318 protein-coding genes, 7 tRNA genes and 1 riboswitch are annotated in these 380,470 nt (G+C 36.6%); of the genes, 130 read left to right on the top strand and 195 right to left on the bottom strand.

What is annotated here, in order from left to right:
• Nucleotides 1-539: 539 nt before the first annotated feature.
• A complete protein-coding gene (locus O0955_RS15650) occupies nucleotides 540-899 on the bottom strand; it encodes a CoA-binding protein (RefSeq protein WP_269428501.1) in 360 nt (119 codons plus the stop codon).
• Between the two features lie 188 nt (nucleotides 900-1,087).
• On the opposite strand from O0955_RS15650, the gene O0955_RS15645 reads away from it, so the two are divergent.
• The 3 genes from O0955_RS15645 to O0955_RS15635 are packed head-to-tail and all read left to right on the top strand — an operon-like array spanning nucleotide 1,088 to nucleotide 2,993.
• On the top strand, nucleotides 1,088-1,471 hold the full coding sequence (locus O0955_RS15645) for a c-type cytochrome (RefSeq protein ID WP_269428500.1): 384 nt from the start codon (nucleotides 1,088-1,090) through the stop codon (nucleotides 1,469-1,471).
• 30 nt (nucleotides 1,472-1,501) lie between these two features.
• Complete coding sequence (locus tag O0955_RS15640; RefSeq protein WP_269428499.1) at nucleotides 1,502-2,041, top strand: YceI family protein; 540 nt, start codon at nucleotides 1,502-1,504, stop codon at nucleotides 2,039-2,041.
• 1 nt (nucleotide 2,042) lies between these two features.
• Nucleotides 2,043-2,993: a DUF5777 family beta-barrel protein gene (locus tag O0955_RS15635; RefSeq protein ID WP_269428498.1), complete on the top strand. Its 951-nt coding sequence runs from the start codon at nucleotides 2,043-2,045 to the stop codon at nucleotides 2,991-2,993.
• 30 nt (nucleotides 2,994-3,023) lie between these two features.
• On the opposite strand, the gene O0955_RS15630 is transcribed toward O0955_RS15635, so the two are convergent.
• Nucleotides 3,024-3,494 (bottom strand): DinB family protein, encoded by a 471-nt coding sequence (locus O0955_RS15630; protein ID WP_269428497.1) that lies wholly within the window; start codon nucleotides 3,492-3,494, stop codon nucleotides 3,024-3,026.
• A gap of 34 nt (nucleotides 3,495-3,528) precedes the next feature.
• Nucleotides 3,529-5,070 (bottom strand): NAD(P)/FAD-dependent oxidoreductase, encoded by a 1,542-nt coding sequence (locus O0955_RS15625; RefSeq protein WP_269428496.1) that lies wholly within the window; start codon nucleotides 5,068-5,070, stop codon nucleotides 3,529-3,531.
• Between the two features lie 235 nt (nucleotides 5,071-5,305).
• Between O0955_RS15625 and O0955_RS15620 the strand changes: the two genes are divergently transcribed.
• The 6 genes from O0955_RS15620 to O0955_RS15595 all read left to right on the top strand — a co-directional run bounded on the left by O0955_RS15620 (nucleotide 5,306) and on the right by O0955_RS15595 (nucleotide 10,595).
• Nucleotides 5,306-6,424, top strand: coding sequence for a tyrosine-type recombinase/integrase (locus O0955_RS15620; protein WP_269428495.1), 1,119 nt, complete (start codon nucleotides 5,306-5,308; stop codon nucleotides 6,422-6,424).
• Nucleotides 6,425-6,585: 161 nt separating this feature from the next.
• Nucleotides 6,586-8,667 carry a hypothetical protein gene (locus tag O0955_RS15615; protein WP_269428494.1) on the top strand — a complete coding sequence of 694 codons (2,082 nt, stop codon included), beginning with the start codon at nucleotides 6,586-6,588 and terminating at the stop codon, nucleotides 8,665-8,667.
• 5 nt (nucleotides 8,668-8,672) lie between these two features.
• Nucleotides 8,673-9,083: a hypothetical protein gene (locus tag O0955_RS15610; RefSeq protein ID WP_269428493.1), complete on the top strand. Its 411-nt coding sequence runs from the start codon at nucleotides 8,673-8,675 to the stop codon at nucleotides 9,081-9,083.
• On the top strand, nucleotides 9,073-9,309 hold the full coding sequence (locus tag O0955_RS15605; RefSeq protein WP_269428492.1) for a hypothetical protein: 237 nt from the start codon (nucleotides 9,073-9,075) through the stop codon (nucleotides 9,307-9,309). Before O0955_RS15610 ends, O0955_RS15605 begins: the two co-directional genes overlap by 11 nt.
• Before the next feature lie 173 nt (nucleotides 9,310-9,482).
• Nucleotides 9,483-9,929: a hypothetical protein gene (locus O0955_RS15600; protein ID WP_269428491.1), complete on the top strand. Its 447-nt coding sequence runs from the start codon at nucleotides 9,483-9,485 to the stop codon at nucleotides 9,927-9,929.
• Nucleotides 9,930-9,995: 66 nt separating this feature from the next.
• Nucleotides 9,996-10,595: a hypothetical protein gene (locus O0955_RS15595; protein WP_269428490.1), complete on the top strand. Its 600-nt coding sequence runs from the start codon at nucleotides 9,996-9,998 to the stop codon at nucleotides 10,593-10,595.
• 207 nt (nucleotides 10,596-10,802) lie between these two features.
• Here the strand turns inward: O0955_RS15595 and O0955_RS15590 are convergent, their stop codons facing one another.
• Complete coding sequence (locus O0955_RS15590) at nucleotides 10,803-11,066, bottom strand: hypothetical protein (protein WP_269428489.1); 264 nt, start codon at nucleotides 11,064-11,066, stop codon at nucleotides 10,803-10,805.
• Between the two features lie 110 nt (nucleotides 11,067-11,176).
• Here O0955_RS15590 and O0955_RS15585 point away from each other — a divergent pair, with 110 nt between their 5' ends.
• From O0955_RS15585 to O0955_RS15565, 5 genes are all read left to right on the top strand, one after another.
• Entirely contained in the window at nucleotides 11,177-11,758 is a 582-nt protein-coding gene (locus O0955_RS15585; protein ID WP_269428488.1) for a LemA family protein, read from the top strand.
• 81 nt (nucleotides 11,759-11,839) lie between these two features.
• Complete coding sequence (locus O0955_RS15580) at nucleotides 11,840-12,283, top strand: TPM domain-containing protein (RefSeq protein WP_269428487.1); 444 nt, start codon at nucleotides 11,840-11,842, stop codon at nucleotides 12,281-12,283.
• A gap of 3 nt (nucleotides 12,284-12,286) precedes the next feature.
• Nucleotides 12,287-13,063: a TPM domain-containing protein gene (locus tag O0955_RS15575; protein WP_269428486.1), complete on the top strand. Its 777-nt coding sequence runs from the start codon at nucleotides 12,287-12,289 to the stop codon at nucleotides 13,061-13,063.
• Between the two features lie 55 nt (nucleotides 13,064-13,118).
• The gene (locus O0955_RS15570) at nucleotides 13,119-13,520 is read left to right on the top strand and encodes a hypothetical protein (protein WP_269428485.1); all 402 of its coding nucleotides are present in this window, start codon (nucleotides 13,119-13,121) and stop codon (nucleotides 13,518-13,520) included.
• Nucleotides 13,521-13,647: 127 nt separating this feature from the next.
• On the top strand, nucleotides 13,648-14,193 hold the full coding sequence (locus tag O0955_RS15565) for an NUDIX hydrolase (RefSeq protein ID WP_269428484.1): 546 nt from the start codon (nucleotides 13,648-13,650) through the stop codon (nucleotides 14,191-14,193).
• Between the two features lie 90 nt (nucleotides 14,194-14,283).
• Here O0955_RS15565 and dnaA read toward each other — a convergent pair whose 3' ends face one another.
• From dnaA to O0955_RS15550, 3 genes are all read right to left on the bottom strand, one after another.
• Nucleotides 14,284-15,714, bottom strand: coding sequence for a chromosomal replication initiator protein DnaA (gene dnaA, locus O0955_RS15560; protein WP_269428483.1), 1,431 nt, complete (start codon nucleotides 15,712-15,714; stop codon nucleotides 14,284-14,286).
• A 469-nt stretch (nucleotides 15,715-16,183) separates the two neighbouring features.
• Nucleotides 16,184-17,731, bottom strand: a complete 1,548-nt coding sequence (locus O0955_RS15555; protein WP_269428482.1) for an acyl-CoA mutase large subunit family protein — start codon at nucleotides 17,729-17,731, stop codon at nucleotides 16,184-16,186.
• 74 nt (nucleotides 17,732-17,805) lie between these two features.
• Nucleotides 17,806-18,336, bottom strand: coding sequence for a DUF7935 family protein (locus O0955_RS15550; RefSeq protein ID WP_269428481.1), 531 nt, complete (start codon nucleotides 18,334-18,336; stop codon nucleotides 17,806-17,808).
• A gap of 92 nt (nucleotides 18,337-18,428) precedes the next feature.
• On the opposite strand from O0955_RS15550, the gene O0955_RS15545 reads away from it, so the two are divergent.
• The gene (locus O0955_RS15545) at nucleotides 18,429-18,782 is read left to right on the top strand and encodes a HesB/IscA family protein (protein WP_269428480.1); all 354 of its coding nucleotides are present in this window, start codon (nucleotides 18,429-18,431) and stop codon (nucleotides 18,780-18,782) included.
• Between the two features lie 155 nt (nucleotides 18,783-18,937).
• Nucleotides 18,938-20,170: an ABC transporter permease gene (locus O0955_RS15540; protein ID WP_269428479.1), complete on the top strand. Its 1,233-nt coding sequence runs from the start codon at nucleotides 18,938-18,940 to the stop codon at nucleotides 20,168-20,170.
• Between the two features lie 13 nt (nucleotides 20,171-20,183).
• Here the strand turns inward: O0955_RS15540 and O0955_RS15535 are convergent, their stop codons facing one another.
• The 5 genes from O0955_RS15535 to O0955_RS15515 are packed head-to-tail and all read right to left on the bottom strand — an operon-like array spanning nucleotide 20,184 to nucleotide 24,826.
• Entirely contained in the window at nucleotides 20,184-20,921 is a 738-nt protein-coding gene (locus O0955_RS15535) for a tyrosine-protein phosphatase (protein ID WP_269428478.1), read from the bottom strand.
• A gap of 24 nt (nucleotides 20,922-20,945) precedes the next feature.
• Nucleotides 20,946-21,500, bottom strand: a complete 555-nt coding sequence (locus tag O0955_RS15530; protein ID WP_269428477.1) for a hypothetical protein — start codon at nucleotides 21,498-21,500, stop codon at nucleotides 20,946-20,948.
• Nucleotides 21,501-22,523, bottom strand: coding sequence for a UDP-glucose 4-epimerase GalE (gene galE, locus O0955_RS15525; protein WP_269428476.1), 1,023 nt, complete (start codon nucleotides 22,521-22,523; stop codon nucleotides 21,501-21,503).
• 1 nt (nucleotide 22,524) lies between these two features.
• Nucleotides 22,525-23,514: a UDP-glucuronic acid decarboxylase family protein gene (locus O0955_RS15520; RefSeq protein WP_269428475.1), complete on the bottom strand. Its 990-nt coding sequence runs from the start codon at nucleotides 23,512-23,514 to the stop codon at nucleotides 22,525-22,527.
• Nucleotide 23,515: 1 nt separating this feature from the next.
• The gene (locus O0955_RS15515) at nucleotides 23,516-24,826 is read right to left on the bottom strand and encodes a UDP-glucose dehydrogenase family protein (protein ID WP_269428474.1); all 1,311 of its coding nucleotides are present in this window, start codon (nucleotides 24,824-24,826) and stop codon (nucleotides 23,516-23,518) included.
• Nucleotides 24,827-24,889: 63 nt separating this feature from the next.
• Between O0955_RS15515 and O0955_RS15510 the strand changes: the two genes are divergently transcribed.
• Nucleotides 24,890-26,125 (top strand): 3-deoxy-D-manno-octulosonic acid transferase, encoded by a 1,236-nt coding sequence (locus tag O0955_RS15510; protein ID WP_269428473.1) that lies wholly within the window; start codon nucleotides 24,890-24,892, stop codon nucleotides 26,123-26,125.
• Nucleotides 26,126-26,191: 66 nt separating this feature from the next.
• Here O0955_RS15510 and O0955_RS15505 read toward each other — a convergent pair whose 3' ends face one another.
• The 9 genes from O0955_RS15505 to O0955_RS15465 all read right to left on the bottom strand — a co-directional run bounded on the left by O0955_RS15505 (nucleotide 26,192) and on the right by O0955_RS15465 (nucleotide 33,014).
• Nucleotides 26,192-26,800: an HAD family hydrolase gene (locus O0955_RS15505; RefSeq protein ID WP_269428472.1), complete on the bottom strand. Its 609-nt coding sequence runs from the start codon at nucleotides 26,798-26,800 to the stop codon at nucleotides 26,192-26,194.
• Nucleotides 26,797-27,312 carry a gluconokinase gene (locus O0955_RS15500; RefSeq protein ID WP_269428471.1) on the bottom strand — a complete coding sequence of 172 codons (516 nt, stop codon included), beginning with the start codon at nucleotides 27,310-27,312 and terminating at the stop codon, nucleotides 26,797-26,799. Before O0955_RS15500 ends, O0955_RS15505 begins: the two co-directional genes overlap by 4 nt.
• 1 nt (nucleotide 27,313) lies before the next feature.
• Nucleotides 27,314-28,324, bottom strand: coding sequence for a ferrochelatase (gene hemH / locus O0955_RS15495; protein ID WP_269428470.1), 1,011 nt, complete (start codon nucleotides 28,322-28,324; stop codon nucleotides 27,314-27,316).
• A gap of 126 nt (nucleotides 28,325-28,450) precedes the next feature.
• Entirely contained in the window at nucleotides 28,451-29,125 is a 675-nt protein-coding gene (locus O0955_RS15490; RefSeq protein ID WP_269428469.1) for a fatty acid desaturase, read from the bottom strand.
• A 54-nt stretch (nucleotides 29,126-29,179) separates the two neighbouring features.
• Nucleotides 29,180-30,028 carry a 4-hydroxy-3-methylbut-2-enyl diphosphate reductase gene (locus tag O0955_RS15485; RefSeq protein WP_269428468.1) on the bottom strand — a complete coding sequence of 283 codons (849 nt, stop codon included), beginning with the start codon at nucleotides 30,026-30,028 and terminating at the stop codon, nucleotides 29,180-29,182.
• A gap of 12 nt (nucleotides 30,029-30,040) precedes the next feature.
• Entirely contained in the window at nucleotides 30,041-30,715 is a 675-nt protein-coding gene (locus O0955_RS15480; protein WP_269428467.1) for a carotenoid biosynthesis protein, read from the bottom strand.
• Nucleotides 30,685-31,782: a glycosyltransferase gene (locus O0955_RS15475; RefSeq protein ID WP_269428466.1), complete on the bottom strand. Its 1,098-nt coding sequence runs from the start codon at nucleotides 31,780-31,782 to the stop codon at nucleotides 30,685-30,687. The genes O0955_RS15480 and O0955_RS15475 overlap by 31 nt, the downstream gene beginning before the upstream one ends.
• Nucleotides 31,779-32,402 carry a 1-acyl-sn-glycerol-3-phosphate acyltransferase gene (locus O0955_RS15470; RefSeq protein ID WP_269428465.1) on the bottom strand — a complete coding sequence of 208 codons (624 nt, stop codon included), beginning with the start codon at nucleotides 32,400-32,402 and terminating at the stop codon, nucleotides 31,779-31,781. The genes O0955_RS15475 and O0955_RS15470 overlap by 4 nt, the downstream gene beginning before the upstream one ends.
• Nucleotides 32,403-32,504: 102 nt before the next feature.
• Nucleotides 32,505-33,014: a phosphoribosyltransferase family protein gene (locus O0955_RS15465; RefSeq protein ID WP_269428464.1), complete on the bottom strand. Its 510-nt coding sequence runs from the start codon at nucleotides 33,012-33,014 to the stop codon at nucleotides 32,505-32,507.
• Nucleotides 33,015-33,203: 189 nt separating this feature from the next.
• Here O0955_RS15465 and O0955_RS15460 point away from each other — a divergent pair, with 189 nt between their 5' ends.
• The gene (locus O0955_RS15460) at nucleotides 33,204-33,911 is read left to right on the top strand and encodes a head GIN domain-containing protein (RefSeq protein ID WP_269428463.1); all 708 of its coding nucleotides are present in this window, start codon (nucleotides 33,204-33,206) and stop codon (nucleotides 33,909-33,911) included.
• Nucleotides 33,912-34,023: 112 nt separating this feature from the next.
• Here the strand turns inward: O0955_RS15460 and O0955_RS15455 are convergent, their stop codons facing one another.
• The 3 genes from O0955_RS15455 to O0955_RS15445 form a co-directional block, all read right to left on the bottom strand.
• Nucleotides 34,024-34,431, bottom strand: a complete 408-nt coding sequence (locus tag O0955_RS15455; protein ID WP_269428462.1) for a hypothetical protein — start codon at nucleotides 34,429-34,431, stop codon at nucleotides 34,024-34,026.
• A 15-nt stretch (nucleotides 34,432-34,446) separates the two neighbouring features.
• Nucleotides 34,447-35,859 (bottom strand): 23S rRNA (uracil(1939)-C(5))-methyltransferase RlmD, encoded by a 1,413-nt coding sequence (gene rlmD, locus O0955_RS15450; protein WP_269428461.1) that lies wholly within the window; start codon nucleotides 35,857-35,859, stop codon nucleotides 34,447-34,449.
• Between the two features lie 163 nt (nucleotides 35,860-36,022).
• The gene (locus O0955_RS15445; RefSeq protein WP_269428460.1) at nucleotides 36,023-36,133 is read right to left on the bottom strand and encodes a phenylalanyl-tRNA synthetase subunit alpha; all 111 of its coding nucleotides are present in this window, start codon (nucleotides 36,131-36,133) and stop codon (nucleotides 36,023-36,025) included.
• A gap of 209 nt (nucleotides 36,134-36,342) precedes the next feature.
• Between O0955_RS15445 and O0955_RS15440 the strand changes: the two genes are divergently transcribed.
• The 5 genes from O0955_RS15440 to O0955_RS15420 all read left to right on the top strand — a co-directional run bounded on the left by O0955_RS15440 (nucleotide 36,343) and on the right by O0955_RS15420 (nucleotide 41,075).
• Nucleotides 36,343-36,726: a hypothetical protein gene (locus O0955_RS15440; RefSeq protein ID WP_269428459.1), complete on the top strand. Its 384-nt coding sequence runs from the start codon at nucleotides 36,343-36,345 to the stop codon at nucleotides 36,724-36,726.
• A gap of 121 nt (nucleotides 36,727-36,847) precedes the next feature.
• The gene (locus O0955_RS15435) at nucleotides 36,848-37,306 is read left to right on the top strand and encodes a DoxX family protein (protein ID WP_269428458.1); all 459 of its coding nucleotides are present in this window, start codon (nucleotides 36,848-36,850) and stop codon (nucleotides 37,304-37,306) included.
• 59 nt (nucleotides 37,307-37,365) lie between these two features.
• The gene (locus O0955_RS15430; RefSeq protein WP_269428457.1) at nucleotides 37,366-39,069 is read left to right on the top strand and encodes a M28 family peptidase; all 1,704 of its coding nucleotides are present in this window, start codon (nucleotides 37,366-37,368) and stop codon (nucleotides 39,067-39,069) included.
• A 19-nt stretch (nucleotides 39,070-39,088) separates the two neighbouring features.
• Nucleotides 39,089-40,570, top strand: a complete 1,482-nt coding sequence (crtD, locus tag O0955_RS15425) for a 1-hydroxycarotenoid 3,4-desaturase CrtD (RefSeq protein ID WP_269428456.1) — start codon at nucleotides 39,089-39,091, stop codon at nucleotides 40,568-40,570.
• A 97-nt stretch (nucleotides 40,571-40,667) separates the two neighbouring features.
• On the top strand, nucleotides 40,668-41,075 hold the full coding sequence (locus O0955_RS15420; protein ID WP_269428455.1) for an acyl-CoA thioesterase: 408 nt from the start codon (nucleotides 40,668-40,670) through the stop codon (nucleotides 41,073-41,075).
• A gap of 8 nt (nucleotides 41,076-41,083) precedes the next feature.
• On the opposite strand, the gene O0955_RS15415 is transcribed toward O0955_RS15420, so the two are convergent.
• From O0955_RS15415 to O0955_RS15395, 5 genes are all read right to left on the bottom strand, one after another.
• Nucleotides 41,084-41,596, bottom strand: a complete 513-nt coding sequence (locus tag O0955_RS15415) for a shikimate kinase (protein ID WP_269428454.1) — start codon at nucleotides 41,594-41,596, stop codon at nucleotides 41,084-41,086.
• Complete coding sequence (locus O0955_RS15410; RefSeq protein WP_269428453.1) at nucleotides 41,593-42,036, bottom strand: DinB family protein; 444 nt, start codon at nucleotides 42,034-42,036, stop codon at nucleotides 41,593-41,595. Before O0955_RS15410 ends, O0955_RS15415 begins: the two co-directional genes overlap by 4 nt.
• Nucleotides 42,037-42,039: 3 nt before the next feature.
• A complete protein-coding gene (locus O0955_RS15405) occupies nucleotides 42,040-43,095 on the bottom strand; it encodes an ABC transporter permease (RefSeq protein WP_269428452.1) in 1,056 nt (351 codons plus the stop codon).
• Between the two features lie 2 nt (nucleotides 43,096-43,097).
• Complete coding sequence (locus tag O0955_RS15400) at nucleotides 43,098-44,249, bottom strand: BT_3928 family protein (RefSeq protein WP_269428451.1); 1,152 nt, start codon at nucleotides 44,247-44,249, stop codon at nucleotides 43,098-43,100.
• A gap of 89 nt (nucleotides 44,250-44,338) precedes the next feature.
• The gene (locus O0955_RS15395) at nucleotides 44,339-44,884 is read right to left on the bottom strand and encodes a DUF1599 domain-containing protein (RefSeq protein WP_269428450.1); all 546 of its coding nucleotides are present in this window, start codon (nucleotides 44,882-44,884) and stop codon (nucleotides 44,339-44,341) included.
• A 99-nt stretch (nucleotides 44,885-44,983) separates the two neighbouring features.
• Between O0955_RS15395 and folP the strand changes: the two genes are divergently transcribed.
• Nucleotides 44,984-45,838 (top strand): dihydropteroate synthase, encoded by an 855-nt coding sequence (gene folP, locus O0955_RS15390; protein ID WP_269428449.1) that lies wholly within the window; start codon nucleotides 44,984-44,986, stop codon nucleotides 45,836-45,838.
• 59 nt (nucleotides 45,839-45,897) lie between these two features.
• Here the strand turns inward: folP and O0955_RS15385 are convergent, their stop codons facing one another.
• Nucleotides 45,898-46,266, bottom strand: coding sequence for a four helix bundle protein (locus tag O0955_RS15385; protein ID WP_269428448.1), 369 nt, complete (start codon nucleotides 46,264-46,266; stop codon nucleotides 45,898-45,900).
• Nucleotides 46,267-46,397: 131 nt separating this feature from the next.
• Here O0955_RS15385 and cdaA point away from each other — a divergent pair, with 131 nt between their 5' ends.
• Complete coding sequence (gene cdaA / locus O0955_RS15380; protein WP_269428447.1) at nucleotides 46,398-47,189, top strand: diadenylate cyclase CdaA; 792 nt, start codon at nucleotides 46,398-46,400, stop codon at nucleotides 47,187-47,189.
• A gap of 50 nt (nucleotides 47,190-47,239) precedes the next feature.
• On the opposite strand, the gene O0955_RS15375 is transcribed toward cdaA, so the two are convergent.
• The 8 genes from O0955_RS15375 to O0955_RS15345 all read right to left on the bottom strand — a co-directional run bounded on the left by O0955_RS15375 (nucleotide 47,240) and on the right by O0955_RS15345 (nucleotide 54,623).
• Nucleotides 47,240-47,650: a BrxA/BrxB family bacilliredoxin gene (locus O0955_RS15375; protein ID WP_269428446.1), complete on the bottom strand. Its 411-nt coding sequence runs from the start codon at nucleotides 47,648-47,650 to the stop codon at nucleotides 47,240-47,242.
• A gap of 110 nt (nucleotides 47,651-47,760) precedes the next feature.
• Nucleotides 47,761-48,231: a CCC motif membrane protein gene (locus tag O0955_RS15370; protein ID WP_269428445.1), complete on the bottom strand. Its 471-nt coding sequence runs from the start codon at nucleotides 48,229-48,231 to the stop codon at nucleotides 47,761-47,763.
• 3 nt (nucleotides 48,232-48,234) lie between these two features.
• The gene (locus tag O0955_RS18220; protein WP_428982455.1) at nucleotides 48,235-48,558 is read right to left on the bottom strand and encodes a DUF2752 domain-containing protein; all 324 of its coding nucleotides are present in this window, start codon (nucleotides 48,556-48,558) and stop codon (nucleotides 48,235-48,237) included.
• Nucleotides 48,542-48,970, bottom strand: coding sequence for a YkvA family protein (locus tag O0955_RS15365; RefSeq protein WP_269428444.1), 429 nt, complete (start codon nucleotides 48,968-48,970; stop codon nucleotides 48,542-48,544). Before O0955_RS15365 ends, O0955_RS18220 begins: the two co-directional genes overlap by 17 nt.
• A gap of 124 nt (nucleotides 48,971-49,094) precedes the next feature.
• Nucleotides 49,095-50,615, bottom strand: coding sequence for a GH3 auxin-responsive promoter family protein (locus O0955_RS15360; protein WP_269428443.1), 1,521 nt, complete (start codon nucleotides 50,613-50,615; stop codon nucleotides 49,095-49,097).
• Nucleotides 50,616-50,630: 15 nt separating this feature from the next.
• Nucleotides 50,631-51,365, bottom strand: a complete 735-nt coding sequence (gene lptB / locus O0955_RS15355; protein WP_269428442.1) for an LPS export ABC transporter ATP-binding protein — start codon at nucleotides 51,363-51,365, stop codon at nucleotides 50,631-50,633.
• 119 nt (nucleotides 51,366-51,484) lie between these two features.
• Entirely contained in the window at nucleotides 51,485-53,185 is a 1,701-nt protein-coding gene (recJ, locus tag O0955_RS15350) for a single-stranded-DNA-specific exonuclease RecJ (RefSeq protein ID WP_269428441.1), read from the bottom strand.
• Nucleotides 53,186-53,297: 112 nt separating this feature from the next.
• The gene (locus tag O0955_RS15345; protein ID WP_269428440.1) at nucleotides 53,298-54,623 is read right to left on the bottom strand and encodes a sulfatase-like hydrolase/transferase; all 1,326 of its coding nucleotides are present in this window, start codon (nucleotides 54,621-54,623) and stop codon (nucleotides 53,298-53,300) included.
• Nucleotides 54,624-54,745: 122 nt separating this feature from the next.
• On the opposite strand from O0955_RS15345, the gene O0955_RS15340 reads away from it, so the two are divergent.
• Complete coding sequence (locus O0955_RS15340) at nucleotides 54,746-55,510, top strand: MBL fold metallo-hydrolase (RefSeq protein ID WP_269428439.1); 765 nt, start codon at nucleotides 54,746-54,748, stop codon at nucleotides 55,508-55,510.
• A gap of 103 nt (nucleotides 55,511-55,613) precedes the next feature.
• On the opposite strand, the gene O0955_RS15335 is transcribed toward O0955_RS15340, so the two are convergent.
• The 5 genes from O0955_RS15335 to O0955_RS15315 form a co-directional block, all read right to left on the bottom strand.
• Nucleotides 55,614-56,201 carry a YceI family protein gene (locus O0955_RS15335; RefSeq protein ID WP_269428438.1) on the bottom strand — a complete coding sequence of 196 codons (588 nt, stop codon included), beginning with the start codon at nucleotides 56,199-56,201 and terminating at the stop codon, nucleotides 55,614-55,616.
• A 437-nt stretch (nucleotides 56,202-56,638) separates the two neighbouring features.
• Nucleotides 56,639-59,515, bottom strand: a complete 2,877-nt coding sequence (gcvP, locus tag O0955_RS15330) for an aminomethyl-transferring glycine dehydrogenase (protein ID WP_269428437.1) — start codon at nucleotides 59,513-59,515, stop codon at nucleotides 56,639-56,641.
• Nucleotides 59,516-60,010: 495 nt separating this feature from the next.
• On the bottom strand, nucleotides 60,011-60,574 hold the full coding sequence (locus O0955_RS15325) for a hypothetical protein (RefSeq protein WP_269428436.1): 564 nt from the start codon (nucleotides 60,572-60,574) through the stop codon (nucleotides 60,011-60,013).
• A gap of 85 nt (nucleotides 60,575-60,659) precedes the next feature.
• The gene (locus O0955_RS15320) at nucleotides 60,660-61,553 is read right to left on the bottom strand and encodes an EamA family transporter (RefSeq protein ID WP_269428435.1); all 894 of its coding nucleotides are present in this window, start codon (nucleotides 61,551-61,553) and stop codon (nucleotides 60,660-60,662) included.
• Between the two features lie 99 nt (nucleotides 61,554-61,652).
• A complete protein-coding gene (locus O0955_RS15315) occupies nucleotides 61,653-62,369 on the bottom strand; it encodes a pyridoxine 5'-phosphate synthase (RefSeq protein WP_269428434.1) in 717 nt (238 codons plus the stop codon).
• Between the two features lie 82 nt (nucleotides 62,370-62,451).
• On the opposite strand from O0955_RS15315, the gene O0955_RS15310 reads away from it, so the two are divergent.
• Together O0955_RS15310 and O0955_RS15305 are read left to right on the top strand one after the other, a co-directional pair.
• A complete protein-coding gene (locus tag O0955_RS15310; protein ID WP_269428433.1) occupies nucleotides 62,452-64,092 on the top strand; it encodes an ArnT family glycosyltransferase in 1,641 nt (546 codons plus the stop codon).
• A gap of 2 nt (nucleotides 64,093-64,094) precedes the next feature.
• On the top strand, nucleotides 64,095-64,475 hold the full coding sequence (locus O0955_RS15305; protein WP_269428432.1) for a GtrA family protein: 381 nt from the start codon (nucleotides 64,095-64,097) through the stop codon (nucleotides 64,473-64,475).
• 214 nt (nucleotides 64,476-64,689) lie between these two features.
• On the opposite strand, the gene O0955_RS15300 is transcribed toward O0955_RS15305, so the two are convergent.
• The 4 genes from O0955_RS15300 to O0955_RS15285 form a co-directional block, all read right to left on the bottom strand.
• Nucleotides 64,690-65,094, bottom strand: a complete 405-nt coding sequence (locus O0955_RS15300) for a hypothetical protein (protein ID WP_269428431.1) — start codon at nucleotides 65,092-65,094, stop codon at nucleotides 64,690-64,692.
• Nucleotides 65,095-65,192: 98 nt separating this feature from the next.
• On the bottom strand, nucleotides 65,193-65,534 hold the full coding sequence (locus O0955_RS15295; protein WP_269428430.1) for a DUF6370 family protein: 342 nt from the start codon (nucleotides 65,532-65,534) through the stop codon (nucleotides 65,193-65,195).
• A 266-nt stretch (nucleotides 65,535-65,800) separates the two neighbouring features.
• Entirely contained in the window at nucleotides 65,801-67,117 is a 1,317-nt protein-coding gene (gene ahcY, locus O0955_RS15290) for an adenosylhomocysteinase (RefSeq protein WP_269428429.1), read from the bottom strand.
• 198 nt (nucleotides 67,118-67,315) lie between these two features.
• The gene (locus O0955_RS15285) at nucleotides 67,316-67,651 is read right to left on the bottom strand and encodes a hypothetical protein (protein WP_269428428.1); all 336 of its coding nucleotides are present in this window, start codon (nucleotides 67,649-67,651) and stop codon (nucleotides 67,316-67,318) included.
• Between the two features lie 575 nt (nucleotides 67,652-68,226).
• On the opposite strand from O0955_RS15285, the gene O0955_RS15280 reads away from it, so the two are divergent.
• Nucleotides 68,227-68,655 carry a CBS domain-containing protein gene (locus tag O0955_RS15280; protein ID WP_269428427.1) on the top strand — a complete coding sequence of 143 codons (429 nt, stop codon included), beginning with the start codon at nucleotides 68,227-68,229 and terminating at the stop codon, nucleotides 68,653-68,655.
• A 1-nt stretch (nucleotide 68,656) separates the two neighbouring features.
• Here O0955_RS15280 and O0955_RS15275 read toward each other — a convergent pair whose 3' ends face one another.
• The 3 genes from O0955_RS15275 to O0955_RS15265 all read right to left on the bottom strand — a co-directional run bounded on the left by O0955_RS15275 (nucleotide 68,657) and on the right by O0955_RS15265 (nucleotide 72,246).
• Nucleotides 68,657-70,105, bottom strand: coding sequence for a M20/M25/M40 family metallo-hydrolase (locus O0955_RS15275; protein WP_269428426.1), 1,449 nt, complete (start codon nucleotides 70,103-70,105; stop codon nucleotides 68,657-68,659).
• A 111-nt stretch (nucleotides 70,106-70,216) separates the two neighbouring features.
• Nucleotides 70,217-71,272 (bottom strand): TerC/Alx family metal homeostasis membrane protein, encoded by a 1,056-nt coding sequence (locus O0955_RS15270; protein WP_269428425.1) that lies wholly within the window; start codon nucleotides 71,270-71,272, stop codon nucleotides 70,217-70,219.
• 2 nt (nucleotides 71,273-71,274) lie between these two features.
• Nucleotides 71,275-72,246: a polyprenyl synthetase family protein gene (locus tag O0955_RS15265; RefSeq protein ID WP_269428424.1), complete on the bottom strand. Its 972-nt coding sequence runs from the start codon at nucleotides 72,244-72,246 to the stop codon at nucleotides 71,275-71,277.
• 155 nt (nucleotides 72,247-72,401) lie between these two features.
• Between O0955_RS15265 and O0955_RS15260 the strand changes: the two genes are divergently transcribed.
• On the top strand, nucleotides 72,402-73,394 hold the full coding sequence (locus O0955_RS15260) for an alpha/beta hydrolase (RefSeq protein WP_269428423.1): 993 nt from the start codon (nucleotides 72,402-72,404) through the stop codon (nucleotides 73,392-73,394).
• An 81-nt stretch (nucleotides 73,395-73,475) separates the two neighbouring features.
• Here O0955_RS15260 and O0955_RS15255 read toward each other — a convergent pair whose 3' ends face one another.
• The 6 genes from O0955_RS15255 to uvrA all read right to left on the bottom strand — a co-directional run bounded on the left by O0955_RS15255 (nucleotide 73,476) and on the right by uvrA (nucleotide 82,462).
• Entirely contained in the window at nucleotides 73,476-74,777 is a 1,302-nt protein-coding gene (locus tag O0955_RS15255) for an esterase-like activity of phytase family protein (RefSeq protein WP_269428422.1), read from the bottom strand.
• A gap of 186 nt (nucleotides 74,778-74,963) precedes the next feature.
• Nucleotides 74,964-75,932, bottom strand: coding sequence for a YpdA family putative bacillithiol disulfide reductase (locus O0955_RS15250; RefSeq protein WP_269428421.1), 969 nt, complete (start codon nucleotides 75,930-75,932; stop codon nucleotides 74,964-74,966).
• A gap of 70 nt (nucleotides 75,933-76,002) precedes the next feature.
• A complete protein-coding gene (locus O0955_RS15245) occupies nucleotides 76,003-77,415 on the bottom strand; it encodes an MBL fold metallo-hydrolase (RefSeq protein ID WP_269428420.1) in 1,413 nt (470 codons plus the stop codon).
• A gap of 145 nt (nucleotides 77,416-77,560) precedes the next feature.
• Nucleotides 77,561-78,577 (bottom strand): asparaginase, encoded by a 1,017-nt coding sequence (locus O0955_RS15240; RefSeq protein ID WP_269428419.1) that lies wholly within the window; start codon nucleotides 78,575-78,577, stop codon nucleotides 77,561-77,563.
• Nucleotides 78,578-78,823: 246 nt separating this feature from the next.
• On the bottom strand, nucleotides 78,824-79,591 hold the full coding sequence (locus O0955_RS15235) for a TatD family hydrolase (protein WP_269428418.1): 768 nt from the start codon (nucleotides 79,589-79,591) through the stop codon (nucleotides 78,824-78,826).
• Between the two features lie 27 nt (nucleotides 79,592-79,618).
• Nucleotides 79,619-82,462, bottom strand: coding sequence for an excinuclease ABC subunit UvrA (uvrA, locus tag O0955_RS15230; RefSeq protein WP_269428417.1), 2,844 nt, complete (start codon nucleotides 82,460-82,462; stop codon nucleotides 79,619-79,621).
• Between the two features lie 197 nt (nucleotides 82,463-82,659).
• Here uvrA and O0955_RS15225 point away from each other — a divergent pair, with 197 nt between their 5' ends.
• Both O0955_RS15225 and O0955_RS15220 read left to right on the top strand, forming a co-directional pair.
• On the top strand, nucleotides 82,660-82,863 hold the full coding sequence (locus O0955_RS15225; RefSeq protein ID WP_269428416.1) for a helix-hairpin-helix domain-containing protein: 204 nt from the start codon (nucleotides 82,660-82,662) through the stop codon (nucleotides 82,861-82,863).
• Between the two features lie 159 nt (nucleotides 82,864-83,022).
• Nucleotides 83,023-83,460 (top strand): VOC family protein, encoded by a 438-nt coding sequence (locus tag O0955_RS15220; protein ID WP_269428415.1) that lies wholly within the window; start codon nucleotides 83,023-83,025, stop codon nucleotides 83,458-83,460.
• A gap of 114 nt (nucleotides 83,461-83,574) precedes the next feature.
• Here O0955_RS15220 and O0955_RS15215 read toward each other — a convergent pair whose 3' ends face one another.
• Both O0955_RS15215 and O0955_RS15210 read right to left on the bottom strand, forming a co-directional pair.
• Nucleotides 83,575-84,618, bottom strand: a complete 1,044-nt coding sequence (locus O0955_RS15215; RefSeq protein ID WP_269428414.1) for a 2Fe-2S iron-sulfur cluster-binding protein — start codon at nucleotides 84,616-84,618, stop codon at nucleotides 83,575-83,577.
• Nucleotides 84,619-84,717: 99 nt separating this feature from the next.
• Nucleotides 84,718-85,488 (bottom strand): lytic transglycosylase domain-containing protein, encoded by a 771-nt coding sequence (locus tag O0955_RS15210; RefSeq protein ID WP_269428413.1) that lies wholly within the window; start codon nucleotides 85,486-85,488, stop codon nucleotides 84,718-84,720.
• Between the two features lie 263 nt (nucleotides 85,489-85,751).
• On the opposite strand from O0955_RS15210, the gene O0955_RS15205 reads away from it, so the two are divergent.
• The 4 genes from O0955_RS15205 (at nucleotide 85,752) to O0955_RS15190 (ending at nucleotide 89,763) form a co-directional block, all read left to right on the top strand.
• Entirely contained in the window at nucleotides 85,752-87,281 is a 1,530-nt protein-coding gene (locus tag O0955_RS15205) for a pseudouridine synthase (protein ID WP_269428412.1), read from the top strand.
• 132 nt (nucleotides 87,282-87,413) lie between these two features.
• Entirely contained in the window at nucleotides 87,414-88,532 is a 1,119-nt protein-coding gene (locus O0955_RS15200) for a lactonase family protein (RefSeq protein ID WP_269428411.1), read from the top strand.
• Between the two features lie 16 nt (nucleotides 88,533-88,548).
• Entirely contained in the window at nucleotides 88,549-89,043 is a 495-nt protein-coding gene (locus tag O0955_RS15195; RefSeq protein WP_269428410.1) for an SRPBCC family protein, read from the top strand.
• Entirely contained in the window at nucleotides 89,044-89,763 is a 720-nt protein-coding gene (locus tag O0955_RS15190; RefSeq protein ID WP_269428409.1) for a phytanoyl-CoA dioxygenase family protein, read from the top strand.
• Between the two features lie 52 nt (nucleotides 89,764-89,815).
• Here the strand turns inward: O0955_RS15190 and O0955_RS15185 are convergent, their stop codons facing one another.
• From O0955_RS15185 to tilS, 6 genes are all read right to left on the bottom strand, one after another.
• Nucleotides 89,816-90,262, bottom strand: a complete 447-nt coding sequence (locus tag O0955_RS15185; protein WP_269428408.1) for a KTSC domain-containing protein — start codon at nucleotides 90,260-90,262, stop codon at nucleotides 89,816-89,818.
• A 296-nt stretch (nucleotides 90,263-90,558) separates the two neighbouring features.
• On the bottom strand, nucleotides 90,559-92,436 hold the full coding sequence (locus O0955_RS15180; protein WP_269428407.1) for a beta-galactosidase: 1,878 nt from the start codon (nucleotides 92,434-92,436) through the stop codon (nucleotides 90,559-90,561).
• A 225-nt stretch (nucleotides 92,437-92,661) separates the two neighbouring features.
• On the bottom strand, nucleotides 92,662-93,804 hold the full coding sequence (bshA, locus tag O0955_RS15175) for an N-acetyl-alpha-D-glucosaminyl L-malate synthase BshA (protein ID WP_269428406.1): 1,143 nt from the start codon (nucleotides 93,802-93,804) through the stop codon (nucleotides 92,662-92,664).
• A gap of 103 nt (nucleotides 93,805-93,907) precedes the next feature.
• Nucleotides 93,908-94,369: a hypothetical protein gene (locus O0955_RS15170; RefSeq protein ID WP_269428405.1), complete on the bottom strand. Its 462-nt coding sequence runs from the start codon at nucleotides 94,367-94,369 to the stop codon at nucleotides 93,908-93,910.
• A gap of 144 nt (nucleotides 94,370-94,513) precedes the next feature.
• Nucleotides 94,514-94,999: a hypothetical protein gene (locus tag O0955_RS15165; RefSeq protein WP_269428404.1), complete on the bottom strand. Its 486-nt coding sequence runs from the start codon at nucleotides 94,997-94,999 to the stop codon at nucleotides 94,514-94,516.
• Entirely contained in the window at nucleotides 95,000-96,331 is a 1,332-nt protein-coding gene (gene tilS, locus O0955_RS15160; protein ID WP_269428403.1) for a tRNA lysidine(34) synthetase TilS, read from the bottom strand. It lies immediately after the preceding gene.
• 65 nt (nucleotides 96,332-96,396) lie between these two features.
• Between tilS and O0955_RS15155 the strand changes: the two genes are divergently transcribed.
• On the top strand, nucleotides 96,397-98,610 hold the full coding sequence (locus O0955_RS15155) for an OstA-like protein (RefSeq protein WP_269428402.1): 2,214 nt from the start codon (nucleotides 96,397-96,399) through the stop codon (nucleotides 98,608-98,610).
• Between the two features lie 13 nt (nucleotides 98,611-98,623).
• Here the strand turns inward: O0955_RS15155 and O0955_RS15150 are convergent, their stop codons facing one another.
• Together O0955_RS15150 and O0955_RS15145 are read right to left on the bottom strand one after the other, a co-directional pair.
• A complete protein-coding gene (locus tag O0955_RS15150) occupies nucleotides 98,624-99,214 on the bottom strand; it encodes a non-canonical purine NTP diphosphatase (protein ID WP_269428401.1) in 591 nt (196 codons plus the stop codon).
• A 52-nt stretch (nucleotides 99,215-99,266) separates the two neighbouring features.
• Nucleotides 99,267-99,917, bottom strand: a complete 651-nt coding sequence (locus tag O0955_RS15145) for a hypothetical protein (protein WP_269428400.1) — start codon at nucleotides 99,915-99,917, stop codon at nucleotides 99,267-99,269.
• 122 nt (nucleotides 99,918-100,039) lie between these two features.
• On the opposite strand from O0955_RS15145, the gene O0955_RS15140 reads away from it, so the two are divergent.
• The 5 genes from O0955_RS15140 (at nucleotide 100,040) to O0955_RS15120 (ending at nucleotide 104,393) form a co-directional block, all read left to right on the top strand.
• The gene (locus tag O0955_RS15140; protein WP_269428399.1) at nucleotides 100,040-100,609 is read left to right on the top strand and encodes a hypothetical protein; all 570 of its coding nucleotides are present in this window, start codon (nucleotides 100,040-100,042) and stop codon (nucleotides 100,607-100,609) included.
• 60 nt (nucleotides 100,610-100,669) lie between these two features.
• The gene (locus O0955_RS15135) at nucleotides 100,670-102,028 is read left to right on the top strand and encodes a peptidylprolyl isomerase (protein WP_269428398.1); all 1,359 of its coding nucleotides are present in this window, start codon (nucleotides 100,670-100,672) and stop codon (nucleotides 102,026-102,028) included.
• Nucleotides 102,029-102,032: 4 nt separating this feature from the next.
• Entirely contained in the window at nucleotides 102,033-102,995 is a 963-nt protein-coding gene (locus tag O0955_RS15130; protein WP_269428397.1) for an AAA family ATPase, read from the top strand.
• A 125-nt stretch (nucleotides 102,996-103,120) separates the two neighbouring features.
• Nucleotides 103,121-103,612, top strand: coding sequence for a DinB family protein (locus tag O0955_RS15125; RefSeq protein ID WP_269428396.1), 492 nt, complete (start codon nucleotides 103,121-103,123; stop codon nucleotides 103,610-103,612).
• A gap of 259 nt (nucleotides 103,613-103,871) precedes the next feature.
• Complete coding sequence (locus O0955_RS15120) at nucleotides 103,872-104,393, top strand: hypothetical protein (RefSeq protein ID WP_269428395.1); 522 nt, start codon at nucleotides 103,872-103,874, stop codon at nucleotides 104,391-104,393.
• Nucleotides 104,394-104,411: 18 nt separating this feature from the next.
• Here the strand turns inward: O0955_RS15120 and O0955_RS15115 are convergent, their stop codons facing one another.
• A complete protein-coding gene (locus O0955_RS15115) occupies nucleotides 104,412-105,248 on the bottom strand; it encodes a hypothetical protein (protein ID WP_269428394.1) in 837 nt (278 codons plus the stop codon).
• Between the two features lie 199 nt (nucleotides 105,249-105,447).
• Here O0955_RS15115 and O0955_RS15110 point away from each other — a divergent pair, with 199 nt between their 5' ends.
• Together O0955_RS15110 and O0955_RS15105 are read left to right on the top strand one after the other, a co-directional pair.
• The gene (locus tag O0955_RS15110; RefSeq protein ID WP_269428393.1) at nucleotides 105,448-106,776 is read left to right on the top strand and encodes an OmpA family protein; all 1,329 of its coding nucleotides are present in this window, start codon (nucleotides 105,448-105,450) and stop codon (nucleotides 106,774-106,776) included.
• A 167-nt stretch (nucleotides 106,777-106,943) separates the two neighbouring features.
• A complete protein-coding gene (locus O0955_RS15105) occupies nucleotides 106,944-107,108 on the top strand; it encodes a hypothetical protein (protein ID WP_269428392.1) in 165 nt (54 codons plus the stop codon).
• 85 nt (nucleotides 107,109-107,193) lie between these two features.
• Here O0955_RS15105 and O0955_RS15100 read toward each other — a convergent pair whose 3' ends face one another.
• The 6 genes from O0955_RS15100 to msrA all read right to left on the bottom strand — a co-directional run bounded on the left by O0955_RS15100 (nucleotide 107,194) and on the right by msrA (nucleotide 112,843).
• Nucleotides 107,194-108,087: a glycerophosphodiester phosphodiesterase family protein gene (locus O0955_RS15100; RefSeq protein ID WP_269428391.1), complete on the bottom strand. Its 894-nt coding sequence runs from the start codon at nucleotides 108,085-108,087 to the stop codon at nucleotides 107,194-107,196.
• 100 nt (nucleotides 108,088-108,187) lie between these two features.
• Complete coding sequence (locus O0955_RS15095; RefSeq protein ID WP_269428390.1) at nucleotides 108,188-109,045, bottom strand: nuclear transport factor 2 family protein; 858 nt, start codon at nucleotides 109,043-109,045, stop codon at nucleotides 108,188-108,190.
• 81 nt (nucleotides 109,046-109,126) lie between these two features.
• Nucleotides 109,127-110,110: a M28 family peptidase gene (locus O0955_RS15090; RefSeq protein ID WP_269428389.1), complete on the bottom strand. Its 984-nt coding sequence runs from the start codon at nucleotides 110,108-110,110 to the stop codon at nucleotides 109,127-109,129.
• Between the two features lie 106 nt (nucleotides 110,111-110,216).
• Entirely contained in the window at nucleotides 110,217-111,677 is a 1,461-nt protein-coding gene (gene cysS, locus O0955_RS15085) for a cysteine--tRNA ligase (RefSeq protein ID WP_269428388.1), read from the bottom strand.
• A gap of 130 nt (nucleotides 111,678-111,807) precedes the next feature.
• The gene (locus tag O0955_RS15080) at nucleotides 111,808-112,158 is read right to left on the bottom strand and encodes a VOC family protein (RefSeq protein WP_269428387.1); all 351 of its coding nucleotides are present in this window, start codon (nucleotides 112,156-112,158) and stop codon (nucleotides 111,808-111,810) included.
• Nucleotides 112,159-112,243: 85 nt separating this feature from the next.
• Nucleotides 112,244-112,843, bottom strand: a complete 600-nt coding sequence (gene msrA / locus O0955_RS15075; protein ID WP_269428386.1) for a peptide-methionine (S)-S-oxide reductase MsrA — start codon at nucleotides 112,841-112,843, stop codon at nucleotides 112,244-112,246.
• Nucleotides 112,844-113,105: 262 nt separating this feature from the next.
• Between msrA and O0955_RS15070 the strand changes: the two genes are divergently transcribed.
• From O0955_RS15070 to O0955_RS15045, 6 genes are all read left to right on the top strand, one after another.
• A complete protein-coding gene (locus tag O0955_RS15070) occupies nucleotides 113,106-114,068 on the top strand; it encodes an isopenicillin N synthase family dioxygenase (RefSeq protein WP_269428385.1) in 963 nt (320 codons plus the stop codon).
• Nucleotides 114,069-114,168: 100 nt separating this feature from the next.
• Nucleotides 114,169-115,011 (top strand): DUF6929 family protein, encoded by an 843-nt coding sequence (locus O0955_RS15065; protein ID WP_269428384.1) that lies wholly within the window; start codon nucleotides 114,169-114,171, stop codon nucleotides 115,009-115,011.
• Between the two features lie 116 nt (nucleotides 115,012-115,127).
• The gene (locus O0955_RS15060; RefSeq protein WP_269428383.1) at nucleotides 115,128-115,712 is read left to right on the top strand and encodes a Crp/Fnr family transcriptional regulator; all 585 of its coding nucleotides are present in this window, start codon (nucleotides 115,128-115,130) and stop codon (nucleotides 115,710-115,712) included.
• A gap of 67 nt (nucleotides 115,713-115,779) precedes the next feature.
• A complete protein-coding gene (locus O0955_RS15055) occupies nucleotides 115,780-117,897 on the top strand; it encodes a hypothetical protein (RefSeq protein ID WP_269428382.1) in 2,118 nt (705 codons plus the stop codon).
• Nucleotides 117,894-118,424 carry a hypothetical protein gene (locus tag O0955_RS15050; protein ID WP_269428381.1) on the top strand — a complete coding sequence of 177 codons (531 nt, stop codon included), beginning with the start codon at nucleotides 117,894-117,896 and terminating at the stop codon, nucleotides 118,422-118,424. Before O0955_RS15055 ends, O0955_RS15050 begins: the two co-directional genes overlap by 4 nt.
• Before the next feature lie 202 nt (nucleotides 118,425-118,626).
• Nucleotides 118,627-120,051, top strand: a complete 1,425-nt coding sequence (locus O0955_RS15045; RefSeq protein ID WP_269428380.1) for an FAD-binding oxidoreductase — start codon at nucleotides 118,627-118,629, stop codon at nucleotides 120,049-120,051.
• Between the two features lie 103 nt (nucleotides 120,052-120,154).
• On the opposite strand, the gene O0955_RS15040 is transcribed toward O0955_RS15045, so the two are convergent.
• Both O0955_RS15040 and O0955_RS15035 read right to left on the bottom strand, forming a co-directional pair.
• Nucleotides 120,155-121,972 carry a serine hydrolase domain-containing protein gene (locus O0955_RS15040; protein WP_269428379.1) on the bottom strand — a complete coding sequence of 606 codons (1,818 nt, stop codon included), beginning with the start codon at nucleotides 121,970-121,972 and terminating at the stop codon, nucleotides 120,155-120,157.
• Nucleotides 121,959-123,590: an amidohydrolase gene (locus tag O0955_RS15035; protein ID WP_269428378.1), complete on the bottom strand. Its 1,632-nt coding sequence runs from the start codon at nucleotides 123,588-123,590 to the stop codon at nucleotides 121,959-121,961. Before O0955_RS15035 ends, O0955_RS15040 begins: the two co-directional genes overlap by 14 nt.
• A gap of 378 nt (nucleotides 123,591-123,968) precedes the next feature.
• Here O0955_RS15035 and mutL point away from each other — a divergent pair, with 378 nt between their 5' ends.
• The 6 genes from mutL to O0955_RS15005 all read left to right on the top strand — a co-directional run bounded on the left by mutL (nucleotide 123,969) and on the right by O0955_RS15005 (nucleotide 132,319).
• On the top strand, nucleotides 123,969-125,807 hold the full coding sequence (mutL, locus tag O0955_RS15030; RefSeq protein WP_269428377.1) for a DNA mismatch repair endonuclease MutL: 1,839 nt from the start codon (nucleotides 123,969-123,971) through the stop codon (nucleotides 125,805-125,807).
• Nucleotides 125,808-125,854: 47 nt separating this feature from the next.
• Nucleotides 125,855-126,586, top strand: coding sequence for a rhomboid family intramembrane serine protease (locus O0955_RS15025; RefSeq protein ID WP_269428376.1), 732 nt, complete (start codon nucleotides 125,855-125,857; stop codon nucleotides 126,584-126,586).
• On the top strand, nucleotides 126,579-127,433 hold the full coding sequence (locus O0955_RS15020) for a rhomboid family intramembrane serine protease (RefSeq protein ID WP_269428375.1): 855 nt from the start codon (nucleotides 126,579-126,581) through the stop codon (nucleotides 127,431-127,433). The genes O0955_RS15025 and O0955_RS15020 overlap by 8 nt, the downstream gene beginning before the upstream one ends.
• Nucleotides 127,433-128,539 (top strand): endonuclease/exonuclease/phosphatase family protein, encoded by a 1,107-nt coding sequence (locus O0955_RS15015; protein ID WP_269428374.1) that lies wholly within the window; start codon nucleotides 127,433-127,435, stop codon nucleotides 128,537-128,539. Before O0955_RS15020 ends, O0955_RS15015 begins: the two co-directional genes overlap by 1 nt.
• 126 nt (nucleotides 128,540-128,665) lie before the next feature.
• Complete coding sequence (locus O0955_RS15010; RefSeq protein WP_269428373.1) at nucleotides 128,666-129,298, top strand: nitroreductase family protein; 633 nt, start codon at nucleotides 128,666-128,668, stop codon at nucleotides 129,296-129,298.
• 294 nt (nucleotides 129,299-129,592) lie between these two features.
• The gene (locus tag O0955_RS15005) at nucleotides 129,593-132,319 is read left to right on the top strand and encodes a carboxypeptidase regulatory-like domain-containing protein (protein WP_269428372.1); all 2,727 of its coding nucleotides are present in this window, start codon (nucleotides 129,593-129,595) and stop codon (nucleotides 132,317-132,319) included.
• 571 nt (nucleotides 132,320-132,890) lie between these two features.
• On the opposite strand, the gene O0955_RS15000 is transcribed toward O0955_RS15005, so the two are convergent.
• The 11 genes from O0955_RS15000 to O0955_RS14950 form a co-directional block, all read right to left on the bottom strand.
• The gene (locus tag O0955_RS15000; protein ID WP_269428371.1) at nucleotides 132,891-133,691 is read right to left on the bottom strand and encodes a DUF4249 domain-containing protein; all 801 of its coding nucleotides are present in this window, start codon (nucleotides 133,689-133,691) and stop codon (nucleotides 132,891-132,893) included.
• Nucleotides 133,692-133,694: 3 nt separating this feature from the next.
• A complete protein-coding gene (locus O0955_RS14995; protein WP_269428370.1) occupies nucleotides 133,695-136,022 on the bottom strand; it encodes a TonB-dependent receptor in 2,328 nt (775 codons plus the stop codon).
• Between the two features lie 124 nt (nucleotides 136,023-136,146).
• The gene (locus O0955_RS14990; protein ID WP_269428369.1) at nucleotides 136,147-137,340 is read right to left on the bottom strand and encodes a hypothetical protein; all 1,194 of its coding nucleotides are present in this window, start codon (nucleotides 137,338-137,340) and stop codon (nucleotides 136,147-136,149) included.
• Between the two features lie 17 nt (nucleotides 137,341-137,357).
• Nucleotides 137,358-139,151, bottom strand: a complete 1,794-nt coding sequence (locus O0955_RS14985; RefSeq protein WP_269428368.1) for a cellulase family glycosylhydrolase — start codon at nucleotides 139,149-139,151, stop codon at nucleotides 137,358-137,360.
• Between the two features lie 47 nt (nucleotides 139,152-139,198).
• Nucleotides 139,199-140,605, bottom strand: a complete 1,407-nt coding sequence (locus O0955_RS14980; protein ID WP_269428367.1) for a glycoside hydrolase family 30 protein — start codon at nucleotides 140,603-140,605, stop codon at nucleotides 139,199-139,201.
• A 217-nt stretch (nucleotides 140,606-140,822) separates the two neighbouring features.
• Nucleotides 140,823-142,400 carry a RagB/SusD family nutrient uptake outer membrane protein gene (locus O0955_RS14975; protein WP_269428366.1) on the bottom strand — a complete coding sequence of 526 codons (1,578 nt, stop codon included), beginning with the start codon at nucleotides 142,398-142,400 and terminating at the stop codon, nucleotides 140,823-140,825.
• Nucleotides 142,401-142,411: 11 nt separating this feature from the next.
• Nucleotides 142,412-145,558 carry a SusC/RagA family TonB-linked outer membrane protein gene (locus tag O0955_RS14970; RefSeq protein WP_269428365.1) on the bottom strand — a complete coding sequence of 1,049 codons (3,147 nt, stop codon included), beginning with the start codon at nucleotides 145,556-145,558 and terminating at the stop codon, nucleotides 142,412-142,414.
• A 232-nt stretch (nucleotides 145,559-145,790) separates the two neighbouring features.
• Nucleotides 145,791-148,703 (bottom strand): ligand-binding sensor domain-containing protein, encoded by a 2,913-nt coding sequence (locus O0955_RS14965; RefSeq protein ID WP_269428364.1) that lies wholly within the window; start codon nucleotides 148,701-148,703, stop codon nucleotides 145,791-145,793.
• Between the two features lie 187 nt (nucleotides 148,704-148,890).
• Nucleotides 148,891-149,559 (bottom strand): GDSL-type esterase/lipase family protein, encoded by a 669-nt coding sequence (locus O0955_RS14960; protein ID WP_269428363.1) that lies wholly within the window; start codon nucleotides 149,557-149,559, stop codon nucleotides 148,891-148,893.
• Between the two features lie 227 nt (nucleotides 149,560-149,786).
• Nucleotides 149,787-150,179 (bottom strand): hypothetical protein, encoded by a 393-nt coding sequence (locus O0955_RS14955; RefSeq protein ID WP_269428362.1) that lies wholly within the window; start codon nucleotides 150,177-150,179, stop codon nucleotides 149,787-149,789.
• A gap of 17 nt (nucleotides 150,180-150,196) precedes the next feature.
• Nucleotides 150,197-150,892 carry a LytR/AlgR family response regulator transcription factor gene (locus tag O0955_RS14950; protein ID WP_269428361.1) on the bottom strand — a complete coding sequence of 232 codons (696 nt, stop codon included), beginning with the start codon at nucleotides 150,890-150,892 and terminating at the stop codon, nucleotides 150,197-150,199.
• 208 nt (nucleotides 150,893-151,100) lie between these two features.
• Between O0955_RS14950 and O0955_RS14945 the strand changes: the two genes are divergently transcribed.
• The 7 genes from O0955_RS14945 (at nucleotide 151,101) to O0955_RS14915 (ending at nucleotide 156,648) form a co-directional block, all read left to right on the top strand.
• Nucleotides 151,101-151,730 carry an insulinase family protein gene (locus O0955_RS14945; protein WP_269428360.1) on the top strand — a complete coding sequence of 210 codons (630 nt, stop codon included), beginning with the start codon at nucleotides 151,101-151,103 and terminating at the stop codon, nucleotides 151,728-151,730.
• 228 nt (nucleotides 151,731-151,958) lie between these two features.
• Entirely contained in the window at nucleotides 151,959-152,672 is a 714-nt protein-coding gene (locus tag O0955_RS14940; protein WP_269428359.1) for a DNA alkylation repair protein, read from the top strand.
• Nucleotides 152,673-152,810: 138 nt separating this feature from the next.
• Nucleotides 152,811-153,260 (top strand): NAD(+)--rifampin ADP-ribosyltransferase, encoded by a 450-nt coding sequence (gene arr, locus O0955_RS14935; protein ID WP_269428358.1) that lies wholly within the window; start codon nucleotides 152,811-152,813, stop codon nucleotides 153,258-153,260.
• 179 nt (nucleotides 153,261-153,439) lie between these two features.
• Nucleotides 153,440-154,003 carry a hypothetical protein gene (locus tag O0955_RS14930; RefSeq protein ID WP_269428357.1) on the top strand — a complete coding sequence of 188 codons (564 nt, stop codon included), beginning with the start codon at nucleotides 153,440-153,442 and terminating at the stop codon, nucleotides 154,001-154,003.
• Between the two features lie 234 nt (nucleotides 154,004-154,237).
• The gene (locus O0955_RS14925; protein ID WP_269428356.1) at nucleotides 154,238-154,696 is read left to right on the top strand and encodes an SRPBCC domain-containing protein; all 459 of its coding nucleotides are present in this window, start codon (nucleotides 154,238-154,240) and stop codon (nucleotides 154,694-154,696) included.
• A gap of 105 nt (nucleotides 154,697-154,801) precedes the next feature.
• Nucleotides 154,802-155,374, top strand: coding sequence for a Crp/Fnr family transcriptional regulator (locus tag O0955_RS14920; protein WP_269428355.1), 573 nt, complete (start codon nucleotides 154,802-154,804; stop codon nucleotides 155,372-155,374).
• 80 nt (nucleotides 155,375-155,454) lie between these two features.
• Entirely contained in the window at nucleotides 155,455-156,648 is a 1,194-nt protein-coding gene (locus tag O0955_RS14915) for an MFS transporter (protein WP_269428354.1), read from the top strand.
• Nucleotides 156,649-156,682: 34 nt separating this feature from the next.
• On the opposite strand, the gene O0955_RS14910 is transcribed toward O0955_RS14915, so the two are convergent.
• A tRNA-Lys gene (locus O0955_RS14910) sits at nucleotides 156,683-156,755 on the bottom strand.
• 171 nt (nucleotides 156,756-156,926) lie between these two features.
• Between O0955_RS14910 and O0955_RS14905 the strand changes: the two genes are divergently transcribed.
• Nucleotides 156,927-157,700, top strand: a complete 774-nt coding sequence (locus O0955_RS14905) for a hypothetical protein (protein ID WP_269428353.1) — start codon at nucleotides 156,927-156,929, stop codon at nucleotides 157,698-157,700.
• Between the two features lie 108 nt (nucleotides 157,701-157,808).
• Here the strand turns inward: O0955_RS14905 and O0955_RS14900 are convergent, their stop codons facing one another.
• From O0955_RS14900 to O0955_RS14885, 4 genes are all read right to left on the bottom strand, one after another.
• Nucleotides 157,809-158,174 carry a hypothetical protein gene (locus O0955_RS14900; protein WP_269428352.1) on the bottom strand — a complete coding sequence of 122 codons (366 nt, stop codon included), beginning with the start codon at nucleotides 158,172-158,174 and terminating at the stop codon, nucleotides 157,809-157,811.
• Between the two features lie 23 nt (nucleotides 158,175-158,197).
• A complete protein-coding gene (locus tag O0955_RS14895; protein ID WP_269428351.1) occupies nucleotides 158,198-160,648 on the bottom strand; it encodes an outer membrane beta-barrel family protein in 2,451 nt (816 codons plus the stop codon).
• 204 nt (nucleotides 160,649-160,852) lie between these two features.
• A complete protein-coding gene (locus tag O0955_RS14890) occupies nucleotides 160,853-162,481 on the bottom strand; it encodes a PspC domain-containing protein (RefSeq protein WP_269428350.1) in 1,629 nt (542 codons plus the stop codon).
• Between the two features lie 18 nt (nucleotides 162,482-162,499).
• Nucleotides 162,500-162,835 (bottom strand): PadR family transcriptional regulator, encoded by a 336-nt coding sequence (locus tag O0955_RS14885; protein ID WP_131539178.1) that lies wholly within the window; start codon nucleotides 162,833-162,835, stop codon nucleotides 162,500-162,502.
• Between the two features lie 216 nt (nucleotides 162,836-163,051).
• Here O0955_RS14885 and O0955_RS14880 point away from each other — a divergent pair, with 216 nt between their 5' ends.
• From O0955_RS14880 to O0955_RS14865, 4 genes are all read left to right on the top strand, one after another.
• Nucleotides 163,052-164,491: an amino acid permease gene (locus tag O0955_RS14880; protein ID WP_269428349.1), complete on the top strand. Its 1,440-nt coding sequence runs from the start codon at nucleotides 163,052-163,054 to the stop codon at nucleotides 164,489-164,491.
• A gap of 37 nt (nucleotides 164,492-164,528) precedes the next feature.
• Entirely contained in the window at nucleotides 164,529-164,972 is a 444-nt protein-coding gene (locus O0955_RS14875) for a hypothetical protein (RefSeq protein WP_269428348.1), read from the top strand.
• Nucleotides 164,966-165,457, top strand: coding sequence for a hypothetical protein (locus O0955_RS14870; protein WP_269428347.1), 492 nt, complete (start codon nucleotides 164,966-164,968; stop codon nucleotides 165,455-165,457). Before O0955_RS14875 ends, O0955_RS14870 begins: the two co-directional genes overlap by 7 nt.
• A 250-nt stretch (nucleotides 165,458-165,707) precedes the next feature.
• Complete coding sequence (locus O0955_RS14865) at nucleotides 165,708-165,872, top strand: hypothetical protein (protein WP_269428346.1); 165 nt, start codon at nucleotides 165,708-165,710, stop codon at nucleotides 165,870-165,872.
• A gap of 57 nt (nucleotides 165,873-165,929) precedes the next feature.
• Here O0955_RS14865 and O0955_RS14860 read toward each other — a convergent pair whose 3' ends face one another.
• The 7 genes from O0955_RS14860 to recO all read right to left on the bottom strand — a co-directional run bounded on the left by O0955_RS14860 (nucleotide 165,930) and on the right by recO (nucleotide 170,750).
• Nucleotides 165,930-166,559 carry a class I SAM-dependent methyltransferase gene (locus tag O0955_RS14860; RefSeq protein ID WP_269428345.1) on the bottom strand — a complete coding sequence of 210 codons (630 nt, stop codon included), beginning with the start codon at nucleotides 166,557-166,559 and terminating at the stop codon, nucleotides 165,930-165,932.
• A gap of 56 nt (nucleotides 166,560-166,615) precedes the next feature.
• Entirely contained in the window at nucleotides 166,616-167,527 is a 912-nt protein-coding gene (locus O0955_RS14855) for a UbiA prenyltransferase family protein (RefSeq protein WP_269428344.1), read from the bottom strand.
• A gap of 133 nt (nucleotides 167,528-167,660) precedes the next feature.
• A complete protein-coding gene (locus O0955_RS14850; RefSeq protein WP_269428343.1) occupies nucleotides 167,661-168,995 on the bottom strand; it encodes a DUF3472 domain-containing protein in 1,335 nt (444 codons plus the stop codon).
• 449 nt (nucleotides 168,996-169,444) lie between these two features.
• On the bottom strand, nucleotides 169,445-169,696 hold the full coding sequence (locus tag O0955_RS18215) for a GIY-YIG nuclease family protein (protein ID WP_428982429.1): 252 nt from the start codon (nucleotides 169,694-169,696) through the stop codon (nucleotides 169,445-169,447).
• Between the two features lie 49 nt (nucleotides 169,697-169,745).
• Nucleotides 169,746-169,820, bottom strand: a tRNA-Val gene (locus O0955_RS14845).
• Between the two features lie 62 nt (nucleotides 169,821-169,882).
• Nucleotides 169,883-169,957 (bottom strand) — tRNA-Val (locus tag O0955_RS14840).
• 67 nt (nucleotides 169,958-170,024) lie between these two features.
• The gene (gene recO / locus O0955_RS14835) at nucleotides 170,025-170,750 is read right to left on the bottom strand and encodes a DNA repair protein RecO (RefSeq protein WP_269428342.1); all 726 of its coding nucleotides are present in this window, start codon (nucleotides 170,748-170,750) and stop codon (nucleotides 170,025-170,027) included.
• A 125-nt stretch (nucleotides 170,751-170,875) separates the two neighbouring features.
• Here recO and O0955_RS14830 point away from each other — a divergent pair, with 125 nt between their 5' ends.
• On the top strand, nucleotides 170,876-173,227 hold the full coding sequence (locus O0955_RS14830; RefSeq protein ID WP_269428341.1) for an efflux RND transporter permease subunit: 2,352 nt from the start codon (nucleotides 170,876-170,878) through the stop codon (nucleotides 173,225-173,227).
• Between the two features lie 86 nt (nucleotides 173,228-173,313).
• Here the strand turns inward: O0955_RS14830 and O0955_RS14825 are convergent, their stop codons facing one another.
• The 8 genes from O0955_RS14825 to O0955_RS14790 all read right to left on the bottom strand — a co-directional run bounded on the left by O0955_RS14825 (nucleotide 173,314) and on the right by O0955_RS14790 (nucleotide 180,058).
• Nucleotides 173,314-175,197, bottom strand: coding sequence for a peptidase associated/transthyretin-like domain-containing protein (locus O0955_RS14825; protein ID WP_269428340.1), 1,884 nt, complete (start codon nucleotides 175,195-175,197; stop codon nucleotides 173,314-173,316).
• A 12-nt stretch (nucleotides 175,198-175,209) separates the two neighbouring features.
• Complete coding sequence (locus O0955_RS14820; protein WP_269428339.1) at nucleotides 175,210-176,160, bottom strand: FecR family protein; 951 nt, start codon at nucleotides 176,158-176,160, stop codon at nucleotides 175,210-175,212.
• A 5-nt stretch (nucleotides 176,161-176,165) separates the two neighbouring features.
• On the bottom strand, nucleotides 176,166-176,732 hold the full coding sequence (locus tag O0955_RS14815) for an RNA polymerase sigma-70 factor (RefSeq protein WP_269428338.1): 567 nt from the start codon (nucleotides 176,730-176,732) through the stop codon (nucleotides 176,166-176,168).
• A gap of 58 nt (nucleotides 176,733-176,790) precedes the next feature.
• Entirely contained in the window at nucleotides 176,791-177,582 is a 792-nt protein-coding gene (locus tag O0955_RS14810; RefSeq protein ID WP_269428337.1) for an SDR family NAD(P)-dependent oxidoreductase, read from the bottom strand.
• Nucleotides 177,570-178,589, bottom strand: a complete 1,020-nt coding sequence (locus O0955_RS14805) for an NAD-dependent epimerase/dehydratase family protein (RefSeq protein WP_269428336.1) — start codon at nucleotides 178,587-178,589, stop codon at nucleotides 177,570-177,572. Before O0955_RS14805 ends, O0955_RS14810 begins: the two co-directional genes overlap by 13 nt.
• 2 nt (nucleotides 178,590-178,591) lie before the next feature.
• The gene (locus O0955_RS14800; protein WP_269428335.1) at nucleotides 178,592-179,263 is read right to left on the bottom strand and encodes a DUF6134 family protein; all 672 of its coding nucleotides are present in this window, start codon (nucleotides 179,261-179,263) and stop codon (nucleotides 178,592-178,594) included.
• A 337-nt stretch (nucleotides 179,264-179,600) separates the two neighbouring features.
• Nucleotides 179,601-179,873 carry an isoleucyl-tRNA synthetase gene (locus tag O0955_RS14795; RefSeq protein WP_269428334.1) on the bottom strand — a complete coding sequence of 91 codons (273 nt, stop codon included), beginning with the start codon at nucleotides 179,871-179,873 and terminating at the stop codon, nucleotides 179,601-179,603.
• Nucleotides 179,870-180,058 (bottom strand): hypothetical protein, encoded by a 189-nt coding sequence (locus tag O0955_RS14790; RefSeq protein ID WP_269428333.1) that lies wholly within the window; start codon nucleotides 180,056-180,058, stop codon nucleotides 179,870-179,872. The genes O0955_RS14795 and O0955_RS14790 overlap by 4 nt, the downstream gene beginning before the upstream one ends.
• An 87-nt stretch (nucleotides 180,059-180,145) precedes the next feature.
• Here O0955_RS14790 and ileS point away from each other — a divergent pair, with 87 nt between their 5' ends.
• The 3 genes from ileS to O0955_RS14775 are packed head-to-tail and all read left to right on the top strand — an operon-like array spanning nucleotide 180,146 to nucleotide 184,570.
• Nucleotides 180,146-183,547, top strand: a complete 3,402-nt coding sequence (gene ileS / locus O0955_RS14785) for an isoleucine--tRNA ligase (RefSeq protein ID WP_269428332.1) — start codon at nucleotides 180,146-180,148, stop codon at nucleotides 183,545-183,547.
• Between the two features lie 37 nt (nucleotides 183,548-183,584).
• On the top strand, nucleotides 183,585-183,968 hold the full coding sequence (locus tag O0955_RS14780) for a TraR/DksA family transcriptional regulator (protein ID WP_131539164.1): 384 nt from the start codon (nucleotides 183,585-183,587) through the stop codon (nucleotides 183,966-183,968).
• A complete protein-coding gene (locus O0955_RS14775; RefSeq protein ID WP_269428330.1) occupies nucleotides 183,968-184,570 on the top strand; it encodes a lipoprotein signal peptidase in 603 nt (200 codons plus the stop codon). The genes O0955_RS14780 and O0955_RS14775 overlap by 1 nt, the downstream gene beginning before the upstream one ends.
• A 543-nt stretch (nucleotides 184,571-185,113) precedes the next feature.
• Here the strand turns inward: O0955_RS14775 and O0955_RS14770 are convergent.
• The 4 genes from O0955_RS14770 to O0955_RS14755 all read right to left on the bottom strand — a co-directional run bounded on the left by O0955_RS14770 (nucleotide 185,114) and on the right by O0955_RS14755 (nucleotide 191,143).
• A complete protein-coding gene (locus O0955_RS14770; RefSeq protein ID WP_269428329.1) occupies nucleotides 185,114-185,473 on the bottom strand; it encodes a ribosomal maturation YjgA family protein in 360 nt (119 codons plus the stop codon).
• Nucleotides 185,474-185,528: 55 nt separating this feature from the next.
• Nucleotides 185,529-186,761: a 2-oxoglutarate dehydrogenase complex dihydrolipoyllysine-residue succinyltransferase gene (gene odhB, locus O0955_RS14765; RefSeq protein WP_269428328.1), complete on the bottom strand. Its 1,233-nt coding sequence runs from the start codon at nucleotides 186,759-186,761 to the stop codon at nucleotides 185,529-185,531.
• 96 nt (nucleotides 186,762-186,857) lie between these two features.
• A complete protein-coding gene (locus O0955_RS14760; RefSeq protein WP_269428327.1) occupies nucleotides 186,858-189,653 on the bottom strand; it encodes a 2-oxoglutarate dehydrogenase E1 component in 2,796 nt (931 codons plus the stop codon).
• A gap of 215 nt (nucleotides 189,654-189,868) precedes the next feature.
• Nucleotides 189,869-191,143 carry a DASH family cryptochrome gene (locus tag O0955_RS14755; RefSeq protein ID WP_269428326.1) on the bottom strand — a complete coding sequence of 425 codons (1,275 nt, stop codon included), beginning with the start codon at nucleotides 191,141-191,143 and terminating at the stop codon, nucleotides 189,869-189,871.
• A gap of 184 nt (nucleotides 191,144-191,327) precedes the next feature.
• Here O0955_RS14755 and O0955_RS14750 point away from each other — a divergent pair, with 184 nt between their 5' ends.
• Together O0955_RS14750 and O0955_RS14745 are read left to right on the top strand one after the other, a co-directional pair.
• Nucleotides 191,328-192,944 (top strand): DUF4139 domain-containing protein, encoded by a 1,617-nt coding sequence (locus tag O0955_RS14750; protein ID WP_269428325.1) that lies wholly within the window; start codon nucleotides 191,328-191,330, stop codon nucleotides 192,942-192,944.
• 117 nt (nucleotides 192,945-193,061) lie between these two features.
• Entirely contained in the window at nucleotides 193,062-193,994 is a 933-nt protein-coding gene (locus O0955_RS14745; RefSeq protein ID WP_269428324.1) for a TIGR01777 family oxidoreductase, read from the top strand.
• 14 nt (nucleotides 193,995-194,008) lie between these two features.
• On the opposite strand, the gene O0955_RS14740 is transcribed toward O0955_RS14745, so the two are convergent.
• Complete coding sequence (locus tag O0955_RS14740; RefSeq protein ID WP_269428323.1) at nucleotides 194,009-195,049, bottom strand: hypothetical protein; 1,041 nt, start codon at nucleotides 195,047-195,049, stop codon at nucleotides 194,009-194,011.
• 353 nt (nucleotides 195,050-195,402) lie between these two features.
• On the opposite strand from O0955_RS14740, the gene O0955_RS14735 reads away from it, so the two are divergent.
• The 12 genes from O0955_RS14735 (at nucleotide 195,403) to O0955_RS14680 (ending at nucleotide 205,198) form a co-directional block, all read left to right on the top strand.
• Nucleotides 195,403-195,600, top strand: a complete 198-nt coding sequence (locus O0955_RS14735) for a hypothetical protein (RefSeq protein ID WP_269428322.1) — start codon at nucleotides 195,403-195,405, stop codon at nucleotides 195,598-195,600.
• A 280-nt stretch (nucleotides 195,601-195,880) separates the two neighbouring features.
• Nucleotides 195,881-197,323, top strand: coding sequence for an ATP-binding protein (locus O0955_RS14730; RefSeq protein WP_269428321.1), 1,443 nt, complete (start codon nucleotides 195,881-195,883; stop codon nucleotides 197,321-197,323).
• A gap of 10 nt (nucleotides 197,324-197,333) precedes the next feature.
• Nucleotides 197,334-197,999, top strand: coding sequence for a response regulator (locus O0955_RS14725; protein ID WP_269428320.1), 666 nt, complete (start codon nucleotides 197,334-197,336; stop codon nucleotides 197,997-197,999).
• Between the two features lie 151 nt (nucleotides 198,000-198,150).
• A complete protein-coding gene (locus tag O0955_RS14720) occupies nucleotides 198,151-198,357 on the top strand; it encodes a hypothetical protein (protein ID WP_269428319.1) in 207 nt (68 codons plus the stop codon).
• A gap of 273 nt (nucleotides 198,358-198,630) precedes the next feature.
• A complete protein-coding gene (locus O0955_RS14715) occupies nucleotides 198,631-198,963 on the top strand; it encodes a YegP family protein (protein ID WP_269428318.1) in 333 nt (110 codons plus the stop codon).
• 10 nt (nucleotides 198,964-198,973) lie between these two features.
• Nucleotides 198,974-200,038, top strand: coding sequence for a type I restriction endonuclease (locus O0955_RS14710; protein WP_269428317.1), 1,065 nt, complete (start codon nucleotides 198,974-198,976; stop codon nucleotides 200,036-200,038).
• Nucleotides 200,039-200,044: 6 nt separating this feature from the next.
• The gene (locus O0955_RS14705) at nucleotides 200,045-200,434 is read left to right on the top strand and encodes a DUF6804 family protein (RefSeq protein WP_269428316.1); all 390 of its coding nucleotides are present in this window, start codon (nucleotides 200,045-200,047) and stop codon (nucleotides 200,432-200,434) included.
• Between the two features lie 4 nt (nucleotides 200,435-200,438).
• The gene (locus tag O0955_RS14700) at nucleotides 200,439-200,846 is read left to right on the top strand and encodes a hypothetical protein (RefSeq protein ID WP_269428315.1); all 408 of its coding nucleotides are present in this window, start codon (nucleotides 200,439-200,441) and stop codon (nucleotides 200,844-200,846) included.
• A gap of 6 nt (nucleotides 200,847-200,852) precedes the next feature.
• Nucleotides 200,853-202,181: a hypothetical protein gene (locus O0955_RS14695; RefSeq protein WP_269428314.1), complete on the top strand. Its 1,329-nt coding sequence runs from the start codon at nucleotides 200,853-200,855 to the stop codon at nucleotides 202,179-202,181.
• Nucleotides 202,182-202,191: 10 nt separating this feature from the next.
• Nucleotides 202,192-203,028 carry a hypothetical protein gene (locus tag O0955_RS14690; protein ID WP_269428313.1) on the top strand — a complete coding sequence of 279 codons (837 nt, stop codon included), beginning with the start codon at nucleotides 202,192-202,194 and terminating at the stop codon, nucleotides 203,026-203,028.
• Between the two features lie 253 nt (nucleotides 203,029-203,281).
• The gene (locus tag O0955_RS14685) at nucleotides 203,282-203,830 is read left to right on the top strand and encodes a thermonuclease family protein (RefSeq protein WP_269428312.1); all 549 of its coding nucleotides are present in this window, start codon (nucleotides 203,282-203,284) and stop codon (nucleotides 203,828-203,830) included.
• Between the two features lie 66 nt (nucleotides 203,831-203,896).
• Complete coding sequence (locus O0955_RS14680; protein WP_269428311.1) at nucleotides 203,897-205,198, top strand: cryptochrome/photolyase family protein; 1,302 nt, start codon at nucleotides 203,897-203,899, stop codon at nucleotides 205,196-205,198.
• Here O0955_RS14680 and O0955_RS14675 read toward each other — a convergent pair.
• The 9 genes from O0955_RS14675 to O0955_RS14635 form a co-directional block, all read right to left on the bottom strand.
• Entirely contained in the window at nucleotides 205,188-206,081 is an 894-nt protein-coding gene (locus O0955_RS14675; RefSeq protein WP_269428310.1) for an FKBP-type peptidyl-prolyl cis-trans isomerase, read from the bottom strand. The two genes, O0955_RS14680 and O0955_RS14675, sit on opposite strands and share 11 nt — an antisense overlap.
• A gap of 6 nt (nucleotides 206,082-206,087) precedes the next feature.
• Nucleotides 206,088-206,537, bottom strand: a complete 450-nt coding sequence (locus O0955_RS14670; RefSeq protein WP_269428309.1) for an FKBP-type peptidyl-prolyl cis-trans isomerase — start codon at nucleotides 206,535-206,537, stop codon at nucleotides 206,088-206,090.
• A 176-nt stretch (nucleotides 206,538-206,713) separates the two neighbouring features.
• Complete coding sequence (locus O0955_RS14665) at nucleotides 206,714-208,507, bottom strand: acyl-CoA dehydrogenase family protein (protein ID WP_269428308.1); 1,794 nt, start codon at nucleotides 208,505-208,507, stop codon at nucleotides 206,714-206,716.
• Nucleotides 208,508-208,613: 106 nt separating this feature from the next.
• Entirely contained in the window at nucleotides 208,614-209,792 is a 1,179-nt protein-coding gene (locus O0955_RS14660) for an acetyl-CoA C-acyltransferase (RefSeq protein WP_269428307.1), read from the bottom strand.
• 60 nt (nucleotides 209,793-209,852) lie between these two features.
• A complete protein-coding gene (locus O0955_RS14655; RefSeq protein ID WP_269428306.1) occupies nucleotides 209,853-212,258 on the bottom strand; it encodes a 3-hydroxyacyl-CoA dehydrogenase/enoyl-CoA hydratase family protein in 2,406 nt (801 codons plus the stop codon).
• A gap of 13 nt (nucleotides 212,259-212,271) precedes the next feature.
• Nucleotides 212,272-212,706, bottom strand: coding sequence for a MarR family winged helix-turn-helix transcriptional regulator (locus O0955_RS14650; RefSeq protein WP_269428305.1), 435 nt, complete (start codon nucleotides 212,704-212,706; stop codon nucleotides 212,272-212,274).
• 135 nt (nucleotides 212,707-212,841) lie between these two features.
• Nucleotides 212,842-214,164, bottom strand: coding sequence for a DUF6089 family protein (locus O0955_RS14645; RefSeq protein ID WP_269428304.1), 1,323 nt, complete (start codon nucleotides 214,162-214,164; stop codon nucleotides 212,842-212,844).
• A gap of 99 nt (nucleotides 214,165-214,263) precedes the next feature.
• On the bottom strand, nucleotides 214,264-215,985 hold the full coding sequence (gene ggt, locus O0955_RS14640; protein WP_269428303.1) for a gamma-glutamyltransferase: 1,722 nt from the start codon (nucleotides 215,983-215,985) through the stop codon (nucleotides 214,264-214,266).
• Nucleotides 215,957-217,732 (bottom strand): AMP-dependent synthetase/ligase, encoded by a 1,776-nt coding sequence (locus tag O0955_RS14635; RefSeq protein ID WP_269428302.1) that lies wholly within the window; start codon nucleotides 217,730-217,732, stop codon nucleotides 215,957-215,959. The genes ggt and O0955_RS14635 overlap by 29 nt, the downstream gene beginning before the upstream one ends.
• A gap of 459 nt (nucleotides 217,733-218,191) precedes the next feature.
• Between O0955_RS14635 and O0955_RS14630 the strand changes: the two genes are divergently transcribed.
• Nucleotides 218,192-218,668, top strand: a complete 477-nt coding sequence (locus tag O0955_RS14630) for a hypothetical protein (protein ID WP_269428301.1) — start codon at nucleotides 218,192-218,194, stop codon at nucleotides 218,666-218,668.
• 72 nt (nucleotides 218,669-218,740) lie between these two features.
• Here O0955_RS14630 and O0955_RS14625 read toward each other — a convergent pair whose 3' ends face one another.
• Nucleotides 218,741-220,567: a M61 family metallopeptidase gene (locus O0955_RS14625; RefSeq protein ID WP_269428300.1), complete on the bottom strand. Its 1,827-nt coding sequence runs from the start codon at nucleotides 220,565-220,567 to the stop codon at nucleotides 218,741-218,743.
• A gap of 267 nt (nucleotides 220,568-220,834) precedes the next feature.
• On the opposite strand from O0955_RS14625, the gene O0955_RS14620 reads away from it, so the two are divergent.
• The 6 genes from O0955_RS14620 (at nucleotide 220,835) to htpG (ending at nucleotide 229,785) form a co-directional block, all read left to right on the top strand.
• On the top strand, nucleotides 220,835-221,923 hold the full coding sequence (locus O0955_RS14620) for an efflux RND transporter periplasmic adaptor subunit (RefSeq protein WP_269428299.1): 1,089 nt from the start codon (nucleotides 220,835-220,837) through the stop codon (nucleotides 221,921-221,923).
• Nucleotides 221,924-221,925: 2 nt separating this feature from the next.
• A complete protein-coding gene (locus O0955_RS14615; protein ID WP_269428298.1) occupies nucleotides 221,926-225,039 on the top strand; it encodes an efflux RND transporter permease subunit in 3,114 nt (1,037 codons plus the stop codon).
• Between the two features lies 1 nt (nucleotide 225,040).
• Nucleotides 225,041-226,354, top strand: coding sequence for a TolC family protein (locus O0955_RS14610; RefSeq protein WP_269428297.1), 1,314 nt, complete (start codon nucleotides 225,041-225,043; stop codon nucleotides 226,352-226,354).
• Between the two features lie 16 nt (nucleotides 226,355-226,370).
• Entirely contained in the window at nucleotides 226,371-227,234 is an 864-nt protein-coding gene (locus tag O0955_RS14605) for an N-acetylglucosamine kinase (protein WP_269428296.1), read from the top strand.
• Between the two features lie 101 nt (nucleotides 227,235-227,335).
• Nucleotides 227,336-227,728, top strand: a complete 393-nt coding sequence (locus tag O0955_RS14600) for a response regulator (RefSeq protein ID WP_269428295.1) — start codon at nucleotides 227,336-227,338, stop codon at nucleotides 227,726-227,728.
• Between the two features lie 170 nt (nucleotides 227,729-227,898).
• Nucleotides 227,899-229,785: a molecular chaperone HtpG gene (gene htpG, locus O0955_RS14595; RefSeq protein WP_269428294.1), complete on the top strand. Its 1,887-nt coding sequence runs from the start codon at nucleotides 227,899-227,901 to the stop codon at nucleotides 229,783-229,785.
• A 182-nt stretch (nucleotides 229,786-229,967) separates the two neighbouring features.
• Here htpG and O0955_RS14590 read toward each other — a convergent pair whose 3' ends face one another.
• Nucleotides 229,968-230,462: a type I restriction enzyme HsdR N-terminal domain-containing protein gene (locus O0955_RS14590; RefSeq protein WP_269428293.1), complete on the bottom strand. Its 495-nt coding sequence runs from the start codon at nucleotides 230,460-230,462 to the stop codon at nucleotides 229,968-229,970.
• A 378-nt stretch (nucleotides 230,463-230,840) separates the two neighbouring features.
• On the opposite strand from O0955_RS14590, the gene O0955_RS14585 reads away from it, so the two are divergent.
• A complete protein-coding gene (locus O0955_RS14585) occupies nucleotides 230,841-231,584 on the top strand; it encodes a LytR/AlgR family response regulator transcription factor (protein ID WP_269428292.1) in 744 nt (247 codons plus the stop codon).
• On the opposite strand, the gene O0955_RS14580 is transcribed toward O0955_RS14585, so the two are convergent.
• Nucleotides 231,585-231,737, bottom strand: a complete 153-nt coding sequence (locus O0955_RS14580) for a hypothetical protein (protein WP_269428291.1) — start codon at nucleotides 231,735-231,737, stop codon at nucleotides 231,585-231,587.
• A 549-nt stretch (nucleotides 231,738-232,286) separates the two neighbouring features.
• Between O0955_RS14580 and O0955_RS14575 the strand changes: the two genes are divergently transcribed.
• Nucleotides 232,287-232,997, top strand: a complete 711-nt coding sequence (locus tag O0955_RS14575; RefSeq protein ID WP_269428290.1) for a sensor histidine kinase — start codon at nucleotides 232,287-232,289, stop codon at nucleotides 232,995-232,997.
• Here O0955_RS14575 and O0955_RS14570 read toward each other — a convergent pair.
• The 4 genes from O0955_RS14570 to O0955_RS14555 form a co-directional block, all read right to left on the bottom strand.
• Nucleotides 232,989-235,796, bottom strand: coding sequence for a lantibiotic dehydratase (locus O0955_RS14570; RefSeq protein WP_269428289.1), 2,808 nt, complete (start codon nucleotides 235,794-235,796; stop codon nucleotides 232,989-232,991). The two genes, O0955_RS14575 and O0955_RS14570, sit on opposite strands and share 9 nt — an antisense overlap.
• A gap of 130 nt (nucleotides 235,797-235,926) precedes the next feature.
• A complete protein-coding gene (locus O0955_RS14565; protein WP_269428288.1) occupies nucleotides 235,927-237,921 on the bottom strand; it encodes an OmpA family protein in 1,995 nt (664 codons plus the stop codon).
• A 12-nt stretch (nucleotides 237,922-237,933) separates the two neighbouring features.
• Complete coding sequence (locus tag O0955_RS14560; protein WP_269428287.1) at nucleotides 237,934-238,929, bottom strand: PorP/SprF family type IX secretion system membrane protein; 996 nt, start codon at nucleotides 238,927-238,929, stop codon at nucleotides 237,934-237,936.
• A 42-nt stretch (nucleotides 238,930-238,971) separates the two neighbouring features.
• Complete coding sequence (locus O0955_RS14555) at nucleotides 238,972-249,936, bottom strand: Ig-like domain-containing protein (protein WP_269428286.1); 10,965 nt, start codon at nucleotides 249,934-249,936, stop codon at nucleotides 238,972-238,974.
• Between the two features lie 234 nt (nucleotides 249,937-250,170).
• Here O0955_RS14555 and O0955_RS14550 point away from each other — a divergent pair, with 234 nt between their 5' ends.
• The gene (locus O0955_RS14550; protein ID WP_269428285.1) at nucleotides 250,171-252,753 is read left to right on the top strand and encodes a hypothetical protein; all 2,583 of its coding nucleotides are present in this window, start codon (nucleotides 250,171-250,173) and stop codon (nucleotides 252,751-252,753) included.
• A gap of 158 nt (nucleotides 252,754-252,911) precedes the next feature.
• Here the strand turns inward: O0955_RS14550 and O0955_RS14545 are convergent, their stop codons facing one another.
• From O0955_RS14545 to O0955_RS14420, 26 genes are all read right to left on the bottom strand, one after another.
• The gene (locus tag O0955_RS14545; RefSeq protein WP_269428284.1) at nucleotides 252,912-253,751 is read right to left on the bottom strand and encodes an OmpA family protein; all 840 of its coding nucleotides are present in this window, start codon (nucleotides 253,749-253,751) and stop codon (nucleotides 252,912-252,914) included.
• A 75-nt stretch (nucleotides 253,752-253,826) separates the two neighbouring features.
• Nucleotides 253,827-254,492 (bottom strand): DUF2461 domain-containing protein, encoded by a 666-nt coding sequence (locus O0955_RS14540; protein WP_269428283.1) that lies wholly within the window; start codon nucleotides 254,490-254,492, stop codon nucleotides 253,827-253,829.
• 129 nt (nucleotides 254,493-254,621) lie between these two features.
• Nucleotides 254,622-255,017 carry a DUF983 domain-containing protein gene (locus tag O0955_RS14535; protein ID WP_269428282.1) on the bottom strand — a complete coding sequence of 132 codons (396 nt, stop codon included), beginning with the start codon at nucleotides 255,015-255,017 and terminating at the stop codon, nucleotides 254,622-254,624.
• 3 nt (nucleotides 255,018-255,020) lie between these two features.
• Entirely contained in the window at nucleotides 255,021-255,293 is a 273-nt protein-coding gene (locus O0955_RS14530) for a hypothetical protein (RefSeq protein WP_269428281.1), read from the bottom strand.
• A gap of 149 nt (nucleotides 255,294-255,442) precedes the next feature.
• Nucleotides 255,443-256,756: a DUF4302 domain-containing protein gene (locus tag O0955_RS14525; RefSeq protein ID WP_269428280.1), complete on the bottom strand. Its 1,314-nt coding sequence runs from the start codon at nucleotides 256,754-256,756 to the stop codon at nucleotides 255,443-255,445.
• 17 nt (nucleotides 256,757-256,773) lie between these two features.
• A complete protein-coding gene (locus O0955_RS14520) occupies nucleotides 256,774-258,138 on the bottom strand; it encodes a zinc-binding metallopeptidase (RefSeq protein WP_269428279.1) in 1,365 nt (454 codons plus the stop codon).
• Between the two features lie 2 nt (nucleotides 258,139-258,140).
• Nucleotides 258,141-259,601: a RagB/SusD family nutrient uptake outer membrane protein gene (locus O0955_RS14515; RefSeq protein WP_269428278.1), complete on the bottom strand. Its 1,461-nt coding sequence runs from the start codon at nucleotides 259,599-259,601 to the stop codon at nucleotides 258,141-258,143.
• A gap of 10 nt (nucleotides 259,602-259,611) precedes the next feature.
• Nucleotides 259,612-263,232: a SusC/RagA family TonB-linked outer membrane protein gene (locus O0955_RS14510; protein ID WP_269428277.1), complete on the bottom strand. Its 3,621-nt coding sequence runs from the start codon at nucleotides 263,230-263,232 to the stop codon at nucleotides 259,612-259,614.
• 355 nt (nucleotides 263,233-263,587) lie between these two features.
• Nucleotides 263,588-264,772: a FecR family protein gene (locus tag O0955_RS14505; RefSeq protein WP_269428276.1), complete on the bottom strand. Its 1,185-nt coding sequence runs from the start codon at nucleotides 264,770-264,772 to the stop codon at nucleotides 263,588-263,590.
• A 130-nt stretch (nucleotides 264,773-264,902) separates the two neighbouring features.
• Nucleotides 264,903-265,508 carry an RNA polymerase sigma factor gene (locus O0955_RS14500; RefSeq protein ID WP_269428275.1) on the bottom strand — a complete coding sequence of 202 codons (606 nt, stop codon included), beginning with the start codon at nucleotides 265,506-265,508 and terminating at the stop codon, nucleotides 264,903-264,905.
• A 145-nt stretch (nucleotides 265,509-265,653) separates the two neighbouring features.
• Entirely contained in the window at nucleotides 265,654-266,184 is a 531-nt protein-coding gene (locus tag O0955_RS14495) for a DUF420 domain-containing protein (RefSeq protein ID WP_269428274.1), read from the bottom strand.
• A 17-nt stretch (nucleotides 266,185-266,201) separates the two neighbouring features.
• Nucleotides 266,202-266,900 carry an SCO family protein gene (locus tag O0955_RS14490; protein WP_269428273.1) on the bottom strand — a complete coding sequence of 233 codons (699 nt, stop codon included), beginning with the start codon at nucleotides 266,898-266,900 and terminating at the stop codon, nucleotides 266,202-266,204.
• Nucleotides 266,900-267,253 carry a cytochrome C oxidase subunit IV family protein gene (locus O0955_RS14485; protein WP_269428272.1) on the bottom strand — a complete coding sequence of 118 codons (354 nt, stop codon included), beginning with the start codon at nucleotides 267,251-267,253 and terminating at the stop codon, nucleotides 266,900-266,902. Before O0955_RS14485 ends, O0955_RS14490 begins: the two co-directional genes overlap by 1 nt.
• 25 nt (nucleotides 267,254-267,278) lie before the next feature.
• On the bottom strand, nucleotides 267,279-267,986 hold the full coding sequence (locus tag O0955_RS14480) for a cytochrome c oxidase subunit 3 (protein WP_269428271.1): 708 nt from the start codon (nucleotides 267,984-267,986) through the stop codon (nucleotides 267,279-267,281).
• 31 nt (nucleotides 267,987-268,017) lie between these two features.
• Nucleotides 268,018-268,596, bottom strand: a complete 579-nt coding sequence (locus O0955_RS14475) for a cytochrome c oxidase subunit 3 (RefSeq protein ID WP_269428270.1) — start codon at nucleotides 268,594-268,596, stop codon at nucleotides 268,018-268,020.
• A 5-nt stretch (nucleotides 268,597-268,601) separates the two neighbouring features.
• Nucleotides 268,602-269,510, bottom strand: a complete 909-nt coding sequence (gene cyoE / locus O0955_RS14470; protein WP_269428269.1) for a heme o synthase — start codon at nucleotides 269,508-269,510, stop codon at nucleotides 268,602-268,604.
• Nucleotides 269,511-269,522: 12 nt separating this feature from the next.
• Nucleotides 269,523-270,581, bottom strand: a complete 1,059-nt coding sequence (locus O0955_RS14465; RefSeq protein ID WP_269428268.1) for a COX15/CtaA family protein — start codon at nucleotides 270,579-270,581, stop codon at nucleotides 269,523-269,525.
• Nucleotides 270,582-270,659: 78 nt separating this feature from the next.
• Nucleotides 270,660-272,540: a cytochrome c oxidase subunit I gene (locus tag O0955_RS14460; RefSeq protein WP_269428267.1), complete on the bottom strand. Its 1,881-nt coding sequence runs from the start codon at nucleotides 272,538-272,540 to the stop codon at nucleotides 270,660-270,662.
• A gap of 23 nt (nucleotides 272,541-272,563) precedes the next feature.
• Nucleotides 272,564-273,793 (bottom strand): cytochrome c oxidase subunit II transmembrane domain-containing protein, encoded by a 1,230-nt coding sequence (locus O0955_RS14455; protein WP_269428266.1) that lies wholly within the window; start codon nucleotides 273,791-273,793, stop codon nucleotides 272,564-272,566.
• A 71-nt stretch (nucleotides 273,794-273,864) separates the two neighbouring features.
• Nucleotides 273,865-275,088, bottom strand: coding sequence for a quinol:cytochrome C oxidoreductase (locus O0955_RS14450; RefSeq protein WP_269428265.1), 1,224 nt, complete (start codon nucleotides 275,086-275,088; stop codon nucleotides 273,865-273,867).
• Between the two features lie 16 nt (nucleotides 275,089-275,104).
• The gene (locus O0955_RS14445; RefSeq protein WP_269428264.1) at nucleotides 275,105-275,710 is read right to left on the bottom strand and encodes a c-type cytochrome; all 606 of its coding nucleotides are present in this window, start codon (nucleotides 275,708-275,710) and stop codon (nucleotides 275,105-275,107) included.
• Complete coding sequence (locus O0955_RS14440; RefSeq protein WP_269428263.1) at nucleotides 275,682-276,218, bottom strand: DUF3341 domain-containing protein; 537 nt, start codon at nucleotides 276,216-276,218, stop codon at nucleotides 275,682-275,684. The genes O0955_RS14445 and O0955_RS14440 overlap by 29 nt, the downstream gene beginning before the upstream one ends.
• Nucleotides 276,219-276,220: 2 nt before the next feature.
• Entirely contained in the window at nucleotides 276,221-277,693 is a 1,473-nt protein-coding gene (gene nrfD / locus O0955_RS14435; RefSeq protein WP_269428262.1) for an NrfD/PsrC family molybdoenzyme membrane anchor subunit, read from the bottom strand.
• A 26-nt stretch (nucleotides 277,694-277,719) separates the two neighbouring features.
• On the bottom strand, nucleotides 277,720-280,746 hold the full coding sequence (locus O0955_RS14430; RefSeq protein ID WP_269428261.1) for a TAT-variant-translocated molybdopterin oxidoreductase: 3,027 nt from the start codon (nucleotides 280,744-280,746) through the stop codon (nucleotides 277,720-277,722).
• Nucleotides 280,747-280,794: 48 nt separating this feature from the next.
• Nucleotides 280,795-282,087, bottom strand: coding sequence for a c-type cytochrome (locus O0955_RS14425; RefSeq protein ID WP_269428260.1), 1,293 nt, complete (start codon nucleotides 282,085-282,087; stop codon nucleotides 280,795-280,797).
• 253 nt (nucleotides 282,088-282,340) lie between these two features.
• Nucleotides 282,341-283,321 (bottom strand): deoxyhypusine synthase family protein, encoded by a 981-nt coding sequence (locus tag O0955_RS14420; RefSeq protein ID WP_269428259.1) that lies wholly within the window; start codon nucleotides 283,319-283,321, stop codon nucleotides 282,341-282,343.
• A gap of 171 nt (nucleotides 283,322-283,492) precedes the next feature.
• Between O0955_RS14420 and O0955_RS14415 the strand changes: the two genes are divergently transcribed.
• Nucleotides 283,493-284,623, top strand: coding sequence for a BamA/TamA family outer membrane protein (locus O0955_RS14415; RefSeq protein ID WP_269428258.1), 1,131 nt, complete (start codon nucleotides 283,493-283,495; stop codon nucleotides 284,621-284,623).
• Nucleotides 284,624-284,671: 48 nt separating this feature from the next.
• Here O0955_RS14415 and O0955_RS14410 read toward each other — a convergent pair whose 3' ends face one another.
• From O0955_RS14410 to O0955_RS14380, 7 genes are all read right to left on the bottom strand, one after another.
• Complete coding sequence (locus tag O0955_RS14410) at nucleotides 284,672-285,595, bottom strand: hypothetical protein (RefSeq protein ID WP_269428257.1); 924 nt, start codon at nucleotides 285,593-285,595, stop codon at nucleotides 284,672-284,674.
• Nucleotides 285,596-285,738: 143 nt separating this feature from the next.
• The gene (locus tag O0955_RS14405; RefSeq protein WP_269428256.1) at nucleotides 285,739-286,884 is read right to left on the bottom strand and encodes a M56 family metallopeptidase; all 1,146 of its coding nucleotides are present in this window, start codon (nucleotides 286,882-286,884) and stop codon (nucleotides 285,739-285,741) included.
• A gap of 13 nt (nucleotides 286,885-286,897) precedes the next feature.
• Nucleotides 286,898-288,457, bottom strand: a complete 1,560-nt coding sequence (locus O0955_RS14400; protein ID WP_269428255.1) for an N-acetylmuramoyl-L-alanine amidase — start codon at nucleotides 288,455-288,457, stop codon at nucleotides 286,898-286,900.
• On the bottom strand, nucleotides 288,454-288,822 hold the full coding sequence (locus O0955_RS14395) for a BlaI/MecI/CopY family transcriptional regulator (RefSeq protein WP_269428254.1): 369 nt from the start codon (nucleotides 288,820-288,822) through the stop codon (nucleotides 288,454-288,456). The genes O0955_RS14400 and O0955_RS14395 overlap by 4 nt, the downstream gene beginning before the upstream one ends.
• A 190-nt stretch (nucleotides 288,823-289,012) precedes the next feature.
• Complete coding sequence (locus O0955_RS14390) at nucleotides 289,013-290,062, bottom strand: peptide-N-glycosidase F-related protein (RefSeq protein WP_269428253.1); 1,050 nt, start codon at nucleotides 290,060-290,062, stop codon at nucleotides 289,013-289,015.
• A 13-nt stretch (nucleotides 290,063-290,075) separates the two neighbouring features.
• A complete protein-coding gene (locus O0955_RS14385) occupies nucleotides 290,076-290,807 on the bottom strand; it encodes a DUF4369 domain-containing protein (protein WP_269428252.1) in 732 nt (243 codons plus the stop codon).
• Nucleotides 290,808-290,863: 56 nt separating this feature from the next.
• Complete coding sequence (locus O0955_RS14380; protein ID WP_269428251.1) at nucleotides 290,864-291,646, bottom strand: O-methyltransferase; 783 nt, start codon at nucleotides 291,644-291,646, stop codon at nucleotides 290,864-290,866.
• A gap of 45 nt (nucleotides 291,647-291,691) precedes the next feature.
• Here O0955_RS14380 and O0955_RS14375 point away from each other — a divergent pair, with 45 nt between their 5' ends.
• Nucleotides 291,692-292,564: a transglutaminase-like domain-containing protein gene (locus tag O0955_RS14375; protein ID WP_269428250.1), complete on the top strand. Its 873-nt coding sequence runs from the start codon at nucleotides 291,692-291,694 to the stop codon at nucleotides 292,562-292,564.
• 72 nt (nucleotides 292,565-292,636) lie between these two features.
• Here O0955_RS14375 and O0955_RS14370 read toward each other — a convergent pair whose 3' ends face one another.
• The 6 genes from O0955_RS14370 to O0955_RS14345 all read right to left on the bottom strand — a co-directional run bounded on the left by O0955_RS14370 (nucleotide 292,637) and on the right by O0955_RS14345 (nucleotide 298,708).
• Nucleotides 292,637-293,467: a hypothetical protein gene (locus O0955_RS14370; protein WP_269428249.1), complete on the bottom strand. Its 831-nt coding sequence runs from the start codon at nucleotides 293,465-293,467 to the stop codon at nucleotides 292,637-292,639.
• Nucleotides 293,468-293,479: 12 nt separating this feature from the next.
• Nucleotides 293,480-294,391: an alpha/beta hydrolase gene (locus tag O0955_RS14365; protein WP_269428248.1), complete on the bottom strand. Its 912-nt coding sequence runs from the start codon at nucleotides 294,389-294,391 to the stop codon at nucleotides 293,480-293,482.
• A gap of 9 nt (nucleotides 294,392-294,400) precedes the next feature.
• Nucleotides 294,401-295,475 (bottom strand): peptide chain release factor 2 gene (gene prfB / locus O0955_RS14360; protein WP_269428247.1). Its coding sequence is split into 2 segments (ribosomal slippage): nucleotides 294,401-295,414 and nucleotides 295,416-295,475, totalling 1,074 coding nucleotides; the frame shifts between segments, so codons are not numbered across the junction.
• A 49-nt stretch (nucleotides 295,476-295,524) separates the two neighbouring features.
• On the bottom strand, nucleotides 295,525-296,829 hold the full coding sequence (locus tag O0955_RS14355; RefSeq protein WP_269428246.1) for an amidohydrolase: 1,305 nt from the start codon (nucleotides 296,827-296,829) through the stop codon (nucleotides 295,525-295,527).
• 115 nt (nucleotides 296,830-296,944) lie between these two features.
• Complete coding sequence (locus O0955_RS14350) at nucleotides 296,945-298,132, bottom strand: NHL repeat-containing protein (protein ID WP_269428245.1); 1,188 nt, start codon at nucleotides 298,130-298,132, stop codon at nucleotides 296,945-296,947.
• Between the two features lie 63 nt (nucleotides 298,133-298,195).
• Nucleotides 298,196-298,708, bottom strand: coding sequence for a DUF937 domain-containing protein (locus O0955_RS14345; protein ID WP_269428244.1), 513 nt, complete (start codon nucleotides 298,706-298,708; stop codon nucleotides 298,196-298,198).
• Between the two features lie 165 nt (nucleotides 298,709-298,873).
• Between O0955_RS14345 and pgi the strand changes: the two genes are divergently transcribed.
• The 4 genes from pgi (at nucleotide 298,874) to O0955_RS14325 (ending at nucleotide 304,154) form a co-directional block, all read left to right on the top strand.
• Entirely contained in the window at nucleotides 298,874-300,520 is a 1,647-nt protein-coding gene (gene pgi / locus O0955_RS14340; protein WP_269428243.1) for a glucose-6-phosphate isomerase, read from the top strand.
• Nucleotides 300,521-300,651: 131 nt separating this feature from the next.
• Complete coding sequence (locus O0955_RS14335) at nucleotides 300,652-301,965, top strand: M16 family metallopeptidase (RefSeq protein WP_269428242.1); 1,314 nt, start codon at nucleotides 300,652-300,654, stop codon at nucleotides 301,963-301,965.
• A gap of 39 nt (nucleotides 301,966-302,004) precedes the next feature.
• Entirely contained in the window at nucleotides 302,005-303,420 is a 1,416-nt protein-coding gene (locus O0955_RS14330; RefSeq protein ID WP_269428241.1) for a M16 family metallopeptidase, read from the top strand.
• A gap of 197 nt (nucleotides 303,421-303,617) precedes the next feature.
• Nucleotides 303,618-304,154 carry a DUF4251 domain-containing protein gene (locus O0955_RS14325; protein WP_269428240.1) on the top strand — a complete coding sequence of 179 codons (537 nt, stop codon included), beginning with the start codon at nucleotides 303,618-303,620 and terminating at the stop codon, nucleotides 304,152-304,154.
• A 73-nt stretch (nucleotides 304,155-304,227) separates the two neighbouring features.
• On the opposite strand, the gene O0955_RS14320 is transcribed toward O0955_RS14325, so the two are convergent.
• The 13 genes from O0955_RS14320 to O0955_RS14260 form a co-directional block, all read right to left on the bottom strand.
• Nucleotides 304,228-305,310, bottom strand: coding sequence for a glutaminyl-peptide cyclotransferase (locus O0955_RS14320; protein WP_269428239.1), 1,083 nt, complete (start codon nucleotides 305,308-305,310; stop codon nucleotides 304,228-304,230).
• The gene (locus O0955_RS14315; protein WP_269428238.1) at nucleotides 305,288-305,653 is read right to left on the bottom strand and encodes a YraN family protein; all 366 of its coding nucleotides are present in this window, start codon (nucleotides 305,651-305,653) and stop codon (nucleotides 305,288-305,290) included. The genes O0955_RS14320 and O0955_RS14315 overlap by 23 nt, the downstream gene beginning before the upstream one ends.
• A gap of 9 nt (nucleotides 305,654-305,662) precedes the next feature.
• A complete protein-coding gene (dnaG, locus tag O0955_RS14310; protein WP_269428237.1) occupies nucleotides 305,663-307,636 on the bottom strand; it encodes a DNA primase in 1,974 nt (657 codons plus the stop codon).
• A gap of 123 nt (nucleotides 307,637-307,759) precedes the next feature.
• Nucleotides 307,760-308,419 (bottom strand): SGNH/GDSL hydrolase family protein, encoded by a 660-nt coding sequence (locus O0955_RS14305; protein WP_269428236.1) that lies wholly within the window; start codon nucleotides 308,417-308,419, stop codon nucleotides 307,760-307,762.
• Nucleotides 308,420-308,442: 23 nt separating this feature from the next.
• On the bottom strand, nucleotides 308,443-310,020 hold the full coding sequence (locus tag O0955_RS14300; protein WP_269428235.1) for a serine hydrolase: 1,578 nt from the start codon (nucleotides 310,018-310,020) through the stop codon (nucleotides 308,443-308,445).
• Between the two features lie 59 nt (nucleotides 310,021-310,079).
• Nucleotides 310,080-311,027 (bottom strand): hypothetical protein, encoded by a 948-nt coding sequence (locus O0955_RS14295; protein WP_269428234.1) that lies wholly within the window; start codon nucleotides 311,025-311,027, stop codon nucleotides 310,080-310,082.
• 101 nt (nucleotides 311,028-311,128) lie between these two features.
• Nucleotides 311,129-312,313, bottom strand: a complete 1,185-nt coding sequence (locus tag O0955_RS14290; RefSeq protein ID WP_269428233.1) for a M20 metallopeptidase family protein — start codon at nucleotides 312,311-312,313, stop codon at nucleotides 311,129-311,131.
• Nucleotides 312,300-312,740, bottom strand: coding sequence for an SPOR domain-containing protein (locus O0955_RS14285; protein WP_269428232.1), 441 nt, complete (start codon nucleotides 312,738-312,740; stop codon nucleotides 312,300-312,302). The genes O0955_RS14290 and O0955_RS14285 overlap by 14 nt, the downstream gene beginning before the upstream one ends.
• Before the next feature lie 90 nt (nucleotides 312,741-312,830).
• The gene (locus O0955_RS14280; protein ID WP_269428231.1) at nucleotides 312,831-316,307 is read right to left on the bottom strand and encodes a preprotein translocase subunit SecA; all 3,477 of its coding nucleotides are present in this window, start codon (nucleotides 316,305-316,307) and stop codon (nucleotides 312,831-312,833) included.
• 138 nt (nucleotides 316,308-316,445) lie between these two features.
• Entirely contained in the window at nucleotides 316,446-316,745 is a 300-nt protein-coding gene (locus O0955_RS14275; protein WP_269428230.1) for a hypothetical protein, read from the bottom strand.
• A gap of 145 nt (nucleotides 316,746-316,890) precedes the next feature.
• A complete protein-coding gene (locus O0955_RS14270; RefSeq protein ID WP_269428229.1) occupies nucleotides 316,891-317,841 on the bottom strand; it encodes a Smr/MutS family protein in 951 nt (316 codons plus the stop codon).
• 99 nt (nucleotides 317,842-317,940) lie between these two features.
• A complete protein-coding gene (rsgA, locus tag O0955_RS14265; protein ID WP_269428228.1) occupies nucleotides 317,941-318,861 on the bottom strand; it encodes a ribosome small subunit-dependent GTPase A in 921 nt (306 codons plus the stop codon).
• 91 nt (nucleotides 318,862-318,952) lie between these two features.
• Nucleotides 318,953-319,300, bottom strand: a complete 348-nt coding sequence (locus tag O0955_RS14260) for a TonB-dependent receptor plug domain-containing protein (protein WP_269428227.1) — start codon at nucleotides 319,298-319,300, stop codon at nucleotides 318,953-318,955.
• A gap of 416 nt (nucleotides 319,301-319,716) precedes the next feature.
• Here O0955_RS14260 and thrA point away from each other — a divergent pair, with 416 nt between their 5' ends.
• From thrA to thrC, 4 genes are all read left to right on the top strand, one after another.
• Nucleotides 319,717-322,170 carry a bifunctional aspartate kinase/homoserine dehydrogenase I gene (thrA, locus tag O0955_RS14255; RefSeq protein ID WP_269428226.1) on the top strand — a complete coding sequence of 818 codons (2,454 nt, stop codon included), beginning with the start codon at nucleotides 319,717-319,719 and terminating at the stop codon, nucleotides 322,168-322,170.
• A gap of 4 nt (nucleotides 322,171-322,174) precedes the next feature.
• Nucleotides 322,175-322,627, top strand: a complete 453-nt coding sequence (locus O0955_RS14250) for a DinB family protein (RefSeq protein ID WP_269428225.1) — start codon at nucleotides 322,175-322,177, stop codon at nucleotides 322,625-322,627.
• Nucleotides 322,628-322,650: 23 nt separating this feature from the next.
• Complete coding sequence (locus tag O0955_RS14245) at nucleotides 322,651-323,583, top strand: homoserine kinase (protein ID WP_269428224.1); 933 nt, start codon at nucleotides 322,651-322,653, stop codon at nucleotides 323,581-323,583.
• Nucleotides 323,584-323,687: 104 nt separating this feature from the next.
• A complete protein-coding gene (gene thrC / locus O0955_RS14240; RefSeq protein WP_269428223.1) occupies nucleotides 323,688-324,998 on the top strand; it encodes a threonine synthase in 1,311 nt (436 codons plus the stop codon).
• Between the two features lie 364 nt (nucleotides 324,999-325,362).
• On the opposite strand, the gene O0955_RS14235 is transcribed toward thrC, so the two are convergent.
• The 5 genes from O0955_RS14235 to O0955_RS14215 form a co-directional block, all read right to left on the bottom strand.
• Nucleotides 325,363-326,883: a glycoside hydrolase family 10-like protein gene (locus tag O0955_RS14235; RefSeq protein WP_269428222.1), complete on the bottom strand. Its 1,521-nt coding sequence runs from the start codon at nucleotides 326,881-326,883 to the stop codon at nucleotides 325,363-325,365.
• A gap of 54 nt (nucleotides 326,884-326,937) precedes the next feature.
• On the bottom strand, nucleotides 326,938-327,489 hold the full coding sequence (locus tag O0955_RS14230) for a hypothetical protein (RefSeq protein ID WP_269428221.1): 552 nt from the start codon (nucleotides 327,487-327,489) through the stop codon (nucleotides 326,938-326,940).
• Nucleotides 327,490-327,577: 88 nt separating this feature from the next.
• A complete protein-coding gene (locus tag O0955_RS14225) occupies nucleotides 327,578-327,997 on the bottom strand; it encodes a tail fiber domain-containing protein (protein ID WP_269428220.1) in 420 nt (139 codons plus the stop codon).
• A gap of 63 nt (nucleotides 327,998-328,060) precedes the next feature.
• A complete protein-coding gene (locus O0955_RS14220) occupies nucleotides 328,061-328,354 on the bottom strand; it encodes a hypothetical protein (protein WP_269428219.1) in 294 nt (97 codons plus the stop codon).
• A gap of 70 nt (nucleotides 328,355-328,424) precedes the next feature.
• On the bottom strand, nucleotides 328,425-329,270 hold the full coding sequence (locus O0955_RS14215; RefSeq protein WP_269428218.1) for an AraC family transcriptional regulator: 846 nt from the start codon (nucleotides 329,268-329,270) through the stop codon (nucleotides 328,425-328,427).
• A gap of 150 nt (nucleotides 329,271-329,420) precedes the next feature.
• Here O0955_RS14215 and O0955_RS14210 point away from each other — a divergent pair, with 150 nt between their 5' ends.
• From O0955_RS14210 to O0955_RS14190, 5 genes are all read left to right on the top strand, one after another.
• Nucleotides 329,421-330,668 carry an MFS transporter gene (locus O0955_RS14210; protein WP_269428217.1) on the top strand — a complete coding sequence of 416 codons (1,248 nt, stop codon included), beginning with the start codon at nucleotides 329,421-329,423 and terminating at the stop codon, nucleotides 330,666-330,668.
• A 16-nt stretch (nucleotides 330,669-330,684) separates the two neighbouring features.
• Nucleotides 330,685-332,235: an alpha,alpha-trehalase TreF gene (gene treF / locus O0955_RS14205; protein ID WP_269428216.1), complete on the top strand. Its 1,551-nt coding sequence runs from the start codon at nucleotides 330,685-330,687 to the stop codon at nucleotides 332,233-332,235.
• Nucleotides 332,236-332,297: 62 nt separating this feature from the next.
• Nucleotides 332,298-335,348 (top strand): SusC/RagA family TonB-linked outer membrane protein, encoded by a 3,051-nt coding sequence (locus O0955_RS14200; protein WP_269428215.1) that lies wholly within the window; start codon nucleotides 332,298-332,300, stop codon nucleotides 335,346-335,348.
• 18 nt (nucleotides 335,349-335,366) lie between these two features.
• A complete protein-coding gene (locus O0955_RS14195) occupies nucleotides 335,367-336,866 on the top strand; it encodes a RagB/SusD family nutrient uptake outer membrane protein (protein WP_269428214.1) in 1,500 nt (499 codons plus the stop codon).
• Between the two features lie 84 nt (nucleotides 336,867-336,950).
• Nucleotides 336,951-338,981, top strand: coding sequence for a kojibiose hydrolase (locus O0955_RS14190; RefSeq protein WP_269428213.1), 2,031 nt, complete (start codon nucleotides 336,951-336,953; stop codon nucleotides 338,979-338,981).
• A gap of 109 nt (nucleotides 338,982-339,090) precedes the next feature.
• On the opposite strand, the gene O0955_RS14185 is transcribed toward O0955_RS14190, so the two are convergent.
• The 6 genes from O0955_RS14185 to murQ all read right to left on the bottom strand — a co-directional run bounded on the left by O0955_RS14185 (nucleotide 339,091) and on the right by murQ (nucleotide 347,830).
• Nucleotides 339,091-340,485: a pyridoxal phosphate-dependent decarboxylase family protein gene (locus O0955_RS14185; protein ID WP_269428212.1), complete on the bottom strand. Its 1,395-nt coding sequence runs from the start codon at nucleotides 340,483-340,485 to the stop codon at nucleotides 339,091-339,093.
• Between the two features lie 15 nt (nucleotides 340,486-340,500).
• A complete protein-coding gene (gene metF, locus O0955_RS14180; RefSeq protein WP_269428211.1) occupies nucleotides 340,501-341,454 on the bottom strand; it encodes a methylenetetrahydrofolate reductase [NAD(P)H] in 954 nt (317 codons plus the stop codon).
• Between the two features lie 131 nt (nucleotides 341,455-341,585).
• On the bottom strand, nucleotides 341,586-345,281 hold the full coding sequence (gene metH / locus O0955_RS14175; RefSeq protein ID WP_269428210.1) for a methionine synthase: 3,696 nt from the start codon (nucleotides 345,279-345,281) through the stop codon (nucleotides 341,586-341,588).
• 117 nt (nucleotides 345,282-345,398) lie between these two features.
• A riboswitch (SAM riboswitch) is annotated at nucleotides 345,399-345,505 on the bottom strand.
• A 116-nt stretch (nucleotides 345,506-345,621) separates the two neighbouring features.
• A complete protein-coding gene (locus O0955_RS14170) occupies nucleotides 345,622-346,377 on the bottom strand; it encodes a Bax inhibitor-1/YccA family protein (protein ID WP_269428209.1) in 756 nt (251 codons plus the stop codon).
• A 39-nt stretch (nucleotides 346,378-346,416) separates the two neighbouring features.
• Nucleotides 346,417-346,983, bottom strand: a complete 567-nt coding sequence (locus tag O0955_RS14165; RefSeq protein ID WP_269428208.1) for a hypothetical protein — start codon at nucleotides 346,981-346,983, stop codon at nucleotides 346,417-346,419.
• Between the two features lie 31 nt (nucleotides 346,984-347,014).
• The gene (gene murQ / locus O0955_RS14160) at nucleotides 347,015-347,830 is read right to left on the bottom strand and encodes an N-acetylmuramic acid 6-phosphate etherase (protein WP_269428207.1); all 816 of its coding nucleotides are present in this window, start codon (nucleotides 347,828-347,830) and stop codon (nucleotides 347,015-347,017) included.
• A 190-nt stretch (nucleotides 347,831-348,020) separates the two neighbouring features.
• Here murQ and O0955_RS14155 point away from each other — a divergent pair, with 190 nt between their 5' ends.
• The 4 genes from O0955_RS14155 (at nucleotide 348,021) to bla (ending at nucleotide 352,422) form a co-directional block, all read left to right on the top strand.
• Nucleotides 348,021-349,625 (top strand): S41 family peptidase, encoded by a 1,605-nt coding sequence (locus tag O0955_RS14155; RefSeq protein WP_269428206.1) that lies wholly within the window; start codon nucleotides 348,021-348,023, stop codon nucleotides 349,623-349,625.
• A gap of 170 nt (nucleotides 349,626-349,795) precedes the next feature.
• Nucleotides 349,796-350,929: a histidine decarboxylase gene (locus O0955_RS14150; RefSeq protein ID WP_269428205.1), complete on the top strand. Its 1,134-nt coding sequence runs from the start codon at nucleotides 349,796-349,798 to the stop codon at nucleotides 350,927-350,929.
• Nucleotides 350,930-351,003: 74 nt separating this feature from the next.
• A complete protein-coding gene (locus O0955_RS14145; RefSeq protein ID WP_269428204.1) occupies nucleotides 351,004-351,600 on the top strand; it encodes a short chain dehydrogenase in 597 nt (198 codons plus the stop codon).
• A gap of 102 nt (nucleotides 351,601-351,702) precedes the next feature.
• Entirely contained in the window at nucleotides 351,703-352,422 is a 720-nt protein-coding gene (gene bla / locus O0955_RS14140) for a BlaB/IND/MUS family subclass B1 metallo-beta-lactamase (protein ID WP_269428203.1), read from the top strand.
• Here bla and O0955_RS14135 read toward each other — a convergent pair.
• From O0955_RS14135 to era, 3 genes are all read right to left on the bottom strand, one after another.
• Nucleotides 352,419-352,934: a GNAT family N-acetyltransferase gene (locus O0955_RS14135; RefSeq protein WP_269428202.1), complete on the bottom strand. Its 516-nt coding sequence runs from the start codon at nucleotides 352,932-352,934 to the stop codon at nucleotides 352,419-352,421. The two genes, bla and O0955_RS14135, sit on opposite strands and share 4 nt — an antisense overlap.
• A 204-nt stretch (nucleotides 352,935-353,138) precedes the next feature.
• Nucleotides 353,139-354,440, bottom strand: coding sequence for a ribosome biogenesis GTPase Der (gene der / locus O0955_RS14130; protein WP_269428201.1), 1,302 nt, complete (start codon nucleotides 354,438-354,440; stop codon nucleotides 353,139-353,141).
• Between the two features lie 116 nt (nucleotides 354,441-354,556).
• Entirely contained in the window at nucleotides 354,557-355,459 is a 903-nt protein-coding gene (era, locus tag O0955_RS14125) for a GTPase Era (protein WP_131537662.1), read from the bottom strand.
• A 113-nt stretch (nucleotides 355,460-355,572) separates the two neighbouring features.
• On the opposite strand from era, the gene O0955_RS14120 reads away from it, so the two are divergent.
• Nucleotides 355,573-355,648, top strand: a tRNA-Met gene (locus O0955_RS14120).
• 29 nt (nucleotides 355,649-355,677) lie between these two features.
• A tRNA-Glu gene (locus O0955_RS14115) sits at nucleotides 355,678-355,749 on the top strand.
• 183 nt (nucleotides 355,750-355,932) lie between these two features.
• On the opposite strand, the gene O0955_RS14110 is transcribed toward O0955_RS14115, so the two are convergent.
• Nucleotides 355,933-356,103, bottom strand: coding sequence for a hypothetical protein (locus O0955_RS14110; protein WP_269428200.1), 171 nt, complete (start codon nucleotides 356,101-356,103; stop codon nucleotides 355,933-355,935).
• Nucleotides 356,104-356,212: 109 nt separating this feature from the next.
• Here O0955_RS14110 and O0955_RS14105 point away from each other — a divergent pair, with 109 nt between their 5' ends.
• The 7 genes from O0955_RS14105 to O0955_RS14075 all read left to right on the top strand — a co-directional run bounded on the left by O0955_RS14105 (nucleotide 356,213) and on the right by O0955_RS14075 (nucleotide 368,137).
• Nucleotides 356,213-357,646, top strand: a complete 1,434-nt coding sequence (locus tag O0955_RS14105; RefSeq protein WP_269428199.1) for a recombinase family protein — start codon at nucleotides 356,213-356,215, stop codon at nucleotides 357,644-357,646.
• A 385-nt stretch (nucleotides 357,647-358,031) separates the two neighbouring features.
• Nucleotides 358,032-359,390, top strand: coding sequence for a hypothetical protein (locus O0955_RS14100; protein WP_269428198.1), 1,359 nt, complete (start codon nucleotides 358,032-358,034; stop codon nucleotides 359,388-359,390).
• Nucleotides 359,366-360,040, top strand: a complete 675-nt coding sequence (locus tag O0955_RS14095; protein ID WP_269428197.1) for a condensin complex protein MksE — start codon at nucleotides 359,366-359,368, stop codon at nucleotides 360,038-360,040. The genes O0955_RS14100 and O0955_RS14095 overlap by 25 nt, the downstream gene beginning before the upstream one ends.
• Nucleotides 360,037-363,198: a hypothetical protein gene (locus O0955_RS14090; RefSeq protein WP_269428196.1), complete on the top strand. Its 3,162-nt coding sequence runs from the start codon at nucleotides 360,037-360,039 to the stop codon at nucleotides 363,196-363,198. The genes O0955_RS14095 and O0955_RS14090 overlap by 4 nt, the downstream gene beginning before the upstream one ends.
• Nucleotides 363,195-364,127: a hypothetical protein gene (locus tag O0955_RS14085; RefSeq protein WP_269428195.1), complete on the top strand. Its 933-nt coding sequence runs from the start codon at nucleotides 363,195-363,197 to the stop codon at nucleotides 364,125-364,127. The genes O0955_RS14090 and O0955_RS14085 overlap by 4 nt, the downstream gene beginning before the upstream one ends.
• 15 nt (nucleotides 364,128-364,142) lie before the next feature.
• Nucleotides 364,143-366,224, top strand: a complete 2,082-nt coding sequence (locus O0955_RS14080; protein WP_269428194.1) for an ATP-dependent nuclease — start codon at nucleotides 364,143-364,145, stop codon at nucleotides 366,222-366,224.
• Complete coding sequence (locus tag O0955_RS14075; RefSeq protein WP_269428193.1) at nucleotides 366,206-368,137, top strand: UvrD-helicase domain-containing protein; 1,932 nt, start codon at nucleotides 366,206-366,208, stop codon at nucleotides 368,135-368,137. Before O0955_RS14080 ends, O0955_RS14075 begins: the two co-directional genes overlap by 19 nt.
• A 222-nt stretch (nucleotides 368,138-368,359) precedes the next feature.
• On the opposite strand, the gene tnpC is transcribed toward O0955_RS14075, so the two are convergent.
• Entirely contained in the window at nucleotides 368,360-371,137 is a 2,778-nt protein-coding gene (gene tnpC / locus O0955_RS14070; RefSeq protein ID WP_269428192.1) for an IS66 family transposase, read from the bottom strand.
• A 677-nt stretch (nucleotides 371,138-371,814) separates the two neighbouring features.
• Here tnpC and O0955_RS14065 point away from each other — a divergent pair.
• The 6 genes from O0955_RS14065 to O0955_RS14040 form a co-directional block, all read left to right on the top strand.
• A tRNA-Met gene (locus O0955_RS14065) sits at nucleotides 371,815-371,890 on the top strand.
• Between the two features lie 29 nt (nucleotides 371,891-371,919).
• A tRNA-Glu gene (locus O0955_RS14060) sits at nucleotides 371,920-371,991 on the top strand.
• Nucleotides 371,992-372,523: 532 nt separating this feature from the next.
• Entirely contained in the window at nucleotides 372,524-372,937 is a 414-nt protein-coding gene (locus O0955_RS14055) for a hypothetical protein (protein ID WP_269428191.1), read from the top strand.
• Between the two features lie 563 nt (nucleotides 372,938-373,500).
• Complete coding sequence (locus O0955_RS14050) at nucleotides 373,501-376,755, top strand: collagen-like domain-containing protein (protein WP_269428190.1); 3,255 nt, start codon at nucleotides 373,501-373,503, stop codon at nucleotides 376,753-376,755.
• Between the two features lie 26 nt (nucleotides 376,756-376,781).
• Nucleotides 376,782-379,217 carry a thrombospondin type 3 repeat-containing protein gene (locus O0955_RS14045; RefSeq protein ID WP_269428189.1) on the top strand — a complete coding sequence of 812 codons (2,436 nt, stop codon included), beginning with the start codon at nucleotides 376,782-376,784 and terminating at the stop codon, nucleotides 379,215-379,217.
• An 8-nt stretch (nucleotides 379,218-379,225) separates the two neighbouring features.
• Nucleotides 379,226-380,470, top strand: a 1,245-nt coding sequence (locus O0955_RS14040; protein ID WP_269428188.1) for a T9SS type B sorting domain-containing protein, incomplete at its 3' end; no start/stop codon positions are given.

Raw genomic sequence — 380,470 nt, 5'->3', positions numbered from 1 at the left:
TTTCAATCTTTTTTATTCCCTCCTGCAACATCCGCTGCTTTAGGATTCCATTCGTTTCCGTTTGGGATTGCAAAGGTAGAAAAACTTTTTTAATCCGCAAGAAAAATAAATTCTTTTTTTCCCTCCCGGATTAAACCTTAAGCCAGGCAAAACCCAACTTAAAACCCCATTTCTCCCATTCCTTCAATTGCCGTTTCCTTAATCTCCCTAATCCCTTCCCTTACGGCGTCCTAGTCCTTCCGAACCGGGTTGCAAAAGTAGAAAAATTATCCGCACTAACAAAACATAAAACCCTTTTATCCCGCCAAAATCCCTTAACTTAATGGATATCAATAAGAAAAAATAGAAGATTTGAACCTCAGGAGCTAAAAAATCGGGAAAAGGAAAGGTTTATTGGGAGTTTTGGAGCACAACCCCTGGATAAATAAACCCGGCCCTAATGGAAAACCCGAAGGTAAGGCACGAACCGAGGCTTTGAAATGAAGGGCGGGACCAAACCCCAATACCTCAAATACGCCTGATTTCCTAAAAAAGAAATTTTAATACTGTCCTGTTGTTAATAAAACAAGTGTACAGGCTTCAACCGGTTCGATATTATGCTGATCCAAAAGTTTTTCTAATTCCAGATTTTCTGTACCGGGATTAAAAATTACACGCTTCGGTTTGGTTTCCAATATATAATCATGGTACTGTGCTTGTAAATCGGGACCAATATATAAGGTTATGGTATCAATGTCCTGATGAATTTGTTCAGGCTTTTCAATTTCAACTCCGGCAACCTCTCCTTTTTTTATACCAACATTTACAAAATCGTGGTTAAAACGCTTTAACATATGTGCGGCTTTGTAAGCATATCTGCTCGGATCTGGCGATGCGCCTATAATTAATGTCTTTTTCATGAATTTTTCTTATTCTGGAACATAAATTCCTCCTTTACAAATAAAGGCATTTGGTACAAAATGGTTTTAAGAGAATTGTCATTTATTTCAGTTTCTGATTTGCAGCTAAACATTCTCATGTTTTTTATCGCCACAGGCAACCTCAAAATGAATAATGCCGTAATAGGGTTAAATCAAAGACAAAACCCATGAAAAAAAGCTTAATTACCCTAACCATACTTATGCTCATCATTTTTTTTCTGTACAGTTGCTCTAAAAAGCAGGCTGAAGAGATTAAAACCGAGCCCGAAACTCCGGTTGTTCCGCCAACAGGTGGTACGGTTACTGTAGATAATGTAACCTTTACCAATTACATCCAGGCCCTGGTTCAAACAAAATGTGCAAGCTGCCATACGGCTGGCGGCAGCGGAGCACCAAGCTGGACCTATTCAAATTATGCGTCGGTTACTGCAAACTCAGCAAAAATTAACAATGCCGTTTTGGTTACGGGCGTTATGCCAATGAACGGATCGTTAAGTACAAGCGAAAAACAACTTTTAAAAGCGTGGCTGGATAAAGGAATGCCTCAATAGTATTTATCAGTATTAAAAGCAAACCGACCAATGAAAAAACTATTACTTATGGCAATTGTGCTGATCGGCACAAATTGCTTTGCACAAAAACCGCTTATCAGTAAAAACACTAATATTTCTTTTTTTTCGAGCACGCCTGTTGAAGACATACAAGGGATTAACAATACGGCAATATCGGCAATTGATGTAAATACGGGAGAGGTACTTTTTAAGGCAAACAATACGGCTTTTCAGTTTAAAAAGAAGTTGATGCAGGAGCATTTTAACGAAAATTATATGGAAAGTGAGCAATATCCTGTTTCTTCTTTCAACGGAAAAATTATGGATAAGCCTGATTTTAACAAAGATGGAACTTATACTGTAACTGTTAGCGGAACATTAAACGTACACGGGGTTTCAAAAATCTATACCACAAAAGCTACGCTGATTATTAAAGACAAAATAGTTAAAGCGAGCGCGGCATTTAAAGTTAAAACAGCTGATCATAAAATTAAAATCCCTTCGCTGGTAATTACGCACATTGCTGAAGTAATGGATATAAAGGTGAATGCAACTTATCAAATCAATTAAAATGAAAAGAATATACAGCATTATATTATTGTCAACCGGATTTAGCAGCTTCTCTTTTGCGCAAAGCGATCTGGAGAAAGTGTTGGGTAATCCTGTGGCACCGGACCAGAAAGTTTCGGCCACTTTTAAAGCAATCAAACTAATCAACGGGCATTCTAATGAGACCATTTTTAAACATGAACTTAATTTTAGTGTAGACCACAGGTTTGGCGATATTGCCGGAAAAAATGGAGGCATAAAGAATTTTTTCGGCCTGGATCAATCTACCGATATCCGCATAGGCTTTGATTATGGATTATCGGATAAATTATCTGTGGGAATAGCCAGGGCTAAAGGAGCCACTGCCGCAACACAACTTTATGAGGGCAACCTGAAATACCGTTTAATGGAGCAAACTATAAACGATCGGGTTCCGGTAGCCATAACATTATTTGGAAGTGCCACCGCTTCAGCGGTTAAGGCATCTGATGATCTGACTTCTGCCACCGCCTACAAATCTTTTCAGGATCGTTTAACCTATGTGGTTCAGGGTATTATAGCCAGAAAATTTAACAGCAATTTTTCTTTTGCTATTACACCAACTTATATCCACCGGAATTTTACAGCCTTTAACGATCAGAATGATTTATTCGCATTAGGCATTGGCGGGCGCATAAAGTTTAGCAAGCGCATGGCTTTTGTGGCCGATTACTTTTTACCTTTCCGTAATGCGGATAAAAAGAAGTACCTGGAGCAGATTAATGACCAAAAATTTTATAATCCGCTTGGAATTGGTTTAGAAATTGAAACTGGCGGACATGTTTTCCACCTCAATTTTACCAATGCTACGGCAATACAAGAATCTCAGTTTATTACAGATACGCATTCTTCCTGGTTAAAAAACCAATACCGGTGGGGATTTAGTATTGCAAGACGATTTTCGATGGTAAAAAAAGAGAAGGCAAAAAATTAATGCTTTGGAGGGGAAGTTAAAATTTCCCCTTTAATTAAACTTGGTTAAAAGGGCAATTTGTCCGGCATGATAAGCATGATGCTGAACCAGGCCATTAAGCAGTTCTACCTTATCCATTCCTTTGCCCAACGCTGCACTACTTTCTGATTTTACCCATTCGTGCCAATCCTGACCTTTTATAGAATCGCATACCCGGATAAGTTCCTCATTAGCAACCTTAAAATCAAAAATAATTTTCTCCCAGCCTTGAGCCGTCTTATTCTGTGGAGTTGGCCAATCACCCATAGCTGGTTCTGAAGCTATTTTATCCATTAGCCGGGCAGATACCTCCTCTGTCCAGCTGGTTAAATGCAAAGTAATTTCCGCTATAGAATGTCCATCTGTAATAAAATACTTAAACGCGTTTTCGGGTTTAACCTGATTCAATATCTGCATGATGTGATTGCCATGCCATGCATCACCATTGAATGCTTTTCTTAATTCGACCGTGATATTAAACATAAAGAAAAAACAACCGAGATATTAGAATGTTTTATTACGATGCCGATATTATTGCATTTGCACAGTTAATACCATCTATGGCAGCAGAAACAATACCACCTGCATAACCAGCACCTTCAGCACATGGATACAAGCCCGAAACCTGCGGATGCTGAAAATTTTCTTTGTCTCTTGGAATCCGGACAGGTGATGAGGTACGGCTTTCTACACCAACCAAAATGGCTTCATTGGTATAATACCCTTTAATTTTATTTCCAAATAATGGAAGCGCAGCTTTTAAACTTTCAGAAACAAATTCTGGCAGAATATTATCAAGCATTACACTTTTTGTACCTGGCAGATAAGAATTTTTTGGTAAATCTATAGACAGCTTATTGTTTACAAAATCAATCATCCGTTGTGCGGGTGCAACTAAATTGCCTCCCCCAGCCTCAAAAGCCAGTTTTTCTATTTCCGATTGAAAGTTTAACATCCTTAGCGGATCATAACCTTGTACATCATTTAAGGTAACTTGCACCACAGTACCCGAGTTGGCGTATGGATTATTTCTTTTGGATGGCGACCAGCCATTAACTACAATTTCATTTTCTCCGGTTGCACAAGGCGCAATAATTCCACCCGGGCACATACAAAAAGAAAACACGCCCCGTGCACCAACCTGCTCAACCAGACTGTAGTAAGCTGGTGGTAAAAATTCTGAACGGGTATCGCAATGGTATTGAGCAGAATCTATAATGGCTTGTGGATGTTCAATACGAACGCCCAACGCAAAGGGTTTTGCCTCAATCAGAATATTTTTGCGGTTCAGCAATTCATATACGTCTCTGGCTGAATGGCCGGTTGCCAAAATAATATGATCGGCAAGTAATTTATCTTCAAAATTTATTTCGATGCCTTTAACTTTCCCAAATTCAACCAAAATATCAGTCATTTGGCTATCAAACATTACTTCACCACCCGCATTCAGGATTGTATCTTTTATTGAAGTAATAATATGGGGCAATTTATTTGTACCAATGTGCGGACGGGCATCTACCAAAATATCCTGCTCGGCACCGTGGCTTACAAAAACCTGTAATACTTTATTAATATCTCCGCGTTTGTTAGACCGGGTATATAATTTACCATCAGAATATGTTCCGGCTCCGCCTTCTCCATAACAATAATTAGATTCGGTATTAACTAAACCTTGTTTATTAATGGTGGCCAAATCCCGTCTGCGTTGTTTTACATCTTTACCGCGTTCGATAATGATCGGTTTTAAACCATTTTCTATACACTGCAGTGCAGCAAATAAACCGGCTGGCCCTGCACCAACTATAATTACAGGCTTAGCATTACTGACATTTTGATAGTTTACCGAATAAACTTCAGGAATTCTTTCTTCATCAATAAAGGCCTTTACCTGAAGTCTGTAAATTACTTTTCTTGAACGGGCATCAATAGATCTTTTTAGTATTTCATGACTCCTAATGCGATCCAGGGGCACTTTTAAAGATTCAGCAAGTTTCTGATTGATGATTTCTGGTTGCTCAACCTGATGCGGGAGCAGCGTAATTTCGATTTCTTTTTGCATACAACTTGTCAGGTATTTATCCCGAAGTGTAACAAAGGTACATCAAAATTCTGAATACACTAATTACTAACCCCTTAGAAAAATTAATTACCTATTAATCAATTAAAAAAGTATCAAAAGTTTATGATAGTTAAGCCATACCCCCTAAACCCTAACTGCTCAAACGTTTTATATAAGTACTGGTAAAGAAACTTACATCTATTTCTATTATACAATAAATAATAAACGTAAACAAGTGAAATTTAAGGCTGGTTTAAACAAATCAGGCATAAATAAAAAAGAGCAAGAAAAAAGAATCAGAAAAGCATATAATGCTATTCATGATCTACTAACAACTAAAATATATGACGGGAAAGATTTCAATGAAATAAATAAAAAGCAAGTAATGCCCTCTTTCAATCACGCGGCAGACGCATATTTAGAAAACCGTAAACTATTTCTCTCTGATAAATCTATCAGAAATTATGAACTAGGCATCAATTTCTTTAAAAAATATCTACAAGAAATAAATATGCCATATGTTTTATTAGATTGTATAGATGGAGAGTTATTGGAAAATTATATTGTTTACATGAAGGAGTATATATCACCCAGATTCAAAAAATCACTTTCAAAATTTACAATTAAAGAATATAAAGAAAGACTTGGCGCTATATTAGAATTCTGGTTTTCTAAAAAGCGTGTTTTGACTCATAATCCTATAAAATCAATTAGGATAGGCTATGAATTAATAAGAGAACAAAAAGACAACAGTACAGTATTTAGTGTAGAGCAATTACAAAGTATATTTGATTATGTTAAAAAGCACAGAAAACCGCCCTACTTAACCTTTTTACTCCTTATATACTATGCCCACCTAAGACCTATTGAAATTTGCAGACTAGAAATCAAGGATTTTGATTTAGAAAAAAGAATGATTTATTTAAAAGCAGCAAAAAGCAAAACTAGGATAGCAAGAAAGATTACCTTAGATGCTCCAATGCATAATCATTTACTCAGTATTGGAGTCGATTTTAAAAAACCTGAAATCCAAAATTATTATCTTTTTAGCAATCATGGTAATGGCAGGATTACTTATTTAGGTGAAATTATGTACAAACATAAAAGTATGTCATATAGCTTTAAAACGATGTTAACTGACCTTGGAATTAATACATCTTTTACTAAATATCACCTTAAGCATACGGCCAATGTACATGAATTAGTTTATGAGGGACTGTCTTTTACTGAAGTACAAATTAAGAATGGTCACACTTTAAGCAAAACAACAGAGGTTTACTTAAAGGATTTAAAGGAATTTTATTTGGAAAATCAGAAAGAGGAAAAAGAGAGAGTTTTAAAGTTCAACATTTAATCATTACACAAAATAAATTAGATTTTAATATAAAATAATAAGACTGTTCATTGTAACATAAAAATACAAATAATATTGTTTTATTTAGATTATGGAATTACCTTCGTGCAATCATCATCCCTAAAAATAATAACTAATTTTATTTAATAATTATTAAACTGATGAGAAAAATTAATGCACTCTCTTTACCTTTTAAGGCTATAGGGCTATATTTCATAGCCTTACTTTTAGTTATATCTGCTTGTAAAAAGGATAATCTAAGCAATGAGAAACTTTCTAGCAACGAGCTTTCAGTCTTAAAAGACTGGCAAAGCAAAAACTTTAATCAAAAAAGTCTACTGTTTTCAAGTATGACTCCAAATTGGAATCAGGTTTATGTAAATGAATTAAAAGATCAAACTGTTTATGAAATTGACTTAATTAGTTCTATTGATGCTTTTATAACCAATGATATTGTCAGTAAAAATGATAAGCAAAATCATCAGATAAAGAGTAAAATTAAATTATTGATTTTTAAGGATCATAAAAGCGGGCAAATAACTGACGGCTATTATATGGCCAGTGTTTCTAATGACCTATTACACTACAAAGAAGTAGATAATTTTACGGGTACAATTTACTTTTATAACAAAATTGGAAATTTCGTAAATGGGTGGGTTTATGATAGGGGTAAAATGATAGTACCAATTGTTCCGGGTACAGAAGCTGGGCATAGGGAGTCTGTTAACGCAGCATTGAAAGAAAAAATCAATATGAATGATTTTGGAAATGGAAGAATTCAGGTATCGGCGCAGCAATTTTGTTATACTGGTCAAACTCCAATTTATGGTGAATCATGTATACAGCCTGAAGGTTCACAAGCACCAGTCTGTTCAACATACATTAAAGGTTATAATTACACCAGATTTTGCGTAGATGTAGAGATACCAACAGATGGTGCCGGAGGGCTTATTCCCGACCCTAATAACCCACGTGGACAACAACCGGTTCCAGGTACATTACCAATTGCGCCGGATGATGGGAATCCGCCAAAAAATTACGGCACAGATCCGAATTGCTTAAATTGTGTAGTTCCAGTTAGTGTTTTTGAACAGCTTTTAGCTGATTCAAGAGCAGCAGGATTGACAGTATCTCCACCTAAACCGAACACTACTGTTACTCTTCCAGATGGATCAAAATATGTTGGTACTATAATTGAGATTAAAGATGCAAATGGTGATTTAGTCGTATCCTTTTTTACGCCTAATGTAAATGCAGGGCCCTTTACAGTAGGTTATCAATATAATATAGGAGGTAAGGGGCCAGATGGAACAGGTAATCCAAATAATTACACTCCAGTCTTTTATGGCCCAAGCGGGCAACCGATTATTTTTAATCCCGTTCCTCCATTGGGCGGTGGGGCAACACCAGTAACTTATACTTTTGATGCAAGCTATTATTATTCAGAAGCAGAAATGCTGGATATTATAAGTTCCATACAAGACCCAATAACAGGTAATGGAATTGAGCTTTATTTAATAGTTCAATATAAAGGCTCTAAATTATTTAACTTAGGCTCAAGAAGTACATCCAATACTATTGAGGTTGGAACTTATACTTTAATGCCCTTTTATAATAGTAGCGGTGGATTATCATTTTATACTGCATCAAGATTAGGAACAGGTGGAAATAAAAATGGTGTTGAATATCTTATCAAAGCAGATCAAGTAAATAATTTTAGAACAAATGTAGAATATTATACAAGTGCTGCCGATTTGGTGTATATGAATGGTACACCAACCAAAGGAATGATTCAATTAATGGCCGGAGATCGGGTAAGTGGCTTGCTCAATCTTTGGGGTGAGTCTATCAAATCCCCATCTTATTGGATTTATTTAGCAACTTTGTATGTTACAAATCCTACCAGTGCTTCTGTAAGGACTAATGCACTTCGATCTGTAGAAGCGGCGGTACAGCAAGATGTTGTTGTGTTAGGTCATTATCCCGAATATGTTGCTTTAGCAGAAGAACTTGCTGCGAAGAGGTTTGAAATACCATTAAATATTTGGAAAGAAATGTCTGATCCGGAACGTTGGATTGCAAATCAAAAGTTTTTAGATAGGGCGATTTCAAGGGGGAGTGATATAATATTGGCAACACCAATAAATAAGGTAAGACCTGGAAGTTATTTTGAAAAAGAATTAAATTATTTATTTAGTAAAGGTTATAGAGTTAGTTCTGATGGTCGTTGGTTAATCAAATAGAAAGTATGCAAAACAAAATATTATTAAAAGATCTTCTTATAGCAAACCACTTTGAACTAATTGAAGATATTAATTCAGGATCTTTTGGGGATTTCTACTGCACCTATTCTAATGGTGATGTTTTGATTAGAATGGTTAGAGACAGATCAAGCACTTCATTAGATATCGGTACAATAAAAGATAATAAGCTATGGTTTGATTTGGGCTTAATTAAAGCATTAATATATAAGGAAAATGATCTTAAAAAGGTCTTTGCGATTGAAGATTCTATTAATTTTTTAGAACAACATCTCCAGCTTATTAAAATGTTATTCAACCACGAAAAATATTCTTCTACCAAAGCAGCGCTTGAAGATCTTGAAAATAAACGGGTGGCACAGATGTTTCCTTCAAAGAAAAATTATAATGAAAGTTGAAGAAACGATAAATAAGGTGTTGAATATTCCTAAAGAACTTAGTCGAAATGACAATATTTCAGTATATAATGCTTTAAAAAATTCGGGTTATTTTTTGAATTTTGGAGAAGTTACCGAGGAGAGTATAAAAAATATCCTTTCTCAAAAAGATAAGCAAATCATTGATAATTGGCTAACATACTCTGAGAATAAACGCACAACATCTGGTTGGTACTTTTTTTTTTAAATGAGAGTACCGACTATGAAGTTGGCCTGTTAAATGGTGATGGAAAAAAAGAACAAATTCAATACTTTACAAATGATTTAGAAGCTTGTGCAACTTTTATTAAAAACGAGATAGAAAGCATAAGATTAAGAAATATCATTAAACCATAATTCAGTTGGCCTAATTAAAATGTAATGAAATTTAAAATAATCGAAACGGAGCACATTCATCAAGGAATGGTAAAATATATTAAAAAGGATTTTTCATTTGATACAGAGCCAATTATACACGAAATTGACTACGACCTAGCTTATAATAAGCTTACACTAACTGTTGTTGATAAGCAAATTATAGAAATATGGGGGTACTCAGGTGGGGATACTAAACGAGAAAAGCTTACTCAAAATATTCCTAAACATATAAGGGGAATTCTTATGGTGGAAGGAGAATTTGAATATGGCTTTTGTTATAGTATAAACAAAATTTCTGTACAGGTTTATGAAAACGAAAAAACAGGTTGGTTTTGCATCGGTGACCCTGAATTTGAAGGAGAAGGAGTTGAGTTTATAAATAATTGTATTGCTTTTATTAACAACGAGGGCCTATTAATGTCGCTTTGGATAAAACCAATATATGTTTAGATATGGCATAATTTAAAGAAATAGTATTAAAGAATAATTCAGTTGGAGTAATTAAGATTAAAGTCTATGAAAAAAATAATAATATATAGTTTCTTTTTATTGCTGTTTTCTAACCAAGCGTTTCCCCAAACTAAAAGTGTGAAAGACATGTATTGGGATTATATACAGATAAGAATGTCTGATAGTAAAAAACAGGAAACAATAGCCAAAGCACTTGAGCTTTTAAATCATAAAACAGAATTAAATGAAAAACAAATAGCCAATTTAAATTATCATTTAGGCCGAATATATGAAAGCATTGATGAAATTAAAGCAATTCCATATTATGAGGAATGCATAAAGTTTTCACCCAATTATTATGTGCCTTATCTTGCATTGGCGGCTATAAATATTAAAAAATGTAATGCACTTAGCGCTGAGGTTAATAAGGCGGGAAAAGAAAAAAATATCCCACTTTATAAAGAGAGTTTTACTAAATACAAAAATCAAGTTTTAAAAACTTTGATTTATATGGAAAAAGCTCAAGCCTGTGACCCGGATGAACAGATGCTTGATATGATTAATAAATATTACTCATCAATAAAAGACATGCAAGCACTTGGTATGCTACCAGAACGACTAAAAAAGCTTTCTGAAAATTGTGCAACACTTTTAGATGATGAATAATCAGTGAGAATTTGAAAGCATAAAAGATTATATTATCCTATTAAGCGGTTGGTGTGTATTATCAACCGCTTTTTTGCTTTACTTAACTAATATAAAAAATCAATATATTCTCATTTTTTAATTACCTTACTCGCTTAAAAGTCTATTAAATGCCCTCAAAGATTTCCATTGCTACTAATAATCATTTTGATTCCATCATCACTATTTTTAAAATTCTGAATAAATAAGCATTTTACTGACATTTTGATAGTTTACGGTATAAATTTCAAGAATTTTTTCTTCATCAATAAAAGCCCTCACCTGCAATCTGTAAATGACCTTTCTTGATCGTGCATCAATAGATCTTTTCAGTATTTCGTAACTTTTAATGCGCTCTAAAGGCACTTTTAAAGATTCAGCAAGTTTCTGATTGATGATTTCTGGTTGCTCAACCTGATGCGGGAGCAGCGTAATTTCGATTTCTTTTTGCATACAACTTGTCAGGTATTTATCCCGAAGTGTAACAAAGGTACAGAATTTGTAATCTAATTTGTAAATTGAGCTTAAATTCAATTTGAATACATAAAACAAATATCTTAAAGATGAAAAAATTAGTTTTTGGAATTTTAGCTGCTGTGATTGCAGTTAGTACGCTAAGTTCATGCGGATACAACAGCATGGTTAAACTTGATGAAAATGTAAAATCTAAATGGGGAACCGTACAAACCCAATATCAGCGAAGAGCAGATTTAATTCCAAATTTAGTAAGTACTGTAAAAGGTGCCGCTAAATTTGAGCAGGGAACTTTAACCGCAGTGGTTGAAGCCCGTGCAAAAGCAACGCAAATGACTGTTAAAGCGGACGAATTAACGCCAGAAAATATTCAGAAATATCAGGAAGCACAAGGACAATTAAGTCAGGCACTAGGTAAATTATTATCCATTACCGAAAATTATCCTGAATTAAAAGCAACACAACAGTTCAGCGATCTTTCTGCACAGTTAGAAAGCACTGAAAACAGAATTACTGTTGCCCGTAAAGATTTTAATGATGCTGTACAGGAATACAACAGCAAGATCAGATCTTTCCCAACCAATTTAACAGCCGGAATGTTTGGATTTAAAGCTAAAGGCTACTTTGAGGCTGATGCAGCTGCTAAAAATGCGCCTAAAGTAGAATTTTAATTTTAAGCTATAAAAATTAAGGGTAATGCGTGTTTCATTTAAACATGTATTACCCTTTTTACTTCATTATAAAAGAAAGATATGTCTATATTTTCAGATATTGAACAGGATAAAATTGCAAAAGCGATTGCTGATGCAGAAAATGCAACTTCTGGCGAAATCCGGATTGCAATAGATAAACATTGTGAGGGTAATGCATATGAAAAGGCAATAGAATATTTTACAAAGCTGAATATGGATAAAACTGCACAGAGAAACGGGGTTTTGATTTATCTGGCTCATGCAGATCATAAATTTGCCATTATTGGCGATAGTGGTATTAACCGCGTAGTACCTGATAATTTTTGGGAAACGACTAAAGTAGCCATGAATGCCCATTTTGCCAATGGCAATCTGGCAGATGGTATTGTTGCCGGAGTTGCCCTTGCAGGAGAAAAATTAGCTTTATTCTTTCCTTATCAGGCGGGAGATATAAACGAATTACCAAACGATATTGTGTATATGGATAAACTGGAAAATAACTAAATAATGAAAAAACTATTTCTTTTATCGCTGTTTAGTTTAATCTTCTGCTTCGCTTTTGGACAGGATTTTCCTGAAAAGCCATCAACGCTGGTTAATGATTATGCTGGCGTATTGTCTTCTACCCAAAAACAGGGATTAGAACAAAAACTGGTTGCATTTGACGATTCATCTTCTACACAGATTGCCATTGCAATTATAAAATCGGTAGGTGATTACGATATTAATGAATATGCTGTTGAATTAGGACGTAAATGGGGCGTTGGTCAAAGTGGAAAGAACAATGGTATTATGATTGTTGTGGCCGTTGGTGACCGAAAAATATCGATTCAAACCGGCTACGGAGTTGAGGGCGCACTGCCAGATATTTATGCAAAACGAATTATCGAAAATGATATTAAGCCTTATTTTAAAGCAGGAGACTATTATTCCGGGTTAGATGCAGGCACTACTTCCATTATAAAATATACCCGTGGTGAATACAAAAATGACAACCCTGGAATTTCATCCGGTAAAGGTGGATCAGGAAGTATTGTCATCATTATTATTATTGTGATTGTTATTATTATCCTGATGAGAAAAGGTGGTGGTGGAAACGGAGAAGTAATTGGAAGCCGTGGTGCATCCAATGCATTATTTTGGGCACTGCTTTTTGGAGGCGGAGGCCGTGGTAATGGCGGTGGATTCGGTGGTTTTGGCGGAGGCTCATCCGGCGGAGGTGGTGGATTTGGCGGTTTTGGTGGTGGAAGTTTCGGCGGAGGTGGTTCCAGCGGTAGCTGGTAGAGCACCAAAATACCTGACCGGACAAATAACCGCGTAATAAAAGAGTTTAATAAACATGTATAAAAGAGATTTAGTTACTGCTGAAATTCAGAAACTTGCCCAGGCTTTAGCCAGAATAATTGGTTTAAAACTGGAAGGCAAAAAGGAAGAATCTGATTTTTGGTTTGCCGATACACTTGAAAATGAATTTGAGCTACCCTATTCGGGCTTGTTAGCGATTAGTGACGAAGAATTTGAGTTTTTTTTGAAAGACAAAAGTTTCTCTGCTGAAAAGCTGGAGTTATTAAGTAAACTACTATATACCCAAATAGATCATTTCGATAATACAAACGACTTTCAGGTTATTGCCAAAAAGCTATTGACACTTTATCAGTTTATTGAAAAGGAACATCATACACAATCTTTTGAAGGTTTATCAAGACAAAAACAAATCAAAGGTTTTTTAGAAAACATTTAAAACTGTTCGTTTTTTTCGGATTGTTCTACTAAGCTCTTTGAAGTATTCACATAAGGCCTTGTGCAGACTCAATATGAGTAGAAAAATCTAATTAAAATTTAAACAGTTTCTTAATTTAAGAATATACATGATAATTGAAAAGTGGCGTAAAATTGCCTCAAAATATTTAGTTAGAGAAAAATGGGCTACATTAAGGGTTGATACCTGCGAGTTGCAGGGCGGCGCTATAAAAGATGACTATTATGTTTTAGAATATCCAAACTGGGTTAATGCAATTGCATTAACCGAAGAGGGTAAAATGATTTTGGTTAGACAATATCGCCATGCGGCAGATATTATTTCTTTGGAAATACCAGGCGGTGTAATTGATGGGGACGAATCACCAGAGTTTGCCATTAAACGTGAACTACAGGAAGAAACAGGATATAGTTTTAAAACCTGTAAACAAATTGCAGAACTTTATCCTAATCCGGCAACATCTACAAATAAAACCTTTACCTATTTTTTAACCGGAGGCGAAAAAACCCATGACCAGCATTTAGATGAACATGAAATTTTAAATGTAGAAGAATATACTGTAGAAGAGGTTAAACAGTTATTAAAGGATAATAAAATTGCCCAGGCTTTGCATGTTGCAGGTTTATACTATGGGCTGGCCGAGTTAGAGAAATAATAGCGATCCTAACAGTTCTTGATGGTTAAGTAAATAAAAAGCCCATGATTAATAAAATCATGGGCTTTTTATTTTGTCAAATGAGTAATATTAGCTCATTTTTAATTTCTTTTGAATATCGTGTACATAAGCTTTGAATTTCTTATCGGTATCAATTAAATCTTCAACCGTTTGGCAGGCATAGATTACCGTACTGTGATCGCGACCGCCAAAGAAAGCTCCAATTGTTTTTAGAGATGATTTGGTATGACTTTTTGATAAGTACATAGAAATTTGACGGGCCTGCACAATCTCGCGTTTACGGGTTTGAGATTTAACCATATCTACTGGTACTTCAAAATATTCGCAAACCAATTTCTGAATGTATTCCATCGAAATCTCTTTTGAGGTATTCTTGATGAAATTCTTCAACATTTGTTTAGCTAAACCTAAATCAATTTCTTTTTTGTTTAAAGTAGCCTGCGCAAGCAGTGAAACCATTGCACCTTCCAGTTCACGTACGTTATTATCAATATTGTGCGCTACATACTCAACCACTTCGCCTGGCAACTCAATACCATCGGCATACATTTTCTTTCTTAAAATTGCAATACGGGTTTCCAAATCAGGAATTTGCAAATCAGCTGAAAGCCCCCATTTAAAACGGCTTAATAAACGTTCTTCTAAACCTGCTAAATCTTTTGGCGCTTTATCTGATGTTAAAATAACCTGTTTACCCGATTGGTGTAAATGATTAAAGATATGGAAGAAAATATCCTGAGTTTTTTCTTTTCCTGCAAAGTTGTGTACATCATCCATAATGATTACATCCATTGCCTGATAGAAATTAACGAAATCGTTAATGGTATTGTTTTTCAGGGAATCCACAAACTGCTGACAAAATTTCTCGCAGCTTACATATATAACCAGCTTATCAGGCATGGTTGCTTTAATTTCATTACCGATGGCTTGTGCAAGGTGCGTTTTACCTAAACCTACGCCGCCATAAATCATTAAAGGGTTAAATGACGTACCGCCTGGTTTTGCTGCTACGGCATAACCTGCAGACCGGGCTAAACGATTACAATCTCCTTCTATATAATTATCAAAAGTGTAATTAGAGTTTAACTGAGGATCTACGTTTAATTTTTTTAATCCCGGAATAATGAAAGGATTTTTAATGTCTTTATTAATAGAAACTGGAATAGGCATAGATTGCGTCTTTGCTTCAGCTCCATTTCCGTTAGAAGGCATATTAGTGGTATAAGGATTACCACTGTTAGATGACTTATCTACAACGATATTATATTCTAATCTGCCGTCTTCTCCAAGTTGCTTTTTTACTGTTTTACGTAGTAAGCCTACATAGTGTTCTTCAAGCCATTCGTAAAAGAATAAACTCGGTACCTGAATGGTTAAAACCTTACCTTCTAATTTAAGGGCTGTTATTGGCTCGAACCAGGTTTTGAAACTTTGGTTCGGAATGTTATCCTTAATAATTTGAAGACAGTTCTTCCACACTTCTGTACAAGTTTTTTCCATTGCGATTTCTATAATTTATTGGTTTACAGTGCCGATTCGGACATCCGGATTGGATCGTTTCGGGACTACGAATATTGAGAAAATTATCAACATTTTAAACAAAAATTTCAAATATTTCGTAACATCTTCATAAGCAGCAAGCTATCATCTCCAACCTGAATTTTTAGTGTGGATAACTATTTCTCCACATCAGTTTTCAACATAATATCAGCCTGCAGCTCAATTTTCGATCTATTGTTATAAACCGATTTCGGAAAAGCAAATTCCAGGCCACTTAGCTGCTTTACTAAATTATTTTCTGAAGTTTCTCAGTCACAAAACTCAAACCCACTGAATATCAAAGCTATTATTTAAACTGTAATTTTAATACAAAAACCTCTATTCAGTTTATTCAATCTCATCATGACCCTATTTTACGCAATTTGGGGAAATTGAATTGTAGAAATTCAATTTAAAACGATTTAATTACCTAATATTCCCCAAATACGCTTCTCAGCACATCTGCAATTTCACCCAGTGTTGCATACTTTTCTACCGCATCAATAATTAAAGGCATCAGGTTAACATCTGTGCTTGCGGCTTTTGCCAAAGCCCCCAAAGCTTCTTTAACTTCGGCAGCATTACGATTGGCTTTTAACTGATTTAGTTTCTCTGTTTGTAACTTCCTGATGGAGTCATCTATATTAAAAACTTCAGTAATACCTTCCTCCTCTTGTGTAAATTTATTTACCCCAACTAAAACCCTTTCCCCGCTTTCCACTTCTGTTTGATATTGATAAGCTGCGCCAGAAATTTCATTTTGCATGTAGTCACTTTCTATCGCATTAACAGATCCACCCATTGCATCAATTTTATCTATATAAAGCCAGGCAGCAGCTTCTACTTCATCCGTAAGATTCTCTACAAAAAAAGATCCGGCCAATGGATCAACGGTATCCGTTACACCACTTTCAAAACCTATAATTTGCTGTGTTCGCAATGCAATTTTTGCTGCTGATTCTGTTGGCAAAGAAAGCGCTTCATCATAACCATTGGTATGCAGCGATTGCGTACCACCCAATACCGCAGCCATAGCCTGGTTGCTTACCCTGATTACATTATTTAAAGGTTGCTGTGCCGTTAAGGTAGATCCTCCAGTCTGGGTATGGAAGCGCAACATTTGCGCTTTTACATCAGTAGCCCCAAGTTCTTTTGTAATTTTGGCCCACATCCTTCTGGCTGCCCTGAATTTGGCTATTTCTTCAAAAAAATTATTGTGGCAATTAAAAAAGAACGATAAACGTTTAGCGAAAACATTAATGTCTAATCCTTTATCCAATGCTGCTTTTAAATAGGTTTTTCCATTGGCTAAGGTAAATGCCAGTTCCTGCACAGCCGTTGAGCCCGCTTCTCGGATGTGGTAGCCTGAAATGGAAATGGTGTTCCATTTGGGCACCTCTTTACTGCAATATTCAAAAATATCAGTAATTAACCGCATTGAAGGCTTTGGCGGATAAATATAAGTCCCTCTTGCAGCGTACTCTTTTAATATGTCATTCTGAATGGTACCCGAAATCTGCTTTAAATCAGCTCCCTGTTTTTTAGCAAGTGCAATATACATCGCCAGTAAAATTGAAGCTGTAGCATTAATGGTCATAGAAGTGGTGATGTTTTTCAGCTCAATGCCGTCAAACAGAATCTCTATATCTTTTAATGAATCAATAGCAACCCCCACCTTTCCAACTTCACCATCTGCCATTTCATGGTCAGAATCATAACCAATCTGGGTAGGTAAATCAAATGCAACCGAAAGTCCTGTTGTACCCTGCGCCAATAAATAATGGTAACGTTTGTTAGATTCTTCAGCTGTAGAAAATCCGGCATACTGGCGCATTGTCCACAAGCGTCCGCGATACATATCCTTTTGAATCCCACGTGTAAAAGGAAATTCGCCAGGTTTTTCCTCCATAGGTTTAGCTGAAGTATAAAGTTCTTTAATTTCTATACCCGAAGTGGTTGTATGTTTGTGATCACTCATATTAAAGTTTGGTTAGCTATTGACCCGTCAACTGTTAAATTGCGAAACGGATTAACGGTTTAAATGATTGTTCCTTAAAACAATTGCTGAATATCCCTTTTAATTAACTCAATGGTTAAATCGTACGGGTTTTCGTCTATCGTAGCCATATGTTGCAGTATGGCCTTGCTTAATTCTATTCCGTTGGCATCGGCAGGTAAACCCTGTACCGCATTATTAATCATAGCAATGGTATCATCCTTAAGTTTTCGTACCACATTCCAGGTTACACTGCCTACATATAACTGCTGCGTAATGTTATGCTGATATTCTGATCTTACTTCGTTTAAAATACCAGCCTGCAAAGTGGCAATACCAATTCCCTGCTGATGCAGGCGCACCAGTAAATTAGCCGGATTAATCCTGTCCGTAAAAATAATAAGTCTTTCGTGTGCCTGTAATCTTAAAGGTAAAAGGTGGGTTCTGGCTTCTTTATTAATTTCAATGGTTTTAAGGTTAAAAAATCGTTGAATATCGGCCTTTAGGATATAATAAACTGCCATAAGGGCGATAAAGATGCCTGCAAATAAGATGGCTACATCGGTTACAATCTGTTGTATATTCATTGGTATTGTTTAACTACGGTAATTTTAACACCCGTATAAAAGCAAAAATGTGCATTATTATTTATATTTGTATCAGTTAAAATTTAAATAACATGAGTACAACAGTTGATACAGCATTTGCACCGGTAAGTTTTTCTGAAAACGCAGCAAAAGAGTTATATAAATTAAAAGATCAGCAAGAAATTGCAGAAGATTTTGGTTTACGTGTTGGCGTTGAGGGTGGCGGTTGCGCCGGGATGAACTATGTTTTAGGTTTCGATCAGAAAAAAGATGGCGATCAGGAGTTTTTCATTGACGGCATTAAAGTATATATGAATAAAGCCCACCAAATGTATTTAATGGGAATGATGATTGACTGGCAGGACGGTTTAAATTCGCGTGGTTTTACCTTTATTAATCCAAATGCAACCAGTACTTGTGGCTGTGGCACAAGTTTTTCGGCATAAACAAAATATTATTGTAACATATAGTACGGTCCCCTTGTCTAAACATCGGGACTTTTTTTATTTTTACAAATTAAGGTTTAAGGCAAAGGTATAGGGTTTAAGGCTAAAAGCTAATCTTGCTACTTGACTCCCGGATACTTGATTACTTACAACAAATGAATTACAGAGAAAATATCAGGCTGGCATTAGAATCAATTAAAGGCAATCGTTTACGCACCATGCTAACGGCCCTAATTATTGCCATAGGTTTAATGGCTTTAGTTGGTATTTTAACTACACTTGATGCGGTTAAGAAAAGTATGACAGAAGCGTTTAGCAGCATGGGTGCTAACTCTTTTACCATCAGAAACCGTGGCACAGGAATTAGAATTGGTGGTCCGGGTAAACGCCCTAAGCCTTTTAAAGAAATCAGATATGAAGATGCGGTAAGATTTAAAGACAGTCTGAATACACCGGCAACCGTTGCCGTAAGTGTTTTTGCCAGTGGTGGTTCTACAGTAAAATACGGCAGTTTAAAAACCAATCCAAATATTAATGTACAGGGGGTTGACGAAAATGGTTTGGCTGCGCAAGGTTTAAATCTTTCAGAAGGTCGAAATTTCAGCAAGTCTGAAGTAGAAATGGGCTCAAATGTTTGTATTGTGGGTGGTGATGTAGTAGAGAAGCTATTTAAAAATTCCGACCCGATGGATAAGTTGATCAATGTTGGGAACAACAGATTTAAAATTGTCGGGATTTTGGCAAAAAAAGGGTCAAGTATGGGTTTCAGTGGCGATAGAGCGGTGTATGTTCCATTATTAAAAGCAAAGCAAATTAATGCCAATGCTAACCCTTCTTATACCATTACCGTTATGGTTCCTAATAACGACATTATGGATAATGTTATTGGAGAATCGACAGCCTTATTCAGAAATATCAGAAAGGTAAAAGTCACGGAAACCAATAATTTTGAGATCACAAAGAGTGATGCTATAGCTCAAACCTTATTCGAAAACCTTGCCTTCGTAGCCATTGGTGGGGTAGCCATCGGGATTATAACTTTAATTGGCGCTTCCATTGGTTTAATGAATATTATGCTGGTTTCGGTTACCGAGCGTACGCGGGAAATTGGAATTAGAAAAGCGATTGGAGCTAACCCACAGGTTATCCGCCGTCAGTTTTTAATAGAAGCCGTAGTAATTTGTTTAATGGGCGGAGCACTCGGCATTTTTCTGGGTATTCTCTTAGGTAATATTATATCCCTTGCTATGGGTGGTGCATTTATAATCCCATGGGTATTTATTATTGGTGGATTTTTACTTTGTGTTTTAGTTGGTATTGGTTCTGGTTACTATCCTGCTAAAAAAGCATCTAAATTAGATCCGGTAGAAGCATTAAGATACGAATAAAAAGACTTTAAGCTTAAAGCAAAACATTATTTAACTGGTGCTGACTTAAAAGTTTCTGCATTTCTGCCGTGCTTAAACTTTCTTCTAAAGCCGCAGCGTGTTTTAAATGGTGCATATCACTTCCTATAAAATCAATCATATGATTTTCAACCATTTCTATAGCCACTTTTTTTGCGCCCGAACCATAATAACCTGTCAGCGCAATAGAATTTAACTGCATTAAACAGCCCGTTTCCCTGATCTGGTGATACTTTTCTATTGAAGCATAGTAATAAGGATACCTTTCGGGATGGGCAAGTACAGGTTTATAACCAGCGTCCTGCATGGTTTTTATAAAATCGATTAAATTTTGAGGTGCATTTATGTACGAAAGCTCAAAAAGCACATAATGATTACCAAAAGTAAGCACCTCTTTCTGTTTAACTTTTCTTTCCAGTGTTTCATCCAGGTAATACTCCGCTGCAGCATCTACTTCTAAATCCAGTTGAATTTCCTGTAAGCCTTTTCTCAAAATATCTAAACCCCGGTTAATGGTATCAGGCGTATTTCGAAAATAGTCGGCCATAATATGAGGTGTGGCAATTAGCTTTTTAAAGCCAAGTTCCTTAAATTTCTTTGCTAAAAGCAAAGAATCGTTAATGGTTTGGGCACCATCATCTATACCCGGAATAATATGCGAGTGCATATCAGTTCCAATATTAGAAAAATTAAATTCGGGTGCTATTTTTTTCTTTTTAAATAATCCGAACATAAATGGGATAATTAAGCATTAAATTTAGAGTTCTTTCGGGAGATTTGATGATTCGGCTGCTGATGCTAATTTGGATGAATAAATTTTATCCAGTAATTGGTTAACTTCTCCGCTTAAATCAAATTGCAGATCTTCATGTAGTTTTTTAAACTTATTTAACGTTACAGCAACCGTTTTTAAATAATAAACAGAAAACAGAATCATAAAATCCCGATAGGAAAGGATTTTACCTTTGTACGCTATCGGGATAATATTTAAGATGTAGATTTTGAGTTCAACCTCTCCAACAGCATCTTTTGTAACTTTATAAAAATGATTAACCGTGGTAATCATCTTTCGAACTTTAACGAGTGCTTCTTTAGCGTTCAGGTTTTTCAACTCTAAAATCTGTTCAGCAACATCGGTTTTTATCTTTTCTTTTCTATCCTCCAGATCGGTTTCATCTTCCAGTAGCTTATAATGAAGGTGTTCTGTAAGCACTTTATCTTTAGCAACCAAACGCAACAGTAACTTGTCTTTTTCTTTAACAGGTAAATCTGTTATCGCCAGTTTTAAATCTTTGTGCTCCGCCAGCTTCATCTAAAAAGGATTAGCTTTTATATATTTTTCCCATTCCCAGGCCGAACGCATCATTTCATTCAAGTCCAGGTTTGCTTTCCAATCCAATTCTTCATTAGATTTTCTTACATCCCCAAAAATCTGAATAATATCTCCCGCCCTTCTTGGTCCGATTTTATAATCCAGTTTGGTTCCGGTTGATTTTTCAAAAGCAGCAATAATTTCTAAAACAGAACTTCCTTTACCCGTTCCTACATTAAATACTTCGTAGTTGGTACCTGCTTTATTTTCTTCCAAACGTTTTATTGCAGCAACGTGTGCTTTGGCCAAATCAACAACATGGATATAATCACGAATTGCTGAACCATCCGGGGTATCATAATCATCGCCATAAACAGTTATCGGTCCGCGTTTGCCAATAGCAGATTGCGTAATAAAAGGAACCAGGTTAGCCGGAATGCCGTTTGGCAATTCACCAATCAAAGCCGTTTCATGTGCACCAACCGGGTTAAAATAACGCAAGGCAATTACATTCAAATCCGGAGTTACCGCAGCGGTTTCTTCCAGAATTTCTTCGGCAATTTGTTTGGTATTACCATATGGCGACTCTGCTTTTTTAACAGGTGCAGCTTCTGTTACCGGTAAAGTATCTGGTTGACCATAAACTGTACATGAAGAAGAAAAAACGAAATTTATTTTCTTGTTAAAAGAGGTTAGCAGGTTAATTAAGCTGTAAAAATTATTTTTATAATATTTTAAAGGCTGCTCTACCGATTCGCCAACAGCTTTGTAAGCTGCAAAATGAATAATTCCGCTAATATCGGTATGATTTTCTGCAAATTCCTGAACTGCTTTATCATCTTGTAAATCAATTTCATGGAAATCGTGCCATTTACCTGTAATCTCGTGCAGCTGAGTTAAAATTTTAATATTTGAGTTTGAAAGGTTATCCAAAATAACCACTTCATATCCTGCATTGTGTAATTCTACTACGGTATGAGAACCAATATAACCGGTACCCCCGGTAACTAATATTTTAGCCATTTTAACGATTGAATGTTGTGAAATCTTTATGTTCTATTTTTTGTAATGCTTCGGCCGGTAAAGACTTGAAGTATTCGTATGTAATTTTAAGTCCTTCTGCTCTGCCAATCTTGGGTTCCCAGCCTAATAACGCTTTTGCTTTTGTAATATCCGGACGGCGTTGTTTAGGATCATCCTGAGGCAGTTCTTTGTAAACAATTTTTTGAGACGTTCCGGTTAGTTTAATGATTTCTTCACAAAACTGTTTGATCGTAATCTCATCAGGGTTGCCAATATTTACAGGCTGTGCATAATCCGACATCAATAAGCGATAAATCCCTTCAATTAAATCATCTACGTAGCAAAATGAACGGGTTTGAGAGCCATCACCAAAAACGGTCAGGTCTTCTCCTCTTAATGCCTGACCAATAAAAGCAGGTAAAACCCGGCCATCATTAAGGCGCATTCTTGGTCCATAAGTATTGAAAATACGGACAATCCTCGTTTCAACGCCATGAAAAGTATGATAAGCCATTGTTATTGCTTCCTGAAAACGTTTTGCTTCATCGTAAACACCACGTGGTCCTACAGGATTAACGTTTCCCCAATACTCTTCAGGCTGGGGGTTAACACTAGGATCGCCATACACCTCTGAAGTAGAAGCGATTAACATTCTTGCGCCTTTAGCTCTTGCAAGTCCCAGTAAATTATGTGTGCCCAATGAACCAACTTTTAACGTTTGGATTGGAATTTTTAAATAATCAATCGGACTGGCAGGTGAGGCAAAATGCAGGATATAATCTAAATTACCAGGAATATGAACAAATTTGGAAACATCGTGGTTATAAAACTCGAAATTTTCCAGGTTAAAAAGGTGTTCAATATTAGCCAGATCACCCGTAATCAGGTTATCCATACCAATTACATGATAATCTTCTTTTATAAAACGATCGCAAAGGTGCGAACCTAAAAATCCGGCTGCTCCTGTTATCAGAATTCTTTTACGACTCATCTTAATCAATTAGTTTTCTACCAATACTGTTGTAATAATAACCCAAATCGATCATTTTTTGCAGGTCGTACAAATTACGCCCGTCAAAAACTACCTTATTTTTAATTTTACTTTCAATCTTATCAAAATCAGGGTTGCGGAAAACCGACCACTCGGTTGCAATCAATAAAGCATCTGCATTTTCTAACGCTTCATATTGGTTTTTAGCATAATTAACCTGATCGCCAATGGTTTGCTTTACATTTTCCATCGCTTCAGGATCAAATACCGTAACTGTAGCACCTTGTTTTTTCAAAGCATCAATAATATATAAAGCAGGCGCTTCTCTGATATCGTCAGTTTCTGGTTTAAAGGCTAAGCCCCATAACGCAAAATGTTTGCCCTTAATGTCATTTTTGTAATATTTCAACACTTTATCAACCAGGATGGTTTTTTGTTTTTCATTAACTTCCATAACCGATTTCAGAATTTGGAAATCGTAAGCATAAGCATCTGATGATTTAACCAATGCCTGCACATCTTTTGGAAAACATGATCCACCATAACCAACACCCGGAAAAAGAAAGCGTTTACCAATACGGTCATCCGAGCCGATTCCTCTTCTTACCGCATCAACATCGGCACCAACCAATTCGCAAAGGTTGGCAATTTCGTTCATAAAGGTAATTTTAGTTGCTAAAAAAGAATTAGCAGCATATTTTGTCAACTCAGATGAACGTTCATCCATAAACAAAACCGGGTTTCCCTGGCGCACATATGGTGCGTAAAGGTCAGCCATTATTTTCATTGCTTTTTCACTTCTGGTACCCAATACCACACGGTCGGGTTTCATAAAGTCATCAACAGCTACACCTTCACGTAAAAATTCAGGATTAGAAACGACATCAACTTCAATGTTGGTATTTTCTACAAAAACGGCTTTAACTTTATCTGCAGTTCCAACCGGAACGGTAGATTTATTAATGATTATTTTATATTCCGTGATCAGCTTTGAGATATCTTTTGCTGCACCCAAAATGTACGAAAGATCAGCTGCTCCATCACCGCCCGGAGGCGTTGGTAAAGCCATAAATATAATTTGAGATTTCTCTACCGCTTCAGCCAAATTAGTGGTAAAAAGCAATCTGCCTTGCTCAATATTTCTATGAAAAAGCAAATCTAAACCAGGTTCGTAAATGGGTACTTCACCATTTTGCATTTGCTTTACCTTTGCTTCATTTATGTCAACACAAATAACATCATTTCCAGTTTCGGCTAAACAAGTTCCGGTAACCAAACCTACGTATCCGGTACCAATTACGGCTATCTTCATCTATTATTAAGCTTTTTAAATATATTCGTTTTATATTGCCACGAAGATAAGAAATTACACTCAATGCTTTTGCTTTACATACTAGGAATTAGATTTTATGGCCTCATTATTTGGATATTTTCACTTTTTAACCACAAAGCGAAATTATTTATCAATGGCCGTAAAAATATTTTTAACCAGATTGCTCAAAAAATTAATCCTGCCGATAAACACATTTGGTTTCATTTTGCCTCCCTTGGAGAATTTGAGCAAGGCAGGCCTGTTTTAGAAAAGTTAAAAGATCGATTTCCAGCAAAGAAAATTGTGGTTACCTTTTTTTCTCCATCGGGTTACGAAATCAGAAAAAATTATGCCCTGGCAGATGTTTTTTATTTACCACTCGACACGGCCGGCAATGCAAAAAGGTTTATCCAAAGCATTAATCCCGAAATGGCCATTTTTACCAAGTATGAGTTTTGGCATTTCTACTTTAAAGCACTTAAAAAGAACAACATTCCGCTTTATGTTATTTCAGGCATTTTCAGAGAAAAACAGACTTTTTTTAAATGGTACGGCAGCTTTTACCGGAACATCCTCAAAAACGTAACTCACTTTTTTGTTCAGAATAAAGAAAGTGAAACCTTGTTAAAATCAATTGGTTTAAATAATGTAACGATTAATGGCGATACCCGTTTCGACCGGGTTTATGACAATGCTCAATCGCCTAAACAGTTAACGGAAATAGAGAAATTTATTGGAAGTGATCCGGTTTTAATTTGTGGCAGCACCTGGCCTGAGGATGAAAAATTTTTATCTGTTTTACCTGAAAAGTATCCCGACTGGAAATTTATTATTGCACCGCACGAAATTGATGAGAATCACATTGACAGTATCGAGCAATTATTTTCAGCAAATAGTTCCCGGTTTTCAGCACTGCATGCTCAATTGCAGACAGAAAATTCAAGAATACAATTTAGCAATGCTCAGGTTTTAATTATCGATAATATTGGCATGCTTTCTTCCTTATATCAATATGGAAAACTGGCCTATATTGGCGGTGGTTTTGGCGCAGGTATACACAATACGCTCGAAGCTGCAGCTTTTGGATTACCTGTTATTTTTGGCCCTAAATATCAAAAATTTCAGGAAGCAAAAGATTTAATTACACTTAATGCTGCTAAAAGTATCTCTTCTGTTGAAGAATTGATTTCTGCTTTTGAAAGCTTTAAGGAAAATCCAGAAGCAGCAGCAATTGCGAAGAAATATGTAAAAGATCAAAAAGGTGCTACTGAAATGATTCTTAAAAAGATTTACGGTTAAATTTATAAAATCTATCTTTCGCTTTAAGATTTTCAAAACAACTCAGGTAATCTAAGCATACAAAACCTAAATCTGGTCTACTCTAACCCAATCCATACCTGCAGCAATAGCCGCCTGAACGCCGGGTTCTCCATCTTCGAAAACCATACATTTTGCCGGGTCAACACCCAACAATTCGGCTGCAGCTAAAAACGGGTCAGCAAATGGCTTTCCCTTCTCCGTTTCACCTGAACATACCAATACTTCTATAAAAGGCAATAAGCCCAACACAGTTAAAGTTTTTTCTACGGTTTTTCTACTCCCTCCCGAAACTACCCCAATACGAACCTTACCCACATGCTTTTTTAAATGTTCGGCAACAAATTCTATAGGTTTTGTTTCTAAAATAAAATTTTCGAAAAACTCAATAGATTTTTCATGCGAAAAAGTATCGGGAAGTGCCACCCCGTAACGACGACTAATTTCCTGACTGACTAAAATAGTTGGCCAACCGGCAAGTTCATCAATAATGGCAGTATCTAAATCAATCTGGTATCTGGAAGCAACGTTTTTGTATGAAAGTTTATGTGCAGTCATATTATCGGCAAGTGTACCATCACAATCGTATAAAAAGGCTTCGTAACCGCCTGAAGTTAACTGATTTAAAATTGCGAGTTTCTCTAATTCTGTTTTCAAAATGTATTATTTATAGCGTCAATACAATTGTTTGTTACCTCATCTACCGCGGGTGAAGCATCGATTGTAATGAGATTTTTTTCTGTAAATAGCGGTTCATCCAACGCTTCAAATTGACTCTCTAAAAGACCTTTAGGCATAAAGTGACCCACACGTTTTTGCAAACGTTCCGCAATTTCTTCAAAACTGGATTTTAAATAGATAAACATAGTTTCGCCTGAAATTTCTGCTCTTAAAATATCCCGGTAAGATCTTTTTAAAGCAGAACAAGCCATCACAAGCATTTGATTTTCCTGTAAATGGGTTGAGGCAATTTTACCCAAGTCGTTTAACCAGGGAATCCGGTCTGCATCAGTCAGGGGAATGCCGGAACTCATTTTTATAATATTTGCCGAAGGGTGAAAATCATCTGCATCTACAAATCTAGCATCCAATTTCTCTGCAATTTGTTGTCCGATAACGGTTTTCCCACTGCCAGATACGCCCATTAAAATGATGCAGCGCTTCGTCATATTAATTTACCATCTCCGCTAAGGCCTCAATAAATACCGGGCTATCGTTCAGGCTTTCTACCAGTTGTACATGTTCACCGCCTAAAGCCTTAAATTCTTCGTGATATTCTACTGTAATTTCGTAAAGCGTTTCTAAACAATCGGCAACAAAAGCCGGACTAAAAACCAATAAACGCTTTTTGCCTTCAGCGGCCAATTTCTTTAAAATATCAGTTGTGTAAGGTTGTACCCAGGGCTCTTTACCCAAACGCGACTGGAAACAAACGGTATAATTTTCTTTAGAAATGTTTAATTCCCGGGCAATTAATCTTGCCGTATCGTGGCCTTGAGCTGAGTAACAAAACTTGTTGGTATCGTTTAAAGTTTGACAACAATCCGCACTTTTCAAACAATAGCTTCCGGTATGATCACATTTTAATAGCTGACGTTCGGGCAAGCCGTGGAAACTAAAAAGAACATGATCATACGTTTCAGGTTGATGTTTTCTTGCATTTTCGGCAAAAACTTTAATCATCAGTTCATTATTATGGAAGGAATTGACAAAAGAAACCGGCGGAACAGTTGGCCATTTACTGATTAATTCCATAACCAATTGTATAACCGAACCTGTACTGGCCGAGGCATATTGAGGGAATAGTGGTATAACCTGAATGCTTTCGACCAAACCGGCCTTTAAATTTGCCAAAGCAGATTCAACCGAAGGACTTTGATAACGCATTGCCAGTTCTACCTGGTAATCATCACCCAATCTTTCCTGTAGCATACCAGCCTGCAGTTTACTAAAATACAAAAGCGGCGAACCTTTCTCATTCCAGATTTCCTTGTACAATTTTGCCGTTTTAGGGCTGCGAAAAGGAACTATAATTCCCTTTACCAATAAGGTTCTGTTTAATTTTGGTATATCGATTACACGTTCGTCCATTAAAAACTGATCTAAATATTTTTTTACATCAGAAACTGCCGGACTATCAGGAGTGCCTAAATTAACGAGTAGAATTCCCTTTTTGCTCATTTAATAAGAATATGATTTGTTGCGCAAATATCGCTTTTTTATTTTTTTATACCTATCCAAAAAAGGTGATGGCAGACATTTTTAAGTCAAATTAAAATCAGGTTTTATTTCAAAGTGTAGAGTGTGCTAACCTTTACTTTTATACAACTGCCACCACGGCGTACCTGGTTTTTGATGATGTTCTAAATGATACCCAAAAAAATAACAGCTTATAAATGCAAAAAAATGATTCTTGCGCAGCGTTGAAGACTGATATTCATTGTCATGCTCTCCTTTGTGAGGCAGATAAGTACCAAAATAAAACAGCTGGAAAGTGCTTAGCAGAGACGGCAAAACCCAGAAAAGCAAAAGATTTTGTTCAGCTACCCAAACTTTTAAAACATTATAGGCAACTGCCATAATAACCAGTTGAATAATGGTTACATAATTCCACATAAAACTGAAATACCATTTCCAAAAACCATGTTCCGCATAATCTGGGTCATCTGCTGTATGCACATGGCGGTGGTGTTTATGATGTTTAGTGTACAATTGCGAATAGAAAAAGCCCGCAAACAGAAATACCGATAGATAACCTACAGAGTTATTAACGGTTTTGTTTGTTGAAATTGTGCCATGCATAGCATCATGAGCTGTAATAAACAAACCGGTGTATAAATGCATTTGTATCAGTACCGTAAGATAAACCAAAGGGTTTGTCCAGTTAAAATGCCAGTTTAAAAGAAGACACAGTGAAGTAAACCAACAGGCGATAACTGTTAGCGCAACAATTAATCCGGTAAATTTATTTGGATCTTTCAATGGCTGTTTTATTCTTTTATTATTTTAAACAGCAGGAAACAAAAAAGGATTTGATTAAAACGTTTCTATTGCTGCTTTAACTTTTTCCATCAGCCACATTGGGGTAGATGTTGCACCACAAATGCCAACCTTATCATTTGCATTAAACCAACTTTGCTCCAGCTCTTCTACATTCGAAACGAAATATGAGTGATCATTGTATTTTTTACAAACATCATAAAGTACTTTTCCGTTGGATGACTTTTTACCCGACACAAATACGATCTTATCATAATGACTTACAAAATTTTCCAATTCTTCGTAACGGTTACTCACTTGTCTGCAAATGGTATCGTTTGCCTTTACTTCATAACCACGCCCTAATAATTCATCCTTAATGTGATAAAATTTATCTGTGCTTTTGGTTGTCTGACTGTACAAAGTAAATTTAGAAGGTAATTCTATGTGATCCAGTTCCGCTAAATCCTGAAAAACGATTGCTTTGCCATCCGTTTGTCCTTGTAAACCGATTACTTCGGCATGCCCATGCTTTCCAAAGATCAGAATTTGCTCGTTATCATCGTGAGAGTTTTTAATTCTGTTTTGCAGCTTTAAAACCACCGGACAAGAGGCATCGATAAGGGTAAGGTTATTTTCTAAAGCCAGTTGATAAGTGGAAGGGGCTTCGCCATGCGCCCGGATTAAGACTTTCTCGTTTTTCAGCGTTTTTAAAACCTCATGATCAATAATCTTCAACCCACGGTCGGTTAGCCTTTCAACTTCTTCATCGTTATGAACAATATCACCAAGACAATATAAATAACCTTCGCTATCTAAAATATCTTCAGCCATTTCTATTGCGTAAACTACGCCAAAACAGAAGCCTGATGATTTATCTATGGTGACTTGTAAGTTATTGCTCATTATAATGCAAAATTAAGCAAAAATATTTGATCCCGTTGTCATGTATAAGACAACAAAAAATACAAGTTGAGCAATAAACATAGTTGTACCGATGTATTTTTGTTGTTTTAAATCCAATGCGTAATAAAATTTAAGCAAGATAACGGAAACGATGAACCAGGCTACATAATTTTGTCCTGGAATTTCGTGGTAATCCCAATGCCAGTAATCAAATTTCATAGCAACCGGTTCGAGGAAGAAATCTAATGTAATTAAAGCCAGCCCGCCCAAAAGTGACGCAACGATGCTGTTTCTGATTTTAAAACTCTTCATCATCTGGCCAACACTGAAAATAAGGATCACCCAGTTTACCCCCATCAGGAGTGGTACTGCAGCAATTTTATAACCCAGTGTGGTTCCATAATAATAGCTACCGAAAATTTTACCGGTGTGAACGCCCAATACTTCAACTAAAAAACCACATAAAAAAACACCGCTCACAAATAAAGCAAGTCGTTTAACATTTGCATTATAAGACAGTAAAATTACAGCAAACATTAACAACAGGTGAAAAGGAACTATTTTTATAAAATATGGCTGCGCTGCAGGAATTAAAAAACCCAACAAACCAACCAAATGAAAAATGATAATTACAGCAACAGCTGCTTTTTTAAATTTTAAATCGGTCTGATCGTTCTGCCCTTCCATGTGCCTGTTTTAAAAATGTGTTTTTTTATAGAAATAATAGAAATAATTAAAAAAAATAACATTTGTACCGGATGCAAAACAATATTAATAAACACATTTTGCCCTGACAAATAAGAGATCATTAACCTGCTTAAAACAATTAAAGTTATCGGTAGTATAAGTAACGCAATGTTAAAATTTAGCACTAAAACCAGCGGACCTATAATAACCAAAAGCTGGTAAAGTAATAAGATTAAGACGTTATTACCAAAACCTGCAAGTAAATTTTTACTAAAACCATTTAAACATTCGCCCAGGTTTTTATACATCCTACAGTAAATCATGCCATTAGCCAGCAAAGCCTCTGTTTTATATTTTTCCTGTTTTAGCAGTTTCATGAGTTCCACATCCTCTACAACCTGTGCCCTGACTAAACTGTGCCATTTATTTTCCTGATAATTTGCTGCGTTGAAAAACATACATTGTCCGCTGGCAGCAGAAAAAGCCGGATTCTTAGATAATTTGACTAATCTTAACGGCAGGAGGTTTAAAAGGATAAAGTGCATTAATGGAACCGTTAGCTTCTCACCAAATGAAAACATTTGCTGATTGGTAAACAAGCTCAGCAAACTCAGCTGCCCCAGTTCCATTCTATAAATTAAGCTGTTAATCAGTCCGATTTTAATCAGTTCATCTGCATCTACAAATAGAAAATACTTGCCGGTTGCAGCCTCACTTAACTGGTGACAGGCGTAGTTTTTCCCTAACCAGCCTTTGGGTAGTTCTTCACCTTTTATAATACTGAATTGTGAATTTTCCTCACAAAAGGCATGCACTACCGAAAATGTATTATCCGTTGAATGATCATCTAAAACGATTACTTCATAATTGGTATAATCCTGGTCTTTTATGGATTGTAGCAACAGTATGATATTTTCTTCTTCGTCTCTTGCTGGAATGAGAATAGAAACCCGGTCTTGAAAATGCTTAATTACCCGGGGCAACTTCGGGTTGGAAATAAAATTGAAAACGGTTACAGAAAACCGGATTACTAAAAAAATAAGGACAACTTGAATAAAAATGGTCATTCGGTAATTTGTGTTTGTTTAACAGCCGAGTAATCATAATGTTTATTGTAAGCGCTTTTAAGTAATTGCAAGCTAATGTATTCTTCGTTTTCCCAATGTTGCAAATAAGTATGTGCAGTGGGTTTACGTTTGGCGAAGTAATCTATAAACGTGGCAGAAAAAACAACATTGATTCTTTTTTGGCTGGCATTAATCATCTGCATCACCCCTTTTTCAAAACCAATACTTTTAAGGTGATTAGAATAGAGTTTTCCCTGTGGAAATACCAGCACCAGATTGTCAGGGTCGTCTAAAAGCTTACCTGCATAATTCAATGTTTCTAAAACATCTTTCCCCTTCGTTTCGGGTGCAAAAGCGCCAAGATATTTTAAAAACCCTACTTTATTGTAATTATCGGCATTAACCAACACATGAAATTGTTTTTTAAAGAGCTTTTTATTGATATAGAAGATAAAAAAACCATCCCACCAGCTAAAATGATTCGCCAGCAGTAAAATCGAATTTTCATTTTTTAGCGCTAGATGATCAAAATTAAAAGCAGAAAAATCTTTTTTTATGATGTATTTAATGTACCATGAAAAAAAGTTAAAGATGATTGTATTTTTCTTGGGGAGATACATGCAGGGAAATTGCAAAAAAATAGGCTTAATTGCAAACTTCAGGCTAAATTATACATTTTCGCCCGGTTACTATCCATAAAGAATGAGCAGTAAATAGAATGCTTAGCTTAAATAAACGCGATCTTCCTCCCCTTCTACATCCATAACCACATCTACATGTTCTTTTAAAACCGTAGCCAGTTCTAAACCGACAAAATCTGTTGCGATTGGGAAAATTTTATGACTTCTATCCACTAAAACCACCGTGCGGATTTTTTTATGAGGGGTATTTAAGAAAACACCTAATCCATAGGCCAGCGTTTTACCACTATTCAACACATCATCAACTAAAATAATGACTTTATTTTTCCAGTGGCTTTCGTCCAGATCCGTTTTAGCAATCAGCTTACTGCTCTCCCGCTCCAAATCAATTCTTAACAAGACGATTTTAAAACCCGCTATTTTTTTTAGCACCTTTTCAAGTCTTAAAGCCAATTTATAACCCCTGTCCCAAATACCTGCAAGTACGATTTCCTTTTCATTCAGGTTATCTTCCAGAATTTGATAAGCAATGCGATTAATTTTTTGCTGAATTTGTTTTTTATTAAGAATCAGTAATTGCGATGTAGCCATTTTATAAAGCGGATTGAATACAAAAAGAACGATTTTAAGGGTGAAAGTCAAACTATTTCAAAAATAATTTACAATATCTGCAACGTTTCGCACCTGTTTGCGTCTAATCAGTAACCTTTAATCAAAATCATGGAAATCTTAAGGGCACAAAAATGTCCAAAGGATCTCTATAACACTAAATATATTCTTATGAAAAAAATGTTTAAATCATCCGTCATCCTATTTTTAATCGCTGTTAGCGGCTATTACGCTAAAGCGCAAGACAATAAAAATGTTTCAGTAAAAAGTTTTAACAGCATTACAGTTAGCAGTGGCATAGATCTTTACTTAACCCAGGGCGGTTCAGAAAGTCTGAACATCAAAGCTGATGCTGAGTTATTAAAAAATATAGTTGTTGAACAAAATGGAGGCAACTTAACTATAAAAATAAAGGATGGAATTAACTGGAGTGGTTTATTTAAAAATCAAGTAATTAAGGCTTATGTTCATTACAAAACCTTAAATGCGCTTACAGCTTCAGGCGGATCAGATGTTTTTACTGAAAATCAGATGAAAGTTGATAAACTGGCGGTCAGATCTTCAGGTGGTTCAGATGTAAAACTGAATCTGGTTTGTAATGATTTATCGCTTCAAAGCAGTGGTGGCAGCGATGTGGACTTAAAAGGTAAAGCAGAAAATTTAAGTATACAAGCCAGTGGCGGCAGTGATATTGATGCTTACGAATTTGCAGCAGAATATGCAAAAGTATCAGCCTCAGGAGGTTCAGATGTAAACATTTCAGTAAATAAAGGCTTAGAGGCCGGAGCAAGCGGCGGTGCCGATGTTTATTTTAAAGGCAATGCTTCTCTTAAAAAAACATCATCATCTAAAAGTGGTGAGGTTAAAAGAGTCAATTAATAAAATAGGTTTAGTTAATGATTCCGCTGCGTTTGTGGATGCAACGCAGCGTTTCAATTTCTTAAGCTAAAGAACAACAACAATACCTATAAAATTCCCTTCAACTATTTACCTACCCTCGTCCTTGCTTATAAGGATAATAAACAAAGTTGGCTCCTTCTGGTACAACTACAAAAAGACACATAAAGCTTTCAGGTTTTTTGTAAGTCTTCAAAAAAGATTCTTTCCTGTCTTTATTAATAATTCCCTTTTCAACAAACTCTTCCAAAGTTGAGGCTTGTATGGTCCAATCGGTATTTAATTCTTCTCTATTTAAAATGATCTCGCCAATATTAACCTGGTGCTGGTGTGCTATAAAAATTGGGTGAGCAGATATGCCTTCAACCATAATTTCTATTGCTACTTCTTTAATAGATTCAGAATAAAATTCTAAATCTTTTTCTAAGCTTAATAACGGACTTTTCTGTTTTTCTGTCCCACCATCTTCCGGCGTTGCGCCTAATAATTCTTCTCTATCCATATCTAAGTTAAAATCTTAAGCCTTTAATCTCAATAAAACTACATTTTCTACGTGTTGAGTATGCGGAAACATATCCACCGGTTTAATCCGCTCAACATTATATTTTAAACTAAGCAATTCTAAATCCCGAGCTTGTGTAGCGGCATTACAACTTACATAAACAATTTTTTCGGCTTCCATTTCCAGCAATCGCTGTACAACATCTGCATGCATGCCTGCTCTCGGCGGATCAGTAATTACCACATCAGGTTTACCATGTTCAGCAATAAAGGCTGAAGTTAAAATATCCTTCATATCGCCTGCATAGAAAATCGTATTCTCAATTCCGTTTAATGCGGAGTTAAATTTAGCATCTTCTATTGCTGTTGGCACATATTCAACACCAACAACCTGCTTTACATTTTTAGCAACAAAATTCGCAATTGTTCCGGCGCCGGTGTACAAATCATAAACCAATTCATTGCCTTTAAAACCGGCAAATTCTCTGGTAATTTTGTACAATTCAAAAGCTTGTTCTGAATTCGTTTGATAAAAAGATTTCACTCCGATTTTAAAGCGGATACCATCCATTTCTTCGAAAATATGATCTCTTCCGGAAAAAGTAATGACTTCCTGATCAAAAATAGTATCGTTCTTCTTCTGATTAATAATATACAACAACGAAGTAATTTGAGGAAACGCTGATTTTAAGAAGCTCATCAACCCATCTACTTGCTCCTGCTCGGGATAAGCAAATATAACCGCCACCATTACCTCTCCTGTTGTTGACGTACGGATAATCAGGTTACGTAAAGCACCTTCATGGTTGCGTAAATCGTAAAACGACAATTGGTTTTCTGTTGCATATTTACGAACAGCGTTACGAATCTGGTTCGACGGATCATCTTGTAAATAACAATGTTCGATATCTAAAATTTTATCAAAACGTAATGGCACATGAAAACCAAGGGCATTCATATCAAAATCTTCATCACGCTCGATATCCGTTTTCTCTAACCAGCGTTTGTTAGAAAAAGTAAACTCCAGTTTATTACGGTAATACCTGTTTTTTACAGAACCCAGAATAGGCTCGGCAGATGAAGTATCTATTTTACCAAGGCGTTGTAAAGCAGCCTCAACATTTTTTTGTTTAAATTTTAATTGGGAATCGTAACCCATGTGTTGCCATTTGCAACCACCACAAGTTCCAAAATGGGGACAGAACGGATCGGTTCTTAATGCAGATTTTTCGTGCAGTTGCTCAATTACGGCTTCTGCGAAGTTTTTTTTCTTTTTAGTTAACCTTACATCAACAACATCGCCGGGAACGGCTTTATCAACAAAAATGACTAGCTCATCAGCTTTGCCTACACCTTTTCCTTCTTCTGCAATATCAATAATATGTACATTGGGAATTATAGTTACTGTACCGGGTTTTCTTCTGCTCATTATTTTGCAAAGATAAGGGGAAAACCTGAAAGACTAAAGTAGAAAACTAAGGTCAGAATGAATACAAATAAAGAAGGATTTTAAGAATAAAATAACGAAATATTAGGCAATAAATCACTCATCGAACAAGAATCGTCCGTCAATAAAATCGTGATTTCAAAAATTATCTTCCAATAAATTTTAATGCTGTGCCCCAAAAGCCACCTAACCAATTAAAATTTACGTCAAACTTCTCATCAATTTGTACTGAAAACTCTAAAACTTCTTTACTCATGATAAAAAACCTCCCTGTTTATACAAGTATACAAAATTCAGACCAAAAACCAAAACGGTTCAAATTAAATTTCAGTTAATTTTACGTTATTTTTTCGGGTGATTTGCAAACTACTTTTAGAAACTTTAAAATTGTGTCGGGTTATGTATATTTGATGTAGTACACAGCCACATTTAAAATTCTAAAAATTTAACTTAAATCATTAAAACATGAAAAAAATTAGCGCTCTATTATTGGGAATATACTCCGTATTATTAATTGCATGTAGTGGATCAGACACTTACAGGGGCTCGTGGAAGGCCACAGATTTTAAAGGTGCGAAATTTGAAATATCATTTGATGCCAAAAGCTTTACCGTTAAAGATAGTACCGGAAAAAACATCAAATTTGACTACACTCAAAATTCTGTTAAAATTGCAAACTCTATAAAAACTTATGGAATTAAATTAGGAGATGGCAGAGGTTACCAAATTAATTTCCCTAAAAATAATGACGAGAGTTTGGCGCTTATTATAGATCAAAATGGCAGCCCGATATATACAATTAGCAGAAAGGCTTACCTGAAATATGAAGATATCTATAAACTTGAATAAAGTTAGGGTTCAGATTGCCTGAAGAAAAAACAAATTGCCTTAATCAGAACCGTATAACTATTTGATTGTTAGATATTAATTTGTAACTTAATATATCATTTAACAAAAAAGGAGGTTCATCATGAACGTTATCCGTAAAATTGAACATTGGGGCGATGTTCATCAATCAAAATGGCTGGATTTTTTGCGAATCATTCTCGGCCTCGTTATTTTCGGCAAAGGTGTTTCATTTATTAGCGACACTTCGACACTGCAAAATTTAATCACTCAAAACAATGTTTTCGGTTTCTCCAGCATGTTAATTAGTGTGGCCATCCATGTTGTAGCGTTTGCACATCTGGTTGGTGGTATTTTAATTATACTTGGCCTGGTAACCCGTTTTGCCGTGGTTATTCAAATTCCAATTTTGCTTTTTGCCGTTTTCTTTGTTAACCTTACCCGGGGATTTTCTATGCCAAATTCGGAGTTATGGTTATCGATATTGGTTCTTTTTATGCTTATCCTCTTTTGGGTTGTAGGCTCAGGACCGCTTTCAGTGGATGAAGGTTTGAAAAATAAGCGTGGAAAACGTTACGATTAGTCATAGAGTTAAAGCACTATAAAATTATTTCTTAGTATCTTTCGGCTTTAGCTTTTAAGATGAAAACAAAGATACTTTTAGCCCTGCTTTTAGCGGGAATAACAACTTACGCTCAAAGCCCGGCAGATCCCTATTTCAAATTAACCAGGGCTGGTTTTATAGAGAAAAACGCCTTTGAGACAACTTCTTTTGTAGAAAAATATTTCAGGGTACCTGGTAATACGGGCTTTAATACAAGTATTAGTTATGTTGAAAATATTTTAAAAAAAGCAGGCTTTGTTGAACAAAAGCAAAATGAATTTGAAGCGCCCTTAACGTATAGGATTGAGAAACGGGCGATGAAAAATAATACCTGGGAGCCTGTTAACGCCAGTATTGAAATTATAGGAGAATCAACACCTTTAATCTCTTATAAAACAAACCGCAATATGATTCCGATTAATTGTGGCTCTACTCCTGCCGGTGGTTCTACTGCTGAAGTGGTTTATCTTTCAAAAATAATGCCTTCGGAAATTGAGAAAATGGATTTAAAGGGTAAAATCATTTTTTCTGAATCTCATCCTTCAAGATTACTTGCAATTGCAACAAAAGCAGGTGCCATTGGTGTTTTGGGGTACTCAATGCCTAAATATACGCAGCCTGAAGTTCATCAAACTTCCATCCAATTTGGCAGTATGAAAGCCAACAGTGAAGTTTGGACATTGCTTTTATCTTATGCGGCAAAAGAGAAATTAAAAGCAAGCTGTGGAAAAGGCGCTGTTAAGCTAAAAGTTAATATTGAAACCAAAGTTTATCCATCGGAGGAATTAACAATTGTTGCCAATGTAAAAGGCAGTGTGAAACCGCAAGAACGCTTTGTATTTAGCGCACATGTGCAGGAACCCGGAGCCAACGACAATGCAAGTGGTGTTGGAACCCTGGCCGAAATGGCCCGTTTAACAGCGGCGTTATATCAATCTAAAAAAATAAAACCTCAACGTAGCTTAACCTTTTTGTGGGGTGATGAAATTGTTTCAACCAGACGTTACATTACGGAGGATACTGTCAGGGCCAAAGGCATTCTATGGGGAATGAGCTTAGATATGGTTGGAGAAGACACCAAAAAAACCGGTGGTTCTTTTTTAATTGAGAAAATGCCCGATCCTTCAGCAATCTGGACCCGTGGAACAGATAAACATACCGAATGGGGTGCAGGAGATGTAAAAGAAAAAGACCTTTTTCCGCATTATTTCAATGATTTTATCTTTGATATTTGCAAGACACAGGGCAAGTTTGCAAATTGGACAGTAAACTATAATCCTTTTGAAGGTGGCAGTGACCATACTCCTTTTTTGCAAAACAAAATACCGGGCTTGTTGATGTGGCATTTTACAGATGTTTTTTACCACACCGATAATGACCGGATTGATAAAGTTTCGGCTACGGAAATGAAAAATGTTGGAGTTAGTGGCTTAACAGCAGCTTATACACTGATTAATGCAAACGAAAATACAGCAAGCACAACAGTAACACAAGTTAAAAATGATGCTTTAACGCGTTTAAAGACAGAATTTGAACTCAGCAAAAAAGCAATTGCTGAAGGCAAATCAGCTGCAGACGAGAAACACATTATAGAAGTTTGGAGCAAATGGTATATAGATGCCCTCGCAACGATAAACAAAATGCCGGTTAAAGCTGAAACCACAAGAGTAGGTTCTGCAATAAAGTTTGCGGTTAACGAAGTTGAAAAGCAAACAAATATTTATTTAGAGGCGTTGAAGTAACACATCTTTCAATTGTTTAATGCCTAAATCAAAAGCAATTATTATAGGTGCCGGTATAGCCGGCATCGCATCTGCAATACGGATGGCTGTTAAGGGCTATGAGGTGGATATTTTTGAAGCCAACACCTATTCTGGTGGAAAACTTACAGAAATAAACCTCAACGGCTTTAGGTTTGATGCAGGACCAAGTCTTTTTACAATGCCACAATATGTGGATGAACTTTTTAAAATTGCAAATAAGAACCCTTCTGATTATTTTGAATATGACCAACTGGAAGAAATTTGCAGGTATTTTTATGAAGACGGATTAAGACTGACCTCAAAAGCTGATTTGGAGCAATTTGCACAGGAAATACAAGAAAAAACAAATTCTAAAGCGCAGGAAATTACTCGTTTTTTAAAAAAAAGCGAAACCATTTATAAAATCACGCACAAGGTTTTTTTAGAGAGAAGTTTACACAAACTTAGAAGCTATCTGCATTTCGATACCATTAAATCAATTTTCAGCTTTGGAAAAATTGATGCTTTCAGAACGCAAAACAAAGCAAACGAAGTTTTTTTTAAAGACCCGAGAATTGTACAGCTGTTTAACCGTTATGCTACTTATAATGGCTCCAATCCCTATCAGGCTCCTGCAACATTAAATATAATTCCGCATTTCGAATATCATTTCGGTGCATTTTTACCGAAAAAAGGGATGTACAGCATTATTACTGCTTTGGTAAAACTGGCAGAAGATTTAGGCGTTAACTTTTATTTTAGCCAAAAGATTGATGAAATTATTTACTCAGAGGATAAAAAATTTAAAGTAAAGGGAGTAAAAGTTAACAATGTGATTTTACAGGCTGATGTAGTCGTTTCCAATTTAGACATTTGGTTTACCTACAAAAACCTGCTCAAGAAAATAAAGCCACCTAAAAAGCTTTTGCAGCAAGAACGCAGCAGCTCTGCTTTAATCTTTTACTGGGGCATAAAAGGTAATTATGATGAGTTAGGGCTTCACAATATTTTATTTACAAAAAATTATCAGGACGAGTTTAATGCCATTTGGAAAGACCAAATCATTACCGAGGATCCAACTATTTACATTAACATTACTTCAAAACACCTTAAAAGTGATGCGCCAAAAGGCTGCGAAAACTGGTTTGTAATGATTAATGTACCGGCAAACAAGGGTCAGGATTGGGATATATTAATTAAAGAAGCAAAATTAAACATTGTTAAAAAGATCAACCGCGTTTTAAAAACAAACCTGGAAAATAATATTATTTGTGAGGAAATTCTTGATCCCCGAAGCATAGAAAGTAAAACAGGTTCTTATCAGGGATCTTTATACGGCAATAGTTCTAATAATCAGTTTTCAGCCTTTTTACGACATCCAAATTTCAGTTCGAAAATTAAAAACCTTTATTTCTGTGGTGGAAGTGTACATCCCGGGGGTGGGATTCCTCTGGCGCTGTTATCGGCCAAAATTATCGATGATGGGATTAAATTTGAATGAAATTACCCTTTGCTGAAAAATAATCATGTTTAAAAAGATAGCTTTGCAGTAAGATTACGGAGATTCCGTACATCATTTTAATTCAAATATTGATCATATGAATTTTCACACACGTAAATGGATTAAACCGGAAGATTTAAATCCAAATGGCGGTTTATTTGGAGGAAGTCTTTTAAAATGGATTGATGAAGAGGCCGCAATTTACGCCATTGTTCAATTGGAAAACCCAAAAGTGGTGACGAAATACATGTCTGAAATCAATTTTGTGAGTTCAGGAAAGCTAGGCGACATTATTGAAATGGGCATCACGGCAACCGCTTTCGGCAATACTTCTATTACCATGTGTTGCGAAGTGAGAAATAAAATTACCCGCAAGAGTATTTTAACTATTGATAAGATTGTTTTTGTAAATATTAACGATTACGGCGAACCTTCGCCTCATGGAAAAACAAAAATCAAATATATTGAAGAACAATTCGATCAGGAAAACGAAGGTCAGGTTTAAAGATAGTTTTAGGCAAGTTTATGTTTAGCCTTTAATTCATCTTCTAATTTTTCTGCATCCAGATCAAATGCATTAACAATAATCTGTGCTTTTGTATAAAAAGGATCACGTTCCTGAAGTTTCATCTTAATAAACTCAAGAAGCTGTTCATCATCCATATCCTTTATTAACGGGCGTTTTTGGCGATTGTGTAATCTGGAAACCAATGCAGCGGGCTCCATCTGAAGATAAACAGTTGCTCCATTTTCGTTCATCCATTCCATATTATCAAAAAAGCATGGTAAACCGCCTCCTGTTGCCACAACGCAGGTCTCAGGATAATTGAAAGTTTTTAATGTTTCGCGTTCCAGATTTCTAAAGCCACTTTCGCCAAATTCTGCGAAATATTCAGCAATGGTTTTACCTGTTAATTGTACAATTTCGGCATCCAGATCAATTACCGGGCATTCCAGGCGATGTGCCAGCTGCTTTGCTTTTGTGCTTTTACCGCAGCCCATAAATCCAACAAGAAAAATTTTCATAATTGATGTTCGCGTTTTAACATAATATAATCTGTTACCGGAGGTTCAAACCCTGCCTTTTTAAAGAGGGTAGCAATTTGAGCACGATGATAAGTAGAATGATTTAATAAATGAAATAAAATTTCTTCGACTTTGCTTTGGTATGGGTCACCCTTAGAATTGTGGTAAATAACCATTTGATTTAAGGGAGTATTGTTTAATATTTCTCTGATCTGAGTAAAATTGTCTGCTGAAATTTTTTCAAACTCATTTCTATAGTGAACGTCCCATACGCCATATTGGGGTACTTCTCCTTTAATGCGACTAACCCACACATGTTGGGCATTTAATACATGGCTAAACAGTTTTTCCGCTTCTGGCAAATCAATCGTTGAAGAATTGAAAACCGAGATTATCCGCTGATCAGCAAGCTGAGTATAATTTACAATTTCTTGAAACATAATTTAAGCCAGTTTTACCCTTGGATCAACATAGGCGTACAAAATATCAACCAGAATGTTAATTACCACAAACACGAAAGCAATAAACAAAATAGAACCCATAACTACAGGAAAATCAGACATTTCCAGCGCCGTTACGGTGGTACGACCTAAACCGTTATAGCCAAAAACATATTCTACAAAGAATGAGCCTGCAAGCAAAGAAGCAAACCATCCCGAAATAGCGGTAATTACAGGGTTCAAAGCATTTTTTAAGGCATGTTTGTAGATAATTGCATTTTTACTAAGTCCTTTTGCTCTCGCTGTGCGAATATAATCCTGCGCCAGTACATCCAGCATTGCACTTCTGGTTAACTGCACAATAATTGCAAGCGGCCTGAGCCCTAAAGTAACCATAGGCAGCCATAAATTCCTCAGGGTAAGTACTTCACCTTTAAAAGGATCGTAGCTATACAAACTGCCACTCATCCTTAAACCGGTATAATTACTTAAAACAAAACCAAAAAGCCAGGCAATAATTATTCCTGCAAAAAAAGAAGGTGCAGATATTCCAAGAATGGCAAATGTATTGGCGGCTTTATCGATCCAGCTATCTTTATAAACGGCAGATAATACGCCCAGAAAAACACCGATAAGTGTTGCAAAAATCATGGCCGTAAGTGCCAGGATAAAAGTATTCGGAACGGTTTCTGAAAGTATTGCGGTCACATCCCTTTTGGTTTGATAAGAACTCCGCAAGTAAGGCCACTTTAGTACCAAAGCCTTCTCCTTAAACCCTACTATTTTTGCATAATGATATTTTTGTTGTGTAGTTGCGTCATTATCCAAAATACTTAGCGGAGAAAGGTCATTTACATACAAAATAAACTGAACTGGTTTTGAACGATCCAAGCCAAATTCTTTACGTACGGCTTCCAGAGATTGTACATCGGCCCTTTGCCCCATGGTCATCCTTGCCGGATCGCCAGGTAGAATATTAAACAATAAAAAAACAATTAATACTACCCCGGCCATTACAGCCAGTCCGTATAATAGTTTTTTTAGTGCATAGCTAAACATAATTATTTTCCGAAATATTTTTTAGAAAGTTCATCAAATGACGGCATATTATGGTAGTGCCATTTATTTACAACCACACCATTTTTTAAAAGTAAAATACCTGGATTAGCCCTGACCATACTTTTTAATGGCACCGCATCTGCATAAAATATTTCTGAAAACAGATTGTTCGTTTTGATAAAAGCAGCAGCATCCTGGGCAGAATTTGAGGTTAACAAAACAGTTCTGATGTTAAACTGCTGAGTTGCATCAATAGCCAATGCATTTAATTTGCCTATGGCTTTTAAATTCGTATCGTGTAAGTTATAAGCAACAAAAACTAAACTGTAATAAGGATTTTCAATAAGTTCCTTTGTGTAATCTGTACCCGATGCATCGGTGATAATTAAATCCTTAATTTTTGGAGAAAAACCTTCTTTAATAAGTTTTTTGCTTGGCTCCCCTACAATTTCCCAGTTGTTATCTTTCCAAATTTCAGTTTTAAGGTACTCCTTGTCGCTCATGTCTTTTTCTTCCTTCGTTTTTTTATTTTTAAGGTGGTACATGATTTGAAATTCATCAGGTTTTTCTCCCGGAGGAATAACCATTAAAGAAGGAATGTGCGCACCTACCTTATAAGGAAGAAAATCGATAATGGGTAGAAAATTATAGGTAAATAAGCCAAAAAATAAAGATGCCAAAGTAACAACAATGGCTATATTTCTTTGAACCGCCGGTTTAGTCGTAATTGGCCTGATCAATTCTTTTCGAAAGAAAATATACAGAATTAAGACCAGAAGGATTAAATCTTTACTAAAGGACTGCCATGGGGTTAGCGGAATGGCATCTCCAAAGCAACCACAGCTGGTTACAACTTTAAAAGCCGCTGAAACAAATGTTAACAGGGTGAAAAATATGATTAGTAACAATAAACCCCAGGCTACTTTTTTACCCCAGAAACCCAGCAGCAGTAAAGCGCCCAAAACAATTTCTAGAGTACAGAGTAAAATGGCTATTCCTGTTGCCATTCCACTTAGAAAATCCATGTGAAAAACCTCAAAATACTCTTGCAGTTTATAACCAAAGCCTAAGGGATCATTTGCTTTTATTAACCCCGAAAAAATAAACAAGGCACCTACTAAAATTCTCGAAATGGTTAATAATATATTTTTCATTCGTTATAAACTTATTTTCAAATAGGCATGAAGTGGCTGTGATTTCCTTTTCATTAGGTGGTTTTAAAAATCACACAGATTTTTATCTTCTATTCAACACCTAACTTAATCAACGCAAAAACCGAGTAGTTTAACATATCCTGATAATTAGCCTTCACTCCTTCCGAAGCTAAGGTTTGCCCTTCATTATCTTCAATTTGTTTAACCCTGAATATTTTCATTAAAATCAAATCGGTTAAAGAACTTACCCGCATATCTCTCCAAGCTTCACCATAGTCATGATTCTTAGCAAACATTAAATCCTTTGTTTCATTTACTTTTTCATTAAAAGAATCTTCAACAAATTCATATGGAAGTTCTGTTGGATCAGCATCCGTTAGTTCCAGTTGCATCATTGCAATAACGCAATAATTAATAATACCAATATATTCTGAAGTAATATTTTCGCCAACTTTACTGATTTTTTTCTCTTCTAACGTACGGATTCTCTGCGCTTTAATAAAAATTTGATCAGTAATAGAACTTGGTCTTAAAATACGCCATGCCGTACCATAATCTTTAGTTTTCTTTAAAAATAATGATCTGCAAACGGTGATCACCTGATCAAATTCTGTAGAGGTATTTGTTTCTGCCAAAGCCAATAATTATTTAGTTTTTAGTGTATTTTTGTATCGAAAAAACAAAAGCTAAAGATACATTTTTAAAGCGAAACCCAAATCCCGAAAGGGTTTATTATGCCAGAAAAAAACTTTTTTGAACCCAGACAAAGTATAAACGTTAAAGGCAAGCTGATTGATTTGTCGAAGCCAAAAGTAATGGGGATTTTAAATATTACGCCCGATTCTTTTTACAGTAACAGCCGAACGATCTCCATTGAAGAAGCCCTAAAAAAAACGGAGCAATTTTTAAATGAGGGTGCAACTTTTGTTGATATAGGAGGTTACTCTTCCAGACCGGGTGCTAAAGATGTTGAAACTGAAGAAGAAATTTCGAGACTTGTTCCAGTCATTGAAGCTTTGGTAAAAGCTTTTCCAGAGATCATAATTTCTGTTGATACCTTTAGGGCTAAGGTTGCCGAAGAAACCATTTTAGCGGGCGCCCACCTGATTAATGATATTGCAGCCGGAGATATGGACAAACTCATGTTTGAAACTGTTGCCCGTTTACAGGTTCCTTATATTATGATGCACATGCAGGGTACTCCACAAACCATGCAGCAAAATCCGGTTTACGAAAATATTTTACTTGAGGTGGTTGATTACTTAGCAAAGAAAATTACTGAGCTAAGGGCTTTAAAAGTTCACGATATTATTATTGATCCAGGATTTGGCTTTGGCAAAACAATCGCTCATAATTATGAACTGCTGAACCAAATGCAGGAATTGAAAATATTTCAGTTGCCGGTATTGGTTGGTTTTTCAAGAAAAGGAATGATTCATAAAGTTTTAAAAACAACGGCAGCCGAATCCCTAAACGGAACGAGTGTTTTAAATACGATTGCTTTGCAAAAAGGAGCCGGTATTTTAAGGGTTCACGATGTTAAAGAAGCAGTTGAATGTGTGGAGCTGGTCGCTCAGTTATGGGGTTAATTGTTTGAATTGATTAATCGGTTAACTGTTGGATAGCGATTCTCTAAACACATAAACTCTTAAGCTTTATCTTTAAGGATAGCATTTCTCAAGGCATTTAATTTATTCGTTAATTCATCAAGTTTTAACCTGAAAGCAATGTATTCTTCCTCTTCAATATATTCCAAATCATGTGCACCAATAATATGATTTACAGTTTCAATCGCACTGGAATATGCCATTGTAATATAATGTGCTTTATCTTTTGCTGTGATTCTCGCTGAACCTTCGGCAAGGCAATCGCCAATGCTGCTTGCAGATCTTTTAATTTGACTGGTAAGTCCATATATTTCTTCTTTTGGAAATTTCCGAATCAAAATATAAATTTCCTTCCTGAAGATTCTTGCTTTTTGCCAGGTATCCAGCTTTTCAAAAGAGTAAATGCGCATAACAACAATATTGTCTTAATATAAGGAAATTAATTTTAGATTAAGTCGTTAGCATCAACACTTAACCAATTAAAACAACTAACCCATTAACTGTTTTATACAATTAACAAACATTTCTTATCTTGCCGTTAATGAAAGCATTAGATTTCGATTTTGTAAAATTCACTGTTACCGATGTTATAGATATTGTACTGGTTGCATTGCTCATATATTATGTTTACACACTCATTCGCAACACTTTAGCGGTAAATTTGTTAGTTGGAATGCTGATCATCGCTATTTTTTACAGAGTAGTGGATGCTTTACATATGAAACTTTTAACCGCCATCATAGAGAAATTTATGAGTGTGGGTATTATAGCTTTGATTGTAATTTTTCACCCGGAAATACGCCGCTTCCTTTTATTGATTGGAAAAAATGCCTTTTTGCAAAAGAACAAAGCCTGGTGGGGTTATTTATTTGGACGTAAGGAAATAGAAAGAAATAATCTTGCCCGCATAAAACCAATTATTGATGCTTGTAAAAGCATGAAAAAAACCAGGACGGGTGCATTGATTGTATTTGTTAAGTTTTATGATGAACAATTTTTTGCGAATAGTTGTGAGGTTGTGGATGCTAAAATTTCAAAACGCTTGTTAGAAAGCATTTTCCAGAAAAACAGTCCTTTACATGATGGTGCTGTTGTCGTTTCGGAAAACAAGATTAAAAGTGCCAGTTGTATTTTGCCTTTAACAGATAATGATCAACTGCCTTCGCAATTTGGACTAAGACACAGAGCCGGAATTGGAGTATCAGAAACTACTGATGCTGTAGCGGTTATTATATCAGAAGAAACCGGAGAAATATCTTACGCTAAACAAGGCCGGGTAAGAATGAATGTTTCTTTTGGAGAGTTGGAGAAGCTGCTGAATAAAGATTTTTAAGAATTATACTGAGGAACGAAGACCTCATTCCTCAGCATAACAAATTTATTTTAGCAGTATTGCTCAAATGCACCAATTAAATTATCGGCAATCATTTGTGCAGGACGGCCTTCAATCTGGTGACGTTCAATCATGTGAACCAATTTACCATCTTTAAATAAAGCCATAGCCGGTGAAGATGGAGGAAAAGGCATCATATAATTTCTAGCCTGATCAACCGCTTCTTTTTCCATTCCTGCAAATACAGTAACCAATTTATCCGGATGTTTTTCGTGTGCTGCTGCTGCTCTTGCCGCCGGACGTGCATTTGCCGCCGCACAACCGCATACGGAGTTTACAACCACCAAAACAGTTCCTTCGCCTTTTATAGCGGCATCTACTTCCTGTGCATTTTTTAATTCTTCAAAACCTACGTTAGTTAATTCCTTACGCATTGGTTCTACTAAATATTCTGGATACATTTATCTTCCTTTTTTTATTTACTGATATTCAGGTACAAAAATAAGAAAATCGAACAGTAGAAACTGTCCGATTTATATTTTTTAGGTAAAATTAAAACTTACCTAACATTTTATTGAAGACCTTTTTGTTCTAACATCTCTTTCATCAACTGCGGATCTTTAAGTGCAGCCCATCCAAAAACAACAATAGTTATAATTAAAGCAGCGATGTATAAGGCACTTAAAACAACGCCTATAATGGCACAAATCTTACCTGCTTTAGTGTTTTTATAGGATGATATTGAATAAGCGTTGGGGTTTAAGTTATATTTTTTAATATCGCCGTTTGATAAAACCCATGCAATAATTCCAAACACCAAGCCTATACCATAACAGCAGCAACCAGGGATTGATAAAATACCTAAAACCAATGCAATTGTTGCATTTGGCAAATTTTGTTGTCCCATTCCGCCTCCAAACTGACCAAATGGCGGTGGTTGCTGAAATGGTGGCGGTTGTACTGGTCCATTATTTACAGGCTCAACAGCCTCTGATTCATTCTTAATTGGTTCGAATGGTTGGTTTCCTTGTTCATCTGACATAAGCTAATTTAGTAATTGGTGGTTGTATATTTTGTAAATGTAATTGATTAAGATAATTACTGCAACACCAGCAAACACAATTTTTATTAACTGTGCCCCAAATTTGAAATCGAATTTAAGATGCAAAAGCGTAAAAATTACGATAAAAATTAAAGGTATAGTTGCCGGATATAGCTTAAACGACTCAATAACATTGCCTCTAAACAAACTTATAACTGATCGCTGCAAACCGCAGCCTGGACAATCTACGCCAAAATGTGCCTTCAACGGACAGGTTAAAAGGTGATGACTTAACCAATCTAAAAAACCGTTATGTTGATGCACCATCTATACTGATTATATTTCCTTGCTTATCTTTCCAAATTTTATATTTCTCCAGGTCTTTTACAACTTGTTTATAAACCAGATTTAAAACAAATACATCATCGATTAAGCCGAGTACGGGAATAAAATCGGGTACCACATCAACAGGAGAAAGAAAATAAATTAATCCGCCAATAATAGCAACAATAGAACCTTTTGGTATTTCGGTATAACTGCCATTTACATAATCTTTAGAAACAGCGAACAATAACAAAAGCTTAGACCAAACGCCTTCTAAATCTCCTTTATTGGTTACTGCTTTTCCTAGCGCCTCCTGAATGGTATCAGTTGCCTTGCTTTTATCATTTAATATAACTGTAGCCTTATCTTTCGATTTTTTAAAAAAGGCCAATATTTTTTGCCTGTTCAGTTTCATAATTAATCTATTACAAATTAACGGCCAAAAGCATCATAATTGTCTTTCTTTTACTTGTGCAAAAACAGAATTAGATAAAAAGCCTATGACCAAAAAAAAATATTTTTTTCATCTGATGAAATCTTTAAAGCGTAGATTTGATCATATCCAGAATGTCATCTACATATTTACGTTCATTCGCTAAACGTGGTACTTTATGCTGCCCGCCTAATTTATCTTTCGCTTTAAGCCAATTATAAAATGTATTTACAGGCGCATTATGCACCAGCGGACGTCGAAGTGCCATATCTTTAAAACGCTTGGCATCATAATCTGAGTTTACTGCTCTCAGTGTCTGATCCATAACATCCACAAATTTTTCAAAATCATTGGGTTGTTTGTCAAATTCAATAATCCATTCGTGTCCTCCAGCCTGCTCACCTTTAAAATAAATTGGTCCGGCGGTGTAATCCTTAATTTCAGCACCGGTTTCCAAACATGCTTTTGTCAGCGCCTGCTCCGCATTATCAATAATCACTTCTTCGCCAAAGGCATTGATAAAATGCTTGGTTCTGCCCGTAATTTTTATTCTGTAAGGCGATAAGGAAGTAAATTGAATGGTATCGCCAATCATGTAACGCCACAAACCGCCATTGGTAGAAATTACAATTGCATAATTTTTATGCAGTTCCACTTCTCCTAAAAGTAAAGCTGCCGGGTTTTCATCGTGAATATTTTCCATTGGAATAAATTCATAGAAAATACCATAATCCAGCATCAGCAGCATTTCTTCTGAATTATCCTGATCCTGAATACCAAAAAATCCTTCGGATGCATTATAAGTTTCCAGATAATACATTTCATTAGAAGGAATTAGTTGTTTAAACTGCTCGCGGTAAGGTGCAAAATTTACGGCTCCATGAACATAAAGTTCCAGGTTTGGCCATACTTCCAATAAATTACTCTTGCCGGTAAGTTCTAAAACCTTTTTAGCAAGCACAATAGTCCAGGTGGGTACTCCTGAAATACTGGTTACATTTTCCTGAATGGTGGCTTCGGCCATCCGGTCCATCTTAATTTCATAGTTGTCCATCAAAGCGATAGACATATCCGGCGTACGGTAATATTCTGCCCAGATTGGCAGGTTTTTAATCAGAACAGCAGATAAATCACCATAAAAACAATCTTCGTTGAGCTGATTTACCTGATGGCTTCCACCCAAAACCAAACCTTTACCGGTAAACATCTGATTATCGGGACGGTTGTTGCAATAAATAGAAAGCATATCCTTACCACCTTTAAAGTGGCATTCTTCTAAACTTTCTTCAGAAACCGGTATAAACTTACTTCTATCGCTGGTGGTACCCGATGATTTTGCAAACCATTTGATATCCGAAGGCCACAAAATATTTTGTTCACCCGCCAGCATCCTTTCAATGTAGGGCTTTAAAGTATCGTAATTTTGAATGGGAACGCGTTCCTGATATTGTTGAGGAGTTAAAATAGATTTGTAATCGTACAGTTTGCCCCACTCTGTGTTTTCTGCGCTGTCAATAAGCGTATGAAACCACTCTTCCTGAACATCATGTGGGTATTTCATAAAAAGCTCGATCTGATGGATCCGCTTTTTCATTAACCAGGTAAAAATCGAATTTACAAATGCCATGTGCTTATCAGAAAATTAAAAATTCTTTCGTTTCAAAACAAAGTTAGAACCTAAATACACTTTTCTAACCATTTCATTTTCTGCGAGAACCTCGGGAACACCTTGTTCTAAAATTTTACCTTCAAAAAGTAAATAAGCCCGGTCGGTAATGGAAAGTGTTTCCTGCACATTGTGATCTGTAATCAGGATACCAATATTTTTATGCTTTAGTTTAGCTACAATAGATTGAATTTCTTCTACTGCAATTGGATCTACCCCGGCAAATGGTTCATCCAAAAGAATAAAATTTGGATTTGCGGCTAAAGCTCGGGCAATCTCCGTACGCCGGCGCTCGCCTCCTGAAAGTAAATCTCCACGGTTTTTACGAACTTTATGTAAACTGAATTCATTTATAAGTTCTTCCAGTTTTTCCCGTTGCTCTTCTTTACTCATTTTGCTCATTTCCAAAATGGCCAGAATGTTTTCTTCAACAGTTAGCTTTCTAAAAACCGAGGCTTCCTGCGCTAAATAACCAATCCCCTTTTGTGCCCTGCGATACATTGCATCTTCAGTAATATCTTCTTCTTCCAGATAAATACGGCCCTGATTTGGCTTAATTAAACCAACAATCATGTAAAATGAAGTTGTTTTACCCGCACCATTTGGTCCTAAAAGCCCAACAATCTCTCCCTGACTTACATTAAAAGAAACATCATTTACAACGGTACGCTGTTTATATTTTTTAACCAGATTTTCGGCTCTTAATATCATTCGTATTTATGATTTTAGGTTTACAATTTTAGATTTTGACCAAAACAGCAACCTTATGTTATTTTTTTACCAGGCTAAACACTTAAGCAATTATTATTTTTCGGCTTCAGTTTTTAGCTTTAATTAACTTTTATTCCTTTAATATTGAGCTGCAAACGTCTTTTCTCCCGCCATACATTTTCTTCAATGGTATAACAAACAGAAAAAGGGACTTTTAGTTGTAAAAGATTTTCAAATTCTGCCAGACCATAACCAATGCCTTCAAAAATACTGGAATTTTGTTGTTTTACGTTAATTTTTAAATGATTTGCACCCACTGCCATGGCCCGCTGGGTTAGGTATACATTGTGCGTTACAAAAATCGGCGACATATTTTCCGGGCCGAAAGGGCCCATTTGGGATAAAATCCTAAAAAATTTACCATCAATCTGAGCCAGTTCTATTTCTGCATCGATTTTAATCATCGGAATCAATAGTTCATCGGTAATGCTTGCAGCGACAATTTTTTCGAATTTATCGGCAAAAGCATTTACATTATCTTGTTGCATGGTTAATCCGGCAGCAAATTTATGCCCACCGTACTGATCCAATAAATCAGCACAGCCGCTTAAAGCTTCGTACAAATCAAAACCTGCCACCGACCGGCAGGAACCGGCAACTAATCCATTTGATTTTGTGAGTACAATGGTTGGACGATAATATTTTTCTGTTAAACGGGACGCTACAATTCCGATTACACCTTTATGCCAGTTCTCATTAAAAACGACAGTAGTTTTACGGTTAATCAGTATTTCACTTTCATCAATTAAAGCAAGAGCTTCGCGGGTAATGTCCTGATCGAATGTTTTTCTTTCTGTATTTTTAAGGTTAATCAATTCACTTTGTTCCGCAGCATTTACCTCTTCATCACAAAGCAACATGGCAACAGCATGTTTGGCATGATCGATCCGGCCGGCCGCATTAATTCTTGGCCCCAAAGTAAAAACCACATCTGTAATGGTATAGTTTTCAGTTTTACCCGAAATTTCCATTAAAGATTTTAATCCCTGGCAAGGACTGGTATTGAGTTTTTTTAATCCATAATAGGCTAAAATCCGGTTTTCGCCTACTACGGGAACAATATCTGCGGCAATGCTAACCATAACCAAATCCAGGTACTGCAAATAGGTATGCTGAGCTAAATTATGTTTTTGGGCATAGGCCTGGGCAAGTTTAAAGCCAATGCCACAACCCGCCAATTCTTTAAAAGGATATTCGCAATCGTTTCTTTTTGGGTCCAAAACAGCAACTGCTTTTGGTAACTCCTCTCCCGGCAAATGGTGATCGCAGATAATAAAATCAATGTTTAAAGTATTGGCGTAGTCAATTTTATCAATGGATTTTATTCCGCAATCTAAGGCAATGATTAAAGAAAATCCATTCTGGTAAGCATAATCTATTCCGGCAGTAGAAATGCCGTAGCCTTCCAGATAACGATCCGGGATATAATATTCAATGTTTGGAGTCAGTTGAGAAAAAAAGCTGTAAGCCAGCGCAACAGAGGTTGTTCCGTCTACATCATAATCACCATAAATCAGAATTTTCTCCTCATTAGCTATCGCTTTTGCAATGCGATCAATGGCCAGATCCATATCCTTCATTAAAAAAGGATCGTGAAGATGATCGATTTGTGGTCTGAAAAAATCTCTTGCCTGATCAAAATCACAAATATTTCTGTTGACTAAAATCTCTGCAAGCGACTGGTCTATATTGAGTTGTTCAGCTATTGTTGTTACGGTATCATTATTGCATTTTGATGCCAGCACCCATCTTTTTTCCATCTAGTATTGTTTCCGAACAGTAAATATACATTTTAATTGAACTCTTTTCGCCTATTCAAATGGCATGCGGTATTCAATCTAAAAACATTATACGGAAAATACTGGCATTTACTTATTTAGAATTACCCGGATATTCTTTAAAAAGTTTTAAAAGATGTTCCTTTTGCTGAGCGAATTTACTTTCATCAATCAGGTTTACGCGTTCGGATGGATCCCAGGAAAGATTGAACAACTCAACAAGCTCCTGATTATCTTTTTTGGTAATCCTTAGTTTCCAATCCCCATCTTTTACACCTTCTAAAACGTAGTTATGATAGTAAATTGGGCGATGCACTTTATGGTCATTTTTATTGGTTAACAAGCCAGCCACAGATTCTCCATCATAAATTTTCTCTGGAAGTTTGGTTTTGGTCCACTCCGCAATCGTTGGAAAAACATCCAGGTTAGAAAAAGGTTTGGTCAGTTGCTGATCATTTAAAGTATGGCCTTTCCAGTACACAATAAACGGAACACGATGTCCGCCTTCATAAGAAATAGCTTTCGAGCCTTTGAAATTTCCGGCTGAACCTACATGATAAAATTTAGTAAATCCATCTTCGTACATTCTTGCGGGCGCATTAACCCATGGCCCATTATCACTTGTGAAAATAAAAATGGTGTTATCCGCTTGTCCTGAGGCAACAACCTGTTTCCAGATTTGCGCCAAACCAGCATCCATATCTTCAATTACATCACCAAGTTCTCCACCGGCAGATGGTGTTTTTCTGTTCCTTTGAGCTGCGAAGGCAACAGGCAAATGTGGCATATTTTGCGCCAGATATAAAAAGAACGGTTTTTTACTTTTGGCACTTCTTTTTATAAAATCGATAGATTCTTTGGTGTATAAACCAATTAAGGCGCTATCCTGGGGTTTATAAATTTCGGGCTTTGTATTTCTGAAAATTTTAAGGATTGTATCCGTTTTTACATAAGGGGCCCGATAATCGTGGCTGTAAAGCATCCCATAAAATTCATCGAAACCCTTTTTATTGGGTAAAGAAACACCATGATCACCAAGATGCCATTTACCAATCAATGCCGTATTATAACCCGATGTTTTCAGCATTTGAGCTATGGTAACTTCATCCTGCGGCATCCCCCTTTTATCTCCCGGGCCTATTGGTTGAGGCAAATCCATCCTGCTGCAATACCTTCCGGTTAATAAAGAGGCCCGTGATGGGGTACAGGTTGGCGATGTGGTTACGAAATTTGTTGCTTTAATCCCTTTACTAGCCATATCATCCAGAAAGGGTGTTTTTATCAAAGGATTTCCGTAGCAGGATATATCACTATAGCCCATATCATCAGCTAAAACAATAATTACATTTGGTTTCTGTTGTGCAAATAAGGTTGAAACTACACTCAAAAAGAATATGAAGATGGGTAATATTTTTTTCATTGGAATAATTTGCCTCAATTTAGGAATGATTTTTTACATTAAAAGGAAGTATCCAAGCTTTTACTAAAACGATACTGCAAATAGATTGTTAACTTTGCACAGAAATAATAAATCTTAATATTTTGCAAGTTTATACCTTATTCGAAGGAACATATTCAGTTGATGCAACCAAGAAATTCGTTCCGTTTGATTCCACCATACATAGTTTTAAAGACAGACCTGCTTCTTTATTCATTAACGTTCAACCATTTTTAGTTGAATTGCAAAATGACCTTGTTTTATTTGACACTGGTTTAGGTTTTAGTGACGAACAGGGAGAATTGATTTTGCATAAAAATATTCGCAATGCAGGTTTTGATCCAACCGATGTAACCAAAGTGCTAATGTCGCATTTGCATTTTGACCATTCGGGTGGAATGATTCACAACCAGGGTAACAAATTAGAATTAAGTTTTCCGGATGCAGAATATATAATTAACCGCGGTGAATGGGAAATGGCTTTCAGCACTAAATCTTCTTCTTACCACACCGATATATTTGATTTTGTACAGCGCAACGCTCAAATTGAATTTGTAGAAGGCGATGGACAATTGAATGAAGCAATAAGTTATGAATTTACGGGTGCGCATACTCCAAATCACCAGGTTTTCTTATTAACAGAGGGTAATCAAAAGGTGTTTTTTGGTGGTGATGTTTTACCGGAACCCGAAGAACTGGTTAAAAATTTTATTGCTAAATATGATTTCGACGGGCGTAAAGCGATGGAATTGCGCAAGGAATTTGGTAAAAGAGCTGCAGAAGAAAACTGGGAATGTTTATTTTATCATGGTAAAAGTGCTGCAACAGGTTTTGTTGATGAGATTGAAGGTGGGTTTAAAATAAGATAAATACCGAAAGCTTAAAGACCATGCTGAAGAAAGAAGCAGGATAGAGAAAACAAAAAAGGCCTGCTCAAATGAGCAGGCCTTTAATTTTCCTGACCGGAAATAATTATTTCTTAGCTACTAATTTAACAGCAAGTTCAAACTCATCGTTAATTGCTTTGTCGCCAATGCTATCGAAGAATGATTTAGAACCATATTTAATGTCATATTTAGTTCTGTCTACAACTATTTTACCAGCTAAAGCACTTACAGTACCATCCGCATTTACTGTTACAGTTGCAGGAAAGCTTAATGGTTTAGTAATCCCTTTAATGGTTAAGTTACCTGAAACCGTTACGTTAGCACCAGCACCAGCAACTTTAGTAATTACGAAAGTTGAAGTTGGAAATTTAGCTACACCGAAGAAGTCATCCGCTTTTAAGTGACCTTCTAATTTAGCACTTCCGTCTGCATCTTTAATTGAATTCATATCGATGGTGAAGGTTCCACCTGTTACACTTTTACCGTTTACTTTTAACGATCCTGATTGTAAAGTAATTGTTCCGTTGTGAGAACCTGTTACTTTTTTGCCAACCCATGTAATAGTTGATTTTGTTGCATCAACAGTATAAGTTACTGGTTTTGTAGGGTTTTTAAAAGCTGACAAAGCTACTACTGCCACTAATAAAAAAATTGAGCCGATTTTTAATTTCATTTTCTGGTTTTTTTAATTTTTGTAAAGGTATATAAATGGTCTGTCTCTTGTTATTGACCTATGTTAAGATTTTAAAATTAATTAGAATTATCTTAATTAAGTGGATAGACTTAAAAATTAGATAAAAGGTTTAATCTGTTTACTTTTAAATGTCAATTTGAAATTCCGTAAATCATTTAATTGTACGCTATATATTTATGTTTGGCTACAGTTGCGGCAAGTATGGCCATGGAAGAACAATTATATATATACAAAAAATTAAATGAAAAATGGATTGCCTGGCTTGAGTTGTCCTACTGGGTAAGTTAATTGCTCTTATTGTATAATGTAATCAAGCTGGTAATGCAAAAAAAATCTGCAGGTTTTATGAAGATATCACAAAACCTGCAGATAAATTATTTAACGAAATGCTTCCCGCGATAACGGGACAAAAAATATTAAGGTACGATTTCCTCTAAATAGCTTTCAACCGGTGGACAAGCACAAATTAATGAGCGGTCTCCATGACTGTCGTTAACCCTGCCTACTGATGGCCAGAACTTACGCTCTAACACATAAGGAAGTGGGAAAGCTGCAGTTTGACGGCTGTAAGCATGCTCCCATTCGTTTGCCGTAATTACAGCAACAGTATGAGGCGAATTTTTCAGTGGATTATCAACTCTATCTAAAGTACCGTTTTCTACATCTGTAATTTCATTCTTAATGGCGATTAGGGCATCACAAAAACGATCCAGCTCATGTTTAGGCTCAGATTCTGTTGGCTCAACCATTAAAGTACCTGCAACCGGGAAAGAAACCGTTGGTGCATGGAAACCATAATCCATTAAACGTTTCGCAATATCGGTAACTTCAATACCGAAAGCTTTGAAAGAACGGCAATCTAAAATCATCTCATGCGCACAACGACCCTGAGCACCTGAATAAAGAACAGGATAATGTTGTTCTAAACGGGCTTTCATGTAGTTAGCATTTAAGATGGCATATTTTGTAGCGTTGGTTAAACCTTCGCTGCCCATCATAGCGATATAAGCATGAGAAATGATTAAAATGGATGCAGAACCCCATGGTGCAGAGGAAACTGCAGAAATTGATTTTCCTTTATCGATATCCACAACTGCGTGGCCAGGAAGATAAGGAACCAAATGTTTTGCAACACCAATTGGGCCCATACCAGGACCACCACCACCGTGAGGAATACAGAAGGTTTTGTGTAAGTTTAAGTGACAAACGTCAGCACCAATATTAGCCGGACTTGTTAAACCAACCTGTGCATTCATATTTGCACCATCCATATAAACTTGTCCGCCATTCGCGTGGATGGTTTCACAAATTTCTACGATACTTTCTTCAAATACACCGTGAGTTGATGGGTAAGTTACCATTAAACACGATAGGTTGTCTTTATGTAATTCTGCTTTCGCTTTTAAATCTTCAACATCGATGTTACCGTTTTCTAAAGATTTAACAACAACAATCTTCATATCAGCCATTGCTGCAGAAGCAGGATTTGTACCGTGAGCTGAAGCGGGGATTAAAGCCACATTACGGTGGAAATCACCACGATCATGGTGATAAGCACGAATAACCATTAAACCAGCATATTCACCTTGCGCACCTGCATTAGGTTGTAAGCTCATTGAGGCAAAACCTGTAATTTCACTTAGCCATTTATCCAGTTCGTTAAAAACAGAATAGTAACCTAAAACCTGATCAGCTGGTGCAAACGGGTGTACGCGACCGAAGTGAGACCAGGTAACCGGAATCATTTCTGCAGTAGCGTTTAATTTCATGGTACAGCTACCCAGGGCAATCATTGAATGGCAAAGAGATAAATCTTTTGCTTCTAATGATTTAATGTAACGCAACATTTCATGTTCTGAATGGTGCGAATTAAAAATAGGGTGTGTTAAATAGGCCGAAGTACGTTGTAATGCCGAAGGAATTACGGTTTCTACCTGCTCCACTACCTCAACCTGATCTGCTGCTACGGCTTTAACTTTAGCAAATATTTTAGCCAATAACTGTACATCTTCGAAAGTACTGGTTTCATCAAAAGAGATGGTTACCGAATTACCATTATAGTTTAAGTTGATTTCGTTATCTAAACAAGCTGCATGAATGCCGCCTTTTAGTTCACCTAAATCAAAACGGATGGTATCGAAATAAGCAGAATTTAATTGTTCGAAACCTAAATTTTTAAGTGTAGCTGCAAGGCTAACGGCTAAACCATGTGTACGTTCGGCAATTGCTTTTAAACCTTTAGGACCGTGATAAGCTGCATAAAAACCGGCCATAATAGCCAGTAAAGCTTGTGCAGTACAAATATTTGAAGTTGCTTTATCTCTGCGAATGTGCTGCTCACGCGTTTGTAAAGCCATACGTAAAGCGTAATCGCCATGGCTATCAATGGTTACCCCAATAATACGGCCCGGGATTGAACGTTTGTACTCATCTTTAGTTGCAAAGAAAGCGGCATGAGGACCACCAAATCCCATTGGTATACCTAAACGCTGCGTGGTACCTACAACAATATCAGCACCCCATTCGCCTGGAGGCGTTAATAAAGTTAAGCTTAAAATATCGGCAGCAACAGTTAATTTAATATTTTGGTTGTGTAAGGCTGAAGCAAAAGCTGCATAATCATAAACCTCACCATTCCCTGCAGGGTATTGAATAATTGCACCAAAGAAATCTTCGGTTGGCTGGAAAGTTTTGTGATCGCCAATTACAAGCTCAATGCCGTATGGATTAGCACGGGTTTTTAAAATATCTGTTGTTTGGGCAAAAACCAGTTCAGATACAAAGAATTTCTTAGCTGCCTGATTTTTACGGGTACTGTATTGCATAAACATGGCTTCTGCTGCTGCTGTACCTTCATCCAATAAAGAAGCATTTGCAATTTCCATTCCGGTTAAATCAATAACCATAGTTTGGAAATTTAATAAAGCCTGCAAACGACCTTGTGCAATTTCTGCCTGATATGGGGTATATTGTGTATACCATCCTGGATTTTCGAATACATTACGAAGAATTACACCCGGTGTAATGGTATCATAATAACCCTGACCGATAAAGCTTTTGAAAACTTTATTTAACAATGAAGTTTGCTTTAAGGCACCCAGATATTCAGTTTCTGATTTCGCTGCCGGCAAATTTAAAGGTTGTTTTAACCTGATTTTTTGCGGAACAGTTTGTTCTATTAGCGCATCAATAGAATTTACGCCGATAGTTTGCAGCATTTCGGCAGTATCAGCCTCGTTTGGGGCGATATGACGGTTTTGAAAATCTTCCTTGTAATGGATATTTAAGCTCATGCGGTATGATAATAAATTTCGGCAAAGGTAAGAATTTAGGATATGTTTTCCGTTATCAAAACTGTAAAAAACGCGTATGTTTTGCACTAAAAATCAATGATTTTACCGCCTGGCTCCATCCTGGCTAAATCAAACGTTTGAGTAATTTTTGCCGGGCAAAGAACTTTTTGAAAAGATATTAGCCAGAAGGCTCAGGATGACAAATTGTTAAACTATAAAATATATTTGGAAAGCAGGGTTCTGCGCACATTGGTTATGCAAGCCCTGCCATACGCTTTACGCTCCCGGAAATCGGGATCGTGTTCGCTCCTGTCAGGTTTAATTTAGCCAGGTTTACCGCTGTAAACTAAACCCGACAGCGACGATTCTGATTCTTAATCAGAAATAGTGAATGGCGGGACTATTTCTGCAAATAACCACTGACATGCGTTTCCTCATCAGAAAAAATTAATTATCTCTGGTCATTTCACAAGCTTAAGACAACAAATTATGCTGTTATTTCTGCACCTTCCAGCCTTCATCTTTGCTTAACTTAAGTTTATAAGTTTTGGTAATGAAGTTGCTATTCTTGTTTGCTTCTTTATCGAATGGAGCAAAGTCTGTTGTTACCATTTTCAAAGATACCGTTACCTTCGCCGTACTCGAATTTACTTGTTCAAAGTCTACAGGCTTTTCGTCTGACAAAACATATTCTATCACTTTTACCGTTGCTTTATCACTTTCTTGCTTTAAAACCAAAGGGCTTGCCTTATCGGTCAAAGTAATTTGATAAACATAACTGCTGTCTTTTGAAAGGAATTTTTTCTTAGCCTCTTTCAAACTTAAAGAAACCAAACCTTTACTGGCCAAGGTTTTATATTTTCCCAGTTCGAACATATCGTTCGTATTGCTAAATTTTATTTCACCAAACTTAAAATGAGCAGTTTTATACTCCGGGTTAGCTTTTAAATAATCAGTAATTACTTCACCTGCTTCATTTTGGTTAATGGTTGTTTTGGTTTTACATCCAACAAAACCGATAACAAGAAAGGAGAGAATATAAATGGTAAGGTTCTTCATAGTTATATTATTTACACTGATTAAAGATATTTAATTTTTTAGAATTCAGAAATGTTTTCCGAGGGTTGCAAAAGCCGGTACAAGTTTAATTACTTTTCTTTAAATATTTCAGGTTGGGTAAAATCATGGCTGATAAAATTACGACTACCCCAACCCAGCGTAAAAACGAAACCTGTTCATGCAAAACCAAACCGGCCATAATGATGGCTACGGGTAATTCTGCCGCACTTAATATGGAACTTAATGCCGTACCTACTCTTGGCACACCTTCTGCATAAAATAATGGTGGAATAACCGTACCAAAAACAGCAATAATTAGTCCCCATTTAAACAGGCTTCCGCTCAATGCGCCATTAAATAAAAATACAGGCGGAAAAATAATAAAAATCAATATGCAGGCACCGGTAATCATTAAGGCACTTTTCTTTAATACCGGATATTCGGTTCCTATTCTGCCGCTTAACATTAAAAAGCCTGCATAGCAGAGTGCTGCGAGCAAACCAAAACCAATCCCTGTTAAATTAAGGGTATCTAATTTTACTTCCAGCATACCGCTTGCTAAAACCGTACCGCCTAAAACAAGCAAAATGGCTAAAAATTGTAATTCTGTTGGCTTTTTCTTAAAAATTATGAGTTCCATTAAAATACTCATCCAAATAAATTGCATTAATAAAATAATGGCTACAGAATTTGGAACCAATTTTACGCATTGATAATAAAATATACTCACTAACCCTGTGCAACATCCGGCAAGCAGCATTTTCCACCAGGGTGTTTTAATTACGATTTCTTTTGATTTATAACCGGATGTTTTGGTTTGAAAAAAGAAGAGTACCCATAAAATTACGGCACCGAAAAAAGCCTGGGTTCCGGTTACATCCCCTAAAGTATACCCTTCATGGTAGGCCAGTTTAACAAAAGTAGACAGGATACCAAAACTGCAGGCACCAAAAAATACAAGGAGAATTCCTTTTAACATAAGATGTTTTATGAATAATAAGATATATAGTCAAGGCGATGAAGAACAAATTATCTTTTAAAGGATTTACTCAAACATCTGATTTTGCAGCTAAGATTCTTATTTAAGTTGTTGTAAATATTTTTGAACCGTCGTTTCCAAACCGAAATAAAGTGCATCGCTAATTAATGCGTGACCAATAGAAACTTCTAATAAACCGGGGATGCTTTGTGCAAAATAATGCAGGTTGTGCAAATCCAAATCATGGCCGGCGTTAATGCCTAAACCCAAAGCATTTGCTTTATGTGCTGCTGCGATATAAGATATAATTGCTTTTTCACGATCTGCATAATAATTATGTGCGTAAGCTTCAGTGTACAATTCAATCCGGTCTGTTCCGGTTTCAGCTGCACCTTCTACCATTTCTACAACAGGATCTACAAAAATGGAAACCCTGATGCCTTCCTTTTGAAAAACAGCCACCATTTCCTTTAAATAATCCTTATGTTTAATGGTATCCCAACCGTGGTTTGACGTAATTTGTCCTTCAGCATCCGGCACCAAAGTAACTTGTGCTGGTTTGTTAGCCAGCACCAAATCAACAAATTTATCTTCTTTACAGTTGCCTTCGATGTTAAATTCTGTAGCAATAACGGCTTTCAAATCATATACATCCTGATAGCGGATATGACGTTCATCAGGTCTTGGATGCACCGTAATGCCCTGTGCGCCAAAACGCTCGCAATCAAGCGCAACTTTTACTAAATCAGGATTATTACCACCGCGACTGTTGCGAAGGGTTGCAATTTTATTGATATTAACGGAAAGCTTTGTCATGCGGTAAAGATAAGGCTTTACCTTTCTTAATCCAGTCGCTTCAATAATTTTGACATTTTTATTCCCATATTTGTTATTTCAAATGAACATAACGGAGAATAAACTGTATAAATTTTTGATTGCGCTTATTGTAATTATAAGTACAATTGCGCTTTTCAGCGATGTAATGGAGAACGATTCGGCACTTTATGCTTCCATTGCAAAAAACATGATTTTACGCAACGACTGGTCTAACCTGTATGTTAGAGGGCTGGATTGGCTGGATAAGCCACATTTAACTTTTTGGCTGGCTGCAGTATTCTTTAAAATTTTTGGTTTTACTGGTTTTGCTTACAAACTCCCTTCCTTTTTATTTGGCTTACTGGGCGCATGGTACTTGTATAAACTGGCTAAAGATTTATATGATGAACAAATTGGTTTAATCAGCGCTTTAATTTTCCTTACTGCCTTACACATTTTGATTTCTACTTTTGATGTACGGGCAGAAGTTTACATTACCACCTTTACACTGGCTTCTATTTATCATTATTACAAGGCTCATTATTTCTCTTTCTGGCATATTGTTGCGGGTTCACTTGCCGCTTCGTGTGCCATTATGATCAAAGGAATATTTGTTTTAATTCCGGTATTCGCAGGTTTTATTATTTACTGGTTCTTTAACAACCAGCTTAAACAGCTGCTGAAATTGAAATGGTGGATTGCTATTCTATTGATATTCGTTTTCATTATTCCTGAACTTTACACTTTATATATCCAGTTTGACTTACATCCTGAAAAAGTTGTGTTTGGAAAAACGAATGTATCCGGCTTAAAATTCTTTTTTTGGGACAGCCAGTTTGGGCGTTTTTTTAACAATGGTCCGATAAAAGGTAAAGGCGATATTTCTTTCTTTTTACACACTACGCTTTGGGCCTTTTTACCCTGGTCGGTACTATTTTATGTAGGGGTGGTTAACCTTTTTAAAAGAAAAAACAGAACTGATTTACCTGCTGAAACCATTATCATTTGGGCAAGTGCGGCAGTAACTTTCTTAATTTTTTCTTTATCCAAATTTCAATTGCCACATTACATATTGATCATATTTCCACAGTTTGCCATAATAACAGCTCTATATCTAAAAAAACTGGGAGAAAAAGGCTTAAAGATATTTTCAACCATTCAAAACCTGATTTATATTTTAGTGGTCATTCTTCTTTCTGCTTTAGCCATTTTTTACAATCTCGACTATAAATATTTGGCCATTGCTGTAGTAGTATTGATTTTCGGAATTGCATTTTTACTATTTAAGGGCACTTCGGTTAGCCATATTATTGCAAGAAATACATTTCTATCGGCTGGCTTAATGATTTTTCTTTCCGCGTTCTTCTACCCTTCCGTAATGAAATATGAATCGGGTATGCATGCAGGTAAATGGTTAAGTGAAAATTATCCAACGGGTAAACCTGCTGTGTTACTCAATATAGATTCTTACTCTTTTGATTTTTATGCGCATGGAGAACCTAAATATTTTTGGAGTTATGAAGAGCTGGACAAAGCAATTGATAAAAAAGAACTGATTATTTACCTGCCGGAAACAGAAATGGCAAATCTTAAAAGCAGGTATCAGGTTGAGGTTTTAAAAGATTTTGAATACTACCACGTAACTAAATTAAAAGGTAATTTTATAAATCCTAAAACACGACCAGCGACATTGATTAAATATTATCTGGTAAAAATACATTAAGAATGAACCTGTTTTACCGCATCATAAAGTTTGGATTAACCGGTTTGCTTGGCATGGCAATAGATTTTGGCGCCACCTGGCTTTGCAAAGAGCAACTTAAAATAAACAAGTACATTGCAAATGCCATTGGATTTATACTTGCCGTAACCAATAATTATTTAATAAACAGGGTTTGGACTTTTGAAAGTACCAATGCACACTGGGGAACAGAGTTTAGTAAATTTTTAATTGTAAGTTTAATCGGTTTGGGCTTAAACACCTTTATAATTTACCTTTTCCATCAGCGTAAAAATGGCACAAATTTTTATGTAGCCAAGTTTTTTGCGATTATAATTGTATTTGTATGGAATTTTTTGGCAAATATGCTGTTTACCTTTAAGTAACGTTTTTACCAATAAAATAGAATACAAAAAGCCAGATTAATCCTTTAATCAGGAAGAACAGAAAGCCGACAAGCCCCACCCGTTTAAACCATAATTTGACCTTTTCTTTATTCATGGCGATGAGGGTAAAGATAACAGATTTGATCTAAATTAGAAAGATTTTAAATAAGGAATAACAAGTTCTTAGTTTTTGTACTTTAACATATGACCATGATTAAGGCAAGTCGAAGTTTAATTGGTAATGCAATTTTCTATTTGATAAAATATATTCTGATATTATCTTTTCATCTACCAAAACAGCATACTCTCCTTTTCCTGCCGAACCCTTAGCAATTGTATCAAAAATCACTTTAGATCCTGATTTAATCACGACCGATTTTTCCCAGTTACCTGTTACATCTTTTAATTCAATCTGTTTGTCATTCTCGTCAGTATAAGAAATCATTGCTTTTAAGCCTTCAGCAAAATTTGCTTTATAAAGCACTATATAATGATCTTTTTTCGGTATATCTATTTTACCTTTATTTAAGGTATAATCATTTGAGCCAAACTTTGTTAACAATGTGGTACAACTGCTAAACAATATAATGATCAGAAATAAGATAATTGTATTTTTCATATTTGAATTTATCTACTTTATGCTTACCTGACGACGGAAATCAACAATACGTTGCAAGCATAAAAAACCATTGCTTTATTAAAAGGCCTTCAAATATTTTACGATTTTTTTAGCAATAGTTTAATGCTTGTAGCTTTAAAACGGTTATTTACAATTTCACCCGTTACTTCTGCTTTGCTTACTGCATTACAAAAACCATGCTCACCATGTGCATCGCCAAAATCGTCAATGTTTTTTCCGTCCACAAAATAAGCTTTACCATCAATTCGAACGGCTAATTCGCAGTCTTTACCTTTCATTTTAAACTGACACTCCCCACAAGCAATTTCTACAACCTGATTTTTAACCGCTTTTGCAGGTTCGGCTTTTTTAGGTGTTGTTTGTGCATTTGCTGCAACACTAAATAAACCGATAATGAATGTGAATAATAAATTTTTCATGGCTGATTATTTTTTCAAATGTAGGTTTTTCTCTAATAAAAGGGCTTCAAAATTTGTAAAATAAAGCCGGTTGGTATGGAAAGATTTTAGAATTGTAACTGCGGTACTGATTATACTGTTATGCTGAGGAACGAAGTATCTGCAAACTATGAAAGAGATGCTTCGTTCCTCAGCATGACAAATACGCCTTTTTATTTAATTCTATGTGCACAAAAAAGGGATATGCAAATTGCACATCCCTTTTAATATATTAAGCTGAATATTTATTAGTAACGATATTCATCCGATTTGAACGGGCCTTCTACCGGTACACCAATATAATCTGCCTGGTGCTGATCTAAAACTTCTAATTCTACACCGATTTTTTCTAAATGTAAACGGGCAACTTTTTCATCTAAATGTTTAGGCAAAGTATAAACTTTGTTTTCGTATTGATCTGTGTTGGTCCAAAGTTCTAATTGAGCTAAAGTCTGGTTGGTAAATGAGTTACTCATTACGAAACTTGGGTGACCAGTTGCGCAACCTAAGTTAACCAAACGACCTTCAGCAAGAACAATTACATCTTTACCGTCGATTGTATATTTATCAACCTGAGGTTTGATTTCAACTTTAGTATTTCCGTAAGCACTATTTAGCCAGGCCATATCAATTTCGTTATCAAAGTGACCAATGTTACAAACGATAGCTTTATCTTTTAATGCCCTGAAATGTTTTTCGCGAACAATATCACAGTTACCAGTAGTGGTTACTACAATATCTGCTTCTTTAATTGCAGTATCTAATCTTTTAACTTCATAACCTTCCATTGCAGCTTGTAAAGCACAAATTGGATCAATTTCAGTTACGATCACGCGTACACCCTGCGAACTTAAAGATTCAGCAGAACCCTTACCTACATCACCATAACCGCAAACAACAGCTACTTTACCTGCCATCATTACGTCAGTTGCACGACGAATTGCATCCACTAATGATTCACGGCATCCGTATTTGTTGTCAAATTTAGATTTAGTTACTGAATCGTTAACGTTAATTGCCGGTAAGTGTAGCGTTCCATTTTTCATACGTTCGTATAAACGGTGAACACCGGTTGTAGTTTCTTCTGATAAACCTTTAATTGCGGCAATTAATTCAGGATATTTATCGAAAACCATGTTGGTTAAATCACCACCATCGTCTAGGATCATATTTAATGGTTGTTGCTCTGGACCGAAGTGTAAAGTTTGTTCAATACACCAGTCAAATTCCTGCTCATTTAAACCTTTCCAGGCGTAAACCTGAATACCAGCAGCAGCGATTGCCGCAGCAGCGTGATCCTGAGTAGAAAAAATATTACAAGATGACCAGGTCACTTCTGCACCTAAAGCCACTAATGTTTCGATTAAAACCGCTGTTTGGATGGTCATGTGCAGACAGCCTGCAATACGAGCTCCTTTTAGTGGTTGAGATGGACCGAATTCTTTACGTAAACTCATTAAACCTGGCATTTCTGCTTCGGCTAATCCGATTTCTTTACGGCCCCATTCTGCCAGTGAAATGTCCTTAACTTTGTAAGGGATATAAGTTGTCTCTACTGATGACATAATTTATTGTTTTTAAATGTGATGCAAAGTTACCACATAGCATTGTGAAAGCCAAATTATAGCCGGTTTGTTAATTGTAAAATAGGAGCAAAAGGATGTATGATTTTTAAAGAAAGGAATCTGAGGAAATTAAAGTAACAAAATGCGAAAGGATAGAACATAAGTCTATCCTTTCGTAATACTTTATAAAATCAGGTATTAGTATACAGGAAGATTCATAAGAACAATTATTCTTTGGCTACCATTATCGTCCTCCATATAAATTTTACCAGTAGCTATCCCGTTAGAAACTTTTACATTCATAATGCTTACAACGTGATCATCCCATTCACTAGAAACGATTTGAACGTATTCAACAATTCCGGTAGAACTATCGCCGTATAATTGAATTACGTCTACACTTGTATCTACTGTCCCTAATAATACAGATACCTTTTGAGATGTTTTTGCAACATTAGTTTGATTGGCATACATCAGAGACATTGTTGTTAAAGTTGTCAGAGCAACAAACATCATAACAATTACTTTTTTCATAGTTATAAACTTAATGATTAAAAACTAGTTAATTAGCACAATACTACAGTTATTAATGAGCAACAAACGTAGTATTTTAGTTACAAAAAAATGAATGCCTTTTTTAATCAGGAATCTGATTATTTTTTTAACATCAAAAGTCAGGTGGTTGAATTGCCTGTAGTGAATATTTTACAGCAATAAGAATGTAGCTTATACCCACGTTTCGTTCTCATTTAAACCTGCTGCATTTGTGTTGGTTAAGAAGAATGTAACCAGAAGGCAGAACAATGCTTATAAACCAGTGGGCATAAAAAAAGCCTCTCATTACTGACAGGCTTTAGTATTCTTGAAAAGTGGAAGCTTTCAGGAACGTTGCAAATATAGTCTTTTTTAATGGTTAGTTCAAACAACTTCTCAAGCTATTGCATTCCAACAGGCATAAAAACCTCATTTAAAGCAAAATACAAAAACCTGAATTGTACAAGGCACATAATTTCATTCAAGATTAAAATCTTTCTTAAGCTGAAATTCAAAAATAAAACTTTGACTTTCAGCTAATTATTTCTTAAATTGAGGTAACCAAATCTAAAATTATGAAAACCGTTAAACAGCTCCTGGATACCAAACAAGTTCTGATATTTTCAGTAAAGGAAGATATCTCTGTTCTTGATGCTTTAAAAGTAATGACAGAAAAAAATATTAGTGCGGTACTCGTTATGGAAGGCAGTCAGTTATCGGGTATCTTCACAGAACGCGATTATGCAAGAAAAATCATCCTTCAGGGTAAATCATCAAAAGATACTTTAATCAAAGAGGCCATGACCGCAAAACCTATTACCATCAGCTTAGGTGATGGCATAGATTATTGTATGGAATTGATGACAGATAAGCACATTCGCCATTTACCTGTTGTAGAAAACAATGAAGTTAAAGGAATGGTATCCATCGGCGACGTCGTAAAATTTATCATCGCCGATCAGAAACAAACCATTTCACAACTGGAAAGCTACATTAGCGGATAGGCTATTTCCATCTCCACTCGCCTGCAATAGTCAGCGGTTCTTTTAAGTTTTGAGATTCTAAAAAGGTTCTCAGTTCTTCTTCACCCTGTACACCAACCGGAATGTTTGGCGTATTGGCCAGCGCATACGTAAGCATGGCGCTATAACGAACTGTATTTTTCAGTTCCTGTTCATTCACCAGTTTAAAGCTGTCACCATCTGAATGGTAGTATGGCCCTGAATTATTAGGCAACTTGCCTCCAAAACCACCGCCAGTAGGAATCCCTTCTAACATAAATGGCTGATGATCGCTATGCAAACCGGCACCAGCATTAAATAAGTTTTTAAATCCTGTATCTATTTTAACAATATCTGCGCCCCAACTGGTAAATAAATCTTTCATTTCAGCCCTCGAAGTTGAGAAACCCTTTGGATCGTTGGTCATATCGTAATTAAGCATAAACTTAACCTGGTTTAAAGTACCTGCCTTTTTAGCCTGATCGATATAAGCCTTTGAACCAAGCAAACCCTGCTCCTCGCCCATAAATAAAACAAATTCTACGGTACGTTTAGTTTTTAAGTTTAACTTTTTAAAGGTGCGGGCCATGTCCATAATTGCAAAAGAACCAATTCCATTATCGATTGCACCAGTTGCTAAATCCCAGCTATCCAAATGCCCGCCAACTACAATTTTATCATCAGGCATTTCAGTGCCTTTAAAAGTTGCAATTACATTTCTGGCTTTAATTATCCCTGAAAAATTAGTCATGGCAATATGTGCTTGCTGTGGCTCAGATTTTAACTTTTCTTTAAGTGCCATACCTGATTCCAATCCGATACAAACCGCCGGAATAGGTATAAGTTTACCCGTTACGGATGCTGTACCGGTTAACAGAACGCCATCTTTTACGGTGTTAATGATAATCACGCCAATTGCACCATATTTAGTTGCAATGGCTGTTTTTTCTGAACGGTGCAAAGATTTTGTTCCGGCAGGAGAACCTGGTAAAACGCCCAAATAAATGAGTGCAATTTTCCCCTTAAACTGATCAGGTTTAGCCTGATAATCAGCCTCCAGTCCATTCCCTGCATCCACAATGCTTCCGCTCACATCAGCGTTTACCGGAGAATGTGCAAGGGTAACGGCTTTAATTTTCACCAAATTGTTTTTATTGGCACCAATTTCTACACTCAGCGTTTTTCTGTTCCAGCTTTCTACTTCAAATGGCTGAAACTTAACTTCGCAACCGTAAGACTTCAACAAATCAAAAGCATATTTTTCAGCCCTCGCTCCGTTTGATGAACCTGTTAAACGATGTCCGATAGTTTCAGTTTCAAATCTAAGTGTTTGATAAGCTTTAGAGTTTTGCTGAACATCACTGTTAATTTTATTAAAAGCATCGCTAAAATTGTCTTGTGCTTTAACAAATAATGATGTGCAAATTAAGCCGGCAACGAAAAAGTATTTCATAAAGAATGGTTTATGGGTTGAAAGTACAAATTTTACTTTCAGAATTTTAGCTGTAACGGTTATTTTGCTTTTGGGGCTCTACAAAAAATGTCATCCTGAGGACCGAAGGATCTACACTGTGTGTTTAGGTTTCTTTTTTGGGAAGATTAATGAGGCCACAATACTAATAACCAATATGGCTAAAATGATGATCAAAGAATGTTCGGTAGTAAAACCCCACTTCTCCAGATAGGTATGACCCAGCATTTTTACACCAATAAAACTCAATAATACCGCCAAACCGGTTTTTAGATAGTGGAATTTATGAATAATATTAACCAGCAGGAAGAACATAGACCGTAAACCCATGATGGCAAAAATATTAGAAAAGAATACGATATATGGATCTTTGGTTACGGCAAAAATAGCCGGAATAGAATCTACAGCAAATAATAAATCGGTAAACTCTACAATTAACAACACTAAAAACAGCGGGGTAACCATTCTTTTATGGTTAATTCTTACAAAGAAATTTTTGCCTTCATATTTAGGGTGAATGGCAAAGATTTTCGAGGCCCATCTGACCACCGGATGTTTTTCGGTATCTATTTTTTCATCTTCTTCTTTACTGAAAAACATTTTAACTCCGGTAAATACCAGGAATGCGCCAAAGACGTACAGTATCCATGCAAATTTGGTGATTAATGCTGCGCCAACAAAGATGAAGATAAAGCGCATGATGATTGCACCCAAAATACCCCAGAACAGTACGCGGTGGTAGTATTTTTCTTCAACCGCAAAGGCAGAAAAAATCAATACAATTACGAAAATATTATCAACTGAAAGGGCATATTCAATTACATAACCTGTTAAAAATTCAAGTCCAAGGTTTTGTTTATATACCGCTAAACTTTGGTCAAAGTCATCAGGAATCAGTTTTATATGGTGCTGATGTTTAATGACGATTTCTTTGAGATGTGCAAAATCCCTTATTCCATGGAGCTGATGCCCTTCAGTAAGCAACAGATAGTAGAAACCCAAAGCCAGGACAACCATTATTAAGCTCATAATGCCTGCTTGTTTTAAACTTACTACATGTTCTCTCCTGCTAAACAGGCCTAAATCAAGGGCAAGAATTAATACAATAAATAAAAGGAAACCTATGCTGAAAATTAATTCGTTGCTCATTATTATTTTTTACGTTCTGTAGTATATAGTACAAGTTGTTCTAAACCTGTTCTTGCTTCTCCGGCCTCAAATTGATGTAAAATATCGAATGCTTCCTGCTGATATTCCAGCATTTTTTGGTTGGCGTAATAAACCCCTTCCTTCTCATTTACAAAATCAATAATCGTTTGTATTTTAACAGGATCATCCTGGTGATTCTTCACCAAATTAATCATCTTTTTCCGTTCTGCCTTTTCTGCTTTATTTAGAGCATAGATTAAGGGTAATGTTACTTTCTTTTCCTTAATATCTATACCCAGTGGTTTTCCCACATCATCGGTTCCAAAATCGAAGGTATCATCTTTGATTTGAAAAGCAATACCAACTTTTTCGCCAAACAGGCGCATTTTCTCAATTGTGGCATCATCAGCACCTGACGATGCAGCACCCGCAGCACAACAGGATGCAATTAAAGAGGCCGTTTTCTGCCGGATTACATCAAAGTATAATTCTTCAGAAATATCCATCCTCCGCACCTTTTCTACCTGAAGCAGCTCACCCTCACTCATTTGCTTTACCGCTTCTGATACAATCTGTAACAAACGATGTTCATTATTGTTTACAGAAAGCAATAAACCTTTTGCCAAAAGGTAATCTCCTACCAAAACGGCGATTTTATTTTTCCATAATGCATTTATAGAGAAGAAACCACGACGCTCGTAGGCGTTGTCCACCACATCATCGTGTACCAGTGTGGCTGTATGCAAAAGCTCTACCAGTGCTGCTCCGCGATGCGTAGATTCGGTAATCCCACCGCATAGTTTTGCAGCAAAAAACACGAACATTGGTCGCATTTGTTTACCTTTTTGCTTAACAATATAATGGGTTATCCTATCCAGCAATGGTGCATCGCTGTGCATAGATTCTTTAAAGGTTTTTTCAAACGCTTTAATATCGGCTGCAATGGGTGTTTTTATTTGATCTATTCCCGGCATTAAATGGAAAAAATTTTGATTGCAAACTTAGGTTAATTTCCCATAAAAGTTTACATTTAATGAAAACAATGCGATAAAAGCTTAATGAAATTATAATTGTGGTATAAAAAATTCCTGATCGTACTTCAAAGCTTCAAAAACATAATCTTTTCTAAATGAAAAAACGCTATAAAATTCTCCTTGGCCTTTCTGTATTAATTTTAGGAACTTATTTTGCAGGGCCAAAACCTAAAAAACCAATTTATAGCGAAACACCTGTTAAGGTTCCTGAACTTAAAGATTTAGAACATTATGTTAAATCAATAGAAAGTGAACATAAAATTAAACCTGGGAATGAGGCCGAAATTGTTTGGGCAGATGCTGCACATCAGCAAACGGAATATGCAATTGTGTACCTCCATGGTTTTTCTGCCTCAAAAACTGAAGGAAATCCTGTACACTTAAACCTGGCAAAAAAACTAAAAGCTAATTTGTATCTGGCCCGTCTTGCAGACCATGGTGTGGATACCATTGCACCCATGCAATATTTTACTGCCGACCGGCTTTGGGAAACCAGTAAACAGGCTTACGCAATCGGACAAAAACTGGGTAAAAAAGTAATTGTAATTGGCACTTCTACCGGCGGAACTATTGCGATTAAACTAGCTGCAACTTTCCCTGAAATTAACAGCTTAATTTTAATTTCCCCTAACGTAGCCATTAATGATAAAAATGCATGGTTATTGAATGATCCATGGGGCTTACAAATTGCCAGAAGAGTAACCGGAAGTGATGAGCGTAAAGCGGAAGGTAAAACAGAAGAGTATAAAAAATACTGGTATACAAATTATCGGTTAGAATCTGTTGTAGAGCTCGAAGAGCTGGTAGAAACAACCATGACCAAGCCTGTTTTTGAGCAGGTTAAACAACCTGTTTTAATGGCCTATTATTATAAAAATGAATTGGAACAGGATCCTGTTGTACGGGTGGATGCCATGCTTAAAATGTTTGATCAATTGGGAACGCCCGGTGATTTGAAACAAAAGATTGCTATTCCAAATGGAGGTAACCATGTATTGGGTTCTTATATTACTTCTAAAGACCTGCCTGCTGTTGAAAAAGCTATTGAAGGTTTTGTTGTAAACCAGTTAAAAATACCAGTTCAATAAAACCATATATTTAAAAATATACTAATAAAAAACCTCCACTCATTAATTGAGTGGAGGTTTTTATTTTAAAACTGGATGCTTTTATAATTTTATATTCACAAAATAAAGTCTGTTGCGGTCTATCGTGTTGTTTAATGGCAGCATTTTTTGTGCAAAAGAACCATTCGCACCTGGTACTACGCCAAAGTCGTCATCGTTAGAGATGACTAAGGTATTGCCATTAATTAGGGCTAAACCTTCCGCCTTATCGTGCGGATATACTGCAGGTAAATCTTTCAGTAAATCTAAAACAAGAGATTTAGATACGGGAACAATTCCTGCGGTGGTTAAGCCGGAAAGATCTTTCAGTTCCTCTACCGTTTTACCATTATAAAGTTTTCCGGTTGCAGCGTTTGAAGCATCAGACACATCGGTAGCACCGGATAAATTGATTTTAAATATCTTTTTAAAGGTTGCCGGTGTTGTTGGTGCGCCTCCATAATCACCATCTCTCTCTATGGTTAAAAATGTTGTCGCGTTTACAGCAACAATTTCGCTAACCCCAGTTAAAGAAGCATTATCCATCAGATATACATATTGTTTCGTAGCCCCTGTTGCAATTTCGAAAGTTAAAATCCTCAACACTACTGAACCATCTGCAGCGGATTTTGTAGGGTTTAACATGGGCGATTGCATAATTCCGACTAAAGTTTTTCCATCAGGCGTAATGGCTAAACCTTCCATACCTCTGTTTGCCTTTCTTTTGGCAAATACAGCCGGAATGCTTCTTCCTCCTGTTCCATTACCAAAAGGATTAACTCTTTCCAAGGTTCTTCCTGTTGCATCAACATGTAGTAAATGTGGTCCATACTCATCACTTAACCAAAAACTGCCATCACTTAATCTGACCATTCCTTCCGGATCTAAACCATCAATGCTTGGCGTTAATGTTTTTCCAGTTAAATCCACAGCTGTTTCACCAGTAGAACCTGAACCTGTTGGATTTGGCAAACCATTAAGTTTTATACCCGCAGCAGTTTTCAACTCGATGGTTTGCTCTAAAATAAGCTTACCGTCTTTTAAGCGAAATTTACCAATTTGAGGGGTAAAATCTGGTATTCCAAATACTTTTACATCTTTGATAGTTCCATCTGCATTAGGGCCCCGATCTGTTAACATGTAAAATACATCTGGCGATGAAGGATCAGCAACAACTGCAGAACCAAAACCTCCGTTATAAACTTTTACTCCATTTGAAGCTTCCAGTAAAATTTTAGGATCTGATGCTTCCGCCATTGCAGGATAAGTGAAGGGCTTAGCAATGGTTTCATCTGAGTCCTTTTTTTTGCATGAGCTTATGATGGCCAGCGCCGACAGTAAGCCGAATAATAAATTTCTTTTCATTAATGGATAATTAGTTTGTTTAATCTGAATCGCAACAAAATTATCCAGGCTATATTATCAGACGGTTAAAGTTTAGGCCGAAAAACATTAATTCTTTGTTAAATTAATGATTAACTGAGCAGGCTTTACATTTACATTCTAAATTTTAAAATGTCTGCTAAAGCTGAAATCGAAAATATGAATTTTCTATTGAACAATATGGTTTATAATCATCTCCGCGTGAACCCTGGAGTTTTCTATAAATAACTTATGCGTATCCATTCCACCACAAACAACTCCTGCAAGATACAGGCCTTTAACATTGGTTTCCATGGTTTCTTCGTTGTAAACAGGACAAAGGCTCTGGGGTAAATCAATGCCAAACTTTCTCAGCATCGAAAAATCAGGCTGGTAACCAGTCATTGCGATAACAAAATCATTTTTAATTGTTTTTATTCCTTCTGCAGTCTTAATATCTACTTCATCTGCTCTAATCTCAACCAGTTCAGAATTGAAGTGTGCTGAAATTTCTCCTTCCTTTATCCTGTTTTCAATGTCAGGACGCACCCAGTATTTTACATGAGGGCCAAGTTCAGCACTTCTAACAATCATGGTTACCTTTGCGCCTTTACGATAGGTTTCCAAAGCCGCATCGACTCCAGAATTATTTGCACCAACCACCACTACATTTTGAAAAGCGTACAGATGAGGATCTTTATAATAGTGTGTTACCTTTGGTAAATTCTCACCAGGTACATTCATCAGTAAGGGAACATCATAAAAACCTGTAGAAACAATTACATGGTTTGCCGTATAATTTGTTTTAGAAGTCGTTACTTCAAAAATGTCAGCATCATTTTTAACAACCTGATTTACCCTTTCGAATAAATTAATATTTAAATTAAATTTCTCTGCAACCCTACGATAATATTCTACAGCTTCATTGCGGTTGGGTTTCGGACTAATCGTTACAAACGGAACGCCTCCAATCTCTAACTTTTGAGAAGTAGAAAAGAAGGTCATAAACACCGGATAATTATATAAGCTGTTAACCAAAGCACCTTTTTCTACAATTACATAACTTAAACTGGCTCGTTGAGCTTCTATGGCACAGGCCATTCCTATCGGGCCGGCACCTATTATAAGTATGTCGTAATGATTTTGATTTTCAGGCATTCTATAATTTTTTACCGCCTTAGGCATTTCAGAGACCACGGCAATAGCTAAAGTGCTTTGAATAATAAATTTATACTTTCATGGCTTTGCTTGGGCAAGCAAAATCGGTTCTTTTTAAACCTGTATTTTTAATTGCACCATAACCACCGGCTACATCAATTACATTTTCTACGCCACGCGATTTTAAAATCGAAGCCGCAATCATAGAACGGTAACCGCCTGCGCAATGAATGTAATAAGTAGATTTAGGGTTAATTTCATTGGTCCAGTCGTTAATATAATCCAAAGGACGGCTTAACGTAAATTCCAAATGCTCGGATTCGTATTCTCCCGGTTTGCGAACATCAAGCGCAGTAATTTCGCCATTATTGGCTACCTCTTCAAAAACCTCAGCAGAAATAGATTCAATTGTATCAATTTCTTTATTTGCTGAAATCCATTTTTGAAAGCCGCCTTCTAAATAACCAATGGTACTATCATAACCTACACGGGTTAGGCGGGTAATGGTTTCCTGCTCTTTTCCTTCATCCGTAATTAACAAAATTGGCTGTTGCAAATCGGTAATTAAAGCACCAACCCATGGTGCAAACTGTCCGTTTAAACCAATATTAATGGAATTAGGAATAAAACCTTTTGCAAAAACCTGCGGATCGCGGGTATCCAGCATAATGGCTCCGGTTTGATTTGCAGTATCTTCAAATTGCTTAGGAGATAAAGCATTCAATCCTTTTTCAAAAACATCATCAATACTTTCTACACCACCTTTATTAATGGCCGCGTTTTTAGCAAAATATTGTGGCGGAGGTAATATTCCATCCGTTACTTCTTCTATAAATTGTGTTTTGGTTGTTGCTTTTAAGGCATAATTAACTTTCTTTTGATGGCCTAAAGTATCAAAGGTTTCTTTACTCATGCTTTTACCACAAGCAGATCCTGCGCCATGCGCCGGGTAAACAATCACATCATCAGCCAAAGGTTTAATCTTTTCATTTAATGAATCGTAAAGCATCGCTGCCAAATCTTCCATCGTTAAATTGCCTTTTTGGGCTAAATCCGGGCGACCAACGTCTCCAATAAAAAGGGTATCCCCACTAAAAATACAGTGATCTTTACCGTTTTCATCTGTTAATAAATAGGTAGTCGATTCTAGCGTATGCCCGGGTGTATGAAGAGCGGTAATTGTTAAATCACCAACCTTAAACTGTTCGCCATCTTTAGCAATGTATGATTTAAAGGCAGTTTTTGCAGTTGGACCATAGATAATTTCTGCACCCGATTTTTCAGCCAGATCAACATGACCGGAAACGAAATCTGCATGAAAATGTGTTTCAAAAATATATTTAATCGTTGCATTAGCTTTTTCGGCCTTCTTTAAATACGTCGCAACTTCTCTAAGCGGATCTATAATTGCCGCCTCTCCATTACTTTCTATATAATATGCGGCCTCTGCCAAACAACCGGTATAAATTTGTTCTATCTTCATGTTTTCTATCTATCGTCACCCTGAATTTATTTCAGCGCCTAATATTGATGCCGGGATGAATTCAGCACGACGAACCTTCTATAGCAAAAATAAGGCTAAATACTTACAACCGGAATGACTTTCGTCATAATTGCAGAAGTTTTACTTAATGTGTTAATTCGCCACGCAGCGATTGCTCCATTAATTTACAGCTTTCTTCGTTTGATAAATTCAAGCCCATTACAAACATGAGCTTGGTTACTGTAGCCTCAAAAGTCATATCGTAGCCACTTAAAATACCCATTTGCTGTAATTTTTTACTGGTTTCGTAACGTCCAAGCTGTACAGATCCTTTTTTACACTGAGAAATGTCAACGATAATTTTGCCATTGTTTATGGCATGTTGCAGGCAATCTATAAACCATCCGGCAGTTGTAGTATTGCCAGAACCGAAGGTTTCCAAAACAATTGCATCCACTTCTGAATGGGTAATTGCTTTTACTGCTTGCGGCGTAATGCCCGGATATAATTTCAAAACTCCGATATTGGAATTGAAACTGGTATTTAATTTAAGATCTTCTCCGGAATTTTTAAGCACAAAGTTTTTATGAAATTCTAAATGCACACCCGCTTCTGCAAGAATCGGATAGTTTGGAGAACGGAAAGCTTCAAATTTTTCCGAATTGTATTTAATTGATCTGTTTCCTCTAAATAGCTGCGAATCGAAGTAAATGCAAACCTCAGGAACAAAAGATTTCCCTCCCTTTTTCATGGCCGCAATTTCCAGTGCGGTAATTAAATTTTCTTTGGCATCGGTTCTAATCTCACCAATTGGTAATTGAGAACCGGTTAAAACAACTGGTTTATTCAAATTTTCCAGCATAAAACTTAGCGCAGATGCTGTAAATGCCATCGTATCCGAGCCATGAAGGATTACAAAACCTTCATAATGATTGTATTGATCGTAAATCAGCTGGGCAATTGTTTTCCAAATCTCTGGGTCCATGTTTGATGAATCGAGAACGGGATTAAAGGAATGCACATCCAAATGATAATCCAGCCGTTTAAGTTCAGGAACATTTTCTTTGATCTGTTCGAAATTAAAAGGCACTAACGTTCCATTAACAGGATCGTTAACCATACCAATTGTGCCACCGGTATAAATAATTAAGATTTTGGTCATTTGGTTTAGGGTAATTGCTCTGCCACAAAAGAACGCAAAAGAAATTTAATTACAGGCTATATTGATCGGAAAGAGGTGATAAAATCAAATATTTTTTATTGAATTTTATCAAATTGGCAAAAAATTAAGGGCAATTAGTCGAAATACCAGATTTTTAGCCATTCAAATTTTCAATATATCAATAAAAGTTATTTTTTGGCTTTCCCCTAAGCAATTGAAAACCCTGAAAATCCATTCATCCAAAAGCTAAACTCCAAAAATTTTCTTCGAATTCTCTGTTGTTATATTGGCAATTTCATCAATCGAAACCCCATAAATATCAGCAAGTTTTTGGGCTACATAAATCAAATAGCTGCTTTCGTTTGGTTTGCCACGGAATGGAACCGGAGCCAGATAAGGCGAATCGGTTTCTAAAACCAGATTTTGTAGGGGTATATCGGCGAGCACAAGATCTAAACCTGCCTTTTTGTAAGTAACCACGCCACCAATGCCCAAATAAAAATTTAAATCAATGGCTTGTTTAGCTTGTGCAAGGTTACCGGTAAAACAATGAAAAATACCCCTTAATTTTTCATCACGCTCGCTTTCCAGTAATTCAAAAACTTCATCAAAAGCTTCTCTGCAGTGAATCACAATTGGCAAACTCAGTTCTTTAGCCCAGTTAATTTGCTTGCGAAAAGCATCCTGCTGAATAGCCAATGTAGTTTTATCCCAATATAAATCAATCCCTATTTCACCTATAGCATAGATATTACGTCCATCAATGCTTTTATAAATCTCATCAAGCTGTGTTGTGTAATCTTCTTTAACATCACAAGGGTGAAGGCCGGCCATTGCAAAGCAGTTTTCAGGATATTTACGAACCAAATCATTGATCATTGCAATAGAAGCCACATCAACATTAGGTAAAAACAAACGGTTAACATCGTTTTCAAAACAACGCTCCATTAATTGAGCTTGTTTTTCAACATCCTGCTCGTAATATAGGTGGGTATGTGTATCGGTAAAAATCATGGTAAAATGTAATGTGGAAACAGAATTTTAGCTCTCCATTTCCTTTTTCAAAAATTTTCCGGTTAAGCTAATTGGATTTTGAATTAATCCTTCAGGTGTACCTTCAAATAAAATTCTTCCGCCGCCTGCACCGCCTTCTTCTCCAAGATCAATTACCCAATCGGCCACTTTAACCACATCTAAATTATGCTCAATAACCAAAATGGTATTGCCTTTATCAACAAGTTCGTTTAATACACCTAGCAATACATTAATATCTTCAAAGTGCAAACCGGTTGTCGGCTCATCCAGAATATAAAATGTTTTTCCGGTATCTTTTTTAGATAACTCGGTGGCTAGTTTTACGCGTTGTGCTTCGCCACCGGATAAAGTAACCGATGACTGACCTAACGTAATGTAACCTAAACCAACATCTTTTAACGTTTTAATCTTTCTGTAGATAATCGGAATGTTTTCAAAAAATGCACAGGCATCCTCAATACTCATATCCAAAACATCACTGATGGATTTTCCCCGGAAACGAACTTCCAGTGTTTCCCGGTTATATCTTTTTCCTCCACATTCTTCGCAAGGAACCTGTACATCCGGCAGGAAATTCATTTCAATAACTTTTAAACCTGCGCCCTGGCAAGTTTCGCAACGCCCACCCTTTACATTGAAAGAGAAACGACCCGGTTTGTAACCCCTGATTTTGGCCTCTGGTAACTGCACAAACAAGTTTCTGATGTCAGAAAAAACACCTGTGTACGTTGAAGGATTTGAACGTGGTGTACGCCCAATAGGTGCCTGATCAATTTCAATTACCTTGTCAATTTCTTTTAACCCACTTATTTTTTCGTAAGGAAGTGGTTGTTTCTTTGCCCTGAAAAAATGATGATTTAAAATTGGATATAAAGTTTCGGTAATTAAACTGGATTTACCACTACCCGAAACTCCGGTAACGGCAATAAATTTACCTAAAGGAAAATCAACTGAAACCTCTTTTAAATTATGACCGGTGGCTTTAATAATGGATAATTTGTGCCCGTTACCTTTTCTTCTGGTTTTAGGCGTTTCAATTTTCTTTTTCCCGTTAAGATAGGCAGCAGTTAAAGTATTCGATTTAAGAATGTCTTTTGCCGTACCTTCTGCTACAACTGTTCCGCCATGAATACCGGCACCAGGGCCAATATCAATAACCCAGTCGGCCTCTAAAATCATATCCTTATCGTGCTCTACCACCAAAACGGTATTACCCAAATCGCGAAGATTTTTTAATGCATTAATTAAACGTTCATTATCTCTTTGGTGTAAACCGATACTCGGCTCATCCAAAATATACATCACATTCATTAACTGAGAACCGATTTGAGTAGCTAAACGAATACGTTGTGCTTCACCTCCCGATAATGTTCTTGCCGTTCGATCCAGTGTTAAATAGGTTAAACCCACATCGGTCAAGAAACCGATACGGGCTTTTATTTCTTTTAAAATTTCTTTGGCAATAACGTTCTGGCGATCACTTAGACGCTGATCCACATCTTCGAACCAGCTTCTTAAATTATTTACATCCATAGAAGCCAGGTCGAAAATATTCATACCGTCAACCTTAAAATGTAAACTCTCTTTTTTTAACCTTGCACCATTACACTCGGGGCAGGTTTTTAACTTACGGAAAGATTCCATGTCATCAACCGCTCCCTCTCCTCTTTTTTCATTCTGTTCTTCAAGCATTTTAATAATGCCGTCAAACGTAATGTTGTAATTCTGAACGTTCCATTTATTGTACTCAACGGCTACGTTGATTAAATCATTGGAACCATTTAAAATAATATGAATCACTTCATCACCTAATTTTTCAATTGGCGTAGATAAAGAGAAATTGTATTTTTTTGCCAGTGCCTTTAACACCTGAAACATCCAGGTGTCGCGGTATTCGCCAAGTGGAGCCAGACCACCATTTAAAATACTCAACTTTGGATTGGGGATAACCGATTCCTTATCTACAACGAAAATATAGCCTAACCCATCACAACGTTCGCAGGCACCATAGGGCGAGTTAAACGAAAAACTATTTGGTTGTGGCTCATCATAAGATATACCTGTAGTTGGGCACATTAAGAACTTGCTAAAATGGGCTACGTTATTATCCTTATCACTGATCTTAATTACACCCTTACCCATTTTCATTGCTATTTGCAACGAATCTAAAAGGCGTTTTTTATCTTTTTCATCTATAATGAGGCGGTCGATCACAACTTCAATATCGTGAATCTTATACCGGTCGACCTGCATTTTTGCAGTAATGTCTTTAATTTCGCCATCTACACGCACTTTAACATAACCCTGTTTACGGATCTGTTCAAAAAGTTCGCGATAATGTCCTTTTCTACCTTTAACAACCGGCGCCAGGATATTTACCGCAACGCCATTAAATTTATTAAAGATATTTTGCAGAATCTGATCCTCACTCATGCGTTCCATCTTCTCTCCCGTATTGTACGAGTAAGCATCGGCAACACGTGCATAAAGCAAACGCATAAAATCGTAAATTTCGGTAATGGTACCTACTGTTGAGCGTGGGTTTTTACTGGTTGTTTTCTGTTCAATGGCAATAACGGGGCTTAAACCCGAAACTTTATCTACATCAGGGCGTTCCATACCGCCCATAAACTGGCGGCTATAAGCACTAAAAGTTTCCATATATCTTCGCTGACCTTCTGCATAAATGGTATCAAATGCCAACGAAGATTTCCCGCTACCGCTTAAACCAGTTATAACAACCAGTTGATTACGGGGGAAACTAACATCAATGTTTTTTAAATTATGTACCCTGGCACCGTAAACTTCAACATCTTTTTGCTCACCAAGGTCTATAGATTTTTTGCTCATATATATTAAAAAAGTGTGAGGATTTCGCCCTTAAAAACAAACCAAACTCCAATCGGCAAAATTGCTAAAAATTTTATCAATTTGAAAGCCCAAACCAATCCTAATTAAGGAAAAATTGTCATATTTACATTTGTAATGTTTTAACTTAACGCAAGGTACTCCACCGGGGTTTTGTATTTTTATAAAAATATTGCACTATGGATAAATCAGATACTTTTTATATTGCCTTAAAGCTGTCAGCACCTGCACAAAGAGCACTTCAGGAGGCCAATATTCAAACGCTTGCTGATTTTGAAAACTTTACCGAAGCTGAAGTTGCATCATGGCATGGAATTGGGAAAAATGCTATGATTTTAATAAAAGAAGCAATGACATTACGCCAGCTAATTTTTAAAAAATAACGGTCCGGAAATAATATTTTTAAATTAGGCTAGTTATAAAATTATTATATTTTTGTCTTCATTCTTAACAGATACCCCTATTGTTTTCGAATCTGCGTTTTATGTTATTTTAGTACAACACTATTTTTTAAACAAACAACAAAACAAATAATTAAAATTATGGCAACTATTAATCCTTACCTAACCTTTCAGGGTAATTGCGGAGATGCGTTTGCATTTTACAAATCCGTTTTTGGCGGTGAATTTCCATACCTTGGAAAATACAAAGACATGCCGCCTGCTGAAGGTTGTGCTCCACTATCAGCAGAAGAAGGCGAAAAAATCATGCACGTATCGCTTCCAATCAGTAAAGAAACCATTTTAATGGGCAGCGATAGTTCTGAAGCTTTTGGACAAGCCACAGTAATAGGCAACAACTTCTCTATCTCTATCAACACAGAAAGTGCTGAAGAAGCGGACAAGCTTTTTGCTGGTTTATCTGCTGGTGGAAATGTAACCATGCCGATGGACAAAACTTTCTGGGGTGCTTATTTCGGAATGTTCACGGATAAATTCGGTATTAACTGGATGATCAATTTCGATGAAGTTCAGAAATAGTCTCCCGAATTAAAAAAATTAAAATCAGTCTGCATTTTTGTTTGGGCGAAGCCAAGTATTTTTATAGCTGGCTTTGCTCAAACCGGACTGACAAGAGCCCAAAAGCCCATCCGGCTACCATTTTATAGTTGTACCATTTTCAGTGGGATGCCCGGTACAAACCAAAACACGACCTTTAGATAGCTCGTCATCGGTTAATACCTCATTGTAATCCATTCTTACCCCTCCTTTTGTACAGGTAGCAGCACAAGTACTGCACATACCTGCGTGACAGCTGTAAGGTAATTTTATTTTATGCTCTAATGCCACATCTAAAATCCTTTTTGGCCACGGAATATCCAGCTGATAAATTTCTCCTTTAAAATCCAGTACAACTGTGTAGGTATTTTTGTCTACCGTTTTTTCTGCTGAACCGTCATCTTCATCCTGTTCATCTTCCGGCAGCACAAAAGTTTCCCGCTTAATCTGTTTGATATCGTAGCCCATGCCCAGCAAAGTAATCCGGCACAAATCCATATAAATAATTGGTCCACAGGTGTAAAAAAGTGCATTATCCCGATCAAATTTTAAATGCGCTTTCAATAACTTTTCAATATAAAACTTATTTAATCTGGCCGTTAACAAGTTTTTACTGTTACTAAAAACATAAATAATTTTTAGTCTTTCAGGATACTTAAGCTGCCACTCGTTAAGTTCATCAAAAAACAGGGTATCTTCTTTAGATCTGTTGCTATACACTAAGGTAATCAACGATTTTTGTTCTGTTACCAGCGCTGTTTTTAAAATGGAAAATAGCGGCGTAATTCCCACGCCTGCTGCAAATAAGAAAACATCCTTTTCTAAGTCATCAGGTAAATAACTGAACATACCCTGCGGCGCCTGAGCCAAAAGAACATCTCCAACAGTCGTTTTGTGATGTAAAAGCCTGGATATTTCTCCGTTTTCAACTCTTTTAACCGTAATTGATAGCGGTTCATCAACATCAGGCGAGCTATTAAAAGAATACGAACGCCTGATTTCTTTATGTTTTCCTTCAAAAATCAATGAAATAAACTGACCGGCAAGGTATTTAGGGTAATCCGTTTCGGCTGGTTTTAATTGAAAAGTTATATTTTCTCCCGGTTGGTTAATGATTTTATCGATTCTCAGCTTATACATCTCATCAAAAATAAAAAAAATCCGTAATGCAGATTATTAATCATAAAAAAAGCGCCCCGTTAACCGGAGCGCTTTACCAAATGCTTGTCTTTTATTTTATTATTCGGCGTTATATGCCAATAATTGTTTCGGTTTTTCATAACCGTAACGTACAGGGTGTTCCATAATCTGTTTCATAGAAATTAATTTATAAACGTAGCCTCCCGTTTCACGGTTCAGTTTCATTTTATAATAATTATCCTGATTTTGATTATTGATTTGCTTGCGTAAGCGACCATCGCCAACATTGTATGCCGCAGCAACCAATGTCCAGCTTTCTAAACCGCCATACATTTCTTTAATGTATTTGCATGCTGCAATTGTAGATTTACGCAAGTTATAACGTTCATCAACGTTACCATTTACTTTTAAACCATACATGCGGGCAGTACCAGGCATAAACTGCCAAATTCCTGCTGCACCTTTGGGCGATACACCGGCTTGCATACCGGATTCTACCAATGCAACGTATTTAAAATCGTTAGGAATTCCATAAGCGGCCAAAATAGGCTCAATTATCGGAAACCATTCCGCCGCTTTTCTGTGTAAGCGGTGTGTTTGCAGGTTACCATAGGTGTGTGCTGCAAGGATTTTTTTCATTTTACTTTCTACCTTTTTATCGCCTAAGGGCAAGGTTTCTTTAGCAAAATTTAACTGAGCCATTAAGGAAACAGGTTCCTCTTTCAAGCTATCAGTTGTAGGTATTGTAGTGTTTAATTTTTCTTCTTTTAAAAGACTTTTTTGTGCTAAGGGCATTTGGTAAGCGAACACTTTTGCCATAATAAATAATGCTGCCACTATTACAAATGGTACGATGTGTTTCTTTAACATCTTCCTCCTTTTTTTGGTGAACTTATAAAAAACGTTGGCAAAGCTAAAAAATAATAGTCAGATTACCAAGTAGTTACAGATAAATCTGCAAAAATCAAGCTCTAAAGTACTTTAAACGTAGCTTTTGAATTTTGATTTTCACCCGATTTTTCCTATTTTAGAGACTATTTTTGGATCAAATTTTTACGCATCTCAAAATTGTATTATTCATCAATTTTACATAAATTTGCAGCCCGCATTTTTGATGTGGTTAAAAGCGTATCATGATAAATAAAAACAACAGGAACAGTCGGGATGACAAGTCCAAACCGGGTAACCGGAGAAGCGAAGGCAAAAGTTATTCAGCCGGATCAGAAAAAAAAAGTAGCTCTGAAGACAGAGACGGTAAATTCAAAAAATCATCCGATCAAAGAGAGGGTTCCCGCCCAAGAACATCAGGAAGTAAAGATTTCAAATCAAAATCTTTCGCAGACAAAAAAGATTTCAAACCAAGAACAGGAGACCGTGACTTCAAATCGAGAGATGGAGAATCAAAGGGATTCAAATTTGGCGATCGTGAGTTTAAATCAAAAGATTCTACTTCGAGAGGTAGTGACCGTGATTTTAAACCTAGAGAGGGCGGATCGAGAGATTACAAACCAAGAACAGGAGATCGTGACTTTAAATCAAGAGACGGTGGATCAAGAGATTATAAACCAAGAGAAGGTGGATCAAGAGATTATAAACCAAGAACAGGAGATAGAGACTTTAAATCGAAAGATGGTGGAAGAGATTACAAACCAAGAACAGGAGACAGAGATTTCAAGTCTAAGGATAGAGATTCGAGAGATTTTAAACCGAAAACCGGTGACAGGGATTTCAAATCCAAAGATAGCGGCTCAAGAGGTTTTAAACCATGGGAAGGAAAATCTGACGGCTTCAAACCAAGTGCCGGAAGTTCAAGAGATGTAAAACCAAGAGAGGGTGCAGACAGCAGACCATTCAGAAAACGTGAAGAGTCGCAACCAAGAGATACTGAATTTAACCGTCCGGAAAGAACAGTTATCGCCCCTGCCCGTAAAACAAATGAAGACAAAGGCTTAATCCGCCTAAACAGATATATTTCAAATGCAGGCATCTGTTCACGTCGCAAGGCCGATGAATTAATTGCTGCAGGCATTATTACCGTAAACGGCGAAGCAGTTACAGAACTTGGACACAAAGTTGATCCTGCAAAAGATCAGGTGCGCTACAATGGCGAATTGCTTAAACGGGAGAAAAAAGTTTATGTACTGTTAAACAAACCTAAAGATTACATTACCACCACTGACGATCCACAGGAACGCCGTACCGTAATGCAATTGGTTGATAAAGCAAGTCGTGAACGTATTTACCCGGTTGGTCGCTTAGATCGCAACACAACAGGCTTATTGTTAATGACAAATGATGGTGATTTAGCAGATAAATTATCTCACCCTAAAAACGGAATTACCAAAATCTATAACGTTGAGCTGGATAAAGCTTTATCACAAGGCGATTTAAATAAAATTTCTTTCGGTTTAGAACTTGAAGATGGTTTAATTAAACCTGACAATATTTCTTACGTTTCTGGTGGCACTAAAAAAGAAATTGGCATTCAGATTCACAGTGGCAAAAACCGTATTGTACGTCGTATTTTTGAACATTTAGGTTATAATGTAGAAAAATTAGACCGTGTAGTTTATGGCAATTTAACCAAGAAAGATTTACCAAGAGGAAGATGGCGTTATCTTGAGGAGCATGAGCTTATTCAGATCAAACATTTAATCAAATAATACAGAAGGCAATCGAAAGATTGCCTTTTTTGTTATCCGGTAGTTAAGCTTTTGATACGGGTACCGGATGATGCAATATTGATGGTAGTTCATTAAGTTTTTCTCATATTTGTTCATATCAATAATATACCCATGAAAAAAATCAGCTCCTTATTCTTATTTATCACCATTTCGATCTTTGCATTTGCCCAGCAAAAACAAATTACATACAACCTAATTATCGGCACTTATACCAACTCTGGTAAGAGCGAAGGCATTTACACTTATGGTTTTAACACTTTAACCGGAAACACTAAATTAAAAAACATAACAAAAGAGGTTGCTAATCCAAGTTACCTGACTTTAAGTTCAAATGGAAAATTTGTTTATGCTGTAAACGAAACCGGCAATACCAGTGCGGTTAGTGCCTTTACTTTTAATGCGGCAAATGGCAAGCTTAATTTTATCAATAAGCAAGAAAGTCATGGCGCTGACCCTTGTTATATTACTGCAGATAATCAAAATGTAATTATCGCAAATTATAGTGGCGGAAGCCTTGTTGTATTTGGCCGCAATGCAGATGGTTCGTTAACAGATCCTAAGCAGATTATTCAACATACCGGAAAAAGTATTGATCCTAAAGGCAGGCAGAAAAGTGCACACGTACACATGGTGAAATTTACACCCGACCATAAATACCTAATATGTAATGATTTAGGCGAAGATCAAATTTACATTTACAACTATAATCCAACAAGTAACGATAGAATTTTAACCATCAAAAATGTTTTAAAAACTAACGCTGGTACCGGTCCGCGACACATTACTTTTAGTCCGAATGGAAAATTTGCTTACCTGGCTCACGAATTTAATGGCAGCATTACCGGGTTTGTTTATTCAAATGGCAGTCTGAAAAAAATTCAGGAAATTGGTACTACCGAAAAGAATTTTAGCGGCAAAATTGATGGTGCTGACATTCATATCTCGGCAGATGGAAAATTTCTTTATGAAACCAATCGTGGCGATGCCAATTCAATTTCTGTATTTGCGATTCTGCCGACAGGAATATTAAGACCTGTTGAAACCATCAGCACTTTAGGTAAAGGACCAAGAAATTTTAGTATTGACGCAAGTGGTAAATTTTTATTGGTTGCCCATCAGTATACAAATGACGTTGTTATTTTTAAACGGGATAAAATTTCGGGCAAATTAACCGACAGCGGTAAACGTATTGAAGTGGGTGCCCCTGTTTGTTTGCTTTTTAGTAAATAATTAAAATAAAACACCAATGGAAAACTTCGATTGGACCAGATTTACAATAAAGATTGCCATTAAGGCCGAACTTGATGAAATCTACAAAGCATGGACTACAGCCACTGAAATTGAAAAGTGGTTTTTAAGCCACGCCGAATTTTTAGATGAAAACAATGTTGTATTAAGCAAAGATCAGCCTGCTTTAAAAGGCGACCGTTATAAATGGAACTGGCATTTATATGAGGATACTGAATTTGGCAACATTACAGAAGCAAATGGAAAGAACTTTGTTCAATTTACTTTTGCAGGAAATTGCCTGGTGGAGATAAACTTAAAGCAAGAATTTGAATACACCATTGTACAGCTTACACAGAAAAACATTCCGGTTGATGATTCTTCTAAACGAAATATCCGTCTGGGTTGCCACGATGGCTGGTCTTTTTACCTGGTTAATTTAAAATCAGTTTACGAAGGTGGCCTGGATTTAAGAAATAAAGACAACCGTTTTAAACCCATGTTGAATAATTAAATGAATCCCGATTTTAATTTAGGACAGTTAAACAAGGATGGTTTTACCATTGTCGATCACATTTACAACGATCAGGAGATTGGATTTATTCTTGATATTATTAACAAAATAAATTCCGACAAAGAAACCTTTAGAAAATCGAGAGATTTATTTGCAATAAGGCAATTTTTAAAAGAAATTCCCGAAACTATTGATCTGATTTTTAATAATAATTTAAGAAGTCTTATCGCTAGTTCTTTTGGAGAAGATTATTTTATTGTAAAATCTATTTATTTTGATAAGCCTGAAACTTCTAACTGGTTTGTAGCCTACCATCAGGATTTAACGATTTCAGTTGATAGGAAGATAGAAATTAAAGGCTTTGGCCCTTATACCAACAAACATAATCAGTTTGCTGTACAACCTCCGGTAAATATCCTTGAAAAGAATTTTACGATCAGAATTCATCTCGATGACACAAATGAAGATAATGGAGCTTTAAAGGTTATACCCGGCTCTCATCTTAAAGGTATTTACAAGTCTGAAAATATTGACCGGTCTGTTGAGAAAGAAGTATCCTGCAATCTGGGAAAGGGCGGGATAATGATTATGAAACCCTTGCTTTTTCACGGTTCAAACCGAACAACGAATAGTAAAAAGAGAAGAGTAATTCATTTAGAATTTAGTAACCAGGTTTTACCAGATCAGTTGAACTGGTCTGAATATTTAGAATTTAACTAAGCAAAAAAGGCTTACCAAAATGATAAGCCTTTTTATTATCCGTTATTTTTTATTAAGCAGGTTCTGCTACTTTAGCTACATTACGATATGGAAAAGAACTGCAGATGTGACGGCGTGCAAAACGGCCAGGTGAATCTGCATTTACCAGTTTAATATAAATCGCTCTTGGTACATCAAAATATTCATAAGCACTTCCATCAAAAAACTGAATATTCAAAACAGATTGTTTGTATTCAAAATCTAAAATATTAGAATTTGTAATGGTTTGAGTATATGATTCTATATTTTGCTCACGGGTTTCTGGCGCAATACTAACCAGGAAATGATAAGCTTCGATAATGTCTTTACTTCTGGCTTCTGCCTCCAATCTCTCTTCTTCTACCTGAAATTTATCCGGATGGCATTCTTTCATCAAAGTACGGTAAACCGACTTAAGCGCTGCAAGCTCAGCCGTTTTATCTACGTTCAAAAGCTTTCTATAATCTACTATTTTTTTCATTTGCCGCAAAGGTACGATTTATAATGATTTGATTTTGAGAAAGTTTTGTTTTGCTTACTTATTTTTTATATCGCAGAAAAAATGAACATGGTCTTCAGTTCAATTGCTATTTACTGAGTATCAATATTTAAAGATGTGTTTGAGATTCATTTTGCTTTAAAAATGACTTCATAATCGCGATAATATTTCTGTTTTGTCTCTACGGTGAGACCCGATACTTTAAATTTCAGGGCATAAAAAAGCCTGCAAAATTTACAGTTATCGTTTGTAAAATTTGCAGGCTGTATTTTTAATATTTATTTCGGCAGACCGTTTTCAGGTTTTACTTCTTCTAAGATCGGAGTTTCAATAGATTTTACCGAACTGTGCATTACATCGTTTTTCTGTTCAAAAATTACAATGCTATTTTTACCTGCTTTTAACCAGCAACCCGGAACATAAAGCGTTTGCTGAGGCCCAACACTCCAGTAACGACCAATGTTTATACCATTAATAAAAACAATGCCTTTACCCCAGTCACGCATATCAAGGAAAGTATCTCCTGTTTTAGTTAAAGAAAAACTTCCTTCATAAACAGCAGGTTTGCCCGCCGTTGCCGAATTTTTGGCAGCGGTTAAATTGGGCACAACATCCATCGGTAATTTATACATATCCCAATTTCCGGTAATGGTTTGTCCGTTAATAATTACCGGAGAAATTATACCCTTTGTACTGTTGATGATTTTTGAACCATAATTAATACGCCCCATATTTTCAACCACGATATCCAAAACCGCATTAAAAGGAATATCTATTTCACAATCGTATTTTTTATAATAGCTGTTTAACTCAGCAACCTTTGTTCCGTTAACATAAACTATAGCATAATCGCGAAGACCGGCCAATTCTAATTTACCACTAATTGGCTGATTAAATTTTTTGCTATACCAAACGTAACCATGGCCTTGATTTAAAGCTTCAAAAGTTAAAGGTTTATCATCATTTACCGGCGTGATTTTGCTTTTTATATCCTCTAAATCTACCGCTTTTGTAAGTTTAATAGCAGGAATAGAAATTACCGGGTTTTTAGCCGGAACGGCTGGCGTTTCAGGCTTTTTAAGTAAAGCTCTTAATGCATTATATTTTTCAGTGGCCCAACCTGCTTCACTAATCGGTGCATCGTAATCGTAACTGGTTAAATCCGGTTGAATATCGTGTTTGTTATCATAATTAGCACCAGATGTAAAACCAAAATTTGTACCGCCATGCACCATATAATAATTAAAAGATACGCCACCATCTAAATATTTCTGCGTTTGTTTAACCACTGCTTGTGTAGAAACTTTCGGGAAAGGCTCTGCCCAGTGATCTAACCAGCCCGGATAAAATTCGGCTACCATATAAGGGCCTTTGCCATCATGGTATTTGTTTACCAGTTCTTTAAGTTTGGCTACATCATCTTCTCCGTTTGCCATTGGCAATGCTCCAGGCAATGCGCCACCTTCAAATAACCAGCTGCCATCTGAGGTAAAAAAAGGCACATTAAAACCAACATCTTTTAACTGCTGAAACACAGCCGCACTATACTTTTTATGTTCTTCTAAAGAAACATCTTTACGTTGAGCTACATAAGAGCCAAATTCGTTTTCGCCCTGCACCATTACAATAGGACCACCGTTACTAACCAACAGGTTTTTTACTTGCCCGTATAGTGCGGTAAAATAAGCTTTTGTTGCCGCTAAATATTGTGGATTGTTGCCACGAATAACCATACCAGGTACTTTTTGCAAAAACCATGGGTAGCCACCAAATTCCCACTCGGCACATACGTATGGCCCCGGGCGAAGAATTACGAATAAACCTTCCTCCTGTGCAATTTTGATGTATTCGGCAACATCTCTGTTTTCGGTTTTGAAATCCCAAACTCCGGGAGCAGTTTCATGGTAATTCCAAAAAACATAGGTAGCAACAGCATTTAAACCCATTGCTTTCATCATTTTTAAACGATGACGCCAATAAGGTTTCGGGATTCGGGCATAATGCATTTCGCCACTATGAATCTGTACAGATTTACCGTCTAATAAAAAATTACCATCGGCAATTGCAAAGGTGTGTTTAGTGGTCTTTTTGGTTTGAGCCTCAGAATTTGCTGCAAAAGTCAATAGCAGCGCAATAGCAATAAGAGTGGTTTTCATTTGTGTTTAAGTTGTTATAAATATTTTTATGGCCCGGCAGCAAAACCGGATTGAGAAACTATTTTGAGTTTGATCATCATGATTATTTTAATAAAAAATCATGCAAATCTTCCGGCAAAAGACAAACGTTTGATCTTGCTCTACGTTATCTAATCGAAGATTATTTTCTCACAAAACAGCCCTCAAAGCCTAAATATAAGCTTTTAACACACTTAAAACCAAATTCTAGTATTTTGTCTGCAAAGAATTTTCTATTATTTCTTTGTAGAAATTAATGTAAGATGGTAAGATTTTTTTCAGGTCGAAATCCTGCGCTCTTTTAAAGGCGTTTTCCTTAAATTGTTTTAAGATAGCATCATCTTTCAATATTTCAATTGCATGTGCAGCCATATCATCAACATCGCCAACATTGCTCATGAAACCACAAAAACCATCTATATTCAATTCTGGCAGTCCGCCTGCATTGGTGGTAATGGCAGGTACCTTACAAGCCATAGCCTCTAAAGCGGCTAATCCAAAACTCTCAGATTCTGAAGGCATTAAGAACAAATCAGAAACAGAAAGGATTTCTTCAATAGCATCTTGTTTACCCAGAAAACGAACATGGTCGCAAATGCCAAGGGTACGGCACAGTTGCTCGTCGTATACTCGTTCGGGGCCATCGCCTACCATTAACAATTTAGAGGGTATTTCAGCCTGTACTTTCTCAAAAATGCGAATCACATCGGCCGTACGTTTTACTTTTCGGAAATTACTGGTATGAATTAAAATCCGTTCATTATCCGGGGCAATTGCTTTTTTAAAATGGTCTTTTGCCTGTAGGCTGAAACGACTGAAATCTATAAAGTTGGGGATTACCTTAATGTCTTTGGTAATGTCAAAATGTTTAAAAGTATCTTCTTTTAAATCCTGAGATACGGTGGTAACTCCATCACTTTGGTTAATAGAAAAGGTAACAACAGGTTTATAGGTAGGATCTTTACCAACCAGCGTAATATCGGTACCATGCAAAGTGGTGACTACCGGAATGTGAATTCCGTAGCTGGCCAATATCTGCTTTGCCATAAATGCTGCTGATGCATGCGGAATAGCATAATGCACATGCAATACATCTAATTGCTCAAACCGAACAACATCAACTAATTTACTGGCTAATGCCGATTCGTAAGGAGCATAGTCAAACAGCGGGTAATCCCGAACGGAAACTTCATGGTAAAATAAATTCGCAGAGAAGAAATCCAGCCTTGCGGGTTGACTATATGTTATGAAATGAACCTGATGGCCTTCGTTAGCCAAAGCTTTCCCTAATTCAGTTGCAACCACGCCACTACCGCCAAAAGTGGGGTAGCAAACAATTCCTATCTTCATTTGTAAAATGTATTGTTGTTAGCACAAATGTACCCCAATTAATTCTAAAATGTGTGTAAGGCAATTGCAATAAAAAACAGGAATTTCTTTCAGATTATCCCCGTTAGTAATTAAAAGCGACTAAAGGTTTTTTATAGCCCAGCTTGCGCTCTTCAGCTTGTATTTGCGAACGGATGTCTTCTACTTTCGAAATCTGTTTATTAAAACGCTCCAATGCTTTTAAAGCATCGTCCGCATCACTTTTAGCTTTTTTCGATAATTTTTCCATCGTTTTTAAATCTACAGAAGATCCGGCATCCGTTCTGTTACTGTTCTTGCTTGCCTTTTCAGAAGACTCTTTTGCATTTCCGTTTGCTTCTAAAAGTTTTAATCTCAGCTTCTCTACATTGGCCTCCTCTTCAGATTCTTTCACTTTTAGTTCCATCACTTTTATATTCGTTTTAAGTATTTCTATTCTACTGTTTAAAACGCCAAGCGAATCTCTGGAAACTTTAGGATTATAGGTTTGTGCGAAAAGTGGTGCACAGGCTACAGATAATAAACCAAGTAAAATTATTTTCTTCATAAGAATTATTTTACAATGGTATTTCAAATCAAATGCCTAAAAACAAATAGGCCATTTCTGAAGGCCAGAAGCTATTTTTTACTAATTTAAGATGAATTGGGTGATGAAATTTGAGAAAAATATTCCCCTAGTTTATGATAATGCTTAAGCTTTGCTCATTTCGTCTTTTATAACCAGTAACAGCTCATTAGGTCGTTGGGTACCAATAAAATACTCCAAACCATCACGATCTGTTAGCACTACAGCATCTTTACCCGAAGAATAAAAACGAATGGTGCCCTTGGTATGCAGGTTATAAACGGGGTTGTTAAAAAAATACCGGCTATAAACACCTTTACGAACATCTACAATACTGTTTAAATCTATTTTCACTCTTTTGGTTGTCCAAAGCCCGTCCAAAATAAGGCTTTTATTATCAACCACTATTTTATACTGAATTAAGAACAATAAAATCATGGAAACGCCAATAATACCGAAACCAACCACTAAAAAAAGATCCTGTGTATTATCGCGGTCGCGTTCGTAAACGTAGGTAGCAAAACAAAATGCAGCCATAATCAGCCTGATAAATATGCGGACATAATCCCTGCCGATGTATTGTTTTTCTATATATGCGTACTTGTTTTCCAATTAATTTATTTTGAGTTCGAATATAGCAACTTTTTTGGTTGCCCCGGTTAATTTATAGCGGTTATCCGGTCGCATGCCCGCAACCCAAATGATTTCTCCATTACCGTTAATGAGTAAAGGGGTCGTTTCCTTTAAATGCAAAGGTAGTTTCTCATCGATAAAAAAATCACTAATTTTCTTAAAATTTCGCATGCCCAAAGGAATAAATTTATCACCCTGCTCCCAGCTTCTTAATATTAGCGGAAAAATCAGTTTATCAAAATCTGCAAATGATTTAAATTTTAAAGGTTCAAAGGTTAAATCATCTGAAAAAGACATACAGATTTCCTGCCCTAAAAAATTTATTTTTTCCATATTTGGATGAATCACCTGATGCTGATGATTTGCTATTGGATGCTTTGCAATAATCAGATAATCACGGTTAATAATGGCCTGGTAATGTGAGCTGAAAAAATGAGTTCCGCTTAAACTCTTCACTGAAGCTAAAATTTCTTCGACAACCGCATTTGTAAAGCCGAAAGGTTTTAACAATTCGAAAAGCAATAATTGCTGAGGTTTTAATGCTGCTATTTTATCCAGAGCAATGTAAATACCATCAGCCTTTTTTTGCAGTAACTTTTGGGATAAATCCTCCACCTGAACTTTTAAAAAGGTTTCTATCTCCGAAAACCTGGCCATATTTTGAGTAAAGGTATTTTCGAGGTTTGGATTAATTTCCTTTAAATGCGGAATAACCTGAAGTCTTAATTTATTCCGGGTGTAATCGGTGCTCAGGTTAGAACCATCTTCTACAAAATTAATATGATTATCTTCAATAAGCTGGTCTATTTCTTCCCGGTTTAAAAACAATAATGGCCTGATTAAAAAATCTCTCTTTGGCAAAATACCATGCAAACCACTAATGCCCGTACCCCTAATCAGGTTAATTAAAACCGTTTCAATGGCATCATTTTGATGCTGCGCTAAGGCAATATAATCATAGCCTTCTTTTCCCCTGATGGTTTCAAACCATTGGTAGCGTAAATCTCTTGCCGCCATCTGGGTAGAAATTTTATGTACTGCAGCATATTTTTTTGTGTCAAAATGCGTTACATAAAAAGGAGTTTCAAAACGATCGCAGAGCATTTTAACAAAATGTTCATCCCGTTGTGCTTCTTCTGCCCGTAAATTAAAATTGCAATGTGCTACACCAACTTCAATACTCAATGCTTTAAAAAGATGCAGCATTAATACCGAATCCCTGCCACCGCTTACGGCCAAAAGAATTTTATTATCTTTAGTAAATAAAGCTTCTTTTTCAATAAAATCCTGAAATTGCTGTAAGGGTAACATTCATCAAAAATATTTAATTTTAACTGTTATTCCGAACGTTCGGAACAAAAAACTAACTTTGTAGGGTGCAAAAATTATTTGTCTTTCTATTCTTATTAATATGCCCTCCTCTTTTATTCGGTCAGCAAGTCGGATCAAAGATTAAGGTTGTTTCTTTTTCTTCTATTAAAGTTTTCGCAAAAGAAAACAGATCGTTTTTAAAAAACCCTGTTTTCCAACAAGATAATGCAACATTAACTTGCGATAGTGCGGTTTACTACATTAAGCGCAATTATTTCGAAGCTTTTAAAAATGTACACATCAACCAGTTAACTACTGATATTTATTCGGACCAGCTGGAATACGATGGGAATACAAAACATGCCCATTTAACCGGGAATGTTCAAATGAAAGACCCAACATCAGTTTTAACCACCAATGTTTTAGATTATAATACTCTAAGCAAAATTGGAACTTATACCAGTGGTGGGAAAATTGTAAATCAGGAAGTAACCCTGACCAGTAAAAATGGTTATTATTTCAGCGCCAGTAACGATGCTTATTTCCGGTATAATGTTGTTGTGGTTACCCCACAGAGTACCATTAAATCGGATACAATGCGTTATAATACCCAAAGTAAGTGGACTTATTTTTATGGGCCAACTAACATTAAAGGTAAAGATGATAATTTATATACCGAGAATGGCGCCTATAATACCATGACTGAGGATGCGTATTTTGGAAAGAAAAATTTATATACACAGGGTACCAGGTCTTTAAAAGGCGACAGTTTATACTATTTCGGTAAAATTGGATATGGTAAAGCGGTCAAAAATATTGTGTTTTCAGATACAAAAGATAAAATGAAGATGTTTGGTGATTTGGGTTACTATTATAAAGCCGATCAACGGACATTAGTAACCCGAAATGCCTATTTGGGAATAGGAACGGAAGACTCCATTTTAGTGAAGGGCAAAAAACGACCGGATAGTTTATGGCTTGGTGCGGATACCCTGGAAACTCAGATGGTTTTGCAAAAAACGCTAAAGTTGATTCCTAAAATATCAATTAAAGCCGACAATCAGGTAGGCGATGATGATGAAGAGGGGGCTACAAAGAAAGAAAAGGGCGAAAACAAAACAGAAAGCAATCCTACAAGTGTGGATGATAAAAGTGCTCCTGATAAAAAAGGTGGAAATAGGAAGCAAAAAAACAAACCTAAGGAGGAAGACAAACTGCTGGATAAAGCCAAGGTTTTGTCGAAAGACCTCAATGACAGCTTAAAAGTTAAAGTAGATTCTATTCCGGTCGGTTTGCCCAAAGCTAAACTGGACAGTACCAAAAAAGATATCAAAGTTAAGACTGATTCTGTCATCAAAAATCTTTCTAAAATAAAAACGGATAGTTTAGCTAAAAACCTGGCTAAGAAACCTGGTATCGAGTCGGCAAACAAACTGATTAATAACATAAAAACCACAGGCTTAAAAACAGATACAGCGAAGTTTAATCCTGCAGATACTGTTCAAACGCGGATTATAAAGGCTTATCACGATGTTAAGATTTATAAAAGCAATATTCAGGCAAAAACTGATAGCTTGTTTTACACGAGTGGCGATTCTACGTTGCGCTGTTTTATCAATCCGGTTATTTGGTCAGAGGGATCACAACAAATTGGCGATACCATTTATGTACAGTTTAAAAAGAATAAGCTGAATAACCTTCAGGCTTTTAGAAATGCGTTTCTGGTCAATACGCCAAAGGATTCTCTCCGCTTTAATCAAATTAAAGGCAGGTATATGACTGGCTTTTTCAACGATGGAAAGCTTAAAAACCTGTATGTGGATGGTAATGCAGAAAGTATTTATTATACACAGGATGACAGCACCAAGGTTTATAAGGAAATGAACCAGACGGTAAGCAGCCGTATAAAATTTGTTTTTAAGGAAAACGATATTGAAGATATTATTTACATAAAGAGTATTGAGGGGGCATTAAATCCTGAAAACACTGTAAATAAAGACAATGTACTAAAGGGATTTTCGTGGAAACCAAAGGAAAGACCGAAATCTAAAAAAGATGCCATTGGCTCTGCAATGAAAAAGGCAAAGCCAAAACTTCCTGCAAAAAAAACAACTACACCAACAACTGGTACAGCTGCGAAAACGGGTGCTCCACCGGCTTCAAAAGTTACGGCACCAAAACCTTCTATATCAGATACCGCAAACTTTGGTATTAAACCCATCTTTCCAAAAAAGGATACGACCAGGGTAATTAAGGAAAAGAATTTAAAGGTGCAGTAAAATCAATAAAAGATTACGGTTTAGCTATTGATTTTAGCTTTAAAAAATCGATCATCTTTTTCAAGGCAATAGCCCGGTGACTAATTTTATTTTTTTCTTCTAAATCCATCTCCGCAAAAGTAATGTCGTAACCATCCGGTTGGAAAACAGGATCATAACCAAAGCCTTTTGTACCACTTAATTCTGTACGGATTGTTCCTTCAATTACACCTTCAAACAAATGATTTTCACCATTTTGCATTAATGAAATCACTGTTTTAAACCTGGCTTTCCGGTTTTCCTTACCCTTCATTTTTTCCAAAACCAGGTTAATGTTATTCATGTTATCCCGGCTTCCCGAGTAACGGGCAGAGTAAACACCCGGCTCATTATCCAAAGCTTCAATCTCTAATCCACTGTCATCAGCAAAGCAGTCTAAACCATAATGTTCTACTACGTAGCTGCTTTTTAACCGGGCGTTACCTTCAAAAGTTTCTTTTGTTTCAGGAATATCCGTGAAACAGCCAATATCTTCCAGATTAAGCACTTCATACTTACCCTGAAGCGCGGCTCTTATTTCTTCAGTTTTATGTTGATTATTAGTAGCGAAAACCAGCTTATTCATTGGAGTGATTAATAAAATTTAATTTATGGTTTAGAGAGAATAACTTAATACTCTATAATTTTTTAAGATTTCCCCAAAGTGATTTTTTGGCATTTAAATCACCATCCAGTTGATGCAATTCGGGCGCAAAAATCATTCGGGTTGTTTCGTGTACAATAATTTCATGCTGCCAAATCAGGTCTAAATTTAAATCTGCTGTATTTACACCGAAAGCCAGCAGTAATTGCGGTTTAAAAAACTGGTGCAGTTCAATAAAATTTGTTCCGGCATAACTGGCGTAATTAAGCAAAGCAAAATCTGGTGTGGCCAGTTCAACCGCTTTTACAATTTTGCGCAGCAACTCCCTACCCTGCTCGGTGCTCACATCGTTATTTTTATCGTTAACTAAAATGAGCACTGACTTCTTATTCCCGCCTAAAAACTTAAATACTTTTTCAGCTACGGGTTCTTCTGCAACAGGTGCTTTTTCGGCATTTTCAGGGTATTCTTTAACCAGATTTGGAATTTTTTTCTCCGAAATTTGCTCATTTTCAGTATTTTGAATAGCCGGTACTTCTGGAGATCCCAAATTGGCTGCAACTTCTAAAACAGGCTCCATTTGAACCTCAGGCTGTATTTTTACGCTTTTATCGGCTACTAAAAAGACATCTTCAGTAAAAAATAAGCGTAAAGCGTTAGCATTGTTGGTAACCTGGTTTTCCATTCGTATTTTTGCGCTATAATAATTTCTGTTAAAATTAGTTAAATATCTTATAATAGCGCCGCTAATTGTTACTTTTATCCATTAAAATTTATAGAGTCTTCTGTGTGAGAAAAGCTTATTGCTTGTTTGTTCTTAGCCTGGTTTATAGCATTTCTTCTGCACAAAATGTAGCCACAATTAATGGCAAATCATTAAGCAGTAAGGAGTTTATCTGGACTTACAAAAAAAGCCATAATGGGAACGGCAATGCTGATTATAACAGCTTAAAGACCTATTTAAATTTATACATTAACTTTAAATTAAAAGTTTTAGATGCCCGCGAGATGGGTTTGGATAAAAATCCAACTTATATTGATGAGATTAAAACTTATGAAGATGCTTTAGTTACCCACAAAAAGGCAACAACGAGCAACAAGGATTTTAACTATTTAATAAACGAATACCGCGAAGGTGTTTTAATGTTTAATGTATCTGAACAGAAGATCTGGAACAAAGCCCAGGAAGATGAACAGGCCATTAACGATTTTTATACAACAAACCAACAGGATTACAATAAACCATTAGTTGACATAAGAGGAAAAGTGATTGCCGATTATCAACAGTTTTTGGAAGATAAGTGGCTTAAAAGCCTGAAGGATAAATACCAGGTTAAGGTTAATGAAAACGAATTAAGAAAGCTAACCAAGCTGTAATTTTAATCCATTAGTTAATTAAACCATTAATATTAAATTTGCAAAATATAATAACATAGAATGAAGAAAGTTTCTTTAGTAGCAATTGCTTTAATTAGCATGTTTTTTAATGGCTTCGCCCAAAAGCATAATATTGATAAAGTTGCTGCTGTAGTAGGTAATAACATCATCCTGCTATCAGATTTAAACCAACAATACACCCAATATCTTTATCAGGGCAACCCGCCGAATGCAGATATTAAATGTAGAATTTTACAAAATACCTTAACCCAGAAATTGCTTAAACAACAGGCAGAGATTGACTCTGTTATGGTAGAAGACGGACAAGTTGATGACGAGGTAAATAAACGTATGCGTTACAGCATGCAACGTGCGGGCGGACAGGAACGTTTAGAGCAATTTTTAAACAAATCTGTACTTCAGTACAAAGATGAGATCAGACCATCGGTAAAAGATGAGTTAATTGCTCAGAAAATGCAGGCTAAAATTACTGAGAACATTAACGTTACACCTATGGAAGTTGAAAAATACTTTAAAACTTTAGGAGATAGTGTTCCTGAGTTTAATACAGAGGTTGAAGTTGGTGAAATTATTTTAAATCCACAGTTAAGCAAAGCAGAAAAACAAAGATTTCATGATAAAATAGAGGCTTTACGTTTACGTGTAAAAAGTGGTGATGACTTTGGCGTTTTAGCTAAAACTTATTCTGAAGATCCTGGATCATCTGCTGATGGTGGTGATTTGGGTTTCTTTGATAGAAGCACTATGGCTAAAGAATTTACGGCCTGGGCTTTTAAATTAAAGGCAGGTGAAATTTCTCCGGTTTTTGAAACTGAATTTGGTTTCCATATTTTGCAGGTTATCGAGCGTCGCGGCGAGCAGGTACATGCCCGCCACATCTTAGTGAGGCCACAAACTACACCTGAAAGTTTAACCCGTTTAAAACTTCATGCAGATAGTATTTACAACAGAATTATCAGCAATAAATTAACTTTTGCTGCTGCTGCTAATTTATTTTCTGACGATAAAGAAACTAAATATAACGGTGGTATGATGCTTAACGCTGAAAATGTACAAGCCAGAAGTACTATTATCCCGGTTGATAAACTGGATCCTGCTGTATTTTTAGTAATCGACACCATGAAAGTTGGTGGCGTTTCTAAACCAGATTTATTCTCTTCTCCGGATGGCAAACAAGGATATCGTATTTTATATTTAAAATCTAAAATACCACCGCACAAAGCCAATATGGTTCAGGATTTTCCAAAAATCAGAGATGCCGCTCAAAGTGATAAAATTAATCGTACTTTAAGCGAGTGGTTTGAAAAACGTCGTGAAAGCACTTACATTAAAATTGACGATGAGTTTAACAACTGCAGCGAATTAAAAATCTGGACTAAAAACACAGCCGCAAAATAAAATAATGCAGTACAAGAACGAAGTAGAAGCTGTTGATGCGCTTCACCAATCTTTCAACAATATTAAAGCCGAAATAGGCAAAGTTGTAGTCGGGCAGGATGATGTCATTAAATCTGTTTTAATTGCCATTTTCAGCAACGGGCATTGCTTGTTGGTTGGCGTACCGGGTTTAGCTAAAACTTTATTGGTACAAACCGTAGCTTCTGTTCTTGATCTTAACTTTAACCGTATTCAATTCACACCTGATTTAATGCCAAGTGACATTATCGGTGCTGAAATTTTAGGAGAAGACAGGCACTTTAAATTTATAAAAGGGCCTGTCTTTTCTAATATAATCCTTGCCGATGAGATTAACCGTACCCCTCCAAAAACGCAGGCTGCTTTACTCGAAGCCATGCAGGAGAAATCGGTTACCGCCGCCGGACAAACACACATTTTGCCTAAACCATTTTTTGTTTTAGCCACGCAAAACCCCATTGAGCAGGAAGGTACTTATCCCCTGCCTGAAGCACAACTGGATCGTTTTATGTTCAATATTCAGCTCAACTATCCTGCCTTTGCAGATGAATTGAATATTGTAAAAAACACCACCAGTAACAAAAGTGTTCAGTTGCAAAAAATTATCCAGGCAGAAGATATCCAATACTTTCAGAGCCTGATTCGTGATATTCCGGTAACCGATAACGTTTTGGAATATGCAGTTAAGCTGGCCTCTAAAACCCGCCCGAACAGTGAATTTTCAACCGAAGCAGTTAACAAATATGTAAGCTGGGGCGCTGGTCCCCGTGCATCTCAGTTCCTGGTTTTAGGTGCAAAATGCCACGCAGCTATTTCCGGCAAATACGCTCCTGATATTGAGGATGTTCAAGCCGTTGCCGAACCTATTTTACGCCACCGTATCGTTCGTAATTATCGTGCAGAGGCTGAAGGATTATCCATCGAAAAGATCATTAAAGACCTTTTATAAGCCAGTAAACTCAAAAATTTGGTTTGCCATTAAGCTGAGTTATTTCATACACAAATAAGGAAACGCTCCTGATGTTAAATTTTGCAGAATCTAATTAGCGGCGAAAAGAATATATTTGTTTGACGATGATTAATTCAAACAACCTGACCGGCGCAATTGCAGCACTTTTAGAGGAATATAAAAAAGCAATTGATGAATTAATTGCAATCATCAGTCCTTTAAACCCGGCGCAGCTTACTGCTATCGTTAATCCTGATGCCCTGGATGAAGACGTAAGGTCAATACAAAATATTTTAAGTCACGTTGTTGCTTCCACCTACAGCTATACGGTTTATATAGAAAATTGGATTGGCTTACATACCGTAAGACCAAACCGATATGTTTTTGACAATGTAAAGGATTACATTGAAAAATTAAATTCAGGTTTTAGTTATTGCGAAAACTGCTTTCTTCAAAACCGGGATATTCCTTTGGAAGAATTTGATAACAATAAAAAAATCAATACCCGCTGGGGGCAGCAATATGATGTGGAACAACTGATGGAACATGCAATTGTGCATATTTTAAGACACCGGAGACAGATTCAAAATATTATAAAACGCAATCAGCCTGCCTGATTTATTTTCAATAATTTGTAATTCATTGAAAATAATTATCTTTGCAGCAAGAAATATTAAAATGCTACGTCAACTACATATTCAAACACCAGGGTTTAGCCAGTCTTATTGGCTAAAGTGTTCGGGTATGGATTTGAGTTTTCTACCGAACCATTAGCGTTTTTTCTATCCTCAAATGGGATAAGAATCCTAATTAAATAATTATCTATTTATCAATTATAAAGCTGTTTACAGCCTTATAAATTCAATTATATCCATTATGGACATATATCTAACTGTAGAAGAAAAATATCTGCAGGCAGTAGAGGAGTTAAATTACGGCGAATTGCCAAAATCACTCCAATATTTTCAGGAAATCGTTTCAGCCGATCCGGACTATGCAAGGGCACATTTTCAGCTGGGCTGCTTTTATCAATATCAGTTTAAAAATTATCAAACTGCCGGTTATCACTATAAAATGTGTGTTGAACTGGAGCCGGAATTTCCGGATGTTTACGAACATTATCTGAAGCTTTTAATCACTTTAAAAATGTACAGGCTTATTGATATTACGGCCGAAAAAGCATTGACAGTGCCTGGCGTTTCAGAAGCCCGCATTTACGAATTGCTTGGTTTAAATGCCGAAAAACTTTTCGATTATAGTAAAGCTGAAAGCTTTTTTAAGAAGGCTGAACTAACAACCGAAAGCAAAACGGATCAGGGTTTGGTACAGGAACATCTGGAAAGAGTACGCGACAAACAAAAAAGCAAAAAGAAAATGATTTATGCCTATCAGGGATAAGGGCCATGCCTTTATCCCTTAATTAACAACCAGTTCTTCTTTTCCAGCTTTATTTTTCATCCAAAATTTATAGATATAAAACTCTGCTACGGGTATCAGGAGTATAATAATTAAAGTATAAAAAGTTCCCTTAATCATCCCGTTCATCTGATCTGAAATGATCTCATCTACTTTTTCGGTGACCTTATTTTTTATACTTTTTTCTATATCGCGGGGGTCCATCGCATTTAATGCCTTAATTAAAGTATTAAACTCCTCATAACTCATATCTTTAACATCAAAAGCGCCTCTGCTGGCCACCATAAGCATTGCGTATACAGATGCAGAATAGATATCGTTTTGATACCGGGTGAAAATATAATTGGCCAGGCGGTTTTTCCCTTTATCAACGATATTAAATCCTGTATTTTTTGATGCCACATATTTATTTAAAGACAGGGTAACATCCTTAGAACCTTTTTGTACCTCTACTACCCCTTCCTGAATTTTCTGAATGAAGATTTTTCTTTTTTCGGGCGAATCGAAATTCTGACTGGCCATTTCTTCATATATGGCTGAAACAATACGGGGTTCCTCTTTCTTTATAATACTTTTTGCCGCAAACATAAAGCCCAGATGAATGGAAAAGTAAATAAAAACCGCAATACCAGCTACAACATATAATTTAACTGCCCAATTATAATATTTAGGTACCCGTTTTAAAATTTTAAACCGCCATAAAATAAGGCTATAAATTACGCCCAGTAAAAGACCTATAGAAACAAAAATAGTAATGTATAAAAACGTGGTACCCAAATGAGGAAGTATTGTTTCCTTTATAAGCTGCCACCAATCTGCCCGTTCAAAAAATTTCATATTAAGCTAAATCTAACCAAATCTATAAATTAATTTAGCAACCAATAAAATACCTTTTTAAAAAATGATTTGAGAAATCTGCAGTTCAAAACACAATAAATAAAATAAAACATTATTTTATCATGTTTGTTACTATATTTATCTAACCTTCCCTAAGTAATAAACCATAAAATTTTCTAAACCAAAAAAAGCATTTAACATGTCATTAAATTTATTAGATCAGGCAAAAAGTTATTTTAATAACGAGGTTATTAATCAGGCCAACGGAAGCCTAAATGAATCAGAATCAAGCTTATCTAAAGCGATTGAGGTCATTATTCCTACAATTGTTGGATGGATATCTGATAAGGCTCAAACTCCAGATGGGAGTGCAGCATTGATAAAAGCAGCAGGAGAACAAGAAGGCAAAGGTGTTTTAAATACGATTGGAAAGTTTCTGCATCATGAAGATGGAGCGACTTTACGCGATGAAGGTGCCTCTTTAAGCAATAGTTTGTTTGAAAACAAGCATGTAGATACGATTAAACAAATTGCCAATTATGCAGGTATTAAAGCATCAAGTGTTTCTACATTAATCAGCATGGCACTGCCAACGATTTTGGCTTTGCTGGGCAAACATTTTAAGGCCAGTGATTTTAGTGCAGACCACATTGCCGATTTCTTTACGAAACAAAAGGCCACGGCTGTAGGATTTTTACCAGCCGATTTTACTCAAACAGATATAAAAAGTACTTTTTCAGAGGCTAAAGTTATTGATCCAATTATAACACCTGAACCGCCTAAGGCTGCACCGGTAAAACATGTTGAGCCAGTGGTTACCCATGAAAGTCATCATGGTGGCCATGAAAAAAAACAAGAACGTTCAAGAGGCATTTGGGTATTACCTTTAATTGCTGTTATACTGGCGGTATTGGCTGCCTGGTGGTTTACCAGAGACAAATCTGATGGTACACATGAGCAAGGTCACGACACAACGGTTGTTCATACCGAAACCACCACTACAGAAACTACAATAAAAGGTAAACTGGATAGTAATGGTGATTTTATTTATGACGAAGGAGATTCTGTGAGCATTACTTTGCCAAATAATGCGGGTATTTTAAAGGTAGGTAAATACAGTACCGAAGCACGGTTAGTTGCCTTTTTAACAGATAATGAGGCAAAAATTGATACGGTTAAAGGCAATTGGTTTGAATTTACCAATGTTCACTTTAAGTTAAACAGCACTGAATTGACAGATCAATCTAACAATCAGTTAAAAAATATGGTGGCCATTACCAAGGCTTTCCCTGCGGCTAAATTTAAATTTGGCGGTTACACTGATAATACAGGGCCAGCTGACGCCAATATTACTTTATCTCAGAAAAGAGCAGATGCAATAGCTGTTTTAGTACAAAAACTGGGTGCAGATAAAGCCGCTTTTGAAGCTTCAAAAGGTTACGGACCTGAATTCCCGGTTGCGGATAATGAAACGCCTGAGGGACGTGCACAAAACAGAAGGGTTGCCATTAATGTAAAAGCAAAATAATTAGAAAATCTAATTGTTTAATAAAAAGGGTGATGGAATTAGTTCCCATCACCCTTTTCTATTTTATGGATTAAAATGGCTTTAAACTAGCCTTAAAGCCTTTATATTTTAAAGTTTGTTATTATATTTGGCGAAATTATCCTAACATTAATTTTAATCCAATTTATATGTCGGCACACGATACTCACGCTCCTGTTCAAGATACAAAAGGCATTTGGGCCTTACCTATGACTGCATGGGTTCTTGTTTTAGTACTGGTTTTTGCTTTTACAAGACCAAAAACTGAAGAGAAACACGAGCAAGGTCACGAAAAAACGGAAGCCCATCACTAGGCTTCTTTAGAAAGTAAAAAAGCGATGAAAATTTCATCGCTTTTTTTGTGGAACTTCTTTATCCCAGCCAGTCAGATTTTCTTTACTAATTAAGCTGTCCCATTAAATTTGGATAATCTGTTATAATTCCATCAACACCTAAACTTTTAAAATACTCAATATCTTTTAGCGTGTTTACCGTCCAGGGGATAATTTTTATACCCATTTCGTGGCATCTATCTACCAAACCCTTTCCTACTAAAACAGAATAAGGGCTATAAATGGTTGGTTTAAAACCTAATTTTTCAATATAATCTTCAAAAGGCTCTTTCTCATCAATCAATAAGGAAGTCTGAATTTTAGGATATTTTTCGTGTAAATACTGTAGGGTTCTCATATCGAAAGATTCTATAATAACACGTTTTGCTATCTTTTTCTGATTCACAATTTCCATAATCAGATCAACAAATTCAGCCGGCTCCGGATGAAACTCGTTATCGCCATTTTTGATGGTTTTGGTTTCGATGCTGTAAACGGGTTTAGCTAATTTATTTTCTTTAACATAACTTTCAACCGCATCAATGGTTTCAGAAAGCAAAGGTTTGTATGCCTTAAACTTCATTTGTCCTGGAAAACGGGAATGAACTTTACTGCCTACATCAAACTTTTTAATGTCTTCGTAATCCATTTTATAGATATTGAAGTTTTTTTGATCTTTAAAAGTGATGGCTTTCCCGTTGGGCTGAAGCGAAATTTCATTATTAAAGTAAGGTTCCTGCGATAACAGCACTTGTTTATCTTTAGAAATTACAGCATCCATTTCAAGCGTATTTACACCAAGATCCAATGCTTTTAACATCCCTTGAATGGTGTTTTCAGGCATAATACCCCGACAACCTGCTTTTCCCTGCACATCAAATTTCTGCTTTTGGGCAATAGCATTTAAATTCAATAAAAGGAGCGCAGCAATAACTAAAGTTCTATTTTTTATGGATTTCAATTTTCTCTAAATTAGTTTAACATCAGGGGCGTAATTTACAAATAAAGGCATAAAAAAAGGGCTACTTTTAAGATAGCCCCTCTTTAAAATTCACATTAAATTATCTTTCGGCCGGTACAAAAGCCTGAACAATCAGGTTCCAGCTTGCATCTGCAGCCTTTTCGTATATAAAAACGTAGTTAAAACTTTCGCGTAAATCTGTTTTATAATCAATTGTAGCTACGCCATACGTATAAGCAAAATCGCTACCCAATGATTTATCCGCTCCTGTAGTTTTCAAGTTGATTTTATCTACCATTCCGTTGTAAAAAGAAAGAATTTTTCCTTTACCATCAATGGCTTCGTTTCCAGGAAAAAGTAAACGGGCATCATTGGTTAAGAAACCACCAAAAGCCGCAATGCCATGTGTTTTTAACATCGTATTCAATGTTTTCTCAGTGGTTAATATAATTTCTTTGCTCGCCTTTAATTCCTTTTCGTTTCTAAACTTCGGTACAAAATGATCTTTTGGTTCAACAAAATTATCATTAACCTTATTTAAAGGTTTGTTACTTGATGTTCCTAAGTCTATTGCCAGTTTCCATTTGCCATTTTCAGCTTTCCAGATGGATAAGTATTGACCATATTTTTTCTCAGCGCCATCTACCTGATAAGGACCAGTGGTAAAACCAAAATCACCACTACGGGATACTTTTGCCAAATTTGGTTCCCAGGTCACATTGTTTAATCCTTTTTCCTGAGAAGCATAAAAAGTTTTAGCATTAACCGGATTTGGCCTGAAAACCAATGTATTGGCTGATGAATATTCTAAATAAGATTCTTTATCTCCATTTTTAGCAATCGATTTAGCAAAATCTTTCTCCGCGTTGACAAGGGATTTAGTTGTCCCATCACTTTTTTGAGCGAAAGCACTAACCGCTAAGGCAACTGCCACTGTTGTTGAAAATAATTTCTTCATGGTTCTGTTTTATAATATGTTTGGCGAATATAAAATTTTCTTTGATCTGTTTTTTTCAAAAGTAATTAACAAATACACAATTTATTTTTCGCGGTAAATGGTTTCAAGCACGGTTTGTCCCGTTGCCTTGAGTGTATTTTTATCAATATTGGCTAAATTATCCAGCTGGGTATGCCAGTTAATGTAAAAACCACTGTTATCATTGTAGTGAATAATATCGATGCAGGGCACGCCTGCTTTGTTTACCCAAACGTGATCGTCAACAAGTTTGCCTGAAGGAATATTTACAAAATAAGAAGCATAGCCGATTTCATTTCCAATATCCCAAACTTTTTTAACCACATCAGGAGCAGCTGTTCTGGAAATTTCATCTTGCGAAAATTGGGCATTTCCACCGCCAACCATATCCAGGTTAATGCCATACATAGCTTTGTAACCAGTTGCCGCTGCATTTTTAGCCCAGTATTGAGAGCCTAAACACCAGGTAATTTCATCAGGACTTTCATCATTGGCTTTGCCATAGTCTTCTAAATCCCAAAGCACAAAATCCACCCCTACATTAGGTTGTTTTTGCTGAATCAGACGAGCCATTTCCAATATTACCGCAACACCGCTTCCGCCATCGTTTGCAGCTTCAAATGATTTGGTATGGTTTGCCGGATCAGTATCCTGATCGGAAAACGGACGGGCATCCCAGTGTGCTGTAACTAAAACCCGGTTCTTTTTATCGGGGTTAAAACTTGCCAGAATATTTTTTAACTCAAAACTTTTTCCGTCATAAGTAGACGTTTTTCCGCCCTGAATTTTTACAATTGCGCTAAATGACTTTAATTTCTTAACCAGATAATCTGCACATTTTTGATGCGCAGCAGTCCCTGGAATTCTGGGCCCAAAATCTACCTGCGCTTTCGTGTAAGCGTAGGCGCTATCTGCATTAAAATCAGGCGAAAGCAGTTTAATCTCCTGTGTTTCAGTTGTAGCTTCTTCTGTTGTTTTCTTTGTATTCTTACAAGCCTGAAATCCAATTAAAGTGATTAAAGACAGTATTAAAAGTTTTTTATTCATCGTTATATTTTTGCTGTCCTGCTGAGGAACGAAGCATCTCATTCATAATATAGAGATGCTTCGTTCCTCAGCAGGACAAATATTAATACTTGAACATTAACAAATTTTATGCTTTGCTCCAGGTTGTACCTTCTTTACTATCTTTTAGCTGAATACCTAATTCCTGAAGCCCAATTCTGATCTTATCAGAGGTAACGTAATCTTTATTCTCTTTGGCTTCTTTTCTAAGATTGATGATCATATCCAGCACGCCATTTAAATCAGTGTTACTGCTTTCTTCATCTTTCAATCCTAAAATATCGAAAACAAAATCCTGCATCAGCTGAACCAGTTTCTGAAGTTCATCTGCCGAAATTTTGGCTTTACCATCATAAACAGTATTGATAATACGAACGGCTTCGAACAATTCAGCTATTAACACCGGGCTGTTAAAGTCGTCGTTCATGGCTTCAACACATCTTGCTTTTAATGCATCAATATCAAAGTCATTTTGTTCAGTTGGCGTTAATTTTTCTAAAAGACTAACGGCACTCATTAAACGGCGGAAACCTTTTTCTGAAGCATCCAAAGCATCATTAGAAAAATCTAAAGTACTGCGATAATGTGCCTGTAACATAAAGAATTTCACCGTCATGGGGCTGTATCCTTTTCTTAATAAAGGATGGTTTCCGGTAAACAATTCGAAAGGCAGAAAACCATTGCCTGCCGATTTTGACATTCGGGTACCGTTAACCGTAAGCATATTGGTGTGCATCCAGTATTTTGCTGGCTGGTGGTGACTGCATGCTTCTGATTGTGCAATTTCGTTGGTATGATGCGTTGCAGCTAAATCCATACCACCGCCATGAATATCAAATTCTTCGCCCAAATATTTAGCACTCATTGCAGAACATTCTATATGCCAGCCCGGGAACCCCATACCCCAGGGCGATTGCCATTGCATTAAAGTTTCTGGTTTGGCTTTTATCCAAAGTGCAAAATCTAAACGTCCACGTTTTTCGTCTTGTCCGCCAAGCTCACGGGTATTGTTCAGCATATCTTCCAGATTGCGGTTGGTTAATATGGTGTAATTATAACTTTTACTGTATTTTTCTACATCAAAATATACGTTACCATCAATTTCATAAGCATAACCGTTTGCAATGATGATTTTAATCATTTCAATTTGCTCAATAATATGGCCTGTAGCTGTAGGCTCGATGCTGGGCGGCAAAGTATTAAACATGCGCAAAACATCATGGAAACCTAAAGTATATTTTTGTACAATTTCCATGGGCTCCAATTGTTCCAGTTTGGCACGTTTTGCAAATTTATCATCGCCTTCATCACGGTCACCTTCCAAATGGCCGGCATCGGTAATATTACGCACATAGCGTACTTTAAACCCAGCATATTTAAGGTACCTGAAAATTAAATCAAAAGATATAAAGGTGCGACAGTTGCCTAAATGCACATCGCTATAAACAGTTGGACCGCAAACATACATCCCAACATTGGGTGCATTTAAGGGTTCGAAAATTTCTTTTTTACGGGATAAGGTGTTGTAAAGCTGCAAGCCTGTATTCATATTGCAAATGTAATATTTACTGTCGGAAAGTTTAATGTATGCTTAATTGTTTAGCCGGATAAGTTACTTAATTGACATTCGCTAAATCAAAATCTGCATTTTCAGGAAAAGTGTTGTGTAATAATTGCATTTAAAGATGACATAAAATATTAATGAGCTTGCCAAATGGATCTTTTGTATAAAATCTTCTGACGCCCCAGGGCTCATCAACCGGACCGTATTCAATAGGAAAACCAGCCAACTTAACCTTTTCTAAAATTTCTTCCAGATTATCTACTTCAATGGACAAATCAGGAGTTGGTGTTCCGGAGCCACCTTCTTTAGCAAAGCTAATCTGGATATCCATTTGTTGGTTATTTAAACCATAAGTTGCAATCCAGCCATGATCCATCAACAAATCCAGTCCTAAAACATCCTGATAAAAAGTTTGTGCCTTTGCTATTTCAGGCGTATCAATATCTAAAACAATTCGCTTAACCATAAAGAATTCTATTATTGTTCCGAAATTACGTTTTTAAATAAAAAATCCCGTGTGCTGCTACGGGATTCAAATCTAATCAAGCTAATTAATTTTTCAACTTTGCTTTAAAAACCTTTTCGAGCTTTTCCAGTTTAGGCAAAATCACCAATCTGCAATAAGGTGCATCACCATTTCTATTGTAGTAATTCTGATGATAATTTTCAGCTACATAAAAAGGTTTTTCCGCTTCAATAGCGGTTACCACTTTTTTACCGTAAGCATTGGTTTTATTTAATTCGGCCTTATATTTTTCGGCCAGTTGCTTTTGTTCATCATTATGGTAAAAAATAACAGAACGATATTGTGTGCCACTATCTGCCCCCTGGCGATTCAATGTTGTCGGATCATGGCTTTTCCAAAAAACTTCCAGTAAATCAGAGTAGCTGATAACCATTGGATTATAGGTAATTTGTAAAACCTCTGCATGACCAGTAAAACCTGTACAAACCTCTTCATAAGTTGGATTTGCCAGCTTCCCGCCTTCATAACCTGATTTTACTGATACCACGCCTTTTAATTTTTGGAAGATGGCTTCAGTACACCAAAAACAGCCCATTCCAAAGGTTGCCTTTTCTGTTTTTTTGCCCTGAGCATTAGCCTGGTTTAAAGCTAAAACAGCTAATAAAATTAAAATTATTTTTTTCATGTGTGTGTTATTTGTTCAGGCTTTAACTTGTATTGCTAAAAGTCTTGCCTTCTTTCCTTAATTATACGAAATAAAAACAGCTAAAGTTTTTACGCCTCTAATAATGGATTTTATATGACAATTGCAAATATTTGTTAATTTAAATTGACATGTTAATAACTTAAAATATTGTTTATCAATTTTTTAAGTTCAAAAAAAAGGCAAACACCACACTTATTAACAATTCTTTTTTAAATTCGTATTACAATAAAACATAAAAAATATGTCTACACCTTATATTCCTTGTTTAGATTTAGGCTCATACATTAATGGCACTGAAGAAGAACGCAAAAAATTTTCTGATGAACTTGGTCGTGCATTCAACGATTCAGGTTTTGTTACCATCACTAACCATGGCTTAAGTCAGGATTTGATCGACAAACTTTACGAAAATATTAAAGCGGCTTTTGCTTTACCTGTTGAAACTAAACGCAAATACGAAAAACCTGAACTTGCTGGTCAGCGTGGCTATACCAGTGCGGGTAAAGAAACTGCTAAAGGTGCAAAAACTCCGGATTTAAAAGAGTTCTGGCAAATTGGACAGGAAGTAACGGATGGCGATCCGGTAAAAGAAGAGTATCCTGACAACGAAATTTTAGAGGAACTACCGGAATTTAATAAGGTTACAGGTGATATTTACAGAAAATTGCAGGAAAACGGCACTTATCTTTTGCGTGCTATTGCTACCTACCTGGAATTACCGATCAATTATTTTGATAAACATGTACATAATGGTAATTCTATTTTAAGAGGAATTCATTATTTCCCGATTGAAAATCCTGAAACTATTCCTGACGACGCCGTACGTGCAGGTGCTCACGAGGATATTAACTTAATTACCTTATTAATTGGTGCAAGTGCAGATGGTTTAGAGGTTTTAACCCGCAGCAATGAGTGGTTGCCAATTAAAGCGCATCATACAGATATTGTGGTCAATGTTGGCGATATGCTTCAGCGTTTAACCAATAACAAATTAAGATCAACTACACACCGTGTGGTTAATCCTCCACGCGAATTAATGAAAACTTCGCGTTTCTCAGTGCCTTTCTTCCTGCATCCACGCAGCGATATGGATTTAACCAGCTTACCTTCTACCATTGATGCTGAACACCCTAAAGTGTATAGCGATATGACCGCCGGTGAATATCTTGATGAAAGATTAAGAGAAATTGGCTTAAAAAAATAAATCAGTTTTAAGTTGGCAATTTTCAGTTAACAGTTTTTAACTGCCTGCTATAAAAAATACAGCGCCGAAGAAATTTGGCGCTTTTTTATTACCTTTTAAAATGCATAAAACAGGCTTAAATATTTTTGCTGAAATTGACGGAATAGGTGCAGCATCCGGGTTATTTGTTAAAGATGATCTGTTGTACATCATTGGAGATAACAGTGGCTATTTAAATCAGTATGATATTAAAACAACTGCTTTAAGTAAAATTCAAATTCTGTCTTCAACAGACTCTACGCTATTGGAAAACATCCCCAAAACACAAAAGCCGGATTTTGAAGTTTTATGCCATTTCGAAAATACCTTGTTCATTTTGGGGTCTGGCTCTACACCTGTCCGGAATTTAATAATTGAATATGATTTAGAAACCAATAAAATTACCTCGAATGACCTTTCTGAAACCTATAACCTTTTAAAACCGGCATCTTCTATTGATGATGAAAATTTCAATATTGAAGGTGCAATTTTTACTGGCGAAGAATGGTTACTTTTTAATCGTGGCAATGGTTCCAGTTCACAAAACGGAATATTCAAAATTCCTGAAAAGCGTTTGACTCATGCTAAATCATCAAACTTCTACCCCATTATTTTGCCAAATATTAAACACATCAATTCTTCTTTTACAGATGCTACTTTTTATAAAGACGACATTTATTTTATTTCCACTGCAGAGGATACAAACTCTACATTTAACGACGGAGAAATATTAGGCAGCTTTATTGGAAGTATCAATGCAAAATCTTTAAAATTAAACTTTGCACATAAAATTTCGGGCAATCATAAATTTGAAGGCATTTCATTTTATAAAACCTCGGGTAATTCTATTGAATTTTTATTGTGCGAAGACCTGGATACAGAAGAATTGAAGACTACAATTTATAAATTGACATTGAGTCTTTAATCACTTCCTACGTTTACATTTTTGTATTTTTTATTTTATTTTCCATAAAATAATTGGCTACATTTGGCTTTAATCAACTCATTTCATTAACACATCCTGTTTAATCAAAAACAAGTATGCAATTACAGGAAAATCATCAAAGTTTATTCGATCTTTTTAATAACATTTATCCATTAAGTGCAGAGGTAAAAGAAGCAATTGTTAATAATAGCGATGTTATACAGGTTAAAAGAAAAACAAGATTACTAAACGCAGGCGAAAAAAGTAATACCATATATTTTATTGTAAAAGGAGCCGCAAGAATTTATTATTTAGACAGGCTTGGTAAAGAAACCAATACCTGGTTTTTATTTGAAAATGAACTCCTGATTTCGGTTTATAGTTTCTATACAGGTCAACCAAGTTTTGAATATATTGAAACATTGGAAGATTCTACATTAATTGCCGTTAAAAGAGAAAAACTTGACGAAATGTATTTGAATTTTATTGAGTTTAATTTTTCAGGGCGCAAATTAACGGAGTATTACCATATGCGCAATGAAATGCAAGCAAATGATTTACGAATGTTAAGTGCAAAAGAACGTTATATACAATTACTGCAACGGAGTCCTCTACTTTTTCAAAGGGTTTCATTAGGGCACATTGCTTCATATTTGGGCATCTCGCAGGAGACTTTGAGTCGTATAAGGAAGCAAAAATAATTTTTTGACTTTTGTCAAAAATCGAATGGCTTTAAACAGATATGTTTGTATAACTAAAAAGTCTATTATGATATACAAATTAAACTCTCCTCTAAAACCTAACCTTTCGTTATTTTTATTAATCCTTTTGATTATTTTGAATTCTTGTAAAAAGGACAATCTAGGCAAAGAGAAACTCTCTAACAATGAGCTTACAGCCTTAAAAGAATGGCAAAGTAAAAACTTTGATCAAAAAAGCATTTTGTTTTCAAGTATGGTTCCAAATTGGAACAATATCTATGTAAATGAATTAAAAGATAAAATTGTATATGAGGTTGATTTAACAAGTACTGATAATGCTTTTATAACTAATGGTTTTTTAAGTAAAAGTGATAAAAATAATTATTTAGCTAAAAGTAGGTTTAAGTTATTGTTATTTAAAGATTCTAAAACTGGCCAAATAACAGATGGTTATTATATGACCAGTTTATCTGATGAACCTGTACATTATACACAGGTAAATAATTTTACTGGCTATATTTATTTTTATAATAGAAAGGGCAATTTTGTAAATGGATGGATTTTTGATGCTGGTAAAGCTTTACAAGCTATTAGTCAGGGTACTGAGACAGGCTACAGAGAATCTGTAAATGCGGGGTTGAAAGAGAAAATTAACATGAACGATTTTGGTAACGGAAGAATCCAGGTGTCGGCACAGCAATTTTGTTATACTGGCCAAACTCCAATTTATGGTGAATCATGCATACAGCCAGAAGGTTCACAAGCACCAGTTTGTTCAACATACATTAAAGGTTATAATTACACCAGATTTTGCGTAGATGTAGAAATACCAACAGATGGCACTGGAGGGCTTATTCCTGACCCTAATAACCCACGTGGACAACAACCAGTTCCAGGCACATTACCGACTGCACCTGATGATGGAACTCCACCAAAAAATTACGGTACAGATCCGAATTGTTTAAATTGCCAGGTTCCCAATAGTGTTTTCGACCAACTTGTAGCTGACGCTGTAGCTTCAGGATTAACAGTGTCACCACCTAAACCCAATACTGTTCTTACTACCCCTGATGGTGTAACGTACCTTGGTACAATAACCGAGATTAGAGATGCGAGTGGCAACCTAGTTGCATCCTTTTTTACTCCAAATGCAACTGCCGGCCCATTTACTACTGGTTATCAATATAGTATAGGAAATAAAGGACCTGATGGAACAGGTAACCCTAACAACTATACTCCAATTTTTTATAGCCCTAGCGGAGAACCAATTATTTTTAACACTCCACCTCTATTAACAGGCGGTGGCGGAACTGTTACTTATGACTTTTTAGACGAATTCTACAGTGATGAAGCTATAAATGCCTCCGATATTAATCTGAATTTACCCGCTTTGGCACTTCCTGTCTTTACTTCAAATGGGTATAATATATTTACAAGCAATAGGATCCAGTCAGACACATATACTGAAAGTCACCCAGTCTCACAAAAGATTATAGCATATAACCCTTGGATTTATCGGGCTTTTATTGGAGCAAATAATACATCCGTTAAATATTTTCATTTAGTTAGTAAAGGATTAGCAGGAAAAGATGGCTATGGAAAATCAATTGGAGCTATAGGAGAAGGTCTGTTTGCCCAAAGAGTAACTACAGAATATCCAACTAGTCCAGGTGGAAACATGAGAATTGGTTATTGGGCCGGCTCAACCCATATTGATGCTCTACAAGAACATTTTCTGCCTAAAGTAGGCGGAATGTATTATGGTATAATGATAAACTACACAGATATTGATGGAAATCCAAAACAACAAAAAATGGAATATCCTGATCTAAATCATAATACTTCAATGGAAATAGGTAGAATTGCTTATGAAGTAAAAACTTTAAATGTAAATAAAAATAGTGTTGAAACTCTTTATGCAACCTTTCAGGAAGGAGTTAATCAAACAGTTCATAGAAGTAAAATAAATGGGGTAAATGCTTCTGTATTAGTATTTGATTATAATTGTTGGATGAAGTTGATGAGCTCATCATATAGACAATCGGTATTAAATACCATAAGTAATATTTATAGTATTAAAAACTCATCCAATGAACAGGTTATATTTATAAGAATAGAGAAAAATTTATGGCAAGATTCTAATAAAGCTTATTTTGATCTAATTGATAAAATAAAAGATTTATGAAACTGAAACAATTAATTTGTTTAATATTATTTAAACTTACATTTTCAACTTTTGCAATGAGTCAGGAAAACAATCAATTTCTAATGATGAATTACCATCAGTTTATCGAAACAAAAGGATTAGTAGATGGTGATAAATATGAGTCTATTTATATATTTAATGATTCCGCTTTAGTTTTTCCAGTTTTAAATGGTGAAAATTTACCTACAAATGGAGTTGCCTTTGAAATACCTTCTTGGATTAATAAATTCAAAATAGTGAAATCAATTTCTCTTATTGGATTGTATATATATGACTTGCCGAAGGAAATTTATACACTAGATCATTTAGAGGATTTAACACTATCTCTAGCTAAAAACTGCGATATTAATAAAATTGCAGAAAAGATTGGTGGAATAAAAAAATTAAAAAGAGTATTAATAAATGGCTCTGCGCTAAGCCAGGAACAATTTGAATTACTTAAAAGTAAACTTCCAAAAATTAAGCTTACTGATGGAATGGAAGATTTGAATGGATATAATTATTAATATCTGAATAATAATTCACTCTTCTAGCAGTTGATGTGTAAACATCAATTGCTTTTTTCACGGATATTGAATCTTGCTATAACACAAAAGACAATAAATTTGTATTTCATATTTTTTTTTTAAGCCTGCTTTCTTTTTGACTTTAATCAAAAACTGAGTTAAATAGAACTGGTAGTTTTGATTATACATAAAAACCAAGGCTATGAGATTTAGCTCCTTAAATCATATTAAAATTTTAATTGTACTTGTTGCATTATTATTTTTTTCATGCAATGCTGATAGAATTCCGGAAGAAAAAAACATCATTAATGACGTAACACAGCTTAACCCAATTAAAGTTAATGGTACTCTAAAACCTAAAACTTCTATAGAAATTATAAATGCAGTTAAAAATCATAATGGTCCTATATCCATTGGTGGAGGTAGATTTAGTCAAGGAGGGCAAACTGCTACTCAAAACACCTTGCAAATTGACATGCGAAAATTTAACCACATTCTTAATTTCTCAAGAGAAGAAAAAGAAATCACGGTTCAGGCAGGTATAAGATGGTGGGAATTAATTCAATTTATTGATCGATATGACTTATCGGTTAAAATTATGCAGACTTATGCAAACTTCACTGTGGGAGGTTCATTAAGCGTAAATGTACATGGACGTTATGTTGGCCAGGGGCCAATTATATCGTCTGTTAAAAGTTTTAAAATTATTTTGGCTGACGGCAGAATCTTAAATGCAAGTCGCGAGGAGAATAGAGAGATATTTTATTCAGCCATAGGTGGGTATGGAGGAATAGGTGTTATTTCGGAAGTTACGTTATTTTTAACCGATAACTGCAAGGTAGAGCTTCAAGACAGTGTTATGGATTTAAAAGAGTATAAAAACTTCTTCATGTCAAAAATCAGAAATAAGCCAAATATAATCTTTCATAACGCTGATATATATCCAAGTGATTTTGAAGAAGTACGGGCTGTTTCTTATGTTAAAACGGATAAAAATTTAACCGTTAAGGATAGACTTAAACCTAACGATGAAAACTATGCCCTGAATAGATTTGCGCTTAAAGTTGTCTCGGGGTCATTATTCGGAAAATGGATCAGGCATCATATTATTGACCCTTTACACTATACTGGAAAAGTTGTTGAATGGAGAAATTATGAAGCTACCTATGATATAAATGAATTGGAACCTTCGTCAAGAAAAAAATCAACCTATGTTTTACAAGAATACTTTATTCCGGTTGAGGGTTTTGAATCATTTTTACCAAAGATGTTAAAAATTCTGAAGGACAACAAAGTCAATGTATTAAACATTTCGATACGACACGCAAACATCGATGAAGGAACTTATCTAGCTTGGGCAAAGAAAGAGGCTTTTGCTTTTGTTATTTACTATAAACAGGGTGTTTCATTAGAGGATAAAACATGGGTAAAGAAATGGACAAGAAGTCTCATTGATGCTTCTTTAGCTGAAAACGGTTCTTATTACTTACCATATCAAATACAAGCGACAAAGTTCCAATTTGAAAGAGCATACCCTAATTATGAATTATTTTTTTCTTTGAAAAGAAAATATGACCCTGAGTATAAATTCAGAAACAAGCTTTTTGATGCCTATTATATTCCATAATTTTAATATCTACTTATAAAAATTGCAAAATAAAGAAACTCTAATTAATTGCCAAGCACCAACATAAAAAGGGTAAGATTTAGGTCTTACCCTTTTTTATTCTTTATTTTTTTGAATCATCAATTGCTTTAATCACAACATCCTGAATACGCCCTCTTACTTTTAAATCAGACAGTTTATTGGTAACTGTCGGATTTACACGGTTTGATAAAAAGATATATACCAAGCCTCTTGATGGATCTACCCAAACACAGGTTCCGGTGTAACCCGTGTGCCCATAAGTTTGTGGCGAGGCTAAATCTGAAGGATAATGTTTTGTACTATCCGGATCCCAGCGATCAAAACCTAAACCGCGACGGCTTACATTAGATTGTTTTGAGGTAAACATATCAACCGTTTGAGGTTTAAAATATTGTACACCTCCATAGGTACCCCGGTTTAAAAGCATTTGATAAAAAATAGCCATATCATTACTGCTTGCAAATAAACCTGCATGACCAGATACACCACCCGCTAAAGCAGCACCCTGATCGTGCACATAACCCACCAATAAAGTCTTTCTAAAAAACTTGTCGTCTTCTGTCGGAATAATTTGTTCGGCTTTAAATCTGTTTCTTGGTAAAAAACCTGCGGTTTGCATGCCCAATGGTTTATAAAAATTTTCATAAACATATTGATTTAATGGTTCCTCACTAATGTGCTCTACAATATCTTTCATCACGTACATGCTAATATCACTGTACACATATTGCCCACGGGTTTTAATTGGTGCATTAAGCATTTTAGGCCACATGAAATCTTTAAAGAAGCCCTTTTTGATGTAATAATTATCGGCAACTTTTGTTGGAAAAGCGGCAGAAGAATCCCTGCTGTAATCACCCGTTTTTACGTAATCATGAAAAGGGATATAAGGAATAAAACCAGCCTGATGCAACATTACCTCTCTAATTTGAATATCATTCATTGGGGTGGTGCGTGCTTTTGGAATATAAGCACTGATGTTGGTATCCAGTTTCAGCTTTGCTTCTTCAAAAAGCCTCATCACGGCGGGCGTGGTTGCTGTTATTTTTGTAACTGAAGCCAAATCGAATATATCTGTAACCTTCTCCGGCACATTATCCAAATAGGTGTGGTTTCCATAAGCTTTATTAAAGATCACTTTACCATCTTTTGCCACTAAAACTACCATTCCTGGAGCCGCTTTTTGGCTGATGGCTTCGGCAGCAATATCATCTATTTCCTTTAAGCTGTTCGAATTTAATCCTGCATCTTCAGGTACTGTATATTTCAGGCGGGTTACTGTGGTAACAAAACCTGAACCGGTTGTGTACTTACCAGAATAATTTGTGGTTAACTTATTGCTTGCTGCCATTCCGCCAAAAATATACTGAGGTACAATGGCTGCTGCATCAGCGGTATTGTCTGGTGTCCAAACAATAGGGGTTTTAAGCATATCGAAAGATTTTAAACCTACTCCATCTCCAAAAAAGGCAATCACTACCTTTTTTGTTTTGCTGATGTTATTGATAAAATTGATATACTTTGCTTTGTTTACATTTTGATTATCTACAGAAACCAAAATGGTATTGTAATATTTCAAATCGTCTTCCAGATCGTTTAAATTTAAACTATCCGGATAGGAAACTGCAGAAAATGAGGTAACCTGACTGTACTTATTGGCCAGACTATCAAATACAGAACTGTAGGCAAAGCCAAGACTTACCGATGCAATATTTTTTTTCTCTAATGCTTTTAGCGGAATTAAAGAATCCTGATTATTTAATAAAACTGTTTTTCGGGCAATTTCATTATTAACAGTTAATTTTTTTTCGTTTTGAGTGTGTTCCTGTGCGCAGGCAATCAGGCATAAAACATTAAAGAAACTTGCTGCAGCCAGGATAAACAATCTATTTCGCTTCATATACTTTTTCTCCGTTCAGGTAGGTTTTTAAAACTTTGGTTTTTAATATTTGTTGTGGTGTTGATTTTAAAATATCGGCATCTAAAATAACAAAATCGGCAAATTTACCTGCTTCCAAACTACCTTTTTCTTTTTCTTCAAAGTTAGCTTTGGCTGCCCAAATTGTCATTCCTCTTAATGCTTCTTCAGGTGTAAGGGCATTTTCTATTTGAAAACCGCCCTGAGGAAAACCTTTTGCATCTGCTCTTACCGTTGCTGCATAAAACGTTAATAATGGATTAATGTTTTCTACCGGAAAATCTGTTCCCAGTGGAATCCATCCGTTTTGCTTTAATAATTGTTTATAGGCATAGGCATCTTTCAATCGTTGTGTACCCAGGCGCTGTCCCGCCCAATACATATCGGATGTAGCATGCGTAGGTTGTACCGAAGGAATAATGCTTGCTTTTCCAAATAAATTAAAATCGTTGTGGTTAATAACCTGTGCATGTTCAATGCGCCAGCGCTTATCATTTTTACCTTTTAAAACTCGATTATAGATATTGAGCATCACCCGGTTTGCTGAATCTCCGATGGCATGTGTACACATTTGAAAATTATGCTCCGCAATTTTAGCGGCCACTTCTTCAAAATGTTTCTGATCGCTTAACAGAAAACCACTTTTACCGGGCATATCACTATAAGGTTGCAAAAGACATGCCCCACGTGACCCCAAAGCGCCATCTGCATAAACCTTAAACGCCCTTACATTAAGGCGATCGGTTTTAATTGCACCCCGTTTAAACAAATAGTCATAATTGGGCGCTGCATCAGAAAGCATTACATACAACCGCATTTTTAATTTATGGTCTGCCTGTAGTTTTTCTATGAAATCCACCGCTTCAAATCCCAGTCCACAATCATCTATCGTGGTTAAACCAGCGGCAAAACAATTTCTTTGTGCATCCAGTAATATTTTTTCAGCCTGTTTTGCATCAGGAGAAGGGATTTTCTTTTCTACTAAAGCAACTGCATTATCAATTAAAACACCGGTTAGTTTACCATTTTTGGTTAACATATCACCTCCGGTTAATTTCTCTGCCTGTTTAATTCCGGCTTCGTCCAATGCCTTCTGGTTGGCAATAGCAGCATGCCCATCGATACGGTTTAAAAATACCGGACGATCCGGGAATAATTGAGTTAACTGTTCATTGGTTGGGAAAGATTTATCAGCCCAGTCATTTTGGTCCCAACCATTGCCAATTAACCAGCCATCAGGATGTGTTTTTGCAAAAGCAACTAAACGCTGGCAAACTTCTTCCCACGATTTAGTTTCCCTTAAATCTGCGGTTTGTAAGCTTTGCCCATAACCAAAAAAGTGAGCGTGTGCATCTATAAATCCGGGATATACGATTTTTCCTGTTGCATCTATTTCCTCTGTCGCAGCATATTGCTTTCTGATCTCTTCACTTTTACCCAGTGCTAAAATTTTTCCATCTTTTACAGCAAAAGCTTCAACAGTGTCAAAATTTGAATTTACGGTATACACTTTGGCATTGTAAACAATTACATCAGCTTGTTTTTTATTGCAAGACGATAAAAAAACGACAAAAACTATTGCGTAGAGTAAGGTTTTCATGTGGATAAAGATAGAAAATTGAATTCATTTCGCTTTGTAAATTCAGTCTTACAGAAAGGGCAGATTAACAGCAAAGGTAGCAGCATAAACATGTTTTGTTGCTTAATAGTAGTTGCCAATATAAACCAGCCCTAAATAATAAACCAGATTGTAGCGGCAGCTCCCGATCCTTTATCGGGACTATAGCGGAAAGCGGGACCATTTGAACCAAAAGAACAGAAACCTGATTTTCTAAAAAAGATTTGATTTTATCTGCTTCTTTTTTAAATCCATTAATCTTATGTCTTTAACGATAGTCATTTATGTGTTGAGTTTTAAACAAACCGCCTTCCTTAAGCTTATTTTATATAATTTAGCAATTTCACATTGCCTTTATACATGACTGATATTATTCATTTATTACCTGATGCTGTTGCCAATCAGATTGCTGCCGGAGAAGTTGTTCAAAGACCTGCTTCTGCAGTGAAAGAATTACTTGAAAACGCTATTGATGCCGGAGCAGACAAAATTCAACTGGTTATAAAAGATGCAGGTAAAGCCTTGATTCAGATTATAGATAATGGCTGCGGCATGAGTGTTACTGATGCCAGAATGTGCTTTGAGCGCCATGCGACTTCTAAAGTAAAAAAAGCTGAAGATTTGTTTGCCATTCGCACAATGGGTTTCCGTGGCGAGGCCATGGCTTCAATTGCTGCAATTGCACAGGTTGAAATGAAAACCCGCAGGCACGAAGATGAAATTGGCACCTGCATTACCATTGAGGGCGCTCAGGTAATTAATCAGGAACCCGTAGCCACTTCGCCCGGCACACAAATAGCCATTAAAAATTTATTTTTCAATACACCGGCCAGGCGAAATTTCTTAAAAAGCAATCCGGTGGAAATGCGCCATATTATCGACGAGTTTCAACGTATTGCCCTGGCTCATCCGGCTGTATTTTTTAGTTTGCACCATGATGGTGTAGAGATTTATAACCTGCCAAAAGGAAATTTAAAGCAACGGATTGTCCATTTATTTGGAAACAATTATAACGAGCGTCTGGTTCCGGTTGAAGAGGATACGACCATTATTAACTTAAAAGGGTTTATTGGAAAACCTGCTTTTGCAAAAAAGACCCGGGGTGAACAGTTTTTCTTTGTGAATAATCGTTTTATTAAAGATCCGTATTTAAATCATGCGGTAAGCTCGGCCTTTGATGATCTTTTACCTGATGACAGTTACCCGCTGTATGTTTTGTTTATTGAAATTGATCCGGCAAAAATTGATGTTAACGTACATCCGACCAAGACTGAAATTAAATACCTGGACGAAAAATCTATCTATGCAATTTTAAAATCTGCCGTAAAAAGATCTATTGGCCGTTATAACATTTCGCCAACCCTGGATTTTGATCAGGAAACGGGTTTTAGTAATATGATTACCCAGAAGGCGGTTGAAGATATTGTACCGCCAAGCATTAGTTTTAATCCGGATTTTAATCCCTTTACCAGCGACAATAAGGAAGTTGGGTTGGGTTATACCACTAGTCCAAGAAATTATGAAGCTAAACCAAGCACAAAAAACTGGGGTTCTTTATACGAAGTAACCCAGCAGCCTGTTGTGGAGCAAACTTCTTTTTATGCAGATGATGCAGCTTTGGAAACGAAGCAAAAACAATATATGCAATTGCATAACCGCTACATTGTATCGCAAATAAAATCGGGCTTAATGGTTATCGATCAGCAAATGGCGCATGAGCGAATCCTTTATGAGCGATTTCTCGTACATCTCGAAGACCGGAAAGGGGCTTCTCAGCAAAGCTTGTTTCCGCAAACCATTACTTTAAATGCCAATGACTTTGAACTGGCTAAAAGTTTACTGGATGATATAAAAAGTTTAGGCTTTGATGTACGTGAATTCGGGAAAAACACGTTAGTGGTAGAAGGTATTCCTGTTGATTTGGGAAGCAGTAATATTAATGAAACACAACTGTTTGAACAGCTTATTGAAGGGTTTAAAAATTCTCAGCAAGAATTAAAACTGAATAAACGGGATAGTTTAGCCCGGAGTTTAGCAAAAAACAGTGCTATAAAAGCCGGAACGGCGTTGAGTCAGGAAGAAATGAATACACTTATTGATGAACTTTTTGGATGTAAAACACCTAACTTTAGCGTAACAGGAAAGCCAATTATACAAACCATTACCCTGGCAGAACTGGATAAGAAATTTGAGAAATAGGGATTAAATTAAATGCTCCTTTTCCTTTATAGAATTTAAAAGAATAAATGAACAACATATATATACCTCCGGTAGTTAAAAACCTGCTGATTATAAATATTTTATTTTTTGCGGCAACCAATCTGATTCCTAATTTACATCTTGATGATTTATTTGGAGCCTTTTATTTTAACTCTCCAAAATTCAGATTGTGGCAGCCCATTACTTACATGTTTATGCATGGTGGTATTGCCCACATTTTTTTTAACATGTTTGCCCTTTACTCTTTCGGAAGCATACTGGAGACACGTTGGGGTGCAAAAAAGTTCATTATTTTTTACTTAATAACCGGTTTGGGTGCCTTGTTTTTACAATGGGCAGTACAAGCCTATGAGGTACATCAAATTTTAGGCAGCATAACCGCCAACGGAAAAATAAACATGGAGACTTTTTATCAGGGGCAATTTGACAGAAAAGTTTTATCGATGACTGATGCAACTACCTTATATGGAATTTATTTTGGAGGTATGGTTGGTGCTTCGGGGGCCATATTTGGGCTCTTAGTCGCTTTTGGTATGCTTTACCCTAATGCTGAACTGATGATTATGTTTATCCCGGTTCCGGTAAAGGCTAAATACATTATTCCTGTTTATATTTTAATAGAGCTTTCTTTGGGTGTAGCACAAATACAAGGCGATTCTATTGCACATTATGCGCACATAGGGGGTGCTTTAATTGGCTATATCCTGGTTAAACTATGGAAGGATAAAAAAGATACATTTTATACGCTGTATGAATAATAATATTTTCAAAGAGTTAAAGTTTAAAATATTCCAATCGGGTAATCCACTGTTTTTTTACATTGGCATTAATGTTATTTTATTTATTGTACCGGCATTAATTTCTATTTTTTGCCTACTTGGGGGTATAAAATTTAACATCTACGATTGGATGAGTGATTATTTGGCTTTACCTGCCGCTGTATCGGCACTCCCAACTCATTTCTATACGATAATTACCTACATGTTTTTTCATGCAGGCTTTTTACACCTTCTTTTTAATATGTTGGGGCTGTTTTGGTTTGGCAATATCTTTATGAACTTTTTAAAAGCCCGCCAGTTCCATTTTGTTTATCTGGCAGGTGGTATGGCTGGTGCCATATTTTATATTGCGGCTTTTAATCTGTTTCCTTTTTTTGCATCTAGTGTAAATTCTGCGGTACTTATTGGTGCATCAGCAGCCGTTATGGCCATTATTGTAGGCACGGCAACATTGGTGCCCAACTATGCAATTTTCCTGATGTTTTTTGGAGAAGTTAAAATTAAATACCTGGCCATAGCTTATGTTATTTTAGATATCATCGGTATTACCTCTTTTAATGCTGGTGGCAGTCTAGCACATCTTGGGGGTGCATTATTAGGTTTTGTATTTATTAAAAGTTTACAAAGTGGAAAAGACTGGAGTAAAATTTTTGAGCGCAAACCTAAACTAAAGGTGGTTAGAAATGAACAACCTGTTAAAAAAGCAGAATTTAAGGGCGTTTCGCAACAGGAAATTGATGCCATCTTAGATAAAATTTCGACTTCGGGTTATGATAAATTATCTCCGGTTGAGAAAGAAAAACTTTTTAAAGCGAGTAAAGATTAATGGCTAAGCGGAAATATAATTTCTTTGATAAATTACTTTTACCCATTGCTGTTGTTTTGGCTGTTTTCTTATTGCTCGGCACTGTAGCTGGCAGTATGGATCCGAGGAAACATGCAATTATTGCTTTTTTTGGCCTGGCCTACCCATTTTCCTTGCTGGCAAATGTTATATTTTTAGTTTGGTGGTCGATTAGTAAAAAGTGGTTATTTGCGCTGATTACGTTTGTGGTTATTGCCTTTGGTTATAAAACCCTAAAGGCAACGTTGGCTATTGGAGGCAATGAGGGGCAGACAGAAAAAGTAGATGGCAGTATCAGAATGATGACTTACAATGTACATAGCTTTAAACTTTATGGGGAGAATAATACCGAATCGGTTAAAGAAAAAATGTTGCAGGTGGTTAAAGATCAAAATCCTGATATTATTTGCTTCCAGGAATTTTATACCCGATACAAAGGTTCATTTGATACCATCGATAGTTTAAAGGCGCTGCTTAACACCAAATATTATTACTTCGTGCCTACCAACAAAAATGATTATGAAGCTGTTGGTCTGGCTATTTTTTCTAAATACAAAATTAAAGATACCGGCAAAATTCCTTTTGAACAGAGCATTGGTGGCAATATGAGCATTTATGCGGATTTAGAAATTGGACGTAAAAATTTAAGAATTTATAATGTGCATTTTCAATCTATATCTTTTGAAAAACAGGATTATGATTACCTGGATAAGGTGAAGGAAATGAATACCGAATTGCAACCTTCTAAACGGATTTTAAAAATGCTGAAAAGTGCCTTTTTAAAAAGAAGCAATCAGGTGGATATTATGAAGAAAGAAATGGCTGAATGTAAAACGCCCTATTTAATTGCCGGCGACTTTAACGATACACCTGCTTCTTATGTAGTTACTCAAATTACCTCGGGTTTAAATAATGCCTTTATCAAAAAAGGATCGGGTTTGGGTAGAACCTATAATGGTAAGTTTCCTAATTTCCAGATTGATTACATTGCCACGACCAAAGATTTAGAAATTTTAAATTACCACATTACCCAGGCAAAATTGTCCGATCACTTTCCGGTTAGAAGTGACATTAGATTTCTTCCATAAAAATATTTCAGCACATTCTTTAACTATCCTTTAAGATAGCTCCGGCAATTCTTACCATACATCAACAAACAGTTTTAAGTTAATATGGATATTTGTGTTGTTAATAGAAAATAAAAAACTTAAAATATGAGCTTAATAAATGCCCTGAACTGGCGTTATGCCGTTAAAAAAATGAATGGTCAGCCTGTAGCACAAGAAAAGGTTGATAAAATTATAGCCGCAGCACACCTAGCACCAACTTCTTCAGGTTTACAACCTTTTAAAGTTATTGTGGTTACCAACCAGGAATTAAAAGAAAAAATTGCGCCGATTGCTTTCAACCAGTCACAAGTTATAGATTCTTCTCACTTATTAATTTTTGCTGCAAACGAAAACTATACTGAAGAAGGAATAGATCATGTTTTTAGCAGAATGAATGCTGAACGTGGTTTACCTGACAGCGGAACTGATGCGTATAAAGCGCAATTAAAAGGAATGATCTTATCCAGAACTGCTGAAGAAAACTTTAACCATGCGGCACGTCAGGCCTATATTGGTTTTGGTATTGCCATTGCTGAAGCGGCTATTTTAGAAGTAGACGCAACACCTATGGAAGGTTTTAACGGACCTGAACTGGATAAATTCTTAGGTTTAGATAAACAGGGTTTACGCAGTGTAACTTTACTTCCTTTAGGTCACCGTGATCCTGAAGGCGATTGGTTGGTAAATCTTAAAAAAGTACGTACGCCTTTAAATGAATTTTTAATCGAATTTAAATAAGGGGTTATAGTAGTTGTAAGTAATCCTAATGCATTGGAAAGGAAAACTGGTGTTGTAAAATTGCTTTGTGCCTTGCAATGACAGACATTTCCTTTCATTGAGCTGCATTAAAATAAACAGCTGCATTTCTTAATGTTATAAAAACAGGTTGCCCAATAAGCAACCTGTTTTTTGTTGTATGGCGTTTTCAAAATTGTTTCAATTTTTATGTAAAAAAGTGTTAAACATGCCAACATTTTAGGCGCTCTATTTATAATTGGATATATTTACCTTTCAGTATTTAATTTCCAATTCATGAAGATTTTTAGAGTTTTATTAATATTAGTTGCTTTTATATCTGTACTAAACTTCACTTCATCGGCTCAAACCGATACCGTTAGCATTAACACCATTATTAATAAAACCAATAAAGTTTTAAACGACTACCCTACTGAAAAAATTTACCTGCACTTTGATAAACCTTATTATGCCGTGGCAGATACCATTTGGTTTAAAGCTTACATTACTGAAAACCAGAATTTTTTATCGGGTTTAAGCAAGGTTGTGTATGTTGATGTAATAAACCGGCAGGATTCGCTTATTCAAACGGTTAAACTACCGGTTACGGATGGAACAGCCAGCGGAAATATTCCTTTAGATCAGGTTAATTATAAGCAGGGCAATTATCACATCAGGGCATATACCATGTGGATGTTAAACTTTGAGAGCCCGGCCTATTTTAATAAAACTCTTTTTATTGGCGAAGCGATTGATAAAGAGGTTAAAACCAATATTACCCTTAAAAATTCTTCTACAGATAAGCAGGAAAAAATAGATGCCCGTATCCAGTTTAAAGATGCGAATAACAAACCTTATGCAAATAAAAATGTAAGCTGGCAGGTTATTACCAGTTATACTGTTATAGCAAAAGGCAGGGGTACAACCGATGCTAATGGTTATTTAACCGTTAACATGACGGCGAACCAAAAGGCAGAATATCAATTGCAAAAAGGACAATTGGTAACCAGTATTAATACTTCAGAAAAGGATGTAGTTAACAATAGCTTTTCTTTAAAAAGCGCTATTGTAAGTAAAGATATTCAGTTTTTTCCTGAAGGGGGTAAGCTGGTTGCTGGTTTAGCAGCCAAGGTTGCGTTTAAAGCCATTAAAAGTGATGGATTGGGCATTAATGCCAAAGGTATTGTAACAGATAATGATGGTAAACAGGCTGCTGTTTTTACGGCTCAGCATTTGGGAATGGGTAGTTTTATGATCACACCTGAAGCTGGCAAAACGTATAAAGCAACGGTTACTTATTCAGATGGCACAGCGCAAACTGTTGCTTTACCTGCTGTTACAGCAACAGGAATCACCATTGTGGCAGACAATAGCAATCCGGATAATATAGTGGTTAAAATTGCTTCGAACGAGGCCTTTTTCCAACAAAACCAGGGTAGAAAGTTCTATCTCATAGCGCAAAGCAAAGGTGTAATTTGTTATGGTGCGCAAACCGCTTTATCGAGTAAGGAATACACTACTTCTATTTTAAAATCTAAGTTTCCAACCGGTATTTCGCAGTTTACCTTATTTGCTGAAAATGGTACCCCGCTTAGTGAAAGAATTATTTTTGTACAACAAAAAAATGGTTTAGCTCTAAGTGTAAGCAGTACTTTACCTGCCTACGGACCAAAGAAAAAAGTTAAAATAAATTTAGCGGCTAAAAAAGATGCGGCGCCTGTTGCAGGCAATTTCTCCGTATCGGTTATTGATGAAAATAAGGTCCCTTTTAATGAGGATGGTGCCAGTACTATATTTACGGGTTTATTGTTAAACAGTGATATTAAAGGTTATGTAGAAAAACCAAATTATTACTTTAACAATCCTGATGCTAAAAAGAATGCCGATTTAGATGTTCTTTTATTAACGCAGGGTTATCGCAGTTATTCTTATCCGGATATTATCGCAGGTAAACTGCCTAAAGTAGAATTTTTACCGGAGCAGGGCATAGAAGTTTCGGGTATTTTAAGAATGGCCAATGGTATTCCGGTTAGAAAGGGTGCGCTTTTATTAACCATTCCGGATAAACGTTTTAATTTAGAGGGTACTACAGATCCGGTTGGTAACTTTAAGTTTTCTAACCTGGTTTTTAACGATTCATCCAAAGTAACCATCACGGCAAAATACAATGTAAACTACAAAGCTATGGTGATTAGTTTAAACGGATCGCCAACACCGAGCATTACCAGAAGCTTAAATGCTCCGGAAGAGGTGCTAAATATCGACAGTGCTTTAACTACCTATCTGGCCAATAGCCAAAAACAATATTCTTATTTACACACCTTAAAAGATGTAACCATTAAGGCTGCCGCCATACCAAAGGTAAGCCATAAAGATTATCCTGCCCTATCGGGTTTAAGCCAGATGGCCGATCATGAAATTTCAGGCGACAGGTTGACTGGCTGTAATTTATTAATTAACTGTTTACAATCTATGCTGCCGGGCGTTACTTTTGTTGAGAATAATTTTTATGTAACCAGAGACTATAATGCGGGCAAAAAAATACCGATGGGTGTATTTATCAACGGTATGCTGATGGATGTTAACCAGCTTAATACTTTAGAAGCGGGTAATATAGAATCGGTTGAAGTATTTTTAAGAGATGAACTTGGCCTTGTAAACCGGGCAAATAATGTGAACGGGGTTATTGTTGTTAACCAGAAAAAAGCTCCTAAAGGCACCAAAATTTCTAAAAGCCAGTTGCTGGATATGTTACCTAAAAACTACGAAATCACTTTTTCTCCGCAAGGATACAGCAAGGATCGCCAGTTTTATGTCCCTAAATATGATGTGCCTGCAAACTTAAACCGCAACGATTTAAGAACTACTATTTACTGGAATCCCAAAGTAATGACTGATGCAAGCGGAAATGCTTCTTTTGAATTTTTCAATGCAGATGGCAAAGGGCAATATAAAGTTGTTGTTGAAGGAATTGATGGTAATGGTAACTTAGGCCGTTCTGTTTTTAAGTACACGGTAAAATAAAATTAAATCAATATTTTTTCTACAAATGCCGGGTGTGTTCATCCGGCATTTTTTATTTAAACCGGATTAATATGTGAGAAAGGATAAGTATAGGCAATAATATTAAACCCCGAAGCAAGAATACTTAGCAGAGCTTATTGCTTAAATGAGATTGCTTCGTGCCTCGCAATGACGAGTGGGAATAAATTAATTACACAGCTGTTCGTTATCTAAACCCGATTGAACGAATGCCGATTTTTTCAATCGGCAGCAGGGAAAGCGGGACTGAAGAAGCCAATTAGCAATAAAACTGCTTTCCAAAAAGACAATTCTATCTGTTTTTTTATTCTTTTACGAAATCCGGATTGGCTATACCTGAGCATAAGAGAGAAGATTGCTTCATATCCTGTAATGACAAGGGGCTGAATAACGATAAATTCTTTCCCCAAAAATCGAACAGTTTATTGTTCTGCATAACAAAAGTAGAAAATTGTTTGTACTGCAATAATGATTTGATACCATCTATAATACAAATGATGCTAAATCAGTTTCAGTGTAACCGGAAAAGGTGAGCGTACGCCCCTTTAATGCATTAGGGTGCGGTAATACTGATTTGCTGATAGGTATGTGCCGAAAAGTAGCCTAAAGCATTATTAGAAATATTTGAAGTTGGGTTTGATGGTGTTGTACCCTGATTGGGCCCTCTACCGGATTGTTGACTCAATGCGTACCAGTATTTAAAAACATTAGCATCAATACATTCCATTTCCACACTTACTTTATCCCCGGTTTTTAATCCTTCATCGTCGTCATCATTTTCTTCGTAGTACAATTGCAAACGCAGCTTATTACCATTAGTCAGGCGATCGTCGTTTACGTAGATGCGTTTAGATAATAAGCCGTTTACATATAAATAAAAATGATAGTAATTGGCTTCTGAAGATGGATCTGCCAGATAAGCCGCAGCGGTTTTAAGTTCTTTACCAAAAAAGGTATTACTTACCACACCAACCGAATCTAACTTAACGGTTTTAGGCATTACAGCTGTTGCAGTATAATTTTTATTTTCTGCATTTACCTGCAAATTATAGGTTAAACCTGGTACTCCCTTCATTCTATTGACATAAAGTCCCGGGCTTTTCTCTGTAAAAAGATAACTAACGCCTTTACTATCGGTTACGGTTACACTTGCGCCGCTTACTTTAGGGTATACGCTTTGATCACTGTAACCTACAGATTTGGTAATTTTAATCTGTTGATCTGCCAGCTGATCGGTAATATTTGCTTCTATCACCATTTGTGCTGCTGCATTATCGGTATCGATACTAATTATCTTTTTACAGGCCGTAAAGCAAAGGCAAAGAGTGGCAAGGTATAAGGTTAATGTTTTCATGTACTAAAATTTAAAGTTCCAGGTTACCGAAGGGATTAATCCAAAAAGTGAAGTTTGCTCAGCAACTGTTTTTGTCGGGTCGTTTGGATCATTAATAAACTCTATTGAATATGGATTTTTGCGACCCAGTGCATTGTATACTCCAAAATTCCAGCTGGATTGATAACGGCCTGTATTTTTACCTTCTAAGGTTGCACTTAAATCAAGGCGCATGTTGTAAGGCATTCTTCCCGCGTTTCTTTCGGTATAATAATAAGTGGTTTGATTGCCAATATTGTATTTACCTGCCGGAAAAGTAACGGCATTACCTGTGCTGTAAATAAGACTGGAAGAAAATGTCCATCGCTTGTTTAAATTATAAATGCCTACAACCGATAAATCGTGTGTTCTGTCCTGTCTGGCCGGAAAATAGTTTCCATTGTTTAATCCGGCAAATTTTCTTTCCGTTCTGGAAAGTGTATAACCTACCCAGCCGTTCAGTTTTCCAAATTTCTTTTTGAAAAATAATTCTAAACCGTAAGCTCTACCTGTTCCGTAAAGTAGTTCAGATTCTACATTTGAGTTGGCCAGTAACTGTGCTGCATTTTTATAGTCAATTTGATTCTGCATCCACTTGTAGTAAATTTCACCTGAAAGTTCATAATTGTTCTCTTCCAGGTTTTTGAAGTAACCTAAAGCCACCTGATCGGCAATTTCGGGTTTAATGTTATTGCTGCTCAACACATACTGATCGGTTGGCGAACTGGATGTGGCATTGGTTAAAATATGGATGTTTTGCGTATTGCGGTTGTAAGAGGCTTTAATTGAATTTTGTTCATTAAAAAGATAACTTACAGAAAAACGGGGTTCCAGGTTAAGGTAGTTTTTATAAAATTTACCACTTTCTGCCCGGTCTACACTAATAATGTTTCCTGCGGCATCATACTGTCCAAAATTACCCGGTCCCATTAATGAAAATGCAGCTACACGTAATCCGTAAAGAATATTTAATTTATCATTCACGGCCCATTCGTCAGAAATGTATGCAGCCGTTTCCAGTCCGTAGCGCTTTTCCTGGGTAAGCGGGTTTACCTGCGATTCTTGCGAAGTAGTGGTAATATCAATGGGAGAAATACGGTGCTGGGTTGCATTTAAACCAAAACGCAGCGTGTGTTTATTGCTAAAATATTGAAAATCTTCTTTAAAATTAAAATCTCTAACCAGTGATGTAGCTTTAAAATTGGTTACATCATTAAGCAACCGAACTGTATAATTGTAGTTGTTGTAAATTAAAGAGGTATTGGAAAATAACCTCGCATTAAAAATATGATTCAGGCGGATGGTGGTGGTTACATTACCCCAATTGTTTTCAAAAAGATCTTTTACACCAATATTATCTTTACCGAAATAGCCTGAAATGTAGATGGTATTTTTATCGTTGATTTTATAATTGGCTTTGGCATTGATGTCGTAAAAATTTAAGGTACTTCCGTTTATGGATGAATCTGGCGAAGCCCTTAAAAACAAATCAATATAAGTTCTGCGGAAACTGACCATAAAAGAACCTCTGTCTTTAACAATAGGTCCCTCGGCTTTTAAACGGGAAGCGATTAACCCAATGCCGCCCTGAAATTTAAATTCTTTATTGTTTCCATCATCCATTTTTACATCTAAAACGGAGGATAAACGTCCGCCATATTGGGCCGGCATGCCGCCTTTATATAAACTTACATCCTTAATGGCATCGGCATTGAAAGTAGAAAAGAAACCCAGTAAATGTGATGAATTATAAACAACGGCCTCATCCAGAATAATTAAATTCTGATCTGCAGCACCTCCCCTAACGTAAAAACCGGTATTGCCTTCACCTCCTGATTTTACACCGGGTAGCAGCTGAATGGTTTTTAACACATCTTTTTCGCCCAATAAAACGGGAATGGTGTTTAATGATTTCATATCCACCCTTTCCAGTCCCATTTGAGCACTTTTTACATTTTCATTTTTGCGGTTATTTGCACTTACTACTACCTCGGCTAAATCGTTTGCGCTTTTTAACTCTTCGTTTAGCTTAATGTCTTTATCTAAATTAATGCTTTTGGTAACGGATGTATAACCGGTATAGCTAATGGTTACTGTATATGTGCCGCTGGTTTGGGTTAAAGCATAATAACCATAGGCATTGGTTTGGGTGCCTGCCATGGTGCTTCCCGTTATTTTTACCGTAGCGCCAATCAGGGTTTCTCCTGTGCCAGCATCCCGAACGGTACCGCTTAACGTAAATTTATTTTGTGCTATTGCTGAGGTACTAAAAAGAAAAAGCAGGAATATCGGAAAGTAAAATTTTAAGGACATATCTAAAATAATCTTTTTGAGATTGAGTCCAAATGTACGAATTACAACTTCTTAAAAAGTATACTGTCAAGACATTGACGCTTAAAATCCAAATTTTAACATTTAGAAAACAACCGGTAAAAAGTTATTTTACGGGATAAATACCAATATGGTGTGAACGCAAAAGATAAGGGCTTACCTGATTTTGTCCTGCCTTTTGAAAACTGATCAGTTTGGAAGGCTGCTTGGGCATATGGCAATCAATACAGTTATCTTTAAGGATACCTTTAGCTAATGTTAGTGCACTATGCGTTGTTGTTTTATGGCAGTTTATGCAGCGCTGACTATACAATTGCACACTGCTTTTTATACTTTCATGGGTATTATGACAAGACTGGCAAGTCATGGTTTCACTTTTTTGATAACATTTGCTTCCGGTTAACATGGCAGTTTGATTGCCGTGTACATCAGGATTGGCGCCACCGAAGGATACAAAATCCCGAATGTAGTAGGCATTAAGATCGTCTCCCGGCTGAAAGCCAAAAACTGATCTTTGAGGCAAAACATCATTACCGGAATGACAAACGCCACAGGCATCCATTTTTTGTTTTCGGCTCAGTGTTTTATAAATGGTTATAAATTTAGCTGTCTTTTCTTTGGGATTTTCCATGTGAAAAACAACATGCTGTTTCCCAGGTCCGTGGCAACGTTCGCAATCTATGCCATAAATGAGAGATCTTTTTTCCATTTCTTCATCTAATGCCAACGCCGATTTTTGGACTGTCTTTTTTTCTACATAACTGCCATGACATTCAAAACAGCGACTGGTAATTGCCCGGCCATAGTAAATTTTATCTAAAGGAAAGCTGGGGCTGTTTGCCCAATTGTTTATAGAAGTAAAATAAGATAAGGGTAACTCCATCAGTTTCTTTCCCTTCCAGTAGCCGTAAGTAAAAGCTTTTTCACCAGATCCAAACTGAATATCGAAACGTTCTGCGTGGGTTTCTTTTCCATTTTCGTAGGCCACCTGATAAATGCCTTTATTCCTTTTTTCAATTACTACACGCATATGCGCATTGAAAGAAAAGGTATTGGAATCTGGCTCAAAAACCCGGCTTAAATCCTGGTTATTAACGGGTTTAGAAGTTAAGCCATGCGGATTGTGTGCAAAGGATTGTGATAGAGCCACATGGCATTTGATGCAAGTTGCGGCTCCGGTATAATTTTCACCCCTGATGTCTTTTGGCAATTGACTGCCCACACTCATACACCTCGATAGGATAATAATTACGGTAGTAATTACAGCGAACAGGAACAGAATTCGTTTATAGCCTTTCAAAACAGAGGGTGCTAATGCTATTTTAGAAATTGAATATAATTAAAATTATAACCACCTGCATCGGTTATGATTCTGATGACTTGCTTGCCTGCCTTTAAAGGAACATTTTTGATCTCGAAAGGCACAAAAACCTTTGCATTTCCATTATTAGGAACACTAATGTTTTTTGCCACGATTTGTCCATCTACTGAAACCGATATTTTTCCATCACTTTGGTTTGAAGCGGTATTTAATTTTAAAGTATAATTGCCCTTTTTCTCCACTGAAACGGTGTATTGCAGCCACTCTCCTTTTTCAGTACTGGATACATAATATTTCTCGTATTGCAGAGAGTCTTTCAAAATATCTACGCCATCATTGCGGTAAATCCGGCCACGGTTGCCTGCGCTTCTTTTCCCGGTAGAAACATGATAATCGGCAGTATCTACATCAAAATAAGCATAACCATTTTTGCCCAAATCATAATCAACTGCATTTATAATGGTGTTATTTTTTACAATATTAGATTTAAATGGCTTAGTTTCATTGGAAAACGGCTGGCGGATCATAACGTCAATTACGTCTCTGTGGATTATTGTATTTTCTAACTTTACATAAGTTGCAAGTTCCATTAAACCGCTGTACACATTACTTTCTTTAGGCTTATTGCCGCCTTCGTTCATATATTTAACCACGCTGTTGTAATTTAGATTGGATTTTATTTCCATTGGGTTGTTAAATCCAATTTTCTTTAGGGGCCACCACGACCAGCCAATGTTATTTTTTTCCAGTAAACTAATTGCATCTGTAAACCAAACATTAGAGTTTTCGCCGGTTTCGCCCAGCCAAACAGGTACATTTTGCTCCTCTCTGGCTTTAATAATATGTGCAATAGAGCTCTGATCGTTATAATTCCAGTATTTATGGTAGCTCAGCACCATGTTTTTATCCCAAACCGGAAAAATTCCATTGTAATTGTTTCCCCAGCCATTACCTTCTATAATAATGATGTGTTTTTGATCTACCCGACGAATGGCTGCTGTAATGTCTACCATCAGTTTTTTTAACGGGGCATTAAGTTTTTCTTTAGTTCCATTTTTATCTTCCTGCAAATTCTGAAAGCCCCAGTTGGGTTCATTCAAAATATCATAGGCACCGATATTAGGTTCATTTTTATATCGTTCGGCAAGTTTTATCCAAAGGGCAATTGTTTTTTGCTGATTGGCTTCGCTATCCCAAAGTGATGGTTTTGATGGGTCTCTGTCGGCAATATTTAAATCATTTCCCTGTCCGCCCGGTGCAGCGTGTAAATCTAAAATCAAATACATGTTATTGGCCTTACACCAGGACAGCAAACTATCTGTTAAGGCAAAACCTTTTTCCAGCCAGGTATTTTTCCCAGCTACGGGTTCTTTATCAACGGGTAAGGTGTACAAATTGTAATGCATAGGCAACCGAATGGAATTAAAACCCCAGGCTTTTAAGGAGTCGATATCTATTTTTCGGGTATGGTTATTTAGCCAGGCATCATAAAATTCCTGCGTTTGCCTTGCACCCATTAATTCCTCTATACGTTCTCTGATTCTATATTGCTGTGCTTCTTTATTAATTTTAAGCATGTAGCCTTCCTGCAGCATCCAACCGCCCAAACCAAAGCCTCGCAGCAATACATTTTCGCCTTTTTCATTTACAATTTTTTTGCCTTCGGTTTTTAAAAACCCTTGTGCAAAGCTGTTGAAGGAAATTATTCCAAACAAAAAAATGAGGCTTATGGGTTTTATAGTATTGGAGCAAATAGCTAACAGATATTTTTTGATTGGTTTTTGTGACATGAAATTTTTGATTAACGTAAAAAATATACAGGGATTTTAAGGAATGGTTACCAAATGTAAGTTCCGACTGCGCCTTTATCCAGACTTGTAGCCAACATTTTACCGTTGAAACTGATGTTAAACGTGGCTGTTTCTTTACCTGTGTTGGCTATAATCAATACCCTTTTCCCATCTGGCGTTTTAAAGGCTACATTGGATAAATCCTGAAATTCGGTTGATGCAATACGTACTGAACCGGGACGAACAAACTTTGAAGCGTGTGCAACAGAATAATAAGCCAGGTTCCGGCTTACCTGATCTTTATCTATGGTTACAGCGCCCTGGCAGGAAGGACAACCGCCTCTATCGGTAAAGGGCTTGTTTTCAGAGTCGGCCGCTAAGTTCCATTCCAATACATTGCGGCTCCAGTTTCTGGTGGCGCCAATAATTAAACGTTTAACAGGCCCTGTAATATTAATTGCTGTACTGCCGGGGCGTTCGACCACCATTTGCTCAGAAAAATAGATGTTTTTATCCGGGTGTGCATTATGTACATCGGTTAATGCTTCTATTTTACCTCCATACAGGTGAAAAGCGGAACCATCAATATATTTTGCGGCCTTTGCATCATCTAAAATAGTAATTGGGTAATCGGGGCGATCGGCATTATGATCGTAAATAATGATTTTAGTTTTAATTCCTGATTTTTCAAAAGCAGGACCTAAATTATTTTTAACAAAAGTTGCCTGCTCAGGTGCGGGCATTAATAAACTGGGGTTATTGCCGGGGTGTAAAGGTTCGTTCTGCACCGTAACGGCATCAATAGTAATGCCTTCCTTTTTCATTTCCTGTACATAACGAACAAAATATTTAGCATAGGCATCATAATACTCCGGTTTTAGCATCCCACCACGGGCATCGTAAGTGGTTTTCATCCATAAAGGAGGAGACCAGGGCGAGCCTAATATTTTAATCTTAGGGTTTATGGCCAGAATTTCTTTCATTACGGGAATTACGTCCTGCTTATCCAAACCCAGATCAAATTTAGCTTGTTCTAAATCCGTTTGTCCTTCGGGAAGGTCACTATAAGAAAATACCTTTTCATTTAAATCTGAAGCCCCAATACTTAAACGGATGTAACTTACTCCAATGTTATTCCCATCAGTTGCAAATAATTCTTTAAGTAATGCAGCCCGGGCCTGGGCAGACATGTTGATGATGTGTTGTGCACTGCCACCGGTAAGTGAGTATCCAAATCCGTCAATTGGTTGAAAAACTTCTTTATCATTTACTAAAATAGTGGGCTGATTATTTTTTTCGGTGCTGAATTTTAACGTAACATCTTGTTTCGAGAATAAAACGGAGCGATCTGCTTTAGTAAGCCAAAGTTCGGCTGTGTTTTGTGCCTGTAAAGAAAATGACAGTGTAGCCAGCAGGCAGGTTAAAGGAAGGGCAAAAAATTTATGTATTGTCATGTAATATCAAATTAAGAAATGGAGGCGGCATTCACTTCAGGTAAAACAGGGAGGGGTTGTTTAGTTCCCCCTCCTGTTAACAATTAAACCAAAATTAAACTAACCATATTACCCTGAGTTCGATTAATGTTTAAATTAACCGGGGCTTTAAACTAGTTGTTTAATCTTTTCGTCATACTGAAATTAACTCAGGGTGGCGAATATTCTTATAAAAGGCTTATTTACCTTTCCATTCATCGTTTTGTACGATTTTAGTATTGTTAAGCTCATTTTGAGGGATTGGAAAAACCTCATGTTTACCAGCTACAAAACCTTTAAATGCCAAAACAGAAGCTGCTTTACCCCAACGCACTAAATCTAACCAGCGGTGTCCTTCACCGGCCAGTTCAAGTCGTCTTTCTTTTTCGATATTATCTTGTGTAACAGCAACCGGATTTAAACCCACCCTTGCCCTTACTGCATTTAAAAGCTGATAAGCTCTTGAACCTGCTCCTACCGCAGCACCCGCATCCATTAAAGATTCGGCCTCTAGCAAATAGGTGTCTGCCAGACGGATTTCGTAGATATCCTGAGAGAAATTTAAGTCGTAATTTGTACCCACAGTTGTTTTGTTGGAATTACGGGCCAGGAATTTTTCAAGAAAGTAACCGGTATTCAAATAACCAGGGGTATAACCCGGCTTTTTAACACCAGGATTTACCGGTCCTAAGCCATCGTAATTTCCAATTACATAGTTTTTTTCCAAACTATCCAGGTTTGCCACGGTTGCTTTATTACGCGGATCAAAGTGGATAAAATCAAAAAACTCTTTTCTGAATACCAGAAAACTGTAACCACCGTAATAATCTGGTGCTCCGGGATTGGCGTTGTAACCACGTGGCCCTGTAATAATATTTAAAAGATTACCTTCGGTTGCACCGGCATCGCCCCAGCCACCGTTAGAAGCGCCAGTGTGTACAATTTCCAGGATAGATTCGCTATTAAATTTGTTGCTGTATTTCCATAAATCGGCAAAGTTTGGCAGTAGTTTATAGCCATAAGTTGGGTTTGCCTGACCAGGAGTTGGTCCGTTTACAATCGCAAACTGATCTGCTGCCAGCTGATATTTTTTCTGCCATAAATAAATTTTACCCAATAAAGCCTGCGCTGCACCTTTAGTTAAACGCCCTCCTTCGGTAGCTGCCGGAACCGTGTTTGGTAAACCAGGAATGGCGTCAAGCAATTCTTTTTCAATAAAAGTATAAATATCAGCGGGTGCCACCTGCTCTACATCATACATCCCACTTACCGGAACTTCGGCTGTAATTAAAGGAATCTTTTTAAAGAAACGAACCAGGTCAAAGTAAAACAGTGCACGCAATGTTTTAGCTTCAGCTGTATAACGCGACTTTGTAGCTGCATCCATCTGAATACCATCGATTCTGGCCAGTAAAATGTTTGCCCTGTAAATACCTGCATAACCCTTATTCCAAAGGTAACCTTGCGGACCAACCGCAGGACTGAGCGTATAATTAGAGACTACCTGAAGGGAATTTACGTCTGTAGCATTACCACCGCCAGCAATCTGGTCATCAGAAGCTACATCCATAATCGCTACCTTATCAAATAAACCTCCGTCCTGAAAACCGAACCTATCGTAAACTGACACCAGACCGGCCAATGCATCAGCCGGGGTTTTATAATAATTATCAACCAGTATCCTTTCCTGGAAATTTACATCTAAATCTTTTTTGCATGAGTTTAATAACTGGGAGCCAATTACCAATGCAAGAATATATTTTATTTTAGTTTTCATTTTTATAGTCATTAAAATCCAACATTTAAACCAAACAGAAATGAACGTGCCTGTGGATAAGCACTGCGGTCTATACTGAATACTGCTCCGCCACCCGCATCGCTGGTTACCCCCAATTCCGGATCGTATCCTGAATATTTGGTTATGGTAAATAAATTTTCGCTTAACACATAAACACGTAGTTTTTGCATCCTCAATTTACTGGTGATTGATTTAGGAAATGAATAGCCCAGCTGAATGGTTCTTAGTCTGAAATAATCTCCTTTTTCAAGATATACCGAGTTAAATTTTGAATAATTTCCGTTTGGATCACCCTCTACCAATCGCGGTAGAGTAGCACTTGTATTGGTTGGTGTCCAGCTGTCTAAAATTTTAGTTTGCCAGTTAGCTTGCGTACCAATATCTAACCTGCGCAAACCCTGGAAAATAGTATTGCCGGCAACACCACTTCCAAATGCAGAGAAGTCGAAGTTTTTATAAGCCAGATTAATGGTTAAACCGTAACTGGCTTTAGGAGCAGGGTTGCCCAGATAAGTACGGTCATCACCATTAATGGCATTGTCACCGTTTAAGTTTGCAAATTTAAAATCGCCAGGTTTAGCATTAGGCTGTAATTTTGTTCCTGAAGGGCCAACATAACTGTCAATTTCTGCCTGTGTTTGGAAAATACCTAAATTCTGGTAACCAAAAAACTCATTGTAAGACCTGCCTAAAGCGGTACGGGTAATACCCCCCAAAGTTTGGAAACTTGCGGTATTATCATCAATAAAAGTAACTCCAGGCAATAATTTAGTGACTTCATTTTTAAAGAAAGAAGCATTTGCATTCACACTTACATTAAGTTCTCCAAATTGCTTGCGATAGCCCAATTCAAATTCAACACCTGTATTCTGCATATCGGCAACATTTGCAGCAAAAGCACCGCTACCGGTATAACCCGGAACGGGAGGGTTTTGCAAAATACCAATGGTTTTCTTTTTATACCAGTCGAAACCAAAAGTAAAATCTCTGAATAAAACAGCATCAAAACCAATATCGGTTTGTCTGGTTTCTTCCCATTTCAAATCGGGGTTTGCCGGTGCATTTGGACTGTAACCTACATTAATGACTTCGGTAGAGCCAAAAGTATAGTTACGCCCCGGACCAACGGTTGGCACGAAAGAGAAATCGCCAATTAAATCTTGTCCGGTTACCCCGTAACTTGCACGGATTTTCAGGAAGGAAACGATATTATTTTTAGGAAAGAAATCTTCTAAAGTTGGTACCCAGCCTACTGAAGCAGAAGGGAAGTAACCAAATTTATTGTTCTGTCCAAATCTTGAAGAACCGTCACGTCTGATTAACGCAGTCATTAAATATTTCTCTGCATAATTGTATTGCAACCTCGAAAACAAAGAGTTAACCTTATGGTCTGTTCCGTCGTTTCCACTCGTTGTTCTGTTGGCAGGTAGTGTATTGTACCTGAAAGAAGCCTCATCAAAAGTGGTTGCGGGAATATTGGCATAAGTTGTAGACACCCCCCTGGCGTTACCATCTTTATAAGCACCCTGACCAACCAATAGGGTAATGTTGTGTTTATCAAAGATTCTGTTATAAGAAATGGTATTTTCAAAGTTGTAATTAATTACATAATTAAGATTACGTGAAAGGGATGCAGATAAATTTGATCCACCCGGGCCTGAGCCTAAGAAAAACACAGGCGTAAAGCTATCGCCACCATAAAAGGCCATTTTTGTACCCAGCGTAGAACGAACATGTAAACCAGCAATTGGTTCAACATCAACAAAACCGTTACCAATAATATTGTGATCCCAGCTGTAATTGCCCAAACGGGTTTGAATGTAAGCCAATGGATTTTTCATCTCCTGAAAACCACCTGCCGGAACGCCATAAAAATTACCATTTGCATCCTTCAATCCCAGTGGATTGTTGGGGTTATAAACTGTAGCTGCTGAAGCTGCATCAGAAATAATTGCCGGCATAATCGGATCTAAATTCACGGCTGAACTTAATACGCCTCCGTACTCTCTGTTGGTTTCTCCGATGCCACTATTAACGGCATGGCTATAGCCCAAATTTTCTCCGATGGTAATCCATTTTGCCGGTTTGTAAGTTGAGTTTAAACGAACATTTGCACGGTTAAATTTAGAAATCGGAGTCGCTACAATCCCATCAATATCTGTATAACCGAATGAAGTATAAAAAGTTGCCTTTTCACTTCCGCCACTAATGCTTACTTCGTGATTTTGTTTTGGTGCGCTGTTGTTAAAAATTAACGATTGCCAATCTGTACCCTCACCATAAGATTGCGCATTTGGATATGGAGCAGCTTTACCGGCATTAATAGCCGCTGTATTCCTTACTGTAGCATACTCTGTTGCATTAAGCAGATCCAGTTTTTTTGCAGGTGCCTGTGTACCATAATAACCACTGTAAGTAATGCTCAGGTTTCCTGCCTTACCTTTTTTGGTGGTGACTAAAATTACGCCGGAAGCCGCACGTGCACCATAAATTGCTGCCGATGCCGCATCTTTCAGTACTTCTATAGATTCAATATCGGCCTGATTTAAATAACCTATGCCTCCATTGTCAATTACCACTCCATCTACCACCCATAAAGGATTATTTTTATCATTTCCGAATGAGGTAAATCCCCTTAAGCGAACGGTAGCACTTGATCCTGGCTGTCCGGAGGTTGCAGCAATAGTTAAACCAGAAGTACGGCCCTGTAAAGATTGCTCAATCCTAACAACGGGTTGATTTTCCAGATCGGATGCTTTAACACTTGAAATGGCCCCGGTTACCACGCTTTTCTTTTGCGTACCATAACCTACAACAACAACTTCACTTAATTCTTTAGCATCTGTAAGCAAACTTACATTAACGGTAGATGAGGTAATGGTTACGGTTTGGGATGCCATACCGATTAAGCTAAATGTTAATCTGCTTCCGTTTGCCGCCTGAATTGAAAACCGGCCCGTGCCATCTGTAGAAACGGCTCTGTTTGAACCTTCTACTTTTACAGTTACCCCGGGAAGTGGTAACCCCTCTTTTTGATCTGTTACTTTTCCTGTAACGGTGATGTCCTGAGCCATTAAAGCAAAGGGAAATACCATCAAACAGTAAATGAAGAATACGAATGTAAATCTTCCTCTCATAGAAAATAGTTTTTAGTAAATGATTTGGTTAGTTCGAGTGCCTGCACAGCTGCTGCAACTCAAATCAAATCTAATGGAGGAAGATAGTTTTAGTAGAAATTGAGCCCACTACACCAGCCATACAAACGCCGTTTTATGCCAAAAAAAGCCGCATTTTACACCTACATAAGCACTACAAAAACAACGTAACAAACTGAAAATAAATTAATTAAATTAAAACCATTAAAAAGCATTATTGACTGCCTTTTTGCCTTGCGATCTCGATTAAAAACTCGTAAAGATTAACCTCCGGTTTAAGCTGAAGTTTCTTTCTCAGGCGATATCTTCCAACTTCAACGGCTTTAATGGTTACATTCATCAGTTGTGCCATTTCTTTTGAGGAAAGGTTCATAGACAGGTAAGCACAAAACTTCAGATCATTCTGGCTCAGGTCGGGATAAAGATCTTTAAGCTTATTAAAAAACTCAGCATTTACATGGTTAAAGTGTACGCTTAAATGGTCCAGCTCCTGATCTTTCTTTTCTACCTCACGGATTAAACGAATCAGGTGCCTGAAATTTGGAGAACTTTCTGAAAGATCCTGACTCTTAATTACAGACGATATAACTTCCTTGATTTTGGCCAGCACCTTACCTCTTTGCACCAGGTGCATGGTCATGGTGGATAATTCTTTGTTTTTATAATTTACATCAGCTTCCAGTTTTTCGTTTTTAAGGCGTACAATTTCCTTTTCCGTACGATCCAGTTCCAGCTGATGCAGATAACCCATTCTTTCCTGCTCTTTAAGGTGTTTGTTTTTTTGCCAGCGGATTATTAACCTAACCAATAAAACCAGTAAGGCCAGGTAAAGTATTTTCATCCAGATAGAATTATACCAGGCGGGTAAAACTTCAAAAGTATAACTAACCACCGCCGATTCGTTCCCGGCATCGGTTCGTCCTTTTATATTAAAGGTATATTTACCTGCGGGTAAATTGGTATAATCCTTTTCGCTTTTTACATTCCATGCCGACCACTGCACATCAAAACCTACGAGCTGATAACTAAAACTAATATTTTTTTCATGCTCAAAAAGGGTTGATGAAAATTCGAAATGAACAGAATTTAAAGCATTTTTAAGTTGAAGGATTTGAGTCATATCCTGTTTGTCTGCAATATTGCCTTTTTGGACAAAATAACCTCCAAAAATATTACTGTCTGTGGCCAGCAATTTTACAGCACCTAAAAGTACAACTGGCTTGGTAATGTTATCAATGTATTTATCGTAATTGATGTGGTAAGCACCTTTATTTGCGCCAATAAAGATATTTTTTTTATCCAGCGCATAAATAGATTCAAATCCACCCACTACTTTTCCATCCAGCTCGGGCAGGTAAAATATGCTAAAAGGATTGGAGCCTGAAGGTTTGCTAAAATCTACAATCCCAACCTTTTTATTGGTTACAAACCAGATATTCCCTTCGTTATCCTCCTTTAAATATTGAATAGAAATTCCGTTAAGGGCATTATTAAGTAATTTTAACCGTATAAATTTTTGGTGATCGGTATCATATTCATAAACACCATCTACTGTGGCAATAACGACCCTGTTTTTAACACGATACACATAATTGTATAATTTAGAGGGCAAACCTTCTTTTGGAGTGAACATCCTGGTGCGGAGTATTTTTTTATGATCTGCACTTAATTCAATTTTGTAAACGCCATGATATGGATGCGAGGCCCATATGTTATCGTTATTATCGACAACGATAAAACGCAGGGTTTCTGTAATTCCTTCTATTTTACCGCCGTTGGTAAATGTACCGTTTAAATAATTTAATTTTTGCAGGCCCACATAGGTTCCCGCTAAAACATCTGTTGCAGGAAAAACATTTTGCAGCGGCTGAAACATCCAGGTTCCCGGAAGTGTATATAAAGGTTTTGCCACATTACCCTGAATTAAAGAAGTACCTTCTTCATGCGCCATCAACAACTGGTTATTAATTTCATCCAGGCCCCAAACCTGTCCCTTTGTATTTTTAACCTCTTCAAAGTTCGATGTTGAATAACTTAAATCCTGTGAAACAGCGTTAACGGGTGTACGGTACAAACCGTTGGAAGTACCAATGTATAAAGATTGGTTAAACTTGTGGAAAGCGTAACTCGTTATTTGTTTGTTCCTGTCTGGATAAATATTTTTAATGGCACTGTTAATGGCTACATAAGCGATCCCATCATCCAGCGCCAGCCACATATTTTTGTCCTGATCTAAAAGTATGCCCCTTACATTATTGTTTTGCAAACCCTCCCGGTAATTGTATTTCTGTACCAGCTGGCCCTTTTTATTCATAATGTATACGCCACCTGATGTTGTGCCCACTGCGTAAAGGTTACTATTAATCTGACTGGCAAAAAATATCCGGTCGTTAATAAACACGGCATCCAGTTGAGTACGTAATGGTGTAAGGTGATTATTGTGTATGGTAAAAAAACCCTTTTTTAAAGTAGAAACCAGTAAAGTATCCTTGCCATAAGGCATAATTGAGCTCACAGACGCATACTTTAAAACGGTATCGGTACAATAGGGTTTCCAAACTTCTTTGTCGTAAATCATGATACCCGCATCCTTAGATTGTGCCATTACTTGTTTATTCACGGCACCGAGGTAGAGCCAGGTTGCACCGGGTTTGTAGCCTTTAATTGCACCGTCTTTATAATGAAGAACAACATTGGTAGAACGGAAAAAAACTTCATCGTTAACAATAGCAATATCCCAGATATCAGCAAATTTACGTTGGGTTTCGGGTAGCAGGGATAATAATGAAGTGTATCTTAAAATCCCCCATGCATCAGGGAAAAAATAACCTATTTCATCCTGTCCACCAACATAAATTTTATTTTTAGAATCTATTCCAATAGATCTTACGGATGTATAATTGGGCAAACGATGCAGGTTCCAGTAGCGCCCGTTAAAAGTTAATAAGCCTTCATTGTTTCCAAAATATAAGATGCCTTGCTTATCCTGCTTAACATCCCAGTTTTGAATTCCCCCCAGATAGTGCTCGTTATTGTAATTTACAATTTGAGGAATTCCGAGTAAATCCTGTGCATGGGATTTAAAATTCATCAAAAAGATAAATGCAATAAGTATACTTTTTTTCATGATTAGCCAGGGAGGATTTTTGCAATAATAAATATATAATTTTAATTCTTGTGTAGGCCTGTCATTTTGTATTAATGATGCCCCCGTTTCCCTTTTTAGCTTAAAAAAATTTAGAAGCGGATAAACGCTCAATGCTATAAGTTGGCCTGTACGGAAAGAAAATTTGAACCCGTTTAATCCTGCTGATTTACTCCTGGTTTTTTATCAGTTTTCGTTCTATGGCTTTTCTCCAAATGGCATAACCCGCTGGATTCATGTGCAACATATCTTCTAAAAATAATTCAGGTCTTAACTGCCCTGTTTTTGTAAGCATGGGTTTATAAATATCTACAAACACTACATTTTGCTCTCCTGCCAGAAACTTTTGGATTAACTGATTTGAGGCAATGGCTTTCTCTCTGAATTTATCACGACTTGGGCTGGGTTTTATAGAAATATAAACAATAGGCGTGTTTGGTAATTTTGCCCTGATTGATTTATATAGATTAATTGTTCTGTTTAAAACCGTATCCGGAGTCACTTTAGCATCAGGCAAGTCATTTTCTCCGACATACAATACAATTTGTTTGGGATTATACGGAAAAACGATATCATTCAGGTAAAAAGTAATGTCGTTAATTACCGCCCCGCCAATACCGCGGTTTAAACCATTATATTTTGCAAATACCTGAGTTAAATCGTCCCATTTTCTAATGGATGAGCTGCCTACAAATAAAACCGGATTAACCGGTGCCTTATACATGGCATCAAAATGTTTAATGGCTTGTACATCGTCCCAGTAAGCTGGTTTTTGCTGTGCAATGGCCGAAATACAAACGAAATAAGTCAGGCTAAGGGCTATAAAGTATTTTCTCATGCTCATTGTAAATAAAAATTATTTAAACTTCAAAGGTACAAATTCTGATTAGCCAGACATTGATACTTATCGTTTATCACAAGCTTGTTATACTTAAAACCGAACGGATAGATTTTAAATTGAATATAAAAATAATGATGTTGTGATGCAGCATTGTCAACAACCGTCATCCAGTAAGGGACTGTTAAATAAAAAATAACATTTATTTTAATGCAATCCGCAGTTCTTTATAAAGTTTCCAGGAAAATCTCCGCCTCCACCCGGGCTTCTCTGCAAACATCGCTTATTATGTTTATATGCCGTTTAAGCTGGTCGGGTTGACTGTAATCTTTAAGTTCCTGAAGGTGAGATTCAAGTTTCGGTCCCAGCCCCATAATATAAATGGTAGATAACATGCTGTGGGCCAGCGGTTGGATTTTATGGTATTCTGCAGTTTCGAAATATAAATTCAACTGATCAGTCTCTGAAATAGAGAGTTCTATAAATTGATTGGTTAGTTCTTTTTGAAACTTAACGTCTCCCATGCTAAGTTCCATCAGGTAATCGAGGTTGATTATCCTAAAATTATGAGTAAAATTTATAGCAGATTTTTGTTTTAACAGGTCAGATTTAGTAGTCATTGCAGATAGTATGTTATTTATAGAATTTGCATTCTTTTATTTAGTGCCGATTTATAGGCGTCTGAGACAGGTACAAAGCTTTTATTTATAATTAAAGTGCCGCCTTCAATGGTATCAATTTTACTCACATTAATAATAAACGACCGGTGTACTCTTGAAAACAAATCGGGTGTAAGTTTATCTTCAACGGATTTTAAAGAGGAATGAATGGTATAAATTTTATCCGTATCGTATATTTTCACATAGTCGCCCTTCGCTTCGAGGTAACAAATGTCACTCAGCTTTAATCTTCTGATTACTCCGGCATCGCGGATGAAAATAAATTCGTCCTTTTTGTTCTCTATAAATAAATTTCTGCTCTTGTATATTTCACGGGCTTTAACAATAGCCTTTAAAAAACGGGCGGGTGTTACCGGCTTTAAAATAAAGTCAACAACGTTTAAATCAAAGGCATCTGCGGCGTAATCCTTTTTTGAACTGATAAAAATAATCAGAGGTTTTATTTGCCCCAGTCCATCAACGAGTTCCAAACCTGTAATGCCAGGCATTTCTACATCCAGTAATAATAAGTCTATTTTGTTATTGGCAATTTTCTGATAGGCCTCTGTTGCATTGAGGCATTCACCAACAAGCGTCAGGGATTCCTCCATATCTACTAAATGTTTTAGTGCACTAAGCGCTATTTTGTTGTCATCAACAATCAGGCAATTCATTTACAGGGAGGATTTGATCGTTATAAATTTAAGTATATCAACACTTTAAAAATATAGCCGACTGCAAATGAATAAAATGAACATGTTAAAATTTCAAAGTTTCAATCGGTCTGTTCGACTCCCATTTTTGCCTTTCTACCGATAGTTTATAGGCCAGGAATTGGGCCAGCGCTACATTTGTTCAACAATTACAAAAAATAAAAAAGTTATGAGCATCCTTAAAAAAATTTTATTTACTACAATTATCATTTTATCTGTTTACTCAAGTCAGGCACAGATTTCTTTCAAAGAACCGGTTAGCTACAAGCTAAAAAACGGAATGAATATTATTATTTCAGAAAACAATCAATCTGCTAAAGCATTTTCTAATTTCACTTTAGATACCCGTAATCTTAAAAACAGAAAAGATGGCGTTATAGAATTATTAATGACGATGATTGGTGAAGGCACAGGCAAAAACAACAACATCAGCTTTAAAGACCGTACAGGTAATATCTCTACAATCACTGCAAATTTTGATGAAGAATTGCAAAATATGGCCGCTGCCATTCAAAATATAAGCTTTAGCCAAAACACTTTTAACACTGCAAAAGCAAAATTAATGTTAAGCTTAAAAGCACAGGATTATGATTACGATCAAACCGTAAACGAAAATTCTATTATGGCGCTTTCACTAGCTGATGTAACCGATTTTTATAATCAAATTACTCCATCTAATTTTTACCTTACAGTAGCAGGTGATGTACACACAGACGAAGCTAAAACATCAGTTAAAAAAGCTTTCGGAAACTGGAACAAAAAAATACAAAAAGATCAGGTTTTAGAAATCGCTGAATAAAAAATTGTCTATTCCATATAAGTAAAACCTTTCCGGCCGGAAAGGTTTTTTTGCGTTTACAGGATTTTGATATTTTTCAGGCGTTTAAGTCCATTTTTGCCTTACAAAATCTACCTGTTTTCAAATTATTAAAAAGTAGAATCATTATATTAGTTGCTTCCCGCGTAAGATCATTTGATAAATAACATAAAGCTTCTTAATTTTTGGGCAAGAACAATAAACATTAAGATGAAAGTATTAACGGCAAAACAATTTCTTACTGAACTTTCAGCTTTTCAAACGAAGGCTGAACTTGAAAATGTTCAACGGTTTTTCAGGTATGAAGGCATGGAAAGTAAGTTCTTTGGTGTTCGTATGTCCAACATATTTGCACTAGCAAAACAATTTATGCAAATGCCCCTGAACGAAATTGAAAAACTTCTGGAAAGTGATTATTATGAGGCAAGAATGGCTGCAGTAAGTATTATGGACTTTCAGGCAAGAGATAAAAAAAACACGGCGGAGCGGAAAAAGGAATTGTTCGATTTATACATTTCAAAACACAGCTGCATCAATAACTGGGACCTGGTTGATCGCAGTGCACCCTTTGTAGTTGGTGGTTATTTATTTGATAAATCAAGAACCCTGCTTTACCAACTTGCCAAATCAAAAAATGTTTGGGAGCGCCGGACAGCAATTGTTGCTACTTATTTTTTTATCCGGGAGAACGATTTAGAGGATACCTTTAAAATAGCAGAAATATTAGTAAACGACCAACACGACCTTATCCAAAAGGCTGTTGGGAGCTGGATTCGCGAAGCAGGGAAACGGGACAAACAGAAACTTTTAAACTTTTTAGACCAATATGCCTCAACTATGCCAAAAGTAACCCTGCGTTATGCGATTGAAAAATTGGATCAGAAACAAAAAGACCTTTATAAAAAAGCTAGCCAATTGAAATAGCCACAGAAATATTCAATGTTGATGTATCTTTCACAAAATAGTTCTCTTTTATACCTATGAAAGAAAGTACTAAACTAAACGTTGTAATTCTACTGAACAGCAGTAATACCACAAACAAACCACGTAGATTTTTTGACAATGGAAGAAAACAAAAATGAACAGCCGTTAAGTGGCCCTGGTTCAACACCTTTCGCCCAAACTTATTTTCACGGAACCAAGGCGGACTTAAAAATAGGTGACTTAATTCAAGTTGGTTTCAACTCTAACTATGGTTTAAACAAAAATGCAAAGTACATTTTCCTGTCTGCAACACTTGACGCTGCGATATGGGGTGCTGAACTTGCCTTTGGCGAAGGGCGGGAGAGAATTTATCTGGTAGAACCAACCGGAGTCCTTGAAGATGATCCTGATTTAACAGATAAAAAATTCCCCGGTAATCCGACAAAATCATATCGTTCCATCCATCCATTTAGAGTTGTAGGAGAAATTACAATTTGGCAAGGACACCCAACGGCGCAAGTTAAAGCGATGACTGCTCATCTTGAACGACTTAAAGAACAAGGTATCAATTCATTAAATGACGAATAAATTAACCGATTCCGAAATTTCCGTTCTCATGGGTAACCAAAAAGATAACCATTTCAAATGGTTTGATATTGAAATAGAGCAAATAACTAATTATCATAACAGCTCTTTGTTCTACTAAATTTCAATAAATATGTTGTGTATATTTGAGTGTTACCTGCTATACTAATTAAACATTCTGTATGACAAAGCACTCGACTATATTAACTTTAATTTTCGGATTTATCTTTTTTGTTTCCTGGGGACAAAATCCGAAACCTACTCCCGCTGACAGGTTTTTAAACTTTCTTAATAATTATCAGATTGATAGTTTGCGGGTTATAGTTGCTGACAATTTTGAGCTGCAAAGAACCTATACAAAATATATAAATGACAAAAAATCATTTTTAGAAAATTATGTCCCCCAGTCAAAAGTATTCAATGGAAAGTATAAAATCTTAAAAAGAGCTGAAAACAAATACGAAACTGAATATAATGTCCAGGACCAAAGTAATTATTTGAAATATCTAAAAATTACTTATCCAAAATGGAAAATTAAAATTTTGACGAATCATAAAAATATGATCGAACATATGTTGATAGATACCACTGGAAATTATCAACTTTATTTGACGCAATTAAAACAGAAAACTAAAAAATTTGAAAAGTGGGTAAGCCAAAAACATCCGACAGAATACCTGAAAGATATTTACGCGAATGAAAGGCGATTAACAACGCTGTTAAAAGAATATTCAATGAACAAATAAACCACAACAGGTAACAGGAGTTTTAAGCCAACGGGCTGATTGCAAAATTCAAGAGCAGTTTTGCAATTGAATTTTAATAATAAATTTGACTTTTCCGAAGGAAATCGGGACAAGTATTGCTTCAATTGCCCAGCCAAACACAAAGCCCCAAAACATTACAGGCTATGTTAATGAGCTGCTAAGTATGACGGAAAATAATAACTTGAAAGATTAATTTAAACAAATATTAATATTATGAAAAAATTACAATTCAAAGCAAGCATCAATGCGCCTGTGAGCAAGGTATATGATTTTATGCTTGGCACTAACAGTAAATCAACTTATGAGCAATGGACTTCTTCGTTTAACCCGACATCTACCTATGAAGGAAGCTGGGATAAGGGAAATAAAATTCTATTTATTGGAGTTGATGAGAAAGGAGAAAAGGGAGGTATGGTTTCCAGGATAGTTGAAAACATTCCTAACCAGTTTGTTTCCATTCAACATTATGGTCTTTTAAAAGCTGACCAGGAAATTACAGAAGGACCAGAAGTAGAAAAATGGGCAAACGGATTTGAAAACTATACCTTCGAAGAAAACAATGGGGCCACAACCGTTATTGTTGACTTAGACACCACTGAAGATTTTTTAGGCTATATGAACGATACCTATCCAAAAGCACTGGACAAGTTGAAAGAACTTTGTGAAAAATAACAATTTCAGGAATATCTTAAAATACAAAGAAATAAACACAACAAACAAATAATCTACAACTATGACTTACATAGACCTTAACACAACCACCGGTGAACGAAGGAAATGAGTGAAAAATTAAGGCGGCATATAGAAGAAATTATCAAATTGACGGACGAAGAGTTTGAATACGTCTTATCACACTTTGTGTACAGAAAATTTCTAAAAAACCAATATGTTATTCAGAATGGTGATTATGTGAAGTACGACTATTTCGTGTTAAGCGGTTTATTGAAATCCTGGCATATTAACCATAAAGGGAAATCTCATATTGTACTTTTTGCAGCTGAAAATTGGTGGATTTCCGACCCACAAGCTTATCATAATCAAACAAAGGCCATCTTAAACGTGGACTGTTTGGAAGACAGCGAAACACTTTACATTTCTTTAGAAAACAGGGAAAAACTCTGTTCTGAAATGCGAAAAATGGAATATTTCTTCCGTAAGAAAACTACATCAGGCTATGTGGCTGCTCAAAAACGAATTTTGTCGCTCATCAGCGATCATGCAAAACAGCGTTATGAATACCTGATGCAACAATATCCCGATTTACTGCAACGTGTACCCAAAAGTCTGATTGCTTCTTATTTAGGTATTACAAGAGAAACATTAAGCAGGTTGACTTCTCAACACGCGTGATATTTCTCACGCTCATTTTGTGATAATTGTCCTTTGTCTTCCTTTTCCATTGTAAGAATTTTGCTGATAAAATTTAGACAATGAGAGGACAAGTAACATCAGCAAAAATTCCATTCGCCATTTGGGCATTAACTTTTTGTGCATTTGGTATCGGAACGACGGAGTTTGTAATCGTAGGTTTATTGCCGACCATTGCAAACGATTTATCCATTTCTATTTCATCGGCAGGTTTATTAGTCACGCTGTACGCTTTGGGCGTAGCTATTGGCGGGCCTGTTTTTACAGTATTGACAGGAAAAATAGAACGTAAAAAATTATTGCATCTAACGATTGCCGTTTTTATAATCGGGAACACAATCGCCTTTTTTGCCAACAATATTATTCTCCTGCAATTGAGCAGGGTAATCACAGGAACAACTCATGGTGTATTTTTTGCCTATGCGGTAATCATTGCCAGCAATATGGTAACGGAAAACAAAAGGGCAACCGCTATTTCGTTAGTATTTGCTGGGTTGATGATTTCAACCGTTATCGGAGTGCCATTGGGCACTTATATTGGTTCGCATTATGGTTGGAAAATGACTTTTTTAGCCGTTGTAATCTGGGGAATTTTGGGTTTACTTATCCTGGGTTTTTCGCTTGGGAAGCAAGCAAAACCCACTGAAACCCTAAAGCTGAAAGACCTACCTAAAGTACTTAAAAACAGTTCGGTTTTAATGGTTCTTTTGTCCAACATCTTCGCTTATACAGGCACTTTTGTGTTATTTACTTATCTATCACCTGTATTGAAAAACATCACCGGATTTTCTTTAGACACGATTAATTTTATTCTGTTGATTTTTGGAGTGGGTGTAGCATTAGGAAATATTACGGGAGGGCGCATATCTAACCGAAAACCTTCAAAAACATTGGTTTACCTTTTTCTTTTCCATGCCATCATGTTGTTTATCTTATCCTTTGTGCTGACCAGCAAACCTATAGTCATTATTACTTTATTGCTATTTGGTTTTTTTGCTTACAGCAATGTTCCTGCATTACAATTATTGGTTGTGAAGCTTTCGGAACGCAAATTTCCAGGAAGCGGGGGAATTGCCTCTGCATTGAACGTTTCAGCATTCAACATTGGAGCGGCTTCGGGCTCGTTCATAGGTGGCCTGGTGGCAGACAGTACGCTCACATTACAAGCGACACCATGGATAGGTGGATTTTTTGTAATTGTTGCTTTGGGATTGGGTGTATTAAATTGGCAGCGAGACAAAAGCACTGAAGAATAAGGGCATGACCATAATAAGACATTGCCACTTTCTGTGACCCCGCAGGGATTCGAACCCTGGACCCAATGATTAAGAGTCATTTGCTCTACCAACTGAGCTACGAAGTCGTTATAAACAAATATAATATTAAACTCCGGGATATATATCATTTATAATGTCTTGATTTTAAGCTTATTTTATTCAGTTCTTGCTAAGTTATAAGCATAAAACTATATTTATACCTGAGTTGCATCCGGAAACAAAACATGCAACCAGAACCGATCATAAATTTGCTTAATATGAAAAGATACCTGTTTATATGCTTGTTATTAGCTTCGGTTACGGGCTTTGCGCAAAACACGATTAACAATTACAAATATGTTATTGTACCTGAAAAATTTAGCTTTCTAAAACAGAGTAATCAGTATGATTTAAACAGCCTGACCAAACTCTTTTTAGAAGAGAAAGGTTTTAAAGTTTATTATGATAATGCAGATTTACCTACAGAAATTGCCAACAATAAGTGCAGCGCACTGATCGCTGATTTACTGGAAAAAAACTCAATGTTTACCACTAATGTAACCTTTTTACTAAAAGATTGTAAGGGTAACATTCTGTTTAAAAGCAAAGAAGGAAAAAGCAGAGAGAAAGAGTATAAAATTTCTTATAACCTGGCTTTGAGGGATGCTTTTACTTCCTTAAATGAAGTACAATATGCTTATAATGGAACGACCATTGCAAATGAACAAACCAACACAGCACCTGCACCTGTGGCAGCACAATCTGCTCAAATAACTCCTCTTGTAGCAACAACAGCGGTTGCACAAACTCCGGTTGCTGAAGCCAAACAACCTGATGGTACACTTTATGCACAACCCATCGCCAACGGGTATCAATTAATAAATACAGCACCTAAAATAGTTTTAACTCTTTTTAAAACTTCGGCAGCTGAATATTTTATTGCCAGCAATGGAACGGCCAATGGTATTGTTTTGAAGAAAAATGGGGATTGGTTTTTCGAATACTACCAAAACGATAAACGGATTGCAGAAAAGCTTCTGATTAAATTTTAAATGGAATCAGAACTGTGCAGATTAATGAACTCAATGTCTACGAAGTAAAATTCAGCTTCAATAAAAAAGGGCGCTAAATAGCGCCCTTTTTTAATCATTAAACATTAACTATTCTTTTGTTAAAAGTTTGTTAGCCTCTTCGGCAATTCTCTTTACCTGCATATAACCGGTAGCGGTACTTCCTGATTTATTGAAATTAATTTCGAGTTTGCCACTGGATGCTTTCAGATTAATTTTCTCTCCGTTTTTTATAGCTACAATTAAATCCAGGTCACTATCCAAATCCAATTTGTTATTTAGTGCAGAGTCCAGGTATTTTTCCAGTATTTCCGTTTTATTTTCCGGATATGCCGCTTTAAAATTATAGGAATCGTTGGTATCTGTAATGGTGATATTTAAGTTGTTGTTTCGATTTTTACAACCATACCCCATTGTAAATAGTAGTATTGAAATGATGTAGATTAGATATTTCATGTCTTTATATTTATAATTAATTATTAGTTACTTCCTGCTCTGCCTTTAATATCATCAGTAGCGGTATTTCTTGTTCTTTCTGATTTGACATTCTGGTTTCCAAAAGCGTAAGTAATGCTAATATAAGCTCTTCTGCTAATGTAGTGATTAACCACTGTCATGTTAATGTTTTGATAGGCCAGTTTACCTTCCCAATGGTTGGTCAACAAAATATCGTCCATATTTAACCTGAATTTAAGTTTTTTGTTCAGCATTGTTTTTTGTATCCCTGCATTTAAAGCATACTGAGGAATAGTAGTTTGCTCCACACCTGAAACTCTTGGTGAGTTAAACCAGAAATTAATTTCCAAACTAAAGTTTTTAGGCAAAGTAAAAGAGCTTGAGGTATATAAATTTACCGCAGCCTTATTTGCACTGTAGGCTGCTCCTTCTAAATTCCCATCTTTAAATTTACTATAATACAAACTTGCACTGTTTTGTAAATTCCACCAGCTAAACACTCTAACAGGTACATACACGCTTGCAGAGAAGTTTTGTGATCTTCCTAAATTCTCACGGATTACACTAATTACCCGGGTTGCATCATCTTGCTTACTAATTTGCGTAATCATGTCGCGTGTATCCGAATAATTCAAAGTAAATGAAGCTTGTTTATAGGTGTACCCAATTTCAAAGTTATCGGTAAACTGAGGTTTCAAATAAGGATTTCCCTGATCTACGGCTAAAGGATCCATATAGAAAACAAATGGGTTTAATTGCTGATAGTTTGGTCTGTCTACCCTTCTGCTGTAAGAATAGCGGATATTGTTGTCTTTATTTAACTTTTGATTAATAAATACGGTTGGGAAAAGAGAAAGATAACTTCGTTTAACTTCTTTATTATCGGTTACCGAATTTCCTTTGGAGCTGGTATGTTCTGCTCTCAAACCTATTTGTATCTGCCATTTGTCCCATTCTTTTGCAAAGTTGGTATAAGCCGCATTGATGTTTTCTTTGTAAACAAAGTAATTTGATTTGCCTAAATCATTCTGCCAGGCGCCAGAAACAAACTCCTCTGAAATAAAATCATTTTTGGTCACTACATAGCTGCTTTTTAAACCTGCTTCAATTTTCATTGTTTTAGAAAGCGGCAATGTTAAATCTGTTTTCGCTGCATACACATTAATCTTAGCGTCTGTTGCATTTTTTAAGGTCGTATTTTTTGTCGGTGTACCATCAGCATCTAAATAATTGGCTAAAAAGTTTTCATCTTTTTTATTCCCAAATCCTGAATAATCGGCATCGAAGGTAATGCTCTTGCCATCCTTATTGTAATCATGCTTAATGTTAAAGTTGGCGGTTAAGTTATTAAAGGGAAACTCCGAATTTGCATTTTGGATAATGGAACTGGAACTTGCTATACCATTTTTCATTTCATTGATATCGGTATTACTTAGGTTACTCAGTTTAGAACTTACTGTATTGGCATCTATCATTACTCCAAAAACCGTTTTTTCTGATGCATAATAATCGGTACCGATTTTACCCTGGTAACCTACCCCGGTATTTTGGCGGTCAAAATTTTGGGTTAATACACTTGCCAAACCATCAGACTCGGTAGTACGGGTTAAAAATGTATTGTTAAAGTTTACCTTTCTGCTAAAGCTTCCGTTTCCATATACATTCCATTTGCCTTGTCTGTGGTTTAGATTCAGACTTACACCGCCACGATATAAATCGCTCGGTGCATCAGGTATAATTCCACGCCCAAGATTTCCGGTTACACTTCCGTTTGTTCCGTAAGCCTTGTTTCTTCTCAACTTAATATTGATAATCCCTGCATTACCCGCTGCATCGTATTTAGAGGATGGGTTGGTAATGAGCTCAATCGTGGAGATTTGGTCACTGCTCATATTGCTCAGCAAAGTGGTTACATCTGCTCCCGAAAGGAAGTTTGTTTTACCATCTATCATCACCAAAACACCCGATTTATTGTTCAGCTTAATTTGGTCACTCTGACGGTCAATTTGTACACCGGGTGCTTTTTCCAGTACTTCCAGTGCACTTCCTCCTGTCGATACAATACTGTTCTCTACATTTAAAACCGTTTTATCAATCTGGTGCTCAATAAATGGCTTTTTACCCTGCACACTTACTTCCTTTAATTGTTTGGTTGTGCTTTCAATTCCGATTGCAGGAATATTTAAATCTCCAGTAACTGTTAGCTTAGCTGTTTTTTTTGTCTTAAAGCCCACAATAGAAACATTAATCACATAATCTCCATTTTTCACCTGATCGATTACAAATTCTCCGTCCGGATTGGTAGATACACTTTTTACAACGCTTGTATCCGGAAAGTTTAATAACCTGACAATAGCAAATGGTACCATTTGGTTCTTTTCATCCACAACTTTACCTGAAAGTTTACTGATTTTTTGGGCAAAAGAAGTCCCACACACCAAAAGGCATGCAATTAACGTAAAGAAAGTTTTCATCTTATATTATTTTTAGAAGATGTATCATAAATATGGTTTTGTCATCCTTAAGCCTATGGCAGCCTTGGGGGAGAAATTACATTAGATGATACACCCTCCTGTTTGATTAATTATTTAAGTATTTCGTTTAAACTTTGTGGGTCAACTCTATAAATTACTTGCTTACTTCGACGTTGGTTTTCAAATTAAGGTTACAGGTACTTTTTAATTATTTTGCTGATCTTCTTCAACCGGTTTAGGGTGATCAACTTCGTATTTACATTTTAATCCATCTGTTGTCATAATCCAGGTGCTAAAATCATCGCTGTTATTTGGGTTGTCATTGCAACTCCACCCATAAAAATTATTCACATAACGGTAAGCATCCTGTTTTAAAACCAATTGTGTACCTACAGGTATTTTTAAAGTTAAAGTAACTTCCTGCGCTCTCCAGTTTATCCCTTTTTTAAGCTGTAATCTGGGACTAAACATTAAAACGCTGTCATTAACCGAGTAGCTGTATGCAATATTCTGCGCATTTTGCAAGGCAATTTTAAACGTTTTCCCCTGCGAAGTATACGTTTGTACTAAACTTGTTTTTCCGCTTTCACTCTTTTCAACATCAATTCGTATGTTTTGAGGTGCTCTGAATGGGTTATCTTCCGGATTATCGATTACTTTTCTGTTCTTAAAAGAATCAGGACCAATGTGGAAGGATACGCTATCTTCTGCGCTAAACATCATACTTTTATCGATATCAATAGCATAAACGGGTAATGTTTTTAAATCCGTTGTTTGGGTAATTTCTGCATGCTCTTTAAATTCTGAAGAAATTTTTGCTACATAATATCCTGCAGTTGCAACTCCGGCCAGCCAGATAATTAACAGCGCAAAAGAAAGGGTTTTATTAATGGCTTGTTTGTTAAAGGCCACCCGGATAGAAAATAAAACCAGGGCTAAAATTGGCACAAAAAATACGATAAAGGCCGATAAGAGTAACGTATCCCTATAGCCGTAATTGATAATTGATAAAGGGAAATAATCATAGGCATTACCATCATAAAAGCCTAAAAACGCAGCTGCCGCTATAATTAAGAAAAGTAAAAACAATACCCCAAACACCACAATAAAACCGGCGATTACTTTAAAAATTACTTTTCCTGTACCAGATATAAAACGACCAAGCCATTCGAAAAACTCGCCGATTACGATACCGAAACGGGCAAAAATGGGTTGTGCGTGTGCATTAACTTCTTTTAAACGATCTTTAACAGCTTCCAGTTCTTCGTCCAGGTTTTTTTGGAAACCCTGAAGATTAGCAGGCTCACCTTTCATTTCCATTTTCTCTAATCTCGACTTCGCTTTTGGCATGATGATCCATAACAAAGCATAAACTAAAATACCGGTACCAACGAAACATATTGTAATTAAAGCGGCCAGTCTGATCCATTTGGCTTCTACATTTACGTAATGAGCGATCCCTGCGCAAACACCGGCAACAACACGCTCATCCATATCCCGGTATAATTTTTTCTCTGCCTGATATTGATAACTGGCATTAATTACAGGCTCTTCTTCCCCTTCTTCAGCTGCATCAAAATCCTGCACACGGCCCATCTGACCAATTACAAAATTTACATTCGCTAAATCTACCACTTGTTTTTTCTGCTCTTCAAGCTGTTCAGTAAGCAATTCAACAATCCTGTTTTCGATATCAGTTACAATCTCCAGGTCATCTGCATGATTGGCAAAATGTTGTTTTACTTCGTTCAAGTATGCTTTTAAGAGTTCATAGGCGCTCTCTTCTATGTGAATGATGGTATTGCCTATATTTATGATGATGGTCTTTTCCATTTCTAATTGAGTTAAAATTTATGAATTGGCTCCTTTTTGTGAGATACCCACGGCATAGGCCAGCTCCTGCCAGGTTTGATCCAGTTGAGATAAAATATCCTTACCAACCTCGGTAAGGGTATAGTATTTTCTTGGCGGACCAGAGGTAGACTCTACCCAGTTATAACCTAACAGGCCATTATTTTTAAGTCTGGTTAGCAATGGGTACAAAGTGCCCTCTACCACCAAAAGTTTAGCCGACCTCAATTCGGCAATTATATCTGAGGCGTATATCTCTCCCCTGGAGATTATCGATAAAACACAATATTCCAGAATTCCCTTCCGCATTTGTGTTTGCGTATTTTCTGCTATCATAATACAAAGATATATGTTTAATAATGTACTATGCAATACATAGTACTAAAATAAATTCATAAATCATATTAATACATTGATAATCAGACTAATAAATTTTTATGTATTTTTACATTATTATCTATTTAGACCAAAAACATCTGAAAATTTTAATAATATATAAATACTATAGATTTAATATATTTTAATAATTTTGCAGCATTCTAATTTATTTTCATGAAAAAATCTATTGCCAGTATTGTTGCTGAGGCTAATGAAAAAGGTGAAGGCACACTCAAAAGAACCCTCGGTCCGGTTAATTTAATTTTAATTGGTGTTGGTTTAACGCTTGGGGCCGGCTTATTCTCGATTACCGGCCTTGCCGCTGCAAATCATTCGGGGCCAGCCGTAACATTATCTTTTGTAATTGCTGCCTTAGGTTGTGGCTTTGCGGCTTTATGTTATGCCGAATTTGCATCCATGATTCCGGTTGCAGGTAGTGCGTATACTTATTCTTATGCAACCATGGGCGAATTTTTTGCCTGGATTATTGGTTGGGATTTAGTTTTGGAGTATTCTGTTGGTTGTGCTACAGTTGCCATAAGCTGGTCGCAATATTTAACACGCTTTTTGGCAAGTTTGCATATTTACCTGCCTCCACAACTTACCCGCTCTCCTTTTGAAACGGCTAAACTTGCCGATGGAACTTCGGTACATGGCATTATCAACATTCCGGCTGCACTGGTTGTTGTGCTTATGACAGCAATTTTAATTCGTGGCACAAAAGGTTCGGCTATTGTAAATGGAATTATTGTATTTTTAAAAGTGGGCGTTGTGCTGGTGTTTATAGCATTAGGCTGGCAATATATCGATCCGGCAAACTACCATCCATACATCCCTGAAAATACCGGAACATTTGGACAATTTGGCTGGAGCGGGGTTTTACGAGGAGCTGGATTGGTATTTTTTGTTTTTATAGGCTTTGATGCGGTGGCCGCATCCGCACAGGAAACCAAAAATCCTTCACGTGATTTACCTATTGGAATTATTGGTTCATTGGTTGTTTGTACAGTTTTATTTGGTTTATTCGGTCACGTAATGACAGGTTTAGCCAATTATAAAGAATTTGCCGATAGCGGTGCTCCGGTTGCCATTGCCATTGAAAAAACACCTTATGCCTGGTTAAGCCAGGCCATTATTCTGGCTATTTTAATCGGATATACTTCTGTAATATTAATTGATTTAATGGCACAATCGCGGATGTTTTATTCCATTAGTAAAGATGGTTTGCTACCTAAAATATTTTCAGATGTGCATCCAAAATTTAAAACACCGTGGAAGTCGAACATCATGCTTTGTATTTTCATTGCAGTGTTTGCCGCATTTGTTCCTATAAATGTAGTGGGAGAAATGACCAGCATTGGTACTTTACTGGCCTTTTTAATGGTTTGTGTAGGGATTTTAATCCTGCGTAAAACAGATCCAGAGGCTAAGCGACCATTTAAAGTTCCTTTAGTGCCACTTATTCCAATTTTAGGAATTTTAACCTGTATTGCCATGATGATCTTTTTACCTTGGGAAACCTGGTTAAGACTTGCCGTTTGGTTAATTATAGGGCTGGCTATTTATTTTTGGTATGGCAAAAAGAATAGTAAATTAAAGACAAAAGCACAATAAAATATATAAATCTCTTTTAATTCTAATTGCATCATAGATGAAATTATTAAGCTTAATATTCATTTTTTTTACGAGTATCTGCTATTCGCAAAACAATATTTATAAGATTGCTAAAACCAATTGTTCTATAGTAAAGGAGGGAAAACTGTATGGTCTGATCGATGAAAATCATAAACCTGTTTTGTTGCCAAAGTATGTATATTATGAACTATCTGTTAACAATCGATACATAAAGTTAAAATCAGAAGAGGATAAATATACACTTTACGACCTAAATGAGAGAATGGTACTTCAGAATGACAAGCATTGGATAATGTTTTATAATTTGAAATCAGGTAAGATTAATCATGCTTTTTTTACTGTTAAAAACTCAGGGGACGGTGAAATTGAACTCTATAATGATAAAAATGAAATGGTCAGGAATTTAGGAAGCTATGACGTATCTCTTCAAGGAAAAATAGTTTTGGAACTTTTGTGTTAGAAAATTCTGACAGGTCAAATTTCATTTTAATAGATAATAAAGGAAAAGAAATTTGTTCTTACTCATACATCTATCAACCCTATATTGATAATGATTATTTATTAGTTAGAAAAGACATTTTTAAAGATCATTTTAAATATGGTATTATAAACCATTTGGGTAAAATAATTAAGAAGATAAAATTTGACAAAATAGAATTCAGAGAAAACAGCATTATTTTCAAAGCAGATAAGAGTTACTTAATTACTGATTTAAATTTTAACAGGAAATTCGAAATTTCCAAAGCCCAGGAATTAAACTTTATTTCAAATGAATTAATATTAGTGAAGATCTCAGATCGTAAATGGAAACTAATTACTGAATATGGAAAAGAAAAACTAGAAATAGCTGCAGAGAAGGTAGAATACAATAATCGAAGGTCGTTAAAAGTAATCAATGAAACAGAAAGTTACTTTATAGACTTTGATGGAAACAAGGTTAAATAAAGGCAACAGCGAACAAGTATTTTCAACAAATTTTGTGTCAGTTTTTTGTGCAGTAAAACGCATACATAACCGTTAATCAAAAGGGTACATTCCTGATCAGAAAACGTACCCTTTTTACTTAAAAATACTTTCACAAAACTATAAAAATCAATTATTTAACATAAAAATACAAGTTATTAACATTTTCACGTTTGTTTATTTGTTTGGCTTAACATTTGTCTTATAAAAAGTATCCTGTAAAACATCTACCATGATTATCAAATTAGACACATCTCTTTTCAGACTTTCCAGAGCGAAAGATGAAAGTTTAAAAAAAGAAGTCAGACCGCTTACTAAAACGGAGTGGATAAATGCAGACCGTATTGTAATGGCTGTTTTATTTTTGATTGCTATTGTGGGCTCAATTATTTTCTAAAATTCTTCGTTAATCATTTCTTTGTTTAGCATTATAGCTGCAAAAGAATTGTCATTTTTACGTTTTCCTAAAAACTATTGCCTTAATGAAGTTGCCATAGTAAAATTGCTCTTCAATTTTTTGATATCCTTTAACTAAAAAATGAGGCTCCATATTAATTAAGGCAGTGGCTTCGACAATTTTTATTAGCTTAAAAAAACTGTACATCAGTTTAAGCAAAGCCGATTTCCACCAGCGTCCATTTCCATCACCTACGGTAAAATCGACCAGGAACCAGAGTCCTTCTACTTTTAGTAAGGAATTTAACTTTTCAAAAACAAGTGTTGCCCTGCTTTCGATAAAATTATCAAACAGAAAAGGAGTTAATATGACATCAAATTTGTCGGCCGACTGAAAGTCTTCTATACCAGTGTGTATAAAATCAACCTGATTGCCTTTAATATTTTTTTTCTTCGAAAGTGCAATCATCTTTTCAGATATTTCGACATAAACAATATGCAAGCCTTCAGTATAAATCTTAGTTATTTCTTCTAAAATCCAACCTGTACCGCCTCCAACAATTAAAATTAAATTGTCTTTTTTAAGGTGTTTTAACTGATCAATTTGTGCATTTAACTGCGACTTAAAAAACACCAATCTGCTTAGCTGATCGTAGTGATTGGCTATTTTATCGTAGTTATTGGTCATTACTGGTTAATTGTTTAAATTATTTCAATCGGGTTAACCGTTTAAAATTTTAATTTTTACTGCACAAACTGCATACCTATAATGCCACAAATGGCTTTGAATAATATCAGCCCATCAATAACCATTAAATAGTATAAAATATTCTTCCGTTTATGCATAGAATAGGCTATGTAAATGGTTAGGATGAAGGGTAAAACATTAAAAAATACCTGGAGCAGGCCAAATCCCTTAAAATAAGCAAAAATAAAAAGGGAAATAAGACCAATGATGAGCAGTGGAATCAGCACATAGAAAATCGTTCGGCGCAAACCATACCTAACTACAAAAGTTCTTAAATGCTTATTTGCATCACTGGGGTAATCTTTTATATCAAAAATAATAGCATTAACCGTGCAAAACATCCAGTTTTTAATAAAAAGCCAGGTCCATAAAAGCGGGTCGTGATAGCCAATCCCTGTTTCTATCTTCAACATAATCAGGGGTAAAACATTGGCGCAACAGGCCCATACAAAACCAATAACAAAAGCTTTAAGCCAACCCGTGTTCCGTAAATTAAATTTAAGAAATGAGCGTGGAAGTAAGCCATAATACAAAGCCCCGGCTATAATAATAACTATAATGGCTGTCCAGTAACTCAAAGGAAGTTTTAGGATATTGTAATAGTTGTGATAAAGTAAATTAACTGACAGCGCTATACAAGCTGTAAAAAGCAATACCTGACTCCAGTTAATAAAGGTTTTATGCTTGTAATACCACTGGTTTCTTGGATTGGTTGAAGATGGCTTTGTAGAAACTTTATTATAGGCGTAGGTATAATATATGATGGGTGCCAGAAACAACAGCATAAAATAGTTTATCGAGTTGTAAGGCAGCCTAAGTTGATTTGTAGCTTCGATGGTAAGGGCAACAGCCAATATTCCTACAAAGTAGTTACCGAAGAAAATAAAGCGAACAATTTTATTACCCATCTACATTTCAAACAAATTGCAGCCGCCAATTTCGGATATAAATTTGAATAAGATAAATAATTATAGTGATTATATTAAAGTGGTGATAAAAAAGGCAAAACAGTATACATCAACCTGTTTTGCCCTTTAATAATTATGGAAGTGTGGTTAAATTAACAGTTGGGGCTGTACCTGTGGCCGTTCTGGTAAAGGTTTGATTGGCATTAACATAATTGGCAAAAAAACCGCCATTTTGCAAATAAAATTTACCTCCTGAAACACCACCGGCATAATCCATTCTTTGCTGATTGCTGCCCGTAGCATCAATGGTAAAATTAGCAGAGGTAATTTCTGTCCAGGTACCTGAGGTATTTCTTATCCATTGGTTATTGTACTCAGCTTTTCTACCCAAATGGCCATTGGTATCGATAAAGTTTTCTAAAAACGAGTATAATCCGGTTAGATAAGTATTTGTATTTGGTTTTTTCCAGGAAGCCATAAAAGTCCAGGTGCCCAGCTCAGGGGCATAAAACCAGGATGAAAAGATTGTATTACCTAAACCGTCGGGTTTAGCCTGCGTTAAAAATTTATAGGTATTACCTGTAATCCAGTTGTACACCAGGTAAGATTGCCCACCTTCTCCTTCTCCGGTAAAGTTTGTTGCCACTACATTAGTTCCTTTTCTGGTCCAGGTTGTGGTTCCTCCGGTTGGGTTCCATACAGAAAAAATCATCCATCTTTCAGTAGCTGATTTAACCTGCATACCAAAATATCCACCATTAAATCCATTTGCCATGTAATAACTTCCAATTTTATCCTGCCCAGCCGGAACGGTAACTTCGTTATAAAACCATTCGGTATTGGCGGGCGTGCTAAAACCTAAATGAACAGAAGGGCCTCTTCTTGACCAATAATAATTTGCAGGATCGTTAGCATAGTTAACATTTGAAGCAACTGAAGTACCACTGATTACCAGATCGGTAAGATCAGCAAAATATGACCCTGTTTTACTTACCCCCTGAAATTGAACCGTTACGTAACCGGGATTGGTAATATTAACTGTACCTACATTATAAGTGGTATAAGCCGAACCTGTTGCGGTTACATTAAATGGTGTTCCGTTAACGGTAATTTTTAAAACACTTGTACCACTGGGTACAGATATTTTAGCGGCAACAGTTAGTGTACCAGTGTTTCCAAGTCTGAAATAAGAACTGAAAATACTGTTTGCATTTGTCCAGTTTGCCAATTTTGTGCTGGTAACGGTTTCTGCCCCGCCCGATGCCAATGTGGTTACAAAAGCATTGCCTCCCATTGAAACTGTTAGTGATGTACCTCCCAAAGATTCAGTGCTTGCCCCAGCTTTCTCTTCTTTATTTAGAGCAACATCATTTCCACTCAATCCGGTTTCTTGCTTTTTACAGGAAGTTGTAAATAATACAAATCCTAATATAATTAGGTTTGCTATTGATTTAGTTGTTTTTTTCATTGGTTAAGTTTGTATTTATAGTTTAGTTGAGATGTATCAAAATTAAGTTGTAAAGCACTAATACTTTATCCTAATTTAACATGAGATGGTACAACACCTACAAAATTAAACCATAAAAAACAACGCAAACGTTTGTCTTAAAGAACATTACATTTTTAGTAAAAATCCTTATAATGAATTATTAATACTACAATTTTAAGGTTATTTGGACAGAAAGATTTCAGATTTTGCTTTAAGGACTTTAAAAGATAGCAGAGAAAGAAAAAACATTAAAATTATGCTGGCTAAAAGTCGTAATCAATCGTTTGTGTAAAGAAAAAGGAAGTTAAATAGTATGTTGATTTAAAAAATTTTGCAATAAAAAAAGCCTTCCGGTGAACTGAAAGGCTTTGTGTGTGGGAAATGAGGGGTTCGAACCCCCGACCCTCCCGACTGAAAATGTCGGGATGCTATGAACCTGCTGAGTTAATGAGTTTTTCTACCATCTTTCTGCTTTTCCATTTCTTAATCTGATTTTCCCGAAATATGGCTTCTGACCTAGTGCTGAAGACCTCTTTCCAAACGATTATCCAATCTCCTGTATGTCCGGTAAAACCACGATGATTTGTATTGTGTGTTTTTATGCGATTTTCAAGATCTGAACTACAACCAATATAATATCGATTCCTTAATGTTGAATACAAAATGTAGGTATAATACATACCTAAATATAAAACAAAAAAGCCTTCCAGTGAACTGAAAGGCTTAGTGTGGGAAATGAGGGGTTCGAACCCCCGACCCCCTCGGTGTAAACGAGGTGCTCTGAACCAGCTGAGCTAATTTCCCCTTTTTAGGGTATTCCAAACTTTGTATAAAAAAGCCTTTCAGTTTAAATTGAAAGGCTTTTGTGGGAAATGAGGGGTTCGAACCCCCGACCCCCTCGGTGTAAACGAGGTGCTCTGAACCAGCTGAGCTAATTTCCCTTCCTCCGTTTGGGAATGCAAATATAGCGCTATAAAATTGTTGTGCAAATATTTTTTATTATTTTTCTCAGGCCAGCAATGTTTCCAGAATTTTATGCGATTGCACTTCTCCAAACGAGGCTGTATGTAAGGTATAGAATACCAATATCTTATCTAACAGAAATCTTCGCTGAATGTTGCTGAATTTTATTTCAAATATTTTTTCCAATGGCAAATTAAAAAGTGAAATAAATCTTAAAGCATCGTCCAATTCGAGGTAATGACTATGAACCGGAGGTCTTGAAACAAACTCTCCTTCCTGTAAATCGAAATAATTTTGATCGTTTCGGTGCTTATCATTTGGAGAAAAACCTAAAAACCGGGTTAATTTTAACAAAAATGACAAGTGAAAATTGGGATTGATTTCGGTACTTTCATCAAACCAGGCTATGGAATTAAAAATATAGTCGAATAAACTTTCGTCGGCAGATTGTTGCCTGATACTTTTATACAATACTTCATTTAAGAAAATAGTAATGCTACTTTTTATTACGTCATAGGGTATTGTTTTAAAAACAGGCGTTTGTCTGATCTCAGCAATACGCTGAATATTTGTATTTGCTTTATGATATACCACCATATCCAACAAATGCAACGACTGCAGCATATTCATTTTAACTTTTGACCGGGGCTTTTTAACGCCATTAATCAGGTAAGATTGCATACCAAATTTATCGGTAAAAACCTGCACAACCACACTGGTTTCGCTGTAATTTGTGGTCTTTAAAACTATACCTCTAACTTTGTGTAACATGTCTGATCAAACAATTTTTTCAAAAGTATGTTATTTGTGCAAATTTAAATACGCAAAAAATAATCCTCGTTTGCAAATAAGGTTTAGTTTTGTCGTTATTACTGTAAATTAAAACTAAACTTCACATGTGGGTTAAGCTATCAAGATTCATCCTCCAGAACAGAATTGCAATTATCGTATTTTTTTTAGCGGGCACCGTTTTCATGGCCTGGCAAGCTAAAAATGTTAAATTATCTTACACAGGGAGTAAAATTTTACCCGTTACAGATAGCGCTTTTATAAAATATAATGCCTTTAAAAAACAATTTGGTGAAGATGGCAGCATTATGGTTGTGGGTATACAATCGCCGGATATCTTCAAAAAAGAAGTTTATAATCAATGGATTCAGCTATCCAATGAGATTCAGAAGTTAAAAGGAATCAAACAGGTTTTATCTACCGGAAGGATCTTTCAACTGGAGAAAGATACGGTTAATCAAAAATTTGCTCTAAAGTCACTACCAGGTGGCTTGGTTCAAACAGATGCCGGTATGGATTCTATCAAAAACTCTTTATACAATACTCCATTTTTCGAAGGATTGGTTTTCAACAAATCTAATGCTACGTTAATGGCCATAACCTTTGATACTAAAATTTTAAATACGGCAGAAAGAAATCCTATTTTAAAACAGATTGAAGAAAAAGCAAAGGCTTTTCAAAAATCAACTAAAATTCAGGTGCATATTTCAGGCTTACCTTATATCCGCACAGCGGTTAGTAAACTGGTAAGTAATGAATTTGTACTTTTCCTGGGGCTTTCTATATTAGTTTCGGCCATTATTCTTTTATTATTCTTTAGAAAGTTTTATGCGGTTTTCTTTCCCATACTAGTTGTTATTATGGGAGTAATATGGAGTATTGGCACTTTGGTTCTATTCGGATTTGAACTGACGATCTTAACCGGATTAATTCCACCACTTATTGTAATTATCGGGATTCCGAACAGTATTTTATTATTGAATAAATACCAAAACGAGTTAAGAAAGCATGGGGATAAACAAAAAGCCTTAAGCATTACCATTGAGCGTATTGCGGTTACCACTTTGATTGCAAATATTACCGCAGCCATTGGTTTTGGAGTATTATATTTTACAGGCAGCGAGTTATTGATGCAATTTGGCAGCGTAGCTTCCATCAACGTAATGGTAACCTGGTTAATGTGCCTGTGCCTGGTTCCAATTATATTCAGTTATTTGCCAGCTCCAAAATTAAAGCCTCAAAATCATGTAGAAGAAGGGCTTTTACACCGCATTCTGGTGGGGACAGATCAACTGGTTCAAAACAAAAGCGGCTTAATTTATATTAGCACTATTGTTATTTCAATTATAGCCTTTATTGGGGTATTGAAAATTAACGTGAACGGTTATGTTGTGGATGACTTACCTAAAAATTCAGAAATTTTAACGGACCTTAAATTCTTCGAGAAAAACTTCGAAGGTATTCTTCCTTTAGAGGTAAGTGTAGATACAAAGAAGAAAAACGGGGTTTTAAATCTGACCAATTTAAAGAGGATAGAGAAACTGGAAAAAATGATTGCAGCTTACCCTGAATTCTCAAGACCAATTTCGTTAAACATGGGTTTAAAATATGCCACTCAGGCATTTTATAATAACGATTCTACCTATTTCCGTTTGCCCGATAATATGGAGAAAAACTTCATTTTGGCCTACATTGCCAATGGCGGAAAAGGAAATGCAAGTTTATTAAACAATTTTATTGATAAAGATAAACAGAGCACCAGATTAAGTTTTCAAATGGCGGATGTAGGCTCGAAAAGACTGGATGCTATTTTACTGGAGTTAAAACCAAGAATAGATAGCATTTTGCCTCCTGCTAAATTTGATGTAGAGCTTACCGGTTCGAGCATTATTTTCTCTAAGGGTACGGATTACATGCTTAAACACCTGGTTGAAAGCATTGGGCTCGCCATTGTATTAATCTCTTTATTGCGGTTGGCACAGTTTAAGAGCCTTGGTATTATGTTTATTTCCTTACTACCTAATATTGTTCCACTCATTATTACAGCCGGAATTATGGGATATTTCGGGATTTCATTAAAACCATCGACCATTTTAATCTTTACCATAGCCTTTGGATTGGCATCCGATCAAACGATATACTTTTTAACCCGTTATCAGCAGGAACTGAACCTAACCAATTTTCCGGTTAACAAAGTAATTACAGATACCATTACGGAAACGGGCGTAAGTATGACGCACATTGCTTTAATTTTATTCTTTGGATTTGGAATATTTACGGCATCAACTTTTGGCGGAACCGTTGTTTTGGGTTTACTATTATCCATCACCTTGTTTGTAGCCTTAATTTTTAACCTGACCTTACTGCCTGCCCTGGTTTTATGGCTGGATAAAAAGAAAGTTAGAAAGGTTATTTCTGAAGAGGATTTAGCTAAAAATCCTATTGACTTCGATCATTAGAAGGAATAATTTCATCAGATTTACCAGGTAAAGCACATTAGATTTTATATAAATCAATGTGCTTTTACTTTGTGTAGCTTTTAATGTTAAAGCAACAAAACGCCCACGCTCCAGCCTAACCAACCTGTATAATTTTGATTGCTGAATGAGAAATTTTTATGTTTTTGCTGCAACAGGCCATAATTTCCAATCTTTTCGTTTTGTTTGGTGTAGTACACATTTAAAGATGGGCCGCCTTGTATGGCCAGCCATTTGTTGATCCTGATGTTTACGGGCAATTCGATTTTATTGAGCAGGTTAAATTGATCCCAGCTTCCCTGGTAAACATATTGAGCATTTACTTCAGGGTTTATAGAAAATCTTTTATACACGTTAAGTTCGGTTCCAAACCCCAAACCTCCTGTATAAAGTTTCGACGAAGCTTTATTATCATATCCAAACATTAGCATGTTATACAAACGTTTACTCCCACCCTTATACACAAAGTTTACGGGAGTAGTTTCGTTGGTACTAAAACCCAGATTATGATACCCATTCATAGCAATATTTATTAACCCAATTGCATAACCTTCATTTTTTTGTGCAATATTAATAAGCCCTACCTGAACACCTTTTAATGTTTTCGCATAATTAAGACCAGCGGCAATTTGTAATCCGTTAGCCGTTTTTTGGGTAATATTGGTTAAAGAAGCAACACTGAAACCATTTACCTCCTTATTATAATTTGCAACGCCTGCAATTTGAAGGCCTGTACTGCTGCTTTCAACAGCATTTCCAAAAACACCAACTTGAACACCTTTTTTAACTCCTTTACTGTGGTTAAATGTAGCAACCTGAAACCCGTTAGTAACGCCACCAACAGAATTAAGACCAAGCGCAGCTTGTAAACCATTCATATCTCCTTTTGCCCTGTTGTAAATACCAGCCACTTGTGCGCCCTTAAGGTTTTTACCAGTCCGGTTATAACCCAAGCCAATTTGCAGTGCATTAACATTGCCAACTACATGGTTAAAAAGACCTGCAACCTGAACACCTTTAACATTACCTCCAACAAGATTAAAAGCGCCTGCAAATTGAAAATACCTTACATTAGTTTTATCAATATTAAAAATGAGCCCTACTTCCATGCCATCAACACCGGCACTATAAGCTCCAATAGCATTAAAAGAAAAATTGTTAACCACCTGCCCGCTTAATGAGCCGTGCGAATTTATGCCCGGAACCAAGGCAAACTGTACGGGAGCTTCTGATATAAAACCACCGATATTAACGGATTGGATTTGTTGCTTTGCTGTAATTAGGGCCCTGCCCAATGCCGTCCGTTCTACATCAAATAAATCACCATCTACAAACCGCTCGGTTGCTATTCCATCTGTACGGTCGTCTGCATTTTTGCTAATATTCACTTCAGCCAAAAAGTAATTGGTTACTACCTTATAATTTTCCTTAGTTACAGTTAATGCAATAGGTTGAGTAATATTTTTCAATCGGATGGAGAAATACCCGTTCTCATCAGAGAGTTGCGACTGCAGCAGAAATTTTTCGTAAATACTGGCATTTTTTATGGGTACGCCACTGTATTTATCTACTATTTGCCCGGTAATGGAATAAGATTCGGCATTGCCCGACGATTCTTTCACCATCAAAACCAACTCGTGCGGCGCATATCGTACAATTACAAAATTGCCCGACTGATGATATTCATATCGCTGATTTAAAATCAGATCAAGCGCATCGCCAATGGTTAAATTATTTTCGCGGATATTAACCACACTATCCAAAGGCATAATATTGCTGTTGTAAGAAAACCTGAAATCTCCTTTTTGCTCAATCATAGCCAATACTTTTTTAAGTGGCTGATTTTCGATTTGCAAAGAAATTTTTCTGTTTAAAGTAGTTTGAGCATTTAAGGTAAAGGAAACACCCGTTAGAACCAATAAAACAAAACCAAGTTTGATAAAAAAATGCATGGGATAATGAAGTTATTTTAATTCTATGATTCCATTTCGGGTAACGACCTTTATTTTGAAAGTTTGGGCAATTACATTTAAAATTTGATTCAGCGATTCATTTTTAAATGTGGTACTAATTGGTAAGGTTTTAATTTCAGGGTTACTGATTACAATATTTGCGTTAAACTTTTCATTTAATACGGGCACCAATTCTTGCAGTGGTGTATTGTCGCAAACCAGTTCATTGGTATAATAATAATTGTACAATTTGTCCTTGCTAAAAGCTTTATTCAGGTGTTGCTGATTGGATTGCAATTTCACCCTTTCTCCTGCCACTAAACGAACGCTATCCCGGGCATTATTTACTTTTACAATGCCGGTTTCTACAATTACAATGGTTTCGCCGTTAATGCTTTTAACATTAAAAGATGTACCCACAACGGTTACTGTAACATCATTTACTTTTATAATGAAGGGTTTAGATTTATCGGGTTCAACTTTAAAAAAGGCTTCGCCTTTAAGGTTAACATCTCTAATCTTTTTAAAGAAACCACCTTTATACGAAAGCGTTGATTCTTTATTTAAAATGGCAACTGAACCATCGGGAAGGGATTTGGTCAGCACCTGATTTGTTGAATGAACATTAACGTTGCTTGCAATGGTATTTAAATACATAAACCAGCCAATACCGCAAACCACAGTTATAATGGCTGCAATACGGAGTATTTTCAGATATGAATTACCTTTATTTTGTTTAATCAAACGTGCATTTAATCGTTCCAGTGCTTCATACTCATCAATATGCTGATCAGGCTGAAGTTTACTTTTCTCCAGAATCGTTTTTAAATCTTCAAGGTATTTTAAATTTAAAGGGTGTTCATTTACCCACTTATCTACCGCTGTGCGCTCCGTTTCCGAAGCTTCATCAAGCAGGTATTTGGCGAGTAAATCATCATTTATATAGGTATACTTTTCATCCATACGCTTTACATCAAATAAATGAATAAGAAAATTAGAAAATCGACCATTTTTAAGCGGAGTATTTTCAGGGCCTTACCCATTTGGTTTTCTACTGTTTTTATTGAAATGTTTAAAGCATCAGCAATTTGCTGATATTTAAGTTGCTCAAAACGACTTAACTGAAACACTTCGCGACATTTTTCGGGTAAATCATTGATGGCGGCATGTATATTTCGTTCCAGTTCTGCGGCCATCAAGTCTTTATTCAAATTTCCCATGTCATTTTTCGCTGAATCTGCATAATGCAGATCAAATTTTGAGCGTATTTTTTTATGCTTCAAATAATTCAGGCTTTCGTTGTGTACTGCCCGATAAAGAAATGATTTTAAATATCCATCGGTTTTAAGTTGCGCTCTTTTGGTCCATATCCGAACAAAAACATTTTGCACAATCTCTTCTGCATCATCACGCTCTTTAATTATGGTATAGGCATAAGCATGCAAACTTTTAAAATGTTTAATAAAAACATCATCAAAGGCCAGCTTGTTTCCTTCTTTAATTAGTGCTATGAGGTTGGTATCGTTACTTTCCAAGTGTATTAAAAGATTGTTAATATTATTTTCGCATCATTTATTGCTCAATCAACCTCTGCTAAACATTCAAAATTGCTTTCAATTTACGTCTTATAATGATTTCTTTTAAAAATCCGGGGATAATTTTATCCAGCAACACCAAAAACCGGTTGGCTAAACCCGGAATAATCTCTTTTTGTCCTTTCAGTACGCCGCTTATCGCAGCCTTTGCCACTACTTCAGGTTCCAAAATAGTTGCTTTTGCCATGCCTTTTAAACTGTGGTTAAGTACCAGCAATTCAGGCTTGGTATTAATGCCCCCCGGACTTAACAGGCTAATGTTTACTTTTGTACCACTCAGTTCAAGCTGTAAGCATTTGGTAAAATAACCAATAAACGATTTTGTTGCCCCATAAACCTGTTTCTTGGGTACAATAAAATGACCGCCCAAACTACCCACATTTAAAATATAATTCTGCTCATTTTTATTAATGTGGTTTAAAAACAATCTGGTTAATAATACAGTGCTGGTAATGTTTAAGTCGATCTGTGTTTTATAAAACGCGATATTCTTTTCTTCAAACCATGACCAGTTACCCAAACCGGCATTATTAATAAGCAGGTTTACTTTTACCTTATGCTCTTCTAGCATTTTAAAAATATCGTACGCAGAATTGGCTTCCGTTAAATCTTTTTCAATGCAAAAAACTTTATTGTTAAAGTTTAACCGAAGGTAATTGGCCAGGTGATTTAACCCGCTGTTTGGCAATGAAACCAATACTAAATCCATGCCTCTGCCGGCCAGTTCTAAAGCAAAAGATTTCCCTAAACCTTCACTTGCTCCAGTAACCAAAGCTGTTAATTTTTCCATAAAGCGTTCTTTTGTAAATGTTCGATGGTTTTACTAATACCAATTGTAAATGGCGTTATTCTGTAATTTAATTCGGCAATTGCTTTATTGCTGTTGTATTGCTGGTTGCAATTTAACCGGTCGGCAAACTCCGGAAGAAAATAAGGCGTTAAGCTAAAAAAACGAGTTTTAAATGCTTCAAACTGACTATATGCTTTAATTACCCTTACCGGAATTTTAAACAAATTCCGGTTCTTCCCCGTAATCCTCCTTAAAGTTTCAAAAAAGCTGTTAAAACAAATATCTTCTCCACCCAAAATATACCTTTCTCCGTTTCTGCCATTGCCCATAGCCGAAACATGGCCGTTTACTACATCATCTACAAAAACATAATTTGCAATTGCATTTCCGTCGCCGGGAATAAAATGCCAGGTACCGTTAATGTAGCCGTTTACCATTTTACTTACGGTATTGCTGTCTGTTATCGGTCCATCGCCATAAACTCTTGATGGATTTACAATAACCACATCCAGTCCTTTTTTAACAAACTCCTTTACCTCCAGTTCTGCCAGGTATTTTGTTCTTTCATAATTAATTGCAAAACCTACCGCCCGTGGATCGTTTTCAGAAATGGGCAGATTTAATGTTGGCCCCCAAACCCCACAGGTAGAGGTATGTACAACCCGTTCTACCCCTAGTTTTAAAGCGCAGTTTAAAACATTCCGGGTACCCAGCACGTTGATATCGTAAAAATCCTGCTCATTTTTACACCACATTTTAGCCATAGCCGCAGTATGGTAAACCTGATAACAGTCTTTCATGGCACTTTCCAAACTTTCAATCTCTAAAATATCGCCTTTAACAAATTGAATATTGCGATGAGGAATAAGGTATGGATGATGAATGTTTCTGCACAATGCAATTACATCATAACCCATTTCGGCTAATGTTAAGCATAATTTACGGCCTATAAAACCAGATGCGCCGGTAACTAAAACTTTAATGTATTTATTGGTTACTGCTTCCATAATTAAACCCTCTCCATTTTAATGGTGTACAAAGAATGATTTACGGTAACGGTTCTGCAAATACCGTTTTCAAATTGATAGTCGTTATAATTTCCATCAGGCAATGTAATGCGGTATTGATGATTGCCTTTCTTTTGGACCGGGACAAAACATTGAAAATTATCAGAATAGACTTCAGTAATATTTACAGGTTCGCTGCTGTACAAAAGCATCATACTGTAAACAATGGGTTGTTTTATGATACTTATTTTTTTGCCTGCCTGCACCTGGTAAACTTCATTTTGCAAGCTGGTCTTTTTAAACTCTTTAGGATCTCCGTTTACAACGCGGTTAACTCCGGAAGAGATCAATCTGCCATTTTTAAAATGAGCAACATCTTCGGTTTCTACATCAATTTTAAATACAAAACGGGTGTTTACCTTTGACGTAATTTTTAGAAAGGTATTGGTTCCATCATCTTTTTGACTAAAATGCATTTGCCCAATAACTTCACCATTACGTTTAATGTTGTATTTACTGTTTTGTTGCTGGGCAAACAATTGCGTGGTTGCTGCCATAAAAATAAAGGCCAATGCCTGAACTTTTAAAGCTGATGCTTTTTGCAGCAAGTTTCTTTTCTGAATTCTGGGTGCAATGTATTTTTTGCATAGCCAAATAATAAGTGCGGGTATCATATTATCTCTAATTATGTTGTTTTAGAGCTAATACAATCGTAAAGGTGTTTACCCCTACGCGGTGATAATTTATTTTTAGTTTAATAATGAGGAAGACAATTATTTTCTGCTGCTGCAGGCTTTCTCTTCTTTGGGCAAAGTTACTGAGTGGCGTTGAACTGTTCCTTCCAAAAAAAATGACCTTGCCGATTGAGAGTTTAACGAAGAAAAGTTTCATGTTACTGCAATCAGAATTATAACGTTGCTATTCAAGGAAGGATGCAAGCCTTGACTTGGGTACCTTTTTGTTAAGAAAAAGGTACGAAGCCTGTCTGGCTAAGACAAAATACTGATAAATCTACGATTCTACCGCAGGCTTTTCCTCTTCGTCCTCTTTAATCTCAATCGTTGGATCGGTTAAAATTTCAGCATTTCCGTCCTCATCTTTTTTTGCAAATAAAATCGGATATAAAAACCAAAGGGCACCAACAATGAGCAATACACCAGCCAGCATTTCAAAATAAATAGCACCTTTCACCTCATTCGCATCCATAATTTTGTACGCGATAAATGAAAGCACACCTGCAATAATTACAAATACTGCTTTCTGCAATTTTAAGAGCCTGATCATGGGAGTTTCTTTTTTAGGGTAATGATATGAATTAAAACAAAGATTAACCCAATTAGTTCAAGAAAACCACAAAAATAAAAGCTGTACAAAATAAAATCACGATTTGCCGGATTAATCAACGCTACAATCGGTAAAGCCACAACCGCAATAACCATTAACGTAATTCCGATGTTAAATAATTTCATTGGCAAAAGTATTTATAGCTAAAACTACCAAAATTCAGTCAAAAACTTTAACTTTGCAACCTTATTTTTTTTGAAGGTACTTGATTGATGTATAGGGAATTTAAACAGTTGGATCTTGCCAAAATAGGGCAGGAAATATTAGATTTTTGGAAAGAAGAAAACATATTTGAAAAGAGTATTTCTTCACGCCCAAAGTCAAACCCGTTTACTTTTTACGAGGGTCCGCCGTCTGCCAATGGTATGCCGGGGATTCACCACGTAATGGCTCGTGCGATTAAGGACATTTTTTGCCGTTACAAAACCATTAAAGGCTTTCAGGTAAAACGAAAAGCCGGATGGGATACGCATGGCCTGCCTGTTGAACTCGGAACTGAAAAAGAGCTTGGCATTACCAAAGAAGATATCGGCAAAACCATTTCTATTGAAGCCTATAACGAAGCTTGTAAAAAAACCGTAATGCGTTACACTGATGTGTGGAACGACCTGACCGAGAAAATGGGTTATTGGGTAGATATGAATGACCCATACATTACCTACAAGTCTAAATACATGGAATCGGTATGGTGGCTTTTAAAACAGATTTACGATAAAGGTTTGTTGTATAAAGGTTATACCATTCAACCTTATTCTCCAAAAGCAGGAACTGGGTTGAGTTCTCATGAGGTCAATCAACCGGGCGCTTACCGTGATGTTACAGACACAACGATTGTTGCCCAATTTAAAGCCCTGCCAGCAAGTTTGCCTTCTTTTTTACAAGCATTTGGCGATATTTACCTGATGGCATGGACCACAACTCCATGGACTTTACCATCCAACACGGCTTTAACAGTAGGACCAAAAATCGACTATGTTTTGGTTAAAACTTTTAACCAATATACATTTCTCCCAACTAACGTTATTTTAGCAAAAAATCTGGTTGGGAAACAGTTTAGTAAAATATTCTTTGAAAGCACTGAAGCAGAAGATTTCATCAATTTCAAGACTGGAGATAAGAAAATACCTTATCAGATTATTGCTGAATGTAAAGGAACTGAGCTGGTTGGAATTAAATACGAACAGCTTTTAACCTATGCACTACCCTACCAAAATGCGGAGCATGCTTTCCGTGTAATTTCGGGAGACTTTGTTACCACAGAAGATGGTACCGGTATTGTACATACTGCGCCTACTTTTGGTGCAGATGATGCTAAAGTTGCCAAAGAAGCGATTCCGGAAGTACCGCCAATGCTGGTACTGGACGAAAACGATACACCTGTGCCGTTGGTAGACCTGCAGGGTAGATTTACTAAACATGTTGGCCCTTTTGCAGGAAAATATGTAAAGAACGAATACTACAATGCTGGCGAAGCACCTGAGAAATCAGTTGATGTGGAAATCGCCATTTTATTAAAAGAAGAGAACAAGGCTTTTAAAGTAGAAAAATACGTACACAGTTACCCGCATAGCTGGAGAACTGACGAGCCTCTTTTATATTATCCTCTGGATTCCTGGTTTATTAAAGTGACCGACATCAAAGACAGAATGTTCGACCTTAATGAAACCATTAACTGGAAGCCAAAATCTACGGGTGAAGGCCGTTTTGGCAACTGGCTAAAAAGTGCCAACGACTGGAACTTATCACGATCAAGGTATTGGGGAATTCCTTTGCCAATATGGAGAACTGAGGATAAAAAAGAGGAAGTGCTGATCGGTTCGGTTGAAGAACTATATCATGCAATTGAAAAATCGATAGCGGCTGGTTTCCAGAAAGAAAACCCATTTAAGGGATTTGAGATTGGAAACATGTCTGAGGAGAATTATGATCTGATTGATTTGCATAAAAATGTAGTGGATCAGATTGTTTTGGTATCTCCATCGGGCAAACCAATGAACCGTGAAAGTGATTTGATTGATGTATGGTTTGATTCGGGTGCTATGCCTTATGCGCAATGGCACTACCCTTTTGAAAACCAAGAAAAAATTGACGGAAATGAAGATTTCCCTGCAGATTTTATTGCTGAAGGTGTTGATCAGACCCGTGGCTGGTTTTACACGCTGCATGCAATTTCTGCTCTTGTTTTTGATAAGGTGGCCTATAAAAATGTGGTATCAAACGGTCTGGTGCTGGACAAAAACGGGCAAAAAATGTCTAAACGTTTGGGTAATGCTGCTGATCCGTTCGAAACCATTAACGAGTATGGTGCTGATGCCACCCGCTGGTATATGATTTCAAATGCAAATCCCTGGGATAATTTAAAATTTGATATTGAAGGAATTGCTGAAGTACGCCGTAAATTTTTCGGAACACTTTACAATACCTACAACTTCTTTGCTTTATATGCCAATATCGACAAGTTTGAAATTGATAAAAACAATTTAAGTAAAGTTGCTGACAGAACGGAGTTAGACCGCTGGATTTTGTCGTTATTGCAAAACCTGATTAACGAAGTAGATGAGGCTTACAATACTTATGAGCCAACTAAAGCCACGAGAGCAATTCAGACCTTTGTTGATGAGCATTTAAGTAACTGGTACATCCGTTTAAGTCGCCGCCGTTTTTGGAAAGGTGAAATGACGGATGATAAACGTGCTGCTTACGAAACACTTTACACCTGCTTAGAAACCCTAACGCAATTAATGAGCCCCGTGGCACCATTTTTTGCCGATTGGTTATACAGAAATTTAACGGTAACAGATAAACAGGCAGCGCAATCTGTTCACTTAACATTATGGAATGAGGCAGATGCAAGTTTAATTGATCATGCATTGAATGAAAGAATGCTTTATGCACAGGATATTTCCTCAATGGTTTTATCATTGCGTAAAAAATCAAGCATTAATGTTCGCCAGCCTTTAGAGAAGATTTTAATTCCTTCATTAAATGGAGATTTCGAACAAAAAATATCAAAAGTTGCCGATTATATTTTGTCTGAAACAAATGTTAAGCATATTGAGTTTATAACCGATACACATGGCATTGTTAAGAAAAAATTAAAGCCTAATTTTAAATCATTAGGTAAAAAAGTTGGTAAAGATATGAGTACTGTTAAAGCAGCCTTGGAAAATGCAAATCAGGATGAGATTCACCGCCTGGAAACTGAAGGTTTCTTAACTGTTGCAGGAAGTGATGATGCAAAATATACCATCGACCTAAATAGCGATGTTGAAGTATTTGCGGAAGACATTCCGGGATGGCAGGTAACAAACCTGGGCAATCTTACTGTTGCACTTGATGTTACCATATCCGAAGCACTTAAACAGGAAGGTATTTCAAGAGAGTTGGTTAACCGTATTCAGAATTTACGTAAAGAATTGAATTTTGAAGTGACCGATAGGATTAAAGTTAAGTTACAAAATGATAACTTAGTGGCAGATGCAGTTGCTAAAAACAAAGATTACATTTGCGCCGAAATCTTAGCAGACGAATTTGAATTAACTGACGTTTTAAATGATGCAAACAAAATCGTTATCGATGATGTTGAGCTAAGCATTTCAGTACATAAAATATAAAGAAATCCATTAATTAGTAAATTAGAGATATCATAACATGGAAAACAGCAATAAAACACGCTACTCAGACAGTGAATTACAAGAATTTAAAGAATTAATTCAAGATAAATTACGCGTTGCCAAAGAAGAACTTAACTCGTTAACAACTTCTTTAAGCAACCCTAATGCAAATGGTACCGAAGATACTTCTGGTGCTTATAAAACATTGGAAGACGGTTCGGCAACGATGGAAAAAGAACAAATCAATCAATTGGCTGCCCGTCAGAAAAAATTTATTGATAATCTTGAGGCTGCTTTGGTTCGTATTGAAAACAAAACTTATGGTATTTGTCGCGAAACCGGTAAATTAATCCAAAAAGAACGTTTACGTGCTGTTCCACATGCAACTTTAAGTATGGAAGCTAAATTAAAGCAGGGTTAATGAAAGGCTATACAAAACCTTTAATTCTAATCTTTTTGGTTTTACTGGCCGATCAGGCTGCTAAAACCTGGGTTAAAACTCATATGTATCTCGGTCAGGAATTTAATATCCTGGGCAAGTGGTTTATCATCCATTTTACCGAAAATAATGGAATGGCCTTCGGAATGGAGTTTGGCGGTGAGTTTGGTAAACTGGCACTATCCTTATTCCGCATTGCAGCTGTAGCCGGTATTGGTTATGGATTACATTATTTGATTAAGCAAAAATACCACCGCGGCTTAATTTTAAATGTTGCCTTAATTTTTGCTGGCGCTTTAGGAAATATTATTGATTCTGTTTTTTACGGAAAAATATATGGCTACGAAAGCTGGTTTCACGGTCGTGTGGTAGATATGATTTATTTCCCGATTGCACAAGGACATTTCCCAACCTGGTTTCCCGTTTGGGGGGGTGAAGAGTTTGTGTTCTTCAGGCCTGTTTTTAACCTCGCTGATGCCGCAATTTCGGTTGGCGTAATACTTATCCTGGTTTTTCAAAAAAACTACTTTAAAGAAGATGTAAAGGATGATGTAAGCATTAACAGTGAAATTGTAGAAGAGTAATTTACGGTCATTCTGAGCTTGTCGAAGAATAATAAAAATAAAAAAGTCCATTTCTTAATTGAGATGGACTTTTTTATTTAGCTGGCGGTCATCTCTGATATATTTGTTTTTGAAACATATTTGTCATCCTCAGGCACGAAGGATCTGTTTCACAACTTGCAGATGCTTCATTCTTCAGCATGACAAAGTACATTAAGAATTTGGTTATTGACTTATATTCTCAATGTCTGATGTGGTAAGCTAATAATTAGAAAATGAGAGCAATAGCTAAATCGGCAACTCTGCTCCCGCTATCCTTTCTGCCAATAAAAGAATTGGCATTCATACTATCGGGTTTAGTAACTTTGGGTACCGCAATAAACAAAAGTTGCAAACGTAAAATTCACGAGGAATGGAATACTTGTAAAGCGGTTTTGAAATTTGGAGCAACAAACACTGTTAACTAAACCGTATTGCAGCGGTATCCCCTGTTTTTTCGACCGGGAATTTAGCGAAAAGACGGGCTGCTGCAAGTAACAAGCAGTAACCTTGCTTTCCAAATGCTTAATCTTTAAACATTAAACAAATTAAATAACCTACAAAATAAGCCAGCAAATCATAAAAGCTAAATGAGGTACCCAGCACAATGCTCATGAGTTTATTGTCTTCTAATCCCAGCCACTTTACGTAATTAACAGCTTGTAAAAACTCAATCCCGAAAGAGAAAATTAATACCGCAAAGGCAAGTTTTTTATAATTTGTTTTTAAAAATATCCTGAAAAAGGCATAAATCAATACCACCACTAAAACATCGCCCCCGAAAGGCCGGATGAATGCATCGTTAAGATATTTACCGATTAGTATTTCCACTAAAAGGATAAGCAGGAAAATAAAAAGGAATTTGGTGCTAAACGTTAATTTCATATTTAAAAAAAGCCCCGATGTTTATCGGGGCTTTGATATTTTAGGTTAATTAAGACTAAATGCCTAATAATAATCTGGCCGGGTCTTCTAATAATTGTTTAACACGAACTAAGAAGCCAACCGACTCACGCCCGTCAATAATTCTGTGGTCGTAAGATAAGGCAACATACATCATCGGACGAATCACCACTTCGCCTTTTTCTGCTACCGGACGCTCAACGATGTTGTGCATACCTAAAATAGCCGATTGTGGCGCATTGATAATTGGTGTAGACATCATTGAACCAAATACACCACCGTTAGTGATTGTAAATGTTCCGCCAGTCATTTCTTCGATGGTTAATTTGCTGTCGCGTGCTTTTAAAGCCAGTTCTAATACTGATTTTTCGATTTGAGCCAGGCTCATGCTTTCCGCGTTACGGATAACAGGAACCACTAAACCTTTTGGTGCAGAAACAGCGATTGAAATATCAGCAAAGTTGTTGTAAACCAACTCTTCGCCTTCAATACGGCCATTTACCGCAGGGAAATCTTTTAAAGCTTCTGTTACCGCTTTGGTAAAGAAACTCATAAAGCCTAAACCTACGCCATATTTTTCTTTAAACTGATCTTTATATTTTCCGCGTAAGTCCATAATTGGCTTCATATTAACTTCGTTAAACGTAGTTAACATGGCGGTTTCATTTTTAACGGCTACTAAACGTTTTGCAACGGTTCTGCGTAATGGTGACATTTTTTCACGACGCTCACTACGGCTTCCTGCAGGTGCAGCAACTGCCGCCGGAGCTGCAGCGGCTTTAGGAGCCTCCGCTTTTTTACCGGCTTCTGCTTTTACAGCATCTTCTTTGGTAATACGGCCGTCAACACCAGTACCTTTTACACTGGACGCATCAACTCCTTTTTCTGCAAGGATTTTACCCGCAGCAGGCGAAGGCGTTCCTGTAGCGTAGCTATCGCCAGCACGTTCGGCAACCGGAGCAGAAGTTTTATCTTCAGCAACAGCTGCTTTTTCTTCAGCTTTAGGGGCATCCTCTTTTTTAGCTGGAGCAGCGCCACCATCTTCAATTTTACAAACTACTGCTCCGATTGGTAAAGTATCACCTTCGGCAGCTATGGTTTTTAAAGTTCCGGCTTGTTCTGCTGTTAATTCAAAAGTAGCTTTATCCGATTCTAATTCGGCAATTACTTCATCCATTTCTACGGCATCGCCATCATTTTTTATCCAGCGTGATAAAACAACTTCGGTTATCGATTCGCCAACCGGCGGAACTTTTATCTCTAAACTCATATTTTTATTTTTGTAATTTTCTTTTTTATTAATGTTGAAAGCTTTAAATGTTTGTGTGGTAAACCTTACCCGTCAAACCTGCTCACCTTCTATCTTTTAGTCGATTTGCACTAACTTTTTACCTGCTTTTTTTGCAATGTTTTTTACTTCCTGAGTTACTTCAACCTCTAAAGCTTTTGCTAAAATATAAGCCTGCTGATTGGCATGTTGTTTAGCAAAACCAGTTGCAGTACTGCTGCTTTCTTTTCTTGAAATTACATCAATACCTTTTAAGGCCGTTTTATATAAGTGGCGGAACAAATATGGCCATGCACCCATGTTTTCTGGTTCTTCCTGAACCCAGAAAATTTCTTTAGCATTTTTATATTTCTTCTGGATTGCTTCCATCTGATCAACAGGAGTTGGATATAATTGCTCTACACGCACAATAGCCACATGTTTTAATTGATCAGCCTGTTGTTTTTCCAACAACTCGTAATATATTTTACCGCTACAGAAAACAATGCGTGTAACTTCTGCAACTTTAACATTTACATCGTCAATTACTTCTTTAAATCCACCTTCGGTAAAATCAACTAGAGGACTTACACATTTAGGATGGCGTAATAAACTTTTAGGGGTAAAAACAACCAATGGTTTACGGAAATCGCGTTTAAATTGGCGGCGTAAAACATGGAAAAAGTTTGCCGGAGTAGTACAATTGGTTACCTGCATGTTATAATCTGCACAAAGCTCCATAAAACGCTCAATACGTGCTGATGAGTGTTCAGGACCCTGGCCTTCATAACCGTGAGGCAACAACATCACCAAACCGTTCTCACGCTGCCATTTTGTTTCTGCACTGGCAATATACTGATCAACAACAATTTGTGCTCCGTTAAAGAAATCACCAAATTGTGCTTCCCAAATGGTTAATGCGTTAGGGTTAGCCATTGCATAACCATACTCGAAACCTAAAACACCATATTCTGATAAGTGCGAATTGTAAATATCAAAAGGTGCCTGCTGATCTGAAATATTTGCTAATGGTACATATTCTTCTTCGCTATCTTCAAGGGTTAAAACCGCATGACGGTGAGAAAAAGTACCACGTTCAACATCCTGACCACTTAAACGAACACGTTTGCCTTCTGATAACAAAGTACCGTAAGCCAGCTGCTCGCCCATTGCCCAATCGAAAAGGTTGGTATCGTTAACCATTTTGCGACGTTCATCAAATAATTTCTCAATTTTTTTGAAGAATTTCTTATTGGATGGTAAAGTTGTAATGCGTTTACCAATTTCTAACAAAGTTGATTTTTTAACTGCCGTAACCGGAGAAGTTTCAAAATCCTGGGGGGTGGCAATACGTAAATCAGCCCATGCACCTCCAAACTTAACTTCGGCATTGGTAGATACAAATTCTTTAGCTTCATTTAAACGCTCCTGCAAAATACCACGGAATTCTTTTTCCATTTCTTTTGCCAAACCGGCCTCCAGTTTACCTTCTTTAGTTAATTGCTCGACATAAATTTCTCTTGGATTTGGATGTTTTTCAATCGTTTTGTATAATAATGGCTGAGTGAATTTAGGTTCATCGGCTTCATTGTGCCCGAAACGACGGTAACATAAAATATCAATGAAAACATCGTTTTTATATTTCTGACGATATTCCATAGCTAAATTAATCGCGTAAACCAATGCTTCAGGATCATCTCCATTTACGTGGAAAACAGGCGATAAAGTTACTTTTGCAATATCCGTACAATACGTACTGGTACGTGCATCTTTATAATTTGTAGTGAAACCAATCTGGTTATTAATCACCAGGTGAATGGTTCCACCTGTTTTATAACCTTCAAGTCCTGCCATTTGAATCACTTCATAAACAATACCCTGTCCTGCAACAGAGGCATCACCATGAATTAATATCGGTGCTAAACGGCTGTTATCACCTCCGTATTTAAAATCAATTTTTGAACGGCTCATACCTTCAACCACACCATTCACAGTTTCCAGGTGAGATGGGTTTGGACATAAGCTTAAGTGAACACTTTTGCCGGCTACCGTAGTTACATCAGTTGAATAACCCAAATGATATTTTACGTCGCCACCAAAAGGGGTATCTGCATTATAGCTTTTACCTTCAAATTCGGCAAAAATATCTTTATAAGTTTTTTGCATGATATTGGCCAGCACATTTAAACGACCGCGGTGCGCCATACCAATAACAAATTCTTCGATTCCCAAATCAGCACCTTTTTCAATAACTGAATCTAATGCCGGAATTAAAGCTTCTGCTCCTTCTAAAGAGAAACGTTTCTGACCTAAGAATTTGGTTCCCAGAAAGTTTTCGAAACTCACCGCTTCGTTTAATTTTTTAAGAATGCGTTTTTTCTCTTCGATAGAAAAGTTAGGGGTGTTGCGCACACTTTCCATTTTTTGCTGAATCCAGTTCAACACTTCCGGTGTACGTAAAAACTTAAACTCTGCACCGATAGAGTGGGCATAGGTTTGTTTTAAAACGGCAACAATATCTTTCAGCTTTGCTGCTCCAATGCCAATTTCTACACCTGAGTTGAAAACAGTTTCTAAATCTGCATCCGACAAACCAAAATTTGCCAGATCTAAAGTCGGAAGATGTTTACGGCGCTCGCGAACCGGATTGGTATGCGTAAATAAGTGACCGCGACTGCGATAGCCATCAATCAAGTTTAACACATTAACTTCTTTCAGAAATTGTTCAGGTGTTTCTACGGTTACTGCAGGTGCTTCAGACCCACGTCCGAAATCAAAACCTTCAAAAAATTTTTGCCAGCCAAATTCAACCAATTCCGGATCTTGTTGATATGACTGATATAAAGACTCTATATAATCGGCGTTTGCGCCATTAAGATAAGATAATTTATCCATTATTAACTGTTTACTATAAGCATTACAAAATTAGAATTTTACCTTATATAAATGGTAAAAATCTCTATTTATTGCACAAAAAAATATAAAATGGAACAATTTGACTTCCAGTACAATTAAATGATTGGGCAATAGAATGAATGTACCATAGAATTATGAACAATTCGGATGCCAGAATAACCTTTTATTTAAATTGTAAAGCTTTGATGGTTAGATCAGGAAGCCCAGGTTAAGGCATAATTTCCTTTTGGATCGAGGCTTTTAATGTTCTTATCCAAATCGAAAACATTTTTTGTTTTCTGATCGTTGCCTACGCCTGCAATATTAGCCCAGTTGCCCCAGTTACTGGCAGGATTATAATCAATAAGTTTTTCTTCAAAATAAGCTGCACCTAAAACCCAGCTCACTTCTAAATTATTAATCAGATAAAGTGCGGCAGTTTGTCTGGCCACATTGGTAATGTAACCTGTTTTATTAAGCTCAGTCATCACGGCATCAACAACTGCAAATCCGGTTTGACCGTTTTTCCACTTGTTAAAGTTTTCTTCTTCATTTACAAGATCAACAATGCCCTGGCTACCAAAACCATCGGGATGAAAAAACGTATTTCCATACTTTTTAAACATAAATCGGAAATAATCTCTCCACAGCAGGCCTAATAAAATATGATTAAACATGGCTTTGGTATTTGGGGTACTTTCCATTTTTTTTATCTCCCAGTAAACTTTACGCGGAGATAAATTACCCATAGCCAGCCAGGCAGATAGTTTTGAAGCTAAAATTAAATTTTTGGTTGTTGCAGCTTGTTGCATGGCCACAATAATTTTTTGCAAATGACTTATTCCTGCATGTTCACCGCCCACAAATTCCAGTTCTGCACGGCTGTCTGCGGCGTATGGTTCCAGAGCCAGATCAGCCAAAACAGGCAATGTTCCCCAATCTATTACTTCGGCAACATTAATCCGGTCTGGAGCAGCAAAACAAGGCTTAATAATGGCATCACGTTCAATTTTCTTCTTAAACTGATTAAAGGCATCAGGAATATCTTTAATCGGAAATGGTAAGTCTTCTTTATTATATAAGGTATGGCCAATAAAATGTTTTAAATTAATGCGAAGCTTCCAAAGTCCATTTTCAACCAGCGAGGAGATATGGGTTTCTTCTTCTGCAACTTCCCGGTGGTGGTAAACTTCGGTAATTTCGTAATCCTGAACCAATTGTGGAATAATATCTTCAGGGTTGCCCTCTGCAATAAGCAGGTTACCTCCAATTTGTTTTAAAGAGTTTCTTAAGGCTTCAACGCTTTCCAGTATAAATTTGGCTCTGATGTTTCCAGTTTTTAAGGTACCGTATTTTGTTTCACCAAAAAGGCGCTTATCAAGAATATAAACTGGCAAAATTGTATCGGATTTAGCAATTGCCTCTACCAGCATTTCATTATCATGCAGACGAAGATCGTTTCTAAACCAAACTAGAATTTTTTTGGACATCTTTTAAGGAAAAAGGGTATTAAGAACGCAATTACAAATTTATCTATTTTTCTCTCGGCGAACAAAAATGAGTGATATTCTTTACAAATAGCCAACAAAAACCTACATCATTTATGGAAAATCATCATCTGATACATCCTCTTCTTAAAATGGAGATTTTCTAAACACATAATAAGGAAAATAAATGAAAAAACTACTAATTACTTTGCTATTCCCATTGAGTTTGTCTGCTCAGCAACAAATTAAATCTAAAGCCGCACTGGAAAGTGTAACGGTTTACAATAATGGCGCTCAACTTACGCATAAAGGAAAGGTTAATCTTCCTGCAGGAACATCAGAAATTGCAATTAATAATATATCGGGCAGTGTAAATGAAAACTCGGTACAGGTTGGCGTTTCTTCAGGTGTTACTATTCTTTCTGTACAGTTTAACCGTGATTTTTTAAACTCAGATGCTGAAAACCCCACGTTAAAAAAATTAAACGATAGTTTAAAAATCGTTTCAGTCGAACTGGTTAAAACAAAAAACAGCAAAACCATTGAGGAGCAGACTTTGGTTTTGTTAGACGAGAACAGAAAATCGGGTGGTACAAATACCGGAACTAATGTTGCCGAACTGATGAAACTGGCAGAGTATTACCGCAGTAAAAATGCTGAGGTTAGAAATACAATTGCAGCATTAACATTGGTTGAAGATAAACAAAATCAAAAAATACAGGCTTTTCAGCAACAAATTGCAGAACTCAGAAATAACCCGAATCAACAACTGGGCCAGTTGGTTTTACAGGTAATGTCTAAAGAAACTGCTGAGGCTAGTTACAACGTTTCTTATGTAACTCCAAATGCAAACTGGAGGGCAAGTTATGACATTAAAGCATTAAACATTTCTAATCCTTTGGCAGTAGTATATAAAGCGGCCATTACACAAAATACAGGTTTAGACTGGAAAAAAGTTAAACTGTCTTTATCTACCGGAAACCCAAATTACAACATCACCGCTCCAAATTTAAATCCGTGGTTTGTATCAACCTATCAGCAACAAATCAGAATCAGAGGAATGGCTTCTCCTATTGTAAATGAAAAAGACGAGCTGAGAGAAGTTGTGGTGACAGGTTATGGTAAAGCTGATAAAAAAGCAAACACTACTTATTCAGCTTCCACCATAAACAATTATACAACTGTAAACGAAAGCCAGCTTGGTGTAACTTTCGATATCGATATTCCTTATGATGTGAACAGTGATAACAAACCACATACCGTTGCCTTTAAAGAGTACGAAGTTCCGGCGAAATACAAATACTATGCTGCACCAAAATTAAGCGCTGATGCTTATCTGCTTGCCGATGTTACCGATTGGGAAAAATTAAACCTGCAGGCTGGAGATGCCAACATTATTTTTGAAAATACGTATACCGGAAAATCTTATATAAACCCGGAAAGTATTAGGGATACGTTGAGCCTGAGCATGGGTAAAGACAAAAAAATCATCATCAAAAAAGAAAAACTGGCCGATTTTAGCAGCACCAAATTTATTGGAAGCAATAAGAAACAAATGTTTACCTATACCATCACCATTCGCAACACGAAGAAGGAAGCAATAGATCTTTCAATTAAAGATCAATATCCTTTATCAACGGAGAGTGATATTGAAACCGAATTATTGGAAAGTAACGGTGCTGAAGTAAATAAGGAAACCGGAATGCTTTCGTGGCAACTTAAATTAGCACCAAACGAAACTAAGGTTTTAAGGTTGAGCTATACAGTTAAAGGGCCAAAGAATAAGCTAATCTCAGGGCTTTAATTGAGGTAAAGGAATTTAAAGCAGAAAGACTAAGGGCGAGATAAACCATTTAAAAAAATGTAATCAGACTAATTTACCCGTAGCGAAACCGTTTCGTATCTTTAGTGTTTTAAAAACATGGCTAAAAAGATTCTGATCACAGGCGCTACGGGTTTAGTAGGTACAGCACTAAAAAAGCACCTTTTAAATAAGGGCTATTTGGTTAATACGCTGTCACGGAAGGTAGAAAATGATCCTAATGCTTTTTTATGGGATGTTTACAAGCAACAAATCGATCCAAAGTGCATTGATGGGGTTGATGCCGTTGTTCATTTAGCTGGTGAACCTGTTGCAGATAAAAAATGGACCGCCGAACGTAAAAAACAAATTATAGACAGCCGTATAAAATCGACCGGATTGCTCTTTAAAATCATAAAAGAGCATCGGGATCATCAAATAAAATCTTTCATTTCGGCCTCTGCCGTTGGTTATTATGGCGATTGCGGAGATGAAATATTAACAGAAGAAAGTCCGAACGGGTATGGTTTTTTAGCTGAATGCTGTAAACTTTGGGAAGATGCCGTAGAGGAAGGCCGGAAATTAAGTTTAAGAGTTGTAAAGCTTCGTACCGGTATTGTAATTACAAAAGCCGGAGGTGCCCTGCCCCAGCTGGATTTACCTGTGAGGATGTTTGCAGGTGCTGCCTTAGGTACAGGCAAACAATGGACGCCCTGGCTGCATATGGATGACATGGTAGGCATGTACACAGAAGCTATTGAAAACCTAAAAATGGAGGGGAGCTACAATGCTTGTGCGCCTAACCCTGCAACCAATACAAACCTTACTAAAACCATTGCTAAAGTATTGCACAGGCCTTTTTGGCCAATAAAAGTGTCTAAAGGTATTTTAGATTTAATATTAGGCGAAAGAACCGAAGCGGTATTGATGAGCAATAATACTTCTGCCCAAAAAATATTAGATGCAGGTTTTAAATTTAAGTTTACCCATTTGAAGGATGCTTTGGAGAATATTTATAGCCAAAAACAATCTAACGAATCATCAAAGGACTAATCATAAAAACGTATCTATTTATTCAAAATATACTCTTTCAATATGTATTCTGTTGTTGGTTTTAACCTTCTATCGTTGTATACCGGGTGAAAACCATCTGATGTATAAAATTCTGGTTTTCCACCTATTTTAACATACCAAACTTTACCCAGGGAGTTTAATGTAAGTGTATCAGGCTGGGTAATTCTCTTTAAATGGGCTACTTTCTGTGTGTCTAAAGCAATTATTGGTGTATCGCCTTTCTTCTGATCACAGACAATGGGTTGATATCGATCACCTGTCCAATACATGCAATCCTGGTTTAAAAATAACGAATTATAAACCCTGCCTTTTTTATTTCCCCAGAACTGAAAGGTCCCTGTCCCTACAACCAGCACCATTATACAAATCATTATGATTTTTAGTGTAGATATTGGCGGCTTACTATCTGATTCATCAATTGGAATTTTGGGGGTACCTTCCGGACTATCCTGTCCACCATTACCACTTTGAAAAGTCATAAACCCACCTGAGCCATTACTTTCTCCACTATCCTTCTTTCCCGCATCTTCTTCTAACTTTTCCACTTTCTCAATTTCCTGTTTATGTTCAGGGTGATTTTCAGTTAAATACGTCGGCGTAATCAAAGGTGAATTAGATAGTACATCTTCAATTGGCCTGGCGTGATCTTGACTTTCCGGGTCTTTTATTAAATTTATTTCACCTTGGCCACTCCTCCAGATACCATAACTTTTAAAGCCAACCAACCAGGCTAAAAGTTTCACAGCTTCCTCATCTCTAATATTTTGGTCAGATGTTAAGAAACCAACTAAAGGTCTGAATTTGTTCAGGTCAAATCGTTCAATACTTCTTATATAATCATTAAACTTATTTGTTGGATCAAAAAATGATCTAATCATTATATCATCTTCTTTTGAATGTCTTTCCGAAAAGATTTTGAGGCATTCTCTTTTCAATTTTGACCGGTTCGGATTCTCCATATTCGTGGAAAGTAAGCCTGCTTCTTTCTGTGCTAAATAGAAATCTAATACTGCCTTTTTATAATCTTCAAACATTTTCTAAAAATTAAAGCGTAAAAATAAAGCGGAATATCCGGAATTTTTACGGTTTTCCGGAATACTAATGGAAACAAAAGAAACTTCGGAATACCCTGATAGCTAATCATTTGACGCCCCCTACATTTGTATTGTTGATTAGCTCAAACAAAAAAACAAATAAAAAGCCGATTAACAAAAAGAGTAGAAATCGCGGTGGTTTATAACCGGTTTGGGAAGCAGTAATAAGCTCCCGCGACAGACACTCACACTTCCCAAAAATTTTCAGAAGGCCTTCTGATTTACAATCGTAGCAGCCCCCGCGAATGGTCGCGGGGAACTACAAAGTATTTCATTTCTAAAATTTTTGAATCATGTTTTTACCATTATTTATTGCCATCCTATTAGGATTGGCTACTCCATCCAATACAAATCATTCTGGAAATTGCAACGGAACTACGACTACAGTTACCACTGCTGATTCTACCGAAGGCGATCCAAGCGATCCTGGTGATACCGATCCAGGTGAAGATACTGGCGGAGAAACTGGGCATACACCTATTAAAAATTAATTTATTATTAAAAGAGGAAAGATCTACTTTCCTCTTTTTTGATTACATAATTAACTAATTTAGTTGTGTGAAACAACTATTAACTCTCTTATTATTTTTCCCTTTCTTTTTTTCTTGTACTAAAAAAGAAAAAAAAATAACCAAAAGTCTAGTAAGATTAGATTACGAAAAAGCAAACGTCCTTCTTACTGAAAATCATTATGATAGTGCTTTTTATTATTACAACAAAGTAATTTCCTCTAATACTGATAGTCTACTGACTGGAAAATCCTTATTTAATATGGCGATCATTCAATCGGATCAGGGAGATTATTTTGGAAGTTACGAAACCGCAATTAAATCAATTGCTTATTTTGAACACACAGATAATTCTTATCTGGCAACAACATATAATACAATAGCCATAAATAAAACAAATTTAAAAGAATATAATGAGGCAATAAAGTGGTATCAAAAAGCAATTTCAGCTAAATCCGATTACAAAAATAGATTAATGTGGATGAACAACTTAGCTGTTGCCTACTATAAAACCCAAAATTACTTAGACGCTAAAGCTATTTACATAGATTTACTCCAAAATGATAGCGTAAAAAATGACAACATTCTTTTAACAAAAGTAATAGATAATTTTTCAAATGCGAAGTGGCTTCAAAATTCTAAATATAATGCGGCGCCTGAATTTTTAAAGGCTTTGCACATTCGGAAGAAAGAAAATGATCTATGGGGGCAAAACGCAAATTATGCTCACCTTGCAGATTATTACATGATAAAGCATCCTGATTCTGCTTTATTTTATGCTCAAAAAATGTATCACATTGCGCAAACGCTGGTTAGTCCTGATGATCAGCTGGAAGCATTACAAAAGTTAATAAAACTTAGTCCATCTAAAGAAACCAAGCATTTTTTTGAAATCTATACACATTTGGATGATAGTATTCAAACAGCCCGTAGTGCTGCCAAAAATCAATTTGCATTAATTAGATATGAGACAGAAAAGAACAAGGCTGATTTTTTGAAAGCTAAAGCGGAAAACATTGAAAAACAAAAAAACATCCTGATCCAAAACATCGGAATTGGCATTTTAATCATAATCTTAATCTCTGGTTATTTCTGGTATAGAAGACGACAAAAAATACTAAGGCAGGAGAAAGAAATTGAAGTTAAAAACACAGAAATAAAGTATGTAAAAAAGGTTCACGATCATGTAGCCAACCGGATTTACCAGATAATGGATGAGATAGACAACAGACCGGAAATGGAAAAAGATGAAGTTGCAGAAAAGCTTGATGTAATTTATCACATTTCAAGAGATCTCTCTTATGAAAGTATCGACACAAAATATAAACAGGGTTTTGCGAAAGCGCTTTCAAATATGTTTTCTTCTTATCAATCGGCAAAGGTTAACCTGGTTGTAAACGGAAATGAGGAGAAACTATGGAATAATGTAAAAGAAAGCGTTAAACCTGAACTTTTTGCCATTCTGCAAGAACTTATGACCAATATGAGTAAACATAGTGGGGCAGACCACGTACAACTGGATTTTCAACATGATAAGGAGCGCATAACGATTTTGTATTCGGATAATGGAAAAGGTATAGTGGATTTTTCGCCCGGAAACGGACTAAAAAATACGGAAACCCGTATTAAAAGTATTTCGGGTGTAATTACTTTTGACACTAAGCCCGAACAGGGACTTAATGTTAAACTCTCTTTTCCTTTATAAAAACATCATTATGTTCAAAAATGTATTAATCGTTGAAGACCATGAAATGGCAAATCTCTCCCTTCGCAGTGTTCTTAGCAATCTGGGTATTACAATAGCTGATACAGATTATGTATTTCAATGCGACAGTGCATTAACCCGGGTACAAAAGGCGCTTCGTGATGGCAAACCTTACGAGTTAATGATTACTGATCTTTCTTTTGACGATGATTATACTCAGCAAAAAATCTCTGATGGCAAAGAATTGATTAAAGCAGTAAAAAACGTGCAGCCGGATATAAAGGTATTGGTGTTTTCGAGTGAAAACCGGGCATTAATTGCCAATGCTCTTTTTAAAGAGCTGAACATTGATGCTTATGTTCCAAAAGCACGTCATGATGCGAAAGACCTTAAATCGGCTATAGAAACGATTTATAAAAACAAAAAATACGTTTCGTCTAATCTCAGACAAAAGGAAGAAAATATTCATCATTTTACAGAGTACGACAAGATGATTGTATCCTTACTGTCCAGCGGTAAAAGTCAGAAAGAAATGCCTGATCTTTTAAGAGAAAATAAGATGGAACCTTCAAGCCTGAGTGCTATTGAAAAACGTATTAATTTGATTAAAACAACATTAAACATTTCAAACAATCCTCAACTTATTGCGTATTGCATAGCCAATAAGATTATTTAGAATTAACGATTTCTGACCGGTTTTTATGTTCGGTCCAGACTCAATAACTAAATCTCCCTATTTTTTTAAGATTGCTCCTTTATGGCTTCCCATAAGGAATGTCTTTTACATCTGTATACTTTTGATATCAAATCAATTAAAAAAAATTAATATGAAAAAGTATTATGTAAATGAGAACGCCCAAAGTAATGGCGATCATGAGGTTCACCATGAAGATTGTAGATATTTACCTGCTGCCAGTAACAGAAAATATTTGGGAGAATACAACTCTTGTGAAGGAGCAGTAAAAGAAGCTAAAAAAACATATTCTACTGCAAACGGCTGTGAAACTTGTTCTAAGGCATGTCATACCCAGTAATTGTAGTGAATAGAACCTATGGATTAAACATAAACCTTGGCTTTTAATCCACAGGTTTTCAGAAAAATGCGGGAGATTGTTTTCTTATTAAAATGGGACAATCTCCCATTTCATTTATTATTCCGCCCATAATTAAACCTACCTCGATCATCCTTTTGATCAGAAAACAAGCACATTAAAATCTTTTTAAAAATAGTTACCGTGTTACGGTTTCCCGTAAAAAAAGGGGGCTTTATCTATATAGTTTTGAGGAACTAAACAATTAAAAACTATATGGGAAAATTCATAATCTCTCAAAGAAAAAATGAAGAATATCAGTTTAATCTGAAAGCTTCTAACGGACAAGTCATTTTAACGAGTGAGGGCTATACCGCTAAAGCGTCTTGTAAAAATGGAATTGAATCTGTAAAAACCAATGCGCCATTAGATTCGAGATACGACCGGAAGATTGCTAAAAACGGTCTATACTATTTTAATCTAAAGGCTGGAAATGGCGAAATTATTGGCACCAGTCAAATGTACACTTCAATTGGTGGCAGAGAAACCGGAATTGAATCGGTAAAGGCAAATGCACCCGGTGCAGAAATTATAGACGAAACCATTTAATTCAAAAACCATGGAACTCAAATTAAAGCTAGAGCAGCTCCAACAGCGTGTGTGTGGATTAAAAGATCAGATCAGTACAGAAGAGGCTACTAAAAATGCGTTTGTGTTGCCTTTTATACAAATGTTAGGTTACGATATTTTTAATCCGACAGAAGTAGTTCCGGAACACATTTGTGACATCGGCACTAAAAAAGGCGAAAAAGTAGATTACGTGATCAGAAAAAATGATGAGCCTATCCTCATTTTCGAATGCAAACACTGGAAGGAAAATGCAGATGCACATAACTCTCAGCTTCACCGGTATTACCATGTTTCGAAAGCAAGATTTGGGGTGTTGACTAACGGAACCATCTATAATTTTTATACGGATCTGGAAAAACCAAATATTATGGATGAGAAGCCTTTTTTAACTATTGACATTGAAGATTTAAAAGATAGTTCGATAAAGATTCTGGAAAACTTTACTAAAAACGAATACAATCTAGAAAGTATTCTTGATTCGGCTGAGGCATTTAAATATATCAAAGCCATAAAAAAAGAGTTTGAAAAAGAAATAGAAACTCCATCTGATGAAATTGTGAGGTTATTAGTGAATCGATTCTTCGACAAGCCATTAACGGCCAATCGAATGATTGCCTTTAAGGAATATACAAAAAAGGCATTAACGATTTCTATTAATGAATCTATCAGTTACCGGTTAAAATCTGCATTAAACATTAATGAAAAACTGGAAGCCCGGGACGACAACAAAGTAAATCCTGTGGATGAAAATAATGAGGTATCTAAAGTTATCACAACGGAAGAAGAAGCCGAAGCTTTTCAAATTGTAAAAGCGATTTTGAGGGAAAAAATCACTTCCGAAAGAATTGCTTCCCGTGATACTCAATCTTATTTTGGAATCTTACTGGATAATAATAACAGAAAGCCCATTTGCAGATTTCATTTTAACACGGTTAACAAATATTTAGAAATATTTCATAACGGCAAAGATGCAGGAGAAAAAGTACTGCTAAACAATCTGGACGAAATATATAATTATCGGGCTCAGCTACATAAAACCTTAGAAAATTATTAACTAAAAATGAAATCCCTATTCATCCTCTGCTCTGCTTCCTGTTTCATCGCCACATTAAAGTTACCTATCGAATATTACACTTTTCTAAGAATAGTGATTTCGTTAGGCTCAATTTTAATGATCTACGATCTTTTAAACCACAAAAATTATTCGTGGATAATCGTGTTTGTGGCTGTATTTATTTTTTTCAATCCTGTATTTCCAATCTATCTGCATCGAAAAAGCATCTGGCTTCCATTTGATATAGCTACCGGAATACTGTTTTTGCTCCTTGCATTTTTGAGAAAAAAAGACAAAGTAAAGGAAGAAAAAAATCAGGAACCTTTATCGCCTCCTAAACTCTATACCAGAGATCACATTATTGTACCCAAACCCTTAAAACAAAAAGAAAACTAATTATATGGAAATTTTTCAGATACCGGAAAACCTAAAAGCGCATTTCCTAAGACTTTATCAAATGGCTATTTGCGATGATAGCTTTAGCGCTCTGGAACTTAAAATGCTTTACAGATTTGCGGAGGAAAGAGGTATTACAGCCAGAAACCTGGATGAAATTCTTCTCAATCCTATCGATTCTAAAAATACATTACCAAATCTGATAGAAGAGAAGATAGACTATCTCTATGACCTTACAGTAATGATTTGGGCCGACGAAAAAATAGATGACAATGAAAGATCCGCTCTGGAAAAGTACATCAAGCTATTCGGATTTGTAGAAGAAAATGTTGTTGCAATTGCTGATTATTTTCTGGATTCCGTGAAGCAAGGTAAAACCAAAAGTGAAATTATTAATGAACTTCAAAACTAAAGCGTTATGACCATCCAAATTAAAAATTTATTTCGCCTAAAGTCTGTTACAGAATCTCAAAATGAAAAAGATGGCGTTACAGAAAATCAAACCGGAGAAACCGAGGAAGTAAGAAAAAGGACTTATCACGAAGCTGGATTTAGAGATGGATCTAGAAACATAGGTGGCTCACAAGCACTATCCATATGTTTAAATGCCATTTATGCTAAATTTCAGAATGAGGAAAAAGAACTTGTAGATAAACAAAGGCAAATTAAAGAGCCGTATATAAACGAACAAAAAAATAAAGAAACCGAGGTAAAGGCACTTACCGTAAGTAAAGAGAATAAAGAAGAACAAATTGCCAGGACGGATGCCAACATCAGGTCAGTAAAAGATAGCGTTGAAGCTTTAAAATTCGAAATTAATGATTTGGCCAGAGATCCTGAAAAGTACCATATAAAAGCAACGAAAGGAGCTTCTACAAAGTTTTGGATTGGATTAATTATTCTCATTCCGATAAGTTTATATCTATTTACTTTTTATGTCTCTACATCTTATTCTGCTTTTTTCAAAACTTTTGATCCCAATAGTAATTTAATGATGAATGTTTTAGACCCAAAAGCTTTTGAAAAGGCCTGGAATGATGGAACGCTTGAGGGTGCATTTGTTTCCTTAATTCCATTTGTATTTTTAGGTTTGGGGTTCTTAATCCACATGTTCAGTGAAAATAAAAGTTTTGCAAATTACCTCAAAATAGGTGTTTTAGTTATGGTTACATTTGTATTTGATGCCATTCTGGCTTATCAGATTGAGGAAAAGATCTACGATTTGAATAAAACTTTCGATTCGCCTCCTTTTAATTTACCTATTGCTTTTACCAGGATTCAATTTTGGGGAATTATCTTCGCAGGATTTATTGTATATGTTATCTGGGGATTGGTTTTTGATTTTATCATGAAAGAGCATAAAGAAAAAGATAAGATAAAACATGAACAACAAAAACGACAAAAAGATATTCTCATTCATCAGGAAAGGGTTTCAGACCTTGATAAACAGAAGGAACTATTTATTAAAGAGCTCAATGCCATTAAAGAACTTATTGCTAAAGCTCAGGGAAGGATTGGAGAGTTGCAAAGAATAATTGATGCAGTTATCATCCCTACAAAAGAATACGTTCTATATGCTTCGGAATATGTGCAGGGATGGATCACATTTATTAATGAAAAGTTATTTGTTTCGAGAACAGAGAATCAGAATTTGATAAAAGAATGTATCGAAGTATACAATAATCATTGCGAGGGAGTGGGCGCAAAAGAAGATTCTCAAAATTCCATTTATTTATCTGTAGTCTAATCCAAATATTATGAAATCAAAAATTTTACTCTTAATCCTGATTCTTTCACTTTCAATAAGTTCTAAAAAAGTAAGTGCTCAGAATCTTAACATTAGTTTTCTATTGGATTTATCAGACCGAATAGATCCTAAAAAATATCCTGAATTTTACCAAAGAGATGTTCAGTATATCAAATCTGTAGAAAAGGCATTTATCGCTCACATAAAGCAGAAGAAAATAATTCAGTTGAATGATCAAATACAAGTTTACTTCAATCCCGAACCTAAAAACCCTGAAATCAATAAATTAAGTCAACAATTAAAGGCAAATTTTGACAAAACCTCCAGTAAAGGCAGTATTTTGAGTTTGGACAAAACCTTTTCGGAGATCCCCATAAAAATCTATCAATCTGCTATTAAGGATGGCCAATTTATTGGTTCGGATATTTGGAAATTTTTTAAAAATAATGTTCGGGATTATTGTATCAAAGATAATCATAGAAATATTTTAATCATCCTGACAGATGGTTATATGTATCACAAGGACAGTAAATTTTTAGAAGGAAACAAAAGCTCTTTTATAACACCAGACTTCATTCGATCAAGGAAACTTATATCTTCTGATTATAAAGCAATCATGGTAAAAAACAAACTTGGCTTTATTCCTGTAACCAACAATTTAAAAGATCTGGAGATTATTGTTCTGGGGATTAACGCTTCTAAGAAAAATCCTTATGAAGAGGATGTAATTAATCAATACTGGGCAGATTGGTTCAGGGCTATGAATGTAAAAAAGTTCTATATAAAATCTGCTGATTTACCAGCAAACTTAGACCCGGTTATACAGAAGATTATTCTGGAAAAATAAAATTGATTCTGTACCTTAAAAATAAATTACTTCATTAGTAAACCCCCTATTTATTCATCATTATGAAAACGCTTTTATTATTAATGTTATTCTTAAATAATTTTGTTAGCAAGGAATCAACAACAGTGTATATTTGCGACAGTGGTAACACAAAAAAATATCACTATGATTCCAAATGTCGTGGATTGAGTAATTGTGGTTACAAGATTGTACAATCTACACTAGACAAAGCAAAAAAGGACGGAAAAACATTATGTGGTTGGGAAAAGTAATTACGCTCGTTTTATTTTTAACATTTAACTCCGCATTCATTCAGCATATGGATGGGCAGGTAATTGATATAAACTTAAAAAATCAAACTTTCATTGCTAAAGTAATCCGGATTATGGATGGTGATACAATGGAAGTTTTATATCAAAATACACCCGTCAAAATACGTTTGGCCCATATTGATTGTCCTGAAAAAAGAGGCTCGCAGCCCTTTGGCAATAATGCAAAAAAGACGTTGTCAGATTTATGTTTCGGGCAACAGGTAACGGTTCATGGAGCAAAATATGACCGGAATAAGAGATTGATTGCCGTTGTTTTCAACAATAAAAATCAAAATGTAAATCAGGAAATGGTGAAAAAGGGAATGGCCTGGCATTTCAAGAAATATTCTACCGATACGGTATATGCCAAATTGGAAACCGATGCCAGAAAAAACAAAACAGGGTTATGGCATGACCATAACCCTACTCCACCCTGGGAATGGCGAAAATCAAAGCACAGTACTACAGCCTTAGAAAAGATATCAAAATAATAACACCTGAAATGAAACCTGTTTTCCATTCGGCTGTTATTACCTTTGAAAATACCTTGTTTAATAATGAAGAAAACGATTAGCATTTGCTGGTTTCGGCGTGATTTACGTTTAGAAGATAATGCCGCTTTTTACCATGCATTAAAAAGTGATTATCCGGTTCTCCCCTTGTTTATTTTTGATCAGCATATCCTGGATAAATTTTCAAAAGATGATGCCAGAGTAGCCTTTATTCATCAAACTATTGAAAAACTAAAACAGGAACTGCAAAAGCATGGTGCTGATATATTGGTTAAATATGGCAAAGTTGAAAAAATATGGCCGGCAGTTTTAAAAGAATATGAGGTAAAAGAAGTTTATACCAATCATGATTATGAACCTTATGCCCGCAAGCGTGACGATGATGTAGCTGAGTATTTAACCAGTGAAAAAATTGCCTTCAAAACATTTAAAGACCAGGTTATTTTTGAAAAGGACGAGATCTTAAAATCTGACCGGACTCCTTATACGGTATTTACTCCTTTTTACAGACAATGGCAGGCTAAATTGAATGATTTTTACACCAGGGCTTATTTGACAAAAAAGCACTTTAAAAACCTTTTCCAAACTAAACATCTGCCTTACCCAACCTTACAGGAAATGGGCTTTGAACAGGGTAATCTTCAATTTCCTAAAGTTGATTATAAAAACAAATTGGATAACTATGCTAAAGAACGCGATTACCCCGCATTGGATGGCACTACACATATTGGCCTTCATTTAAGATTCGGGACTTTAAGCATTCGTAAAGCGGTTGCAGATGCTATTGCGGCTAAATCCACTGTTTGGCTATCGGAATTGGCCTGGAGGGAATTTTACATGGCTATTCTTTGGCATTTTCCATATGCTGCTTTTGATTCTTTTAAAAAGCAATACGATAAAATAAAATGGCGCAATAATGAAACAGAATTTAAAGCCTGGTGTACCGGAAATACGGGATATCCTATTGTTGATGCAGGCATGAGACAGCTTAACCAAACCGGATGGATGCACAATAGGGTGAGAATGATTGTAGCAAGTTTTTTAACCAAACACTTACTTATAGACTGGCGTTGGGGCGAAACCTATTTTGCCGGAAAATTACTGGATTATGAAATGGCCAGTAACGTGGGCGGATGGCAATGGGCAGCTGGTTCGGGCAATGATGCGGCTCCGTATTTCAGGGTTTTTAATCCGGAACTGCAAACTAAAAAATTTGACCGGGAGCTGGAATACATCAAAAAGTGGGTCCCTGAATTCGGGACAAAAAAATATGCCCAACCTATAGTTGAGCATACTCTTGCAAGAGAAAGAATTTTAAAAGTTTTTAAGGAAGCGCTTAATTCGTAGCGCTTACAATTTCAATATCAAAATCTAATGTTGTATTTGCAGGGATTGTTGCTACGCCTGTAGAGGGATCAACACTACCTGAAGGACCGTAAGCCAATACAGAAGGAATGAAAAGCCTAACTTTAGCACCTGGTGCATAGTTTTTCAAAATGCCCCATCCTTTAATTACGTTGTTTAAAGTTGTAGAGAATGTACCATCAGTAGATGAATCGAAAACCGTACCGTTTAAAAATCTACCTGTATATTTTACCACTAAAGTAGTTTGATCGGTAATAACTGTTCCGGGGGTACCTGCACTGGTTACTACCGTATATATTCCGGTAGCGGCATCTTTAACCGCAGTAACTTTGTTTGCTGTTAAATAGGTTTGAATATAATAATCGTCTAACTGCCATTGCTTTCTAAAATCTAAGGTATTTACGTAAGTATCTAAAATTGCATTAGATGGTACGTTTAACGATGTATTTCCGTTTTTGCCATAAGCAAGGTGTGAAGGAATTAAGAGTCTAACCTTAGCGCCATACTTTTGACCAATAAGTGCCTTACCCCAACTGCCATTAAATGTGCCTATCATATATCCAAAATATGTTCCACTCACTCCATAAGTTGGCGAGGTATAATAAGTGGTTGCATCTGTTATAGATTTCTCCTGATAGGTAAAATAAACTGAATCTTTGTTTGCAAAAACATCACCTGTTCCTGGTGTAACAACCTGATAATAAACACCTGTAGCATCTTTTGTCATATTAAGATTATTCTTCTTAATATAAGCCTGAATAGCAGTATCATCTACGCTTTCAATAGATTCATATTCCTTTTTACAAGAGGTAAATAATACGGCAGCTGCTAAAAGCGAAAATAAAGCAATAGTATATTTTTTCATTCTATGTTATTGTACGTTTATTAATTGTATGGTAAAATCTAAAACAGAATTGGCAGGAATAGTACCTACTGCACGATTTCCATAGCCCAAATCAGGAGGTATAATCAGCCTGATTTCTCCACCTTTTTGAATTAAAGGGATTCCGATTTGCCAACCTTCAATTAAACCTGCTAATGGGAAGGTTTGTTCCTGTCCATTGCCATTGTCAAATACATTTCCATTTAATAAACGGCCTTCGTATTTGATGGTAATTTTTGTATTTGAAGGGTAGGTAAATGTTCCACTTCCGGGTTTTATAATCTGATAATACAAACCCGATTCGTGTTTAACTGCATTAATGTTGTTTGCTTTAATAAATTCTGTCATTTGCTTGTCTTCACTTTCCGTTTTCTTACAGGCTGAAAAGATTATTATGCCAATAAAAAATATTAAAGTTAATTTAATTCTAACCATCATTCGCAAAAATAGGTTTTTAATACGGATGCTACAATTTTTAACCTATTTTAACATTCATGTTTAGGGTATAGGCATTAGAATGTTTGAAATAAATTTCTGTTTTAAATGCAAAAAGGTTCAAGATCCGGACATTTCAGCATCCTTATCTTAAACCTTTAAGTTGTTAATTTTTTATTTTAGAAGATGTATTTATTGGCCTCAATTAATTGTTGGGCAACTCTTTGGCGGGCTTCTTTTACATTAAATGGTTCTACTTTAGTAAACCTGCGTAAACCAACCAGCATCATGCGTTGTTCATCACCTTCTGCAAAAGCCCAAAGTGCTTCTTTCCCTGCTTTGGCAACACCGTCTACGGCTTCAACTAAATAAATTCTTAATAAATCTAACTGACCAGTGGTTGCTTCTTCTCCCCGCATGCTTACTAATTTTTCGGTTCTGAGTAAAGCAGATTCAAGCACATAAACATAACTGGCCATATCGGCAATGTTCATCAAAATTTCCTGTTCTTTACTTAAAGTCATCATCAGTTTCTGTACCGCAGCACCGGCTACCATCAGGGTCGCTTTTTTCAGGTTAGACAATACTTTTTTCTCTGCTGCAAATAAGGTGGCATCTTCTTCGCCAAAGTCAGGAATGCTCATTAATTCTGCAGCCACAGCAGTAGCCGGCGTCATTAAATCCAACTCTCCTTTCATGGCACGTTTCAACATCATATCAACAGTTAACAAACGGTTAATTTCATTCGTTCCTTCGAAAATCCTATTGATTCTGGCATCACGATAAGCCCTGTCCATTGGTGCATCAGCGCTAAAGCCCATACCCCCATAAATTTGAACACCTTCATCAACGGCATAATCCAAAGCTTCGGAGCCCCAAACCTTTAAGATTGCGCATTCTACAGCAAACTGTTCAACAGATTTTAACCTGGCTTTACCAGACTCCATTCCGCCTGCAACTAATTGATCATAGGTATCGTCGATATTCTGTCCTGCTCTGTAATTCGCGGCATCAACTGCATATAGTTTGGAAGCAATTTCAGCAATTTTAAAACGAATTGCACCGTATTTAGAAATCGGGCGACCGAATTGAATCCGTTCATTTGAATAATTAATTGCGGTACTCAGGGTTGCTTTTGAAGCACCGATAGCTGCTGCTGATAATTTGATTCGGCCAATGTTCAGAATGTTTACGGCAATTTTAAAGCCGTTTTCTCTGTCACTTAACATATTCTCAACTGGTACAGGGCAGTCATTAAAGAAAACCTGACGGGTTGACGAGCCTTTAATACCCATTTTGTGTTCTTCAGGATTCATGGTAATACCACCGAAATCTTTCTCAACAATAAAAGCAGTTAAATTTTTATCATCGTCTATCTTTGCAAAAACAATAAAAATATCCGCAAAACCACCATTGGTGATCCACATTTTTTGCCCGGTGATGATGTAGTGTTTTCCATCTTCACTTAGCCTGGCTTTCGTTTTTCCGGAGTTTGCATCCGAACCCGAATTGGGTTCAGTTAAGCAATAGGCAGCCTTCCACTCACCAGAACCCAGTTTAGGAATATATTTGGCCTTTTGCGCTTCGTTACCATAATATAAAATTGGCAATGTACCGATTCCGGTATGCGCTGAAAGTGCAACAGCAAATGAATGCCCGGCACCCACCACATCTGCGACCAGCATTGAAGTATTGAAATTTTTTCCAAAACCTCCGTATTCTTCAGGAACAGAAACGCCTAAAATACCCAGTTCGCCTGCTTTGGTTAAAAGCGATGGCATTAATTCCGGATCTTCCTGTTTGTCTATTTTATCTAAATTCGGATAAACTTCAGCAGCTAAAAAATCGCGGCAAGTTTGCGCAATCATTTGCTGCTCTTCATCAAATTCTTCAGGGATAAACACATCCTGATACACGGTGTCCTTTACTAAAAATTCACCACCTTTAATTGTCTTTTTTTCAGTTGTTTCCATTGTTATAGTATCTAGTAGCGAGTATCAACAGAGGAGATAATCACTTAATTTTATATTTAACGAAAAGTATTTGCTTTCCAATTTTCTTTTTTGCCGTTATGGTAAGTTACAGCAACTCAAAAATACCTGCTGCGCCCTGGCCGGTACCTACGCACATGGTAACCATACCATATTTTTTGTCCTGTCTTTTTAATTCATTCATCATCTGAACAGTTAACTTTGCACCTGTACAACCAAGCGGGTGCCCCAGAGCAATTGCTCCTCCGTTAACATTAATAATATCGGGGTTTAAACCTAAGGTTCTGATAATCGCTAAAGATTGAGAAGCAAAAGCTTCATTCAGCTCAATAAGATCAATATCATCTTGTTTTAAACCTGCTTGTTTTAAAGCTTTTGGAATGGCTTCAATTGGCCCGATACCCATAATTCTTGGCGGCACACCTGCAACGCCATAACTTACCAGCCTGGCGATTGGCTCTGCATTCAGTTCTTTCATTTTCTTTTCAGAAACCACTAAAACGAATGCTGCACCGTCAGAAGTTTGCGAAGAGTTACCAGCAGTAATGCAACCATTAGCATCAAAAACAGGCTTTAGTTTTGCCAGTTTATCTAAAGTTGTATCTGCACGTGGCCCTTCATCTGTATCGACTACATAAGAACGGGTTTTCTTTTTCAGATTGGCATCCAGGTAATTTTCATTCACGGTGATTGGCAAAATTCCATCTTTCAAATGACCATTTTTAATGGCATGGACAGCTTTTTCGTGAGATTTTAAAGAAAATACATCCTGATCTTCACGGTTTACATTATATTCTTTAGCCACTGCTTCAGCGGTTAGGCCCATACCCCAATACCAATCCGGATTATTTTTGGCAACATCTGCATTGGGTACCAGTTTCCATCCACCAAAAGGCATTCCGCTCATCACTTCAACACCTCCGGCGATAATGCAATCGGCCATGCCTGCTTTAATTTTAGCAACTGCGGTTGCAATTGTATCTAAACCTGATGCGCAATAACGGTTAACGGTTACACCCGGAACTTTGTCGGTATCCAAACCCATCAGCGAAATCATACGGGCAATATTTAAACCCTGCTCTGCCTCCGGTGTAGCGTTACCTACAATTACATCATCAATTTGTTCGTTATCTAAATTCGGAACCGATGCTACTAAAGCTCTGATCACTTCGGCAGCCAAATCATCAGCTCTTGTAAAACGGAATACGCCACGGGGTGCTTTACCTACTGCTGTACGATATCCTGCTATAATATATGCCTCTTGCATTTTATTAGATTTGAGATTTGATGTTGAAGCTAGCTTCAACATCAAATCGTGTTAAACTTCTTAATTTCTTAAAGGTTTTCCTTTAGTAATAATAGATTGAATTCTTTCAAGAGATTTTCTTTCTCCGGCCAGCGATAAAAATGCTTCTCTTTCCAAATCCAATAAATATTGTTCAGTTACTTCAGTAGGAGACGATAAATCGCCACCGCACATTACATAACCTAATTTTTCAGAAATCTTTTTATCATGTTCAGAAATATAATGTCCTGCGTACATGCTGTTGGCACCTGCATAAACAATTCCCAATCCTTGTTTCCCTAAAACCTTAATGTCATTACGCTGAACAGGTTTTGTATAACCGGCATCAGCCAATTCAATTGCTTTAGCTTTTGCATCGGCTAGTAATCGGTTGCGGTTCATAGAAATGGAGAATTTATCTTTTTGCAAATAACCCAGTTCATAAGCTTCATATCCTGAGGTAGAAACTTTAGCCATACCAATGGTCAGGAAACGATCTTTCAAAGCATTTTGAACAATCTGATCATCTTTAAATTCATCAGAAGCACGTAAAGCGAACTCTTTTGTTCCACCACCACCAGGAATTACGCCTACACCAAACTCGACCAAACCCATATAAGTTTCGGCAGAAAGCTGAACGTGATCTGCGTGTAAACTAAACTCACAACCACCACCCAGGGTTAAATTATGAGGGGCCACCACCACAGGAATAGAAGAGTAACGGATGCGCATTGAAGTATTCTGGAACATTTTAATGGCCATATTCAATTCATCCCACTCCTGCTCTACTGCCATCATAAAGATCATCCCTACATTGGCTCCGGCAGAGAAATTTGCTCCATCGTTACCAATTACCAATCCACGATAATCTTTTTCAGCCATATCAATAGCTTTATTAATGCCCGAAATCACATCGCCACCAATGGTGTTCATTTTGGTATGAAATTCTACATTCAAAATGCCATCGCCTAAATCTATGATTGAAACACCAGAATTTTTCCAGAGGGTTTTGTGCTCGCGAAGGTTATCTAAAATGATAAATTCTTCAGAGCCTGGTAAAGCTTTATAAGATTTCGATGGAATATCGTAGTATTTTTTAATTCCGTTTTCTACTTTATAGAATGAAGTATTTCCGGCATCAAGCATTTCTTTAACCCAGGCAGCAGCTTTGTTTCCGTATTGCTCCATTCCTTCAATAGCTTCTTTAATGCCAACGGCATCCCAAAGCTCAAAAGGACCAAGTTCCCAGCCAAAGCCTGCACGCATGGCATCATCAATGCGATACAATTCATCAGAAATTTCAGGGATTCTATCGGAAACATATTCAAATAAACCGAATGAAGAGTGACGGAATAATTCGCCTGCTTTATCTTTTCCTTTTGCAAAAATCTTCATGCGCTCACGCAGATTTTCAACCGGCTTGGTCATTTCAAGTGTGGCCGATTTTACTTTTTGCTGAGGTTTATATTCCAGTGTTTTTAAATCAAGCGCAAGGATTTCTGTTTTTCCTTCTGCTGTTTTAGTTTTTTTGTAGAAACCTTGTTGAGTTTTATCTCCCAGCCACTTGTTCTCTTCCATTTTTTGCACATAGGCCGGAAGTTTAAACAGTTCGTGGGCTTTATCATCAGGACAGTTATCATATAGTCCTTTTGCAACCTTAATCATGGTATCTAAACCCACAACATCCGAAGTACGGAAAGTAGCAGATTTTGGTCTGCCCAAAGCAGGGCCGGTAAATTTATCAACTTCCTCAACTGTTAAATCCAGTTTATCAACCAAATGCAAAAGTGCCATAATGGAATAAACCCCTACGCGGTTGGCAATAAATGCCGGAGTATCTTTACATAAAACAGTCGTTTTACCCAAAAACTTATCTCCATAATGCATCAGAAAATCAACAATTTCTGGTCGAGTATGTGGTGTTGGAATAATTTCCAGCAGTTTTAAATAACGGGGAGGATTAAAAAAGTGTGTACCGCAGAAATGTGCTTTAAAATCATCACTTCTTCCTTCAGCCATTAAATGAATAGGAATACCAGAAGTATTTGAAGTAATTAAGGTGCCTGGTTTGCGAAATTGCTCTACTTGTTCGAAAACTTTTTTCTTGATGTCTAAATTTTCGACAACAACTTCAATTACCCAGTCAAAACCAGCAATTTTCGACATGTCATCATCGAAATTACCCGTTTTAATTTTGTTTAATGCTTTTTTAGAATAAACCGGAGAAGGATTGGTTTTTACAGCTGTTTGCAAAGCTGTGTTTACAATCCGGTTTTTTACTGCCGGATTATCCAGCGTTAATCCTTTTGCCTGCTCTTCCGGGCTTAGTTCTTTCGGGGCAATATCCAACAGCAAAACCTCTACGCCGATATTAGCGAAGTGGCATGCTATACGCGATCCCATAATACCTGAACCTAAAACAGCAACTTTATTTATGCTTCGTTTCATTATAAATTATGATTTAATCAACAGTATATGCTACAGTAATTTCATTTAACTTAATTAACAGATTAATGAATGTTTCTTTTTCCTTTTTAGAGAAATGTTCATCGAGATACTCATTAAATTTACGAACAACACCTTTGGCAAGATGTTTTTTTTCTTTTCCAAAAGCGGTTAGAAAAATTTTAACAGAACGTTTATCACCGGCAGCCGTTTCGCGGTAAATTAAATTGCTTTCTTCCATGTTATTCAACATCCTTGACAGGCTTGTTGCCTTTACGCCAAGTAGTGCTGCCAAATTTGAAACTGCTGTACCTTGCTCATCATCTATATTAATCAGCATATAACCAATGGCCTGTGTAATGCCAAAACCGGCAGCCATCTGATTATATTTATTAAACATATTTTGCCAGGCAAACTTAATGTGATAATCCAGTGTTTGTTGTTGTTTCATTTAGCTAATTTATTATGCTTGCATAACAAAGCTAACGAATGTATTTTGTTAATGCAAGAGGAATCTGCATATTTTTTGTCAAAAAAAAACGCCCCAGATTTGCATCGGAGGCGTTCAAGATCAGTTGAAAACTGACTAGTATAATGTAAATTCTACACGACGGTTTTGTTGACGACCTGCTGCAGTTTTGTTTGTTGCAATTGGTTGACCCATTCCGTAACCTGTAGCTTCGATTCTTGAAGCATTAGCACCCTGAGATACTAAATAAGCTTTTACAGATTCTGCTCTGTCTTTAGATAAACGTAAGTTTAATTCTTTTGAACCAGTGTTATCTGTGTGACCAGCTAATTTTAAGCTGAAGTTTTTCTCAATTAATAAAGCTGCAACGCGGTTTAAAGTAGCATAAGATTTAGAGCGGATAGTTGCTTTACCTAAATCGAATTCTAAGTTTTTAATTGCATCAGCAACTACTTTACGATCTGCTTCAGTTACGATTACTTTTTCAGTAATTTGTGGAGCAGGCACTTTTAATGGGCAACCAGCACCATCAACTACAGTACCAGCTGGAGTTCCAGGGCATTTATCTAATTTATCTGCAACACCATCACCATCAGCATCCGCTAATAAGTTGCTCATTTCTGAACGTAATTTTGCGTTTTCAGCTTTTTGAGCATCAAGATCTGATTTTAAACCATCAGCAGTTTGTTTTGCTTTTAAAGCCTCATCATAAGTTAAAGCTACCGGGTTGTGGAAAGCCAATTGTTTTCCAGTACCTAAAGCAAATTCTAAACCTGCATAAGCATAGTTATATTTATCATTTCCACCCCTGTTGTAACCGTCTAAGTTATCACCATCAACAAAGTTGATTGTCCAGCCTAAATCAAAGTTAATACCGTCAGAAATTTTAAATTTAGCACCAACACCTACCGGAATAATTAATTCTTTAATGGTTTTGTCGCCTGCGTATAATGAAGTACCTGAAGCCGTAGTAATCGTTGGTTTGTAACCAGCTAAACCAGCACCAGCTGAAGTATAAAGTTGTAATACATTCTCTTTTTTAAACATATCGATGTTAAACAAGTTAACAACCGCATTTAAACTTCCTGAATATTCTAATTCAGTTGAGAAAGCTTTTACAGGGCTGTTGTTAACTAAACCACTTTCATAAGCTTCTGTATTATCACCTTTTAATTTACCTCTAACTCCGTCTAAACGTAAAGAGAAATAAGGAGTGAATTGTTTTTTAATGTAAAGACCGTAACCTAAACTTGATTTGTTGTTACTGAAGTCATTTTTTCCTCCCAGTGGAGAAAGTGGCGTTAATACACCTGCGTTTACACCAATTGACCAAGTTCTTAATTTGGCTGCTGTTGCAGCCGGTTCCTGAGCTTGTGCTACTGATCCGACAAATAAACCGGCTAGTACAACCGGTAGTGATTTAAATAGTTGTGATTTCATATCTTTTTTAAATAACGTGAATAAGCGTTGCCCTCTTACAACAATCCCCATACCAAAAAGCAGACATTCATCAAACAACTTATCCACTTATCCACATTACTAATAGCCAATGGCCTTATCATCCCCCCGTGGATCTGCCCCGCCCTGATAATAGCCCCACTTGGTTTTTAAAATGGCATCAACTCTTCCTATGGCACCACGAGGCACAATTTTATAACCTTTAGCTTCCAGTGTTTTCACTGCCAAACTGTCTAAAGCACCCTTTTCAACATAAACTTCATCTGGCAGCCATTGGTGATGAAACTTTTTGGCCGCTACGGCAGCTTGCATAGGCATTTCAAAATCAATGACATTGATAATGGTTTGAAATACTGAAGTGATAATTGTAGAGCCGCCGGGCGTACCCACAACCATAAATAATTTGCCGCCTTTTTCTACAATGCTAGGCGTCATAGAACTTAACATTCTTTTATTTGGGGCAATTGCATTGGCTTCTCCGCCTACTAAACCATACATGTTCGGCGCACCAGGTTTTACTGAAAAATCGTCCATTTCGTTGTTCAGTAAAAAGCCGGCACCTTTTACAACAACAAGTGATCCGTAAGAACCATTTAATGTGGTGGTAATGGAAACTGCATTACCTTCACGGTCGACAATAGAAAAGTGTGTAGTTTCTTCGTGCTCTTTTCCCGCTATTTCGCCCGCCAAAACCGAACTGCTTGGTGTAGCTGCAGCCCAATTGAAATTGGCCATTCTATTTTTATTGTATTCTGCATTTAAAAGCTGCTTTTGTGGAACTGCATAAAAATCAGGGTCGCCCAGGTGCGTAGCACGATCTGCATAAACTCTTCTTTCGGCTTCTACAATTAACTGAACAGTCGAATCGGCATTATGCCCCCATTTTTTTAATGGGTAGGGCTCAACAGACTGCAATAATTGAATTAAAGCAATTCCACCACTTGAAGTTGGCGGCATTGTAATAATCTTATAACCACGGTATTGGCCAACAACCGGCTTACGCCATACCGCATGATAATTTTTTAAATCTTCTTTAGTGACCAGACCCTTTCCACGCTGCATCTCTGCCACAATGGAATCGGCTACGCTACCTCCATAAAATCCATCACGGCCTTTTTGCTGAATAAGTTTTAAGGTATTGGCCAATTCATTCTGCACTAAAAGATCATTCTCTTTCCAGGTGCTTTCTAAATTTACGAAAGCTGTTCCCAGTGGATTAAAATCCATGAAGTTACGGTGTAAACCATTTAATTCGCCTGCCTGACGTTTTGTTATTTTAAAACCTTTTTCAGCCAGATCAATGGCTGGCTGTATAACCTGAGCCCAGCTTAATTTGCCGTATTTTTTATGCGCTTCAACCATGCCGTCTACTGATCCTGGTACACCCGCAGCTAAATGTCCATACAAACTTTTATCTACAATTGGATTCCCTGCAGCATCCAGATACATATCTCTGTTGGCTGCAGCGGCCGCCTTTTCTCTAAAATCGAGTGCATTAGTTTCTCCTGCAGCTGAGCGGTAAACCATAAAACCACCACCACCAATATTACCTGCATTTGGATAAACAACAGCTAAGGCAAATTGTACTGCAACCGCAGCGTCAACAGCATTGCCTCCTTTTTTTAAAATATCTACACCAACTTGCGATGCTTCGGGATGGGCAGAAACAACCATTCCGTTTTTAAATTCACCACTATTATTTTTGCCTAACTGACCACTTGCACAGCCATTTATCAGGGCTGCAACCATTAAAAAAAAAGTCAAAGTGAGGTAGTTATTGTGGTGCTTTATAGTTTTCTGCATCTTTATAAATCTTATCTATTATTGAATTATTTTTTTCTGTAATAATTTTTCTTTTCAAACTTAATTTAGGGGTAAGCTCGCCTCCATCAATACTCCATTCTTTATGTAATAAAGCAAATCTTTTAACTTGCTCCCACTTGCCAAATGAAGAATTAAAACTTTCTATTACTTCGTTATACTTGGCCATAACCTGCTCATTTTTAATAATTTCCTCATTACTGGTGTAGGTAATTCCTTTTCTGCCAGCCCAGGTTTTTAGGGTTTCGAAATTTGGAACAATTAATGCAGACGGGAATTTTCTATTTTCTCCCAGAACCATAATCTGCTCTATAAAAATAGATTCTTTGTACTTATTTTCCAGCATTTGCGGTGCAACATACTTACCACCAGCGGTTTTAAACATTTCTTTTTTACGGTCTGTAATCCTCAAAAAGCGGTTATCAACCAATTCGCCAATATCACCGGTATGAAACCAGCCTTCCTGATCGATCGCTTCATCTGTTAAGTCGGGACGGTTGTAATAGCCTTTCATAATGTTGTGGCCACGGGCAAGAACTTCCCCGTCCTGAGCAATTTTCACCTCAACGCCTTCTATTACTTCCCCAACAGAACCAAACATGGTACCTCCAAAATGATTAACGGTAATTACCGGAGAAGTTTCGGTTAATCCATACCCTTCGAAAACCGGCATACCGGCAGCCCAGAAAATTCTGGCCAAACGTGGATTTAATGCAGCACCACCAGATACCACCACTACAATTTCTCCGCCCAGGGCTTCCTGCCATTTCTTAAAAACCAGCTTACGGGCAATACCCAGTTTAAAATTATACCACCAGCCGGCATCAATCGTATACTTTTCGGCAAGCGATACCGACCAAAAGAAAATCCCCTTTTTAATTCCGCTTAAGGCTTTTCCTTTCTCCATAATCTTATCGTATACTTTTTCAAGCAAACGTGGAACGGTAGAAAAGGCATTTGGCTTAACAAACTGAATATCAGCTACAATGGTTTCCATACTCTCTGCATAATATACCGAAGTGCGGTTATACAGATAGAGATAAATGATCATGCGCTCAAAAATGTGCGAAAGCGGTAAAAAGCTCAGGCCCTTATTAAGTCCTTTTGGAATAACAACGGCAGAATTTACAAAATTAGCCACCAGGTTACTATGGGTAAGCATTACACCTTTTGGCGTGCCGGTAGTACCAGATGTATAAATAAGGGTTAAAATATCTTCAGGACCAATTTTTTCCCGGTATTCATCAAGATTGGTTTCGGTATCGGCCTTTCCTTCTTCCAGTAAAACTTTCCAGCTTTCGGCTTCAGGAATTTCATCAAAACTATAAATCTTAACCGCAGGGTTAATCGCATCAACGCAGGGTTTAACCTTTTTATAAATTTCTTCGTCTGCTACAAAAATAATTGCAATCTCTGCATCCTTTAAAATAAACTGAATATCGTGCTCAGCAAGCGTTGGATATAATGGAATTTGATAAGCACCGATTTGGTTGGCTGCGAAATCGGCAATGTTCCATTCTGGCCGGTTATGCGACATAACGGCTACCCGCCCGCCTTTGCCGATTCCTTTTTTGATAAGTCCTTTACTTAGGGCATCAACGGCAGTACAAAACTCTTCTGTACTGTAATTTACCCATTTACCCTTTATTTTTCCATTAATGAACTCTTTTTTGGGATGTTCAAGGCTATATTTTAAAAGATCAAAAACCCGTTTAATTTCTGCAGCCATATTGATTTAATATTATTTGGTTAAGTTAAAAAAATCAAAACACAAAGACGTAACATCTCCATGCCTTTTAATTCAAAAAATAATCTTACAACCAAATACCGGATGACGTTTGGGTATAAAATATTTGAATAAACTTAGCAATTCCATAATTACTATGCAAGCATTGTTTTTTATGAATAAAATTTTTGACGTTAAAAATATACAAAACGACCAAAATGATTAAGAAAGAATCAGCCTTTAAATAACCGCAGATTAATTTTTATTATCTGCTAATCCGTTCAGAATTATTAATTCATTCCCTACCAATGTAAATGTTTTGGGTATTAAGGGTTAACCTTTTAAAACAATTTTCAACTATAAAACTCAGCAGTATTTATATAAAATGACAATTTAAAAACATTACGGCATAGAAGTTGCTATGATGACAATAATTTAAAAAAACAATATAAAATTTTATTTATGAAAAAATTAATTTTTACTTTTTTAGGATGTGCAGCATTATTTATGTTCAGCACAATGAATGTTAAAGCTCAGGATTACAAAAATGCTATCGGTGGACGTTTTGGTTCTGCAAATGGTGTGAGTTTTAAAACAGCCTTGAATAAAGGTGCTATGCTTGAACTTATTGGAAACTTCAGAAGCTCAAAAGGAGTAAATTACATTAACTTAACTGGTTTATACGAAGTATATAATCCAATTAAAGGTGCTCCAGGTTTAAACTGGTTCTATGGTGGTGGTGCTTCAATAGGATCTTACAAAGTTAAAGGCTATGATAGTGATATTTATGTATCACTTGATGGTGTTTTAGGTTTAGATTACAAATTTAAAGGTGCTCCAATTAACTTATCTTTAGACTGGATTCCAACATTACAGTTAACTCCGGATACTGACTTTTACAGCGGTGATATCGGTTTAGGCGTTCGTTTTACTTTCTAAGTTAAAAAACACAAATAAAAAATCCCGTAAGGTTATGCCCTACGGGATTTTTTTATTTCATGAATCGGGAAACTATTTTCCAGCCCATTTTGCAAATACTGCTTTTTGAGCCGCAGTTGCATTTTCATTTATAGTTGCTTTTAAACGTACGTTTGGATTAGCTTTTAACTTTAAAGAAAATTCTTTTTCAAGTCCATCTCTCTTAACTTTCACTTTAAGTACATCACCAATATTCTTTTTTGCTACCACAGGTAAAACATCCAAAGAAATCATTGGGCTACGCAGTTTAATGGTTGATAAAGCCTCGTCTACAGTAACCCCATCTACCGAAATAATTTCATCATTTACATTTAAACCATCAACCCAAGCTGCAGAGTTTCTGGTTGTTGAGGTTACGATTAAGCCATTGCCTAAAGTACAAGATGCACCAGTTACAGGCTTGCCTGGCGTCGCATTTTCTGTCGAAACATCAACTCCTGCATAACCAAAGTATTTAACGTATTCAGCATCATCTACACCGTTTACGTATTTAGCCCAGAAATTGGTAAAGCTAATACCAGAAACTTTTTCAACCATTGCTTTAAATTCAGCATCTGTATAACCACGTTTAAGTGTTTTGCACTGCAAATACATGGCTTTCATTACATCATCTAAACTTTTAGCGCCCCTGGTGGCGTTAATAATTTCCAGATCCATCAAAATACCAATTACTTCTCCTTTGTTATAATAAGAAATGGCGTTGTTTTTTGAATTTTCGTTCGGGCGATAACCAATAATCCAGGCATCATAACTAGAAGATGCTGCAGACTGAACCTTCGCACCTGGTGTATTTAAAACAGTCGCTATACCAGCAGCAAGGTCATTAACAAAACCATTGGCATCAATAAAGCCAGCTCTGTGCATATATTTATTTTCGTAATACGAAGTAAATCCTTCCGCAACCCAAAGGTTAGTAGTATAATTTTCATTATCGTAATCAAACGGGCCTAAAGCAACCGGGCGTAAACGTTTAACATTCCAAAGGTGGTGATATTCATGAGCCACAAGTGCTAAAAAGCCATTATATCCTTTTTCAGTATTGTAAGCATCTCTGGTTGCGCCTAAAGTAGTAGAGTTTAAATGCTCTAAACCACCGCCTCCACGTTGAAAATTATGCACAATAAACAGGTAATATTTATTTGGGTTTTCGCCATAAACTGCAGTTTCCTGATCTACAATTTTAGCCATATCCACTTTTAGTTTTTCTTTATCGTAATTGCCGCCACCATACATTGCCACTTCATGGCGTACACCTGAAGCAGTAAATTCGAATACATCCTGGTTACCAACTTCGATAGGGCTATCATATAAAATATCAAAATCAGTTGCATGGTAAGTAAATTGCTGACCTGCAACCGGTGTTAAGCCTGTAGATACTTTACTCCAGGTGTTAAAAGGAATAATTTTGACCGTGCTCGGCGATTTAATCATACCATCAAGGTGCATAAAAATTCCTGTCGGCGATAAAAAGGCATGTGATTCATCAATAAATGGTGTGCGCACGGAGATTTCAAAAGCATAAACACGATAATTAATTTTAACATCGTTTGCTTTAGCAGAAAATATCCTCCAGGTATTTTTTCTTACTTTTTCAACCCTAAGAGTTTTGCCCGATGCAGTTGCTTTAAAATCCTCTACACTTTTTTCAAATTCACGTACCAAATAAGAACCCGGTGTCCAAACAGGCATTTTAACGTCTACATAATCTTTAGCCAGGCCAGAAATATTCATCTGAACCTCAGCATAATGAGCCTGCGGTTCTTTAAAGGAAACCTCGAAACCTATTTTTACCTGCGCCTTCGCTGCCATAATACCTGTAAGTACTAAAACTAAACTTAAAACTGATTTTTTATTAAACATATTGTCGTGTGTTTTGTCACAAATTTATATTTTATGTGGACGGTTTAAAATTTAAAATTAATAATTGCCCTGTAAAATAATGAATACACGTAAAAATATTCTTAAACCTCCAGTATCTATTTAAGTCTGACCATTGCCACAATAATTTAGGATTAACGCAAAGTAACATCCTTAATACAACAATTTTATGGTGAACTAATTGAATATTTTTACGAAATTTTTAAGGAATATCTAATATTTCGAATACGCAAACACACGAAAAAACACATGAAGAAAAGGTATATTGTATACGCTGTTTTAGCATTAGGACTGGCCTGGTTGGTTTATTACCGGATAAGTGCGAATAAGAAACTGGAAGGCAAAGGAGCATCAACAGGAAAAGGGAAGGATGATAAAGGAGGCAAAGGTGGGCCTCCGATGGTTGTTGATGGAATAATTGTTAAAACAAGTACCTTTAATAACGACCTGGAAATTACAGGCGCCATTGATGCCAATGAATCTGTTGTGTTAAAAAGTGAAGTTTCGGGTCTAGTAACCGGGATTTATTTTCAGGAGGGTACAACGGTATCTAAAGGTAGTGTGTTGGTAAAAGTTAACGACAGGGATATTCAGGCGCAGTTAAATGAGGCTTTAACGAAACAAAAGTTATCTGCAACAAATGAAAACCGTGCAAAACAGTTATTGGAAAAAGGCGCAATTAGCCAGGAAGAGTACGATACTTCTTTAGCAGACTTAAAATCTTTACAGGCACAATCACAATTAATCAGAGCACAACTGGCAAAAACAACCATCCGTGCACCGTTTAGTGGCAAAATTGGTTTACGCAATATTTCTTCGGGTACTTATTTAACACCTGCTACTGTAATTGCCAATTTGGTTAGCACCAACCCGGTAAAAATTACCTTTTCAGTTCCTGAAAAATATGCAGGACAAATAAAAATGGGTTCAGAAATTTCTTTTACCACAGATGGTTCTTCTAAACATAACACCGGAAAGGTTTATGCCATAGAACCAGGGATAGATGCGGCGACCAGAACCTTACAAATAAGGGCATTGGCTCCTAATTCGGACAATTCGTTATTGCCCGGGTCTTTTGCTAAGATTAAACTGTCTCTAAAAACAATGGATGATGCAATTTTAATCCCTAATCAGGCTATTGTTCCTGTTTTAAATGGTAAAATTGTTTATGTAAGTAAAAATGGAAAGGCACAGGAAGTTAAAGTAGAAGCGGGTACCAGAACGGCCGAAAATATTGTAATTACTTCGGGCCTGAAGGCCGGAGATACTGTTTTAACCACAGGCTCAATGTCCCTTAAAAAAGATACTCCGGTAAAAGTTCATCTCCCTAAAGAATAATCATGAGTATTTCAACTACGAGTATAAAAAGACCGGTTCTGGCTATTGTAATGAACCTGATGATTGTATTATTTGGGGTAATTGGCTATAACTTTTTAGGCGTTAGGGAATATCCTTCTATTGATCCTACGGTGGTTTCAGTTAGAACATCTTATCCGGGTGCCAATTCAGACATTATCGAATCGCAGATTACCGAACCACTGGAAAAATCAATCAATGCTATCGATGGGATTCGTAACATTTCATCATCCAGTAATCAGGGTACCAGTAACATCACCATCGAATTTAACCTGGATAAAAATATTGAGGAGGCGGCAAATGATGTACGCGATAAGGTATCGCAGGCGGCACGAACTTTACCAAAAGATATTGACGGTTTACCGGTAGTAAGTAAAGCCGATGCAAATTCGGATGCAATTTTATCCATGACCATTCAGAGTGATAAAAGAAATACACTGGATTTAAGTGATTTTGCGGAAAATGTAATTGCAGACCGGATTCAAACGATTCCGGGGGTAAGTAGTGTTCAAATTCAGGGACAAAGAAAATATGCGATGAGAATTCGTATAGATCCTAATAAACTGGCTGCTTATGGCCTAACCTCACAGGATATTGTTACTGCTTTAGATAATGAAAACGTAGAACTTCCATCGGGTAAAATTACGGGGGCAACAACGGAGCTTACGGTAAAAACCCTGGGTAAATTAACGACGGCAGATGAGTTTAACAACCTGATTCTTAAAAACGACAGCACCAATGTGGTTAAACTACAAGATGTTGGTTTAGCAGAAATGGGGTCAGAAAACGAAGAAACCATTTTGCGTGAATCGGGTAAGCCAATGGTTGCCGTTGCTATTATCCCCCAGCCCGGAGCAAATTATTTAGATATCAGTAAAGAGTTTTATAAACGTTTTGATAAACTAAAGGCTGACATTCCACAGGACATTAAATTAAAAGTTGCCCTTGATAACACCTTATTTATTAAACGTTCTGTAACCGAAGTAGCAGAAACCATTGGTTTATCATTGGTTTTGGTTATTCTGATTATTTACCTGTTTTTTAGAGACTGGGCCATTGCCTTCCGTCCGTTAATTGATATTCCTGTATCCTTAATTTTTACATTTTTTGTAATGTATATTTTCGGATTTTCGATCAACGTATTGAGCTTACTGGCCATTGTACTGGCAACCGGTTTGGTGGTTGATGATGGTATTGTAGTTACCGAAAACATATTTAAAAAGGTTGAAGAAGGCATGTCGCCATTTGAAGCCGCCATAAAAGGATCAAATGAAATCTTTTTCGCTGTAATTTCTATTTCGATAACATTGGCAGCCGTTTTTCTTCCGGTAATTTTTTTACAGGGATTTGTTGGCCGCTTATTTAGAGAGTTTGGTATTGTAATCGGGGCAGCGGTTTTAATTTCCGCTTTTGTATCGCTTACCTTAACCCCGATGCTTAATGCATATTTAATGAAAAAAGGCGGACATAAACCTTCGCGGTTTTACAATTTTACCGAGCCTTACTTTGTAAAATTAAACGATGCTTATCAAGCCAACTTAAATAAGTTTTTAGATAAAAGATGGTTGTCTGTTCCTATCATATTGGTTTGTTTGGGCTTAATTTTTCTGTTTTGGAAATTATTACCAAAAGAAACAGCGCCTTATGATGACAGAAGTGCAATTAACATCAACGTAACAACTCCTGAAGGCTCTTCTTTTGCTTATACAGATAAGTTCATCATGAAACTTAACCAGATGGTGATTGATTCTGTACCTGAAAAAAATGTAAACATTACCATTACCTCTCCGGGCTTTGGCGGGGCGGGATCTACCAATTCGGGGTTTTTAAGAATGGGTTTAGTTGATCCGGAAGACCGGGAACGCAGTCAAAAAGAAATTGCCGATCAGCTTACTAAAATCACTAAAAAATACAGCGAGGGAAAAACCATTGTTAATCAGCAGCCCACCATTTCGGTTGGCCGTCGTGGTGGTTTACCAATCAGTTACATTATCCAGGCACAAAATTTTGAAAAGTTAAGAGAAAAAGTGCCTTTATTTATGGATGCGGTTGCAAAAGATCCAACTTTTACGGTATCTGATGTGAACCTTAAATTCAATAAACCGGAAATTAACCTTACAATAGATAGAGACAAAGCAAAAAACCTTGGTGTATCTATATCTGCAATCGCCCAAACGTTAAACCTCGGGCTTAGCGGTCAGCGTTTTTCTTATTTCTTCATGAATGGGAAACAGTATCAGGTTATCGGGCAGTTTGATCAGGTAGACCGTAAAGAACCGCTCGATTTAAGCTCGGTATATGTACGAAATGATAAAGGAGAATTAATTCAGCTGGATAATTTAGTTACCGCTAAAGAAGAAAGCAGTCCGCCACAATTATATAGAAATAATCGTTTAATTGCAGCTACGGTTTCTGCAGGTTTGGCTCCGGGTAAAAGTATTGGCGAAGGTATAGATGCCATGGATGCCATTGCTAAAAAAGTTTTAGATGAAAGTTTCTCTACAGATTTAAGCGGCGAGTCACGGGATTTTAAAGAAAGTTCGTCAAATACCTTTTTTGCCTTCGGTTTAGCTTTGTTATTGGTTTATTTAATTCTTTCGGCACAATTTGAAAGTTTTAAAGATCCTATCATCATCATTTTGACGGTACCAATGGCCGTTGCCGGTGCATTTTTGTCTCTTTGGTTATGCGGGCAAAGCTGGAATATTTTTAGCCAGATCGGAACCATTATGCTGATTGGTTTGGTAACCAAAAACGGTATTTTGATTGTAGAGTTTGCCAATCAACTCAAAGAAAAGGGTATTCCTATTCCCGAGGCCATTCGTGAAGCAGCTGTTTCCCGCTTACGTCCTATTTTAATGACGAGTTTGGCAATTGCGATAGGTGCCTTACCCATTGCATTGGCTTTAGGCGCAGCTGCAAAAAGCAGAATGAGTATGGGTACTGTAATTGTTGGCGGAACATTGTTTTCGTTAATTTTGACCCTGTTTGTAATCCCGGCGATTTACTCTTACTGGGCAAAACCTTACAAACCAAATAAAGAATTGAAAGATGCACATCGTTTTGAAGAGGAAGCGATGAAAACTTCAGCAGAATAAAATGAGCAAGAGATTAAACCTGATTATCATACTACTGAGCTTATGTTCCTTTTCGCTTTTGGCGCAGGAAAAACTCAGTTTGCAGGAGGCAATAACCGTTGCGCTCCGAAATAATTATGATATAAAAATAAGTAAAAACAACACTAACATTGCCAAAAACAATGCAAACATTGGCAATGCAGGTATGCTTCCAAAATTGGATGGTACCTACACCAATGGCGGAAGTATTCAAAACACCCGGCAAACACCTGCAACAGGGCCTGACCGGGTAATTACGGGCGCAAAAAGCACTAATAATAGTCTTGGAGCCGATTTAAACTGGACCATTTTTGATGGTTTTACCATGTTTGCCAATTATGACAGGCTAAAGGAGCTTCAAAAGCAAGGCGAATTAAATTCGAGATTAACCATTTTAAACACCGTTGCTGATGTTATTACCGCTTACTATGATGTAGTTAGACAGCAACAATTGGTTATTGCAGCAGATAGCGCCATGGATGTTTCAGTTTTAAGAACCACCATTGCCAAAACAAAATTGCAACTGGGCCGGGGCTCTAAACTTGATGTATTGACTGCACAGGTAGATTATAATGCAGATACATCAGCCTATTTACAGCAAAAAAATGCTTTACAGGTAGCTAAAGTACGTTTAAACCAGTTAATGGTTAGAGATATTGGTACCACTTTTTCAGTTGAAGATAAAATTGATGTGGATGCGGCCTTAGTTTACAATCAATTGGCAGAACTGGCAGAAAAACAAAATCCTAATGTTCAAAACGCCTTTATTAATCAGAGAATTGCTTCTTTAACATTAAAATCAGTTCGCGGTGCCCGATACCCTTCAGTGAGTTTAAACTCAGGATACAGCCGGTCAAACAGTACAAGTCCAACCGGTTTTAACCAAAAATTTGCTGCAAATGGTTTCACTTACGGTGTTACAGCAAGCATTAATATTTTTAATGGTTTTTTACAACGTCAGCAGGAAAGGAATGCCAAAATAGAAATTGATAATTCTACATTAAATTTAAGCAAAACCAAGTTAGATGTGAATGCGCAATTGCTAACAGCTTATCAAAACTATGCTACCTACCTGGATTTAGTAAAACTGGAGCAAAAAAATCTGGAAATTGCAAAAGAAAACCTCGATATCACACTGGCGAAGTACCGTTTAGGCAGCATTGCACCGCTGGAATTGAGAGAAGCACAAAAAAATGCAATAGATGTGCGAAATCGTTTCATTGAAATGCAATATCAGGCAAAACTTGCTGAAATTACGCTAAAAGAAATCAGTGGGAATATAAATTTATCTAATTAATTTTTATATTTATTGCATGATACTTGTTGCAGACAGCGGCTCATCAAAAACAGATTGGATGGGTTATTTTAATGGAGAAATAGTTAAGTTTAACACTCCAGGAATTAATCCCTATTTTTTAAATGAGCAAGACATCAGCAAACTGATTTTAAAGAATGAAATATTAGTTCAGTATGCTGAAGAAGTAAAAGAAATTTACTTCTTTGGGGCGGGTTGCTCTTCTCCGGATAAACACGAAGTTGTTTCCAATGGCCTGTCATTTGTTTTTCCAAATGCTTATATTTCTGCAGATCACGACCTTTTAGGTTCTGTTTACGCAACCTGTGGCGATGAAGAAGGTTTAAACTGCATATTGGGTACAGGTTCTAACATTTGCCATTTTGATGGCAACAAAATTCAGGATGGCCATCATGGTTTAGGTTATGTTTTAGGCGACGAGGGTTCGGGTACCTTTTTTGGAAAAAAGGTACTATTGAGTTATCTGTATAAAAAGATGCCTGAAGATTTGGCTTCAGAATTTAAAAAGACATTTCCTGCAGAAAAAGAACAGATTATAACAAACGTTTACCAAAAACCTTTTCCAAACATTTATCTGGCAGGCTTTAGCCGTTTCATGGCCGCCCAAAAAGATCATCCATTTATTCAGCATATATTAAAAACAGGTTTCCAGGAATTTGTTGATACAAATATTAAAGATTACCCCCGCTATAAAAGTATTCCATGTCACTTTGTAGGTTCTATTGCCTATTACTACCAGGACGAACTGAAAGCGGTATTAAAAGATAACGGAATACGTGTTGGAAAAATTCTTCAGAAACCTATCGAGGAGCTTTTCAATTTTATCTTACGTAAAGAAGGTGTTGTAAAACAAGCTATTTAACCGGGATGTGTATTTATTGTTAAAATCTTTTTAAGATTGTAAACAGAAACGACAAACTAATTGTTAATATTTACAACAGCACATAAATTGCTTAACGAAACATGAAGAAAATATTGGTAGTAGACGATGACATTGAGGTTTTAGAAACCATTCAATTGATACTGGAAATAGGTGGATTTAAAGTATCGGCATTAAGTGATGGTGAGCAAGTATTTGATCGTATAGAACGTTTTAAGCCTGATTTAATTTTACTGGATATCTCCTTAGGTCATATTGATGGCCGCGTGTTGTGTGAGCAGTTAAAATCGATTGAAAGCACTTCTTTAATCCCTATTTTATTAATTTCGGGTTTGTACGACCCTAAAGATTTTACAACCTTAAATTATGGACAGGATGATTTCTTATCCAAACCTTTCCAAATGGATGTATTATTAAAGAAAATCAGTAAGATTCTTTCTTTAGAAGAGGATAAACCAAGTTTTCATTTAAACTAATCCATATCATTTAAATTTAAAAGGTTTCCGAAATATATAACCTTATTTAACCCCCTCTTTAGCTTAAAATTCTCCTGGTTATTCTTTCTCTGGCACTGTCATTTTGACAAATAAATCCCTTTGGAACAACCCTTGATATGCAGGATGTAGATTAAACAATTTATTTACATATGAGCATACAGGAAAAAGGAAATATCTCGATACATACCGAGAACATTTTCCCGATAATTAAGAAATTTTTATACTCTGATAACGAGATTTTTCTTCGCGAGTTAGTTTCTAACGCAGTTGATGCGGTTCAGAAAATTAAAAGACTGGGTTCATTAGGTCAGTTTAAAGGCGAAGTTGGTGCACCATTAGTTCAGGTAGCGGTAAACAAAGACAAAAAAACCATTACCATTAGCGATAATGGTTTAGGTATGACTGCCGAAGAAATTAAAAAATACATCAATCAGGTTGCATTTTCTGGCGCAAGTGAGTTTGTTGAAAAGTTTAAAGATGCAAAAGATGCCAACGAAATCATTGGTAAATTTGGTTTAGGCTTCTACTCAGCCTTCATGGTGGCTGATTTAGTTGAGATTGATACTTTATCTTACCAGGATGGTGCAGAACCTGCACACTGGGTTTGCGACGGAAGTACAACGTTCGAAATTACCGATGGACAGAGGGCAACCCGTGGTACCGATATTATTTTACACATTAACAAAGATTCAGAAGAGTTTTTAGAAGAATCTAAACTTCAGGGAATTCTGGATAAATATGCCAAATTTTTACCTGTTCCAATTAAATTCGGTACTAAAACCGAATCTGTAGAAGATGGTGAGGATGAAGAAGGCAAGAAGAAATATAAAGATGTTGAAGTTGATAACATCATCAACACTACAAACCCAATCTGGACCAAGGCACCTGCAGAATTGTCAGATGAGGATTATTTAAATTTCTACCGCGAATTATATCCATTCTCAGAAGAACCATTGTTTTGGATTCACTTAAATGTTGATTATCCTTTTAACCTGACCGGCGTATTGTACTTCCCGAAATTGAAAAATGATTTCGAAATGCAACGCAATAAGATTAAACTTTATTCCCGTCAGGTATTTATTACGGATGAGGTTAAAGATATCGTTCCAGAATTTTTAATGTTGTTGCATGGTGTAATCGATTCTCCGGATATTCCATTAAACGTATCGCGTAGTTTCTTACAGGCAGATAGTAACGTTAAAAAAATCAACAACTACATTACTAAAAAAGTTGCAGATAAATTAGGCGAGTTATTTGCTAAAGATCGTAAGGCTTACGAAGATAAATGGAAAGACATTGGTCTTTTTGTAAAATACGGAATGATCAGCGAAGAAAAATTCTACGATAAAGCTAAAGATTTTGCTTTGGTTGGAAACACGAAGAATGAGCTTTTCACTTTACCGGAGTACAAAGAGAAAGTAGCGCCTTTGCAAACAGATAAAAATGGCACTGTAGTTTACCTTTACACCAACGATGCTGCCAAACAAGATGCTTTTATCCAATCGGCAAATAAAAAAGATTACGATGTATTGGTATTAGATTCTCCGATTGATAATCATTTTATAAATCAATTAGAGCAAAAACTGGAGAAAACATCAATTAAACGTGTAGATTCAAGCGTGGCAGACAAGTTAATCGAAAAAGATGAGGTTAATGAGCACGTGCTAAGTGAAGATCAGGTAAAAGAAGTTACAACAATTTTTGAAAAAGCAATTACCAAACCAGGCATGCATGTTGAAATTGTAGCCTTAAACCCTGATGAATTACCGGTAACCATTACCATGGATGAATTTATGCGCCGCATGAAAGATATGGCTGCTATGGGTGGCGGAATGGGTTTTTATGGTCAAATGCCTGATAATTATAAAGTGGCTATTAATGGCAATCATAAATTAATCAGTAAAATATTAAAAGCAGATACCGAAGAACAAAGTACGTTAGCTAAACAGGCTGTAGATTTAGCCTTGTTGGCTCAGGGCATGTTAACCGGCGCTGAATTAACAGCTTTTGTAAGCAGAAGTGTTGAATTGATTTAATGAGGTTGTTATTGCAAATCATAAAGTAATGACGATTTTTATAATGTTGTTATGATGAGCCTGTCGAATGCTTTAAAAATCCTTCGACAGGCAAATGACAAGCGACATAACATTACAAAAGAAAGCCCTCCAGATGTAAAATCAGGAGGGCTTTCTTTATATTGGGTTAGAATATATTTTGATTAACTGGCTAAAGCCGGTTGTTTATGCGCTACGTTAAAATAATCTTTATGCTCCTCAATCAATTTTGCAATTGTTGCAGCTTTGGTATCTGTAATTTTAAATTCAAATAGTGGCTCAGAGCTTTTTTTACTTCTTACCATTTTTTCAGTGTAAAAACGATACACCAAACCATTAGTCAGCAAACCGTATTTAGCTTTTGTTTTACGGAAATATTTAGACAAACGTGAATCGTGAATATCTAAATTATCGTTATGATGTTTACATTCCACCAAAATTGTTGGCTCTCCATCTTTCATAATGGTATAATCAACTTTCTTGCTTTTTTTAACGCCAAAATCTAAAACAGCATCGGTTTGAACCTCAGAAGGATCAAAGCCCAATATCTGGATGAAAGGCATAACCAATGCATTTCTGGTTAAATCTTCAGATTGAACTTGAGGAAGCATTTTTTTAATTCTTACGGCAAATTGCCCAATTTCATCTTTAAGTTCCATTTTAATAGCTGTTAAATTTATATTCTTAAGGTAGTTTTAACGTAACATTTTAGTGTTAATCTATTCGAAACCCAATATTGTATGGCCTGTTTCTATGTTTCCTGTCCACAGGCTACACAAGGTTGGGTAGGTAGATGTAATTTAACCAAAGCCTTATTAATCATATTGCTATTGATCATTTGTTTTTGGCAAACAGTTTAAAGGTTATAAAAATATTGTGCCGGACTAAGTTTTTTACACGAACCTTCCAGTATTTTACACGAAACCCTACATTTCTGAGGACGAAAAGGGATAAGATTTTTTTAGCATCATGATTAAAGCAATTCATTTTTTATTTATCTTGCATTGAAATCATTCCAAACACACATATCAGGCACCATGAATTTAAAATGCGTTGTAATTGACGACGAACAACATGCAATAGAAGTTTTAACAGATCATATCTCTGAAATGCCGGGTTTAACGGTATTTAAGACATTTACGAGTCCCGTGCAGGCGCTTACAGAGATTACTATAGAAGATGAAATAGACTTGCTGTTTATGGATATTGATATGCCAGGTATTAATGGAATTGAATTGGCAAAGAATATTAGAGAGAAGGCCAAGTATCTGATTTTTACAACCGCACATCCAGATTATGCTTTACAGGCTTTTGACGTACAATCTGACCAGTACCTGCTAAAACCAATTTCATTTGCAAAATTTGCTTTGGGTATTGACAGGATTCTAAAAAAGGAGGCTGCAAATGCTAAAACTGCTTCGAAAGAAGCTGATCAACTTGCTGCTTTGTACATAAAGGGCGATCATAAGTATGCTTTTTCTAATATTGCCATAGACGATATTTTATATATCAAGGCACTTCAAAACTACATTCAGATTATTACAAAATCTGAAACACATACTACCTATTTGACATTGAAAGAGATTGAAAAAGCACTTGAAAGCCATGCGTTTATCAGGGTAAACAAATCAAATATTGTTGCTAAGGCATCAATCAAAAAAGTTGATGGAAATATTATCCGCCTGGTAAATAATGAGATGATTCAAATCGGAGAAGGCTATAAAGAGGCTTTCTTTGCCTATGTTCAAAGCAGTCTGTTAAAATCCAATAGAAATCAGTAACTATTTTCTGAAAGAAATATCATAGATATCAAAAGTCAGGATTGTTTTTGCTGTTGCTGTTGTTGGATCTGTATTGAAATTATTTTGATTCTTAGCGCTTTTAAAAACGAATACTGTTTTTTTTGCAAGTTTAGTTGTGTTTTGAGCTTTCATGATTATCTAAATTTTATAGTTGTTTTTAATAATGTTGTAAAGATGCAACAGAAAATTAATCAGCTATACTTTTTTACACAAACACACCATTTTAAGGGTGTGAAAGCCCTTTTTTAATAAATATATAGGAAGATGATTTTTTTAAATTTACATAATTTTTATAAAAAATATAAAATCCATTTAATTGTTTGGAGCGTATATATCATTTATGAGGTAATTATTGCCGGCTTAATCAATAACATATTTGGACAAGTAGGCAGCTACGTTCTTTTTTACTTTGTAAACATCTCGATTTTTTATATTCATGCTTATTTTTTCAATATTTTATTAGAAAACAAAAAGCTCAGTTTTAAAATCATTGGTATTCCTTTTTTAATCTTTGCCGAAATAGCTTTTTATACTCTTCTAGTTTATTGTCTGCAGCTGCTATTTATCAAATTACATTTTATACACCGAACAGATTTTCCTGTTATTGATAAAGATTACATTGCCAGATGTGTTTTCCGGTCTCTTTTATTTATTGGATTTTCAACGGGTTATGTTTACATCATGAAATCTTTTGAAGACAGGAAAAGAGTTGAAGCACTGGAGAGACAGAGTTTAGTAACACAAATAGAAAAACAGGCACTGGAAAATGATCTGGTAAACTCTCAAAATAACTATCTCCGCAGTCAGATAAACCCGCACTTTCTGTTTAATACCTTAAATTTTATTTATAACGATGCCAGAAAGAAGGCGCCTATGGCTGCAGATGCCATTATGAATCTGGCCGAAATGATGCGGTATGCTCTAAAAAGGCCCGAAGCTTCTGAAATGGTTCCTTTAAGTGAAGAGGTGGAACAAATAGAACACTTAATTAATTTACATAAACTTCGTACGGCTAACACCATAAATTTAGAACTGGAAGTTAAAGGAGATTTATTCGGCCTTAGGTTTCCGCCACTTATTTTATTAACCTTAATTGAGAATATTTTTAAACATGGTAATGTTTCTCATTCTACCCAACCAGCGCTGATTAAAATTAATTACGAAAACAATCATTTAAGCATCAAAACCATTAACATGATTAATGATGTTAAAAGCAAGCCGGGCGAAAGCCATCATGTTGGTGTAGAAAATATAGGCAAAAGGCTAAATAACTTTTATAAAGAGGCTTGTGAATTTAAATTTTATCAGGATCCTTTAAACCGGTACATAACCGAAATTGATGTGGATGTAATTAACCCTTTAGCCAATTTAAATACTTCGCGTTTAACGTAACTTAGCTGTTGCATTTTTTCTTTGTAACTCTTTCAGCAAAAAGTAATACATCACCATTTCATGGCTTCGCTGATCTTTAATAAACAACCGGTTTACATGCATATGCATTAAATCGCTAAAAAGCCTTATTCGCCGCTCTGCAGGGCAAACTTGCAGAATATCAATAAATGATGCTACAAACAGTTTAAAGTTGCTTATTTGAACTTCATTAAGGTCTGGTACGTTTTCCTTTCGGTACAATTGATATTGATTATTTAATTTCTTGAAATCTGCAGGTTCCAGATGATGTTCTTCATTAAACGAGTTCGACATTATTTTTATAACTTCTAAAAACGCTATATCAAATAGCTCTGCCTTTTGGATCTGATGGGCAAGTGCAGCACATAAACTGTACTTATTAAAATTAGAAAATTGCGATTCAATAATAGATAATACAAACTGACTGTCTCTATAGAAATGTTCTTCGGCCTTTTCAATCAAATCATTTCCATAACGGGCAGTTTCACGCTTATAAGTTTTAATTTGAACATCTGATACCAAACCTGCCAAAAGATCTTGTTCCAGATCGTTGGATAGTGCGGCAGTTAGTTTATATCCATCATCTATATTATTTAACAATACTCTAAACCTTAAATGATCTCCGTTTTCATGATAGCGGACAAAAAACCATTGCCTGATATTTTCTTCATGAGTGTTTAAAAAGCTGGCAATCGGGCCTGTTAATATTTGATCTGCCCTTTGCTGATGACAATAAATTTCAAAATACAACCATTCCCTTCCCGGAAGGAAAATTTGTTTTACAGCATTGTTTTCACGACGTTTTGTATTGGTTACTTCCCTGTAAACTTTTTCGGTATGGTAAAGACCTACAATGAACTGCCCAAAGTAAGGTTGTAATTTTTGATCCTTAATTAAACTTTCTTCCGGCAAACACACCTCTTCCAAAGAAACTTCTTTGTGCTTTTGTAAATATTGCATAAACATGGATAGATCTTCATCACTATTTAGGTTAAAACATAAGGTTTGATCAGACAAGCCTGTTTTAAAATAGGGACTTAAACCAATTTCCTGCAGGTAAGCACGGCACTGTTGAACAGAGGGTTGATCGTTATTGGCTTTAAACAGATTTTCCTTTTTTATTTGCCATTTGGCCTCGTTCAATACAATGTTTTTATACTGAAGTCTTGGATAGTAGGCTAAGCCGGGAAATAAGGCTTTGAGACAAATATTAAGATTGGTTTGAATGCCATGATGCTGCAAATCGCAAAGCAACCTGAATACCGAAAGATCGGAGCGGGTATAATTATAGGCGGATGCCATTTTAGGGACAATCCTTTTTCCAAGTTTTTCAGATCTCAGTATGATTTCATCTCCATTAACCGAAATCATAATATCACGAAGACTTAGCGGATCGTGTGAGGTATCAAAGTTTAAAATAGAAAGTTGATGGTTATAAATTAATTTTCGCCTGTTAATATTATCCACATTGGCTTCAACGGTATAAGCTACATCAAAAAACAAAACCTCTGGATTTGCATTTTGCTCTATCCGGGCAATTTCAATGCTATTTTCTAAAACATCTTTTCCGGCGAGGGTAAAACGTCCGCTCAGGGCATTGGCTGTTACCCCTCCTATCTGGTCAACGTGTACTACTCCATCGCAAATGTTCATCATTAAACTAAATGAATTTGGAATTGGCCTGGAGTTTTCATTTAACTTAAAAAGCGATTTGTTTAAAAAAAGTGTTTTCCCTTTTTCAAAGCTTTCTGCTATAAGTTCATTTCTTAAAACTGATTTTAATTCAATTTCAGTCTTTTGATGATCTGTGTTGTGCTTAAACCGGGTTACAAAATCGTCCTGATCTCCTGCCTGTTCCAGTTCATCATAACCAACCCCCATCTCAGGGTCCAGGGCTAAAAGCAATGGCACTTCTTTTTTCTCAAATTTCTTTTTAAACCGGTTAATGAAACCGGTTAATGATTCTTTCTCAACCTGTGGAACAACCTTATGTAAAAACTGAACCAACTCCGGAACATGTTGTAATAAGCTTTCGTCAATGTGGCCTGAACTTACCTCACGCTGTGCAATTAAATATTCAGGTAAATTATTTTGAGGAATTATATTAATGCGTTCAAAATAATCTTCTCCAATAATATTAGGATCATAATCTGTAAATATCAACTGAAGCGCGTGCATATCTTCAAGCAAAGTGAACAGAGATACTTTCCCGGCATCATCAAGCTGCAGGTTGCTAATTAAATCATTGGTTTTAACAGGCTTTAAACAAGCCTCCAGGATTTGTTTCACAAAAGGATCGTCATCTATTTCTGCCAGTTCAAATACCCCTTCTGTGCAGGCGATATAACGAATACTATTTGCCGCATTGTAATAACTGGTATTGCTAAAAAGCAGGCAATTTTTAAACAGCAAATCCTGAATATTAAACTGGATATTATTTTTATAAGGCCAGTCTATAAACCGGTGTACCTGTTGTAATTCGTTTATCCTTATAGTTTCAGGATAGGGTTTAATGGCATCTTTTAACAGACCAAAACTGGCAAATGTACCGTAAGGTGTTGACCGGTATTTTGCCCGGTTAAAATACTTCCAGATGGTGAAATAAATTTTTGGTGGCAACCCGGCTAATTCTTCAGCCTTTATATCTTTTATGGCTTGATAAAAAGTATCGGAAGAAATGGCAATATCCTGTTTAAGTTCGTCCCAGGAGGCCATTAAATTGGCTTGACAGGAAAATTTTGGAGTCCTGAAAATTACAACCGGGTGGATATTTAATTTCATTTATTTTAATGATCTGCGAAAATTACAAAGATTATGTTAATAATGAATGTACTGATGAATATCTTTTGGTTTAAAAACAAAAAAGCCATCTCCATGCGGAGACGGCTCTTGGGATATAAGGAGTCTAGGTTTATTTTTTTGTTACTTTAAATTCTGTTCTTCTGTTTTTTGTCCTGCCTTCAGGATTATCCTTACCATTTTTCAGCGTATTCGGTGCAATTGGTACTTTTTCTCCGTAACCCTTAGCAGTCATTCTGGCGGCTGCAATATTTTTACTGATGAGGTAATCCACACAAGATTGTGCTCTTCTTTCTGATAAACTTTGATTGTATTCATCAGTCCCAATGGCATCGGTATGCGCACCCAGTTCGATTTCCATTTCAGGATTATCATCCATAATGATGAATAAAGCATCCAGAACTTTCTTCGATGGTTCGGTTAACTCTGCACTGTTAAATTCATAGTACACATTATCCAGTACAATTGGTATGTTAATTCTGAATGGACTGATGCAATAATCTTTAGAAATCAAAGTATCTGCTTTCGCCATTTCTTCGTAAACATAATTTTTGGTCATGGAGAAATAATTATCTTTTGAAAACTGAAGTTTAACTGGTCTTTTCGCATCCACTTTAAGCAGGTATTTCCCATCATTTCCGGTGGTCATTTTTTGTTCTCCCTCGTAGTTTACAATTGAAACGGTGGCGCCAGCTAAAGGTTTTTTAGTTTTACAATCAGCCAAAATACCGGTGATGGAGAAAAACTCTTTTTTTATTTCAAAAATTTCCAAACAACATGTTGACTCCCGGTCAGAACTGATGTAACCTCTGTCGCCACGTGCATCAATAGCAGAAAAATACGCGTCATCTTTTGATGAATTAAAAGGATAGCCCATGTTTCTTGGCTCAGACCAGGTAATTAAATCGCCTTCTGATTCAAAAAAGTCTAAACCACCCAGACCAATTCTTCCATCGGTACTAAAAAGAAGTTTTTTTGTTGACACATTATAGTAAGGCGCCCTTTCATCATTTTCGGTATTAATGGTTGGGCCTAAATTTACTGCCTGCCCCATGGATCCGTCTGACCGGATAGAACAATACCAAAGGTCAAATTTTCCATAACCGCCTGAACGATCAGAAGAGAAAAGTAAAAACTTTCCGTCTGAAGTTACAAATGGTTGTGATGAATTAAAATCTTTACTGTTTACCTCCAAGCCTAATGGTTTTGGATCAGACCATTTACCGCCTGTTTTAGTTGCGCTGTAGATTGAATATTTCTCTTTATCTGCCCACACTGTAAAATACGCTACATTTCCGGCCGGATGAAAAGTAGTAGCCGCAATTTCTACTCCTCTTGAAAAGTTGAGATTTACTTGATTTACTGCAATTTCTTCACTTGAGTTTACTGGTATTTTAGCACTATAAATATTATTGATAAATGGATTGGCTTTTGTTGAAACCTGTACGCTACCCTCTTCTGTTTTCACAATATCTCGTTTTGCAGCTACAGCAACCGGTCTGGATGATGTAAAATAAAATTCATCATTAATTTTAACCGCAGCATAGTTAGAACCCAATCCGTTGATATGATTGGGTATTTTTTTTATCTGCACCATGCGGGGATAACGCATTTCGTCCATTGCAAATTTGCAGGAAAGAATTTCTCTTTGAGCGGTTTTTACAAATAAATCATTACTATTTTTACTGATAAATTCTTCAAAAGCCTTAATGGCTTCCGGAAATTTCTTATTTGACCTTAAACTTTCTCCATAATAAAACATGGCTTTTCTATACCTTGTATTGGTAAAGGTACTGGCAACTGCATAATATTTTTCGGCTTCTGAAAATTCGCGGTATAAACGGCTTGATTCTGCCAGATTATATACTGAACCTTCATAATCTTCTACTATCTTTTCTTCTTTGGCTGGCCGCTTATCTTTGCCATAAGGAATGATGGCTTGTGTACTGTCTCCCTCAATTTTTAAGGCTTTTTTGTAAAAGGTTGATGCTGCATAATAGTCTTTATTTTGAAAATAAGTATCAGCAACTTTTTTATAATCTACCACATACTGTGCGTTAGCAGCGCCAGCATATGCGAATAAAAGGAATAGGAATATTTTTTTCATTTTGCTTGTTGATTATAACCGTGGACAGAAGAAGTTAGGGCCAATAATTCCGTTGCGGCCAATTAAAGTAACCGATAGCTCTAAACCCCCATTACTTTTTGATGCCCTTTGAAAGGTTGAGGTATTGATATCGTAACTTAAGCCAAATACCATGTTTTTAAGCTGCAAACCTACAAATGCAATTGCAGCATCTTTAACCCTGTAATTTGCTCCAAATAATATATTTGAGGAATTATTAAGCGTTAACTGACTGTAAGCACCCAATGAAATTTCGTTCGTATTTCCCTGGTACATCACTAAGGCATTCGGTACAATATCCAGCATTTCTGAAGCTCTGATTCTTGCTCCTCCATGCGCTGTAAAACGAATTGGAGTACGTTCACTTGTACCGGAAAAACGTTCAACCGGGCGATTTAAATGCGCTGCACTTGCGCCAACAAATACATTTATAGTTTGATTAGGATTACCATCAAAATACATTACCCCTGCATTAATATCCGGTACAAGAGAGGAAGTTGAGGATATATTTTCTCCATTACCTGTACCATTGAAACCGGTAACCGCATTATACTGATCCCCGAAACGGGCTTTTGACAGATCAAAACTTCGGTTTATAAGACCGGCCTGCAAACCAAAACTCATCATCTGTAAACCTTCCAGGCCAAACCTTAAACGATATGAGCCGGATACCAGAGCCGCCAGGTAATTAAAATCTAAATCGCCAGCCCTTTGATTTAAAACAGTAGCCCCGAAAGCGAAGTTCTTTTTGGGGGCCAAATCAAAAGATGCCCCACCCGTTAAAAAGGAATTACTAAGTCCGCTCCATTGTTGTTTAATGTTAACGGAGCCCCTATAATCTCCATCGATTACGCCGGTTAATGCTGGGTTTAACCATAACGGATAAGCGTAGTATTGAGAGAAGTGCGGATCTGTTTGGGCAAAAGATTTCGCTGTCAGAAGCATAAATCCCAGTACTGCATATATTTTTAAAGCCGATAGTATTTTCATAATATTCTTTTTTGTCTGTTTATAAATTTATCCTGCTTATCATTATCTAATTAAGGTTACGGTATCTTTCCTTAAAATCTGGGTTCCATCATTAAAGTTAACCTCAACCATGTACACATATACTCCTGATGGCTGGTTAACACCTTTGAATGTTCCATCCCAACCATTGGCTGTTGAATTTGACTGATAGATCAATTGACCCCACTGGGTATAGATGTACATTTTTGAACTGGCGATTGTATTACCGTAAATCAGGAAGATATCATTCTTACCATCATTGTTTGGTGTAAATGCATTAGGAATATATACATCGTTTCCAAGCGGGTTGGTTGCCTTACCTGTAAATGGATTTGAATTTGCACTGGTTTGGCAGGCAATCTGACCTTTTGCTCTTACTATGATGGTAACCGCCTGATCTGGTTTTAAACCCGACACTAAATAGGTTGTGCCTGATGATCCAGAAGTTGGGGCAACCCATGTTAAACCATTATCTGTTGACACTTCGTAACCTGTTGCGCCATTTACAGCTGCCCAGGCGAAAGTGATGCTGCCCGGATCAGCAGTTTGTAAAACCACAACTGGTTTTTCCAATATTGGAAGAACAGTTACAGATACGGCGGTTCTTGTTGGACTAGAACAACCTCCTACTGCAATACTTTCTACATAATAGGTTGCATTAGTGGTTAAAGCCGGAGTGGTAAAGGTTATACCTTCAGCAAGTGATGTACCGCCTGAACTAGCCGCATACCATCTGTAAATTAATCCGGCAACCGGATTGTTAACCGTCAATATCGTTGTACTTCCCGCACATATTACTCCGTTAGCAGGTGTTACCGATGCAGGTGCAACCGGCACTGGTAATGGTGTAACATTAACGGCTGTTCTTGATGTTGAACTACAGGTACCAGATACTGCTTCAACATAATAAGTAGCATTTGCAGTTACGGCTGGTGTTGAGAAAGTGCTGCCTGTTCCGGCAATTGTTCCTCCTGTTGCATTAGTGTACCAATTATAAGTTACGTTAGTCTGAGGATTTAGAACAGATAATGCAGCTGAACTTCCTGTACACACACTTACAGATGATGAAGCAACTGTTGGCACTGTAGGTTTAGGATTTACGGTAACCGTAATTTTTACTCTTCCTCCGTTATTATTACAGCCCCCTGTTCCAATAGCCAACACATAATAATCTGTTGTAGCTGCCAGGGTTGGTGTAGTATAAGAAGTACCTGTAAATAGCAAACTACCTCCTGTTGCAGCGCTGTACCATTCGTAGGTAACACCTGCCTGTGCATTTGAAATATTTAATGTAGTTGCATCGCCGGCACAAACACTTGTTCCTGCACTTGCAATAACCGGATTATTTGGTAAAGCATTAACTACGATACTTATCGATTTAGCATTTGCAGCAGTGTTTTCACATCTGTTATCACCTTTAACCGTTACATAGTAAGTGGTATTGGTGGTTAATACAGGTGTTGTAAATACGGCACCTGTAAATGCTGCATTGGTTAAAGCAGCATCGCTGTACCAGGTAAATACTGGATTAGTTACCGTTGTGCTACTGGCTGTCAGGCTGGCTGCAGCATTTGCACAAATTGAAGTTGATCCCGTTACAGAAACATCTGAAGCCAATGCCGTAGGGTTAACCTTAATGGTAATTGGTCTGGCATTTGCAGCAGCATTTTCACATTTATTAGCGCCCTTAACGGTTACGTAGTAAGTAGTGGTTACTGTTAAGTTTGGCGTTGTAAATGTTGGGCCTACAAAAGCAACACTGGTTAAAGATGCATCATTGTACCAGGTAAATACCGGATTGGTAACTGTTGTAGAACTGGCACTTATGGTTACTATTCCTGAACCGCAGATTACATTACTTGATGTTGTTAAAGTAACATCATCTGATATAGCAGCTGAATTTACAGTTACGGTTACCACTTTTGCAGAGGCCGGAGAGCTTTCACATCTGTTATCACCTTTAACGGTTACATAATATTTAGTTGTAGCGGTTAATACAGGGGTATTAAATGATGCTCCTACAAAAGTAACACTGGTTAAAGATGCATCATTGTACCAGGTAAATACCGGATTGGTAACCGTAGTTGAACTGGCAACTAATGCTGCAGAAGAGCCTGAACAAATTGTTGCGTCTGTGGCAGCAATATCTGATGATGAAGCAACCGGGTTAACGGTTAAGTTAACCGATTTCGCATTCGCTGCAGCATTTTCACATTTATTATCCCCTTTTACGGTTACATAATAACTGGTATTAGTGGTTAATACTGGTGTTGTAAATACAGCACCTGTAAAGACTACATTATTTAAAGCTGCATCACTATACCAGGTAAATATTGGATTAGTTACTGTGGTTGAACCTGCAGTAAGTATGGCAGATGAATTTGCACAAACACTGGTTGAACCATTTACTGTTACATCTGCTGCTGTTGCAAGTGGATTAACAATAACCGTTACTACCGTGGCGTTGGCTGCAGTAGTTTCACATTTATTTGCACCTTTTACGGTTACATAATAAGTGGTGTTTGCTGTTAATGTTGGTGTTGTAAAAATTGGTCCTACAAAGGCAACACTGGTTAATGAAGCATCATTGTACCAGGTAAATACGGGATTGGTCACCGTAGTTGAGCTGGCATTAATTACAGCTGTTCCAGTTCCGCATATTTTATTTGGTGTAGAAATGGTAACATCAGCGGCTGTTGCAGCTGTATTAACCGTTACCGTAACCACTTTTGCCGTAAGTGGCGAATTCTCACAAACGTTATCGCCTTTTACCGTTACATAAAATTTAGTTGTGGTATTTAAAGGATTAGTTGCATAGCTGGCCCCTGTAAATGCCACTGTAGTTAAAGCAGCATCGCTGTACCAGGTAAATACCGGATTAGTAACTGTTGCTGAGCTGGCCATTAATGTTGTTGAAGTACCAGCGCAAATGGTTGCATCGACAGTGGTAATATCAGTTGCTGTTGCGATCGGTTTAACGGTAATGCCAATTGATTTAGCTGTACCTGGAGCATTTTCACATTTATTATCGCCTTTTACGGTTACGTAGTAAGTGGTATTGGCAGATAAAGCAGGGGTTACAAAATTAGCCCCTATGAAACTTACATTTGTTAAGGCCGCATCGCTGTACCAGGTAAATACCGGGTTAGTTACCGTTGCTGACGTAGCTGAAAGTGTTGCTGAAGATCCTGCGCAAGCTGTTGTACTGCCATTAACCATAATATCGGTCATAGTGGCCAATGGGTTAACCGTAACCGTTACAACTTTAGCGTCTGCAGCGCCATTCTCACATTTATTCGCCCCTTTAACGGTTACGTAGTAAGTTGTGTTCGTTGTTAATGATGGGATGTTAAATGTTGGACCTGTAAATACCACACTAGTTAATGAGGCATCACTATACCAGGTAAATACTGGTTGTGTTACAGTTAAGCTTGAAGCCATTAGTACCACAGAAGATCCTGAACAAATGTTTGCGTTGTTCAAGGTAATATCTGCCGCTGTTGCGTAATCGTTTACCGTTACATTAACCACTTTTGCATCTGTTTTATTTTCGCACCTGTTGTCTCCTCTTACAGTAACATAATAAGTTGTTGAAGCATTAAGAGGAAGCGTTGTAAACGATGCACCTGTATGTGCAATTGTTGTTAATGCGGCATCACTATACCAGGTAAATACCGGATTAGTAACCGTTGTACTGCCAGCAGATAAGGTTGTTGTTGAACCTTTACAAATGGTAGTTAAACCGCTAATGGCGATATCTGCATCAGTTGCAATCGGGTTTACCGTAATGGTAATTGGTTTGGCTGTTGCTGCCGTATTTTCACACTTGTTATCTCCCTTAACGGTTACATAAAAAGTGGTGTTTGCATTTAAAATTCCGGTTGTAAATGTTGCTCCTTCAAATACTTTAGTAGCTAAAGCTGCATCACTGTACCAGGTAAATACCGGATTAGTAACCGTTGTTGAAGTTGCAGTAAGGGTTACTGCAGATCCTCCGCATATGGTACTTGTACCCGATAAACTAATATCAGAAGCAGTAGCAACCGGATTAACAGTGATGGTTACTTCTTGCGCACTTCCAGGTGCATTAGCACATTTATTGGTACCGCTTACCGTTACATAAAATTTGGTTGTTACAGTAATGGCTGAAGTGGTAAACTGTGCTGCATTAGAAACAACATTTGTTAAGGCTGCATCGCTGTACCAGGTAAATACCGGATTGGTAACCGTTGTACTGCTCGCTGTAAGAACGGCTACACCCGAAGCACATAATGAAGTATTTCCGGCAACTGTAATGTCACTTGCGGTTGAGGATGGATTAACCGTAATGCTAACTTTAGTACGGGTAGGATTAGCACAATTGCTTCCGCTTACGGCTTCAACATAGTAATCGTATGTATTTCCCGCAGCCAAAGAAGCTGAAGTGGTAAAGCTGCTGTTGTTATTTACCAAAACGTTTCCACCTGTTGCCGCATCGTACCAGTTATAGGTAACACCTGCTATGGCCACCACACTAAGAGTTGCCGGTGTATTTACGCAGGTTGTGGCCGGATTGGTTGGTGATGGAACAGGAATAGTTGCAGGAGGCAAAATGGTTACCACCGCTTTTATCGGTTTAGTTTCGCAACCATATGCGGAAGCGGTTACAAAGAAATCGTAACTACCTGCGGTTAACGCCGGATCAGTGGTAAAAGTTACACCATCTTTACCGGCTTGATAAGTTGTGCCCTGGTACCATTTATATATTGTATTTGCTTTTGGATTAGTAACGGTAAGCGTTGCCGATGTACCCTGACAAGCACTAACTGCTGCAGCTGCAACGGTTGGTAAGGTTGTGGTACGTTGTGCATAATTTAGATTTACCGAAGTTAAAGCACCCAATAAGCCTGAGCTTAGTCTTAATTCTACTCCATCAAACGGAGCAGTTGGTACAAATCTTAAAGTAGCTTCGCTTCCATCGCTTAATAATTTCAGGTCAACTAGCGGATTGTTTATCGTTATGCCATCGTTATTACTTGTTGTACCATTAAAAGTAGTTAGGGTTAAACTTGGCAATACCGCCAATGATAATAATTTACCCGGCGAAGTGATTTTTACAATTAAGGTATCGCCCACGTTTGATAAGCCTCCGGTAAATCCTAATCGCTGATATACTGATGCGCCCAGTGCACCAACTGGCATCACCAGACTTGATCCTGTATTCACGTCATTATCAACAGCTAAATTAGGATTAAACACATCTGCTAAGAGTGCTATTCCATCTACACCTTTAGCCGTAGCAATTGTAGCCGCTCCGCAAGGCGTTGGTGTTGGCGTACCATTAGGAATAACAGTTACTGTCACCGTTGCTTTGGCCGTTGCAGGACAACCGCCTGCAACCGTTGCTTCCACATAATAAGTTTTTGTTGCAGTTAAAGGTGGGGTTACATAAGTTTCTCCTGTAAATACTGGAATAATGGCTCCCGGGCTGTCGTACCAGTTAATCGTGGCACCTGCTGTACTCGAAGTTGCAGTTAATGAAGCTACAGAACCTTCACTTATAGTTACAGAAGGCGGCGTAACTACAGGAATATCAATTGAACCAATCGTAACCGTTGCCTCGGTTCTTGCTGAGGCAGAACCACAGCTATTTACAGCCTCTACAAAGTAACTTGTATTGCCTGTAACTAAAGGGGTAATAAATTTATCTCCTGTAAATAAAATCGTTGTGGAAATTGAGTTGCTATACCAGTTATAAGTAGTGCCCACAACCGGATTTTTAACCTGGAAGGTTGCCGATGTGGTTAAACAGGTATTAACATTTGGCGACAGTAATTCTGGCACCACCGCTAATGGATTGATGGTTACATTAACCACCGTTCTGTAGCTTACGCAACCTGAAGCAGACACCCCTGATACATAGTATTTTGTATTTGCAGTTAAAGCCGGTGTTGTAAATGTAGTTCCGTCTTTGCCAGCTAAATAAGTTCCCGAAGCATCGTACCATCTGTAAGTAAGCAGCGCCGAAGGATTGCTTACGCTTAACTGAGCCGTTTGACCTGCACAAGCCGTAACATTTGCAGCAGCAACGGTTGGTGCAACCATCACTCTTTGTGCATAGTTAAAATTAATTGAGGCCAATGCGCCTAATAATCCGGAATTTAATCTTAATTCAATTCCATCAAATGTAGCGGTTGGTACAAAAGTAATCAGGGCCTGCGTGTCTCCGCTCAATAATTGAACGTTTAATAAGGTCGTATTATTTAAAAGTCTGGTATCGTTGTTACTGGTGGTACCATTATAGCTTGTAACCTGAGCACCATTTAACAAACCCAATGACAATAATTTTCCAGGGGTAGAAACCAGCATACGAACGGTATCTCCTACGCTTGAAAGCGAGCTGAATTTAACTGTTTGATAAGCATAAGCACCTAATGCACCAACCGGCATAACCAATGAAGATGCCGTTTGTGTGTCATTATCAATAGCCAGATTTGGGTTAAACACACCCGATAATAAAGCTACGCCAACTACATCGCTGGTTTGGCTTACCGGAGACTCACAAGGCACAGGGTTTGGAGATCCTCCACCATCAACGGTAATCGTTACCTGAACACGACTGGCAGATACACAGCCTGAGGTATTTGAAACAGACTCTACATAATAAGTGGTGCTCGCAGTTAAAGGTGGCGTTACATAAGTGTCGCCGGTATAAACTGCTGATGTAGCATTTGCCGAAGTATACCATTTAAAGCTCACATTAGGATCAGAAGGGCCTGCGGTTAAAATGGCCGTTTGACCAGCACTTACAGTTGATGCAGAGACTGTAACAACCGGTAAAGCCGGACGAGGGGTTACGGTTACCGCAGCTGCAGTACGGGTAGCACTGGTACAATTACCTTGCAATGCCTCTACATAATAAGTTGTATTAGCAGTTAAAACCGGAGTCGTAAATACAGCGCCTGTAAATACAAGGTTTCCGGCAGCTGCAGCATCATACCATCTGTAAGTAATGGCGGCATCAGGATTACTAACGGATAAAGTTGCAGCAGAACCCTGACATGCGCCTGCTATTGGGGCAAGTACCGGTGCAGTTAATACCGGAGTAACTGTTACCGTTACCGGAACTCTTGTTGCATTTGCACAGGTTCCTTTTAGTACTTCAATATAATAAGTTGTTGTTGCAGTTAAAGCTGGTGTTGTAAATGTTTCTCCAGTACCCAATAAAGTACCTCCTGTTGCAGCACTATACCAGTTTAGTGTAGTACCTCCATTTGCTGTAGCGGTTAAAGTGGCTGTACTTCCTGAACAAATCGTTTGATTTCCTGCAGTTATTGTTGGATTAGGATAAATAACCTGTGCACCATAAATATCCAGACTGGATATGGCTGAAATCAGGGCACCAAATCTCACTTCCACACGGTCATAAGTACCGCCTGCAAGTAAGGTAGCCACAAAACGGTTTCCACTTAAAAGTTTCAGATCTAAGAGAGAAGAATTTAACTGATACGTTTTTACGATAGTACTTCCGTTAAGTACATTAACCGTTATGTTTCCTAAAACACCAAGGTCAAGCAAACCGGTTGGTGTTGCCAAATCCAGGCGAATGCTATCTGTAGCAACCCCAGCTGATGGGAAGATTAATTGTTGATATCCAACTGATGTTACACCCACAGCCAGTGATATTCTGGTATAGTTTGTTAAATCTGCGTCAGTAGAATTTCCGGCGCCATCAATATTACATAATAAACAAAGACCAGTAATACCTGTATTTTGTTTGTTCGCTGCATTACAGTTTGGATTACCTGCACCTGTAATTACAGTTACCGTTACCGGAACCCTGCTTGCGCTTGCACAACCATTGCTGTTAACAGTTTCAACGTAATAAGTTGTGGTTGTGTTTAAGGCGGGTGTGGTAAACGATGTACCTGTAGCCAATTGAGTCCCTCCTGTTGCTGCGGCATACCAGTTAATTGTATTTCCGGCATCAGCAGTTGCAGATAAAGTTGTGGTTTGCCCGCTATTTATAACCTGATTGTTAGTGGTTATTACTGCTGGAGCAGCAGCAGGATTTATAGAAACCGTAACCGCTGTACGGCTGCTTACTGCCGTGCCAGATACGGCTTCTACATAAAATATGGTTTGAGTACTTACTGTTGGAGTGGTAAATACGCCTGTATTATTGGTTACTAAAGCGGTACTTCCTGAAGATGCATACCAGTTATAAGTTACGCCGGTTTGCAAATTACTTACGCTAAGTGTAGCCGGATTTCCTGCGCAAACACTCGCATTTGCAGCAACCGGAGCTTTTACAGTAACAGCTATGGTATAATCTGTATTAACTTTATTATTATTTGCATCCGTAGCTGTTAAAGAAATTGTATAATTTCCACCAACGGTTGGCGTACCAGTAATTTCTCTTGTAACCGTATTAAAACTTAATCCCGGAGGAAGGTTTGTGGCTAAATAAGTATAAGGGGATGTTCCACCAGAAACGGCCGGTAAAGTTTGTGTTGCATATACATCTCCTACTACACCATTTGGCAATGTTGCGGATGGTAAAGAAAGTTGTCCGATAACTTTAACCGGATAATTAGTAGTCACCGTTTTATTCTGACTGTCGGTAACGGTTACCGCAACAGCATAATTTCCGGCTTGTGTTGGGGTACCGGTAATTTCTCTGGTTGCCGGGTTAAAGGTTAATCCCGGAGGCAGATTAGTTGCCACATAAGCATATGGTCCTACCCCACCTGTTGCTGAAGGAATAGTTTGAGCAGGATAAGTTACGCCCACTGTTCCATCAGCTAAAGTAGCTGCAGGAAGTAAAAGTGGATCGGTTACTTTTACAGGATAATTTGTTGTCGCTGTTTTTCCATCTGCATCAGTTACAGTCACCGAAACGGTGTAATTTCCGGCTTGTGTTGGCGTTCCGGTAATTTCTCTGGTTGTTGGGTTAAAGGTTAGTCCCGGAGGGAGGCCAGTTGCCGAATAAGCAAAAGGTCCGATACCACCTGTGGCCGAAGGAATCACCTGCGTATTATATACTGTACCGGTAACTCCATCTGCCAGTGTTGTTGCAGGTAAAGCCAATGGATCAGTTACTTTAATGGTATAGTTTGAAGTAATTGAATTTCCATTTGCATCGGTAACCGTAACAGGAATTGTATAATTTCCCTTTAAAGTTGGGGTACCCGAAATTTGATGGGTAGCAGGATCAAACGTTAATCCCGGAGGAAGATTGGTAGCGGCATATACATATGGCCCAGTACCACCTGTAGCCGGCGGAATGGTTTGTGTAGTATATACCGTTCCGGTAATGCCATTTGCTAAAGCACCCGGAGTTAAAACTAAAGCTGCGGTTACTTTTAAATTAAATGGCGTGGTTACTGTACAGCCTTTATTGTCAGTAGCCGTAATTGAAAAAGTATAATCATTTGCAACTGTTGGTGTTCCGGTAATTAATCCTGCTGCTGATAAACTCAAACCAGCAGGCAATGTACTTCCCGCAGCCAGTGTATAGGTGTAATTTGGAGTACCACCTGCGGCAACATTAATTTGTTTGGTATATGTAAAACCAACAGTAGCGTTACTTAAAGTCGTTGTATTAAATACTATTGCCGGATTAACCGTTACCACAACTGGTACCCTGCCCGATTCTGCTGTACAATTTAACCTTCTGGCAGCAACGTAATAGGTTTTATTTGCAGTTAGCAGCCCTGTAGGATAGCTTCCGTTAAAGGCTGTTGTTGCCAGCAAGGTTCCACCATCTACCGCATCATACCACCTTAGCTCGTTGGCAGCAGTGGTTGTTGCAGTTAAATTTGTAGATGTATTATAGCAAATTGATACCGCATTGCTTGCCGGAGCAGTAAATGTTGGTCGTCCGGCAGATCTTGTTAAACCATAAATAAAAATACTTTGTGTTAAATTCGCATTCAATAATGAGGATACGGTTACTTTAACCCGGTCAAAAGCTAAGCCCGGAGCAAACGGAACAGACACCACTTGTCCTGTTTGTAGCAGCCCGAGTAAATCTACATTTAACAGCGTTGAAGCAGGTTGTGTAAATACTTGCGTGGTACCATTATAAGCGGTTACAGAAATATTATTTAACAATCCGGCATTTAATAAGGCCGGAGCAGTTCGAAATCTTAAATTAAATTCATCACCTGCATTAGATAATGTTTCGAAATAGAAGTTTTGACTGATTGATCCTGCTACACCTAATGCACCCAGGCTTACTTCCGAATAATTAGTTTGATCGGCATCAATAGCCCTTTCACTATTTGTTACCCCTGCTTTTCCGAGCCCCAAAAGGTCAACAGTTAAGCCATCGCCTTCGTAACCTGTGGCAAATGCCTGCGCACAAGGGTCAATTCCGGTGCCGTAAAAAGCATAGTAAACTTTAGTATTGTTTGTAGCTCCAAGTAATAAAGCCCTTGTTATATCTTTTACATAAACCCTGTCGTAAGGCACTGTTGGTGTTATTGCAACATAGAAAAAGCCGTTGGCATCTTTAACTAATCTTAAATTTGGACTTGAAAAAGCACCGGTACTTGATCCGCTAATCACTGTTGTACCACTTGAATTACGGGCTCCGATTTCGAAAGAGTGGTCGCCCAGCACAACGTTCCCTAATACATTGGCTAAGAATCCTCCCAGATTTCCTCCTAATAAAGCATTTAAAACATCTGCGTTAAAATCAATTCGCACGTACGAAGTTGTACCTGCCGGAACAGTAGCCGGATATTTTAATTCCAATTCTCCGTTGTAAGAAAAAAGACCTCCAGCTACACCTCCATAAGAATTAACGGTTGCAAAAGTTGTTGGAGATTGTGAAATTGCATTTGCTGCATTCGTTACATTACTTTGAACCGTAACTTCATTTGCATAAACTTTAGTTTGCGCATACGATTTTGAATTTAAGAGCGTTAATAAAATGATGATCGCAAATACGGGCGTATTGCAGATTAGTCCTTTTAGGAGGTGAGAGGTAAAATTTTTCATCATGTCAGCATTTATTAGGGAAATACAATGTTATAATGCACTTTTGTGTTACACTATTTAGGCATTAAAGATTATGACAAATCTACATTTACACCGAGCACCTTATTTATCCATTACTATTCATTGTTTTTTCCTAATCTTTCATTCATTTCGTTCATAGAAATTTTTCTTGCAAAAATCATTTCAATGATTGTGAAATTATGATGACATTAGCAAAGTCATCCATCTCTATATTTAATGAACGCTAGCGAACTCCATCAAGAATTAAGGAAGTTTGTACTTATAAAGTCTGGACTAAGAAATATAGACCCCGGGCACTGTAAGGTAATTTCTGAATTTGTATTTCAAGAAACCAAAAATTACGTTAGTGAAACGACTATTAAGCGTTTTTTTGGCTTTGCAAATACTTTACATAAATTCTCTCTATTTACATTAAACAGTCTGTCGCAATACATTGGTTATTCCGATTGGGATGCTTTCTGTCAAGACAAAGAAAATCAGATCTCTTCTGTTCAAAGTATTTGGCAAAATTTAAAACTTAAAACCCATGCCATTACCGATATCTCGTTAATTGCAAAAAAGAATAATTCGGGTGTACCTTTCTCCTCTACAGCAAACCGGAGCTTCTTTTACCCTGATTTTGACTATTTCTTAAAAAATAATTACCAGTTTACAACCATTAGTGCACAACCCGGACACGGGAAATCCATTTTGCTTGGTCACATTGTTGAACATTTCTTTTATTCAGAGCATGCACTATATAAAAATGATATTGTTTTATTAATTAATTCAACGAGTATAAATGCCATTATCCAAAATGGATTAACCTTTAAAGATTGGTTTTTAAAAGAATTTAAATTTGGAAGTGTTAGTGAGCTGATTACCTATTTCAAGAAAAACCCCGAAAAAAGGGAAGGAAGATTTGTATTGATCCTTGACGGGATTGATGAGTATTTACTGAAGAGCAAGTACTTTAAAGTTTTTATTGATTTTTTATGCAGCATTGAAGAAAATAATTTCGTTAAAATTGTTTTCGGGTTAAGAACAAACTCCTGGGTAAATTTACAACCCGTAATTACCGGTTCTGCTTTTTTAACCAAAACCTGGTATAATGGATTGTTTTACGACTCCGATCTATTGAGTAATGTTCCTTCTTTAAATGCGGAAGAAATATTATACACGCTGAGTCAGATTGAAGGTAAAACGATTGGTAAAAATGATATCCACCCCACTCTGCTCAACCAGTTTAAAATACCATTTTGGTTACAGGTTTATTTTAAGTTAAAGAATGAAACCAATCTGCTCGATCTTTCTAATCCTTTGTTATGTTATGAGCTCATTAATTTTTTCTTAGAGAAAAAGGTATTTCTTTCGAAAAACAGTACAGAGAAAATATTTATCCTGAAGAAGATCAGCGAATGTTTAACTACGGGCAATAAAGGTTTAAGGGTAGCGAAAGAAGAAATATTAAACTATGTAATTTCGTATCCGGAGGCTTATCAGGAGTTGCTGTTTACCGGAATTATTATTGAAGAAAAAAGATTAAGCACCTCAATTCCAACTGAGGTAATCCGCTTTTTAAGCAATGATATTTATACTTATTTCATTTTTATTCAGATTACAGAGAAATTCCAATACAGACCGAGTAAAGAATTTTTCGAATATATTTTAACAAACTTTAATGATCAGACCAATTTAAGGGATCACATTTTAAACTGGACAATCCGGTTTTGCATTAACCGAAATAAGATTTCTGAATTAAAGAATATCTTACAACTTCCATTTTCAAACCTGGAGAAAAATAATTCTTTCGATTTTATTTGTCATATAACGAGGTACGAGTTGAGTAAACCCAATTCAAACTTCAATAAACAAAGCATCGATATCGATTTTGTTGATATTATGGCAATGGGGAGAACGATGGATAATTTGTACAAAGAAACCATCAAAAAAGTATCTGATCATGTATTAAATGAAGATATACAGATTATGCTTCATGTTATAGAATGTCTAATTTATCTGATTGATATTGATAAGGCCGCTCTAAATAATAATATGCAGCTTTTGAAAAGAAATTATAAAAGGTTAAATGAACTTTTCCCAATCAATCCTTACGATCTGATTCTATACTTTAACAATAACCTGAATAATAAACCCAATGAAAGTAAAACTTTAGAGGAGAAGATTATTAAGCTTTGCCGGGAAATTGATAAAAGTAAACCTTTAAAAAACGAGGATTTAACAACGACAGAATTACTGACTTACCGCCTGGTTTTACTGACTCTTTTCTCTCAGAAAAACTATGCAGAATGCCATCGTTTTATAATGGCCATTTTAAATAAGTACCCAAACATATTTTACATCCGGTCTTCCGTTTTCTCTCCTTTTTTATTAATTATTTTAGGTCAAACCTATCTGCAGCTTCACTATTTTAAAAAGGCTCAAAGAATTATACAATTTCTAGAAAAAATAATAAGCTCGGATTATACCTACCATACGCACTTCGTAACGACTGCCTTTAGCGTATTTAAGGCAAATTTTTACAACTACACTGATAATTTTGAACAATCACTTATCGAAATAGAATCTGGAATTAAACTTGCCTCAAAAAATGAGTTTAAAATGCATGAAATATCGTTAATGTTAATCAAAATCGATTGTTTAAAACATACCGATGCAACAGAAGAAGTATCGAATGTTATTAAAGAGTTATTAAACTTTTTAACAACCCATAAAATTTCAATGCCCGATTATGCAAATTTAAATGGAATAGAGTTTGATCACACTTTTAAAATTCTGAAATCATATAAACGAAGTTAGTCACGATTGCGTCTTCAGTCCTAAGTTGAAACAAGAGCGCCAAGTACAGGATCGAGAATACTAAAAGGCAATACCTCAGATTTTTCTATATAAAAATAGGCCATCAGATGTTGTCAGATGGCCTATTTTATTTTAGATATTTGTTTTTATGTCCCGGATTATTTGATCAGATTGTATAATTCATCCAATTTTGGTGACAACACGATCTCAATTCTTCTGTTTTTACTTCTGCCATCAGCGCCTGTATTGGGAGCAAGCGGCTGAAATTCGCCTTTACCTGTAGCGGTCATTCTAACCCCTTCTACTTTTTCGCCTTCGGTTAAGAAACGCACAACAGATGTTGATCTTAAAACACTTAAATCCCAGTTATCTTTAATTTGACCCAGATTATTTACTTTCTGATTATCTGTATGCCCTTCAACTGCAATATTAATTTCAGGTTGTTCTTTTAAAACTTTTGCAAGCTGGCTAAGTGCCTGTTTCCCTTTATCATCGATAATAATACTACCCGACGGAAATAAAAGCTTATCCATTAAAGAAACGTATACTTTTCCATTTTTAATATCCACGGTCAGGCCACTTTTTGTGAAGCCCAATAACGCTTGTTGCAGTTTTTCTTTTAATTGATTAGTAGCTTCATCGCGTTTACGCAATACCTCTTCTACTTCTTTAAGTCGTTTTTCTCTTGCGGCTAAATCTCCTGATAGTTTAGTAATTTCTGATGAGCTATTGTTTTTAAGTTTCTTATAGTTTGCATCAACATCATTATAACGGCTTTGTATATCGCGTAATTCTTCGGCCATTAATGCCGTATCTTTCTTCAGTTTTTTTACTTCACCTTCCAGGTTTTCTATTTTAATTTGTCCTTCATTAAAAGCCGTATATAAAGAATCTTTTGTGCCAAGTAAGGCTTTATATTTTTTAGGTGATAAAATAACGCAGGAAGTTATTGAGGATGCAAACAGGAAGATAGCAAATGCAAGAAAGGTATTTTTCATTTTTATTTTTTGGTTAATCAATTATTTTAAGGGTTCAGTAACTGTATTTATTTGTTAAACCCATAACAACAGGAATTATTGCGCATCAACCGCATTTCGTAAAAATGCAACTAATGGTTGAACTGTTTTAAAAGAACTTATTAACTTATTAACGAGTGCCGGCTTAAAAAACTCCACATCATTTAGTTGCATGGAAGCCTCGAAGCTTTTCAACTTTAAAAATTCGATGTTGGGATCAGCAGGATCATAACCTTTAGGGGCATTTTTCAATGCGCCTCCGCTGCCTAGTTTAAAATTTTTCTTAAAATCACTGTTATTTATAATTTCTTTGAAATCGCCTATGTTATAATCTATTTCCTGACGGATTAGTTTTACGTGTGGTGCATCGGGCATCCAGTAACCTCCGGCTACAAAGCTCATTCCGGGTTGCACATGCAAATAATAACCAGGTTCATTTCCTCCTTTACTGCGGGAAGAAAACCAAATGCCAAAATTAGTTTTATACGGGTCTTTATTTTTGCTGAAGCGCACATCGCGATAAATCCGCATCAGGCATTTTTTAGGATCAGTTTCTGCAGATATTAGCGGATCAATTTTAGAGAGCTCGGGGATAATTGCTGCAACCAGATTAAGAACATCAGCCTTAGCTTCTTCATACTTAGGTTTATTTTCAGCAAACCATTCTCGGTTGTTATTCTCCGCAACATCTCCAATAAAATTGAGGGTTTCTTTTTTAAGCATACAGTATTGGTTTAATTGTTTTTTGGTTAACTTATTTAATCGGTTAATTGTTTAATTGAGCGATTAAACAGTTTAAAAACTAAATATTCTGTCACTCAGTTACCGATTCAAACAGTTTAAACAATTAATCTATTTATCGTAATAAGGTTTGTACTTAATATTTGGCGATAAAACGTGTAATAAAATAATTCTCGAATATCTGTAATTGAATGGATATAAGAGAAAACATCCTGCAAAAATCACAATAAGGTAGGTCCAAAAAGTTTCGTCAGTTAAAGGACCACAAATTAAGTAGGTAATAAAACTGGCAATCAGCATTTCTATCACATTCATTGCATAACTTACATACATTGCCGCATAAAAATAACCGGGCTCTATTTCAATCCTTTGTGCACAATGGCTGCAAATTTCTTTGGTATGCTGAATGTTAAAGCCATACATACTGCCTGTAAAAATATCGCCTCTGCGACAATGCGGGCATTTTGCATGCACCATTGCATATAGCTTAGAGGTTTTATCAGACATTGCTTAATTCAGGTTAATCGGCTCGCTTTTCATGTTAAGCTGAACATTCTTTTTGCGGTATTTTTTATACCAAATCACCCCAACAACAAGTGCCATCAGATAAGGAATAGACAATAAGTAGATTACTCCGGTATTTAATCCTTCGGCTTGTGTATTACCATTTTTTACACCTTGCTCTGCATTAATGCTACACATAGCACATTGCGCATTAACCTTAGGGCTAATGGCAAAAGTTAGGGCAAACAGAAATAAGATAAAAACTACTTTCTTTTTCATTGTTGCAAATATACAGATAAAACGGTTGGAGGGAATTAAAAATTATGTCATAAAAAAGCCCCACTTTTTAGGATGGGGCTTTTTTTCACAATCATCATAAAATTTAATACCCTTACCTTTTGAGTAAGGGTATTAAGAGCGCATATAATTTATTGTAATGTTCCTGTAAATGTAAAACCTGGGTTTTCTACACTCTTAAATTGTCCTAACACTGCGCCAGTTGTCGGATGAGTAAAATAGTCTAAGGTAAACTGATTAACATCTAAACGCTGTGTGGTTAAAGGAGCCATATTAGCAACAATCAATGCTGCGTTTCCTGTAGGTGCTCCCGCTGTGAATTTATAAACACCAGCAGTTGTTTTTGTATAGGTATATGGAAAATCTCCAACAAACCTGGTTGCTCCCTGGTATATATCAACCGTTAAAACCATCGTTTTTTGAATTGTATTAAACTTGAAAGTCATTTTATCAAGCCTTAGCCCGTATGGGCCTGCTAACATTGCTGCTGCTGCTGAAGCTCGTCTGGTTTGAAAATCTGCTGACCAACCCGGATATGTTGTACCATTAGGTGCAGTTATGGTCGTATAATTTATACCTATTAATAAATGCAAAGGTAAAATTGGTGTTGCCGAAATTATGACTTCAACCCTTACACCATCAACAGTTGTATAATAAACTCCCTTAACAGGGTCCCATGTTAACTCTGTTATTTTTTTACCTTTATAAAATAAAGGTTCTTTTAAAACTATTCCGGTTAAGGTAAATGCAAATCCCGTAGAGGTTGTTTTTACGTCTCCATTATCTTCCCAGGTTAAACTGAAAATCTTATTAAATACATCAATTGTAGTTTGCACTTTAGTTGCATCGCCCAATAAAACATATAAATTTTTATTTGCTGTTGTATAATTTACTGTAGTATTAATTGAATTGTACAATCCTTTTGAGTCATATGAAGTTTTCTCAGCTTGTGTAGCCTTCACTAAAACCAATTTACTTCCAAGTAGTTTACCGGTTAATTTTATAGTATCCCCAGTCTCTTTATCAATAGAGAACTCGAAATCTGAATAAACTCCCCATCCTGCTACACCACCAAAAGTACTTGGATTAGGATCAGCAAGAATATGCATATAATTATAGGTATCGAATGATAGGGTAGGATTTTGCAATGCTCTTACCTTATACGTACTTTCCATACTCTTTTGTGCCGGATCGTAATCTAAATCGGCGTACATGGTAACCTTGTTTTCTTTATTAAAATTCAGGTAAAAAGAGTAACCGCCTCCCCCATCAGGATATAAGAAAGCTTTCCAGCCATAAGTACTGCCTGTTAAAGTATTTGAATATTTAGTTACTGCTTCAGTAATCCTTTCTTCCGGTCGTTGTCCATCAACCAGAGTCTCATCTTTTTTACATCCTGTAAAAAGGGAAAAAGATAATAATGAATATAATAGTATTTTTTTCATGTCAATTTGTCTTTAAATTAATTCCCCATGACTCCATAGATGTAAGAATTGGCATTTGTTGATTTATAAAATGCTCCTAAAGAACCTACAAACCCAATTTGCCCTGGTATAATTTGGTTAATCCAGTTTATTCTAAAAGTACTTGATGTTAAATAAGTGTTGATCGCAGCAACACCTGGCCTCAAGGTATTCATATTAGTATAAGTTGTTGTTGTTGGTTGAGTTGCATTTAAGGTAATCGTTGCTACTCCGGTCGTTGCATTTACAACCATAGTGTAATCTGCATCTGCCTGCAATACCGAACCAGCTGAGTTGGTGTAATTATAGCGCACAGTTAGTAAATTACCCGTACCAAAAATAAACTGCATATTATTTAACTGTCTGCCTGCACCTCCAATGGCTGCAACAGCAGTTTTCGAGGTGTTCCACGTCGTTAAAAATTCTGTCGACTGACTAGGGTCTACAGAAGGGTTTGTTGTTAATGTAGTGTATCCGATACCTAGACCAATCATTTTATGCAATACTGGTGCAGAAATTTTAAATAATGCTTTTTGCACTTCAGTTTGCAACTGATAAAAGTCGATATTAAAAGCTGTTTTAAAATAATCAACTACATACTGTTCTTTCTTTTTTAATTTAATTTGTGCGTCAGCAGGAAGAGAGGCAACAATACCATTATATTGTACTCTACCCATCATCAACATGTTAGACGATTGTTCAGCAAAATCTTCGCCTGGAGATACCCTTGCATATTGTGTAATAAAACCTAATGAATATGCTTCAGAAAGTGGCCTCTGCGTCCAGTTTGCCTCGTACCCACCACGAGAAACGGTTTGATATTCTGGTGAAAAATCAACAGTTTGATTCAAAATATGGGTGTATTCGTGTTGAATAACCTGAATCATCTGCTTAACTGATGCCAGGTTGGTTTTATCAAAAGAGTTAACCACATAGAGCACAATTTTACGTCCTCCTTCTGCAGTTCCCAGTGTTATTGATCCATTACTGTTATACTCGGCACTACCCGCCAACACAAATTGTTTTGGAGAAATCTTTTTAATAAAATCTGCACCACCCACCACTTCGTATGGTCTGATCCATACATCACGAACCATTTCCATTGCAGGGATTACCTTATCCACCGCCGGCGGTGTGATGTTCTTTCCTGATGGCAGTTCAAAACGATCAAATCGGTATTTGGTTTCTATATTATAAGGGGTTAAAAAATTTTGATCCAACCAAATATCGGTTGCGTTTTTATCTTTAATTATATTTTGATCAATCGCATCTAAATTTGCGTTTAGAGTGCCTTCTTTTTTACAAGATGCAAGGATTGCTAGCATAGACAATGCAACAAATCCATTTTTTAATGTCTTTTTCATAATTATCTTGGATTTTGTTTTATACCAGACAGGGTTACCTGTGATGGAAGTTGAAATAATTTACGAGGGTCGTCAGCGGCAAGTTCAATAGTTTCAAATGAACCGTTTACTGCAAAAATTTTATGTTTAACAGGCAATTTATACCTCAAAATATCAAACCAACGCAGTCCTTCCTGCGTATATTCTTTTTTCTTAAAATCTAAAATAGTTGCTATCAAACCCTCTTTAGGATCTGCTATTCCATAAAAAGCAGCAATCTTAGCCAAAGTTACGGCATGAGTACTTGCATTATAATTCAGGATTCTGGTACTGCAGTAAGTATTTAAATCTTGTAATGCCAATGTATTTTGTCCGGATGCAGCATAAGCTTCAGCCCGATTTAACAAAGTCTCATCAGCAGTTAATACAGGTACAATCGTATATGGAAATCCAATAGTCGCATTTGGACTTGTTTTAACAAAATACTCATTCCATTTAAGCATACTATAATGTGGCTGACCATAATAAGCTGATTTATAACACCATCTGGCACCCGTAACATTATTTGTAAAAACTTCATTATTTATAATTTGTCCGTAACCAAAACGAGGTGTACGTGTTCTTGCCCAGGATGAAGCAGTCTCTATTAATAATAATGTGGAAGGTTCAGATGCCTGCGTAAAATAAAGATACATTTCATCCAATGTATAAGTATTGTATCTGGTATTCCATGGTCTAAGAATAGTAGCAAATGAATTTCCGGGTGAAACTGCACTTGCATACTGGATTACTTTATCATAGTCCTTTTTAAATAAGAAAAACCTTGCCGCAAATGCATTACCTGCAGAAATATTAAAATGGTATTTAGGGATTTTATAAGCTGTATTTCTTAATAATGGCAATCCCTCTAATAAATCCTTTTCTATATTAGCATAAACAGAAGCTACAGTACCTCTGGAATATTGGCCAACTACAACCTTTTCTGGCTCCGTAACATAAGGAATACCTGGTGCATCATTAGCCGTTCCGGCTTCATAAGCTTTAGAATAAAGGGTAACCAACATAAAATGTGCGTACGCTCTGGCAACTAAAGCTTCACCTTTATATGGCAAATAAGCGGTCTGATCGGGTGCTTTACCAATTGTTTCTAATGCAGCATTTGCAGCAGCGATTGCAGTATAACAAGAATTCCAATAATTTGTAGGCGTGTCCTCACTATTATCATCATTGTCTTTCCAGTTATAAGGCAAAACTATCGCTCTATCTTCATCACCTATACCGGGGCCTTTATCTTCCACATTATCTGATGATGTTTCGGTAAAAGCGATATAGTTTCCTTCTGGATAAGCACTGGTTAAAAGTTCTGATACCTTTTCTACAGAATTTAATTCAGTTCTCTGATCTGGAGCCTGCTCTAAAAATTTCTTACACCCTAAACTCGAGATAAGGGATAGAGCAATAATAGATATATATATTTTTTTCATGATATTTTATTTAGAATCCTACCTTTAAAGATAATGTAAACTGACGCGGGATTGGCAATGCCACACCACCTGATCCAAAGAACTCCGGATCTTGTCCATTTAATTTTTTATCCGAATAAATTAAGAATAGATTATTTCCTACCGCACTAATAGATGAATTCGTTAAGCCCAATTTCTTAGTATATTTTGCAGGAATGTTATAGCTTAATATAATTTGTTTCATTCTTACAAAACCACCATCTGCTACTCTTTCAGTAGAATAATTGTAATTATTATAAGCATAAACACTTCTAAAAGATGTTGCTTCAAGTGCGTCTAAAATTGATGGAACATTAGTTTTCAGCTCATCTCCCTGCATTTCCCAACGGCTTAAAAATGCCTTAGGCATTGCGTCTAAGTCAGTATAGCTTGTTTTAAACGCTGGCGACAGACGAACTTTATTTCCTGCAGCAAAGGTTACCAGTGCTGATAAAGTAAAATCTTTGTATTTAAATGTATTTGAGAAACCTCCGGTATATTTTGGATCAATTGGTCCTTCATATTTCAGGTATTTTACAACATCGCTTTGAAGATAAACATCACCACTCACTACACCTTCATTATTCATAAACTTTGGCGAACCGTTCAGTGGATCTAATCCTTTAAAATCGAGAGAGAACAGGCCTCTTTGTGCATATCCTTCTAATGGACCACCATCAGCTCCAATTAGATCAAATATTAGTGGTTGATTTTTAAGGTTTGTGATTTTGTTTTTATTATAGCCAAAAATCAATTGAGATGACCAGTTAAAATTAGTGGTTTTCAAAACTTTTGCCCCTAATGCAGCCTCGATACCATGTGATTCCATGTCTGCATAATTAGCTTGCTTAACCGATTCACCACCAATACCTCCATTTCTAAATTCACCAATTAAATCAAAACTTTTTCTTTTATAAGCATCAACGGTTAAAGTCAAGCGATCACCAAATAAACCTAAATCCAGACCCACGTTCAATTCATTAAGTTTTTCGAAAGTAAGCTCTGAATTTTCCAGACCATCTATGTACAATTTGGTTTCTTTTTCTGGTATATATGGTCTACGTGTAGCCATACTTCTTAATACTAAACTAGAATTTTGGGCAGTACCCATGCTTGCAACAAGGCCATAAGTAGCACGAAGTGTGGCACGGTTAACAACATTCTTAATACGCTCGCTTTGCATGAAATTTTCTGTATCAATATTCCAGGCACCTGAAACATTCCATGTTGGCAGCCATCTTGCAGTTGGTGATTCTCCTAATAAGTTTGAACCATCATAGCGTCCTGTCGCGTTGATACTATATTTACCTTTATAAGAATAAGCAGCTCTTAATGAGTAATTTAAATATCTTTCGTAGCGATAACCCATACTATAATAGTTAAAGCCGCTTTCAACATTTGATTTTACAATATTTGGATCAATAAATGGAACACCGCCTTTATCATATTGATATCCATAACCATCAAATACTTTATTTTGCCTGTTTATATAACGCATTTCTTGCGTAGCAAAGAAGTTAACCAGGTGATCTTCGTTAAAGGTTTTATCATATTCTAAACTGTTACGCACATAATAATTGGTAATATTATCGTCGTTAGTTTTGTAAAAACCTCCATATGGCAACACAGAAACAGGTAGCGCATTTGGATCATCCGGGTTGCTGTATAAAAATTTATTATTATTTCTGATTGTCGCATCATTAGGACTTATACCTGCACGGTATGCCTGCGCCATATTTGAATGTTCAGTAATTTTATGCTCCTGACTGGTCTTTGCATAGCGATAAGCTCCATCAAATGAATACTTCAAGTCCTTGGTGATTTTATACTTAACTCCGCCCTGAACTTTAAAATCTATTAAGCTTAGTTCTAATGTATTGTTTTCCAATTCATTCAAAATATTAAATGGAGCATAATTTTGAGTAAAGAATTCTCTATTTCCATTAGCATCGTAAGCGGTTAATGTACGACTGGTATTTAGGGCGTAACTAAATGGGTTAATATCAAAATCACGATCGTATGTACCATAAACCGGATTGCCATTTCTACCCAGGGTACCTGGCGCTTTTTGATCACGAATTGATCCCTGAGTAATTAACTCAATACTCAACTTATCGTTAATTTCAAAGTTACCACGAACATTTCCAGTAAAGCGTTTAACGTTGTCACCAACGGTCCATCCATTATCCTGCAAGAAACTGGTAGATGCATAGATTTTCGATTTGGCTGTACCACTTGATATACCTAATGAGTGTTCTTGCATAAATGATTGTTTAAACAAAATATCAAACCAATTGGTATTGTTATCTGCATAACGCTGCAAAAATTGCTTTTGACTGAAAGCATCATTTTTCAAACCGAAAGTTCCGGTAGCAGGATCATAATTATACATTTGGTTATACATTTTAGTAAAAACCCCACCATTTGCACTACGGGATGAACTTGAATGATTTAACCATCCTTTATTTTGCATTTCCAGATAAACATTCATCTGATCTGCTGAATTCAAGATATCAAAATTCTCATATGAAGGTTTCATATAACTGGAAAAATTCCCGGTGTATGTTATTACCGGCTTACCTTCGGTATTTCTACCTTTTTTCGTAGTGATAATTACAACTCCGTTCATTGCTCTGGCTCCGTATTGTGCGGTAGCAGCAGCATCCTTCAAAATGTTAAAACTCTCTATATCATCAGGATTCAACCCAGCAACAGATGAACCTACCAATGTAGAAGGATCTCCTGTTGATAGTTGTTCATTAGAAATATTAACCACATCTTCTAAAATAATACCATCAACAACCCATAATGGTTTGTTATCTCCTGAGATAGAGGTAGCTCCACGAACGCGAATTTTTGGTGCAGCACCGAAAGTTCCGGAAACGTTTTGAACAGATACACCGGCAACGCGGCCTTCAAGCATCCGACTTACATCATTAATACCGTCACGTTTAACATCTGTTGCTTTTAATGCAGTTGATGAACCGGTAAATAATTTCTTATTTAAGTCCTGGTAACCTGTAGATACAATATCAACCGTCTTTAAGTCGCTAACATTTTCTTTAATGTTTACATTAATTGTTGTACGCCCGTTTACAGGAACTTCTACTGTATTATAACCTACATAACTAAATACTAATGTTGCTTTTTCATCTACTCTAATGGTGTATTCTCCATTTGAATTAGTGCTTACAGAATTGCTTATGCCTTTCTCTCGGATACTAACGCCTGGCATACCCTTTCCATCTTCACCAAGTACTTTACCTTTAACTTCTATAACCGCAAAATAATTAGCGATCTTATCAAAAATATTTTTCTCTTTTGGTTTGATTAAGATCGTTTTATCTTCAATGGTGTAAGTTAAATCCTTACCTGAAAGGATTTTGTCCATAACAGCTTCTATTGTAGAATTATTAAAATCAGCATTAACCAGTGTTGTACTTTTAATTTTATTGGTTGACAATAAAACGTCATATCCTGATTGTGTTCTGATTTCTTTAAATAATTTCTCCAATGTTACATTTTTCTCTTTCAACGTAACCAGCTGACCAAAAGAAGCGGCACTTACCTGCATAAGTGAGGCGAGCAAAATGACCGTAACTAACTTCATCATTAATAATAATTTAGGTATGTAGCCAGGAGGCATACACAAAATTCTGGTATAAATTTTATACATTTGATAGTCTGTTTTTGTGCGAAACACTGATTTGTTTAAGCGCTAAAAAGCGTTCCGCGGTTAATCCAAGAAATAATTGATTTTTTGATCGATTTCCGGTTTTACCGGTTGGTTAAACAGATACACAGAAATAGGGGTGTTACTAGAATAACACTCCTTTTTTGTTTCTATATAACCTGTAATCTAAGTTTTTAGTGTAGTTTTCTTCATGTTAGTTAGGTTATTGTTTGTTGATTTATATTAGTTACGGTATAATTAAATGTTAAAATAAAGGCTGGTTAGTCCTTAAACATTATTTTTTTTTATCTTCTTTATAAACTATAATCTTATTGTCTTTAATGTCAAACCGAACTTCTCCGGTTTGCTCAAGTTTTCTTAATACCTGAGATACTTTTCCAAAACGGCTTACTGTTCCGTAGTACATAACTTCTTTTGCTGAAGCATCAGCATATTTCACATCCACATTATACCATCTGGAAAGTTTACGCATAATGCTTTCTTGCTTCTCATTATCGAACATGAAATAGCCATTTTTCCAGGCTATTGATTCTTCAACATCAGTATTCCTTACGTTAATCCCATTATTTGATAAAACCGATTGCTCTCCTGGTTTTAAAACCTCTGTATCATGCGTATTATTATGAAATACTCGTACGCTTCCTTCCAGTAAAGTTGTTTTGGTAACATCCTCATCAGCATAACAGTTGATGTTAAAATGAGTCCCTAATACTTCTACTTCCTGTTTAGCAGTCCGTACAATAAATGGGTGTAATTTATCTTTGGTAACTTCAAAATAAGCTTCTCCGGTTAATTGTACAATACGTTGTTTAGCAGAAGCAAAACTTAATGGATAAGTTAAGGATGACTCAGCATTTAGCCACACAACAGATCCATCAGGCAATCTCACCTGCCACTGTCCACCTCTTGGTGTAGAAATCGTGTTGACTTTTGAATCATCGGCATCACGAACAACCTCTGACACTTTATAAATCAGCTGACCATCTGCCGCTTTAGTGATTGATAAACCTGATTGCTTTGCAATATCTCCTGTCACCGCATCGGTTAATGATATTTTTTTACCATCCGCAAGCGTTAAAATAGCTTTATTTCCTCCAGGCAAAACATCCTGTACAAAAACATGAACCTTTTGAGTTGGATTATATGATTTGATATATACTGTAATGGATACTGCAATTAATACAATAATTGCGGCGGCCCATCGTAAAATTGGTATTAATGTTCTTCTTTTTAACTTTTGTGGTTTATCCGTAGCCAAAACATTTTGAAGTACATTTTCCCAATTACCCTCAACCCTTGTTTGCTTTGCAGATTGCTCCTCCTGCATAATCATTGGAATAATCTCTTTGCTAACAAGCTCATTTTCAGCATCAGCAAGTTCTAAAAGTTCTTGTTTTTCAGCATTATTAAGCGTATCGGCCTGAAATTGATTTAATAAATGGTTAATTCTTTTTTCCATATGATTCTTAGACTAAGAAGCCGCATAGTAAATTTAGGACTATCGGAATTTTAAAAATAATTGGTAAATAATTTATTTGGCTAAAACGCAAGGTTTTCCACGCATACATTCATTCAATTTTAAATGATGCCTATCTGAAAAAGATTTTATCCAAAAATCCAAAGCCCATTAAAATACTGAAAGTAATTCCATGTTGACTTAAATGTGCTCTTATACTTTTTAAGGCAATAACCAGCGCATTTTTAACTGTACTTGGAGATAGATTAAGTATTTCGGCTATTTCCGGAATGGTTTTAGATTCCAACCTGCTCAATTCATAGATTTTTTTTCTTTGTGCAGGAAGGTTGGCAATTGCAGCATTAATTATTTTATTGATCTCATTAAGGTGAATGGTATCTACCGTATCGTTATTGTGATCAGAATGCCGGGTTTTAAAAGTATCTATTGTTTTGGTTTGCCGGAGTGTTTTTCTAAGATAGTTTAAACATTCGTTAGAAACGTATTTGTATAAATAGGCTTTTACATTTTCCACTTCTTCCAGTTTATCCCGGTTAAGCCAAATTTTTAAAAAACTATCCTGAATAATTTCTTCTGTTCCGTGTTCTGACTTTGTAAACTTTAAAGCAAATGATTGTAAAACCGGGAGGTACTGATAAAATAAAATGCCGAAAGCTTTTTCATCACCTTCTGCAATTTTTTTTAACAATTCCTGACCATTTTCATTTTTATTACTCAAAGCAAGCCCTTTTAAATCCTCATTTTATTTTCTATTTCTATAACCGGGACGGTATATCAATAATAGATAATTATTTTGATTCTCGAGCTAAAAATTAACTAAATATATTCGAAAATGCTATTGACAAATGTTTTATCAATAAATTCTAGTAAATATAATATGGAGCAATCATCAGGTATACCACTACCCCCGTAATGGCTACGTATAACCAAAGCGGAAAAGTAATTTTAGCAATTTTGCGGTGTCTGTCAAAGCGCTCTGCCAGTGCTCTTACATAGGTAATTAATACCAATGGGATAATGGCAATTGACAATAAAATGTGGGTTAACAAGATAAAGAAGTACACATATTTAACAGCACCCTCTCCACCAAATTTTGTCGAAGGGGTGGTCATGTGATAAGCAATGTACATTACCAAAAACAATAATGAACATCCAATAGCTGTTTTCATTAAATTTTGGTGTAAGGTGACTTTTCCGTTTTTAATGGCCCATACTGCAATGACTAACAACACAGCAGTGATGCCATTAATGGTTGCATAAATTGGCGGTAAAAACGGCAAAGGTTTTGCATTGGGTATTTTCACAAAAAATAAGACAGCTACGGCAACAGGTATTACAATGGAAAGTAAGATGATCCATTTGCTGTATTGTTTTTCAAGAGGACTATTATTCATTTGGGATATTTTTAATATTATCTGCCGTCTTTTATATTTCGAAGGTCTTCGGCAACAAGAACTTTTATTTCATCATCCAGTTTGGCCAGGGCATCAGGGTTTGTAGCTTCGTAATATCCTCGTATTCGGTGTTGATTATCCAGCAGTAAAATTTGATTGCCATAAATAAATTTATTTGCTCCGGCTTCCTGATGCGCAATTACATCCAAACGTAATCCTTTTCTGATTAATGGGTATAATTCAGTGGTATCGCCTTTTAGCAAATCCCATTTCCCATGTCTAGCTTTTAAGGAGGCTGCGTAAGATTTAAGTTTAGCTACATCATCGCCCGGATCAACTGAAATGCTTACAAAACGAATTAAAGGGTTCCTTTCGTAATTCTCCACAGTTTTCTTTATGTTATCGCTAACTTCTTTAACAGTTGTTGTGGTATAAAATAAATTTAGTACCACAATTTTTTGATTCAAAGATTTCCAGCTGATGGAATCATTATTTTGATTTACCAATTTAAAATCAGGAACAACATGGTAAATGGTATCCGGGATTTTTTTGCCTTTTACGGTATGAAAAGTTGAGGCTACAATCTTGTCGCCATAAATTGGTAAGCTTTTATAACGGTTTTTTGCAAAATGGGGTAATAAGTAAAAAAACAAAAATCCCGGTATAGCTAATATGCTTACCAGGATTAATGTTTTTTTTATAGGGCTTCTTTTCATTAATGATTCATCATGTGCAGGTTTAAAAACCCACCTTCTATTAACATTAAAACAATAAAGTAAATAATGAAAATAAATGAAACCGTTAATGCAAGTTGTAAACCTAATTTCTCAAATTTTAAGTGCATAAAATAAGCTACGATATAAAATGCTTTTACCAACGTTAAAGCAATATAAATGTAGTTACCAACATGCTGAGGAATATGTCCTCCAGGGATGGCCCAAAGGGCTATGATAAATTCAATACCTGTAATTAGAGATAATATACCTGCTACTTTCCAGATTTTGGCTTTATTCATTCCTGCATGTTCACCATGTTCGTGACCTTCTGTTGTATGTGAGTGTTCTGACATAAAAATATTTTTATAATATGATAAATTAAACCAAATAGAAGAATGTAAATACAAACACCCATACTAAATCTACAAAGTGCCAGTATAAACCAACTTTTTCTACCATTAAATAATGACCTCTTCTTTCGAAAGTTCCATTAATTGTCATCACTAACAGGATAATATTAATTAAAACACCTGTAAATACGTGGAAACCGTGGAAACCTGTAATGGTGAAGAATAAGTTTGAGAACTGTTGTGCAGCTACTAAAGATACATCACCAGTAAATAAATGTTTTAATGTTTCCATTGGTGGAATTTTACCCCATCCAAAACCTTCATGGAACAAGTGAGTCCATTCTAATGCCTGACAGCCTAAGAACATAAAACCTCCAATGATTGTAGCAACCATCCACCAGATTACTTCTTTCTTAGAACGACGGTGGCCGGCTTCAACAGCCATAACCATTGTTACCGAACTAAGAATTAATATAAAAGTCATGATACCCACAAAAACCAGGGGTGCACCACTTTCTTTTATTCCAGGGATTGATTGGAAAACCAAATCCGGATCTGGCCATGTTAATTTAGAAAAACGCTGAGCGCCGTAATAGATCAATAGAGATGAAAAGGTAAAAGCATCTGACAAAAGGAAAAACCACATCATGATTTTACCATATTCTACCGACCACGGAGAACGACCACCATTCCATGGTCCGGTTTTAACTTGATCTAATTGTGATACTGAATTCATTTGGAAATAGTATAATAGTTTGTTAACAAATTTAACGGTTCAAAAGTAAAAAAACATACAGATATATCCATAATATATCTATAAAATGCCAAAAAATAGAAGCAATTTCCATTCTGTACTTGCCTTTGGCTGGCGTAATATTTTTATAACTGCCTAGTAAAGCACTGATAATAAGCCCTACACCTGCAATAATGTGAACTAAGTGCATTCCAGAAACTACATAGATAAATGAAATTGCAGCGTTATTACCAACCATTGTTGCACCACTTCTTACCATGCTGCCCCATGCATTAAACTGCATTACACCAAAAATAACCGCTAAAATTACCGTTATCCATAGCATAGACCGCTGTAAACTAAAGTTAAGGTTTCTTAAAGCTCTTGAAGCTAACATTAACGTTATACTGCTGGCTATAATAACCAAGCTGCTATAAATAAAGGCGTCAGGAAGAACTAAACCATGCCCTTTACCTTTTGATGCTGCGAATACCAGATAGTAGCTGGTAAAGCCGCCAAACATAATTGTAGATGATACGACAAAAAGCCAGACGATAAACTTTCTGGGTTTTGGGTCAAATGTATCCTGGGTATTTTCCATTGTGATAACCATAAAAATTATTTTGCTATAAAATCAAATAATAATACCAGCTGTACGGCCGGTATATAAAAAAATGAACAGAACATCACCTTCTTCGCATCCGCTAGTTCTCTGTTTATTAAAAGTTTAAAGGCAAGCCAGCAAAAAATAATGCCTGCAATTAAAGATAATCCTGCAATATAATAACCGCCAAAACCATAGAAAGTTGGCAGTAAACTTACTGGTATCAGAATTAATGTACCTAAAAAGGTCATGAAAGCTGAAACTTTATCCCGTTTTTTGGTGGGCAGTAATCTAAAACCTGCTTTTTTATAATCATCATCCAAAACCCATGCAATGGCCCAGAAATGTGGAAATTGCCAAACAAACTGAATCAGGAACAGTACTACTGCTATTTTATAATCGATATCTAAAAACAGTTCGGCTTTTAAACTTCCAAAAGCGGCTAAATATCCAATAAGTGGGGGCAATGCACCCGGAATGGCTCCTACAAAAACTGCAATTGGAGATTTTCTTTTTAATGGAGTATAAGCAAAAGCATATAGCAAAATTGAAAATACTGATAATAAACCGGTTTCAAGATTTAACTTACCCAATAACCAGGTTCCTAAAAATGCCATAAAAACACCCAGAATCAAACCTTGTCCTGTAGTCATTCTACCTGCAGGCATCGGACGGTCTTTTGTCCGGCTCATCAGCTTATCAAGATCCTTCTCTATAATCTCATTAAAGCAATTTGCTGCTGCTGTTACCAAAAATCCGCCTGCTATTAAAATTAACCAGTTTCCCCAATCAATTGAAGGGATATGGCCTCTTCCTATCTGCATTTTCTGACCAATCAAAAAGGAGATCGACGCAGAAAACACTACCGTAAAGGATAGCCTGAATTTTATGAGTTTAGAAAAATCTGAAAAAAATTGTTTCAATTTCCTTAAATATTATTGTCTATAGGTACTTGTACGGTAAACCAACAAATACAGATAAAACTGTAAACTAAATAACAGCGTAGAGAATAAAATGTGTACTGCTTGCGCTGCTGGTGGAAATGCTATATATGCTAATGCAAAGCCACTTAATAATTGAATTAAAAGCGTAATTATAATAAACCTTGCGGTTAACAAAGGTGCTGCTTTCCCACTAAAACGGTCGGTAACCATTTTATAAACAACTCCATTTGCGATGACCACTAAAATAGCCAGGTCTCTGTGGTAAGAAAACACATTTCCTACTTTAGCTACCCAGGTAGCATTATTATGATATAAAAGTGATTTTGCAATCACATCTACTGCTTCTCTAACTTCGGTACCCAATACAATTTGGGCAATGCTTAAAATAACTGTAAAAAATAAAAAACCTTTTAACCACAGTATACGGTACATAATAACCGTAGGTTCTATATTTAATTGCTTGGCGTAGTTATAGGTATAAATAGATATCGCTAAAATAACCAGTGCCAAAAGCATGTGTACCGTTACCACCCATTGTGCCAGATTTGTGGATACCACAATTGAACCTAACCAAGCCTGGTAACCGACTACAAAAATGTTTAAAATACTGAGTACAATAATTCGTTTAGCTGTTTTTTTATAGGCAAACGAATAAATTGCAGTTAACAATAAAAATATTCCTGCCAAAGCCCCCGCCAGCCTGTTTAAATATTCTGTCCAGGTTTTTGCCGGATTAAACTCTTCCGGTATCGTGATGCTTTTATCATGTCTGATGCTATCTGCAAGTTCGGTTTTACCCATGCTTTCCAGATATTGAGCAAACTTTTCATTCTTTTTAAGTCTGCCGGCAACATATTTCTCTTTATAATCAGCAGGGAGTTGCGATACATGGGTTGGTGGAATGTATCTGTCGAAACATTTCGGCCAATCCGGGCACCCCATTCCAGAGCCGGTACTGCGTACAATACCGCCAGCCAGTATAACCAATAAAGTAACGATTATGGTTATAAAGTTAACTCTGATGAAACGTTGTTCTGATCTGCTGATCATATATCTTTTAAGATGAAAAGGGTATCCGGATAAGCAGAAACTTAATCAGATACCCCTTTAAATTGTGTAAAGCTTAAACTAGCCTTTATTTTCTGCAACAGGATTAGCTAATTCCCAATCTTGTTGTATTTTTTCTGCTTCTTCATTTCCTTCAAAGTCATGTGGCAAGTTAGAGCTCATGGTTTGAGAGAAAGGTACAGTTTGAGGAATAAAATCTGCATCATGACCCGGTTTGCTATAATCATAAGGCCATCTGTAAACTGTAGGAATTTCTCCTGGCCAGTTTCCGTGAAGATGTTCTACCGGAGCAGTCCATTCTAATGTATTTGATTCCCAAGGGTTTTGAGTAGCTTTCTTTCCTTTATAAATTGAGTAGAAAAAGTTAAACAGGAACGCTACCTGTGCTAAAGCAGCTAAAATAGCAGCCCAGGTTACAAAAACGTTAACCGTTAACCATTTCTTCATAAATTCGAACTCTGTGAAGGCATAGTAACGACGTGGAACGCCATCTAAACCTAAAAAGTGTAATGGGAAGAATACTAAATAAGCTGCAATAAAAGTTAACCAGAAGTGTAAGTAACCTAATTTAGCGTTCATCATACGGCCAAACATTTTAGGATACCAGTGATAAACCCCTGCAAGCATACCAAAAATTGCTGCTGATCCCATTACCAGGTGGAAGTGGGCAACTACAAAGTAGGTATCGTGTAAGTTAATATCTAATGATGCATTACCTAAGAAGATACCGGTTAAACCACCAGAGATAAAGAATGACACTAAACCAATTGCAAATAACATTGCCGGTGTAAAACGGATATTACCTCTCCATAATGTAGCTAAATAGTTAAATGTTTTTACAGCTGATGGCACCGCAATAATTAAAGTAGTGATCATAAATACACCACCCAATAATGGGTTCATACCGGTTACAAACATATGGTGACCCCATACTATGAATGAAAGTACTGTAATACCAATTAGTGAGTAAACCATAGCATGGTAACCGAAAATTGGCTTACGTGCATTTACCGAGATAACCTCTGATGAGATACCCAATGCAGGCATAATTACAATGTATACCTCAGGGTGACCTAAGAACCAGAATAAGTGTTGCCATAAAATTGGAGAACCACCTTCGTTAGGTAAAATGTTTGTACCCATTACAATATCAGAAAGGTAGAAACTTGTTCCAAAGCTACGGTCAAATACCAATAATACTACACCTGCAACTAATACAGGGAATGATAAGATACCTAAAATAGCGGTTAAGAAGAATGCCCAGATTGTTAGAGGCATTTTCCAAAGGTCCATGCCCTTAGTACGCATGTTTAAAATTGTACTTACGTAGTTAATACCACCCATTAATGATGAGGCTACGAAAAGTACCATACTAACCAACCACAAGGTCATACCTAAACCAGAACCTGGTATTGCTGTAGGAATGGCTGATAGTGGCGGATAAACCGTCCAGCCTCCTGATGCGGGTCCTGTTTGGATAAAAAATGAAGACATCATGATTACACAGGCCATAAAGAAGAACCAGTATGAAAGCATATTTAAGAATGGCGAGGCCATATCTCTTGCTCCAATTTGCAATGGAATTAATAAGTTACTAAATGTACCGCTCAGTCCTGCTGTTAGTACAAAGAAAACCATTATGGTACCGTGAATGGTGACCAGTGCTAAATAGAAATCGGGTTTGATACGACCGCCTTCTGCCCATTTACCTAAAAATGTTTCTAAGAAAGGGAAATTTTTATCTGGCCAAGCCAATTGGATACGGAATAAAATGGATAAAGCCATTGCTATAACCGCCATAATAATACCGGTTATTAGAAATTGCTTTGCAATCATTTTATGGTCCATACTGAAGATATACTTTGAAATTAAAGTCTCCTTATGGTGTCCGTGATCGTGGTGATCGTGATTGTGATCGTCGTGTATTGCTATTGTTGACATAATTCTTTCGCTCTGCGGTAATATTATTTATTTAAAGCCATTTGGTTAGTTTTCACTGCTGTTGTATCCTTAGCTGTAGAATCAGCTACAGATTTTACAGGTGCAGGTGCCACTGGCAAATTAAATTGTTTTCTTAAATCATCGTTTAAGTAGGTTTTCTGTTTAGCTATCCATTCTGCATATTCCTTTTCAGAAACAACACGAACGTCTTTTTGCATATTCCAGTGACCTGAACCGCAAATTTTAGCACAATAGAAAAGATATTTAAAGTTAGGATCATTTGTTTTTTCCTGCATTTCGCGGGTGGTAATGGTTGGTGTAAATTCAAACACGGTTCTCATACCTGGTACAGTGTTTAATTGTACTCTGAAATGCGGCATGTAAAAACTGTGAATCACATCTTTACTGGTTAAGATTAGTCTAACCGGTTTATTAACCGGAATTACCATCTCATCAGCCATTTCATCATCACGGGAATTTAAATCTTTAAAATCAATACCCAATGGATTAGTCGCAGTTGTTAATTTATAATTTTTATTACCCACTACTCCATCTGCTCCAGGATAACGGATAGACCATTTAAACTGCTCAGATGTTACTTCAATTTGCAAAGGTTTGTTATTAGGATCTTCAACTTTGAAGAAAATTGATCTCCAGGTTAAGAAACCCATTAATACCAATACAGTTAAAACTAATGCCGGAACAATGGTCCAGATTTTTTCGATTGTATTGTTGTGAGGATAATAATATGCTTTTCTTTTAGCTGAATATTTATAAACGTAAGAAAATCCGAATAACAGGATGTGTGTTACCACGAACACGATTGTGGTAATGATTAATGTTAAATTAAACATTTTATCAATGCGCTCTCCATGTATTGAAGCTGCATCTGGTAATAACATTGCACCGTGCACTGTATATTCCCAATACACACCATATAAACCTAAAACAAGAAATAATGCAAATAAACTTGCATGTACCCTGTTCCAGTTAATGCCTACCGGCTTGCCTTGTGCTTCGCGGCTTAATTCATAAACTCTTATGGCTTTACCCACAATAGCAATGAATAAACATATTGCCAGGAAAACCAGTACATAAAAAATTACTGATTTATAAACCTCGCCCATATCAACAGCTTTCGGTGCCGCCGCTGCTGCTGCATCTTGTGCAAATGCGCTCGTGTTTGCAAAAACAGTAAGTAATACTGCTAAAGCTGCGGTCGTTTTATTCGTGATAAACTTTCTTAAACTCATTTTCTTAAAAGTAGTACGCTGTACTGCTAATTATAATAATAATTAAATATTTGCTCTTATAAAATCACCTGCTATAGCTGATGATGCAAACTTTCTTGTAATAAAGGGTGATTTTTTGCGATTAAAGGCTTTTTGCTTAAGGCCGATAAAACTGTAAAGGTAAACAATCCTACGAAACCTACTGCGGTACCAATTTCTACAATACCAAAACCGTTATGTCCATCTTCTACTGCACCTGGCATAATCATTTGGTAGTAATCTACCCAGTGACCTAATAATACCACGATGGAAACAAATAATAGTTTTACATCTGTTCTCTTGTTGTCTCTGTCCATTAATAATAATACTGGCGCCAGGAAGTTCATTGCAAGGTTTAAGAAGAACCAAAACTTGTAATATTCAAAACGTTTGTAGAAATAAACAGTTTCTTCAGGCATGTTAGCATAGTAGATTAATAAAAACTGTGCAAACCATACATAAGTCCAGAAGATGGAGAAACCAAAAATAAACTGACCTAAGTTATGTAAGTGGCTATTGTTAACCCATTGCATATAACCTGCTCTTCTTAACAGAATGATGATAATTGCAATAGTTGCTAAACTGCTAACCCACATTGCTGCGAAGTTATACCAGCCAAACATAGTAGAGAACCAGTGTGCCTCTAATGACATGATGGTATCGAAAGCAAATACTGGTGTTGTAAAACCATAAATGACCAGGAAGATACAAGCATTTTTAAAACTCTTTCTGTAAGAATTTAATCCTCCTGCTAAATCTTCATTATAAGAAAACTTAACAAAAAGCATTGAAAAGATACTGTAAACACCTAAAAACACAACCTGACGACCTAAAAAGAAAGGAACGTTTAAGAATACAGACTTTCCTGCGATTAACGAATCATAGTTAGGACTATTCGGGTCCGTTAAACCATCTGCATGCCAGTGGTGGTATAAATTATGTGTGTATAAACCAGCTGAAATAATAACAACAAGTATTACAGCAGCGATAGGCAATGTTTTTGCCATAGCTTGAGGTACACGTAGAATTGATGCAGACCAACCAGCCTGAGCAACGTATTGAACCGCCAGGAAAAATGTACCTGACATACAAACGCATGCAAAATAATATCCCATAAGCAACAGGTTGGCAAAAGTGCGCTCGTGCATCACTTTATCTCCGGCTAAGAAACCATAAGCTACTGCAATTACACCTAATGCAATTCCAATAATGCTTAAAGTTTTTACTTTTCCTGTAAACTCAAATTGTTCACTAAAATTAATATTGTGAGTTCCCATTTATATTCTGCTTTACTTATTGTTCTTTTTGTAATTGTTGAACATACATCACAACTTTCCAACGATCTGTTGGTGAGATTTGTGAAGCATGCGAGCCCATGTTATTTACACCATAGGTAATGGTATGGTAAATTTTACCTGCGGTAAGATCTTTCATAGCGCCACCTCTTGATGAACTGCCTTCGTGATAAGAAGGTACACCATTAAATTTCTCAATTTTTACCAGGTGCCCTTGTCCATCTCCTTTTTCTCCATGGCATGGAGCGCAGAAAACAATAAATGAATGTTTACCTTCTGCAAGGTTGGTTGTATCTACAGGTAATGGATTAACCATGCTTGCACCAGCTGCTTCATATCCTTCTTTAGTATTAGGATATTCATCATATTCTTTAAAACCTACAGGTTTTGTATTTGCTGGTGGTAACTGTGCAGTTTTACCATCTTTAAAATTTTTATTTGGCTGATCCGGGTTATAAGCAATCGGATCATACATGTTCCTGGCATATTCCAGCCCGGTACTGCGTTTATCTCTACAAGCCGAAAGAGTAGCTGCAAAAGCGATAGCTAAAAACGCGGCATAAACAAATTTATTCTTATTCATAGCTAATGTACTTCCTTTCATTATACTTTACTTCTAAAGCACCGGCATCTTTTAATAAACCATCAATAACAGTGTGTTCTGCATTTTCTTTTGCATCCACTGCAATTACAAAACGATCATCAGTAGCACGCAGGTCCATTACTCTTGGCGCTCTGCCCGGAAACAAGTGTGTAGAAGCATAGTAAGTTAAAACCATACCGAATGCACAGAATAAAACTGTTAATTCGAACATTATCGGAATAAAATCCGGCAATGCAAATGATGGTTTACCACCTATGTTTACTTTCCAATCGATAACTGCGCAAAAATAAATTAAGGCGAAAGCGGCACAAGTACCGGTTATACCAAAGCAAAATGCTGCAATATCAATTCTTGATCTTTTAATTCCTAATTTGGCTTCTATTCCGTGTATAGGCATTGGGGTATATACATCATAAATGCTGACGTTATTTGCCTGAAGTTTTTCGATGCCATGCATCATTTCATCAGGATCACCAAAACTGCCTAAAATATATTTGATATCACTCATTGTTATATTTTTGCGTAATCTTCTTGTTTAACACTATCAAATTTCTCTAAAGACTCTATGTATTCTGCTACATATTCTTTATCCTCATGCCCTTCTTTAATCTGTTTCATTTTAGCCTGCTCACTTGCAGTTTTCAATAATAATTTAACCTCTGCAATAGCAATTGAAGGTAAAACTCTTAAGAATAAAAGGAATAGAGTAAAGAATAGTCCAATTGAACCAACAAATACACTGATATCTACCCACGTTGGATAAAACATTGCCCAACTTGATGGAATATAATCACGGTGTAACGAGGTAACGATAATTACGAAACGCTCAAACCACATCCCAACGTTTACTACAATTGATAAAATCCAGGTTGCACGAATGCTTAAACGAATCTTTTTGAACCATAAAAGCTGTGGAGAAATTACGTTACAAGTCATCATCATCCAGTAAGCCCACCAGTATGGACCAGTTGAACGGTTGATAAATGCATATTGCTCATATTCTGAACCAGAATACCATGCGATGAAGAACTCTGTTAAATAAGCAACACCTACGATTGATCCGGTTAAGATGATGATTTTATTCATCGACTCAATGTGGAACATGGTGATGTAGTTTTCAAGGCCTAGTACTTTACGTGCAACCAATAATAAGGTTAACACCATTGCAAAGCCTGAGAAGATTGCACCCGCAACGAAGTAAGGAGGGAAAATGGTGGTGTGCCATCCTGGAATTACTGAAGTTGCAAAGTCCATTGATACAATTGTGTGTACCGAAAGTACAAGAGGTGTAGAAATACCGGCAAGGATTAGAGACACTGCCTCAAAACGCTGCCATGTTTTTACACTTCCACTCCATCCAAATGAGAAGATAGAGTATACTTTTTTACGCATGCCTGTAGCACGGTCACGAATGGTTGCAATATCTGGTAATAAACCTGTGTACCAAAATAATAATGATACAGAGAAATAAGTGGAGATTGCAAACATATCCCATACCAATGGTGAGTTAAAGTTTACCCATAATGAACCAAACTGATTTGGTAATGGTAAAACCCAATAAGCTAACCATGGACGACCCATGTGAGATACAACGTAGGTTGCGGCACAAATAACCGCAAAGATTGTCATTGCCTCTGCTGAACGGTTAATGGAGTTACGCCAGTTTTGACGGAAGAGTAATAGTACTGCTGAAATCAGTGTTCCAGCGTGACCAATACCAACCCACCATACGAAACCGGTGATATCCCAAGCCCATCCAACTGTTTTATTTAAACCCCATGCACCTATACCATTCCAAAAGGTATAACTCACGGCAACCACCCAAAGTAAAGCGCCTAATGCGGCAAAGGTGAAACCAATCCACCAGGCTTTGTTTGGTTTATTCTCTACCGGGCCCAAAATATCATCCGTAATTTTTGCATACGTAATGTTATTGCCGGTAATTAATGGTTCTCTAAGTATTGATTCGTTATGTCCTGACATAATTTGTATTTTCTTTATACTAAAGCTTACGCTTGTACTGTTGTATCTGTATTTCTAATTTTTGTCATGTATCCGATACCTGGTTTTACATTGATTTCTTCTAAAACGTAGTAGATACGTTCAGAACGTAATGCTTTTGAAACCTCAGAGTTTGGATCGTTTGAATCACCAAATATGATTGCATTTGCTGAACAAGCTTCCTGACAAGCCATTTTAATATCGCCATCTTTTAATGGACGTTTCTCAATTTTAGCTTGTAATTTGCCACCCTGTATACGTTGAATACACATAGAGCATTTTTCCATAACCCCTCTTGAACGTGTAGTTACATCAGGATTTAAAACCAATTGAGTAAACTCGTTATTTAAATAGTTATCGAAACGAGAATCGTTCCAGTAGTTAAACCAGTTGAAACGACGTACTTTATACGGACAGTTGTTTGCACAGTAACGTGTACCTACACAACGGTTATAAGCCATGTGGTTTAAACCATCTGATGAGTGTACGGTTGCTAATACCGGACAAACGGTTTCGCAAGGTGCGTGATCACAGTGCTGACATAACATTGGCTGGTGAACAACCGAAACGTGATCTAAGTCTTCTAACTTAGCAATTTCTTTTTCTCTGGTTACATCACCATCCTTAGTTTCGTAGCTGTAATAACGATCAATACGGATCCAGTGCATTTCGCGACGACGGCGAACCTCATCACGGCCTACAACAGGAATGTTATTTTCTACGTTACAAGCAACAATACAAGAACCACAACCTGTACAGGCATTCAAATCGATTGCCATAACCCAGTTGTTACCTGGTTTTTCGTACTGATCCCAAAGATCATAGTTTTTATGTCCTTCTTCACCTTTTCCTGTACCTGCACCAGCATCTTTTAAGTATTCTTTAAAAGTAGCTTCGCGGATTACGTTACGACCTTCGAAAGAGTGGTGAGTTTGTGTTTGAGCCAATTCGTAATGACCACCTGTTGGCGTAATGGTTACGTTGGTTGCGTATTGCATGGTTCCATTTACAAATGAAACAAACGGGAAAGCATTTTTACCTACACCATTTCCTGCTTTACCTACTTTCTCACGTCCGTAACCTAATGCAATTGAAGCAGTTCCCTGTGCTTGTCCTGGCTGGATCAATACCGGAAGGTCAACAGAATATCCGTTGTTTCCTTTAACGGTTACAACATCAAATTCTTTAACGTTTAATTTTTCTGCAAATTTAGGGGCAAGTGCAACATAGTTATCCCAGGTTACTTTTGAAACCGGATCAGGTAATTCTTGTAAGAATGCGTTATTTGCATTTTTACCATCACGCATCGGCACGTTTTCATAAACCTGTAACTCGATATCTTTTGCTAAAGATTTGCTGCTGTTGCTAATTGAAGTTACAACTGCGGCTAAAGATAAACTGAAGCTATAAGCGCCAGCCGGTTTAGCTGCAGTAGAAATTACACCTTTATCCAGTGCATCTTCCCACTTAAGGCCTGCTGCTGGCAATACTTTAGTTTCCCAGTTGCTGCGTACAAATTGGTAGTAATCTTTAACCGGTGCATCAGCCCAAACTAATAAACTTTCTTCTGCCTGACGGCTGTTGAAAACAGGGTTGATGGTTGGTTGTACGATTGAATAATATCCTTCGTAAGCATTTGCATCACCCCATGACTCTAAATAGTTGTGGTTAATTGCAATGGCATCACAAAGTGAAGCAGTTTCGTCAGCACGGTCTGCAAAAGAAATTTTTGCAGGAACCTTAGCTAAAGCTTCAGTAAATGTTTTATTGTTAATGTAATCGTAAGCAGGGTTGCTGTTCAGGAATAAGATTGCACCAACTTCTCCACGGCTCATTTCGCCAACTAAACCTGCAAATTCTGCATCGTTACCAGCGTATAAATGACATGCGTTATCTAAATCAATAGTAGTACCGTAGCTACCGATAGCAGCATTAATGGCATTTACTAAAATTTGAGTAGAAACATCGTTAGAACCACAAACTACAAGGCCTTTACCTTTAGCCTGTACCAATTCTTTAGCAACTAATTTAATTACTTTATCAGCTGTAGCATTATTTCCTAATGTTCCGCCTGCTAAAGCCTGACCGGTAATTGCATTATATAAGGCAATTAATGCAGGGCCTTGTTCTGATAATTTAACCGGAACACGTGTATCTGCATTAGTACCTGTTAAGCTCATTCCACTTTCAAATTGAATGTGGCGGCTCATTTTTTTATTTTCTAATGATTTATAGTTACGGTTAGCGGTGTATTGAGCCGTAAACTCTTCACCACTAATCCATGTACCTAAGAAATCTGCACCAAAACTTACAATTAAATCTGCTTTATCGAAATTGTATTTTGGTAAAACGGCTTTACCAAAGCTATTTTGATTTGCCTGAATAATACCTGTATAAGAAACAGCATCGTACTGAACCAATTTAGCAGCAGGGTATTTTGTAATAAAACCTGCAATAACTGCATTAGTTGACGGACTGTTTACTGTCGATGATACAATACGGATTTTTTTACCCGAAGTTTGCGCTTTATTTAATTCACCCTTTACAAATGCATCAATTTTAGCCCAGGTTGTTTCCTCATTTTTAAGAACTGGTGCTTTTAATTTAGATACATCATATAAATCTAAAACAGAAGCCTGTGCTCTTGCATCAGTACCACAATTAAACTCACCCGCATTTGGGTTTGGTTCAATTTTAATTGGACGGCCTTCTCTTGTTTTAACTAAAATACTCTGGCCATTAAAGCTGGAAGTATAATAGTTAGGAATACCAGGCGTAACCTCTTCAGGTTTTACCAGGTAAGGAATAGATTTATGAACAGGAGTGCTTTGACAAGCTGCTAACGTAACTGCACCTAAACCAAAACCTAACGCCTTTAAAAAGTCGCGGCGTGGGGTAACGGTACTTAACCCTGCTTCATTTAAAACATCTTCTATTGGAAGTGGCTCGGCAAATTCGTTTTTGTTATTCTTAACAAAATCGGGGGTATTGTTATACTCCTCTAAGCCTTTCCAGTATTTTTTGTTGCTTTCCATTTAAGCTATATTACTGTTTATTCGAACGTTCTTACTAAACTCTATTTATTAATAGTGGCATTTACCACACTCTAAACCACCCAACATTGCTGGAGTAATTTTTTCGCCTTTTTTAATTTTCTCATGCGCTTCGATAACCTTAGCGTAGAAAGCATTATTTTTCTGACCAGAAATATCAGTTTCTTTGTGGCAGTTGATACACCATTTCATGGTTAACGGAGAATATTGATAAATTTCTTCCATTGTATTAACCGGACCGTGACAAGCGAAACATACTGGCTCAGTTGGCTGTAATCCTTTTGCTTTACGAATCGCATCTTCAGCAACCACTACGTGCTGAGAGTGATTGAAGTAAGCAAAATCAGGAAGATTGTGTACACGTACCCACTCCATTGGTTTTGTTTTACTTTCATCGTATTTCTGCGTTTCAGGATCGTAACCTAAAGCACTGTAGATTTTCTTGATCTCAGGAGAAATCTCTCCATCATATTTATCCCTTGCCTGTACCGCTTTATGACAGTTCATACAAACGTTTAATGATGGAATAGAAGCATTTTTAGATTTAAATGCACCTGAGTGACAGTATTGACAATCGATTTGATTGATCCCTGCGTGTAATTCGTGTGAGAATTTAATGGGTTGTACGGGTTGGTAACCTGTGTGAACACCTGTTTCCCACATACCCATCCATCCAAATGAACCTAAACAGATAATTAAGCACAAAATAAAGAACATAACAAACTTTTTGTTCTTGAACATTTTGCGAACACCTACCTTTAATGGTACATCTTCTTCAATTTCAATTCCTTGTTTTTGTAAAATCAGACGTTCTAATAATTTAGAAGCACGACCTAAAATCACTAAAATCACGATAGCAACTAAAACGATAGCTACAATTCCTGCAATTGACAAACCTGAAGTAGATTCATCTTTAACAGCAACTGCACCAGTACCAGCAGCTGGTTTTGGTTCACCTTCTTTAATATACGCTAAAATGCTTTTAACCTTAGCCTCATCTAATTCAGGGAAGGTAGTCATTGCTACTTTACCGTTTTCGTTGAAAAGTTTAACAGCAGCAGGATCACCGGCTGCGATCATGGCAGCGTTATTTGGAATCCATTTTAAAAGGAAGGCTTCCGGGTGGCGATTACTCACACCTGTTAAGGCAGGACCGATCAATTTGGCATCAAGGGCGTGACATGAAGCACATTTTGCTTTGAAAAGCGTTCTTCCTTCTTTAGCATCTTGCGCATTAGCAGCAGAAACCGCTAGTACAGAAATAGCTGAAAACAAGAATAACGACTTCCAAACACTTTTTAAAATCATCGAGATATCTCTCATAATGAACACTTTATACTTATTTAATTTACTTTTAGATATGAAATTGATGCTTAGACGATAGCCTGCCTATCAAAACTTCAACAAAAGTATAACTTATTAATAAATCCGATGACATAATAATGACTGGAAATACAATTTATAATCATTCTAAACAAATGCACTTTTGAGCCTCTCAGTCAACAAAAACGGCCATTTACAAGAGAATTGTAAACGGCCGTTCAAAATTTTGAATTTTGATTGTATAAATTTTATTTTATTGTTTTAATATCCAGGCAAACATTAGAGGCGCTACAATTGTAGCATCACTTTCTACAATAAACTTAGGCGTATGGATATCTAATTTGCCCCAGGTAATTTTTTCGTTTGGTACCGCACCCGAATATGATCCGTAAGAAGTTGTTGAATCTGAGATCTGACAGAAGTAACTCCAGAACGGAATATTTTCCATTTCCATATCCTGATAAAGCATCGGTACTACACAAATCGGGAAATCGCCTGCAATACCTCCGCCAATCTGGAAGAAACCAATTCCTTTACCCCCACTGTTGGCAATATACCAATCGGCTAGCCAACCCATATATTCAATACCACTTTTCATGGTCGTTGCTTTCAACTCCTTTTTCATTACATAAGAAGCAAAAATATTACCCATAGTAGAATCTTCCCATCCCGGAACCACAATTGGCAGGTTTTTTTCAGCAGCCGCCAACATCCAGGAGTTTTTAGGATCTATTTCATAGTATTGTTCCAAATCGCCACTCAAAAGCATTTTGTACATAAACTCATGTGGAAAGTAACGTTCACCTGCTTCATCAGCATCTTTCCAGATTTTGTGAATGTGTTTTTGTAAACGGCGGAAAGCTTCTTCTTCAGGAATACAAGTATCGGTAACCCGGTTATAATGGTTTTCTAAAAGATCCCATTCATCCTGCGGACTTAAATCACGGTAGTTTGGTACGCGTTTATAATGAGAGTGGGCAACAAGATTCATAATATCTTCTTCAAGGTTGGCACCTGTACAAGAAATAATGGCCACCTTATCCTGACGGATCATTTCGGCTAAAGAGATCCCCAATTCTGCGGTACTCATTGCACCGGCAAGGGTAATCATCATTTTACCACCTTCATCTAAATGCGTTTCATAGCCTTTAGCTGCATCCATCATTGCCGCAGCGTTAAAATGGAGGTAATTGCGCTCCATAAACTGAGATATCGGTCCTCTTGTATTGCTCATTTTATTTTGTATTGTTTGCGGCAAAAATAGCTGTTTTTTGTTTAACAGCATAATGTACTTAATGGTTTATCTGGTTTGCAATGCCCGAAGCATTTAATAAATTGATAAACAATTGACCAATTTCGGCAATTAACCGATTAACCTATCGCACAAATTCCTTTTCTTTGCGGCATGAAAAAAATATATGTTTTATTTTTTCTTCTGGTGGTGTCTTTACCCGGGATGGCCCAAATGAAACTCATCAGAAAACTCCTTTCCGAAGAAAAAGATACAACCCGTAAGGCAAGTTTTATGCCTATACCTGTTTTTGGATATGCACAGGAAACAGGTTTTGAATTTGGGCTTGGCGCATTATTCTCCTATTACAGAGACAGAAAAGACACCACCAACCGAAGCTCTAATTTCTCGGGTACGGCATCTTATTCAACAAAAAAAACATACAGTGTAAGTTTGCAGGGCGATGCCTGGAGCAAAGGCAATATTTATCATAGCATTGCAGAGATCAGATTTAAGAAAATGCCTTTTAATTTTTATGGCGTTGGAAACAACACCGATAAAGTTAATGAAGACAAACTGGTACAACAACAGTTTAAAATTGCCCTTGATCTTGAAAAGACCTTTATTAAAAATGCTTATACCGGTATTTCTCTTGGATTTGAAAACTACGATTTTACCGATAAAGTGGCCGGAGGAATTTTTACTACCGATTCTCAAATTTTAGGAAAACAGGGAGGAAGCGTAATTTTTACCGGCGTATCTCAAAGTTATGATACCCGTAACTCTAACAATTACCCTACTAAAGGTTTTTTTGGAAGGATCACTTATCAGTATGCGCCTGATTTTTTTGGTGGAGATAATTTTAATGGTAGTCAGATTACCTTAAACGTGCGCAATTTCTGGAAACTGGGTAAAAAATTCGTACTCGGTGTACAGGGAATGTATAATACCATACAAAGTAAAAACACCCCTTTTTATTTGTTGCCTCAACTGGGTAATGACGAGATGATGCGTGGTTATTACTCAGGTCGTTACCGCGATGAAAACTTATTGGCTTTACAAACCGAATTGCGTTACCGTTATAACAACCGCTTTGGAGCGGTATTATTTGCAGGTACCGGCACAGTTTGGGGTAAAACTGATTTTGACACAGATAAATTTAAACCAAATTTAGGTGCAGGTTTACGTTATTTCTTCGATCCGGCTAAAGGCTTAAGTGTACGTTTAGATTATGGAATAGGTGAAAAACTGAAAAATGAAAAGCGCCAGAGCGGATTTTATATCAGTCTTGCCGAAGCTTTTTAACCAGGTTCTTATTCTTTAAACCGGTGAATCAAATTCTATAAATCCTTTTTATTTTTGCCAAACTTCAGTTTTTCCTTTTAAATCAAACTTTAAAAAGCTTCCTGAGGTACTGATTTTACTTTTTTCATCCGTCAAAATTGGATTCCTTGCTGTTCCTGCGAGGGTTTTATTATTGTAAACAATTTCATCGGCAACGATATTAATATTTTCATAACGGATTTTAGCTTTTCCATATAAATACATGACAAGCTTATCCTTTCCCATTTTTACAGAATCACGGGCACTGAATTCTATTCTGGACTCGTTAGGATTTTTTAAAGTCAGATTACTCTCTTTTGCAACGGGAGGCTTTAAATTTGTATAGTAAGTGCCTTTTTTCAATTCGAAGATCATTTCTTTACCATTAATCACATTTCCAGCTTTATCTGTAAAAACAGCGTTTTTAGCCCTAATCAAACCCTCCTTCTGATCCATTTCTGCATACTCTGCTTCCAGCTCTCCACCATAAATAGTCATCACAATCCTTTCAAAGTAAGACTGTTTTCTTTTACCATTGTAGGTAAGCTTTTTAAAAGAAACAACTTTTGGCTGTACTATCGTATTTGCTGGTTTTATTAGTGAAATTTTCTGATCATCATTTTCTCCATAAAATTTATTAAAAAGCTTTTTATTTATAACTCCATAGGTTCTCACATTTTTAGAAATTGAAATCCAATCATTTATTGCATAAGATTTAGCACCAGTTTTCACTTCATGAACAAACCTTAATCTCACCTGATCATTTTTGCTGTAATCCCTCAGGTAACTTAAATCTGTTTGGTTTTTATCAACGTTAATTTTGAAAGTAAAACCATTCGCGATTACATTAATTATCTTTTTACCGGCAAATGAGCGTATATCCGAAATCTTTCCATCATTAAACCTCACTCCCTTTCTTTCATAAAGAAAAGGATAGACTTCCGCTTTTGGCATTTGATAAATCAGTTTACCGGCTAAATAAACTTGTTTAGGTTCCAGCACGATATAGGGATCCTTTACTGTCGATCCAGCTCCTCCCACTACTACTTTCAGTTGATCGCCATTCTTCAGGGCAATGCTTAATTTATTCTTTAGCTTTACAAAACATAAGTTTTCTCTCCTGATTTAAAAAGATAACCACGCATAAAAGATGATTTTTCTCCAATTTTGTATTCCCCAACAACAGCTCCACTTATTGTTTTACCATGAACCTCGTTCATGCTGCTCAATTTATCTAAATAATCCTTTGAGGTAAAATAAGGATCAGTTTGCTTAACATCAGGCAAAGCCAGCTCCTTGTTTTTTGACAGGGGTTTCTTTAATGTATCTTGAAAAGTTTTATCATGCTTAATCTCAGCTTGCGCATACACCACCTGAACAGTAAATAACCAAATCAGCCCTATAGCGATAGGTAACACCAATAAATACATTAACTTTTTCATATTTTTGGATTTAGAATGAAACAACATTTTAATTCTTTCTTTAACCGGACTTTTCACAAAATTGTGTACCAGTGGCATATCACTTTTAGCAATTGCCAGCTTGAGTAATAAATTAGCATAATCTTTATTCCCGAAACTCAATGAGGTTACTTCATCTGCTTCATATTCGTGGTTTTGCTCTAAAGCTTTATTGTATAGATAAATAACAGGGTTAAACCACAAAACAGCTTTACAAATCATCATTAATATTTTATCTGCCGAATGATATTGACTTGCATGTACTTGTTCATGTTTTAACAAAACCTGTAATTCACTTTCAGTTAAATAATCCTGATTAATAAACACATAGTTAAAGAAAGAGCAATTGGTAAAGCCCTTTTGCTTTGATATTAGCTTTGAGCCATTAATGTTTTGACTTTGCTCTTTAGTGTGTTTAAGCAATTGAAATAACTGCCACAGGCAAATTAACATTAAGGCCACAGCAACCAATATATAGGTTATTTCAAGCCAGGCAAACCAATTAATCGCAGCATCTTCTGCTGGCATTACTTGTAAGGGCGGTTGAGTTGGTTCCTCCTCCTGAACAGTTAATCCGGGTTGCACATTTACAACAGGAAGAGGTTCAACTGCCTTTTCTATGTTAACCTGAAATGCAGGAATAATAAGACTCAGCAATAAACTAAGAATAAGATAAAAGCGGTTGATTTTAAAGAAAGTTAATTTTCTTAATACCAACAGGTAAAATCCAAAAAATAAAGTGGTGCAAACACTTACTTCAAGCAAATAGGTTAACCATTCCATAATTTCAGGGGTTTTAGCAACCGCGTTTTGAAAATGCCACAAAGCCATCCAAAATCAGATTGCTGATCCGGCGTATATTCTTCTCTTCTTTGATATAATCTAAGCTTTTCTCGTTAGAAATGTTTCCAAGTTCGATTAAAACTGCCGGCACTTTCGATTCTCTTAACAGGAACAGATTGGCATCATTTAAAGAATTTTTCACTTCAATACCATCCAATTGATTAAGCTTGCTCAAAATACCGGTACCCAGCTCTTCAGCTACTTTAATGTTGCTGTTTAACTTCGAAACATAAACCTCAATACCATTAAACGGAGCTTTGGCATCTTTCTCAGCAGCATTATGGTGGATAGAAATAAAAGCCGTAGCACTTTCTTTCGGTAAGCGGTCACGAAGGGTTAAATACTGATCGTTATTTCTGGTCAGGATTACTTTTATACCTCTTTTAGCAGCCTCTTCCTTTAAAATTTTAACGGCATTCAGGTTTAAATCTTTTTCTCTTTGCCCATTAAATGCTATTCCGGCCTCATCTTTACCACCATGTCCGGCATCAACAACTAAAGTAATTTCAACTGCTTTAAATGCTGATTTGGCATTTGGATTTAAAACAATGCCATTTTTAAAATAATTGACTTCAAAGGCCTCATTTTTAAGACCATCTGTCTTACTTTTGGCTGCTTCAACAGGCTTGGTTATGATGGTTTCTTTACGATTAATAAAGGCTAATGAACAAACCAGAACAACTGGAACGATTAAAAAATACGCAAGCTTTTGCAGCTTTGAATTTGGTTTTTTATACAACATCATGATTCTGCTTTTTAATGGTTGTTTACTAAAACTATTTGTTACAAAGTTTTTTGATGGCATGGCAAGATTGAGCAATAAAGAAGCATAAATTTTCTTATCGGCCGTTTTTGAAGTTTCTCTATCTGCCAGAAATTCGTGGTTATGGTCAATTGCATTCCTCCATAAATAAATAACCGGGTTAAACCATAGAACAGCCGCTGCCAGATTAGCTAAAGTTTTATCAAAAGCATGCATTTGCTGTACATGGATTGATTCGTGCTTAACAACCAAATCTCTTTCTTCAGGCGGCAAAGCCGAATCGATAATGATGTGGTTAAAGAAAGTGCAATTTTTTACAACTGATTTTGCATTAACCAGCAGAATTGGGCCAGTTTGATCAACCACATGTTTCCGCAATTCTCTTTTTACGAAACCCATCATAAACAACATCCTTAAAATAAAGAGTGCTAAAATGGAATAATAAGCATATTCAAACATTTGATTCCAATCTGTATTGTTATTTGATGTGCCTATTTCATCATCCTGAAAATCTTTCTCTGCAGCACCATCATTGTTATACACTACTTTAGTCAGGCTAACCTGATCGCTAGCCACAACTTCACGCCGACTTTCAATGGTTAATGCCGGAATGCTAAAACTCAGCACCAGCATAACTAAAAGATAAATCCTGTTTAGATTAAAAAACGTAAGTTTAGCTAATAACAAATGATAAACTGCATAAAATGCAGCTGTACAGGCCGAAACTTTTAATAAATAAATGAGTATCATGGCTTAGTTTCCTGGTTAATAATTTTTTGAATTTCCTCTATTTCCTGCTGGCTCAGGTTTTCTTTTTTAACCATGAAAGAAATCAGGTTGCTTACCGAGTTATCAAAATAGCCGGAAAATAATTTAGTGAAAGTTGTTTTAGCGTACTCATCTTTGCTAATGGCCGGGTAATACTCATAAGTTTTGCCATAAGCTTTATAGGCAACATAGCCCTTTTTCTCTAACAGCCTTACAATTGAAGAAATGGTATTGTATGGTGGTTTAGGTTCGTCATCCAGTTCATCAATAATATCTTTAACAAATGCCTTCTGCAGTTTCCATAAAACCTGCATAATACGCTCTTCTGTTTTAGTTAGTTCTTCCATACCCAAACTTATAACTTATTTTTAAGTTTTACAACTGAAAAATAAGTTATAAAACTAAAAAATCAGTTTTTAAACATAAAATACTGATTAACAGCATAATAAAATTACGAAGAATTATCAAATCATGATCTAAAAAGGTAAACCCGTCATGATTAATAAGAATTGTGATGAAAAAATATTGAATAATATCCTATTGTGCCACTATATAACAGGAAAGAAGATAATTGCTTTCTGTTTTTAATAAGCTAGCTTCAGGTACGGTAATTTTCAGTTTATGCTTACCTGCGTTTAAAGATCCTAAATTAACAACCCGAACAGGAACAGGTGCCCCCGGACACCAGCTACGGCGTTCTTTTGCAATGTTGCCAAAATAAATGCCATTCGGTTGGGTATTATAAATTTCGTAAGGACTACAGTTCTGGTTCATATCCAAACGGGTATATTCTTTACCATCTAAATATAAAACGTGGGTTCTCCAATTGTATTCTTCCCCATTTTCGCCAGCTCCATGTCCGGAAGAAATCAGATAAAAAACAGCAGATTTTGCATTTTTCGTTAGTGTGAATTCAACTTCTTTAGCATTATAACCTGCTGTAGTATCCTTCCCATCCAAAGCATAATAACTCAATAAAGGCGCTATCTGGGCATTGTTTGTATTTTTACTCTTATCGCTGATAAAATCAACAGAAACCGTAAACGTTAACAACGATCCATCGCAGCCAATGACCTCTTTTTGCCCTGCACCTGTGGTACCAAAAATTTCAGTCAGCACCCAGATATCACTGCTTTTATCTTTAAATAATCCCGCCATCTGATCTGCCTGTGCGGTATAAGGAATTTGATCCGGTTTACGTGTTTTGTACATAAAAGGCGTCATAATGCGCAGCAATTCATATTCTTCAGCCTCTGCATCATCAAAAGATTTATTTTTTGGCGTTTTATATAAGGTTACCCGTCCTATCCTGTCGTAATTATCACAACCTGCAGTAACCACCAACTTCACATTCAGTTTATGCCCAATCTTTCCTCTTTCTGCATCAGTAAGCTTGCGGATATACTTCGTATTGCTTAGTCGGATTAAACCTTGCTGTACCGGCTCATTTACAGGTTTTGCATAACCATCGTAAAAATGAACCGCATTAAGCACATTGATCGTTGTTTCATTTTTTTGAGCAAAACAGCATACCGAACAGAAAAAAGCAAAAGCAAAAAGGAATGTATGTTTCTTAAAAGTGATCATAGTTTCAGGCAGGTTAATTCTTTTTATTTTTCTTCCTTAAATCGGCAATCTCTTTGATAATATCGCTGCCATCAACAGATTTTTGTTGTTCAACAGGCAATTTGCTAAAATATTGATCTGCTTTATCCAAATTGAGTGTAGAGCCATTGGCTTTTAAATACATTAATAAAGCATCGGGTGCATAAGGTTTATTTAAATTCTGATCCAAAAAAGTACAAAGAAGGCTCATTTTTGCATTTCTTGCTGAATCTATCTGTCCATCTACAATTTTCATCTTTAGGGTGTCTGTAACCTTCGTTCTCTTCTTTTTCCAGCCGAGTAAACGCAAACTTGTATCTATTTTCAGGTATACTTTTTTAAATGCAGTATATTCGTCCTGTACGGGCACGCCTGTTACCTTTGCACGACCTAAATAACCTGTTGCATCTACATTTACAGTACCTTCCTTAACAAAAAAGTTTAAAATATTAGGATCTGCGGCCTGATTGGGCGAGGTACCTGGTTTTGTAAACAGCAACTTAACTTTAACATTAGGACTTAAACTTTTATTAAAAGTGAAAGTATTATCTCTTATCCAGGTACTATCAATAATTGATTTATCTTTTTGCTGATAGATAAAATAAATCAGCCTTGAGCTTTTATCATATTCGGGGAAATTGATTTTTGCGTTCAACTGTGTTTTTACTTCCTGAGCAAAACAGAGAAATGGCAGTAAACTAATGGTTAATATCAAAAACCGCTTCATAATTATAGTACTGTGTTAAATCCGAAGGTGTTTACCCGAATCAAAAGATAAAGTATTTAAAACTTAAGTTTAAAGTGCTCTTTGGCTTGCCCCTTTTTAAAGTAAACTAATCCAATCCAAAATAAATCAATGGTTACGGTTACATCAGGATGGCTTTTAATTTCTTCCCAGGCTTCTTTCATGCCCTCACTCCAATAAATATCATCAAAAATAAGCAGAGAATTTTCATGAACCTTTGGCAAACACCATTTAAAATAATTAAGTGTGGCATCCTTACGGTGATTTCCATCAACGTATACAAAATCCAATTGTTGTTGCTTTGCAATAATATCTGGCAGAATTAAATCAAAATTACCAACATGTAACTCAATATTATTTAAATCCAGTACTTTGAAATTATTTCCTGCAACCTGTGCCGTTTGCGGACAACCTTCTATGGTAATTACTTCGGCCTCAGGATTAGCTTTTGATAAATATGCGGTAGTAATTCCTAAACAGGTCCCCAATTCAATTAAATTTTTCGCCTCTGTATTTTTAGCCAACCGATAAATTAACTGGGCTAACCTCGGACTTTTCAATGCATTTTTTGCAATCTGACTAACCTTCTTCGTTCTGTTTTTATTGAGGTGAGAACCCGCCCCAAGGTCTGTAACCGTGATATTAGAATCGTCATTAAAAAGTTTTTTTCGCTGCGCTTCTATATTTTTGTATTCAGTTTTCTCGGTAAAATCGTAAATTACCTCATCAGCCAGTTTATAAACAAATGGAGAATGTGTTCCATGTCTGGTTTTAGCTGTAAAACGGTGTTTTAGGTAATCTGTAATAAATTGAAATAGCATATTATTGCAAAAGTAATTAAACGCCGCAAATGGAATGTATATTTTATGGAAAATAACGCAGAGATAAGTGCTTTAGTAAAATTGCTTGACGATCCGGATGAGGAAGTTTATCATCATGTGGAACAAAAGCTACTGGAATATGGTGGGGCGGTTATTCACTATTTAGAAAATGCCTGGGAACAATCTTTTGATGGGCTTTTACAGGAACGCATTGAGAATATTGTTCATCAGATACAATTTAATACGGTTAAAGAGGATCTTAACCTTTGGTATTTAAGCGGTGCTTTTGATTTATTGCAAGGTGCCTTAATCATTAACCGTTATCAATACCCGGATCTGGATGAACAAAAAGTAATCAATCAGCTGGAAGAAATTAAACGTGATATTTGGCTGGGTTTGCAATATGAAATGAGTTCGGTGGAAAAAGTTAAACTCATTAACCATATTCTTTATCAGCAATATGGTTTTGGTGGAAATACAAAAAATCATCATGATCCTCAAAATTCTTATTTAAACCAGGTTTTAGAAAGTAAAAAGGGCAATCAAATTTCTTTAGCTATTATTTATTCTACGCTGGCGCAAAAACTGGATTTGCCTGTGTATGGCATTAACCTGCCGCAGCACTTTATTTTAGGCTTTATTGATGAAAGCAGGCAGGAAGGTACCGAATATGGTGTGCTTTTTTACATCAATGCTTTTAACCGGGGAAATATCTTTGGCAAACATGATGTGGATCAGTTTTTAAGACAACTTAATTTAGAGGCTTTGCCTGAATATTATCGCCCTTGCAGCAATAGTGATATCATCAGACGGGTAATCCGTAATTTAATTTCTGCCTATGAAAATGCAGGGGCTACAGAAAAAGTAGCAGAACTGAATGAATTACAGGAAATTATTGCAGAAAGAGAAAAAGAATAAAAAGCCGCAACTATAACCGCAACTTTTTTATTAAACAGTATATTTATTAACCTTTAAGGCGGATAAAACTTATCAATTTTTACAGCTATAACCTATATTATATTTCAGATTCGTTGTTACATCAGTAACAATTGTATTATCGGTTAAGGTTTTAATGTTCTTTTTGTTGGTAATAATATTATAGTTAGAAACTGAATCTTTAAGATAAAGATAATCATTTGTGGTAACGGTTTGATTAAGTATAGCACCTGATTTAACCGACTGATCGTTAACCACTTTAGTTACAATACCGATTGACATATTTCCATAAATGCGATACGGCGCATTAAAATTAGAAACCATGGTATTAAAAGGCTCCATAAACTGCAAATTAAAATTCGTTGGCGTAGTTGTATAAGTTATAGTGGTCGTATTGGTCTGATCTTTTATAAAACCAACATCTGTCCGGCCTATTTGTGTCAAGTTACCGCCTGAATAGGATAAAGTATAGGTTGATTTTAAGGTACCTGCTTCATAATATTTTACCTCCGAAATATAACCACTCGTATTATAGGTATATTCTTCATAATTTGTAGTTCCAACGGCTGCTGTTTTAATTGCTCTGCCATCTTTTAAAGTAATGTCCAAACTTCCGCCATTAGTACCTGTAACAGTAACTTTATCTGTTCCATAAACCACATTAAAAGTATTGGTTTTACCCGCACGCTGAATTAACCTTCTGTAGTCATCGTAAGTAAGGCTGTAAGCATTGTTTAAAGTAGTTTCGGTATAATCTTCAATATTACTAGCCCTGCAACTTTGGTCAATTACCGGATCTGTATCAGCTGTTTTCTTACAGCTGATCACAAAAATCAGTACCAATGCACAAACTGTTAACAGAAAGATATTTAATCTTTTATTCATGTTTTCTTTATCTTATATTATTGAAATACTTTTAAGCCAATCTCTTAACAAGTTAAACCAATCCACATCAGAAGTTTTATTGTGTAAGCCAAAGCCGTGACCGCCGTTGGCATATAAATACAATCCGGTTCTCACCTTCTGTTTCTTAAGTGCTTCGTTCATTAACACACTATTCTGCACCGGTACTGATTGATCATCCCGAGCATGAACAAAAAATACGGGCGGCGTTTTTTTATTCACTTGCTGATCGGCAGAAAAGTATTTTTTTAAGCTTTCAGGTGGATTTGCGCCTAATAAATTTTTCATGGTTCCGGTGTGTATAGATTGCTCAAAACTTATAACCGGGTAAATTAAAGCACCAAAGTCCGGTCTTAAATTTATTTTTTCAGCATCTTTTATTTTCACATCATTATAGTGTGCAAGCAGTGTTGAGGCTAAATGCCCTCCTGCAGAAAAACCCATGATGCCAATTTTATTCGGTTTAACCCCGTATTGTTTTGCATTTTTTCTGACCAGATAAATGGCTTGTTCAGCATCCTGAAGTAATGCATAGGTTTTATCAACCATAATTTCATCACTTGGCAAACGGTATTTCAGTACAAAGGCTGTAATCCCGATTTCGTTAAAACGTTTAGCTACTTCGGTACCTTCATGGTTATAAGCTAAAATTCCATATCCACCACCGGGGCAAATAATTACAGCGGCCCCATTTGCTAACGCTGCCGGTGCCTCAAAAACCATCAGCGTTGGTATACTCACCTTGCTAATGCGGATAATGCCATCCTTTCCGGTTTCTGAAACTTCCTGATAATTTTTCGCATATTTTGATCCAGGTACACTATCCGGGTACAAAGGAATAATCTGTTGCGCTTGTGTATAAGTTGCTGCCATAAAAAACAGAATGCTTAAAAAGGATCTGGTCATTATTTTCAATTAAAATTCCATTAAATATGCTTTAAGAAAATCGTTAATGTCACCATCTAAAACCGCCTGCGGGTTTGAAGTTTGATAATTAGTCCGGTGATCTTTAACCCTGCGGTCATCCAGCACATAACTTCTGATTTGTGAGCCCCATTCTATTTTCTTTTTAGAACCTTCAATTGCCGCTGTTTCTTCATTACGTTTTCTTTGTTCAATCTCGTAAAGCTGAGATTTTAATAAGCGTAATGCATTTTCTTTGTTCTGCAACTGAGATCTGGATTCCTGATTTTTAATAATAATACCCGAAGGTTTATGGTGTAAACGAACAGCGGTTTCAACTTTGTTAACATTTTGCCCACCTGCTCCGCCAGCCCTGAAGGTTTCAAATTCTACATCAGCAGGGTTAATATTAATCTCAATCGTATCATCCACCAAAGGATAAACGTAAACAGAAGCAAAAGAAGTATGCCGGCGTGCATTTGAATCAAAGGGAGAAATCCGTACTAACCTGTGAACGCCATTTTCGCCTTTTAAATAACCGTAAGAAAAATCACCATCAAATTGAATGGTTACCGTTTTTATTCCGGCAATCTCTCCATCCTGTCTGTCCTGCTCGGTAATTTTATATCCATTTTTCTCACCCCACATCATGTACATCCGCATGAGCATGTATGCCCAATCGCAGCTTTCAGTTCCACCGGCACCTGCTGTAATTTGCATTACGGCAGAAAGCTGATCTTCTTTGCTGCTTAACATGTTTTTTAATTCAAGATCGGCAACAGCCAGTTTACTTAAATCAAACTGCTCCTGCATTTCTTCTTCAGAAGCATCGCCTGCCTGATAAAAATCAAACATCACAACGGCATCTTCAACCGCCCGGTTTGCCTCTTCAAAGCCATCAGTCCATTTTTTCTTTGAACTAATGTCTGCAAGAATTTTTTCTGCTTTTTTAGGGTCGTCCCAGAAATCGGGCGCCATGGTTAATTTTTGTTCTTCCCGAATTGCGTAAAGTAGTTCATCAACGTCAAAGATGCCTCCTCAGTTCCGTTACTCTGGAACTTAAATCCTGTATTTGTTCTTTAGTCATTAGGCAAATGTACTTATATATTTTTTTATAGGCCGGAGATCAGATTCAATTATTTCTTCATCTCCATATAATCAAGTGTTAAATCAGATAACAATTTAACCCCTACTACAAAGCCACTTTCATCAATATAAAAATCAGGTGTATGGTGTGATGGCGCTTTTAAAGGATCTTTTCCTTTCGGCATGCCACCCAAAAACACAAACAAACCCGGAACCTTTTCCTGAAAGAATGAAAAATCTTCCGCACCTGTAACGGGAGGCTTCAATTTCACATGCGCTAAACCTGCACTGGCCTGCATACTTGGCAGCATTTTTTCAGTCAATGCGATATCATTAAAGGTTACCGGATAATGATTACTATAAGGAATTTTGACTTCGGCTGTCGCCCCGCCAGCTTCAGCCGTTTTAGTCACAATGGTTTTAATCCTGTCGATAAACATCGCCTCATCTTCTTTGCTGAAATTACGTACTGTGCCCAACATTTCTACTTTTTCTGGAATGATGTTGGATCTTACACCTCCATTTATTGCACCAATGGTTACCACACCCGGGTTTTCAGTCACATTCAGGTTTCTGCTTACAATAGTTTGCAGGTTATTGATGATTTGAGCAGAAATAACCACAGGGTCAATACTGCTCCAGGGGTAAGCGCCGTGCGCCTGACGGCCTTTAACCGTAATTTTCATATCATTTACCGCCGCCATTGTACCGCCGGGACGATAGGTTACATCGCCAACTTCCGTTTGAGAATTAATATGGAGACCGAAAATCACATCAACCTTTGGATTTTCCAAAACACCTTCTTTAATCATCAGTGCTGCACCTCCTTCTTCTCCTGCGGAAACACCTTCTTCCGCGGGCTGAAAAATAAACTTAACAGTACCCCGAATATCTTTTTGCATAGAAGCCAGCACTTCTGCTACGCCCATTAAAATAGCCATGTGGCTATCGTGTCCGCAAGCGTGCATTACCCCTACCTCTTGTCCGTTGTAAGTGCTTTTTACTTTTGATGCAAAAGGAACGTCAACTCTTTCGGTAACCGGTAAACCATCCATATCTGCTCTTAATGCAACAACAGGCCCGGGTTTACCTCCTTTTAAAATACCAACAACGCCCGTTTTAGCCACACCGGTTGTTACTTTTATACCTAAAGATTCTAAGTGTTTGGCAATAATACCAGCAGTTCTAACCTCATTATTTCCCAACTCGGGATGTTCATGAAAATCGCGGCGCCAGTTAATGACTTTCTGCTCTATGGCATCAGCTTTTTTAGAAACAGTTGATCTCAGTTCTCCTTTTTGTGCAAAGGCGTTGACAGATAAAAATGTAAGCAGGGATAAGTAGATTGCTTTCATACAAAATTTAGGTTTTGGATAAATGATTCCCGAATCTACTCAATTACAAGGATACAAAAACAAGTTAAATAAAAAAGCCACATCATGATGTGGCTTTTTTATTTATATGTAGAATTTACCCCTTTTTAAAAATAACTATTTTTCTGGCGTAAACATCGCATGCTATAACCTCATCATTTACCCCAAGCGCAACTCCAACTGCCTGTTGAAATTGTCCTATTTTCTCTTGAACATCTCCATTTTCATCAGTTTTTATTAAAGAACCCCCTGCTGCGATATAAAGATTGTCTCCCTTAGCTTTAATAGCATAGTAACTATTTTTGCTAGTCCAGGTTTTAAGATATTTACCAGATTTATCAAAAACTTGTACCCTGCTATTACGGGTATCACTAACATAAATTTTATTTTTAAAGTAGCATATTCCAAAAGGTGCATCAAAATCTCCATTAGCGCTGCCTTGTTTTCCAAATTTCAACAGCAAATTTCCATTTTGATCATACTTTTTAATCCTGTGATTTACTCCATCCACAATCCAGATATTTTGCTCATCATCAAGCGCAATTTCCTCCACATTACCAAAATTACTATCACCAGCCCCATAGGTTCCCCACTCCCTAATAAGCTGTTTATTAGCATTATATATCTGAATATAACTACTACTTTGAGTTCTGGTTGCTATATAATTACCGTTACTAAAAAAGACAATTGCCCGAGCACCAGATCCAGAATAGAACTGTTCTAAAAATTTTCCTGTTTGATCAAACTTCAGTACTCTATTAGCACCCTCATCGCTGACATAAATATTATTTGCTTTGTCCGCCTCAACATGCATATTGAAGTTAAACTGAGATGGTCCGGTTCCTTCAGAGCCAAAAGATAAGGCTTGATAATAGGTTAAACCAGAAGTATATCCAAAATCTGCATCACTAAATCTACTGAAGGAAGTTGCAGTATTCGCTGTTCTTACCTTGTAAAAATTCTTTGTTAATGATTTACTGATTGCGGCGTCATCAAAAGTCGTATCTGACAACTCTTTTAACAAAATATATTTTTGGGAAATCTCGTTAAACTTATACAACTGATATTTTTGAGCCAATGGCATTGGTGTCCAAGATATTGTAATCTTTGATCCATAAATGCCTTTGGAAGCTCTTAAATTTATTGGTCTGTCGATATCTAAAGTATCAATAACCTTAATTGTATCACGAACAGTTTTAATTTGTGCATCTTTTTCACAGGAAGAAAAAGTACATACAGATAAAATTAGGCATAGGAGCCCAAAAAACGAGAGTGTCTTAAGCATAATATAAATTTCTCCAAAGATAGTTCTTCCAGGTGATACTGAATCTACCTTTGGAGAATTTTTTTAGTTAAACATTCCCTTTAATTTATCAAGAATGCCTCCACCATCAGGTTGTGCACCTGCTGCCTGGTCTTTATTGCCTGTAATCATACCAATTACATCTGTTAAATCAAATTTACCATCAGCACCGCCAGCCAGTTTACCCACTACATCCTGAATGTTGAATGAGCTATCGTTAGGGTCATTTGTCTTTTGAGTAAATTTGCTAATAATCACCGGAATAATGGCTGCAGCAATAGATTTTGCCGTATCACCACTGATACCCAAAGAGCCCAGTTTATCAATAAAAGAACCTGAAGCCTGATTGGCAACCGCACTACCTTCAGCATTTCCACCTTTAAAAATATCTGTTAAAGATCCAATATCACCTGATGTTAATTTATCTTTCAAGGTATCAAATATAGAACTTGAAGCTGCCTGAATTACGGCTTCGTTATGTTCGTTAGGTATTGCGCTATTGTTAACAACAGCATCCTGTGCGTTCTCCCGCACTAATTCATTTAAGTTTTCTAACATGATCGTTTATATTTCTTATTAATTTAATGAGGATGATATACTGTCAATAGGAATTCTATATGCAAGTTACTTCGTTTATTTGAAATAAAAAATTCTTTATGTTTAAACTTTAAAAAGACAATTTTAAATTTTTGCTTTATTACTTTTACAAAAAAGAATAAAAATATGCTACCAAAAATAAATTTTACCGAAACTGAAGCTTACAAGTACCTGGCCGATCATTTTATAGATATTAATCAAAAAAGTATTAAAGATCTTTTTGAAAGTGACGCTGATCGTTTTACCAAGTTTTCGATTTTCTTTGAAGATATTTTACTGGATTATAGTAAAAACAGAATAAGCGATGAAACACTGGCTTTATTAATGCAACTGGCCCGTGAGTGTAAGCTGGATGAAGCCATTAAGGCCATGTACAATGGAGATAAAATTAATGAAACCGAAGACCGTTCAGTTTTACACATTGCCTTACGTAACCTGAGCAATACGCCAATTTTAGTAGATAGCAAAGATGTTATGCCTGAGGTAAATGCTGTGCTTGCCAAAATGGAAAAATTTAGCAACAGCATTATTAGCGGCGACTGGAAGGGTTATACGGGCAAACCGATTACAGATATTGTGAATATTGGTATTGGCGGTTCAGACCTTGGCCCTGTAATGGTTACCGAAGCGTTAAAACACTATAAAAATCATTTAAATATTCATTTTGTTTCTAATATTGATGGTACGCACATTGCTGAAACCTTAGCAGACTTAAATGCAGAAACTACTTTATTTTTAGTGGCTTCGAAAACATTTACCACACAGGAAACCATGACCAATGCACACTCTGCCCGTAGCTGGTTTTTAGAAAAAGGTGGAAAGGAAAATGATATTGCTAAACATTTCGCAGCCTTATCTACCAATGCAAAGGATGTGGCTGCTTTTGGTATTGATACCGAAAATATGTTCGAATTTTGGGATTGGGTTGGTGGCCGCTATTCTTTATGGAGCGCCATTGGTTTATCAATTTCTTTAAGTATAGGGTTCGATAATTTTAAACAGCTACTTGCCGGAGCCCATGCAACAGATAATCATTTTAAAACCGCAGAATTTGAAAGCAATCTTCCGGTAATTTTAGCTTTGCTTGGTGTTTGGTATATTAATTTTTATAATGCCGAAACGCAGGTTATTTTACCTTATGATCAATATTTACACCGCTTTTCAGCCTATTTCCAACAGGGAGATATGGAAAGTAATGGTAAACACGTAGATAGAAACGGCAACGAAGTTGATTATGAAACGGGCCCTATTATTTGGGGTGAACCAGGCACCAACGGGCAACATGCTTTTTATCAGTTAATTCATCAGGGTACCAGAATCATTCCTGCTGATTTTATTGCACCGGCTCAAAGTTTAAATCCATTGGGAGAACATCATGCCATTTTACTTTCAAATTTCTTTGCACAAACAGAGGCTTTAATGAATGGTAAAACTGAGGAAGAAGTATTTGCCGAATTGAAAAAAGAAGGCAAAACGGATGTTGAAATTAAAAAACTGGCTCCGTTTAAAGTTTTTGAAGGCAACAGGCCAACCAATTCAATTCTGTTGAAAAAGATTACGCCTTACAGTCTTGGCAGTCTGGTGGCCATGTACGAACATAAAATATTTGTTCAGGGGGTAATATGGAATATTTTTAGTTTTGATCAGTGGGGTGTAGAACTGGGTAAACAACTGGCTAAAAAAATACTTCCCGAACTGGAAGGAAACGGCAAGGTTACAAGTCACGACGGCTCAACAAATGGCTTAATCAATCAGTACAAAGACTGGAGATAAACCAATATTGATATCAAATTTAAAAAGGCGGCCCGTGGTCGCCTTTTTTTATAATATATTTTTTACTTTAGCCCAACTAACCCTATAGTTCTCTGTCACACAGAATTTCTTATTAACACTTATTATTCAAAATGAAAAGAAAATTCCTTTTAACAATGGCCATTTCCGGTCTGTGCTTCAGCGCTTTTGCTCAAAAAGTACAATTTACGGAATATGATCTGGACAATGGTCTTCATGTAATTTTACATCAGGACAAAACGGCACCAGTTGTTGCAGTATCTGTTATGTACCATGTGGGTTCAAAAGATGAAGATACAACCCGTACCGGTTTCGCACACTTTTTTGAACACCTTTTATTTGAAGGCTCTAAAAACATAAAAAAGGGCGAGTTTATGAAACTGGTAAGCAGTAATGGCGGACAAAATAATGCAAACACTACCCAGGATCGTACATTTTATTATGAAGTTTTCCCTTCCAACCAGTTAGAATTGGGTTTATGGCTGGAAAGCGAACGTATGTTGCAGCCTGTAATTAATGAAGGTGGCGTTAAAACACAAAACGAGGTCGTTAAGGAAGAAAAACGTCTTCGCATAGATAATTCGCCTTATGGTAAATTCACTGAAAAAATATTCAGACACCTGTTTGATGGTTCTCCATACAGATGGCAGCCAATTGGCTCGATGGAGCACCTGGATGCAGCCAAACTGAACGAGTTTATTGCTTTTTTTAAAAAATATTATGTACCAAACAATGCGGTATTAACCATTGCCGGCGATATTGACCTAGATAAAACTAAAAGTCTTGTAAAGTCTTACTTTGCTGAAGTGCCAAAAGGTGCTCCTGTGGTCAGAACACCTTACGAATTACCGCCAATTACAAAAGAAGTGATTGATACGGCTTATGATGCTAATATCCAGATTCCTGCAATTTTTGCGGCGTATCGCGTACCAGGAATGAAAAGCAGGGATAACAAAGTTTTAGGCATGATCAGTTCTATTTTATCTGGCGGTGGAAGCTCCAGATTAAGCACTAAAATGGTTGACCAGAAAAAAACTGCCTTGCAGGTAGCTGCCTTTAATTATACGCTTGAAGATTATGGCGCATACATTACGCTTGCCTTGCCAAATAAAAACACACCGCTTAACGATTTACTAAAAGATATAGATGAAGAAGTCTTGCGTCTTCAAACAGATTTAATCAGCGAAAGTGATTATAAAAAACTTCAAAATCAATTTGAAAACAGTTATGTAAGTGCAAACAGCAAAATGCTGGGGGTTGCCGAAAATTTAGCAAATGGGTATACTTTCCATAATAAGGACAGTAATGACATTAACAAGCAACTGGATGTAATTAAATCAATTACCCGTGAGGAAATCAGGGACGTAGCAAAAAAATATCTGAATAAAAACCAAAGGATTGTATTGTATTACTTACCAAAAAAATAACAGCTAAAAACTATTTTCAAATTAATTACATTTCAGAACATGAAAAAATTATTCATTATAGCTGCTGTTTCCTTATTAACTCAGGGCATATCAGCACAAAACATAGATCGCAGCCACAAACCAAAACCTGGTCCGGCACCCGTTATTACCATTGGCGATCCGGTAATTTATAAATTGTCAAATGGTATTACTGTTTTGGTTGTTGAAAACCATAAACTACCAAAAATTACAGCCAGCTATAACATTGATGCCGGTCCTATCACGGAAGGCGCAAAAGCTGGGGTAATGTCGTTGATGGGCAACATGCTAAACGAAGGCACAGCAACTAAAACCAAAATGGAATTCGACGAAGCTGTTGATCAGCTGGGTGCAGACGTAAGTTTAGGCCCAGCTGGTGGGCAAACGTCTGCTTTAACCCGTTATTTCAACAGTGCGTTTATGTTAATGGCCGAAGGCATTCGTCAGCCCTCTTTTCCACAAACTTCATTTGAAAAACTTAAGTCTCAAACTTTAACAGGATTAAAATCTAACGAAAAAAGCGCTAAAGCAATTTCTGCCCGTGTAGTAAATGCCCTTGCTTACGGTAAAAATCATCCAAATGGAGAATTTACAACAGAGGCCTCTATTAATGGAATTACTTTAGACGACGTTAAAGCTGCTTACAAGCAATATATTACCCCATCCAGAGGTTTCTTAACCTTTGTTGGGGACATTAAGCCTGAAGCTGCAAAAGCACTTGCCGAAAAGGCATTTGGCGATTGGAAAGGAACAGCGTTAACCATTCCTGTGCTTGCCAAAGTTAGCAATCCCGTTAAAACAGAAGTAGATGTCGTTAACGTTGGTAATGCAGTTCAGTCTGAAATTACCGTAACCAACCTGATTGATTTACCCATGAGCAACCCGGATTATTTCCCTGTATTACTGGCCAACCAAATTTTAGGTGGTGGTTCTGAATCCAGATTATTTAATAACCTTCGTGAGAAACATGGCTTCACTTATGGCGCTTATGCAAGCACAGGTGCTGGTCGTTTTCAATCAAAATTTTCAGCAACAGCTGCCGTAAGAAACGAAAAAGTTGACAGTGCAGTGGTTGAATTTTTAAGGGAAATTAATACCATCCGTACGGTAAAGGTTGCTGCCGAAGAATTACAAAATGCTAAAAACCTGTACAATGGCTCGTTTGCTTTAGGCCTTGAAAATCCTGCACGTACAGCTTCATTTGCCAGCAATATCCTGATCAACAACTTACCAAAAGATTTTTATCGTACTTATCTGCAAAAAATTAATGCAGTAACAACAGATGATATTTTAAGGGTTGCTAAAAAATATTTCAATCACGACAATACCCGTGTGGTTATTGTTGGTAAAACAGAGCAATTTACTGAGGGTTTAAAAAAAGCTGGTTTTACCGTAAATCAGTTTGATAATTATGCAACACCAGTAGCTGCAAAGTAATCTTTCAGACTTCTTTATTTAAATACCCAAAAGCCGTTTCCTAATCAAATAGGGAACGGCTTTTGCATTATAACAATTTGCCAGTGTTATCAATCCAATCAGGCTTATAAATTCGTATATTTAATATAAATTTCAAATCGTCTATGGATTTTTAACACTTTCAGCATCATTAAATTGTTAAACACATACAATTGAATATGAAACATTTAAAATATCTGATGAGCGTTTTGCTAATTGCAGTAACGGCTCAGGGTTTTGCCCAAACCGATAAAGAAACAACCGTAAGGATTGTGGGTGATAAAAATTTTATTTTTATTGCAAATTCAGCCATGGCAATGGCTAGCATGGAAATTTCCAGAATTATGACAAAAATGCCAGGTGGGCAAAGTGCAGGTACTATTAATTTATCGGGTGCTCAATATGATTTAAAAATAACACCTGATAGTATTGTTGCTTACCTTCCTTATTATGGCCGTTCTTTTAATGCCCCAATGGATCCGACAGAAGGTGGTATAAAATTTACTTCAAAGGATTTTACTTATCAGGAATCTAAAAGTAAAAAAGGGAGCTATACCATTCAAATTAATACCAAAGACGTAAAAAGAGAGAATTACAGGTTAACACTTAATGTTTCTACTAATGGATATGCAACTTTAAATGCCAGCAGTGTAAACAAGCAGCCCATTACTTTTAATGGTTACATCAGTGAGCCAAAGAAAAAAGAAATTAAATAGAAAGGGTCGCATTGAGCTTGTCGAAATGATTTGTTAAAATAGATTTTTCGACAAGCTTAAAGGATATGCAATTTTATTTTTTAACGATCTGTATCTGAAAAATAGTTGGCCATTTCTTACCGGTTACAAATAATCGCTTTCCTGCTTGATCATAAGCAATTCCATTGAGTACATTATTTGCAATTTCATCTTCCATTTTAAAATAACCCTGAGGTAAAAGACCGGAAAGATCTATTTTACCTTCTACGGCCCCCGTTTCAGGATTAATAATTAAGATATTATTGGTGGTGTAAACATTTGCATAGATTTTTCCATCAATATATTCCAATTCGTTCAGGTTGTCAATTCTTCCCTTATGATCAAAAACATCAATCGATCCAATTTTATTGTAGGTATTTTTATCCAGAAAGAAGATGGTATTAGAGCCATCTGTATTTAAAACCTTCTCCCCGTCAAATGCCAGTCCCCAGCCTTCTCCTCCGGCTACATATGGAAATTCTGCCAGTTTTTTAAAGGTTGCTTTATCATAAACAAAACCCACTTTTTCGCGGTAGGTTAACTGAATAATTTTATTTCCGATAACCGTAATACCTTCTCCAAAGTATTTTTTATCCAAATCTGTTTTTTGTATAACCTTTCCGGTATTTACATTAACTTTTCTTAAACTGGAAAAACCATAACTTCCTGCGCTTTCGTAAAAGAATCCATCATGATATTCAAGGCCTTCAACATAAGATGAAGTATCATGCGGCAATGTTTTAATAACTTTATAAGTATATTCAGCGGGTGCCTGTGCTGCTAAAATATTAATATTAGCCGTCAAATCTTCTGACTGGCCGCCACCATAAATTTTTGCTGTGATCAGGTGGCTGCCCATTTTAAAGCCGTCTGTTTTCAGTTTGATATCTGATGTATCTTTTTGAGAAACTATTCTCGCAGTATCAATCAGGTAAACAACAGAATCTACAGGTTTATCTTTCCCAAACTGGATATTAACATCAAGCTCTTTTCCTAAGGCTACGTTAGTACCCGATTCAGGGGTTATAAAACTTCTGTAACTGGTGGTGGTTTCCGGATGACAGGCACTAACCAATGCAATTGTAGCCCCTATAAAAAAAGTATTTCTAATTTGTTTAACCTTCTGGCCAAAATGCATCTTCAATATGTTTTAGTGTATAATTATGATCTTTTGTAAACAGGATGGCGACTACATCAAAGCGAATTTCATTTTGATGATTCATCATTTCAATATAAGCAAGCGAAGCCAGTTCCATTTGTTTTTGCTTCGTCCGGTCTACAAATTCTTCCGGCCGGCCAAATGCAACCGAACTTCTGGATTTTACCTCTACAAAAACCATTAAGCCGTTTTTATAAACAATTAAATCTATTTCGGCCTTGCCATACGTCCAGTTTTCATCTAAAATCTCGTATTCATTAGCTTCAAAATAGTGCTTTGCAATACTTTCTCCCTGCCTGCCTAAATCATTATGGATTGCCATTTGGCGATTTTATTTTACGATTACCGAGCCTAAAAATTTTGAAATGTCTCTTTCCACATTTTTAATGGTTGCATAACGCTGCATTAAAATCGCTTGGTTATCCCCATCTTTCTCTTCTTTAATTTCTTTCAAAAGTGAAGTTAAAATTTCATCTACCTTTCTTTTCTTCAAATGAAAAATTCCACCCAAAATAGTGGCTTTTAAATTCGAAGATTCATCTTTAACATAAATAAGATGTTTGTTCAGCCAATTTTCACTTAGCGAATAAGGTGAAGTAGAAAGTGTAATGGCTAAATCGGCAATGGCCCTGTCTTCATGTTTTATAAAATGGTTTGCAGTTGGCAAGCGGCCATCCTCAATTTCTATTTTATAATAATCAATGATTTTTTTGCAAAGCGGATCAGTAAACTCAACATCGGCCAGATTTTGCATCACAAAAGAGCCAATGTACATATCATCAATATTGTCCCAGTTTACAAATTCGTGCCCATAAGCCAACAGAAGGCGTATTATTTCCTTTTCCTGATGTTCGTTAACATCAACTTCTTCAGTTATTCCATCCGGTCCCGCACCATCATCCCAAAGATTATCTGGTGGTCCAAGAGCCTCAGGCGCACCTGATGAATAGGGGTTGTTGTTTGAATAGGAATTACTATTAGAAGGAAAGCTCTTTTTAAGCTTCGCCGAACGCATTTTATTCAATTCCGTTAGCAGAATGCGCTCCTCAATCTCAAGTAAACTGCTGCACTCCCTGATAAACACCGAAGCCTTGATCGGGTCGGGGATTTTCGCAATACTTTCGACAATATCGCGGATGATCCCTGCTCTCTTAATCGGATCACTACCTGCTTCTTTTAACAGTACATTGGCTTTGTACAGGATAAAATCTTTTCTGTTATTTTCAATGTAGATTTTAAAGGCGCCCGCACCCACATGATGCATATAGGAATCCGGATCATGTCCATCTGGAAAAGAGACAATTTTTACATTTAGTCCTTCTTCCAGAATCATATCCAAGCCACGTAAAGAGGCCTTTATACCTGCGGCATCCCCATCAAACAAGATGGTTACATTTTGGGTAAAACGACCAATCAGTTTAATTTGTTCGGTGGTTAACGAAGTTCCGGAAGAGGCTACAACGTTTTCTACTCCGGCCTGATGCACCGAAAGTACATCGGCATAACCTTCTGCCAGGTAACAGTTATCTAAATCCCGGATGGCTTTTTTAGCGTGAAAAAGGCCATACAATACATTCGATTTATGATAAATTTCACTCTCGGGCGAGTTTACATATTTAGGAACATTTTTATCGGTTTTTAAGGTACGACCACCAAAACCAATAACACGGCCTGTAAAATTATGTATAGGAAACATAACCCGGCCACGGAAACGGTCGTAAATTTTGCCTTTATCATTTTTTATAGATAAACCGGTTTGCTCCAGAAATTCAAGATTATGCCCGCTGTTAACGGCGCTTTGAGTCATGGCATCCCAAACGTCAGGCGAATAACCCACTTCAAATTTTTTGAGGATGTCTTCTCTAAAACCACGCTCTTTAAAATAGCTCAACCCAATGGCTTTACCTTCGTCAGTTTCCCAAAGTTGTTTTACAAAAAAGGTAGCGGCGTACTGCGAAACAATATAAAGACTCTCCTTTGCACTTTGCGCTTCGGCATCCTGAGGCGTTAGTTCTGTTTCAGCAACCTCAATATTATATTTATTCGCTAAAAATTTAAGCGCTTCCGGATAGGAATATTTTTCATGGTCCATGATAAAACGAACGGAATCTCCGCCTTTACCACAACCAAAACATTTATAAATACCTTTGGTAACCGATACGTGGAATGAGGGTGTTTTCTCTCCATGGAAAGGACAATTACCAATTAAACTGGTTCCGCGTTTTTTTAAGTGCACAAAATCCCCTACTACCTCCTCAATACGGGCGGTATCCATTATCTTATCTATCGTTTCGCGGTTGATCATATTTTAACTTCATTCGTTATTGCTCAAAGCATAACGAAGCAATCTTTTTATTCTTTGTTATTCCTTTTTACCACTTATTAAATTCTCTTCTTCTTAATTTTCAGAAAGATTGCTTTTAGAAAATTATTTTACCAACGGCAACAACTGATCGGCAACCAGTTTATTACCAACATCATTTAAGTGTACTCTATCAACGGTTAAAATACCCTTTTCTTTATCTTCAGGATTATTTTTAGCTTCATATTCTGTAAAAACCTTCCTTAAATCACAAAGAGGGAGGTTATTTTTAGCGGCCAGCTCTCTAATGCCCGCAGCATATTTATTTAAATCGGCATCGAGTTCATTCGAGCCGTCTTTTTTCTCTCCCACAACCGAAGGCGTACACAATACAACCTTGCTGCCCACCCCCTGAATTTTATTGATTAACGCCTGATAAAATTTTAAATATTTATCATAGTCGGTTCCGGTATGCGAAGATTGTTTGTGCCAAACATCATTAATGCCTACATAAATAACCACCAAATCAGGTTTTTTATTCAGCACATCATCTTCCAGCCGCAAATATAAATCGTAAACTTTATTACCACCAATTCCGGCGCCGGTAACGTTGTATTTTGTAGAATCTAATGCTTTTTTAATCAAAGTTACGTATCCGTTAGCCGATACACCTTGCTGGGTAATAGAATCACCAAAAAAGATAATGCGTTTTGGTTTATAGGTCATTGCTGTTAAAGAAATTAAGCAGATACAAAGTAGAATACTGGTTTTAAATAGGGTTTTCATAATTTATATTCTTTGTGGTTCAATTATTTCTGGTCATTTTTCTTAAAATCAAGATCCTGAAAATCAAAACTAAAATCGGTTAAAGGCGAAATCGCTTCCATTTTAAATCCATTTGGAATTGCATCGTTATCCAATGAGAAATTGACAAAAGCGTCGGCATCCAAACTTCTGTCATACCATTTTACAATGAAAGTATTTCCTTTATAGTAAACCATATCTCCCTTTAATTTCGGAGAATTTTTAGCCTGAAAATGCATTTTGCCATTCTGCTCGCTAATGATTGCTTCGCCAAACCAAATATCAGAATAGGTTCCTGAATACTTTTTCGTTTCTACTTTATTTGTAACGTTTTTTTGTTCGGCAGCAATATCTCCCCAAATTTTATCTGTTACTTTTTTTGCGTAATCCACTTCCGCTTTTACATTCTGAACCTGCTCGGTAATCCTGTCTTTTCCAGTCACGCCGTAATATCCATCTTTAATTGATTGCGTAATGGCACTAAATGCACCGCCAGCCTGTTGGTTGGTTAAAACGATAATCCCTAATTTCATTTCAGGAATTAAAGTTACTTCACTTACCATCCCGGCTAAACCACCCGTATGTTCTGCAACAAGATTTCCTTTTTCATCACTCAAAAACCAACCCAAACCATAACCAAAGAAATGCCTGTTATATAAACCTTTTCCAGCCGGAATAATGCTGTGTAAAGTCCACATTTGGTTTTGTGCAGACCGGCTGAATAAAGTTTTATCTAATTTTTCGCCATACTTACCACCATTAAGCTGTGTAATTACCCATTTACTCAAATCGTTAACGCTGGTATTGATTCCCCCCGCAGCATTGCTGTTTTCAGTAAAATCTTTAGGGATAGCTGTAATTTTGCCATTTACCGGAGCATGAGCATCGATAATATTGGTTTTATCCTTTAAACGGTTAAACGACAAGGCACTTTTGGTCATGCCCAATGGCTGCATAATTCTGGTTTCGATAAAATCTTCATATTTCATTCCGCCAACCCGCTCTATCACCTCTCCGGCTACGATATACAATAAATTATCGTAATCCCATTTGGTACGGAAACTCGAAACCGGTTTTAAATACCTTAAATTATGGATGATTTGTTTTTTAGAAACGGTCGAAGAATCCGGCCAGATCATTAAATCGCCAGCGCCCAAACCTAAACCACTTCTGTGCGAAAGCAAATCTCTGATGGTAAATTCGGCAGTAACATAGGGATCGAACATTTTAAACTCCGGAATGACATCGGTAACCTTTGTATCCCAGGTTAATTTCTTCTCATCTATTAGTATAGCCAATCCTGCAGCGGTAAATGCTTTAGTGTTGGATGCAATCCCGAAAAGAGTATTTTCATCAACTTTTTGGGCCGATTTTAAGGAACGAACGCCATAACCTTTAGCATGAATAACTTTTCCATCTTTTACTATCGCAACTGCTAATCCAGGAACATCGAAAGTTGTTAAAACCTTTTCAGAAATGCTGTCAATTTGCTTTGAAGTTAATACCTGCGCTTTTAAACCGCTAATTGAAAAGGCAATTAAAGCAAAAAATAAATTTATTTTTAAGGAATGGCGTGAATACATGGATTGAGATTTAATTAAAACGTTTAAAGATAATAAATCTTTTAGCCCTTATTAAATCCTTATTTGGTCTTCTCCAGCTTATAATCTTTATGCAAAATCAGAAAACTTGCTCTTTCCTCTTTTTTAAGCGGCACGTTCCAGTTTCCCTGATAGGTAATTTTTGTGGGCAGTTTATCTTCGCCAAAGTAGCCCATTTCAATGTTCATTTGTACATCAAAATCAAACAGCATATTGCTGTATTTCATGTCTACATAACGACCAAGAATATTAAAATTACGTTTATCGAAAATGGTCACCAGTTCTTTAATCATGATTCCGTCTTTTGTCCAGCTGCTTAATTCTGGCTTAACAGAAACCTTAAACCTGTAAACGGGGATAGAATCCAGATAAGTTCCACTGGTAAATCCATAATCATAATACTGGCGCATATTAGCCGTAAAAATTTCGGTTTTGCTGCCAATAAATGGAATGCCTTTTACCGGGCGACCGGGATTAAAAATTAAGGTTTTAAGTTTTTCTTTATATCCTTCATTTGTAGTGCCACCTTTTTTGCCATCCATTGGTGCATTTTTCACGAAATCAGTACTGTAGGCATTCATAAAAATGTAATCAAACATTTCTACAGTATACAACTGATACTTACCGTTTTTCTTAAAAACTTTGCCGGTATCCTGCTTAACCAGGTATTCTATTTTATAAGGGCCACTATTGTTGTGCCTAAGTTTTCGATAAATACGGCCATCTACCTTATTCTTTTTATCATAGGTATAAATGCGGTTTTCTGCAATAAAACTATAACGTTTCATATCTCTGAAAGACTGATAAAAAGTAGTATCGTTTATAATGGCATTGATAAAAGTTTCGATATTTAAGCGCTCGGCCTTAATGTTTACCGTAGAATCAAGCGTTATCGTTTTTATGGTATCGGGATTGAAACGATTAATTTCCTGACTATAACCTTTGAAAAAGAGTGGCGTTAATAATAGAAACAAAAATATTTTTTTCATGTGCTTGTCTAAATACAAAAATAAAGCCAAAGGAAAATGGAATTGTTTGAGGTAAGGCAGAACAGTTATTAATGATTTACTTATTCAGCCTTACCATTACATTAATTGCCTAATTGTTTTACTGCAATGTAAGCCATTAAACCGGTTGATATTTTAAGTGCATCTTCATCTATATCAAACTTTGGTGTGTGTACCGAATGCTGCGTATCTTTTGCCGCATTTCCTGTCCCTAAGCGGTAAAAACAAGCATCCGTTACTTGTGAGTAAAAAGAAAAATCTTCTGCAGCCATCCAAATATCCAGATCAATTACATTTTCCTTACCTAAAAAGTCTTCTGCAAAACTTCTGGCATTTGCCGTCAGTTTTTCTTCATTAATTAAAAACGGATAACCTTTATGAATATCGAAGTCGCAGCTTCCGCCCATGCTCTCGGCCATGCCTTCTGCCATTTTCTTCATGCGCACATGCGCTTCAGCACGCCAGTTTTCGTCAAGCGTTCTGAAAGTACCTTCAATTTTAACTTCGTTAGGAATAATATTGGTGGCACCATTGGCAATAACTTTACCAAAAGATAAAACGGATGGTAGGCGGGGATCTGCATTGCGGCTAACAATTTGTTGTAGCGCAATAATAATATGAGAAGCAATTACAACAGGGTCAATATTTTGATGTGGTTGTGCACCATGGCCGCCTTTTCCGGTTACGGTAACATATAATTCATCCGTTGAAGCCATATAAATACCTGAACGGAAACCAACTTTACCTGCATCAATCAAAGGCATTACGTGTTGACCAACAATTGTATCAGGTTTAGGGTTTTCCAACACACCTTCTTTAATCATGATGCTTGCGCCTCCTGGCAATAATTCTTCTGCCGGCTGGAAAATTAATTTAATAGTTCCACCGAAATCGTCTTTAAGCTGATTAAGAATATAAGCAGTACCCAAAAGTGAAGAACTGTGCACATCATGTCCGCATGCATGCATTATTCCTTGATTTTTTGAGCGGTAAGGCTTATCATTGGCCTCATGTATAGGCAAAGCGTCCATATCTGCACGCAAGGCAATTACTTTTTCAGAAGGTTTATTTCCTTTGATTAACCCAACTACTCCTGTATTGGCACAATCGATAAATTCAATACCCCATTTAGTTAACTTTTCTTTTATGAACAAAGAGGTTTCAAATTCTTTAAATGATAGTTCGGGATTGGAATGAATATGGCGGCGATAACCGACAACATCGTTAAAAATGGTTCCGGCTAAATCTTTAATTTTATCTTTGATCATCAGTGGTGGTATCTAAATTGGGTGCATTAATTTTCTCCCTGAAAATAAATAATGTAGGGAAATTTGGTCTGAGTTCATTCATTAACCGTTGTGCTTCCAGTCTTGTTCTGAAATCTCCAACGCGTATATAGTAATTCGGCTCTTTATAAACGATATAGGTATTTACCTTTGGATAACTGTTCTTAAACCGGGCTTGTTCATTAAAAACTTCTCTCCGGTCCGATCCATAAAAAATCTGCACCCGGTAGCCATAGGAAGAAACAATAGCCTTATTGGGTTTAACTTCTCCGGATGATTTGTAAACTTCGATTCTTTTAGCAATTAAACTATCAATTAAAGGATCTTTTATAACGGTTACTTCTCCTTTTTGGGCAAAAGAGGCTTTAAAAAGAAGCAGGCTAAATATTAGTACGTAAATTGTTTTCATGATGGTATTACATCCGGCATGCAAAAATGTTTTAAAAACAAGAATGCCGAACTTCTTGCAAAATTCGGCATTCTTTATGGGTTAAGCAAATTACAAATTCGCTCCGTGGCAATTCTTGTATTTCTTACCGCTACCACAAGGGCAAGGTTCGTTACGGCCAACGGTTGCTTCTTTGCGAATCGGCTGCTGAGGAACTGCTTCACGGGTATCGCCAAATTCAACACCAGGTTCTTCTCTTCCAAACTCTTGTTTGGTTGTTTGTAACTTAGGTTGTTTTTGTGGTGCCGGAGCTTCTCTAACTTGCTCAGCTTCCTGCTGTACCGGAATACCACCTTTATATAAGAAACTTACAACTTCTTTATTCACGGCATTCAGCATGCTTTTAAATAAGTTAAAAGCTTCCATTTTATAAATAACCAATGGATCTTTTTGTTCGTAAACTGCATTTTGAACTGATTGTTTTAAATCGTCCATTTCACGTAAATGCTCTTTCCAGTTGTCATCAATTAAGGCCAGAACAATTGTTTTTTCGAATGAACGAACCACTTCTTTTCCTTTATTATCAATTGCTTTCTTTAAATCTACAGCAACCTGGATTCCGCGGATACCGTCAGTAAAAGGAACAACAATTTGTTCGATATGATTACCACGTTCTTCAAAAACCTGTTTTAAAACCGGTAATGATTGCTGGATAATTGCATCTGATTTACGGGCATAGAATGATTCAGCTTCATCAAATAATTGCTCAGTTAACTGCGTAATGTTTGATGATGAAAATTCTTTCTCAGTAATGGCGGTATCAAATGAGAAGTTTTTAATCACCTCTAATTTAAAGCCGTCGTAGTTTGCTTCCTGTTTATACTCGGTAACGATATCTTCAGCAACATCGAAAACCATATTGTTCATATCTACATCCAAACGCTCGCCGAATAAGGCATTTTTACGTTTAGTATAAATAACCGTACGTTGTGAGTTCATCACATCATCGTACTCCAATAAACGTTTACGGATACCAAAGTTATTTTCTTCTACTTTCTTTTGGGCACGCTCAATAGATTTGGTAATCATAGAGTGCTGAATTACTTCGCCATCTTCAATACCCATACGAACCATGATGCCAGAAATACGCTCTGAACCAAATAAACGCATTAAATTATCTTCTAATGAAACGAAGAACTGAGATGAACCCGGATCACCCTGACGACCTGCACGACCACGTAACTGTCTGTCGACACGACGGGATTCGTGACGCTCGGTACCCACAATGGCTAAACCACCTGCTTCTTTAACACCTGCACCTAATTTAATATCCGTACCACGACCAGCCATATTGGTTGCAATGGTTACCGTACCTGCCTGACCAGCTTCAGCAACGATGTCGGCTTCTTTCTGGTGCATTTTAGCATTTAATACATTGTGTTTAATTCCACGAAGTTTAAGCATACGGCTTAATAATTCCGAAATTTCTACTGATGTGGTACCCACCAATACCGGGCGACCTGCTTTTGGCTCCAACTCACCTGTTTGGGGATTAACTGCTGGAATTAACGCACCTTTCGCATCAAGCTTAGGTACCGCTCTGCCCGTAGCATCGTATCTAACAATTGGCTTACCATCTTTTTGTTTTGCATTTCCTTCTTTGTCTAACTCATACTCTGTTTCGTAATGTGAATATGGGAAAACCAAAAATTGAATTTCTGCTGCAACTGCATTGTATTTTTCACGAACAGTACGGTAAACGTAATCCTGTTCATCTCTTCTTGAAATATTTCTGTTGGTTGGAATTTCAACTACGTCTAATTTATAAATAGACCAAAACTCACCTGCTTCTGTAGTTGCAGTACCCGTCATACCGCAAAGTTTGTGGTACATACGGAAATAGTTTTGAAGTGTTACCGTTGCATAAGTTTGCGTAGCATCTTCAACTTTAACATTTTCTTTAGCCTCAATTGCCTGGTGTAAACCGTCTGAGTAACGGCGACCATCCATAATACGACCGGTTTGCTCATCAACGATTTTAATTTTGCCTTCATCAATAATGTATTCAACATCAATCTCGAATAAAGTATAAGCTTTTAGCAATTGATTTACCGAGTGAATACGCTCTGCTTTAACAGAATAATCACGCATCAAAGCATCTTTTGTAATTACTTTTTCTTCCAAAGGAAGGTCAGATTTCTCTAACTCGGCTACTTCAGTACCTACATCAGGTAATACGAAGAAATGAGGGTCTTCTCCAGATTGGGTAATTAATTCAATACCTTTTTCCGTTAATTCTACCTGGTTATTTTTTTCATCGATATAGAAGAACAGTTCCGAATCTACCTTAGGCATATTCTTAGATTGATCTGCCATATAGTGATTTTCTGTTTTTAACAATAAACCACGAACACCACTTTCACTTAAAAATTTAATTAAAGCTTTATTTTTTGGCAAACCGCGATAAGCACGTAATAATGCTAAACCGCCTTCGCCTTCTTCCGTTCCGGAGTTACCAGCGTTGATTAATTTTTTGGCTTCATTTAAAGCCTGGGTAACATATGCTTTTTGTGCATTAACCAAACGCTCAATACGTGGCTTTAACTCATAAAATTCGTGCTGATCGCCGTGTGGAATAGGGCCAGAAATAATTAAAGGAGTACGTGCATCATCAATTAAAACTGAATCGACCTCATCCACCATTGCAAAATGCAATTTGCGCTGCACCAGTTGATCTGGCGTCTGCGACATATTGTCACGCAGGTAATCAAAACCGAACTCATTATTTGTTCCGTAAGTGATATCCGCAGCGTAAGCTTTTCTTCTTTCTTCAGAGTTTGGCTCGTGTTTATCAATACAATCTACGCTTAAACCATGAAACTCGAATAAAGGACCGTTCCACTCACTATCACGGCGGGCAAGGTAATCATTCACGGTAACGATGTGAACTCCCTGACCAGCTAAAGCATTTAAATATGCCGGCAATGTACTTACAAGGGTTTTACCCTCACCGGTAGCCATTTCGGCAATTTTACCACTGTGTAAAACAATACCACCAATTAACTGTACATCGTAGTGTACCATGTTCCAGGCCACTTCGGTACCCGCAGCATCCCATTTATTGGCCCATTGTGCTTTATCGCCAACAATTTTAACATTGTTTTTACGTGCAGCATAATCGCGGTCAAACTGAGTTGCGGTTACTTCTAAAAAGTCGTTTTCGCTTAAGCGGCGGGAAGTTTCTTTAATCACAGCAAATGCTTCCGGAAGAATTTCCAAAAGTACTTTTTCCAGTTCAGCATCGCGTTCTTTACCCAATGCATCAACCTGATCGTACAATGCTGTTTTTTGGTGAAGATCTAATTCTTCACTTTCGGCATCAACTTTCAATGCTGTAATTTTTGCATCTATATTGCTTAAAAAAGTAGAAATTCTACCTTTAAACTCTATTGTTTTAGCACGCAGCTCATCATTATCTATTGAAGAAAGCTTAGCATATTCTTCATTTATTTTAACAACCAGTGGCTGTATGCTCTTTATATCTCTTTCTGATTTACTTCCGAAAATCTTGGCTAAAAATCCTAACATTATATTTTAAATCGTATTTATTATTAAAAAATTGGTGTGTTACAACAACCACGCCACCACTCTTTGCAAGTCAGTTTGGCAGTTGCAAGTATAAAATGGGCTTCAAAATCTTATAAAAGACCTTTTGAGAAAAGACAACTAGGGGCTGTTGTTCTTTGGTTTTTTCCTAATCGTTAAATCGGCAATAACCTGATTTACACTTACATATTTTGCAGTTTTTAATTGAGGTTGAGTACCAATTAAAGCAAGTCTGGTGTAGGATAAAAGATAAGGATTACGGTGTTCATTAAGCTGAACAGAGGTTTCACCAGTGGTATTTACACTGATTTTGTGTTCTTTACAATATTCATTTAATATCCTCAGCCCTTCAACACGTTCGGCTTTTGCCAAATGTGTTAAGCTAAAAAATACAAGCGATATGGTAACGAGGTGTTTCATTAATTAGCGGCAAAGCTAGTTTTAATCTTTTATAAAAAGAAATTTGATTATCGCAAAAAGCATACCTCAATTTCTTAAGCTTTTTCGCATTTGCCGGTTAATCACATCATGTTATAGATAACCGCACCTCATTGAGATGCTTATCTTATTTAAAGATAACTTCTGTAGCACCATACCCAAATTTTTCTTTGCGGGCGTCCATGTAGGTTTTTATATGTGGATTTTTGCTGATGAGTTTATGAATTTTATCCCTTAATGTTCCGTTTCCACTCCCATGGATAAAAATAATTTTGTCAAAATGATGAACAATAGCCGCATCTAAAGCATTTTGAAAATGAGCCAGCTGAATTTGAAGCATTTCATCAGCCTCTAAAAAATGATGGTCATCTCTTAACTTTTCAATATGTAAATCAATTTCCTTTTCAGGGACATTGACCGTTTTCTCTTGGGCAGCAGATTTATAAAAGCTTTCCTTTAACTTTTGAGCATCAATAACCGGAGCTTGCTCATCCAGTCTGATTAACCAACCTTTATGTTTCAATTGTGGCAATTCTTTCTGATCGGTGCTAAAATCTTTTGCCCTGAATTTCTTTTTTACTACTAAAGGTTCTGCAGGTTTAACATCAGCTTTGCTAAACATTAAAAACTGAAAATTAAATTCAGGCCAGATATCCAGATCGGGAATAGAAGCAGAATAAACTAAAGTTGATTGATGTGCTTCGAGCATGCCATAAAAAGCACCCGCATATTTATCTTTACGCCCGGTTGTTAAACTTGTAAGTAAAATAGTTGGGGTTTGATTTTGCAAATGAAAATGGACTACGTTACCAACCTTATCATCTGTAGCTACAGCAAGGTAAATCCCGTTTTCGATTTTATTTATTGCAGGTACATTCACTGCAATTGGTTTTGGTGTATCTTCGTCTTCAGCAACTGATCCATGACCATGCACCGAAGTTAAATTACTTACTGCAACCGGAATTTCGAAGCCATCACTATCTGTTACGCCCAAAGTTTGGTTATCGATAATTTTGGTTACATATCCCTCCCGTTTTTCATCAACAAAACGAACAAAATCTCCTAATTTGAATTTCATTTCTTTATTTTTTAAGCAAAGGTTTTTAATATAATTCGTTGGTTCAATTAAGAGGTGTTCTATCACACCATATCTTCGGACTTCCGACTTCTGACTCCATTAATGCCTGGTGTCGTTTCCATGATAAATGCTCAAATAGCTTTCGTATCTCGAAACCGCAATTTCACCTTCGTTAACGGCCTCTAAAACAGCGCAGCCAGGCTCGTTAACATGACGGCAGTTGTTAAAACGGCAATTATGAGAAGTTTTAAAGATTTCAGGAAAGAAATGGCCCAGTTCTTCTTTTTCGATATCAATAACACCCAGTTCTCTGATTCCGGGTGTATCTACAATAAAACCACCTTGCGGCAATTCAAACATCTCTGCAAAAGTTGTGGTGTGCTGCCCTTTATCACTCCAGTCAGAAACTTCACCTGTTCTTAAATCACGATCAGGTAAAAGCGCATTAATTAAACTGGATTTTCCAACACCGGAATGGCCGGAAATGAGGGTAATCTTATTGGTAATTAATTCCTGAATAACAGGTATATTGATTCCTTTAAGTGCAGAAACCTCATAGCAAGGATACCCGATGGTTTCATAAATGGCTTTAAATTCCTGTAGAATTTCTAAGCCCTCCTTACTAAATAAATCAAGTTTGTTAAATACCAGAACCGCAGGTACATCATAAGCCTCAGCTGTAACTAAAAAACGGTCAATAAATCCTAATGAAGTACGCGGAGAAGCCAATGTAACGACTAAAATAGCCATATCCAGGTTTGCAGCCAGAATTTGTGCCTGCTTGCTCAGGTTAATAGACTTACGGATAATGTAATTTCTACGTGGCAACAATTCGTTAATAATCCCCTGTAAACCATCACGTTCCAGATCAAATTTTACCCGGTCGCCAACTGCAATTGGATTGGTTGTCTGGATACCTTTCATCCTGAATTTACCTACAATACGGCAATCGTAGCGCTCACCACCATCGGCTAAAACACTATACCAGCTACCGGTAGATTTAATAACTAAGCCCTGCATATTTGCTGCAAAGGTATGAATAAGCGTTGGAAAAGAATGTAAAATGAAAAACGTAAATGGTTGAAGCAGCTTAAAAATTATTTAATGAAATTCAGACCTTGCTTAAATACGGTTTTAATCTTCTGTATTCTTTCCTTGCTTTTTCTTTTTTAAGGGTGATTATAATTACTCCGTTCATCGCTCTGCTTCCATATATTGCTGTTGCCGCCGCATCTTTCAAAACCTTCATATTTTCAATATAATCGGGATTAATTCTTCCGGCTACGCCTGGGCTATCCAAAATGTAAGTTTTATTTTTCAAAACCACCAGCCAAAGTGGTGAATTAGATGTCTTTGGGCCTACGGAAACCATTCTTATCGGCGTATTTGTTTGCGAATAGGAAGATAAACCAAACATTGAAAATGGAATAAGAAGGAAAAGAAATTTAGTGAATCTCATGAGTTGATTTTTAATTAAGATTCATAACAGGGCCAGAATCCACAAATGTTTTTCCAGTTAATCAGCTGAAATTGTCTTTATACAATTACTTCAGCTCTCAAATTGATATTAATCCATATCGGTTTTCAGTTCAAAATATATGGGTATTTCATCCGATTTGACGTTTTATTGAAAGTTTTCAAATAAAATTCAAAAAACATTTGCATTTTAAAAAAATATTCTTCTACTTTACGGTGTACAAAGTACACAACGACAACATGAATTTTAACACTTCAATTATTACAACAATTATTACAACCACCGGTATAAACCAGAGGGGCTAATTTGTTGTAAATTGAAAAAATATAAACACAGAAGACGCCCCCGAAAATCGGGGGCGTTTTTTTTTTAACCCAAATTTTTTAAACGAAAAAATAATGAAGGTACTTAAATTCGGCGGCACATCCGTAGGTTCGGCCGAGAACATTAAAACGCTCTTACGCCTGGTGGCAGAAGAAAAACAGAAGAACAATCCGGTAGTTGTATTATCGGCAATGAGTGGTGTAACCAATTTACTAACCGATATGGCCGAAAGTGCCGAACGGGGTGAAGATTACGACTCCTCTTTAAAAGAAATTGAGGCAAAACATTTTGCTGTTATCCGCTCGCTCCTGCCTGCGGCAGCGCAAAACCCCGTGTTTACCCGTTTAAAGATATTCTTTAACGAACTGGAAGATTTATTACAGGCTGTGAGTAACCTGCGGGAACTGAGTTTGCAAACCAAAGATCAGATTTTAAGTTATGGCGAGCGCTGCTCAACTTTTATGATTGCACACATTGCTTCGCAAACTTTTAATGAAGCGCTATATGTAAATGGTGCAGAGTTGATTAAAACTGATAGTAATTTCGGTCAGGCCAAGGTAGACACTGAATTAACAGAGTTATTAATCAACGATTTTCATCAGGCCAATAAAAGCAAAGTACTTTTCGTTACCGGCTTTATCGCCAGTAATCATGCAGGCAGAATCACCACTCTAGGTCGTGGAGGCTCTGATTATACTGCTGCAGTTTGGGCCGCAGCTTTAAATGCAGAAGAAATAGAAATCTGGACGGATGTAAATGGCATGATGACTGCAGATCCTCGGATTGTAAAAAAAGCATTCTCCCTGCCAGAGCTGAGTTATACGGAGGCTATGGAACTAAGTTACTTTGGTGCTAAAGTGATTTATCCGCCAACTATGATTCCGGCTTTCATGAAAAAAATTCCAATTGTAATTAAAAATACTTTTGAACCGGATTTTGCAGGAACTTATATAAAAAGTGATGTTAAGCCATCCAGTTTACCAATTAAAGGCATTTCTTCAATCGATCACATCAGCATCATCAACCTAACCGGAAGCGGTATGGTGGGTAAGGCAGGTTTTAGTGGCCGGTTATTTTCTTTACTTTCCCGTGAACAGATTAACGTGGTGTTGATTACACAATCTTCATCTGAGCACAGCATCACTTTCGCGGTAAAACCAACTGATGCTTCGCATGCAATTACATTAATCAAAAAAGAATTTGAACTGGAACTGGATGCAAAGAAATTAGAATTACCTGAAGTCGAAAATAATCTGGCGGTTTTAGCCATTGTTGGCGAAAATATGAAACATACGCCGGGAATGAGCGGACGTTTATTTAACGCTTTGGGCAGAAACGGTATTAATGTAAGAGCAATTGCACAGGGCTCATCAGAATATAATATTTCAGTAATTATCAGTTCGGCTGATTTATCAAAAGCGGTAAATGCCGTACACGATGCTTTCTTTACTGATTTAAAAAGAACTTTAAATATTTTTTGTCTGGGTACCGGAAGTATCGGTAAAACTTTATTCAACCAGCTAAAAGAACAAATGCCTTTTCTGGCCGCCAATAATGATTTACAAGTTAAAGTTGCCGGAATAAGCAATACCAGAAAAATGATTTTCAATGCCGAAGGTTTGTCTTTGGAAGATTGGGAACAGGAATTAAACAACCACGGAGAACAAGCCAATTTAGCTGGTTTTGTGGAGAGAATGAAAGCGTTAAACCTGCCGAACTGTGTTTTTGTAGATAATACGGCAAGCGAATCACCGATAAAATTTTATCAGGGCATTTTTGAGAACAGTATTTCAGTGGTTACCTGTAACAAAAAGGGAAATTCAGCAGATTTTGCTCAATACAAATCCTTTAAAGATACCGCCCGTAAATTTGGTGTCGATTTTTATTATGAAACCAATGTGGGCGCAGGCTTACCCATTATCCGCACGCTAAAAGAATTGATGATGAGTGGCGATAAGGTTGCCCGCATAGAAGCCATTTTATCAGGAACAATTTCTTACATCTTTAACAACTTTAAAGGCGAAGCAGGTTTTTATGAAACCGTTAAAGAAGCACAAGAACTGGGTTATACTGAGCCCGATCCGCGTGATGATTTAAATGGTAAGGATTTTATGCGTAAAATGCTCATCCTTGCCCGCGATGCTGGTTATCCCTTAGAAGCCGAAGATGTAAAAATTGATAACATTTTACCCGAAGCTTGCTTACGGGCCGCAACGGTTGAAGATTTTTACAACGAACTTCAAGCCAATTCAGCTTATTTTGAGGAGTTGAAAAACAAAGCCGCTAATGACGGTAAAGTTTTACGCTACATCGGTAAGCTTGAAGATGGAAATGTGGAGATCAGCTTGCAAATGGTTGATGACAGCCATCCTTTTTATATGCTTTCAGGCAGTGATAACATCATCTCTTTTACAACAGACCGGTATAAATCCCGTCCATTGGTGGTTAAAGGCCCCGGAGCCGGTGCTGAGGTTACCGCAGCCGGTGTTTTTGCCGATATTATTAATGTAGGAACGTTAAATAATTAGTATAATGAGTTTAGTTTCAGAACACAAAAACGAAATTCTTATGCTGGTTAAGCAGGCGCTAACTGATTTTGAAAGCATCACTGAAGAAGCCTGGAATGATAAACCCCAGCCCTTAAAATGGTCTAAAAAAGAATTGTTAGGTCATCTGGTAGACAGTGCTTCCAATAATACCAGGCGTTTAATTGTTGGCCAGTATGAGCAGGGCGCTAAAATTGTTTACCATCAGGATGAATGGGTAAGCTACCAAAACTATCAGGAAGCCAGCGTAGCTGATGTTAAAATACTTTGGAAATTATTGAACGATCAGATTGCCCGGGTGATTGAAAAAATACCGGAAAATAAGCTTCAAAATGTTTGCGATACCGGCAAAGGAAAAGTAGAAATGCATACCCTCGCCTATTTTATTGAAGATTATGTTGTGCATTTAAAATATCACTTAAAACAAATAACTGCTTAGCAACTTGTTAGGTCTATAAAAAAATGAAAGATAGTATAAAAGTTTTCGCACCTGCCACGGTTGCAAATGTTGTTTGCGGTTTTGATGTGCTGGGTTTTGCTGTTAATGAACCCGGTGATGAAGTTGAGATGCATTTAACGGATACACCTGGCGTAACCATAAAAAGAATTACCGGTGATGACGGCCGTTTGCCGCTGGATGCCGCAAAAAATACCGTGAGTGCAAGCGTACAGCATTATTTAAAGCACATTAACCGTTTAGATGTTGGTGTAGAAATAGAATTGCATAAAAAAATGCCAATTGGTAGTGGTTTAGGCTCAAGTTCGGCCAGCACTGTTGCCGGTTTATTTGCCATAAACAAATTAATGGGCGATTTATTAACGGCTAAAGAACTGGTTCCTTTTGCCATGAAAGGTGAAGAACTGGCTTGTGGTTATGGCCATGCAGATAATGTTGCCCCTGCTTTACTGGGCGGCTTTGTTTTGGTTAGAAGTTACGAACCACTGGATGTGATTTCTTTGCCAACGCCCGCAGGTATGTACGCGGCAATTGTATATGCCGAAGTGGATGTGCCAACTAAAGATGCCCGTCAAATGATTCGCAGTAAAGTTTTTTTAAAAGATGCGGTTACTCAATGGGGAAATGTTGCCGGATTGGTTAGCGGATTATTTATGAACGATTTCGATTTAATTGGCAGAAGCATGAAAGATGTGCTGGTTGAACCAACCCGTTCTATTTTAATTCCGGGTTTTGAAGAAATGAGAAAGCTTGCCATAGAAAATGGTGCCATTGGTTTCGGCATTTCAGGTTCAGGACCGTCTGTTTTTGCCTTAACAAAAGACGAAGAAACGGCAAAACGCATTACCAAAGCTCAACAACAATACTTAAACAAAATTAATATTAACAGCAAAGCTTACGTTTCTTCAGTAAATGCTGAAGGACCAAGAGTAATTTAAGAAAGATGTAGGGTACAAGTCGGAAAGTTAAAAGCTTAAAGCGAAACTAAGCACCATACCCCTGCATCTCTTAACTTCACACCCATTCAACCTTATACTATAGAATGAAACTATACTCAACCAACAATACAGCTTTACGTGTTTCTTTCAAAGAAGCCGTTTTTAATAGTATGCCTCAGGATAAAGGTTTGTACATGCCTGTAGAAATCCCACAACTTGATGCAGAGTTTATCCAAAACATTGAACAATACTCTCTGCCAGAAATTGCCTATAAAGTAGCTTCGGTTTTGCTGAAAGACGAAATTCCGGCCAGGGATTTAAAGGCCTTAATTGATGATGCCATTAATTTTGAAGCACCAGTGGTTAAGCTTGATGAAAAAACCTTTGTTTTAGAATTATTTCATGGCCCTTCCTTAGCTTTTAAAGATTTTGGCGCCCGTTTCATGAGTCGCGTAATGGCCTACTTCCTTAAAGATGGAGAGCAATTATTGGATGTACTGGTTGCCACTTCTGGCGATACCGGCGGCGCTGTAGCCCTTGGCTTTTTGGGCGTTCCAAATACGCGGGTTACCATTCTTTATCCTGAAGGAAGAGTGAGTCCGATACAGGAACTTCAGTTAACCACCAATGGACAAAACATTAGGGCTATTGAGGTTAAAGGCACCTTTGATGATTGCCAGACTTTGGTAAAACAGGCTTTTGCAGATGATGAACTAAATGCCAGATTCCGTTTAACATCGGCCAATTCCATTAATATTTCAAGGTTAATTCCACAAACGTTTTATTATTTCAACACTTACGCTCAGCTAAAAAAACAAGGCTTTAGCGATGTTCTTTTTTCTGTGCCGAGCGGTAATTTTGGAAATATTGGTGCCGGTTTGCTGGCCTATAAATTAGGATTGCCTGTTAAACAATTCATTGCGGCAACCAACATGAATGATACCGTTCCGCGTTTTTTAGAGAGTGGTGTATACGAAACCAAACCATCAGTACAAACTTACGCCAACGCGATGGATGTGGGCGCTCCGAGCAATTGGATACGTATTATGGATTTATTTAACCAGGATTTAGAAGCACTAAAAAAAGTGGTTACTTCTTATCGTTTCACAGATGACGAAACGCTGGCCGGGATTAAAGAAATTGATCAAAAATATAACTATGTAGCCTGCCCTCATACTGCTATTGCTTATTTGGCTGTTGAGCAATTTAGAAAGGAAAATCCACAGGATAACAGTGCTGCAGTATTTTTATCTACCGCTCATGCCTGTAAATTCCCTGATATTTTTCCAGCACACATTGGAGCTAAAATAGAGATTCCGGAACAGGTTAAAGCCCTGGAAAGCAAACCTAAACATGCCGGTCAGCTTGGTATAGATTTTAACGCTTTCAAAGAATATTTACTAAGCAAAGCTTAAACCAGTTCTCATTGAAGGACACGAAGCAATTCTAATGCGCTGGAGAGGAAAACCTGACATTGTAAGATTGCTTCGTGCCTCGCAATGACAGGGTGATAATAATAAAATTTATTTGGAAAGCAGAGTTCTGAACGTATCGGTTATGCAAGCCCTGCCATACGCTTTACGTCCCCGAAACCAGGATCGTGTCCGCTCCTGTCAGGTTTAAATTAATCAGGTTTACCCGGGTAAACTAAACCCGACAGCAACGATTCTGATTTTTCATCAGAAATAGTGAATGGCGGGACGGTTTCTGTAAATAACCACTAACATTCGTTTCCTGATTATCACAAAAAGCCAATCTAAGTCTATATTTATAAGTTCATTATGGTGCAACAGGCAGAACTTCAATTTTGCTTTCATTGCCGGTTCTATCCACAGCAGTTACCGCAATATTTTTTAAACTTACTTTGCCCGAATTGATGGATTTAGCAACGAGCAAAAACCTACTCTTTGCATTTAAAATTGTATAAGTCCATTGATCGCCATATTGTGTATAAACGATGTACCGGAAAACATCCTCCTCATTTTTAGGCATCCATTTTACATAAATATCTGCATCTCTTAACTCCGTATTAACCTTAAGTTCAGCAGGCGCACGATCATCCAGCCAGGAAGAAGCGGGAACTAAAGCGTCCTGTTTATATGGGCCTTTTAACAAATCATTGCGCAAACTTTCGTATTTGGTTAACGCTCCAATACTCCAATGAGCTGCACCGGGACTTTTAGGTAAAATCCCTCTGGTAATCATAATTTCATTGATAATTTCGTCACTGTTTTTTTCGCCACCACCAATACCACTATTCAGCCCGGGCCAAAGATGTCTTTGTTTTGTATTTTCAGATTGCCACCAACCCAATAAAACCGGAAAGCTTTGAGGAATATTGTTAACCTGCCAGTAAAGTTGCGGCATAAAATAATCAATCCAGCCTTCGTTTAGCCATAATTTGGCATCGGCATAAAGTTTATCATACTGATCGTAACCTTTGATAGATTCCGGATAGCCCGGTCTCCAAATCCCGAATGGACTGATACCAAATTTCACATATTTCTTTTCGGCTTTAATGACTTTATAAATTCTTTTAACAAAAGTATTTACCGCTTCTCTTCTCCAGTCTCCTCTTGATAATTTTCCGCCATCTTTTTGATATTCGGCATAGCTGGCATCATCCGGAAAATCGGCTCCGCCGTTATATTCATCATAGGGATAAAAATAATCGTCGAAATGTACACCATCAATATCATAACGTTTAACAATATCTTTAACCACTTCTGCCGATAAATCCTGTGTTCCTTTTTTAGCCGGATCAAACCACCAGTAACCTTGTTTTAATTTGTAAACTAATTCAGGGTGTTTTTTTACAACAGATAATTCTCCGGGTTCTCCCCCGGCAATATGATGAGCACGGTATGGGTTTAACCATACATGTAATTCCAAACCACGTTCGTGCGCTGCATTTATCCAAAACTCTAAAGGATCATAATAAGGATCAGGTGCTTTACCCTGGGTCCCGGTCAGAAAATACGACCATGGCTCTAAATTACTTTTATATAAAGCATCTGCCTGCGGGCGAATCTGAAAAATCACCGCATTAAAATGATTTATTTTAAGCATATCCAATAAGGCTAAAACCTCATCCTGTTGCTGTTTTGTGCTTAACCCGGGTTTGCTTGGCCAATTAATATTAGCCACCGTGGCCACCCAGGCCGCACGAAATTCTCTTTCCGCCTTTGGTAAAACGGGCATTCCTGTCTGCTGGGCATAAATGCTTTGGATGCCAATAATGAGGACTAAAAAAGGAAATAGAAATTTAAAGCGCATAATATTCAAATGAACTTTAAACATAATCCATTTAGCTTGCTTGAGAAAGATTATGTTAAATATTTTACGAAAACTGGATTATTTTTTATCCAGTTTATTCCAGTAGGCTAAAACTTCTGTTTTAATACTTTCCGGCAAACTTGAAAAGTTTTTGCTTTGGCTTTCCTTTCCTTCATCCGTTTGTGAAAGCGTATAACTTTCGCCTTTGTGAAAAAGCAGCAGATGTACAGATAATTGCTTCTTAAAGTCGGCATCGTGCAGGCTGTAAATAAAAAAGGCGTCAACCTGTTTATCTTTATCGGCATCTGTAAATCCTTTTCTTGCACCCCAAATGCTAATAATGCCATTGTATGTAATGGTTTTCTCTTGTGTTAACTTCCAGACTTCGCCTATTTTGGTAAATTTCTCTGCATACAAAGTATCCGGATTGCTGCCGGATGGTACTTTAGAAAAAACAAAAATATCTTTAGAAGAGCCATCATCGATCCGGTCTACCATCATTGCCCTGGTACCTTTAAATTTAAACGGTGCATCTTTTAAATCGTTCACACTCATGGCAATTGAAGTAATTTGCGCATAACTGTAACTCATGGATAAACATAAAATTAAGGAGGCGATAATTTTTCTCATGATTAGAATTTTTATTGAAACTACTTATTAATTTTTGAACAAACAAAAAGCCGGAAGAAATCTTCCGGCCTCAATGTTAATCTGAAAGTTATTTACTTTTTTGAGTTTTTAAAATTTCAATCTCCCTTTTCAGTTCTTCAATTTGTTTTTGCTGTTCTTTAATACTGCCAACCAAAAGCGGAATTAAACTTTGATAATCTACGGTTGGAATGGTTGCTGTTTTAAAAGCATTTTTACCTGAAGAATAGTCTTTGGCCCGCTGCGATACCAGGGCAGGCAATACCTTTTGCACACTGGCAGGTATAAAACCATATTGTGGTTTGGAGCTTAATTTTAATTTTTCTGCCCATTGTTTTTCATAATTGAAACTTACCGGTTCTAATTGTGAAACCAGAGTGACAGAATTATTTATAGGCTGAACATTATTTTGCACAATTTCCTGTGCATTAATTTTTAGAGATGCAGAGGTTAAAAACACTGCAAAACAGAAAGAAATTGCTCGTTTCATTTTGTATAATTTGTAAATGAGAAAATGGTTAATTGTTAATTAAAAGCGATTCTTTTATAAACACTAACTTAACGGAGGAGGGGTTAAAACTTCAGGAATATAAGTTGTTTTAACAAAATCATTATGGGAAATGATCTTTTTCAATGGTTCAATCATCACATCTAAATGGGCATGAACAAGAAAATAATCATCGAAATAAGCTTTCTCGATTTTATTTTCTTCCTCTCCGGCAACATCCGAAGAACTACATTTATCGTCTGAATAAAAGTTTAAATACGTGATAGTTCCTCCAGCTTTAAATAATAAAGTAGTGGCAAAACTGAAAATCAGCAGATATTTAAACTTACAAAAATTCATTATTACAAAGATAAAGTCTATTGTCTAAAACAGCTGCAATAATCTCATTCTTCTGTAAAACTTAAAACATTTAGTTTTCTTTCCTAAATTCGGAAGGCGTTTTATTGATGATTTTTCTAAAAATCTTATTGAAATAGGTAACATTATTAAAACCACATTCGAAACACACTTCGGCTACGGTTTTATCCTGCAGTAAAAGCATACAGGATTTTTGAACCCGGTAACGATTCACAAATTCAGTAAAAGTAATGTGCGTCATCCTTTTAAAATAATTACAAAAAGACGGAACGGAAATGTTTACAAGATCGGCCACTTCCTGGATATCAATATCTTTTTGATAATAATTTTCTACATAGGTAAAAATTTTCTGCAACCTCGATCTGTGTTTACTAATTAACCTGGCTACAATGGGTTGTTTATTTAAAATATCGTAAGTATCATCATTGGCCAATACATTAAATACCTCAAGCAACGCGACTACTTTTTCAAAGGGTTTCATTTCCTTCATATTAATCAGCATTTTTTTAATTTCAGTTTTAACAGGCCCGTTAAATTTTATCCCATGTTTAGACCGTTCCAGCAATCCGGAAATGTTTTTCATTTCCGGGAAACACCTTAATAAACCGTCAAGCACTTCTGGTTTAATCTGGATTACAATTTCTTCATGAGGATCACGGGCATTTAAGCCAAAACCTGAATGTGGTACATTTGAACCGATAAATACCAAATCACCATCCTCATACACGCTTAGGTGAGAGCCTACATGCCTGGTTCCGGCACCTTCAAAAACACAAACCAGTTCATATTCGGGGTGATAATGATATTCCCAAACAAATTCTTTAGTTGGTTTATTCTGATGTAAAAATCTAATCGATGAATTTTCATCAGGCTTTATGATTTCATAATGTATTTTCATCGCTATTAAGACTATAACCTATAATATTAGTAATTAAATATTAATATAGTTAAATAAATAATGAATACAGGATAATTTGATTATGCAAAGAATGCACATTTTTGTTTATAACAAACTAAACCACTTTTAACCAAATATTTTTACCGCCCTATGGAATTTTTAAAGATAAAAATTTCTGTACTAATCAATTACCTCTTGTTTGGGGTGTTATTGAATAGTGTAGGTACTGTTATTCTTCAGTCGCAACGTTATTATAAAGTTTCCGCATCATCCGCATCCATTTTAGAAGCATTTAAAGACATTACCATTGCGTTGGTTTCTTTTCTTGTTGCTTCTTTTATAACCAGAATCGGATATAAAAAATCAATGCAAATTGGTTTGGCTGCCGTGGCGGTTACCTGCGTTGTTATTCCTTCGTTAAAAACATTTATTGCAATCAAAATATTGTTTGCAGTAACCGGGGCTAGTTTTGCCTTAATTAAAATTTCAGTATTCGGCAGCATCGGTTTAATTACCAAAAATGAAAAAGAACACATTAGTTTCATGAATTTTATTGAAAGCTTTTTTATGGTTGGCATTTTATCCGGCTATTTTTTGTTCAGCTACTTTATTGACGATTCGGATGCCAGTTCGCCAAGATGGTTCCAGGTTTACTATCTGATCGGCTTCCTTTATGCTGTTGCGCTTATACTTTTAACATTATCTCCACTTAATGAATCAGCAATAAAACCCGCAGCAGATTTAACTGCCAATCAATCTTTTGTAAACATGTTTAAATTACTCATGTTACCATTGGTCATTTCTTTTATTGCCTGTGCTTTTTTATATGTTTTAGTAGAACAAAGCATTATGAGCTGGCTCCCAAGTTTTAACAATAAAGTATTACATCTGCCTTCGTCCTTTAGCATTCTGATGGCGAGCATATTGGCAGGAACTACCGCTCTTGGCCGTTTTTTGGCTGGTTTGGTATTAAAAAAAATATCCTGGTACGTATGCCTGGGTGCATGTTTGGCGGCGGCGGCCTTACTGGTTCTTATTACCATGCCATTAGCGGCAAACACGGTACAGCACAATATCATTACCTGGAAAGATATTCCATTGGTTGCTTATGTTTTTCCTTTAATTGGTTTTTTCCTGGCGCCAATTTACCCTGCAATAAATTCGTTGGTGCTGGCTTCATTACCAAAAAATCAGCATGCGGCAATGTCAGGGCTTATTGTAATTTTCTCTGCTTTGGGTGGCACATTAGGCTCATTAATTACTGGCAATATTTTTCAATATTATGGCGGGAAGGAAGCTTTTTATTTCTCGCTTTTCCCCATCTCGATATTGGCTATAGCACTTTTATTTTTCAATAAATTAAAGAAAACAGTCGTACCCGATTTAATCAAAGATTAACTGCAATCTATTTTACATGCAATCCAACTTACTTTATATTGAAGAGTTAGAAGAATTATTCTTCGACGTGCAAACCCAGAGAATTTTTTCTGATCAAAAGGTTTTTACCGATTGTGTACCAAGATTTACGGCTGCAGAAATTGTACATAAATACCGGCTGCAAAAAAACGATGCTGACTTTCATTTATTGACGTTCCTTCAGGAAACATTTTTTTTACCCGAAAGCTTAAAACTTGCTTCAGATCAGCAAACGACTACGGTACTTGAACACATTAACAATTTGTGGGATAAACTTATTCGTGAAACGATTGAAGAATACAGCTCCCAGATTAATCTGCCTTTTAAATTTATAGTTCCTGGTGGTCGGTTTAGAGAATTATTTTATTGGGATAGTTACTTTACCATGCTTGGCTTACAAGTATCTGGTCGGACAGATTTGATTGAAGATATGGTAAACAATTTTGCCTTCCTCATCAATGAATACGGATTTATTCCTAATGGCAACCGCAGTTATTTTTTAAGCCGTTCTCAACCCCCATTTTTTTCTCTGATGATCGAATTATTGGTAGAAGAAAAAGGAGAAATGAATTTAATAAGGTACCTGCCTGAACTTAAAAAAGAATATAAGTTTTGGATGCAGGGCAGCGAAGAATTAAATCCCGGCACAAATGCCATTGCCCATACCGTAAGGTTACCGGGTGGAGAAATTCTTAACCGCTACTGGGATAATTTGAATACGCCACGACCGGAAGGCTATTATGAGGATCTGGAAATTTATAGCAATACGGTTGGTGAAAAAGATGATTTATATCGAAATATCAGGGCGGCCTGTGCTTCAGGCTGGGATTTTTCGGGCAGATGGTTTGAAAACCCTCAGGATATGGCCAGTATAAAAACAATAGATCTTATTCCGGTTGATTTGAATTGTTTGCTTTGGCATTTAGAATATACCATTGCAAAGGCCTCAAAGTTTGCAGGATTTTATGATGAGCATCTGATTTTTATTCAAAAAGCCAATGACCGTTTAGCCGCAATAAAAAAATACCTGTGGAACAACCAAACTGAGTTGTATTTAGATTACGATTTCAAAAAAGGACAATCTTCACAAACGCCAAGCTTGGCAACCATGTTTCCGTTATTTTTTGGCATAGCAACTAAAATAGAAGCAACTTCTGTAATTAAACATATTGAGCAGGATTTCCTGAAACCGGGAGGGCTAATTACCACACTTTTATCAACCGGACAACAATGGGATGCACCAAATGGCTGGGCTCCGTTACAATGGATTGCACTTTTGGGTGTAAAAAATTATGGTGCAGATGCCTTGGCGAAAAACATCAGCCAAAATTGGCTCAGTACCGTAGACCGGGTTTTTCATAAAACCGGAAAAATTATGGAAAAATATAATGTAACTGATGTTTCACTGGAAGCGGGTGGTGGTGAGTATCCAAATCAGGATGGTTTCGGCTGGACAAATGGTGTTTATCTAAAAATGAATGCAGAACAACTAAACTTAATCAACATAAATTTAAAAACAACCAATATGACAGAAAACAATCCCCTCTAACACTTAATTGTGTATCACTTGAAATTAATTTACTAAAACTAAAAACCAAATATTAATAAACTATGAAAATCACTGTACTCAAAAACAATTGGTTTGTTCAACTGAACATGCCCAAATTGTACGCATTAAAAATGCTGGCAGCACTAAGTTTTTTTATACTGCTCAATTCTGCAGCATTTGCACAAACTATTGTTAAAGGAATTGTTTATGATACGGATAAAATTCCAATGGTTGGTGCAACTATTCAGGTAGCAGGAACAAATACAAGAACACAAACTGATGCCGAAGGAAAATATTCGATTTCGGTGCCTTCTTCATCCGCAAAATTAATTTTCAGTTTTGTTGGTTATCAATCGCAAACGGTAAGTGTTAACAATCAAGGCATTGTTACAGTAACGCTGCAAACCACCAATAACCTGGAAGGCGTTACGGTTGTGGGTTATGCCTCTGTTAAGAAAAATGACTTAACGGGTGCCACCACAACAATATCTGCGAAAGATTTTAATAAAGGTCCTTTAACTTCTCCTGATCAATTATTACAAGGTAAAGTTGCGGGCGTACAAATGACCAATAATAGCGGTCAGCCAGGTGGTGCATCAACTGTTCGAGTTAGGGGCAACTCGGCCATAACCGGTACAGGCCAGCCTTTGTATGTTGTTGATGGAGTTGCGTTGGATAATCGGTCTGCAAGGCCATCAACAAACAATGGTGTTGGAGGCTTATCAAGTAGTCCAACAACAGGGGATACACCAGATGGAAATCCATTAAACTTTATTAATCCAGCGGATATAGAATCGATGGAAATTTTAAAAGATGCTTCTGCAACAGCCATTTATGGTTCGCGTGCAGCATATGGCGTAGTATTAATTACGACTAAAAGAGGTAAAAGCGGTGACACTAAAATAGATGTGGGAGCATCGGCAGGGATTAGCAACATTGCACGCCAGATAGATATTTTAAATGCTGATGAATATCGTACAACATTAAAACAATACGGCCTAACATATGGAGATTTTGGCAACAGTATAAATGCTATGGACGCCATAACTCAAACAGGTTATAATCAAAATTACTCTGTAGGTATTAGCGGGGGTACAAATGGAAATACCTATCGTGCTTCAGTTGGTTATCAGGATCAAAAAGGTATTATCAAAACCAGTAATTTTAAAAAATATAGTGCTGGTTTTAATGGCAATTTTAAATTTTTAGAAAGTAAAAAGTTAGGATTAGATATAAATATGCTAAGCAGCCAGTATTTAGAAGATATTGCGCCAATTAGCACTACATCTGGTTTTCAGGGAAGTTTGATTAGCCAGGCATTGGCCTGGAACCCAACAGAGCCTTTATATAATACCGATGGAAGTTTACATCTTATTAAAGGATCATCACAAATTAATCCATTAGTATCTTTAGAGGCCAATAGTGATAAAGCTAAAGTATCGACGATTTTAGGAAGTATTTCTCCTTATTATAAAATTACACCGTGGTTAGAATATCGTATGCTTGCCAGTGTAAATTACAGTACAGGAATTAGAAGATCATCAACCCGTAGCTTTTTAAATTTAGTAGGTATTGAAGGAAGTGGTTATGGTAGTTATGCAAATACGGAGCTAACCACTAAACAATTTACCAATACCCTAAATTTTAATAAAGAGATTGCTAATAAATTAAATTTAAATGCAATTATTGGATATGAGTATACAAGTTATGGCAATAAAGGCTTGATAAATACAGCTACTGGTTTTGGTACGGCTATTCCAACATTTGTTGATTATACTGATATTTTTCAAGCTACAGATCCGGCTAATCGTACCTCACAAGCATTTAACGATCCAACGTATGAGTTGCAATCTTACTTTGCGAGAGCCATTTTTAATTACGACAGCAAATATATTTTAACAGCTACTTTTAGAAGTGATGGATCTACCCGCTTTGGGGCCAACAACAAGTACGGTTATTTCCCTTCATTTGCGGCTGCCTGGAATATTAAAAATGAAAAATTCTTAAGTGATGCTACATGGTTAAATCAGTTAAAACTAAGATTAGGCTGGGGTATAACCGGTAATCAGGATTTCCCTTCCGGATCTTCGCAACAGCGTTATAATTATGGATTTAATTCAGGTGCACAAAGTACAACCTTCATAAATAATGCAAATCCAGATTTAAAGTGGCAATCAGATAAACAAACTAACATTGGTATTGATTTTGGTTTTTGGGATAGTAAAATTACCGGATCGATAGATTATTTCAATAAAACGACTACTGATTTGTTATTTCCATTAATTCCATTTCAACCGGCATTTGCGGGTGTACCCGTTTGGACTAACTTGCCTGGAGAGATTATCAATAAAGGCTTTGAGTTAAGTGTAAATGCAAATATTATAAGTAAAGACGATTGGTCATGGACATTGGGTGGAAATGCAACCTTTATTAAGAATAAGGTTCAAAACCTTTCACCGGCTGTTGGTATAATTAACACAGGTTCATTAAGTGGTGGTGGCTTGAGTGGGGTAACCGCTGAAGTAATTCAAAATGGATTACCTCTTTTTGCAATGGTGACTAAGAGATTTACAGGCTTGGATGCAAATGGTTTTTCAACATATGAGAACAATGGTGCCCTTTATTATTCAGGCAATCCTAATCCAAAAGTGCTCTTAGGTGTTAGTACAAATGTTGGTTATAAAAAATTCTCGTTTACAGCAAATTTTAATGGCGCTTTTGGTCATGATATCTACAACAATACAGCTAACTCGGTTTTACCTATTAATAATTTAGGCACCAGAAATATAGCTTCAAACTTAATAAATCAAGGTAGTGTTAAAGAGAATATAGCAAACAGTACGTCTGCTTCATCAAGATATATTGAAAAAGGCAATTACCTGAAATTAGCTAATGCTACCATTAATTATAGCATAGGGAACATCGGAAAATCCATAAAGGCACTAAATGTTTATGTGAATGGGCAAAATCTTTTCGTAATAACCAAATATACAGGTTTCGATCCCGAAGTAAACACAAGTAAAAGTGTAAACGGTGTGCCATCGGCGGGTATCGATTATATTGGATATCCAACAGCAAGGACATTTAATTTAGGCGTGAATTTTTCTCTTTAAAATTTTAATTCGAACGACATGAAAAATAAATATATAATAGGTTTTGTAGTGCTGGCGCTTTCCTTTTCGGGATGTACTAAGCTTAAAGAAGACCTGCATGGACAAATTGGAACAGGTGATGTAGACCCTACAAAATTACTTGGAGGAAGTTACGCCGCTATGGCAGGACCTTATCAAGCACCATGGAATTGGTTTGCACTTCAAGAGGTAACATCTGATGAAGTAATAGTACCTACACGTGCGGGCGACTGGGACGATAATGGGAAATGGCGAACTTTACATTTACATACCTGGGATGCAACTCATTCAACCGTTGCAGATGTGTTTTCAGGCTTAAACAGCATATCTTATCTAACTACCAATTTGCTGCAATTTAATCCAAGTCCACAGCAAGCTGCCGAAGCTAGATTTTTACGGGCGTATGCTGAATTTTCTATTTTGGATGGATGGAATCAGGTACCATATAGAGAACCAGGTGAAAGCGTTGTGAACCCATCAAGAGTAAGAACAGCACAGGAAGAAATTAATTATCTTATTGCTGAGCTTACCACAATTATTCCCAATTTACCTTCAGGAACCGCGAACATTGCTAATAAAAATGCCGCAAAAACTTTATTGATGAAGATTTATTTAAATAAAGGAGCATTCTTAAATCGTACAACACCTACATTCGATGCGGCTGACATGGCCAAGGTGATCAGTCTTGCCGATGAAATCGCAGGATCGGGCTATACTTTGACAAGCAACTATTTCGATAATTTCGCTCCCACAAATGATATTTTATCATCTGAAAATATTTTCACAGCTAAAAATTTATCAGGTCAATCTGGTAGCGATTTAGATGGTATGTGGAAATGTACACTCCATTATAATCAATCTCCTTCTGGATATAATGGTTTTTCTACTTTATCAGATTTTTACAACAAATTTGAGGCAACCGACTTAAGAAGAGGCGGAACTTATACCGGGCAAACAAATGTTTCAGGTTTAAAAGTAGGCTTATTAGTAGGACAGCAATATGATCAAAATGGCATAGCATTAAAAGATAGAAAAGGCAATGCTTTAATTTTCGATCCTAAAGTAAGCATTATGGAAACTGATCCCAACCATTTAGAAGTTGCCGGCATCAGAGTAGTAAAATATCCTGTTGATTACCCAAATGTAGATTCAAAAAAACCAAACAACGACTGGGTTTATTTTAGATTTTCAGATGTGTTGTTAATGAAAGCAGAGGCATTGTTGCGCACAAGTCAAGCAGGCCCTGCATTGATTATTGTCAATGCTTTAAGAGCTAAAAGAGGTGCAAGTGCATTCTTAACGTTAACCTTAGATAATTTATTGGATGAAAGAGGACGGGAGCTTTATTGGGAAGGCCAGCGCAGAACAGATTTAATTCGTTTCGGTAAATTTTTAAACCCATGGCAAGAAAAACCAACTGATAATCCTAAGTATTTACTTTTCCCAATTCCCAGCAGTCAGGTAGGAAATCCTAATCTTAAACAAAACCCTGGTTATTAACTAAATAGTTGAGTTTTACATTAAATGAGTCTGACACAGTGTTAGGCTCATTTTTATTAAATCTACTTTCTTATAAAAAGATATATGAAAAAAACAATTACATTCTTTTTGGTCATTCTTTTTTATTTTGAGTCAAAAGCACAGGATCCCTGGAAAATAAAGCCTGACAACATTGATGCTAATAATTATTATGGAGTAACTGTTGGCAATGGTATAATTGGTGTGGTTTCTTCTGCCGAACCTTTTAAAGTTAAAGACGTTGTGTTAGCAGGTGCCTACGATACCTACGGACGTGGAAGAGTAAGCAATTTCTTGAAGGGGTTTAACCTTTTAAATATGTTTATCGAAATTGATGGTAAACGTTTAGATGCAAAAAACATTCAGAACATGCGCCAGGAACTGGATATGCAGCATGCATCTTTTACCACAACCCTTGATTTTGGTAGTAAAGCGACCATCAAGTATACTTATTATGCACTGCAGCAACTGCCCTACTCTGTTTTAATGGATGTAACCATTACTGCAAAGCAAGATCTTAATTTAACCGCGGCAAGCGTAATGGAAACGCCTGATGCTTTGCGGGATGTACAAAATTATTACAACGAAATTGACAGACCTCACGTTACTTTGAGTCTTTTAACCTCAACGGCAAAAAGCCCGACGGGTAAACTTCAGTTATGTGCTTCAAATAGCTTTTTGTTTAGCGAAGAACATGGTCATGAGCCCAAAATTATCCATGAGATGTGGGATAACAGTATGCATTTGATGAAGTTTAGCAAACCCCTTAAAAGTGGTTCAAGTTATACCTATGCGGTTGTTGGCAGTACGATTACTTCTGCCCAACATGCTGATCCTTTAAACGAAGCAGAAAGGTTAACTATTTTTGCCAAACTGGAAGGGAGAGACAGGTTAATCAAATTCCACAATCAGGCCTGGGATAAACTCTGGGAATCTGACATCAAAATTGAAGGAGATCCGCAAGCGCAGCAGGATGTGCACAGCATGTTGTATCATTTAACCTCTTTTTCAAGGGCCGGAACATCAAATTCACTTTCTCCAATGGGTTTATCTGGCTTGGGTTATAACGGACATGTATTCTGGGATACTGATATATGGATGTTTCCTGCGCTTTTGGTGTTGCATCCTGATATCGCAAAATCATTGATTGAATACCGCTTCGAACGTTTGGAAGCAGCCAAACGCAATGCCTTCTCACACGGTTATAAAGGCGCTATGTACCCCTGGGAAAGTGCAGATACGGGAGTTGAGGAAACGCCTGTTTGGGCATTAAGTGGCCCTTTTGAGCATCACATATCCGCTTGCGTTGCTTTAGCTGCTTACAATTATTTCCGCGTAACCCAAGATACTGTTTGGCTTAAAGAAAAAGGCTGGCCAATATTATCAGCCACAGCCGATTTTTGGGCAAGCCGCGTAGAGCGAAACGGAGCAGGTAAATTTGATATAAAAAATGTAGTTGCTGCTGATGAGTGGGCTGAAAATGTAGATAATGATGCTTTTACAAATGCCGCAGCTAAAGCTAATTTATTTAATGCAACGGCAGTCGCTAAAATATTAGGCATGGAGGCAAATCCAGACTGGAATTATGTTGCGCAAAATATTCCAATCCTGACCTTAGAAAATGGCGTAACCAAAGAACATGAAACCTATAAGGGAGAAGGCATTAAGCAGGGCGATGTTAATCTTTTAGCTTATCCGCTTAAAGAAATCACGGATAAAAAACAGATCGAAAAGGATTTGGCTTATTATGAAACCAGAGTACCTAACGAAGGAACACCAGCAATGACGCATGCTATATTTTCGTTGTTATACTCCAGGTTAGGCAATGGGAAAAAGGCCTATCATTTTTTTAAAGATGCTTACGAACCCAATCTTAATCCACCATTCAGGGTAATTGCAGAAACAAAAGGAGGTACAAATCCATACTTTGCTACCGGAGCAGGTGGTGTATTGCAATCTGTATTAATGGGATTTGGAGGATTGGAAATTACACCATCAGGTATTACTCAAATTAAAACACAATTGCCTCCAAACTGGAAATCTCTAAAAATTACTGGTGTTGGAAAAGATAAAAAAACCTATACCAATAGTCAGTAAATTACTGGCATCTCCTGGTTTGAAAATCTTTTCTAATTTTGTCATGCTGACGAAGGAAGCATCTGTAAGCGAAAACGAGATACTTCATTTCTCAGTATGACAAATTGTTTTACAGGTTAACCAATACCTTTTCAATTTCCGAAATCACGAGTTCAATATCTGCTTTGGTTGTTCTCCAGTTTACAAATGCAGCTCTTAAACCTTTATTGCCTTTATAAACTGTTGGTGTCATAAAAACCTTACCCGTAGCATTTAACCGGTTAAGAAAATCTCCTGCTTGATTTTCATCTGCTAAAGTAAAACAAACCGTGTTGAGTCTCACCGGAGCAAGCAGTTTGAAAGCAGGATTTTGTTCAATAAAATCAGCAAAAAGCAAAGCCATTTCTACGCTGTTTTCTACAATATCCTGGTAGCCACTTTTGCCATAACTGATTAATGAAAACCAGGCAGGCAGCGCTTTTAAACGTCTGGAATTTTCAGGCAGAAAATTAAGGTAACTAAAGTTCTCTAATGGATCGCCCAGGTAGGCTGCATTAGAATTTTGAAAAGTTTGCATCTGCAGCAACTGATGTTTTTCTTTCACGAAAAATACAGCACTTTCATAGGGCACATTTAACCATTTGTGGCAATCTACGGTAATGCTGTCTGCTGTTTCCCAGCCCTTAACCAAATGATTGTATTTAGGAGAACATGCGGCAAAACCGCCGAATGCAGCGTCAATATGCCACCAAAAATTATATTTTTCTTTTAATTTAGAAATGGCTTCAAAATCGTCAAAATCTACTGTATTTACCGTACCGGCACTCGAAATTAAAATAAAAGACTGACCATTCAGGGTTTTAATTTTATCCTCTAAATCTGCTGTATCAACGGTTTCTCTATTACCTGCTGTAGTTTTTAGCTGGGTAAAATTATTACTGCCTAGCCCTAGCATAGCTAAAGATTTGACAGCTGATGAATGCGGTGTGGCTGATAAAACATGAACTATACCTGAGACGCCCGCTCTGGCAAAATCTTTTCCATTTTGTTGGCCAATCCATTGTCTGGCTACGGCCAAACAAGTAAAATTAGACATTGTTGCCCCAGTTACAAAACCACCAAAAAAATCGGTCGGTAAATTAAAAAGCGATAACAAAAGCTTAATGGTTTCTAACTCTATTAGAGCAGAAACATCACCACTACCCTTTACCGATTGTGTATTTTGATCGTAAATCGTGCTCAGCCAATCGCCGGCTATTGCTGCAGGTGTAGATCCGCCGGTTACAAAACCCCAGTATCTTGGCCCTGTTGAAGCAACCATGATTTCTTCAAAGCACTTATTAAATTGTTGCAGGGCATCAATTGTACCCAAACCCTCCTCACTAAGCTCATTCGTGATTTGAACCTCTTTTTGGGTAGAGGTAGGTCTTTCGCAAATATTATTTAAAAAATCTAATCCCTGATGTTTAACCAAATCAAGTATGGATTCTATAGCATCGAGATCGTTTTTTAAATGATTATTCATATAGGCACGATAAGGTTAAAATATTGCTCTTGCGATTCTCTTTGTAGGTTCAGGATTACTCATTGTATAAAAGTGAAGCACCGGAGCACCAACTTTTACCAGCTCTTTACATTGCTCAATCATCCATTCAATGCCTACCTCTTTTACGTCCTTTTCGTTTTTACAGGCATGTACCGCCTCACTTAACGCATCCGGTAAATCAAGATGAAAAATTTTAGGCAGACTAATTAATTGCTTTGACGATGTAATCGGTTTTAAACCTGGAATAATGGGTACATGAATGTCGTTTTCGCGGCAAAGTTTCACAAAATCTACATATTTCTGTACGTCAAAAAACATTTGGGTTACAATAAACTCAGCTCCCATTTCGATTTTTTTCTTCAGATATTTGAAATCTGTTTTCAAATTCGGGGCTTCGAAATGTTTCTCCGGATAACCGGCAACACCGATACAAAAATCAGTTTTATAAGCTTCATTATCTTCATGGAGGTAATGGCCATTATTCATATCGGTAACCTGTTTAAGCAGGTCGGAAGCAAATGAATGTCCGCCCGGTGTAGGCACAAAAGAGGAGTCAGCCTGACGTGCATCACCCCGTAAAACCAATACATTATCAATGCCTAAAAACTGCAGATCGATTAAGGCGTTTTCGGTTTCTTCTTTGGTAAAGCCACCACAAATTAAATGTGGAACCGCGTCAACTTTATAACGGTTCATAATGGCCGCACAAATGGCTACCGTACCCGGACGTTTACGGTAAGAAACCTTCTCCAACAGGCCATTATCATGTTGTTTATAAATAAAATCTTCTCTATGATAAGTTACATCAATAAAAGGTGGATTAAATTCCATCAGTGGATCAATCGCTCTATAAATTTCATCGATACTTTTTCCCTTTACCGGTGGCAAAAGTTCGAAAGAGAAAAGGGTTTTACCCTCAGAATTTTGAATATGGTCTGTAATTTTCATAACCTGTTTTCGGTTGTCGTGCTGAAGTGCAAAGCACCTTCAATACAATAGCAGTTCCAATTTTTTCGATGACTGCAAACATCAATATTATAATCCTTATTCTGAAGATTCTTCAGCATAACAAAGCAATTTTAGTAGGCAAGGTTAGGACTTAACCAGCGTTCTACTTCTTCAACGGACATTTCTTTACGAATGGCATAATCATCAATCTGATCTTTGGTAATTTTGCCCAAACCAAAATAACGGGATTGAGGGTTTGCAAAGTAAAATCCGCTAACGGCTGCTGTTGGATACATGGCGTAGCTTTCAGTTAAGCGCAATCCTATTTTATTTTCAGCATCAAGTAATGTAAATAAAGTACCTTTCTCGGTATGCTCCGGACAAGCCGGATAACCCGGTGCAGGGCGAATACCCGCATATTCTTCCTTAATCAGCTCCTGATTACTTAATTGTTCTTCTTTGGCATAACCCCAAAACTCTTTACGCACCCGTTCGTGCATGCGTTCTGCAAAAGCTTCAGCCAAACGATCTGCCAGTGCTTTTGCCATAATGCTATTGTAATCGTCGTGATTTGCTTCAAACTCGGCAACCAACTCGTCAACACCAATACCTGTTGTTACCGCAAAACCGCCAAAATAATCCTGTATTCCGCTTTCTTTTGGAGCAATAAAATCTGATAAGGCATAATAAGGTTGTCCATCAACTTTTTCAGCCTGCTGACGAAGCGTATGAATGGTAACAGGTCGGGAGTCGCTACCTAAACTTCCGGCTTCCAGCTTCTGACTTCCGACTTCTAAAACAATATCGTCTCCAACCGAATTTGCCGGCCAGAAGCCAATCACTCCTCTCGCAGTAAACAATTTTTCGTCAAGCACTCTTTTTAACAATGCCTGCGCATCATCAAAAAGCTTTTTGGCCTCCACACCTACATTTTTATCATCAAATATTTTAGGGTAGCTTCCCCGAAGTTCCCAGGTGTGAAAAAATGGTGTCCAGTCAATATAAGGAACCAATTCTTCTAAAGGATAATGATCAAAAACCTTTGTTCCTGTAAATTCAGGTACCGGAAGGTTTTCTTCGAAATCTATCTTAAATTTATTTTCGCGGGCTTCTTCAATCGTTTTAAAACGCTTATCAGAACGTTTATTTAAATGGGCTTCGCGGGCCTTTTCATATTCTTCTTTAATCTGGCTGATGTAAGTATCCCTCGTTTCACCATTCATCAGTGTACTGCAAACCGTAACACTTCTGGAAGCATCGAGCACATGAATTGCCGGACCGGAATAATTGGGTGCAACCTTAACTGCGGCATGGATTCGGGAAGTAGTGGCACCGCCAATAATTAACGGAATGGTAAAACCTTCACGTTCCATTTCTTTGGCAAAGTGAACCATTTCATCCAGCGAAGGGGTAATTAAACCACTTAATCCGATGATATCAGCATTAATTTCTCTCGCCTTTTTAATAATATCCTGAGCAGGGACCATTACACCCATATCCACAACTTCAAAGTTATTGCAAGCTAAAACAACACCTACAATATTTTTCCCGATATCATGAACATCGCCTTTTACCGTAGCCATTAATACTTTCCCGGCTGAAGAATTTTGATTCTGATCGGGATTGTCCAGTTTTTCCTGCTCAATAAACGGCAATAAATAGGCTACTGCCTTTTTCATTACGCGGGCAGATTTAACCACTTGTGGAAGAAACATTTTTCCGGCGCCAAATAAATCACCAACAATGTTCATTCCATCCATCAGGGGGCCTTCAATTACTTGAATTGGTCTTTCGTAAACCTGACGTGCCTCTTCAACATCATCATCCAGGTATTCGATTAAACCTTTTACCAATGCATGCGACAAACGTTCCTGGACAGTGCCCTTGCGCCATTCCTCATCTTTTACAACTTCTTTTCCCTTAGATTTTACTGTTTCGGCAAACTCCACAAGACGTTCAGTCGCATCATCCCTGCGGTTTAAAAGTACATCTTCTACACGTTCTAATAATTCTGGCGGAATTTCCTGATATACTTCCAGCATACCCGCATTTACAATACCCATATCTAAACCGGCCTGTATGGCATGGTAAAGAAAAGCAGCGTGCATGGCTTCACGAACGGTATTATTTCCTCTGAAAGAGAATGAAATATTAGAAACCCCTCCGCTTACCTTAGCGTAAGGTAGGTTTTGTTTAATCCAACGGGTGGCATTTATAAAATCGACAGCATAATTATTATGCTCTTCTAATCCGGTTGCTACGGTTAAAATATTAGGGTCGAAGATGATGTCTTCTGCTGGAAAACCAACTTCGTTAACCAAAATATCGTAACTTCTTTTACATATTTGAATACGCCGCTCATAATTATCTGCCTGGCCATTTTCATCAAAGGCCATAACCACAACCGCAGCACCATATACCATGATTTTTTTAGCGCTTTCGATAAACTTCTCCTCTCCTTCTTTTAAGGAAATTGAGTTTACGATCCCTTTACCCTGCAAACATTTTAAACCACACTCGATCACACTCCATTTAGAAGAATCGACCATGATAGGTAGTTTAGAAATATCAGGTTCAGAAGCAATCAGGTTTAAAAACTTAGTCATTGCAGCTTCTGAATCGAGCATTCCCTCATCCATGTTCACATCAATAATCTGCGCACCACCTTCTACCTGCTGACGGGCAACTGCTAAAGCGGCTTCATAATCGCCACTTAAAATAAGTTTAGAAAATTTAGGAGATCCGGTGATGTTCGTCCTTTCACCAATGTTTACAAAAATACTTTCAGGGGTAATGGTTACGGGTTCTAAACCGCTCAGGCGCATGTAAGGCGCAGGTGTGGGGATTTTGCGTGGCGCAGCTTTACGGGCATTGGCGGCAATACAACCAATATGCTCAGGCGTGGTGCCACAACAACCACCCACAATATTTACAAAGCCGGAATGAATAAAATCGTCAACCAAATGTGCTGTTTCGTGTGGTTGCTCATCATAAGCCCCAAACTCATTTGGCAAACCTGCATTTGGATAAGCAGAAACATAACAACCTGCTTTGGCAGAAAGTTCTTCAATATGCGGACGCATATCTTTTGCACCCAAAGCGCAGTTAAAACCAATACTTAATGGTTTGGCATGAATAACCGAATTTAAGAAAGCTTCAGCCGTTTGGCCGGATAGTGTTCTTCCTGAAGCATCCGTTATGGTTCCGGAAATCATAATTTCCAGCTTGCGCCCAACAACTTCTTCGTATTTTTTAATGGCCGCAATAGCCACTTTAGCATTTAGCGTATCAAAAATAGTCTCAATTAAAATAAGATCAGAACCTCCATCCACCAGGCCACGAACCTGCTCGTAATAGGCCTCGAAAAGTTCTTCATAGCTAATTGCCCTAAAACCCGGATCATTAACATCGGGAGATAAAGATAAAGTACGGTTGGTTGGTCCTACCGCACCGGCTACAAAACATTTCCTATCCGGATGTTGCGCCATAAACTCAGTAGTAGCTTCTTTGGCTATTCTGGCGCCTTCGTAACTCAACTCATAACTCAGCGCTTCCATCTGGTAATCGGCCATAGAAATGCGTTGGGTACTAAAGGTATTGGTTTCTATAATATCAGCACCTGAATTTAAATATTCGAGGTGTATGGCTTTAATAATATCCGGGCGGGTAAGATTTAACAAATCGTTATTGCCTTTAACATCACAGGTGTGATCTTTAAAACGTTCTCCTCTAAAATCTTCTTCGGTTAAGGTATAGCGCTGAATCATGGTGCCCATTGCTCCATCAATCACTAAAATACGCTGCTCTAATTCTTCTCTTATGCTCATTTGTAATGTAAAATGTGGGAATGAAAACAGAAATGGTCAGACAGTTACATCTTTCCTTAACGATTACATTTCCAAAACTGGCTTATTTAAAAAGCAGGCACATGATTGTACTTCCTAAACTTATCTTTCTTCTGATATTAAATCAGAAATAGAATTTAGCACCTTGTTGGCACAGGTTGCTAAGACTTCGTTGGGTCTAATCCCTCCGTCTTTCTTAATAAGCATACAAAAGTGCAACAAAGCAACATCAATTCCAAAAATTATCGCCTTGTTACCAAATAAAATTACAAAGGCCATGCAAAACTGCACGGCCTTAAGAATATTGTTCTGTTTTTATAGATTATCTTCTGCTTCCAAAAAGACGAAGTAACGATAAAAATAAATTGATAAATGTGATGTATAACGATAAAGCGCCCATAATAGCCAGTTTCTTACTGTCATTTACATCAAGTGTTTCGCCGTTTTCATCTAGTCCCTCTCCAATTCTTTTTAATTCCTGAACTTTATAAGCTGTTAAAGCTGTAAATATGGCCACTCCAAAGAATCCCATAATATAACCTAAAGTAGAGCTGCCCAAAAACAGGTTGATTACACTGATGATGACCAAACCAATTACACCAGCAAATAATATAGGTCCGAATTTACTTAAATCTGTATCCGTTGTGTAACCCATTATAGCCATAACCGCAAAAATTGCTGCCGCAGCGGCAAAACTAATGGCTATTGAAGGTAAAGAGTAAGTTAATAATATAAAACTCAGCATTACTCCGGTAAGTATAGAGTATAGGAGAAACACGCCAACAAGTGCCTGATAAGACATCCGGCGCATACCGGCACCCATTAAAAATACTAATCCAAGCGGGGCAAATATAGCGATGTAACCTAAAACAGTAAAACCACCTTTGCCGGTAGATGGATTATAAGATAAAAGATAATCTAATACGGCGGGCGTGCTGGCTATAAAATATGCTGCACCTGTTGAAACAAGCAGTGCAACAAACATCCATAAGAAAACATTTCCGAAGAAACGTTTTGATGCAGATTTTCCCTGTACAAAAACACTGTTGTCCTGATATTGATAATTTTGTTGTTCCATTTTTGATTTGTGTTATTTAAATACTATAAAAATAAAGATTTAGTTCAATCTTTTTGTCAGTAGTTCTTCAACTTTTTTAAAGAATTGTAAAGGTTTTAAGGTACGCCAGGGCATATCATCAAAAGCGCCACCAAAATTGATGTAATAATCGATGCTATTATCTCTAAACTCGCTGATTACATGTTCGCTAAAGTTTACACCAACAATCCAGCCTTCATCAACTTCCTGAAACCATTCTTCATAATAACTATCGTCCGAGGCGTGGAAATTTAATACGTTTTCGCCAATCAGGATAAATTTATTAATTCCTTCATCCATCATCAGTTCAATAATATCACGTTTCAGCAACATAATATCGTTATTAATCGCATCATTCCATTCGCCTATAAGTTCTATAATGGCATAACTACGGTCGTAATCAGCAAAAAGAACTTTCAGATAAAGCGTATTTGAGCCAAATTCGTCCCATTGCGGGTGCAGCAAAAAATTATAAATCTGCTTATCGAAATAAAGTTCAGAATATTCGGTATTAAAAAATGGCGACCGCTCATCTTCTGCCGAAATATATTCATCTCTCCATTGGTAATAAGGCTCTATTTCATGCATATTTTGAATTAGATTTTAAAACCAACCGTATTTAATGCGTTTCTTTTTGCCCGGCCTCAACAGCTTTACGTACACTACCATGCTGATTTAATAAACTAGCAGCCTCATCATAATTGATGTTCAACTCATCCATAACCATTTGTGTACCGCGATCGACCAGCTTATTATTAGTTAACTGCATGTCGACCATTTTATTGCCAACCACCCGGCCCAGTTGCACCATTACTGTAGTGCTCAGCATATTTAAAACCAGTTTTTGAGCCGTTCCTGATTTCATGCGGGTTGATCCGGTTACAAACTCGGGACCAACAACCACTTCTACCGGAAAATCAGACTCAGCAGCAATAGGGCCACCAGTATTGCAAACAATACAACCGGTTAACACCCCATTTTTACGTGCCGTATTCAAACCGCCAACAACATAAGGTGTGGTTCCGGAGGCCGCCAAACCAACCAAACAATCCTTCTCGTTTATGTTAAATTCCTGTAAATCTTTCCAGGCCTGCTCCGCATCATCTTCGGCAAACTCTACAGCCTTTCTAATTGCAGTATCTCCACCGGCGATAATTCCGACTACCCAGTCAAATGGAACGCCATACGTTGGTGGGCATTCAGATGCATCAACTACGCCTAAACGACCACTTGTACCTGCTCCTATATAAAAAAGACGACCACCTTTTTTCATTCTTTCAGCCACAGCTGATGTTAATTTTTCTATTTGAGGCAAAGATTTTTCAACTGCATAGGCAACAGTCTTATCTTCATTATTAATGCCCTGCAGAACTTCCATTACCGACATTTGATCAATGTGATTGTAATTGGATTCTTGCTCGGTTACTCTATTCATAAATATAATTTTGATAAAATTCGGTAAATTCTTTCTAAAAACGTTCTTAAAAATTCAAAAATATGCATGCAAAAATTTAACTCGCCTCTCCATCTGGTTAAATTATGTTAAAAAGTACAAACAAAATGTATAAAAATAGGGTTAAAAAATTAATCAACCCACTAATTTTCATAAATTTGCAGTGTTGCTAATGAAAAAGAATACCCGCTATAATCTCCTCATTGCCTTAAGCTATTCTGTTATTTTAATTATCGGAATGGTGTTGGGCATTAAATTCATAAAGGATCAGGGGTTTGGCGTGCAAAAAAATCCACAACTTGCAGCAAATAACACAGAAAAGCTGGATGAAATTCTTCATATTATTAACAAAAATTACGTTGACGACATTAACACTGATTCTCTTCACAACCTGCCAATAGACAGCGTTTTACATCAGCTTGATCCGCACAGTGTTTACCTGCCACCAACCGACGCACAGGATATGGAAGATAACCTGGAAGGAAACTTTGAAGGTGTAGGAATTGAATATTATATGCTTAATGATACCATGATGGTAACCAGTGTGGTTAAAGATGGTCCCGCCTATCAGGCTGGTATAAAACTTGGCGATAAAATTTTAAGCATTGACAGCACCGTTATTAGTGGTAAAAACTTACCTAAAGATCAGATTACAGGTCGTTTTAAAGGAAAAGCAGGAACGGGTGTTAAAGTTTTGTTGCTTCACAACGGAAGTCAGCAGCCTAACCGGTTAGTGGTTACCCGTGGCAAAGTAAATGTAAGCAGTATTGATGCGGCTTACATGATCAACAACGAAACCGGTTATGTTCGCATTAGTAAATTTGGAGCCAATACCGATGAAGATTTTGCAACGGCTGCTGCAACCCTAAAGGCAAAAGGCATGAAAAAGCTCATTCTGGATCTACGCGATAATGGAGGTGGTTATTTTAGTGCCGCAACGGGCCTGGCAGATCAGTTTCTTCCCGAAAATAAACTCATTGTTTATACCCAGGGTAAACACGAACCCCGTACAGATTATTTTTCAACTGGAAATGGTGCTTTTCAACAAGGTAAGCTGGCGGTTTTGATTAATGAAAATACCGCTTCGGCAAGTGAAATTGTTGCCGGTGCGATACAGGATTTAGGTCGTGGAATTATTGTAGGCCGCCGATCTTTTGGTAAAGGTTTGGTACAGGAGCAATTTGCCTTTGGCGATGGCTCTGCCCTGAACTTAACCATTGCGAGATACTACACTCCCTCAGGCAAAAGCATTCAGAAATCATACAAAAAAGGTTACGATGCTTATAAACATGAGTTGGATGACCGCATGACGGATGGTGAATTAACCGGCGATCACAATTCCTTTCAGGATTCGATAGATAAACCGGATGCCTCAAATCCTCCGGTTGTTAAGCAAAAAATTATGGGCGGAATCAGGCCTGATGTTTTTGTAAGGCTGGATACTGCAGGTTACAATAAATTTTACAGTAATCTGGTGAGTAAAAAAATATTATCTGATTATGTTTTTAATGTTTTAACCAATCGTTACAGTGCGTCTTTCGTAGAGCAAAATATTAATATTTTTAACATTAATGATAATGATTTCAAAGATTTTATCGGTTTTATACAACGTAAAAACTTTCCGATAGACCGCTTACAGTTATACAATGCTAAAAGTGTGATTCAAAATGATCTTAAAGCATTGCTTTGTCGTTATTACCTTGGTGATATTGGCTATTATAAGGCCGTAAATCAAAATGACAATGCTGTTAAGCAGGCACTCGCCAATATTCAATAAGCCAGCTGACTCTATTTCTCAATATATTGTATTTAAGAGGCAGTGATTTTGCTATTCAAATCAAAATATTAAACCGAAAAATAAATATATATCAATATAATATTCTTATTTATTTAATTAAAATAATATTATATTCCGAATCCATAACTTTGTAAATCAACAATTCAATTATGGAAACGAGCAATTTATCTGTAAAAGATCAGGAAGTGTTAAATGATTTGCTGGAAAAAGTAAAAGAGCAAACCAGTTTATTTTTAGGCTACCCGGTATCAAAAGATTTTAATTACCAGGGTTTAATGGATTTTTTAAAGTATCCGATGAACAATCTTGGTGATCCTTTTGTAACCTCTACATACGGTGTTGGCTCACGAGAGTTGGAAAAAGAAGTGGTTCAATTCTTTGCCGAATTATTCAGGGCACCAGTTGATAACTGGTGGGGATATGTAACCAATGGCGGATCAGAAGGGAATTTGTATGGCTTGTATCTGGCAAGAGAATTACATCCAAAAGGAATGGTTTACTATTCTGAAGCAACACATTACAGTGTGCAGAAAAATCTGCATTTGCTTAATATGTCAAATATTGTAATCAGAACTCAGGAAAATGGAGAAATTGATTATGAAGATTTAGAGCACACCATCAGAATGAACCGCCATATGCCGGTAATTATTATGGCGAATATTGGCACCACTATGACAGAGGCCCGGGACGATGTAGGCAAAATTAAAACCATCCTTAAAAGATTAGCTATACAACATTATTACATCCATGCAGATGCTGCCCTTTCTGGAACCTACAGTGCATTAATTGAGCCAAGACCTGCATTTGATTTTGAAGATGGCGCTGACAGTATTGCCATTAGCGGACATAAATTTTTTGGTTCACCAATGCCTTGCGGTGTGGTAATAGCTAAAAAATCGAACAGAGATAGGATTGCACGCTCTGTTGCCTACATTGGCAGTGTTGATACAACAATAACAGGCTCCAGGAATGGACATAGTCCTTTATTTTTATGGCACACCATTAAACGTTTAGGTATAGAAGGCTTAAAAAGCAGAGCCTTACACAGCCTTAAAGTTGCCGAATACACAGAGTTAAAACTTAAAAAATTAGGCATTTCGGCCTGGCGAAATCCAAACGCAATTACCGTCAACTTTCCAACGCCGGCATTAGGTATTTGTAAGAAATGGCAACTTGCTGCTGAAAATGGAAGTTCTCATATTATTTGCATGCCTAATGTAACTACTCAGCATATTGATCTTTTTATTACTGATTTGGAAGCACAGATTGAACTTGTTTTTTAAAACGGGAGATTAAAACTTTTAAATGACTATAATGTTTCTTAGCTATCCTAACTTTAGGTAAAATAATTTAAGATATGAAAATCATTATAGTTGGTGCAACTGGTATCTTAGGTAAAAAAGTTTCAGATGCTTTTGCTCAAAAACACGAAGTTATCCGTGTTGGCCATACCCGCGGTGATGTACAGGTAGACATTACGAATGAAACCTCAATAAAAGCGATGTTTGAAAAGGTTGGCTCTTTTGATGCACTAATCAGTACTTCCGGAAGCGGTCCTTTTGCAATCCTGAAGGAAATGACGGGCGATCAATTTAAAACAGGCTTACTGGATAAATTGCTTGGCCAGATTAATTTGGTTCTGATTGGTCAGCACTACATTAACAAAGGCGGTTCATTCAGTTTAACTTCAGGTATCCTTGCCGATCATCCTATAGCAGCAGGTATTGCATTGAGTACCATAAACGGTGGATTAAATTCTTTTGTCTTTGCCGCTTCAGCAGAATTGGAAAATGGAGTGAGAATCAATGCCATCAGCCCGAATGTAGTAGAAGATTCGCCTTCCTATTTTGATGCTTTCCCCGGCGAAATCCCAGTAACCATGGATAAAGTAGTTAAAGCGTTTGAAAAAAGTGTTTTGGGCATTATCACCGGACAAGTGATTAAGGTTTATTAGTTGATTTTATCGCGGAGAAAAAATATTTTTATCCTTATGGAAAAAGCCGACAATATGTTAAGCCGAAAAATCGTTCTAAACCCATAATCTTTTAATTATTCTATGCGTAAACTATTCATGCTGGTTACAGCCCTTTTAATCTCTGCTTTTTCATTTGCTCAATCTGCCGGATTACACATTAACCATTTAACCGGAAATTTTTACGTTTTTGTAACCTACAATACATACAACGGTATTCAAACACCTGCAAATGGCATGTATATGGTTACAAAAGGTGGAGTAGTAATGATTGATGCCCCCTGGAATGACGCAGAGCTACAACCGCTATTGGATAGTATTGAAGCTAAACACCATAAAAAAGTAGTTGTGGCTATTGCTACACATTCTCACAAAGACCGAAGTGGAGGATTGGAATTTTTCAGAACAAAAGGGATTAAAACCTATACCACCAAGTTAACAGATGAAATTTCGGCCGTGACCAAAGAAAGAAGAGCGGAGTTTACATTTTCTAAAGACACCACTTTTATGGTTGGGGGTTACAAATTCAACACCTTTTACGCTGGCGAAGGGCATACTAAAGATAATTTGACCATTTGGTTTGGTAAAGACAAAATACTTTATGGCGGTTGCCTGGTAAAGAGCGTTGAGGCAACTGATTTAGGGTATACCGGTGAAGCTAATTTGCAGGAATGGCCAAAAACAATTTTAAAGCTTAAACAAAAATACCCTAATGCCAAATACGTAATTACAGGTCATCAAGCCCTGGGTGGCACTGAAACTTTAGACCATACGCTTAATTTACTGAACCAGAAAAAAGGTTAAACTTTGATCTCAAAAAGATTTAAGCTAATGCCTTCATAATGTTTTGGCAAACCTTCCGTTTTAGTCAGACTTACTGTACCTGCAAAATCAAACCCGCAGCCGGTATAGTATTTTAAAAGTTTTTCATTATCCGCCCAGGTATCCATCCGGATATATTGAAGATCGTTTTCTGCAGCGTATTTTTTGGCCCACTCAACAATTTGTTTTACAAAAGAATAACCTCTAAAATCCGGATGTGTTACAATTCTGTGGATATAAATTGAATCCTGATCTCTTTCTTTCCAAATCAACTCATCGTCAAAAGTTACTGCAAAAATAGCTGCAACCTGTCCATCAACTAAAATTTTATACTGTCTGTTTTCAGCAATTTCAGTAGTCACCATTTCGCGGCTAAAGCCCTGCCAGTGTTTATTAAAAACCTTTTTTTGGTGTTCGATTGCCATATCATAAAAATCAAAAATGACATCAATATCTTTAGCTTCGCTATTTAAAACCTGAACTTCGTTTTGCATGCGACAAAGATAACCATGATTTTTAACTGTTTTGAAAGATATTTGGCAAAAGAAAAGATGGCCAGTTAAGTACCGGCTCAGGTTAAATAAACCTGATTGAAGCGTTAGCTCCCAATTTTTTCTATCGGGACTAAAAGCAAAAAGCAGGACCGCTATTCCCGATGGAATGCTAACCCTGCTTTTCTAATAATTTTAAAAATTATCCTATTTCTGTCTGAAGAAAATTTGAATCGGAGATCCGGAGAAATCAAAGTTTTCTCTTAATTTATTCTCAATAAAACGTTTATACGGATCTTTAATGTACTGAGGCAAGTTGCAGAAAAACGCAAACATTGGCGAAGTCGCATTAATTTGAGTGATGTATTTAATTTTAATGTGTTTACCTTTTAATGCCGGTGGTGGAAATTTCTCAATCAATGGCAACATTACATCATTTAATTTTGATGTAGGGATTTTCTTGCTACGGTTTTTATAAACATCCAGCGCCGCTTCAATCGCTTTGAAAATGCGTTGTTTATTTAATACCGAAGTAAATATAATTGGTACATCAGTAAAAGGACGGATACGCTCCTGAATCTGCTCTTCAAAAGCTTTCATGGTTTGCGTATTTTTTTCAATCAAATCCCATTTATTAACCAAAATAACAATACCTTTTTTGTTCTTTTCGGCCAGGTGGAAAATATTAATGTCCTGACTTTCAATTCCTTCCTGCGCATCGATCATTAAAACAACGACATCCGCTTCTTCCAAAGCTTTGATGGTACGCATAACTGAATAAAACTCAAGATTTTCTTTAACCTTGGTTTTTTTACGCAGTCCTGCCGTATCGATCAGCATAAACTCGTGACCAAACTGATTGTAATGAATTTTTATTGAATCGCGGGTGGTACCAGCGTTGGCCGTTACGATATTGCGCTCTTTACCAACTAAAGCATTAACTAAAGATGATTTACCAACGTTTGGACGACCTGCAATGGTAATTTTAGGTAAAGCATTTTCCTCTTCAGGAATATCTTCAAAATGTTTAATTATTTCATCCAATAATTCACCTGTTCCGGATCCCGTCATGGATGACAATGGATAAACCTCCCCTAAGCCGAAACCATAAAAAGTACTGATTTCGCTGTGTAATGCTGTATTATCAACTTTATTTGCGGTTACAAAAACAGGTTTGTTACTGCGGCGAAGCACCTGCGCAATATCATCGTCTAAATCTGTGATGCCTGTTGTTACATCAACCATAAAGATTAATACGCTGGCTTCTTCAATGGCAATCATAACCTGCTCACGGATTGCGGCTTCATAAACATCTTCTGAATTGGCTACGTAACCACCAGTATCAATTACTGTAAATTGTCTGTCTGTCCACTCACCAACACCATAATGCCTGTCGCGGGTTACTCCGCTCATATCATCTACAATAGCTTTACGGCTTTCGGTTAATCTGTTAAAAAGGGTCGATTTGCCGACATTCGGCCTGCCTACAATGGCGATAATATTACTCATGGATTGGTATTGTTGGAACGTTACTGTGTTGAAACGTTATACTGTGTGTATTAATTAATTTTTAAATAATGAAGGCACCGTTGTAGCCATTCATCTGTTTTTTTGCAAATTTACGCTTAATTATCGTAACCAAAGCTTTTTAAGTAATTCTTCTTGCTTCTCCAATCGGGAATTACTTTAACAAACATTTCGAGAAACACTTTATTGCCTAAAAACTTTTCAATTTCCAGCCTGGCTTCTGTGCCTACTTTTTTAAGCATTTTACCAGCAGTTCCAATCAGAATGTTTTTTTGAGAATCGCGTTCAACCACAATTTCAGCTGTAATTCTAATCATTAAATCGCCAGGTTTTCCCGAACGGAGTTCTTCTTCTTTAAAGCTCTTTACAATAACTTCGGTACTGTAAGGGATTTCTTTCTGATAATTCAGGAATATTTTCTCCCGGATAATTTCAGAAACGAAGAAACGTTCAGAACGATCCGTATAATCTTCTTTATCGTAATATGGCGGATGCTCAGGCAGCATACTTAAAACTTTATCAAGCAGCCCATCTACATTATGTTTGTGAAGGGCGGATATTGCATAAATAGCAACCGGATTTAATTTCTCCTGCCAGTAAGCGATTTTCTCATCAACCTGTTCCTGTAAAGCCTTATCTATTTTATTAATCAGTACAATTGTTGGAATATCACGATTTAATAACTTCTCCAAAACATCCTCTTCATCGTGTTGCTCATTAATATCAGTTACAAATAAAAGTACGTCCGCGTCAGTCAAAGATCCGTTAACAAAGCTCATCATGCTCTCTTGTAAAGAGTATTTTGGCTTAATTATACCCGGGGTATCCGAAAAAACGATCTGATAATCCTCTTCATTTACGATCCCCAAAATGCGGTGTCTTGTGGTTTGAGCCTTAGGTGTTATGATGCTAAGCCGCTCTCCTACAAGCACATTCATGAGGGTAGATTTACCAACGTTTGGCTTACCTATTATACTTACAAAACCTGCTTTATGCGCCATTAAAATATTTTTAAAAAAAAATTTGCAGTACAAAGAAACGAATTATATCTTTGCATTCCAATTCGGAAACAGAGTTAAGGATTTAACAAAGGCTAAAAACGAGTTGTATAGAGTGCGGGGTGGAGCAGTTGGTAGCTCGTCGGGCTCATAACCCGAAGGTCGCACGTTCGAGTCGTGTCCCCGCTACCAAAAGAGTTGAAAGACACTCTACATTTAATGGCCCGTTCGTCTAGGGGTGAGGACGCCAGATTTTCATTCTGGAAACAGGGGTTCGATTCCCCTACGGGCTACAATAATTTAAAATAAACGGCTAACTATTTGATAGTTAGCCGTTTGTGTTTTGCGTTACTAAAGGATTTAGCTGGGTTAAATATCTAAATAATTGAAAATCAGTTTTTTAGTGTTCGATTCCGATACAGGGGTTGCTTTGAACACCCGCTGATAATCAGACAGTTGTGAAAAATCATGTTTTATCACCTGCCTTCTTTATTTTCAAGCAGATATTCAACAACAATCTGGGCAATTAATTCCAGAATTTCATTATCGAATTCAGCATTTATAATATCATTATTCCGTTCCTTGTCCTGCATATTGTTTCCTGTATATGTTCCCTCTTTTTCTACTACTAAAAGTACAATGCACACATTAATTTAATGTGAATGACTTAGGTTCTTTATATTGAATTAACTATGAAATGTTATTTTTATCCTGATGTAATTTATTGCTTAGGATAATAATACCAGAATATCGAAAATGAAAAATTTTGCGATAGGATATAGAAGAATAAGCGCCAGGGATCAATCCCGTTATTCCCTGGAGTTCCAAGAAGAAGTAATACAAAATTACTGCAGTAGGAACAATCTTCAGCTTTTAGCTCTTTTTACTGATAACGGCGAACGTAGTGATACATTTGATCGTCCCGATTACAAAGCTTTAGAAGCATTCATAAAAAAGCATAATCCCAAAGTCTCCTATCTGATTGTCGCCAGCCATGATCGGTTCAGCCGTGACTTTACAGAAGCCTTTTCGAGGATCAAAAAACTGGAGGAACAGTTTAGGCTAAAAGTTTTGGCTATCGATGAAAATATTGATATTGATGTCAATGACCCTTCCGTATTCCTGAAAAGAGCATTTGCCTATTTAATGGCGAACCAGGAACTTCTTCAAATCAGGAAAAGAACTAAAGAAAATATTAATTATGCACGATTGTCTGGCCGTCATGTAGGAAAAGCACCTTTTGGATATATTAATGCAAAAGACCGAAATAATAAGACAGTATTAGTAATAGATGAAGATAAAGCAGAAATCATTCAGACTATATTCCGTAATTATCTGTCGGGGATACCCATACAGACAATCTATAAGCTTGCACAAAAACAGGGATTTAATAGATCAGGACACTGCGCGATACAGAGCGTGCTTTACAATCCTATCTATGCCGGTTTGATTAAAATACCTGCAACAAGAAACCAAAAGGAAAGGTATGTTAAAGGAATTCATCAACCAATCATCAAGGAAAGTGATTATTGGCTCATTAAAAAGCGAAGCGATAGGCCGAAGGTATCCAAATCCAGACCGAAAGAACTTTTTCCCCTACGGGGTATATTAAAGTGTTGGTGCGGAAGGAATATGACTGCAGCATATTCCAAAGGCAAAAGTAAATACTACCCTTATTACCGTTGTACCTTACATACGGGAGCGAACTATAACGGAGATAAGCTTCACAACCAATTTGAGGAATTGCTGGATACATTCAAGTTTTCTGAATTACAATTAAATGTGATTGCAGAAAAAGCGGAATCTCTTCTACGGAAAACAGTGCAGGACCAGAAAGAAATCATTGCTTCGAGAAATAGGCAGATATCAGCAATCGAGAAGAAGCAGGGTGCATTGGACGAACTGATCCTAAACAAAGAAATTGATAGTGAGACATTTAACAGGCTATATCAAAAGCTGCTAACCGATAAAGAAATTCTTCTCTCCAGTAGGCAGGAGTCCATTAAGGAATCGGAAAAATGGATTGCACTTCACTCACTACTTTCCAGGATAAAATCATTAAAAGATATCTATAAAATAGCTCCCCTAGCTCAAAAACATAGCCTTCTTAATCGGCTACTTCTACATGATCTGGTATATGAAAAGGGAAGGTTCTACACATCTCAAGACAATATTTATAATATTAAATAAGAAATCTTCTCTACCCATTTTAATGGGCATCATTTATTAAATCTCGTTATTTATATAATTAGTAAAACGATTATTCTTATTCATTATAATTGTAGAATTTAATTTACTTAAATAATTCAATTATTCACATTGTTGTGTGCCATAATAATTTTAGTTATTTTTATCTTACCATGAAAATTATTTTGTATACATATACAAAATAATTTTAGTAAAAAAATTAATAAAACATGAAAATGATCGTTCTCAATCTTATGTTGTCTTCAAAAAAATGTATAAGTAGAGAATAACCAAAAGCAATTTTAAAAAAGCGTTTTATAGTTCTAATTGGAAAATGTGTTAAAAGAATAAAGAATGCATCTGTTGGGTAAAATTTACAATTGATTTTTTGAAAGAACAACAACTATATTCTAAATATGACCTTCTCCTTCCCTCAAAATATGACGGAGGCTATTTGATTATTGCTCTTTATGAAAAACTCAAAAATCGAGAAATCGAAGAATACTTTACACAAAAAGAGATTAATGAAATCCTGAAAGATATAGCCGTTGATTTTAACCTGGATTCCGTTCGGCAATGGAGCAATATTAAAGACAACCTATTTCACTATTTCCTGCGAAGCCATCCCGATGAGCCCTGGAAATATTATCTGACAGACTACGCCAAAAATGTGGTAGATTTAATGGTCAGCAAATTAGAAAATCCCTATAAAAATCATCCGCTTAAAAAAAGTGTTCAAGACTCATTCACCATACATCATGGCGAAATCAAGACTATTGAAGAATTGGAACGAAAATTCGGGAGAATATTTATTCAAGGTTCAAAGAAAATTATTACCGATCATTTAGAATCATTGGAGGATGAATTACGGGAGGCTTACAAAGAGCTAAACGATATTCTCCGAAAAGAAGACGAGCAAAGTGCCACTTCTTTAGTAAGGGATTTTACTATTGTCTTTAGAAAGTTCGGAGAAAGAGCAGAAGATATTACGGAGGCCATCATCTCCAAGGATAAATTTCTTGGTGACCTGCTAAATGTGGTGGATCACTTTTATAGAAAGATGGAAGATGATGGAAAATTTGATACAGACAATGTACAGAAAAGTAAAAGCGATTGGGAAAGGGCTCAGGAAATATATACGGATATCAGGGAATTTTTCAATTCGGTAGACCAAAAAGTACACATTATCCGTAGACAAATCAACCACGCCAGTGAAAAACTAACGGAGCTGCAGGAGCAGTTTTCTGCACGAGCCTTTTTTAGGTTACAACTAAAAAAACTGCATAGGACAATCTTGGAAAGTTCACAATATACTGCCGAAGGTATCAGGTTCAGCAACAATTTTCCATTAAAGCAAGTGGTATATGAGCCTGTCCGAATGTTGTACCCAAGATATTACGAGTTTGAACTTCCAAAACCCAATATCATTGTAAATATTGAGGCTGATGAAACCTATGAACGTAATGAAAAGCAGAAAATAGCAAAAGAAATCAACCGCCAGCAAATCATCAATCAATGGGTAGATAAGGCTAAAGATATTCTGGAAGGCAAAGGGCTATTGTCTGTTGATGAACTTATGAATAGTATCGTGGATGAAGAAAAAGACCTGTCCATTGCTTATCAGGTAGCTTCCCGTATGACAGCCTATACTTCGGAGAATAGCAATGTATTCATCGATGTAGAACAAAAAATTATTTCCTTATCCCAACAAGACCTATCGTTATGGAAAACGAGAATTATGAAATAAGCGATTATTCTTTTCTGGCAGAGGAGCGTATTGAAAAGCATTTTGCAGACATCAATATGCTGTTGTTGTCGGGCAAACATATTGACCACAAGTATTATGTAGAATATACCGTATTGGAAAGCTATGAGCCGCAGTGGAGCAGTTTTTACAGCAATCTGTACAGGCTTAATCTCGTTGCCGACATCTCTGATGGAAGCCGGTATTATTATCTCGACTTCACGGAAAACGGTAAAGGGAAATTAAGCGATGCAAGCCGTAATAAGGAACTTACTGAATTACAAACACTGATTGGGTTGACGCTTTTGGATATGTACTACCAAAAGTATTTCGACGAAGAAAAGGTTATTTACTGGAATGACATCAAAACACAAATATTAGAGAGTGACCATCAGGAAGCATACAAACGGATTTTGTTCAATGACATCAGAGCATCTTATGACGAGAAGGAATGGAATGAAGTGCATACAAAATTCAGCAAAACGATTGAGAATTTTGATAGATTAGGCTGGGTAGAAAAACAATCGGGAAGGAATGAAGACCTAGTTTTTGAAATAAGACCGGCTATTCACCGTTTGGCCAAACTGTACCAGGAGGAGCTTCAGGATTTTGGGTCATTTAGCCAGCAACTTAAAAATGATGAAGCGCCATGAGTTATCCAAGAATCTACTCCTTATCCACCGTAGGTGTTCTGAAGCATTATATACACGATTATCTCTTTCATCCGACAAGAACAGATTTTGTTGGCTCCAATGGTGTAGGGAAATCCATTATTGCAGATCTACTCCAAATGATATTTGTATATGATAAGGATCTGGTCAAATTCGGGACTGATGGTGTAAAAAAAGAAGAACGGCAAATCAGTACGCTTCCCTATAAAACTAAATGTGCCTATTGCTTTTTGAATATCGAAGTTGATTCAGGTAAGTTTATAACTATAGGAATACAGATAAACAGTCAGAAAGGCAAGCGCATTATTCCCTTTGTCATTACCAAACAGGCAGATATAAACCTGAAAATAAATGAACTGGCTCTTGAAAAAGAAGGGCTAATCTTCGCCAAAGACTTATTGAAAGAAAAAGAGTCTGGGGACAAAGAAATAGCTGACATACAGGATTTAGCAACATTCCTTTACGAAAAGCACAGACTTCGGCTCAACTTCTTCGGTAATAATGAAAGCGTCAATACCTATTATAAGTTCCTTTATGATAAAAACATCCTTCCTCTGAATCTCAGCCAAGATAAAAATCTAAAAGCCTTTGCTAAGGTCATACAATCCTTTTCAAAAGCTAAGACACTGAATTTAAGTGGTAACCAAGCTTCCAGAAACTTAAAAGAATTTCTCTTTGAAGAATCCGATGAAGATATTCTTGCCAACTTTCAGAAAGAGCAATCCGAGCTTGAAAAGATTTTGCGAGAATATGAAAGCCTGAATAAAGATATTCAGAACCTATCCAACAAGCAAAAAAGATTAACCAGCTTAAGGGAATTGGAGCAGTCTCATAAAACAAAATTCAAATCATTTAAAGAAGCCGAATTACAAAACGCATATATAGAATTAAAGCAATTACAGGATAATGAAGCAGAAGGCAAGGCAGCGATAGCAACCCATGAAATTGAACTTGATGAACTTAGAACTGCTATCGAAAATCTTCCGGCGGAAGAAAAATCAATAAAACAGGGCTACGAGGAAGCGGATGCAAATTTTAATATGTTCAACCGTTATGAAGAGTTAACCAAAAGCATAGAAAAGTTAGGTGAAGGTATCAACGAGCTTAAAATGTTTATACTTCCTGAAATAGATGATAGCTGGAGAGATAGACTGCAAAAAATTGATATTTTAAGCAGGGATAATGAAGATATAAAAAAAGAAATCGCATTTGCGAAACCTTATCTGGAAAAGTATAAAACACTTAAAAATATTGTCCAAACCCGAAAAGAACAATTGGAGATTTTGGATGAGTTAAAATCCTCTTTAAAAAAGGAAAAAGCGGCCAAAGAAAAGCTGTTGTCGTTATTACGGGATAAAGATGAAAATGGCCTTTTATACTGGTATATCAAAAATTTGCCAGTGTTAAATAATGAACAGCTACAGGCCGTTTTGTATTACGCAACCACATCTGTTTCTGAAATTGCTAACCCAGACAATTCAGCTCAATACGTTAATCCTGATGAACTAATCAAGGATTTTAAGGCTAACTCCTCCCTCAAAGGGCTTTGGATAAAATTAGGCGCATTACACCAGTTTATCCAATTTAACCCTGATGCAGCGCTCTTGGGAGACAGAGAAAATCTGGAGCAATCGGTTCAACAATTGATCCATAAACTGAATACAGAAACCAGCTCCATAAATAGTAGGATAGAAGCATTGAAGCATATCACAGATGGGAAACCTTATGATACGACCCTTTTTGACCAATCCTTTGATATATCGCTTGTCGAAAACAGCAATATCGAAAAATTAAAAAATGCGGCAGCCTGTACCTTACAGATTGACGAAAAGATTGCTCAATTACAAGCACAAAAGAAAAGAGAAGAAGAGGAATTATTGGAAATTAAAAACAGGTTTAAGGTTGAATACGATGAGCCTGAAGTCGTAAAAAGGGAATTGTTGAAAGTTCGTAAAGAATGCGACCAAAAGAGGGTTCAGTTTTATCAAGAAAAAGGAGCCAAGCAAACAAAGCTCGACTCTTTGGAAAGCAAGATACAGCGTGATAAACGGGATTTACAGACAATCATTGATAACCTGACTAAAAAGCAAGTAGCGTTTAATACGCTCAATAGTGCTTACTACGAGTATTTCCAGGAAAACGTAGAAGACTTTCCTTTAACATCCAAGGATATTGAAGCATTGGGACGCAATTATAATGAGTTATGGGAAGAATATAAAACAGCATTTATTGGCATTTCCAATTCATTTGAAGAAACGAGTAATGAAAAGAACCCGGCTGTACAATTAGCGATTAAAGACCAGGATTTTTCATTCAGGGTTTTGGAAGAAGAATTGTTGGGAAGCAAAATCAAATCTACTGATGATATCGCTTCCGCTTTACAGGAGGCCAATCAAACCCGAACGACCATAGCTAATGGTATCAGGGACAATATGATTAAGATATTCAGTAAAACTACTGAGCGATATGATAAATATGATGATCAGGTAAAGAGGATAAACGCATTTTTTGTTGATCGGAAGATTAGCGGAAAGTTTTATTTCAAACTCGAATTTGATGGCGATAAAGAAATAAAGATCGATTATATCAAACAGATGGCCTATGAGGTTCGGAATACGGCGACAAAAGGAGAATTGCAGTTTGGGCAATCTATAGTTGACTTTATTGAAGATTTCTTCAGGAAACAAGCAAAGATCAAAAACAAAATTCCGATTGATAAATTGCTCAATCCCAAAACATATTTTGAACTATCTGCTAAGCTCACGGATCAATTTGGAACAGAAGTTCCAGGCAGTACCGGAGAAACCTATTCCGCTATCGCATTATTGGGTATTGCAAGGCTCTCTGCCGTACAAAAAGAAAAACGTAATGGTCTAAGGTTTATTATTCTGGAGGAATTGGGAAGTCTCGATAATACCAATTTTAACACTTTCCCTGCCATTGCAGAGGAATTCCAATACCAGATTATAACAATGGCGCCGCATACATTCAACATCGGATTGTCTGATGAGTGGTATGCTCATCATTTGATCAAGGGAAAAGAGGATGATAATATTAATTATCGCCCTTCGGCTTCTTATTTTAAAACAAAGGATAGCAATGAAGATCTGAACATCTATATAAACAAAATTGCAAAATGAATTGGATTGAGTTAAGGGCATTAAATAATCTATATATAAATGGTGAGGTAAAGCTGAATGATACCCTGGCAAAAAGTGGTGAAATCAATTACCTGATCAACTCCCTTAGGATACTTGACAGGTCACATAATAAACTCTTCACTTTACAGGGGTTTACTGAGATATATGAAAAAGATTACCTGGAAAAGTATAACCGCTATGAAGCTTTTTTATCAGATAATGAACTATTAAAACATCAGCTTCGTTTTGAAGAGTCCGATATTAAAGTATTGATGGGGATAAAAGAAGATATGGAGACGGGCAACTTATTGCCACTTAGGGAGCAGATAATCAAAAAGGAAGCAACTGTTAGAATTGTATCACTCATGTTTTTCAAAAATGAGAAATACTTGTTGGGAAAAGAGTCATTAATCAATGCAGTAAAATTACTGTTGAATATTGATGAATTGGCTGATGATAAAGATCAACAATACAAATATGTACTGGAGTGTAATGATCCTAAGTGCATTGTACTTTGCGAAAATATTGACTTTTTGAAGCGCCCTACATTAGCTAGGTCTAATAATATAGAACTATGGTATGCAGGGGGTAAAAATGTAGGCAAGTTGGATTACGCAGATACTAGGGGATTGCCCATTTATTATTCTTGTGACTGGGATTATGATGGTTTATTTATTATATACCCTTTGGTAAAGGAAAAAATATCTGCCATTCAATTACTTACTCCAAATGGAATATCAAAAGGTATTGGAGAGAGTGAGCATAAAAGTGTATGGCCTTCCCAACCTAAAAACATTGATCATTTATTAAAGAGATCTCAAAAAGAAATACTCCATAACCTGATAAAAGAAGATCAATGGATTATAGAAGAATCAAACAATTTGATAGATATGGTTAAAGTATTTCACAAACCCTCCATATTCGAATAGATAAATATTATTACCATGAAAATAAGAAAATTTGAAATAGAAAATTTTCGATTATTGAAGACTTTCTCAATGGACCTTGAAAATGAGCTTTCTCTTGTTATCGGGAAAAACAATACAGGAAAGACTTCTATTCTTTCAGTTCTTGACAAATTTATAAATGAGAAAAGTAAATTTTCTTATGATGACTTTAATATTGATTTCAAAAATGATTTAGAAGCTCTAATTAAGTCGGCTGATGTTCCCGATGAATTCCTACCCAAAGGCATTAAACTGAAAACCTATATTGAATATAACGATACTGATGATTTATCTAATGTTAGCAGAGTATTGATGGATTTAGACCCTGATAATAACAATATTGTTTTAGGTTTTGAATACACGGTAAATTATGATGCCTTTTTAAAAATAAAAGCTGATTATACAGGCTTCGCCGCCAGTGAAAAAGCAAAGAATGTTAAGAAGAAAGAATATAAGCCAAGGGAGCTAAAAGATTTTTTAAAGCAAAACTTAGAAGCTTATTTTAAAATTCATAAATTTTCTTTTGAATACGATACAGCTACAAAAAAGATTACCGAAACTAAACCAATTGACCTTATTAGTGAGAACATTAATTTAAAAGATATCATCAGCTTCAAGTACATTAGTGCAAGAAGAGATGTGACAAATAAGGAAAAGGAAAACACACTCTCAAAACAAACCTCAAGTCTTTATAAAAAGAAAGAAGATAGTAGCGATAAGACCCAAGCTACAGAAGATTTCAAAGACCAGCTTTCAGAAACCGACAGTACACTAAGCGACATCTACAAAGACTTATTTAAAGATGTAATAAAAAAAGTGCAGGATTTTGGTGGCGTTAAGTTGAATGATACAGATATAGCAATTATTTCAACATTACAACACCGAGAATTGCTTGAAGGAAATACTACTGTGGTGTATACTCACGATGACCATAAGTTACCGGAACATTACAATGGTTTAGGTTATATGAACCTAATAAGTATGATTTTTGAAATTGAAATTTTGGTACAGGATTTCAAAAAAGACAAAGACAAAAAGCCCGCAGATATTAATCTACTTATTATAGAAGAACCGGAGGCGCATACACATCCACAAATGCAATATGTTTTCATAAAAAACATAAAAAAATTACTTGGAGAAGGTATTAAAAGAGATGATGGTATAAACAGACCATTACAGTACATTATTACTACACATTCATCGCACATTGTTGCCGATAGTGATTTTGATGATATCAAATATTTGAAAGCAATAACAAAGAATAATGTAACTGCTAAAAATCTGAAAGATTTAAGCGCCCAATATGATGCCGACCCAAAACAATATCAATTCTTAAAACAGTACCTAACAATCAGCAGGGCTGAAATCTTTTTTGCTGATAAGGCTATACTTATTGAAGGAGATACCGAAAGAATTTTGATACCAACTTTTATGCGAAAAGTTGATTTGGAAGAAGGAACACGTTTAGAAGCAGAAGGAAACGCTGATACATTCTTACCTCTTTTATCTCAAAATATATCAATTATAGAAGTTGGAGCATATTCACAAATCTTTGAGAAGTTTATTGACTTCTTGGGCATTAAATCATTGATATTAACAGATATAGACGCTATAAAGGTAACAGGTCAAAATGCAAAAGGGCAAGACGAATGGGGAGCGTGCCCTGTAAATGAAGGTACTAAAACAAGCAATTCTGCAATTAATCATTTCCTGAAGGCTGTAACTTGGGACGATTTAAAAGCCTTACCTGTTGCAAATAGAACAATTATTGTTGGGAGTTCCACAGTTTGTATATGTTACCAACAGGAAGAAAATACTTATCACGCAAGAAGTTTTGAAGATGCATTTATACATCTAAATAGAGCATTCGTAAAAGGAAATAAAGATACTTTCCAAGGAATAAAAAATGCGTCTGATTTTGATGATGATAGAAAAAGCCCTTATGATTTGGCAGATAAATGTGTTAAGAAGAAAACCCATTTCGCTTTAGATATATTATATCACAGTGATGAAAAATTCACTAATTGGAATATTCCAGCTTACATAAAAAATGGCTTGTTATGGTTGAAGAAAGATTAAATTTAGAACCAGAAGTACAGGAAATTTTTCAATCAATTGACGCTGGTAGGAATTTTCTTTTAAGCGGAGGTGCAGGCAGTGGAAAAACCTATTCCTTGGTAAATGTAATTCGTCAGGTAATAGCTGAAAATCCAACAGCTAAGGTTGCTTGTATGACCTATACGAATGCAGCAGTTAAAGAAATTGAAGAGAGAGTAAACCATAAAAACCTTAATGTATCTACGATACACGATTTCTTATGGGATAGTATCAAGCACTTTCAAAAAGAGCTTAAAGAAGCACTTATTTTCTTAGCGAATAATGAGGAAGTAAGCAAAATTTCCATTGAAGAAGTCAATCCCGTTCCGGATAATTATTATGCCGTTTTGCCTGATGGTGTACAGTACAAAGAGTTTGTTAGAATACGTGAAGGAATTATATCTCACGATGAATTGCTTATAGTGGCAAACTATCTTTTTGAAAAATATCCCAAACTTAGCAGCATCGTTAAGGATAAATATAAATTCATTTTCATTGATGAATACCAGGATACAAGCAAAGCCGTTGTAGAAACATTCCTTACACATTTTAAGAAAAGTGAAAGAAAGAATATCATAGGTTTTTTTGGAGATGCTATGCAAGCAATTTATGAAGATGGTATTGGCAACTTAGACGATTATAAAGGAGATGAAGCCGAAAAAGTAAACGAAATTCCAAAGAAGCAGAATAGAAGAAATCCCCAACTTGTTATTGATTTGGCGAACAAAATTCGTACTGATGGTATAACTCAAGAACCATCTGCCGACCCGAAAGCTCCTAATATGGCTGATGGTGTAATAAAGCAAGGCACTGTTTTGTTTCTGCATTCCACTGATGGAAATATCAATAAAGTTGAAGAATTTTTAGCAGCGAATTATGCTTGGGACTTTAATAATTCAAAGGAAACAAAAGAACTTAATCTTACTCACAATTTAATAGCAGGCAAAGCAGGTTTTAGAACCTTGATGGATATTTATGATGATGACCCTGTAATTGGTTTGAAGACGGATATCCTTAATAAAATAAAGGATAACAAGAAAAATAATAGACCAGAAATTGAAATTAATGAAGATGATACTTTCAATACTGTTGTAGATAAGTTCGAACTAAAAAATAGACAAAGAGTACTGAAGAAAGATATTTTATTGGCAGACCCTATAAAAGCAGAATTGTACAATCAGCTAAAGGACAAACCATTCTCTGAAGTAAGAAAAATCTATTTAAATAAAGATGCCTTAATTGATGATAAAAAGCAAGACGAAGATGATGAAAATAGGAAAGGCTCTAAAAGAGATAATCTTATAAAGCACTTGTTTAAAATTCAGAATAATATTTCTCTCTATCAAAACAAAAAATACAATGAATTTTTAAGGGTAACCGATTATCGGTTTAGAATAACAAGTATCGCAAGCAAAAAAACCTTAAAGGAAAACATTGAAATTCTTGTAAACGTTGGAGATAATACAATTGAGCAAGTCATTAATGATGCAAACGAAAAAGGGATTTGTTTGATTGATGACAAGCTAATTGCTTTTAAAGAGAACAAAGAATATTTATATAATCGAGTAAAGGATGTCAAGTTTAGTGAATTTCAAAAATTATATGAGTACCTTGAAGGACAAACACCATTTTCAACGCAACATAAAACCAAAGGTGCAGAATTTGATAATGTCTTAGTCATACTTGATAATGGTGGATGGAACAATTATAACTTTGGCAATCTTTTTTTAGAAACAGGTTCGGCAAGTGTATTGGATAGAACTCAAAAAATATTTTACGTTTGTTGTACAAGAGCCAAAGAAAATTTAGCAGTTTTCTTTCACAATCCGGATGCACAGGTTATAGCCAAGGCAAAAGAATGGTTTGGAGAGGAGAATGTGATAAAAATTGATTAAGATTCTTAATTTTGGGAAGGATGACTTATACGGGAATATCTTGAGAAATTCTTTATATTGGATTAAAGTAATAACTCATTATATAATCAGTAGTGTTTCAGAACAATATCCATGTTATTATTTATTTCTATTTGGTACTATAAAACTATCAAAAAGGAAACTCCAATCGCCCAATTTAATATATAAATATCCTAGTATACCTTTTACTTAGTCTATTTATCTTTATTTCTCAATTCCAAGGTAATCCTGCCAATTGATCCAGCCGGTATACTTATATGCTTTCTTGGGATCATATGGAATATATTTAGGACGTTTTCCACTATTGAGCCACTCCACATATTCATTCCGATTTTTGAGATGCAGTTTTCGAATGAATGTCCTTGCTTTCGGAAAAGGCAGGAAAGAAAAACCTATCCAGTCCTGCCAGTCCACCCATCCACAGCTTTTATAGGTTATATTAGGATTTGACGGGACGAATGAAGGTCGCTTACCTTCCGTTTTCCATTCATCCCATTGCTGCTTCCGTTCAAATCCGAGCCGGTGTATAAATAGCCTCGCCTGCCGGAAAGGTAAAAAGCCCGGTAGTGAGGTTACAGGCATATGCTCCCATAATCCGACTTTTTTTCTCAAAAAATCCAGAAATGATACCGCTCGGTAACGGCAAGTCTGTGCAACACTTAGCATTTGCAGGTATAACCTCAATCCCGATTCCTTTATTTGCCCGTTTACTCCTCGTCTGTGCTGAGCAAAAGCTTTGATGGCAGCCTCGGCATTATTGTTATTCCAGGGAATACCATCATAGTGAATAAATGTCCATAATTGATCCCAATGTTTACGGAGGCGCTTTGTATACTTTATCATCAATTCACTTTTAGATTCCGGCTCAATAAACTGTTTGTAAAATAAATCAATATCGGCTTTATGATTTTCAAGAGATCTCTTTTGTAAACCGTGCTTGTCTATAGTGTAAACAATTTCTTTTAATAATTTGCCAAAAGAAGATACCAGTATTCTATACTCATCGTCAAATGGATTTTTAAATAATTCATCATTTAAATCCCGGATCAGGTGTACTAAACATTTTTGTTTGCGTACATCAAGCATCTCATAACCAGGGAAAAAATCTGTAACAATAATTCCTTTATAGTCTTTCAGCCAATCTGTTAAGAAGCCGGCTTCACGAGTAAGGGTAAAATGATAATATACGGTGTCTTTAGTGGTAAATACCCAAACATAACCGCGGTTTTGGAATAACCTGACAGAAGTTTCGTCAATATGAATAACAGGGCTGTCCAGTACTATCTTGCGAATATAATTTACTTCAGGTTGCCAGTTTTGCATCCACCAGTGCTCTTTCCGCATAACGAGATACATATGCTTAACCTGGATAGCAAATTGCTCCTTTAATATCCTGCTGATCATTTCATGACTGATATGACAAGTAACATACAGATTGACCACATAAGCGAAAAAGTTATCTCCGAATTGCATCATCCTGAGACTCTGGTCACTTGTCTTTTTGCCACATTGCGCACATTTACACCTGCCCGATTGGTATTCAGTTACATGAGTATGTATCCCGGCTGCCGTAAACTTAAGATCTGTCTGTAATACCTTTGTTCTACGGGAGTCTACTCTACTATGGTAAAGCTTCTTATGTCCACAGTGCGGGCAGGATTTTAATGAGGGAACAATGACTATTTCATTGATCTGTTTGGGATGCCATGTTAGCACACCTTTTTGCTTTATTTTCTCATGCTTTTTTTTCTTTACTGCAGACCTTTCATCCCTCCAGTATATCTTAGACCGTTGATAATCGAAATAGGATGCTTTAGTAATAACCTGAAAATCTTCCCCAAATTCAATATTGCTTTGCAATTTATACGGTGTATACCTTTTTAAGGTACTCACCTGCTGGATATTTTCCTGATTATCATTCTTACTTATTGAAACCAGCCAACTGTGCACCTTAAGCAACGCTTCACAATCTTCCCTGTTATACAATAACAACCGGTCCTTAATGGTTATATCCTTAGAGGCTGACCATTGCTTCCTCCAATCAATGCTCATCAAACCAGACGCTTCTTTGTCAGACCATGTAAAGGCAAGATAATTAGCCAATTCTTTCAATCCATTGGTATAGGTTGGGGGATATACATGACTTCTGAGAAATCCTAAAAGATTGACCAACCTTTTTTCAATGTCGTGTAACCCCTTTTTAAGTAAAGCAGGATATTTCTTTGCAGTAGATTTCAATGCCTTAACTTCATAGCTGCCAAAATGATAAACAGGAGCCTGTGGATATTGTCTTAAAATATTGATAAGCTCCATGAAGATTGTATATTCGTCATCTATGGTATCCGCCCATAAAGAGAAAAACCGGTCTTCCTTGCCTTCCTCCTTTACAATGCCTCCGATCAGGTAATAGCTATGCTCCTCCGGGACCCCTTCAAAATCAAGGTATATTGCGGCGGCGGTTTCTGATAATTCAGGCAAATGCAGAACGAAGGTCTTATGTTCCCGAATCGCCAGCGCCTTCAATTCCCACGAATAGCGGCCACTGGTCTGAGGTCCCTGTCTTCTTCTCCGGGGGCGGAACAGGTGTGAAAGTTGTGTAACGGTTGTAATGCCTCGGCTCTTATATTTAGCAATTATTTTTGGAGTCATGCCTCCAAGCAGGCTCAGGCAGTCCCGTTCCTTAAGCTTAATGGTACATTCAGCGTTAAATTGACATTCCAGACAATGCGGGATCTTATAAAATGGTGGGGACTCTTTTGTACTTAAAATCCCTTTTGCCTGCTCCAACAATTTCTCTGCCTGTTTATCTACTGAAGAAATTTTAATACTATTGGGTATCCAGCCCGGTTGATTCATCAAAAATGCCTTTTCTATTACTTTATTACTTGTTTCAGAACCGGTTGATAATGCGTTATGAAACAATTGCCAGGCTTTATAGGGGCAATACTGAAAGGCTTCTAATATTGGTTTTGTTAGCTCCATGTCATTGTGTTTTTTATTAAAAGACAAGTCGTGAAGAGGAAATAGATGAATAGAAGAAGAATTTGTTCAAAAGGCTTATCTAAGAGAAAATAAAGCTATTGGAAAATCAAGGATATAGTTAATCAATACATTAGCTGGCTTGGATACATTGGTCGCTATCTTATATTAAACTAGATTGCTAAATGGAAAATATTCGAATGTTTTGTTGTATACCTGACATTACAAAATTATGAAAACAACTCAGGATTTTGAACACTTAAGTTTTATAGACGGACTTAATTTTATGCCGCCTAACTTCTCTTTACCTTTTGACTTTTAAGGCTTTATGCTCTTTTTTAAATGATTCGTCAGTTCTTATGATGCTGTCAAAATCAGCTAGAAAATCCATTAAAAGTTCAAAAAGTTCCCTGTCCACGCTACAGGAATAACAAAAAGTTGATTTAAAGCGATGCCGCTGACGATCAACTTTTTTCGTTTAAGGGTATTGTGATCGTCAGACTTTTGCTTCCTTACATCCTCTTCTTAAAATACTCATTAAAACACGATTCAAAAAATTAAGACTTTGCAAATCAGACAGATAATTTGAATACTGAATTAATTTATTGCAACTCTTTTGAAAACTAAAAATATTTTTTACCTTTGCACTCCTTCAAACAGCATATTGAAGTAACATAGAGTGCGGGGTGGAGCAGTTGGTAGCTCGTCGGGCTCATAACCCGAAGGTCGCACGTTCGAGTCGTGTCCCCGCTACCAAAGAGTTGAAAGACACTCTGATTTTTAATGGCCCGTTCGTCTAGGGGTGAGGACGCCAGATTTTCATTCTGGAAACAGGGGTTCGATTCCCCTACGGGCTACTTAACGAAACATCATAGCGGTGTTTCGTTTTTTTATGCCCAGTAAAAACTTGGAGGTCAATAGGTTTACACCCACTGATTCATACATTCGATTTTCATTACAAAAACTTGCGGGATTTCCTTGAAGAAATTTATTAAGTCATTTTTTGACCAAGACGCTTATCAAGGTTTATTATTTTAAATGAAAATCTATTTTATTGATTTCCGTAGTAATATGCTCTTGTTTTAAGATATCTTCACTTCTATTTTGCATTATATTAATTGCTTAACTAATTTGATCTAGATGAAAGTAAAATGTGTACTCGTTTAATTTTGAACTATCAGGTATAAGTTGGGAGGCTTTTTTACTTCAATTAGGAAGGCTTTAAAAATGATCTATTTAACTTTCTTTAAAAAAGAATTTAACAACCTCATTTTTTATGCGTAACAATTTTACTATATATTTAATTAATTTTCATTTTAATACACCCTACAAATGTACTACACACTACAAGACAAATATTTAAACAATTAATTATAAGCAAGTTAAATAATGAAAAAACGATTCTTTATCATATTCGTTCTATTTTTCAATTCATTATTTGTTTTAGCGCAAAGAGATGAACTGCCTCAAAATCTTAGGAAAATTTATGAGGGACAATGGATAATCAGAAGAAAACATTATATCAATACAATAGAAATAAAATTTGAAAAAGGAAAAAACTATGCAACCTTAATTGACATCGGAACAGGCGAAGCACCTCCTATCGAATTACAGGCGAACATCAAAAATAATATTTTGATCATTCCGGCCCGGCTCCATAAAAATGACTATATCGAAATGGAAGTGAAAAACCAAAAACTAATTTTCCGTACACAACCTGCCATTTGGAGTGGTGCCGGAAAATCGCTTCCTCCGGACAGGAAAAATCTGATTATTACAACTTTTAAAAGAGTAAAAAAATAAAAAGCTGTAGTACTCGTGGACGCCATGGTCATTATTTCATTCGTTACATGGATAATAAGCTTACTTCTTTCCTACTGTATTAAAATTACATTGGGATTTTGTTAAATCTGCTCTTTTATTGTATAAATAAAATGAGCATATATTGCGTTTAAAATGCAATAATATCAATGCCCTTATCATACTGTTAACTTTTAAACAGGATAATCAATCTCTATAGTTTGGGTATTTATGGGCATATATTTCCACATGTATCCTTTTTTTTCTCTGTGTTTTGGTTGTAATTTTTAGAAAATATAAACTCAAACAGCCATTTCGTAAATCAATAATACACTTTAGTTAAGCAATCCGATGTTTCGGGATCTAAATGGACACGTATTTGCCTACTAGCCAATGTCAATTGGATTTGTGTTTCACAAACAGTGATTTCGGATTTAAGCCAAGAATTAACGCTCTCAAAAATCATTAATTTTTAATAATGAGCAATTGTCTTATACTTCAATTACTAGGAGGTTAGACCATATTGTCAATGATCAAAAAGCTAAATAACTTAAAAAAAGAATAATATGAAAAAACAACTACTCATGTTGTTGACTATTTCAATTTTTGCATTGAAATTAAGTGCCCAACAAAAAGTAAAAGATGGAACTATTACTGGAGGGAATTTACCGAACAAAGATGCATTGCTGGAGTTAGAAAGCAATAACAAAGGTTTGTTGCACGTAAGGGTTGCACTTATTGAAACCACAAATCCTTCACCATTAACGGCTCATGTTGCCGGGATGATGGTTTATAACACAGCAATAAGTAAAGATGTTGTTCCAGGTATTTATTATAATGACGGAACAAAATGGGTGAAAAATTCCAAAGGTGATACTGGAGCCACCGGACCTCAGGGACCAATTGGTTTAACCGGTGCAACAGGGCCGCAAGGAGTACCAGGAGTAAAAGGGAATACCGGTGATACTGGCCCACAAGGGCCAATTGGAGTAACCGGAGCTACGGGACCACAAGGAATACCGGGAGTAAAAGGTGATACAGGTGCACAAGGACCTATCGGTTTAACTGGTGCTACAGGACCGCAAGGAATACCGGGAGTAAAAGGTGATACAGGTGCACAAGGACCTATCGGTTTAACTGGTGCTACAGGACCGCAAGGTGCTCCTGGCATAAACGGTACTAATGGTGTTGACGGTGTAAAGGGTGATAAAGGTGATACAGGTGCACAAGGACCTATCGGTTTAACCGGTGCAACGGGACCGCAAGGTACCCCAGGCATAAATGGTACTAATGGCGTTGATGGTGCAAAGGGTGATAAAGGTGATACGGGCGCACAAGGACCTATTGGTTTAACCGGTGCTACAGGACCTCAGGGTGCCCCAGGCATAAATGGTACTAATGGTGTCGATGGTGCAAAGGGAGATAAAGGTGATACAGGTGCGCAAGGACCTATTGGTTTAACCGGTGCAACGGGACCACAGGGTGCTCCAGGCATAAACGGTACTAACGGTGTTGATGGTGCACAAGGACCTATTGGTTTGACCGGTGCTACAGGACCGCAGGGTACCCCAGGTATAAATGGTACTAATGGCGTTGATGGTGCGCAAGGCCCACAAGGAATACAAGGACCAAAAGGAGATCCGGGAGCAAATGGTCAGGGCGGAGTTTCTCAGGCAGGTACAGGCATTAATATTACTGGTACTGGAACAACTGCAGATCCTTACATTATTAACAATACCATTGTAGACAAAGACAATCAGACCATTACAGATTTCAGTCTTGATAATACCACAAAAATATTAACGCTAACATTAGAACGCGGAAATACTAAAACAGTAGATTTAACGGCACTTACAAATAGTACAGCTGATAATGGTTTAACTAAAACCGGAGTAAATACACAATTAGGGGGTACATTAATTAAGCCCACAACTATAGAAACTGATGTAACCAATACATTAGCACTTACTGGTTTACAAACAGGAGCAGCTACTGATAATATTGTTGTCGCAGGTGCAGGTGGTGTTTTAAAAACAATACCGGCGTCTACTTTGAGTACAGAGCCATGGAATGTACAGGAAACATCAAATAAAGCTGTTGTGAATACAGAGAACATTTATCAGAATGGAAAAGTTTCGATTGGTTCTACAAACGCAACCCCAACTACAACGAAACAATTAGAGGTTGTAGGTGATTTTAAAACAGAAACTGCCGTTGGAGGACGGGCAGTTGGACTTGAAACTAATTTTCAGGGATCAGGAGTTAGCATTTTATATAATGCTGATAATTTAACAGCACCTACGGATATGGCGATGATCCAGGTACACTCAAACTCTTTACATCAAATTGCACAGTCGCCAACAAATTTAGGCGCTGTACAAATTGCTCCCGGAACGGTTGAGTATAGAACTGGAAACTGGGGATTAACAAATGGCGTTTCCTTACATCATATGGATAAGGACCAAACATTTTTAATGAATGAAGCAGGAACGCCTAATGTGGACAGAGCACAATTGACTTTAAGCAGAGCGAGCGGAATCAACTTTAGTTTCAATAATAATGCAGGGGTTGCTACAGGAAATTATACTTTCCCTCGTGTTAATGGTACTGCAGGGCAAGCATTAGTAGCTGGAGGTATTACTGGAGGGCAGTTAGAATGGAAAAATGTTAATGATTTGGTTACTTCTTCCGAACCTTTGCAGATACAGGGAACAACGACCAAAGCAACTTTGAACGATGACAATGTTTATCAAAAAGGTAATTTAGCAGTAGGTGATTTTACTGGCACCACTTCTACTAAAAATTTCGAAGTAAAAGGTGATGTTAAAATGGTTACAAAAACACAGGATGCAAATGGTATGTACCATTCTATTGAAACAAATATAGATGGCGCAACAAACATAGCACTTGTTGATGACCTTGCAAATCCACAAAAATATAATGTACTTTCCCTTTCGAAAAGTACTACACAATCTTTTTTAATGGATAATGCTGCTGCCTCAAGGTATATATTAAATCATGCTACGGCTGATGGTCAGCTAAGTCAGGTCTTCTCTGTTAATAATGGTACAGGTCAAAATTTACAGCTGTCAAATTTGATATTGACAGCACCGGGTGCAAATGGAAATATTGGCGCTGCATTAGGAACATCAGATTACCCAAATGATTTTAACGGCGCAATTTCAACGAGCTCGGCAACAGGTACACAACTTGTTTCTAACTATCTTACTAATACTAAAGGGAATGGATTAAACGTCGATCGGGAAAAAGGAGTAGGAATTAATTCATTCTTAACGCCAACCTCCAATGGCTATTTGGCTAATTATTATTTTCCCAAAAATAACGGTGCACCTGGTCAGGTTTTAGTGACGGATGGTACAGTACCTACCATGACAAATTTTGCCCAATTATCATGGGCTGATGCTTCAACATTAACAGCAATGCCTAAGTTTTTTTATGCCCCAACTGTTGTACTTCCTGCTGGTAGCGTAGGTGTTTCCACCAATGCTGCGGATGATATTTATTATGATGCCGGAACGGAAATTTATACCGTTAAATTATACAGTATTTACCAAAGACAGTTTGGTATGGTGGGTGATGTTGCAGGCACATCGCGTACAGCAATTAAAAGTGCCTCGGCTACTACTTTACCGCTTTTTCCGGTTACAGGATTAGAGTATTTTGTTACATATTTTGACAATACTGTTTTCGATCCAGCTTCAATTACTTTAGATGATAATGGTGTAATGACTTATAAAGTGCTGCCAACAGCTACAGTTACAGCGAAAACCTATATGAACATCGCATTTAAAGTTAAATAGAGTCTACTTTTAAAGACAAGAAATTAATGAAAAAGACTAAAAATTTACTGTTATTATTCTCGCTTGTATTGATGCAGGTAATAACAACAGTAAAGGCACAAATACCAACTACCGAAACTGCTTTTCGTAATTCGGCAAATTTTCCGGTTATACCTGGAGATGTAATGGTACCCTCACAATCCAATTATTATCATCCCAATATTTATGCTAGCCCCATTCCGGTAACGGGAGGAACGATAGACGGACAAAATTTGATCATGATGTATTTTACTTTATTTTCAAATTTGAAATTAAGTGATACTAACCCTTTTACCTATACCAATTCAACAACTTACACATTAGATTATAAGAACAGAAGAATTGCTGGAGCTACAACATATCCTTTTTTTAACAGGTATGCCCTTACAGATAATGAAACATTTATTTGGCCAGGGTACCCATTTAGACCAGGATTTTCAGCTGCTCAAATGTATAACTTACAGCGGCTTCCGGAGTGGAATATAGATAAGGCTTTAGTGGATAAAAAATATAAGGATAATGAACCTTTTGATGATTATAACAGCTATTATTATAAAGGAACACTTGGGGAGAGTAAAAAATATATTCTTGATTTAAAAACAACATCTGCTGAAGCTGTTAAAGTATATTCACGGATCAATACACTTCGGGATAAATTGGTACTGCACATTTGGACAGGAAGATTTAATCTTAATGGGGATAGGCAATCTCCGCTTACCGATTTAAGAATTCAGAATTGGGATCCTAATTCAGCTATTACCTATAAATTATGGTTTAATGGTGTGGGAAATACCGATGTGACACCAACAGTTGCTAACGGAGGTACTACCGAATTTCAAAAGATAGCCCTCGCAAATTCTTCTTATAAAAGTGCCGTTAATACTATGAATGGGCCGTTGGGCGTGGGTAAAGGTGAAGATGTTCGGAATTTTAACCGTCGTTTTGAAACCATTACCAATGGAATGACCCAGGATAGAATTACTGCCGGGACCGAAGCTGCAATGGAAATGGCTGGTAAAAGGACATTAGATTTTCAAAATGATGTAGATAATTATGGTGCGTTAAGTAAAACTATAAATATTAGTTTTCGTATATTAACTGCAGGTGGACGTACAAGGGCAGCTGATTTTACTAATCCTACTGCTTTTCACCCAAATAATCCCTATGCCTTAACGCAAACCAATTATTTGGATATCATCATTACTCGTCCAGCAATTAAATTCTTAGCAGCTGATGCAAGTGCTACATCTGCTTATATAGGAAAACCAATTGTTATGGATAAAGGGGCGGCTGGTATCAATACAATTAATTTAGATATAACAGAACAAAACGGAGCTTTGTTACCCTATACTGAAATTGAAACAAACCCTTTAATACCAGGCATTGATTTTTCACGTGTTAGGGTTTCATTGATAAAAAAATCAGATTATGAAGCAGCAGTAACCACGGCATCCTCCATTGCGGGATACGATGCCTTAAATAACCCAATGCCAAATAACGATTTACCAACAATTGCTGATTTTGCCTATTTAACACAGGCGAATTTTTTAGCTAACCAAACAAATATTCCGATAGGTCAATACTATATCAAGTACGATTACTCATCCCCTGATTCAAATACTGATATCAAAACAGATGGAGATAAACTTGGAAATGTTTTTGCAAAATCTGTTTATCGTTTGTTAACGGTTAATGGAAAAGAAGCCTGGGCATATGTAAATCCTAATCTGCGTTTTCGTGTCGAAAACCCTAAATCAGTGGGTTGTCCGGCAAGCGATAAATCACAAACAATAGATTCAGATGGCGATGGTATTACAGATGCCTGTGATGCTGATTCTGATAATGATGGGATAATGGATGCTGTTGAAGACCTTAACCACAATGGCAAATTTGAGGATGATGATACAGAGGGCGATATTTTGGTTACTCCGGTATTAGGTGATGGGGTTTCTGCTTATTTAGATTTAGATTCTGATAATGATGGGATTTTGGATTTATATGAATCTGGCATTCCAATGAGTATTATTAATGCTATTGATGCCAACCATGATGGTATTGTTGATGTTGGTGTTGCAGTTGGCAGTAATGGTCTTGCTGATATATTGGAAACTTTTCCTGATTCAGGCATTTCTAAATATGCATTAGCCAATACAGATTGCGATGATAAACCTGATTTTCTTGACTTAACAAGTAACGGAACAGACTATGATTTATATGCTATTGGAAAAGATTATTTGGATGATCTTGGGGCCGGCTATATTTCAAGAATTAACGATGGAGATAAAGATGGGATTCAAGCTGTAGTAGATACAGATCCTATAAAAAGAGGTGCTCCGGGTTCCCCCCCTTCTCCATATCAAAATACAACAAACCAGTCTTTAGACTCGAATAATGATGGTATTTTAGATAATTGTGTACCTGGTACTGGCACAGGTGAAAATTGATTAATAAAATGAAAAAAACTATAAGTAAAATTACATTATTATTCACTCTATTTTTGTGGATATCAGATATAAAGGCCCAAAGTGGCGCTGGGAGTATGACGGTTGATGAATCTGTGGTTGTGGTTTCTGCGGGTACGACCGAGCAGCGCTTTAGCGAGGGTACTTACTTTGGGCCAAAGGCGAACTGGGAGATCAACGGTACGCTGGAGATTTACAGTAAAAATGTCTGGATTGCCCCGGGGGCTACTTTCAGCGGTACGGGAAAGATTATTATCTACAACCCGGGCACTAACCCTTTTTATCCGGCTATGGCTTCAGGGCCAACCAATATCGATGGGAACAATGGTAATTTCATCAACCTGATTATCGAACACCAGAATACAGAAAACATTTTTCTGGCTGATGTAGCCGATCCGGGTTACGGAACAGCGAATCCGGCAGGCGCTTTATCTGCCGAGCTGAACATCGGGGGCACGCTGGATTTAGCGGTAGACCGTGCGGATATTATCCTGAACGGGCATAACCTGGCTTTCAACAGTGCAGGAAAGCTTAGCGGTTACAGCAAAGACCGGATGGTGGTTACGGGCAACAGTATTGCCGGGCATATGATTAAAGATTATGCAGGCAGCGATGGTTTTGTATTTCCTGTAGGGATTGAAGAGGGCGATTATACGCCGGCCACTTTAACCCCGGGTAGTGCAGGCAAACTGTTTGTAAGTGTTCAGGATTATGCCGGGGCAGATAAAGCGGTTAAAGACCCCTCACTGGGCATGAACCGGACCTGGCACATTTACGGTTCACCGTCGCTTACCGCGAACATGATTTTACAGCACAACAGCAATACCAACGGCTCTTTATTTAAAGATGCGAATGCGGCTATAGCAAGATATTTAAGCGGGGATAAATGGGATATTTTAAAGGGCACCAACCCTGCTGCAGGGGTACATACCCGAAACAATGTAGCCATTGTAACCGATATGGCAGCCAATGGCGGTTATTTCACCAAGCTGGCAGTTTCCGGTTCAAGTTTGTTTATCCCGAATTTATATACGCCAAACGGGGATGGTACGAACGATACCTTCGAGATCCGGGGGCTGGAACTGTTTGCCGAGAACGACCTGGTGATTGTGAACCGCTGGGGTAATGAGGTGTATAAAGCGACCGGCTACCAGAACAACTGGACGGGAGAGGGTTTAAATGAGGGTACTTATTTCTATGTGCTGAGGGTAAAAGAATCCGCAGGTTCAGAGTGG

The organism is Pedobacter punctiformis, assembly GCF_027213715.1.
Taxonomy (GTDB): domain Bacteria; phylum Bacteroidota; class Bacteroidia; order Sphingobacteriales; family Sphingobacteriaceae; genus Pedobacter; species Pedobacter punctiformis.
This window is presented reverse-complemented; position numbering and strand designations above follow the sequence as displayed.

Excerpts from the sequence above, each read along its gene's own strand:
- O0955_RS15650 (WP_269428501.1), bottom strand. The coding sequence starts at position 899 with ATGAAAAAGACATTAATTATAGGCGCATCGCCAGATCCGAGCAGATAT.
- O0955_RS15645 (WP_269428500.1), top strand. The coding sequence starts at position 1,088 with ATGAAAAAAAGCTTAATTACCCTAACCATACTTATGCTCATCATTTTT.
- O0955_RS15640 (WP_269428499.1), top strand. The coding sequence starts at position 1,502 with ATGAAAAAACTATTACTTATGGCAATTGTGCTGATCGGCACAAATTGC.
- O0955_RS15635 (WP_269428498.1), top strand. The coding sequence starts at position 2,043 with ATGAAAAGAATATACAGCATTATATTATTGTCAACCGGATTTAGCAGC.
- O0955_RS15630 (WP_269428497.1), bottom strand. The coding sequence starts at position 3,494 with ATGTTTAATATCACGGTCGAATTAAGAAAAGCATTCAATGGTGATGCA.
- O0955_RS15625 (WP_269428496.1), bottom strand. The coding sequence starts at position 5,070 with ATGCAAAAAGAAATCGAAATTACGCTGCTCCCGCATCAGGTTGAGCAA.
- O0955_RS15615 (WP_269428494.1), top strand. The coding sequence starts at position 6,586 with ATGAGAAAAATTAATGCACTCTCTTTACCTTTTAAGGCTATAGGGCTA.
- O0955_RS15610 (WP_269428493.1), top strand. The coding sequence starts at position 8,673 with ATGCAAAACAAAATATTATTAAAAGATCTTCTTATAGCAAACCACTTT.
- O0955_RS15605 (WP_269428492.1), top strand. The coding sequence starts at position 9,073 with ATGAAAGTTGAAGAAACGATAAATAAGGTGTTGAATATTCCTAAAGAA.
- O0955_RS15600 (WP_269428491.1), top strand. The coding sequence starts at position 9,483 with ATGAAATTTAAAATAATCGAAACGGAGCACATTCATCAAGGAATGGTA.
- O0955_RS15595 (WP_269428490.1), top strand. The coding sequence starts at position 9,996 with ATGAAAAAAATAATAATATATAGTTTCTTTTTATTGCTGTTTTCTAAC.
- O0955_RS15590 (WP_269428489.1), bottom strand. The coding sequence starts at position 11,066 with ATGCAAAAAGAAATCGAAATTACGCTGCTCCCGCATCAGGTTGAGCAA.
- O0955_RS15585 (WP_269428488.1), top strand. The coding sequence starts at position 11,177 with ATGAAAAAATTAGTTTTTGGAATTTTAGCTGCTGTGATTGCAGTTAGT.
- O0955_RS15580 (WP_269428487.1), top strand. The coding sequence starts at position 11,840 with ATGTCTATATTTTCAGATATTGAACAGGATAAAATTGCAAAAGCGATT.
- O0955_RS15575 (WP_269428486.1), top strand. The coding sequence starts at position 12,287 with ATGAAAAAACTATTTCTTTTATCGCTGTTTAGTTTAATCTTCTGCTTC.
- O0955_RS15570 (WP_269428485.1), top strand. The coding sequence starts at position 13,119 with ATGTATAAAAGAGATTTAGTTACTGCTGAAATTCAGAAACTTGCCCAG.
- O0955_RS15565 (WP_269428484.1), top strand. The coding sequence starts at position 13,648 with ATGATAATTGAAAAGTGGCGTAAAATTGCCTCAAAATATTTAGTTAGA.
- dnaA (WP_269428483.1), bottom strand. The coding sequence starts at position 15,714 with ATGGAAAAAACTTGTACAGAAGTGTGGAAGAACTGTCTTCAAATTATT.
- O0955_RS15555 (WP_269428482.1), bottom strand. The coding sequence starts at position 17,731 with ATGAGTGATCACAAACATACAACCACTTCGGGTATAGAAATTAAAGAA.
- O0955_RS15550 (WP_269428481.1), bottom strand. The coding sequence starts at position 18,336 with ATGAATATACAACAGATTGTAACCGATGTAGCCATCTTATTTGCAGGC.
- O0955_RS15545 (WP_269428480.1), top strand. The coding sequence starts at position 18,429 with ATGAGTACAACAGTTGATACAGCATTTGCACCGGTAAGTTTTTCTGAA.
- O0955_RS15540 (WP_269428479.1), top strand. The coding sequence starts at position 18,938 with ATGAATTACAGAGAAAATATCAGGCTGGCATTAGAATCAATTAAAGGC.
- O0955_RS15535 (WP_269428478.1), bottom strand. The coding sequence starts at position 20,921 with ATGTTCGGATTATTTAAAAAGAAAAAAATAGCACCCGAATTTAATTTT.
- O0955_RS15530 (WP_269428477.1), bottom strand. The coding sequence starts at position 21,500 with ATGAAGCTGGCGGAGCACAAAGATTTAAAACTGGCGATAACAGATTTA.
- galE (WP_269428476.1), bottom strand. The coding sequence starts at position 22,523 with ATGGCTAAAATATTAGTTACCGGGGGTACCGGTTATATTGGTTCTCAT.
- O0955_RS15520 (WP_269428475.1), bottom strand. The coding sequence starts at position 23,514 with ATGAGTCGTAAAAGAATTCTGATAACAGGAGCAGCCGGATTTTTAGGT.
- O0955_RS15515 (WP_269428474.1), bottom strand. The coding sequence starts at position 24,826 with ATGAAGATAGCCGTAATTGGTACCGGATACGTAGGTTTGGTTACCGGA.
- O0955_RS15510 (WP_269428473.1), top strand. The coding sequence starts at position 24,890 with ATGCTTTTGCTTTACATACTAGGAATTAGATTTTATGGCCTCATTATT.
- O0955_RS15500 (WP_269428471.1), bottom strand. The coding sequence starts at position 27,312 with ATGACGAAGCGCTGCATCATTTTAATGGGCGTATCTGGCAGTGGGAAA.
- hemH (WP_269428470.1), bottom strand. The coding sequence starts at position 28,324 with ATGAGCAAAAAGGGAATTCTACTCGTTAATTTAGGCACTCCTGATAGT.
- O0955_RS15485 (WP_269428468.1), bottom strand. The coding sequence starts at position 30,028 with ATGAGCAATAACTTACAAGTCACCATAGATAAATCATCAGGCTTCTGT.
- O0955_RS15480 (WP_269428467.1), bottom strand. The coding sequence starts at position 30,715 with ATGGAAGGGCAGAACGATCAGACCGATTTAAAATTTAAAAAAGCAGCT.
- O0955_RS15475 (WP_269428466.1), bottom strand. The coding sequence starts at position 31,782 with ATGACCATTTTTATTCAAGTTGTCCTTATTTTTTTAGTAATCCGGTTT.
- O0955_RS15470 (WP_269428465.1), bottom strand. The coding sequence starts at position 32,402 with ATGTATCTCCCCAAGAAAAATACAATCATCTTTAACTTTTTTTCATGG.
- O0955_RS15465 (WP_269428464.1), bottom strand. The coding sequence starts at position 33,014 with ATGGCTACATCGCAATTACTGATTCTTAATAAAAAACAAATTCAGCAA.
- O0955_RS15460 (WP_269428463.1), top strand. The coding sequence starts at position 33,204 with ATGAAAAAAATGTTTAAATCATCCGTCATCCTATTTTTAATCGCTGTT.
- O0955_RS15455 (WP_269428462.1), bottom strand. The coding sequence starts at position 34,431 with ATGGATAGAGAAGAATTATTAGGCGCAACGCCGGAAGATGGTGGGACA.
- rlmD (WP_269428461.1), bottom strand. The coding sequence starts at position 35,859 with ATGAGCAGAAGAAAACCCGGTACAGTAACTATAATTCCCAATGTACAT.
- O0955_RS15445 (WP_269428460.1), bottom strand. The coding sequence starts at position 36,133 with ATGAGTAAAGAAGTTTTAGAGTTTTCAGTACAAATTGATGAGAAGTTT.
- O0955_RS15440 (WP_269428459.1), top strand. The coding sequence starts at position 36,343 with ATGAAAAAAATTAGCGCTCTATTATTGGGAATATACTCCGTATTATTA.
- O0955_RS15435 (WP_269428458.1), top strand. The coding sequence starts at position 36,848 with ATGAACGTTATCCGTAAAATTGAACATTGGGGCGATGTTCATCAATCA.
- O0955_RS15430 (WP_269428457.1), top strand. The coding sequence starts at position 37,366 with ATGAAAACAAAGATACTTTTAGCCCTGCTTTTAGCGGGAATAACAACT.
- crtD (WP_269428456.1), top strand. The coding sequence starts at position 39,089 with ATGCCTAAATCAAAAGCAATTATTATAGGTGCCGGTATAGCCGGCATC.
- O0955_RS15420 (WP_269428455.1), top strand. The coding sequence starts at position 40,668 with ATGAATTTTCACACACGTAAATGGATTAAACCGGAAGATTTAAATCCA.
- O0955_RS15415 (WP_269428454.1), bottom strand. The coding sequence starts at position 41,596 with ATGAAAATTTTTCTTGTTGGATTTATGGGCTGCGGTAAAAGCACAAAA.
- O0955_RS15410 (WP_269428453.1), bottom strand. The coding sequence starts at position 42,036 with ATGTTTCAAGAAATTGTAAATTATACTCAGCTTGCTGATCAGCGGATA.
- O0955_RS15405 (WP_269428452.1), bottom strand. The coding sequence starts at position 43,095 with ATGTTTAGCTATGCACTAAAAAAACTATTATACGGACTGGCTGTAATG.
- O0955_RS15400 (WP_269428451.1), bottom strand. The coding sequence starts at position 44,249 with ATGAAAAATATATTATTAACCATTTCGAGAATTTTAGTAGGTGCCTTG.
- folP (WP_269428449.1), top strand. The coding sequence starts at position 44,984 with ATGCCAGAAAAAAACTTTTTTGAACCCAGACAAAGTATAAACGTTAAA.
- O0955_RS15385 (WP_269428448.1), bottom strand. The coding sequence starts at position 46,266 with ATGCGCATTTACTCTTTTGAAAAGCTGGATACCTGGCAAAAAGCAAGA.
- cdaA (WP_269428447.1), top strand. The coding sequence starts at position 46,398 with ATGAAAGCATTAGATTTCGATTTTGTAAAATTCACTGTTACCGATGTT.
- O0955_RS15375 (WP_269428446.1), bottom strand. The coding sequence starts at position 47,650 with ATGTATCCAGAATATTTAGTAGAACCAATGCGTAAGGAATTAACTAAC.
- O0955_RS15370 (WP_269428445.1), bottom strand. The coding sequence starts at position 48,231 with ATGTCAGATGAACAAGGAAACCAACCATTCGAACCAATTAAGAATGAA.
- O0955_RS18220 (WP_428982455.1), bottom strand. The coding sequence starts at position 48,558 with ATGGTGCATCAACATAACGGTTTTTTAGATTGGTTAAGTCATCACCTT.
- O0955_RS15365 (WP_269428444.1), bottom strand. The coding sequence starts at position 48,970 with ATGAAACTGAACAGGCAAAAAATATTGGCCTTTTTTAAAAAATCGAAA.
- O0955_RS15360 (WP_269428443.1), bottom strand. The coding sequence starts at position 50,615 with ATGGCATTTGTAAATTCGATTTTTACCTGGTTAATGAAAAAGCGGATC.
- lptB (WP_269428442.1), bottom strand. The coding sequence starts at position 51,365 with ATGATATTAAGAGCCGAAAATCTGGTTAAAAAATATAAACAGCGTACC.
- recJ (WP_269428441.1), bottom strand. The coding sequence starts at position 53,185 with ATGGAAAAAAGATGGGTGCTGGCATCAAAATGCAATAATGATACCGTA.
- O0955_RS15345 (WP_269428440.1), bottom strand. The coding sequence starts at position 54,623 with ATGAAAAAAATATTACCCATCTTCATATTCTTTTTGAGTGTAGTTTCA.
- O0955_RS15335 (WP_269428438.1), bottom strand. The coding sequence starts at position 56,201 with ATGAAATTAAAAATCGGCTCAATTTTTTTATTAGTGGCAGTAGTAGCT.
- gcvP (WP_269428437.1), bottom strand. The coding sequence starts at position 59,515 with ATGAGCTTAAATATCCATTACAAGGAAGATTTTCAAAACCGTCATATC.
- O0955_RS15325 (WP_269428436.1), bottom strand. The coding sequence starts at position 60,574 with ATGAAGAACCTTACCATTTATATTCTCTCCTTTCTTGTTATCGGTTTT.
- O0955_RS15320 (WP_269428435.1), bottom strand. The coding sequence starts at position 61,553 with ATGTTAAAAGGAATTCTCCTTGTATTTTTTGGTGCCTGCAGTTTTGGT.
- O0955_RS15315 (WP_269428434.1), bottom strand. The coding sequence starts at position 62,369 with ATGACAAAGCTTTCCGTTAATATCAATAAAATTGCAACCCTTCGCAAC.
- O0955_RS15310 (WP_269428433.1), top strand. The coding sequence starts at position 62,452 with ATGAACATAACGGAGAATAAACTGTATAAATTTTTGATTGCGCTTATT.
- O0955_RS15305 (WP_269428432.1), top strand. The coding sequence starts at position 64,095 with ATGAACCTGTTTTACCGCATCATAAAGTTTGGATTAACCGGTTTGCTT.
- O0955_RS15300 (WP_269428431.1), bottom strand. The coding sequence starts at position 65,094 with ATGAAAAATACAATTATCTTATTTCTGATCATTATATTGTTTAGCAGT.
- O0955_RS15295 (WP_269428430.1), bottom strand. The coding sequence starts at position 65,534 with ATGAAAAATTTATTATTCACATTCATTATCGGTTTATTTAGTGTTGCA.
- ahcY (WP_269428429.1), bottom strand. The coding sequence starts at position 67,117 with ATGTCATCAGTAGAGACAACTTATATCCCTTACAAAGTTAAGGACATT.
- O0955_RS15285 (WP_269428428.1), bottom strand. The coding sequence starts at position 67,651 with ATGAAAAAAGTAATTGTTATGATGTTTGTTGCTCTGACAACTTTAACA.
- O0955_RS15280 (WP_269428427.1), top strand. The coding sequence starts at position 68,227 with ATGAAAACCGTTAAACAGCTCCTGGATACCAAACAAGTTCTGATATTT.
- O0955_RS15275 (WP_269428426.1), bottom strand. The coding sequence starts at position 70,105 with ATGAAATACTTTTTCGTTGCCGGCTTAATTTGCACATCATTATTTGTT.
- O0955_RS15270 (WP_269428425.1), bottom strand. The coding sequence starts at position 71,272 with ATGAGCAACGAATTAATTTTCAGCATAGGTTTCCTTTTATTTATTGTA.
- O0955_RS15265 (WP_269428424.1), bottom strand. The coding sequence starts at position 72,246 with ATGCCGGGAATAGATCAAATAAAAACACCCATTGCAGCCGATATTAAA.
- O0955_RS15260 (WP_269428423.1), top strand. The coding sequence starts at position 72,402 with ATGAAAAAACGCTATAAAATTCTCCTTGGCCTTTCTGTATTAATTTTA.
- O0955_RS15255 (WP_269428422.1), bottom strand. The coding sequence starts at position 74,777 with ATGAAAAGAAATTTATTATTCGGCTTACTGTCGGCGCTGGCCATCATA.
- O0955_RS15250 (WP_269428421.1), bottom strand. The coding sequence starts at position 75,932 with ATGCCTGAAAATCAAAATCATTACGACATACTTATAATAGGTGCCGGC.
- O0955_RS15245 (WP_269428420.1), bottom strand. The coding sequence starts at position 77,415 with ATGAAGATAGAACAAATTTATACCGGTTGTTTGGCAGAGGCCGCATAT.
- O0955_RS15240 (WP_269428419.1), bottom strand. The coding sequence starts at position 78,577 with ATGACCAAAATCTTAATTATTTATACCGGTGGCACAATTGGTATGGTT.
- O0955_RS15235 (WP_269428418.1), bottom strand. The coding sequence starts at position 79,591 with ATGATTTTTACCGATACACATACCCACCTATATTACGAGCAGGATGTT.
- uvrA (WP_269428417.1), bottom strand. The coding sequence starts at position 82,462 with ATGAGCAAAAAATCTATAGACCTTGGTGAGCAAAAAGATGTTGAAGTT.
- O0955_RS15225 (WP_269428416.1), top strand. The coding sequence starts at position 82,660 with ATGGATAAATCAGATACTTTTTATATTGCCTTAAAGCTGTCAGCACCT.
- O0955_RS15220 (WP_269428415.1), top strand. The coding sequence starts at position 83,023 with ATGGCAACTATTAATCCTTACCTAACCTTTCAGGGTAATTGCGGAGAT.
- O0955_RS15215 (WP_269428414.1), bottom strand. The coding sequence starts at position 84,618 with ATGTATAAGCTGAGAATCGATAAAATCATTAACCAACCGGGAGAAAAT.
- O0955_RS15210 (WP_269428413.1), bottom strand. The coding sequence starts at position 85,488 with ATGTTAAAGAAACACATCGTACCATTTGTAATAGTGGCAGCATTATTT.
- O0955_RS15205 (WP_269428412.1), top strand. The coding sequence starts at position 85,752 with ATGATAAATAAAAACAACAGGAACAGTCGGGATGACAAGTCCAAACCG.
- O0955_RS15200 (WP_269428411.1), top strand. The coding sequence starts at position 87,414 with ATGAAAAAAATCAGCTCCTTATTCTTATTTATCACCATTTCGATCTTT.
- O0955_RS15195 (WP_269428410.1), top strand. The coding sequence starts at position 88,549 with ATGGAAAACTTCGATTGGACCAGATTTACAATAAAGATTGCCATTAAG.
- O0955_RS15190 (WP_269428409.1), top strand. The coding sequence starts at position 89,044 with ATGAATCCCGATTTTAATTTAGGACAGTTAAACAAGGATGGTTTTACC.
- O0955_RS15185 (WP_269428408.1), bottom strand. The coding sequence starts at position 90,262 with ATGAAAAAAATAGTAGATTATAGAAAGCTTTTGAACGTAGATAAAACG.
- O0955_RS15180 (WP_269428407.1), bottom strand. The coding sequence starts at position 92,436 with ATGAAAACCACTCTTATTGCTATTGCGCTGCTATTGACTTTTGCAGCA.
- bshA (WP_269428406.1), bottom strand. The coding sequence starts at position 93,804 with ATGAAGATAGGAATTGTTTGCTACCCCACTTTTGGCGGTAGTGGCGTG.
- O0955_RS15170 (WP_269428405.1), bottom strand. The coding sequence starts at position 94,369 with ATGAAGAAAATAATTTTACTTGGTTTATTATCTGTAGCCTGTGCACCA.
- tilS (WP_269428403.1), bottom strand. The coding sequence starts at position 96,331 with ATGTTACCCTTACAGCAATTTCAGGATTTTATTGAAAAAGAAGCTTTA.
- O0955_RS15150 (WP_269428401.1), bottom strand. The coding sequence starts at position 99,214 with ATGAATAAGCTGGTTTTCGCTACTAATAATCAACATAAAACTGAAGAA.
- O0955_RS15145 (WP_269428400.1), bottom strand. The coding sequence starts at position 99,917 with ATGGAAAACCAGGTTACCAACAATGCTAACGCTTTACGCTTATTTTTT.
- O0955_RS15135 (WP_269428398.1), top strand. The coding sequence starts at position 100,670 with ATGAAGAAAGTTTCTTTAGTAGCAATTGCTTTAATTAGCATGTTTTTT.
- O0955_RS15130 (WP_269428397.1), top strand. The coding sequence starts at position 102,033 with ATGCAGTACAAGAACGAAGTAGAAGCTGTTGATGCGCTTCACCAATCT.
- O0955_RS15125 (WP_269428396.1), top strand. The coding sequence starts at position 103,121 with ATGATTAATTCAAACAACCTGACCGGCGCAATTGCAGCACTTTTAGAG.
- O0955_RS15120 (WP_269428395.1), top strand. The coding sequence starts at position 103,872 with ATGGACATATATCTAACTGTAGAAGAAAAATATCTGCAGGCAGTAGAG.
- O0955_RS15115 (WP_269428394.1), bottom strand. The coding sequence starts at position 105,248 with ATGAAATTTTTTGAACGGGCAGATTGGTGGCAGCTTATAAAGGAAACA.
- O0955_RS15110 (WP_269428393.1), top strand. The coding sequence starts at position 105,448 with ATGTCATTAAATTTATTAGATCAGGCAAAAAGTTATTTTAATAACGAG.
- O0955_RS15105 (WP_269428392.1), top strand. The coding sequence starts at position 106,944 with ATGTCGGCACACGATACTCACGCTCCTGTTCAAGATACAAAAGGCATT.
- O0955_RS15095 (WP_269428390.1), bottom strand. The coding sequence starts at position 109,045 with ATGAAGAAATTATTTTCAACAACAGTGGCAGTTGCCTTAGCGGTTAGT.
- O0955_RS15090 (WP_269428389.1), bottom strand. The coding sequence starts at position 110,110 with ATGAATAAAAAACTTTTAATACTGTCTTTAATCACTTTAATTGGATTT.
- cysS (WP_269428388.1), bottom strand. The coding sequence starts at position 111,677 with ATGAATACAGGCTTGCAGCTTTACAACACCTTATCCCGTAAAAAAGAA.
- O0955_RS15080 (WP_269428387.1), bottom strand. The coding sequence starts at position 112,158 with ATGGTTAAGCGAATTGTTTTAGATATTGATACGCCTGAAATAGCAAAG.
- msrA (WP_269428386.1), bottom strand. The coding sequence starts at position 112,843 with ATGAAAAAAATAATTTTAATTTTATTAGCTGTTTTAGCTTTAAACCAG.
- O0955_RS15070 (WP_269428385.1), top strand. The coding sequence starts at position 113,106 with ATGTCTACACCTTATATTCCTTGTTTAGATTTAGGCTCATACATTAAT.
- O0955_RS15065 (WP_269428384.1), top strand. The coding sequence starts at position 114,169 with ATGCATAAAACAGGCTTAAATATTTTTGCTGAAATTGACGGAATAGGT.
- O0955_RS15060 (WP_269428383.1), top strand. The coding sequence starts at position 115,128 with ATGCAATTACAGGAAAATCATCAAAGTTTATTCGATCTTTTTAATAAC.
- O0955_RS15055 (WP_269428382.1), top strand. The coding sequence starts at position 115,780 with ATGATATACAAATTAAACTCTCCTCTAAAACCTAACCTTTCGTTATTT.
- O0955_RS15050 (WP_269428381.1), top strand. The coding sequence starts at position 117,894 with ATGAAACTGAAACAATTAATTTGTTTAATATTATTTAAACTTACATTT.
- O0955_RS15045 (WP_269428380.1), top strand. The coding sequence starts at position 118,627 with ATGAGATTTAGCTCCTTAAATCATATTAAAATTTTAATTGTACTTGTT.
- O0955_RS15040 (WP_269428379.1), bottom strand. The coding sequence starts at position 121,972 with ATGAAGCGAAATAGATTGTTTATCCTGGCTGCAGCAAGTTTCTTTAAT.
- O0955_RS15035 (WP_269428378.1), bottom strand. The coding sequence starts at position 123,590 with ATGAAAACCTTACTCTACGCAATAGTTTTTGTCGTTTTTTTATCGTCT.
- mutL (WP_269428377.1), top strand. The coding sequence starts at position 123,969 with ATGACTGATATTATTCATTTATTACCTGATGCTGTTGCCAATCAGATT.
- O0955_RS15025 (WP_269428376.1), top strand. The coding sequence starts at position 125,855 with ATGAACAACATATATATACCTCCGGTAGTTAAAAACCTGCTGATTATA.
- O0955_RS15020 (WP_269428375.1), top strand. The coding sequence starts at position 126,579 with ATGAATAATAATATTTTCAAAGAGTTAAAGTTTAAAATATTCCAATCG.
- O0955_RS15015 (WP_269428374.1), top strand. The coding sequence starts at position 127,433 with ATGGCTAAGCGGAAATATAATTTCTTTGATAAATTACTTTTACCCATT.
- O0955_RS15010 (WP_269428373.1), top strand. The coding sequence starts at position 128,666 with ATGAGCTTAATAAATGCCCTGAACTGGCGTTATGCCGTTAAAAAAATG.
- O0955_RS15005 (WP_269428372.1), top strand. The coding sequence starts at position 129,593 with ATGAAGATTTTTAGAGTTTTATTAATATTAGTTGCTTTTATATCTGTA.
- O0955_RS15000 (WP_269428371.1), bottom strand. The coding sequence starts at position 133,691 with ATGAAAACATTAACCTTATACCTTGCCACTCTTTGCCTTTGCTTTACG.
- O0955_RS14995 (WP_269428370.1), bottom strand. The coding sequence starts at position 136,022 with ATGTCCTTAAAATTTTACTTTCCGATATTCCTGCTTTTTCTTTTTAGT.
- O0955_RS14985 (WP_269428368.1), bottom strand. The coding sequence starts at position 139,151 with ATGTCACAAAAACCAATCAAAAAATATCTGTTAGCTATTTGCTCCAAT.
- O0955_RS14980 (WP_269428367.1), bottom strand. The coding sequence starts at position 140,605 with ATGACAATACATAAATTTTTTGCCCTTCCTTTAACCTGCCTGCTGGCT.
- O0955_RS14975 (WP_269428366.1), bottom strand. The coding sequence starts at position 142,400 with ATGAAAACTAAAATAAAATATATTCTTGCATTGGTAATTGGCTCCCAG.
- O0955_RS14970 (WP_269428365.1), bottom strand. The coding sequence starts at position 145,558 with ATGAGAGGAAGATTTACATTCGTATTCTTCATTTACTGTTTGATGGTA.
- O0955_RS14965 (WP_269428364.1), bottom strand. The coding sequence starts at position 148,703 with ATGAAAAAAAGTATACTTATTGCATTTATCTTTTTGATGAATTTTAAA.
- O0955_RS14960 (WP_269428363.1), bottom strand. The coding sequence starts at position 149,559 with ATGAGAAAATACTTTATAGCCCTTAGCCTGACTTATTTCGTTTGTATT.
- O0955_RS14955 (WP_269428362.1), bottom strand. The coding sequence starts at position 150,179 with ATGACTACTAAATCTGACCTGTTAAAACAAAAATCTGCTATAAATTTT.
- O0955_RS14950 (WP_269428361.1), bottom strand. The coding sequence starts at position 150,892 with ATGAATTGCCTGATTGTTGATGACAACAAAATAGCGCTTAGTGCACTA.
- O0955_RS14945 (WP_269428360.1), top strand. The coding sequence starts at position 151,101 with ATGAGCATCCTTAAAAAAATTTTATTTACTACAATTATCATTTTATCT.
- O0955_RS14940 (WP_269428359.1), top strand. The coding sequence starts at position 151,959 with ATGAAAGTATTAACGGCAAAACAATTTCTTACTGAACTTTCAGCTTTT.
- arr (WP_269428358.1), top strand. The coding sequence starts at position 152,811 with ATGGAAGAAAACAAAAATGAACAGCCGTTAAGTGGCCCTGGTTCAACA.
- O0955_RS14930 (WP_269428357.1), top strand. The coding sequence starts at position 153,440 with ATGACAAAGCACTCGACTATATTAACTTTAATTTTCGGATTTATCTTT.
- O0955_RS14925 (WP_269428356.1), top strand. The coding sequence starts at position 154,238 with ATGAAAAAATTACAATTCAAAGCAAGCATCAATGCGCCTGTGAGCAAG.
- O0955_RS14920 (WP_269428355.1), top strand. The coding sequence starts at position 154,802 with ATGAGTGAAAAATTAAGGCGGCATATAGAAGAAATTATCAAATTGACG.
- O0955_RS14915 (WP_269428354.1), top strand. The coding sequence starts at position 155,455 with ATGAGAGGACAAGTAACATCAGCAAAAATTCCATTCGCCATTTGGGCA.
- O0955_RS14905 (WP_269428353.1), top strand. The coding sequence starts at position 156,927 with ATGAAAAGATACCTGTTTATATGCTTGTTATTAGCTTCGGTTACGGGC.
- O0955_RS14900 (WP_269428352.1), bottom strand. The coding sequence starts at position 158,174 with ATGAAATATCTAATCTACATCATTTCAATACTACTATTTACAATGGGG.
- O0955_RS14895 (WP_269428351.1), bottom strand. The coding sequence starts at position 160,648 with ATGAAAACTTTCTTTACGTTAATTGCATGCCTTTTGGTGTGTGGGACT.
- O0955_RS14890 (WP_269428350.1), bottom strand. The coding sequence starts at position 162,481 with ATGGAAAAGACCATCATCATAAATATAGGCAATACCATCATTCACATA.
- O0955_RS14885 (WP_131539178.1), bottom strand. The coding sequence starts at position 162,835 with ATGATAGCAGAAAATACGCAAACACAAATGCGGAAGGGAATTCTGGAA.
- O0955_RS14880 (WP_269428349.1), top strand. The coding sequence starts at position 163,052 with ATGAAAAAATCTATTGCCAGTATTGTTGCTGAGGCTAATGAAAAAGGT.
- O0955_RS14875 (WP_269428348.1), top strand. The coding sequence starts at position 164,529 with ATGAAATTATTAAGCTTAATATTCATTTTTTTTACGAGTATCTGCTAT.
- O0955_RS14865 (WP_269428346.1), top strand. The coding sequence starts at position 165,708 with ATGATTATCAAATTAGACACATCTCTTTTCAGACTTTCCAGAGCGAAA.
- O0955_RS14860 (WP_269428345.1), bottom strand. The coding sequence starts at position 166,559 with ATGACCAATAACTACGATAAAATAGCCAATCACTACGATCAGCTAAGC.
- O0955_RS14855 (WP_269428344.1), bottom strand. The coding sequence starts at position 167,527 with ATGGGTAATAAAATTGTTCGCTTTATTTTCTTCGGTAACTACTTTGTA.
- O0955_RS14850 (WP_269428343.1), bottom strand. The coding sequence starts at position 168,995 with ATGAAAAAAACAACTAAATCAATAGCAAACCTAATTATATTAGGATTT.
- O0955_RS18215 (WP_428982429.1), bottom strand. The coding sequence starts at position 169,696 with ATGTATTATACCTACATTTTGTATTCAACATTAAGGAATCGATATTAT.
- recO (WP_269428342.1), bottom strand. The coding sequence starts at position 170,750 with ATGTTACACAAAGTTAGAGGTATAGTTTTAAAGACCACAAATTACAGC.
- O0955_RS14830 (WP_269428341.1), top strand. The coding sequence starts at position 170,876 with ATGTGGGTTAAGCTATCAAGATTCATCCTCCAGAACAGAATTGCAATT.
- O0955_RS14825 (WP_269428340.1), bottom strand. The coding sequence starts at position 175,197 with ATGCATTTTTTTATCAAACTTGGTTTTGTTTTATTGGTTCTAACGGGT.
- O0955_RS14820 (WP_269428339.1), bottom strand. The coding sequence starts at position 176,160 with ATGGATGAAAAGTATACCTATATAAATGATGATTTACTCGCCAAATAC.
- O0955_RS14810 (WP_269428337.1), bottom strand. The coding sequence starts at position 177,582 with ATGGAAAAATTAACAGCTTTGGTTACTGGAGCAAGTGAAGGTTTAGGG.
- O0955_RS14805 (WP_269428336.1), bottom strand. The coding sequence starts at position 178,589 with ATGGAAGCAGTAACCAATAAATACATTAAAGTTTTAGTTACCGGCGCA.
- O0955_RS14800 (WP_269428335.1), bottom strand. The coding sequence starts at position 179,263 with ATGATACCCGCACTTATTATTTGGCTATGCAAAAAATACATTGCACCC.
- O0955_RS14795 (WP_269428334.1), bottom strand. The coding sequence starts at position 179,873 with ATGATCAGGCTCTTAAAATTGCAGAAAGCAGTATTTGTAATTATTGCA.
- O0955_RS14790 (WP_269428333.1), bottom strand. The coding sequence starts at position 180,058 with ATGAAATTATTTAACATCGGAATTACGTTAATGGTTATTGCGGTTGTG.
- ileS (WP_269428332.1), top strand. The coding sequence starts at position 180,146 with ATGTATAGGGAATTTAAACAGTTGGATCTTGCCAAAATAGGGCAGGAA.
- O0955_RS14780 (WP_131539164.1), top strand. The coding sequence starts at position 183,585 with ATGGAAAACAGCAATAAAACACGCTACTCAGACAGTGAATTACAAGAA.
- O0955_RS14775 (WP_269428330.1), top strand. The coding sequence starts at position 183,968 with ATGAAAGGCTATACAAAACCTTTAATTCTAATCTTTTTGGTTTTACTG.
- O0955_RS14770 (WP_269428329.1), bottom strand. The coding sequence starts at position 185,473 with ATGAAATTAACGTTTAGCACCAAATTCCTTTTTATTTTCCTGCTTATC.
- odhB (WP_269428328.1), bottom strand. The coding sequence starts at position 186,761 with ATGAGTTTAGAGATAAAAGTTCCGCCGGTTGGCGAATCGATAACCGAA.
- O0955_RS14760 (WP_269428327.1), bottom strand. The coding sequence starts at position 189,653 with ATGGATAAATTATCTTATCTTAATGGCGCAAACGCCGATTATATAGAG.
- O0955_RS14755 (WP_269428326.1), bottom strand. The coding sequence starts at position 191,143 with ATGTCCAAAAAAATTCTAGTTTGGTTTAGAAACGATCTTCGTCTGCAT.
- O0955_RS14750 (WP_269428325.1), top strand. The coding sequence starts at position 191,328 with ATGAAAAAACTACTAATTACTTTGCTATTCCCATTGAGTTTGTCTGCT.
- O0955_RS14745 (WP_269428324.1), top strand. The coding sequence starts at position 193,062 with ATGGCTAAAAAGATTCTGATCACAGGCGCTACGGGTTTAGTAGGTACA.
- O0955_RS14740 (WP_269428323.1), bottom strand. The coding sequence starts at position 195,049 with ATGTTTGAAGATTATAAAAAGGCAGTATTAGATTTCTATTTAGCACAG.
- O0955_RS14735 (WP_269428322.1), top strand. The coding sequence starts at position 195,403 with ATGTTTTTACCATTATTTATTGCCATCCTATTAGGATTGGCTACTCCA.
- O0955_RS14730 (WP_269428321.1), top strand. The coding sequence starts at position 195,881 with ATGGCGATCATTCAATCGGATCAGGGAGATTATTTTGGAAGTTACGAA.
- O0955_RS14725 (WP_269428320.1), top strand. The coding sequence starts at position 197,334 with ATGTTCAAAAATGTATTAATCGTTGAAGACCATGAAATGGCAAATCTC.
- O0955_RS14720 (WP_269428319.1), top strand. The coding sequence starts at position 198,151 with ATGAAAAAGTATTATGTAAATGAGAACGCCCAAAGTAATGGCGATCAT.
- O0955_RS14715 (WP_269428318.1), top strand. The coding sequence starts at position 198,631 with ATGGGAAAATTCATAATCTCTCAAAGAAAAAATGAAGAATATCAGTTT.
- O0955_RS14710 (WP_269428317.1), top strand. The coding sequence starts at position 198,974 with ATGGAACTCAAATTAAAGCTAGAGCAGCTCCAACAGCGTGTGTGTGGA.
- O0955_RS14705 (WP_269428316.1), top strand. The coding sequence starts at position 200,045 with ATGAAATCCCTATTCATCCTCTGCTCTGCTTCCTGTTTCATCGCCACA.
- O0955_RS14700 (WP_269428315.1), top strand. The coding sequence starts at position 200,439 with ATGGAAATTTTTCAGATACCGGAAAACCTAAAAGCGCATTTCCTAAGA.
- O0955_RS14695 (WP_269428314.1), top strand. The coding sequence starts at position 200,853 with ATGACCATCCAAATTAAAAATTTATTTCGCCTAAAGTCTGTTACAGAA.
- O0955_RS14690 (WP_269428313.1), top strand. The coding sequence starts at position 202,192 with ATGAAATCAAAAATTTTACTCTTAATCCTGATTCTTTCACTTTCAATA.
- O0955_RS14685 (WP_269428312.1), top strand. The coding sequence starts at position 203,282 with ATGTGGTTGGGAAAAGTAATTACGCTCGTTTTATTTTTAACATTTAAC.
- O0955_RS14680 (WP_269428311.1), top strand. The coding sequence starts at position 203,897 with ATGAAGAAAACGATTAGCATTTGCTGGTTTCGGCGTGATTTACGTTTA.
- O0955_RS14675 (WP_269428310.1), bottom strand. The coding sequence starts at position 206,081 with ATGAAAAAATATACTATTGCTTTATTTTCGCTTTTAGCAGCTGCCGTA.
- O0955_RS14670 (WP_269428309.1), bottom strand. The coding sequence starts at position 206,537 with ATGATGGTTAGAATTAAATTAACTTTAATATTTTTTATTGGCATAATA.
- O0955_RS14665 (WP_269428308.1), bottom strand. The coding sequence starts at position 208,507 with ATGGAAACAACTGAAAAAAAGACAATTAAAGGTGGTGAATTTTTAGTA.
- O0955_RS14660 (WP_269428307.1), bottom strand. The coding sequence starts at position 209,792 with ATGCAAGAGGCATATATTATAGCAGGATATCGTACAGCAGTAGGTAAA.
- O0955_RS14655 (WP_269428306.1), bottom strand. The coding sequence starts at position 212,258 with ATGAAACGAAGCATAAATAAAGTTGCTGTTTTAGGTTCAGGTATTATG.
- O0955_RS14650 (WP_269428305.1), bottom strand. The coding sequence starts at position 212,706 with ATGAAACAACAACAAACACTGGATTATCACATTAAGTTTGCCTGGCAA.
- O0955_RS14645 (WP_269428304.1), bottom strand. The coding sequence starts at position 214,164 with ATGAAATCACAACTATTTAAATCACTACCGGTTGTACTAGCCGGTTTA.
- ggt (WP_269428303.1), bottom strand. The coding sequence starts at position 215,985 with ATGCAGAAAACTATAAAGCACCACAATAACTACCTCACTTTGACTTTT.
- O0955_RS14635 (WP_269428302.1), bottom strand. The coding sequence starts at position 217,732 with ATGGCTGCAGAAATTAAACGGGTTTTTGATCTTTTAAAATATAGCCTT.
- O0955_RS14630 (WP_269428301.1), top strand. The coding sequence starts at position 218,192 with ATGAAAAAATTAATTTTTACTTTTTTAGGATGTGCAGCATTATTTATG.
- O0955_RS14625 (WP_269428300.1), bottom strand. The coding sequence starts at position 220,567 with ATGTTTAATAAAAAATCAGTTTTAAGTTTAGTTTTAGTACTTACAGGT.
- O0955_RS14620 (WP_269428299.1), top strand. The coding sequence starts at position 220,835 with ATGAAGAAAAGGTATATTGTATACGCTGTTTTAGCATTAGGACTGGCC.
- O0955_RS14615 (WP_269428298.1), top strand. The coding sequence starts at position 221,926 with ATGAGTATTTCAACTACGAGTATAAAAAGACCGGTTCTGGCTATTGTA.
- O0955_RS14610 (WP_269428297.1), top strand. The coding sequence starts at position 225,041 with ATGAGCAAGAGATTAAACCTGATTATCATACTACTGAGCTTATGTTCC.
- O0955_RS14605 (WP_269428296.1), top strand. The coding sequence starts at position 226,371 with ATGATACTTGTTGCAGACAGCGGCTCATCAAAAACAGATTGGATGGGT.
- O0955_RS14600 (WP_269428295.1), top strand. The coding sequence starts at position 227,336 with ATGAAGAAAATATTGGTAGTAGACGATGACATTGAGGTTTTAGAAACC.
- htpG (WP_269428294.1), top strand. The coding sequence starts at position 227,899 with ATGAGCATACAGGAAAAAGGAAATATCTCGATACATACCGAGAACATT.
- O0955_RS14590 (WP_269428293.1), bottom strand. The coding sequence starts at position 230,462 with ATGGAACTTAAAGATGAAATTGGGCAATTTGCCGTAAGAATTAAAAAA.
- O0955_RS14585 (WP_269428292.1), top strand. The coding sequence starts at position 230,841 with ATGAATTTAAAATGCGTTGTAATTGACGACGAACAACATGCAATAGAA.
- O0955_RS14580 (WP_269428291.1), bottom strand. The coding sequence starts at position 231,737 with ATGAAAGCTCAAAACACAACTAAACTTGCAAAAAAAACAGTATTCGTT.
- O0955_RS14575 (WP_269428290.1), top strand. The coding sequence starts at position 232,287 with ATGAAATCTTTTGAAGACAGGAAAAGAGTTGAAGCACTGGAGAGACAG.
- O0955_RS14570 (WP_269428289.1), bottom strand. The coding sequence starts at position 235,796 with ATGAAATTAAATATCCACCCGGTTGTAATTTTCAGGACTCCAAAATTT.
- O0955_RS14565 (WP_269428288.1), bottom strand. The coding sequence starts at position 237,921 with ATGAAAAAAATATTCCTATTCCTTTTATTCGCATATGCTGGCGCTGCT.
- O0955_RS14560 (WP_269428287.1), bottom strand. The coding sequence starts at position 238,929 with ATGAAAATACTATCGGCTTTAAAAATATATGCAGTACTGGGATTTATG.
- O0955_RS14555 (WP_269428286.1), bottom strand. The coding sequence starts at position 249,936 with ATGATGAAAAATTTTACCTCTCACCTCCTAAAAGGACTAATCTGCAAT.
- O0955_RS14550 (WP_269428285.1), top strand. The coding sequence starts at position 250,171 with ATGAACGCTAGCGAACTCCATCAAGAATTAAGGAAGTTTGTACTTATA.
- O0955_RS14545 (WP_269428284.1), bottom strand. The coding sequence starts at position 253,751 with ATGAAAAATACCTTTCTTGCATTTGCTATCTTCCTGTTTGCATCCTCA.
- O0955_RS14540 (WP_269428283.1), bottom strand. The coding sequence starts at position 254,492 with ATGCTTAAAAAAGAAACCCTCAATTTTATTGGAGATGTTGCGGAGAAT.
- O0955_RS14535 (WP_269428282.1), bottom strand. The coding sequence starts at position 255,017 with ATGTCTGATAAAACCTCTAAGCTATATGCAATGGTGCATGCAAAATGC.
- O0955_RS14530 (WP_269428281.1), bottom strand. The coding sequence starts at position 255,293 with ATGAAAAAGAAAGTAGTTTTTATCTTATTTCTGTTTGCCCTAACTTTT.
- O0955_RS14525 (WP_269428280.1), bottom strand. The coding sequence starts at position 256,756 with ATGAAAAAAATACTATTATATTCATTATTATCTTTTTCCCTTTTTACA.
- O0955_RS14520 (WP_269428279.1), bottom strand. The coding sequence starts at position 258,138 with ATGAAAAAGACATTAAAAAATGGATTTGTTGCATTGTCTATGCTAGCA.
- O0955_RS14515 (WP_269428278.1), bottom strand. The coding sequence starts at position 259,601 with ATGAAAAAAATATATATATCTATTATTGCTCTATCCCTTATCTCGAGT.
- O0955_RS14510 (WP_269428277.1), bottom strand. The coding sequence starts at position 263,232 with ATGATGAAGTTAGTTACGGTCATTTTGCTCGCCTCACTTATGCAGGTA.
- O0955_RS14505 (WP_269428276.1), bottom strand. The coding sequence starts at position 264,772 with ATGGAAAAAAGAATTAACCATTTATTAAATCAATTTCAGGCCGATACG.
- O0955_RS14495 (WP_269428274.1), bottom strand. The coding sequence starts at position 266,184 with ATGAATAATAGTCCTCTTGAAAAACAATACAGCAAATGGATCATCTTA.
- O0955_RS14490 (WP_269428273.1), bottom strand. The coding sequence starts at position 266,900 with ATGAAAAGAAGCCCTATAAAAAAAACATTAATCCTGGTAAGCATATTA.
- O0955_RS14485 (WP_269428272.1), bottom strand. The coding sequence starts at position 267,253 with ATGTCAGAACACTCACATACAACAGAAGGTCACGAACATGGTGAACAT.
- O0955_RS14480 (WP_269428271.1), bottom strand. The coding sequence starts at position 267,986 with ATGAATTCAGTATCACAATTAGATCAAGTTAAAACCGGACCATGGAAT.
- O0955_RS14475 (WP_269428270.1), bottom strand. The coding sequence starts at position 268,596 with ATGGTTATCACAATGGAAAATACCCAGGATACATTTGACCCAAAACCC.
- O0955_RS14465 (WP_269428268.1), bottom strand. The coding sequence starts at position 270,581 with ATGATCAGCAGATCAGAACAACGTTTCATCAGAGTTAACTTTATAACC.
- O0955_RS14460 (WP_269428267.1), bottom strand. The coding sequence starts at position 272,540 with ATGTCAACAATAGCAATACACGACGATCACAATCACGATCACCACGAT.
- O0955_RS14455 (WP_269428266.1), bottom strand. The coding sequence starts at position 273,793 with ATGAGTTTAAGAAAGTTTATCACGAATAAAACGACCGCAGCTTTAGCA.
- O0955_RS14450 (WP_269428265.1), bottom strand. The coding sequence starts at position 275,088 with ATGGGAACTCACAATATTAATTTTAGTGAACAATTTGAGTTTACAGGA.
- O0955_RS14445 (WP_269428264.1), bottom strand. The coding sequence starts at position 275,710 with ATGAAAGGAAGTACATTAGCTATGAATAAGAATAAATTTGTTTATGCC.
- O0955_RS14440 (WP_269428263.1), bottom strand. The coding sequence starts at position 276,218 with ATGAGTGATATCAAATATATTTTAGGCAGTTTTGGTGATCCTGATGAA.
- nrfD (WP_269428262.1), bottom strand. The coding sequence starts at position 277,693 with ATGTCAGGACATAACGAATCAATACTTAGAGAACCATTAATTACCGGC.
- O0955_RS14430 (WP_269428261.1), bottom strand. The coding sequence starts at position 280,746 with ATGGAAAGCAACAAAAAATACTGGAAAGGCTTAGAGGAGTATAACAAT.
- O0955_RS14425 (WP_269428260.1), bottom strand. The coding sequence starts at position 282,087 with ATGAGAGATATCTCGATGATTTTAAAAAGTGTTTGGAAGTCGTTATTC.
- O0955_RS14420 (WP_269428259.1), bottom strand. The coding sequence starts at position 283,321 with ATGAGCAATACAAGAGGACCGATATCTCAGTTTATGGAGCGCAATTAC.
- O0955_RS14415 (WP_269428258.1), top strand. The coding sequence starts at position 283,493 with ATGAAAAAAATATATGTTTTATTTTTTCTTCTGGTGGTGTCTTTACCC.
- O0955_RS14410 (WP_269428257.1), bottom strand. The coding sequence starts at position 285,595 with ATGCCAAAAGCGGAAGTCTATCCTTTTCTTTATGAAAGAAAGGGAGTG.
- O0955_RS14405 (WP_269428256.1), bottom strand. The coding sequence starts at position 286,884 with ATGGAATGGTTAACCTATTTGCTTGAAGTAAGTGTTTGCACCACTTTA.
- O0955_RS14400 (WP_269428255.1), bottom strand. The coding sequence starts at position 288,457 with ATGATACTCATTTATTTATTAAAAGTTTCGGCCTGTACAGCTGCATTT.
- O0955_RS14395 (WP_269428254.1), bottom strand. The coding sequence starts at position 288,822 with ATGGAAGAACTAACTAAAACAGAAGAGCGTATTATGCAGGTTTTATGG.
- O0955_RS14390 (WP_269428253.1), bottom strand. The coding sequence starts at position 290,062 with ATGATCACTTTTAAGAAACATACATTCCTTTTTGCTTTTGCTTTTTTC.
- O0955_RS14385 (WP_269428252.1), bottom strand. The coding sequence starts at position 290,807 with ATGAAGCGGTTTTTGATATTAACCATTAGTTTACTGCCATTTCTCTGT.
- O0955_RS14380 (WP_269428251.1), bottom strand. The coding sequence starts at position 291,646 with ATGCTATTTCAATTTATTACAGATTACCTAAAACACCGTTTTACAGCT.
- O0955_RS14375 (WP_269428250.1), top strand. The coding sequence starts at position 291,692 with ATGGAAAATAACGCAGAGATAAGTGCTTTAGTAAAATTGCTTGACGAT.
- O0955_RS14370 (WP_269428249.1), bottom strand. The coding sequence starts at position 293,467 with ATGAATAAAAGATTAAATATCTTTCTGTTAACAGTTTGTGCATTGGTA.
- O0955_RS14365 (WP_269428248.1), bottom strand. The coding sequence starts at position 294,391 with ATGACCAGATCCTTTTTAAGCATTCTGTTTTTTATGGCAGCAACTTAT.
- O0955_RS14355 (WP_269428246.1), bottom strand. The coding sequence starts at position 296,829 with ATGAAAGCAATCTACTTATCCCTGCTTACATTTTTATCTGTCAACGCC.
- O0955_RS14350 (WP_269428245.1), bottom strand. The coding sequence starts at position 298,132 with ATGCTTAAGACACTCTCGTTTTTTGGGCTCCTATGCCTAATTTTATCT.
- O0955_RS14345 (WP_269428244.1), bottom strand. The coding sequence starts at position 298,708 with ATGTTAGAAAACTTAAATGAATTAGTGCGGGAGAACGCACAGGATGCT.
- pgi (WP_269428243.1), top strand. The coding sequence starts at position 298,874 with ATGCTACCAAAAATAAATTTTACCGAAACTGAAGCTTACAAGTACCTG.
- O0955_RS14335 (WP_269428242.1), top strand. The coding sequence starts at position 300,652 with ATGAAAAGAAAATTCCTTTTAACAATGGCCATTTCCGGTCTGTGCTTC.
- O0955_RS14330 (WP_269428241.1), top strand. The coding sequence starts at position 302,005 with ATGAAAAAATTATTCATTATAGCTGCTGTTTCCTTATTAACTCAGGGC.
- O0955_RS14325 (WP_269428240.1), top strand. The coding sequence starts at position 303,618 with ATGAAACATTTAAAATATCTGATGAGCGTTTTGCTAATTGCAGTAACG.
- O0955_RS14320 (WP_269428239.1), bottom strand. The coding sequence starts at position 305,310 with ATGCATTTTGGCCAGAAGGTTAAACAAATTAGAAATACTTTTTTTATA.
- O0955_RS14315 (WP_269428238.1), bottom strand. The coding sequence starts at position 305,653 with ATGGCAATCCATAATGATTTAGGCAGGCAGGGAGAAAGTATTGCAAAG.
- dnaG (WP_269428237.1), bottom strand. The coding sequence starts at position 307,636 with ATGATCAACCGCGAAACGATAGATAAGATAATGGATACCGCCCGTATT.
- O0955_RS14305 (WP_269428236.1), bottom strand. The coding sequence starts at position 308,419 with ATGAAAACCCTATTTAAAACCAGTATTCTACTTTGTATCTGCTTAATT.
- O0955_RS14300 (WP_269428235.1), bottom strand. The coding sequence starts at position 310,020 with ATGTATTCACGCCATTCCTTAAAAATAAATTTATTTTTTGCTTTAATT.
- O0955_RS14295 (WP_269428234.1), bottom strand. The coding sequence starts at position 311,027 with ATGAAAAAAATATTTTTGTTTCTATTATTAACGCCACTCTTTTTCAAA.
- O0955_RS14290 (WP_269428233.1), bottom strand. The coding sequence starts at position 312,313 with ATGATCAAAGATAAAATTAAAGATTTAGCCGGAACCATTTTTAACGAT.
- O0955_RS14285 (WP_269428232.1), bottom strand. The coding sequence starts at position 312,740 with ATGAAAACAATTTACGTACTAATATTTAGCCTGCTTCTTTTTAAAGCC.
- O0955_RS14280 (WP_269428231.1), bottom strand. The coding sequence starts at position 316,307 with ATGTTAGGATTTTTAGCCAAGATTTTCGGAAGTAAATCAGAAAGAGAT.
- O0955_RS14275 (WP_269428230.1), bottom strand. The coding sequence starts at position 316,745 with ATGAAACACCTCGTTACCATATCGCTTGTATTTTTTAGCTTAACACAT.
- O0955_RS14270 (WP_269428229.1), bottom strand. The coding sequence starts at position 317,841 with ATGAAATTCAAATTAGGAGATTTTGTTCGTTTTGTTGATGAAAAACGG.
- rsgA (WP_269428228.1), bottom strand. The coding sequence starts at position 318,861 with ATGCAGGGCTTAGTTATTAAATCTACCGGTAGCTGGTATAGTGTTTTA.
- O0955_RS14260 (WP_269428227.1), bottom strand. The coding sequence starts at position 319,300 with ATGAGATTCACTAAATTTCTTTTCCTTCTTATTCCATTTTCAATGTTT.
- thrA (WP_269428226.1), top strand. The coding sequence starts at position 319,717 with ATGAAGGTACTTAAATTCGGCGGCACATCCGTAGGTTCGGCCGAGAAC.
- O0955_RS14250 (WP_269428225.1), top strand. The coding sequence starts at position 322,175 with ATGAGTTTAGTTTCAGAACACAAAAACGAAATTCTTATGCTGGTTAAG.
- O0955_RS14245 (WP_269428224.1), top strand. The coding sequence starts at position 322,651 with ATGAAAGATAGTATAAAAGTTTTCGCACCTGCCACGGTTGCAAATGTT.
- thrC (WP_269428223.1), top strand. The coding sequence starts at position 323,688 with ATGAAACTATACTCAACCAACAATACAGCTTTACGTGTTTCTTTCAAA.
- O0955_RS14235 (WP_269428222.1), bottom strand. The coding sequence starts at position 326,883 with ATGTTTAAAGTTCATTTGAATATTATGCGCTTTAAATTTCTATTTCCT.
- O0955_RS14230 (WP_269428221.1), bottom strand. The coding sequence starts at position 327,489 with ATGAGAAAAATTATCGCCTCCTTAATTTTATGTTTATCCATGAGTTAC.
- O0955_RS14225 (WP_269428220.1), bottom strand. The coding sequence starts at position 327,997 with ATGAAACGAGCAATTTCTTTCTGTTTTGCAGTGTTTTTAACCTCTGCA.
- O0955_RS14220 (WP_269428219.1), bottom strand. The coding sequence starts at position 328,354 with ATGAATTTTTGTAAGTTTAAATATCTGCTGATTTTCAGTTTTGCCACT.
- O0955_RS14215 (WP_269428218.1), bottom strand. The coding sequence starts at position 329,270 with ATGAAAATACATTATGAAATCATAAAGCCTGATGAAAATTCATCGATT.
- O0955_RS14210 (WP_269428217.1), top strand. The coding sequence starts at position 329,421 with ATGGAATTTTTAAAGATAAAAATTTCTGTACTAATCAATTACCTCTTG.
- treF (WP_269428216.1), top strand. The coding sequence starts at position 330,685 with ATGCAATCCAACTTACTTTATATTGAAGAGTTAGAAGAATTATTCTTC.
- O0955_RS14200 (WP_269428215.1), top strand. The coding sequence starts at position 332,298 with ATGAAAATCACTGTACTCAAAAACAATTGGTTTGTTCAACTGAACATG.
- O0955_RS14195 (WP_269428214.1), top strand. The coding sequence starts at position 335,367 with ATGAAAAATAAATATATAATAGGTTTTGTAGTGCTGGCGCTTTCCTTT.
- O0955_RS14190 (WP_269428213.1), top strand. The coding sequence starts at position 336,951 with ATGAAAAAAACAATTACATTCTTTTTGGTCATTCTTTTTTATTTTGAG.
- O0955_RS14185 (WP_269428212.1), bottom strand. The coding sequence starts at position 340,485 with ATGAATAATCATTTAAAAAACGATCTCGATGCTATAGAATCCATACTT.
- metF (WP_269428211.1), bottom strand. The coding sequence starts at position 341,454 with ATGAAAATTACAGACCATATTCAAAATTCTGAGGGTAAAACCCTTTTC.
- metH (WP_269428210.1), bottom strand. The coding sequence starts at position 345,281 with ATGAGCATAAGAGAAGAATTAGAGCAGCGTATTTTAGTGATTGATGGA.
- O0955_RS14170 (WP_269428209.1), bottom strand. The coding sequence starts at position 346,377 with ATGGAACAACAAAATTATCAATATCAGGACAACAGTGTTTTTGTACAG.
- O0955_RS14165 (WP_269428208.1), bottom strand. The coding sequence starts at position 346,983 with ATGCATGAAATAGAGCCTTATTACCAATGGAGAGATGAATATATTTCG.
- murQ (WP_269428207.1), bottom strand. The coding sequence starts at position 347,830 with ATGAATAGAGTAACCGAGCAAGAATCCAATTACAATCACATTGATCAA.
- O0955_RS14155 (WP_269428206.1), top strand. The coding sequence starts at position 348,021 with ATGAAAAAGAATACCCGCTATAATCTCCTCATTGCCTTAAGCTATTCT.
- O0955_RS14150 (WP_269428205.1), top strand. The coding sequence starts at position 349,796 with ATGGAAACGAGCAATTTATCTGTAAAAGATCAGGAAGTGTTAAATGAT.
- O0955_RS14145 (WP_269428204.1), top strand. The coding sequence starts at position 351,004 with ATGAAAATCATTATAGTTGGTGCAACTGGTATCTTAGGTAAAAAAGTT.
- bla (WP_269428203.1), top strand. The coding sequence starts at position 351,703 with ATGCGTAAACTATTCATGCTGGTTACAGCCCTTTTAATCTCTGCTTTT.
- O0955_RS14135 (WP_269428202.1), bottom strand. The coding sequence starts at position 352,934 with ATGCAAAACGAAGTTCAGGTTTTAAATAGCGAAGCTAAAGATATTGAT.
- der (WP_269428201.1), bottom strand. The coding sequence starts at position 354,440 with ATGAGTAATATTATCGCCATTGTAGGCAGGCCGAATGTCGGCAAATCG.
- era (WP_131537662.1), bottom strand. The coding sequence starts at position 355,459 with ATGGCGCATAAAGCAGGTTTTGTAAGTATAATAGGTAAGCCAAACGTT.
- O0955_RS14105 (WP_269428199.1), top strand. The coding sequence starts at position 356,213 with ATGAAAAATTTTGCGATAGGATATAGAAGAATAAGCGCCAGGGATCAA.
- O0955_RS14095 (WP_269428197.1), top strand. The coding sequence starts at position 359,366 with ATGGAAAACGAGAATTATGAAATAAGCGATTATTCTTTTCTGGCAGAG.
- O0955_RS14090 (WP_269428196.1), top strand. The coding sequence starts at position 360,037 with ATGAGTTATCCAAGAATCTACTCCTTATCCACCGTAGGTGTTCTGAAG.
- O0955_RS14085 (WP_269428195.1), top strand. The coding sequence starts at position 363,195 with ATGAATTGGATTGAGTTAAGGGCATTAAATAATCTATATATAAATGGT.
- O0955_RS14080 (WP_269428194.1), top strand. The coding sequence starts at position 364,143 with ATGAAAATAAGAAAATTTGAAATAGAAAATTTTCGATTATTGAAGACT.
- O0955_RS14075 (WP_269428193.1), top strand. The coding sequence starts at position 366,206 with ATGGTTGAAGAAAGATTAAATTTAGAACCAGAAGTACAGGAAATTTTT.
- tnpC (WP_269428192.1), bottom strand. The coding sequence starts at position 371,137 with ATGGAGCTAACAAAACCAATATTAGAAGCCTTTCAGTATTGCCCCTAT.
- O0955_RS14055 (WP_269428191.1), top strand. The coding sequence starts at position 372,524 with ATGAAAAAACGATTCTTTATCATATTCGTTCTATTTTTCAATTCATTA.
- O0955_RS14050 (WP_269428190.1), top strand. The coding sequence starts at position 373,501 with ATGAAAAAACAACTACTCATGTTGTTGACTATTTCAATTTTTGCATTG.
- O0955_RS14045 (WP_269428189.1), top strand. The coding sequence starts at position 376,782 with ATGAAAAAGACTAAAAATTTACTGTTATTATTCTCGCTTGTATTGATG.